Raw genomic sequence first — 443041 nt, 5'->3', positions numbered from 1 at the left:
GGCGGTTCGCCCCAGCCCATCGCAAGGCCGCCTGAACGGCCTCGCGCGCCGCCGTCGTCAGGGGGCGATGCCGATCATCACCAAGGGCACGGCCGGGACGCCGCGTCCCTCCCGCATCAGGTTGTGCAGCTCCTTCTCGAAGAAGGATGGGCCTGACGACATCTCGGCCTGCAGGCATTTCATGGGCAGGACCTCCACGCCGACATCGATCGTGCCGGCGACGTAGAAGGCGAGGTGCTTCACAAAGAGGTCGTAGGCGACGAACGAGTATTTGCCGAACTGGACCTCAACGGCGACCCTGTCCTTGACGAAGTCCGTCTGGTTGAAGCTCGCCAGAGGGAGGAATCCACCTTTGAGGATCGCGGCCTTCTGCTCCGGCCGGGGCAGATCGACGATCCGCCGGTTCGTCTCGGCGTCCTCGCACACGAAATAGTTGGTCCGAACCGATTGCCACGGGCGAATCTGCGCGCCGAACCCCTCGCTGATAGCCTTGTTCAGCGCCCTCGGCGAGAAGAGCGTGCGCCCGAGCTTTCGCTTCTCCTTTGACTTTTTGAGGCGGCAGGCCTCCGCGTCGACGTCGCCGATGACGGTCTGAATCTCGGACCAGAGACCGGGCTGTCGGGCCTCAAGGAACTCCAGCCCGTTCAGGTGGGAATAGACTTTCGCGATCCTCATGACGTCTCTGACACCCCGGCTCCCCGCGACTCATGTAGAAGGCGGGAGGCTAGGGGGAATCCGCAAGATGTTCGAGGCGCTGCAAGCCAAGGGGTTCCAGGTCGAGTTCCACTCGCACGCCCGCGCCATCCTCGCCGCGGACTTCCCCGGGGCGGCCGAGGAGCTGGAGCAGGCCCTTCTGGCGGCGACGATCCCGATCGAGGAGATCATCGCGGGCGGCGGCGGTGAGGCCAAGGGCACCCAACGGCTCCGGAACGCCTTGACAGCCCTGGCCTGGCCCAAGACCGAGTTCGTCGTAGAACGGGTCGTGAATGGCGTGCGCCGCGAGAGCCAGTCTCATATCGTCGACCATGTCCGCCAGCTGGAGAGCGGGGAACGGATCGCGCTGGAGATCGAGTGGAACAACAAGGATCCCTTCTTCGACCGTGACCTGGAGAACTTCAAACGGCTCCACGCCGATGGCGCTATCTCGGTTGGGGTCGTGGTCACGCGCGGGCGGAGCCTGCATGAGGGTATGCGCGGCCTGGTCCGCCGCTTCCTGGACGAGAGGCAGGTCGGATCGTTCGAGGACATGGCGCGCTGGGGCTACGAGCCGACGTCGCGTCAAAGGCGCAATGTCACTGAACGGACCGGTCGCGCGCTCAACCCCGTGCCCTTCCGCGAGGCCTTCACGGGTCAGTTCGTCGCCGACAAGTTCGGCGAGGCGACCACCCACTGGCGCAAGCTCGAGGACCGAATCCAGCGCGGCGTCGGCAATCCCTGTCCGATGATCCTGATCGGGCTGCCCGACACGATCGTCACCTTTCACGAGGGGCTGGCCGCCTTGGCCGAGGTTGAGGCGGCGGAGGCGGAGGTCGCGGATGGGGCCGCGGCCGATGTGTGAACGGGCATCCACGGCATGACCGTCGTCTGCACCCAGTGCTTCACCGACAAGGGTCTTCGCCGGCGCATCGCCCAAGAGCGGAAGGGACACGACGTCGGCAACTGCGAGCGGCATCGCCGTTACAAGGGGGTGCCGGTCGAGGTCGTGGCTGGCATTGTGGACCCCGTCTTCCGGCACGGCTTCGGCATCTCCGACGGGAGCTGGCACAGCCCGTCGGGCGACAGCCTCGAGACCCTGCTCTACGAACTGACCGGGGTTGAGGAGGAGGCCGTGATGGCCGCCCTCATCGCCGCCCTCATGGAGGCCGACGACTACTGGCCCGCGGACGGCGGGGAGCCCTTCTACGACGAGACCTTCGCGTACGTCCGCAGCGAACAGGCCCTGTGGACGCACAGCGCGCTGTGGGAACGCACGCGCTTACGTCTCCTCCATGGCCAGAGGTTCTTCAACCGGCGGGTCTTGGCAGGGTTGGAGGAGGTCTTCGAGGGGATTCACCTCCAACGTGGCGCCGACAAGCGCGCCGCGGTCCATCGATTGGCGCCGGGTGATCGCAACTCCGCGTTCCATCGGGCCCGGATCGCCGAGACCGACGCCCTCCGGTCCGAAATCCGCGCCGACCCCGTCCGGAAGCTGGGCCCCCCGCCCGAACGGCTCCGCAGACCTGGACGCCTGAACGCCTCGGGCATCTCGGCCTTCTACGGATCCTTCGACATGGCCACCTGCGTGGCCGAGCTCCGGCCGCGGGTGGGGGCCTTCCTCGTCGGAGCCCGTTTCGAGCTGACGCGGCCGATCGTCGTGCTCGACATGACCATCTTCGAATCGCCCCCGAAAGCGACTAATCGCTTCGCCAATGATCACATCGTCAGACTGGCCCAGTACAATTTCCTGCAGGCCTTCACGCGGGAGATCGCCCAGGCCGTGTCGCCTGATGATGAGCATCTGGACTACGTGCCCACCCAGGCGGTCGCCGAGTACCTGACCCATCACCACGAGTTCAACCTGGATGGCCGTCGGACCCGGATCGAGGCCATCATCTACCGATCGGCCCAGTATCCTAAAGGCCTGAACATCGCCATCCTCGGCGAGGCGGCGCGGGTCGGGCTCTCAGAGGCGGACAGGAAGGCGGCCTCGAAGCCGGAACCGTTGTCCCCCTTCGAGGATGACTGGGAAGCGGAGCCTGGCGAGGCCGCGCCCATCATCGTGCGGCCTTCGACCTTCGAGGTGCGTCGCGTCGAGAGCGCCAGCTTCTCCAGCCCGGTGATCGAGGACCTGGGCTCAACGGATTGGGACGACGCCTGATGTCCTGGACTGCGACGCGCGCGCCTGGCTGCTCGTCAACGCTTTGGTCTGAACGTGAAGACATAGGTGGCGGCCACCTCCTTATCCCAGGTCCCGAGATCCCCAAGCCAGACCGGGCCGTCGCAATCGAAAGCCATGCCACGCTCTCTTGCCCGTTCCGCGAGTGCGTGCCGCCGTACCCTGGCCTTCTTGAGGACATTTTCGCGGCCCTTGCCCTCGGGGCCGCTGACCACCGTCGCGACGAGCCCATATCTGACAGAGCCCTTGTAGGTCTTTCCCGCGCACCGGATGAAATCGATGACCCGATCAGCGTCGGCCAGCAGACCCTGGCGGCCCGCGCTGCGTTTCACCTCGATCATCGCTCTGGGTGTGGAATGGGCGTTCCAAAGGACGATATCGATCCGCCCCTTCGTCTTGGAGGCGAGGCGTCGCTCGGCTTCCGTCGGTCGACCGCGCGGGGTCTGGCGGCCGCTATACTCGATCAGGCCGGAGAAGGTCTGTTCGAGGGTCAGGGCGCTCTTCGAGCCGATGGCCGTAGTCGCCGCCGAGAGCCGGCGCGCACAGCCCGCCGTCAGTATGCTCTCAACCCCCCAAGCCCCGAGGTATTCGCCCTTCGTCCAGGCCGTGAAATCATGGACCGCCTCGGCCATGCCCTCGTGGAGGGCCTTGACGACGTCTGACCGCTTCAGGCGGGGGGCATTGGGGGCCATCCTGATCCTTGTCTGGGCGCGCCTGTGCGATCGGACCAGAGCGTTCGACGTGAGGCAGCGCTTGCATCAGGCGATCCCCACTAGCGCGACTTGGCCGGGCGGTCCACAACCTGCGGTCGGAGGGGAATCCGGGGGAGGACATCATGCAGTTCCATGACCGGCGATCAGCGCCGCGACCGGCCTGGTTCCAGAGCAGTCTGGCCGTCGGCCTGCGTGTGGAGGTGATGGAGCTCCTGTCCGCGACCGACGAACGCCAATCGCAGACAGGCGTCCGGCGTGAGGGGTCCGAGCTCAGGCACTCCAGCATCCTGGACGGGCTCGCCCACCTCTTCCGGGGACGCTGCGCCTTCTGCGAGGCGGCCACCCAGACCCGGCCCTACCGCTTCCGCCCAGCATCGGAGGCCCGTCCGCCCGCGCCCGGTGGCAGGAGCCATCTCTATTACGTCTGGTTGGCTGAGGACTGGGACAACATCTACGCCATCTGCGACCTCTGCGATCCCGAACAGCCCGACCTCTTCGCGGTCACCGGGCCCCGGATGCCGATCCCGTCCCCGGAGGCGCTCAGGGGCTATGTCGATGACGGAGCCTGGCCTCAGGATCTGACGCTTGACCGCCCGGTCCTGCTGGACCCATGCCGCGATCGGAACTTCACCACCCATCTGGAGGTGCGCGGCGACGGCGCGATCCTGGGACTGAGCACAAGGGGTCGTCCGACGGTGGGGTTCTTCAACCTCAACCACCCGCGGAGGGTCGCCGAGCGGCGGGACGCATTCAACAGCCGCCTTGTAGACCTCCGGCACATCGCGACGAGGCCGTTCGACGAGACCGGGCGCGACCGGTTGCGGGAGCTGCTGGCCTTCCAAGAGCTGCCCTTCGGCGGAGCCTGGCGTCTCTACCTGCGCCGTCTGGTCATCGAACTGAGGCGGCGCATGGGCGAGCCGGCCGCCGCGGCGCAGTCGGGCATGGAGCGGTTCCTGATCGGCTTCGTTCAGCGACGCGACGCGGTGGCTGCACTTGATGATGCAGTGGCGACTGTCGAGGAGTTCGACGCCGCCGTCGACGCCCCGGCAAGCGCCATCCGCCGGTCCGCGCACAATAAGGCCCGACTGGCCAGGGTCGAGGTCTCGAACTTCAAGGGCGTCGAGGACCTCTCGTTTGAGGTCGGCGACGTCCGATCTCGCATAGGCGGCGGTGACGCGCCGTCCCTGATCATCCTGGGGGAGAACGCCGCCGGCAAGAGCACAATCCTCGAGGCGATCGCCATGGCCATGAGCGACCGAAAGGCCCTTGACCAGCTCAAGATCGATCCCGTGGATTACCGGCTCGATCCGACCATGATGGGCGGCAAGGGGCGTCCGCGCACCCACAGCGGAGTGAAGCTCAGGTTCGATGACGGAGAGGACCGTCTCATGCGGATCAGCGCCCGTGGGCTCTCGGCCGAGGGGCGCTCGGATTTACCGCCGGTCTTCGCCTATGGCGCTTTCCGGCAGTATGTGGATCGCACGCGCCGCTATTCGGCCGCCCGCTCGGTGATGAGCCTGTTCAAGACCGACGCCCTCCTCTCCAAGCCGGAGCGGTGGCTCATGTCCCTGGACGAGGAGCGGTTCGATGCCGTTGTGAGGACGCTCCGCCCGATCCTCTCAATCAGCCAAGACTTCGATGTCGTTCGACGTGATCCGGTCCAGGATCGTTGCATGGTGGTCTTCCAGACGCCGTCCCGAGCCGGACTGGTGGAGACCCTCACGCCGCTCACCCAGGTCTCCTCCGGCTTCCGGTCCGTCCTGGCGATGATGTGCGACCTGCTGGAGGGCATGATGCACCACAAGGTCAATCCGGGGTTCACCGGCTTCTCGACCGCTCGCGGCGTGCTCCTGATCGATGAGATCGAAGCCCATCTGCATCCGCGATGGAAGATGCAGATCATGCGCGGCCTGCGGACGGCACTGCCCCAAATGACGATCATCGCGACGACGCACGATCCCCTATGCCTGCGGGGGATGGACGACGGGGAGGTCATGGTGCTCCACCGCGTCGCGGGAGCGGAGACGACGGACACCGATCTGCCGGTCTTCGTCGAACGGCTGACGGAACTCCCAGGGGTCAGCCGGCTCACCGTTCAGCAGCTCCTGACCTCTGACTTCTTCAGTCTGTTCTCGACGGACTCGCCAGAGGCCGAGACGGATTTGGCGCGGATCGCCGATCTTCTGGCCGCCCAAGCTGCGGGCCGCGTGTTGAGCGACCGCGACCTGGACGTGCTGCGCGCCTTTGAACGGGATGTGGCCTCGGCCCTCCCTGTGGGGTCGAGCCAGGTGCATCGTCTCGTCCAGTCCGCGGTGGCGGAGTACCTCGCCGCCAAGCGGGATGCATCGGACGCCCGGCTCCGTCGGCTGCGACACGAGACGCGACAGGCGATCGTCGACGCCCTGGAGAGGGTCTGATGCGCAAGGCGCCGCGAGGCGACAAGGCCCCGCCCGCCGCGCTCGCAAAGCCCGTCAAGGGCCGGACCGAGCTCGAGCACGCACAAGCCCACTACGCCGATCCGTACGATCCGAAGACCGGGTCCTACGGATTCAAGGTCTACAAGGCGGCCGAGGTGAAGGAGCGGCTCGACGAGCTGTTCTTCGGGAAATGCGCTTACTGCGAGACCTTCTACGCCTCCAGCGCGCCCGTGGACATCGAGCACTACAGACCCAAGGGCGCCGTCGAGGGCGAGCCCGACCATCGGGGCTACTGGTGGCTGGCGATGGCTTGGGAGAACCTCCTGCCGAGCTGCATCGACTGCAATCGCCGGCGCAAGCAGCCCACGCCAAAGCCGGGCGCCAATCTGGCCGCCTTGGATCAGACGGCCAGGTTCAGTGCGTCACGGATCGTCCTGACGGGCAAGAAGGACCTGTTCCCCTTGGCCCCGATGGGTGTTCGGGCGACCGGGGACACCGCCAACCTGGATGCGGAGCAGGCATTGCTGCTGAATCCCTGCGAGGATGATCCGGCGGATCACCTCGTCCACCATGTCGAGCGGGCGCCGCTGGTCGGTCTCGTGCTCCCCAAGGGCCCAAGCGCGGGCGTCCTGCCAGCAGCGGCCGCCGCGCTGGCAGAGGTTGCCGACGCCGCAGCCCAGCTCGGCCTCTCGGTCCGCGGAGCCGTGTCCATCCAGGTCTATGGATTGAACCGCTTGGGCCTCGTGCAGGATCGGACCCGAGTGCTCCGGCGGCTCGAATTCCTCGAGGTCCTGATCATCGAGTTGTCGAGCATAATCGAGTCACTCGAGGACAAGACCGATCCGGATGTCATCGAGGCCGTCAGGAAGCTGGAGAGCTTGAAGCAGCAGACCCTCGCTGAGATGAACGCCATGGCGGACGTCCGATCCCCTTATTCATCGATGGCGGCGGCCTGGATCGAGGCCTTCACAGTCCGGCTGCTGGCGTGATGCCGTTTCGCACAAGCCTTCGGCACGTGGGGGCTTGCCGCAACGCCCGATTGTGGCAACGTCCCCTGGGAACGCCGGGGAGGCGGGAAGGGGAATCATGACGGTCACACCGGCGGCCACGCGCGTGGAGCGCCTTCGTCAGCTTCGGGAGGCGGGCGAGGTCATAGGGAGCGAGAAGCTCTTTTACAAAGGGGAGCCCCAGCGGTTCAACGTCTACCGGATCGACCTCGATCTGCTGGTGTACAACCGGCACAATGGCCGCATCGAGAGTGAGATGCTTACCTGGCAGTTCGACCACGACGTGGACGAGCACGCCTACGATGAGGTGATCCACAAGCGCATCGCGGACTACCTCTGGAACACCAACGAGGAGCGCAACCGGCACACCCTCAAGGACCTGAAGGAGAAGCAGCAGCAACGCCCCGGGATCGTCAGCCTGGACGGGGTGATCATCGACGGCAACCGCCGCGCGATGCTGCTGAACCGGATCGTCCCGAGGCGCCACTTCGAGGCGGTGATCCTGCCGGACGCCTACTACGACGACGAACGGGAGATCGTCCGGCTCGAGACCCAGTACCAGATCGGGGAGGACTCCAAGCTCGACTACGGTCCGCTTGAGAAGTACCTGAAGGTCAAGCGGCTCGTGCGGCAGCTCGACTATCCGACGAGCGAGGTCGCCGACATGATGGCGACGACCAAGGGAGAGGTCGAGAAATGGCTCTCCATCATGGACCTGATGGACGACTACCTCGAGCACATCGGCTGCGCCGGCCTTTACACGATGCTGAAGGAGCCTAGCGGAGCGACCAAGGAGGGGATGTTCGTGGACCTCCACCTCGACATGAAGCGCTTGGACAAGGGCACGGCGTCGGTCCCGTGGCCGACGAGCACGATCGACGAGATCGACCTGAGGACGATCCAGTTCGACTACATCCGCTTCGGATCCGGACTGCTGGATGCCGGGAAGGACTATCGGCGCATCTCCCACGACGGACGGGGCGAGCGGACCTTCTTCGCCAAGGAGGACATCTGGCGCAAGTTCCGTGACGGGCACCGCGGCACGGTCGACGTGATCACCAACGAGGTTGGCGAGTTGGCCGCCTTCGTCGCGGCGAATCCGCACTTCCCCTCCATGTCCGACGCCGCAATGGCGCGCGAGAGCGAGTGGAAGGCCAAGGCCGGTGGGCCGCTGCAGGGGAATTTCAACAAGGCGGACCTCGATCTGCAGTTGGAGCTCAACGCCAACGAACCGCGCAAGCTGTTGGAGCGGGCCTTCGCCGCCTTGGACAAGATCGACTATACCAGCGAGGGTTTCGTGACTGACACGGCCAACGGCCCCCTGGTCAAGGAGATCAACACCCTCGTCTACGAGATGAAGAAGCGTCTCGAGCGCGCTGAGCGCAAGGCGTGACCGACGCGGCGACCTTGGAGTTCGAGGAGGCGGACGGCGTCGCTGTCCTCAGGCTCGACACGGCCAGGCCGTCGCGTGATCCCGTCATGAAGGCCTACCTGAGGGGGGCCGGTGGTCGGGTTGTCGATGAACGGTCCATATCGATCCCGACCGCCGCTAACGGCCTGCACAGCCGCTATCAGGAGCTGACCGCGATCCTCGCCCGCCTCGGCATACGGCTCGAGGCCTCAGGCGCTGAGGACGACGCCGTCACCCGGGTGCAGGGGAATGAAGCGGCGTTCAGCGCCTTCTCCAGCCTGGCGGCCTCGATCTGGAACGGCGAGGTCGATACCGCGGCCTTCCGGGCCTTCGCCGACGTGGTCGCCGAGCGCCTGCCGGCGAGACGCCTCTACCCTCGTCAGTTGCTCGCCGCCTTCCACCTGGCCTTCGCCCAGAACGCGGCGAACTTCTCCGTCCCAGGCGCGGGCAAGACCGCGATCGTGCTGGCGGCCTACGCCTATCTCAACGCCCTCCCGCCGGAGGACCCCAAACACGTCGATCACCTCCTGGTGGTCGGCCCGCTCTCCGCGTTCAAGGCCTGGGAGGACGAGTTCGAGGCTGTGTTCGGACGTCGGGCGATCGCGAAGCGGATCGCCGGCTTCACCCCGCAGAGCGACCGGGAGGTCTACCTGCGGGGCATCTCCTACGCCGAGCGCGAGGTCGAGATGACCCTGACGACCTATGCGACCCTCGCCTCGACCGCGACGGACTTCCAGCGATTCCTCGGCCTGCCCGGCCGGCGGGCCATGGTCGTCCTGGACGAGGCGCACAACATCAAGCGGAACGACGGAGTCTGGGCCAACGCCGCGCTGGAGCTGGCGCCGCACGCCGGGGCGCGGGTTGTGCTGACCGGCACGCCAGCGCCGAACGGCTACGAGGACCTGCTCAACCTGTTCCGCTTCATCTATCCGCATCGGGACGTCGTCGGCTTCTCGGCGTCCGCGCTTCGGGCGATGACGGACGGCGCCATGGCGTCGGCCATCCCAAGGTTGAAGCAGCAGTTGCGCCCCTTCTTCACCCGCATCCGCAAGAAGGACCTCGGGCTGTCGCCGGCGCATGAGACCCGAGAGCCGGTCGGGCTCTCGCCGCTACACGAGGCGATCTACACCGGGGTCGAGCGCGCGATCATGCCGCAGATCCGATCCGGCTCGGGGGCGAGTTCCTCTCTGGTCCGGGCGCGGCTCATGCGCCTGCGCCAGGCGGCCGTGAACCCGTCCCTCCTGCTTCGTCCGCTCGAGGAGGAGGGGCTCTTCGACGTCGAGGGGGGCGACTTCTCCCTAGGGGAGATGGAAGTCGCCGACATGGTTGCGCGTTTCGATGCGGAGCGGGACCTGGTCCGCCTGGAGATGCTCGCCGCGCTGGCCCGGCGCGTCGTGGCGGAGCAGGGCAAGCTCCTGATCTGGTCCTATTTCCTCGGCAACCTGACCCTCCTGAAACGAATCCTGTCCGACAGCGCAGCCTATGTCGAGATCGTGACGGGGGCCACACCGGTCCTCACCGCATGGGACGATTTCGAGGACGGCGAGGCGACGACCCGCGAGGGCATCATCGATCGCTTCCACCGACCCGGCGAGAGCGCGATCCTGATCGCCAACCCGCAGGCGGTCGGGGAATCCATCTCCCTGCACAAGGCCGCCCGGACCGCGATCTACTTCGACCGCGACTTCAACGCTGGGCGGTTCATCCAATCCAAGGACCGCATCCACCGCTACAGCCCGGTGCCGCTCGGTGACGTCCAATACCATTTCATGATCGGGGAAGGGACGATCGACGAGACGATCGACCGACGGCTGATCCAGAAGGAGGAGCGGCTGGCCGACCTCGTCGACACCGACGACATCCCGCTCTTCGGCCTTGTCGAGGACGGCGCCGACGCCGACCTCCGTGCGGTCCTGCTCGACTATGAACGCCGCAAGACGCGCTGACGGGGCGCTGGGCCCCCCGCAGCTCGCCGCCCTCCTGGAGGCGGCCCACCCGGTCGCGCTCCCCCCCGAGCGCCTGGTCCGGATCGGTCGCGCCCAACGTCTTGGCAACCTCTCACGGGTGGTGAACTCGGTGAGCCTCCTCGTGGAGCTGGGCGTTTTGGTGGAGATCGGCGAGGAGGTCGCGGCCGCCCCGCCCCCGAAGGGCGGGGCGGACTGGGAGGGGATGATCCGTCGCGCCGTCCTTGAGCGGTTCTGCTGGATGCTCGAGGAGGCGGGTTTCGTCTCAGCGATCCAGCCGGGTGACCACCCGGCCGGGCTGCGCTTGGACGCCTTGCAGCTTCCCGGTCGCGACCTTGGCTATCCGCCCCTCCTGCTTCAGCTTGGCATCGCCTCGCGTGCGGACATGTTCGACCGGAGCTGGGTCGTCGCCGAGGACTGCGTGCCGCGCTTCCTCGCCCTCATCATGGGATTGAACCAGGCGGACGGCCACAAGCGTCTGACGCTCGACGAGTTCCTGGCGCTCCAGTCGAACCAAGCGGACGCCGGACGCCGGGCCGAGGCCTTCGCGCTGGCCCACGAACTGCGTCGGTTGGCGGGGCACCGCTTCCTGAACCAGGTGCGGCTGATCTCCGACGACAATGTGGGGGCGGGCTTCGACCTCCTGTCCTTCGACAAGCTCGGGAGCTTGCGCCATGATCGGATTATCGAGGTGAAGGGGTACGGCTCAACAAAGGCCTTCCACTGGTCGGAGGGCGAACTCGCCAAGGCGAGGGAACTCCGTGATCTCTACTGGCTGTACCTGGTCGACCTCAGTCTGCTGCAGGTCGAAGGCTACGAGCCGGAGATGATCCAGGACCCTTGGGCCTATTTCATCGAGCAGAATCCCGAAGGGTGGTCGTCGGAACCCCAATCCTACAAGTTCACCGCCCCGGAAGGGGGAGAGCCCGGGGCACGAGGAGCCACCGCCCCGCGCGCGGGTGGCTAGGATGGCATGTCACGACGTCCATTGCCCGCTGGGTGCCTGAGGTCGAGTGGACTTTCCGGGCCGGTGGGATGCCGACTGATGGAGAGGGATGTGATCAGAGCGGTAGTGCCGCCGTCGCGGCTGTGTAGCACTGAGGTAGAGGCCATCGTCTCTCTGGGACGCGCCAGCCGGCGCGGCCTATCGAGGGGCGGATTTGACCGAAGCCCGGTCTTCTGGGAGGTGCTCGAGAGGAACTGAATGACAGCTTCCCGACCCCGATTCAATGTCCGTTTCTGGCGCTTTAGAGCCGTGAGTCACGACTTTTCCGCTCGTGTCTGGTAGTCTCTATCGGGTGCTGGAAATCGCTGCGGTTTCCGTCGCTGTGGTGGCCATATGGTGACCATCGACATCGGCCGGGTCGACGGATGTCGTTTTTTATCAATGCCCTCAGGAGCTTATCCGAGCGTACAAGGCGGAACCTGCTTCCTCTACTGGGACATCGAGCTGGAGCCTTGAGGCTTCGCACCACCACCCGCCGGCGACCAAGGTCGAGCCGAAAGAGGCTCCTGCAACTCACCGCATGATCTTGCGGAACCTACCGACCGGATCGGTTTGGGGTCACGAGGCGTATCCGTAGACGGGTGCGCGATTATCGACTTAGCTAGGCGCGGGTTACAGGGAGGCTTGGATGTCCTGGTTGGGCTTTTGGCTGTTGGCGGTCGCTTGGGGCTCGACGGGGCAGACGGCCGAGGCGCCGCTCTCGACTTCTCAGGAACCGACCGAGGTGGATGAGGTCGTCGTCTATGGTCGGGCGTTGGAGGATGCGGCCCGAGCCTTCGTTGACGCTGCAGGCGACAGGCCGCCGCGCGGTACGCTCCCCGGGCGATGGACCAAATCGCTTTGTGTCCGGGTAGCCGGCTTGCGGCCGCCTCACGGGCAGCAGATGGTGGACGGGATCTCGCGCCGCGCCGCCGAGGTGGGGCTTGGGATAGGTGAGCCTGGCTGTGCGGCCAACGTGCTGGTCGTCGGCACTGATGACGGGAAGCGGACGGCAAAGGAACTGGTCAGGGCCGATCGCCGGCGCTTCCGTTATCCCGTCGATCATTCCAGCCAAGACCTCAGAGCGATGGGGCGGTTCATGTCGTCGGATGCCCCGGTGCGTTGGTGGCATTTGACCTTGCCGCGCAGTGTCGATGATGGCGTGGTCGCTGGACGCAGCAGCGCAGCGGCGGCCGGAGCAACAATGCAGGGCTTCGGCACGGGCATAGCGGGATCGACGGTGCCGTTCACGCGAGTGAGCCGCCCAAGCCTCATCAGATCGCCGCTGCGCTATGATCTTGAGACGGTGACAGTCGTGATCGACTTCTCCAAAACTGAGCGGGCGGCGATGTCGGCGCTCACCGACTATGTCGCCATGGTCGTGCTGACCCAGGTCGATCCGGATGCGGCGTTCGGCCCCGACACCGTTCTCAGCCTGTTTGACGACCCAGCCTCGTTCGACGCCATGACGGAGTGGGACGAGGACTACCTCAAGGCGGCCTATGAGGTGGGGTATGATCGCTTGACCGTCGCAGCGCATGAAGGGTCCATCGCCAGGCGTCTTGCGGCTCGCCGTCATCGATCCTTGGGCGAAGATCAGACGCGGTGATGATGGTGGCGTGAGCCGAGCGTCCGTCGCATCGTCTCAGACGTGGGGCGACGCTAGTTGATCTTGCCCTCCGGCCGCGCGCCGGTGATCGGCGCCTCGGCGCGGCGGGTGCGGCGACGGTCCAGCGCGGCGATCTCGGCGAAGGACAGGTCGGGGTGGCGGCGGGCCAGGCGGCGCAGCTGTTCGACAAAGCCCGGCGCGGCCGCCGCCGCCAGGCCCAGGGCGTCGGCGCCCAGATCGCTCAGCGACATCGACCGGCCGGTGAAGCCCTGCAACACCTCGATCAGCACGCCTGCGCCCAGAAGGGCCAGCATCAGGTCCGTGCGTCGCCATTTCGGCGCGATGGCGAGGGTGGCGACACCCAGCAGGTAAAAGGCGATCACATGGGCGGACTTGTCGGTCAGGCCGATCCGTTCCTCGAGACCCTGGAACGGGCCAAGCACCAGAACGGCCAGGACGGCGACGCCGATCAGAAAGATCAGCCGGGCGATGTGAACGAGGCGGCGCGGGGTCAGCATGGGCTCACCATGCCGCCCACAGTTCAAGACGAGGTGTGCGGTCGTGCTGAACGCCCGCTTAAGACAACGCCGTCAGGTCAGCGCGTCGATGCGGGCCCGCAGCACCGCCTCCAGCCCGGGCGAGCGGTCGTAGTAGTCCAGCGTCCCGCCGAGTTGGCCGACGAGGCTTTGTATCATCATGGAGCCGAAGCCGGCGCCCGATTGATGCCCGCCTCTGCCCCTGTCCTGAACCGAAAGGCGCAGCACCCCGGCCTCGGGTTCTGACAACTGGATGCAGACCGAGCCCACGGCACCGTCATATGCATACTTTTGCGAATTGATGATCAGCTCGGTCAGGATCAGGCCGATCGTGACCGAACGGCCGGATTCAACGCTGATCGGCGCCAGCTGGGTTTCGATGGCGTCACGCCACTCGGGCCCGGTGGATGCGCCGAGGTCTTCGATCAGATCATCGACGTAGCGGGCCAGATCGACCGAGACGGACTGGGTGTCCTGATAGAGACGGGTATGAACGGCCGACACCGCGCGTACGCGCTGGCGCGCCTCCTGCAGGGCGGCGGCGGCGACCCGGTCGGTCTGTTCACGCGCCTGCAATCCCAGGAAGCTGGAGACCAGCGTCAGGCTGTTCTGAACCCGGTGGTTGACCTCGCGGATCAGGTATTGCTGCTGCTCGAGCCGGAGGTCGCGCTCGGTCAGGCTGGCCTGCAGCGACTGGTTCATGCGGCGCAACTGGCTGACCGCGCTGAAATCCAGCAGGGCGTCGCGTAGCCGAGCCGCCGATTCCACCGCCGCCGCGTCCCACCGCCGGGCGCGGCCCCGCACGGTCTCCGTATAGTCTTCGAACGAGGCGCGGGGCGTCAGGACGCCGCGCGTGTTCGACTTGACCGCCGTCGACGGATCGCCCGCCCAGCGGATGGTCTCGGGGATCTCGGAACGGAACCACAGGAGCGACAGCGGCCGCTCGCTGCTGACCCGAACCGCCAGCAGGCCGCTGGCGTGCGCGGTCCAGGCCGCGGCCTGGGGCAGGACGGCGGACAGGCTGTTGCTGGCGACCGGACGCAGGCCGGGCTGTTGAGAGACCCAGCCGTCCAGATAGTCGATCGCGTCAGTTGGCGGGCAGCGGCCAAAGGTCTGGGTGCGGCCGTCCTGGACAATGGCCACGCCATCGGCGGCGACCAGGTTCAGCAGCGCCTGCGAGCGTTGGCCCAGCCCGTCGACCAGCGGCCGTTCGGCGGGCAGGGCGGCCAGCAGTTCGTCCTCCAGCCGGCGCAGGCGCACCCGCTCTCGGTACAGTTCGGCTTCGGCGCGGGCCTTGATCTGGCGCGCGAGATTGCGGGCCAGGGTGGTGGAGGCGACGCGCAGTTCGTAGGGCAGCAGCTTGGGTCGCTCGTTGTGGCAGGCGATCAGCCCCCACAGGGCGTCATCGACGACGATGGACACCGAAGCCGAAGCGCGCACGCCCATGTTCTTCAGATACTGCAGATGGATGGGCGAGACGCTGCGCAGGCCGCAGTCGCTCATGTCCAATGGCGGTCGGCCTTCGCCGCCGCGCAGCGGCTGCGGCGCATAGGCGGCGTCGGGAATGACCCGCACCGGATTGCGCACATAAAGCGCGCGGGCCTGGCGCGGGATGTCGGTCGCCGGGAAGTGGTGGTTCAGGAACGACGACGAGGTCTCCTCGCGCGCCTCGGCCACCACATGGCCGGCGTCATCGTCGAGGAAGCGGTAGATCATGATCCGGTCGAAGCCGGTCAACTTGCGGAACGCCTCGGCGGCGACCTCGCACACCGCCTGGACCGAGGCCGCGCGTTCCAGCGCCGCGCCGGCCGTGTCGAGGCGTCCGACCAGTTCGATGCCCAGCCGCGCGGCCTGGGAGGACTGCTCCACCTCGACCACGGTGCGGTCGCCGACGTGGTGCATGATCACGTCGTAATCGATCCGGTTGACCCCGCGCCAGCGGTCCACGAAGCCCGTCTCGCCGCCCCGGATCATCTCGCGCAGCTTGCGCCCCAGGCCGTCGCCCAGCACCAGATCGACGGGCTGGTCCTGCCAGGCCCGGACGCCCGTCAGGCCTTCGATGTCGCCGGCGCCCTCGACCGCCAACAGGGATCCGCGTTCCAGCGCCAGCAGGAAGCCGTGCGGCTGGATGGCCTGCGGGATGTGGATCGGCTCCCGATCGCAATCGTTTAGAAGGGGCTCGAGCTGCACTGCGGCGTCAGTCAACCGGCGTCTCCGTTCCACATCGATCGGCGAGGGCGCGCTCGGCGAAGGCAAACCCGTGTAGCCCTCCACGCACCACCGCGTCCATATCGGCGGCGCCCGTGGCGCAGGCGCGCTCCATGGCGGCGATGAAGCCGCGCCAGCGCGCGCCCGTGTCGTCGCCCCAGGGATCGAGAAACGCCAGGCCGGTCAGATCGATCCCCTGCGCGGCCAGCCGGCGGCGGATGATGCGGCCGCCCAGCATCGAGCCCTCCGCCACATAGACCCGGCCCAGCGCCTCGCCGACCGAGGCTGGCGGCGTCATCGGCCGCATGGGCGGTGTGAGAACGCCCAGGTCACGCAGGTCGTGCGCAATCCCTTCCGCACGCGAGCGGACCCGGAAACCCTCGTCCAGGTCTGCGATCAGTGGATGGGCCGCAGCCTCGAGCCCCGCATGGAACCGGTGAAAGTCGGCCACCAGCGCCCCGCGCGTGCGGCGGTCCGCCAAGCGAGGCTCGATCCGGGCCTGGGTTTCCAGCGCGTCGTGAGCCGGGCCCGTCGCGGCGCGAAGGGCGTGCAGGACCGGGGAGGCGATCATCCCCTCACCTTAGCAGATTGATTTCGCCTGTCACAGGATGCGACAGCGCGGCGACAGGGGCGCCTAGTCGCCGGTCCTCGCGGCCGCGCGCCTCCGGCGCTCGGCCTCGCGCCAGGCCTGGTAGTCGTCGACGAAGTCGAGCTGGCGCAGCACCTTGTTCTGCGGGTCGATCAGCACGTGCGCGCCCGCCGGAACGGTCACCGAGCCCCGCCCGCCCGTCATGGCCAGCGTCTGCACGCGCCCGTCGATCTCGACCTCCACCGGCATCGGGAAGGGAGCGCCGTCGCCGCTGGTCCACGACAGGCTCAGCCGGTCGCCCTCGCGCGTCTGGTTCAGCACCGGCAAGGCCGCCTGGTACAGGTAGCCCCGGAAGAACCAGCCGTAATCCTTGCCCGTCACCTCGTTGACGATGCGCAGGAAGTCGGGCGTCGAGCGGTACAGCGGCTCAAAAGCGCCCGGACGCGGATCGGGACGACCATAGACCAGCCGCGTCACCGCCTCCTTGAACGCCGCGTCGCCGATCAGCATCCGCAGCGAGTGCGCGATCAGCGATCCCTTGGAATAGATGTCGTTGCCCGGGCCCGTTCCGCCGAAATAGACTTCGTCCTCGGTCTTGGGCGCGCCGGACACCACGGGGAATTTGTTGATCAGGCCTTCGCGCTGATTGGCGAGTTCGCGCTGCATGTAGCGTTCGCCGTTCAGCCATCGGGCGTAGAGCGGCTGCATGTAGCTGCCCAATCCCTCGTGCAGCCACATGTCGTCGGCGTTCTCATTGGTCAGCTGGTTGCCGAACCACTCGTGGGCGAACTCGTGCTGCATCAGCCAGTCGTAGCCGCGCCCGTCCAGCTTGTAGCCATTGCCATAGGCGTTGATCGTCTGGTGTTCCATGCCCAGGTGCGGCGTCTCGACCACGCCGACCTTTTCGTCGCCGAAGGGATAGGGCCCGACAGTCGATTCAAAGAAGTCCAGCATCAGCGGCAGTTCGGCGAACAGGGCCTGGACCTGCGTGGGATCGTCGCTCTTCAGGTGCCAGTACTGCAGCGGCAGGGTGTTGCCGAACCGGCTCCGGTACTCGCTGGCCACCCGCTCGTAGGGGCCGATGTTCAGGGCCACCGCATAGGTGTTCGGCCGCTTGGCCGACCAGTTCCAGGTCGACCAGCCGTCGCCGTGATCCACCTTGCCCAGGAAGCGGCCGTTGGATGGCGCGGCCAGGTTCGACGGCACGGTGATGTGCAGGTCGACGCGCGCGGGCTCGCCGTGCGGATGGTCGATGCAGGGCCAGAACAGGTCGCAGCCCTCGCCCTGAACGGCGGTCGCGATCCAGGGCTCGCCCGACGGCGCGGTCGACCAGACAAAGCCGCCGTCCCACGGCGCACGAGGCGCGACGCGCGGCTTGCCGGCGTAGGCGATGCGAAGGGCTGCGGATCGTCCGGAGGGCAGGGTCTGCGGCAAGTCCACCGTCAGCCGCCCCTCCGGGTTCGACCAGCGGTCGGGCGGGACCTCCTGTCCGTCCACCTGCACCGAGGAGATGGTCAACAGCGTGTCCAGCTCGACGACCAGCCGGTCGAGCGGCGCGGTGGCGGTGAAGTCCAGCACGGCCACGGCGTCGATGGCCTGGTCCTGCGGGATCACGCGGATCGCCAAGTCCGCCTTGTCGAACCGCATGGCCAGCTGCTCGGCCGGCCGCGGCTGGTCGGTGGCGAGGGTGAAGGGCGTCGATTCGCGCGGCGCGGGCGGAACCGGAGTGGGCGGCGGCGGGGTGGCGCAGGCGGCGAGCGCCAGCACCGAGGCGGCCAGCGTCAATGTGCGCACAGCGGATACGGTCATCTTGCAGCCCCCGGATGAAAACAGCCGGGACGAACGGTTAGGCCAAGCTTGGACCCCGCGCAAAGAAAAAGGCCGGCGTCTCCGCCGGCCTTTTCCCAGATCGTATTGGCCTCGCCGATCAGGCGGCGGCTTGTTCCGACAGCTTGGCGCGGACCTGGCGCTTGATGCGCTGGGCGGCGATCGACAGCTGCTCGTCGCGAGCCTTGACGATGAATGCGTCCAGGCCGCCCTTGAAGTCCAGGGTGCGCAGCGCGGCGTTCGAGATACGCAGCGAGAAGGTCTGGCCCAGGGCGTCCGAGGTGACCTTGACCGTCTTCAGCGACGGCAGGAAGCGGCGCTTGGTCTTGATGTTCGAGTGGCTCACGCTGTGGCCGACCATGGGGCCGATGCCGGTGAGTTCGCAACGACGGGACATCGTCAGGATCCTTAAGGTGCGGCGATCGGCGGTGAACGGCGAACGCATGAAACAAGGACGCGCGGGAGGACGTCCCGCGCGAGAGAGGGGGCGTATAGAGGAAGGGGGGCTTGCGCGTCAAGCCGAAGTCGGGGAACCGGCTTGTTCAGCCTCCATTCAAAGGATGCCCTATATCAGACCCGTCATGACTGCTTCCTTGAACACCAAGCCCGCCCGTCGCCTGCCGCGCCTCCTGGCCATCGCCGCCCCGCTGATGGCCGGCGGCGTCATGCTGGCCGCGCCGGCCGCCGCCCCCATTGCCCAGACCACCGCCCAGACCACCACCCAGACCGCTGCTCAAAGCGAAGTGCTGCCGGGCTATTGGGAATACACCTTCAGCGCGCTGGGGCAGGGCGACAGCGAGCGGAAATGCGTGCGCCCCAGCGAGATCAACCGCTTCTTCAACGGCCTGTCGACGCGCCGCTGGCGCTGCACCTATCCGACGCGCGTGGTCGGCGACGGCTCGGCCCGCTTCGAGGGCTCCTGCACCGATCCCAAGGGCCGGCACGTCAATGTGCGCCTGAACGGAACCTATGAGCAGACCAGCTTCCGCTTTCGCGGCGGCGCCCAGCTGCTGCGCGGCACCCCCTACATCCCCGCCACTATCACCGCGCGCCGCATCAGCGCCCAGTGCCCGGCGAACGCAGAGTATTTCTGAGCCGTCGCCGATGCGTCCGGTCGTCCGCCCCTAGTGGGCGGCGCCGGGCTTCAGCCGCATTGCCTGATGCAGCACAAGGGCGATCAGGCCGCCGACGACCACGCCGATAACGCCGGAGATCACCGCCGTGGTCAGCCAACCGGCGACGGCTCCGACCGGGCCTAGAGCTGAGGCGATCGCATGGGCCAGGTGTTCGACCGGCTCGGCCGGCCACGCCAAGCCCAGGGTTTGCGAGCCGTGCAGCAGGATGCCGCCCCCGACCCACAGCATGGCCACGGTGCCGATCGTCGACAGGGCGCTCATGACCACCGGCATGGCCTTGACCAGGCCGCGTCCTAAAGCTCGCGCGGCGTGGGAGGGGCGTTCGGCCAGATGCAGGCCGATGTCGTCCATCTTCACGATCAGGCCGACCACGCCGTAGACGGCCACGGTCATGGCCAGGCCCACCACGATCAGCACGCCCGCCTGCATCAGCAGCGGCGCGTCGGAAACGTCGGCCAGGGCGATCGTCATGATCTCGGCCGACAGGATCAGGTCGGTGCGCACCGCACCCGACACGGTGGCGGCCTCCAGAGCGGCGGCGTCGCCGGCGACGGGAGCCGCCTTTTCGTGCCCGCCTGCGCCGAACATCTCCATCAGCTTTTCGGCGCCCTCGAAACAGAGATAGGCGCCGCCCAACATCAGGATCGGCGTGATGGCCCACGGTGCGAAACTGGTCAGCAGCAAGGCGACGGGCAGGATCAGCAGCAGCTTGTTGCGGACCGAGCCCACTGCGATCTTGCCGATGATCGGAAGCTCACGGCTGGGCGACAGGCCGGTGACATAGCGCGGCGTCACCGCCGCATCGTCGATCACCACCCCGGCCGCCTTGGTCGACGCCTTGCCGGCCGCCGCGCCCACATCGTCGATCGACGCCGCCGCCAGCTTGGCGATCCCCGCCACGTCGTCGAGCAGGGCGATGAGGCCGGAAGGCATGGGCGGATCTTGGGGCTGAGAAGGAGAGGCGTTCAGGCGTAGATCAGCGCCTCGGCCTTGTCGATCATCCAAGGCAAAAGGCCCGGGATCGCTCCCGGGCCTTTGTCATCTTCGGCGGTGAGGCCCGATCAGGCCGCTTCGGCGGTCGGGATCGGCTTCTTGGCGCTCAGCGACTTGGACAGCAGTTCGACCGCGGCGTCCTTGTCGATCTTGTTGGCGGCGGCCACTTCACGGGCCATCCGGTCCAGCGCCGATTCGTAAAGCTGGCGTTCGGAGTAGGACTGCTCGGGCTGGGTGTCGGCGCGGTACAGGTCGCGGACCACTTCGGCGATGGAGATCAGGTCGCCCGAGTTGATCTTGGCTTCGTATTCCTGGGCGCGGCGCGACCACATGGTGCGCTTGATGCGGGCGCGGCCCTTCAGCGTCGTCAGGGCCTTGGTCACCACGTCGTCGCCGGCCAGCGAGCGCAGGCCCGCCGTCTTGGCCTTCTTGGTCGGCACGCGCAGGGTCATCTTTTCGTGGTCGAACGTCACGACATAGACTTCCAGCGACATGCCGGCGACTTCCTGGGTCTCGATCGCATGGACCTTGCCGACGCCATGCGCCGGATAGACGACCGCGTCGCCAACCTTGAACTCCAGACCAGTCTTGCTCGTCATATTCGTCCTTTCCCGGTCAGGGCCGGGCGAAGCGAAGGCGCGTCGGGCGCACGCATGATTTCGGCCGGCGACTGGGGGAAGTCGTCGGCTGATCGAAGATGCGGACGTCAAAAGCGGAAACGGATCACCAAACCTCTGGCCGATCCCGTCTTCATAGGGCGGGATTCTGTCGCAAACGCGGGCGTCGCGGCAAAAGGCCGAACGTCCGCTCCAATGAAACAGAACCTACCACAAAATGAAGGATTTTCAAAACGTCCACAGACAAAGCTGACGCGCGCGGCGACGCGTGACCTCGGAACGCGCCGGAATCAGGAACCCTTGCCGGGCTTGGGGCTGAAGTATTTCTCGAACTTGCCGGTTTCGCGCTCGTACTGCTCGCGGTCGGCGGGGGGCGTGCCCTTGACGGTGATGTTCGGCCAGACCTTTGCGTATTCGGCGTTGACCTGCAGCCACTTGCCGTCCGGCTCGTCCTCGGTGTCGGGGACAATGGCGTCGATCGGGCATTCCGGCTCGCACACGCCGCAGTCGATGCATTCGTCCGGCGCGATGACCAGGAAGTTCTCGCCCTCGTAGAAGCAGTCCACCGGACACACCTCGACACAGTCCATGAACTTACATTTCACGCAGGCGTCGGTGACGATGTAGGTCATGGTGCGGGCAGGCGGACTTCTGAGTGGGTGAGGGGAAGGCCTGCGACATGGAGCCCTCGCAACCCCGTGTCAACCGGAGCACTATCGCAGCCAAGCGCCGCCTTGACGGTCGCGTCGGTCATTCGTAACTAAGCGTATTGCAGATCGGCCGCGATGGGCGGCCCTATCCTCGGAAGGACGCCTCATGACCTCTCCCCTGCTCCGCCGCGCCGCCGCAAGCGCGCTCGCGCTCAGCCTGATCGCCGGCGGCGCCGTCGTGGCGCAAGGCCAGCTGACCCAGGTTCCGGCCGAGGTCCGCGCCGGGACCTACGAACTGGAATCCAGCCACGGCAAGATCACCTGGTCGGTGAAGCACCTGGGCTTCTCCACCTATGTCGGCCAGTTCGTGAACGTGAAGGCCGAGCTGGTGCTGGATCCGGCCAACCCCTCGGCCTCGCGCCTGACCGCGACGGTTCCGCTGACCGACGTCGCCCCCAATGACGACCAGCTGAAGGCCCACTTGCAGACGCCGGACTTCTTCGACACCGCCAACCATCCGACCGCGACCTTTGTTTCGCGTTTGATCACCATCGACAACGACGATCCGACCGAAGCCACGGTGGTCGGCGACCTGACCCTGCGCGGCGTCACCAGGCCGGTGACCATGGAGGTCGAGTTCCATCAGGCCGGCCCGGCCATGGGCGGCGCCTACAAGGCCGGCTTCGACGGCGAAGCCACCATCAAGCGCTCCGAGTTCGGCATCAACTACGCCCTGCCGGCCGTCTCCGACGAGGTCGAACTGCACCTCGAGGGCGAGTTCGTCCTCAAGTCTTGATGATTGGGGCTACCGCGCGTCGCGCTGCTTGAGCCCATGATGCCTGGGGCTACCGCGCGTCCCGCGGCTTGAGCCCCTGATGCCTGGGCTACCGCGCGTCCCGCGGCTTGAGCCCCTGATGCCTGGGCTACCGCGCGTCCCGCTGCTTGAGCCCCTGATGCCTGGGGCTACCGCGCGTCGCGCTGCTTGAGCCCCTATCCAAGCAGGGAATAGAGCGCGCGGGCCTCTTCGGCGGGTCCGCGCCGTTCGCCCAGGGCCTCGACCTGGAGCGAGGTGACGCGGCCGTTCTGCACGAAGGTCAGGGCGTCGCCGGGATGGACGCAGCGGCTGGGCTTGTCCAGGCGCACCTCGCGGCCGTGGTGGGTCAGGCGCACCGCGCCGCGCTCGACCAGGCCGGCGGCGATTCCGCGCGTCTTGCAGAACCGTGCGCGCCACAGCCAGACGTCGATCCGGCAGGCGTCCTCGCGGTCGGCCAGGCGGCCGGGTTCGTGGCTCAGGCTCATGTTCCTCCGGAGGCCGAGGTTGGGACGGGCGCAGCTTTGCGTCTCGGGCGACGTCGCTTGGGTCTTGCGGGGGCGCCGGGCGGGGGCGCGTTCAGGATCGCCAGCGCCGCGAAGGGCGAATCCTTGACCGGGCGCGGCGCCTGTCCCGGCTTGTCCGGCATGCGGGCGCGCTCGGTCTTCAGCGCGGCGATGACGACCTTGGCCTGGTCGCCGGTCCAGCCGAGTTCGGCCAGCGCCTCGTCGGACAGGCGGCCCTTGCCAGCGGTGCGCAGCTCGGCCATCCGCTCCAAGGCTTCCACCGGCGCGAGCCAGCGCCCGGCGAGCCGCAGGCCATGCGCCGACAGGGCGCGCGGCGAGGGCGCTTCCGGCGGAGCCGACAGGAGGCCAGGCGTCGCCGCGATCAGAGGCGCGCCGATAAAGGCCTGGGCGAAATGCCGCGCGCGGGGCTTCATCAGACCCGGCAGCCAGACGGAATGGACGCCGACGCGAATGGCGAAGGCCTTCAGCGTGCGCCGCTTGACCTGGCTCAGCGCCGCCAGATCGCGCTCGACCTCGCGCCGGTCGATCAGGCCGCCGGCCTCGATCAGGCGAAAGGCGATGCCTCGCGGCAGGCCCCTCAGCGTTCCGGTCTCCACCGCCTGACGCAGACGACGCAGGTCACGGAGCGCCCGCCCGGCCTCGGCCGCCAGCCAGGCCTCGATGCGGCGCTTCGCCCGCTCGCGCGCCGGCGCGGGCCCAAGCTCGCCCAGCAGCCGCACCTGGGGCGAAAAGGGGTCGGCGCCGTCCGGCGCCGCCAGCACCTTGGCTGTCAGCACGCCGCGCCACAGGACGTCGCCGTCCGGCGCGACCGAAAAGGCCTCGTCCGGCTCGCTGGCCAGCCGGCCCAGCCGGCGCGCGACCTCGGGGCCGACCGCGCGGATCGCGGCTTGGCGCAGGGCGCGATCCTCCAGCGCCGAGGCGCCCTTCTCGGCCGAGAAGCGCACGCCCTGAAGCTGGCCCACCACCTGACCCTCGACCGTGACCTCGCCGTCCTCGGCCACGCCCGCCAGCGTATCCTCGCGCACGTTCAGCGCCCGCATCAGGGCTGTGGTGCGCCGATCGACGAAGCGTGCGGTCAGCCGCTCGTGCAGCACGTCGGACAGTCGGTCCTCCAGCGCGCGGGTCCGCTCGCGCCAGTGCGCGGCGTCGTGCAGCCAGTCGGGCCGGTTGGCGATGTAGGACAGGGTGCGCACGCCCGACAGCCGCGCCGACAGCTGGTCGATCTGACCATCGTCGCGATCGACGTCGGCGAAGCGGGGTGCGATCCAGTCCTCGGTCAGCCGTCCGCGCTTGCCGGTCAGGGCCTGAAACACGTCCTTGGCCAGGCGCGCATGCTCGTCCAGCGTGGTCTTCTGGAAGTCGGGCAGCTGGCACGCCTCCCACAGCCGCATGATGGCGCCGCGCGAGCGGCCGACGCGCGCCACCGCCTCGTCCTTGATCAGGCGGCGCAGCAAGGTCTCGTCCAGCGCCTCCGCCGTCAGCTGAAGACCCGAACGCTGCGGCGTCACCACCAGCGAGCGCAGGAGGTCGGGCAGGGTGTCGAAGTCCAGCCGGGCGTTCCTCCACTCCGCGGCCTCGACGGCATCGAAGCGATGCTCGACCACCTGTTCGACCAGGTCGTCGTCCAGCTCTTCGGCTTCCGCCGTGACCCCGAAGGTGCCGTTGCGCAGGTGCCGGCCGGCGCGGCCGGCGATCTGGCCGATTTCATGGGCGTGCAGCCAGCGCGTCCGCCGTCCATCGAACTTGCGAAGACCCGCGAACGCCACATGGTCCACGTCCATGTTCAGGCCCATGCCGATGGCGTCCGTCGCCACCAGGAAGTCGACCTCGCCCGACTGATACAGCGCTACCTGGGCGTTGCGCGTGCGCGGAGACAGGCTGCCCATGACCACCGCCGCGCCGCCCCTCTGACGGCGGATCAGTTCCGCGATGGCGTAGACCCGGTCGGTCGAGAAGGCGACGATGGCCGAGCGCGGCGGCAGGCGCGTCAGCTTCTTGGATCCCGCATAGGACAGGGTCGACAGCCGATCCCGCGTGACGATCTCCACCTCTGGGATCAGGCGGCGGATCAGCGGCTCGGTGGTTCCCGCACCCAGGAACATGGTCTCCATCCGCCCGCGCGCATGCAGAAGCCGCTGGGTGAAGACGTGGCCGCGCTCCGGGTCGGCGACCAGCTGGATTTCGTCGACGGCCAGGAACTCGACCGAGCGTTCCATCGGCATGGCCTCGACCGTGCAGACGAAATAGTGCGGGCGCGCCGGGACGATCTTCTCTTCGCCGGTGACCAGGGCGACGGCGCCCGCGCCCCTCTGCTTGACGATCCGCTCGTAGATTTCGCGGGCCAGCAGGCGCAGCGGCAGGCCGATCATGCCGGAGGCGTGACCCAGCATCCGCTCGACCGCCAGGTGGGTCTTGCCGGTATTGGTGGGCCCCAGGACCGCGGTGACGCGGGACGGGGCCAGGCCTGTCGAGCGATCGCTCATGATGCTGGCAAGGTGGCGATGGCGGCCGGGTTCCTCAAGTGTCTTTGTCGCCGTCCGATCCGGGCAGGCCCAGCAGCACGGCGGTCCGCACCAGGCTGGGCAGGTGCGGGGCCTGCATCTTCTCCATCACGCGCGCGCGAAACACCTCCACCGTCCGTGGACTGATGTCGAGGCGTAGGGCGATCTCCTTGCTGGAACGGCCGTCGATCAGACCGTCGAACACCTGACGCTCGCGCGGGGTCAGCGCGGCCAGGCGCTGCTCGGCCATGCGCCTGCGGTTCCGCCCGGCGTCGCGGGCCGCCAGCGAACCGAGGCAGTCGGCCACCGCCCGAAGTATGCGTTCGGGCGTGAACGGACGCTCGATCACATCCACCGCGCCCGCCTTGATCAGGGCGACGGCGTCGCCGACCGTCGCCCGTCCGGTCACGATGATCACAGGCCAGGCATGGTCGTGCCGGTCGATCACCCGCTGGATCAACTCGGCGCCCCCGAGATCGGGCAGGATCGCCTCCGTCAGCACACAGGCCGCCGCGTCGTCGGGCGTGTTGTGCAGGAAGTCTCCGGCCGTGGCGAACCCTCGCGCCCGCACGCCACGGGCTCGCAACAGCCCGACCAGTTCCAGTCGCGCCGCCGTGTCGCCATCGACGATGAAGACCGAATGTGAGGGCGGGCGCCCCTCCGCATCGGCCGGGACGATGGGGCGTCGATCGCTCGAGGGATCCGCCGGCAGGGACACGTGCGCGTTCTTTCCACCGAACAATGTCGGCTGAACCACTCTGTTCCCGATCCAGGGGGACCGCAAGAGGGGGCCGCGCGACGCGATCCGCCGGTGGAAACCCTTCGCTAGGTATTTCTACGTATCAGCGTCTTCATGAAGAATATGAAGGCTTAACGGCATCTGGATCGGGAGCTTCAGAGGTGGGGATGGGGACCCTGCCGGAGCGTCGCCGGCTCGATGCGCCCGCGCGATGTCCGACAGATCGCCAGCCGCTGAAGCCAGCGTCAACATGTAGCGCCTGCAGAAGGCAGCGTAAGGGGAAGCTTGCACGTGAATATCTTGGCCAACCTGCCCGTGGGGCGGAAGTTGTTTGTCGCCTTTGCGGTGGTGCTGAGCGCCATCGCCGTGATGGGCGCGTCGGTCGCCTTCAACCTGCTGTCGCTGAACAAGGCCGGGGAGGAGCGGGTCGCCGAGCACGCGATCAATCGATCAACCGCCGTTGCGGAGTTCCGGCTGGCCAAACAGGAGAACGCGCTGAGGGGCTTCCTGTTGTCCAACAATCCCTATTATCTGCAGCGGCTCGACGGTCATCGCGCTGAGTTCAAGAAGGCGCTCGAGGAGGTTCGCGCGGGCGCACGCGACGGCCGCGTCGCGGATGTCGACGCCGCCGAGAAGGCCGCGGACGAATGGTATGAGAACGTCCGCACGGTCGCGGTGAACCTGTCCCGCGATCCGGCCCGCCGACCGGAGGCGCAGGGCATGGTGGCTCCCGACGGGGTCGCTGATCAGTATATCACGCCTGTCGAGGAGGCGGTCGACGCCATCAAGAGCAAGACCGAGACCGAACTGGCCAACGTCCGCAAGGCCCAGGACGATGCAACCCATTCCGCCCTTCTGGGCTTGGCCGTCGGCCTTGGCATCGCCTGCCTGATCGCGCTGCTGGCCGGCTTGGCTCTGACCCGCGCCATCGTGCGTCCGGTGCTCGGCATGATCGGCCACATGCGCAAGCTGATGAGCGGCGACACCGCCATCGAAGTGCCCTGCGCCCTGCGCAAGGACGAGTTCGGCCTGATGGGACAGGCCGTGCTGGCCTTCCGCGACGCCGCCATCGAAAAGAAGCGCGTCGAGGCCGAGGCTCTGTCGCAGCGTTCGCTGTCCGAGCAGGAGCGGGCCGCCAACGAGGCCGAAAAGGCCCGGATCGCCGAGGAGGACCGCGTCGCCCTGGGCGCCCTGGCCTCCGGCCTGTCGGCCATGGCCGAGGGCGACCTGACGCACCGCATGACGGTGGAGGTCGCGCCCCGCGCCGAACAGCTGAAGGCCGACTTCAACTCGGCCATCGCCCAGCTGCAGCAGGCGGTCGCCGTGGTGGTGCAGAACGTGGCGGGCATCCGCTCGGGCGCCGGCGAGATCAGCCAGGCCTCCGACGACCTGTCGCGCCGCACCGAGCAGCAGGCCGCCAGCCTCGAGGAAACCGCCGCCGCCCTGGACCAGATCACCGCCACGGTGAACAAGACGGCCTCGGGCGCCAAGCAGGCCTCCAACGTCGTCCAGGCCGCACGCGGCGACGCGGAGACCAGCGGCAATGTGGTGCGCGACGCCGTCGCCGCCATGACCGCGATCGAGAGCTCCTCGGCCCAGATCAGCCAGATCATCGGCGTGATCGACGAGATCGCCTTCCAGACCAACCTGCTGGCGTTGAACGCCGGGGTGGAGGCCGCTCGGGCCGGCGACGCCGGGCGCGGCTTTGCGGTCGTCGCCTCCGAGGTTCGGGCCCTGGCCCAGCGTTCGGCGGAAGCGGCCAAGGAGATCAAGACCCTGATCTCGGCCTCGACTGGCCAGGTCGACCAGGGCGTCAAGCTGGTCGGTCAGACCGGTCAGTCGCTGCAGCGCATCGTGGATCGCGTGGCCGAGATCGACAGCCTGGTGTCCGAGATCGCCGCCTCGGCCAGCGAGCAGGCGACGGGCCTCCAGCAGGTCAACACCGCCGTCAACCAGATGGACCAGGTGACCCAGCAGAACGCCGCCATGGTCGAACAGTCCACCGCCGCCAGCCACTCGCTCGCCCAGGAAGCCGACGCGCTGCAGGCCTCGGTCGCCCGCTTCCGCATCGGCCAGACCCATGCTGCGGCCGCACCAATGCGCGCCTCGGCCGCCCCGGTTCGTCCGGCCGCGTCCAGGCCTGAAGGCCACATGGCGCGGGCGATGAAGACCATCAACCGCGGCGTCACCGCCCTGAAGCCGCAATCCCAGATCGCGTCCCAGGCGGTCGAGGACGGGTGGGAGGAGTTCTGATGACGGCGGTCCTGACCCTCGGTCCCGTGCTGGACCTGCGTGCGGCCGAACCGCTCAAGGCGGAGCTTCTGAGCCGTCGCGGCAAGGCTGTGGCGCTGGACGCCTCCGGCGTCGATCGCCTCGGCGGCCTGAGCCTTCAGGTGTTGTTGTCGGCGCGCAAGACCTGGGCGGCGGACGGACAGCCGTTCACCGTTCAGGCCGCCTCCGACGCCTTCGCGACCCAGTGGGAGGCGTTCGGCGCCTCCCCCCTTTCACCGACCGGGGGAGCCCTCGCGTGACCAAGACCGTTTTGACCATCGACGATTCCCGCACCATGCGCGACATGCTGCTGATGGCGCTTGAAGGGGCTGGCTACACCGTGATCCAGGCCGTTGACGGCGTGGACGGGCTGGAGACGTTGGCGGCCAAGGGCGCCGACGTCGTCATCACCGACATCAACATGCCCCGCATGGACGGCTTCGGCTTCATCGAGGGCATGCGCGCCAACCCGGACCACCGGACCACACCCGTGCTGGTGCTGACCACCGAAAGCGACGCCGAGAAGAAGCAGCGCGCTCGCGCCGCCGGGGCCACCGGCTGGATCGTCAAGCCCTTTGATCCCGTCAAGCTGGTGGACGCCGTCCGCCGCGTGGCCGCCTAAACACCCGAACAGGAAGGCCGGACCCTCCCGCCATGGACGCATTCGAAGCCATCAAGGCGACCTTCTTCCAGGAATGCGACGAACTGCTCGCGGACCTGGAAAGCAAGCTGCTGGTGCTTGAGTCTGGTCAGACCGACAGCGAGACGATCAACGCCGTCTTTCGCGCCGTCCACTCGGTCAAGGGCGGGGCGGGGGCGTTCGGGCTGGAGGACCTGGTCCGTTTCGCCCATGTCTTCGAGACGCTGCTGGACGAGCTGCGGGCGGGCCGCAAGCCTTGCGACGCGGTGACGGTGAAGACCCTGCTGCGCGCCTCCGACGTGCTGGCCGACCATGTGCAGGCTGCACAGGGCCTGAAGCCGCCGGTCGATCCCGCGCGTTCGGCCGCCCTGGTCGTCGAGCTGGAAACCCTGACCCACGGCGGCGCGGCGCCCGTCGTGGTGGAAGAGGAAGAGGACGACTTCGGCTTCACGCCGATGGCGTTCGATCTCGGCGCCTTTGATCCCGCTCCGACCGGCGATCTGCCGTCGCTGGACCTGCCGCCGCTGGATCTGCCTTCGATCGACGAACCGGAGGCCGCCGGCTGGCGCATCGTCTTCAAGCCGCATGGCCGAATGTACGGCAGCGCCAATGAAACGGCGATCCTGCTGCGTGAGCTCGGCCGGCTGGGTCCGGTCGTCGTGTCGCTGGACGAGTCCGATCTGCCGGCCCTGGACGTGCTGGCGCCCGAAGAGGGCTATCTGACCTGGACCATCGAGCTTGGCGCGGCTGTGGACGAGGCCGATGTGCGCGAAGTGTTCGACTTCGTGGAGGCCGACTGCGACCTCAGCATCGTTCCGCTCGGCGGCGGAGCCGAAGCCGGAGCTTCGCCGGCGCTGGACGACAGCAGCAGCGACGCCGCCGTCCTCGCCCAGGCCTCCGCGCCCGACCTCGACATCGCCGCTCTGCTGGCCAGGGTGCAGACGCAGGCCGAACCGGTCCCGCCCATCGCTCCCACGCCCATCACGCCGACGCCGATCGCCCCCATGGCCCCCATGACCCCTGTTGCGCCAGTCGCGCCGGTGGCTCCGGTGCAGGTCGTTCCGCCGACCGCGCCCGCGCCCCAGCCCGCAGCGCCGACCGCGCCCGCGCCCGTCACGATCCGCGTTGACCTGGACCGGGTGGACCGATTGATCAACGTGGTCGGCGAACTGGTCATCCAGCAGGCCATGCTGGCCCAGCGCGTGGCCGAAAGCGGGCTTGCCCGCTCGTCCAACATCGCGCTCGGCATGGAGGATCTCGAGCTCCTGACGCGCGAGATCCAGGACAGCGTCATGGCCATCCGCGCCCAGCCGGTGAAGTCGGTGTTCCAGCGCATGCCGCGCCTGGTCCGCGAAGTCGCCGACATGACGGGCAAGCAGGTGCGTCTGGTCACCGCCGGCGAGGACACCGAGGTCGACAAGACCGTGGTCGAGCGCCTGGCCGAGCCCATCACCCACATGCTGCGCAACGCCATCGACCACGGGCTGGAAAGCCCGGAAGAGCGCGTCGCCGCCGGCAAGCCGGCCGAGGGGACGGTGCGTCTGGCGGCCCTCCACCGCTCGGGGCGGATCGTCATCGAGATCGCCGACGACGGCAAGGGCATCAACCGCGAGCGCGTGCGCAAGATCGCCGTAGACAAGGGCCTGATCCCCGAAGACGCCCAGCTGTCGGACGAAGAGGTCGACAACCTGATCTTCCTGCCCGGCTTCTCGACGGCGGCGGTGGTGTCGGACATCTCGGGTCGCGGCGTCGGCATGGACGTGGTCAAGCGTTCGATCCAGGCGCTGGGCGGGCGCATCTCCATCGCCTCGATCCCCGGCAAGGGCTCGACCTTCACCCTCAGCCTTCCGCTGACGCTGGCGGTGCTGGACGGCATGGTGCTGGGCGCCGCCGAACAGACGCTGATCGCGCCGCTGTCGGCCATTGTCGAAAGCCTGACGCCGCGAGAGCAGGACATCCACTACGTCGGCGGCGTCGATCCGGTGATCCGTTTCCGCGAGCGTTTCGTGCCGCTGGTGGACGTGGCCATGGCCATGGGATTCCGCGACCAGCCGATGGTCCCCTCCGAAGGGATCGCCATGATCGTGGAGACTGAATCCGGCCAGCCCGCCGCGCTGCTGGTCGACGCCATCCAGGGCCAGCGCCAGGTGGTCATCAAGAGCCTGGAAACCAACTACCAGCCGGTGGACGGCGTCGCCGCCGCCACCATCCTGGGCGACGGCCGCGTCGCCCTGATCCTCGACATCGACGCCCTGGTGGCCGCCAAGCGCCGCAAGGGCTCGACCCGCCAAGACCTTAAGCTCGCGAGCTGATCCCATGACCGAAACCGCCGCTTCACAACGCGAACTGATCGCCTTCCGCATCGGCCGCCAGGAGTTCTGCGTCGACATCATGTCGGTTCGCGAAATCCGGGGCTGGACGCCTGCGACGCCGCTGCCCCGCTCGCCCGGCTATATGAAGGGCGTGATCAACCTGCGCGGCACCGTGCTGCCGATCATCGACCTGGGCGCCCGCTTCGGCCTGGAGACGTCCGAGCCGACCGCCCGCCACGTCATCATGGTCGCCCACATCGGCGGGCGCACCGTGGGCCTTCTGGTGGATGCCGTGTCCGACATCATCCAGATGACCGAAGGCGACGTGCAGGCGACGCCGGATGTCGCGTCCGATCAGGTCAAGACCTTCGTCAAGGGCATCTTCGCCCTCGATGGCCGCATGATCAGCCTGATCGAGCTGGACCGCATCCTGCCCGAGCGCGAGGCCGAAGCCGCATGACCACGGCCGCCGGGCGCGCGCCTCTGGTCGAAGGCGAGTTCGTCTTCACCGCCGAGGACTTCCGCCATATCGCCTCCATGCTGCACGCCCACTCCGGCATCGCGCTGAGCGAGGGTAAGGCGGCGCTGGTCTATTCGCGCCTGGCCAAGCGGCTGCGCGTGCTGGGTCTGCGCAGCTTCCGCGAATACTGCGCCCTGGTGGAAGGTGCGGACGGCGTGGACGAGCGCCAGGCGATGACGGCGGCCCTGACCACCAACGTCACCCGCTTCTATCGCGAGCCGCACCATTTCGACGATCTGCGCGACCGGGTCATGCCGGCGCTGGCCGCGCGCGCCAGGGCCGGCGGGAGGGTGCGCCTGTGGTCGGCCGCCTGCTCCAACGGGCAGGAACCCTATTCGATGGCGCTGACCATGCTGTCGGTCCTGCCGGAAGCGGCGGACCTGGACGTGCGCATCCTGGCCACCGACATCGACCCCAACATGGTCGCCCAGGGCCACGCCGGCGTCTATTCCGAAGACCTGCTGGAGCCGGCGCCCGCCACCCTGTGGCGCAAATATTTCGACCGGGCCGACGAACGCGGCGCCTGGAGCGCGGGCGATCAGCTTCGACGCCTGGTGTCGTTCCGCGAGCTGAACCTCATCGGCGACTGGCCGATGCGCGGCAAGTTCGACGTGATCTTCTGCCGCAACGTCGTGATCTATTTCGACGACGCCACGCAGGAGCGGGTGTGGAGCCGTTTCACGCCGCTGATGACGCCGGGCGCCACCCTCTACATCGGCCATTCCGAGCGCGTATCGGGACCAGCCTCGACGCAGCTGCAGACCTGCGGCCTGACCGCCTACAAGACGGCGGGGTCGCTGTGAGCGCGCCGGTTCGCGTCGTCGTCGTCGACGACAGCCTGACCATGCGCGGCCTGATCTCGGCCGCCCTGAAGCGCGATCCCGAGATCGAGGTGGTCGGCACGGCCGCCGATCCGATCGAGGCGCGCGCCGCGATCAAGGCGCTGAACCCCGACGTCATCACCCTGGATGTCGAGATGCCCAACATGAACGGGCTGGAGTTCCTGGAAAAGATCATGCGCCTGCGGCCGATGCCGGTGGTGATGGTCTCGACCCTGACGGCGGCCGGCACGGACGTGACGCTGGCTGCGCTGGAGATCGGAGCGGTGGATGCGGTGGCCAAACCCGCCTCGGCCACGTCCGAGGCGTTCGGCGAACTGGCGGCCAAGGTGAAGGCGGCGGCGCGCTCGCGCGTGCGGCCGCGCGGCGAGCACGCAACCGCCGCTGCGCCTTCCAACTACCAGCCCGATCCGCGCGGCGTCCTGGCCATCGGCGCCTCGACCGGCGGCGTGGAGGCCCTGCTGACGGTGCTGAGCGGCTTTCCCGCCAACTGCCCGGCGACGGTGGTGACGCAGCACATGCCGGCGACCTTCACCAAGAGCTTCGCCGCGCGTCTGGACAAGGCCTGCGCCCCGACCGTGACCGAGGCCGAGGACGGCGCGCCCGTGATGCCCGGCCACATCTACATCGCCCCGGGCGGCGAGGCGCACCTGGAGGTCTCGCCCGGTTCCCAGCCGCGCTGCCGCCTGTCGCGCACTGAAGCGGTCAACGGCCATCGCCCGTCCGTCGACGTCCTGTTTCGCTCCGTCGCCGCCCTGAAGCGGCCGATGACGGGCGTGATCCTGACCGGCATGGGCAAGGACGGCGCGCAAGGGCTGCTGGCGATGCGCCAGGCCGGCGCCCGCACCCTGGGCCAGGACGAGCACACCTCGGTTGTCTACGGCATGCCGCGCGCGGCGCACGAGATCGGCGCCGTCGAGCGCCAACTTCCGCTGCACCGCCTGACCTCCGCCATTCTCGACGCCTGCGCCGCCGCCGCGCAGAGCCCCGTCTCAAGGACCGCGTAGATGCCCGTCGCCTCCGCCATCAGCGTTTTGGTCGTCGACGACCAGCTGACCATGCGCTCGCTGGTCCGCACCAGCCTGCAGCAGATCGGCATGCGCGACATCCGCGAAGCCGCCGACGGCGAGCTGGCGCTGCGCGAGATCATCACCAAGCCCGCGCACCTGGTGATCTCCGACTTCAACATGCCGAACCTGGACGGCCTGGGCCTGTTGCGCGCCATTCGCGCCCATCCGCCGACGTCCAAGACGGCCTTCATCATGCTGACCGGCCGCGCTGATCGCGAGCTGGTGCAGCGCGCGGTGCAGTTCGGCGTCAACAACTACCTGGTCAAGCCGTTCACCGTGCAGCAGCTGAAGGACAAGCTGGAAGCCGTCTTCGGACCCCTGACATGATCGCCGTCGCCGACCCGCTGGAGCGCCGCGTCCACGTCGGCCAGGGCGAGCACTACGTCACCGACGACCCGCATGTGATGCTCAGCACCATTCTCGGCTCATGCGTGGCCATGTGCCTGCGCGATCCGGCTGCGGGGATCGGCGGCATGAACCACTTCCTGCTGCCGGAAGGAGAGGGGGCGGGCACCGACGCCGGGCGCCGATACGGAGCCTACGCCATGGAGCTGTTGATTAACGACGTATTGAAGCGCGGCGGCCGGCGCGATCGGCTGGAGGCCAAGCTGTTCGGCGGCGGCCGCATGTTCGATTCCCTGCGCGATGTCGGACGCGCCAACGCTGATTTCGCCGAGCGTTTCCTGCGCGACGAGGGCATCCCCGTGGTCGGCGGCAGCCTGCGCGGCGAGGGCGGACGGCGCCTGCACTATTGGCCCGTCTCGGGGCGGGCCCTGCAGCGCACGGTGTCCGACGCCGCCGCCCCGCGCTCCGCTCCCCCGCCGCCGCCGGTCGACGCCGGCGCGCTGGAGCTGTTCTGATGCCCGCCGCCGATCCCGCCCTGCTGTGTGCCGTTGCCGACGAGCTTGAGGATCTGCGCGCCGGCGTGGACGCCATTTCCCATCTGCTCAGCGACCTGGTGCGCCGCGTCCCGCCGGCCGAGCGCCTCGAGGTCATGTCGGACGCCCAGCGCCTGGACGAGATCACCCAGCGTCTTCAGGCCCTGTCCGGACTTGCTCGCGCGGTCGCGGCCGGCGAGGCGCCTGAGGCGGCGGTCGCAGCCATCCCGCTGGCCGACATGGCCCAGCGCCTGCGCCCGGCCCTGAGCCGCCAAGCTGATCAAGGCGCCGCAGCCGGCGACCTGCAGCTGTTCGACTGAGACCGGCCATGTCCCGGCCCGCGTCTTCCGACCGCATCAATCTCAGCCACTCCAGCGTCCTGCTGATCGACGACAATCAGCAGGCGCTGGACATGCTCAGCTCGATCTTCCACGGCTTCGGCGTCAAGGAGCAGATCAAGTGCGGCTCGGCTTCCGAGGGCGCGCAGATCCTGCGCCGCCGGCCCGTCGATCTGATCCTGGTCGATTGCGTCATGCCGGACATGGACGGCTATGACTTCATCACCTGGCTGCGGCGCGAGACGCCAGAGCCGATGCGCTATACGCCGGTCATCATGCTGACGGGCCACGCCGCCCAGTCGCGCGTGCACAAGAGCCGCGACTGCGGCGCCAGCTTCGTGGTCGCCAAGCCCCTGACGCCCGCCGTGCTGCTTCAGCGCATCCTGTGGCTGGGGCGTGACGAGCGCGAATTCGTGGATTGCGACACCTACTGCGGCCCCGATCGCCGGGTCCGCAACGCCGGCCCCCCCGCCGGCATGGACGGCCGCCGCGCCGGGGATCTGAGCGGCGAATTGGGCGAGGCGGTGGAGGCCAACATGGATCAGTCGGACATCGACATGCTGATGAAGCCCACGCGGGTGGCCCTGTGAGCCTGTCCCGCCCGCCCAAGATGGTGCGCGTGCGCTCCAGCCTGTCGCGTCAGATGGCCTCCGCCGAGGGCGGCCGCACGGTGGGCGAGGCCGAGCGCATGGCCAACACGGCCCTGTCCGCCCAGCGCGACCAGGCGCTGCGCACCCTGTCCGCCACCGTGCAGCGGCTGGACGCCCTGTGCGCGGCGGGCGCACCGGGGACGGAGCCGCAGGTCTACGCCCTGGGCACCGCGCTTCTGGACATCGCCGGCTTTATCGACACCGGCCCGTTCTATGAGGCCGCCTACAGCCTGTGCGACATCGCCGACCGCATGAGCGAGCGCGGCGCCTGGTCCTGGCCGGCCGTCGGCGTTCACGCCCGCGCCCTGACCCTGATCCTGGCCGAGGGCTGCCGCGTCAGCGAAGCCAGCGCCCAGCTGCTCGCGGGCCTGCACGCCGTCTCCGCCCACATCGCCGAAAGTTAACGCGACGGCCGCCAAGGCGGAACGACAGGGAAACGAATCGGGACCGAATCGGCCACACAGCCCCGTTCCGCCCCTGTTCACCGCCACATGTCGTAGGTTAACTCCGCTGAACCACAAGACGACCGCGCCGACGGCTTTTCCCCCGCCGCCTCTTTCCCGAACGCCCCCGACCCGCTACTCCGTCGCCGCGTGGCCCCGTAGCTCAGCTGCATAGAGCAAGGCTTTCCTAAAGCCGAGGTCGGAGGTTGGAGTCCTCCCGGGGTCGCCACTCGGCTCGTCGCCGCGACGCAGGCCGGTTCTTCCGAGGGTTCAGGCGCTCTGGCGCAGCGGCTCGGCCCACAGGTGGGCGCGGTAGGCTTCGAAACAGCGCGCGCCGGCCATCAGCCGCATCACCGCGCCTTCGGCCAGGCTGGGGATGCATTCGGGACGGTCGGCCGCCAGCGGACGCAGCACCTCCTCGTTCCAGGTGCGCGAATGTTCGACATCCAGCGTGGCGTGCAGGGCGAAATATTTCCGCTCGGCCCCGACGCCGACGCGCTTCAGGCCGCGCGCCACATGATCCGCCCGCCACGGGGCCGTCAGCTCGACCGCGCCCAGCGCGCCCAGAGCGTGATAGGCGTAGCGGCGCGTGGTCGAGAAGGCGACCAGGGTGTTGCCCAGCGCCAGCGACGGCCAAACCGTGCCCTCGATGATCGGATGCAGGTCCAGCTTGTCGGCCAGCTTCTGCAGCATCGGGCCGTGCATGCCGCCCTCGTTGCCGCGCCCCATCTCGTCCCAGTAGTTGCGCGCGAGTTCGAGCTTGGGCCGGGTCGGCATCTTGACCTGGGCATAGGCCACCAGATCCTCGAACCCGGCCTCGCCCGCCACTTCCTGCAGCAGGAACCAGCGCATCTCCTCGTAGCTGGCCTCCTCGGCCAGCCAGGGGAACAGCGGGTCGCTCTCGCCGGGACCCTTGCCCAGCAGGTTCTCGAACCAGGCGACAAAGCCGTCGACGTCGGTGGGCAGGTCCTTCAGCCAAGGTTGCGCGTCCTGGCGCATCCGCTCGACGAAGGCGCCTTCCAGAAGGATCATCTCGGCGTCCTCGCGCGCGGCGTCCTGCCAGCCGGCATGCGGCGTCGCGGGCGCCAGGCGACGGTTGTTCCAGCGCGACATGCGCCGGTGAAAGGCCTCTGGATCGCTCACGGAGTCCGTGGCGGGGGCAGCGGTCAGAGTCTGGGGGATCATCGCGCGGATATTCTCTTCAGATGGGCCCCTGATACGCGCATCTCGTCGCCCGGTTCCGAGCCAGGGTCGATCATCACGCAGCCGACGGCTTCGATGCACGCCAAAGGGCGCGGCCCTTTCGAGCCGCGCCCCTGTTTCAACAGGTGAAAGGGATCAGCCGCGACGATTGTCGCCGTCTCGGCGCTCGCTGCGGACCTGGGCGGCGAGACGGTCGAAGCGACGGTTCAGGTCGTCACGCTCCCAGCGGCTCAGGCCGCCACGGCGATAGTTGGCCTCCAGCCTCACCAGCGAGCCGAACTCGCCGCGCAGCCGGGTGGCCTCGCGCCGGCTCAGCGCGCCGTTGCGCACGCCCTGGTCGATGCGCCGGTCCAGATTCGCCTGGCGAGCGTTGATGCTGTTCCAGCCGCCGGCGTCGGCATAGACAGGCGGGCGGCCGTGACCCTGCTGGGGCTGAGCGGCGGCGGCGGGCAGCGCCACGGAGGCGGCGACAAGAGCCAGGACGGGGGCCAGGGCGGGGATGAGCGTCTTCTTGATCATCAGATCGTTCCTTTGCGATGCGACGCAGTCGGAAGCGGCTGCGATGGCTGTGAACCTGACGCATGTCGGCTGAGCCGCATCTGAACGGTCCGCGTCATCCGGCGTTCATCGTAGCCGCCAGGCGCCGGGGCCGATCATCTCAACCTAAGCGTTTGAATTCTGCCGGTCTCGTTCAGCGGCTGTTCAGAGGGGCTCCGCTATTTCCACGGCCATGTTCCGATTTGTTGTTCCCCTTGTTCTCGCCGCCTCCATGTCGACCGCCGTGGCGGCCTCGCCCGTGGACGATCAGTCGCGGCGACCCCGCGACGACGACCGCCGCGAACGTCAGACCGAGGCGTCGCCCCAGCGCGTCGATCTGGGGGATGTGGTGCGCCGCGTGGCCTTGGGCCGCCAGGGCCGCATGCTGGGCGTGAGCCCGCGCGGCGACGTGGTCGTGGTGCGATGGGAATATCCGGGCGGCCGCGTGGCCGACATCACCGTGGACGGCCGCAGCGGCCGCATCCTTGGAGAACGCTAAGCTATGCGCATCCTGCTCGTAGAAGACGACGCCGACCTGTCGCGCCAGTTGAAGACCGCGCTGACGGACGCAGGCTATGCCGTTGATCACGCCCCGGACGGCGAGGAGGCCTGGTTCCTGGGCGACACCGAGCCCTATGACGTGGTGGTGCTCGACCTCGGCCTGCCCAAGATCGACGGCGTCTCGGTGCTGGAGCGGTGGCGGCGCGAGGGCAAGACCACGCCCGTGCTGATCCTGACCGCCCGCGCGGCCTGGTCGGACAAGGTGTCGGGCTTCGACGCCGGAGCCGACGATTACCTGACCAAGCCTTTCCACACCGAAGAGTTGCTGGCGAGGCTGCGCGCCCTGCTGCGCCGCTCTGCGGGTCATGCGGCGGCGACGCTGTCGTGCGGGGGCTTGCGTCTCGATCCCCGCGCGGCGCGCGCCAGCGTCAACGGCGAGCCGCTGCGCCTGACGTCGCTGGAATACCGGCTGCTGCACTACATGATGATGCATCAGGGACGGGTCATCAGCCGCACCGAGCTGGTGGAGCACCTGTATGATCAGGACTTCGACCGCGACTCGAACACCATCGAGGTGTTCGTCGGCCGGCTGCGCAAGAAGATCGGCTCGGACCGCATCGAGACGGTGCGCGGCCTGGGCTATCGCCTGACGCCGCTGGCGGGCGAGGCCGAGGCGGCGTAAAGGGCGGACATGGCGGGGGCGAACGGCTGGAGCCGATGGATTGGGCGGCCGGGCCGGTCGCTGACGCGGCGCCTGATCTGGCTGGCTTCCGGCTGGATCGTGCTGGCCCTGATCATCACCGGTCTGGTGCTGACCAACCAGTTTCAGGAATCCGCCCTGCGCCGGCTGGGCAATGTGCTCAGCGCCTCCATCGACGAACTGGTGGTGCGCTCGGCCGTGACGCCGCAGGACACGGTGGTCACGCCCCAGATCCTGGATGCGCGAACGCTGCGCGTCTTCTCCGGCAAATACTGGGTGGTGGCCGAGCCGACGGGCGAGAACGGGCTTCGCACCCTGACACGATCGCAGTCGCTGTACGACGCCGACCTGGTGGTGCCGCGCGACCTGCCGCGCCGGCTGGAGGAGGCGTTCGGCCAGACCATCAGCTACAACGCCTTTGGTCCCGCCGACGAGCCGCTGCGCGTCGCCGCCAGCATGAAGCGCCTGCCGGGACGCGAGCAGCCGGTGGTCTTTCTGGCCGCCATCGATCGCTCAAACATCGACGCGGATACGCGCCAGTTCGCCACCATCACCTGGATATCGCTGCTGCTGCTGGGCTTTGGCCTGGTGACGGCGGTCTTTATCCAGGTTCAGGTGGGTCTGCGCCCGCTCTATGAACTCAGGAACGAGATCGCCGCCGTTCGCAAGGGCAAGGCCGCGCGGATCGAGCGCGACTATCCTGTCGAGATCCAGCCGCTGGCCGAACAGGTCAACCGGCTGCTGGACCACAACCAGGAAGTGGTGGAGCGCCAGCGCACTCACGTCGGCAACCTGGCGCATGCGCTGAAGACGCCCCTGTCGGTCATGCTGGCGGAGGCCGGAACGCAGGACGGCGCCCTGCCCGAGATCGTGCGGCGCCAGACCCAGGTGATGCAGGGCCAGGTCGATCACCATCTTCGCCGCGCCCGTGCCGCCGCCCGCGCCGCCCACGGTCTGGGCGAGAGCACGCCGGTGGGCGAAGTGGTCGACGAGTTGGCCGTGATGCTGGAGCGGGTGTTTGCCGACAAGGGTGTGGAGATCGACTGGCGCGCGCCTGACGACCTGGCGTTCCTGGGCGAGCGCCAGGACCTTCAGGAAATCCTCGGCAACCTGATCGAGAACGCCGCCAAATGGTCCCGGCGGCGCGTGCGCGTCTCGGCCGGGCCCAATGGCCTGGGCCAGATGATCGCCGTGATCGAGGACGATGGCCCGGGCCTGCCCGCCGACCGCCGCGACGAGGTGATGAAGCGCGGCGCCCGGCTGGACGAGGACGCGCCGGGATCGGGCCTTGGCCTGTCGATTGTGGATGACCTGACCCGCGCCTACGGCGGCCGACTGACGCTCGCCGACAGCGACCTCGGCGGGCTGAAGACGGTGCTCGAACTGCCCGCGGCTGAGGTCTGATCGGCATCAGTCGCATCGTTCTCCCCCCCCAACGGGGAGGGTGGTCGCGCCAGCGACCGGGTGGGGGCGGCCCGGCAGAATCGCTAGGTCTGAGGCCGAAGAGATTGTCTAAGGGCGCCTAGCCGCCCCCACCCGGCCTCGCCCCTTCGTGGCTCAGCCACCCTCCCCGAACGGGGAGGGAAAGGCGGGAGGCGGTTGTTAACCGCTGTGGTCGCAAGCTCGGCTCCCCTGATTGAAGGAGGGTCTTGTTGCCCGCCCTTTCTCCCGCTCGCCGTTCCGCGCTTCTTTGCGTGGTCGAAGCCTGCCCCGACGCGGTTCTGGGCGGCCTGACGATGGCGGTCGGCGCCCTGCCGGGCGAGGGCGCGGTCGAGCTGGCGGCCATGCTGGACGAGGAAGGCGTGAGCCGGCGTCGCCGCGCCGTCGCCTTTGCGCCGCTGCTGCCGATGTTCAGGCCCCGCGCCGACGAAACGCCGAGCCTCAGTTTTCCACCCTCCGTCCTGACGACCTTGTGGCGGCGGGTGGAGCGCGAGGCGCCCGATCTCGCCGCCTTTCTCGACACGGGCGATGCGGACGCGGCGGCAGCGGCGGATCGATTGTGCGCCCGCGCGGCCGGGATGCTGCGCGACGACCCAGGCGCCGTATGGCCGGACGGCGGCGGCTCCAACCGCGATCCGCGGGTCGCGGAACTGGCCGGCTGCCTCGACCTGGCGCACCTGGCCCGAGCCGGCGTCTCCGCCCTGCCGGCGTGGCTGGACCGGCCGGACCCCGAGCAACTGGCGAGCCTTCGCCTGCTGATCCGCGACGCCGAGGCTGTCGCGGACGCGGGCGGACGGCGCATGGTGGACATCCTGTTCGCCCACGCGCCCGAGGCCGGACGCATGCTGCGCGTCGTGACCCGCACGTCCAAGCTTGCCGACCATCAGGGCGTGCTCAGCCAGTCCGACATGGGCGTGTTCGTCGAGCGGCTGCTGCAGGCCGTCCAGGCGCGGGTCGAGCGGATCGGCGAGGCGAGCCGCCGCCTCGGCCCCGACAACGCCGCGCGCGTCACCGCCGACATCCTGTGGTGCGCCGATGTGCTGGCCGAACTGGACCTGGCGCTGCAACTGAAACCTGACACCGCCTGGGGCCAGTCGGCGCGGCTTGCGCGGGTGGGCGTCTCCGGTGCGGCGTCCGGCCTGCTGCAGTCGGCGGCCTCGGCCGTTCACGCCGCCTTGCCTCAGCACAAGCGCACCATTGTTGGCCGCATGAAGCGCCTGGCCCCCTGGCTGGACGCGCCGCCGGACGGCGAGGCGATGGCGCTGGCCGCCGACCTGCTGCCCTGCATCGAAGCCCTGCGCCCCGCCGCCGGCGTCCTGGGCTATGAGGCCGAGCGCGCGCGGGTCGGTCACGACCTGGCCGACTATCTGTCGACATGGGCCAACGAGGCGCTGGACGAGATCAACGACGGCGAGGCGGCCAATGCGGATGCGGCGCTGCGTCTGGTCGGATGCGCGGCGCGTTTCCTGACCGAGCTGAAGGCGCTGGACGCCGCCCGCGCCGTGCGCCGTCGCGCCGCCGCCGCCGAAGCGGCCCTGGCCATCGGCGACCTCTCGCCAGGCGTCTCGCTCCCGGCCGGCTGATGCTTTAAGCCTGCCGGCATGATCGTCTTCTGGAGCCTCGCCGCGCTTGCCTCGGCCCTGGCCGCCTGGCTGGTGCTGGGCGCCGCGCGCGCGCACATCGCCGTCGCCGGCGACGACGTGGCTGAGGGCCAGCGCGAACTGGACGAACTGGACCGGCTGAAGGCGCGCGGCCTGCTGGCGCCGGACGCCCACGCCGCCGCGCGCGCCGAGGCGGGGCGTCGGCTGCTAGCGGAGGCTGGATCCGGTGCGGCGACGCCCGTCGTGGGGCGTCGCGACCGGCCCGTCGTTCTGGGCGCGGTGCTGGCCTGCGTCGCCGCCACGTTGGCGCTGTATCTGGCCACCGGCTCGCCCGGCCTGCCGGACCATGGTTTCGAACGCCGCGTCGACGAATGGGCGACCCGGCCCGAGACGCTGGAGCCGGCGCAGCTGGCGGCCGTCGCTGCGCGCGTGGCCGACAGTCGCCCGAACGATCCCCAAGCTCTGGCCATGCTGGGCGTCGCGCGGTTCGAGGCCGGCGATCCGCTGGGCGCCGCCTCGGCCTTTCGCCGCCTGCTGGCGATCCGGCCGGACGACGCCTCGACCTGGGCGCGGCTGGGCGAAAGCCTGGTGCGCGCCAATGACAACGCCATCGGCGCGGATGCCGAGGCCGCCTTCGTCGAGGCCCTGAAGCGCGACGGCGACCAGCTGGGCGCCCGGTTCTTCCTGGGCGAGGCCGCGCTGCGCCGCGGCGACGCAGCCCGCGCGCGCCAGATGTGGACGCCGCTTATCGCCGCGCTGGATCCCGCCGATCCGCGTCGCCAGGACCTGGAACGTCGTCTGCCGGCCGATGGATCGTGACGCATTGGTCCCGCGCCCGCGTCCCGCTATACGACCTCGGTTTCCCCGATCCGCAGTTCGAGCATCGCCTGACGTGAGCTGGCTTCCGAAATCGCCAAAGGCGCGCCGCAGGCTGTGGGTCGTGGCCGCCGCCGCGCCCATCCTGGCGCTGGCGGTCGGCCTGTCGCTATGGGCCATGCAGGACAGCGTGACCTTTTTCTTCTCGCCGTCCGAAGTGACCGAGGCCAAGGCGCCCGCCGGCCGCAACATTCGTCTGGGGGGCCTGGTCGAGGCCGGCAGCGTCCATCACGCGAACGACGGCTCTGTCGCCTTCGTGGTCACCGACAATGCGGCGACGACCCGCGTCGTCTTCCACGGCGACCTGCCCGACCTGTTCCGAGAAGGGCAGGGGATCGTGGCGCAAGGCGCCTTCTCGCCCGACCGCACCTTTCACGCCGACCAGGTGCTGGCCAAGCACGACGAGACCTATATGCCGCGCGAGGTGGCCGACCGCCTGAAAGCCACCGGCGAGTGGCGCCCGGAAGCCGGATCGCCTCCGACGCCCGGAGCGTCCATACTGTGATCGTCGAACTCGGGGCCTTCGCCCTGGCGCTGTCGCTGATGCTGTCGGTGTTGCAGGCGGGGCTGGCGGCGGCCGGACGCGCGCGCCGCAGCCCGGTGCTGTCCGGGGCGGGCGAGGGGGCGTCGCTGGCGGCCTTTCTCGCGGTCGCCGTCGCCTTCGCGGCCCTGATCTACGCCTTCGCCGTTTCCGACTTCTCGGTGTCCAATGTCGCGGCCAACAGCCACACCGACAAGCCGATGCTGTACAAGGTCGCCGCGGCCTGGGGCAGCCACGAGGGCTCGCTGCTGCTGTGGTGCCTGGTGCTGACGGGCTTTGGCGCGGTGCTGGCGCGGGGGCGCGGACTGCCGTTCGGACTGAAAGCGTCCGCCGTCGCGGTGCAGGGCGGTCTGGGCGCGCTGTTTCTGGCCTTCGCCGTCTTCACCTCGACCCCCTTCGAGCGGCTGAACCCCGCGCCGGTTCAGGGCGCGTCGCTGAACCCGCTGCTGCAGGACCCGGCGCTCGCCTTCCACCCGCCGCTGCTCTACGCCGGCTACGTCGGGTTCTCCGTCTGCTTCTCGCTGGCGGTCGCGGCCCTGATCGAGGGGCGCGCCCAGACGCCGTTCTGGCCCGCCTGGGGGCGCTGGGTCCGGCCATGGGCGCTGGCCAGCTGGGCGTTCCTGACCGTAGGCATCACGCTGGGCGCCTTCTGGGCGTACTATGAGCTGGGCTGGGGCGGCTGGTGGTTCTGGGACCCGGTGGAGAACGCCTCCTTCATGCCGTGGCTGGCGGGCGCGGCCCTGCTGCACAGCGCGGTGGTGACCGAGCGTCGCGGAGCCTTGGCCGGCTGGACGGTGTTTCTGGCGCTGCTGGCCTTCACCTTCTCAATGCTGGGCGCGTTTCTGGTGCGCTCGGGTGTCCTGACCAGCGTCCACGCCTTCGCCGTCGATCCGCAAAGGGGGCTGATGCTGCTGGGCATCCTGGGTCTCACGGCCGGCGCGGCTTTCGCCCTGTTCGCCTGGCGCGCGCCCCGGCTGAAGGGCGGCGGCCTGTTCGCGCCGATCAGCCGCGAAGGCGGGCTGGTGCTGAACAATCTGCTGCTCACCACCGCCGCAGCGACGGTGCTCTTGGGCACGCTCTATCCGCTGATCCTGGAGGCGGCCTCCGGCGCGACCATCTCGGTCGGACCGCCCTATTTCAACGCCACCTTCACGCCGCTGATGGCCCTGGCCTTTCTGATCCTGCCGTTCGGGCCGCTGCTGGCGTGGAAGCGCGGCGATCTGCGCGGCGCCGCGCAGCGACTGTGGGTCGCGGCCGGCCTGTCGCTGCTGCTGGGGCTGGCGGGTTGGGCGGTGTTCGAGCCTCGCAAGGCGCTGGCCGGCGCCGGGATCGCGCTGGGCGCCTGGCTGATCCTGGGCGCCCTGGCCGAAGTCGCCGAGCGCATCCGCCTGTTCCGCGCGCCCATGTCCGAGACCCTGCGCCGGTCGCGCGGGCTTCCGCTCGGCGCCTGGGGCATGACCCTGGCGCACGCGGGGCTCGGCGTCTTTGTGCTGGGCGCCGTGGTCGAGACCGGCTTCAAGGCCGAGGCGGCCCGGCCGTTGCCGCTGGGTGAAGCCGTCGTCGCCGGCCGCTGGCTGGCCAGCCTCGACGAGGTGCGGGTGATCGAAGGTCCCAACTACCTGGCCGAACAGGGTCGTTTCACCATCCGTCCGTCCTACGACGATGGACGCGCGCGCGCCGTCACCGCCGAGCGCCGCTTCTTTCCCGCCGGCGGCCAGACCACCACCGAGGTGGGCCTCGACTTCCGAGGGCTCAGCGACGTCTATGTGGTGCTGGGCGAGCGCACCGAGGCGAATGGCCGCCCCGCCTGGAACGTGCGCCTGTACTGGAACCCGTGGGCGCGGCTGATCTTCCTGGGGCCCGCGATCATGGCGCTGGGCGGGGTGTTGTCGCTGCTGGACCGCCGCCTGAGGGTCGCGACGCCCGCTCGTCGCAGGCGATCCGCATGAAGCGTCGCATCCTGCTGGCGCCGCTGCTTGCGATCGGCCTGATGGCGGCGGAGCCGGCGTCGGCGCCTGACCGGCCCTTGCCCGACGCCGCTCAGGAACAGCGCGCCCGCGCCCTGTTCACCGAGATCCGCTGCGTCGTCTGCCAGCACGAGGCCATCGCCGACAGCCCTGCCGGCGTCGCCGCCGACATGCGCCGGCTGGTGCGCGACGAGATCGCCGCCGGGGCCAGCGACGAACAGGTGCGGCAGGGCCTGGTGCGCCGCTTCGGCGACTATGTGCTGTTCCGGCCCCCGTTGCGGATCGGCACGCTGCTGCTGTGGTTCGGCCCCTTCCTCTTGGCGGCGGGCGCGGCCCTGGCGCTGGTGCGGCGCGGTCGTCGCAAGAGGGCCGATCCCTTGCCGCTGTCACCTGAGGAAGAGCGCCGCCTGCACGATCTTTTCCTTCAGGAAAGCGTCCGCCGCGATCCGGACGCAACCTCGCCTCACGACGGGCGCTAGAACGGATCAACCATCCGCTCGGGCCGCTTGGCGAACGCCGTCATCGCCCTATATCTAAACGCGAAACCGGCGCCGGAGCGGCGTCGGATACAAGGATCGCAAGGACGACGATGCTGAAGCGCAAGGAGTTCATTCTGGGGGCCGCCGCCGGCCTGACCATCGCCGCGGGCGCGACCGCCGGCGGGGTTATCACCTGGCCGGGCGCGCACGCCGAGCCGCAGGCGGTGAACCGCATCACCCCGAACCCGGGCGCCGCCGGCGCCTTTTCCCCGCCGCCGGGCGCGCCCAACAGCTTCGCCAACATCTTCGACCAGGTCGCCCCGGCCGTGGTGCAGATCGACGTGACCACCCGCGTCGAGCGCCCGCGCGCCCTGACCATCCCCGGCCTGCCGTTCCAGTTCGTGCCCCCGCAGGGCCAAGGCGGCGACGAAGAGCCCCAGACGGCCCAGGGCACGGGCTCCGGCTTCTTCATCAGCCAGGACGGCTTTATCGTCACCAACAACCACGTCGTCGCCGACGCCACCGAGATCAAGGTCAAGCTGTCGGACGGCCGCGAACTGCCGGCCCGCCTGGTCGGCCGCGACGAAGGCACCGACCTGGCCGTGCTCAAGGTCGAAGGCAATGACTTCAAATATGTGTCGTTCGAGGAAACGGCCGAGCCGCGCGTCGGCGACTGGGTCATCGCCGTCGGCAACCCGTTCGGCCTCGGCGGCACGGCGACCGCCGGCATCGTCTCGGCCAAGGCCCGCGACATCGATCCCAGCGGCTACAATGACTACATCCAGATCGACGCCGCGATCAACCGGGGCAACTCGGGCGGCCCGACCTTTGACATCTACGGCCGCGTGATCGGCGTCAACTCGGCGATCTATTCGCCCACCGGCGGCTCGGTCGGCATCGGCTTCGCCATTCCAGCGGAGACGGCCAAGAGCATCACGGCTCAGCTGATGCGTGGCGAGACCATCCAGCGCGGCTATGTCGGACTGACGCTGCAGACGTTCAGCGCGGAAGAGTGGGAAGCCTACGGCCAGCCCGCAGACTTCGATGGGGCCTATGTCGCGGATGTGACGCCGGACGGCCCGGCGGCGCGTGCGGGCGCACAGATCGGCGACATTCTGGTCTCTGTGAATGGCCAGGCCGTGGCCAACAGTTCAGAGGCGACTCGCCGCGTGGGTTCAGCTCGTCCCGGCGACAACATCCGCTTGGAAGTCATCCGGGACGGCCGGCGTCAGGCTCTGAACGTGCGCTCGGGCACTCGCCCGCCTCAATCTGAACTGAACGCGTCGCTGGAAGGCGGCGAAGGAACGCCGGGTGTGCAGGCTCCAGGCGGCGGAGAGGTCGTCGAGGGCCTGTCGGTCACCCCGCTGAGCGCCTCGAACCGCCAGCGCTTCAACGTGCCGGAGTCGGTCAATGGCCTGCTGGTGACCAATGTCGCCGACACCGCCCGGTTCGCCAACGTGCGGCTTCAGCCTGGCATGGTGATCACGCGCGCCAATGATCGCACCGTTGCGACGGCGGCTGATCTGCGCGCCGTCATCGACGGGGCGCGCCGTTCGGGCCGTGAAAGCGTGCTGCTGTTCGTTCGCGCGGGTCAGACCCCTGGCACGGTGGTGCTGCGCCTGGGCGGGACCGACTGATCCGGAAGCTGAACAAGCCTTAACTCACAGGATCGCCGCCGATGCGCTACCATCGGCGGCGGTTTTGATTCCGGGGAGGGGCGTCTATGCGGATTCTGGTGGTCGAGGACGACGCCGAGGCGGCGACGGCCATGGTGCGCGGCCTGTCCGAGGCCGGACACGACGTCACCCATGCGGTGGACGGCGCATTCGGCCTGCTTGAGGCGCAAAAGGGCGGCTACGACGTCTATGTGGTCGACCGGATGATGCCGCGCCTGGACGGGGTCGGCATGGTAGAGATGGTGCGAAAGGGCGGCGACCAGACGCCCGTCCTGTTCCTGTCGGCGCTGGGCGAGGTCGAGGACCGGGTCACGGGCCTGAAGGCCGGCGCCGACGACTATCTGGTCAAGCCCTACGCCTTCGCCGAACTGATCGCCCGGGTCGAGGCGCTGGCCCGCCGGCGTGAAACGGGCGGCGTGCAGACGGTGCTCAAGGTCGGGGACCTGGAGATGAACCTGATCGGCCGCACGGTGCACCGGGGCGCCACCGAGATCGACCTTCAGCCGCGCGAGTTCCAGCTGCTGGAGTTCCTGATGCGCCACGCGGGCCAGTCGGTCACGCGCACCATGCTGCTGGAAAAGGTGTGGGAATACCACTTCGACCCCCAGACCAACGTCATCGACGTCCACATCAGCCGCCTGCGCTCCAAGATCGACAAGGGCTTTGCGAAAGCCATGCTGCAAACCGTGCGCGGCGCGGGATACAGGCTGGAGGCGTGAAGTCAGAGGCGAGTGGCGGGTGGCGAGTAACGAGACGGTGAAATTTAGAGGCGAGCGTGTGGTGAGCAGGAGCCTGTGCTGCGGCGCGCGTCTGCTTGCTCGTCACTCGCCACCTGCCACTCGCCACTAGCGACCATGCGCCTGCCTTCGCTCCTTCGCCGCACCCCCTTCCGGCTGACGCTGCTGTTCCTGGCCCTGTTCGTGGCGGCGGCCAGCGCCATCCTGGCCTATGTCTATTTCGCCTCGGCGTCGCAGGCCCAGGCGAGGGCGACGGCGGACGTCGAGAACGAACTGGGCGTGCTGACCGCCATTCACCGCACGCGCGGGCTGGATGCGCTGAACGGCGCGCTGGTGGAGCGCACCGTGCGGGGGGGCTCCTACCTTTATCTGCTGACCGATCCGGCGGGAAAGACGGTCACCGGCAATGTCTCGACCCTGCCGTTCGAGGCGGGCGAGAACCTGACGCCTGGCCTCGGCCAGTGGGACACCTTCCGCATCACCGACACCGACCCCGAAGGCCGGGTCCAGCGACGCCAGGCCATCGGCGTGATCATGCCGCTGGCCGGCGGCAGCCACCTGTTCGTCGGCGAGGACATCGGCGACATCGAGGACTATCTGTCCCGCCTGACCCAGGCGTTGTGGGCGGCCATGGCCATGGTGATCCTGCTGGGGCTGGGCGGCGGCATTTTCATCAGCCGCCGGGTCGAGGCGGCCATGGCCGGGCTGAACCGCGTGGTTTCGGCGGTGCAGGAGGGCGACCTCAAGGCGCGCGTCGCCACCCGCCATTCCAGCGACGAGCTGGACGAGCTGGCGCAGGGACTGAACGGCATGCTGGACCGGCTGGAGGCGTCCATGGCCTCGATCCGCCACGCCGGCGACGCCATCGCCCACGACCTGCGCTCGCCGTTGACCCGCATGCGGGCCAAGCTGGAGGTCGCCCTGATCGACGCCGAGGCCGGCAAGATCGACGGCGTCGATGCGCTGACCATCGCGCTGGACGAGGCGGACCAGCTGCTGAAAACCTTCAACACCGTCTTGGCCATCGCGCGGCTCCAGGCCGGCGGCGCGCCCGATCCTCGCGTTTTCGACGCCGCCGACCTCGCCGCCGACATGGCCGAACTCTACGAACCGGCGGCCGAGGACAAGTCGCTGGACTTCGCCTCCGAAATCGAGCGCGGCCTGCTGGTCGAGGGCAACCAGCCGTTCCTGGCCCAGGCCTTGGCCAACCTGATCGACAACGCCATCAAATACACGCCGGCCGGCGGCGCGGTGAAGCTGAGGGCGCGCCGGCGCTCCTCGGGCGAGGTCGAATACTCCGTCACCGACACCGGCCCCGGCGTGCCGGACGCCGACCGCGAGCGGGTGGTGCAGCGTTTCGTCCGCCTGGACAACAGTCGCACCGAGCCGGGCTCGGGTCTGGGCCTGTCGCTGGTCACGGCGGTGGCCGAGGCGCACGGCGGCCGGGTGCAACTGGACGAGGGGCCCGGCGTCTTCGAAGGCTACGGACCGGGCCTTCGGGTCGCCCTGGTGCTGCCGGCGGCGGCGGGGCAGGGCTAAACCCCTCCGTCACGAGGCTTCGCCTCGCGCCACCTCCCCATCGCGGATGGGGAGGAGGGCAGCGGCCTCTCCTCCTTGCCGCGCTAGCGGCGGGGAGGTGGATCGACGGCGAAGCCGGCGAGACGGAGGGGGGTCTTCGACAAGGCGTCGCAGACCTGATCTACAACCCACCCATGACGCCATCCGACCCGACCCCTCTGGCCCACCGCCTGCGTCCCGCCGGTCCCGTCGTGGATGCGAACGCGGCCGAGCGGCTTTACGAGACCCTGCGAAGGGCGGCCCAGGCGGACGGCTGGACCGACCGGCTCGAGGCCGCGTGGCCATCTCTCGCGCCCACCGCCGGCGCCTCGCCCTATCTGTCCGGCCTGATGCGGCGTCGGCCCGCGCACCTCCGCCGCCTGCTGGAGGCCGATCCTCAGACCGAACTCGACCGGCTGCTTGCGCAGACCGACGCGCTGGACGGCGATCCGGACGCGGTGCGCCAGCCGCTGCGCATCCTCAAGGCCGACATCCATCTGCTGACCGCCCTGTGCGACCTGGGCGGCGTCTGGGATCTGGATCAGGTCACCCTGGCCCTGTCGCGGTTCGCCGACACGGCCGTGCGCGCCGCCCTTCGCGCGGTCGGAGTCGAGCAGCGGGCCCGGGGCAAGCTCCTGTCGCCGCCGGACGACCCCCGCGGCCCCATCCCCGGCCTGTTCGGGATCGCCATGGGCAAGCACGGCGCCGATGAGCTGAACTACTCCTCCGACATCGACATCTCGCTCTTCTACGAACCGCGCCTGCTGGGCGTCGCATTGAAGGAGGGCGAGGAGCCGCAGACCTTTGTTGACCGCGCGGCCAAGGCGCTGTCCGGCCTGTTGATGGAGCGAAACGCCGACGGCTATGTGTTTCGTGTCGACCTGCGCCTGCGCCCCGATCCCTCCTCGACCCCGCCGGTCGTGGCCGTGCCCATGGCCTTGGCCTACTATGAAAGCGTCGGCCAGAACTGGGAGAGGGCCGCCTTCATCAAGGCGCGCGCAGTGTGCGGCGACCTGCGCTCTGCGCGACGGTTCCTGAAGGCGCTTCAGCCCTTTGTCTGGCGCCGCAGCCTGGACTACGCCGCCGTGCTCGACATCCAGTCGATCAAGCGCCAGATCCACGTGCACAAGACCGGCGAAGGGCTGGAGGCGGCCGGCGCGAACCTGAAGCTGGGTCGCGGCGGCATCCGCGAGATCGAGTTCTACGCCCAGACCCAGCAGCTGATCCTGGGCGGGCGCGATCCCGCCCTGCGCTCCAGCCGCACGGTCGAAGCCTTGCATGCGCTGGCCAGGGCCGGCCACATCTCGGCGGAGGTGGCCGAGGAGCTCGCCTCGGCCTATGCCGAGCTCCGCGCGCTGGAGCATCGCGTCCAGATGCTGGACGACGAGCAGACCCACATCCTGCCGGCCGACCCCGAGCGCCGTCGCGCCGTCGCCGCCCTGTCCGGCGAGGGGGACCTCGGCCTGTTCGACGCGGCGGTCGAGGGCCTGCTGTTCGGCGTCAACTATCGCTACGGCGAACTGTTCGAGGGCGAGGAGACGCTGTCTTCGTCATACGGCAGCCTGGTCTTCACCGGCGTGGAGAACGATCCGGAGACCCTGAACACCCTGCGCCGCATGGGCTTTTCCGAGCCCGTTTCGGTCGGGAACGCCATTCGCAGCTGGCATCACGGCCGCATTCCCGCGACCCGGACCGCACGGGGACGAGAGCTGTTCACGCGCCTGGCCCCGCGCCTCTTGGAAGCCTTGGCGCAGACCGGGTCGCCGGATGCGGCGTTCGCCCGTTTCGCCGGCTTCTTTTCGGGCCTGTCGCACGGGGTGCAGGTGCAGGCCCTGTTCCTGAACCAGCCGCGCCTGTTCGCCATGGTCGTGGGGGTTATGGCCTTTGCGCCGCGCCTCGCCCGCACCCTGGCGCGCCAGCCGGCGGCGCTGGACGGCGTGCTGGACGCCCGCTTCCTGTCCGACCTGGCCGAACAGGACGGCCTCGCCGATCAGATGATGCGAGAAGCGGAAGAGGCCGGCGACTTCGAGGGGCGCATGAACGCCGTGCGCCGCCTGCACCGCGAACAGGCCTTTCGCATCGGCATGCACGCCCTGACCGGTCGGGCGGGACCGGAGGCCGCCGGTCGCGCCTATGCGGCTCTGGCGGATGCGGCCATGCGCACCCTGGCGCCCGCCGCGTGGGGGGAGACCGAGCGGCTGGGCGGCGCGCTTCCGGGGGGGCGGATCGCGGTGGTCGCCTTGGGAAAGGCGGGCTCGCGCGAGATGACGGCGGGATCCGACCTCGACCTGATGACCCTCTACGCCGCGCCGCCGGACGCGGCGTCCGAGACCAAGGGCTGGCCGGCCGAGGTCTTCTTCGCCCGCTTCACCCAGCGGCTGATCTCGGCCCTGTCGGCGCACACGGCCGAGGGCGGCCTTTATGAGGTGGACATGCGCCTGCGCCCGACCGGGTCCAAGGGGCCGGTCGCCGTGCGGCTGTCGGCGTTCGAGGACTATTACCGGCGCGAGGCGGACACCTGGGAGTTCATGGTCCTGACCCGCGCGCGCGTGGTCTGGGCCAGCGACCCCGCCTTCGCCGACGAGGTCGAGCAGGTCGTGGAGCGGGTGCTGCGCCAACCTCGCCCGGGCGTGGACGTGGCCGGCGACGTCGCTCGAATGCGCGCCCTGATGGACCGAGAACGCCGGCCGCAGGGTTTCTGGGACCTGAAGCTGTCGCCGGGCGGCCAGGTGGACGCCGAGTTCGTCGCCCAGTATCGCCAGCTCGTCGCCGCCGGCGAAGGCCGACCGCTGACCCACTCGACGCTCGACGCCCTGACCGATGATCCCCTCCTGGCCGACGCCTGGCGCACCCAGCAGCGGCTCAGCCAGATTCTGGCCGCCGCCTTCGACGGGCGGGTCGATCCGGACGGCGAGCCCGAGCCCTTTCACGCCCGCCTGGCCACAGCGGTTGGCGCCGAAGACTACCTGGCGCTGAAGGCCGATCTCCAGGCGCTCCGGACCCGTGCGCGCGCCGCCTTCGAGGCCGTGCTGGAATCCCGCGACGGAAGCTGAAGCCCCCGACGTTCAATCTTCGACTGGGGTGCAGGTGCTGACCACTCATCGGAGACGAACGCCTATGCAGATCAAGCTCATCATAGCCGGCCTGGCGCTTGCGGGCGCCGCGGCCGGAACGACAGCGATGGCGGCCCAGAACGCCGTCGGCACCGGCCCACAGGCGCAGCGTGTCGCCCGCGCCGACGCCGACCGCGACGGTCGGATCAGCCGGACCGAGTTCGTGGACGCCCGCGTCAGCCGTCTCGGCGCCCTGGACGCCAACCGGGACGGCTCGGTCGCCGTCGAGGAACGCCGCGCCGGTCGGCAGGCCCAGCGCGCGGAACGCGCTTCCAACCGCTTCGCCAAGCTCGATGCGAACAGTGACGGCATGCTCAGCCGCGCCGAGTTCGAGGCGCGCCCGGCCGCGGGTCGTCGCGCCCATGCCGCGCGTCCCGCGCGCGCCGGCCATGCCGCTCGCGGTCCGGTCGCCGTCTCTGAGGCCCGCACGCGGCTTGAACAGCGGTTCGACCGGCTGGATGCGAATGGCGACGGGTATCTGACGTCCGAGGAACGCCGCGCCGGCAAGGCTCATCGTCGGATGGCGCGTCCGGCGGTCTCGCCTCCCGCTCCGGCTTCGGAGTAAGAACCGTGTCGGGGTCGGCCGCATCGGGCGACGCGGGCCCTTTCGTCAGCAGCGAAAGAGGCGTGATTGGCCGCAAGCGCCGACCCCGACGAGGATCTGGTTCGCCGTGTGGGTCGAGGCGACCCGGCGGCGATCCAGGCCATGGTGTCGCGCAAGCTGCCGCGCGTGCTGAACCTGGCCAACCGGATGCTGGGCGACGCGGCCGAGGCCGAGGACGTGGCTCAGGACGCCATGCTGCGCGCCTGGAAACAGGCGCCGCGCTGGAGCTTCGGCCAGGCCAAGTTCGACACCTGGCTGCATCGGGTGGCGCTGAACCTCTGCTACGACCGGCTGCGGCGCAGGCGCGAGATCGCGACGGAGACGCCGCCCGATCGGCCGGACGAGGGGCCCGCGCCGGATCGCGGCCTGCTGGCGGCCGAGACGGGCGTGCGGGTCGATGCGGCCTTGCGGCGGCTGCCGGATCGTCAACGCGAAGCGGTGGTGCTGTGCCACTATCAGGAAATGACCAACATCGACGCCGCCGCGGCCATGGAAATCAGCGTCGAGGCGCTGGAAAGCCTCCTGTCACGCGGCCGACGCGCGCTGCGCCAGGCGTTGGCCGATCTGGCGCCGGGGGCTAGGAACGGAGAATGGGGATGAACGACCGCGATCTGGACCGAATGCTGGGCGCCTCGCCGCGCCTGATCCCTTCGGCCGCCCTGCGCGACCGGGTGCTGGCTTCGGCGCTGGAGGCCGGGCTGACCCCGCGCGCGGAGAGCTGGCTTGCCCGCTGGCATGTCGGGCTGCGGCTGACGCTGGGCGCCGGCTGGGCCGCGGCGGCCTGCGCCGGCGTGGTGGCGGGGCTGGGCGTCACCACCCAGGCCACTCAGGCGGCGCGCGCGGACGCGGTGCTGTCCCAGGCTGCCTGGACCAGCGTGGATGACGCCGAAGTTCTGGACGAGGCGCCCGAGTGAACGCGCGCACGCTGAAGATCGCCCTGGCCGCGTCGGTTGCCCTCAATCTGTTCGCCGTGGCCGGCGGCGTCACCGCCTGGATCGCCCAGGACCGTGCGGTGAAACACGCGGAGGCGCAAGGCAGGCCCGGCCGCGAGGATCGCCTCGGAACCCTGCTGCAGCCGCTGCCGCAGCCGGCGCGCGAGCGTATACGCACCGAACTGCGCGCCTCGGCCCTGACCGCGCGGCCCGATTTCGATGCGGCGCGCGCGGCCCGTCGTCAGGCGATCGAGCGGGCCTCGGCCGAGCCGTTCAACCCGGCCGAGGTTCAGGCGCTGATGGAACAGGCGCGTTTGGCCGAGATGCGCGGGCGTGCGCGGCTGGAAAGCGGCGCGGTGACGATCATGACCGGCCTGTCGCCCGCCGAGCGCCGGGCGCTGGCGCCGATCCTGGCCCGCCGCAGCGACGCCAAGAAGCCGGAGACGCCGCCTCCGGCTCCGCCGCAGCCTTGAGGCTCAGCCCTTATTGAAGGCGCGGAAGGCGGCGATGGCGTCCACCGTCTTTCTGACCTGCGCCTCGATGCCGGCCCAGTCGCCGTCGCGGACGGCCTGATCGGTCACCAGCTTGGACCCCATGCCGGCCGCCACGATGCCCGCTCCGAACCATTTGGCGATGGAGGCCTCGTCCGGATCGACGCCGCCGGTCGGCATGATCTTGACCCAGGGCAGGGGGCCGCGCACCGCCTTGACGAAGTCCGGCCCGCCGACCGACGCGCCGGGAAACAGCTTCACGATCTCGCAGCCCAGCTCGTGCGCATTGCTGATGTCGGTCACGCTGCCGCAGCCGGGGAAGTAGGCGACCATGCGGCGGTTGCACGCCTTGGCCACATCCGGAACCAGGCAGGGGCTGACCACGAAACGCGCGCCCCGGTTGATGTAGAGGGCGGCGGTTCCGCTATCCACCACCGAGCCGATGCCCAGGATGATGTCCGGGTCGGTGCGCGACAGCTCGCGGTTGATCTCGCCGAACAGATCGCAGGCGAAGTCGCCGCGATTGGTGAACTCCACCACCTTGGCCCCCCCGCGCGCCGAGGCGCGGATGACGTTCAGGCACACCTCCGGATCGGGGTGGTAGAAGACCGGCGCGACGCCTTGGCTTTCCAGCGCGTTCAGGACGCTGAGACGGTCGTGGAGCATGGACGGTTTCCTCTGCGAAAGCTTCGCGCCCGACCTCCGATGTCGCGGACGCAAGGTCAAGTGAAACCGCGTCAGCGGCGGACCTGTTGACGTTTGTGCGGGAACGAGAGAGCGTCGTTCGACAGTCATTGGAGGGGCGGATATGTTCGCAGCGCTTGGTCTTGTCGCCCTTGCCGGCTTGCAGGAGCCGCCGCCTGTCCAAAGCATCGATGGCGCATGGTCGGTCGATCTGGCGACCGATCCCGCTCAACCTTATCGCCAGCCCATGAATCTCACGCTTCTTCCGGATGGGGTGGTCACGGGCGACTTCTACAACAGTCAGATCCAAGCGGGACGGTGGAAGCGTCAGCACGGCCGGCTGTGCGTGTCGTTCCGCACCAGCGACGGCGTCGGGCCTTACCATACAGCAGCCTGCTTGGCGGGCGACCATGTGGAGGGTCAGACGTGGGCCGAGCATCGCAACTTCGTCTTTATCTGGCGGGCTGACCGACCCGCCTAAGACGGCGTGTCTTGCGCTAGACTTGCCCAAAATCCGCGCGGGCCAGCTCCGCGATCCGCTTCACCAGCGCGCTGTCGGTGTCGAACAGCGGGTTCAGTACGGTGAAGTGGTTCAGGCCGGGCAGGGGATCAAACCGCGTCTGCACGCCATCCACCCTCCAGCGTTCGGCCATGTCCCGGCTCTGACGTACGAACTCGGCGCTTTCGTCCGCGCCCACGACGCAGTCCAGCACGGCCCCCGAAGGCGCCGGCCACGCGGCGGGCGACAGCCGGCGCGCTTCAAAGGCGTCGAGCCTCAGCGCCGCGTTGAGGGAGGTCGAGATCAGCGGCGCCAGCTCGAACACGCCCGAGATGGCCACGGCCGCCCGCGCCCGGCTTTCGGACAGCAGGCAGGCCGACAGGTGCCCGCCGGCCGAATGACCGGTGACGACCGGTCTTGCGCCCGTTCGCGCCGCCACATTTTCAACCGCCATCCGCATCTGCTCGACGATGCGATCCAGGCTGACATGCGGGGCCAGGTCATAGGTCGGGACCACCACGCTGACGCCGTGCGCCAGCAGCGGCGGGGCGACGAAGCTGAACCAACTCTCGTCCAGCGCCTGCCAGTAGCCGCCGTGGATGAAGACGGCGACCGGCGCGCCCGCGCCTGCGTCGAACCAATCCATCAGCTCGCGCTCGCCGGTCCCGTACTTCAGCCGCTCGGGCGGATGGGCGACCCGAGCCGCCTCCGATCCCGCCTTCCAGCGCGCCATCACGGACGGATGATCCGGGACCAGGGCGCGGTTGTTGTACTGCCGTTCGAGTTCGTCGGCGCTCAGTTCAGGCTCGCCCGTCATCTCGCCGTCCGCTAACACACGGCTCCGACCCGGATGCAGGAGCCGCCGCCATGATGACCGCCATCTTCGTCTTCATCAAATGCGAGCTCGGCTACGCCAACGATGTGGCCGCCGACATCGTCGACAATGTCGAGAACGTGTCGGAAGTCTATTCCACCTCGGGCCAGCACGACCTTCTGGCCAAGTTCAACCTGCCGCGCGACGCCGACATCGGCACCTTTGTCACCAAGCAGGTGCAGACGCGACCGCACGTTCGCGACACCTTCACCGTCATCACCTTTTCGCCCTTCCTGCCGACGCGGGTCTAGTCGGCGGCGCGGCGGGCGTCTTCCTTGGCCTCTTCGGCCTTGTCGGTGTGGCCGACCTTTTCCTCGACGGTCGCCGAGAACCGCTGATAGGCGCCCAGCCCCACCAGCACCAGGGTGGAGGCGACCACCAAGGCGGTGGGATAGATCAACTGCGTCACGTCCTCGCGCGCGGTCTTGAACACGGCCACCAGCCCTTCCAGGAACAGGGCGATGACGATGGTGGACAGGAATTTGGTCAGGCTGCGTCGCGCTTCGGCCGCGCTGCGCTTTTCGTTGCCGCGCCGCACCTCGTCCTCGAACAGGTATTTGGCCACGTCGAACACGGCGATGGCGACGATGATGTAGCCCAAGAGATCCAGGATCGCCTCGGCGCCCGAGGCGTCCGGCGCCCGCATCTGCCCCCAGGCGTCCTCCACGCCGAAGCCGACCAGCGCCATCGCCGACAGCAGCAGCAACAGGCTGGCCGCGCCGAACACGCCACGCGTCAAATAGGTCATGTCCGGAAATCCTCTTTGAAGATGAACGCACGCCGCAGCTTGACCGTTGCCTCAGCTCCGCCGCTTTGGTTGCGATAGTCGCCTGCGGCAAACCGCCCGCCCCAAGGAGCCTCCATGATCCGCCAGACCCTGTTCGCCTCGGCCGCCCTGCTGCTGGCCAACTGCGCCCCTCAAGCGGCCGCGCCCGTCACGGACGGCCCGGTGCGCAGCGCCGACGCCTCGGCCTGCGCCCAGCGCGGCGGGACCCTGAAGCAGGTCGGACGGCTGCAAAGCTGGCAGTGCGTGGTGAACTACGCCGATGCCGGAAAACGCTGCACCGACGGCGATCAGTGCCAGGGTGACTGCCGTCTGCCCGACGGCGCGCCCACGCCCGCGCCCAACGCCTCCGTCGCCGGCGTCTGCCAGGCGAACAGCGACAACTTCGGCTGTCACACCTCGGTCGAGGACGGCAAGGTCGGCGTCGGCATCTGCATCGATTGACGGCCGTCGCTCTCTTTTCTCCTCCCCATCTTGATGGGGAGGTGGCGCGAGGCGAAGCCTCGTGACGGAGGGGTGGGTTCCGCCGTCCAGAACCCCTCCGTCTCGCCGGCTGACCGCCGTCGATCCACCTCTCCATCGCTTTCGCGACAGGGAGGAGAAGGCGCGAAAAAGCCCCCGCCGCGGCGCGACGGGGGCTTCTTGTATTTCTGACCGGGCTTAGTGCGCGGTCGGAGTGTTGCCGGTGGTCATGCCGCCGTCGGCGTTGCCGCCGTGCTGCTCGATCTGGTCGGCGCGACGGTCGGCCTGCTCTTCGACGCGGTCGGCCTGCTGGTTCAGAGCCGTTTCCTGCTGCTCGTTCGGAGTGGCCGCCGCTTGGGCTTCCAGCTGGTCGGCCTGCGCTTCGCCCTGGGCCTCGACGGCGTCGGCCTGTTGCTCGGCGGCCTGATCGGTCGCGCTTTCACCGCAGGCGGCGACGCCGGCAAGAACGAACAGCGAGGCGGCGGCGATGGCGATCTTCTTCATGGGATGCTTCCTTCCATTGTGGAGCTTGAAGAACGCCACAGCGCCGCTTCGGTTCACGCGCCCGTGACTATATGGCTCAGCCCGCCTCTGCGAACGCCACGCGCGCCGAGCCCAGCAGGGCCGCGTGCTTGTGCATGATCACCTTGGTCGGGATGGCGGCCATGTAGTCGCTGAACCGGCCCTTGCGCTCGAACCGCTCGCGGAACGGGCTGGCCTTGATAAAGGGCAGGATGCGAGGAACGATGCCGCCGGCGATATAGACGCCGCCGCGTGCGCCGGTGGTCAGAGCGATGTCGCCGGCCACCGCCCCCAGGATGGCGCAGAACCGCGCCAGCGTGTGTCCGCAGGGGCTGTTGGCCTCTTCCAGCGCCTCGCGCGTGATCTCGGCCGGATCGTCGATGTGGGTTTCGCGCCCTTCGATCTCGGCCAGCGCCCGATGCATGTTCAACAGGCCCGGCCCGCAGATCAGCCGCTCGATCGACACCCGGTCATAGCGGCGGCGCAGGATGCGCAGGATCTCGTCCTCGACGGCGTCACCGGGCGCGAAACAGGCGTGGCCGCCTTCGGACGGCATGGCCATCTGCTGGCCATGGGCGTCGCGGACCAAGGCCGAGACGCCAAAGCCGGTGCCGGGGCCAAGCACCGCAATGGCGGCGTCCTCATCGCCTTGCGCGGGTCCGCCCAGGCTTTCCAGCTGGTCCTCAGGGACCACGGGCGCGCCCCAGGCCAGGGCCTCGAAATCGTTGATCAGCTTGACGGGCTGGAGCCCCAGCGTGCCGAGTTCGGCCTCCGACACCCGCCAGGGCGAGTTGGTCAGGTCGATGGCGCCGTCCGTGACCGGACCGGCCACCGCGATCACGCCGCCGGTGGGCTTGACCTCGCAGCCGTCGATAAAGGCGCGGACCCCTTCCAGAAAGGTCGGGTGGCGCTCGGCCGGAAAGCTTTCGTGGTGCTCGAGCACGGGGCGGCCGTCGACCATGCGGGCGACGGCGAAACGGGCGTTGGTGCCGCCGACGTCGCCGACGAGAAGGGTCTTATCGTTCATCTGGTCGTTTCCTGCGGTCGGTTCGGCGGATCAGGCGTCCACCGTCCGGTCGACGAAGTTGGGGTCGGCGGGCGCATCCGTAGGCGAGGGCTCGCCGGGAGGAAAGGCGAAGCAGACGGTGGCTCCCTGTTCGGCGGTGGTCACCACATGGCGGAAGGCGCCGAACAGCTCTCGCCCATAGCCCCAGGCCGAGGCGTCGGCGTGCCCCTGCGACCGCTGCGCGGCAGGGCGGGCCGACAGGTCGCCGACGCCCACGGTGGTCAGCACGCCGCTTTCGGCGTCCAGGCGGATGATGTCGCCGTCCTGGACGTGGGCCAGCGGACCGCCGGCCAGCGCCTCGGGCGACACGTTGATGGCGGCCGGCGTCTTGCCGCTGGCGCCCGACATGCGGCCGTCGGTGACAAAGGCCACCTTGAAACCCTTGTCCTGAAGCACGCTGAGCGCCGGCGACAGGCTGTGCAGTTCGGGCATGCCGTTGGCCTTGGGGCCCTGGAAACGCAGCACCACCACCACGTCGCGGTTCAGCTTGCCGTCGCGGAACGCCTGCAGGGCGTCTTCCTGCGTCTCGAACACGGCGGCGGGCGCCTCGACGACCCGGTTCTCGGGCTTGACGGCCGAGACCTTGATGACCGCGCGGCCCAGGTCGCCCTTGACCAGCCGCAGGCCGCCATCCTTCTGGAACGGGTTGGAGACCGGGCGCACGATGTCCGGGTCCAGGCTCTCGGCCACGCCGTCGCGCCAGACCAGCTGGCCATCCACCATCGACGGCTCCTGGTAGTAGGGCTCAAGCCCCCTGCCCATGATGGTGGTGACGTCGGTATGCAGATGGCCGTTCTGCGCCAGTTCGCGCACCACAAAGGCCACGCCGCCCGCCGCCTGGAAGGCGTTCACATCGGCCGAGCCGTTGGGATAGACGCGCGCGAGCAGCGGCGTCGCCGACGACAGCTCGTCCATGTCGGTCCAGTCAATGATGATGCCCGCCGCCCTCGCCATCGCCACCAGGTGGATGGCGTGGTTGGTCGAGCCGCCGGTGGCCAGAAGGGCGATGATCGCGTTGACGATCCCCTTTTCGTCCACGACGTCGGCCATGCGGCTTTCGCCCGTCCGCGCCAGCTCGACAGCCCGCTTGCCCGCCGCCGCCGTCAGGGCGTCGCGCAGGCCGGTCTCCGGATGGACGAAGGCGGTGGACGGCATGTGCAGGCCGATCACCTCCATCATCATCTGGTTGGAGTTGGCGGTGCCGTAGAAGGTGCAGGTGCCGGGTGAATGGTAAGAGCCGACCTCGCTTTGCAGCAGCGTCGCCCGGTCTACCTGGTTCTGGGCGTACAGCGCGCGGATGCGGGCCTTTTCATTGTTCGGAATGCCCGACGGCATCGGGCCGGCCGGCGCGAACACCACCGGCAGGTGCCCGAACGCCAGCGCGCCCATGAACAGGCCGGGCACGATCTTGTCGCACACGCCCAGCATAATGGCGGAATCAAACGCGTCGTGGGTCAGGGCGACGCCCGTGGACATGGCGATCACGTCGCGGCTGAACAGCGACAGCTCCATGCCGGGGCGGCCTTGGGTCACGCCGTCGCACATGGCGGGCGTGCCGCCGGCGACCTGGGCGGTGGCGCCGACTTCGCGCGCGGCCTCGCGGATGATGTGCGGAAAACGCTCGAACGGCTGATGCGCCGACAACATGTCGTTGTAGGCGGTGACGATGCCGACGTTGGGCTGAGAGCCCGTCATGGCCGTCAGCTTGTCCGCCACCGTCTGGCCGGCGAAGGCGTGGGCCCAGTTGGCGCAGGACAGCTTGGCGCGCGCCACGCCGTTGTCGCGGGCGGCGTCCATGCGGCGCAGATAGTCCGCGCGGGTTCCGCGGCTGCGCTCGAGGATGCGCCGGGTGACGGCGTCGAGAGTGGGGTGCAGGGCCATTCAGGCGGCCTCCGTCCAGAGAACTTCAAGCTCGGCGCCCGACTGCAGCAGCGCCGCGATCGGCGTGTCGGTCGGATCGCCCGCCGCCTTTTCCTCGAACACCCGACGCTTGGCCTCGCCGGTGATGGCCAGGATGTTGCGCCGGGCGCCCCTCAGCCACGGGATGTTCAGGCTCAGGCGGTCCTGCGGCGGGGCCGAGGTCGAGCGGCTCTTGCCGACCGCCAGCACGCGCGGCGGATTATCGGGGGCGAGCAGCTGCTTCAGCGCGGGATTTTCGGGGAACATGGAGCAGATATGGCCATCCTCGCCCATGCCCAAAAGCACCGCGTCCAGAGGCCGCCCGACTGCGTCCAGCGCGCGAGAGGCGATCAGCGCCGCCCGGTCCACCGTCACCTGTGGGCTGAATAGCGGGATGAACGCGGCCCGAGCCGCTTCGCCCGTTGACAGCGTCTCCTTCAGCAGACGCGCATTCGAATCCGGCGAGGTCTCGGGCACATAACGCTCGTCGATCAGGGTCGTGGTGATGCGGCTCCAGTCCACGTCGCCGACCTCGGCCATGCGGCGATAGACGGGGGCGGGGGTCGATCCGCCCGACCCGGCGAAAAAGGCCGCGCCGTCCGCCTCCACGGCCTGGACCAGGGTTTCCATGATTCGCGCCGCGCAGGCTGCGGCCCAGGCGTCGCGGTCGGCGAAGGTCTCGATCACGGGCATGTCACGCATCGGTGGTGTTCCAGCGGCGGCCTGTGCGCGCCAGCAGCATTTCGGCTTCGTCCGGGCCCCAGGTCCCGGGCTGGTAGTCGTGCGGCTTGAAGGCCGCGTCCTCCCAGGCCTCGGACACTTCATCGACCCACTTCCAGGCCTGCTCGGCCTCGTCGCGGCGCACGAACAGGGTGTTGTCGCCGTTCATTGCGTCCAGCAGCAGCCGCTCATAGGCGATGCGCCGGCGCGGCGGGCGCGCGTCCTTGTCGTCGACGCCCCAGGACAGCGACATCTTGATCGGCTGCAACTGCATGCTGCGCTCCAGACCCGGGCGCTTGTTCATGACCGACAGCGAGATGTCTTCCTCGGGCTGCAGCTCAATCACCAGGCGGTTGTCGCAGACCTCGCCCCGATCACCGCTGGCGAAGATCGAATGCGGCACCGACTTGAACTGGATCACGATCTCGGTGCGCTTCTCGGGCATGCGCTTGCCGGTACGCATGTAGAAGGGCACGCCTGCCCAGCGCCAGTTGTCGATGTCGGCGCGCACGGCGACAAAGGTCTCGGTGTCCGACGGCTCCCCACGCTCGTCGTCATACCCCTTGACCGGCTTGCCCTCCAGTTCCCCCGCCACATACTGGCCGCGCACGGTGACGCGCTCGGCCTCCTCATGTGTGATGGGACGCAAGGACCGAAGAACCTTGACCTTCTCGTTGCGCACCGAGTCCGGGTCGAGGTCGCTGGGCGGCTCCATCGCCACCAGGCACAGCAGTTGCAGCAGGTGGTTCTGCAGCATGTCGCGCAGCGCGCCGTACTCGTCATAATAGGGCCAGCGATCGCCGACCCCGACCGTCTCGCCCACCGTGATCTGGACGTGATCGACGGTCAGGTTGTTCCACAGCGGCTCGAAGATGGTGTTGCCGAACCGCAGGGCGATGAGGTTCTGCACCGTCTCCTTGCCCAGATAGTGGTCGATGCGGAACACCTGCTCCTCGCGGAAGGCGGAGGCCACCGCGTCGTCGATTTCGCGGAACGACTTGAGGTCGCGGCCGACCGGCTTTTCGACCACCAGCCGGCTGTTGCGCTCGGCCAGGCCCGCCACCTTCATCGCCGTGACGATGCGGCCGTACAGGGACGGCGACACCGCCAGGAACGAGGTGACCTCGTCGTCGCCGACCTTGGCCTTCAGGGGTTTGAGGCTCTCGGCGTCGGTCGCGTCCACCGCCAGATAGTCGAGCCGCGTCTCCATCCGCCGCCAGACGTCTTCGTCCCAGGCGTTGTCGCTCTCGGCCCGGGGCTGAACCGCGTCGCGCACCTTGGCGACGTACTCATCGCGGCCTTCGTCCGAGCGCGCCGCGCCGATGATCTTCAGCTCGTCGGCCAGCAAACCGTCCCGCTCGAGGAAATACAGCGACGGCAGCAGCATCCGCATCGCCAGGTCGCCGCCGCCGCCGAACAGGATAATAGCCGCCATGTCGTCTCCCGGATGGGTCCCAGATCGCGGGACGAACGGCCGTGCTTGGCCTATCCCGCGCCTTTGCCCGCTTCGGCCCGTTGGGCCAACACGTCCAGCACGTCCTGAAACACCATGTGACGCGCATGGAGAAGGACAAGCAGGTGGAAGATCAAATCCGCCGCCTCGCTCGCGAGTTCCGCGTCCGGTCCCGCGACGCCGGCCAGCGCCGTTTCCACGCCCTCTTCGCCGACCTTTTGCGCGATGCGCTTGGTGCCCTGCCGGATCAGCTTCGCCGTCCAGCTTTCGCTTGGATCGGCCGAGGCGCGTTGGGCGATCGTCTTCTCCAGCCGCGCGATGCGGCCCAGCCCCGGGGCGTCCGCTTCGCCAAAGCAGCTGATGCGGTTCAGGTGGCAGGCGTTCCCGACCGGCCGCACGCTCAGCACCACGGCGTCGCCGTCGCAGTCGGGCGTGATCGCGACCACATGCAGCCGGTCGCCCGACGTCTCGCCCTTGCGCCAACGCCCGCCGCGCGAGCGCGAAAAGAACGTCGCCTCGCCGCTTGTGATCGTCTCGTCCAGCGCCGCCCGATCCACATAGGCCAGCGTCAGCACCTGCAGGGTGTCGGCGTCCTGCACGATCGCGGGGATCAGGCCGCCGCCCTTGTCGAAGTCGAGGGTCGAGGGGTCGATCATCACGAAAGGCTCTCCGGCGCCGGTCCTGCATCAGCCCCCCTCCACCGCTTCGCGGTCCCCCTCCCCCAAGGGGGGAGGATCGTCTTGACCGCATCATTCCTCCCCCCTTGGGGGAGGGGGACCACGCGCAGCGTGGTGGAGGGGGCGGACGCCGCGTCGATCATACCCGCATCTCCAATCCCTGATCCGCCAGGTAGTGCTTCAACGCAGGGATGCCGATCGCGCCCGTGTGGAATACGCTGGCCGCCAGGGCGCCCGACACGTCCGCCTGTTCGAAAACGTCCCTGAAGTGCTCGGGCGTTCCCGCTCCGCCGGACGCGATCAACGGAATGGTCAGCCGTCCACGCGCCGCCGCGAGCTGTGCCACGTCATAGCCGCGCCGCACCCCGTCCTGGTCGATGCAGTTCAAGACGATCTCGCCCGCGCCCAGACCTTGCGCCTCGTCCAGCCAGTCCAGCGTGCGCTTGCCGGCCCTGCGGCGCGCATCCGGGTCGCCGGTGTATTTGTGGACCACCCAATCGCCGTCCTCCAGGCGGCTGTCGACGCCCACCACCACGCACTGCGATCCCAGCCGCTCGGCCATTTCGGCGATCAGTTCGGGCCGCTCGAGCGCCGGGGAGTTGATCGACACCTTGTCCGCGCCATGATCCAGGCACCGCGCCGCCTGCTCGACGCTGCGGATGCCGCCCGCCACGCAGAAGGGAATGTCCAGCAGCCGGGCGATGTCGCGGATCCAGCCGTAGTCCAGCGTCCGCCCCTCCGGGCTCGCGGTGATGTCATAAAACACCAACTCGTCGGCCCCTTCGTCGCGGTATCGTGCGGCCAGATCGCTCGCGTCGCCCATGTCGGTGTGGCCTATGAAGCGTACGCCCTTCACCACCCGGCCGTCCTTGACGTCCAGGCAGGGGATGATCCGCCTCGCCGTCACGCCGCAGCCTTGATGGCGTCCGGCAGGGTGAAGCGGCCCTCATACAGCGCGCGTCCAACGATGGCGCCGTTGCAGCCCAGCGACTTGATCGCGGCGATATCGTCCAGCGAGGCCACCCCGCCCGAGGCCTGAAGCACCATGTCGGGCCGGCGCAGGCGGATCTCGGACAGCAGCTGCAGGTTCGGCCCCGTCAGGGCGCCGTCGCGGCTCACGTCCGTCACCAGCAGGTGCTTGGCGACCCCACGAGGATAGCGGTCAAGCGCCGTCCACAGGTCCACGCCCGACGATTCGGTCCAGCCCTTCAGCGCCGGAACGGGCACGTCGTTCTCGATCTTGACGTCCAGCGCCAGGGTGATGCGGTCCGCTCCGAACCGATCCAGCCAGCTCAGCACCGAATCCGGCTGCGTAACCGCCAGCGAGCCGATCACGACCCGGTGCACGCCAGCGTCCAGCAGGCGCTCCACGTCGTCGGCGCTGCGGACCCCGCCGCCGGACTGGACGCAAACGTCGATGGCGCTGACCAGTTCGCCGATCAGGCCGTGCTGGGTGGCGCGCCCGGCCTCTGCGCCGTCCAGATCGACGATGTGGATCCACTCGGCTCCTTCGGCCACAAAGGTCGCGAGCCGCATGGCCGGCTGTTCGTCATAGCGCGTCACCGCATCGAACCGGCCATGCATCAACCGCACGCAGACGCCGTCCTTCAGGTCGATGGCGGGATAGATCAGCATGCAGGGGTCTCGGGCAGTTCGATGAAGTTGTTGAGGATTCGAGCGCCCGCCTTGGCTGAACGCTCCGGATGGAATTGGCAACCCCAACGGTTCTCTTTACGCACGACGGCCGGCACCGTTCCTCCGTAATCGGCGCGCGCCAACGTCGCAGGGCCGTCCGGACAGACGTAGCCATGCACGAAATAGGCGTAGTCGTCGGCGCCGATCCCCTCCAGCAGCGGATCGTCACGCACCCGCTCCAGCCGGCTCCAGCCCATGTGCGGAACGGGCAGGGCGGAGCCCGGCTCCAGCCGCGTCACCGCCCCCGGGATAAAGCCCAGCAGGTCGCCGCCCGCGCCTTCCTCGCTACGCTCGAACAGCAGCTGCTGCCCAAGGCAGACGCCGAGCAGCGGCCGCTCGAATGCCCGGACCGCCTCCACCAGGCCCAGCTCCCGCAGACGCGTCATGGCGTAGGCGGCCGCGCCCACGCCCGGCAGGATCAGCCGCTCGGCTTCCGCCACGGCCGCCGCCTCGTCCGTCAGCCGCACCCGCGCGCCCAGCCGCTCCAGCGCGAACTGCACCGAGGCGACGTTGCCAGCGCCGTAGGCGATCACCGTGACCTCCTTCACAGCACCCCCTTTGTGGACGGCACCGCATCGCCCTCCACCCGGATCGCCTGACGCAGCGCGCGGCCGAAGCCCTTGTAGCAGGCCTCCGTCTTGTGGTGGTCGTCCTGGCCCGTGACCGAGATGTGCACCGCCGCGCCCATGGCCTCGGCCAGCGAACGGAACACATGCGCCGTCAGGTCGGTGCGATAGTCGCCGATGTAGGGCGTTTCGAACGCGCCCTCGAACACCGGATAGGGCCGTCCCGACAGGTCGATCGAAACCTTCGCCTCCGCCTCGTCCATCGGCAGGACAAAGCCGTAGCGCGCGATGCCCTTGCGCTCGCCCAGCGCCTGCTTCAGCGCCTGGCCGAGTGCGATGGCGCTGTCCTCGATCGTGTGGTGCGGGTCGGTGTGCAGATCGCCTTCGCACGACAGCCGTAGCGAGAATCCGCCGTGCGCCGCGATCTGCTCCAGCATGTGGTCGTAGAAGCCGACACCGGTGTGGATCGCCACCGGCCCCGCGGCGTCCAGATCGACGGCGCAGACGATGCGCGTCTCCTTGGTGTCGCGCACGGCCTGTCCGGTGCGGGCGGTGCGCCGATTCGAGCCCGCCAGTCCCAGCGCCGCAAGCAGCCGGTCGTTGGCGTCCGTCTTCAGCGACACCGGCAGCCGCAGCCGGTCGCCGGTCAGATCGGCCTCGACGCCATAGGCCTTGAGGTCGGCCAGCACGGCCGCTGCATCCTCAGGACGCGCCACCAGGATGGGACCGACGCCCGGCTCCACCGGCATGATCCGGCCGATCTCGCGCGACAGCCGCTCGCGCTCGGCGCGCACGGCCCCGATCCGCGCTTGCGTCTCCAGCATCCGCGACGGATCCAGCGCCTGCATCGCCAGTCGCACGAGCGGCTCGGGCAGGGCGTAGGGCTCGAGCACGCCGGCCAGCCGCGCCAGGGTCTCCGGCTGGGCGACCGCCGCCCCGACGCGCGCCCCGCCAGGCCATAGGCCAGCGACAGACTGCGCAGCACCACCAGGTTCGGCTGCTCGGCGATCAGGGCGACGGCCGAACCCGCGTCCGAAAACTCGATCAGACCTTCGTCCACGACCAGCAGGGCGGGCGCGACCCGCTGCGCCATTTCCGTCACCGCCTCCAGCGAGCCCAAGGCGCGGATCACGGTGGCGATGGTGTCGCCGCGCGCCGGATAGACGGTCGACAGCCAGCCGAACGGCTCGCCCGCGGGCGCCTGCACCGATCCGCCGTCCCGCGCCGCCAGACGCCAGACGAGCTCCAGCCCATGCGTCAGACCGCGCACCAGCAGCACCTGCCCGGGCGCCACGCGATAGATTTCGGCCATGCGCGCGCGCAGAGCGGATGCCTCGTCCGGGTATTTTTCCAGGCCGTCGCCGCCGGACACCAACGGCGCAAAGGGTGCGGGCAGGGTCATCGAGCGCGCTCCCCCTCCACCATGCTTCGCATGGTCCCCCTCCCCCAGGGGGGAGGATTTTGGGCCTGCATTCCTCCCCCCTTGGGGGAGGGGGACCGCCGCAGGCGGTGGAGGGGGCCGGTCCCTGCATGCTGCTCAAGACCATCATCCTGCCGCCCTCAGATCCGCCGCCCGGGCGTGGGCCTCCAGCCCCTCCAGCCGCGCGAGGCGCGCCGCGATCGGGGCCAGCGCCCGCGCGCCCTCGTCGGTCACCATCTGCACCGACATAGACGTCATGAAGCTGGCGGTCGTGACCCCGCCCAGCGTTCGCGCGCCGCCGTCGGTCGGCAGGACGTGGCTGGGGCCGGCGGCGTAGTCGCCCAGCGTTTCCGCCGCGTGCCGCCCCACGAACACGGCGCCGGCCGCCCGGATCGACGGGATCAGCGCCTCCGGATCATCGACCTGAAGCGCCAGGTGTTCGGGGCCGTACAGGTTGGCGATTTCGCAGGCGGCGTCCAGGTCGCGGACAAGCACCGCCCGCGCCTCTTCCAGTGACGCCCGCGCGATGGCCTCGCGCGGCAGGGTCGAGACCTGCGCCTCCACCTCCGTCAGGATATAGTCGATGGTCGCGCGGCTGGTGGAGACCAGGATCACCTGGGCGTCCGCGTCGTGCTCGGCCTGGCTCAGCAGGTCGGCGGCGGCGATTTCGGGCGCGGCGTCGCGATCGACGATGACCATCAGCTCCGACGGTCCCGCCGGCATGTCCACGGCCGGTCCGCCCGGCAGCGCCGTCGCCTGCTTCTTGGCCTCGGCCACATAGGCGTTGCCGGGGCCGAACAGCTTGTCGCAAGGCTCGATGACGCCGTCGTCCAGCTCGCAGCCGAAGGTCAGCGCCGCGATGGCTTGGGCCCCGCCCAGTAGCCACAGGGCGTCCAGCCCGCTTTCGGCCGCCGCCAGGATCATGGCCGGGTGAACGCCGCAATCCTTGGACGGCGGGGTCACCGCCACTCGCTCGGTCACGCCGGCCGCCTGGGCCGGGATCGCCAGCATCAGCAGCGACGAGAACAGGGGGGCCGAGCCGCCGGGAACGTAAAGGCCAGCCCGCTCGATCGGCCGCCACGCCAGCCGGGACCGCACGCCGGGCGTCGTCTCCACGAACGGCGTGTCCTCCGGCTTGGTCGCCTGGTGGAACAGGCGCACGTTCTCGGCCGCCATGCGGATGGCGCGGGTGTCGGCAGGCGGTAGGGCGTTGCGCGCCTCGGCCACCGCTTGCGGCGTGATGGCGATGCGCCGCGGCGCGTGGCCGTCCAGCTTCACCGCCCATTCCATCACCGCCGCGCCGCCGCGCGCCTGCACGTCGTCCATGATGCGGCGCACGGCGTCGGTCACATCGCCGGCCGTGCGCCGCGCGGGGCGGGCAAGGGCCTCGCGGCGTCCGGCCGCGTCCAGGCTGGTCCAGTCGATGCGCTTCATCACATCATCTTCTCGATGGGCAGGACCAGGATGGCCGAGGCGCCGGCGGCCTTCAGCTTCTCCAGCGTTTCCCAGAACACCGCCTCCTGACAGACGGCGTGGACGGCGACCGCATCCTGGCGCCCGGACAGCTGCATCACCGTGGGCGATCCGGCGCCCGGCAACAGCGCGGTGATCTGGTCCAGCGCCGCCACCGGCGCGTTCAGCATCACATATTTGGCGCCTTGCGAGGACACCACACCGCTCATCCGCTCGATCACGCTGTCCAGCAGTTCGGTCAGCTCGGGCTCGGGCGCGACAGGCGAGCGGATCAGCACCGCCTGGCTTTCCAGCACCGTGTCCTTGGCCTGGAGGCCATTGGCCTCCAGCGTCGCGCCGGTCGAAACCAGGTCGCAGATGGCCGCCGCCAGCTTCAGCCGAGGCGCCACCTCCACCGCACCGCGCATGGTGACGATGTCGGCCCCCACCCCGTTGTCTTCCAGGAACCGGCGCAGGATGGCGGGATAGGAGGTGGCGATCCGCAGGCCTTCCAACGATCCCGGACCCTCGTACGCCAAGCTCGGCGGCGTCGCGATCTTCAGCGTGCAGCGCCCGAAGCCCAGCGGCATGACGATCTCCGCGTCGCGTCCGCCGTTGCGCCCTTCCTCCAGCACGTTCTCGCCGACGATGCCCAGGTCGCAGACGCCGTCGGCGACAAAGGTCGGTATGTCGTCGTCGCGCACGCGCAGCAGGTCGATGGGATAGTTCTCCACCCGGTACAGCAGGTCGTTGTGCCCCTTGACCCACTTCAGGCCCGCGTCGCGGATCAGGTCGAGGCTGCGGTCGGCCAGACGGCCGGATTTCTGGACGGCGATGCGAAGCCGTCCCTGAACAGTGCTCATTTCACGAAACTCTCAGGCTTTCAGCCGGTCCAGCGCCAGGCGATAGCCCTGATGCGGCATGTCTTTCAGGTAACGCGCGACGCGCACCACGGTTGTCGGGCTGGCGTGCGCCTCGGCGGCGATCTCGCGATAGGACTTGCCGCCGTCATCCAGCAGCCGCGCCACCTGCCACCGCTCGCCAAAGGCGCGCAGCTCGGCCGGCGTGCACAGGTCAGCCATGAACGCCTCCACCTCCTGACGCGTCTTCAGCGACAGGATGGCGTCGTACAGGGCTGCGCGGGCGGGGGAGGACGGCATAGCGTGTTCCATTATGCTGTAACAATGGAACGGTCAAGGGCGAGTTGCGGGACAACTCTCCTCCCCACCGGCGATGGGGAGGTGGCGTGAGGCGAAGCCTCATGACGGAGGGGTTGCGTCCGACACAAAGAACCCCTCCGTCTCGCCGGCTGCGCCGTCGATCCACCTCCCCATTCGCTACGTGAACAGGGAGGAGAAGGCGCTCGCCACCCGCCACCCGCCGCTCTATCTACCGCTCATGACCAAGGTTGTGATCATCGGCGCGGGCCATGCGGGCGGATCGGCCGCCGCCTTTCTCAGGCAGTATGGCTTGGAAGGCGACATCGTGCTGGCCGGCGAAGAGGCCGCGCCTCCGTACCAGCGCCCGCCCCTGTCGAAGGCCTGGCTAAAGGGCGAAGCGGACCTCGACGCCCTGCTGCTGCGCCCGGAGAGCTTCTACGCCGAGCATCGCATCGACTTCCGCCGGTCGGTCACCGCCGTGTCTATCGACGCCGAGGCCAAGTCCGTGGCCTTCGCCGACGGCGCGCGTGAGGCCTACGACATCCTGATCCTGGCGACAGGTTCCACCGCGCGAAAGCTGCCTGTGCCGGGCGGCGACCATCCCGAGCTTCTGGAACTGCGCACGCTGCGGGACGCCGAGCGGCTGAAGGCCGTGCTGGGGCCCGGCAAGCGGCTGGCCGTGGTCGGGGGCGGCTATGTGGGGCTGGAGGCGGCGGCCTCGGCGCGTGCGTTGGGCGCGCAGGCCGTGGTGATCGAGCGCGAGCCGCGCGTGCTGGCACGCGTCGCGTCGCAGACCCTGTCGGATTTCTTCACCGCCCGTCACCGCGCCGAGGGCGTCGACATCCGGACGGGGGTCGAGGTGACGGCGGTCGCGTCACACGGGGTCACGCTGGCGGACGGATCGGAGATCGCGGCCGATGCGGTGCTGATCGGGATCGGCGCCGTCGCCTGCGATGCGCTGGCGATCTCGGCGGGGCTCGCCTGCGATAACGGCGTGGTGGTGGACGAACAGGCGAGGACGACCGATCCGGCCATCTTCGCCATCGGCGACATGACGAGGCGGCCGATCCCGGCGCTGGGCGGCGTGTCCTGGCGGCTGGAAAGCGTGCCCAACGCCCTGGAGCAGGCCAAACAGGCCGCCGCCGCCATCGTCGGGCGGCCTGCACCGGCGCCGGAGGCGCCCTGGTTCTGGTCGGACCAGTATGATCTCAAGCTGCAGATCGCCGGCCTGCCCCTGAACGCCGATCGGCAGATCGTGCGCGGCGATCCGGGCACATCCACCTTCGCCGTCTTCCACCTGTCGGGCGCGCGCATCGTCTGCGTCGAGGCCGTCAACGCCCCGCCGGAATTCATGGCGGGCAAGCAGTTGATCGGAAAGCACGCGGCCGTCGATCCTGCACGTCTCGCCGACCCCAGCGTCTCGATGAAGTCCGTCGCCGCCTAAGCTGCAAGCGTGACCATTCAGCATCGCAACTGAGATTTATTCGCAGAAGCTATTGCGTCGATAGGGGGTGGTGATATTGCGACCGCATCGCAATCTCGCAGCCAAGGTCCTGCCGCAATGTCCGATTCCCGCGCCGCCTCCCTTCGCGCGCTTCTGTTCGCCTCCAGCGCCGCCGGCATGCTGTGCGCCGCCCCCGCGATGGCGGAGGAACCGGAGGTCGTCGTCACGGCAGACGTGGTCCAGCAGTCGACCAACCTCGGCACCATCGACGTGACGGGCCAGGTGCGCCGGCCCGCGCCGCAGTCGCCGGAGTACGTTGCGCCGCTGGTCGACACGCCGCGCTCCATCACGGTGATTCCGCAGGCGATCATCGAACAGACCGCCGCCACCTCGCTGCAGGACCTGCTGCGCACCTCGCCGGGCATCACCTTCGGCGCGGGCGAGGGCGGTCAGCCGCTGGCGGACCGGCCGTTCATCCGGGGTCAGTCCTCGGGCAACAACATCTTCGTGGACGGCGTGCGCGACACCGGCGGCCAGCAACGCGAGGTCTTCAATCTCGAACAGGTCGAGGTCATCAGAGGCCCGGACTCGGTCTATTCGGGCCGCGGCTCCGGCGGCGGCAGCATCAACCTGTCGTCAAAGTCGCCCAAGCTGAACGCCTTCACCAATGTCTCGGCGGGCGTCGGCACGGACGACTATCTGCGCGGCACGGTCGATCACAACATGCCGCTGGGCGAGACGGCCGCCCTGCGTCTCAACCTGATGGGCGCCTCGGGCGACGTGGCGGGCCGGAACGCCGTGGACTACGACAAGTGGGGCGCGGCCCTGTCGTTCGCGGCGGGTCTGGGGACCAACAGCACGGTGGTCGCCAGCTACTATCACCTCGACAGCAACCAGATGCCCGACTACGGCATCCCGCTCTACACCAAGCGCGGCGGCGCCACAGCCGATCGTCCCGATCCGTCAGGCGTGCTGGATGTCGATTACAGCGCCTTTTATGGCCTGAAGGCGCGCGACTTCCTGAACAACAGGGTGGACAGCTTCACCTTTGACTGGACCCACCGGTTCAGCGACGCGGTGACCATCCGCAACGTCAGCCGCCTGTCCAACACCCTGAACGACTATGTGGTCACCAATCCCGGCGACGGCGGGAACGCCGTGCTGGTCGGCGACACCTGGTGGATGAAGCGCGGGCTGAAGAACCGCTGGAACCCGGCGCGCACCCTGGCCAACGTCACCGACGTGTTCGGCAAGGTCTCCACCGGCGGGATCGAACACAGCTACGATGTCGGCCTCGAGCTGACGCGCGAGACGAACCGCAACGCCGGCTATACGGTCACGACCACCGGCGGCACGGCGTGTCCCGCGCCGCTGACCGGCTTTGACTGCACGCCGCTGTATGCGCCAAACCCCGACGATCCCTGGACCGGAACCATCGTCCGCGGACCGACCAGCCGCGCGGTGACCCAGACCGTGGGCGCCTACGCCTTCGACAGCATTTCGCTGACCGACCGCATCCTGCTGAACCTCGGCGTGCGCTGGGATAGCTACCAGACCGAGGGGACCAACCTGGCCCAGGCGGCCGGGACCGGCGTGATCACCGGCACGCCGGTTCCCAAGCGCAAGTGGGATTTCGTCAACTACCAGGCCGGCCTGGTGTTCAAGCCCACCGAGGCCTCCAGCCTTTATGTCTCCTACGCGACCTCCTCGACGCCGCCGACGGTCTCGACCGGCGACCAGAACACGGCGACGAACGGGCAGGGCGCGGGCAACCTCGCCAACACCATTCTTGATCCGGAAGAGAGCGAAAGTTTCGAGATCGGCGCCAAGGCCAACGTCTTCGGCGACCGCCTGGCGCTGTCCGCCGCCGCTTTCCACCTGACCCGCAAGAACGCCGCCATCCTGGTCGACGTCGGCGTGTTCGAACAGGCGGGCGAGGTCGAGGTGCAGGGGATCGAGCTGGGCGTTTCCGGCAACATCACCCCGCTGTGGCAGGTGTTCGGCGGCTACACCTGGCAGGACTCCGAGCTGGTGCGGGGCGCGGTGACCACCGCGGGCACGCCGCCGGTGGTCGTCCCCAACGCCTTTGAGGGCCTGCCGCTGGCCAATACGCCCGAACATTCGGCCAGCCTGTTCACCACCTATCGTCTGCTGCCCAAGCTGACGCTCGGCGGCGGCGTCTACTATGTGTCCGACAGCTTTGGCGGCAACCAGGGCGGGGCGGGCGGCGGCGCCAACCGTATCTATGCGCCCGAATACACCCGCGTGGACGCTTTCGCGTCTTACGACGTGACGGACCGGGCGTCGCTTCAGCTGAACGTGCAGAACGTGGGCGACGAGCGCTACATCCTGCGCACCAACGGCATCCACCACGCCGACCCGGCGCCCGGTCGCTCGGCCAGCCTGACGCTGAACCTGCGCTTCTAACAGGCGCAGCCGGAGCCTAAGCTGCCCAGACGGCCCTGTCCCATCCGGGCGGGGCCGTTCGCCTGAGACGGAGCGCCGCCATGTTGCTGCACATCCCCGAAGTGTTCACCAAGGCCGAAGTCGGTGCGTTGCGCGAACGGCTCGACGCCGGTCCATGGGCCGACGGCAACATGACCTCGGGCCACCAGTCCGCCACCGCCAAGCGCAACCGGCAACTGCCCGAGGACAGCGCCGAGGCGCAGGAAGTGTCCGCCCTCGTCGTCCAGGCGCTCCACGCCAATCCGATGTTCGTGGCGGCGGCCCTGCCGCACACGATCTTTCCCCCGCTGTTCAACCGCTACGAGGGCGGAGGCGAGTTCGGCCTGCACGTCGACAACGCCATCCGCCAACGCGGTCGCGACGGCCTGCGCATTCGCAGCGACCTGTCCGCCACCCTGTTCCTGTCCGAGCCCGAAGACTACGACGGCGGCGAGCTGATCATCGAGGAAATGTACGGCCAGCAGTCGATCAAGCTGCCCGCCGGAGACCTGGTGCTCTACCCCTCCAAGAGCCTGCACCGCGTCACCCCCGTCACGCGCGGCGCCCGCGTCTCCTCCTTCATGTGGCTGCAAAGCCTGGTGCGCGACGACGCCGACCGCGAGACGCTGTTCCGCCTGGACGTGGCCACCCAGCGCGTCGCGGCCGACAAGGGCCCCAAGAACCAGGCCGTGATCGAACTGACCGGCGTCTATCACAACCTCCTGCGCCGCTGGTCGGAGGTATAGCTCTCCTCCCTGCCGCTTCAGCGGCGGGGAGGTGGATCGGCGGCGATGGTCGGCGAGACGGAGGGGTTTCTTCATGTCCGAAACAACCCTCCGTCAGAAGGCTCGCAAATTGGCGAACGGCGCCCCACCTTCACCGCTCAGCTTGTAGCGGGAGAGCGCCATGGCCGAGGCGACGGCGGGACTGGATCTGGGCGCGGCGGCGGCGCTGCTGGCGGCCGGCGTGATCGCCGTGCCGATCTTTCGCAAGATCGGCCTGGGTTCAGTGCTGGGCTATCTGGCGGCGGGGCTGGCCATCGGCCCCTTTGGCCTGGGCCTGTTCCGCGAGCCCGAGACCATTCTGCACGTCGCCGAGTTCGGCGTGGTCATATTCCTGTTCATCATCGGCCTGGAGATGCGGCCCCGGCGTCTGTGGAGCCTGCGTCATGACATCTTCGGGCTTGGCGCCGCTCAGGTGCTGGTTTGCGGAGGTCTGCTGACCCTGACCGCCATGGCCGTGGGCGTGGCGGCGCCCGTCGCCTTTGTCGCCGCCATGGGCTTCGTTTTGTCCTCCACAGCCGTGATCATGCAGATGCTGGAGGAGCGGGGCGAGCTCGCCGGCGGGCCGGGTCAGCGCGCGGTGTCCATCCTGCTGCTCGAAGACCTGGCCATCGTGCCGCTGCTGGCCATCGTCGCGGTGCTGGCCAGCGTGACGGGCGTGTCGCACGAGGCCGCGCCGCCCTTGTGGCGCACGGTCGGCTTTGCGCTCGCGGCGGTGGCCGGGGTGCTGGCGGCGGGACGCTGGCTGGTCAATCCGCTGTTCCGCCTCCTGGCGAAATACGGCGGGCGCGAGGTGATGACGGCCGCCGCCCTGCTGGTCGTCGTGGGCGCGGCCTGGGCCATGAGCCTGGGCGGCCTGTCCATGGCCATGGGCGCCTTTCTGGCCGGGGTGCTGCTGTCGGAATCGTCGTTCCGGCATCAGCTGGAGGCCGACGTCGAGCCGTTCCGCGCCATTCTGCTGGGCCTGTTCTTCCTCAGCGTCGGCATGTCCCTGGACCTCGCGGTGGTGGTCGCCGATTGGCGGATCGTGCTGGGCGGCCTTCTTGCCTTCATGGTGGTCAAGGCCGCCGGCATCTATGGGGTGGCGCGGCTGTTCAAGGCGACGCACCGCGAGGCGGTCGATCGCTCGGCCCTGTTCGCGCAAGGCGGCGAGTTCGCCTTCGTGCTGTATGGCGCGGCGCTGGCCGCCGGCCTGTTCGATGCACGCGTCGCGGCCATGATGTCGGCCATCGTGATCCTGTCGATGGCGCTGACGCCGCTGACCACCCTGCTGCTCAGGCGGTTCACGCCCGAGCGCCCGCTGACGGCTGATGACGCCGACGATGTGGACGCCGCCGACGGCCTGCGCGGCCAGGTGCTGATCATCGGCTTTGGCCGCTTCGCTCAGGTCGTGGCCCAGCCGCTGCTGGCGCGCGACGTGGACGTCTCCATCATCGAAAACGACGTGGAGATGATCCAGGCCGCCGCGACCTTCGGCTTCAAGGTCTATTATGGCGACGGATCGCGGCTGGACACCTTGCGCGCCTCGGGCGCCGAGCAGGCCGAGGCCGTGCTGGTCTGCGTCGACAAGCCCGAAGTCGCCGATCACATCGTGGAGCTGGTGAAGTCGGAGTTCCCGCTGACCAAGGTGCTGGTGCGCGCCTATGATCGGGGGCATTCGATCCGCCTGATCCAGGCGGGGGTCGACTATCAGGTGCGCGAGACGTTCGAGTCGGCGCTGAAGTTCGGCGAGCGCGCCCTGATGGAACTGGGGCTGGACGAACGCGAGGCGGCCCTGACCATCGGCGACGTGCGTCGCCGCGACGAGGCGCGGCTGGACCTGCAGCTGACCGGGGGCTTGAAGGCGGGAGCCCAGCTGACGCGCGGCAACATGCCGACGCCGAAGCCGGCGCCCTATATCACGCCTCGCCGCGAGGGCCGGGTCCTGAACGAGGACGAGGCGGGTCCGCCCGCGCCGGTGGTCGCCGACGCGGACGAACTCACGTCCTGACGTCCTACTGAGCCGGGGCTGGGGCGGGCGCCGGCGCCGCGCCTTGCGAACGGGCTTGGGCCAGGGCGATGCGGGCGCGCAGGCCCTCGTCCTGCGAAACCGCCTGGCCGATGGCGTTGAAGCGTTCGACCTCCAAGCCGGAGGCGGCCACGATGCCCTGCATTTCCGTGGCCTGCTCCGGCGACGGCTGGGCGCCGTTCAGCGACTGGGCAATAGCGCCGAGGCGCTGGTTGGCGGCGGCGAACTTGCTCAGTTCATCCTCCGTCACGCTGGCGCCGACCGAACCGGCCGCCGAGGCGGGCGCCGCGGCCACCGCGATGCGCGCCTGCAGCACGGGGTCGTTGGCCGCCGCTTGGGCGATGGCGTTGAAGCGTTCGGTGGCCAGGCCGGTCGCGGCGACGGCGGCCTGCAACTCGGCGGTCTGCTCGGGCGTCGGCTGGCCGCCGTTCAAGGCCTGCGACACCGCGCGCACGCGGGGCAGGGCGGCGCCATAGGACTTCAGCTCCGCGTCGGTGAACTCGCCGGTCGCGGCTTGGGCCGGTGCGGCGGCGGCGGCGGGCGTGGCCTCCTGGGCCGGAGCGGGAGCGGCGGCGTCCTGAGCGAACGTGGCGCCGGCCACGGAGGCGGTCAGGGCGGTGAGAGAGAGAACGGCGGCGATACGTTGTGCGCGCATGGCGTATCCTTCTGGTCAGGTCTCCACGGGCGCCGCAGGGGCGACCAAGACGACGCCGGATGGGTCGCCGCTCCCTGCCGGTGTGGAGCCTTGGATCGGGGGACAAGGGCAAGGAGTCCAACCAACTTAAGCACTTCCGCCCGCTGCGCAAACCGTCAGGGCGCCGCGGGCTGGAGGCGGGCGCTGTGATCCGCTAAGGCGGTCGCCTGTTCTTGCGCATCGGATCACCCCATGAAACGCATCGTCGCCGCGGCGGTCGCCGCCGTCGTCCTGGCCCTTCCGGCCGCCCAGGTGGAGGCCTGGGGATCGAGCGGACACCGGCTGATCGGGGTCGCGGCCATGCGCGCGCTGCCCGCCGACCTGCCGGCCTTTCTGCGCAGTCCGGGCGCCATCGCCGACGTGGGCGAGCTGGCGCGCGAGCCGGATCGCTGGAAGGGCGCAGGGCAGCCGCATGACCGCGAGCGCGACACCGCCCACTTCATCGACCTAGACGACAACGGCTTCGCCCTGACCGCACAGGGTCCCGGCATCGACGCCTTGCCGCGCCTGAAATCGGAATACGACGCCGCCCTGACGAAGGCCGGGCTCGACGTCGACGACGCCGGCTACCTGCCCTATGCGATGATGGACGGCTGGCAGCAGCTGGTGCGCGACTTCGCCTATTGGCGCGTGCTGAGCGCGCAGGAGGCGCGCGAAACCAACATGGAACGCCGGGCCTGGTACCGCGTCGACCGCGAGCGGCGCGAGGCGCTGATCCTGCGCGACCTCGGCGTGCTGGCGCACTATGTCGGCGACGGCTCGCAGCCGCACCACACCTCGATCCACTACAACGGCTGGGGCGACTATCCGAACCCGGAAGGCTTCACCAACTCGCGCCAGACCCACGGCGTGTTCGAAGGCGCCTTCACCGCCCGCATCGCGCGCCTGGACGCGGTCGAGGCCGCGATGCCCGCGTCACAAGGCGGCGCCTTTGACGTCAAGGCGCGCACGGTCGGCTACTTGAAGACCACCCTCGGCATGGTGATCCCCTTCTATCGGCTGGAGAAGCAGGGCGGATTCAACGAGACTGACCCGCGCGGCGCCGCCTTCGTGACCGAGCGTCTCGCCGCCGGGGCCGCCGAGCTGCGCGACTGGACGGTCGCCGCCTGGACCGAGAGCGCGACGGCCTCGGTCGGCTGGCCCGCGGTCAAGGTCGCCGAGGTCGAGGCCGGCGCCGCCGATCCCTGGATCGCCATGGTGGGCGAGGACTGACGTCCGGGGCTGGCCCCCTCCACCATGCTCCGCATGGTCCCCCTCCCCCAGAGGGGGAGGAATGACCGCTTCTAACTCCTCCCCCTCTGGGGGAGGGGGACCGCGCCCAGCGGGCGTGGTGGAGGGGGAACCTACCCCCGATACCCCGCCCACAGCCCCTTGGACGCGCCGAAATATTGCACCGGCAGGTCCTCGTCGCTGTGCAGCGCCGCCGCCGCATGGTGCGGCCAGTGCGGGTCGTCCAGCGCCGCGCGCGCGATCGCCACGATGTCCGCCGATCCGCTCGCCACGATCTCTTCGGCCTGTTGCGGGTCGAAGATCATGCCGACGGCCATCACCAGGGCCTCTGGAACCGCCTGCTTCACGGCTTCGGCGAAGCGCAGCTGATAGCCGGGCTCGCGACCGGGGATGCTGGCCTTGGCCGCGTTGCCGCCCGACGTCAGGTGAAGATAGTCGTAGCCCATCTCGTGCAGCGCCCGGCCAAAGGCGGTGACCTCTTCCAGCGCGATCCCGCCGTCGACCCAGTCCGAGCCGTTGAAGCGCACGCCCAGCGCCTTGGTTCGCGGCCAGGCGTCACGCAACGCCTGCGCCACACGCATCGGAAAGCGCATCCGGTTTTCGGGCGAGCCGCCGTATTCGTCCGTCCGCTGGTTCGACAGCGGCGACAGGAACTCGCTGAGCAGATAGCCGTGCGCGGCATGCAGTTCGACCACGTCGAAGCCCGCGCGGTCCGCCCGCTGGGCCGCCTGCACAAAGGCGTCCGTCACCCGCTGCATGTCGGCCTCGTCCATGGCCTTGGGGGTGTGCCAGCCGTCCTTGAACGCGATGGCCGATGGCGCCAGCGTCTCCCAGGCGCCTTCGTCCGGCCCCAGCGCCTCGCCGCCCTTGGCCGGAGCGTGGGTCGAGGCCTTTCGGCCGGCATGGGCCAGCTGCACGCCGATCGGCTGGTCGGAATAGGTGCGGATGTCGGCCAGGATACGCGCAAAGGCCGCCTCCTGTTCGTCGTTCCACAGGCCGGTGTCGTCCGGCGTGATGCGGCCCTCCGGCTCGACGCCCGTCGCCTCGATGATCGTCAGGCCGGCGCCCGAAATCGCCAGCCGGCCGATATGCTGGACGTGCCAAGGCTGGGGCAGGCCGTCCACCGCCGAATATTGGCACATGGGCGCGATCGCCACGCGGTTCTTCAGCTGAAGCGGACCCATGGCGACGGGCGAGAAGAGCTGGCTCATGACTGCGTATCCGGGAGGAGAGGAGGGTTGTGCACCTATGCCGGTTGCGGTTCGGATCAAGCCCCGCCTTTCCGATTATTCACGTGTTTTCCGAAATCGCCCGCGTCACAAGACGGCAACGCTTCAACCACGGGGAACACCAATGCTGCGTCTCGTCATCGCTCTCGCCGTTTCCGCGCCGCTGCTGGGCGGCTGCATCGTCATCTCGACGGAAAAGCCCACCACGCGCGTCGTCACCGCCCCTGCCGCCCAATGATCGCGCGCGTGCTGAAAGGTCTGGCGGCCGTGGCGGTCGCCGCGCCGATGCTGGCCGCCTGCGTCGTCTATGACAGCAGCGGCGGCGAGAACGTCACGGTGCACGTGGCCGACACCCTGCCTCGTCCCGCCGAGGCGATCCGCACCGCTCGCATCGAGGGCGACGCCCTTGTGGTGCGCGTCGATTCCAACGGCTGCACCAGCGCGGCCGATTTCGAACTTGGGGTCACCGATGGCGATCCGGCCGAGGTCACGCTGAAGCGCACCAAGCCCGACAATTGCCGCGCCCTACTGGCCGAAGGCGTCGAACTGCGCTGGACCTTCGCGGACCTGGGGCTCGATGCGGGCGCACAGGTTCGGGTGCTGAATCCGCTGAAGTAGGGGGACTTTCCCCCTCCACCCCGCCCTCCGGGCGCGGTCCCCCTCCCCCTCCAGGGGGAGGGGGCGTCTAGGCGCTTGCCGCCACCGTGTCGAACACCGCCAGCATGAACGGCGGGATACGCTGCGGCCTCAGCGTCTGCGCATCGACCAGGCACCATTCCGATACGCCCTGGGCGCAGACCCGGCCCTGGGCGTCCTCGATCCGCACATAGCGGCTGAAGCGCGGCCCTTGCGGCGCGCCGACCCAGGTGCGGGCGACCACGCCCTGCGCGCCCGGCTCTATGCCGCGCAGATAGTCGATCTCATGCCTCAGCGCGACCCAGGACCAGCGGTTGCGGTCTTCCTCGGAAAAGCGCGCGTTCCAGTGCGCCGTGCCGGCATCCTGCAGCCAGCCGACATAAACGACGTTGTTGACGTGGCCGTTGGCGTCGATGTGCTCAGGCAGAACCTCGAGCGGCACGACGAAGACCTCGCGGTCCTCGCGCGGCTGAAGCACGCTCCGCGCCATGGGTCAGGCCTCGCCGAGCGCCACGCCTTTTTCGGTCATCAGCGCCTGAAGCTCGCCCGCCTGGAACATCTCGCGCACGATGTCCGAGCCGCCGACGAACTCGCCCTTGACGTAGAGCTGCGGAATGGTCGGCCAGTCGGTGAAGCTCTTGATGCCCTCGCGCAGGGTCTCGTCCTGCAGCACGTCCACGCCCACGAACGGCGCGCCGACATGATCCAGGATCTGCACGGCCAGCGACGAGAAGCCGCAGCGCGGCTGGTCCGGCGTGCCCTTCATGAACAGCACCACGTCGTGCTCGGCGAGCGTGGAGGCGATAAAGGCGTGGACGGGGTCGGTAGTCGGGCTGGTCGACTGGAGGGTGGCGTCGGTCATGGGTGACCCTTTCGTTTGCGCGTCAGCTAGGCGCCGGCCGAGGTCCGGTCAAGGGCGCGCGGCGTCACGCCGCCGCGTCGACCCGCGCCATCTCCATCTGTGCAGCCAGGCCCGGCGGCAGGTCGCGCTCGGGCGTTTCAGACAGAGCCTCAAGGTGGGCGGTGTCCTGAGCCCGCACGATCACGCTGGTCAGGGCCGGATCGGTCAGGGCGTGCGCCAGGCAGATCGTCTCGGGCGTCCAGCGGGCGGTGCGGCGCAAGAAGGCGTAAGGGTCCGGCCCCACGGGCGAAGGCGCTGCGGCCTTCGCGCCCAGGCCGAACAGGCCGCGTCGCACCGGCGAGATATCGCCCTCCGGCTCGCGCAGCAGCGCCTGCGGAAAATAGTCCGTGGCGAACACCATCATGTCCTGCTCGCGCGCGGCGCGGATGCGGGCCCGCACCTTCCAGTCCGAGCGTACGTTGCATGGCGTCACCAGCACGTCGAAGGCGCCGGTCGAGACAAAGGCGTCCATGGCCTCGCCGTCGCCGGCGACGCCCGCCAGCCGCAGCCGCTCGGTCCGCTTCATGGTCTTCAGCGCGTTCAGCCCGGCATAGCGCAACTCATGCTCGCCCGGCGCGTCCAGCACCGCCACGTCGATCCAGCCCAGCCCGGAATAATGCAGCACCCGGTCCACGGCGGCCGTGATGCCTTCGGAGGTGAAATCGCGCACCTGCCGGCGGGGATCGACCTCGCCCAGCGTCAGCGACACCAAGGCCAGCTTGCGGTCCAGGTGCGACAGGGCCTCGCCCAGCACCTCGGCCACCACCGGATCGGCGGTCTCCAGACGATAGCTGTTGATGCCTTGCTCCAGCGCGGCGAACAGCAGCGACATCGCCGCCTCGCGCCCGCGCGCCAGCATGTCGGCGCCGACGCTCAGGGTGATGGCGGAAACGGCCGCGCCCGACGGCCCGAACGGACGATAGCGCATCGGGATCAGCCCTCCTTGCCGGACGGCGCCGAGGTCTCAAGCGCCAGGGCGTGCAGCTCCCCGCCCATCTTGCCCTTCAGCGCGCCATAGACCAGCTGGTGCTGACGCACGCGCGACAGGCCGGCGAAGGCCGCCGAGACGATGCGCGCGCGATAGTGGTCGCCGTCCCCGGCCAGATCGTCGATGACGATCTCGGCGTCGGGAAAGGCCTCGGCCAGATCGGCGTGCAGGGCTTCGGCGGACATGGGCATGGCTAAACTCGGCTCGTTCGCCGCTCAGCATGGCTGCAAAAGCTTAATGCCCGGCTACATCAGCCCCAGCTGCTTGAAGCTGGCGACGCCGTGGCGGCCTACGACCAGGTGGTCGTGGACCTCGACGTTCAGGTGCAGGCCGGCCTGGACCACCTGGCGGGTCATCTCGATGTCGGCGCGGCTGGGTGTCGGGTCGCCGGACGGGTGGTTGTGCACCAGGATGATGGCGCTGGAAGACAGCTCCAGCGCGCGCCGCACCACCTCGCGCGGATAGACGGGCGCATGATCAACCGTGCCCCGGTTCTGCACCTCGTCCAGGATCAGCTGGTTCTTCTTGTCCAGATACAGCACCCTGAACTGCTCGCGCGGCTCGTGCTGCAGCGCCACGCGCACATAGGCCAAGAGCGCCGACCAGGACGAGATCACCGTGCGCTTCTGCGTCGGCTCCCTGGCGATCCGGCGAGTGACGTCAAAGATCAGCTGCAGGTCCAGCGCGACCGCCCGCGTGGCCTTGCCGGGCTGATAGCCCAGCGAGCGGGCGACCACGTCCTCCACCGCCTCGTGGCTGGCCGCGCCGATCCCCTCCAGCCCGCCAAAGCGCGCCAACAGGTCCTTGGCCAGCGGCTTGGTGTCCTTGTAGGGCACGCTGCGGAACAGCAGCAGCTCCAGCAGCTCATAGTCGGGCAGGGCGCCCAGGCCCCCTTTGGCCGCGCGCTCCCGCAGGCGGTCGCGGTGCCCGCCGTGACGCGGCGCCCCTTTCGCCTTTTCCTTCGCCGGCGGCGTCGCATCGTCCAGCATCCGATCCTCCCGCCAGCCCTTGACGGGCCTCAGGATCGACCGATTGCCCGCGCCGACGCAAGAGGCCGGCGCGATCAGCCGCGATAGCTGGCGATGTAGTCGGCGCGGCTGCCGGTCTCGCGCGCCTGGCACAGGGCGAAATCGACCGGAGCGATGGTGCCTTCGCCCTGGCGGCAGCCGGTGCCGCGACGCAGCCATTCCCGCTGTTCATTGCGCAGAACAGTGAACTGGGCGCCCGTCAGACGGTCCTGGGCGGCGCGGTATTCGGCGTTCAGGCGGTTGTCCTGGCGCTTGAACTCGGCGCCGGCGCATTCACGCATCTGGATGGTGGTGTTCGCGCCCTCCATGCACGCGTCCAGCGAGGCGCTGGTTTGCGGCGCGGGCGCTGCGGGACGAGCCGGCCGAGGGGGCGCCACGGCCGCAGGCGAGGGAGCAGCGGCGACCGGCGCAGGCGCTGCGGCGGCGGCGGGCTCGGCCGAGGCGGCGGGCAGGGCGGCCTGTTCAGTCATCGGCGCGGGCGGCGGCGGCGCGGGCGCGGGCTCAGGCTCCTGTCGGCCGCAGGCGGCCAAGGTCAGCGCGGAGAGGGCGGTTGCGAACAGGACGGCCTTGGTCATTCCGGGGCTCCGTGACGATGGGTCTCACCGTCCTAAGCGCCTGAACAACGGCTCCGGTTCACCGATCAGTTCGGACGGAACAGCCCGGCGGGAGACAGGGTGAAGATTTCCACGCCGTCCTCGGTCACGCCCACCGAATGCTCGCACTGGGCCGACAAGGACTTGTCGCGGGTCACGGCGGTCCAGCCGTCGGACAGCACCTTCACCTGCGGCTTGCCCAGGTTCACCATAGGTTCGACGGTGAAGATCATGCCGGGCTTCAGCACCGCGCCCTCGCCCCGGCGGCCATAGTGCAGGACGTTGGGGCTGTCGTGGAACACCCGGCCGATGCCGTGGCCGCAGAAGTCGCGCACCACGCTCATGCGCTGGGCCTCGACGTACTTCTGGATGGCGAAGCCGATGTCGCCAAAGGTGTTGCCGGGCTTCACCTGCTCCAGGCCCAGGCGCAGCGATTCATAGGTGACGTCGACCAGCTTCTTCGCGCGCGGATTGACGGCGCCCACCGAATACATGCGGCTCGAGTCGCCGAACCAGCCATCCAGCAGCACGGTGTGGTCGATGTTGACGATGTCGCCTTGCTTCAGCACCCGGTCGCCGGGGATGCCATGGCAGACCACATGGTTGATGGAGATGCAGGTGGTCTTCTCATAACCCTTGTAGCCCAGGCAGGCGGGCTTGGCGCCCTGCGCCAGGGTCCATTCGCGGATCAGGTCGTCCAGTTCGCCGGTGGTGACGCCGGGCTTCACATGCTCGGCGATCATGTCCAGCGCCTCGGCCACCATGCGGCCCGCCCGGCGCATGCCGTCGAACTCGTCCAGGCCGTAGATGCGGATCTCGCTGGAGCGGACGGGATGGTCGGTTTCGAGGTCGGGAACTTCGTACATGGAGGCTCGGATGCGGACTTGGTGCGGCCGTGAGATGGAGAGCCTAGCACGAAAGCTCAAGTCCGTCGCCCCGGCCGGCGGCGACCACCCTGCTGTGCAAACATCAGCCTCTCAAACGAAGTTCCAAGCAGCAAACATGCCGCTGCGTAAGCTCTCGCAGCCGTGATCCGCTGCGGCGCGGGCGACACAGTTTCGCCAGAAACCGGTCCGAGACGAGCCGCGCAGGCAACGCTTCATCGCCATGAACGCTGTGCGTGCGCTCCCCGACAGCCCGGGTCCGCAAGGCCGGGCGCGCTTCATCTTAGGTGTAAAGAGAAACATGATCCCCAGGATTCTCGGTCGCGTCAGCGCCGCCGCCCTGCTCGCCGCCTCGGCCGCCGCCGTCGCCGCCCCCGCCTCGGCTGGCTCCTTCTATCTGCAGGAACAGTCGGTGCGCGGCATCGGCCGCGCCAACTCGGGCGAAGGCGCCGACATGGGCGCGTCCTCCCTGTGGTGGAACGCCGCCTCGATCGCCCGCAGCGGCCGCGAAGTCTACCTCGGCGCCCACGGCCTGATCGTCGACTCCGACGTCGACAATCGGGGATCGACCCTGACCTACGCGCTGCCCGCGCCGACGCCCCCGTTCCCGGCGGGCTCGGTCTTCCGCGGCAGCGCCCCGGTCGGCGGAGACCAGCACGTGCATGAAGTGGTGCAGAGCGGCGTTGTACCGAACTTCGCCGTGGCCCTGCCGGTCGGCGACCGCTTCGCCATCGGCCTGGCGGCTCAGGCGCCTTACAACTTCACCACCGAATATGACGCCGACGACTTCGCCCGCTATGACGCGATCAAGTCCGAACTGCTGACGGTGAACCTGTCGGCCGTGGTCGCCATGCAGGTCACCGACTGGCTCGACATCGGCGCAGGCTTCGACGCCCAGTACGCCGACGCGGAGCTGACCTCGGCCCTGCCGAACCTGCCGACCGTGGTGCCGACCGGCGGTCTGACCGCCCGCTTCATCCCCTCGACGACAGACGGCTTCAACAGCCTGAAGGGCGATGGCTGGAACTATGGCTGGAACGCGGGCGCGCAGATGCATTTCGGCGCGCTGGATCTCGGCGTCTCCTACCGCTCCAAGATCGAACATGAGCTGGACGGCGACGTCTCCGTTTCGGGCCTGGCGGGCGCCCTGGCCGCCGCCAACTTCAGCGCCGGCGGCACCGCCAGCTTCAACACGCCGTGGTTCGCCACCCTGTCGGCGCGCTACCATGTCAACGATCGCCTGACGCTGAACGCCCAGGTCAACCAGATCGGCTGGAGCGAGTTCGACGCCATTCGCGTGGACTCGACCCGCGACAGCGTGATCGAGCAGAACTACGACGACGTCACCACCGGCGCGATCGGCTTCGACTACAAGATCGACCCAACCCTGACCGTGCGCGGCGGCGTCGGCTTCGATCCGACCCCGACGCCGGACGGCCAGCGCACCGCCCGTATCCCGGACGGCGATCGCTTCCTGGTCTCGGGCGGCCTGACCAAGGAAGTCCGCCCCGGCATGATGCTGGACGGCGCGGTGACCTACATCGGCATCGACGACACGGAAATCTCGGACGACCGCGACGTCTACGGCAACGGCCTGATCACCTCCAACCTGCGCGGCGAGGCGACCGGCTACGGCGTCGGCTTCTCCGCCGGCCTGCGCTGGGCGTTCTAAGACTTAACGCCAAGGTGACGATGGAAACGGCGGCTCCTCCCGGAGCTGCCGTTTTCTCTTTCAGGGGTCGTTGTTGGCGCGGCCCCGGGCGGCCAGCCGCATGCGAGGCCGCCCTGGTCCGTGAAGACGGATCGCCGCCTTGCCTCGCACCCGCTTTTCCGTCATAAGCCGCCGCTTCCGGCGCAAGTGAACCTCGCGTCTCCACCATCACGACAGCTTTTCTGTTGTGCTGCCGCGCCCAGCGCTGCTTGAGCACAGCCCACTCCGGGCTCAAGCAGGCCGATAGGCCGATAGCCCTAAAGGAAAGAACGAGGATGGCGAGAACCCCCTGCCGACGTGATCGTCCACAGGGGCCGTTGTCGTATGGAGCCGTTCTCACCCGCCAAACGAGGTAGTGAATGTTCGAGGCTCTGAACGAGCGGCTGACAGGCGTCTTCGACCGGATCACCGGGCGCGGCGCCTTGTCCGAAAAGGACGTGGCCGAGGCGATGCGCGAGGTGCGCACAGCCCTGCTCGAGGCCGACGTCGCCCTGCCGGTCGTCAAGGAATTCATCGCCTTCGCCACCGAACGCGCCACCGGCGAAGACGTCATCCGCTCGGTCAAGCCGGCCGACCAGGTGGTCAAGATCGTCTATGACGGCCTGATCGAGATGCTGGGCGGCGAAGAGCCGGTTCCGCTGAACACCAACGCCAATCCGCCGGCCGTGGTGCTGATGGCCGGCCTGCAGGGCTCGGGCAAGACCACGACCTCGGCCAAGCTGGCGCGGCGCCTGAGCCAGTTCGACCGCAAGAAGGTCATGATGGCCTCGCTGGACACCCGTCGCCCCGCGGCGATGGAGCAGCTGGCGACCCTGGGCAAGCAGATCGAGGTCGCGACCCTGCCGATCGTGCAGGGCGAGAGCGCGGTGCAGATCACCCGCCGGGCGCTGCAGTCGGCCAGGCTGCAGGGCTTCGACGTCCTGATCCTGGACACCGCCGGCCGCATCACGCTCGACGAAGGGCTGATGAACGAGGTGGCCGAGGTCGCCGAGATCGCCAAGCCTGTCGAGACCCTGCTGGTCGCGGACAGCCTGACCGGCCAGGACGCGGTGCGCACCGCCAAGGCCTTCCACGAGCGGCTGCCGCTGACGGGCCTGGTGCTGACGCGCGCCGACGGCGATGGGCGCGGCGGGGCCATGCTGTCGATGCGGGCGGTCACGGGCCTGCCGATCAAATACCTCGGCGCCGGCGAAAAGGTCGATGCGCTGGACGTGTTCGACGCCCGCCGCGTCGCCGGCCGCATCCTGGGTCAGGGCGACATCGTGGCCCTGGTCGAAAAGGCCGCGCAGGACCTGGACCAGGCCAAGGCCGAGAAGATGGCCAGGAAGCTGGCCAAGGGCCAGTTCGACCTGGACGACCTGGCCGGCCAGCTGCAGCAGATGAAGCGGATGGGCGGGCTACAGGGCATCATGGGCATGCTGCCGGGCGTGGCCAAGATGAAGGGCCAGATGGCCGAGAGCGGCATCGACGACCGCATGATCCTGCGCCAGGAAGCCATCATCTCCTCGATGACCAAGGCCGAGCGCAAGAAGCCGGACCTGTTGAATGCGTCACGCAAGAAGCGCATCGCCGCAGGCGCGGGCGTGGACGTGCAGGACGTCAATCGCGTGCTGAAGCAGCACCGCCAGATGGCCGACATGGTCAAGTCGATGGCGCGCGGCGGGCCCAAGAAGATGCAGCAGATGGCCGCCATGCTGGGCGGGCTTGGCGGCGGCGGGATGGGCGGACCCGACCTGAACCGCCTCAAGGCCATGGGCGGCGGCAAGATGGCCGAGCCCTCGGCCGACGAACTGAAAGCCATCCAGGACCGGTTCGCCGGTCTTGGCGGCGGACAACTTCCGGGAGGCCTTCCGGGCCTGCCGGGCTTCCCGAAAAAGAACTGACCTTCGTTTAGAAAGAGACTGAAATGCTGAAGATCCGTCTGGCCCGCGGCGGCGCCAAGAAGCGCCCCTACTACCACATCGTCGTCGCCGACTCGCACTCGCCGCGCGACGGCAAGTTCATCGAGAAGGTCGGCGCCTACAACCCGATGCTGCCTAAGGACGGCGCCCAGCCGCGCGTCACCCTGAAGTCGGAGCGCATCGCCGAATGGCTCGGCAAGGGCGCCCAGCCGACCGACCGCGTCGCGCGCTTCCTGTCGCAAGACGAGACCCTGTCGGCCAAGGTGACCTGGACCCAGGGCAACAACCCGAACCGCGCGCAACCGGGCAAGAAGGCCCAGGAACGCGCCGCCGAGCGCGCCCAGCGCGAAGCCGACCGCGCCGAAGCCGAAGCCGCCGCCAAGGCTGAAGCCGCCGCCGCCGCCGAAGCCGCCAAGGCCGAAGCCGCCGCTGCCGCCGCCGCGCCCGCGCCGGCCGCCGAAGAAGCGCCTGCTGAAGAAGCTCCCGCCGCCGAGGCGACCGAAGAACAGGCGTAAGCCTGAACGAATGATCCCTCTCCCGTTCGCGGGAGAGGGAGGGGCCCGTCGCGAAAGCGGCGGGAAGGTGAGGGCATCGGTTGCGTCCCTGTTGGGGCCGGGCCCCTCACCCCAACCCCTCTCCCGACGGGAGAGGGGTTTTTTTATGCCGGAAGACAGCAGACTGATCCTGGTCGGGCAGGTGGCCGGGGGGTTCGGGGTCAAGGGGGAGGTGCGGGTGACCGCGTTCACCGCCGATCCGTTGGCGCTGACGGACTATGGGCCGCTGTTGCGGGCGGACGGGTCGGTGGGGCTGACGCTGACGCAGGCGCGGCCGGACAAGAACGGCATTGTCGGACGCGCCAGGGAAATCACGACCAAGGAAGAGGCCGACGCCCTGCGCGGCTTGAAGCTGCACGTGCCCCGCGACCGCTTTCCCGAGCCGGAGGAAGACGAGTTCTATCTGGCGGATTTGCTGGGGATCGAGGCGCGCGATGCGGCGGGCCAGGCCGTGGGCACAGTCAAGTCGGTGCAGAACTTCGGCGCCGACGACATGCTGGAAATCGCGCCCGCCGAGGGCGGCCCGACCTGGTACCTGCCTTTCACCAAGGCGGCGACGCCGGAGCTGCACCTGGTCGACGGCTGGATACTGATCGTGCGGCCGACCGAGGTCGGCGAGCGCGAGCCGGACTGAAGGTCAGGCCAGGACGTAGCTGGCCAGCACCTTTTGCACGTCGCCGATGTCCACGCCGCGCCCAAAGGTGCGGTTAAAGATCGCGCCGCCCGACAGCGCCACCTTCAGTTCGGAGTCCATGTCGAGCGTGCCGGCGGTCTCGACGCTGAAGTGGCTGATCTTGGCGTAGGGGACCGAATGATATTCGGTCTTCTTGGCGGTCACCCCCTGCTTGTCGACGAGCAGCAGGCGCTTGTCGGTGAAGACGATCAGGTCACGCACCAGCTTGTAGGCGTGCTCCACCCGTTCGCCGGGGATCAGGATGTGACCGAGTTCAGCCGTCGCCGAGGCGGCGTCGAGGGTGTTGGCGTTGCCCATGAGGGCGTTCAGCAGGCTCATCAACGATCTCCCTGGTTTCGATCACCGTACCGCTTGAGAGGCGTTCCCGTCACGCCTATCTTGATCGACGGCGGGTCATGCTGCGGTGTTCGAGGAAGACGACATATCCTCGCGGCCTTAATTCACTCGAAGGGAGCTGTCCCTGTCCGGGCTCGAGGGCCTGGGTATATGGCGCCCACCTGGTTATCCAGGCTCGAGAGGATTTAAACTGTTCTTTACGGCTCTCGCGGCGCCGCCACCCTTCTTTTTCTAAGACGCGAGGAACCGCTGCACGGCGGCGAGGAAGCGTTGCGGCTGGTCGCTCATGACCTGGTGCTCGGCGCCTTCGATGGGCTCGAACCGGGCGGGCGTGCGCAGATTGTCGAAGCCGGAGCGGAACAAGGCCTCCAGCTTGCTGCGGGGATTGTTCTCGTCGCGGCTCCAGCCGTAGGCCACGGTCACCGGCGCGGTGATCTCGCGCAGGCGAAGGCGCAGGTCGACGGTCATCACCTCGTAGAGCCCCTGGGCCAGGATGCGGCGATCGCCGCCCTGAAGCCCCAGGCTGCCGAACACCATGTCGCCCGCCGCGCCCAGATCACCGCCGAAGCCGCCGATCTGGCTGGTCAGGGCGGAATCGCCGAACAGCATCAGCGCCTGATAGATGACCTGGGCGATCGGCTCGATCTGGGCCGAGGTCGCGCGCGCATCGACCAGGGCGGGAAAGAAGGGGGCGGAATCGACCACCATCACCCGGCTGACGCCTTCGCGGGCGTCGGCGGCGACGCGCAGCGCGATCTGTCCGCCCATGGAGTGGCCGATCAGGGCCGGGCGGTTCAGCCGCTGTTCGGCCATGTAGCGGCGGATCTCGTTGGCGACCGGCCCCTCAATCCCGCCCTCGGCGTTGCCGGCGATGGCGGTCTCGCCGAAGCCGCGCACGGTGACCAGGTGCAGTCGATAGTTGTCGTCCAGTCGGTTCACCGCCGGTCCCCAGGCCGTGGCCGTCGAGCCCAGGCCGGGGATCAGGATCACGTCGGGGCCGCGCCCGCGCGTCTCCACGATGATCCGGTCAGAGCGAAACGCCCCTTGCGCAAGCGCGGGCGAAGCCATGGCCATAAGGGCCAGGATAAGAAGCAGGATGCGACGCATGATCCGGCTCTAACGACGGATCGCGGCCTTTGGTTGTCGCATGCGCGGCCGAGCGAGGAACGATCCGGCCCACCGGCGATTGGTTTTCCGATCCTTCTGGAGAAACCGATGTCCGTTCAGCCGCCCGAGAGCCTGCGCCTGTCGCGTCGCACCCTGTTCGTCGCCGGATCGGTTGGCATGGGCGCGATGATCGCCCGTCCCGTCCTGGCGCAAAGCGCGGGCGCTGAACGACCGCCCGAGATCGACATCGGACGGGTGGAGAACGGCAAGGTGACCTTTCCGGAATGGAAGGGGCCGAACGACGCGCCGTCCAGCCCGCCGCCCGCGCCGCAGCCGGACGAGCAGCGGGTCGGCTTTGCGATCGTGGGGCTGGGCCGGCTGTCGCTGGAGCAACTATTGCCGGCGTTCGGCGAGACCATGCGGGCCAAGGTCGTGGCGCTGGTGTCCGGGACGCCGGAGAAGGCGCAGGCCGTGGCCCGGCAGTACGGTGTGTCGGCCGATGCGATCTACGGCTACGACGACTGAGACCGCATCCGGCAGGATAGCCGCATCCAGGCCGTCTATGTCGTCACGCCCAACGGCCTGCACCGGCGCGACGTGCTGGCTGCCGCCGGGGCCGGCAAGCACGTGTTGTGCGAAAAGCCGATGGCCAACACCTCCAGAGAGGCGCGCGACATGATCGCGGCCTGCGAGCGGGCGGGCGTCAAGCTGATGATCGCCTATCGTTGCCAGTACGAACCCTACAACCGCCGGGCGCGCGAGCTGTATCGCTCGGGCGAACATGGGGCGGGTCGATTGATCGAGGCGTCCAACAGCCAGGACCACGGCGATCCCGCCCAGTGGCGCAGCGACAAGGCGCTGGCGGGCGGCGGCTCGCTGCCCGACATCGGTCTGTATTGCCTGAACACCATCCGCGCCCTGACCGGGGAGGAGCCGGTGGAGGTGTTCGCCCGCATCGTCACCGACACCTCGGACCCGCGCTTCCGCGAGGTCGAGGATAATGTGTCCTGGACCATGCGCTTCCCGTCGGGCGTCATGGCCAACTGCTCATCCAGCTATTCGGCGCACAACTACAAGACCCTGCGCTACCAGAGCCAGAAGGCGTGGAACCGGGTCGACGACGCCTTCGCCTACACCGGGCAGTCGATGACCATTTCGATGCGCGAGGGCGATCAGGCGGCCGAGACGTCACCCAACATCCCGCACAAGAACCAGTTCGCGCTGGAGATCGACCACTTCGCCCAGTGCATCCAGGAGAACCTGCAGCCCCATACGCCGGGCGAGGAGGGCCTGCAGGACCACCGCATCATGGAGGCCATCTACCGCTCGGCCGAGACGGGGCGCCCGGTGACGTTGGATCGGGTCGAGGGTCTGGACGTGTTCCGGGGACCGGAGCCGAAGGAGGGCTAACGCTTCTGGCAGGACGGGCAGAAAAAGGTGGAGCGGCCGCCCTGGACGATGCGGGCGACGCGGCCTGAACAATCGTCGCCCCGGCAGGGCTCGCCCTCGCGCCCGTAGACGTCGAAGCGATGCTGGAAATAGCCCTGGCCGCCCTCGGCGTTGGCGAAGTCGCGCAAGGTGGAGCCGCCGGCCTCGATGGCGTCGTTCAGGACGTTGCGCACCTCGACCGCGAGCCGTTCCAGGCGCGGGCGCGAGACCTTGCCGCCGGCGACGGTGGGCGAAATGCGGGCGCGATAAAGGGCCTCGCAGACATAGATGTTGCCCAGCCCCGCCACGATCCGCTGGTCCAGCAGCGAGACCTTGATCGACTGTTTGCGGCCGGCGAAGGCGGCGTGCAGATGCGCGGCGGAAAAGCCGTTGCCGAGCGGCTCGGGGCCCAAGGCCGCGAACCAGGGATGCGTCTCGACTTCGCTGCTCGGGACCAGGCCCATGAAGCCGAAGCGGCGAGCGTCGGCGAAGCCGATGCGGGTCACGGCGTCGTCGCGGATCGCGCAGGCGCTGAAGTGTTCGTGCTTGCCGGCGATGGGCGCGGCCTCCTCGAACTCCCCAAGCTGCATCCCGTCCAGGGTGAAGCGGCCGGTCATCCCGAGGTGCGCGATCCAGGTCTCGCCCGTGGACAGCGGCAGGAGCAGGTATTTGGCGCGACGCTCGATGCGCTGCACCACCGCCCCCTCCAGCCGCTCGACGAAGCGGTCGGGGAAGGGGAAGCGCAGGTCGGGACGGTTGATGCGGACGCGACACAGCCGCGCGCCCGCAAGCACCGGCTCAAGCCCCCGCCGGACCGTCTCGACCTCGGGAAGTTCGGGCATGCTGGGCCTTAAGGCCGCCCGACCAGCTGATCGACCGAGCCGGTGGTGACCGGGTGATACAGGGGCCGCGCCTGCGCATAGATGCGGCGGGCCAACGTCCGGCCCCAGTCGCCCTCGCCCCACAGGGTGGTGAACAGCGGCAGGACGAACTTGCGACGGCCCTGTTCAGTCAGGAAGCGTTCGGCGGTCGGCACGGCGGGCTGGTAGCGGTGCGCCATGGCGATCTGCAGCCAGGCGAAGGTCAGCTCGCTGTTGCCTTCGTTGGTCAGGTTCAGCGTGGACTGGAGGTCCGCCAGTTGCGCGGCCGTCAGCCAATCGGCGGTGGCGCGCAAGCCCTCCGGACGCCAGCCGAGGAAACGCTGGCGCTGCTGGGTGTTCCAGCCGCTCCACGGGATGGCCGAGGCCGGACCCTTGTCGCGGAAGAAGGCGACGGCCGCCGCATCCACCGGCGCAAAGGCCGGCGAGGTCGGCGCGACCGCGTTCGACGGCAGGCCCGGCTGATAGATCCAGGCGTCCATCTGCAGCTGTTGCTCCAGCACCGGATCATTATGGGTCAGGTGCTCGCGGACGTCGGCGAGGAACTGCTCGGTGGTCATCGGCCGGAAGGCGTTGCGGTCGAAATAGCCGGTCAGCCAGGCGTCGAACCGCTCACGACCCACGACCCGCTCGATGGTGCGCAGGAACAGGGCGCCCTTTTCATAGGCGATGTCGGTCAGGCCGTCGTCGGGATCGCGGCCGTCCAGCTCGATCTTCAGGCGGGTGTCGGCGGCGGGCAGGCTGGCCAGCGTCTCCTGCAGGCTGTCGTAGCCCAGCACCTGCTCCTGCATCGCGCGGTCGCGGCCATAGACCGCCTCCATGATGCGGTTCTCGAAATAGACGGTGAAGCCCTCGTTCAGCCAGAAGTCCGACCAGGTCGCATTGGTCACCAGGTTGCCGGACCAGCTGTGCGCCAGCTCGTGCGCCACCAGAGACACCAGCGAGCGGTCGCCGGCGATGATCGTCGGGGTGGCAAAGGTCAGGCGCGGATTCTCCATCCCGCCGAACGGGAAGGACGGCGGCAGGACCAGCAGGTCGTAGCGGCCCCAGCGATAGGGGCCGTAGAGTTTCTCGGCCGCGTCCACCATGGCGGCGGTGGGCTCAAGCTCATGCGCGCTGGCGGCCAGGCGGCTGGGCTCGGTCCAGACGCCGGTGCGCTCGTCCAGCGGCGCAAAGGTCAGGTCGCCGATCCCCAGCGCGATCAGATAGGGCGGGATCGGGTTGGTCATGCGGAAGCGCCAAGCCTTTTGGCCGTTCGCCGCCGCCTCGCCGCCCTCCGTCAGCATCTCGGCGCTCATCACCGCCGTGAGGTCGGCAGGCGCGGTGATGCGGGCGTCATAGGTCTGGCGAATGCCGGGGCTGTCCTGGGTCGGAACCCAGGTGCGGGTGAGGATCGCCTGGCCCTGGCTGAACAGATAAGGCTTCTGGCCTCCTGCCGTCTGCTGCGGGCTGAGCCACTGAAGGGCGGCGGCGTTCGGGCGCGTCGAATAGTCGATGACGATGCGCCGCGTCTCGCCCGCCGACAGGGCGGGAAAGCGGATCGTCAGCGGCTGGCCCAGCACCGGATCGTTCGCGCCTGCCTCGAACTGCAAAGGCTGGCCCGACGCGTCGGACACCGAGCGGATGTCCATGTCGCGGATGTCGAGAATGATCTCGTTGGCGCCCGCCACGCCCTGGATGTCCAGCGCCGCCTTGCCGGACAGGGTCTTGGCCGCGAAGTCGGCGGACAGGTCCAGCGCCACGTGGCGCACGCGCGCAATCTCGGGCCGGGCGTAGGAGTGGACGTCGCGCGCATAGTCGACCGGCGCGTTGGCCGATGCGGGAAGGGGCGGCATGTCTGAGCCTCCGGTGGTGGAGCAGGCCGAGACGCCGAGCGCGGCGGCGAGAGCGAGGGCCGAGACCAGGCCGGCGCGAGTGCGGATCATCGTGGACGTCATCCTGCTGTTTTCGAGCACGGACAACGCCCCGGATGACGGCAAAGATCAAGCCTTGGCGGGCGCCGCCGCATGGTGGGCGCGGAACAGCTTGCCGCGCTCGGCGAACAGCACGAATGCCAGCGCCATCAGGCCAAAGCCGGTAAAGCCCAGCGTCATCGGGGCGACGGTGCCGTTGAACTGCTGGCCGATGGCGAAGCCCAGCAACGAGCCGCCGATGGTGGAGATGAAGCCCTGGACCGACGAGGCCGTGCCGGCGATCTTGCCCATCGTCTCCATGGCCATTGAGCCGAAGTTGCCGGCGATCAGGCCAAAGCAGAACATGGTCAGGGTCTGCAGCACCGCAAAGGTCCAGATGGATTCATGGCCGCTCAGCGCCACCGCCGCATGAACGGCGGCCACGAAGGTGAAGCCGATCAGGGCCGTGTGCGAGATGCGACGCGAGCCGAGCTTCACCACCCACCGCGCATTCACCAGTGACGCGACCGCGATGCCGCCGGCGATCAGGGCGAAGATGGCGGGAAATTGCGCCTCGGCCTCGAACACGTCGGCGAAGATCTGCTGAGACGAATTGATGAAGCCGAACAGGGCGCCGGTGATGGCGGTCATGGCCAGGGTGTAGCCGACGGCCGTGCGGTCGGTCAGGGCGACGCGGTAGGCCGACATGAGCCGGCGCGCCTGGATCGGCAGGCGATCCTCGGGCTTCAGCGTCTCGGGCAGGCGCAGCGCGGCCCAGACGATCAGGCAGACGCCGACCAGGCCAAGCCCTGCGAAAATCCAGCGCCAGGGGCCGACCAGCATGATCAGCTGACCGATCGACGGCGCCAGGATCGGCACGCCCAGGAACACCAGGAAGCTGAACGACATGACGCGCGCCATGGTGCGGCCCTCGTAGCGGTCGCGCACGATGGAGACGGCCAGCACGCGGGTGCAGGCGCTGCCCAGGCCCTGGCCGACGCGGGCGGCGATCAGGGTTTCGAAGCTGGGCGCTAGCGTCGCCAAAAGGCTGAACAGCACATAGATGCCCACCCCCGTCAGCAGCACGCGCTTTCGCCCGAACCGGTCGGCCAGCGGGCCGTAGATCAGCTGCGCCCCGCCGAAGCCGAGAAGATAGGCGGTCACGACCCACTGCCGGGTGTTCTCGTTGGCGACGCCCAGATCCTCTCCGATGTGCGGCAGGGCCGGCAGCATGGAGTCGATGGCGAGCGCGTTCAGCGCCATCATCAGGGCGATCAGACAAACGAACTCGACGAAGCCGGGCTCGCGCCGGGCGGGGAGGGCGGCGGAAGCGGTCATGGGCGCCAGATGCGCCATGCGGCGGATGATCGCAACCGGCGCGGTGTCGATAAGCCCCAAGCCTGGGCGCGTCCGCTCGCCGCCGTCTCGCCAAAGTCACGATCCTTCGTTAAAGGAGGCCATGACAGACACCAATACACAGCCGATGACGGCTGAGGCGGCGCTGGACCGCCTCGAAACCCTCTACAATCAATCCGTGGGCAATCTGCGAGGCGCCGTGCGCGCCTTCGTGGAGACCGGCGCTCGCCCCGATGCGGCCGAGCGCGCCGACGGCCTGTTCGCCTATCCCGAGCTGCGAGTGCTGTGGGACGGCGACCGCACCCAGGCCCTGGAGCCTCGCGCCTACGCCCGGCTGGCGCATCGCGGAACCTACAGCACCACCATCACGCGGCCGGAACTGTTCCGCGCCTATCTGACCGAGCAACTGAGCCTGCTGGAGCGGGAGTATGGCGCGACCTTCGACGTCGGGCTGTCCCGCCAGGAAATTCCCTTCCCCTATGTGACCGACGGACTCGACGTGGCGCTGGACCGGTCGATGACGGCGGGGCTGGCGCGCTGGTTCCCGACCACGGACCTGGCGCACATTGGCGACGAGATCGCCGACGGCCTGTTTGACCCGTCCGGCGACTTTCCGCTGTCGCACTTCGACGGCCTGCGGACGGACTTCTCGCTGGCGCGGCTGCGGCACTACACCGGCACGCCGGTCGAGGACATGCAGTCCTATGTGCTGTTCACCAACTACAATCGCTACATCGACGAGTTCGTGCGCTGGGCCTGCGAGCAGCTGAAGGCGCCGAACAGCCCCTACGACAAGCTGTCGTGTGCGGGCGGCGTGGTGGTGACGCGCGACACCGCCGATCCGGATGCGGCGCTCAGCGAGAACGCCTGGAAGAAGCACCAGATGCCCGCCTATCACCTGACCGCGCCGGGCGGGAAGGGGATCACCGTGGTCAACATCGGCGTGGGCCCGTCCAACGCCAAGACCATCACCGACCACCTCGCGGTGATCCGGCCGCACGTGTGGCTTATGATCGGTCACTGCGGGGGCCTGCGCGCCAGCCAGTCGATCGGCGACTATGTGCTGGCCCACGCCTATCTGCGCGACGACCATGTGCTGGACGCGGTGCTGCCGCCGGACATTCCGATCCCCTCGATCGCCGAGGTGCAGCGCGCCCTCTATGACGCCACCAAGTCGGTCAGCGGCATGCCGGGCGAAGAGGTCAAGCGCCGCCTGCGCACCGGCACGGTGGTGACCACCGACGATCGGAACTGGGAGCTGCGCTATTCCAAGTCGGCGCTGCGGTTCAACCAGAGCCGGGCCGTCGCCATCGACATGGAGTCCGCCACCATCGCCGCCCAGGGCTATCGTTTCCGTGTGCCCTACGGGACCCTGCTGTGCGTGTCGGACAAGCCGCTGCATGGCGAGATCAAGCTGCCGGGTCAGGCGAACCGGTTCTACGAGGGCTCGATCTCCGAACACCTGCAGATCGGCATCCAGGCCATCGACCTGATGCGCGCGGAGGGGCAACGCCTGCATTCCCGCAAGCTGCGCGCCTTCGACGAGCCGCCGTTCCGCTGACACAAAAAAGTACTTTACGTCGTAAAGTGACTGGCTCATCCTGAGATCATCGGATTTCAGGAGGAGGGCGCCATGACGCGCGACGCACAGATTATTCAGGACGACATCGCCTATATGCGGGCCCTGGCCCACGAGGGGCGGCATGCGCCTCTACTGGCCGGACCCTTCCTCGTCACCGCCGCCATCGTCTTTGGCGTGGCGAACCTGGGCCAGTGGGCGCTGCTCAGCGGGACGATCGACGCCAGCCCGTGGGCGCCGGTCTGGCTGTGGATCGGGGCTGGTCTCGTCTTCGGCGCGGCGCTGTCGGTGCTGATCGGAAGAATGAAGGGCAAGCCTGGCTTCAACTCGTCGGGCAACCGGGCGGTCGGCGCAGCCTGGTCCGCGGTCGGTTACGGCATCTTCGTCACCTGGCTGGGCCTGATGGCCATGGGTCTGAGCTCTGGCGACTGGTCGGTGATGATGACCATGCCGACGATCGTCTTCGTGGCCTATGGCTCGGCCTGGATGATCGCCGGCGCCATGACGCGGGTGCGCTGGATGACGGTGACCGGGCTGCTGTCCTACTTCGGCGCGATCGCGGTGGGCTGGTTCGCCGGCGATACGGCCATGTATCTGGTGTTCACGGTGGTCATCTTCGCCGTCGCCTTGGTTCCCGGCCTGATCCTGATGCGGCAGGAACCGTCGGAGATCGTCTGATGGCGGACGACTTCGACATCAATCGAATAGACGAGGTCATCCACGGCCGGATTCGCCTGGGGATCATGGCCTACTTGGCGGGAGCGGAGCGGGCGGATTTCAACACCCTGAAGGCCCGGCTCGAGACCACCGACGGCAATCTTTCGGTCCATCTGCGCAAGCTGGAGGACGCCGGCTTCGTCGAAACCACCAAGAGCTTTCGGGGGCGAAAGCCCCTGACAGAGGCGGCCATGACTGAGGCGGGGCGCACGGCCTTTGTCGCCTACCTGGACGCCATGGCGGGGCTGGCGCCGCCTCGCTAAGACGGGAGCGATGAGCCCGCCCGACCGCCCGATCGCCCTGTCCGTTTGTCGGTCAAGACCAGCCTCCTGGGTCGAGCCGGGGCGGGTGGCGACCGGCCTGAGAGATGCGGTCGGTCTGGCGGCTCTGGTCTCGAACGGCGAGGGCGCGGGCGGGCGGTGGTCCCACGTCGCGGCCGAACCGGACGAAGTCCTGGTTGTGGATCGAAGCCAGGGGGGGCTGTTCGACGCCCTGCGCGATCCCGCCTGGAGCGCCGGCGTGATCGGCCTGGCGGCCTATGACGCCGGCGCGCGGGCGGCGACAGGAGGGCGTGGCGGGGTGTGGCCGGACCTGATGCTGGCGCGCTATCCGGCCATGCTGCGCTTCGATCATCGGTTGCGAACGGTCGAGGCGATCGGGCGGGGCGCGGACGCAGAGGCTGCCGACCGCGCTCTGGATCGGGCGATGGCTTGGCTGGATGGCGCAGTCGATGCAGAGGCGCCGCCGCCCCCGGCCGAGACGATGGCGGAGGAGGGGTCCGGCGCGGACTACGAGGCCGCCGTGGCCGATGTGGTCAGCCGCATCGGCGCGGGCGAACTGTTCCAGGCCAACATCGCGCGGGCTTGGGGCGGACGACTGTATGACGGCGCGCAGCCGTTCGACGTGTTTCTGCGGCTGCAGGCGAAGCGCGCCTCGGCCTATGGCGCGCTCTGGCGGCTGGGGGAGTGGGCGCTGGTGTCGAACTCGCCGGAGCTGTTCCTGTCGCTGGAGGGCGGGCGGCTGGAGGCGCGGCCGATCAAGGGGACGCGACCGCGCGGAAGGGACGCGGAGCAAGATGCGGCGCTCGCGGCCGAGCTGTCCGGCAGCGCCAAGGATCGCGCCGAAAATCTGATGATCGTCGATCTGATGCGCAACGACCTGGCGCGGGCGGCCGAGCCCGGATCGGTGCGGGTCGAGGCGCTGTGCGAGGTCGAAAGCCACCCCACCGTGCATCACCTGGTCTCGACCGTGAGCGCGCGGCTGAGGACCGGGCTCCATGCCGCCGATGCGCTGGAGGCGACCTTTCCGCCGGGATCGATCACCGGCGCGCCCAAGCACCAGGCGATGAAGGTGATCGCCGCGCACGAGCCGCCGCGCGGTCCGTGGTGTGGGTCGCTGTTCCTGCTGGGGGAGGGGCGGATGACGGCGTCGGTGCTGATCCGTACGGCGGCGTTCGAGCGATCAGGGCGACGCTGGCGCTTTCGCACCCTGGCCGGCGCCGGGATCACCGCCGACAGCGATCCCCAAGAGGAGCGGCTGGAAACCGAGGCCAAGATCCGCGCGCTGGCCGAGGCGCTGATCGGCGATCAGGGTGTAAGCGTGACCGGAGCGGTGTCTCGCGGCAGATTGTAGGCCGTGTGAGACAGGTTCACGCCGTCCGAAAAGTTCACGGCAGAGACATAGGTGTATTTGATTTCGGAAACGATCACAGTCTGGCCGTTGCTGATCAGGCCGTCGGGCACAATCGGGGCGTCGGCGCCAGACCAGTTCGAGCCTCGGCTCCACTGCACGGTGTAGACGTCGTTCTGCCGGATGACGCTGCTGACCCGCAGCTTCAGCGTATCTACGGGGTAGGGCGCCATCACCAGGTCGCCGACATCCAGGATGCCGTCGAGATCGGAGGTGGTCAGCGTATTCACCTGCCCCACGAGATCGCCGACCACTGCGGCGACATGGTTCATGCGCTTCTGCGCCATGAAACCCTGACTGAATTCGGTCATGGCGAAATACAGCCCGATCATTACCGGGGCGATCAGGGCGAACTCGACGGCGGACACGCCGCGCCGATCCCGCATCAGCCGCTGAAGGGCGCGGCGGCTCATGCGACGCACGTCGTCACCGGCGCGACGCCCGACGGGTTCCAGGGCTCGTTGCGGAAGGCGGTGGAGGCTTTCAGCATCACGCTTGTCGCTCCCAGCCTCAGCACGCCCTGATTGAGAAAGGGCGCGAGCATCGGCTGTCTGTACCAGATCCGGACCAGCACGAGATCGCCCGGAACGCCGCCGTTGTAGCAGTTCTGCGCCTGCAACTCACCATCCACGACGGCGGGTTCGGCGGGAAGGGCGTCAAAGCGCGTGATGGTCTGAACGTCAATGGTGGCGCGCCCGTCACAGTCGGACGAGAAGATGTTCATTCGCCCGCAGACGTCCTGCTTGAACCGGGCCGCGTCGAAGCTCTGCGCCTCGGCCCGGCCGGTTCGGATCAGGCGGCCGCTGTCGCTGATCGCCGTCTCGAGCGTGCTGTTGATCAGAAAGGCCAGCCCAATCTCCAGCACCATGAAAAGCAACGCGAAGAACGGCATGCTGACCAGGGCGAACTCCACCGCGGCCGAACCCTTGCGGTCACGCGCCAGTCGTCCGGCGAGGCGGAAGGACTGAAGACGACGAGGGTGGAGACGAATCGGCATGGCGATCAGGGCGCGGGGCTCGCTTGGGCGCCCGATCCATTGGCCTGGCTGCGGATGCTGGGCGCGCACGTCTGCCCGCACGCCATTTCGGTGGCCTGCCCGCCGCGCCAGACGCGAACCGCCCCGGTGGAGCCGGCGGTCACCGCGATCTCGCCCTGGAACAGGGTGCGGCCGATGGCGTCCACCGCCACCACCTCGGTCACGCCATAGCCCTTGCCGATGACGAACAGGGTGTTGGCGTCCACCACCGTTACATCCGCGATCTGGGGATTGCCGACCACGACCGAACTGGCGGCGCCGTTCAGCTGCACCCGCTGGGTGCGGTCGATCTCGACCGTCAGATTGCGCGACTGGGCCGAGGCGGAGGAGGCGAGGGTCGCGGCGGCGAGGGCCAGGCCGGCGACGGCGTAGGAACGGCGGAGCATGGCGGCTTTCTCGATGAGCGCGAGCGCCTCCGGACATGCATGAGGCGACGCGCGAAAGGTGCGCCTGAAATCTCAAGAAAGTCTGAAGCGCGCGGCTGCGGCGGTATGAAGAAAAATGTCGGTAAATCAGCGGGTAACCACGTCCGACGACCTGGCCTTAACCTCGGCCTGCGATTGTCACCCTGCGTTTTGGGGGTCAAGCGGGCCACCGGCTCCCCCCGCCAGTCGCTCGCTAAACCATAGTCTAGAAGGACATGCACATGACCAAGTTCGTTTCGCGTTTCGTCAAGGACGAGTCCGGCGCCACCGCCATCGAATACGGCCTCATCGCCGCCCTGATCGCCGTGGGCATCATCGCCGCCGTGGGCGGTATCGGCACCAAGCTGAAGGCGTCGTTCGAGAAGGTCGAAACCGAACTGCCGACTTCTTAAGCCATAGTCGAGCAGCCCTAATGACTGCGGAGGGGCCGGAGCGGAAACGCTCCGGCTCTTTCTGTTTGGGTGAAGGCAACGCGGACTTAACGGCTCACGAGGCAGGATCGCATCATGGACACCCTGACCCTTCTGCTGCTCGGCGTGCTGCCGGCCCTGGCCATTGTCGCCGGCCTGCACGACCTGCTGACGATGAAAATTCCGAACTGGATCTCTGGCCTGCTGATCGTGGCCTTTTTTCCCGTCGCCCTTCTTGTGGGTCTGGACCTGCCCACCGTCGCCGCCCATGTCGGCGTCGGTCTGTTGGCCCTGTTCATCGGCGCGGGCATGTTCGCGCTGAACTGGATCGGGGGCGGGGACGCCAAGCTGATCGCCGCCTCCTGCCTGTGGCTGGGCGTTACCGGATCGGGCGTGTTCCTGCTGCAGACCGGTGTCTGCGGCGGCGCCTTCTGTCTGTTCCTGCTGACGGCGCGCAAGCATCTGGCGCCGTTGGTGGTGGGCGGGCCGGACTGGGTCACCCACCTGATGCAACCCAAGGGCGACATCCCCTATGGGGTCGCCATCGCCGCCGGCGCCCTCCTGGCCTTCCCGGCCAGCGACATGGTGGCGCGCTTCTCGGCCGGGTTGTGATCGCCAAACAGCGTTTAGGGCGGCGTTAACCCGCCCCCTCCATGATCGTTAACGACAGGGCACCCGGGAACCGCTTCTCGCATCCCGCGCCCGACCGGAGACCATCTGGATGAAGCCTGCCCGCATCGCCGTCATCTGCGTCGCCGCCGTGTCCGCCATCGGGCTGGCGCTGGTGGTGCGCGCCATGGGATCGTCGTCGAACGAGCCGGCCTCGCCGGCCGCCGCCGCCCCGGTCGAGCAGCGCGCCATGACCCGCATCCTGGTCGCCGCCAAGGACATCCAGCCGGGCAAGCGCCTGACCGACGCCGACATGGCGTGGAAGGACTGGCCCGCCGACGAAATCGACCCGTCCTTCATCGTCGACGCCTCCGCCCCCGCCGTCCCCAAGGACGCCACGCCTGAAAAGAAGGTGGAAGGCGCAGTGGAAACCGTCGCGCGCGTCGCCAACGAGGCGGCCGGAAAGGGCCTGAAGTCCGACTACCTCGGCTCGGTGGTCCGCGAAACCATTCTGGCGGGGGAGCCCATCGTCGGCCGCAAGATCGTGCGGGCCGGCGACAGCGGCTACCTGGCCGCCTACCTCGAGCCCGGCATGCGCGCCATGGCCATCGGCGTGACGGTGGAGACGGCCGCCGGCGGCTTTATCCTGCCGGGCGACCGGGTGGACGTGGTGCTGTCGCGCGAGAACGAAACCGGCGGCGACAATGCGCCGGGACCAAAGTTCACCGCCACCACCGTGATGCGCAACCTCAAGGTCCTGGCCATCGACCAGCAGACCCGCGCCGGCGACGACGCCCAGGCGGTGGTCGGCGCGACCGCCACGCTGGAGGTCGGCCCGCAGGACGCCGAGACCCTGGCGCTTGCCAAGGCGGAAGGCGACCTGTCGCTGGTGCTGCGCTCCTATGCCGACAACGCCGGTCCGTCGGGCCGGACAGGGCGGATCACCGCGCCGGTCGCGGCGGCCCCACGCGCGGTCAAGGTTTATCGCGGCGGCGAGCCGCAAGTGGTGACGGTGCAATGAGCCTTCGCATGATCCGATCCGCGGCGGTGTGCGTGCTGGCGCTGCTGTCGGCCGCATCGCCGTCGATGACGCTGGCGCAGACGCGGGCGGCCGTGGCCATGGGCGCGTCGGCCCCCCAGATGATCAACCTGCCGCGCGGCACCTCGTTCGCGGTGGACCTGCCGGCGGATGCGCGCGACGTGATCGTGTCCAACCCGCAGGTGGCCGAAGCGATGCTGCACTCGGCGCGCCGCATCACCGTGATCGGCCTGCAGCCCGGCGAGACGGACGCCGTCTTCCTGGACGCCGCCGGCCGCACCATCCTGACGCTGCGTGTAAGGGTCGATGCGGGCACCAGCGCCCTGCAGGACACCCTGGCGCGCGTCCTGCCCGGCGCGATGGTGCGCGCAGAGGCGGTGAATGACAGCATCATCCTGACGGGCTCGGTGCTCAGCCCCGCTCAATCGACGCAGGCGCAGACCATCGCGCGGGCCTTTGTGTCGGCCCCTGAGAAGGTGCTGAACATGCTGAACGTCGCCGGCTCCGACCAGGTGATGGTCAAGGCGCGGGTGGTCGAGGTGCAACGCTCGGCCGTGAAGCAACTGGGCCTGGACGTCAGCGCCGTGCTGAACACCGTGGGCGATGGCCTCAGTTTCGCGCAGAACGCCACCTTCGGCGTCAACGGCGGCCTCGTGGGCGGGGGCGCCCTGGGCTATGTAAACGCGGGCGCAGACGGCTCGCTGAGCAGCCGGTTGCAGGCCTTCGAGCGCACGGGGCTGTTGCGCACCCTGGCCGAACCCAACCTCACCTCCGTCAACGGCGAGAGCGCCGAGTTCCTGGCCGGCGGCGAATTCCCGATCCCCGTCGGCGCCTCGGACGACGACGGCCGAACCAACATTTCCGTGGAGTTCAAGCCGTTCGGCGTGCGGCTCGCCTTCCGCCCGATCGTGCTGTCGGAAGGCCGGATATCGCTGCAACTGTCGACCGAAGTGTCGGAGCTGACCACGGAAGGCGCCTTCACGCTACGGCCGTCGGCGGACTCGGCCCTGGTGATCCCCGCCCTGAACGTGCGTCGCGCCTCATCGACGGTGGAGCTGCCCTCAGGCGGATCGCTGATGATCGCCGGCCTTTTGCGCGACGAGATGCGCCAGAACATAGACAAGCTGCCGGGCGCCGGCGACCTGCCGGTGCTGGGCGCCCTGTTCCGCTCGCGCGACTACACCTCGGGCCAGACGGAACTGGTCATCATCGTCGAGGCCTACATCGTCTCGCCGACCGCGCCCGGCCGGTTGCAAACTCCGGCGGATGGGCTGCGGATCGCCAACGACGCCCAAACCCTGCTGTTCGGCCAGTTGAACCAGCAATACGGCAGCCCGCCGCCCGCCCCCGACCCGGCCGCCGGCTGGCAGGGGCCGGTGGGCTATGTGATCGAATGAGGCGCGCCATGATGCACCGACCGAACCGCACCCGAACCGCGGGAGGCGTGTCGCTTGTTGGAGCCGCCGTCCTGCTGGCCGGTTGCGCAACCCCGGCAAGCGACCCCGGCCATGGCCGTCCTCTGACGCCGACGTCGCGCTATGTTCTGCAGGTTGAACCGGGCGTGGACCGGATCGCCCTGGCGGTGCGCCCCGACGGCGTGTCGCACAATCAGCACGCCGCCCTGATCGACCTGACGCAGCGCTTCGCCGCCAGCGGCGCGCCGGCGGTCGTCGTTGAGGCGCCGGGCGGCGACGATCCGGCCACGGCCGCCTTTGTCTGGGCCGCGCGGGACGCGGTGGCGGCGCTGGGAGTGCCGGCGGACCGCATCGTGGTGTCCGCCTATGCGGCGCCCGATCCCCGAGCCCCGGTTCTGGTCGGGTTTGAAATCCTGCGCGCGCATGTGCCGAACTGCGCCGGGCGCGCGGGCGATCTGGCGCACAACCCCAGCAATGAGCCGGACATCGGCTTTGGCTGCGCCGTCACGGCCAACATGGCGGCTCAGATCGCCGATCCGCGCGATATCGTAGCGCCCCGCGACATGGCGCCCCTGGACGCCTCACGCCGCGCCACGGTGATGGACGCCTACCGACAGGGGGAGGTCACGTCCGCCGCGCAGGAGCCGCTGGTTGAAGGTCGCATCTCCGAGGCGGTGGAATAGGTCATGAGCACGATCAACGCCGCGCAGGGCTACGACTTCGACGAGGAGTTCGAGCTGGAGTTTGCGGGATCGCCCGCCGCGCCCGGAACTCAGCCGATGCAGCCGGTTCAGGCCATGCAACCCGTAGCGCCGGTCGAGCCGGTGCTGCTGGCCGGGGACATCAATCCGCGCGAGCCGCTGCCGCTGCCGCTGACAGCCACCGCTCCGTCGGCCGCGAGCTTCAATCCCGTCGGCGACCTGCTGGCGGGCGCGCAATCGGCGTTGGCTCCAGCGATCGGCGAGGTGTCGGTGCCGCGCATCGCCATTCACGTCTTCGCTGAGCGCCAGGACACGCTGGCGGCCGCCGAGCGGGCCGGCCAGGATCGGCGCCTGTCGCGCGCGACCACCCAGATCCGGGTGGGCGGCGCACCCGCTGCGGTGGAAGCTTATCAGCACGAGCCGACCCCGCCGCTGATCATCGTCGAATGCCTTCAGGACCCGCAGACCCTGCTGTGGCAGGTGGATCAGCTGGCGAACGTCTGCGACGCGGGCACCAAGGTCATCGTGATCGGCCCGACCAACGACATCCTGTTGTTCCGCGAGCTGATGCGGCGCGGCGTCAGCGAGTATCTTGTCTCGCCGGTCCAGCCGCTGCAACTGATCGGCGCCATCGGCGGCCTGTTCAACGACCCGGCCCAGCCGTTCGTCGGCCGCACCGTGGCCTTTGTCGGCGCACGCGGCGGGGCGGGGGCCAGCGCGGTGGCGCACAACACCGCCTATGCGATCTCTGAACGGATCGGCGCCAACACCGTCATCGTCGATTACGACCTGCCGTTCGGCACCGCGGGGCTGGACTTCAACCAGGACCCGCTGAACGGCGTAGCCGATGCGCTCGGCCAGCCCGACCGTCTGGATGCGACGTTGCTGGACCGGATGATGGTGCGCTGCACCGACAAGCTGAGCCTGTTCGCCGCCCCCGCGACCCTGGACGCCGACTGGGACATTTCGCCCGACGCTTTCGAAGAGGTGACCACCCGCATCCGCTCCACCGCGCCGTTCGTGGTGCTGGACCTGCCGCACCTGTGGTCCGGCTGGATGCGCCGTACGCTGATCTCGGCGGACGAGGTGGTGGTGGTGGCGACGCCCGATCTGGCGTCCCTGCGCAACGCCAAGAACATGATCGACCTGATCAAGTCGAGCCGCCCGAACGACGCCCCGCCGCGCCTGGTGCTGAACCAGGTGGGCGTGCCCGGCCGGCCGGAAATCCCCGCCAAGGACTTCGGCGCGGCGCTGGGCGTTCTGCCCAGCCTGGTGATCCCGTTTGACGCCAAGACGTTTGGGGCCGCGGCCAACAACGGCCAGATGATCCTGGACGCGGGCGCCAAGACCAAGTCGGCCGAGGCGTTCCAGACGCTGGCGCAGATCGTCTCCCGGCGCGAGCTGCCGGTCGCAACCAAGGGCAAGCCGAACAAGGCCGCCGCCGCCCTGCCCGCGCCCGGCAAGGCGTCAACCCAGGGGTCCGACAAGGCGTCCAAGTCGCTGTTCGCCAGCCTGTTCAAGAAGCGCTGATAGGTGTTCGGCAAGCGCACAGGTCAGGCCGGCGACACGATCGCGCCCCTGCGTCCGTCGCCGGCGGCAGCGCCGGCGGGCGCCGAGGTGATGGCGCTGGCGCCCGCCCCGGCGGGCTTCGCCTCGCCGCCCCCTCCGACGCAGGGCTTCGCACCCGCCGAGGCCGCGCCGGCCGCAGCCGGGCGGGTGACGGACCGTCTGGACGCCCTGGCGTCCCGGCCCAAGCCCACGCCGGAAGCCGCCCCGCGCGCCGCCTCCGCCGGACCCAAGCCCACAAAGGGCCTGGACCAGCTGAAGAAGGCCCAGGCCGTCGCCGAGATCGTCCGCGAGCAGTCGGACTATTATCACGCCACGAAGACGACGATCTTCAACGCGCTGATGAACACCATCGATCTGGGGCAGCTGGCGCAGCTGGACCAGAAGGCGGCGTCGGAGGAGATCCGCGACATCGTCGCCGAGCTGGTGGCGATCAAGAACGTCTCCATGTCGGTGGCCGAGCAGGAGAACCTGGTCCAGGACATCGTCAACGACGTGCTGGGCTATGGACCGCTGGAGCCGCTGCTGGCGCGCGACGACATCGCCGACATCATGGTCAACGGCGCGGGCCGGGTGTTCATCGAAGTGGGCGGCAAGGTCCAGCTGACCAACGTCCGCTTCCGCGACAACGGCCAGTTGATGAACATCTGCCAGCGGATCGTGTCGCAGGTCGGCCGCCGCGTCGATGAAAGCAGCCCGATCTGCGACGCCCGTCTGCCGGACGGATCGCGCGTCAACGTGATCGCGCCGCCGCTGGCGATCGACGGCCCGACGCTGACGATCCGGAAGTTCAAGAAAGACAAGCTGACGATGAAGAACCTGGTGGAGTACGCCTCCATCAGTCCCGAGGGCGCGCGCGTCCTGGGCGTCATTGGCGCGTCGCGATGCAATCTGGTGATCTCGGGCGGCACGGGCTCGGGCAAGACCACGCTCTTGAACACCCTGACCGCATTCATCGACCCGACCGAGCGGGTGATCACCTGCGAGGACGCGGCCGAACTGCAGCTGCAGCAGCCGCACGTGGTGCGCCTGGAAACCCGTCCGCCCAACCTGGAAGGCCAGGGCATGATCACCATGCGCGACCTGGTCAAGAACTGCCTGCGGATGCGGCCTGAGCGGATCATCGTCGGCGAAGTCCGCGGACCCGAAGCCTTTGACCTGCTGCAGGCGATGAACACGGGCCACGACGGCTCCATGGGCACGCTGCACGCCAACTCGCCGCGCGAGGCCATCAGCCGGATGGAATCGATGATCACCATGGGCGGCTACGGCCTGCCGTCCAAGACCATCCGCGAAATGATCGTTGGCTCGGTCGATGTGATCGTCCAAGCCGCGCGCCTGCGGGACGGCTCGCGCCGCATCACCCACATCACCGAGGTGGTGGGGCTGGAAGGCGACGTGATCGTGACCCAGGACCTGTTCGTCTACGAGATCACCGGCGAGGACGAGAACGGCCGCGTGCTGGGCCGGCACCGCTCGACCGGCATCGCGCGTCCGCGCTTCTGGGATCGCGCGCGCTACTACGGCCTGGAGCGCGAGCTGGCCGATGCGCTGGACGCGGCGGAGTAAGGGCCCATGCTTCCCATTCTCGCGGCGATCCTGGCCTTTGTGACCATCGGCAGCCTGGGCTGGGCGCTGGTGGGCGGCGATGATTCCAGCACCAAGGCGGTCAAGCGCGCTGAAAGCTTCGGCGGCGGAAAGGCCAAGGAGGCGGCCGCGCGCAAGGCGGCGCTCGCCAATACGCCCGAGGCGCGGCGCAAGCAGATCATCGATCAGCTGCAGGACGCCGAGCGCCGTCAGCGCAAGGCGCGCATGACCATGGACGCCCGGCTGAAGCACGCTGGCCTGTCGATGAAGCCGAAGACCTTCTATCTTATCAGCGGCGCTATCGGGCTGGTCGTGGCCCTGTTGGTGATGCTGGTCGGCGTGAACCTGTTCGTGGCGATGGGCGTCGGTCTGATCTTTGGTCTGGGCCTGCCGCGCTGGATCCTGGGCTTCATCGCCAAGGGGCGGATGAAGAAGTTCTCGCTGGAGTTCCCCAACGCCGTGGACGTGATCGTGCGCGGCATTCGCTCGGGCCTGCCGGTGCATGAATGCTTCAAGATCATCGCGCGCGAAAGCCCCGCGCCTCTCGGACCCGAGTTCCAGAAGTTGGTGGAGGGCCTGGCTGTCGGGCTGACGCTGGAGCAGACGCTGGAGCGGATGTCCGAGCGCATGCCCTCGCCGGAGCTGCGCTTCTTCACCATCGTGATCGCCATTCAGCAAAAGACCGGGGGCAACCTGGCCGAGGCGCTGCACAACCTGTCCACCGTGCTGCGCGCGCGCCGGATGATGGGCGAAAAGATCAAGGCCATGTCGTCCGAGGCGCTGGCGTCCGCCGGTATCATCGGCTCGCTGCCGCCGGTGGTGGTGGTGCTCGTGACCCTGACGACGCCGGCCTACATGATGCTGATGTTCACCGACATGCGTGGGCAGTTCATGCTGATCGCGGCCGTGACCTGGATGGCCATGGGCGTTTTCACCATGAAGAAGATGATCTCGTTCAAGTTCTGATGGGAGCCGGAGCATGAACGACATCATTCAGACCATCACCAATCCGCAGACCCTGCTCAGCATCGTCGTGGGCGTCCTGGTGTTCTTCACCCTGCTGACCCTGCTGGGTTCGATGACCGGCGGCGCCGACCTGGACAAGCGGATGAAGGCGGTGTCCGAGCGGCGCGACGAGCTGAAGCGGCGCTCGCGCGCGGCGGTCGGTTCAGGGCAGAGCGCCCTGCGCCAGACCGACGAGGGCTTCAAGAAGCGGGTCGTCGACCGGCTGAATCTCTCGCGCCTGCTGGAAGACCCCAAGGTCGCCGAGAAGATGATGCAGGCAGGCCTGCGCGGTCCCCGCCCGCTGACGGCCTTCTACTTCTTTCGCTTCGCCTCGCCCTTCGTGTTCCTGGCTGTTGCGGCGCTGTACCTGTTCGTGATCAACGACTTCGGCCAACCGGTGATGTCGCGGCTGACGGGAGTGATGGCGGCGGCGGTGGCGGGCTTCTATGCGCCCAACATCTATCTTTCCAACCGCATCGCCAAGCGGAAGACCTCGATCATGCAGGCCTTCCCCGATGCGCTGGATCTGATGCTGATCTGCGTCGAGGCCGGCATGTCGATCGAGGCGGCGATCCAGAAGGTCAGCCAGGAGATCGGCGGCTCTTCCATCGATCTGGCCGAGGAACTGTCGCTGCTGGCGGCCGAGCTCAGCTATCTGCCGGATCGGCGCGTCGCCTACGAGAACCTGGGCAAGCGCACCAACCATCCGGGGGTCAAGTCGGTGGCCACCGCCATGACCCAGGCCGAAAGCTACGGCACGCCGCTGGGTTCGGCGCTGCGGGTGATGGCCAAGGAGAACCGCGAGCTGCGTCTGTCGGCGGCCGAGAAAAAGGCCGCAGCCCTGCCGGCCAAGCTGACGGTGCCGATGATCATCTTCTTCCTGCCGGTGCTGTTCGTGGTCATCCTGGGGCCCGCCATCATCAACATCCAGGACACCTTCGCCAAGTGACGCCAGGGGCGGGCGCCGAGTGACGCGAACGGCGGATCGCGCCATGCTGGCGGCATGGATGCGTCGCCGACACTGAACCGCTGCCCCTGGTGCGGGACCACGGACCCGCTGTACCTCGCCTACCACGACGAGGAGTGGGGCGTGCCGGAGCGGGATGCGCGCGCCCTGTGGGAGAAGCTGGTGCTCGACGGCTTCCAGGCAGGACTGGCCTGGATCACCATCCTGCGAAAGCGTGAGGGCCTGCGCGCGGCGTTTGATGATTTCGATCCTGAAGTTGTCGCCGGATATACCGAGGCGGAGGTGGACCGCCTCCTGACCGACTCACGCGTGATCCGCTCGCGCGCCAAGATCGAGGCGGCGATCGGCGGGGCCCGCATCTGGTTGGCGATGCGCGACGAGGGCGAGGACTTCTCCGACTGGCTGTGGTCGTTCGTGGACGGGCGGCCGATCCAGACGATCCACGCCGACTACCGCGCCATGCCGACGCAGACGCCGCAGTCGGTCGCCCTGTCCAAGGCGCTGAAGGGCAGGGGGTTCAAGTTCTGCGGCCCGGTGATCACCTACGCCTTCATGCAGGCGGTCGGCATGGTCAACGATCATGAGACCAGCTGCTTTCGTCACGAGCCGGTTCGTGCGATGGGCGACGCCTGATGGCGGCTCGAAAAGACAAACCGACGCCCGCGCGGCCCTTGCCGACGCTGACGCTGGAGACCCTGGCGGCCAAGGCCGTGGGCGGTCCGGTGTGCGGGGTGGACGAGGCGGGGCGCGGACCCTGGGCGGGACCGGTGTCGGCGGCGGCGGTGATCCTGAACCCCGACGATCTGCCGGACGGCGTCGACGACTCCAAGGCGCTGACGGCGGCTCGGCGCGAGACGCTGGAGATCGAGATCAAGGCGCGCGCCCTGGCCTGGGGCGTCGGTTTCGCCTCGGTGGAGGAGATCGCCGAGCTCAACATCCTGCAGGCCACGGGCCTGGCCATGTGCCGGGCCATCGAGGCGATGAGCATCCAGCCGGTGGCGGCGCTGGTGGACGGCAACTACCGCTTCAAGCTGCCCTGCGACGTGCGCACGGTGGTGGGCGGGGACGGGCTCAGCCTGTCGATCGCGGCGGCGTCCATCCTGGCCAAGACGGCGCGGGACCGGCTGATGATCGAGCTGGATGGGGTCTATCCCGGCTACGGCTTCGCCAGCCACAAAGGCTACAACGCGCCGGTGCATCAGGCGGCGCTAAAGGCGATGGGGCCGTGTCCGGCGCACCGAAGAAGCTGGTCGCCGATCCGGGCCTTGCTGGAAGAGGCCTGAACCGAACGGCTCAGATGTGCATGAAGCCGCCGAGGAGCGCGCCCATCAGCGCCGCGATGGCCGCCCCGCCCATCATCAGCATCCAGCGCGGCGTGGGCGGCAGCTGGGGCTCGACATCGATCTCCTCCACCATCACCGGCTCGGCCTCGACGCGGCGACCGAAGTTGGCGGCCGTGTGGGTGAAGACGCCGCGATCCTGAAACGACGGCGGGATCGAGCGAGGAATCTCGGTTGCGCGCGGGGCCCAGGACCGCTCTTCGACCGCGGCATAGGCCTCGTGCCCGCGGGCCACATCCATCCGCTTCAGACGGAGGTCTTCCGTGTGGGAAGAAAGATCGGGGCGTGCGACGGGCGGTTGCATACCATTGCTAACGAGGCCGATGGCGGACGGTTCCCGGTCCCGCTTCTTAAGAAAAATCAACGAATCAGGCGGCGATGGACAACTTCACCGCGCGCTGCGTGACGACGAACAGATGTTCGACATTGTTCAGCCTTCCGACCGCCCCGACCTTCTCGCCCTGCCGATTGTGGATGCCGATGCGGGCGCCGACGTAGCGCGGTCTGGGGATCTCCACCACCTGAACATGGCCGCGTTCGGACAGCATGGAGACCAGGTCGTCGCGGCTCAGATACCCCTCGTCGTTGAACGAAACGATGAGGTTGGGCGCGCGTAGCCGCTCGATCACCGAACGCAGCGCCGGACCGATGCCGGGACGGCTGTTGAAGGCGCTCTTGCGGGTGCGCACATCCACGCGCTTGTTGGCGACGCCGTAGGTCTCGGGACGGTCCCACAGCACCAGGCTTTCCCAGACGTGGTAGTTGGCCAGATAGGAATGCTGGTTGTAGGGCGGGTCGAGGTAGACGAGATCCGCCTCGATCTCGGCGGCGATCTCCAAAGCGTCGGCCTGCGTCGCCCGGCAGGGGGCGCCGACCGAGGGCAAAAGTTCCGGCAGGCGCAGTTCCAGCGGCTTCAGCGCGCGGGGCGCCCACCGCTTCATATAGGCCATCTGCAGGCCGGCGGTGGAATCGACCCGGTCGGCGGCTTCCATCAGGCTGACCAGGGCGATGGCCCTTAGCTCCGGCTCCAGATCCAGCGCCTCGATGCGTTCCCGCACGGCGTCGATGCGGGCGCCGTTGTCCGGATGAAAGAAGCGCGCCTCCTCGCAAAAGGTGCGGGTGAACCAGCCGGGCGCGGGGGGAACAGCGCGCAGCTCGTGCAGCAGCCGCGCCGCCGATTCGATCCATCGCTCGCGGTCGGCCTGGACATAGACAGTGGCCAGAGCGTGGGCATAGGCGTTGTGGTCGTTGGACCAGACGGAGAAGCCCTGCCGCTTCAGCGCATGCCCCACGCGCGCCGTGCCCGAGAACAGGTCGCCGATCTGGCCGCCGTCAGGCAGCACGGCGCGCACGGCGGCAGTCAGGGGCGTCAGCAGCGCCCGTTTGGAGCCGATGTATTTGATCATGCCCGGCCCCGCGTCACCGCCTCAGCATAGGACGGACGGGGCCCCTTGCACGAGGGGGCGCGTCAGCGGCGCGGCTTCTTGGCTTTCGGTTGCGGCGCATGGGCCAGGCGCAGCAGGTTGGCGGCGCCCGGCGCGCCGAAGGGCGTGCCCGCCAGGATCAGGATGCGCTGACCCGGTTGGGCCAGGCCGAACTTCACCGCGCTGTTCACCGCATCGTCGGTTACGGCTTCGAGCGAGTCCGGCTGCTCGCCCAGGCGGGGCTCCAGGCCCCAGACCAGGGCCAGGCGGCGGGCGGTGTTCGGATTGGGGGTCAGCACCAGGATGGGCTTCAGGGGGCGTTCGCGCGACATCCGCCGGGCCGTGCCGCCCAGGGTGGTGAAGGCGACCACGCAGGCGGTGGACGGCGCATCCGTCGCCTTTCGCGCCGCGCCGACCAGGGCGTCCACGTCCTCGTCGATGCCGAGGTGCTCGGACGCCATCAGGGTGGGCCACAGCGGATCCTTTTCCACCCGCTGCATGATGCGATCCATGATGCCGACCGCTTCCAGCGGATAGTCGCCGGACGCGGTCTCGGCCGACAGCATCAGGGCGTCGGCGCCCTCATAGACGGCGTTGGCGACGTCGGTAGCCTCGGCGCGGGTGGGGGCGGGGGCGCTGGTCATGGATTCCAGCATCTGCGTCGCCACGATCACCGGCACGCCGCGATTGCGGGCGGCGCGCACGATCAGCTTCTGCGCGACCGGCACCTCCTCGGGGTCCATCTCGACGCCCAGGTCGCCGCGCGCGACCATGACGCCGTCGCAATAGTCGAGGATGGCCTCGAGGTCGGTCAGCGCGGCGGGCTTTTCGATCTTGGCCAGGCACGCGGCCTGACCCTTCACCAGCTGCTTCAGCTCGGCCATGTCTTCCGGCTTCTGCACGAACGACAGGGCGACCCAGTCGACGCCCAGCCGCAGGGCAAAGGCCAGGTCCTCGCGGTCCTTGGGCGTCAGGGCCGAGACGGGGATCACCGCGTCCGGCACCGCCACGCCCTTGCGGTCGCTGAGCTTTGTGCCGCTTTCGACCGTGACGTCGGCCCATTCGTCGCTGCGCTCGCCCACGCGCAGACGCACGCGGCCGTCATCCAGCAGCAGCAGCATGCCGGGGCGCAGGGCCTTGAAGATTTCCGGGTGCGGCATCTGCACCCGCGTCTCGTCGCCCGGCGTGGGATCCAGGTCGAAGCGCATGGTGTGGCCCGGCTTGACCGCGATCTCGACATTGGCGAACCGCCCGAGACGCAGCTTTGGCCCCTGCAGGTCCGCCAGCACGCCCAGCGGGCGCTGCAAGGCCATTTCGGCGCCGCGCACGGCCTTCAGCGCCGCGGCGTGATCGTCGTGCGAGCCGTGGCTGAAGTTCAGGCGGAACACGTCCACGCCGGCCTGGGCCAGGGCCTTGACCGTGCCGGGGGCGCGGCTGGCGGGCCCCAGGGTGGCGACGATGCGTGCGCGGCGGGCTCTGTTCATGGCGTATCCTCGATCCTGACGCCCGCTTCCCCAAGCGTTCGGCGTTCAGGCTTGGCGCCTTCTGCCAACGAAACTTCCGCGAGGTAAGTCCGCGCGGCGCCTCGGAAACAACAGTTTACGGCGCGGGCGTCGCGCATGGCGCCGTTCCGAAGCCGCCCAGGTCGATGCAGCGGCCCTCGAGCTGAGGCGTCTGGACGCCCATGACGTGAGCAAGCGTCGGGGCGATGTCGATGGTGCGGATCGGCAGGAAGCGCTCCTGTCCGGCCGCGCCCGGCCACCAGAACAGGATCGGCACGCGACGATCATAGTCCCAGGGCGTGCCGTGCCCGGCGATGGTCCCGCCGACCCGACCGCCGGCGACGGCGTTCGGCGCCCAGGCGAAGGCGATGTCCGGCGAACGGTCCGCGACCGTGGACAGGCGCATGCGCTCGCGCAGCGTCAGCATCTCGGGGTTCAGGGTCGAGGCGGGCAGGGGCTCGGCCAGCAGCCGCTCGCGCGTTTCGGCAAAGGCCAAGTCCGGGGTCCGGCGCAACAGCTCCACGGCCGCCTCGGCCACCTGGGTGCGCAGCGGCTCGGGGAGGGCGCGATGCTCGGCGTCCGCGACCAGCAGGCCGCTGCCGCCGGACTGCAGGGGATCGGCGGACAGGTCGAAACGCTGGCGCAGCTGGGCGTTGACGCCGCGCAGGCCTTCGGGATCGACCCGGTGCGCCTGCGGATAGCCGCGCGCGGCCAGCCGCTCCACGAAGTCGGAGCCGCCATGGTCGGCGGTCAGCACGACCAGGGCGCCGCCGGGCACGTCCGACAGCCTGGTCAGGAAGGCGCCCAGGGCGGCGTCGAGGCGATGCATCTGCTCGCACATCTCCGGGCCTTGCGTGCCGTAGCCGTGGCCGATGCGGTCGGTGGCTGACAGGCTGACGCCCAGCATGTCGGTGACGCCGCGCCGGCCCAGCGCCTGCGTCTCCAGAAGATGCTCGGCCGCCTCCAGCGTCATCTCGTCCAGCTGCGGCGAGCTGTCGAGGGCGTAGTTGGCGGGCGGCACGGTCGAGTGGAAGGCGGCGTCGCGGATCGTCCAGTCGCCTTCCAGCGCGCGGCAGTCCTCGAAGGCGTAGGTCCAGGCCGGCGGCTGGGCCTTCAGCGTTTCGATCAGGCGGGCGTTGAAGGCGGCGACGGGCGCGAGGCGCGCCTCGGCCGTCTGACCCGGCTCGACATAGGTGGTCAGGCCGAAGCCTTCGGTGAACCAGTAGGCGCCGTCGCCCTTGTGGCCGTTCAGGTTGATGGCGCCCCGGTCCTTGCCCGACACGGCGAAGACGCGGCTCTGGGGGCTTTGGTCCTTGAGCCAGTCGGCCAGGGTCGTGACCTCCAGCTGATCGGGGCCGACCGGGCCGTTGTCGGTGTTTCGCCCATGCGCCAGCGTGTTCCGGGGCGCGGCCAGGCAGTAGACCTCCTGGCCGGTTCTTGCATCGACCCAGTCGTTGGCCGGAATGCCCGTGGTCGCCGGATGCATGCCGCTGAGCACCGTGGAGTGACCGGGGCAGGTCTCGGTCACGCCGTGCGTCTGGAAGCCGTTGGCGTGGACCAGACCCTGGTCGGCCAGGGTCTTCAGCCCGCCGGTGAAGCGGCTGCGATACTGGTTGAACAGGTTGGCGCTGAACTGGTCCACCACGATGGTGACGATCAGCTTGGGCGCAGCGGGCGCGGGCTGTGCGGTCTGGGCCAGGGCCGGCAGGGGCGTGGCGAGAAGCGAGAGGCTGAGCGCAAGGGCGCGGCGCGACGGGAACATGGGCGAACAATCCTGACTGTCGGCGCCGTCTAGGCGAGGGATGTCTCATCCGCGTGACGGGCCGATCGCGGCTTGGCGCCCTCGCGCGGCGGAGACAAGGCGGGACGGCCGTGATTATGGTGGCGGCATGGATATTGATGCTGTGCTGAACGCCGAGGGAGCGAGCGCGACCGATGTGCTGGCGCGCGCGCGACGCGTGGTGATCAAGGTCGGCTCGGCGCTGCTGATCGACGGCGGCGGGCCTGCGCGGGGCTGGCTGGACGGACTGGCGTCGGACATCGCGCATCTGAGAGATGAAGGGCGCGAGGTGATCGTGGTCTCCTCCGGCTCCATTGCGCTGGGGCGGGCGCGGCTGCCGGGCGGCGGGTCGATGCGGCTGGCCGACAAGCAGGCGGCGGCTTCGGTCGGCCAGTCGCTGCTGATGCAGGCCTGGCAGGCCGCGCTGGAGCCGCACGGGCTGGTGGTCGGGCAGATCCTGCTGACCCGCGACGACACCGAACGCAGGCGGCGCTGGCTGAACGGGCGGGCGACGCTGGAGGCGCTGCTGAGCCACGGGGTCTTGCCGGTGGTCAACGAGAACGACACGGTGGCCACCGAGGAAATCCGCTATGGCGACAACGACCGGCTGGCGGCGCGCACGGCGCAGCTGGCGCGGGCAGACCTGTTGGTGCTGCTGTCCGACGTCGACGGCCTATACACCGCCGATCCCCGCCGCGATCGCGGGGCGCGCCATCTGGCAGTGGTGGAGGCGCTGACGCCCGAGATCATGGCTATGGGGGCAGGTCCGAACGCGGCGACGGGCGTGGGGACCGGCGGCATGGCGACCAAGCTTCAGGCCGCCGCCATCGCGAGGGCCGCCGGCTGCGCCACGGTGATCGCTTCGGGGGAAGCGTTGTCGCCGCTGAAGGCGTTGCGGGAGGGCGCGCTGGCGACCCTGATAACGGCGCCGGACACGCCGATGGCCGCCTACAAGGCCTGGATCGCCGGCAGCGTGCAGCCGGCGGGCGAGCTGACGCTCGACAAGGGCGCCGTGCAGGCGCTGAGGGCCGGGCGCAGCCTGTTGCCGGCCGGGGTGACGATGGTGGCGGGCGCTTTCGACAAGGGCGACAGCGTGCGGCTGCTGGATCCGGCGGGGGCGCGTGTCGGCGTGGGTCTGGCGGCCTATTCGGCGCGCGAGGCCGGCCTGATCGTGGGGCGGCGCAGCGAAGAGGTCGAGGCCCTGCTCGGCTATCCGGGACCCGCCGCCCTGATCCACCGCGACGACCTGGTGCTGGAGGCGGGATGAAAGATCGGATGCTGGTCATGGGCCGCCAGGCGCGAGAGGCGGCGGACGGCCTTCGCTCAGCCCCGGCCGAGGCGCGGACGCGGGCGCTGAACGCCTTGTCGCGTCGGATCGGGCAGGCCGAGAACCGCATTCTGCAGGCCAACGCCCTCGACGTGACGGCGGCGCGGGACGCGGGCATGAGCGAGGCCCTGATCGACCGGCTCGCGCTGACGCCTGCACGCGTTCAAGGCATGGCCCATGCCGTCGAGCAGATCGCGGATCAGCCTGACCCGCTGGGCGCCGAGATGGCGCGCTGGACGCCGGCCAACGGGCTCGACATCGCGCGGGTCAGGACGCCCATCGGCGTGCTGGGCGTGATCTATGAAAGCCGGCCCAACGTCACGGCCGACGCGGCGGCGCTGTGCATCCGCTCGGGCAACGCCGCGATCCTGCGCTGCGGCTCGGACTGCTTGCAGTCGTCGCTGGCGATCGCCGCAGTGGTTGGAGAGGCGCTGGAGGAGGCGGGCTTGCCGCGCGCGGCGGTGCAGCTGGTCGAGACCGCCGACCGCGAGGCGGTGGGGCTGATGCTGACGGGGCTGGACGGCGCCATCGACCTGCTGATCCCGCGCGGCGGCAAGAGCCTGGTCCAGCGGGTGCAGGACGAGGCGCGGGTCGCGGTGCTGGGGCACCTGGAGGGTCTGTGCCACACCTACCTGCATGCGGCGGCGGACGTGGAGGTCGCGCGGGCCGTGGTGCTGAACGCCAAGATGCGGCGCGTGTCGGTGTGCGGCGCGACCGAGACGCTGCTGGTGGATCGCGCGGGCGCCGAGCGACTGCTGCCGCCGGTCGCCGCCGACCTGATGGCGGCCGGATGCGAGCTGCGCGGGGACGAGGAGGCGCGGGCGCTGGTGGCCGGCATGGCTCCGGCGACGCTAGGCGACTGGACGACCGAATATCTGGCGCCGATCCTGGCCGTGCGGATCCTCGACGACCTCGACGCCGCCTGCGCGCATATCCGCGCCTATGGCTCGGGGCATACGGAGGCGATCGTCACGACCGACGCCGAGGCCGCCGAGCGCTTCGCGGTCCGCGTCGACAGCGCCATTGTCATGATCAACGCCTCGACCCAGTTCGCCGATGGGGGCGAGTTCGGCTTCGGCGGCGAGATCGGCATCTCCACCGCCCGGCTGCATGCGCGCGGCCCGGTGGGGGCCGAGCAGCTGACGACCTACAAATATGTGGTGCGCGGGACGGGCCAGACGCGACCCTAGAGCGCCTCGAGCCGCTCCCGCACCGCGCGGGCGAAGCCTGCGCCGCCCTGGGGGTCGTGGCCGAGATAGAAGTCGGGCTCGATCAGCTCGGCCTCCATCAGACGCCAGCGGCCGTCGCCATCGGGCACGGTGTCGATGCGCGCGTAGAGCAGGGGTTCCTCGATGGCGGCCAGCACCTGTTCGGCCAGAGCCAGTGCGCCCCCGGGCGGCGCGATCGGCGTGTAGATGCCGTTGAACTGGACCTGGATGCGGAAGTCGCCGGCGGCCGGACGCTTGTTCACCGCGTGGCTGAAGCGACCGCCGAAGAACAGCATGGAGGTCTCGCCCTCGGTTTGGATGGTCGGCAGGAAGGGCTGGATCATCACCGATCCGGGCGGCGGATCGGCCGGCGTGTCGCCCCGCGCGATCTTCAGCGTGCGCCAGGCGCCGCCGGACACCGTCGGCTTGACGATCAGGGTCTCGGCGCCGGTCTGCTCGAAGGCGTCGTCGAGGTCGGAGGGCGTCACGTCCGTGCGCCACAGCGTCGGCGGGATGGCCACGTCGCGTTCCGTCAGCCGGCCCAGATAGGTCTTGTCCGAGTTCCAGCGCAGCACCGACGCCGGATTGGCCAAGGGCGCCCCCGCCCGTTCCCAGGCGGCGCAGCCCTGCAGCCAGCGGGCGTGATCGCGGTGATAGCCCCAGGACACCACCGGCAGCACCAGCGGGTAGTCGAGCAGGGCGGACGCATCCTCGACATGCTCGGTCCAGGGCGTCGGGACGGCCGTCACACCCTCTCTTGCGAGCGCCTGAGACAGCCGTTCCAGCACCGATGGCCACTGGCCGGCGTAGGAGGGATCGGTCGGGTCGGGGGTGAAGACGGCGATCTCGGTCATGAACAGCTCCTGCGGCGGCGAGGTCGTTTTGCATAAGGCGACGGGCTGGCCGTCTAGGCCCTAGACTCACAACCACAAAGAGGTGATGGCGGCGAGAGCGACTGCGGCGGCGTAGGTGCACGCCAGTTTGTCGTATCGGGTAGCGACGCGTCGAAAGTCCTTGATGCGGCAGAAGGCGCGTTCGACGCGGTTTCGGCGCTTACCGGTTTGCGGGCCGAAGGCGGGGAGGTTCTTGCGACAAGGGCTGTTTGGGATGACGCGGCGGGTTCCCCGATCCAACAGCAGGCGTCGCAAATGCATAATTATAGCGTCTTCCGCTGATCAGCACATGGACTATGCCCGAGATCACCCGCCGATCAGCCACCCGTGGCGCGCCGCGCGGCATGTTCGGCGGCAACGGCCGAAGCCGCTCGAACTGCACATTCGTCAGCCAGAACTCCGAAGCCATGTCCGTCCTCCTGTTTCCACGGAAGAGAGCCACAATCCGCGATCGCCGGGAGTCCTGTTTATGGGGCCTTCCCTAGGCGAAGACCCAGACGGAGGACCGCTTGATCTCCTGGTCCTCCAGCTCGCGCGTGGTGGGCACCCGGTATTCCGCCAGGAAGTCGAGGCCCGAGCGAGGGAAGTAGGTGCGGCCCGGATCGCCGATCAGCACCCGCGTTCCCCGCGCCCGCGCGCGCGCCAGCCACGCCAGCACCGCCTCGGTCATCGGCTTCTCGTAGCAGATGTCGCCGGCGCAGATGACATCGACCTGCGGCGGTTCGGCGTCCAGCAGGTTGCGGTCGGTGAAGTCGAGGCGGACGTCGTTGGCCGAGGCGTTGGCCTGCACCGCCGCCTCGCAGAAGGGATCGATGTCCGCGCACAGCACCGAAGCCGCGCCGGCCTTCATGGCGGCTATGCCGACCAGCCCCGATCCGGCCGCGAAGTCCAGCACCCGTTTGCCCGCGACTTCCCGTGGATGGTCCAGCAGATAGCGCGCCAGCGCCTGGCCGCCCGCCCAGGCGAAGGCCCAGAACGGCGGCGCCACGCCCATCTCGCCCAGTTCCTCCTCCGTCAGCCGCCAGATCGGCGTGACCTCATCCGCCAGCCACAGGGAAATTTCCGGCGCATGCGGCACGGGCTGAAGCCGCGTGTTGGCCGTGATGAAGGCGGCGGGATCGGTGATGGCCATGCCTGAACGCCTGCGCCCGAAGCCGCGCGCGATCAAGCGCAACTCCGTGTCGGGTTGTCCTGACGAAAAGTCAGGTTGACATGACATTTCCCTGGTGTAAGGTCAGCCTTACATCAGGGGAGGCCAGATCATGTTGAACCAAGCAAGAGACAATACGCAGGCCGCCAAGCGATACGCCGGGCGCACCCTTGCCTTCATGGGCGTTTACGTCGCCATCAACGTCGCTGCAATCATCGGCCTGTTTGACGGCCGCGCTGGTTGGACGGCGTGGCTGCTGGCGGTCGCGGTGGCCCTGCCCGTCCTTGGGCAGATCTGGGCGACGCTGGCCTATCTGAACGAGGCCGACGAGTTCGTGCGGGCGGTGATGACCAAGACCTTTGTCGCCGCGACCGGCGTCGCCTTCGCCGTGTTCTGCGTCTGGGGCTTCGCGGAAAGCTATGCGGACGCGCCGCACGCGCCGGGGTGGCTGATCTATCCGCTGTTCTGGGCCGCGTTCGGCGTCATTTCGCCCTTTGTGCGGACCAGCCGATGAAGAACCGGCTGAAACTGCTGCGCGTCGAGCGCGGCTGGACGCAGGAACAGCTGGGCCAGCAGCTCGGCGTCTCGCGACAGGCCGTGAATGCGCTGGAGACGGAGAAGCACGACCCGTCGCTGGACCTCGCCTACCGGATCGCCGCGATCTTCGAGCGGCCGATCGAAGACATCTTCGAGAATCCGCACGCCCGCTGAGGCGATCGATACACCCACTCACAAAGGAAGAAGACCGTGTTCCACGCAACCCTCAAGGGGGCGTGCGCGCCCCGTCGCGCCCGCTTGATGCTGATGGCCGGCGCCCTGTTCGCCATCCTGTCGGCGCTCGATCCGCGCCGGGCGCACGCCCAGGCCGCCCCGTCCGCCGCCGCCCAGTCCGCCGCCGCCCAGTCGGCCTTCGCCTCGGATCGACTGTCGATCGAGGTGGTGGGTCAGGGGCCTGACGTGATCCTGATCCCAGGTCTGGTCTCCTCGCGCGAGGTGTGGCGCGAGACGGCGGACCGGCTGAAGGCGACGCACCGGGTGCACCTGGTGCAGCTGGCCGGCTTCGCAGGCGAACCTTGGACGCATGGCGACGGCGCCTTTGTCGAGCCGGCGGTCGAGGAGCTGGCCCGCTACATCCGCGAGACCGGACTGCAGCGCCCGGCGGTGATCGGCCACTCGATGGGCGCGCTGAGCGGCCTGATGCTGGCGCAGCGGCATCCGGCGCTGGTCGGCCGGCTGCTGTCGGTGGACTCGCTTCCCTTCTACAGCGCCCTGTTCGGTCCCACGGCGACGCCGGAGAGCGCCAGGCCCTTCGCCGAGCAGGCGATGGCCGGCATCCTGTCGGCGGATGACGCAACGCTGCGGGCGCAACAGACCGCCTCCGCCGCCGGGCTGTCCAAGACGCCCGGGATGCAGGCGCAGATGGTGGGCTGGTCGATGGCGTCGGATCGTCACGCCTTCGCCGCCGCCCTGCGTGACGTGATGACCACGGACGCCCGTCCGGGTCTCGCCGCCATGACCACGCCGGTGACGGCCCTCTATGCCGCAGACGCCAAGGGCGGCGCGCCGGCTGCCATGGCGGATGCGCTATGGACGCGGGAATACGCCGCCCTGCCGAACGCGCGCCTGGTTCGCGTTGACGGCAGCCGCCACTTCATCATGGCCGATCAGCCGGAACGCTTCACGGAGCTGGTGGACGCCTTTCTGGCCGACTGAGCCGATCAGGCGGCGAGGTCGGCCAGGACGCCCTCGATAAAGGCCGCGTCGTGCGGCGCGTCGCCGGCCGGATAGATCAGGCGGTCGTCCTTCCAGTGGCGGATCTCGTCGTCCTTGACCCGCTTGGCGACCGATGCGGCGGCGCGACCAAAGGCGAAGGCCGTCGCCTTGGGGCCCGAGGCGATGGCCTCCACGCCCGCCTCGTGCGCCAGGGCGTTCAGGCGGGCGTTGGCGATCAGGGCGGCGGCCCGTTCGGGCAGGGGGCCGAAGCGATCCTCCAGCTCGTCCCCGAAGGCTTCGATGTCCGCCGTGCTCGAGAGCCGCGCCAGGCGCGCATACAGGTTGATGCGGGTGGTGGCGTCGGGAATGTAGGTGTCGGGCAGGGCGGCCGTGGCGTCGCCGGAATAGATCGCCTCGCCCAGGTTCAGCGGTCGTTCGCCCCGCGCGGTGCGCAGCGCCCCTTCCAGCACGCGCTGATAAAGGCTGGCGCCGATCATCCGCATGTGGCCGGCCTGCTCGTCGCCGACCAGATCGCCGCCGCCGCGCAGATCCAGATCGCGCGCGCTGATGGCGAAGCCGGAGCCCAGCCGGTCCAGCGCCTCCAGCGTTGACAGCCGGGCGCGCGTCGCTTCGGGCAGCTCCTCGTCCTCGGCGTGCAGCAGATAGGCGAAGCCCTGACGACGGCCTCGCCCGACCCGCCCGCGCAGCTGGTGCAGCTGGGCTAGGCCGAACCGATCCGGGCGCCAGATGATCATGGTGTTGGCGCGCGGCACGTCCAGGCCGCTTTCGATGATGTTTGTGGCCAAAAGCACGTCGCCCTCGCCGTCGGCGAAGCCGACCATGACCGCATCCGTCTCCTCGGCCGACAGCTTGCCGTGGGCGATGCGGACGCTGAGTTCGGAGGCGATCTCCGACAGGCGTGTCTGCATGGGCTCCAGATCCTCGATGCGAGGCACGACCACGAAGCTCTGGCCGCCGCGCGCCTTTTCCCGCAGCAGGGCGGTGCGGACCGACGCCGCATCGAAGGGCGTCAGAAAGGTGCGGATCGGGCGACGGCGCGCCGGCGGGCTGGCGATCACGCTGACATCCTGGATGCCGACCAAGGCGCCTTGCAGCGTGCGCGGAATGGGCGTGGCGGTCAGCGACAGCAGGTGCGGCGCCTTGGCCCGCAGCTTGTCCTTCATGGCCGCGCCGAACCGCTGCTCCTCGTCGATGATGACCAGACCCGGCGTCGCCAGCGTCACGTCGTCGGCGCCGAGCGCGTGGGTGCCGATCGCGACCGTGATCTCGCCGGACGCCAATCCCGCCTTCACGGACTTGGCTTCCTTGCCGTCGACCAGGCGCGACAGCTGGGCCACCGCGATGTCCGTGCCGGCGAAACGGCGCTGGAAGGTCTCGAAGTGTTGGCGCGCCAGCACGGTGGTGGGGGCGGAAACGATCACCTGCTTGCCGGCCAGCGCCGCGGCGGCGGTCGCCCTCAGCGCCACCTCGGTCTTGCCGAAACCCACGTCGCCGCAGACCAGCCGGTTCATCGGCCGGCCGGAGGCGAGGTCGTCCAGCACCGCCTCGATGGCCGCGGCCTGATCGACGGATTCTGGATAGGGGAAGCCGGCGGCGAAGCGGGCCAGCGCCGGCTTCGGCGGCTTGATCGGCTCGGCCGTGGCTTCGTCTCGCGCCTTGGCCATCTCGACCAGCTGCCTGGCGGTCGCATCTATGTCGGCGCTGAGCTGCGCCCGCCGCTTCTGCCAGGCGTCGGTGTTCAGCCGATCCAGCGTTACCGCCGAGGGTTCCGAACCATAGCGCCAGATGCGGCCGAACTCCTCGACCGGCGCCAGCACCGTCGCGCCGCCGTGATACTCGAGACGCAGCACGTCGCGTTCGTCGTCGCCGACCGCGATCCGCTCCAGCGCCTGAAGGATGCCGACGCCGTGATCCTCGTGGATCACCACATCGCCGGCCCGCAGCTCGGGCTCGCCCAAGAGCTCGGCCGTGCCGGAGGCGGGTCGCGCGACGCGGCCGCCGACCGCGTCGGTCGGCGTGATCACGGTGACGGCCAGTTCCGCATCGTCGAAGCCGGCGTCGAGGTCCAGCGGCAAGGCGACAAACGCCCCGGCCGAGGCCGCCAGCAGTTCGCTCCATCCGTCGGCCAGCTCCGGCGCGTCCGCCTTGGCGCGCTTCAGCAGGCGCGTCAGCATTCGCTGCTCGTGGGGCAGGCCGGCCAGAACCACCCGTCGCCCGGCGTTGCGGCGCTCCTGAACAAAGGCGGCCAGCGCCTTGCCGGGCGACCGCTCGACCGCGAAGGCCGGATTGCGCGACAGCCCGTCGAGGTCCAGCCGCTGACCCTTGGCGAGCGCAGCCAGCGTCTCTTCCAGCGACAGGTAAAGCTGCTCGGGCGCCAGGGGGCGCGCGTCCTCGTCGCGGAAGGCGAGGCGGGTCTGGTGCGCCTCGGCCGTCTGCTCGGCGAAGCGGCGGCAACGGTCCTCCACCTCGTCCTCGGTCAGGATGCAGGCGCCCGGCAAGAGGTCGAACAGACTGCCGAGGCCGCCGTCGTAGCGCTCGGCCATGCGGTGCTCTTCGCCGGCGACACGCACATCGTCCGGCCCGATCAGCAGTTCGGACGCCGGCGTCAGGCACAGGCGCTCGACGTCATCCTCGGTGCGTTGCGTCACCGGATCATAGCGGCGGATGTCCGAGACCCTGCCGCCTTCGTCGATGGAAATCCGGACCGGGGCGGCAGCCGAGGGCGGATAGACGTCCACCACCTCGCCCAGGATCGCGATCTCGCCAGGTTCGTCGATGCGGTCGTCCTGCACATAGCCCGTGCGGTGGGCGAAGGCGGACAGGGCCTCGCGATCCAGAGGCGCTCCCGCTTCGATCTCGAACTGCTCCGCCAGGACCTCACGCGGCGGGATGCGCTGCATCAGGGCGTCGGGCGAGGACACCAGGACAACCGATCCGGGAGCCTCTCGCGCCAGCTGTTCAAACACCGCCATGCGCCGGCCCATGCTTTCGCGCGACGGAGAGGCGCGGTCGTAGGGCAGGCAGTCCCACGGCGGCAGGATCAGCGTGCGAAGCGGCCGGTCGCCGGCGAAGGCGGCCAGGGCGCGGCCGATCTCGTCGACCCGCCGCTCGCTGGTGGTGACCAGAACCGTCAGCGGCGTGTCCGGGTCCAGCGCTCGCAGCAGCCGCGCCGCCACCGCCGCCGCGCCCGGCCGTCTGGGCGCCCGTTCCGGCTCGTCGACTTGCGGCTGCGGCCCGTCGGTCAGGGGCGCTTCGCCGGTCAGGGCGGGGGCGTGCGGGTCTCGCTTGTGTTCGGCCACTGGGGTCTCGCTTCAGGATGCGGTCATCAACGGCGAGCGGAGCCAAGACGCTCCATCGCATGACCGCGAAATCTGGCGACGAGGACAGGCGGGAGCGATCAGCCCGAGGGGATCAGCGCCTTGATGCGGCTGGCCAGGGCTTCCATGGCGAAAGGCTTGGTCATCACGTGCATGCCGGGATCGAGGTGGCCATTGCCGACGACCGCGTTCTCGGCGTAGCCGGTGATGAACAGCACCTCCAGGTCCGGACGGACCAGACGCGCGGCGTCGGCCATCTGTCGCCCGTTCATGCCGCCGGGCAGTCCGACATCGGTGACCAGAAGGTCGATGCGGGCGTCCGACTGCAGGATCTTCAGGCCCGCCGCCCCGTCCGCCGCCTCCAGCGCCGCATAGCCGAGCTCCTCCAGCACCTCGAGCACCAGCATGCGCACGGTCGGTTCGTCGTCGACGATCAGCACCGTCTCGCCCGCCTTGGCCCGTTCGGCGCCCGCGAGATCGGGTTCCGGCTCGGCCATCTCCGCCGGGCCGAGGTGGCGCGGCAGGTAGATGCAAACCATCGACCCATCGCCTTCCTCGGAATAGATCCGCACCTGACCGCCGGACTGGCGCGCGAAGCCGTAGATCATCGACAGGCCCAGCCCGGTGCCGACGCCGATCGGCTTGGTGGTGAAGAAGGGGTCGAAGGCCTTGGCGATCACATCGGCGCTCATGCCGGTTCCGGTGTCGCTGACGCAGACGGAGATGTACTGGCCGGGCTCCATGTCGCGCTGTTCGGCCCCGCGCGAGTCCAGCCAGCGATTGCCGGTCTCGATGGTCAGCCGCCCGCCTTCCGGCATGGCGTCCCGTGCGTTGATGCACAGGTTGAGAAGGGCGTTCTCCAGCTGGTTGGGATCGACCAGCGTGGTCCACAGGCCGCCGGCGGCGACCACCTCGACCGTCACCTGCGGCCCCACCGTGCGGCGGATCAGCTCTTCCAGGCCGCCGATCAGGCGGTTGGCGTCCGTGGGGCGGGGGTCCAGCGTCTGGCGACGCGAAAAGGCCAGGAGCCGGTGCGTCAGCGCCGCGGCCCGTCGCGCCGCGCCCTGGGCGGCGGTGGTGTAGCGTTCGATCTCGTTGAAGCGGCCTTGGGCGATACGGTTGCCCATGATCTCGAGGCTGCCGGTGATACCGGTCAGCAGATTGTTGAAGTCGTGGGCGATGCCGCCCGTCAGCTGGCCGACCGCCTCCATCTTCTGGCTCTGGCGCAGGGCCTCTTCGGCGGCCATCAGCTCGCGCGTGCGCGTGGCGACCTGTTCCTCGAGCGTCTCGTTGAGCTGCTCCAGTTCCGCGCCCTGTCGCAGCCGATCGTCGATGTCGGTGCTGGCCCCGATCCAGCGCGTGATCACGCCGTCCGCATCGCGGATCGGTTCGGCCCGGACCAGGAACCAGCGCCACGCGCCGTCGTGGCGGCGGATGCGGAACTCGACCTCATAGATGGTCCCGGTCTCGAGCGAGGCGCTCCACGCCGCCGAGGCGCGGGGGAGGTCGTCGGGATGAACGATCGACGTCCAGCCGCTTGCCCCCTCCAGGTCGTCCTCCGTCAAGCCGGTGTAGGCGTGAAGAGCTGCATTGAACCAATCCAGGTAGCCGTCGGCCCGGCTTGCCCAGATGTGGTTGGGCACCGCATGGGCGAAGGCCCGGAACTGGGCTTCGCTGGCGCGCAGCGCCTGCTCGGAGCGCGCCCGTTCGGAGGCGCCGCGCACCCGCTCGGCCACCTCTCGCATCAGCATCAGGTCGCTGTCCGGCCAAGGGCGGGGCGTGGCGTTGTTGGCGAAGAACAGGGCCACGAACCGGCCTTGTTCGACGAGAGGCATGTTGATGAAGGATTCGGCGCTGATGGCGCTCAGCTGACGGGCGGCGCCTTGCGTGCGGGGGTCCTCCGCCGCGTCGGCGATGGCCACGGTGATCCCGGCCTTGAGATCGTCGATGTAGGAGCCGTAGTCGCGGAAGTTCAGCACGCCGGCGATGGACCGCACGCCCGGCGCGTTCCAATCGCGCTCGATGGTGATGGTCTCCGCCACCCGGTCGATGACGCCATAGCCCACACGGCTGACGCCCAGCGCCTTGCCCAGAACCTCGGACGCCGCATGGGCGATCTCTGCCGGATCCGTCAGGTCGCGCAAGGCGTCGTTGAGCGCCAGCAGCGTCGCCTGGCGCGCCTCGGTGCGTCGCCTTGCGGTGATGTCGTTGAACAGGATGGCGACGCGGTTCTGCTCCGGATCGCCGATACGAAAAGCCTGAACGTCGTACCAGCAGCCGAACTGGGCCGCGGGCTGCTCGAAACGCACCTTGTCGCCGCTCTTGGCCACTCCGCCGTAGAGGTCGAACCAGTGCTGCTCCAGTCCCGGGGCGATCGCCGACACCCATTTTCCGGTCGAGCCGTGCAGGCCGGTCATCCGCTCATAGGCGGCGTTGCCTTCCACGATCATGTAGTCGACGGGCCGATCGGCCTCGTCGAACTTCATCTGGATGATGCAGAAGCCGATGTCGGTGGTGTTCAGCAAGGCGCTGTAGCGCGTCTCGCTCTCACGCAGCGCGGCCGCGGCCGACGTACGCTCGGTGACGTCGGCGCCCTCCACGAAGATGCCGGTGATCACGCCATTGGCGTCCCGGATCGGCTGATAGACGAAATCCAGATAGCGCTCGTGGACCGGACCGCCAGGGGACGGCTGCACGTCGAACTTGAGGCCGTCCGCGACAAACGGTTCGCCGGTCGCGAAGGCCCGATCGAGAAGCTCTATGAACCCTTGGGACACGGCTTCAGGCAGCGCCTCGGCAACGGTCCGTCCGACCACATCGCGATGACCGATCAGTTGCACATAGCCGGGATTGACCCGCTCGAACCGGTGCTCGGGCCCGCGCAGCAGCGCCATGAAGGTCGGCGCCTGGGCGAACATCTGGGCCAGCTGTTCGCGCTCGTCGCGCAACGCTTGCTCACTCATGATCCGATTGGTGACGTCTCGCGCCACGCCCACGAAGCGCGTCGGGCGGCCGTCGGCGTCCAGTTCAAGCTCGCCCTTGCGCGCGATCCAGCGCAGGGCGCCGTCGTCGGCTCGCCGAATGCGGTACTCGACATCGAGCAGGGCCTCGCCGGTGCGCCGGCTCAGGGCGTTGGAAACAAGTTCGACGTCGTCGGAGATGACCAGGCGCTCAAAGGCCTCCGCCGGCGCCTGCGACGCCTCCGGCATGCCGTAGAGGCGACAGAACTCGGGCGTCGTATGGATGACGTTGTCCGCCGCCGAAACCCAGAACAGGCCGACGCCCCCGGCTTCCTGGGCGCGCCGCAGCCGCTCTTCGGCTTCCTTCAGGGCCTCTCCGGCCTCGTGTTCCGATGTTCGATCCCGAACAACCTTGACGAAACCCAGGTGGACGCCATCCGCTCCGAACAGCGGCGTCATCTCGCCGGAGGCCCAGAAGCGCGCGCCGTCCTTGCGGATGTGCCATCGCTCGTCGTTGGCGCGGCCATCGCTGAGGCACAGCCGCATCTCTTCGCCGGGACGGTCGATCGCCAGATCCTCGGGCGTGAAGATCAGGCCGACCGGCTGACCTGTCGCCTCCTCGGCCGTCCAGCCGAAGACGGCGGTTGCGCCAGGATTCCACTCGCGGATGGCGCCATCGCGATCCATGCCGATGATCGCAAAGCCCAGCACGCTGTCCAGGATCGCCTCCCGGCGATCGGCTGTCGCATGGGCGGAGGTCGCCCGAGGGGCGAGCGAGTCCGTAGGGTCGTCGATCATGAGGTCTCGAAGCGGCCTTGGCCCGTTACGGTTCCAGCGCGCGTGGCGATACCTGGGGCGCGCCTTTCCCTAGCATCCGCCGGCGACTTGTCGACCGGGATGTTCAGGCCGCGCGGGCCTGAAGCGGCGGCTGGTTCTGCGTCGATTTGTCATCCGGCCGGCGAACGGGCAACTCGAAGCTGACGGTTGCGCCGGCGCCCAGTTCGCTTTCGATGGTCAGGGCGCCGCCGTGCAGTTCGACCAGCGCCTTGGTCAGCGACAGCCCCAGTCCCGTGCCCTGCGTCGTCTTCGAATGCTGGCCCTCGACCTGCTCGAACGGCTGCGCCAGCCGCTCGATATCCTCTGCGGCGATGCCGATGCCGGTGTCGGCGCATGAGACCCGCACGCGCTCCTCGCCATCGTCCGAGATGATCTGACGCACGCTGAGGGTGATGGCGCCGCCTTCCGGCGTGAACTTCACCGCGTTCGACAGGAGGTTCAGCAGCACCTGCTTGACGCCGCGATAGTCGGCCTCGATCTCGGGCGTCGGATCGGCGTGCAGCGAAAAGCGCAGGCGCGCATCCTCAATCTTGCCGCGCATCAGCCGCACCGCGTCCTCGCACGCCTCGGCCACCGACACCGGCTCGTAGTGCAGCGTCATCTTGCCGGCCTCGATCTTGGCCATGTCGAGGATGTCGTTGATCAGGCTGAGCAGATGCTGGCCCGAGCGGTGGATGTCGCCGGCGTAGCCCTTGTATTTCGGATGGCCCAGCGGCCCGAACATCTCGCCCGCCATGATCTCGGAAAAGCCGTTGATGGCGTTCAGCGGCGTGCGCAACTCATGGCTCATGTTGGCCAGGAACTCGGACTTGGCCTGGTTGGCCGCCTCGGCGCGGGTCTTGGCGACCTCGTATTTGCGCGCCAGCAGGCTGAGCTTCTCCTGGCTGGATTCCAGCTCCCGAACCGTCAGGCGCAGCACGTCCACCGCGCGCTGACGCTCGGCCTCCTTCAGCTTGATGGCGGTGATGTCGGCGGCGGTGATCACCGAGCCGCCATCTGAGGTGAACCGCTCGTTCAGCTGCAGCCAGCGGCCGTCGTGCAACTCCACCTCGCGGGCGCCGACCCGACCGTCGGTCGCGCTGTGGTCGGACTTGATGGCCAGGGCGGCGATGCGGTTCAGCTCGTCCTTCAGGGCGCCCCGCCGCACGATGTCGGGTCCCAGGGCGAAGGCGTCGCGGAAGGCGTCGTTCCACAGGATCAGCCGGTCCTGTCGGTCGAACAGCACGAATGCGTCGGAGATGCTCTCCACACCGTCGCGCAGACGGCTTTCGGCGGCCTGGGCCTGGGCCTTCGAGCGGCGCGCCTCGGTGATGTCCAGCGCGACGCCCAAAATGGATGAGAAGCCTTCCTCGCCGCGCGCCCCGCGCGCCTGGCCGCGCGCATCGATCCAGCGCGCCTTGCCGGCTGCGTCGGCGACAGGAAAGGTGACCTCGAAGGCGCCGTAAGCCGCCGCCTGGCGCAGGGCGTGCTTGACCTCTTCCACATAGCGGGGATGGACGCGCGCCAGCACGCTCGCGGCGCTGGCGACGCCGCCCGCGTCGAAGCCCAGCATCTCAGCCATGAAGTCGGACAGCGTGACCTCCTCGCCCTGGAGGTCCCATTCCCAGACGCCGCAGCGCGCGGCCTCGACCGCGACCCGGAAGCGGCGCTCGGACGCGGCCCAGGCGCGGCTTTCCTGCGCACGGCGAAAGTGCTGGACTGTCATCAGGATCAGCACGCCCAGTCCAAGCAGGAGCGGCGTGACCAGCAGCCACAGGTCGTCGACTATTCCGTCTCCGCCGGGCGAAGGCCGGGTGGCGACGGCGAACAGCCCGCGCGCGCCGACGGGAACGCTGGCCGCCAGCGTCGGCTCGCCCCTGATCTCGAGCGGCGCCGCTTGTCCATCGGCGGGTGGAGCCGCTGCGCCCAGAGCCTCCGCCAGCGCCTGTCCGTCCTCGCCGATCCGGGTGGAGGCGACGATGCGGCCTTCGCCGTCGACCAGCCGCAACTCGGCGCCGACCGGCGCACCGGCGGGGCGGGGCAGGGCTTGAGCCACGCGGTCCGCCGGGGCGTCGCTCTGCAGCAGCAGGGCGCGGGTCTCCGCCGCCAGCAGCCGGGCGTCCTGAGCCACCGCGAGTTCCTGATAGGCCTGTATGTCGCGCGCGGGTCGCGTCGCCTGCCGCGACGTCAGCATCACATAGGCGGTGATCGCCAGCGCCAACGCCAGCACGGCCACGCGCAGCCAGGCCGGAGAGCCCGGCGCCTGGTCAGAGGCCCGCCGCCCCTGGCTTGTTACGCGGCGCTCCATGCCCCGCAAGGCGATCTCCGGACCAAATCAGTGATGCGGGGAATCTAGGCTGTATCGGCGATTCCTGTCGAGGGTTCGTTAACCAAATCGCGTCAGGCGGCGCGCGCCTCGGTCGGGCCCTCGACGGATGCAGGCGTTTCCAGCACGCTGGTGACCGGTTTCAGCGCGGCTTGGGCGTCCCGCGCCAGGGTCAGCACGGCCGGCGGCGCATCGTCCGGCGTTTCGGACACCAGATCGATCAGCGATCGCACCACCTGCATCAGGGCGGGCGCGGCGGCGATGAGCCGAGCCTGCGCCTCGATCTTGGCCGGATCGCGGTCGTATTCGGCGCCTGGGACGCGCCATCCGCCCCAGTCGGCCGTATCGGTCACCACCACCGGATAGGTGCCCGGATAGGGGTGGTGAACGCAGTCCTCCGGCGTCTGCCACTTGTTGCGCGCACGCAGCAGCCGCCAGCTTCCGAGATCGGTCGAGGCGGGGTCTTCGCTGGGCAGGAACAGCTCGGAGGCCGCGAAGTCGCGACCCAGACCCACATCATAGGTCACCCGAACAGGCTCATCGAAACCCTTGGCCCAGACGGGCTGAACCTGTTCGATCTGGGCCCAGGCGCCGACGCATTCGACCCAGACCTTTTGCCCCTTCTGGAACTGCGCGCGCGCCATCGACGTCTCCACCGTGATGGCCGAGACTTAGGCCTTCACGCCTTAGCGGCCGGTGTGCCGATGTGGTTAAGCCGGGCGGATCAACCGCGCGAGATGTCTTCCAGCGCCTCGCCGGCGTACTTTTCCTTCACCCGCGTGGACAGGTCGCCCAGCGAGACAACGCCGACCAGCCGACCATGCTTGTCGATTACGGGGGCGCGGCGCACCTGGCGCTCAGCCATCAGGTCAAGCCCGACCTTGAGGTCGTCATCGTCCCTCAGCGTCCAGGCCTCGCGGCTGATGAACTCCATTATGGAGGAGCCGGGCCCCGCGCCCCGCGCCACCGCCCGCACGGTGATGTCTCGATCGGTCAGGGTTCCGATCAGCTGGTCGCCGTCGGCCACGGGCACGAAGCCGAAGTCGCCTTCGGCCATCCATTGCGAAACGTCCTGCAGGGTGTCGCCGGGGCGGGCGATGCGGACGTCACGGCTCATCACGTCGCGGATTCTCATTGGGCTTTCTCCTGACCGGTCTGGCCAAGGAACAGCCGCGCGGAAGGCTGGTTCCGGCGCACCTCAGGAACACCCCGGCCAAGCTGAGCGTTTCCATGCACAATCAAGCAGAAAGCCCTCTTCATGGACTCATCATCGCCGCAGGCCGCGCCCGAGCCGCGCAAGGGCATGCCGTCGCCACGGCTCAACCGCGAGGATTTCGAGGCCCGCTATCGCAGCCGTTTTCACGATCCGGCATTCGACGGGCTGAAGGCCGAGGTCGATCGCATCGTGGCGGTGGCCTGGGACGCCTACGAGAACCAGCGCAAGTCGCCGGTGACGCGCAAGGCGGGCGACGGATTCGCCGATCCCGACTACGACCTCGCTGTCGACTGGATCGCCGCCAACGACATGATCCAGGCGGCCAAGGCCCGCCACGCCGATCCCGAGGGGCCGATGCGCATCCTGTTGGTCAACGGCTCGTCGCGCTCGGAGCACAGCTGCCCGGGCGAAATGTCCAAGAGCTGGCGACTGACACAGATCGCGCAAGAGGTGTTCGACGGCCAGAACGGCTTTGAAACCACGGTGCTGGACCTGTCGCGCCTGACCAGCGAGTTCGGGCGTGAAATCCATCCGTGCAAGGCCTGCTTCTCGACGGCGGCGGCGCTGTGTCACTTCCCGTGCAGCTGCTATCCCAACTACTCGCTGGGCCAGGTCCACGACTGGATGAACGACATCTATCCGATGTGGGTCGAGGCGCACGGGATCTTCCTGGTCACGCCGGTCAACTGGTACCAGGTGTCCAGCCCGATGAAGCTGATGATGGACCGGATGGTGTGCTGCGACGGCGGCAATCCCGATCCGTCCTCGACCCACGGCAAGGACGCCAGGGAGGCCAAGCAGATCGAGCTGGACGGGTGGGACTATCCCCGCCACCTGGAGGGACGGCAGTTCTCCGTCGTGGTGCACGGCGACGTCGAGGGGGCCGAGAACGTGCGGCGTTCGTTGTCGGACTGGCTGCGGTTCATGAAGCTGCAGCCCGCAGGGCCGGACGCCGAACTCGACCGCTACATCGGTTACTGGGAGCCCTACGCCACCAGCCACGAGGCGCTGGACAAAGACACCGACATTCAGGCCGAGGTGCGGATCGCCGCCGAGCAGCTGGCGCGGGCGGTGCGGGCGCGCCGAGACGGCAAGCTGGTCACCACCTATGAGGGCCTGGAAAGTCCACGCCAGAAGTGACCGGCTTCAGTAGACGTCGCGCCGGTAGCGGCCGTCCTCGATCAGCTGGATGACGGCCTCTTCGCCAAGCATGGTCTCGAGCGCGGCGTGTACGCCGCGCGACATGCCCTCCAGGCTGCCGCAGACATAGACGGCCGCGCCGCGCGCGATCCAGACGCGCATCTCGTCGGCGTTGGCGGCGATCAGGTCCTGGACGTAGCGCCCGTCACCTTCGTCACGCGAGAAGCAGCGATCCAGCCGCGTGAGGAAGCCCGTCGCCAGACAGCCTCGAAGCTCGTCCTCAAAAAAGGCGTCGTGCGCCCGCGTGCGTTCTCCGAACAGCAGCCAGGTCTCGCAACCCGTCGGCCGTTCCTTGATGTGGGCGCGCAGGCCCGCAAGGCCGGTGCCATTTCCGATCAGGATCATCGGCGTCTTACGCGCCGGTCCGTGGAAGCCGCTGTTGGCGCGCAGCCGCATGGCCACCTCGCCGCCGAGCGGGCAGTCCTGCGTCAGCCAGCCGGACGCCAGCCCGGGCGTTCCGTCTGCATGGCGAGCCAGCCGGATCACGAACTCGACGCCGCCGTCGGCGGGCAAGGAGGCGACGGAATATTCGCGGGCGCCCGGCGCCGGATGCGCGTCTGACGCCGGCACGCCCACCTCGGCGATGTCGCCCGCACGCCATTCCGGCGCATGGTCGATTGGTTCCAGCCGCAGGTGATAGGCTTCGCCCCCCGGACTGCCAGGGTTCAGCAGCATGCGATGTGTCAGCCGCCAGGGCAGATAGGCCGGCGGGGTCCAGTCGGGCTCGTCGACGGCGCCGGTCAGGGCGTTCAGCTGATGCTGCCAATGGCGGATCGCGCCAGCGTCACCGTTGTCCACCTCGACCAGGTCGTACAGCGGTTCGGCGCCCGCTCGACGCAGCCAGCCATCGACCGCATGGCCGAAGCCGCAGAACTGGTCATAGTCGCGGTCACCCAGCGCCAGCAGGCCGTAGCGGACGCCCGAAAGGTCCGCCTCATCCGTCATCACCCGCCGCACGAAGCGCGCGGCGTTGTCCGGCGGGTCGCCCTCGCCGGTGGTGGAGACGATCAGCAGCGCGCGGCCGCAGGTCCTGAGCGTCTCGGTATCGACCTGGTCCAGCGGCGTCATGCGAACCGCGCTGCCGCCCCGCCTCAGCGTCTCCGCCGTCATCACGGCCAGTTCCTCGCCAAAGCCGGTTTGGCTGGCGAAGGCCACGAGTACCGTCTCGCCCTCGGCTCGCGGCGAGGCCCGCGGCGCGGAGCGGCGTCGGGCGCGCGCCTCGCGCCAGGCCACGGCCGCGACCAGCGCCAGCCACAGCAGCAAGGCGACAAGCGTCCACAGCAGACGAACGGGATCGCCCGTCACGCGCCCTCGTCCATCATCGCCTGATAGGCCGGGGTCATGCGCTCGATCAGGCCGCGGGGCGTGCGCTCGACGAAGTGCGCCGCCAGGCCCAGGTCGCGGGCGAACTCGGGCCCCTCGAACGGCCCCATCACGATCAGGGCGGTGGCGTAGGCGTCCGCCTTCATCGCCTCGGGGTGAAACACCGTGACCGAGGCCAGGCCGTTGTCCACCGGCCGGCCGGTGGAGCCGTCGATGGTGTGCGGATAACGCCGCCCGCCGTGCTCGAACGCCCGGCGGTAGTCGCCCGAGGTCGCCACCGCCAGATCGAGCAGGGCGCAGACGGTGCGGGGCGCGGGCGAGCCCTCCGGCTGCTCGATCTCGACCCACCAGGGCTGGCCGTCCGGCTTGACGCCTCGCGCCTTCAGCTCGCCGCCGATCTCGACGAGGTGCGAGGTGGCGCCCATGGCGTGGAGGCGGTTGGACACACGATCCACCGCATGGCCCTTGGCGATGCCCGAAACGTCCAGCCGCATGCCGCCCAGCTGCATCATGCCGCGCGCCTCGCGGTTCAGACGCAGGCGTCCCCAACCCGAGACCTTCAGCGCGGCCTCGATCTCATCGTCAGCGGGCGTGGGCAGCAGCGGCGAGCGCGGACCCGGCGGGCCGAACCCCCACAGGTCGACCAGGGCGCCCAGCGTGGGATCGACCGCCCCGTTTGTTTCGTCGCCCAGGTCCATGGCGGCATCCACCAGGTCCCAGAACCCTTGCGACACCGCCCACATGCCGGCCGGGGCCGTGTTGAACCGGCTGATCTCGCTGGACGGCTCCCAGGGACTGAACAGGGCGACCACCTCGGTCAGTTCGGCCTCGATGGCCGCCTGGACCCCGGCCTTGTCGGCGCCCGCGGGCGCGATGACCCGCGCGTTCCAGGTCGTGCCCATGCTGGCGCCCGACAGGCTCCAGACGATGTCGCTGGGCGGCCGCTCGGGCAGGCCGACGCCCACCGGGATCAGGACGCGATTGCCCTCGCTGTCGGGCGCCACGTCGCCGCCGATGCTGACGATCGGCGGCGCGGCTTTCGATTCTCGGGTCAGGGCAGGACCTCGACCACGCCGACGTAGGAGGTGTTGGAGGCCAGGGTCTGCCCTTGAGCCTCGGTGCGCACTGCCGCGTTCATCCAGTACATGCCGGGTTCCGGCCAGGTGACGGTGAAGGCGCCGTCCGCGCCAGTCTTGACCGTCATTTCCTCCGGCGCGTTGCGATAGCGCAGGCCGCCGCGCGCCACCGTGACGTCGAGGTCCGCCGCCGGCTGGCCGTCGCGCAGGAACTTGAACGTCGCCGCCTCGCCGGCCGCGAGGTCGTTCGGATGGGTGACCGGAACCAGCTCCAGCCCTTCGCCCGTGGTCTGGAAGACCGTCTCGTTCGGCGCGTTCAGGGTGACGAAGGTCTCCACCCGGCTGTTGTTGCGGCTCGCCTGAACCTCCGTCGCGCCCGCCGGCAAGGCGGACGGATAATCGCTGGCCGGACCGCGCCAACGCTTGCGCTCGCCGTTCAGCATATAGCTGGCCATCAGGCCCGAGCCGACGTTGGCGATCTTGTAGGTGCCGTTCTGCGTCAGGTGCACGTCAAACGTCGAGCGGTACTGACCCTGCATCATGTGCTCGGGCTGGATTTTTGAGCCGTCGGGTCCGGTGACCACCAGATTGTCCAGCCGCATCGCGGCGTGATCCGGGATGAAGACGCCGTTGGACATGCCGGCGTCAAAGCCGACCCAGGCGTCGGTCCCCGACAGGCTGGTGGAGGTGGGGGCCAGCCACGCGCGGTGCGCCTGGGCGCTGAGCGGGGCGGCGAGGGCGGCGGCGAGCGACAGGAGGGCGAGGGTCTTCTTCATGACTGCGGGTCCTTAGCGGGAGACGGTGACGCGCACGGCGCCGAGTTCGGAAGAGCCGGAAGCGTTGGCTGTGTTGGCGGCGCCCCAGCGGAACGGCACGCGCACCACTTCTCGGCCGCCCAGTTCGCGGGCCGCCTCGACCACCATGGTGTACTGGCCGGGCTGAAGGCCCCGCAGGCGGGCGGCGGGCACGGTGATCGACTGGCGGCCGGCCGCGCGGGTAGCGCCGGAGATCCCGTCGGCCGGCATGGTCATGGCGCGCCCACCCTTGCGCCACCAGGTGCGCAGGTCCTTGAGCCAGTCCTTGCCGTCGCCCTCGTTGTTGCGGGTCTGCTGATACCAGACAGCCAACGTCTGGACCGCCGTCTGGTCCGGCTTTTCGATCCAGATGGCGACATAGGGCCGGTGGTAGGAAGCGGTGGCGATGCGCGGCAGCTCCACCGCCACCGAGACGTCGGCGGCGAAGGCGGGTGCGGCGGCGGCGAGCCCTGCGGTGGATATGACGATGGGAAGCAGGCGCATGGGCGAACTCGTCAGTGGATGAACAGAAGGGCGATAACGACGGGGGTCAGGAGGCCGAGGCCCACGATCGGCCAGGTCGATGGTCGGCCGCGTGCGTGCAGCCACAACAGCGCCAATCCCGTGACCGCGAAAATTACGCAGGCCACCGCAAAGACGTCGATGAACCAGAACCACACGGCGCCGGCGTTGCGGCCCTTGTGCAGGTCATTGAGGTAGGCGACCCAGCCGCGCGTGGTCTTTTCCCGCAACGCATCGCCGGTTTCCCGATCGATGGTGACCCAGCCGTCGCCGCCCGGCATGGCCAGGGCGACGTAGATTTCCTCGGGCGTGGTCTCGCTGGCGCGCCCGGCGATCTCGGCGTCCAGGGCGTCGGAGGCCCAGCGCGCCACGGCGTCCGGCACGGGGTCGGTGGTCTCGGCCGGGAAGCCCTCCAGCCGCTGCAACAGCGGCGCGGGCAGGACGGCGGTCTGCTCGCTGACGACCGGCTCGGCCGGGATCGACGCCGCGTGGTTCAGGGTGATGCCGGTGACGGCGAACAGGATCATGCCCACCAGGCTGACGGCCGCCGAAATCCAGTGCCACTGGTGCAGCTGCTTCAGCCAGAACGACCGGCGCGCGTTCACGGCCGCCCTGGGCTTGGCGGTCCGTTCGGCTGGACGAGGAGCTGCGAGATCGGTCACGCCAACGGCTGTGCCATTGTTGCGAACGGTTTTCAATAGCGACGATAGCGCCGCTCGGTCGCAGCCTCTCAGTAGGTCAGGCGCAGCCCCGCGCTGAGGGTGCGAGGCGGACCATAGCCGGCGATGCCCAGGCCGGTTTCGGCGACCTCGACGTCCTCGTCCGTGACGTTGTCGAGCGCCACATAGACCATGGCGCGGTCATTCACGGCCCATTCCGCCCGCGCGTCCAGCGTGACGGCGGCTTCCAGCACCCGGCTGTTCAGATCGTCGTCAAACCGGTCGGACTCATAGCGGGCGGCCGCGATCAGGGTCAGCCGGTCGGTCGCGCGCCAGTCGAGACCGGCCGTCGCGCTCCATTCCGGGGCCTGGGCGGGGCGCAGACCGGTCAACTGCGGCGCGGCCGATCCCCCATCGACCTCTGCGTCGGTCCAGGCGACCGCGCCGGTCAGGGACAGCCGCTCCGAGACCGAGGCGGAGCCGTTCAGCTCGACGCCCCAGGCCTCGATCGTTCCGGCGTTCTGGCGCTGGCGCAGCACCCCGCCGGCCGGGATGAAGCCGGCGCGCGGGAAGGTCGCCGGGCCCTGACCCACGGTCACATTGACGATGGCGTCCTCGATCTCGTTCCAGAACAGGGTCGCGCCCCAGGCGATCCCCGCACGGTTGTCAAAGGCCAGACCCGCCTCGATGCCGCGCAGCGATTCCGGCTCCAGTCCGGCGTTCGCTTCCGTGACATCGTCGCCGACGCGGAACGGCCGGTGCAGCTCGTTCAGCGTGGCGGGGCGAAAGCCGGAATAGGCCGCCAGCCGCGCCGCATAGCCATTCCCCAGATCGCGACGCGCGGCCAGACGCGCGCTGACCACCTCGCCAGAGCGCGCCTCTTCGGCCTCGTCCAGCGTCACGGCGCCGGTGGCGAGGGTGTATTCCTCGCGGAACCCGCCCTGGTTCTCCCAGCGGTCCAGCCGCAGTCCGCCCGCGACCAGCCAGTCGCCGCCGGTCCACGATCCATCGACATAGCCGCCGACCACCGAGGTCTCGCCGCCCGCCCGCCGGTTGCGCGGAGTAAACGCCAGGCCGAACCGCTCGTTGGTCTCGCCCTCGTTGAAGCGGCCGTCGGCGCCGACCTCCCACTGCAGGCTCCCGCCGCCGAAATCCTGCGCGCCGCGTCGCACGGCGGCGTTCAGGCCCCAGCCGGTCGCGGGTGTGCGATATTGATCGTTGACCAGCGTCGTGGTCGATCGGTCGGTCGAGGCCGTGGCGGTGGTGTTGGAGAAGTCGCTCTCACGCCGCCACGCCTGAAGCCGCCAGCCATAGCCGCCATCCGTCGGCGCCTGGGCGGCGGTGGCGCTCAGCACATGGCCCTCGGCGGTGGAGCGGCCGTCGCCGAGCCCCGAGCCGCGTTCCTCGTCATAGGCTGCGGCGCGCAGGGACAGGTTGGCTGTTCCCACCGGCATGTCGGCGCGGACCGAGGCGCTGCGGGTGCGAAGGTCCAGCGGCGTGTCCGCCGCGCCCGCCGCAGGACCGCGCACGGGCACATAGCCGTCGCTGGTCTCGTACAGCGCCGAGCCCGTCAGGTTCACCGCGCCCACTTGCCGCGAGCCCGATCCCGCAAGCCGCGCGCCGCCGCGCTCCAGCACCGAGGCGTCCAGCACCGCGCCCCGTTCACGCTCGCGCAGCAGGATGGTTCCGGTCAGGGCGCCCGCGCCATAGGGGCCGGAGCCCGCGCCGCGCACGATGTCCAGGCTCTCCAGCGACTCGGTCGGGACCTGCGACCAGATCACCCAGCCGCCGAACGGATCATTGACCGGCACGCCGTCCAGCGTGACCAGGGTGCGCCCGGCGCCCGATGGCGCAATGGCGCGCAGCGAAATGCCCTGGGTGGTCGGATTGGCCGACAGGCTGGTGGTGCGCCGGAACAGGGACACCGCCGGCACGCTGCGCAGCGCCTCGTCCAGGCGGCTGGAGCGTCCAAGCAACTGCTCGTCCAGGCGGATGACCGAGAACGCCGCATCGGCGGCGGCCGGCGGCAGGCGAGCGGCGGTGACCACCACCTCCTCGATCTGGACGGGCGGGGCGGGGGGAGGAGGAAGCTGCAACATCGGCCGCTACAATACCATTCGCGCCGGACGGTTCGCCCTCTCAGCCGAGTTTTTCGGACAGTTGCTCCAGAAGCGCACCGGCGAAGGTCGACAGGGTGTCGTCGCGCGCGCCCATGACCACGATCCGGTCGCCGGCCCGGGCCAGCTCCAGCAGCCGCGCGCCGCAGGCTGCGCGGTCGGGCAGGGCCTCCGCTTGACGTCCAGCGGCGCGCACGCCCGAGACGATGTCCTCCGACGACACGCCGCGGTCGGTGGTTCCGCCGAAATAGACCGGCTCCGGCATCAGCAGGACGTCGTCGGGACGCAGCAGGCCGGCGAAGCCGTCGATGAACTCATCCTTCATCAGCTTCAGAGGGCCGAAGCCATGCGGCTGGAACAGGATCAGCAGCCGGCCGTCGAACGCGTGCAGCGTCTTCAGCGTGGCGGCGATCTTGTCCGGGTTGTGGGCGAAGTCGTCGATGACGGTGACGCCGCCTGCCGTCCCCACCACCTCCATGCGGCGGCGGATGCCGGCGAAGGTCTTGAGGGCTCCAATCGCCTCGGCCGTCGAGACGCCCAGAGCGCGCACCGCGCCGATGGCGGCGAGGGCATTGGCGACATTGTGGGCGCCCGGCGTCGCCAGTTCCACGTCGTGCTCGCCCCAGCCCTCGATCAGGCGAAACCGAATTCCATGCGGCAGCGGCTGCAGGTCGTGCGCCGACAGCGTCGCCTCTTCGCCCAGAGAGAAGGTGATCACCTGGTCCGGCGGCAGCATCTGCGCCAGCGCCTGCGTTTCCGGGTTGTCGCGGTTCAGCACGGCGGTGTTCGCCCGTCCCGCAAAGCCGCCGAACAGATCGCGCAACTCCTCCATCGACTTGTGGTCGAGCGATATGTTGGAGACCACCGCCACCGTCGGATCGTAGCGCGCGATGGAGCCGTCGCTCTCGTCCACCTCGGACACGAACAGGGTCGGATCGCCGATCAGGGCGCTGGCGAACGGGTGGTCGGCGTCAGCGAAGTTCTTCATCACCGCGCCATTCATCACCGTGGGGCGACGGCCGGCCCTGTCCAGGATCCAGGCGATCATGCCGGTGATGGTCGATTTTCCGCTGGTGCCCGCGACGCCGATCGAGGTCTCGGCGGCGTTGAACAGGCGGCTCAGCAGCTCCGGCCGGGTCAGGATCGAAGCGCCCGCCCGCCTGGCCGCGCCGATGTCGGGCACGGTGGCCTCCACCGCCCCGGTCGCCACCACGATCTGGTCCGGCGAGGTGACGCCCGAGCCGTCCTGCGGGTGCAGGACGACGCCGTGCCCGCGCAGCCAGTCGAACTTCTCGGGTGTGCGGCCCTGGTCCAGCGCGCGGTCGGAGCCCTCGATGCGAGCGCCTGACGCCTGCACGATCATCGCCAGCGGCAGCATGCCGGAGCCGCCGATGCCGCAGAAGAAATAGGAGGCGTCTTGATTCATGGGGCGGAAACCGGAAAGGCAGGGCGCTCAGGGCGGCTGACTAGCACGCGAACGGCGGGGAACCATCCATGAAGAGCGGCGCCTTCAAGATCGGCGTGGTCTGCGCAAGCTCCCGCTTCAGCCCTGAACGCATGCAGGCGATCGAGGAGTGGATGGAGCAGGCCGTGCCGGACCGCTCGATCTCGCTGGTGTTCCATCCCGCCTGCCTCTTGAAGCACGGTCATTTCGCCGGTGACGACCGCACCCGCGCCGAGGCGTTCGTGGAGTTCGCCAACGATCCGCGCATCGACGCCGTCTGGTTCGCGCGCGGCGGCTATGGCTCCTGCCGCATCGCCGAGGCCGTGCTGCCTCGGCTGAACCATGTGGCCCGGAGCAAGCGGTTCCTCGGCTATTCCGACGCCGGCAGTCTTCTGGCCGGCATGTACAAGGCCGGGTTCCCGCATCTGGCGCATGGGCCGATGGCGTCCGACGCCCTGCGCCAGGACGACACCGGCAGGCGCGCGCTGGACTGGCTGACGACCGGCGACGCGAGGGGCTGGGAGCCGTCGCTGCAGGCCGATCCGCGTCCGGCCGCCGCCTTCAACCTGACCATACTCGATCAGTTGGTCGGCACCGCGCTGGAACCGGACCTGTCCGGTCATGTGCTGATGCTGGAAGAGGTGTCGGAGGCGTTGTACCGCGTTGATCGGATGATGTTTCATCTGACTGGCCAGGTCTCGATCCGACGCGTGGCGGGCATCCGCCTCGGGCGGGTGTCGGACATCACGCCCAACGATCCCGACTTCGGCCAGACGCCGGAAGAGATCGTGCGCTACTGGTGCCTGCGTTCTGGCGTCGCCTATCTCGGCTCAGCCGACATCGGGCACGACGCCGACAACAAGGTCGTCCCGTTCGGCGAACGGTAGCCGAAAAGACACAGTCTCGCCACGATCCCGCAGCTTTGCCGCAACCTCTACTCGACAACCGGCGCAACCTTGCGCCAGATGGGGGTCCGCGAGGCGTTAGGAACTCGTTAGTCCAGGTGTCGGGGGACACCCGGGCGACCGACGCCCGATCCGCGATGCGGCGGCCTGTTCAGACTTCGGGGGAGGTTCGGACAGGCCGCCTGATCCCGCCGCCCCATCGACGCCGCCGCAGCAGGGGACTAGAGGATCGGCGTGCGCTTCGACGAACGCTTCATCGATGAACTGAAGGCGCGCCTTCGCCCGTCCGACGTGATCGGACGTACGGTGAAGCTCAAGCGGCAGGGGCGCGAGTTCGTCGGCCTGTCGCCCTTCTCCAAGGAAAAGTCGCCGTCGTTCTTCGTCAACGACGACAAGGGCTTCTTTCACGACTTCTCGTCCGGCAAGCACGGCGACATCATCTCCTTTCTGCAGGAGACCGAACGCCTTTCCTTTGTCGAGGCGGTGCAGCGGCTGGCGGGCGAGGCGGGCCTGGCCCTGCCGGCCGAGGACCCGCAGGCGGCTGAGCGCGAGGCTAAGAAGCAGGGCCTGTCCGACTGGATGGACCTGGCCCAGAAGTGGTTCGCGGCCAATCTGCGCCGCTCCACCGGCAAGGCGGCGCGCGACTACCTGGAAAAGCGCGGCCTGCCCGAGGACCAGTGGGAGCGGTTCGGCCTTGGGTATGCGCCCAACGACCGCGAGGGTCTGAAACAGGCCTTGGTCCAGCGCGGCGCGCGCCCGGCGGAACTGGTCGAGGCCGGCCTGCTGATCTCTCCCGAAGGCGGTGGCAAGCCGTACGACCGCTTCCGCGACCGGCTGATGTTTCCGATCCTGGACACGCGCGGGCGGATCGTCTCGTTCGGCGGCCGGGCGATGAACCCGGACGACCGCGCCAAATATCTGAACGGCCCGGAAAGCCCGCTCTTCCACAAGGGCGCGACGCTCTACGGCCTGCCCGAGGCTCGCCGCATCCTGGGCGCCGAATCTAAGAACGATCAGTCGATCATCGTGGTCGAAGGCTACATGGACGTGATCGCCTGCCAGCGTGCGGGATTGCCGGCCGTGGCGCCCATGGGCACGGCGCTGACGGAAGAGCAGATGGAGCGGCTGTGGCGCGTGTCGCACGAGCCGGTGCTGTGCTTCGACGGAGATGCGGCGGGCCTTCGCGCCGCCTATCGCGCGATCGAGCGGGGACTGCCGCTGCTGAAATCCGGCCGCTCCTTCCGCTTCGCCCTGCTCGAAGGCGGCCAGGACCCCGACGACATCCTGCGCGACAAGGGCGCGCCGGCGCTGCGTCAGGCGCTGGCCGACACCCGCGCCTTCGCCGAGGTGCTGTTCCGCCGTGAAGTCGAAGTCGAACCGCTCGACACGCCCGAGCGCAAGGCCGGCCTGAAAGGCCGCCTGCGCCAGGCCGCCGGCGCCGTCCAGGACAAGGACCTGGCCGAGCAATACCGCCGCGACCTGTTTGATCGCTTCGACGCCCTGTTTCCCAGGAACCAGCCGCGCGCCGTTGAACGGCCGTGGACGCCGGGGTCGGGCCGGGGTCGCTTCGGTCCACCCCCAATGCAGGGCCAGACCGCCGAAGGCGCCGCCGCCATGCAGTCGCTCAGCCGGTCGATCGAACCGGTGCCGGCCGCTCTCGCGCATGGCGCGATCGACGATCCGGAGCGATTGGACGATCATCTGGAGGCTGTCGCCGCCCACGGCTTCGGCGATCCGGCTCTGGACGGACTGGCGCAAGAGTTAGTGCGCTTACGGTTGTCGGGGCTTCCGCTTGACTCTGCGGCCATGCGTCGCCATCTGGCGCAATCGGGTCACGATGCCTTAGTGCGCGAGGTCGAGAAGGCGGCGGCAAAGTCCGGCGCGCCATTCCTGGCTTCCGACAAGCCCCTCGCCGAGGCGCGGATCCGGTGGTCGCAGGCGCTTGACGCCTCAACCCGCGTGGCGGCGTTGGAGCAGGCGCTGGCGTCAGCGAAGTCGGAGGCCCATCTGGTCTTCGACGCCTCTGCCTTCGCACGGGTGAAGGCGGAGCGTGACGCCTTGCGCCGGGCCATCAAGACCGGAACGATTTGGGATAACAGTTCGGCCTCGTAACCTACGAAGTCGGCGAGCGTTGTATTTTTGCCATGGGGCCTGATCACCCCCGCTGGCTGGAGAGACACTGAATGAGCACTCAGACCGAGACGCAGGACACCGAGGTTTCGACCGACGGGCCCCTGCTCGATCTGACGGACGCCGGCGTCAAGAAGTTCATCAAGCAGGCCAAGGCGCGCGGCTATGTCACGATGGAGGAGCTGAACAAGGTCCTCCCCAGCGAAGAGGTGACCCCCGACGCGATCGAGGACACCCTGGCCATGCTGTCCGAAATGGGCGTCAACGTCGTCGAAGCCGAGGAAGACGCGCAGGAGGCGCAGTCCACCGAGGTCGCCGCCGCCGCAGGAACCGCCGTGGCCGAAACGCCGGCCAAGGCCGCCTACGACCGCACCGACGATCCGGTGCGGATGTATCTGCGCGAGATGGGTTCGGTCGAACTGCTCAGCCGCGAGGGCGAGATCGCCATCGCCAAGCGGATCGAGGCCGGCCGCGACGCGATGATCTCGGGGCTTTGCGAAAGCGCCCTGACGTTCGAGGCCATCATGGTGTGGCGCGACGAACTGGAGAACAACCGCATCCTGCTGCGCGAGGTCATCGACCTCGACGCCACCTATGGCGTGCTGAACCCGTCGTCCCTGCCGGGTGCGGCCCAGCCCGAGGCCGAAGAGGCCGAGGACGCGCCGCCGGCCGAGCCCAAGCCCGAGGGCGACGACGAGGACGACGACGACTTCGACGACGGCGGCGGCATGTCGATCTCGGCGCTGGAGGCCGAGCTGCGCGACGGCGTCATGGAAGTGCTGAACGCCATCGCCTCCGACTTCGAAGGCTTCCGCAAGCTGCAGGACAAGCTCGTCGAAAGCCGGCTGAAGGGCGAACAGCTCTCGGCCAAGGACCAGAAGGCCTATGAGACGCTGACCACGGCGATCTCGGATCGCCTGAAGACGATGAAGCTGAACAACAACCGCATCGAGGCGCTGGTTGAGCAGCTTTACGCCATCAACAAGCGGCTGATCGGTCTCGAAGGCCGCTTGCTGCGTCTCGCCGACAGCTACGGCATCTCGCGGCCCGAGTTCCTGAAGGCCTATTTCGGCGCCGAACTCGACCCGACCTGGAGCGAGCGCGTCAAGGACATGGGCGTGCGCTGGACCAAGTTCAGCGAGAACGAGTCCGGCCAGATCGCCCTGATCCGCTCGGACATCGCCGCCGTCGCCACCGAAGCGGGCCTGCCGATCGACGACTATCGCCGCATCGTCCAGACGGTTCAGAAGGGCGAGCGCGAGGCCCGTCAGGCCAAGAAGGAGATGGTCGAGGCCAACCTGCGCCTGGTGATCTCGATCGCCAAGAAATATACCAACCGCGGCCTTCAGTTCCTGGACCTGATCCAGGAGGGCAACATCGGCCTGATGAAGGCGGTCGATAAGTTCGAGTATCGCCGCGGCTACAAGTTCTCGACCTATGCGACCTGGTGGATCCGTCAGGCGATCACCCGCTCGATCGCCGATCAGGCGCGCACCATCCGCATCCCGGTGCACATGATCGAGACGATCAACAAGATCGTGAGGACATCACGCCAGATGCTGCACGAGATCGGCCGTGAGCCGACCCCGGAAGAGCTGGCAGAAAAGCTGGCCATGCCTCTGGAGAAGGTGCGCAAGGTCCTGAAGATCGCCAAGGAGCCGATTTCGCTCGAAACCCCCATCGGGGACGAGGAAGACAGCCACCTGGGCGACTTCATCGAGGACAAGAACGCCGTCCTGCCGATCGACGCCGCCATCCAGTCGAACCTGCGCGAGACCACGACCCGCGTGTTGGCGTCGCTGACGCCGCGCGAGGAGCGGGTGCTGCGCATGCGCTTCGGCATTGGCATGAATACGGACCACACCTTGGAGGAGGTCGGCCAGCAGTTCTCGGTGACCCGCGAACGCATCCGCCAGATCGAGGCCAAGGCGCTGAGGAAGCTCAAGCACCCCAGCCGCAGCCGCAAGCTGCGGTCGTTCCTGGACAGCTGATGGAAAGGCCGGCGCAAGCCGGCCTTTTTCGTTCCGGGCAGGGATCGTCGGCGCCGGTTCAGGAACCCGCCCGGCCGCTCACGTATTGTTACATACAGCATGGCCAAGCTGTCGCGTGCGCGCTAGTCATGCCGCATCCCGAGCGGGGCCAACCCCGCCGATCAGAACACGGCTCAGGGGCTTACCGATCATGACTCAGTGGGTGTACGGCTTCGGCGGAGGCTCCGCCGACGGCGATGCGTCGATGAAGAACCTTCTCGGCGGCAAGGGCGCGAACCTGGCCGAGATGTCGTCGCTGGGCCTGCCGGTGCCGCCCGGCTTCACCGTCACCACCGAAGTCTGCACCTGGTACTACGCCAACGGCGAAACCTATCCAGCCGACCTGGAGGCGCAGGTCACGGCGGCTTTGGCCAAGGTCGAGAGCGTGGTCGGCAAGACGTTCGGCGACGTCGACAATCCGCTGCTGGTCTCGGTCCGGTCGGGCGCGCGCGCGTCGATGCCGGGCATGATGGACACCGTGCTGAACCTCGGCCTCAACGACGAGACGGTGGAGGGGTTGGCGCGCCTGTCGGGCGACCGCCGCTTCGCCTTCGACAGCTATCGCCGCTTCATCACCATGTATTCCAATGTCGTGCTGGGCCTCAGCCATGACGACTTCGAGGAGGTGTTGGACCAGCACAAGGACCGGCTGGGCGTCACCGTCGATACCGACCTGTCCGCCGCGGACTGGGAGCGGGTGGTCGAGGACTACAAGCAGGTGGTGGAGCGCGAGCTGGGCCACGCCTTCCCCCAGGATCCGCAAGACCAGCTGTGGGGCGCCGTCGGCGCCGTGTTCGAAAGCTGGATGAACGACCGGGCGAAATTCTATCGCCGCATGCACGACATCCCTGAAAGCTGGGGCACGGCGGTCAACGTCCAGTCGATGGTGTTCGGCAACATGGGCGAGACCTCGGCCACCGGCGTCGCCTTCACCCGCAATCCCTCGACCGGCGAGGCGCGGCTGTATGGCGAGTTCCTGATCAACGCCCAGGGTGAGGACGTGGTGGCCGGCATCCGCACGCCCCAGTCGCTGACCAGGATCGGCCGCGAGGAGATGGGCGAGACCGCACCCTCGATGGAAGAGGCCATGCCGGAGGTGTTCGGCCAGTTCGTCGACGCAGTCGGCAAGCTGGAGAGCCACTACCGCGACATGCAGGACATCGAGTTCACGGTCGAACAGGGCCGGCTGTGGATGCTGCAGACCCGCAACGGCAAGCGCACGGCCAAGTCGGCGCTGAAGGTCGCCGTGGACCTGGCCGCCGAGGGCGTGATCTCGCAGGAAGAGGCGATCAGTCGCGTCGAACCCTCCGCGCTCGACCAGCTGCTGCACCCGACGCTGGACCCCAACGCGACCCGCAACGTCGTGGCCGCCGGCCTGCCGGCCAGCCCCGGCGCCGCGACCGGCAAGATCTGTTTCGACGCCGATGAGGCCGAGCGGCTGAACCAGCTGGGCGACGCCGTCATTCTGGTCCGCGAGGAAACCAGCCCCGAAGACATCCACGGCATGCACGCGGCGCGCGGCATCGTCACGGCGCGCGGCGGCATGACCAGCCACGCGGCGGTGGTGGCGCGCGGCATGGGGCGTCCCTGCGTTTCCGGCGCCGGCGAGATCCACATCGATGAACGGGCCCAGACGTTCACCGCGCGCGGCCGCACCTTCAAGGCCGGCGAGGTCATCACCATCGACGGCTCCAAGGGCGAAGTCCTCGACGGCGCCGTGGCCATGATCGAGCCGGAGCTGACCGGCGACTTCCAGACCCTGATGGCCTGGGCCGACGGCGTGCGCCGCCTGAAGGTCCGCGCCAACGCCGAGACCCCGCTGGACGCCCGCACCGCGCGCGGCTTCGGCGCCGAGGGCATCGGCCTGTGCCGCACCGAGCACATGTTCTTTGACGACACCCGCATCGCCGCCGTCCGCGAGATGATACTGGCGGATGACGAGGCGGGCCGCCGCACGGCCCTGGCCAAGATCGCGCCGTTCCAGAAGGGGGACTTCGTCGAGCTGTTCACCATCATGGCGGGGCTGCCGGTGACCGTGCGCCTGCTGGATCCGCCATTGCACGAGTTCATCCCGCACACGGACGAGGACATCGATGCGCTGGCCGCCTCTTCCGGGATCGACGCCGACAAGCTGAAGCGGCGGGCGAGGGAGCTGCACGAGACCAACCCCATGCTGGGCCATCGCGGCTGCCGCCTGGGCGTCGCCTATCCCGAAATCTACGAGATGCAGGTGCGCGCCATCCTGGAGGCGGCGCTGGAGGTGAAGAAGACCTCCGGCGAAGCGCCGGTGCCCGAGATCATGCACCCGCTGGTCGCGCTGGGCCTGGAGATGAAGTTCCTGCGTGAACTGACCGACCGCACCGCCAAGGCGGTGTTCGAAGAGGCCGGCGACAGCGTCGACTATCTGGTCGGGACGATGATCGAGCTGCCGCGTGCGGCCTTGCGCGCCGGCGATCTGGCCCAGCACGCGCAGTTCTTCTCGTTCGGCACCAACGACCTGACGCAAACGACCTTCGGCATCTCGCGCGACGACTCCGGGCGGTTCCTGCAGGCCTATATGGACAAGGGCATCTTCGAGACCGATCCCTTCGTCCGCCTGGATCAGGAGGGTGTGGGCGACCTGATCCGCATCGCCGCCGAGCGGGGGCGCGCCGAGCGGGCGGACGTCAAGCTGGGCATCTGCGGCGAGCACGGCGGCGATCCTTCGTCCATCGCCTTCTGCGAAGAGGCAGGGCTGGATTACGTCAGCTGCTCGCCGTATCGCGTGCCGATCGCCCGGCTCGCCGCCGCCCAGGCCGCGCTGTCGGGAGAGCGCGAAAAGGACCGCTAGGCGTCTGCCTGATCCACGGTCGGATAAGGGGCGGCTCCGCGCGGGCCGCCCTTTGTCGTTGGGGCGAGGCGTTCCAATGTCACAACAACGTCACAGTTGAAGGAACGCTGTATGTGTCCTGACGTGCACAGCTCAGCGCAAGTGGTCGCGGCATCTGGAACGGCATAGTCCGTCCCCCATTTATGCACTCGCTGGATGGGGTTGGCGATCAACACAGATCGCCGCATCTAGGAGTGAATAGAAACAATGCGTAACATCATTCTCGCCGCTGTCGCCATTTCTGCAATCGCTGCGCCTGCACTAGCGCAATCGGCGTCCGAGCCGCGCGGATACGGCAACCTCGGCTACACTCATCTTGACGACACCAGCACGGGCGCCGTGACCGGCCGCCTGGGCGTGAACCTGAACCGCTTCATCGCGGTGGAGACCGAGGCCTCCGTGGGCGTCAAGGATCACGACATCAACGTGGCCGGCGTGGACGGCAAGATCGAGCACGAGTGGGACGCCGCCGGCTATGTCGTCGGCAAGTACCCGGTGTCCAACAACCTCGAAGTGTTCGTGCGCACCGGCTATGGCCACACCGAACTGAAGCGCGAACTGGCCGGCGGCTCTTCGGACATCGGCGAGGACAGCTGGAACTACGGCGCGGGCGCGACCTATCTGGTTGACGGCCTGAACGGCGTGCGCGCCGACTGGACCCGCCGCGACTTCAACGGCTCGGACGGCGAAAACGACAGCTACGCGCTGAGCTTCGTGCGCAAGTTCTGATCGTCTTCGATCCGACATGACGAAAGGGCGCGCCTCCCGCGAGGCGCGCCCTTTTCACGTCAGCGATGTCTCAGGCGAAGTCGCCGGCCAGCGCCCAGCGATTCGAGCCTTCCCCGAACGGGCGGAAGAAGAGATCGCGATAATGTTCGAAGACCTCGATGATGCGGGTCTTCAGATCCGGCGTCACCTGTTCGCCGCGCTGGCGCTTCAAGGCGGCGACGCAGTCGATGACCACTGTCTGGTGCGCCGATCCGCCCATGCGCTCCAGCACCAGGGCGATGTCGCGCGCCAGGCTGTCCAAGCCGTTCCGCGGTGTTTTCGTCTGAGCCATCCAGGAACTCCCTGTTCTCGACCCGCAAGGCCTCGCAAATCTTCGCGGCGGATTCAAGCGTAGCCACAGAGATGTGAATGGAACCAAATCGATTTTGGTGAATTGCGGCGGTCATTTGGCGAAATCGGCAACTGGATCGCCCCGGACGCATTACCGCAGAGCTTCTAGGAGGATACAGGAATGGTCGAGCTCTATCGGGGCATTGCGCTGGGTTGGCCCGGCCTTGTGGACACCGCGCCGTTCGTGGCGCGCATCGTGGTGGGCGGGATGTTCTTCCTGTCGGGGTTCTACAAGCTGTTCTCGGCCCAAAGCGCCGAGAAGATGCAAAAGACCATGGTTGAGGCGGGAATCGCCGCGCCACGCAAGACGGCCCGCTTCGTCTCGGTGTGCGAGTTCGCGGGCGGCGCCCTGCTGATCCTCGGTCTGCTGACCACCCTGTCCGCCGCCCTGCTCTTCATCATCAGCCTGGTCGCCCTGCTGACGGTGACGCGCAAGTCCGTGGAGGGAACCAGCCTGGGCTACCGGTTGTCGTCCTATCTCGACCTGCCCGAGACCCTGCTGATGACCATCCTGTTCTGGCTGATGGTGCAGGGGCCCGGCCTGTGGAGCCTCGACTGGGCCCTGCTGACGCCGCGCTTCTAGGCGCGCTTCCTGACAAACACCGTGCCGGCGGAATAGCCGGCGCCGAACGAGCAGATCAGCCCCGTATCTCCGGGCTCGAAGCCATCGTGGTGCAGGTGAAAGGCGATGATCGAGCCGGCCGAGGAGGTGTTGGCGTATTCGTCCAGGATGATGACGTTCTCATCAACCGTCGGCTCGCGACCCAGCACCTTCTTGCCGATCAGCTGGTTCATGTTGATGTTGGCCTGGTGCAGCCACAGGCGCTTCAATCCGTGGGGGTCGAGGCCCAGCTCGCCGGCGTGATCGACGATCATGTCGGACACCATCGGCACCACGTCCTTGAACACTTTTCGTCCTTGCTGGACGAAAAGTTTGTCTGAGGGGCCTATCGCTTCGCTGCTTGAGGCCGCCGCGCCCGCGTCTTGGTTGCTGCGTTCGGTTCGGTTCAGGAAGCCGAAATTGTTGCGGATGTTGTTGGAGAACACCGTCTTCAGCCGCGTGCCCAACACGTCCCAGCCGCCGGGACCAGCGGTGTCGGACGACTCGACGATCACGGCGGTGGCCACGTCGCCGAAGATGAAGTGGCTGTCGCGGTCGGTGAAGTTCAGGTGGGCCGAGCAGATCTCGGGGTTGACCATCAGCACGGCCTTGACCGAGCCGCCGCCAATAAAATCGGCCGCCGTCTTGATCCCGAATGTGGCCGAAGAGCAGGCCACGTTCATGTCGAAGGCGAAGCCCTCGATCCCCAGCGCCTGTTGCACCTCGACCGCCAGGGCGGGGTAGGGGCGCGGCATGTTGGAGGCGGCGCACAGCACCGCGCCGATCTCGCTGACCGGCTTGCCCCAGGCCTCGATCGCCTGACGGGCGGCGGCGACGGCCATTTCGGCCATGACCGACAGTTCGTCGTTGCCGCGTTCGGCGATGCGGGGCGCCATCCGCTCCGGGTCGATCACGCCGGCCTTGTCCATGACGAAGCGGCTCTTGATGCCGGACGCCTTTTCGATGAACTCGGCCGAGGAGGGCGTCTTCGCCTCCAGCTCGCCCGCCGCGATGCCGTCCGAATGGGCGACGTTCCAGCGTTCGGCCCAGGCGTTGTAGCTTTCGACCAGTTCGGCGTTCGACACCGACTGTTCGGGAGTGAAGAGGCCGGTCGCGGCGATGACGGCGTGGGGCACTTTGTGGTTTTCCTATCGCTCGACCCGCGCGGTCTCGCTGCTTGAGGAAGTAGGTTGCTGTCGCTCGGCTCGCGGAGCCTCGCTGCTTGAGGAAGGTTTGTTTCGTCTTCGATCGCGTCAATAGGACGGCGGAGGGCGCCGGTCGAGGCTGGCCAGCATGCCGGTCGCCCAGCGACGCACCTGTCCGCGCGGTGGGGGCGGGGCGGGGCGGTCCCGGGCGGCGATCAGCGCCTCGACCAGGTCTTCCGCCTCGCAGGGCCAGCCGTCCGGCGTGATGTAGAGCGGATAGCGGATCAGGGCCGCCAGGACGAGGTGATCCACCGTGGCGCGGCGGCTGCGGCGATCGAACGCCAGCCGGTCGTCGGTCAGGCCCCAGCCTGCGTAGAAGGGCCGCCCATAGATGGACACGGCCTTGCCGCGCATCAGGGCCTCGAACCCGGTCAGCGACGTCAGGGTGGCGACGCGGCTGCAGGCATGGAGGCAGTCGATGATGTCCAGCCCGTCGCCGGACGCGTCCACCGCCTCCAGCGCCGCAGGATCCAGCCGCCCCGGCCGGTTGCCCGCCAGGACGTCCGGGTGGTTGCGATAGACCAGAAAGGCGTCCGGATGGTCGCGCTGCGCCGTCTCGACCAGGGCCGAGTTGGTGCGCAGATCCGGCTCGCAGCCCAGCAGGATCGACTTGTCGTTCTCGACCTGCCCCACCACCAGCAGCACCGGCCGGTCCGCGGGCCAGTCGGCGGGCGCATGTCCCTTGATGTTGTATTTGGACAGGCCGGCATCGACGACGCGGGCGCGCAGGGCGGCGGCGCGGGCGAGGTCGGCGGCGCTTGGCTCGGTCGTCTCGATCAGGGTCTCGAGGCGTGAGGGGCGGCGGGGATCGTAGTAGACGCCCTGGTCGTCCAGGGCGACGGACAGGGCGCCCACGAAATCCGAACCGAGGCCGCGCGAGCGAATGAAGCCGTCCTCCATCCTCACCGTCGGGCCGTCGAAGCCTTCGGCCGCCGCGCGCGTGGCCGCGCTCTCCTTCCCGGCCCACCAGATCAGCCGGCCGTCCGTCTCGTTCGCGTGCCGGGCCGCCCGCTGTGGCGACATGAAGTAGCGCAGGCGGGTCTTGGGGCCGTTCAGCAGGCGGCGCACCTGGGGTCGCTTGGCGGGGGCGAAGCCGACGGCGGACCACGACCCCGCGAGACGCTCGGCCCGGTCGCGAAAAGCGATCAGCCGGTCCAGCGCCTGCTCGGCCTCGCAGCGTCGGCCCGTGACCGGATCGACATAGCGGGTATAGGCGATCAGCGCCGCCGCCGCGACCTGCTCGATCGAGCGCGAGACGCCGCGCCGCCCCGTGTCCACCGCATCGACGGTCAGGCCCCAGCCGGAATAGAAGGGGGCGCCGAAACAACGGACGGGCAGGCCGCGCAGCAGCGCCTCGAACCCCAAGGCCGAGGTGACGCACCACACCGCATCGACGGCGGCGAGCAGCTCGGACGGGCGCACGTCGGCGTCGATCAGGGTGACGCCGTGCAGATCGGCGTCGGCGATGCAGCCCTGCTTGCGTCCGGCGGCGACGGCCGGATGACGCTTGACGATCAGCTGGGCGTCCGGTTCGTCCCGGCGGGCGGCGGCGATCATGTCGGCGAAGCTCTGCGTCGAGGCCAGGCCGCAGGCGATGGAGGCGTCGCCGAGCGTCTGGTCCACGATCAGGATGCGACGACGCGGCTGGAGCACCGAGGCGTCCAGCGGTCCGCCCATGTTGGTCTTGGACAGGCCGGAGGCGACGATACGATCGATCAGGGCGCGCGCGCGCTGTTCGGTCGCCGCATCGCACCGGTCGGACGCTTCGGCGATCAGCCGCTCCAGACGGCTGGGCCGGGTGGCGTCGTAATAGACGCCCAGGTCGTCGACGATCAGGCTGACGCTGGCTGCGCCCGCCTCGCCCAGTCCGATCGAGCGCAGGAAGCCGTCTTCGAGCGCGACATAGGGGCGGTTGTTCCTTGCCGCCCAACGGCGACCGGCGGCGGCGGACGGCTTCATGCCCCAGCCGAGAACAGCCTGAACATCCGCGCCCGGCATGCGGCGCAGCTCATACTCGGGCAAAAAGGCGTCGAGAAACGGGACCTTCAGCACTCCGGGCGCGCAGACCCAGGCGGGCTTCGGAACAGGTGAGGCGGCGGGCGAGGTCACGCCGAAGCTTTAGCGGCAGAGCCGGCGAGTTTGCACGCGGAAAACACGCACGCCCGCCGGCGGGACGCCTCTCCTTCCACCTGCGCCGGGGAAGGAGAGGGCGTGCGTCAACCCTGTTGGGCGTAGCCCTTGCCGCCGTTCGACGGGCGGCGACGGGGACGGCGCTTCATCTGGCCCTCAGCGCGCGGTTCGGCCGAAGCGGCCGGAGCCGAGGCTGAGGCCGTCTGGCGCGGACGCTCGCCGCTCATCGGATTGTATTCCCGCACCGGGGCTGTGCGTTCGGCGCCCGCGCGGCCGCCCTTGCGCTGGCGATGCGGCTGGCCGCCGCCTTCCGGGCGCACGCCGTCGCGGTGCGGGTTGCGACGGCCGCGGCCGCCCCGACCGTCGCCACGCTCGCCGCCTTCTCGCTCCGGCAGGGTCGCCTTCTTGCCGACGCCCGAAGCCATGATGGAGGCGTCCAGCGCCGCCAGCGCCTTGTCGTTGCGGCGGTCGATGGCCGGGATCTTCTGGCGCGTGACCTTTTCGATGTCCTTCAGCAGCTTCATCTCGTCGCCGGCGACGAAGCTGATGGCCGTGCCGTCGGCGCCCGCCCGCGCGGTGCGGCCGATGCGGTGGACATAGGCTTCCGGCACGAAGGGCAGTTCGAAGTTCACCACGTGGGTGACCTTGTCCACGTCGATGCCGCGGGCGGCGATGTCGGTGGCGACCAGCACGCGCAGCTTGCCGTTCTTGAACGCCTCAAGCGCACGCTCGCGCTGCGGCTGGCTCTTGTTGCCGTGGATGGCGCCGGCCTCGACGCCGCCGGCCTCCAGATAGGCCGCGACCTTGTCGGCGCCGTGCTTGGTCTTGGTGAACACCAGGCAGCGGGTGAAGCCCGGGTCGCTGAACAGTTCGGTCAGCAGGGCGCGCTTTCTGCCCTGTTCGACATGGACGACCGACTGGCTGATGCGCTGGACGGTGGTGGCCTGGGGCGTCACCTGGACCTTGACCGGGTCCTTCAGCAGTTCGCCCGCCAGCTTGCCGATCTCGGTCGGCATGGTGGCCGAGAAGAACAGGTTCTGGCGGCGCGCCGGCATGCGCGACACGATCTGGCGGATCGGCTTGATGAAGCCGAGGTCCAGCATCTGGTCGGCCTCGTCCAGCACGAAGATCTCGGTGGAGGCGAGGTCCAGCGTCTTCTGCTGGATGTGATCCAGCAGGCGGCCGGGCGCGGCCACCAGGATGTCCAGGCCCTGTTGCAGCGCGCGCTCCTGGCCGCCGTACTTCACGCCGCCGAAGATCACGGCGACCCGGAAGCCCAGGTGCTTGCCATAGGCCTTGAAGCTTTCGCCGATCTGGGTGGCCAGTTCGCGCGTCGGGCTCAGGATCAGGGCGCGCGTGGTGCGCGGCACGGGCGGGGTGCGGTTCTCGGCCAGTCGGTGCAGGATCGGCAGGGCGAAGGCCGCCGTCTTGCCGGTGCCCGTCTGGGCGATGCCCAACAGGTCCTTGCCCAGCATGACGTCGGGGATGGCCTTTTCCTGGATCGGAGTCGGCTTTTCATAGCCCTCGGCGGCGAGGGCGGTCAGCAGGGCCTTGTTCAGGCCCATGGATTCGAAGGTAGTGCTCAAGTGCGTTGTCTTTCGCATGCGCGACGCAGCCGGCTGATGAGCCGAAAATAAGCAGCGCCGCCAGTCCGGCCGGGGGGGGCCGAAGATGGATCGGGCGCCGCCCCGCGTGTCCGGACAGCGAATGAAACAGCTATGGGCCGGCGTCTTCTACAGACAGGTCCTCAAAGAAGAGAACCCACACGCGCTGGAGGCGCCGGACGTCGCGAAGGTGCGACAGCGCGGCAGATGGGCGCTCAGGCCTAAAAAGTCAAGGTAGAGGCTCTCCTCCCCGTTCGCGTAGCGAATGGGGAGGTGGATCGACGGCGAGAGCCGGCGAGACGGAGGGGGGTCTTTGTGTCGGCCGCAACCCCTCCGTCACGAGGCTTCGCCTCGCGCCACCTCCCCATCCCCGATGGGGAGGAGAGGAGACGCCAGACGCCTTCAGCCGCCGGAAGGCAGTTGATAGGGATTGTTCACCACCACCGGCGAGCCGGCGGGCAGGCCCAGTTCGTCGAACGACCATTTCAGCTCGACACCCTCGTCCTGCGGCTTGCGGCAGGTGTCTTCGTCGATGCGGCGCAGGGTGATCACCGCCTTGCCGCCCTGCAGGCTGACGATCGGCAGCAGGTCTTCCTTTTCGGTGCAGCCGTTGGAGGTGACCCAGAACACGGCCTGATCCTGGGTGAAGGCGGCAGCGCGCACGGGCTCCAGTTCGCCCGGCATGCCCGCGGTGGACGCGGTCGGCGTCTCTTCCGGCGTCGCGACGCAGGCGCTCAGTAACCCCGCCGCCCCCACGGCCGCCAGTCCGCCCCTGGTCAAAGTCGTCAGCCGTTCCACCGAACGCCCTCCCGATCTCGCCTCCACCATGGAGGATGCGCCTGTTCGTCTCCGAAGAACAGGGCCTGAAAGACAAAGGGCCCCGGACGCATCCGGGGCCCTGAACTCGTCTCCACCAGGCGGCTCAAGCCGGTCAAAGACCGATAGCCGCCAAGGAAGATCTTCGTGAGCGCAGCTTACGAAGAATAGTATTCGACGACCAGGTTCGGCTCCATCTTCACCGGATACGGCACGTCGGCCAGTTCCGGGGCGCGCACGAAGCGCACCGAGAAGCTGCGGTCCGACAGTTCCAGGTAATCCGGCACGTCGCGCTCGCCGGACTGCTGGGCTTCCAGCACCAGGGCCATGTTGCGCGACTTTTCCTTGACCGAGATCACATCGTCGGCCTTCACGCGGTAGGAGGCGATGTCCACCTTCTTGCCGTTGACCAGGATGTGGCCGTGGCTGACGAACTGGCGCGCGGCCCAGACGGTCGGCACGAACTTGGCGCGATAGACGACGGCGTCCAGACGGGCTTCCAGCAGGCCGATCAGGATTTCCGAGGTGTTGCCCTTGCGGCGCGCGGCCTCGGCGTAGGTCCTGGAGAACTGCTTTTCGGTGATGTTGCCGTAATAGCCCTTCAGCTTCTGCTTGGCTTTCAGCTGCAGGCCGAAGTCGGAAACCTTGGACTTGCGGCGCTGGCCGTGCTGACCGGGGCCGTACGAACGCTTGTTGACCGGCGACTTGGCGCGGCCCCACAGGCTTTCGCCCATGGCGCGGTCGATCTTGTACTTGGCGCTGTGGCGCTTGGACATTCTGTTCTCTTCTCAGTGATGCGGCCCGGTCTCTTCCCGAATGAAGAGACAATCTCAACGGCGGTCCACGCATCGTCCGTAGTGGCTTCGCGCCTCCGCCTGGGGCAGGTGCGGGAAGGGCGCGCTTATCCTCTCCAGGCCTCTTGGAGTCAAGCCGGAGGGGGCGTTAAGCATCATTTGGCGGAACGACGTGCGGTTTCCGCTCATTTCCTCGACGTAGCCGGCGATCGCCGGCTGTCCGCCAAGGAGGTTTCATGGTGCGCGCCACGTCCAATCCATCCGCCGGCGTCACCGAACGAGCCTTTGATGCGCTGCGCCGCGAACTGGTGGATCTGGTCGAGCCGCTGACCGATGAGCAACTGCTGGACCTGGCGGACGGGATTCATGAGATGCTGCGCCAGCGGCGCGTGGTCCGCAACCATCACCGCCAGCGCATGTGCGACCGAACCGGCGGCCGCTTCGACCTGTCGGTCTGACGTCGCGGGCGGCGTCCCGGTCATGCTGTTTGGCCCGCCTTTCTCCGTCATCCTAGGCCTTGTGCCTAGGATCCAGACTCCCGGCGCCAAACGTGTGGCGACCCCGTCCCGCCCTTGTGTCGTCCCACTGCGAACAGGCCAGACCTGAGTCTCTGGATCCTAGGCGCAAGGCCTAGGATGACGAGGGTAAAGAGGCGCGTTCGCCGCCGGCTCACCCGCCCTGGGGCGCGCCGCCGATGCTGCGGGTGGGCGTGGCCATGCCGTTTCCGCCCTGGGGAACCGCCTGCGCTTCCGGCACGAAGATCGCCCGACCGCCGCGCTTCTGCAGACGCCCGACCCCCGGGAACGGGAAATGATAGGCGTAGATATGGGCGCCCGACGCCAAGAGGGCCGACACTTCCTGTTCGCGCCGCTCGCGCCCGGCGTTCTGGTCGTCGTCGTAGCCATTGTTCCATTCCGGATGTTCGACCGACACCAGGAAGTGGTGCATCAGATCGCCGGTGTAGAGCAGTTGGTTCGGCCCCGAGGTGATCAGATACGCCGTGTGGCCAGGCGTGTGGCCCGCCGTGTCCTGCGCCTCGACGAACGGCAGGATTTCCTCGTCCGGCCGGAAGGTCTGCACCTTGGGCGTGATCACGCGCACCAGGTCCGCCATCTCCGGATTGGCGCGAACGGCCGCCCATTCCGCTTCCGACATGCGCACGGCCGCATTGGGAAAGGCCAGGGCGTTGTTCAGCACCAGCCCGCCCGTGTGATCTCCATGACCGTGCGAGATCAGCACGTCGGTGACGCTGGCGGGATCGACGTTGGCCGCCTGCAGCGACTGCATCAGCGTGCCGCCCTGCGCCTGGCCCAGGCCAGCGTCTAACAGCACCGTGCGTCCGTCGGCGCGCACCAGCAGCGGATGCACCTCCAGCCGCAGGGTGTCGCCCGGCTCGCCGTTGGCGGTCAGGACATTGGACACGGCGTCGGGCGTCTGGCCCACGCCGAAGATCTTGTTGTCGTTCGGAACCGGGTTCTCGCCGTCCGCCAGGGCGATGGCGTCGATGCCGCCGATCTTGAACCAATAGGCGGGCTTCTGCGCGGGCTTGGCCTGGCTGGCGCTGGCCTGGCCGTCGTCGGCCATGTTGCCGCCCTGGTTGGTTTCGCGCTGCTCGGAGGGCGAGCAGGCGCCGAGCGCCAGAAAGGCGGCGGCCGCCACGCTGGTGGTCAGGATCGATAATGCGCGCACGGCCGCCTCCGGTGAAACAAAGAAAAACGCCCGCCGAAGGCTCCGGCGGGCGTCGGGTCGAGGGCTTAACGCCTGGCGGCGGCGAACAGTTCGTTGGCCTTGTTCCAGTTCACCACCGACCAGAAGGCCTTCAGATAGTCGGCGCGGCGGTTCTGGTACTTCAGATAGTAGGCGTGCTCCCACACGTCGGCGCCCAGGACCACGTCGCCCTTCTGCTCGGCCACGTCCATCAGGGGATTGTCCTGGTTCGGCGTGGAGGTGATCTTCAGCTTGCCGTCCTGGACGATCAGCCAGGCCCAGCCCGAGCCGAACTGGCCGGCGCCGGCGGCGTTGAAGTCTTCCTTGAACTTGTCCATGCCGCCCAGATCGCTATCGATGGCGGCGGCCAGCTCGGCCGACGGCTCGCCGGTCTGACCTTCGGGGGCCAGCAGTTCCCAGAACAGGCTGTGGTTCCAGTGACCGCCGCCGTTGTTGCGAACGGCCTTGGGCGCGGAGGACAGATTGGCCAGCAGGTCCTCGATCGACTTGCCCTGCAGGCTGGAGTCCGCCTCCACCGCCTTGTTCAGGTTGTCGACATAGGTCTGGTGGTGCTTGTCGTGGTGGAAGGTCATCGTCTCCTTGTCGATGGCCGGTTCCAGCGCGTCATAGGCGTAGGGCAGGGGCGGCAGGGAAAAGGCCATGGGAGATGCTCCTTCAGGTCAAAGCTTTGCAGGTCCGCCTCATCTAGGAGACCCCATCGCCGAACCCAAGCCGGGGCCCGCGATTTCGTTCCCTCAGGGCCGAACGTGCGCCTTGATGCAGTCGCGCACGGCCCGCTTCAGGTCGCCCGGCGCGTTCGGCTCGTCCACGCCCTCGGCCTTGAACACGGCGCGCACCGCCGCGTCGAGCCCGTTCGGCAGGGCCTCGATCACCCGCTGCCGCCCCTTCTCATGCAGGCAGAAGCCCACCTCGGTGCACAGGGCGGCGAACAGGGCTTCATAGTCAGGCGTGGTGGTGGTCATGGCGTCGGCCTTGAGTGGGTCAATCATGGTGTGTAGAAGTGTGTTCGTGAACAGCCGAGACATCATCAGGGCGCTCGAAGCGGACGGGTGGTTCGAGGTGGCTCACAAGGGTTCGCACAAGCAGTTCAAACATCCGACCAGGCCGGGCCGCGTCACCCTGGTGCATCCAAGGCGCGATCTTCCGATCGGCACGCTGCGTTCCATAGAGCAGCAGTCGGGCCTGAAGCTGAGGTAAGTCGTTGGCGCATTATATCGCCCTGATCCACAAAGACGAGAGCAGCGACTACGGCGTCTCCTTTCCGGACCTGCCGGGACTGGCGACGGCCGGCGCTTCTCTGGACGAAGCGCGGGCCTTCGCCGAGGAAGCCCTTGCGCTGCATCTGGAAGGGCTGGCCGAAGACGGAGAACCGATCCCGGAGCCCTCCAGCCTGGACGCCCTGATGAACGAGGCCGAGAACCGCCGCGCCGTCGCCATCATGGTGCGTGCCGAGACGCAGGCCCGCACCGTTCGGGTCAACATCACCGTCCCGGAGGACACCTTGCGAGAAATCGACCGCTATGCCGAGGCCCACGGCTTCACGCGGTCCGGCTTCCTGGCTCAGGCGGCCAAAAAAGCGATGGCCGCCTAGCCTCCTACGCTCAGCCGCACGCCGCCGTGACTCACCGTTTCAGCCGCCCGGCGTGAAAGGCGATGTGGTCGGCGATGAAGCTGGCCATGAAGAAGTAGGAGTGGTCGTAGCCCGGTTGTATCCGCAGGGTGATCGTTTGGCCTGCTGCGTCGGCGGCGGCCTGCAGCAGCTCCGGCTTCAGCTGTTCGTGCAGAAAGGGGTCGGCGTCGCCCTGGTCGATCAGAATGTCGTCAAACACGCCGCGCGCCGCGCCGCTCTCGATCAGCAGGGCCGCATCGTGCGCCGCCCACGCCGCACGGTCCTCGCCCAGATAAGCCGAAAACGCCTTTTCGCCCCACGGGCATCGCGTGGGCGAGCTGATCGGCGCAAAGGCCGACACGCTGCGGAACAGCTCCGGACGGCGCAGCGCCAGCGTCAGCGCGCCATGCCCGCCCATCGAATGACCAAGGATCGAACGGGCCCCGGTGGTCGGAAACTCGGCGTCGATCAGCGGGATCAATTCGTCGGTGACATAGCTCTCCATGCGGAAATGCTCGGCCCACGGCGCCTGCGTCGCATCGAGATAGAAGCCCGCGCCCTGACCCAGGTCATAGGCCGCATCGTCCGCGACACCTTCCCCGCGCGGCGAGGTGTCGGGCGCGACCACGATCACCCCATGCTCCGCCGCCGCCTGGTACGCCCCCGCCTTGGTGGTGAAGTTGTCCTCGGTGCACGTCAGCCCCGACAGCCAGATCATCACCGGGAACGGCCCCTCGCCGGGCGGCGTCCACACCGACAGCGTCATGGGGGTGCCGGTCACGGCGCTGTCGTGCTTCAGGTAGCGCAGGGTTCCGCCATGAACGACGTGGGTCTTGGTGGTCTGCATGGTCATTCCGGTGCGATCAGCGTGGTGGACACGCCCAAGTGAATGGCCCGTTCAGCAAGACGGCGGTCCGCGGTGACCAGCGGACAGGACAACCTTTGAGCGAGCGCCAAGTACAGGCAATCGTACACAGAATGCGTCAGCCTGGCGGCCAACCGCTGGGCTGGCGCGAGTATATCATCGTCGGGATAGAGAACCATGATCTTGGCGAGAACAGCCACGCCTTCTATGGCGTCGTCCAGATCCGCCCGCCCCGCCCGAACATATTTCCACAGAGCGTTTGCGACCTCGATCTGGATGAAGCTCGGAGCGGCGGGCTCGAACCCGACGCGCGCCGCCAAGGCGGGCGCCGCCAGGAGATCGTCCGCAACGAGCCACTTGAGAACGACGCTGGCGTCGAAAACGGCGACGCTCAACGATCGCGGTCTTCGCGGATCAGGGCCGTGCTGTCGAGCTGTGACCCTCGGGTCTGTTCACGGATACGGGCCGCGACACGTTCGAAGCGATCCTCGACCTCCTGCACCTCTCGCGCGGCCATATCCCTGAACTTCTGTTCAAGAGAGATGTTCTGCGCCTTCGCCAGCACTTTCAGGCGAGAGACGATCCGATCGTCGAGATCGCGGACTAGAACCTGGGCCATGATGTTATGCTAGCATGCTGCTATCAATCACGCCAGCAGCCGCCTCAGAACACCACCACCGAGCGTATGCTCTCGCCCGCGTGCATCAGGTCGAAGGCCTCATTGATGCGTTCCAGCGGCAGGGTGTGGGTGATCATGGGGTCGATCTCGATCTTGCCGTCCATGTACCAATCGACGATGCGCGGCGTGTCGGTGCGGCCGCGCGCGCCGCCAAAGGCCGAGCCGCGCCACACCCGGCCGGTGACCAGCTGGAAGGGGCGGGTGGCGATCTCCTTGCCGGCCTCGGCCACGCCGATGACGATGCTTTCGCCCCAGCCGCGATGACACGCTTCCAGCGCCTGGCGCATCACGGTGGTGTTGCCGGTGCAGTCAAAGGTGTAGTCCGCGCCCCCTCCGGTCAGCTCGACCAGATGGGCCACGATGTCGCCGCCGATGCTCTTGGGATTGACGAAGTGGGTCATGCCGAAGCGGCGGCCCCATTCTTCCTTGGAGTCGTTGATGTCCACGCCCACGATCATGTCGGCGCCGACCATCTTCAGCCCTTGGATCACGTTCAGGCCGATGCCGCCCAGGCCGAACACGACGCAGTTCGATCCCGGCTCGACCTTGGCGGTGTTGACCACCGCGCCCACGCCCGTGGTCACGCCGCAGCCGACGTAGCAGGCCTTGTCGAACGGCGCGTCCTTGCGGATTTTCGCCACCGCGATCTCGGGCAGCACCGTGTAGTTCGAAAAGGTCGAGCAGCCCATGTAGTGGGCGATCGCCTGGCCCTTGTAGCTGAAGCGGCTGGTTCCGTCCGGCATCAGCCCCTTGCCCTGCGTGCCCCGAATGGCGGTGCAGAGGTTGGTCTTGCGGCTGAGGCACGACTTACATTGGCGGCATTCGGGGGTGTAGAGCGGGATCACATGGTCGCCGACCTCGACGCTGGTCACGCCCGGCCCCACCTCGACCACCACGCCCGCGCCCTCGTGCCCCAAGATCGAGGGGAAGATGCCCTCGGAGTCCAGCCCATCCAGCGTATAGGCGTCGGTGTGGCAGATCCCCGTCGCCTTGATCTCGATCAGCACCTCGCCCGCGCGCGGACCTTCCAGGTCCACCTCCACGATCTCCAGCGGCTTCCTGGCTTCAAACGCGACGGCGGCGCGGGTCTTCATGGCGGGGCTCCTTGGGCGTTCAGCGAGGGGCGAAAAGGATGACCCCGGCTCCGACGAGGCATAGCGCCGCGCCGCCCATGTCCCAAGCGTCGGGCCGAACCTTTTCCACCACCGCCATCCAGATCAGGGATGCGCAAATGTAGACACCGCCGTAGGCGGCGAAGGCGCGGCCGGCTGCGTCGCTGGGGGTGAGCGTCAGGAGCCAGGCGAAGGCGATGAGGCTGAGGACGCCGGGCGCGATCCACAGGGGCGAGCGGTCGAGTCTCAGCCAGGCCCAGAAGGCGAAGCAGCCGGCGATCTCGGCTAGCGCCGCCAGCGGGTAGATCAGGGCGGTCTTCACCTTTCCTCGGCCCCGCGCTCGGCCTCCTTCTGGGCAGCCAGCTTTGCGAGCACGCGGCCGCGGCCCTTGGACAGGGCGTGGATCACGCCGCGAAAGGTCGCTGCCTCCTGCTCGGTGAAGGCGGCGCGGCCCAGCATGACCCGCAGGTTCTGGCTCATCGACCGCTTCTTCTCGGGCGGGTGAAAGAAGCCGCCGGCCTCCAGCTCGGTTTCGAGGTGCTCGTACATGCCCAGCAGCAGGTCGTTGGAGGCGGGCGGCTCGCCTTCGCGGAAGCGCGGCGGCGGGGCGTCCAGCACCAGGGTGCGCCATTCATAGGCGTTGATCGCCACCGCCTGCGCCAGGTTCAGCGAATGGTGGCGCGGATCGATGGGGATGGTGGTGATGCCGGCGCAGAGCGCGATGTCGCTCGTCTCCAGCCCCGCCCGCTCGCCGCCGAACAGCACGCCGGTCTTCAGGCCCGAGGCCGTGTCGTCATACAGGATGCGCGCGCTCTCGCGCGGGGTGCGCACGGGCTGGCGCGTCTCGCGCGGGCGGGCCGTGGTGGCGAAGACGGTGTGCAGGTCGGCGATGGCCTCGGCCACGCTGGGAAAGACGGTGACGCCGTCCAGCACCCAGTCGGCGCCCGATGCCGTGGCCCAGGCTCGGTCCTGGGGCCAGCCGTCGCGCGGGCTGACCAGCCGCAGGTCGGACAGGCCGAAGTTCGCCATCACCCGCGCCACCGCCCCGATGTTGTCGGCCAGCTGCGGCTTGTCGAGGATGACGGCGGGGGCGGGGAGGTCGGTCATGGGCGGGTGTTTAGAGCAGGAGCGGGCGGGAGGGGACCCCTCCGTCTCGCCGGCTCACGCCGTCGATCAACCTCCCCATCAGAGATGGGGAGGAGAGATGTCCGCCTTCTCCTCCCTGTCGCGCAGCGATGGGGAGGTGGCGCGGAGGCGAAGCCTCGTGACGGAGGGGTTTTGGCTCTAGAATGACAAACGCCCGCCGGACGAATCCAGCGGGCGTTTCGTAGTCTCAGCGATGAAGCCGCTCAGGCGGCGACGCTTTGGGTGCCTTCCGACGGGTCGCGCAGCACATAGCCGCGGCCCCAGACGGTTTCGATGTAGTGCTTGCCGCCGGCGGCCGTGGCCAGCTTCTTGCGCAGCTTGCAGATGAAGACGTCGATGATCTTCAGCTCGGGCTCGTCCATGCCGCCGTACAGGTGGTTCAGGAACATTTCCTTGGTCAGGGTCGTGCCCTTGCGGAGCGAAAGCAGCTCCAGCATCTGATATTCCTTGCCGGTCAGGTGCACGCGGTGGCCGTCCACCTCCACCGTCTTGGCGTCCAGGTTCACCGCGATCTCGCCGGTGGTGATGATCGCCTGCGAATGGCCCTTGGAGCGACGGACCACGGCGTGGGTGCGCGCGATCAGCTCGTCCTTGTGGAAGGGCTTGGTCATGTAGTCGTCGGCGCCGCCGCCAAAGGTCTTGACCTTGGTCTCGATCTCGTGGCTGCCCGACAGGATCATCACCGGGGTGTTGACCTTGCCGACACGAAGCTGGCGCAGAACCTCGAGCCCGCTCATGTCCGGCAGGTTCAGGTCCAGAAGAATGAGGTCATAGTCATAGATCTTGCCCAGATCGATGCCTTCCTCGCCCAGGTCGGTCGTATAGACATTGAAGCCTTCCGACTTGAGCATCAGTTCGATGCTCTGGGCAGTCGCGTGATCGTCTTCAATCAACAGGACGCGCATTCATGCCCCTCCAGGCAAAGCTTGACGGTAACCACCCGCGCCCACGGCCGGGTAACCTTGTTCGTAAGTTAAGGGCGGAAAACCTTAAGAAGGGTTAACGCCATCCGATTGAGGCGAATCGTAGGCTGATTTGCGAATCGGCGTCGAGGGGCGGGCGAGTCGCGCGTTAACTTTTTCCGCTGGGCCGGCCGGCATCCGCCCCTCAACTGTCGAGACGGCCGACGTGCAACCCCGGCGCGGCCTTGGCGAGTCGACCGCTTCTGACGCGCGATAGGACAACATTCCTATCCATGCCTCGCCGTCGGGCTAGGATGGTTGCGTCGAACACACGCGCAGGGAGTTGAAGGGGTGATCGAAGAGTATCGAGTTCCGGTGTCGGACGCCGACCGCACCATGGCGGGGCTGGCGCTGCATATGGTAGGCGCGCGCACGGGCGCCGCGCCGGGGCGAATGGAGGGCCGAAGCCGGCTGGATCCGCGCAGCTGCCGGGCCCGCTGGTTGGCCATGTATCTGACGCATGTGTCGTTCGGCTGGAGCCTGGAGCATGTCGGCCACGCCTTTGGCCTGAACCGCGCCACGGCGGGCACGGCCTGCCGCTGGGCCGAGGACGAACGGGATCGTCCGGCCATGGACGCCCTGCTGACCGAGCTGGAGGCCTGCATCCAGGCGGTGGTGACCGGCGCGCGGGTGGAGATCGCGGCGTGAGCGCGGGCGAGGGCGATGCGGATCACCGCCTGGCGCGGCTGCGCGGTCTGATCGTGCGGCCCGGCGCCTGGCTGGACGCCGCCGACGGCCGCTATCGGCTGCGGGTCGGGCGCGACCGGCGGACGCGGATCACCACCACCCTGGACGAGGCCGAGTTCAGGGCGCTGGCGGTCGATTCAGGCCTGAAGGCCCGCGACGGCGGCGGTTGGGTCGCGCGGCGGATCGGAGACGTCGGCGCGCCGTCCTCGCCGCCGCCCGGCCGTCCGGGCATGATCGAGGGCGAACGGCTGGTGATGGAGGCGGACGGGCGGCTAATCCCGCGCCGCGCCAATCTGGGCGAGTCGCCGATCCTGTGGCTGGCGCGCCGCAAGGACGCCTCGGGTCGACCCTGGCTAACGCCGGTGGAGGTCGCGGCGGGCGAGCGCCTGCGCCGCGACGGCGAACTGGCCGCCGCCGGACCGTCGCTGACCATGCGATGGGACGCGCTGCCGCGTTCCGGCGGCGGATCGGGCGTGCGGGTCGAGCCAGGCGACCTGGCGCTCAGCGCCAGCCGCAGGGTGGAGGCCGCGCTCGACGCCTGCGGGCCGCGCCTGCGTCCCATCGTGGGACGAATCTGCATCGTGGGCGACAGCCTGCAACTGGCCGAGACCGGCCTCGGCCTGCGCCGCCGCCAGGGCAAGACCCTGCTGAAGCAGGGCCTGCAGGCGCTGGCGGAGCATTACGGATTCACAGAAGGGCAACCATCTCAGCTGAAGAGGATTTAACTTGCCATGATCTATCACCATGATAGGTGTCGCGCCCGGAGGGGCGATAAATGGGGCCAGGCTTATGGTCGACCGGTGAGGCGACAAGGCGCATCAATGCCTGTGCGCTAAGCGATGATCTGACGCTGAGTTGGACGGCACATGCTAAGTCGCAGATGGTCGTCCGCGACCTTCTGATGTCCGATGTTCTCCACGTTATCAAGCGTGGTTTTGTCTTGGACCCACCTCGACCCTCCAGCCGTGACGGTCTCTACAAGTATCTGATCGAAGCGACAACGCCCAATAGCGAAGGTCGTAAGGTCGGTGTCGTCGTGATCCCGGACGGTGGGTGTGAAATGAAGTTGATTACAGTTATGTGGAGAGATGAGCTATGACGAGGCTGGATTACCGCTACGACGAATGCGGCCTCGACAATGTCATTCTGGTGGGCCTGGAAGCTTGCCAAGATGATGACGGGCACGACATCATCACTATCCGCCACATCAATGTCCTGCATCGCGCAATTGTGGAAGCTATAGGCGCTAAGCCGTCGGCACTGACTGGACGTGAACTCAGGTTCCTCCGAACTGAACTCGGACTCACTCAGGCCGAACTGGCGTTGAGTATCAACAAGGATGCGCAAACCGTTGCTCGTTGGGAGAAGGGGAAAGGCCCAATCGATCCAACCGCGGACACGGTGATCCGCATATTGGCGCTGCAGCACTCCGCTGAGGAGATACCGCCCATCCACGAACTGGCGCGCTGGGCGGTAGCATCCTCGGCGGAGGCTCCTATCCGGATCGATGCTCGCGATCAGGACAACTGGCAACCGCTGGCGGCATGACCTTCTAAAGGCCCGCATCGCCCTTCAGCGCGTCGATGCGCTTGGAGGCTTCGGCCTTGGACAGGTCGGCTGAGAACATGTCGGGCTGGCCCGCCTCTTCGGACAGGGTCTTCAGATAGGATGCCTGTGCGCCGGTCATCGGGTCGTCGCCGGACACCCAGTCCGCCGGATCCTTGACGGTGTTGGAGCCCGGATCGTCCTGCAGCTTGGGGTTCTCGTTGGCGTCGGTCATTGGGGAATCTCCTGTGCGGGTTCCCTTAATGTTCCGCCGCTGGAAAGGTTCAGGCGGCGGCGCCCTCCGCCTCCATCGCCGCCTCGCGGATGCGGCCCACCATGCTGTTCAGCCCGTTGGCCCGCTGGCGCGTCAGGGCCGAGGGCAGGCCCAGCCGGTCCAGCGCCGCGCGCGCGTCGAAATCCAGGATCTCCCGCGGCGTGCGTCCCGAGAACAGCCGCAGCAGCAGGGCGATGTTGCCCTTGGACAGGGCGCTGTCGGAATCGGCGGCAAACAGCAGGCGCTCGCCCGCGCGGCGGGGAACCAGCCACACCTGGGCGGCGCATCCGGGCACCTTGTACGCCTCGGTGCGTTCGGCGTCGGGCAGCGGCGCCAGACCCTTGCCCAGGTCGATCACGTATTCGATCCGCCCCTCCCAGTCTTCCAGCAGGTCGAAGTCTTCGGCGAGGGATTCAAGCGCCTGTTCAGGCGTGTCTTCGGGGATCTGGACCAGGGTCGTCATGGCCGCGAGATAGGATCGAGCGGGCCGGTCGGCAAACGCGTTCATGATGAACGGCCGGATCGTCCCCAGAAAATGCGTGGCGCAGGGCTTGCAGGACTCTCCTGCGGGGTGTGCGCCCTCGCACCGACTCAAACCGGTCCGTAAGCTTGGACCGAACACTTTCAACAGCTTGGACGCCCTTGTCGCCTTTCGCCGCCCCTTCAGAACGAGACATGCCGCGATCGCCGATGCGCGCGGCGTGGCATCTCGGCTGGGCGGCGGCCGTGGCTTTGGCGGCGGCCGGGCAGGGGGCGGGGGACGGCAAGGCCGCCGCCGCGGTCATGGCCGGGGCGGCGATGGCGGCGCCGGGTCTGCTGGGCGCGGCCTTTGTCTGGCGCGACGGTCCGGTGCTGCGGGGTTGGCTGATGGCGCTGTGGGCGCTGGCCTCGATCGCCGCCGCGACGGTCCTGGCCCAGACCGGCGAGACCGCCTCGCCCTTTCTGTTCATGCCGGTGGTCGCGGGGCTGCTGCTGGATCGCGGCTCGGGCCGGACGATCCTGGCGGGCGCGGTGGGTTCCGGCATGGCGGTGGTGGGCGCCCAGGCCGCCTCGCCGTTGCCGTCTGCGACTTCGGCCCTGACGGCGGTGCTGGTGGTGGCCGCGGCGGCCGGCGCCATGCTCCTGGTCCGACGCGAACAGGCCGGCGCGACCGAACGCGCGCAGGAGGCGGCGACGCGGGCGCAAGGCTTGCTGGCGGCCCAGCCCGGTCTCGCCCTGATCCTGACGCCGGATGGCCGGCTGCTGGACGCGCACGGCACGCCTCCGGCCGCGCTATCGCTCGAGGCGCTGTTCGATATTGGTCTGATCGCGGCGGTGAATGCGCCCGACCGGCCGGCGCTCTTGGCCGCCCTCGCGCGTGCGGCGTCGGGAGGGGAGGCGGAGGCGCTGTTCACGCCGCGCCTGGCTCTGGACCGACGCGTGGTGGTGATCCTGCGTCGGCTGACGGACGGCGACCCGCCGCGCCTGATCGCCCAGGTGTTCGACGGCACGGTGCAGTTCGCGCGAGAGTTGGGGCTGGACGCCGCCCGCGCGGAGGCGCAGGCGCAGAACCTCGGCAAGTCGCGTTTCCTGGCCACCATGAGCCACGAGCTGCGCACGCCGTTGAACGCCGTGATCGGCTTTTCCGACATCATGCGCCAGCGCCTGTTCGGCCCCTTGCCCGACCGCTACGGCGAATACGCCGACAGCATTCACCAGGCCGGCGGGCACCTGTTGGACCTGATCAACGACGTGCTGGACCTGTCCAAGATCGAGGCCGAACGCTACCAGCTGGCGATCGAGAGCTTCGATGCGCGCGAGCCGGTGTCGGCCGCCGTCGCCCTGGTCCGCCCCCAGGCCGAGGACAAGGGCGTTCACCTGTCCGCTGTCCTGCCGACCGACGTCCTGACCGCTGCGGCCGACCGCCGGGCGCTGAAGCAGATGACGCTGAACCTCCTGTCCAATGCGGTGAAGTTCACGCCCGCCGGAGGGTCCGTCACCGTCTCGCTCGGCCGCGTGGACGACGATCTTGAGCTGATCGTGTCCGACACCGGCGTCGGCATCGCGCCCGAGGACCTCGCCCGTCTGGGCCGGCCGTTCGAACAGGCGGGCGCCGCCGACCAGCGCGCACAGGGCACGGGCCTGGGCCTGTCGCTGGTCCGCTCGCTGGCCGAGCTCCACGGCGGCCGCCTGACGCTGGACAGCACCCTGGGCGAAGGCGCGGCCGCCACCGTGCGCCTGCCGCTGGGGCAGTGACGCGCCTCTCCCTCCCCGTTTGGGGAGGGTGGTCGCGTCAGCGACCGGGTGGGTGCGGCCCGGCAGGGTCGCGCCTGCTGAAGCGAAACAGATCGTAGATGACGGCGCACGGCCGCCCCACCCGGCTTCGCCCCTTGGGGGGCTCAGCCACCCTCCCCGGACGGGGAGGGAGAATGTCTAGACCGCGCCCATTGCCAGGAAGGCCTGCCCGGCGGCGAAGTCGCCGGCTTCGAAGCGGGCGCGGGCGACCGAGCCGTCGCGGAAGACGAACTCCAGGGCGAAGGGTTCGCGTGGGTCCAGACCAGCCAGCGCCTCTGCGGCTTCAGCGGGAAAGCGCCAGGCCTGGCCCGCCTTCTGCTCGCGCGGCAGCAGCGTCGTCGAGGCGTCTTCGGCGCCCGAGGACCAGATCGTGCGGGCCTGGGCGGACGGCGGCAGGTCGCCGGTCAGCCACGGCTGGGGCGCGACGGCGGCGTCTCTCAGCACCAGGCGCGCGCCGACCGGGCGCGGCTGGCCGAACCAGGACACCACCGCCACCGGCGCATCGGCCACATCCATCGTCCCGGCCAGGCCGAAGCGCACGGGCGAGGCGCCGGTGACCGAATCCTGCACCAGCCGATAGGTCGGGCTCTTGTAGGCGAAGCGGTCGGCGCTCCAGTCCCGACGGGCGCCCGGCAGGGTCAGGCGCGCCAGCCGCTTCCAGCCGGAGAAGGCGTTTTCGGCCCGCCCCGCCACGGTCTTCAGGTCGGCGGCGTCGCAGGGCGTGCGGGCGGCCAGCGCGCGTGCGCGGCCGGCGCTTTCCGCCAGTTGAGGCGCGTCGACGCCCGCCCGGAGCGCGGCGCCGCGCGCCTGCCAGGTCGCGGCCTCCAGCGCCTTGGTCAGCCGGGGCTCGAACAGGCGGCACCGGCCGTCGGCGGCCAGGACGAAGCTGCGCTCGTAGAACCGCTCGGCCGCCCCGTTCGGCGACGCGCCCGCCGGCGGGGCGGCGAGCGCCAGCGCCAGGGCGGTGGCTGCGGCTGCGGCTTTGGCGTTGATGACGAAGAGGCGCGGTCCCATAAGCCTCCTTATGCCGCAGGCCGCCTTCGGTCCGGTTTCCGAGCAGGGTTACTGATTTGCTGCTGTCCACCGACATCTGGGTCTCGGCCCTGATCCGCCGGGCCGAGATCGAGGGCGCCTACGCCACGGTCGTTCGGCGCGGCGATCCGCGCGGCGGGGCGGTGATCGTCAAGGCGTTCGACACCTCGACCCGCCGGGCGCGGCTGTTCACCGAAGCCTTCGGCATGGACGGCGAGCGCCAGTGGATCCAGCCGGTCTCAAGCGAAATGGAGGGCGAACTGGACGCCTATGTGTCACGCCAGGTCGGCTATGATCCCGACCTGTGGGTGGTCGAGATCGAGGATCGGCAGGGCCGGCATTTCATCGACGGCAAGGTCGTGGATCAGGCCTGAAATCCGGACGCGATCGCCGCCGCCATCGGATTGGCCGCGCCTGATGCGGTAAAGGGCAGGGGGCTGTCCTTGCCGTCGTCCTTGTCGCCCTGACGCAGCCAGCTGTCGGTGTCGCGCAGGCCCCAGATGCTGAAGGCGAACCGCTGCCTCTCCGGCAGGTCGGCGAAGGCGACCGCCAGTTCGCGCACCCGCCCCGTCTGCTGGGCCAGCCGCTCGCGGTCCGAGCGCAGGTCGATGCGGCCTTCGCTACGCAACGACGCGTCCAGCTCCGACACATGGATCGGCAGGCCGAAACGGGCGGCCTCGCGGATGAAGCTGGTGATCTGTCCGGGCGGGATCTCGATGTCGAGGTGCGCCTGGGTGCCGATGCCTTCCAGCGGACAACCGGCCTTCAGCAACCGTTCGACCAGCCGCAGGAACTCTGCGCCCTTCCTGGGCGTGTTCTCCAGGTTGTAGTCGTTCAGGAACAGCACGGCCTCGGGATCGGCCGCCTTGGCCTTTTCAAAGGCGCGCAGGACGTAGCCGTCCGCGCCGTATTCGCGGCTCCAGTGACAGTCGCGCATGCCCTCGCCGTCGTCGGTGATCGGCTCGTTGACGACGTCCCAGGATCGGACCTTGCCGCGATAATGGCCGGCGACCGTGGCGACATAGTCGTCGAAGACACGGTCGAACTCGGCCCCCGACAGGCCCGCGACCAGATCGCCGCCTTGCGAATACCAGATCAGGGTGTGGCCGTGGACCGCCATGCCGTTGGCCTGGGCGAAGTCGACGATGCGGTCCGTGCGGTCGAAACGGTAGGGCGCATTCAGTCCGTCTGCGGCGATGTACTCCATCTTCATCTCCCACTCCGGCGTCAGCTGGGAGACGTTGGCGCGGGCGAGAGCGACCCAGGCGGGATCGTCGATGTGCCCGGCCTGGATGCAGGTCCCGAACGGGGCCGGGGAAACGGACTTCAGCGGCGGGGCACTGATCGGCGCGTCCTGCGCCGAGGCGAACCGGTCGCATGCGGCCAGCGCCGGCACGGCGGCGAGGAGGGCGCGGCGATCGATCATCTACCTTCTCCCGCTTGCGGGAGAAGTGGCCCGTCGATCGCGCAGCGATCCAGGGTCGATGAGGGGGGTTTTATTGAAGGGGAAACTTCCCCCATCGTCAGCCGTGTCGCTTCGCGCCACGAGCTGACACTTCCCCCTGAGGGGGAAGATATGTCGCCGCTACACCGCACGCCGGCGCAGGGCTTGTTCGTCAAAGGCGGCGGTTTCGCGCTTGGCGAGCGCCACCAGTCGGTCCAGCCGGGTGGTCTCGGCGACGTGCTCGAACTTCTTCAGCTCCTCGAACGCGCCGGTCAGGGCCTCGCGGGCGCCTTCCTCTTCGGCGGCCAGGGTGGTCAGGGCGCCCTCGGCCACGGCCTTGCGGTTCTTCCAGCCGTTCAGATAGGCGGTCAGCATCAGGCCGGCGTCGGCGTCGATGCGGGCGCGCTCGCGCTCGCCCTCGGCCTCGGCGTCCAGCACGGCCAGCTTCATCTCGGCGGCGGCGCGGCGCTCGTTGATGTCGGCCAGGCGCTTTTGCAGCGTCTCGACCTCATAGTTGGAGATGCGGATCAGGGATTGGGCCCAAGCGGTCATTTCGTCATCACTCCCTGATCATGCCTTGGTTCAGGATTGCCTCCAGCCGGGTAAAGGAATCGGAAAGACGTGTGGCGTCGTCCTTGTCCTGTCCCAGGAAACCTTCCAGAGCAGGGTTTAGAGCGATGGCGCGATCGACGATCGGGTCGGCGCCCTGGCGATAGGCGCCGATCTTGATCAGCTCTTCCATGTTGGCGTAGGCGCTGAGGCACTGGCGGGCGCGCTTGTTCAGCTCGCGCTCGGGCGGGGTCTGGCAGCCGGGCAGGGTGCGGCTGACCGACTTCAGGACGTCGATGGCCGGGAAGCGCCCGCGCTCGGCGATCTTGCGGTCCATGACGATGTGGCCGTCCAGGATGCCTCGCACCGCGTCGGCGATGGGCTCGTCATGGTCGCCGCCGTCCACCAGCACGGTGAACAGGGCGGTGATCGGCCCCGCCGTCGTGCCGTCCGGCCGCATCGGGCCCGGCCCGGCCCGCTCCAGCAGCTTGGGCAATTCGGTGAAGACGGTGGGGGTGTAGCCCTTGGTGGTCGGCGGCTCGCCCGCCGCCAGGCCGATCTCGCGCTGGGCCATGGCGAAGCGGGTCACACTGTCCATCAGGCAGAGGACCTCGAGGTCCTGGTCGCGCAGGAACTCGGCCAGCGCCAGGGTCATGTAGGCCGACTGGCGTCGCTTCAGCGCCGGCTCGTCGGAGGTGGCGACGACCACGATGGCGCGCTTCAGCCCCTCTTCGCCCAGGGTCTCCTCGATGAATTCGCGCACCTCGCGACCCCGTTCGCCGATCAGGCCGACGACCACGGCGTCGCAGGTGGCCTGCCGCGCCAGCATGGACAGCAGGACCGACTTGCCGACGCCCGAGCCCGCGAAGATGCCCAGCCGCTGGCCCCGGCAGGTGGTGGTGAAGACGTCCATGGCCCGCACGCCGAGGTCCAGCCGCTCGCCTACGCGGCCGCGCGAATGGGCGGCGGGCGGCGCGGCGCGCAGCGGATAGGGCGCCGGACCCTGCGGCAGCGGTCCCTTGCCGTCGATGGGATTGCCGAAGGCGTCGATGATCCGGCCCAGCCAGGCGGTGGTCGGCCGCACCGCCGCCGCCGCGTCGATGATGCGGATGTCGGCGCCCGGCGCCACGCCCTCGACCGGCCCGAACGGCATCAACAGGGCCTTGGCGTCGCGAAAGCCCACCACCTCGGCGGGCAGGGGCTCGGCCCCGCGCCGGCCGATCTCGGCCCGCGCGCCGACGGCCAGGCGGGAAAGGCCTCCGCGCGACTCGATCAACAGCCCGTTCACGCCGGCAACCTTGCCGGTCACCACCAGCGGATCGATCGCTTCAACGGCGGAGATCAGGTTGCGCACAGGAACAAAGGTCTCCGGCCGACGGGGCCGTTAACCTTTTGCGTCGACGTGGTTAACGCGGGGTGAAATCTTCGCCGGCCGCTTCGCCCTTGTCGCTGAGGCGGCCCTCGATCACGCGAAGCACCGACAGGGTTGTTCTTAGATCCTCGGCCGGAACGCCATCCAGAAGGCTGTCGCGCAACTCGCCCGCGGCCTTGTCCAGGTCTTCCAGATCGGCGCGCCCCTTGTCCTCGATGAACACCAGCTTGGCGCGCCTGTCGCCGATCAGCGCGCGCCGGCTGATCATGCCCCGCCCCTCCATGCCATCAAGCATGCGCGTCAGGGTGGCGGGGCTGATGCTGAGAAGCTCGGACAACTCGGCCTGGGTCAGGCCCTTCGGAGCGTCCGCCAGGAAATACAGTACTGCCGCGCGCGAGTTGGTGTTGCCGGACGGCTTCACCAAAGCCGCAAATCGCGCCTTCCAGCGGCGCCCCACCAAAGCAATCGAAAAGGCGACCGCGAGTTTCAACTGCTCGTCATCCATTCCGTGGATGTCGCGTTTGGTGAATGGCCGATTAGGCACGTTGGGACTTCTTCGTTGTGGAACCGGCCCGCCAGCGTTGCCGTTAGCGGACCCTCGAACCCTAGCTACGTAACCTTTGCGGTTTCAGATGCAGTTCATAGGGCGCTAACCATCCCTTACGGCGGCGGAAGGCGTTCAGAGAATAGGGTTCTCCAAACAGGTGAATCGGGACCCCCGCCCATGCTCATGTCCAAACGCCGCAAGGCCGAACACGCCGCTCAGATCGCAGAGCTGCGAAGCGTGCTGGACGCCGTCCACCGCTCTCAGGCGGTGATCGAGTTCGACCTGGACGGCACGATCCGCACGGCGAACGACAACTTCCTGTCGACGGTGGGCTATCGTCTGGAGGACATCCAGGGTCGCCACCACCGCATGTTCATGGACCCGGCCGAGGCCGCGGGCCCGGCCTATGCCGACTTCTGGCGCAGGCTGAACGCGGGCGAGTTCTTTGCCGACACCTTTACCCGTTATGGCCAGGGCGGGCGCAGGGTGGTGATCGAGGCGTCCTACAATCCGATCCTGAATGCGGACGGAAAACCCTACAAGGTGATCAAGTTCGCCACCGACGTAACCGCCGCCACCATCGAGCGCGAGCGTCGGGCCGAGGCCGACCAGGCCGCCGCCGAGCTTCAGACGCTGGTGGTGGCCGAGACCGGTCGGGGCCTCAGCGCCCTGGCGGGCGGCGACCTGTCGCACCGCATCACCGTCGATCTACCGGGCCAGTACGCCCAGCTGCGGGCTGACTTCAACGCGGCCATGGGCCAGCTGGAAGGGGATATCGGCGTGATCAACACCAAGGCGGGCGCGATCCGCGCCGGCGCCGGCGAGATCAGCCACGCCTCCGACGACCTGTCGCGCCGCACCGAGCGCCAGGCCGCCACGCTGGAGGAAACCGCCGCCGCGCTGGACGAGGTCACCGCGACCGTCAAGCTGATGGCCGACAACGCCAAGCGCGCCTATGGCGTGGTCGGTCAGGCGCGCCAGGACGCCGAAGCCTCTGGCGAGGTCGTGGGCCGCACCGTCGCCGCCATGACCGCGATCGAGCAGTCGTCCACCCAGATCAACCAGATCATCGGCGTGATCGACGAAATCGCCTTTCAGACCAATCTGCTGGCGCTGAACGCGGGCGTCGAGGCGGCGCGGGCGGGCGAGGCGGGCCGCGGCTTCGCGGTGGTCGCGTCAGAGGTGCGGGCCCTGGCCCAGCGTTCGGCCGAGGCGGCCAAGGAGATCAAGGCCCTGATCTCCGAAAGCGCCAATCAGGTCCGCTCCGGCGTGTCGCTGGTGGGCGAAACGGGCCAGGCGCTGACCGCCATCGTCAGCCGCATCTCCGAGATCAGCGGCCTGATGACCGAGATCAACGCCTCCACCCAGGAACAGGCGACGGCCCTCGCCGAGGTCAACACCGCCGTCAACCAGATGGACCAGGTGACCCAGCAGAACGCCGCCATGGTCGAGGAAGCGACGGCCGCGAGCCACTCCTTGACCCAGGAAGCGCAGGGCCTGGCGCAGCTGGTCGGCCGGTTCCAGCTGTCCGGCGGCGCCGCCGCGGACATGTCGCCCGTGCATCAGGCCCAGGCGCGCGTTCTGGCCTTCGCCCGGGGCTGACGCGGAAATCTGAACGGCGGCGGTAGAAATCATCGACGCCCGGCCCTTGCGCCCGGCGTCGAGGCCTTATCTGTTGGCGATAAGAACGCCTGCGGAGACCCACGCCATGACCGACGCCGCCGCCAACAAGGATTTGGCCCAGCCTGGGGCCGAATACGACGCCTCGCGCCACCGCAAGTCGGGGCGCGGCAAGGTGTATGACTCCATCATCGACACCATCGGCGACACGCCACTGGTGAAGCTGCCGCGCCTGTCGGCGGAGTACGGCGCCAAGGCGACGGTGCTGGCCAAGCTGGAGTTCTTCAACCCGGTGGCCTCGGTCAAAGACCGCATCGGCGTGGCCATGGTCGAGGCGTTGGAAGCGCAGGGGCGGATCAACGCCGACACGGTGCTGATCGAGCCGACCAGCGGCAACACCGGCATCGCCCTGGCCTTTGTCGCCGCCGCCAAGGGGCTGAAACTGATCCTGTGCATGCCCGAAAGCATGTCCATCGAGCGGCGCAAGATGCTGGCGCTGCTGGGCGCCCGGCTGGAGCTGACGCCGGCCGAGAAGGGCATGAAGGGCGCCATCGCCCGCGCGCAGGAGCTGCTGGCCTCGACCCCGAACGCCGTCAGCCCGTCGCAGTTCGACAATCAGGCCAATCCCGCGATCCACAAGGTCACCACCGCCGAGGAGATCTGGAACGACACCGACGGCGCCGTGGACATCGTCGTCTCGGGCGTCGGCACAGGCGGCACCATCACCGGCGTCGGCCAGGCGCTGAAGGCGAAAAAGGCCTCGATCCGCATGATCGCGGTGGAGCCCACGGCCTCGCCCGTGCTTTCCGGCGGGGAGCCGGGGCCGCACAAGATCCAGGGCATCGGCGCGGGCTTTGTCCCCTCCATCGTCGATCGCGCGGTCATCGACGGGGTGGAGCAGGTCTCCAACGAGGACAGCTTCGACATGGCGCGCAAGGTCGCCCGCGCCGAGGGCGTGCCGGTCGGCATCTCGTCGGGCGCCGCGCTCGTCGCCGCCTACCGCCTGGCGGCGCTGGACGAGAATGCGGGCAAGACGATCGTGGTGATCATCCCCAGCTTCGCCGAACGCTACCTGTCCACGGCGCTGTTCGAGGGGTTGTAGGAATTCCCTCTCCCTCCCCGAACGGGGAGGGAGAGGGAATCCAGCCGCATACCCGGGGTTAACCGACGCTGCTTAACCTCCGCAGCCATGAACGATGCTGTGGCGGCGATGGGGGAGGAGGGCGGTGCGGCGGCGCCGCTGAAGGCGCGTCACGCCCTGCTGAAGCGCCTGGCCGACGTCGTGTCCCTGCCGGCCAGCCGCATCAACGCCTTTGAGCGATCGGTCACCGGCGACCTGCTGGTCGAGATGCTGCGGCTGGCGGCGCCGGAGGAGCGTCGGCGCGTCGCCGCGCGCCTGGCGCCCCTGGCCGAGCTGCCCAACAGCGTGGCGCGCATGCTGCTGCGCGACGAACCCGAGATCGCCGGCCTGCTGATCGAACAGTGCGCCTCCCTGACCGACGCGGACCTGGTGTCCTGCGCCCGCGACGCGGGACCGGACCACCGCTTCATGATGGCCGGGCGGCGCGGCCTGTCGGAGGTGGTGACCGAGACCCTGTTCTCGTTCGGCGAGACGGCGGTGATCGAATGCGTGCTGCGCAACACGACCGCCCGCCTGTCGCAGGTCGGGCTGGAAGGGGTGGTGGGCGTCAGCCGCCAGACGCCGTCCTTGTGCACGCCCTTGCTGAAGCGGCCGGAACTGCGCCCGTCCGGCGCCTATGTCATGTTCTGGTGGTGCGGACCCGAGGATCGGCGCACCATCCTGCAGCGGTTCGCCGTCTCGCGCGAGGTGATGCAGGAGGTGTCGGAGGACGTCTTCGCCATGGCCGCGCGCGAGGGCTGGTCCGATCCGGTGTCGCGCAAGGCGTTGCAGTTCATCGAGCGCCGCCAGAGAAACCGCGCCGCCATCGCCAAGAGCCCGTTCGACGACCTGGAGGGCGCCGTCGCCCACGCCGCCCAGAACGGTCTGACGCGCGAAACCGCTTCGGAGATCGCGTATCTGGCGGGGGTCAAGCCCCTGACCGGGGCCAAGATTCTGGGCGATCCCGGCGGAGAGCCGCTAGCCATTCTGTGCAAGGCGACGGGCCTGTCGCGGGCCGATCTGCTGAACCTGTGGCGGTCGATGCGGCGGCCCGAAGCAACGGCGGACGGCGCAGTGCACCCCGACTGGGAGCGGGTGCAGGTTACCTATGAGATGCTGGCGGTGGATCGCGCCCAGACCGTTTTGCGATACTGGAACTGGTCGCTGTCTTCGGCGCTGACGCCCACGCTTCTTCGCGCGATACGCCAGGGCGAGGACGAGGCCGTGGACGAATATTCCGCGCCCCAGCGGGCGGCGATGATGGCGCTGGCGCAAGACTTCGGGCGCTGAGCAGTCTCTAACTCAGATAGGCGCGGGCTCAACGCAGGCGCGAAAGAAAACTGAGAAGTGCGGGTCGCGTTGCTTTCGACCGCAAACATCCCTACAGGCTGTGAATATTGGCGGCTGATCTTCACCAGTCGCACCTTGCAACCTAACAGATGAGACGATCCGGATGGACGAAAAGCCCGAACTGCTCGAAATGACCGCCGACATCGTCTCGGCCTACGTCGGCAACAATACGGTATCGGCAGAGACGCTGCCGTCGCTGATCGCCAACATCCACGCCGCCCTGTCGCAGGTCACCACCGGCCCTGTAGAGCCGGAGCCCGAGCCCAAGGAACCGGCCGTGCCGATCCGCAAGTCGATCGCGCCCGATTACCTGATCTGCCTGGAAGACGGCCGCAAGTTCAAGTCGTTGAAGCGCCACCTGCGCACCAAATACGACATGAGCCCCGAGGAATACCGGACCAAGTGGGGCCTGGCCAAGGATTACCCCATGGTCGCCCCGAACTACGCCAAGGCCCGCTCGGACCTGGCCAAGCAGATGGGCCTGGGCCAAGGCGGCCGCAAACCCGCCCGCGCCGCGGCCGGCGCCGGTCGCGCGAAGAAGTAAGAAGCGGCAATCTAAACTCCTCCCCCATTGGGGGAGGGGGACCGCGCCCGGAGGGCGTGGTGGAGGGGGAATAGGCGCACTTGCCTGATCCGCAGGCTTACTTCATCTAACCTGATGGAAGCGCCCGCCCGCACAATCGCCCGCGCCAAGGACCTGCGCCGCGCGCTGACGCTGCCTGAAGTTCTCCTTTGGCAAGCGATCCGAGGCCGCCGCTTGGATGGCGTTCGATTCCGACGACAACATCCGTTCGGCCCTTTCATCGTGGACTTCTACTGTTCGGACGCTCGACTGGTGCTCGAGATCGACGGCTCGTCCCACGAGAACCCGAACCAAGCGCGGCATGATCTGAGAAGAGATGCCTGGCTGGCGGCGCAGGGTATCTCCGTGGTGCGCATCCCGGCGCGGGAGGTGTTGTCGGACCTGCCTGGGGTGCTGGATTTTATCCGGTTGCGTGCGGCGGGACCCCCTCCACCACGCTGACGCGCGGTCCCCCTCCCCCTGTGGGGGAGGAATGTTGGGGCAAGAGGCCTAAGCGGCCCCGGCGCCCCGCCGCAGCTTCCAGAAGCGCAGGGTGCGCAGTGCGGCTTCGCGGGTCAGGTCGCCGTACATGGAGGCGTAGCCGCGGGCGCGGGTCATGGCGTCGCGTTCGGTGTTCAGCAGCACAACCGCGTAGGTCAGGAACAGGGCGCGGTCGAGATCGGCGGCGCGGCAGACCACGGCCAGGGCGTCCAGCTCGCGACGCTCGATGATCTGGGCGGCGGTGTGGAAGTCCACGTCGGCCAGCTGAGCCAAGGCGATCACGAATGCGGTGCGGCCGTTGGAGCGCAGAAAGCGGGCCAGGGTCGGCGGCGTCAGCTGGCCGGCGGCCTTCAGCTCTTCCACATAGGCCAGGCTCTCGGCGTAGTCGGCGGGCAGGGCGCCGTCCTCGGCGGCGACGCGGACGCGGCCGGCGGTCAGGGCGCTTTCCAGCAGGGTCGGGTCCAGGCGGGCGTTCTGCTCCAGGATCTGCTGGCGCAGCCGGGCCTCGACCACGAAATACATCTCGTTCAACAGGTCGGCGGGCAGTCCGCGTCGCTCAACCGTCGAGGCGTGCAGCGCGGGATTGGCCTTGGCGCGCTCGACCGCCGTCTCGCTGGCGGCGCGCGACAGCTGGGCGCCGTCGTTGCGCAGCAGGGTTCCCAGCGTCTCGTCGTCGCCGTTCTCGACAATGGCGTCGGACACGGCCTCGGACACATGGGCGCGGCTGGACACCTCGCGCAGGTGGCCTTGTCCCTGGGACTGGACGACGTCGATCAGGTCCTGGTCTGTCAATACCGGCGAGGCGCGCAGCACCGGGCCTGCGACCTCCAGCTCGTCGCGGGCCAGGCGGCGGATCAGGCCGCGCGGGGCCTGGGAGGTCTCGGAGAAACGCTGCGCCAGCTCGGCGCGGACGGCCGTCTCCATCTCGGCGGCGAGGTCGGAGAGGATGGTGTCGTACAGCGCCGTCTCGGCGGCCGACCGGCTGGGCGCGCCAAAGAAGTGGTCGGTCAGTTCGCGCAGCAGCAGCCGGCGCTTGTCGCTGGAGGCCTCGCCGGCCAGGGCGATCAGGTCTGGCAGGCGCGAGCCGTCGACAACCGGTGCGATCAGGGTCTCGCTCATGAAGGATCGCCGCTCACGAGAGGCGCGGCCGGTTGCAGCTTGCCGGAGGCGTCGCGGCGCAGGGCAGGGGCCGGAGGCGCGGCGAGGTCGGTCGCAGAGTCTGACGGCGCGGTGGCCAGCTGGACCGGCATCGTATCCAGCCAGGCCGGCTCGGGCGCGGCGATGGCGTCGGGCCGCTGGCCGTGCTGGCGATGAACCGAATAGTAGCGCGCACCGGACGCCGAAGGATCGGCGGGGACCGGCGCCGTCCCGGACGCGACCGCGCCGGCCGGCGTCGGCCCAGGCGCGGCCTGGCGTTGCAGGCGGAAGATGGGCGCATCGCGGCGCGGGGCCATGGGATCGGCGGCGGCGGGCGCGGCGTCGACCGGCTGCGGCGTCGGTTCGGGGGGCGGACCGCTGGGGCCGGAGGGTTCCGCGACGGCCGCGGAGGCGACGACGCGGGGCGAGGCCGCCACGCGGCGCATGCGGGGCTGGGGCGCGGGGGGAACCTCGACCTCGGGCTCGACCTCAGGCTCTGGCGTGGGTTGTGGCGCAGGCGCGGGCGGCGGCGCAGGCGTAGGCTCAGGGGCGAAACGGCCGGTGATCGAGGCGCCCGGCGTGTAAAAGGCGCTGGCGGGCGTCAGGCCCTGGCGGGGCGACGCCTCCGCGCGCCTCATGGGCTGATCGAGGATCGGCGACGGGGCGGGCGGTACGAACGCGGCTGCGGGCGGGGACGAGGCCGCGACGCGCGCCGGCGCGGGCCGCAGCGCCTTTCCGGGCCAGGAGAGGTAGCGAAGTCCGGTCGCCTCGCCCGATGCGGGCGCGGTCTGGGCCGAGGCGGGCGCGGCGATCAGGGCGCTTGCAAGCACGCCGGCGACCGCAAGGGCCGAGGGTCGGGACGGGGCGTGGCGCACGACGGTTCTCTCTCCGCGCAGACGGGTCGAGACGCCGAACTAAACCGTCGCGCTTAATCCTGCGCTAACGGAGGAAAATTCAGCCGCGGCCGGGCAGATAGTTGTCGGTAAAGGCGTCGCGCCAGTCGAGGCCGGACGGCGCAAGGCCCGCCTGCGAGACCAGGTCAAAGAACGCCTGCCACCGCTCGGCCGTCATGGCGCCCAGGCCGTAAAGGGCGGCGTCGCCGCCGTCGACCAGGCCGTTGTCGCGCAGGGCCTCGCGCGCGGCCGTCAGGGCGGGCTCCGTCAGGTCCGGATTTCCGCGCCGGATCAGGGCGTCGGCGCTGGATGCGTCCCCGCGCATGTAGTCGCGCCAGCCCTCGGCCGTGGCGGCGATAAAGGAGCGGAGGGCTTCGGCGTTGTCCCGCGCGAAGGCGTTGGGCGCCAGCACCAGGCCGCCGTAGGCCGGATAGCCCTCCTCGGCCAGCAGAAGGGTGCGCGGCTCGAAGCCGCCGAGGCGCTGGATGCGATACGGATCGCTGGTGACCCGGCCGCCCAGAACTGCGTCGGGATCGTCCAGGAACGGCTGCAGATCGCCGGCGAACGGCTGAAGCGCTGTGTCGGCAAAGCCCGCGTTGGCCTTGAGCCAGGCCCAGGCGGGCGAAGTCGCGGCCTCGGCCAGCAGCACCGGCCGGTCGTCGAGATCGGACAGGCCGTCGAGGCCGGCCGTGTCGCGCACCATCAGGGCGGCCGGATCGCGCTGGAAAAAGGCGGCCACGGCGCGGACCGGCGCGCCCTCGGCCGCCAGCGCAAAGGCGGAGGCGCCGTCGGACGCCAGGCCCAGCTCGGCCGTGCCCCGCGCCAGCCGCTGGGCCACGTCGCCGGCGGACTCGCCCGCCACGATCTGGACGTTCAGGCCGCGCCGCTCGTAGGCGCCCGAGGCAAGCGCCGCATAGACGCCGCCGTGCCGCGCCTCGGCCGGGCCGTCGCTCGCCACGCGCAGGCGCACGCGCCCCTGTTCGTCCACCGGCGCCTCGACCCGCCGGCACCCGATCAGGCCGGCGGCGCCCAGCGCCAGGGCCGCGCCGCCGAGCAGGGCCTGCCGGCGATCCGCGAGGCGACGATTCCCGAAATGGCTCATGCCGCTGGTGTAGGCGGCGGGGGCGGCGGTGGAAAGGCGGTCAGCGTTCCGGGGTCTCGTCGAACGGGTCCTCGCTGAGGTCGGCGCCCATGCGGTAGTGCACCGGCTGGACGCAGCGAATGGCGGCTTCAAAGCCCGGCGTGGCGCGTCGCTGGCTGACAAGGCTCTGCGCCTCGCCAAAGGCGGCCGCCGGCTGGGCCTCCAGCACCGCCACATTGCCGATCTGGCCCCAGGAGGCGATGTCGAAACGCACCAGCGCCCAGCCTTCGATCCCGCGCGCGCGGAAGGCTGGCGGATAGGGCAGGTCGCGCACCGGAGACAGCCGGGCGGTGATCGCCTCGGGGCACTGCTGCAGCGGATCCTCCCGTTCCTCTTCCGGCGGGATGGGCGGCGCCGAGAGGTTCGGGCCGGTGCGGTAGAAGTTGTAGACGCAGCCGTTGGCCGGCTGACCCGGATGCAGGCGGCTGTCGCCCATGGCGCGACGGGCCTCCGTGTCGAACACCGCGTCGCCCGACGAGCCCAGCGTCTCCACATCGGTGTATCGGCCGGCGGCGTCGACGTTCCAGCGCACCACGGTCCAGGCGTAGCCGCCGGGCGGCGGGCGCTGGCCGAGCTCGAAGTCGGGATGGCTGGTGGTTTGCGGGCGCCGGCGGGGCCGATCCGGGACCATGCAGTTGGCGCCGGGTCCGGCCAGGCGACGCGCCACAGCGTCGCGCAAGGGGCCGCGGTCGCGAGTGACCGCATAGTAGCGCATCAGCAGCGACGGCGAAGCCTCCTCGATCCGTGTGGGACGATAGGTGATGGTCAGGCGGCAGTCGCTTCGCGCCCCGCCGTCGAAGCGCCAGGCGGCGAGATTGGCCTGGACCGTCACGCCGCGCGTAGCGGTTGCATAGTTGTAGGACGAACCGGCCATCCCATCCGGGCGGATGTCACGCGTGCGGCCGTCCGCGGCCACCGCGAACCGAAAGACGCTCGTCTGAGGCCCTTCCAGTGTTTCCGAAGCGGACGCGGGCGGCAGGTCCTCGCGATAGGCGGGCTGAACGGGCGTGTCGCCGCAGGTGGTCTCGGCGACCGGGTCCAGCAGAATCGAGGCGGGCGACGATGGCGCTGGCCCATGCGTCAACACAAGCGGTGGCGGCAAGACCTGTGCAAGGCTCGGGGACGCCGCCCCCGTGATCGCCGTGATGATCGCGATGGTCCGCACCCGCCGCTCCCGTCTCCAGTGCTGAAACCGCAGCTTGGAGCGAAGCCGGCGGACTTGTCCACCACGGTTGCGCGACGGTCAGACGGACAGGGCGGCCTTTTTCTCTTCCAGTTCCAGCCACTCCATCTCGGCGGCGTCGAGGTCGGCGCGGGCCTTGGCGGCGGCGGTCATGGCGCGGTCAAAGGCCTTGGGATCGCGGCTGTAGAGGTCGGGGTCCGCCAGGGTCGCGTCGTGGCGGGCGATGTCGGCGGGGAGGGTCTCGATCAGGCGTTCGAGCTCTTCGAGACGGCGGGCGTCCTTGTAGGTGAGCTTCTTCGGAGCGGTCGGCGGGGGCGCGCTGACGGACGGTGCGGCGGGTTTCCTGTCGCCACTCGTCACCCGCCCCTCGCCACTCAGGAAGCCGGGATTCTGGCGCACGAACTCGGTCCAGCCGCCGGGGGTCTCGACGATGTCGCCGCGGCCGTTGAGGGCGAGGGTGGAGGTGGCCAGACGGTCGATGAAGTCGCGATCGTGCGACACCAGGATCAGGGTGCCGTCGTAGCTCTCCAGCAGCTCCTCCAGCTTGTCCAGCGTGTCCATGTCCAGGTCATTGGTGGGTTCGTCGAGGACCAGCAGGTTGGCGGGCTTGGCCAGGGCGCGGGCCAGCAAGAGGCGGTTGCGCTCTCCGCCCGACAGGGTCGAGATCGGCTGGCGCAGCTGGGCCTCGGAGAACAGGAAGTCCTTGGCGTAAGCGGCGACGTGCATCGAGCGGCCGCGCACCAGGATGCTGTCGCCGCCGCCGGGCGTCAGCGCGTCCCACAGGGTCATGTCCGACTTCAGCCCCTCGCGCGACTGGTCGAGATAGACGGGCTCGAGGTTGGCGCCCATGCGGACGGAGCCCTCGTCGGGGGCGAGTTCGCCCAGCAGCACGCGCACCAGGGTGGTCTTGCCCGCGCCGTTGGGGCCGACGATGCCCAGCCGGTCGCCGCGGATGATGCGGGTGGTGAGGTTCTTGAAGAGGGTGCGATGCGAAGCGAGTGGCGAGTGGCGAGTAGCGAGTGGCGAGGTTGACACGTCCTGATCGTCGGCTTGGGTCTGCGCGGCGGTTTCACTCGCCACTCGCCACTCGCCACCCGCCACTGTCCCGAACCCCTTCGACACCCCCTTGATGTCGGCGACCAGCTTGCCGGAGAGGGCGCCGGAATCGACGCCCAGGTTCAGCTCGCGCGGCAGGTCCTTGACCCGCTCGGCGCGGTCGGCGCGCATGGCCATGAGGGCGCGGGCGCGGCCCTCGTTGCGGGTGCGCTGGGCGGTGATGGAGCGGTAAAAGGTGTAGGTCTCGGCCTCGATCTTCTTGGTGAGGCGGCGCAGGGACTCGGCCTCTTCCTCCATGACCTTGGCGGACCAGTCGTCGAACTCGATGAAGCCCTTGTTCAGGGTGCGGACACGGCGGCCCTCCAGCCAGTGAACGGTGTCGGTGACGCGGTTCAAGAAGGCGCGGTCGTGGCTGACCACCAGCACGGCGAAGCGGGCCTGGATCAGCTCGTTTTCCAGCAGCTCGATGGCCAGGATGTCGAGGTGGTTGGTGGGTTCGTCCAGCAGAAGCAGGTCGGGCTCTTCGGCAAAGGCCTTGGCGAGCGCGGCGCGGCGGGTCTCGCCGCCGGACAGGCCTTGGGTGGACTTGGCCGGGTCGAGGCCGAAGGTGGTCAGCCAGGCCTCGGCGGTCCAGGATTCGGCCTCGCCCGAGGCGGCGTAGTCCAGCAGGGTCCACTCTTTTGTCGCCCTATCGCTGGCGCTACTTGAGGGCGGGCTGAGATCCGGCTCCTGCGGCACATAGGCGAAGCGGACGGCGGACTGGACCGAGCGATCGCCGCTGTCCGGCTCGATCAGGCCCATGACCACCTTCATCAGGGTGGACTTGCCGGCGCCGTTGCGGCCGACCAGGGCGGCGCGACTGCGCGGCTCGATCGCCAGGTCGACGCCGTCGAACAGCGGGCGGGGCCCGTCCTGGAGACGGACGTCCTTGAGGGCGACGAGGGGAGGTCTGGACGAGGTCTTGGCTGCCATGCGGGGCGGCATATAGACCGCCGCCCCGCATGACGCCATGGCGCAAGCCTGTAGGGCGGGCGCCTACTGCAGGCCGAGGTCGGCGCGCGACAGGTCCAGATCGGCGGCGGGGACCACCACCAGGTCGGGATGCCGGGCGCGCAGGGCGTCGATGAAGACCTTGGAGTCGCCGGCCACCACCACATAGGCGCGGTCGGACGAGACATACTGGCGGGCCGCGGCCTGCAGCGTCTCGGGCGTCACGGCCGCGATCTTCTGCGGATAGGTGGCGACGTCGTCGACCGGCAGGCCGTATTCGACCGCGTCCGACAGGAAGCCGCCCAGGCCCGCCGTGGTCTCGATCTGGCGGGCGAAACCGCCGTTCAGATAGGTCGAGCGGCGGGTCGCAGCGTCCGTCGCCACGGCCTCCGAGCCCAGGCGGTCGAACTCGGCCAGGATCAGGTCCACGACCTCGGCGGCGCTTTCGTTCTTGGTCTGGGTGGAGGCGGTGACGAGGTCGGCCGAGGCGCCCGAACCGAGGCTGGAATAGGCGCCGTAGGACAGGCCGCGCTTGGCCCGCACCTCCTGGAACAGGCGACCGTTGGAGCCGCCGCCCATGACCGCGTTGGCGACGGCCAGGCGATACCAGTCGTCGCTGGTGCGCAGCGGCGCAGGCACGGCGGCGGCCACGGCGGCCTGGCCCGAGCCGGGCAGATCGACCACCACCACGCGCGGGGTCGGCAGGGCTGCGGGCGCCGCCGCCTGAGCGTTCGCGGGCAAGGGCGTCGAGGGCTTGGCCCAGCCGCCCAGCAGGCGCTCGGCGTAGGCGAAGCCTTCCTCAGGGCTCATGCCGCCGGTGATGATCAGGGCGGCGTTGTCCGGACGCCAGCGCGCCTGGTGCAGGGCGGCGATCTCTTCGCGGGTGACGGCGTTCAAGGAGGCGGGGGTGCCGCGCGCGGGCGCGCCATAGCCGCCCTCGCCAAAGGCCGTGCGGCGCAGGGCCGCGGCGGCGAGGGGGCCGGGCTGGCGCAACTCGACCCGCAGGCCGTCGATGGACTGTTTGCGCAGGCGCTCGAGCTCTTCGGGGGCGAAGGTCGGGGCGGTGACGATGTCGCGGAACACCGCGCCCGCGGCGTCGGCCGAAGCGACGGGGGCGGATAGCACCAGCGAGGTGCTGTCGCGGCCGGCGCCCGAGCCGGTGCTGGCGCCCAGCGCCTCCAGCGTGCGGGCGATCTCGGTCGAGGAACGGCCGCCGGCGCCCTGACCGGCCAGGGCCACGGTCATGGCCGACAGGCCCGAGCGGTCGGCCGGGTCGGCGGCCGAGCCGCCGCGCGTCACCAGTTGGGCGTTCATGATCGGCAGGTCGGTGGACTTGGCGACCACCACACGCAGGCCGTTGGGCAGGGTGCGCTCTGCGATTACGGGCGGACGAGCCTGGACCGGGGCGGACGGCGCGGGCGCGGCCTGGCGCTGCCCTTCCGGCGCCAGTTCGTTGGGAGCGTTCAGCGCGGGCGGCACGGAGATGAACTCGGGCAGCGGTGCGGGATTGGCCCAGGCGTCGGCCTGACCCGCCGGGCGCTGGCTCTCGTCCAGATAGCGGATGGAGACGCGGCCCTGGTCGCCCAGGTACTGTCGGGCGACGCGCTGGACATCGGCTGTGGTGACGGCGCGGACGGCGGCGAGGTCGGTGTCCGCCGCACGGGGGTCGTTCTGGCCGACCAAGGCCTGGCCGAGCAGAAAGGCGCGTCCCGAGGCGGTTTCGCGGCTGCGCAGGGCGGAGGCGAGGATTTCGGTCTTGACCTCGGCCAGTTCGGCCTCGGTCACGGGCGTGTCGCGGATGCGGGCCAGTTCGGCGTTCAGCGCGGCCTCGGCCTGGTCAGGGGTCTTGCCGTCGGCGACGATGACCTGGGCGACGATCGAGCCGCCCTCTTCCTGGGCGCCGCTGTAGAGGCCGGCGCTGGCGGCGACCTGCTGCTGATAGACCAGCGACTGGTAGAGGCGCGAGGATTCGCCGCTGGACAGGACGCCGGCCAGAACCTCGATCGCCGCGGCGTCGGGACTGTTGGCGGGCACGCCCTGCCAGACGGCGGCGACGGCCGGCAGCGGCACGTTGGGCGCATAGGCGACGATGGAACGCGGCTCGGTACGACGCACCTCGGGCGGGCGCGTCATCTGCGGCACGGGCCGGTCGGTCGGGGCGGTGATGGGCGCGAAATACTGATCCACCCAGCGATCCAGCTGGGCCGGATCGAAGTTTCCGGACACGATCAGGGTCGCGGTGGAGGGACGATAGTAGGCTTCGTGGAAGGCGCGGGCGTCCTCGATCGTGGCGCTGTCCAGGTCCTCGATCGAGCCGATGGTCGGGCGGCGATAGATGTGGGCGTCGTAAGAGTTGTCGCCGATCACGAAACGCTGGAGCCGGCCGTAGGGAGGGGCCAGCACGCGCTGGCGCAGCTCTTCCTTGACGATGTCGCGCTCGGCCTTGAACACGGCCTCGTCCACCACCGGGCGGGCCATGCGCTCGGCGTGGGTCCAGAGCATGGTCTCGAGGTACTGGGGCGGGACGGTCTCATAGTAGTTGGTGAAGTCGGCGCCGGTGGAGGCGTTGCGGGTCCCGCCGACGTCCTCGGTCAGGGCGTTCATGGTGCCCAGCGGCATGTTGATCGTCTTGCGCGACAGGATGTGCTCGAACAGGTGCGCAAAGCCCGAGCGGCCGGCCGGGTCGTTCTTTGCGCCCACGTCGTACCAGACCTGGACCGTCACCGTGCCGGCGGCCGGATCGGGCATGGCGTAGACGTTCAGCCCGTTGGACAGGGTGCGGTGGGTGAACTGGAGCGGCGCCGGCGTCAGGGCGTCCAGCGACGGCGGCGCAGGGGTCTGAGACGCGACCTGGGCCAGCGTCGGGCTGGCGAGGGTCAGTGACAGGACGGAGGCGGACAGCAGGGCGAGGCGCTTCATGGATCGGGCTTCCGGCGGCGGGTTGAGCTGAGAGTGACCGTAGCAGGCGGACCGCGCGTGTGAAGATTACGATGCGGTAATGCGCCAAACGCCGCGACTTCGCCGGGATCGGACGCTAAGGGACGGAACATGCAGCCCTTCTGGCGAACCAAGACCCTGGACGAGATGTCGCCCGCCGAGTGGGAGAGCCTGTGCGACGGGTGCGGCCTGTGCTGCGTGATCCGGTTCGAGGACGAGGACACCGGCGAGGTGATCCCGACGCGGGTGCACTGCAAGCTGTTCGACCCCACCGTCTGCGCCTGCTCGGACTATGCGAACCGCAAGGCGCATGTGCCGGACTGCATCAAGCTGACGCCCGGCAACATCGAGGCGCTGGAGTGGATGCCGAAGTCCTGCGGCTATCGCCGTATCCACGAGGGGCGGGATCTGGCGTCGTGGCATCCTCTGGTCTCGGGCGACCCGAACACGGTGCATACGGCCGGCGTGTCGGTGAAGGACCAGACGATCTCGGAACTGGCGCTGGCAGAGCCCGAGGACGCGCTGGATTTCGAGGCGCCGGAGTGGGCGGTCGAGCGCGGCTGCTGACCATCCCGCGCCCGCCAGCGCAATGACGCTGGTGGAAGCTGAATATCGTCAAGGGGTTGAGCTTTTCTCGCGGCGATCTGCGCGCCTGGGGACGCTGGTCCGGTATGTTCTGGGCATGGCGGGAAAAGGGGACAGGGCGGGGGCGGCGGACGACGGCGCCGGGTGGCTGGGCGAGCTGTTCGGCCTGCTGAAGGCGGTGGTGGACGAGGGCGTCGAGGTGCTGGTCGCCGAAGACAAACCCGCCAACACGGCCGAGGTCGAAAAACGGATGCGGACCGTGGGCGTGATCGCGCGCACGGCCAAGTTCGTCGATGACCTGCGCCGCCGCGCCTGCGCCGCCTCTCCACGCGAAGACGAGGACGAGATGAACGGTGGACACGACGACCCCGAGCGAGACGAGCGGCTGCGGGCCGAGCTCGTCAAGCGATATGATCAGCTCGAAGGGATACTTGAACAGAAGCGAGCCGCAGCAGCTGAGCGGGCCGCGGCTCGAGCTCGCCTTGAGGAGAGCGGGTCTGCTGAACCATCAGGTAGCGCCGCAAGGTGACGATTGGCGGACCTGGCTGCTGCTCGGCGGGCGAGGGTCGGGCAAGACCTTTGCGGGATCGTGGTGGATCGACCATCTGGCGCGAAAGACGCCGAGGACCTTTGCCCTGGTAGGGCCGGCGCTGCACGACGTGCGCGAGGTTATGGTGGAGGGGGCCTCCGGGCTGAAGAGCTTTGGCGTGGCGGGCGATCGGCCTCGGTGGGAGGCGGGTCGCCGCAGGCTGGTGTGGAAGAACGGCTCGGCAGCCTACGCCTTTTCGGCAGAAGACCCGGACAGCCTGAGAGGGCCGCAGTTCCATGCGGCCTGGGCCGACGAGTTCTGCGCCTGGCGCCAGCCGGAGCTGGTGCTGTCGAACCTGCGGTTCGGGCTGCGGCTGGGGACCGAGCCCCGGCTGGCGGTGACGACGACGCCTCGTCCCACGGCGGCCTTGCGGCGGCTGATGGCCGAGGCGGGGCTGGTGCTGGATCGCGGAGCGACGGGGCTGAACGCGAAGAACCTGGCGCCCGGGTTCCTGGAGCATCTGAAGACGCTGTACGGCGGCACGCGGCTGGAGGCGCAGGAGATGGAGGGGGTGCTGGTCGAAAGCGACGGCGCCCTGTTCAGGATCGAGGACTTGAAGCGGGCGCGGGGCGCGCGGCCGGCGGAACTGGAGCGGACGGTGGTGGCGGTCGATCCGCCGGCCACGGCGGGCGGCGACGCCTGCGGCATCGTGGTGGCGGGGCGCAGGGACGAGCGGGTCTTTGTGCTGGCCGACCGGACGGCGAGGGGGCTGAGCCCGCTGGGCTGGGCGCGGGAGGTCGTGCGGGCGGTTCGAGAGTTCGAGGCCGATGCGGTGATCGCCGAGGGCAACCAGGGCGGGGACATGGTGCGCAACGTGCTGGTCCAGGCGGGCTGTCTGGTCGAGGTGAAGATGGTGCACGCCAGCCGGTCCAAGTCGGCGCGGGCCGAGCCGGTGGCGGCGCTGTATGAACAGGGTCGGGTGGTGCACTGCGGGGCGTTTCCACAGCTGGAGGAAGAGCTGATGGCGCTGGGGGCGGCAGACAACGGGGCGAGCCCGGACCGGGCGGATGCGCTGGTCTGGGCGGTAACGGCGCTGATGCTGAATGGGCGTAGGCCCGGGCCGAGGATACGGGTGCTGTGACGGATTGTCCTCCCTGTCGCGCAGCGATGGGGAGGTGGATCGTCGGCGTGAGCCGGCGAGACGGAGGGGCTCTGAGCGGCGGAGGAGAACCCCTCCGTCACGGCGCTCCGCGCCGCGCCACCTCCCCATGGAATGGGGAGGAGAGATTGTAAAAAAAGGAGACAAAACGATGCCGGCGATCGCGGATCGAGACGGGCTGCTGAATCATGGGCGGAGCGCGGGCGGGCCGGCGCGGAGGGCGCGGGCGGTGACGCCGGACGATGGGGCGGATCTGCCTGTGTATGCAAAGGCGCTGTACCTGGGCGTCGCGGGATCGGTGCGGGTGCTGACGGTGGATGCGGCGGACGGGGAGGCGGTGGTCTTCGCCAATCATCCGGCGGGGTATCTGCCGGTGCAGGTGCGTCGGGTGCTGGCGACGGGGACGAGCGCCGGGCAGATCGTGGCGCTGTTCGACTGATGATCGAGCTGGATGCGATGGGCGCGGCGCCAGGCGGGGTGCTGGCCGCGAGCGGCGTAGTCGAGGCGCCGGAGGGCTTCGCGGTGGTGACCCACGACGGGCGGATCGTGACCGATGATCAAGGGCGCATGGTGGTGACGGAGGCGCGGGCATGAGCGGGTTCGTGACGTTGAGGGACGCGGGCGCGGCCTTTCGCGACGAGGTGGAGGCGAGGCGGCGGCGGCTGGTGGCGGGGCGCGGCGTGCTGTTGAGGAACGGCCTGTCGGACGGAGCAGCGACCCAGGCGACCTATCGTCAGCGGATCACCGTGGGCGCCGAGGACGCGCTGGACGTGGGGCTGGTTTACGCCAACTGGCGCATGCCCAACGGGGCGAACGAGGCGGCGGGGCCGAACGCGATCACAATCCGGGCGGCGATCGAACATCCGGCCGGGACGATGACGCCGGTCTTCTTTGGCGGGCGGCGCGAGGTCGTGCTGGAGCCGGGGGCGCAGGCGGCGAGCGATGCGGGCGCGGGCGTCTCGATCCCGGCGGGAGCGCAGGCCTGGGTGCGGACCCATGTGTCGGCGGCGAGCGGCGGCCGGTGGCCGCTGGGCGTGACCACGGTCCCGGGCGACGGCGAGGGCAGCAACCTGTCGGGCGGCGGGGCGGACCTGACCACCAGCGGGACGGTGCCGACCGCGTTCGCCTATGGCTACGGGCCGCTGGCGATCACCGGACTGACGGCCACGGCGCAGAGGGCGATCGTCGTGCTGGGCGACAGCATCGCCTCGGGCCAGGCGGACAATCCGGCCAACGACTTGGGCTTTGTGGTGCGGGCGGTGGGCGGCCGGTATGGCTGGTCGAGCCTGGCCATGCCGGCCGAGCAGGCGGGGCAGATCGTGAGCGGCGGCGGACGGCGCATGGCGCTGGCCGCACAGCATGCGACGACGGCGGTGTGCAATCACGGGATCAACGACCTGGTGATCGGCCGCACGGCGGCGCAGGTGCAGGCGAGTCTGCTGGCCCTGTGGAAGGGGCTGGCCGGACGGGGGCTGGAGGTGTTCCACACCACGCTGACGCCGCGCACGACGTCGAGCGATGGCTGGGCGACGCTGGGCGGGCAGACGCCTTACGCCAACGAGGCCGAGCGGCAGGCGATCAACAGCTGGCTGAGATCGGCGCCGTCGCCGCATCTGACGGGCGTGTTCGACGTGGCGGCGGTGCTGGAAGACGGCGTCAGCGGGCGCTGGAAGGCGCCGGCGGAAGGGGCGCTGACCGGCGACGGGCTGCATCCGAGGCCCGCCGGCTATGCGCTGATGGCGGCGGCGGTCTCGCTTTAACAAACCAGGGAGGTGGGGATGAAGGGGATCCGCTGGCCGTTCGGTCAGGCGGCGCAGGCGTCTGCGCCCGAAAGCAAGGCAAGCGCCGCCGGGCCGCTGATCGCCTTTTCGCACGTGGGGCGGGCGCGGTGGACGCCGCGCGACTATCGCTCGCTGGCGACGGAGGGGTTCGCCCGGAACGCCGTGGCCTATCGTTGCGTGCGGATGATCGCGGAGGCGGCGGCCTCGGCGCCGTTCCAGGTGTTCGTGGACGGGGCGCGGGACAATGCGCATCCGCTGGCGCGGCTGCTGGCCAAGCCCAATCCCGAACAGTCGGGTGCGGAGCTGATGGAGGCGCTGTACGGCGCCCTGCAGGTGGCGGGGAACGCCTATCTGGAGGCGACCGGGGGCGACGACGGCCCGCCGGAGGAGCTGTGGAGCCTCCGGCCCGATCGGATGACGGTGGTTCCGGGACCGCAGGGCTGGCCCCAGGCGTGGGAGTATGCGGTGGACGGGCGCAAGGTCAGGATCGCGCGCCGCGCCGACGGCTGGGCGCCGGTCATGCAGCTGAAGCTGTTTCACCCGACGGACGACTGGTACGGCTTCTCGCCGCTGGAGGCGGCGGCCTTCGCCATCGACGTGCACAATGCGTCGGGCGCCTGGAACAAGGCGCTGCTCGACAATGCGGCGAGGCCCAGCGGGGCGCTGGTCTATGGCGCGCGCGACGGAGAGCGGCTGACGGCCGAGCAGTTCGAGGCGCTGAAGGCGCAGCTGGCGGACGGTCACACGGGGGCGGCCAACGCGGGACGGCCGCTGCTGCTGGAAGGCGGCATGGACTGGAAGGCGATGAGCCTGAGCCCGTCCGAGATGGACTTCATCGCCGGCAAGCATGCGGCGGCGCGGGAGATCGCCCTGGCGTTCGGGGTTCCGCCGCAGCTGCTGGGCATCCCGGGGGACGCGACCTACGCCAACTATCGCGAGGCCAATGCGGCCTTCTGGCGGGGGACGGTGATCCCGCTGGTTCGCAAGGCGGCGGGCGCGCTGTCCGGATGGCTGGGGCAGCGGTTCCCCGGATGCGTGGTCGAGCCGGACCTGGAGGCGGTTCCGGCGCTGCAGCCCGAGCGAGACGCGCTGTGGGCGCGGCTGAACGCGGCGACCTTTCTGACCGAGGAGGAGCGCCGGCGGATGGCGGGGGTGGGGACGTGATGGATGAGTGGAAACGGGTTCCGCCGGCGGTGGTGGCGGCCCTGATCGTGCAGACGGCGGCGGGCCTGATCTGGGCCGGCGGGGCGGCGGCGCGGATCGGGGCGCTGGAGGCGCGCATGGGCGAGCAGCGGCTGGTGGCCGAACGTCTGGTGCGGCTGGAGGAGCAGGGCGTCGCCACCCGCGCGGCCGTGGAGCGGATCGAACAGCGGCTGGAGCGGCGATGAGTGGGCCGCTGGTGATCGAGGGCTATGCATCGTTGTGGGGCGTGGCCGATTTGAACGGCGACGTGGTGCAGCGGGACGCCTTTCGCGACAGCCTGACGAGGAGCGGCGCGGGCGGCGTGCGGATGCTGCACGGTCATGACGGGGCGGCGGTGGTCGGCGTCTGGGACGAGGTGGAGGAGGACGAGCGGGGCCTGCGCGTGCGCGGCCGCATCGAGCCCTGGTCCGCCGCAGCCCGGATGGCGGCGGCGCTGGCGAGAGCGGGCGCGCTGGACGGGCTGTCGATCGGATACCGCACCGCAAGGGCGCGGCGGGACGGACGGCTGCGGGTGCTGAGCGGGGTCGAGCTGTGGGAGGTGTCGCTGGTGACCTTCCCCATGCTGCCGGGGGCGCGGTTCCGCCTCGCCTGACAAAGGTCATGCGCCGTTTGGGCGCGGACGAAGTTTTCTAAACCGGAGACATCATGAAAGAGACCAAACAGGCCCCGGCGGGTTCGCCGGAGGCGCGCCTTGTGGTGGGCGAGATGCTGGCGGCGTTTGAGGCGTTCAAGGACGCCAACGACCAGAGGCTGGCGGCCATCGAACGGAAGGCGGCGGACGGGCTGCTGGAGGAAAAGGTCGCTCGCATCGACCAGGCGGTGAGCCAGGCGCAGGCGCGGCTGGAGCGGATCGGGGCGGAGGCGCGACGGCCGATGCTGGGCGGCGTTGGTGATGGGTCTGGCAACCCCTCCACCGCTTCGCGGTCCCCCTCCCCATTCCATGGGGAGGAGAAGTCCGCGTGGGACGGCTATCTGAAGACGGGAACGGCGCCGCAGGTGCTGGAGGTCAAGGCGGGGCTGTCGGGCGGCGCGTCGTCCGGCGGCTATGTGGTTCCGCCCGAGACCGAGCGGGCAATCGAGCGCAGGCTGATGGCGGCCAGTCCGATGCGCGAGATCGCGACGGTGCGGACCGTGGCGTCCGGCCTGTTCCGCAAGCCGGTGTCGACGGCGGGCGTGGCGTCGGGCTGGGTGGCCGAGACGGCGGCGCGGCCGGAGACGGACCCGGCGACGCTGGCGCTGCTCGAGTTCCCGGCGGCGGACCTTTACGCCAATCCGGCGGCGACGCAGGCGTTGCTGGACGACGCCATGCTGGACCTGGACGAATGGCTGGCGGCCGAGGTGGAGGACGCCTTCGCCGCGCAGGAGACGCAGGCCTTCGTGGGCGGCGACGGCGTGAACAAGCCTCGCGGGTTCCTGAGCTATTCGACCGTGGCGGACGCGACGGCGGGCTGGGGCCAGATCGGCTATGTGGCGTCGGGGGCAGCGGGGGGATTCTCGTCCGGGAGCCCGGCGGACCGGCTGATCGACCTGGTCTATGCGCCAAAGGCCCAGTACCGGCCGAACGGCCGGTTCGTGATGAACCGCCGGACGGTGTCGGCCATCCGCAAGTTCAAGGACGCGGACGGCGCCTATATCTGGCAGCCGGCGGCGCGGCTGGGGGAGACGGCGTCCTTGCTGGGCTATCCGGTGACGGAGATCGAGACGGTGCCGGACGTGGCGGCGAACAGCCTGTCCATCGCCTTCGGCGATTTCCAGCGCGGCTATCTGATCGTCGACCGGGCCGGGGTGCGGGTGCTGAGGGACCCATATTCAGCCAAGCCCTATGTGCTGTTCTACACCACCAAGCGGGTCGGCGGCGGGGTGCAGAACTTTGACGCCATCAAGGTGATGAAGTTCGCCGCCTCGTAGAGGCGGGTGACAGGCGACCATCTCTCCTCCCCATCGGAGATGGGGAGGTGGATCGGCGGCGGAGCCGTCGAGACGGAGGGGTTCCGGGTGGCGGACAGAACCCCTCCACCACTTCGTGGTCCTCCTCCCCATCGCAAAGCGATGGGGAGGAGAAGGCCGTGTTTCTTCCTGACAACTGGAGGCGTTCAATGACCGCACCCGTCGCCCTGATGGAGGCGAAGCTGTTTCTGCGCGTGGAGCACACGGCGGAGGACGGGCTGATCGCCACCCTGATCGAGGCCGCGCGGGCGAGGGTGGAGGGGGATGTGGGGCTGAGCCTGACGTCCACCTCGCCCGCGCCGCTGAGGCTGGCGATCCTGATGCTGGCCTTACGGGCCTACGAGCGCGGCGAGAGCGACATGCCGATCGGGCCGGTGGAGGCCTGGGTCGCGCCCTATCGCGTGGTGCGGCTGTGAGCGCGGGGATGCGGGTGCTGGCGGGGCTGCTCGAGGCGGTGGAGGCGGAGACGCCCTATGGCGGGCGCAGCGTGACGTTCGAGGCCCTGGGCTCGGCTTGGCTGAAATGCGGGGCGCGCAGGCGGCGCGAGCGGGCGGACGGCGATGCGGGACCACGCGGGGTGGAGACGCTGAGCGCGGAGACGCGGGCCGATCCCCGTTTGATCGAAGCACGGGTGCTGCGGTTAGGCGGCGCGGACTGGCGAATCGTCGGGGTGGACGGCGAGCGGCGGCCGGGGCGCGTGACGCTGGATCTGGAGCGGATGCGATGAGCGACCATGAAGGCGCGCTGCAGCGGGCGCTGATCGAGCGGCTGCGGAGCGACACGGGGATCAGGGCGGTGCTGGGAGATCCGGCAAGGGTCTGGGACCAGCCGCCCGGCGCCAACCTCGATCATGGGGGCTTTCCGAGGCTGCTGGTGGGAAGGGGCGAGAGCCGCCCGGTGGCGGCGGACGGGTGCGGCATCGAGCATCGGCTGACGCTGACGGCGGTGTCGCGGTTTCCCGGATTGGAAGAGGCGAGACGGATCGCGGGGGCGGTGCGGGCGGCGCTGGAGGATGCGGTGCTGGAGGCGGACGGGGTGCGGACCGTCAGCGTGGCCGTGGTGTTCAGCGACGTGTTCCGGACCGGCGACTGGAGGCGGACGCAGGCGGTGCTGCGGGTGCGGGCGGTGACCGAAGATATCAGGGAGAACGAGTAGATGGCGGCGCAACGCGGCAAGGACATTCTGTTGAAGATCGAGGGCGCCGGCGGCGCTTTCACCACGGTGGCGGGGCTGAGAGCGCGGACGATCTCGCTGAACGCGCGCACGGTGGATGCGACGGACGGGGACAGCGCCGGGCGCTGGCGCGAGCTGCTGGCGGGCGCGGGGGTCAAGTCGGCGGCGGTGTCGGGGCAGGGCATATTCCGCGACGCGGCGTCGGATGCGCTGATCCGCGAAGCCTTCTTCGAACAGGCGGCCAGAATCTGGCGGCTGATCGTGCCGGACTTCGGGGTGCTGGAGGGACCGTTCCTGGTCTCGGCGCTGGAATATGCGGGCGAGCACGAGGGGGAGGCGACGTTCGCCATCAGCCTGGCCAGCGCGGGCGCGATCGGGTTCTCAAGCCTGTGAGCGGCGGCGTGAACGGGGCGCGTGGGGAGGTGCGGGTCATGCTGGCGGGGCACGAGCGGCGATTGTGCCTGACACTGGGTGCGCTGGCCGAGATCGAGACGGCGCTGGGCGTGGACGGGTTGGAGGCCGTGGCCGAGCGGATGCGGCGGTTGTCGGCGCGAGACCTGCTGGCGGTGCTGGAGGCCTTGCTGCGCGGCGGGGGCGAGGATGAGGCGGCGGTGGGCCTGAGCCGGGCCGAGGTCGATCCGCGCGAGGCGGCGCACGGGGTGGCGCGCGCGTTCGCGGCCTGCGCCGGATGAAGACCCCATGGGCTGGGATGATGCGGGCGGCGGCGATGATGGGGGTGGGGCCGGACGCCTTTTGGCGGCTGTCGCTGAAGGAATGGCGGATGCTGACGGCGCGGGCGGAGGCGGGCGCGCCGTTGGGACGTGGCGAGATGAGCCTGATGATGGAGCGGTGGCCGGATGAGTGATGCGTGGAAGCCCGACGGGCTGGAGGTCCTGCCGCTGCAGGCGGCGGAAGCGGCGGCGGCGCTGGAGGCGCTGAAAGGACCGGCGCAGGAGGCGGCGGACGCCATCGACCAGGCGTTCGGTCGCGCGGGCGAGAGCCTGGTCCGATCGCTGAGCCGGGCGGCGGCGGACGGGGAGGTGACGCTGGCGGAGCTGGCGCGCGCGGTGCTGGGCGCGGTGAACATGGCGGGGGGGTCGGGACGCGGCGGGCTGGGCGATGCGATCGCGCAGGCCGTTGGCGGCATGTTTGGCGGCGCGCGGGCGGACGGCGGGCCGGTGCTGGCGGGCGGCGCCTATCTGGTCGGCGAGCGCGGGCCGGAGGTGTTCCGGCCGGCGCAGGGCGGAATGGTGGAGCCGTCCGGCGGGGGGGCGTGACCGTCAATGTGCGGGTGGACGGCGGCGCCCCGGCCCTGCTGAGGTCCGAGGCGCAGATCGCGCAGATGCTGGCGCGCGCGGTGAGCGTGGGCGCGCGGCGGGCATTCTAAGGCGCTATCGCCTTGCGCACGGCGCTAGGCTGCTTGAGCGTTTCAGAGCGCCTTGGGGTTCGGGCCGAAGCGGTTCTCGCCGGGCTGGCTGTCCGTCAGGCCGATCCACAGCAGGAAGGCGAAGCCGATAAGGGCGGCGACGGCGAAGGCGCCCAGCGCAGGGCCGAACATGGCGAAGGCCGCGACGGGGTTCTCGAAATCGCCGTCCGAGCCGCCGCCCATCATTGCGCCCAGGCCGAAGAAGATGATGCCGACGATGAACATGGCCACGGCCACGACGAAGGGAACCAGCGCCAGCCAGCCGGTGCGGCCCATGTCGTGCAGGCGCTTCACCGTGATGGCCACGTTCGGCCAGATCAGCGCCAGGCTGATCAGGACGCCGATCAGCGGCAGCCAGCCGGCGACCACGTTGGCGCCCAGCAGGATCAGCCAGGCCATCCAGAAGTGCGAGCGGCGAATGCGGCCTTCGAAGGACAGCATCAGGGTCTTCCAGTCAACGGCGGACACGTCGGGCAGGCCGGCCGAGCCTGCGGTCGCATAGGCCGGCTGGGCGGATGCGGTCTGCGCGCTGGCCAGGATGACGATGTCGCGGGCGTCGGCGCCGTCGGCGACGAAGTCGACGCGGACGCCAGGGGCGGGCACGGCGGGCGTCTGGAGCGCGGACGAGGTGAAGCCGTAGCGCTGGCCGTCGTCGCCGCTGATCAGACCGCCGCCCGCGGCCGCGTCATAGCTGAGAATCTCGCCGCGCATGTCGTGTTCGCCCCTCGTGGAAGCTTGAGCATGGCGGAACGGCGCAACGCGAACAAGTGAAACTGAAGACAGGAAGCACCATGAGCTTTCACGAGGTGCGCCTGCCGGCGCGGCTAGCGTTCGGATCGAGCGGCGGGATCGAGCGGCGGACGGAGGTGGTGACGCTGGCGTCCGGGTACGAGCGCCGATCGAGCCCGTGGGCGCAGGGGCGCAGACGCTATCTGATCGGGGCCAACCTGCGCACGCTGGACGACATGGCGGCGCTGACGGCGTTCTTCGAGGCGCGGCGCGGGCGGCTGTATGGATTCCGGTTCCGCGACTTCGCCGACTTCAAGTCCTGTGCGCCGAGCGGAACGCCAGCGGCGACGGACCAGCGGATCGGCACCGGCGACGGCGTCCGGCGGACATGGGAGCTGACCAAGGCCTATGGCGAGGTGCGCCGGCCGATCCGCAAACCCGTCGAGGGTTCGGCGACGGTGGCGGTGAATGGAGCCGTGGTGGAGGCGGCGTTCGATGCGATCACCGGCGTGGTGACACTGGCCGAGCCGGCGGCGGGCGGTGCGGCCGTGACGGCGGGATTCCTGTTCGACACGCCGGTCCGGTTCGATGCCGATCGGATCGAGGCGTCGCTGGAAAGCTTCGACGCCGGGCGAATGGCGGCCGTGCCGCTGATCGAAGTGCGGGTCTGAACCATGCGGAACGTGCCGGACGAAATGGCCGCCCGCATGGCGAGCGGGGCGGCGACGCTGTGTCATGTCTGGCTGCTGAGACGGCGGGACGGCGTACGGCTTGGGTTCACCGATCATGATTGCGATCTGACGGTGGACGGCGTGCGCTGTCGGGCGGAGAGCGGCTGGACGGCGGGGGCGGCGGAAAGCGCCGTCGGCCTGGCGGCGGGCGCGGCCTCGGCTGCGGGCGCGCTGGACGACGCGGCGATCACGGAAGAGGCGATTGCGGCCGGCGCCTTTGACGAGGCGGCGGTCGAGTTGTGGCGCGTGGACTGGGAGCGGCCTGACCTGCGGGTGCGGCTGTGGACGGCGAGCCTGACCCGCATCCGACGCGAGGGCGAGCGGTTCACGGCGGACCTGGAAGGGCCGCTGGGCATGCTGGAGCGGGTGGTCGGGCGGACCTATGGCCGGATGTGCGATGCGCGGCTGGGAGATGGGCGGTGCGGAATCGCGGCGGAGGCGGGCGCAACCTGCGACGGGCGCTGGGCGACCTGCGTCGGCGTGTTCGGCAATGGAGTGAACTTTCGCGGATTCCCGGATGTGCCGGGCGACGACTTCCTGGTGGCGCATGCGGCGACGAGCGGGCGGCGGGACGGGGGGAGCCGGCGATGAGAGGCGTGGTCTTGCCCCCTCCTCCGCGCGATGCGCGGTCCCCCTCCCCCAAGGGGGGAGGAATGCAGGTGGTGGAGGCGGCGCGAGGATGGCTGGGCACGCCCTATCGACATGGCGCCAGCGTGAAGGGCGCAGGCGCGGATTGCCTGGGGCTGGTGCGCGGGGTGTGGCGCGAGGTGGTGGGGGAGGAGCCTGAAGCCCTGCCGCCGTACCGCGCCGATTGGGCCGAGGTCGGGTGCGAAGAGACGCTGCTGGAGGCGGCGCGGCGGTGGCTGGTCGAGGTTCCGGTCGAGGCGATGCGGCCCGGCGATGTGCTGCTGTTCCGCATGAGCCCGGAGGCGATGGTCAAGCACTGCGCGATCCTGAGCGACGCGGCGGGGCCGGAGCCTCGGATCATCCACGCCTACTGGGGGCGGGCGGTGGTGGAGAGCTGGATGGGCGTCTGGTGGCGCAGGCGGCTGGCGGCGGTGTTTCGCTGGCCTGGATGGGAGGGCTGACAAGACATGGCGCAGGTGGTGCTGGGCGGGATCGGCGGGGCGGTTGGGGGCGGGATCGGCCGGGTCCTGGGGGCGACGCTTGGTCGGATGGCGGACGGGGCGCTGCTGGGCGCCTTGTCGCCGGCGCGGCAGGTGGGGCCTCGGCTGGACGGGCTGAAGATCCAGGGCGCGGCGGAGGGCGCGCCGATACCCTGCGTGTTCGGACGGGCGCGGGTCGCGGGGCAGGTGATCTGGGCCGCGCGGTTCCAGGAACGCCGCACCGAGCAGCGTGGCGGCAAGGGCGGGCCGAAGACGGTCGACTACGACTATTCGCTGAGCTTTGCGGTGGCGCTGGGCGAGGGGCCGATCGACGGGATCGGGCGCATCTGGGCGGACGGCCAGCCGATGGAGACGGCGGGGATCGCCATGCGTCTGCATCGCGGAACGGAGGACCAGCAGCCGGACCCGCTGATCGAGGCGGTGGAAGGCGGGGCGCCGGCGTATCGAGGCACGGCCTATGTGGTGTTCGAGGACCTGCCGCTGACAGCCTATGGCGACCGGCCGCCGCAGCTGAGTTTCGAGGTGTTCCGTCGGCCGGTAGGGAGCGGGGCGAGGCTGGAGGATCGGCTGGAGGGCGTGTGCCTGATCCCCGGCGCGGGCGAGTTCGCGCTGGCGACAGACGTCGTGCTGCGGCGCGAGGGGCTGACGCGGACCAAGCCGGAGAATGTGCACGCGGGCGAGGGACGGGCGGACCTGTTGGTGTCCCTGGATCAGTTGCAGGCGCAGGCTCCGAACCTGAAGCGGGTCAGCCTGGTGGTCGGCTGGTTCGGCGACGATCTGCGGGCCGGCCACTGCCGAGTGCGGCCGGGGGTGGAGCGCCGGGACAAGCCGACGGAGCCGCTGAGGTGGTCGGTCGCGGGGCTGGAACGGGGCGACGCCTATCTAATCTCGGAGGTGGACGGCCGGCCGGCCTATGGCGGGACGCCATCAGACGACAGCGTGCGGCAGGCGATCCGCGAGCTCAAGGCGCGGGGGCTGGAGGTGACGCTGTATCCGTTCGTCTTCATGGACGTGCCGGGGGATAATGCGCTGCCCGATCCGTATGGCGGCGCACGGCAGGCGCCGCACCCCTGGCGCGGGCGGGTGCGAGGCGAGGACGGGCCGCAGGCGACGGCGCAGGTGGCGGCCCTGTTCGGCGACGAGGACGGCTGGGGCTTGCGCTGGATGGCGCTGCACTACGCGCGGATCGCACGGGAGGAAGGCGCGGACGGGCTGCTGATCGGCTCGGAGATGCGCGGGCTGACGTGGACGCGGGATCAGGCGGGCGGCTATCCGGCGGTGGCGCAATACCGCACCCTGGCGGCCGAGTGCCGGGCCGTGGTCGGGCCGGATGTGAAGCTGTCCTATGCGGCGGATTGGTCCGAGTATTTCGGGCATCAGCCGGGGACGGGGGACGTGATCTTTCACCTCGATCCGCTGTGGGCGAATCCGAACATCGATCATGTATCGATCGACTGGTATCCGCCGCTGAGCGACTGGCGCGAGGGCGACGGCGGGGTGGACGGGGCGCTGTACGGCGGCGCAAGCGATCAGGCCTATCTGGCGGCGAACGTGGCGGGCGGCGAGAATTTCGACTGGTTCTACGGCGGGGAGGCCGAGCGTGCGGCTCAGATCCGGACGCCGATCCGCGACACGGCGCACGGCGAGGACTGGCTGTTCCGGCCCAAGGACCTGAAGGGCTGGTGGTCGAATGCGCACCATGATCGGCCGGGCGGCGCGCGAAAGGCGACGCCGACCGCCTGGATCCCGGGCATGAAGCCGGTGCGGCTGTCGGAGTTCGGCTGCGCGGCGGTGGACAGGGGCGGCAATGCGCCCAACCTGTTTCAGGACCCCAAGAGTTCGGAAGGCCGGCTTCCGCCGCACTCGAGCGGCGCGAGAGACGACGCGGTGCAGCGGGCGGCGCTGGAGGCGGTGCTGGCGCACTATGCGGCGCTCGAGAACAATCCGGTTTCTTCGGTCTATGGCGGCCGGATGCTGGAGGGGGCGAACGCCTGGTGCTGGGATGCGCGACCCTATCCGGCCTTTCCGGCGAGGGCGGATGTCTGGGCGGACGCGGGCGCCTGGCGCAGCGGGCACTGGTTGAACGGACGGCTGACGGGCGACGCGCGGGACCTGATCGCGGCGGTGCTGAGGCGCGGGGGCGTGGGCGAGGACGGCTTTGTCGTGGAGGGCGTGGAGGGTGCGGCGGCGGGCTATGTGATCGACCGGCCGATGCGGACCCGAGACGCTCTGGGACCGCTGCTGACTGCCTTCGATGCCGTGGCGGCGGAGAGGGGCGGCAGAATCGCCGTGATCGGACGGTCGGGCGAGGTTCTGGACGTGGCTCGCGACGACCTGGCGCTGGAGGAAGAGGGCGCGCCGGATGTGGCGGAGCGGTCGCTGGAACGGCGGCCCGGCACGGCGCGGGTGCGGTTCATCGACGAGACGGCGGACTATCAGACAGGCGCGGTGACGGTGCGCTCGGACGAGGTGGAGGACGACGGCGGGCTGGATGTGGATCTGCCGGTGGCCTGCGGCAGCGGACTGGCGACACGGGCGGCGAGGCGACTGTTGGAGGGAGAAGGCGAGGAGGCGCTGACGCTGGCGGCCGGGCCGGAGTTGGCCTTGCGGGTCGAGCCCGGTGATGCGGTGAGGGTGGAAGGACGCGGCGGCCTGTGGCGGGTCGAGCAGGCGGCGATGGACGAGACGCCGCGGTTGCGCCTGCGACCGCTGCGGGAGGCGCTGGTGCTGGACCCGGAAGAGGATTGGCGGAGCGGGGGCGAGGCGGAGGCGCCCGGCGCGCCTTTGTTGCGGCTGCTGGATCTGCCGCCGCTGTCGGGGGCGGAAGATGACGACCGGCCGCTGGTGGCGCTGGCGGCCGAGCCGTGGCGGCCGATGAGCCTGCATATGGGGGCGACGCCCGACAGCCTGACGGTGCGCGCGGCGGTGGAGACGCCCGCGACCGTGGGGGTGTTGCTCGCGCCGTTGGAGCCCGGTCTCACCGACGGCTGGGACGAGGTCAATGCGCTGGAGATGAAGCTCGAAGGCCAGGCGCCGTCGAGCGCGTCCGAGGCGGCGGTGCTGGGCGGAGCCAACGTCATCGCAGTGGAATGTGCGGGCGGAGGCTGGGAGTTGCTGCAGTTCCGCCAAGCCGAGATGACCGGCGCCGACAACTGGCGGCTGAGCGGCCTGCGTCGCGCGCAGCAGGGGACGGATGTGGACATGGCGACGGGTGCGACTGAAGGGGCGCTGGCGGTGTTCATGGGCGCAGGGTTGCCTCGGGTGGACATCGGACGGAGCGAACGGGGGCTGCCGCTGCTCTGCCGAGCCGGACCGCGGGGTGCGCCGCCGGGCGGCGACCGGTTTGCGCAGACCATCTTTACGCCGCAGGGCGTCTACTATCGGCCGTGGTCGCCGATGGGATTGGCGGCGGAGAAGAGCGAGAGCGGCGCCCTGGCGTTGCGATGGACGCCGCGTGCGCGGCTGCCCGGCGCCGGATGGAACGCCGAGGGCGAGCTTGACGCAAGACGCTATCGCATCCGCGTGCTGGATGGGGAACGCGTCTTGCGGGCAGCCGAGGTCGAGGTGGAGGCTTTCGCCTATGCGGTCGAGGCCATCGCGGAAGACTTTCCCGGCGGGATCGGCGCCAGCGCCCTGATGGCTGTGGCGCAGTGGGGCGAAGGCTATGGATGGGGCGCGGAGGCGCGCATCTTTATCGGCGGATAGGCGGCGCGGGTCTTTCGGGCGCGGCGGGCATGGCTTAACTGACGGCTTGGCTTTCCTATCTTTGCGGAGCGACAGACGGCGTGGCGAGCGATCCCTACAAGGAATTGGGCGTGTCCCGAACCGCCTCTCCCGAGGAGATCAAGAAGGCGTTCAGGAAGCTGGCCAAGGAGCTGCATCCCGACCGCAACCCGGGCGACAAGCCGGCCGAAGACCGGTTCAAGCGCATTACCGCCGCCTTCGACATCCTGGGCGACGAGGACAAGAAGGCCAAATACGACCAGGGCGCCATCGATGCGGACGGCAACGAGCAGTTCCGCGGCTTTGGCGGCGGGCGGGCCAGCGGCAGTCCGTTCGGACAGGGCGGATCGAGCGGGTTCGGCTTCGGCCGCGAAGGCGGGCCGGGCGGTCGCGCCAACTTCGAAGGCGTCGATCTGGACGAAATCTTCGGCATGTTCGGAGGCGGCGGACGCCGACCAGCCGGGCCGCAGCGTGGTCAGGACGTGCGGGCGACGCTGGAGATCAGCCTGGAAGACGCCATCGCCGGCGCCACGCGGCGCATCCAGTTCTCGGACGGGCGCACGCTGGACGTGACCATCCCGAAAGGCGCGACCGACGGCCAGACCATCCGCCTAAAAGGTCAGGGCGGGCCGGGGCGCGGCGGCGAGGCCGGCGACGCCCTGATCGAACTGAGGCTGGCGCCGCATCCGCTGTTCCGGCGCGAAGGCGCCGATCTGGTGATGGACCTGCCGGTATCGGTCCCCGATGCGGTGCTGGGCGGCAAGGTGCGCGTGCCGACGCCAGAGGGCGCGGTGTCGATGACCATTCCCAAGGGCTCGAACTCGGGCCGGGTGCTGAGGCTGAAAGGGCGCGGGGCTCACGAGGGCGGACGACGCGGCGACCTCTTGGCGCGGCTGATGGTGACGCTGCCAGACGCGCCGGACGAGACGCTGGTGCGCTTTGCCGAGGATTGGCGTGACAAGCGGCCGTACCAGCCGGGGCAATGAGGGTGATCGACAAGCCCCAGACCAAGCCCGAACGACCGTGGTTTTCGGCCGGGCCGACGGCCAAGCGGCCGGACTATGCGCTCGAGGGCCTGCCGACGAAGTTGATGGGCCGCGGCATTCGGGCGCCGGAGGTGGTGGAGCGGTTCGCGCACGGCCTGAGGCTGACGCGCGAGGTGCTGGAGGTGCCGGACGATTACGTCATGCTCTATACGCCCGGGTCTGACACCGGAGCGGTGGAGGCGGCTCTGTGGGGCATGCTGGGCGCGCGCGGCGTGCAGGTGATCGCCTATGAGAACTTCGGCCTGACGTGGGCGGCGGATGTGCGCGATCACCTGAAGCTGGAGCCGGAGGTGCTGGAGGCGCCTTGGGGCGAGCTGCCCGACCTGTCGCGCGTGGACTGGTCGAAAGACGTGGTGTTCCCGTGGAACGGCACCACGTCGGGCGTGCGGGTGCCGGATGCGGACTGGATCGATGCGGACCGACAGGGGCTGGCGGTCTGCGACGCAACCTCGGCCGCCTTCGCCATGCCGTTGCCGTGGGACAAGCTGGATGTGGTGACGTTCAGCTTCCAGAAGGCGCTGGGCGGCGAGGCGGGCATCGGGGTCATGGCGCTGTCGCGGCGGGCGGTGGAGCGGCTGGACGTTTATCGTCCCGATCGGGCGATTCCTAAGGTGCTGCGGATCGCCGACAAGAACGGTTTTGATCGTTCGCTGGCCGACGGCGTGGCGATCAACACCTTCTCGATCCTGACCATCGAAGACTGGATCGACGCGCTGGATTGGGCGAAGTCGGTCGGCGGCCTGTCCGAGCTGATCCGGCGCACAAACGCCAACTACGCCGCGCTGGCCGAGTGGGTGGAGCGGACGGACTGGATCGACTTCCTGCCGGAGCGGCCGGAAATCCGATCCACGACTTCGGTCTGCCTGAAGTTCACGGATGCGCGCGTGGAAAGCCTGGACGCCAAGGCGCAGAAGGCGTTCGTGACGCGGTTCAAGGCGCTGCTGGAAGGCGAGGGCGCCGTGTTCGACATGGAGCCGCACAGGAACGCGCCGCCGGGCCTGCGCCTTTGGTGCGGTTGCACGGTCGAGACGGCCGACGTACGCGCCGCCACCCCCTGGCTGGAGTGGTCGTTCCAGACTGCGGTGTCAGAGGTCGGATAAATCCGACCGCTTGGGAGGACACCGCCCGATTCCCCGGTTATAGGCTGCGCCCGCATCAAGTGCGGAGAGAACGGTCTTGGCGAACGTGGCGGTGGTCGGCGCTCAGTGGGGCGACGAGGGCAAGGGCAAGATCGTGGACTGGCTGTCCAACCGCGCCGACTGGGTCGTGCGGTTCCAGGGCGGGCACAATGCGGGCCACACGCTGGTCGTCGGCGACGTCACCTACAAGCTGAGCCTGCTGCCAAGCGGCGTGGTCCAAGGCAAGCCGTCGGTGATCGGCAACGGGGTCGTGGTCGATCCCTGGGCGCTGATCGACGAAATCGGACGGATCGAGGCGCAAGGGGTGAAGATCACGCCCGAACTGCTGACGCTCGCGGACAACGCCTGCCTGATCCTGCCGCTGCACCGCGACCTGGATCAGGCGCGCGAGGCCCAGGCCGGTCAGACCAAGATCGGCACCACCGGACGGGGCATCGGCCCGGCCTATGAGGACAAGGCCGGGCGGCGCGCGATTCGTGTCGGCGACCTGTCGGACCCGGAAGCGCTGGACGCCAAGATCGAACGACTGCTGGCGCACCACAATGCGCTGCGGCGCGGGCTGGACCTGGCGGAAGTGGATGTCGCCAGCCTGAAGGCCGAGCTGCTGGCCATCGCGCCCAAGGTGCTGCCGTTCGCCAGCCAGCCGGTGTGGCGCATGCTGGATCAGGCGTACCGCGACGGCAAACGCATCCTGTTCGAAGGCGCGCAGGGCACGCTGCTGGACGTCGATCACGGCACCTATCCCTATGTCACCTCGTCCAATACGGTGGCGGGGCAGGCGGCGGCGGGATCGGGCCTGGGGCCGCGTTCGGTCGGCTATGTGCTTGGCATCGTCAAGGCCTACACCACGCGGGTGGGCGAAGGGCCGTTCCCCACCGAGCTGTTCGACGAGGCCGGCAAGCGCATCGCCGAGCGCGGGCGCGAGTTCGGCACGGTCACGGGTCGGGCGCGTCGCTGCGGCTGGTTCGACGCGGTGCTGGCGCGACAGTCGATCGCCATCAACGGCATCCACGGCATCGCCCTGACCAAGCTCGATGTGCTGGACGGGTTCGAGGAACTGAAAATCTGCGTCGGCTATCGCATCGGCGGGCGCGAGTTCGACTATCTGCCGGCCGGCATGAAGGACCAGGCCGCAGCCGAGCCGATCTATGAGACGATCGAAGGCTGGTCCGAAAGCACCCAAGGTGCGCGGTCCTGGAAGGACCTTCCGGCCAATGCGATCAAATATGTCCGCCGGATCGAGGAACTGATCGCCGCGCCGGTTGCGCTGCTGTCGACCAGCCCTGAGCGGGACGACACCATCCTGATGCACGACCCCTTCCAGGGGTGAGACGAGCGGCGGCGCTCAAGGCCATCTTAACCCTGGCGGGACTAGCGTGAGCGATCTGTCGCCACGGAGTCCCGCTTGTTCGCCGCCGATCCCAAGACGCTGAACCGGATCGCTCCGTCCATCCGGCGGATCGTGATCGCCGACCCGAATCCGGCGTCGGCGCGGCTGCTGATGGACATCATGAAGGTGATCGGTTCGCGCGAGGTCTTCATCGAGAGCGATGAGGAACGGGCGCTGGAACTGCTGCGCGACGTCGAGCCGGGGATGGTGTTCACCGAACGGCGGGGCGAGACGCTGAACGGCGAGACGCTGACGCGGCGACTGCGGCGCTCGTCCATGATCTGCCGGACGGCCCCGGTGATCATGGTGACGAGCGATGCGACCGCCAGCTCGATCAAGGGCGCGCGAGACGCCGGGGTGCATGAGTTTCTGCGCAAGCCGTTCACCGCCGGCGACCTGTTCAAGCGCATCGAGAACGTCGCACTGAAGGCTCGGCCGTGGATCGAGGCCGTCGGCTATGTCGGACCCGACCGGCGCCGCTTCAATTCGGGGGAATACGCCGGCGCGCGCAAGCGCAAGGCCGATGCGGCGTCGAATGAAACGACCATCGACCCAAAAACCCAGGCGTTGCGCATCCTCGCGGCCGCACTCGCCCAGTTCAATCAAGACCCGATGCAGGCGGCCCGTGCGGTCAAGCAGCAGGTCGATACGCTGAAGGCGCTGGCGGCCAGCACCGGCGACATCAATCTGGCGATCGCGGCGAACGGACTGGACGCCTATCTCAGCGGGGGCGGCGTGACCAAGGATGGTCTGGCCCAGCCGATCGGGGCGATCCTGGCGCTAAGCGCGCCGGTGCCGCAGACGCGCGCGGGCTGATCCCGCGCGCTTCTACACTCAGGCGTCGACCAGATTGCGCTCTTCTGCAGCGGCGCGCATGGCCTTTTGCAGCTTCTCGAACGCCCGGACCTCGATCTGGCGCACGCGTTCGCGAGAGACGCCGTACTGGCTGGCCAGTTCCTCCAGCGTCACCGGATCGTCCTTGAGGCGACGCTCGGTCAGGATGTGCTTTTCGCGGTCGGTCAGCTCTTCCATCGCTTCCTGAAGCAGGCCCATGCGCAGACCGCGCTCTTCGTCCTCGGCTAGCTTGGTCTCCTGCGAGACGGCGGTGTCGTCGGCCAACCAGTCCTGCCATTCGCTTTCACCGTCGGCGCGCAAGGGCGCGTTCAGCGAAGCGTCGCCGCCGAGCCGGCGGTTCATGTTGGTGACCTCTTCCTCCGACACGCCCAGCTTGGTGGCGATGGCCGAGAGGTGTTCGGGATGCAGGTCGCCTTCCTCGAAGGCCGAGATCTGGCTCTTGGCCTTGCGCAGGTTGAAGAACAGCTTCTTCTGGGCGGCGGTGGTGCCCATCTTCACCAGCGACCAGGAGCGCAGGATGTATTCCTGGATCGAGGCGCGGATCCACCACATGGCGTAGGTGGCCAGGCGGAAGCCCTTGTCCGGATCGAACTTCTTGACCGCCTGCATCAGGCCGACGTTGCCTTCGGAGATGACTTCGCCGATCGGCAGACCATAGCCGCGATAGCCCATGGCGATCTTGGCCACGAGGCGCAGGTGGGAGGTGACGAGACGGTGCGCGGCCTCAGGGTCCTGGTGCTCGGACCAACGCTTGGCCAGCATGAACTCCTCGTCCTTGGTCAGCATCGGAAACTTGCGGATTTCCGTGAGATAGCGCGACAGGCCCTGTTCGGGCGACATGATGGTGAGCGAGCTGTTGGCGGCCATTACGGTCCCTCCGACCAAGATAGTGCGAGCGGGCGCTTCGACCCCGGCCACCGATTGTGCGCCGACGCCTCTCCCCTCAACCGGACAAGTAGCGATGGGTTGCCGACCTTTTTAGGGACGGATGGTCACACGAAAGCGTGACTGTATCCCCGGCGCCACTCGCCTTGGATGAGCCGTGCTTCTAGCACAGTCTCTGTTGCCGTTCAAGACCGAGTGGAGAGGTCAGGTATTAGAGCGCCGTCAGCAGGTGCTCGAGGCGCTGCATGTCCGCAGGCGGATCGGTCTCGAAGCGCAAGGCCTCACCCGTCACCGGATGACTGAAGCCCAGCACGGCGGCATGGAGAGCCTGGCGGGCAAGGCCGGCCTGGGTGATAGCGGCGCGAACGGGCGCGGCGGGGCTGCCGGAGCCATAGACGGGGTCGCCCAGCAGCGGCGCGCCTCTGGAGGCCAGGTGCACGCGAATCTGATGGGTGCGGCCGGTCTGGAGCGTGCAGGCCACGCGGGCGGCGAGCGGCGCGCCCGATGCCTTGGCGGGCTGACCAAAGGTGCGCTGGACGACATAGTCGGTGATCGCCTCTCGCCCGCCGACGCGCAGTACGGCCATCTTCTTGCGATCGCCGCTGGAGCGGCCGATGCGGGTCAGGATGCGGTCCCGCGGAGGCGATGGGGCGCCGCGGGTCAGGGCGATGTAGGTGCGCTCAATGTCGTGGGCGGCGAACAGGGCGGAGAGGCCGGCGTGCGCGCGGTCCGATTTGGCGGCGACCATGACGCCTGAGGTGTCCTTGTCCAACCGGTGGACGATGCCGGGGCGCGCCACGCCGCCAATGCCCGACAGGGACGCGCCGCAGTGGTGCAGCAGGGCGTTGACCAGGGTGCCCGTCTCGCAACCGGGCGCCGGGTGGGCGGCCATCCCGGCGGGTTTGTCGACCACGATCAGGTCGGCGTCCTCGAACAGCACGACCAGCGGAATGGCCTCGGGCTGGGGATCGGCCGGCGCGATGGGCGGAAGGGCGACGGCGTAGAGGCCGGGCAAGGCCTTGGCCGAGCCGGTGCTGACGGGCAGCCCGTCGCGGGTCACGGCGCCTTCCGCCAGCAGGGCCTGGAGGCGGGCTCTGGAGAGGCTGGGAAAGGCGTCCGACAAGGCCTTGTCGAGGCGGACGCCGGGAGCGTCGATCCTCGCGTCCAGCCGCTCTCGGGCAAGATCATCGTCGTCGAAAAAGGCGTTGGTCACGCCGGCGCGCTTAGCACGCGCGGACGCCCGAACGAAGACGGGCGACCCGAAGGCCGTCCGTGAAGCTTAGGCGGCCTGTGACGCCGCCGTGCGGAAGTGCGGGTTGAGTTCGCCCGAGGCGTAGCGTTTGGCCATCTGGGCGGTGGACAAGGGCTTGATCTTGTCGGCCATGCCCTCGCAGCCGAACTGCTGATAGCGTTCGATGCAGAGCTTGCGCATCGCTTCCTTGGCCGGCTTCAGATAGGCGCGGGGGTCGAACTCGCCCGGCTTTTCCATCAGCACCTTCCGGATCGCGCCGGTGATGGCCATGCGGTTGTCGGTGTCGATGTTGATCTTGCGCACGCCGTGCTTGATGCCGCGCTGGATCTCCTCGACCGGCACGCCCCAGGTCTGGGGCATCTGGCCGCCGTACTGGTTGATGATGTCCTGCAGGTCCTGCGGCACGGAAGAACTGCCGTGCATCACCAGGTGGGTGTCGGGCAGGCGGCGGTGGATTTCCTCGATCACATGCATGGCCAAGATGTCGCCATCCGGCTTCTTGGTGAACTTGTAGGCGCCGTGGCTGGTGCCCATGGCGATGGCGAGCGCATCGACCTTGGTGGCGGCGACGAATTCGACCGCCTGATCCGGGTCGGTCAGCAGTTCGGAGTGATCCAGCTTGCCCTCGAAGCCGTGGCCGTCTTCGGCCTCGCCCATGCCGGTCTCGAGCGAACCCAGCACGCCCAGCTCGCCCTCGACCGATACGCCGCAGCTATGCGCCATCTCGGTGACGCGACGGGTGACGTCGAGGTTGTATTCGTAGGAGGCTGGGGTCTTGGCGTCCTCCATCAGCGAGCCGTCCATCATCACCGAGGTGAAGCCGTACTGGATGGCGGTGGCGCAGGTGGCCGGGCCGTTGCCGTGGTCCTGGTGCATGCAGACCGGGATGTTCGGATAGAGCTCCGCCAGCGCGTCGATCAGCTTGGCCAGCACGATGTCGTTGGCGTAGGAGCGCGCGCCGCGAGAGGCCTGGATGATGACAGGGGCGTTGACCGCCTCGGCCGCCTCCATGATCGCCAGGCCCTGTTCCATGTTGTTGATGTTGTAGGCCGGCAGGCCGTAGTCGTTCTCGGCCGCGTGGTCGAGCAGCTGTCGCAGCGTGATGCGCGCCATGATCGGGGTCTCCTGAGCAGGTCTTTTTATTGGCCGATGTTCTAGACCCGCCGAGCTTCCAAGTCACGCCATGTTACAGCCGGAGCTCAGGCGCGCAGGGCCTCGACGCCGGGCAGGGGCTTGCCTTCCATCCACTCCAGGAAGGCGCCTCCGGCGGTGGAGACAAAGGTCATGTCGTTGGCCACGCCCGCGTGGTTCAGCGCCGCCACCGTGTCGCCGCCGCCAGCAACCGCGGTCAGCTTGCCGGCCTTGGCCAGTTCCGCCGCATGCTTGGCGGCCGCGACGGTCGCGGCGTCGAAGGGCGGAACCTCGAACACGCCGAGGGGGCCGTTCCAGATCAGAGTCCGGGCGGCGTCCATGGCGGCGGTCAAGCGCGCGACGGTTTCGGGGCCCGCGTCCAGGATCTTGTCGTCAGCCGACAGAGCGTCGCCAACCTTGACCGCGCGGGCGTCGACACCGGGCCTGACCTCTGTTGCGACCACCACATCGACGGGCAACAGCAGTTCGCAGCCCTTGGCCTCGGCTTCGGCCATGATCTCGCGCGCGGTGTCGGCCATGTCCTTTTCGGCGAGCGAGCCGCCGATATCCACGCCCTGGGCGTAGAGAAAGGTGTTGGCCATGCCGCCGCCGATGGCCAGCTGATCGAGCTTGCCCACCAGGTTCTTCAGGAGGTCCAGCTTGGTCGAGACCTTGGAGCCGCCGACGATGCCCAGCACCGGCTTGATCGGGCTGCCCAGCGCCTTGTCCAGCGCCTCAAGTTCGCGCCTCATCGACTCGCCGGCATAGGCGGGCAGCAGGCGCGCCAGGCCTTCCGTCGAGGCGTGCGCCCGGTGGGCGGCCGAAAAGGCGTCGTTGACATAGAGGTCGCCGAGAGCCGCCAACTGTTGCGCGAACGCGGGATCGTTCTTCTCCTCGCCCTTGTGGAAGCGGACGTTTTCCAAGAGCGCCACGCCGCCCGCGTCGAGATCGGCGATCACAGCCCTGGCCTCGTCACCCACGCAGTCTTCGGCGAAGCGAACCGGGGCGCCCAGCAGTCGCTCCAGATCATCGACCACCGGCTTCAGGCTCATCGACGGCACGCGATCGCCCTTGGGACGGTCGAAGTGAGCCAGCAGGGCGACCTTGGCGCCCGCGTTCCGCAGGCGCTCGATCGTCGGCAGGGCGACGCGAAGGCGGGTGTCATCGGTGACCTTGCCGCCCTCCATCGGCACGTTGAAGTCCACGCGGACCAGGGCGGTCTTGCCGGCGAGGTCCGTGGCGTCGTCGAGAGTGCGGAAGGTCATGGTGCTTTCCTTCTCCTCCCTGTCGCGCAGCGATGGGGAGGTGGCGCGGCGCCGTCAGGCGGCCAGACGGAGGGGCTTGCGTGCGGAACGAACCCCTCCACCACATCGTGGTCCCCCTCCCCATCTGCATGGGGAGGAGAGGCGGGTCAGATCAGCTTGGCCATCGCCAGGGCGGTGTCGCTCATCCGCGTCGCGAAACCCCATTCGTTGTCGTACCAGCTCAGCACGCGCGCCAGCTTGCCATCGACGACCTGGGTCTGGGGCAGGGCGGCGGTGGAGGAGGCGGCGATGTGGTTCAGGTCGCTGGACACCAGCGGATCGGTGGTGGTGGCCAGAACGCCCTTCATCGGACCGTCTGCGGCCGCCTGAAGCGCCGCGTTGATCTCGTCCACCGAGGTTTCTCGGCCCGCGACGACCTTCAAGTCGATGACGGAGACGTTCGGGGTCGGCACGCGGATCGACGATCCGTCGAGCTTGCCCTTCAGCTCCGGCAGCACCAGGCCCAACGCCTTGGCGGCGCCGGTGGAGGTCGGGATCATCGACAGGGCGGCGGCGCGGGCGCGGTAGAGGTCCTTGTGCATCGTATCCAGCGTCGGCTGGTCGCCGGTGTAGCTGTGCACCGTGGTCATGTAGCCGCGCTCGATGCCGAACAGGTCGTGCAGGACCTTGGCCACCGGCGCCAGCGCATTGGTGGTGCACGAGCCGTTGGAGACGATGATGTCGTCGGCGGTCAGCGTCTCATGGTTGACCTTGTAGACGATGGTCTTGTCGGCGCCGTCGGCGGGGGCGGAGACCAGCACGCGCTTGGCGCCGGCGGTCAGGTGCGCGCTGGCCTTCTCCTTGGAGGTGAAGATGCCGGTGCATTCGAAGGCGATGTCGACGCTCAGGTCCTTGTGCGGCAGGTTGGCCGGATCGCGCTCGGCCGTGACCCTGATCTTGCCCAGGCCCACGTCGATCCAGTCGTCGCCGCTCTCGACAGTGCCGGGAAAGCGGCCGTGCACGGAGTCGTAGCGCAGCAGGTGAGCGTTGGTCGCCACCGGCCCCAGGTCGTTGATCGACACCACCTCGATGTCGCGGCGGCCGTGCTCGGCGATGGAGCGAAGAACAAGGCGGCCGATGCGGCCGAAGCCGTTGATGGCGACGCGAACGGTCATGGGTTTCTCCTGAAGCCGAGCTTGATGTCGAGGCTTCAATGGAACGCACTGGAGCGCGTTTCAAGTGCGTGGCTGTAACGAGGCGTGATCGCTGGAGCGCCGTGATCGTCATGGCTCATGAGACTGCGTGGTCGAGCTTGCGGTGAGAAGATGCTGGCGAAGAGCGGCTATTCGGGCAGAAGAGAAAAACTATTGCGCGGCGCGCTTGTGCGCTGTCTGTCGGTGTGGTTACCTTCCGGAAGAACAGGAGCCCGCCGTGGCCATTCGCGCGACCGCATCAATGAACCGCCAGACCGCAATAGCGGTTCGCGCCGTTCGTGCATTTGCGCCTGCAGAAGGCCTGTCTGCGGTCATTTCGCTCGTACTTCTTGGCCTGCTTACGCAAGCGGCGTGGATGCACGTGACCTGAACCCACTCAACAGGATCGCCCCGCACCCACCCCGCTCCCGAAAGGAAGCGGGGTTTTTCGTGCTTGGCGGTTCGACAACGAACCAGACCGATGACGCAATATTCTACCTCTCAGCAGAAGGCGCCCAACGCGCGCAGCGCGGCGGTGACGCAAGGCCCGAACCGGGCGGCGGCCCGCTCCTATCTGCGCGCGGCGGGCATGCAGGACGCCGACTTCGACAAGCCCATGATCGGCATCGTCAACACCTGGTCGACGGTAACGCCCTGCAACATGCACCTGGATCGTCTGGCGAAGGATGTGCGCGCCGGGGTCACAGCGGCCGGCGGCTACCCGGTCGACTTCAACACGGTCGTCGTGACCGACGGCATCTCCATGGGCACGGCGGGGATGAAGGCCTCGCTGATCTCTCGCGAGGTCGTGGCCGACTCCATCGAACTGGCGATCGAGGGGCACCAACTGGACGGGGTGGTCTGCATCGTCGGCTGCGACAAGACCATCCCGGCGGCGGCCATGGCCCTGGCGCGAATGGATATCCCAGGTCTGGTCTACTACGGCGGCACCATCATGCCGGGCGTCATCGGGACGCGCGAGGTCTCGGTGCAGGAGGTGTTCGAAGCCATCGGCGCCCATTCGGCCGGGACGCTGGACGATGAGGGCCTGAAGGCGATCGAGAGCGCCGTCTGCCCCGGCGCCGGCGCCTGCGGGGGGCAGTTCACCGCCAACACCATGGCCATGGCTCTGTCCGTCATGGGCATCAGCCCCATGGGCGCCAACGACGTGCCCGCCGTCGATCCGGCCAAGGCGGCCGAGGGCGAACGCTGCGGACGGCTGATTGTCGAGCGCGTCTTCGCCGGCGACACCGCGCGCAAATACATCACTCGGGCCAGCCTGAAGAACGCCGCCGTCGCGGTGTCGGCCTCCGGCGGATCAACCAATGCGGTGATGCACCTGACGGCCATCGCTGCGGAGGCTGGGATCGACTTCGGCATCGAGGATTGCCACCAGTCCTGCGTCGAGGCGCCGGTGATCTGCGATCTGAAGCCTGGCGGGCGCTTCCTGGCTTCGCACCTGTTCGCGGCCGGCGGGACGCGTCTGGTGACCCAGCGCATGGCCTCGGCCGGCAAGATCGTGAACACCCCCACCGTCAGCGGCCGCAGCCTGTTCGTCGAAGCCTCCGAAGCGGAGGAAACACCGGGGCAAGAAGTCGTCGCGAGCTTTGACGCGCCGGTGATGGCGAGGGGCTCCTACGCCGTCATCCACGGGGATGTCGCGCCCGACGGCGCGGTGATCAAGCTGACCGGGCACAAGGTCGATCGGTTCGAAGGACCGGCCTGCGTCTTCGACTGCGAAGAGGACGCCTTTCACGCGGTGCAGGACGGCTCGGTCGGTGAGGGCGACGTGATCGTCATCCGTTACGAGGGGCCGAAAGGCGGCCCCGGCATGCGCGAGATGCTGCAGGTTACGGCGGCCCTGAAGGGGAGGGGCGTCGAGAATGTCGCGCTGATCACTGACGGACGTTTCTCGGGCGCCTCCTACGGCTTTGTCGCCGGCCATGTGTCGCCGGAGGCGGCCGTCGGCGGTCCTATCGCCCTGATCCGCGACGGCGACCGCATCACCATCGACGTCACCAATCGCCGCATCGATGTCGGCGCCGACCTGAAGGCGCGCCGCGCCGCCCATGTCGCGCCGCCACTGAAAGAAGCGCGCGGCGTCTTCGCCAAATACCGCGCCAGCGTGGCCTCGGCTGCCCAGGGCGCCGTCACCATCCCCAACCCGCCGCCGGCGCAAGTTCCGGCTCCTATCCAGACCCATGAGGAAGCCTGAGCCATGGCCATCACCATCTACACCAACGACGACATTCGACCGGGCGCCATCGCCGGCCAGCGCATCGCCATCATCGGCTACGGCTCGCAAGGGCGGGCCCATGCGCGCAACCTGCAGGACAGCGGCCACGACGTGATCGCGGGCGTTCGCCATGGCGGCAAGGGCTGGCGTCACGCGAACGAGGACGGCGTGCCGACCGCCGAGCCTGCGGACGCCGTCCGCGGCGCCGACGTCATCGCCATCCTGACGCCGGACATGGTGCAGGCGGAGATATACAGGACGATCGTCGAACCGAACGCCAAAACGGGCGCGGCCATCCTGTTCGCCCACGGCTTCTCGATTCACTACCGCCGAATCGCGCCGCGTGAGGACATGGACGTGATCCTGGTCGCGCCCAAGGGGCCGGGCGATCTGGTGCGACGCGAGTTCGCGCGCGGCCGCGGCGTGCCGGCCCTGTTCGCCATTCAGCACGACGCCACCGGCAAGGCGCGGGATCGGGCGATGGGCTATGCGCGCGGCATCGGTGGCGCGACCGGCGGCCTGATCGAGACCAGCTTCAGGGAAGAGACGGAAACCGACCTGTTCGGAGAGCAGGCCGTGCTGTGCGGCGGGGCCAAGGAGCTGGTGATGAGCGGCTTCAACACCCTGATTGAGGCCGGCTATCAGCCGGAGATCGCCTACTTCGAGTGCATGCACGAGCTGAAGCTGATCGTGGACCTGTTCTACGAAGGCGGAATCACCAAGATGAACGCGTTCATCTCGGAAACCGCCAAGTGGGGCTCGGTCTCATCGGGTCCGCGCGTGATCAACGCTGACACCCGCGAGCGGATGAAGGCGGTGCTGGCCGACATCCAGAGCGGCAAGTTCGCCGAGGACTGGATCGCCGAAAACGAGACGGGCAAGCCGGCCTATGACGCCCTGGTCAAGGCCGACAGCGAACAGCCCATCGAGATTGTCGGACAGGCGCTGCGCCAGCGCATGGCTTGGCTGAACGCGCCGCAGGCGGGCGCCCATCCGGCCCAGGCCGCCTGATCCGCCATGATCGCCTCCGCCGCCCCGAAGCCCGCGCCCGCCGTCGCGCAAAGCGGCGCCCGCCTGCTGATCTCCACGCTGGAGCGGCTGGGGGTGGGGGTGGTGTTCGGCTATCCGGGCGGGGCGATCATGCCGGTCTATGACGCCCTGGCCGGGTCGAAGCTGAAGCACATCCTGGTCCGTCACGAGCAGGGCGCGGCCTTCGCCGCCGACGCCTATGCGCGGGCCAGCGGCCGGGTCGGGGTGTGCATAGCGACGTCGGGGCCCGGCGCGACCAATCTGGTGACCGGCATCGCCAACGCCATGATGGATTCGGTGCCGATGGTCTGCATCACCGGCAATGTCGCGCAGGGCGTGATGGGGACGGACGCCTTTCAGGAGATCGACATCCTGGGCGTCACCCTGCCGATCGTGAAGCATTCCATCCTGGTGCGCGATCCGGCGGACGTGCCGGCGGCGGTGGAGGAGGCATTCCATATCGCGGCCGCCGGTCGGCCTGGGCCGGTGCTGATCGATATGCCCAAGGACGTGCAGGTCGGGACAACCACGGCTCCGCGCGGCTTCTCAGTTCCCAACATATCTGCGGGCGTCGACGACGATGCGGTGGCGGCGGCCGAGGCGGCGATCCGCGCGGCCAGGCGGCCGCTGATTTATGTCGGTGGCGGAGTGAAGATCGCCCGTGCGGCCGAGTTGCTTCGCGCCTTCGTGCGGGCGACGGGCATTCCTCAGGTCGCGACGCTGAACGCCTTGGGAACGATCCCAACGGGCGCGCCCGGCATGCTGGGCATGCTGGGCATGCATGGAGGACGGGCGGCTAATGATGCGGTTCAGGCGTGCGACCTGCTGATCGTCATCGGCGCGCGTTTTGACGATCGCGCGACCGGTAAGCTGGCTGAGTTCGCGCCCGGAGCCCGCGTGGTCCACTTCGACGCCGATGCGTCCGAGGTCGGCAAGATGCGGACGGCCGATGTGGCAGCGGTCGGCGATCTGAAGGCGGCGCTGGCGGCCCTGACCTTGCGGATGCGCGGCGGGCCGTCTCTCGACATCCAGCCATGGGTGGTGGACTGCGCCCGCGCCGCTGAAGCGCATGCGCCGCGCTATGACGCGCCGGGCGAGCGGATCTATGCGCCCGACCTGCTGAAACGACTGTCCGAGGCGGCCGGGGACGACTTCGTCGCGGCCTGCGACGTCGGCCAGCACCAGATGTGGGCGGCGCAGCATTGCCGCTTCTCTCGATCGGAGTCGCACATCAGCTCGGGCGGCCTGGGCGCCATGGGCTTCGGCCTGCCGGCCGGCGTCGGGGCCAAGCTGGCGAGGCCGCAAGACACGGTGGTCACGATCGCCGGCGACGGGGGCTTCATGATGAACATCCAGGAGCTGGCGACGCTGCGGCGCTACGCCATTCCGCTGAAAATCTGCCTGATCGACAACAGTTCGCTTGGCCTGGTGCGCCAGTGGCAGGAGCTGTTCTTCGCCGGGAACTATTCCGAGATCGACCTGTCCGACAATCCGGACTTCGTGGCGGTCGCCGAAGCCTTCGGCATTGAGGCCTTCCGCATCGAACGGCGCGACCAGGTGGATGGCGGGATCGCCCGCCTGCTGGCTGCCGAGGGCCCGTGCCTGATGCACGTGATCATCGATCCCAGAGACAACGTCTGGCCGCTGGTGCCGCCGGGCAAGTGCAACGCCGACATGATGGAGGGCTCCTGAGATGAGCAACACGATCCACATCCAGATCGACCGCGCCGACGGCTCGCTTCAGCGTCTCATCGGCTTGGTGGAGCGGCGGGGCTTCCACATCGACGGCATCAGCATGGCCGATGCGGGCGCAACTCGCGCCGTGGCCCTGACGGTGCGAGGCCGCGACGACCAACGCTGCACCGACGCCCTGGAACGCCAGGTCGACCGCCTGTTCGGCGTTCGCCGCGTCTCGCCCGACGCCTTCAGCATGCAGGCCGCAGGATGACCGATCGAGTAGCCGTAACCCGAACCGAACAGATCGCCGCGTCCGATCCGAACCGCGTGATCGTCTTCGACACCACCCTGCGCGACGGCGAGCAGGCGCCGGGCTTTTCCATGTCGGCCGAGGCCAAGGTCAGGGTGGCCGGCGTGCTGCGCGACCTGGGTGTGGACGTGATCGAGGCGGGCTTCGCCGCCGCCTCGCCGGGAGACGAGGACTGCATCCGCCGCGTGGCCGCCGAAGTGGAAGGGCCGGTGTTCTGTTCCCTGTCGCGCGCCAGCGAAGGAGACATCGACGCCGCCTGTCGCGCCCTGGCGCCCACGCCGCGCTCCCACCGGCGGGTACATGTGTTTCTGGGGACCAGCCCGATTCACCGCTCGGCCAAGCTCAAGATGAGCACCAACGCCGTGCTGGCGACGGCGGTGCGGGCTGTGGAATACGCCCGGAGCCTGTTCGACGACGTGGAGTTCTCGGCCGAGGACGCCTTTCGCACCGAGCCCGAGTTCCTGGCCGACGTGCTGGAGGCCGCCGCTGACGCCGGCGCCCGCACCCTGAATGCGCCGGATACCGTGGGCTACGCCACCCCGGACGAGGTCAAGACGCGCTTTCGCGAGCTGTCGGCGCGAATCCACGCGCGGCATCCGCACGCCATCCTGTCGGCGCACAATCACGACGACCTGGGCCTGGCGGTCGCCAACTCTCTGGCGGCGGTAGAGGGCGGTGCGCGGCAGATCGAAGTCACCGTCAACGGCATCGGCGAACGCGCCGGCAACGCCTCTCTGGAGGAAGTGGTCATGGCCCTGAAGGTGCGCAGCGATCGGTTCGGCGTCTCCACAGGCATGGAGACCAGGCACATGGTGCGGGCCTCGCGCACCCTGTGCGATGTCACCGAGACGACGGTGGCGCGCAACAAGGCGGTGGTGGGCATCAACGCCTTTGCCCACGAAGCCGGCATCCACCAGCACGGCATGCTGGCCGACAGCCGCACCTACGAGATCATGCGGCCGCAGGACGTGGGCTTCGACGGCAGCTGGTTCGTGCTGGGCAAGCATTCGGGCCGCCACGCCATCGCCAGGCGCGCAGAGATCATCGGCCGCCCTATCGACGGCGAACGGCTCGCCGCCGTGGCCGCGGCCTTCAAGCAGCGCGCCGATCAGATCGGGGAGATCGACGACGCGGAACTGATCGCCATCATCGACCAGGCGGACCAGGCCTCGAACGAGAGGATGCTGCGCTATGCATGAGTCTCCGCGCACCCTGTTCGACAAGGTCTGGGACGCCCACCTGGTGCGCCCCGAGACGCCGGACACGCCCGGCGTCCTCTATGTCGACCTGCATCTTGTTCACGAGGTCACCAGTCCCCAGGCCTTTGCCGAGATCGAGAGCCGGGGCCTCACGGTGCGGCGGCCGGATCGCACCTTTGCGACGCTGGACCACTCCACGCCCACCCTGCCGTCGGATCAGGATGGACGCCGCCCATATGTGACGCAGGAGGCCGAGGCGCAGGTCCATGCGCTGGAGCGGAACTGCGCCACGCACGGCGTGCCTCTGGCGGGTTGGGACTCCGAGGATCGCGGGGTGGTCCATGTCATGGGACCGGAACTGGGCCTGACCCAGCCGGGCATGACGGTGGTCTGCGGCGACAGCCACACGGCGACGCATGGAGCCTTTGGGGCTCTGGCTTTCGGCATCGGCACATCGGAGGTGGGCCATGTGCTGGCGACGCAGTGCCTTCTCCAACGCAAGGCGCGCACCATGCGCGTGACGGTGAATGGTCGGCTTCAATCAGGCGTGTCGGGCAAGGACCTCGCGCTAGCCGTGATCGCCGCCATCGGCTTTGGCGGCGGCACCGGCCATGTCATCGAATATGCAGGAGAAGCAGTGCGGTCCCTGGACATGGAAGGGCGCATGACCCTGTGCAACATGTCTATCGAGGCGGGCGCCCGCGCCGGCATGATCGCGCCGGACGACACCACCTTCGCCTGGCTGAAGGGCCGCCGACATGCGCCGCAAGGGCCGGCGTGGAGCAAGGCCGTGGCGCGTTGGCGCACGCTAAAGAGCGACCCGGGCGCGGTGTTCGACAAGGAGGTGGTGCTGGACGGCGCCGCCATACGGCCCATGGCCACCTGGGGCACGACGCCGGACGCGGGCGCTCCAATCGGCGCGCCGGTCCCGCAGCCCCGTTCGGACGCCGATCTGAAGGCGCAGGGCTATATGGGCTTTGAGGCAGGGCAGCCGACCACGTCACAGGCCGTGGACGTTGTGTTCATCGGCTCCTGCACCAACGGGCGCCTGCCGGACCTGCGCGCGGCAGCCGAGGTGCTGCGTGGCCGCAAGGTCGACCCGCGTGTCCGCATGCTGGTGGTGCCGGGCTCCGAAGCCGTGCGTCGCGACGCCGAGGCCGAAGGGCTGCATCAGGTGTTTCTCGCCGCCGGCGCCGAGTGGCGTATCCCGGGCTGCTCGATGTGCATTGCCATGAACGGTGACTTCGTCGCGCCCGGCCAGTTGGCGGTGTCCACCTCGAACCGCAACTTCGAGGGGCGACAGGGAAAGGGCGCGCGCACCATCCTGGCCAGCCCGGCAACCGCCGCCGCCAGCGCCGTCGCCGGCGTCCTGACCGATCCGCGCGCCTACCTGGAGGTTACGGAGCATGCCTGAACCGTTTCGAACACTGACGTCGCGGACGGTGACGCTGAGCCAGGCGAACATCGACACCGATCAGATCATTCCCGCGCGGTTTCTGACCACCACGACGCGCATGGGGCTGGGCAGGGCGGCCTTCTATGACTGGCGCTACGAGGCCGACGGCTCGGAGAAGCCGGAAGCGGTGCTGAACCGCATCGATCCCACCGAGCACCGCATCCTGCTGGTCGGGCGCAACTTCGCCTGCGGGTCGTCGCGCGAGCATGCACCCTGGGCGCTGCTGGACTATGGCTTCCGGGCGGTGATCGCGACGGAAATCGCTGACATATTTACATCAAACGCCTTGAAAAACGGCCTGCTGCCGATCGTGGTGGAGCAGTCCGTTTGGGATGATCTGGCATCGCATCCTCAGCAGCCGGTGACGATCGACCTTCAGGCGGGCGAGATCCGGCGCGGCAATGCGCCCCCCGTACCGTTCGGGATCGAATCCTTCGCGCGACAGTGCCTGCTGGACGGGGTGGACACCCTGGGCTGGCTGCAATCCAACATGCCCGAGATCGAAGCCTTTGAGCGTTCGAAAGAGACTGTCTGATGCTGAACACCGCTCCCAAGACCTTCAACATCGTGCTGCTGCCCGGAGACGGCGTCGGGTCGGAGGTGACGCGCGCCGCACGTGACGTGCTGTCGGTCATCGGCGACTTCTACGGCCATCATTTCGACTTCACCGAGCACCTGATCGGCGGCGCGGCGATCGATGCGACGGGCGAGGCCTTGCCGCCGGAGACGCGCGACGCCTGTCTGCAGGCCGACGCCGTTTTGCTGGGCGCGGTCGGCGGACCCAAGTGGGATGGCGGCAAGGTGCGGCCCGAACAGGGGCTGCTGGCCATCCGCAAGGCCATGGGCCTGTTCGCCAATCTACGCCCACTGCAGGTCTCGCCGGTGCTGGCCCACCGTTCGCCGCTGAAGAAGGAGATCGTCGAGGGCGTTGATCTGATCGTCTTTCGCGAGCTGACCGGGGGCGTCTACTTCGGCGAGAAGACCCGCACCGCCGATCGCGCCAGCGACCTGTGCGAATACACCGTTCCCGAGATCGAGCGGGTGACCCGCGCCGCCTTCCACACCGCGCGCCAGCGTCGCGGCAAGGTGACCTCGGTCGACAAGGCCAATGTCATGGAGACCAGCCGCCTGTGGCGGGAGGTCGTGACCCGCATCGGCGCCGAAGAGTTCCCGGACATCGAGCTGGAACATGCCCTGGTGGACTCCATGGCCATGCACCTGATCCGCAGGCCGCGCGACTACGACGTCATCCTGACCGAGAACATGTTCGGCGACATCCTGTCGGACGAGATTTCCGTTCTGGGCGGCTCCATCGGCCTGTTGCCCTCGGCGTCATTGGGAACGCAAGGGCCTGGCCTGTTCGAGCCGATCCACGGATCGGCGCCCGACATCGCCGGGCAGGACCTGGCCAATCCGGTCGGCGCGATCCTGTCGGCGGCTCTGTTGCTGCGTCACAGCCTGAGGCTGGAAGACGAGGCCGACTCGATCGAAGCGGCGGTCGCGGCCGTGCTGGCGGCAGGCGCGGTCACCGCCGATCTGGGCGGCGAGCTGGGCACGCGCGGAGCGACGGAAGCGGTGATCGACGCAATCAGGGCGATCCACTGGGCGGCGGCGCACCGCGTGCAGATGCACTGGGCCTGATCGACGGATCGTCGATAATGCGCATGGATCGTGCAGAAGATGAGGTTTGTTGCGCTGCTGTTGCACGAATGTTGCGGTTCTGACGTGTCAGGCGCTTGCGAACCGTTGATATGCGGTAAACAGTTCCTCCTGCGAGACTGCAGAAGGGGATACACGCATGATGTCGCAGATCAGAAAACGATGGGCGGGAGCGACAGCTTCGCTCTTACTAGCGGGCGGGCTTCTAGGAGGAGGCGCGGCCTTCGCTGCGGCTCCGATCGAGCCCGCCCCTGTTGTCGCCTCATCCGGATCGGGCGCGGCGGCCACCACCACAGCGGCGGCGGAAGCCGCTCCGCCGCCGCCCGCCTTGCTTGGCCATCAGGCCGCGCTTGAACTCGACGCCGCCGGCACGTCCTGGCTCGGCGTATCCACCGCCCTGGTGCTGCTGATGACCCTCCCCGGTCTGGCGCTGTTCTATGGCGGCATGGTGCGGCGCAAGAACGTCATCGCCACCATCACCCAGTCCGTCGGCGTCTTCGCCGTGGTGTCGCTGGTGTGGTTCATCGCCGGCTACAGCATCGCCTTCGGGGCCAACGGCGTGGAGGCGCTGCAGCCCTATGTCGGCAACCTGGACATGCTGTTCCTCAACGGCGTCAGCCTGCAGACCGCCAACAGCCTGCTGCCGGGCATTCCGGAGTTCCTGTTCATCTCGTTCCAGATGACCTTCGCCATCATCACCCCGGCGTTGGTCACCGGCGCCTTTGCCGAGCGGATGAAGTATTCGGGGCTGCTGCTGTTCACCGGCCTGTGGTCGCTCTTCATCTACGCCCCCATCTGCCACTGGGTCTGGGGCGGGGGCTTTCTCGGCGGCGCGGGCGTGCTGGACTTCGCCGGCGGTGCGGTGGTGCACGTCAACTCCGGCGTGGCGGGTCTGGTCTGCGCCCTGTTTCTGGGGCGGCGTCGCGGTTACGGGATCGATCCGATCAATCCGCACAATCCGGTTCTGACCATGATCGGCGCCTCCTTGCTTCTGGTCGGCTGGATCGGCTTCAACGCGGGCTCGGCCGGCGCCGCCAACGAACTGATGGGCGTGGCGTTGCTGAACACGGTGCTCGCCGCCGCCGCCGGCGCCCTGACTTGGAAGCTGGTCGAGGTTATCGAGAAGAAGAAGGTGTCGCTGATCGGCATGCTGTCGGGCGTGGTCGCGGGTCTGGTCGCCATTACGCCGGCCGCGGGCTTCGTCGATCCCAAGGGGGCGGTGATCATCGGCCTGATCGCCGGGCCGGTCTGCTACGCGGCTTCGGTGTGGATCAAGAAGCTGCTGCGTTACGACGACAGCCTGGACGCGTTCGGCATTCACGGCGCGGGCGGCCTGGTCGGCGCGCTCCTGACCGGAGTGTTCGCCACCACCGCGATCAACAGCCTGTCGGAAGGCGCCAACATCGGCGCCCAGGCGCTGGGTCTGGCCTGGACCATCGCCTATTCGGCGCTCGGCACCCTGGTCATCCTGGTGATCTGCAAGTTCACCACCGGCTTGCGCGTCAGCGAGGAGGAGGAGGCCGCCGGCCTCGACACCTCGCTGCACGGAGAGGCGCTCGAAGCGATCTGAAGGCGCAGGCCTGATCGAGACATATCACCGGCCGGTCCATGCGGATCGGCCGGAACGGGCGCGGCTGCGCGCCGCCGCCCCCAAGCTCCACACAAGGAAATGAACCATGAGCATTCAGTGCGTTCGTGCGTGCCTCGCTGCCCTTGCCTCCACCGCAGCGCTCGCCTCCGCCTCCGCCGCTTCCGCCCAGTCGTCGGATGTGGATGTGGCCTTCAACATCGGCGTGGTCAGCGACTACGTCTTCCGCGGCTTCAGCCAGACCGATCAGGACCCGGCGCTTCAGGGCGGTATCGACGCCACCTTCGGCGACAGCGGCTTCTACGCCGGCGCATGGGCCTCCAGCGTCGACTTCGGCGACGAGACGGATGCGGAAGTCGACATCTACGGCGGCTGGCGCACCGAGGCGTCCGGCTACGCCCTCGATTTCGGCGTCATCGGCTATGTCTATGTCGATGAGCCGGACGGCGCCGACTACAACCTGATCGAGCTCAAGGCCGCGGCGTCCCGCGCCATTGGTCCGGCCACGATCGGAGCGGCGGTTTACTACTCGCCGGACTTCTTCGGCGTGGACGAGCAGGCGACCTATGGCGAGGTCAGCGCCGCCTTCACCCCGGCCGAGAAGTGGACGGTGTCCGGCGCGGTCGGCCATCAGTGGCTGGACGTCAACGACGACTACACGACCTGGAACGCCGGCGTGTCCTACGCCCTGACCGAGAACCTGCTGGTGGACGGACGCTACTTCGATACCGATGTGGACGGGCCGCTCAGCGACGATCGGTTCGTCGGCACGATCAAGGTGCTGTTCTGACAAGAAGGGCCCGGCGAGCGATCGCCGGGCCCTTTTGCGTCCTCAGCGGGCGTAGCGCCGCTCGACCGGCTCGTAGCGGTCCCACACCTTGCCGTCGGCCAGCGACCGCAAGAGCTTCAGATACTCTGCGTGGGTCCAGGCCAGGGGCGTGGCCGAGTCATTGTTCTGGCCAAGGACGTAGTTGTTCTCGGTCGGGTCGCCCACGCCGTCCCACACCTGTTCGGACAGCATCAGCCCGTCGTTTGCGAACCGCTCCATCCCGCGCACATAGGTCTGGCGGATGGCGGCGATGTCGGCCGGCGAGGGCGTTCCGTTCACGCTGGCGCGCGCCAGCTCGTAGTGGCCGCGTTCTCCGGTGAAGAAGGGCCACACCCGACCGCGCTGGCCCGGGCTCATCTGGCCGCCGACGCCGTAGTTGGCGCCCGTGACCGCGTCCTCGCCGTAGCCGTCCACGCCATAACGGCGCCAACCCGGCGTCTTGTCGCCCTCTGGTCCGAAGTCGTAGCGGACACGGTACAGGTGCTCCAGCGACTGGTCGTCGTACTCGGGCAGGGTGGCGACGATGTAGGGATCGTCGGCCTTGCGTACCCCGTAGCGGACCAGTTCCAGGAAGCCGCCGTCCACGACCCGATCCTCGGCCGGCGCGATCTGGCCGTTCGAGGCGCCGATCGGGGCCTTGTCGTTCGGGTCCTGGTTCTGGGTGATGCGGACATAGTAGCGGCCGTCGCCGAAGTCGCCGCGCGTAGTGAACATCGTGCCCTCCACGCCCTTGGCGTAGGCGTCGGCGGTCTCGCGATAACGCGCGGCGCCCGACCGGTCGCCCGCTTCGCGCGCCATCTCGGCCGCGCTGGTCAGGCCGGCGATGACCGCGGCGGTGGTAGACGGCGAGTAGCCCTGCTGCTCTTCCCAACGCTCCTGCTGGGTAAAGGGCGGGCGGATCGCGGCATCGTTCCACAACAGGCCGATCTTGCCGCCGTCAACCAGGAAATCGGCGGCCGGCTTGATCATGCGGCGGTACATGTCGGCCATGTCGGCGTCCGACATCCAGCCCATGTTCCACAGACGATAGCCCAGCATGATGGGCATGGCGGTCTGGTCCAGCTGAACCGCGGCCCACTCCAGCGTGCCGTCCACCTCGGTCTTCTGCAGGAACCAGCCGGTCGCGCCCGTGTTGCCGGGCGTGGAGGCGCTGACCTGCACCTGCGGCAGATAGTGGAAGGCGGCCAGCGGCGTCTCGCGGTCGCCCAGCGCCGCCATCGCCATCGCCACCTGATAGAAGTCGCGCGGCCACACGGCCTTGTAGCCGGTCGAGGGCTTGGACGCGTCCACCGTGTCGCCCCACGGGTTGGACAGGGATGCGATCAGGGCGCCTGCGTGGGTGCGGTCTTCCTGCACCTTCAGCATCAGCGCCGAGGCGTAGGCCAGCTTGCCGCCGTCGGTCGCCTGCTCCGCGATGCGCGGCAGCTCGGTCAGGGAGGCGACATAGTCCTCCCAGCCCACACGCTCGCCTTCGCCGTTGTAGCGGGCCAGCACCTCGTCCAGACCGGTCGAGAGGGCGCCGTCGGCCGCGCTTTCCGCCGCCTGGCGGCTGTCGCCAAAGCCGATCACGAAGTCGCGGCTCAGGCTCTGCCCGGGGCGAATGCGGGGCAGGGCGCCCGTCAGCATGATGTTGCCGGCGGTGTCGCCGGTGGAGGCGTAGGCCCGGTCAAGACGCCCGTCCTTCAGGTCCGTCAGTCCGTCCGAGACGCCGACAAAGCCCACGCTGGCGCGAGCAAAGGCTTCGCTGGGGCGCAGGATCAGGTGGGCGCCGCCCTCATGCGCATAGAGGGCAGTGTTCGCCGCCTCGCCCCGATCGTCGATCCCGGTGTTGGCGACGTGCGGCTCCAGCAGCAGATAGGGCGTCACGTCGCCTTTCAGCGCCTTGACGGTGACGCGCAGCACCAGCGCATTGCGATCCGGATCGGTGAAGATGCGCTTTTCGATCTCGAATCGGCCGGCCTTGTCGGTCGTGGTCACCTTGTAGGCGGGCGACAGCGGGCGTCCTTGCGCATCCACGTGCAGATATTCGGTGCGATGAGAGGTGTCGGTTCCTTCGACCGCGACGCCCGTCGGGGTGGCGACGGCGAAGCGCAGCGCCTTGATCTGGGCCTCGTGGATCAGGCCGTACATGGTCTCGGTCAGCATGCCGTCGGCGACCGAGAACCACACCTTGGAGACAGCACCGGTGCGGCCGCCGTCGTGGTACTGGCCATCGACATAGGCTTCGTAGGATGCGCCCGCCCCAGTCTTGGCGGCGGTGGACCAGGTGGGGGCGGCGCCAGGGGCGCCCGGCGCGATGTTTTGCGCCGAAGCGGTCGAGGCGAGGGCCAGGCCGGCGGCGCCGGCGAGGCAAAGGGTCTTCAGGTCACGCACGCGGCGCCTCCTCGGAATGGTTGAGCGAAAGCAGAAAGGGCAGGGGCACGTCGAGGCGGCTGTTCCACGACGCCTCGTTGTGCTGGGCGCCCGGGAACACCAGGCTGCGGAAGTCGTCGGGCCCATAGCCGCAGTCGCGGAACACCCCGTCGATGCGCGTCTGGAACTCCGCATAAAACTGGTCCAGCGTCTCGTCGCCCCGGTCGAAGTAGAAGCGATGCGCGCCCGGCGTCGGCAGACCCGTCGCGATGACGCCGCTCCAGGCGGCGACCAGCCGTTCGCGCCAGGCGTCCAGCCGCGGACCGGCTTCCAGGCCCTCGACCTTCAGCGGCCAGTGGGTGGACAGGCCGGCGGCGGCCGAGAACACGTCCGGCCGCTTCATCACGGCGTACATGGAGATCAGCCCGCCCATGCTGGAGCCGGCGATGCTGGTGTCGCGACCCCCGGGCAGGGTGCGATAGGTCCGGTCGATGAAGGGCTTCAGCTCATCGGTCAGGAAGCGGATGTAGCCGTCCGACAGCGGCTCGCCGCCATATACCGCCTGCACGTCGGCGCGCATGTCGTCCGGCAAGGCCTTGATCAGATCGGCCGGCACATACTCCCGCAGGCGCAGGTCGGTGTTCCAGACGCCGACCACGATCGGCGCGCGCACCTGGCCGGTCGCGACCAGCCGCTCCAGATGCTCGTCCACGCCCCATTCGCCGAACGGCGCGGTTGAGGCGTCAAACAGGTTCTGGCCATCGTGCATGTAGAGCACCGGATAACGCGCATCCGACGCCTCGTAGCCGGGCGGCAGCCAGACCGAGACGTTGCGCGCCTGCACATGGGCCGAGCCGAACGCTTCGTGCAGCACCAGCCGGCCGGCCGACGGGACCTGCGCGCGCACGGAGCCCGCGAACGGCAAGGTCGCCGCCGCCGCCAGCAGGGCGCGCCGGTTCACGCCCGGTGCTCCTTGACCAGCAGGGCGCTGATCGCCGCCAGCACAAAGGAGGCTGCGCCCAGCAAGAGGGCGTAAATCGCCTGGCCGTCGAACACGGTGCGCAGGATCAGGCCCAGCACCGTCGCGGCAAGCAACTGTGGCACCACGATGAAGATGTTGAACACCCCCATGTAGACGCCCATCTTTCGGTCCGGCACCGCGCCCGACAGGATGGCGTAGGGCATGGACACGATGGAGGCCCAGGCGAAACCGACGCCGACCATGGGCAGCCACAGCAGGCTGGGCTCGCGGATCAGAAACACGCCCGCCAGGCCCGCCGCGCCGAACAGCAGCATGACGGCGTGGGTGGCCTTGCGCCCGATCCGTCTGGCGAGCACCGGCAGGGCGAAGGCCGCCAGCGCCGCGACGCCATTGTAGACACCCATCAGGACGCCCACCCAGTCGGCTCCGGCGTTGTAGGCGGCCGATGTCGTGTCGGTCGCACCATAGTGGACGCTGGTCACCGCCGCCGTGGTGTATATCCACATGGCGAACAGGGCGAACCAGCTGAAGAACTGGACCACGGCGAGGCCTCGCATGGTCGCGGGCATGCGAAACACGTCGTTGACGATCTCGGTAGCCGCATTGGTGATGCGGCGGCGCTGCATCATGCCGACCGCAACCAGCAGCAGGCCAAAGCCGAGCGCGAAGCCGGCCAGGATCAGCAGCTCCTTTTCCAGGTCCATCAGGCCAATCAGCAGGAAGGCTAGGCCCCCCAGCACGGCGCAGATCAGGCCGATCGTCAGCCAGCTTTGCACCGAACGGGCCGGCGGCTCTTCGCCCGGCGCGACCGGCTCGACGCCGCGCGCCTGTTCAAAGGCGGCGATCTGTTCGGGCGAGTATTCCTTTGTGCTCAGCACCGTCCACAGCACGGCAGCGAAGAGACCGGCTGCGCCGACGTAGAAGGCGATCCTGACCGACAGCGGCACCGCCCCCTCCGGCGCGGTCGAAGCCACATCAAAGACGTTGGACAGCAGCCACGGCAGAACCGATGCGAACACCGCGCCCGCGCCGATGAAGAAGCTCTGCATCGCATAGCCCGCAGTGCGCTGCTCCTCGGGCAGGTTGTCGCCGACAAAGGCCCGGAACGGCTCCATGGTGATGTTGATGGAGGCGTCCATGATCCACAGCATGGCTGCGGCGAACCACAGGCTGGGGCTGTTCGGCATGGCGATCAGCGCCAGCGTCGTCAGGATGGCGCCCACCAGGAAGTAGGGTCGCCTGCGCCCGAAACGCGTCCACGTCCGGTCGCTGAAGTGGCCGATGATCGGCTGGACCAGCAGGCCCGTCAGCGGCGCGGCGATCCACAGGATGGCCAGGCTGTCGACCTCGGCCCCCAGCGTTTGGAAGATCCGGCTGGTGTTGGCGTTCTGCAGGCCAAAGCCGATCTGGATGCCGAAAAAGCCGACGCACATGTTCCAGATCGCCAGTCTGGACAGGCGCGGGCGGTGGGCATGGATGAGTTCGGGCGTGGCGCTGCTCATGAAATTCCCCTCAGACTTCCCCAGCCGTCATCCCGGGCGCAAAGCCCAGGATGACGGAGCAAGGATCGTGATCAACGACGACGGCTGCGGCCCAGCGGCACGAACCGGATCGCCTGACCGCCGCCGGGCGCCAGCGCCAGCGTCAGGGTGTCGGCCGAGGTGACCTCGCGCTGTTCGATGACGATGCTTTCGCGGCGATCGGTGTAGTTGGCGTCGGGCCCGTCGCGGTAGATCTCGGCCCGGTAACGACGGCCGGCGTCCAGGAAGCCCAGCGGCGCCGACAGAACGCGCGGATGCTCGTCGGTGATCGCGCCCAGCGCCCAGATGTCCGAGTTCCGCTCCTTGCGTGCGACAACGACATAGTCGCCGAGAGCCGCGTCCAGGGTCCGGCTGTCCGACCAGTCCACCGGCACGTCCTTGATGAACTGGAACGGCTCCGGATTGGCCTCGTAATTGTCGAGCAGATCCGCCGCCATCTGGATCGGGCTGTAGATCACCACATAAAGCGCCAGCTGCTTGGCCCAGGTGGTGGCCACGCCCTCGGCGCTGCGGGTCTTCATGCCGAAGATGCCAGGCGTGAAGTCCATGGGCCCGGCCAGCAGGCGGGTGAACGCGAGGTTCGCCTCGTGCTCGGGCGGGTTCGAGGGGTTGCCCCAGGCGTTGTATTCCATGCCGCGCTGACCCTCGCGGCTGATGATGTTCGGATAGGTGCGTCGCAGGCCCGTGTCCTTGAACGGCTCGTGGGCGTTGATCGCGACCTTGTGGCGGGCGCCGACCTCGGCCACCCGCAGGTGGTGCTGGGCCATCGGCTGGCTCTCGTGCCAGGCCATGACCACCCGGCCGTCTGGTCCCGCGACGCGCGCCCCGCCGGCGTCGGCGACATAGCCGGTCTTCACCGAATGGACGCCCAGCCGCTCGTACAGCGCCATGGCCGGCTCGAGCTGCTGGTCATAGTGGAAGGCGTTGCCGCCGGTTTCGTGGTGGCCGATCAGTTGCACGCCCTTGGACCGGGCATGGCTGGTGACCCGCTCGATGTCGAAGTCGGGATAGGCCTCGGTGAAGGAGAAGTCCGAGCCGTTGCCGAACCACTGGCCGTCCCAGCCCTTGTTCCAGCCCTCCACCAGCACGCCGCCAAAGCCGTGCTCGGCCGCGAAGTCGATGTGGCGGATGGTGTTCTCGGTGGTGGCTCCGTGCTTGGCGCCGGCCCCCCAGCTCTTCAGCTCCAGGTGCATTTCCCACCACACGCCGACGTACTTCATAGGCTTGAACCAGGACACGTCGCCCAGCTTGTTGGGCTCGTTGAGGTTCAGGATCAGGCTGGAGTCGAGCAGGCCGGCGGCGGTGTCGCTGATCTGCAGGGTGCGCCAGGGGGTGTTGAAGGGCGCGGTGCGCTCCACCGCCGCATTGGTCAGGCCGGGCGTCAGGGCGCAGCGGAAATCCGTGCCGCCCTCGCGACGCAGGTTCATGCCGGCGTAATCGATCAGCGCCGCCTCATGGATCGAGACGTGCAGGCCGCTGTCGCCCCTGACCGTCATCGGCGTCTGCGCCGAGCCGACGCCATCGATGGGGGTGCGGCGATAGAGGTGCTCCTCGCGGTTCCACTCCCACGCCGGACACCACAGGGCCTCCCCATTTTCGGCGAGGTTGAACTGCGTCAATTCCGAGCCGATGCGGACGGTGGTCAGCGCGGCCTGTTCAGGGAATTCGTAGCGGAAGCCGAGCCCGTCGTCATACAGGCGGAAGACCACGTCCACACGGCGACCCAGGCCGCCCGTTTCGGTAAAGGTGGTGCGCCACTCGTTGTAGTGGTTGCGGATGCGCTGGCGCTCGCCCCAGGGCTGCTCCCATGTGTCGTCGACCATCATCGGCTGGCCTGCGGTCATGCGCAGACCTCGTTCCAGCGGCGCCTGATCGGTCAGCAGGAAGCCCATGCGGGAAGGGCGCACGACCGGCTGGCCCAGGCGGCTGACCGAATACATCGGCCGTCCGTCGTTGTCGGTTCCGACCTCGACCGTCAGCATGCCGCCGGGCGACGAGGCGCGCGCCGTGGCGGGCGCGGTCTGCGCCATGGCTGGCGCTCCGAACGCCAGCATGGATACGCCCGAAAGCGCCAGAAACGATCGGCGTTGCATCATGTGAGGCTTCCTTCCTTGACCCACTTGCCAGACGCCGTTCTTTCGGCGAATGGAAGAGAAAGATTTGCAGAAAAGTTTTCAACGTGAGCCGCAAGACCACGCGACTTGAGGATTTGGCCCGGCTCGCGGGCGTGTCCATCGCCACCGCCTCGCGGGCGCTGAACGACAGCCCGGCGGTCAACGACCGCACCAAGCAGTTGATCTGGAAGCTGGCCAAGGAACATGACTACCCCTTCCGCCGCTACATGCCCGCCGGTCCGATCGGGGCGCAAGGCACCATCGCCCTGGTGACGCCGCGCCCGCAGGGGCGGGAAGGGCGTCTCAGCGACCCCTTCTTTCTGGAACTGCTGGCGGGGGTTGGCGAAGCGGCGCGCGAGCGTGGCTGCGACCTGCTGATGAGCCACATTTCGCCCGCGACCTACGACGATCTGGCGGGTGCGCTGAACACCAGCCGGGCGGACGGGGTGATCTTTCTGGGGCAGAGCACGCTGCACGGGGCCCTTAACCGACTGGCGGCGGGCGATCATCGCTTCGTGGTCTGGGGCGCCGAACTGCCGGATCAGAACTACTGCTCGATCGGATCGGACAACATCCACGGCGGCCGGCGCGCGACCTCGCACCTGGCGCGTCTGGGCCGGAAGCGCATCGTCTTCCTGGGCGACCTGGAGCCGCCCGAGTCGATGCAGCGGCACCGTGGCTACCTGGATGCGCTGGCCGGCGCCGGCCTGCCGGTCGAGCCCGACCTGATCGTGCCCGCCCACTTCGAGGTCGAATCGGCCGAGGCCGCCGTGGACGCCCTGATCCGCCGGGGCGTCGCCTTCGACGGCGTGGTGGCGGCCTCCGACCAGATCGCCCTGGGCGCCGTGCGCGCCCTGTTGCACGCCGAGGTGGATGTCCCCGGCCAGGTCTCGGTGATCGGCTTCGATAATGTGCCCTTCAGCCGCTACAGCCGCCCGGCGCTCAGCACCATCGCCCAGGACACGGTCAAGGCCGGCCGCCTTATGGTGTCGAAGCTGCTGGACCACGGGGGCGCGTCCGCCGGCCGGTCCGAGCGCGTGCCCACCGACCTGATCGTGCGCGAGACCTGTGGCGGCTGAACCGGTCATTCGGCTTCGAACAGCAGTCCGGCCAGCGGCGGCAGACGGCCGGCGTCGCTCCGCGTCCAGTTGACCGCCTCGACCAGGCGCCAGCCGGGCGGCGGGCTCCAGTCGATGACGTCGTGGCCCAGGTTGAAGACGCAGAGCAGGCGCTCGGCCTCCTCGTAGCGTTCCAGGCGCTTGAAGATCAGCAGATCGCCGCCGGTCTCCACCGGCTCCATGGCGCCGATCCGCAGCGCGGGATGCGCCTTGCGCAACGCGATCAGCCGCCGCGCGACGTGCAGCACCGAACCCGCATCCGCTTCCTGCGCATCCACCGCCTTGGCGACATGGCGCGGATCGACCGGCAGCCACGGCTCGACGCTGGAGAAGCCGGCGTTCGGTCGGCCGGCCGTCCACGGCATCGGCGTGCGCGCGCCGTCGCGCCCCAGAGTTTCGGGCCAGTTGGCGATGGCTTCGGGATCGACCAGCCGTTCGAACGGCACATGGGCCTGGGGCAGACCCAGTTCCTCGCCCTGATAGACGAAGACGTTGCCGCGCAGCGTCATCAGCAGCAGCATCGCCATGCGCGAGAAGGCGTCCTCGTCCCGCCCTTGCGCCCAGCGCGACACCGCGCGCGGCGCGTCATGGTTGGAAAAGGTCCAGGAGGGCCAGCCCTCGCCCTGGTCGCCCGGCCACATCGCCGGACCCTTCACCACCAGCTCGGACGACAGGTGGTCGGCGTAGAGGTAGAGAAAACCATAGGCGCTGTGCAGGCGATCGCCGCCGGCGGTGAACTCGCGCATCTCGCGGTCGGCATAGTCGCCGCCGACCTCGGCCACGGTGAAGCGGCCCTCATAGCTGTCGGTCAGCGCCCGCACCCGGTTCAGGAAGCCGATGATCTCGGGCTGGCTCTGGTTGTGGATCTTGTCCTGGAAATCGAACGGGCGCGTGCGCTTCTTGCCGTCGTCGATCGGCGGATTGTCGGTCAGCGCCGGGTTGTGGATGGCGAAGTTGATCGCATCCAGCCGGAAGCCGTCCACCCCGCGATCCAGCCAGAAGCGCGCGGCGGCGAGCAGGGCGTCCTGCACCTCCGGGTTCCTGACGTTCAGCTGCGGCTGCGAGGCCAGGAAGTTGTGCATGTAGTACTGGCCGCGCCGCGCGTCCCAGGTCCAGGCCGGACCGCCGAACACCGACTGCCAGTTCGATGGCGGCGAGCCGTCGGGCTTGGCGTCCGCCCAGACATACCAGTCCGCGTGCTTGCCCCGGCGGCTGGCGCGGCTGTCGATGAACCACGGATGCTCGTCCGAGGTGTGGCTGAACACCTGGTCGATCACGACCTTGAGGCCCAGCGCGCGAGCCCGTGCGATCAGGGCGTCGAAGTCGGACAGCGAGCCGAAGATCGGATCGACATCGCAATAGTCCGAGACGTCGTAGCCGAAGTCCTTCATCGGCGACTTGAAGAAGGGCGACAGCCAGATGCCATCGACGCCCAGCGACGCCACATGGTCCAGGTGCGCGGTGATGCCGGCCAGATCGCCCACGCCATCGTTGTTGGAGTCCGCGAAGCTGCGCGGATAGATCTGGTACAGCACCGCGCCGCGCCACCACTCCTGATGGGCGGCGGCGCTCACGGCCGGAGCCTCGGCGATGGACAGGTCGAGGATAGGGGCGTTCACGAGGCGCTCTTGCAGATCACATAATCGAGGGGAGGGATGGCGACGGCGTAGCTGGCGGGCGCCGACGCCTGGGCGGCGCAGTCGCCGCGAACAGACTGCCAGCGTTGCGATGCGGTCTCCACCTCGACCTGGCCGCTGACAGCGGCTGTCGAGCTGTTGAACAGCACCAGCACCTCTGCACCGTCATCGCCCATGCGCGACCAGGCCAGGAGCCCCGGCTTGTCGCCCGAGGCGCGCATCACCTGGCGGCCGCGACGCAGGGCCGGCTCGGTCTGGCGGATGCGGCCCATCTCGGCGATGGCGCGATAAAGCGGCGCCTCGGTGGAATAGGGCGCGTGCCGGCCGCCGATCGGCGTCTCTTCGCGGAAGGCCGGGACCTGGCTTTCCCACATGTCCTGACGCGAGGCGCCATAGCCGCCGGGGCCGGCGAAGCCCTGCTCGTCGCCATAGTAGAGGGTCGGCACGCCGCGTCCGAAGAACATCAGGGCATGCGCCAGCTTCACGCGGGCGAGTTGCTCGGCGTCCGAGCTCTCGGGCGCGGCCTTTTTGACGAAGTAGCCGACGCGGCCCATGTCGTGGTTGCCGAGAAAGGTCGGCAGGATCGCCGCGGTGTCCGCGCCATCCTTGTAGATCGGATCGGCGTCGAAGATCCTCGCCAGGGCGTCAGTGCCGACCGCGCCTGACGCAACGTCGGTGGCCGCCTTCTGGAACGGGAAGTCCAGTACGGCAGGGTAGCCGTCCACCTTTGTGAAGCGCGCCGTCACCGCCGGGTCGTGATCGTAGACCTCGCCGAAGATGTGGAAGTTCGGGATGCCCTTGGCGCGCGCGCGTTCCAGCATGGCGGGCACAAAGGCCTGCCAGAACTCTGGGTTCACGTGGCGTGCGGTGTCGATGCGGAAGCCGTCGATCCCGTATTTGTCGATCCAGCCGCCGAAGATGTCGATCATGCCCTGCACCACCACAGGGTCCTCGGTCAGCAGGTCGTCCAGCCCGGCGAAGTCGCCATCCAGCGAGCTTTCACCGGAAAAGGTGCTCTCGCCGCGATTGTGGTAGCGGATCGGATCGTTCAGCCACGCCGGGACCTTGGCGTTCTCCTCACCGGCGGGGATGTAGGGAGTGTAGGCCCAGTCCGGCCGGCTGAGCCTGGAGAAGTCCTCGCCGTCGAAGCCTTCGTTGATCGGCTGACCCTCGACGCCGCCCTGGCGCGTGTAGGGATGGTCGGCCCGATTGCGATAGACGCAGCGGTTCTGCGGGCATTCACGGTACTTGATCACATCGGCGGTGTGGTTCGCCACGATGTCGAGATAGACCTTCATGCCGCGCGCATGGGCGGCCTCGACCATGGCGCGCATCGACGCCTCGTCGCCGAAATGCGGATCGACCGAGGTGAAGTCGGTGATCCAGTAACCGTGGCTGGCCGCGCCGGTGTAGCGCTCGCCGACCTGCACCGGCTTGTTCTTGAAGATCGGCGCCACCCACACGGCGGTCGCGCCCAGGCCCTGAATGTAGTCGAGCTTCTGCGTCAGGCCGGCCAGGTCGCCGCCGTGATAGAACTCGGGATCGGCCGGATCGAAGCCGCTGACCAGCTTTTCGGGCGCATAGCCGCCGTGATCGTTCGACGGATCGCCGTTGGCGAAGCGGTCGGGCAGGGCGAAATAGATCACCTCGTCCTGCGGCGGGCGCTGACGCAGCGCCGCGATCGCGTCGGCCGGCGCCTGGGCTGCGGCGGTTGAGGCGGCGGCCGCCATGACGACGGCGATGGCCGTGGCCGCCCGCTTGGATGCGGTAAGCATGTCAGTCTCCATCCCTTGCCGCCCGCTTGTTATGTTTGCGGGTCTGTTTGCAAGATTTTGCAGCCACTCGGACCGGTGTCAATGGCGACATGATCTCGCAGTTTGAAGCGGGGCCGTCGAGACCGAACGCCTGCTAACCGTCTGCGCAGTGTGGCTCGGGCGCCCGCCATCAGGCGTCTGTTGAAGGCCGCATCCATTACAGACTTGCAACAGCCTTGGGAGTTTGCATACTTTTGCGACCGGCCAATCGCAGCGTCAGAAACGCGGACGGCCTCAGGGAGGATTGAATGTCTCAACGCTTCGCCGGGCGTGCGCGCCTGCTGTCGTCCACCGCTGCCGCACTGGCGCTGATGGGCGGCGTCGCCCATGCCCAGGCGACCGCCCCCGGTGTTTCACCGAACCAGACCGTACCGTCGCAGGTCGAGGAAGAGGGCGAGGCCACCGAGGTCGACGAGATCGTCGTCACCGGCATTCGCGCCGCCGTCGAGGCCTCGATCTCGGCCAAGGCCAACAACACCTCCATCGTCGAGGTCGTCTCGGCCGAAGACATCGGCAAGCTGCCGGACGTGTCCATCGCCGAATCGCTGGCCCGCCTGCCCGGCGTGACCTCGCAGCGCCTGGATGGTCGCTCCCAGGCCATCTCCATCCGCGGCCTCGGCCCCGACTTCACCACCGCCCTTCTGAACGGCCGCGAGCTGGTCACCACCGGCGACAATCGCGGCGTCGAGTTCGACCAGTTCCCGTCGGAGCTGCTGTCGAGCGTGGTGGTCTACAAGACCCCGGACGCGGCCCTGATCGGCCAGGGCCTGGGCGGCACCGTCGACCTGCGCACCATTCGCCCGCTGGCCTATGGCCGTCAGGCGATCGCGCTGAACTATCGCTATGAGTGGAACGACATCGGCGCCCTGAACTCGGGCACCACCGACAACGGCGAACGCTACAGCATCTCCTACATCGACCAGTTCGCCGACGACACCATCGGCGTCGCGCTGGGCTACGCCCACATGTCGTCGCCCTACCAGTCCGAGCGATTCAACGCCTGGGGCTATCCGACCATCGACATCGGCGACGACCGCTATGGCCAGGCACTGGTCCCCGGCGGTCCGCGCACCGTGCGTCCTGGCTACGCCGAGGAGATCGGCCAGCTGGTGATCGGGGGCGTCAAGCCCTATGTCATGTCCAGCGAGCTGAAGCGCGACGGCTACATGGGCGTTCTGGAATGGCGGCCGAACGACCGCTTCCGGACCGTGGTGGACGCCTTCTATTCCGAGTTCGAGAACACTCAGGTCCTGCGTGGCATCGAGTTCCCGCTGCAGTGGGGGGACTTGGGACGCGATGCGTCGGGAGCGCCGATCTTGAACGCCGCCGGCACGCCGGTGCGTCCGGCGCCGACGCTGCAGCCCAACACAACGATCGAAGACGGCCTGATCGTCGCCGGCACCTTCAACAATGTGAAGGGCGTGGTCCGCAACGACATCAACACGCGCGACAGCAACGTCCTGGCGCTGGGCTGGAACACCGAGTTCGTCGCCAACGAGGACTGGACCCTCGGCCTGGACGTCAACTACTCCAAGGTCGAGCGCAACGATGTGGTGCTTGAGACCCTCGCGGGCACCGGCCGCAATACCGTTGGGGCCACCGACACACTGGATTTCCGCATCAACGAAGATGGCGTCGTCCAGTTCACCAGCCGCCTGAACTACGCCGATCCGAACGCCATCTTCCTGACCAGCTCGCAAGGCTGGGGCCAGGACGTCATTCCAGGCGGCCAGGACGGTTACATGAACACGCCCTCCATCGAGGACGAGATCAAGGCCGTCCGCCTGACCGCTCGTCGGGAGCTGCATCAGAGCCCGTTCAGCTCGATCGACTTCGGCGTGAACTATTCCGAACGCGAAAAGTCGTTCGTCAACGACCAGTTCTATCTTCGCATTCCGAGCAGAGGCTCCTTGCCTGTTCCGGCGGAGTTTCTTCTGGAGCCCACCGATCTCGGTTATCTCGGCATCTCGCAGGTGCTGAGCTACGACGCTCTCGGCCTGGTCAACAGCGGCTTCTACGACCTGCTCCGCAACCCCAACGCCGATGTGCTGTCGGGCAATTGGAACGTGGTGGAGAAGGTGTCCACCGCCTACATCAAGGCCAACATCAACCACGACCTGGCGGGCATGCCGCTGACCGGCAACGTCGGCATGCAGTTCGTCTACACCGACCAGTCGTCGGACGGCTTCTCGGCTCGCCAGGTTTCGCAGGGCGTTTCGGAAAGCATCGCGGTTTCGGGCGGCGCCGAATATCTTGAGATCCTGCCCAGCGCCAACTTCATCCTGGAGGTGGGCGAGGATCTGTTCGCCCGCCTGGCGGTGTCTCGCACCTTGGCGCGTCCCCGCATGGACGACATGCGCGCCTCGCGGAACTACAATTTCTTCGCCGGCAACAACAACGCCCAGGCCCGTCCGGACCTGAACTCTCCGTGGAGCGGCGGCGGGGGCAATCCGGAGCTGAAGCCTTACATCGCCGACGTGGCCGACATCTCGATCGAGAAGTACTTCGCCAACCGTCGCGGTTACGTCTCCCTTGCGGGCTTCTACAAGCATCTGGAAAGCTACGTCTTCAACCGCAACCAGATCTTCGACTTCACCGGCTATCCGACGGGCGGTGTCGTGCCGGTCATCAACCAGGGCATTGTCGGCGCGCCCGATAACGGCAACGGCGGCTACATCCAGGGCGCCGAGTTCTCGCTGTCCGTGCCGCTGGAGATCGTGACGCCGGCGCTGGAAGGCTTTGGCTTCTTCGTCAGCGCCTCCTACACCGACAGCGAGGTCCAGCCGGACGAGACCCAGGCCCCAACCACCCTGCCGGGCCTGTCAGAGACCGTCGCCAACGCCACCGCCTATTATGAACGCTACGGCTTCCAGGCCCGGGTCTCGGCCCGCTATCGTTCGGACTTCCTGGGTGAGGTCGCCGGCTTCGGCAACGGCCGCACCCTGCGCTCGGTCGGCGAAGAGACGGTCGTGGACGCCCAGATCGGCTACGAGTTCCAGTCCGGTCCGGCCGAAGGCCTGTCGATCCTGGCCCAGGTCAACAACCTGACCGACGAGCCCTTCTACACCTTCGAGAACGGCGATGAGCGCCGGATCATCGACCACCAAAGCTATGGCCGGACCTTCCTGGTCGGCCTGAACTATCGCTTCTGATCTCCTTCTGAGCAGCGTGCCTCCCTTGTAAGGCGCGCCACCTCTCGGGCCGCTTCGGGAAACCGGAGCGGCCTTCTTTCTGGAACAAACGGCCACGTTTGGTTACCGGGTCGCATTTCGGTCTGGACGCCTCGCCGATCTTGTCCCACCCAATGAGAACCTGAGCCGCGACACAGCCGGCCGCCGGAGGAAAACCGCCGATGAGTCTTGATTCAACGCCAGCCGCGCCGCGCAAGGGCGCAGGCTTGGCCTTTGCCTATGTCACCAGCCTGTTCTTCGCCTGGGGCTTCGCCACCTCGCTGATCGATCCCCTGATCGCGGCGGTCCGGCGGGTGTTCGATCTCAGCTTCACCGAGGCCTTTCTGACCACCTTCGCCTGGTTCATCGCCTATGGCGTGGCCTCGTTGCCGGCGGCGGCGGTGCTGTCCAAGTTGGGCTACAGCCGCGCCATCATCGCGGCGCTGGCCACCATGGTGGCGGGCTGCCTGATCGTGCCGGTGGCGACCACGGTGGACTGGTATCCGGGCGTGCTGCTGGCGCTGTTCGTGATCGCCTCGGGCGTGACCCTGCTTCAGGTCGCGGCCAACCCGCTGGTGGCCGAGCTGGGCTCCAAGAAGAGCTCGCACTTCCGCCTGGTGTTCTCGCAGGCTTTCAACTCGCTGGGCGCCACGGTCGGTCCGTGGCTGGGCGCACACGTTCTGCTGACCGGCGGCGTGTTCGCGGCAGGCGCGGTGGTGACGGCCGCCACGCGCGGGGAATCGCTGCGCAGCATCGACATCGCCTTCCTCGGCATGGGCGCCTTCTTTGCCGTGATCGCGGTGTTCATCTTCTCGGCCCGCAAGTCGATCAATGCGGCGGCGCCGGCGCGCGACGCCGCCTCGGGGCAGAGCGGCTCGATCTTCTCGGCGCTGAAGTCGCGCTGGGCGGTGTTCGGCGCCCTGGCCATCTTCGTCTACGTCGGATCGGAAGTGGCCATCGGCAACATGCTGACCAACTTCCTGGCCAGCCCCGGCGTGCTGGGGCTTGAGCTCGAGGCCGCCGGCAAGATGGTGCCCTTCTACTGGGGCGGCGCCATGATCGGCCGTTTCGTCGGCTCGGCCCTGCTGACGCGGGTGCGGGCGCCGATCCTTCTGGCGATCTGCACCGCCGTCGCCGTCATCCTCTGCATGGTGGTGACGCAGACGGACGGGGTCACCGCAGCCTATGCGGCCCTGGCCGTCGGCTTCTTCAACTCCATCATGTTCCCGACCATCTTCACCCTGACGCTGGAGCGTTCGACCGCCTCGGCTTCGGCGACCTCGGGCCTGCTGGTGTTCGGCATCATCGGCGGGGCAATCCTGCCGCTGATCGCGGGGCAGGTGGCGGACCGGTCCGGCGACCTGCACCTGGCCTTCTTCGTGCCGCTGGTGGGCTATCTGCTGCTGACGGCGTTCGCGCTGATCTGTTCGCGCTGGAAAGGCGCGGAGGGGCAGGCGGGCTCGGTCGCGTCGCCGCACTGACGGCCGGCACCGGTTTGGTTTGGAAAGGCGCGGGCTCCGGCTCGCGCCTTTCTGGTTTGGGGATCAGGCGTCGATGACGCTCTGAAGGATCACGGCCAGGCGATCGCGCAGCGTCTCGCATCCTTCCGGCGTAAGACCATAGCCGCCGGTGATGTCGCGGCTGACCGCCATGCCCATGATCATGCCGGAGGCGAGCCGCGCCTTGACCGCCGCGTCGGGCCCGCCGATCCATTCGCTGAACGGCCCATAGAAGCGCGTGCTGGAACTGCGCCGCACCACTTCGGACGCCTTGGCCGAGCCGACCGAGCGCAACATGATCGACAGCGCCTGCATCTTTTCCGCGCGCTTGGGCTCGAAGACGATGTGCTGGGCCACGCGACGGCCGAACTCGGACCGTTCGCCCTGCATCAACTCGCCGCCGTCCGGGCAGTTGTCCAGCACGGTCGAGAACAGCTCTTCCTTTGAGCCGAAGTAGCGGCTGATCAGGGCTGCATCGACGCCTACGTCGCGTGCGATGTCGCGCATGCCGACATCGTCATAGCTCTCAGCCGCGAACCGCGCGCGGGCGGCGTCCAGAATGGCGACACGGGTGGCGGCCGCATTCCTCGGGCGAGGCGAAGGACAAAGCAAGGCTGGCGGCCTCCTTTAGAAAACCTGACTATTCCTAGGGTTGAATAACCCCTTCGCGCTATATGGCTTTGTCATCGCGTGTTGACAAGCGGCGATGGCTTCACCATTAAGTCACCGGACGTTGACTCGGGCGCTCCCCACGCATCGAGTGCATACTCTTACCCACGACCCCCCGACAGGGAGAGCGCAGATGCGCACGCTTAAGACCGCGGCCGTGTCCGTCATGATGACGGCCGCGCTTTATGGCTGTTCCAAGGGCGAGCCTGCGCCCGCAGCGGGCGCACCGCCCGTGACGGTGGCGCAGCCGCTGGCGCAGCGCGTCACAGACTGGGACGAGTTCACCGGCCGCTTTGAAGCCGTGGAGACGGTCGATGTCCGCGCCCGCGCCGGCGGCTTCATCCAGGGCGTTCACTTCCGCGATGGCGAGATGGTGCGCCAGGGCCAGTTGCTGTTCACGCTGGATTCCGCCCCAGCGCAGGCCCAGCTGTCGTCGGCCCAGGCCCAGGTCGCACAGGCCCAGTCGCAGGTGACGCTGGCCCGCGCCAATCTGACCCGCAGCGAAAGCCTGCTTTCGGCGCAGGCCGTGTCGCAGGCGGAGGTCGAAACCAACCGCTCGCAGCTGCAGGTGGCCCAGGCCAATCTCGCGGCCGCCAACGCCGCCGTCCGCACGGCGCGCCAGAACCTCAGCTACACCCGCGTCACCGCGCCGATCTCGGGCCGGGCGTCGGATCGTCGCGTGGACCGCGGCAACGTCATCGCCGGCGGCACCTCGGCCGGCGACATCCTGACCACCATCGTCTCGGGCGGCGCGATGCACTTCGTGTTCGACGGGTCGGAGGCGGTCGCTCTGAAGTACATGCGTGAGGGCGGCGTCGGACGGGATGCGCCGGTCCAGATCCGGCTTCAGGACGAGTCCGACTTTAGCCGCACGGGCCGCTTGGACTTCTCCGACAACGCCATCGACACCGCATCCGGCGTGATCCGCCTGAGGGCGATCGTGCCCAACGCCGACGGCTTCCTGCGTCCGGGCATGTTCGGTCGCGCCCAGGTGGCCGGCGGCGGCGCCTATGACGCCTTGCTGGTGCCGGACTCGGCCATCAACACCGATCAGGCGCGCCGTACCGTCTACGTGGTCGGCGCCGACGGCGCGGTGACCTCAAAGGCCGTGACGCTCGGGCCAGTGGTCCAGGGCCTTCGGGTCGTTCGCTCGGGCCTGGCGCCGACCGACCGCGTGATCATCGCGGGCCTGCAGCGCGCGGCGCAACCGGGCGCCAAGGTCACGCCCAAGGCGGGACGCATCCAGCCGGTTGCTCAGAACGCCTCTGGCGCGCCCGTGACCCAGTCCGCGCCTGCATCCAGCGCCTCTTTCGCCAACAGCGTGTCGGCCGGCGAGTAAGCCATGAACATCTCCCGCTTTTTTATCGACCGTCCGATCTTCGCGGCGGTGATCGCCGTGCTGATCACCATCGTCGGGCTCGCGGCCTATCCGTTGCTGCCGCTGTCGCAGTATCCGGAGATCGCGCCGCCGACGATCACCATCAACGCCGCCTATCCGGGCGCCTCGGCCGAGACCCTGGCCGAGACCGTCGCCGCACCGATCGAGCAGGAGGTGAACGGCGTCGAAAACATGCTCTACATCACCTCCTCGTCCACGTCGGACGGCGCGGTGGCGATCACGGTCACCTTCCAGCCCGGCACCAACCTGGATGACGCACAGGTGCTGGTGCAGAACCGGGTGGCGTTGGCCGAGCCGCGATTGCCGGACGCCGTTCGTCAGACCGGCATCGTGGTGAACAAGGCCGAGAGCGGATTCTTGATGATCCTTGGGCTGACCTCGCCCGACGGATCGCTAGGCAACGATTATGTCGGCAACTACGCCAACTCGACCCTGCGCGATCGCCTGCTTCGCATCGAAGGCGTGGGCACGGTGCAGGTCTTCGGCGGCGGCAACTATTCCATGCGGGTGTGGATCGACCCGGCCAAGGCGGCCGAGCGCGATCTGACAGGACCCGACATCGTCGCGGCGTTGCGCGCCCAGAACGTCCAGGCCGCGGCCGGCTCCATCGGTCAGCCGCCTTTTCCAGGAAACGCCTCGGCCTTTCAGCTGCCCGTCCAGGTGCAGGGACGCCTGACGGATCCGAACGAGTTCGGCAACGTCGTGCTGAAGACCGACGCGCAAGGGCGAAACACCTATCTGCGCGACGTGGCCCGGATCGAGCTGGGCGCGCAGGACTACGGCATCCGCGGCTTCTTTGACGGCCAGCGGGGCGTCGGTGTCGCCATCGTGCAGCAGCCCGGCGCCAATGCGCTCGGCACCGCCGAAGGCGTGCTGAACGAGGTGGAGGCGATGAAGGCCGACCTGCCGGAAGGCATGGAAATCTCCATCCCCTATAACCCGACCGAGTTCGTCGCCGCCTCGGTGGAGTCGGTGCAGCACACCCTGGTCGAGGCTATCATCCTGGTGGTCTTGGTGGTCCTGGTCTTCCTGCAGACCTGGCGCGCCGCCATCATCCCGATCGTGGCCATCCCCGTGTCTCTGGTCGCGACCTTCGCCGTGCAACTCGCGCTCGGCTATTCGATCAACTCGCTGTCGTTGTTTGCCCTTGTTCTGGCGATCGGCATCGTTGTCGACGACGCCATTGTGGTGGTGGAGAACGTCGAGCGTGGGCTGCGTGAAGGCTTGTCCCCCAAGGAGGCGGCTTACCGCTCCATGGAGGAGGTGACCGGCGCCCTGATCGCCATCGGCTTGGTGCTGATCTCGGTGTTCATTCCCACCATGCTGGTGCCGGGCATCCCGGGCATCTTCTATCGACAGTTCGCCGTGGTCATCGCCGCCGCCTCGGTCACCTCGCTGATCGTGTCCCTGACGCTGTCGCCGGCCATGGCCGCCCTGCTGCTGAAGCCGCACAAGGCGCACGACGAGCATGCCCGCAGGCCGGGCGTGTGGGGGTCGATCGTCTATTACGTCGGCTGGGGCGGACGGAAGTTCAACGAAGGCTTTGACTGGCTGGCCGACCGCTACGGTCGTCTGACGGCGCGCCTTGTGCGGACCGTCGCCCTGGTGCTGGTCGTCTATGGCGTGCTTTTGGGCGTCACCGCCTGGCGCCTGGTGGACACGCCGTCCGGCTTTATCCCGGAGCAGGATCAGGGCTTCCTGATCGGCGTCGTTCAACTGCCGGCCGGCGCCTCTCTTGATCGCACCGAAGCGGTGATGAAGCGGGCCAGCGACATCATCCGCCAGACCGAGGGCGTGGACGGCGCGATTGCCTTCGCCGGCCTCGACGGGGCGAGCTTCAGCTTCGGCTCCAACTCGGCGACCATCTTCGCGCGGTTGAAGCCGCACGACGAGCGCAGCCGAGAGGAAGCGGCTGCGGCCCTTGCCGGCGCGATCACCCAGGCGACGGGCTCGATCGAGGACGCCAACATCTTTGTCATCGCGCCGCCGGCGGTCCAGGGCCTGGGCAACGGCAACGGCTTCAAGATGATGATCCAGGATACCGAGGGCGCCGGCTATGGCGCGCTGGAAGGCGCCACCTTCGCCATGATGGGCGCGGCGGCTCAGGCGCCCACCGACGTCAGTCAGGTCTTCTCGACCTACAACACCGGCTCGCCTCGCATTCAGGCCGACGTCGATCGTGACAAGGCGTTGATGATGGGCGTCCAGCCCAGCGCGGTGTTCGACACTCTGGGCGTCTACCTGGGCTCGTCCTACGTCAACGACTTCAACTTCCTGGGCCGCACCTTCCGGGTGACGGCGCAGGCGGAACCGCAGTACCGCGACGACATCGCCGACATCGCCAACCTTCAGACCCGCTCTTCCACAGGCGCCATGGTGCCGATCGGCTCGGTGGCCAACCTGAGGAACGACTCCGGGCCATCGCGGATCGTTCGCTACAACCTGTTCCCGGCCGCCGAACTTCAGGGACAGCCGGCGGCGGGCGTGTCGTCGGGCGAAGCCTTGGACATCATGGAGACCATGGCCCAGCAGACGCTGCCTGACGGCTTCTCCTACGAGTGGACCGAGCTGGCGCTGCAACAGGAACAGGCCGGGTCGGGCGCGGCGATCATCTTTGTGATGTCGGTGGTGTTCGTCTTCCTTGTGCTGGCCGCACAGTATGAGGCGTTCACCCTGCCGATGGCGGTGATCCTGATCGTGCCGATGTGCATCCTGGCGGCGCTGATCGGCGTCAACATCCGGGGCCTGGACAACAACATCCTGGTTCAGATCGGTCTGGTGGTGCTGATCGCGCTGGCGGCCAAGAACGCCATCCTGATCGTGGAGTTCGCCAAACAGGCGGAGGAAGACGGCATGAACCGCTTCGACGCGGCCGTGTCGGCGGCGCAGACCCGTCTGCGTCCGATCCTGATGACGTCGTTCGCCTTCATCCTGGGCGTCGTGCCGCTGATGCTAGCGAGCGGACCGGGGGCCGAGATGCGCCAGTCGCTGGGCACCGCCGTGTTCTCGGGCATGCTGGGCGTGACCTTCTTTGGTCTGATCTTCACGCCGGTGTTCTACGTCATCATGCGGTGGCTGTCGGGCAAGCTGCCCAAGGCGCCCGGCAAGGATCGCACCTTGCCGACCACCTACGGCGTCCCTCCACACGACCCTTATGACCCTGATGCGCCCGCGCCCGCTCACGGCCGGGGAGGGGACCTCTGATGCCTCGCTTCAAGCTTTCGACCTTGCTGGCGGCTGCGTCCGCCAGCGCCCTTCTCGCCGCCTGCGCGGTGGGGCCTGACGCGCCCGTTCCCACTCTCCCCCTCCAGGGAACGGGCGCGTTCGTCGGCTCGGGCTCTCCGGCTGTGACCGCCGCCTCGCCGGCGCGTGACGACTGGTGGAGGCTGTACGCCGATCCGACGCTGGACGGCCTGGTTGCCCAGGCCTTTGCCGAGAACAACCAGCTGGAATCCGCCGCCGCCAACCTGCGCGCCGTGCGGGCCAGCCTGTCCGAGGCGCGTTCGGCCCGGCTGCCGTCCACCACGATCAGCGCGGCCGTGCAACGCGGCCGATCATCCGCCGCCACGGCCTTGGGTCTCCCGGCCGGCGAGGATGCGCCCGAGATCACCACCTATGACGTGGGCCTCGACGCTTCCTACGAGATCGATCTGTTTGGTCGCGTTGGCGCCGCCATCCGTGCGGCCAACGCCGATGCGGATGCGGCGGCCGAGGCGCTGGCCGGACTTCAGGTCACCGTCGCGGCGGAAACGGCGCGCGCCTATGCCGACGCCTGTTCGGCAAACGCCCAGATCGCCGTGGCCGAGCGTTCGCTGGAAATCCAGAACCAGACGCTTAGCCTGACCGAGACGCTGCTGAACGCCGGGGCCGGCACCGGCCTGGACGTCGCCAGCGCCCGCGCTGCAGTGGCCCAGACCGCCTCGACCTTGCCGACCCTGCGGGCCAGCCGCTCCGAGGCGCTGTTCCGCCTGTCGACCCTGACCGGGACCACGCCCGCGGAGGCCAGCCAGGCCGCCGCCGCCTGCGTGCGCGCGCCGCAGCTGACGCAGCCGATCCCGATCGGCGACGGCGCGGCTCTGCTGGCGCGCCGTCCAGACGTGCGCCAGGCCGAACGCAACGTAGCTGCGGCTGCGGCGCGGGTGAACGTGGCCACTGCCTCGCTCTATCCGACCATCAGCCTGGGCGGCTCGATCGGCTCGACGGCGCTGGACGCCGGTGATCTGGGCGAGGACCAGAACTTCCGCTTCGGCTTCGGTCCGTTGATCAGCTGGAGCTTCCCCAACATCGTCGCCGCGCGTGCGCGGATCGAGGCGGCGGACGCCCGCACGCAGGGCGCGCTGGCCGACTTCGACCAGACCGTGCTGGAGGCGCTGCAGGAGACGGAGACGGCGCTGTCGAACTACGCCAACGAGCTGGATCGCCGCACGGCCCTGACTGAGGCGCGGGATCAGGCGAATCGGGCGCTGGAGCTGTCGCGCCTGCGCTTTACGGCGGGCGCCGAGAGCTTCCTGACCGTGTTGGACGCCCAGCGCACCCTGGTGCAGTCCGAGGCGCAGCTGGCCCAGTCCGACGCCCTGGTGACCACCTATCAGGTGGCGCTGTTCAAGGCGCTGGCGGGCGGCTGGACCGCGCCGCAGGCCTGATCCTCTATCAACCGCCGCTTCTGGCCAGTTCGTCAGCCAGGGTGGCGGTCAGATAGCCGTCTGCGATGCGTCCGTTGGCGAGCTGCCAACGGCGCAGGGCCGCGCGGGTGTTGGCCCCGATCACGCCGTCCACGCCTTGGGTGTCATAGCCCAGTTGCGTCAACGCGCGCTGCGCGCCGATGCGCTGGTCGCGCGAGATCGGCGGATCGTTCGGCCAGCTGGCGACCAGCCCCGGCTTGCCCGACACGCCGTCGGCCGTGAGCCCGATCGCCAGGGCGTAGGACACCGAGTTGTTGTAGCGGCGGATCACATAATGGTTCGGCAGGGCCAGGATCGCGGGCCCGTTCGCGCCTTGCGGCAACAGGATCGCGGCCTCTTCAAGCGCCTCGGCGTCGGTGGGCGCGCCGCCTGCGGCCAGGGTCACGCCGTGCGCCGCCCAGACGCTCCAGGGATGGCGCGGCCCTTCCGCTTCGGCATAGTCGAAGCCTTGGGGCAGGACGACCTCGTATCCCCAGCCCTGTCCGCGCTTCCAGCCGGCCTGGGCCAGCAGGTTGGCGGCCGAGGCCAGCGCGTCCGCGTCCGAGCCCCAGATGTCCACCTTGCCGTCGCCGTTCTGATCGATACCCAGGCGCAGGTAGTTGTCGGGCATGAACTGGGTCTGACCCATGGCGCCGGCCCAGCTGCCTTTCAGGCCCGAGCGTGCGCGCTTGCCGTCGACCACGATGTCCAGGGCGTTCTTCAGCTGACCTTCGGCCCATTCGCGCCTGCGACCCTCATAGGCGAGCGTGGCCAGCGAGCGGATCACGTCGTTGTCGCCCTGAACCTGGCCGAAGCTGGATTCCTGCGCCCAGATGGATACCAGGATCTCGGCCGGCACGCCGAATCGCTGCGTCGTCTCCCACGGCACGCGGTCCACGCGCTGACGGGCCTGGGCGATGCGGGAGGCGGACACCGCATTGGCGACATAGGCGCCTGCCGGCTTGGAGAACTCGGGCTGGTTGCGGTCCAGCCGGATCACTGTTGCGTCAGGTGTCAGGCCAGCCAGTTCGCGCTCATAGGCCGCGCGCTTCGATCCGCCATGCCGCGCCAGGAAGCCCTGCTTCCAGCCCTCGAAGCCGCTCTGGTCGTACGATTGATCCGGCGGCGCCTGAGGCGTCGGAGCGGGCGCGGGCGCCTGGCCTGTCGGCGCGGGCTGTTGAGGGATCTGCGGCAGAGGCGGCTCGGGCAGCATGGGCGCGCACGCCGCGACCGTGCCGACAAGCAGAAGACGAAGGGATGAACGCATGGGGGGCAAGATACAGTCCGTGCTCGGCTACGGGGATCACAACCCCGCGAATGAAGCGTGCCAAGGGCCGAACCGTTGCCGTTCCAGTCGGATCAACCGGACGCATTAACCCTCTTGCCGCCTTGCTTCCTTAACGCCCTGCGACGTATGACCGCACTCGCTTCTGACACGGCCTGGTGGCGGAGTGGCGACGCGGCGGGCGTGCAACCCCGCAAACCCTCCGTTCGACTCGGAGGCCAGGCCTCCAGAACACAGCGGCTCTTCGGCGGCGCGGCGGGCGGACAAAAAGCCTTGCCGCGGTTGACGGATCGGGCGGCTGTCTCTATACGCACCGCCTCCGCCGCGGTCCTGCCGGACCTGCGGCTTTTCTATTGGTTTCGCTTCAGGACACACCGACCATGAAGGTCCGCAGCTCGCTCAAGTCTCTGAAGACCCGTCACCGCGACTGCAAGGTCGTGCGCCGCAAGGGCCGGGTCTATGTCATCAACAAGACCGACCCGCGCTTCAAGGCCAAGCAGGGCTGAGGTCGCGCTGAAGCAGCGCGCCGCCGAGCGGCGTGCGCTAGCGCAAGGATGATGACGATCCACAGGTCGCGGATTCTGTCCGCGGCCTTTTTCGTGTTCGCAGGTTGAGGGACGCCCGCCGGCATGGTTAGCGTCCGCCCCTGACTTTCCGAGAGTGTTGCCATGGCCGACGACGCCGCCTTTGACGCCAATCCCGACGTCCTGACCGCCACGGCGCAGGGCCGCCTGCGCACCATCATCGAGCGGCTTGAGCGGCTCGAAGAGGACAAGCAGGCCGTCATGACCGACATGAAGGAGGTCTTCGCCGAGGCCAAGGGCGAAGGCTACGACGTCAAGGTCCTGCGCAAGGTCATTCGCATCCGCAAGCAGGACAAGGCCAAGCGCCAGGAGGAAGAGGCGATCCTCGACCTCTATCTGTCGGCCCTCGGCGAGGTCTGAGGCGATCGGGCTTGAAGCGCACTCCCATCGGTTCCTCGAAGAGTGGGCTTTCGCGCTCAAGCAGCCCGAAGGGCGATAGCGCCCTAGAGAAGAAGCTGCTGAGCCCCTGGGATCAGCAGCGCAAGGCCGCTCAGCGGTCCGCGCTCAACGCCCTGAAACGCGCCCGCCGCTCGGCCGAGAAGGCGGGCGTTTCCTTGTCCGAATGGGAAGGTGAGTTCCTGGGCTCGGTCGAGGAGCGGCTGAAGACCTACGGCCGCGCATTCGGCGACCCGGAAAAGGGCGCGCCCGGCCAGGCGCTGTCGGCCATGCAGGGCCGCAAGCTGAAGGAGATCACCGCCAAGGCCAACGGCGAGGAGCCCAGGCCGAGATGGGGCCGCAAGAGGCGAGAGGATCAGGACTAACGCCTGACTTCCGTCATCCTCGGGCTTGACCCGAGGATCGGACGGTCCGCAACCTCGGCTTTATGAGCGAGCGTCGGCCCTTTATCGCGACTTACATCCAAGCCAGCCGTCCGCTCGGCGTGCTCTACATCGGCATGACGTCGAACCTGTATGAGCGCGGTCGCCAGCACAGGGAGGGCGTGGTCGACGGCTTCACCCGCAAGTATGGGTGCGGCCTGCTGGTCTGGTACGAGCAACATGAGCTCGTGACCGAGGCTATCCGGCGCGAGAAGGCGCTGAAGCGTTGGAACCGCGTGTGGAAGCTCGAGATGATCGAACGCAGCAATCCGGGATGGGTAGACCTGTTCCCTAATCTGTGCGGCTGGGCGCCTGATCCTCGGGTCAAGCCCGAGGATGACGGAAGGGGAAGCGTGGAGGAGTTCTTGAAGAGGCTCGAGGCCTAATCACCCCGCCTCCTTCAACTGTCCCTCCAGGCCCTGCTCGCGGACCTTGCGGTAGAGGGTGGAGCGGCCGATGCCGAGGCGGCGGGCGATTTCGCTCATGTGGCCAGCGTAGACGGCGATGGCGTGCTGGATCAGGTCGTGCTCGATGTCCTCCAGCGTGCGCAGATGGCCGCGCTCGTCGAGGATGCGGATCGGCTGCTCGGGCAGCGGCGGCAATTCCACGAGCGAGGCGACCCGGGGCGCCGCCTCGCCGCCGCCGATGGGCGCCGCGACACCGGAAATGGCCGGAAAGTCGTGCGGCTGCAGGAAGGGCGCATCGGCCAGCACGATGGCGCGAAACACCGCATTTTCGAGCTGGCGCACATTGCCCGGCCATTCGAACGCCTGAAGCATGGCCAGGGTCTCGGGCGCGCATCCGGCGATGCGCTTGCCCTCCTCGGCGTTGAAGCGGGCGATGAAGTGGTCGATCAGGGCGGGAATGTCCTCGCGTCGTTGGCGCAGCGACGGCGCCTCGATCGGAAAGACGTTCAGGCGATAGAACAGGTCCTCGCGGAAGGCGCCGTCCCGCACCTGTTGCTCGGGATCGCGGTTGGTGGCCGAGACGATGCGGACATCGATCTTGACCGGCCGCTTGCCGCCGACGGGATCGATCTCGCCTTCCTGAAGCGCGCGCAGCAGCTTGACCTGGAGATCGAGCGGCAGCTCGCCGATTTCGTCCAGGAACAGGGCGCCGCCGTCCGCCTCGCGGAACTTGCCCAGCGTCTTCTCGACCGCGCCGGTGAAGGCCCCCTTTTCGTGCCCGAACAGGATGGATTCCGCGAGGTTGGCGGGCAGGGCGCCGCAGTTCACCGCCACGAACGGTTTGCCCGCCCGGTCGGAGGCGCCGTGCAGGGCGCGAGCGATGACCTCCTTGCCGACGCCGCTTTCGCCGGTGATCATCACGGGGATGGAGGACTTGGCGGCGCGGGCGCCCAGCGCCTTAACCATCCGCATGGGGGCGCTGTCGCCCACGATGTCGTCGAAGCTGGCGCGGCCCTGCGCGCGCTTGGTCAGGCGTCCGACCTCGGCCGAAAGCTGCGTCAGCTGGAGCGCGTTGCTGACCCCGATCAGCAGGCGTTCGGGGCTGACAGGCTTGACGAAGAAGTCTTGGGCGCCGGCCTGCATGGCCTTGACCACCGCATCGACGCCGCCGTTGGCGGTCAGCACGATCACGGGCGTCGTGACGCCTGCGGCGCGCAGTTCGGCCAGGCACTCCATGCCCGACATCTCGGGCATGACCATGTCGAGCAGGACGACGTCCGCGCCGCCGCCGCGCGTCATGCGATCGACCGCCTCGCCGCCGCCGGTCGCGTGGACGACGGCGTAGCCTTCGCGGTCCAGCACGGCCTGGATCAGGCGGCGCTGGGTCGGATCGTCGTCGACCACCAGGACGGTCTTGGCCATGTAAAGGGCGCCTCGTTGGCGGGCCAAGCCTTTGACCCGTTTCGGGACGGTTCTAGGCGGAACGGCGTGAAGATCGCGTTGTGCGGTTGGGTGAGCGGAGGGTTAACGCGGTTGCGGGACGACCGGTCGGCCCCCACAACAGAGGCATGAATGCGCCCTTCAAAGCCCCGACCGCCGATGCCCCGCTGTGGGACCTTTCCGATCTCTACGTCTCGCGCGAGGATGCGGGCCTGGCCGCCGACCTGGCGCAGGCAAAGGCGGTGGTGGACGATCTGAACGCCCTGCAAGGGCGGCTGAAGGCCGCACGCGCGGACGCGACGCTGCTGGGAGAGCGGCTGGACCGGGCGATCACCCTGTACGAACAGGCGTCGGAGCATCTGGGCGCCATCGGCGCCTACGCCTTTCTGTCGGCCTCGACCCAGCGCGACGATGCGGCGGCGCAAGGGTTCGAGGCGGACCTGCGCGAGAAGATCACCGCGATCGCTACACCTACCGTGTGGCTGACCCTGGAGATCAACGCGTTGGAGGAGGCCGAGATCGAGGCGGCGTTGGCTGCGCGTCCGGCTGCGGCGCGCTGGCGGCCCTGGCTGCGGCGCGTGCGCGCGACCAAGCCGCACGAGCTGTCGGCCGAACTCGAGACCTTCATCGCCGAGCGCGGGCCGATCACCGCACAATGGCCGCGCCTGTTCGATGAACAGATGGCGGCGCTGCGCGCCGAGGCCGGCGACGAGACGCTGACCTTGGCCGAGGCGCTGAACCGGCTGTCGGATCCAGCCCCTGAGCGGCGGCGCCAGGCTGCGGAGGGGCTGTCGGAGGCGTTTGCGGAGCGCGCCTCGACAATGTCGCTGGTGCTGAACACCATCGCCGCCGACAAGGCGATGGAGGATCGCTGGCGCGGCTTCAAACGCCCGGCCGACAGCCGTCACCTGGCCAATGAGGTCGACGGCGAGGCGGTGGATGCGATGGCCGAGGCCGTGGCCGCCGCCTATCCGCGTCTGTCGCACCGCTATTACGCGCTGAAGGCCAAGGCGATGGGCAAGACGGCGCTGGACCACTGGGACCGCAATGCGCCCATCGAGATGACGCCGCCGCGCGCCTATGACTGGCGGCAGGGGCGTGAGGTGGTGCTGGACAGTTTCGGCGCCCTGGGCGGCGACTTCGCAGAGCGGGCGGGCCGCTTCTTCGACCAGCCATGGATCGACGCCCAGGCGCGGCCGGGCAAGCAGTCGGGCGCCTACTGCCACCCGGTGACCGCCAGCCGGCACCCTTATGTCTTCATGAACTGGATGGGCGAGCGCAGGGACGTGCTGACGCTGGCGCACGAACTGGGCCATGCGGTGCACAACACCCTGGCTGCGGGGCAGGGGACGCTGTTGGCCGACACGCCGCTGACGCTGGCGGAGACCGCCTCCATCTTCGCCGAGGGGCTGACTTTCGACCGGCTGCTGGCCGAGGCGCCGGAGGCCGAGCAGCGGGGCCTGCTGGCCGGACGAATCGAGGACGGGCTGAACACGGTGGTGCGCCAGATCGCCTTTCACCGGTTCGAGACCCGCTTCCACGACGAGCGGCTGACCGGCGAGGTTTCACCGGATCGCATCAACGCCATCTGGCTTGAGGAGATGGGCGCCTCGCTGGGGCCCGCGGTGACGCTGAACCCCGGCTACGAGACCTGGTGGAGCTATGTCAGCCACTTCTTCCACTCGCCCTTCTATGTCTACGCCTATGCGTTCGGGGACCTGTTGGTGGCGGCGCTGATGGAGGCGCGCAGGAACGATCCGGCGGGATTCACGCCGCTGTATCGCGAACTGCTGGCTGGCGGCGGGACCCGGACCTATGTGGATGCGCTGAAGCCCTTAGGCCTGAATCCGCGCGATCCGGCCTTCTGGAGCGTGGGCTGCAACCGGCTGGAACGGCTGATCGATCAGTTCGAGGCTCTGTCTTGAGCCCCGGCCAAGGCTCGCTATAGTCGCGGCCACGATCCCTCAACGGAACCGCGACATGGCCGACCCGCACCACCCCGTCGTCACCGATGGCGAAGCGAATTTCGTGGAGAACGCGACCGTTCACGCCGACGCCGATGCGCAGGCCTATGTGCACGGCTCCATGCCGCTGAACGAACAGCACGCCACCTATGGCCTGTTCATGAACCTGACCAAGTGGGGCTCGCTGGGCGTGGCCGCGCTGGTGCTGTTCCTGACGCTGTGGTTCCACCCGGGCGGCAATCTGATCGCCGCCGTGATCTGCGCCGCCGTGCTGATCGTGGCCGGGATCATCGCTCTGAAGACCAAGCCGGAGCACGCGCTCTGACGGCCGAGACGCTCGCCGATCCGGTCCGGCTGGCGGTTCTCGCCTCTTGGATCGCGACGGGGTTGGGGTTCGGACTGTGGCTGTGTAGCTGGTTCATGGGGCGCACGCCGCTGCGCCAGATGCGCCTGCGCGACTGCGGCGTGGTGATGGTGTTTTCCGGCATTCTGGTTCGAGTGATTACCCAGGACCGCGCGCTTGGCGTGTTCGACTGGGTGATGCTGCTGCTCGGCCCGCTGTTCATCGCCGCCGCCCTGTGGCGGCTCGCCCGCACGGGCGCCTGATCCGGAGTTGCTTATGAAGTCGCTGTTCCTTGTCGCCGCCGTGGCGTCCGTCGTCGCCCCCGCCGCCATGGCGCAGGGCCTGCGTGGGGTCGATCCACAAGGCGGCCTGCACTGGAGCGTCGCCGCGCCGCAGGGCGCCAGCTGGTCTCTGGACTGCCGTTTCCGCCCGGTGACGGTGCAGGGCGCCCTGACCAATCAGATCACCCACACCGGTTCGGGCCCCATGCGCGGCCGCCTGCCCACCGACAACGGCCGCTGCACCCTGAAGAAGACCGGGGGACAAGGGCCGATCGGCATCGCCGTGGTCAAGAACGGCCAGGCCACCGCCGACGGCACAAACGACGCCGCCAAGGCGGCGTTCGTCGATGTGTTCTGACGCGCAGACCGGCCTGCGCTAGGCGACGGCGCCGCTTGGCGCTATTCCGTCGCGATGATTTCCAAGACGACCCGGTTTGAGGTGCTGGACAGCCTGAGGGGGGTGTGCGCCCTGCTGGTGGTGCTGTTTCACCTGCCGGTGTCGAGCCATCTGCATGGGCTGGCGCTGACGCGGCACGGCTATCTGTTTGTGGACTTCTTCTTTGTGCTGTCGGGCTTCGTCATCGCCCATGCCTATGGCGCGCGGCTGAGCAGTGGACGGGACGTCCGGCGGTTCCTGATCCGGCGAGTGGGCCGCGTGTGGCCGCTGCACGTGGCGGTGCTGGGCGCCTTCGTGGTGCTGGAGTTCTGTCGGTTGTGGTTCCACTTCGACGACATCACGCCGTTCGCGCGCGACCGGGCGCCGGAGTATCTGCTGACCAACCTCCTGCTGGTCCAGGCCTATGGCATCCATCCCTACCTCACCTGGAACGGACCGGCCTGGAGCATCAGCGTGGAGATGGGCTGCTATGCCGTTTTCGCCGCCTTGCTGCTGTGGATGCCCCGGCGCTTCAACATATGGGCGGTGTTGATCGCGGTGGCGGGCGCGCTGGTGGTGCTGAACTTCGCGCCACGCTTCATGAACACCACCTACAGCTTTGGTTTTCCTCGCGCCGCCTACGGCTTCTTCCTGGGGTGCCTGACGCACCGGCTTTGGAGCGCGGGGCCGGACCTGTCGCCGCGCCTGACGGGCTGGATGGAGCCTCTCTGCCTGGTCGCGGTGGTCGTGTTCGTGTCCACCCTGCGCGGCCCGTGGGAGGTGCTGGCCCCGCTGTTGTTCGCCGTCGCCATCTGGGTGTTCGCCAGCGAGGGCGGCCGCGTGTCGCGGTGGTTGGCGACCCGGCCGATGATCCGGCTCGGCCACTGGTCCTACTCGATCTATATGGTCCATATGCTGGTGATCACGATCGGCCTGATCGCGGCGCGCAATCTCCAGCTGATGCCGAACGGGCGGCGGGTGGACCTGGGCTCGGTTTGGCTGAACGATCTGCTGTCGCTCGCCGTGATCGCGGCCATCGTCGGCCTGTCGGCCCTGACCTACCGCTGGATCGAGACGCCGGGTCGCGACTGGATCAACGGTCGCCTGAACCGCAAGCCGGACGCGGTCGCCGGACCCAAGCTCGCGGTCTGATCACGCCGCCATGCGCCATTCACTGGCGTGAGCCGGTGCGATCGCCTCGTCCCACAGGGCGTCCTCCTCGGAGTAGCGGGCGCTGGCGGCGGCGGAGATGACGTCCACCACCTGTTCCTCCAGCCGATCCCAGATCACCGCCAGGTCCGCGGCGCCGTCCGCCTCGCACGGCACGATGATGTAGCGGCTGGCGTTTACGGCGGCTGCGGGGTGGAAGGCCTGTCCCATGGACGTCTCTCCTTGAAGCGATTGCCTCTTGCTGATGTTGAGACAATGCAGCAGCATTGCGCCAGAAACGGACGTATGAAGATGGAGGCGGCGTGAGGCACGACAAGGCGGCCATGGTGATCGAACTGGCGCGGCGCATGGCGGCCAGCGCCGAGGGCCTGACGCTGGACGAGATGGCGGCCGAGATGCGCGTAGGCCGCCGCACCGCCGAACGGATGCGCGACGCCGTCTTGATGCTGTTTCCAACGGTTGAGGAGGTGTCCGATCCGCCGACCAAGCGCTGGCGCATCCGCGGCGGGCTGTCGGCGTTCGAGCAGGCGCCGACCGCGACCGAGATGCTGGAACTGAGCAAGGCGGCGCAAGGGCTGCGTGCGGCGGGCGAGGGCGCGCGGGCGCAGGCGCTGGAGGGGCTGGAGCGCAAGCTGAAAGCGGCGATGCGCTCGACCACCCTGAACCGAATGGCGCCCGATCTGGAGGCCCTGGTGCGGGCCGAGACCATCGCGGTGCAGGCGGGGCCGCGCCCCTCGGCGGACGAGGGCCTGCTGACCGCGATCCGGGGGGCGGTCCTGGCGCAGCAGCCGCTGGGCTTCACCTATGCCCGGCCGGGCGCCGAGCCGAGGCGGCGCTCGGTCGCCCCCTGCGGCGTGATGTTCGGCCGGGCCAACTATCTGGTGGCGGCGGATCGCGAGAGCGGGCGCATCCAGACCTTTCGCCTGGACCGGATGAGCCATGTGGCGGCGCAGGAGGGGGTGGCGATCCCGCCCGCAGACTTCGACCTGGGCGCCTTCGCCAGCCAGTCGTTCGGCATCTATCAGGACGAGATCGAGGACGTGGCGATCCGCATCGCGCCGGGCGGGGCGGACGAGGCCAGGGGTTGGCGCTGGCACCCGACCCAGAGCTTCGAGGATCAGCCGGACGGCGGCGTGATCGTGCGCTTCCGGGCCTCGGGCATGCGCGAACTGGCCTGGCACCTGTTCACCTGGGGCGAACAGGCCGTCATCCTGCAGCCGCAAAGGTTGAAGACCGTGATGGCCGACGAGCTGGCCGCAGCCCGCCGCGCGCTGGATGCGGCGGTCTAGCTCCCAGCCCTATGATGAAGACGAGAAGAACCGGGAACCCCATGAAGCTTCGTGACGCCGTCCGCGCGCTGATCGCCGGTGCAAGCCTCATGGCGAGCGCAGGCGTCGTGGGTTGCGCCTCGGCGCCGGTCAGGGACAGCGCGAGCCGACACGTCGCGCAGGGGCGTACGACGGTGGAGGTCACTCGGGATGGCGATCGCTGGACGGCGGACTACCGCTTCGGCCGGGAGGCTCCGATCTGGGCCTTTTCCCGTTCGGAGCTGATTGCGGAGGTGCGTCTTCCCTGGCGGCTGAAGCAATGGACGGTCGAGACGCCGGGCGTGGTGCTGGAGCGGCGCGGCGCCTTTGACGTCCTGCGCGCGACAGGAGGCGGGTCCGTGCCGAGAGAGGTTCGGATCGCCTTTACGCCGGCTCACGCTCAGATCGAGGCCGGCTACGAGACGCTGGCGTTCACGACCGGCGCCGTCGCGCTGCCGACGCGCCAGTTCGACATCTTTCCCGTTGATTCGGAGGCGGCGCTGGCCGCGATGCCGGAGGATCTGAACGGCGTGCAGGTGGGGCCGACGCCTGTCGTGACGTGGCGAGACGCCGCTGGTCCCGTGCTGCTGGGCGGCGAACGGCTGGACCGCGCCGTTACCGACGACGGCAACAGCTATGTTCTGTTCGGACAGGTCGAGCAGGTCGACGGCGAGCGGCTGACCACCATAATGGACCCGGCGCTGCCCGCCTGGATCGGCGAACAGGTCGGCGGCTTCGCCCCGCGGGTTGGCGACTGGTACACGCGGCGGCTGGGGCGCGGGCAGACCGACCGGCCCACGGTGATGATCAGTTGGAATGGGCCGACCGAGCGGATAACGAGCATGGGCGGCAGCGTCATGCCGGGCCTGATCACCATGAGCTTCGAAGGCGCTGGAGTTCTGAATCCGACGGCGGAGATGCTGACGGTGTCGCGCTGGTTCATCGGCCACGAGAGCGCGCATTTCTGGCTCGGACAGACGGTGCGCTATGAATATGCCCGCGACGCCTGGATCACCGAAGGCGGGGCCGACCTGATGGCGGTGAGGGCGCTAAAGGCGCTGAATCCGACCTATGACGACGTGGCCGCCTTGCAGACGGAGGTCGACGACTGCACCGATCTTTCGCGCGATCGCTCGGTCGTCACGGCGAACCAGCGAGGCGAGCAGCGCGCCTTTTATGCCTGCGGCGCCGTCTTCGCCCTCGCTGCCGAGGGGGCGCAAGCCCGGGCGACCGGAGGCGACTGGCTCGACTTCCTGAAGCCCCTGATCGACGAAAACCGGCGTGACGGCGTGCTGAGCCGCGAGGAGTGGCTGGACGCCCTGACAGAGGTGTCCCGCGACCCGTCGCTGCGCCTCGACATCGAAAGACTGCTGGACGAAGGCGCGCCTGATCCGGCGGCGGTGATCGCCCGGCTGTTCCAGCGAACGGGGGTGGCGTTCCGGATGGAGGCGGGAAGGGTGGTGCTGGTCTGACTTGAAGTGGACCATCGTCTGGACCATTCTTCGCGCATGCAGATATCGGTTACAGATGCGAAGAGGACGCTGACGAACCTGGTTCGGCGCGCCGAGCGCGGCGAGGAGATCGTCCTGACCCGGCACGGACGAGCGGCCGTGCGGCTGGCGCCTGCCGAAGACCGGCAGCACCGGGATCGCCGAGGTGAGTTGCTGCAGGCCGTTCGCCAGTCCGCCCGTACCAAGACGACCTGCGGGCCGGAGGCAGCGCGCAGCCAAGATTTCCTGTACGACGATGACGGCCTGCCTCGGTGATCGCGGTCGACACCTCGGCTTTAATGGCGATCCTGCTTGAAGAACCTCAGGCGGACGCCTGCGCCTCGGCGCTTGAGACCGATGACGCCCTGGTCATCTCCACCGCGACAATGGCGGAGGCGCTGATCGTCGCCGAGCGTCGCGGCCTGGGCGCCGAAATGGAGAGGCTAATCGACGGGTTGGGATTTGAGCAGGCAGCTGTGACAGCTGACGTCGCTCGCCGAATCGCCGGAATCTACGGGCGCTGGGGCAAGGGCGTGCATGCGGCCGCCCTGAATTTCGGCGATTGCTTCGCTTACGAAGTCGCTGATAGGCGATCTGTTCCGCTGCTGTTCGTGGGCGAGGATTTCGCACGCACGCCCTTAACCAGCGCCCTCGCTGCCTAGCGTGCTTCGCGCATGTGGAAGATGCGGGCGACGATGACGGCCTCAGCGTCGATCCGGTACTGGACGACGTAGCCGCTGTCGCCGAAGCGGATGTAGAGCTCGCGAAGGCCGCCGATCTGCATGCCCATCAGAGGCGTGAGGGCGAGTTGGGCGATGCCGGTCGTGATGGCGTCCACGGCGCGCAAGGCGGCGCCTTGATCATGTTCGGCGAGGAAGGCGGCCAGTCGGTGGCGATCCGCCGTTGCCTGAATGGAAAGGCGAACCCTCACGCGCGACGTGCGAGGCGCGCTTCCACATCGGCCTTGAACGCTGCGGACCACTCCTCCAGCGTCACATACTCGCCGGTGCGATCGTATTCGGCCAGCCGCGCGTTGGCCTCGGTCCAGTCGTGAGCGAGACTGGGTGAAAGGGTCTCGGCCAGGCGATCGGCCGCGTAGGCCTCGGGCGTCTGGCCGACCAGGGCAGCCGCCTCGGCGAGGCGGGCCACGGTGGCGTCATCCAGGGTCAATGTCAGGGCGCCGTCGGCCATGACCTTACCCTAGCACAGGATCACGAGCGGGCGAATCGATAGGGCGGATCGCCCTGGCCGCGAAGCAAGAAAGCACGCCCGCCGGAGCATCCGGCGGGCTTTCTGTATTCACGGTTCAGTTCGAAGCGGCGGGGGTCTGGACTGGGGTTTGGACGGGCGTCTGGACCGGCACAGCGTTGGCGACGGTGCTGGTGGTCACCGGCTCGCCCACGCTGATGATCGGCGGCGGACGCAGCGCCTGGGTGGTGCAACTGGCCAGGTCGCGGGTGATGTGGCGGCCCAGGCAGAACATGTCTTCATAGCTGGGGCGCGAAGCGGCCAGGCACTGATAGAGCATCAGCTTGGACATGTTCAGGCAGAACTCGTTGTTCGATTCCACCGTCAGCGCCTCGGTGTTGGCGCGCGCCTCGTCGCCTGCGGCGCCGAGAGCCGCCAGGGCGGCGATGGCCAGCGAGCGGACCACGGCGGGCGTGTAGGGCGGGCCGCTGCGCCCGGCCTCTACGGCCAGGCCGGTTCCGGCGTTGGCCGCCGTGAACAGGCGGGCGGACTCGTCGGCCGACGGCAGCATCTGGGCGATGGAGGCGGACTTGGCGGCCTCCAGGCGCACTTCGCGTTCCGTCAGGTGGGTCGTGGCCCAGCGGCGGCGCGGGTCATTGCGTTCCTGGATCGTATAGGCGTCGTTCTCGATGCCGTCGGCGATCGCGACCATGGCGGTGGCGTCGCGGCCTACGGTGGCCGCGATCAGGCCGGCGGCGGCGTCGGCGCCCGGCAGGGTCGCGGCGTAGGCGGGATCGGCCACGATCTGGGCGACGACCTGCTGGCGCTGCGTCGGATCAACGGCGAACTGGCGCACGCCGGCCACGAACTCGGGCGACTGCAGGGCGATGATCGAGCCATAGGCGATCAGCCCGCGCGACAGCTGGGCCGGTTCATAGGCCGCGCCCTTGCGGATGGCGGCCTGAATCGACTCGGCGTCGGTGAAGCCGCCCGGCTGAATGGTCTGGGCGTCGCGCAGGAAGGCGACATAGATTGAGGCGGCCTGGGCCACGCCCTCGTTCAGGGTCACGGGCGGCGGGGGCGGCGGCGCGACGGGCGGCGGCGGGGCGTCAGCCTCCGGCTTGGCGCAGTTGGCCAGGAAGACGGCGGCGGCGATAGCGGCAAGTGACAGGCCGCGGCTGGGGGAAGCCTTGGTCATGAACGCATGATCCCGGAAGAACGCGAGACGACCAGGGGGTGTGGTCGCCGGAACTGGAGGGCTTATAACGCGGCGTAAATGGTTTTTCGAAGGTTAATCGAACAGCTTCGAGACCGATTCCTCGTTTGCGATCCGGCGGATAGCTTCACCGATAAGAGGAGCGACTGAAACCGTTCGGATTTTCCCGCAGGTCAAGACTTCGTGGGGCTGTTCGATGGAGTCGGTGATGACCAGCTCCTTCAACGGGCCGTCCGCGACGCGCTGGACCGCCGGGCCGGACAGCACGCCGTGGCTGATGTAGGCCGAGACCTCGGTCGCGCCGTCGTCGATCAGGGCCTTGGCGGCGTTGACCAGCGTGCCGCCGGAATCGACGATGTCGTCGAACAGGATGCAGCGACGGCCCGACACGTCGCCGATGATGTTCATGACCTCGCTCTCGCCCGCCTTGGGACGGCGCTTGTCGACAATGGCAAGGTCGGCGTCGAGGCGGCTGGCCAGGGCGCGGGCGCGCACCACGCCGCCCACGTCCGGCGACACGATCATCAGGTCGTCGCCGCGCGGATAGTGTTCCTTGATGTCCTGGGCGAGGACGGGAATGGCGACCAGATTGTCGGTCGGGATGTCGAAGAAGCCCTGAATCTGGCCCGCGTGCAGGTCCATGGTCAGCACCCGGTCGGCGCCGGCCCGGGTGATCAGATTGGCCACCAGCTTGGCGGAGATCGGCGTGCGGCCGCCGGTCTTCCGGTCCTGCCGCGCATAACCGAAGTAGGGCATCACCGCTGTGATCCGGCGGGCCGAGGCGCGCACCAGGGCGTCGGTGATGATCAGCATCTCCATCAGGTTGTCGTTGGCCGGATAGGAGGTCGACTGGATCACGAAAACGTCCTCGCCCCGGACGTTTTCCTCGATGACGGCGAAGACCTCGTTGTCGGCGAACCGCTTGACCTGGGTGCGCGTGAGCGGGGCGTCGAGGTGGTCGGCGATCGCCTGGGAAAGGGGCCTGTTCGAGTTGCCGGAAAGCAGCTTCATGGCCGGTCATCCTTTCGCCGTCATCGCCACGCCATTGACGGCGTCGGTCGGCGGCTCTTTAGCAGCGGCGCGGCGGGGAACAAGCCATACGCCCAAGTTTCCGGCGCATGGCGCGTTTCGGCCACGGGTGCTAGGGATCGCCGCAATCGCTTGCCGGGCGCCGTCGGGGACGGCGCTCCGTTCGTCATGAGGTCTGTCCTTGTCCGCTTCCTTTTCGCTTCCGGGCGTTCGCCGTTCTCGCTCGGGCTTGGTGGTCATGGCGGCTGTGATCGCCGCCCTGTCGGTCTCGGCCTGCGCCGGGAACCGGAACCGCCCGCGCCTGGCCTATGAGGAGCGCCCGGTCGAGCTGCTGTACAACACCGGCTACGACCGGCTGCAGAGCCGACGCTGGTCGGACGCGGTGGACTATTTCCAGGAAGTCGAGCGCCAGCACCCGTATTCGGACTGGGCCCGCCGCGCGATCCTGATGCAGATCTACGCCTACTATCAGAACGGCAACTACGCCGAGGCGACGGCGGCGGCGGATCGGTTCATCCAGCTGTTTCCTGGCAATCCGTCGGCGGCCTACGCCTTCTACATGCGCGCCATCTGCAACTTCGAGCAGATCGTCGATGTGGGCCGCGACCAGGCCTATGCCGAGGCGGCTCTGACCGGTTTGCGCGACGTGCAGCGCCGCTATCCGGGCACAGCCTACGCTACCGACGCCTCGGTCAAGATCGACATGGTCAACGACCAGTTGGCCGGCAAGGAAATGAACATCGGCCGCTACTACCAGCGCGCCAATCAGCCGCTGGCGGCCATCAACCGCTACAAGGCCGTGATCGCGAACTCCGACTTCCAGCGCACCTCGCACTCGCCCGAGGCGCTGTATCGCCTGGTGGAGGTCAATCTGATGCTGGGCCTAAAGGACGAGGCGGTGCGCAACGGCTCGGTGCTCGGCTACAACTATCCAGGCAGCCCCTGGTACGCAGAGGCCTACGCCCTGCTGACTGACGAGGGCGCACGGCCGGACGTGGCGCCGGAAGGACGGCGCGAAAGCTGGCTGGAGCGCATCATCCCCGGCTGATCCGATCCTTGACGCCGGCGTTTATGTAGCTACATAAATGGTGCTGTTCGATCCGGCCAAGGATGCGATCAACACCGCCAAGCATGGCGTGTCTCTGGCTCGGGCGTCGGAGATGAACCTGGAGAGTGCAACGGTGATCGAGGATGATCGCCAAGACTATGGTGAGCGGCGCTACCGGGCTTTCGGCCGGATCGATGACCTGGCCTACTGCTTTGTATTCACGATCCGCGAGGGCGCCATACGTGCAATCAGCCTGCGCCGCGCTCATCAAAAGGAGATACGACGTCATGCCTCATGAGGTTGATCTTACCGACCCAGACAATCCCGAGTGGACGGAGGCTGATTTCGCCCGCGCGCGCCCCGCGCGGGAGGTGCTGCCCGAATCCGTGCTGAACCAGTTTCGTCGCTCGCCCGGCCGCCCGAAGGCGGAAACGCCGAAGAAGCAGGTGACACTGCGGCTGGACGCCGATCTGCTGGAGCACTGGCGTGCGCAGGGCGCGGGGTGGCAGTCGGGGATCAATGCGGCGCTGCGTCGAGCGTCGGGTCTCTGATATCCAAAGCCGACGACGCACTGTAAACGCCAACCATGCCTCATCGCGTGCGCCCATGCTGACCGCGCTGTCCATCCGCGACATCGTGCTGGTTGATGTGCTGGACCTCGAGGTCGAGGGCGGGCTGACCGTGCTGACGGGCGAAACGGGCGCGGGCAAGTCGATCATCCTGGACGCCCTGGGCCTGGCTCTGGGCGCGCGGGGCGATGCGGGACTGGTGCGCGCCGGCGCCAAACAGGGCTCGGCCACCGCCGTCTTTTCCGCGCCGGATGACGAGGCGCTGCTGCAGTCGCTGGCGGACAAGGGCATTGAGGTCGCCGCCGGCGAGGACCTGATCCTGCGCCGCGTGGTCTCCGCCGACGGCCGCAGCCGCGCCTTTGTCAACGACCAGCCGGCGGGGGTGACCGCCCTGCGCGAGATCGGCGCGAGCCTGGTGGAGGTGCATGGGCAGCACGAGACGGTGGGTCTGCTGGACTGGCGCACGCACCGGGGCCTGCTCGATGCCTACGGCGGGCTGTCGCCGCAGCTTCAGGCTGTGGCCAAGGCGTCGTCGACGCTGAAGGCGGCCGAGGCGCGTCTGGCCGAGTTGAAGGCGCAGGCCGCGGACGCGGCGTCCCGCTCCGAGGAGATCGCGCTGAACCTCGCCGAGCTGGATGCGCTCGATCCCCGCGAGGACGAGGAAACCGAACTGGCCGGCGAGCGCGCCATCCTGGGGGCGGCGGAAAAGGCGCTCTCGGACCTGGCCGACGCGCGCACCCAGCTGGGTGGCGACAAACTGAGCCAGAAGCTGGGCGCGGCCCTGCGCGCGGTCGAGCACGCGCGTCAGAGGGCCGGGCAGGCGGGCGCCGAGGGCGACCATCCGGTGATCGTGAGCCTGGGCGCGGCGGTCGAGGCGATCGACCGGACCATGGTGGAGGCGGCCGAAGCCATCGCCGCCGTGGACGCCGCCGCCGACGCCTTCGACTTCGAGCCCGGTCGGCTGGACAAGGCCGAAGAGCGGCTGTTCGCGCTAAGAGCCGCCGCGCGCAAATTGCACACGACGGTGGACGGTCTGCCCAGGCTCCGCATTCGCCTGCGCGAACAGCTGCGCCTCATCGAGGACGGAGCGGAGGCGCTGTCCGCCGCCGGGCGGGAAGCGGCGGCCGCTGTCGAAGCCTATGATCTGGCCGCGACCTTTCTGACCTCGGCGCGAGAGGCGGCGGCCGAGCGGCTGACGGCGGCCGTCATGGGCGAGCTGGGACCGCTGAAGCTGGAGCGGGCGCGCTTTCGCGTGGCGCTGGAGCCGATCGACGGACGGCGCGGGCCGGAGGGCGTCGAGACGGTGCGGTTCCAGATCGCCACCAACGCGGGTCGCGACTTCGGGCCGCTGGACGCAGTGGCGTCGGGCGGCGAGCTGGCGCGCTTTGCCCTGGCGATGAAGGCGGCCTTGGCCAGCCGAGAGGACACGCGCCAGCCGGTGATGATCTTTGACGAGGTGGACCAAGGCGTGGGCGGCGCCGTAGCCGAGGCCGTGGGCAGCCGTCTGCAGCGGCTGTCGTCCGGCGCCCAGGTGCTGGTCGTCACCCACAGTCCGCAGGTGGCGGCGCGCGGTCACGCCCACTGGAAGGTGATGAAGTCCGACAAGGCGGGCCTGACCACGACCACGGTGGTCGCGCTGGACGAGGCCCGCCGCCGCGAGGAGATCGCCCGCATGCTGTCGGGAGCCGAGATCACCGACGAGGCGCGAGCGGCGGCAGCGCGTCTGATCGGCTAGTCCAGCCTGACCTGGTTTCAGGTATTCGACTCGGGCCGCTACAGGTTCGACCGCGCCTTGGTGAGTTCAAGCATCGCCTGTGCGGCGCCCATCTCAGGCACGATCTCGTTGGTTCGATCCGAAATCGCATCGAAGCGGGCGCCGATCTCGTCGGCGGCGTCCGGTCCGACGATGTGGACGCCCTGGGTCAGGGTGACATAGGCGCGCTCGAACCCGCCCGCGCCGGCGGCCAGGATGCAGCGGCTGGGCGCGTCGTCGCCAACAAGATGCAGCAGGCCGGGGGTGACCAGGGCGGGGTCCAGCGCCTCCAGCGGAAGGCCCGCGCCGAGGTCCTCGGTCATGCGGGTATGGGCGGTGGGCGCAAGGCAGTTGACCCGGATGTCGTTCTTGGCCCCTTCGATCGCCAGCGTCTGCATCAGGCCGACCAGAGCCATCTTCGCCGCGCCGTAGTTGGACTGGCCGAAGTTGCCGTACAGGCCGGAAGAGGAGGTCGTCATGACGATGCGGCCGTAGTTCCGCTCTCGCATCGTGTCCCACACCGCCTTGGTGCAGTTGACCGCGCCCATCAGGTGAACATCGACCACGAAGCGGAAGTCCTCCAGCGTCATCTTGGCGAAGCTCTTGTCACGCAGCACGCCCGCGTTGTTCACCAGAATGTCTATGCGGCCCCAGCGAGCCAGGGCCTGATCGACCATGGCCTGCACCGCGTCGGCGTCGGTGACGGAGGCGCCGCTGGCCAGCGCCTCACCGCCCGCCGCCTCGATCTCGGCGACCACGGCCTCGGCTGCGCTGGCGGATCCGCCCGATCCGTCGCGGGCGCCGCCCAGATCGTTGACCACGACCCGGGCTCCACGCGCCGCCAGCGCCAACGCATGCTCCCGGCCCAGGCCGCCGCCCGCGCCGGTCACGATGGCCACGCGGTTGTCGAAGCGTAGGGTCATGAGGATGTCCTTTGCGGGTGGCGGTGCTGTTCCATGATCCTGTCTTCAGACAGGCGCATCAAGCCTTGTGGTCGAGGATCGGCGCATGAACGGCAGGTGATCATGGCCGTTCAGACGCGCCTCAGCGGGCCGGGCGCAAGGTGATCTCAAGGTCGGGCTGGTCCGACATTGGAGATACGCCATGAAGAAGATTCTCACCGCCACCGTCGCCGCCGTCATCGCCACCAGCACGGTCGGTCTGAGTTCCGCCGCAGAGGCGCAGTCGCGCCACGGCTACAGCCAGCAGCACCGCCAGAACGAGCGCGCCGAACGGCGCCAGGAGCGTCGCGAGGATCGGGCCGACGCGCGCGCCTACGCCCGGTATCAGCGCGCCGAGCGCCGCTACAACGCCGGCCGCTATGTCGCCCCGCGCGGCTATCAGGTTCGCCAGTGGAGCTATGGTCAGCGCCTGCCGGCGGCCTACGCCAGCCGCGGCTATGTGGTGAACGACTATGGCCGCTATGGCCTGCGCGCCCCGCCGCGTGGCTATCAGTACGTCCGTAGCGGAAACGACGTGGTGCTTGCCGCGGTCGCCGGCGGGCTGATCACCGCAGTCATCGCGGGGCTGTTCAACTAAAGCCCTGGAGGATCAGGGCCCTTGCAACGACGAAGCGCCCCGGAGTCGTCTCCGGGGCGCTTCTTTGCGTCAGGCGCTTGGCTGATGAAACTCAGCCGGTGCGGGCGGCGATGGAGCGGATGGTCTCGGCCTTGACCGGAAGGTCGCTGGCGATGCGCGATGCGACCTCGCGCACGCCCACCGGATAGGCGTCCCCGCCGTCGGCGATCGCCTTGGCCATTTCCGCGGCCTTCAGCAGCGCCTTTTCCAGCTCCACCACCTCTTCCAGCGCCAGAGCGTGCGCCTCCAGCTGCAGGCGCTTCACGCGCTCGGCGTTGCTCTCGGGCTTGCGCATGAGGTTGTAGATTTCAGCCTCGGCGGCGACGAGACGCAGGTCGGGGCGGGGCTCGTTATCGGAGTTGGGCTTGGACATGTGGGTGTTCCCTCGGCGCGTCCACAATGTCCCTTTTGAGGCTCTCGATCCAGCGGAGAGCCTCAACCGGAACGGTTGCCGAACGAGTGTGGCGCAACCGCCTCAGTTCGATCCGGTGCGCGCCAGGGCCGGAGACGAAACGCCGCCCGACACGGCCCGCAGCGGCGAGCGCACGGTCCGCAGCACGGCCGGGCTGACCGACACGCCGTCCTGAACCGGCGTGACCAGGAACCCCTTGGCCGCCAGGGCGTCGCCCGAGCGCACGCGGGAGGTCCAGACAGCGACGGCCGGCGCCAGCAGAAGCGGCAGCACGATGGGCGCGAACCAGGTGGCCAGATCGGGGCGGACGCACAGAGCGGCCGAGAACAGCACGCCCGCGATCATCTGCCAGCGCATGGCGCGGAAGGCGTCGGACCAGCACAGGCCGTCGCAATCGCGCTGCTGGGTCGTCCAGCCGGCGTCGTGGCCCGAGACGATCTGGATAAAGGCCTTGGTGTTGGCGACCATCAGGATGGGGGCGAGGATGGCCGACAGGGCGATCTCGGCGGCCATGCCCTTGGCGATGGCGCGCTTGCCGCCAAAGGCGCGCAGCTCGGCCGGCCGGCTGATGACCAGGGCCGCGCCCATGAATTTCGGCCCGATCAGCAGCACGCCCGACAGAAAGGACGCCAGCATGAAGGGGGTGAACTGCGGGTTCAGGATGTAGAAGAAGCTGGTCCAGTCCACCGGATAGAACATCTGGATGAACAGGCCGACCATCAGCGAGGCGAGCCACAGGGGCGAAGACAGATAGGCCATGCAGCCCATGGCCAGCTGCAGCCGGCTCATCGGCGACAGGCCCTTGGCGGCGATCAGGCCGAGGTGCTGCAGGTTGCCCTGGAACCAGCGGTGGTCGCGGCGGATGAAGTCGGTGATCGACGGCGGCGTTTCTTCCCACGAGCCGTCCAGCGAGGCGGTGACGTGAACGGCCCAGCCGGCGCGGCGCATCAGGGCGGCCTCGACCACGTCGTGGCTCAGCACATGGCCGCCGAACGGCTTCTTGCCCGGCAGCACCGGCAGGCCGCAGCAGGCGGCGAAGGCACGCGTGCGGATAATGGCGTTGTGGCCCCAGTAGCTCGACTCCGAGCCGGTCCAGTAGGCCAGACCGGCGGCGGCGACGCGGCCGTACAGGCGCACGCTGTACTGCGACACGCGGGCGAAGATCGTGCGGGCCTTGATGATGGTCGGGGCGGTCTGGATCAGGCCGACGCCCGGGTTGCGCTCCATCGCATCGACCATGCGCAACAGGGTCTCGCCGGCCATGGTGCTGTCGGCGTCCAGAACGATCATGTTCTCATAGGCGGCGCCGAAGCGACGGACCCACTCGGCCAGATTGCCGGCCTTGCGCTCGACGTTGTCGAGACGGCGGCGATAGTAGACGCGGCTGTTGGCGGACAGGCGAAAGCCCATGCAGGCCGACAGTTCGGCGGCGGCGGCCTCTTCCTTGGTCGAATCGCTCAGGACGAAGATGTCGAAGGCGGACGAGGCACCCAGGCGCGCCAGCGAGGCGTCGATCGCGGCCAGGCGTCCGAAGGAGGCGCGGGCGTCCTCGTTGTACAGCGGCATCAGCAGGGCCGTGCGCGTGCGCGGCGTCGCCGGATTGGGGGCAAAGGCCAGATCGGCCTGGTCGCGGCCGCGCATCAGCACCCACAGACCCATCAGGCCGCTGGTGAACCAGCAGGCGATGGCGGTGATCAGGACCATGAAGATGCCGAACGCCAGCATCTCCATCGAATCCCAGCCCTTGCGGGCATAGAGGTAGAAGGGGGCGATGGCGCTGAGGCCCGTCAGGACCACGGTGCCGGCCAGCAGCATCAGGCGGCGCGCGCCGACGTTGATCGGAGAGGTGGCGGGAACGGCCTCGGCGACGTCTTCGGGCGCGCTCAGCGACTGGCGCGGCATGGCCAGCGGCGCCTCTTCAGGCAGCCAGGCCCAACGACCGAAGTCGGTGTTCTCGATTTCAACCTGCGTGGCAGGCCGGCTCGCCAGCTTGTTCATGCCGCTCAAGATCTCCCGGTGACCGACGGGGTCCAGGGGAGGCGGACCGGCGCGGCGTGCTGCATCACAGCACCTCGCATCATCGATCACATTCGCGCGATTTTCAATCACGCGATGTTGATGGGAACCAAAAAAGTGGGGGATCGCTAGGGCGCGCCGTCGATGAGGCCGAGCGCCGAGGCGCCGAGCGGCGGCTCTGGACGCAGCTTGCGCTCCAGCGCCCAGGCCGCCACGCCGACCCATCCGACCAGCACAATGGCGTAGGCGCGCTCCCACCAGCCGACATTGGCGTCGTTGACGAGGCCGGCGAAGACCAGGTGCTTGGTCAGGACCGTCAGCGCCAGCATCGCAAGGAAGATCAGCAGAAGAAACAGCTTCAGCCGGGGCAGGTCGCGCCGCGAAGACAGGCCCCAGAGCAGCAGAAGCGGCGCCAGCTGGATCCCGAGGCCCAGGTTGATCACCATGTGCCGCGGATCGGGCCAGGGATAGAGCGTCGACATCGAAAGGCCGGCGCCGGCGATCACGAAGACGACCGCCACCACCACTCCGGCGATGCGCGCGCCGCTGAGCGCATGCACGGCCAGGCCAAAGCCGATGCCGGCGATCCCGGCCATCACACCGGCCAGAAAGACCCCGGCGTTGAAGATGATCGGCGCCTGCGCCGTCTCTCCGCCCAGTTCGCTCAGGTACTGGGTGGCGTTGTCGAAGTCGGGATAGGCGAGGGCGGCCATGCCGACAATGACCATGGCGGCGATCGGCGCAGCGGTCCCGACCCACAGCAGGCGCCGGCGGCGGCCATAGGGCGGCAGGGTCGAGGGGCGGCTCAGCGCCTCCAGATCGAGCGGCCATGGCCGGCCATCCCGCGGCTTAAGCCCCCACCAGGGACGCGCCCAGCCGACGCGCTTGACCGCCTCATAGACGATCAGACTGCCGACAAAGGTGCTCAGCGCCAGCAGCAGCGCCTCCAGCCCTGCCGGCAGGTCGGCGGGGCGCAGGATCCAGACGGCGGCGACCAGTACGGTCTGGTGCGCCAGATAGAGCGGAAAGGTCGCCTCGGTCAGATAGGTCAACACGGGGCTGCGACGGTTCCGCAGATGACGGCTGCCAAAGCCCAGGACGGCGGTGATCACCGCCCACTGATCGATGCCATAGACCACAGCGCGCGGCACGCCCCAGAAGGCGCCGCCGCCGGGATGGGCCACCTGCGCCATCATGATCGGCAGGGCGACGACGGCCAGCCCCAGGCTGATCCAGCGGAACCGCTCCATCTCGCGCCAGATCGGCTCGCGCGTCACGCTGGCGAAGCCGAACACGAAGGCCGCCAGCGACAGGGCGTGATTGTACCAGTCCAGGTGCAGGATGTTGGTCAGGCCGAAGAAGGGAAACAGCAGCACCCGAATGGAGATCAGGTAGAGGATCGGCAGGATCAGCAGGCGCGGCCCCGAAAGATGGCGCTCCAGCCATTCCTCCAGCCGCGGCAGCACGCCCGGCCGCCGCCACAGCGTTACCGTCACCAGGCTGTAGACCGCGATATAGACGACGAACCACAGGTGGTTGACCGGGATGCCGTCGGCCAGGCCTGTCCACGAGAACTCGTGCGTCCACCATTGGCCGAAACCCGAGACGCCGCCGGGCCAGCCCGCCTTGTCCATCGCCTCGATCCACGACTGAATGGGCACCAGCAACAGGGCCCCGAACACCAGCGGCGGCGCCAGCCGCTCGAACCGGGCGCGCGCCACCTGGCGCGGCGTGCGGCGGGCCGTCATGAAGCGCAGGGCCGCGCCCGACACCAGAAACAGCAGCGTCAGCCGCCAGGGATTGGTGATCAGAACCGCCTCGCGCATCCACTCAAAGGTGTGGGCGCTGTGCACGTGCCAGTCGTAGGGCGCATAGACCAGGCCCACGTGATAGAGGATCAGCAGGCCGAACGCGCCCACCCGGATCCAGTCCAGGTCATAGCGGCGAGCCGAGGGCGAGGCGGGCGGTGTCACGCGCGGTCTATGATATCGGCGATGCGGCGACGCAAGGCGTCCGATCGTCGCCTGCGGGTATGTCGGGGATCAGACGATCACGGCCGCCGGCGCCTGGTCGCCGAGCGTCTTCAGCGCAGTGGCCAGAGAGGCGTCCTGCTCGGCCTGGTACAGCGCCATCTCGTCCAGCACCGGGCGACCCAGCGCCTGTTCGAACTCGGCCTTGGCCGGATCGGCGGCATAGCCGCTGTCGCGCGCCTCTGACCCCAGGTTGGACTGGAAGATGCCGGCCGCACTGACGGGCAGGAAATCCTCGTAGGTGATCGGCTCGAACGTGACCGCCCCTGCGGCGATCAGGCTCTCCAGGTCTCCGCCGTCCGCCAGAGCGGCCGTCGCGACGGCGCTGTAGCGGAACCAGGCCAGACCCTGGCGGCGCAGGGAGTCCCACTCGTCAGGCAAGGTCGAGAAGTCCTTTGACGCCAGCGCCGCGTCATACAGCGCCCGGCCCGCCGGCGTCAGCGCCGCGCCCCGCTGCTCGATCTCCCCAAAGCGTGCGGTATGGACCCCGGCCGTCGAACCCTCGTCGGAGGGAAACGCGATGGCCTCATCCAGCGCCTTGAAGCTTGTCTGGCGCAGCAGGATCGGACAGGCGCGCGCCGGCGGACCCTCGATGGTCTCCTTGGGCGCGATGCCGCGCGCGGGCATGGCCGATTGCGCCGCGTCGATGTCCAGGGTGCGCGGCGTCAGGTGGTTGATGTGCGGCCCCTTGAAGCTGACCACGTCGGCGATCAGCCGGTGCGCACCGACCAACCGTGCATAGGTCTGGGCGTCCACCGTCGCCTCGGCGTGCCAGCGAAACGTCTCCAGCAGCTCGCTGACAAAGCGGTCGGCCTGCGCCTCGTCGAGACCACCGTCGCGCTCGGCCGTCTCGATCAGTTCGCATGCGCCCGGCGTGAAGATGTCACGGCCAGCCAGCGTTCGCGCCGCTTCGCCGCGCAGAGCCTCGTCCTCGATCAGCTCCAGCCGCAGCAGCGAACAGAACACGCGGAACGGGTTGCGACGCAGCGCCTCCGGCTCGACCGGGCGAAACGCCGTCGAATGCACGGGCACCCCCGCGGGCGCGAGATTGTAGTAGCTGACCGGCTGCATCCCCATCACGGCGAAGGCGCGCGCGATGGTGGCCAGCTCCTCGGCCGTGCCGACGCGGATGGCGCCGTGACGTTCTTCCGACAGGCGGGCCAGATCGCCGGATGCGGCCTGCCGCCGGCCGGCCCCGTCGTCGCGCCGCAGCACATCGGCGTTGATGTCGGCGACCAGGCTCAGCAGTTCGCCGTACTGCGGCACCTCCGCCCGGTACATGGCCGACAGCGCCGCCGAGAAGCGGCTGCGAATTTTATCGGGATGGACAAGGGCGTCACGGGCGGCGGGCATGGTGCGGATCACTCAAGGCGGGGGTCGCGCCGATGATTAGGCCGGGCGGCGACGCGTGAAAACCCCGCCGCCCGGCTGTGTCGTCAGGCCTCCACGCCCACGCCGATCGGGCAGGTCACGCCCGTGCCGCCGATGCCGCAATAGCCGTTCGGGTTCTTGGCGAGGTAGCCCTGGTGGTAATCCTCGGCGAAGTAGTACGGGCCGGCCGGTTCGATCTCGGTGGTGATCCGCCCGCGCCCCGCCGCCGTCAGCGCCTGCTGATAGGTGTCGCGCGACGCTTCGGCCTCGCGCTGCTGCTCGTCGTTCAGCGTGTAGATGGCCGAGCGATAGGTGGTGCCGATGTCATTGCCCTGGCGCATGCCCTGGGTCGGATCGTGGTTCTCCCAGAACGCCTTCAGCAGTTCGCCGTAGGAAATCTCGTCCGGATTGAAGACCACCTGCACCACCTCGGTGTGGCCCGTGCGGCCGGTGCAGGTTTCCCCATAGGTGGGGTTCGGCGTGATCCCGCCCGCATAGCCGGCCGAGGTCACCCACACGCCCGGCAGGTTCCAGAAGATCCGCTCCACACCCCAGAAGCAGCCCATGCCGAAGATCGCCGTCTGAAAGCCCTCCGGATGCGGTCCCTTCAGCGGGCGTCCGTTGACGTAATGGACCTCGTCGGTGCGCAGCGGTTCGGACCGGCCGGGCAGGGCGGTCTCTTGCGTCGGCATCTCGAGGCTCTTCTTGAACAGCATGGGGGCTTCTCACGAAAATAATGACTTCGGCTCCTATATGGGTATGTCTCAGGCGCTTGCCGAGGGGGCCGTCGTGTTCTATCAGGCCCGCCTCCCGCCGGATCGACCTTCGGCGGCGCGCACGGCGTGGCGTGGAACGGACAGGTGGCGGAGTGGTCGATCGCGCACGCTTGGAAAGCGTGTGTACGTGAAAGCGTACCGAGGGTTCGAATCCCTCTCTGTCCGCCACTCGATCCTCCGCGAAACCGCATTGCAGGTGAAACGCAAACAGCCGCACCGGCTTGGCGCAGGCGAACTTTTCCGGGTGGCGGTCGTTGTGAGTGAAACAACGATCAGCTGTTGCTGCGGCGAGCGCGGGCGGCTGGGAGAGCGCCATGCCGATCACGGTCAACGGCCGAGCCGTTTCCCCTCCCGCCGACGCCAGGGTGTCGTTGCTTGATTTTCTGCGCGAGGACCTTGGTCAGAGCGGAGCCAAGAAAGGCTGCAACCAGGGCGCCTGCGGCGCCTGCACGGTGTTGTTGGATGGTGAACGCATCCTTGCCTGTCTGACGCTCGCCGTGCAATGCGAGGGACGGCACGTGACCACGATCGAGGGCATCGGGCAGCCGGGCGCGCTTCATCCGCTTCAACAAGCCTTTGTCGATCATGACGGTTTTCAGTGCGGCTATTGCACGCCGGGTCAGATTTGCTCGGCTATCGGAATGGCGGCTGAACTTCGCCGGGGGGTTCCAAGCCACGTCACCGGCGACCTTGTCACGGATGTGATCGCGCTGTCAGACGACGAGTTGCGCGAAAGGATGAGCGGCAATCTCTGCCGCTGTGGGGCCTACAACGGCATGGTCGCCGCGATCGAGGAAATTTTCGGCGAGGCGAAGGCATGACGCCGTTTCAGTTCCATCGCGCAGGCGACGCCGAGGAGGCGGTGCGCCTCGGCGCGACGTCAGCCAGCAAATATCTCGGCGGCGGCACGAATCTCGTGGATCTGATGCGCGAGACGATCGAGCGTCCGGAGAGGGTGATCGATGTCACCGGCCTCTCCGGCGAGATAGCGATGAACGACGCGGCCGAGCTGATCATCGGGGCGGCGGCCCGAAACACGGCGGTGGCTGAGAACCGCCTCGTGCGGGAACGCTACCCGCTTCTGGCTCGCGCCATTCTCGCCGGGGCCAGCGGCCAGATCCGCAACATGGCCACCGTGGGCGGCAACATCCTGCAACGCACCCGCTGCACCTATTTCTACGATGACGATGGCAGCCGCTGCAACAAACGCCAGCTCGGCCAAGGCTGCGACGCCATCGACGGGTTCAATCGCATCCACGCCATCCTCGGCGCCTCTTCGCTGTGTGTCGCCACACACCCGTCCGACATGTGCGTGGCGCTGGTTGCGCTGGACGCCGTTGTTCATCTGCGAGGCGTCCGCGGACAGCGCGTCGTTCCTCTTGCGGAGCTGCACCGCTTGCCCGGAGACCGTCCCGATGTGGAGACCGTTCTTGAGCCGGACGAGCTGATCACGCATATCACTCTACCGCCTCAGCCCCCAGGCCGATCAACCTATCGCAAGGTCCGCGACCGTTCGAGCTACGCCTTCGCGCTGGTCTCCGTCGCCGCATCGCTGGCCGTCGATGAAGGCCGGGTCGCCGACGTCCGCCTGGCTTTCGGCGGGGTCGCGCACAAGCCCTGGCGCGCCCGCAAGGCCGAGGCTGTTCTGCTCGGGCAATCGGCGAACGAAGAGGCGTTCGCCGCCGCGATCGATGCGGAGCTCACCGACGCCCGTCCGCTGAAGGACAACGCCTTCAAGATCGATCTGGCGAGGCGCGCCACGGTCGCCGTGCTTGCCGACCTGACAGGACAACAGGCATGAAAATCGTCGATGAAGCCAAGGAGATGGCCCAGGGTCTGATGCAGGCGGCCATGGGCAAGGCCGTGGCGATGGCCCCGGACAGCTGGATGCCAGGCGGTCGTCCCGACCCTCTGATCCGACACCAGCATGGCTATATCGGCAAGCCGGTTTCGCGCATCGACGGACCTCTCAAGGTCTCAGGCGCCGCGCCTTTCGCGTCCGAATTTCCGATGGAGCGGATGCTCTACGCCGCCGTGGCCTACAGCACGATCGCCAAGGGCCGGATCTCGTCCCTGGATGTCGAGGAGGCGGAAGCCGCGCCGGGCGTCGTCCTCGTCATGACCTTCAGGAACGCGCCCCGGATGAAGGAGCCGCCGATCTTCCTGTCGGGCCCGAAAGCCGCCGGCGGCGACGGCCTGCCCGTGATGCAGGACGACCGCATTCACTGGAACGGCCAGCCGATCGCGGTGGTCCTGGCCGAAAGCCAGGAACAGGCTGATCACGCCAAGTCTCTGGTGCGGGCGACATATGAAGCGCAGGACGCCCTGACCTCCTTCGCAAAGGCGCAGGACCAGGGCGCCGCCCAGGCGCAGTTCATGGGCCAGCCGCTGCACGATGCGAAAGGCGAGGCGGAGGAAGTCTTCGACGCCTCGCCGTTCAAGGTGGACGCGACCTATGTCACCCCTCGCCACAACCACAATCCGATCGAACTGCATGCGGTGACCCTGGCCTGGGAAGGCGATCGCCTGCGCGTTCACGACGCCCAGCAGGTGGTGGTCCACGCCGCCTGGACCCTGTCGCAAGTCTTCGGGCTTAAGGAAGAGCAGGTCGTCGTCACTTCGCCGTTCGTCGGCGGTGGTTTCGGCAGCAAGACGCTGTGGCAACACCAAATCCTGGCGGCGGCGGCGGCCAAGCTCGCCGACCGCCCGGTGCGCCTCGTGCTGTCTCGTGAAGGCGTCTACCGTAGCGTGGGAGGCCGCTCCCAGACCGAACAGCGGGTCGCCCTTGGCGCGGATGCGGACGGCAGGCTGAAGGCGCTGATCCACACCGGCGTCACGGCCAAGACGCCGAGCAACATCATGCCCGAGCCCTTCATCCTGCCGACCCGAAGCGCCTATGCGTCGGACACCCTGCTGCTGGATGTCCGCCAGGTCGAACTCGACATGCTTGGAAACACCTTCATGCGGGCTCCCGGCGAAGCTGTCGGCACCTTTGCGCTTGAATGCGCGATGGACGAACTGGCTGAAACGCTGGGCATGGACCCGATCGAGCTCCGGCTTCGCAACGAACCGAAAGAAGATCCGGTCTCCGGTCTTCCCTTCTCCGCCCGCCACATCGACGAGGCCTGGCGCATGGGGGCCGAGCGGTTCGGCTGGAATACGCGGAATCCAAAACCCCGATCGCGTCGTGAAGGCGAATGGCTGATCGGCATGGGGTGCGCCACAGGGACCTATCCCTATTATCGCATGCCCGGCGGCGCGGCCCGGCTGACCTTGACGCGTGACGCCCACGCGACCGTCGATATCGCCGTTCACGAGATGGGCATGGGCACCTCCACGGTCCAGACCCAGGTGATCGCCGAGCGGCTGGGTCTGCCCATGGAGAACGTCACCTTCAACTACGGCGACTCGACTCTTCCGGGCGTGATCATGGCGGGAGGATCGCAACAGACGGCGGCGATCGGAGCCTCGGTAATCGCCGCTCACCGCAAGCTGGTCGGCGAGCTTCTGAAGCTTGCGGGCAACGACTCGCCGCTGGCGGGCCTCAAGGCCGAGGAGGTCGCCTGCCGGGACGACGGGCTGTGCGCCGTCGATGAGCCGGATCGGTTCGAATCCTATGCCTCGATCCTGGATCGCTCCGGGCGTGCGGATGTGTGCGTGGAGGCCGAGCCGCCCCAGCCTCTGGAGATGATGCACTGGTCGATGCACAGTCATGCGGCGATGTTCTGCGAGGCGCGGGTCAACATCGTGACGGGCGAACCGCGCGTGACCCGCTTCCTGGGCGCCTTCGACTGCGGCCGCATCCTCAATGCGAAGACGGCGGCCAGCCAGTTCCGGGGAGGCATCATCATGGGGCTGGGCATGGCCCTAATGGAAGAAACCCAGTTCGACGAACGCAACGGCCGCATCATGAACCCCAGCCTGGCCGAATATCACGTGCCCGTGCACATGGATGTGCCGCAGATCGACGTGATTTGGACGGACATTCCGGATCCGCACACCCCGATGGGCGCGCGCGGCGTCGGAGAGATCGGCATCACGGGAACGGGCGCCGCCGTCGCCAACGCCCTCTACAACGCCACCGGCAAGCGCGTCCGCGATCTGCCCATCACGCTGGACAAGCTTCTGTAGCCGTTCGGGAGGGAGAGCCCGCCCGCGTAACCCTGTACATCACCAAACGGCCTGTTCAGGTCAGTCGCCGCATTGGGCTTGCGCTGAGAAGCGTCAATAATCCGAAGTCGGCATGTTTGTCGTGATAGTGGCTCAAGGACGTCGCCGACACGGCGCAAATCCGTCGCTTTCTGGATAGGTCGCCAAGCTAAGCCGCCCTGGCACGGAGGCTTGGGGGACGGCTATGGCGATTCTGGATCGAAAGACGCGGTTGCTGGCCGCCGCGGCGATGGCGACCGTCTGGGCGGGGGGGCATCCTGCCGCCCAGGCTCAAGAGGCTGACGCGGTCGGCACGGTCGAGGACATCGTCGTCACCGCCCAGTTGCGCGAGCAGGACCCGATCGAGGTGCCGTTCGCCCTGACTGCCTATTCCGGCGAGTTCCTGGATCGTCTGGGTATCCAGGAGTTCGACCAGCTGTCGGCCTTTACACCGGGCTTCCTGGTGCAGAACCAGTCGCCGAACAATCCGGGGTTCGTGATGCGCGGCATCACCTCCGACTCAGGCGCCGCCACCTCCGAGCCGCGCGTGTCGGTGTTCCAGGACGGGGTGTCGATCTCCAAGTCGCGCGGTTCCTATGTCGAGCTGTTCGACCTCGAGCGGATCGAGGTGGCCAAGGGGCCGCAGTCGACCCTCTATGGACGCGGCGCGCTGATCGGTGCGGTGAACATCGTCCAGAACCGCGCGCGGCCCGGCGAGACCGGCGCCTATGCCGAGCTGGAAGCGGGCGACGAAGGCTATGTGTCGGTGGAAGGCGCCCTGAACGCGCCGGTGGGGGACAACGCCGCCATCCGCCTGGCCACGCGCATGAAGACGCGCGACGGCTATGTTGAAAACCTGCTGGGCGGCGAGGACTTCAACTCCATCGACACCAAGGCCTTCCGTCTGTCCGGCGCCTGGGCGCCCACGGATGCGGTGCGGGTGGACGTCATCGGCAACTATCAGGCCGACCAGGCGTCCGGCACCTCGTTCAAGTCGATCGCCTATGCTCCCGCCGATCCGAATACCGGCGTTGTCCTTGGCGATCGCGCGCCCTGGGAAGGGGCTGCCCTGACGCGGGGCGCGGCCTTTGATGGGGGCAAGAGCCTGGGCCTGGATCGCGAGGTCTGGGGCGTGACGGCCCTCAGCCGCATCGACCTGTCGCCGGAGTGGACGCTGAATGCGACCACCGCCTATCGCGAGTTCGACTCCTACGAGACCTTCGACGCCGACGGCGTGTCGCTGCCGATCCTGACGGCGGCCGAGGACGCGCACGGCACACAGTGGAGCCAGGACCTGCGCCTCGGCTTCGATGGCGGCGGTCGCCTGACCGGCTTTGTTGGAGCCGGATGGTTCCAGGAGGAAGGCTACCAGCGCGCGCCGACCCAGTTCGACGAGCGCGTGGCGTTGGCGCAGCTGTCGGGCCTGCTGGACGGCTCGCCGACGGCCGTCGGGTTCAACACCCTTCCGCTCGCGGCCTATCCGACGGTGGCGCGCGGCGCTCTGGCGGCGCTGCTGACGCCGCTGGGCGCGGGGGCGCTCGCAGGCCCGATCGCGGCCAATCTGAAGCCGGCGCACATCGAGACGACCACCAACAGTTCGGAACTGACGTCCTACGACGTCTTCGCCGATGCGACCTACGCCTTCACCGACCGGTTCGAGATGTCGGCGGGCCTTCGCTACACCCGCGACGACAAGACCACCGGCTTCGCCAGTTCGGTGCAGAGCCGCTCGGTGCTGGGCGGTCTGCTTGCCGTGCAGCAGGGCGGAATCCCGGCGGCGCAGATACCGGCGGTGCTCGCGGCCTTGGCCAACCCCGGCGTGCTGTCGCTTCCCGCCGCCGCCTTTCCGCTGTTCGGGCTGACGGCTCAGCCGACGCCTAACAACGGCGACTTCGTCTACGCCGACTCCGAGGACGACGGCCTGACCTGGAGGGTGACGGCGCGCTACGCCTTGTCGGATGATGCGAACCTGTACGCCAACTACGCGCGCGGTCGTCGTCCCGAGGTGATCAGCGCGGGAGCACCATCCGCTCCGCTGGGGCAGGCCCGGTTCACGCCCGTCGCCGCCGAAACGGTGGACAGCTTCGAGGTCGGCGCCAAGGCGGCGCTGATGGATCGGCGGCTGCGGCTCGACGGCGCGATCTACCGCTACGACTATCAGAACTTCCAGACGACCATCCAGGACGGCACGACGTTCATCACGACCAACGCCGGCGAGGCGCTGTCCTACGGCTTCGAAGGGCAGGCGACGCTTCAGCTCACCGACACGTTCGAACTGTTCGGGACCTATGGCTACAACCACTCGCGGTTCGAGGCGGGCATCTACGACGGCAACCGCTTCCGCCTGTCGCCGGACCATCGCGCCTCGCTGGGCGCCCTGTGGCGCACGCCGGTGCGGGGCGGCGCGATCGAGGTGCTGCCGACCTACACCTGGCAGTCGGAGATGTTCTTCGACGACGACAACGACCGGCCCGAGCTGCAAGGCGACAACTTCGTGCCTGACCTGATCCAGGACGAGCGTCAGGACAGCTTCGGCCTGCTGAACCTGCGGGTCCGCTATGAGGCCGACGGCGGCGCCTGGGGGGTCGAGGCCTTCGGCGAAAACATCCTGGACGAAGAGTACATCAAGGATGCGGGCAACACCGGCGACGGCCTGGGCCTGCCCACGTTCATCGCCGGGCGACCTGCGTCCTACGGTCTCGCCCTGAAGCTGCGCTACTAGGAGCCGATCCGATGAAGCTTGATCGCCGCAGCCTTCTCGGCCTCCTTGGAGCGGGCGCCGCCACAGGCGCCTGCGCCACCGCTCCCGGCTCGACCCAAGGCAAGCCCGCCTTTCTTCACGGCGTCGCCAGCGGCGATCCGGACCAGCGATCGGCGGTGTTCTGGACGCGCGTGACTCCGGCCGACCCATCGTCCGGAGACATCGCCGTGGCGCTCGAGGTCGCGCGTGACGCCGAGTTCCGCGACGTGGTCCGCCAATCCTCGGGCCTGCGCGCGCGTGCGGAGCGGGACTTTACCGTCAAGCATGATCTGGACGGACAAGGGTTGGAGCCGGGTCAGGAATACTTCTACCGCTTCACGGCCGAAGGCGTCGTGTCGCCGGTCGGCCGGGTGCGCACCTTGCCCGAAGGCGCGGCGCCGCAGGTCGCCTTGGCCGTGGTCTCGTGCCAGCTGTATCCCGGCGGCCTGTTCAACGCCTATGACGCCATCGCCAAGCTGGAACAGCTGGACGCGGTGGTTCACCTTGGCGACTACATCTACGAATACGGCGCCGAGCCGGATGACTATGGCATGGCGACCGGCGCGAGCCTGAACCGCACGCCGCAGCCGCCGCATGAGATCGTGACGCTGGCCGACTACCGGATGCGCCACGCCCAGTACAAGTCGGACGTCGATCTTCAGGCCGCCCACGCGCGTGCAGCCTTTATCTGCGTGTGGGACGATCACGAGGTCACCAACGACGCCTGGGCCAGCGGCGCCGAGAACCACCAACCGGCGACCGAAGGCGACTTCGCCGCCCGCAAGGCCGCCGCGCTGCGCGCCTACTACGAATGGATGCCGATCCGCGAGCCCAAGGCCGGGGGTCTGAAAGAGGCGATCAACCGCAGCTTCCACTTCGGCGATCTCGCCAGCCTGATCATGGTCGAGACGCGTCTGCTGGCGCGCAACGAGCAGCTGGACTTCGCCGCCATGCCGCGCACGACGGCAGGCGCGCCGGACGTCGCCGCATTCGAGGCTCTGCGCAACGCCTCGGAGCGCGACCTGCTGGGCGACGAGCAGCGCCGCTGGATCGGTGGCGAGCTGGCCGCCTCCAAGGCGGCTGGGCGGCCGTGGCAGGTCCTGGGCAACCAGGTGGTGATGGCGCGGGTCAAGGGGCCCGACATCGAGCGCATGGTGCCCGCCGCCCAGATCGCCCAGCTGATGGCGAGCCTGCCTGAGGACGTTCGCCCTCGCATCCAGGGCGCGCTGCAGCTGTTCAAGCTGGGTCTGCCGTTCAACCTGGACAGCTGGGACGGCTATCCAGCCGGCCGCGAGCGTCTGTACCAGACCTTCAAGTCCGCAGGCGTGGAGCCCATCGTCCTGGCCGGCGACAGCCATGCCTTCTGGGTCAACGAGCTGAAGGACGCGGGCGGCGAACGGCGCGCGGTCGAGTTCGGAACCTCCGCAATCTCAAGTCCGTCACCGGGCGACGCCGTCGGCGGGCTGCCGCTGGGGCAGGCGTTGGCGGCGGTCAACGACGAGGTCGTCTTCTGCGACCAGGCGTCCAAGGGCTTTGTGCTGCTGACGCTTATGCCCGACCGCGCTACGGCCGAGCTGTGGGCCGTGTCGACCATCACCGCCAAGCCCTACACCGCCTCGGTTGTGAAGCGGTTCGACGTTGCGCGCTCGGGGGAACGGCGTCTGACCGAGCTCTGATCCCTCTGTTGCGGCTCGGAGATCACCGACGCCAGCCGAGCCGGAGCGTGCGCGACCGCCGAGGCCGCACCTTTCCGCCTGCGCCTACAGCGTGCGGACCTCGAAGGTGATCAGGTCCTGGTAGCGGCCCGCTGGTCCGGGGGGCACGTCCTGCAATTGCAGGATCATCTCCATTGAACGACCCCGATAGGTCCTTGGCGGATCGACATCGACATCCGCCGGCGCCGACAGATCGACCGGCTGGGCGTCCAGCGTCAGGGTGTAGGCGATATGGGGTCTGGTTTCGGGCGCAGGAGCCTCGTCGGCCTCCGTTTGCAGAAGCAGTCTGCCCCGGTTCTCCGAAGTCACCGTCACGCGGGAGGCGGCGTTGGCGCGCACCTGCAGATAGAGGCGTCGGCTGGCGCTGGATTCAGCCAGGCCGAAGTCGATCCGTCCCACATTGTCGGCCCCGAAATCGCCCGCCGCGCCCGCGAGGTTGAGCTGGGCGCGAGGCGCGGCTGCCACCGTGACGCGGATCGGGCTGCTGAGAGCGGAAGACGGGGCGTCGACCCACGCCGCCAGCAAGGCGTCCACGTCATGGACGCCCGCCTGGACCATGACGTCCTCGACCACGGACAGGGCCAGCTCAAGCTCAAGGCTCTGGTTTTCCGCCAGTTGAACGGCGAACACGCCGGGCTCCACGGTCGGCGAAAGCTGGCGCGACGTCGGGCGGACGGCGAGACTCAGCGCGGGCTCGCCCACCAGAAGAACCGGCTGGGGCTGATCGAACAGGTCGCGCAGCGCCACGCGCGCCTGGCAATCCTGTCCGCTGCGGTTGGTCAGGGTGAAGCGGATCACGCCCGGCGGCGTCGCCGCGGCGAAGGGATCATAGTCCAGGCGAATGGCCGCCGACGTGTCACGCAGGGCCAGGTCGCAGGCGAGCGCCTGGCCTGGCCAGGCCAGCATCAGGCCGAACAAGGCCTGCAACAGTCTCCAGGGCGGCCTAGCGCAGTTGGATCGTGCCGACATTGACGACTCCCTGACTCTCCCGGGGAATGACGAACTCGGCGGCCACCTCGTCTCCGATCAGGATCTCGTAGCGGTCGGGAGCCAGGCCGTCGGCGACGAAACGTCCGCCGCGGTTGGTGAAAAAGGGACGCTCGGCCGACGCGCCGGCGCCGGTGGGGCGGATTCGTCCCGCGCCCAGAACCAGAGGCCCGCTCGGACCCATCAGGACCCCGAGCGCGATCCGCGAGGCGTCGCTGCCGATCATCATCCTGTAGCCGGAGCCGAAGCCGGGAAAGGTCTCGAGAACGCCCGATCCGAGGTCGTAGCCCCGGGGCAGGGGATTGACGACGATGCCGAAGCGATTGACGCCATAGGCGCGCTGCAGCGGCACCAGTGCGGGCCCCAGCGCCCCCGCGCGCGCAACCACGTTGTCGCCGGACACGATGTCCACCCGGCTCTGCCGCAACGACGAATGGACCGGCGAGATGATAAAGGCGTCGTTCGTCGGCCGGCCCAGCGCGAAGGCGCCGTCCGCATAGCCCAGGAAGCTGCCGATGCGGACATCCGATCGGGCCAGGCTACGCCGGCCGTCCAGCGCATCGAAGCGCTGGTTGTGATTGGCCTGCGCCTCGAACCGGTTGTTGATGTAAAGGGCGCGTCCGGACACGTTGCGGTCGCGGCGATCGTTCAGTAGTCGCACCTCGCCGCTGATGTCGCCCAGCGTGCCTCGAGAGTACCGCTCGATCACCGCCTCCGATCGACGATCCTCACTGTCGTATCGCACGGCTCCGCTCCAGCGTTCGCCCAAGGGCATGCGCAAGCCGATCAAGAAGCGCGCTTCGTCCCGAAACCCCTCCACCTTGGTCCAGGCCAGGTTGGCGACGACCGAGACGCGGCCGAACGCGCGACTCAGGCCCAAGTCGATGCTGTGCTCGTCAGGCGCGTCGCGGCCCTTGATGAAGGCCAGTCCAAGGCCGGCCCCGATCTCGCGTGGAAGAGTCCACTGACCCAGCACGCTGGCGCGCCACGCCTGCGGATTTTTCTGCGCCGGGCTGAAGACGTCGTTGAACCAGGTGCTGAGATACTGGAGCGCGCTGGTGATACGGACATCGTCCCGTTGCCGAACGCTGAAGGTCTGGCGGTGATTGGCCGAAAAGGCAGAGCCGAATCGGCCTCCGTCATCGCGGCTCGCCGCCGCCTCGACCAGCAGGAGGCCGTAGGGCGAGCCCCAGGTCGAATTGGCCCCGCCCATGAGCCGGGAGGCGGAGGACTGCATGTCCCCGCCCACGGTCAGCGCGTCCGTCAATCCGCGCCGATAGTATCCGGTCAGAGTCCAGTCGCCGTCGAATTTGAGATTGTCCTCGCCTTCTCGACGGCCGGCGCCGAACCCGAACTCCGTGATGTCTCGCCCCAGCAGGTCGCCACCGCTGAAGGCGTCGAAGACGGCGACCTCGCGCCGGCCGGCGATGTCGTCCAGGACCAGCCGAACCTCGTTCGAACCGGTCGTGAAGGGGAAGTCGCTCAGCGAATAGCGCCCCGCCTCGAGCTGCAGCGTATCCACCCGGATGCCGTTGACGATCACATCGACCGTCGCCTCGCGGTCCAGGGTGAACTCTTCGCGCCCGGCGGGTCTAACGTTCTGAAACGGTCGCACCGTGGCGTAGGCCCGCTCGACGCCGATCCCCAGCATCCGCCCGGATCCCTGGAAGCTGCTGGCGCCGGGCGTGAATTCGCCGGCGGTGGCGCGAACGGCCGAATCGTAGAAATCCTTGATCAGGCGGAACTCGCGTCGCCGCCAGCGGCCGTCGTCCTGTCCCCCGTCGAAATCCCATCCACCGACGGCGGTGACCCCGCGGAACCCGCCAAAGTTCACGATGCCGTCGAAAGCCGCCCAGGGCGGACTGGCCTGATCCTCATCGTGATCGTAGCTGGCCAGCAGATTGACGCCCAGGCCCGCGCTGAACCGCGCCGGCTGGATGTAGGCCGTCGGATCGGGCGCGACCTGCTCTCCGGACAGGGCCAGGCTGGTGGCGTTGAGGCCGGCGCCGCCTACCGTCGCCCGCATCTCCAGACTGGCGCTGTCGAACGCCAGCGCGAAACCGGCGACGCCGAGCTCGTCGAAAGGCGCTCTTCGTCGGCCCTGGGCGGCCGTGTCGATGGCCTGGAGCACCGAGGGCGCGACCCGCGCCTCCAGCAGTTCGCGAAGGCGGATCGTGTCGATCTGGCCCTGACCCGCCAGATTCACTTCTATGTTGATCGTGCCCAGAAAGCGCCCGTTCAGGGTCAATGGCACGCTCAGGGGCGTCAACACGGACTGGGCGCGCGCGTCGCTTTGCTCCGGTGCATTGTCTGGCGGAGCCGAGGCGTCGATGACCAAAGGCTGAGAGGATGTCGAGGATATAGGGCCGACCGAGGCCGCGGCGGGAAGACCTGAAGACGCCGCAGCGGTCGCGCCTCCCGCCTCGATCGCATGGGCGTATCGGTTGGTTCTAATCGGCCCTTCGAGATCGGGGGGCGCGGCGAAAGACGTTCGGGCGACAACAGAGATGCAGATGGCTCCGGCGCCGAACGCCTTCAGGCCGCGGCGCCGGCGACGGCGTCGCGACGCACACGGGGCGGGCATGGCGGATCACGGCTTCACGGCCGCGACGGTCGCGGCGCCCTGCAGGCCCGCGAGGGCGCCGGCAGGAGCCTTGATGATCCGCGATGCGCCAGGGAGCAGGGCGGCGAAGCCGCCGTAGTCCAGAGTGTCGATGTCGAGTTCCACCTTGGCGCCCGCGGTGTCGGTTGCGACCCACTGGCTGTCCTTCAGCAGGGCGACGCCCTTGCCGGCGTTGGTCGCCACAAAGGACAGCCCGCCCTCGGGCGCCCGAGCAGACTCGGACACCGTCACCTCGGCTTTGGCCCCCGGCGGGGATACGATCATGTGGCTGATGAAGTTGAAGGCCACCTTGACTTCGGTGGTCGCGCCGCCGGCGTTGCTTGTCTGGCTAAGGTTGATCGGCAGCTGCCGGACCTCGATCGCGTAGATGCGCGCCGTGTCGATGTCGGGATCGCCGACGTATTGCACCTGAACCGCCTGCTCCGCGCCCGGCGCGACGATGATCTGGGGCGGGAACAGGATGATGTCGTCATTCTCGGGCGTCCGCACGGCCGCGCCTTCCGCGCTGACCGTCACCCGCATGGGCTCCAACTCCAGAGTGATCGGCATAGTCTCTGTGTTCTTGACCATCAGCCGGAACGCCGCGGCCTCGCCCACGGGGCCGACCGTTACTATCATCGGCTGAACCTCGTGCGCCTGTGCGGCGGCGCCGGTCAGCGCCCCCGCCAAAGCCAGCGCCAGCAGAAGCTTTCTCACGAACCATCCTCCCCATGGACAGAAAAGGGCTGAGCCGGCGATAACCGACCCAGCCCAAACATCGGTCAGATGGCCGACATGGTGAATTCGAAGACTTCAGTATAGGTGCCCGACGGAGCCGCATTGGCCGGGTACAGCCGAGAGCTCGCCGGCAGGCCGGTGGTGTCCTGGTTGTTCACATTGGCGTTCAGCCAAAGCTTCGCGTTCGATCCTGAGGCGAGCGGCTGCGAATAGGCGGCCAAATCCCGCGTGAACAGGCCTTGGCCTTCAGCGTCGCCCGGGAAGGTGTCGGAGTTGGCGATGTCGAAGTTGTTGATGTCCGCATCCAGCCGCATCGAATAGTTGATGCGGTGCTCGAACACGCCGTCCGTGTGCACGAAGTCGCCGCTGCGAGGATTGACCACGAGGCGAGCGCCGTCGTTGTTGCAGGCCAGCTGCAGGTTCGCCACTTCAACCTCTCCGGTGTTGGCGACCGAGGTCGCGCCGCTGGAGACGTTGGCGAGCCGAACACTGCAATAGGGAGCGATGGACGTCTGGACGTTCAGCGTCTCCGCCGAAGCGGGCGCGGCCGCCAAGCCCGCCACGGCCGCCGCTAACACGGCGGATGAGATAATAACTTTACGCATAATACTTCCTCCAATATGTTTTGAAAACGGTCAGTCGCTGTGCTGCGTCTTGCAAAGATGTCAAATGATGTCTTTTATGTGCCCAACGTCAGCATTAGGGTCGTTAGTGACTGTTGGTGATCCAACAAACCACGGAGGATTTCCTAATATGGACTGTTAACCGGTTCCTCCCCAAGGTCGGGTATGCAGCTTCCGGTTTTATTGGGTAGGTTGCTCCGGAGGGCGCTGCATGGCGACGTCTTCAGGCATGCCTCGCGGGAGGTCAGGGCCTGCGGCGCAGGGTAGGCGAGGAGGGCCGCGTGAGGGACGGCATCATCGAGGGCGCGACGCGCGAACCGTTCATCAGGGCGTTGGGCGGTCGAGACACGGAGACGGACGCGCGTCTCGGGGCGCTGTTCATGCACGTGCGGGCCATGGCGGCTTGGCTGGACGCCGATCCGAGGGGCCGAGTGCTGGTTTCCCGTTCGGGGCGCATCGCCTGGGCCAATGAAGCGGCGCGCCGGATGCTGGAGGACGGCGAGCACTTCTGCGAGTCCAACAACCTGCTGATCTGCCTCAGCGAGGACGGGTCGGCGCTTCTTCACCGGATGCTGAGAACCGCGCGAGAGGAGGCCAAGGTCGCCGCCATCGTGTCGCAAACCGGCAGACACTGGTTGTTGCGGGTTCAGCTTCTGGCGCCGGAAGACGACGCCAGCATCGGGGTGACGTTCTGCCCCATGGAGGCGTCCATCAGCTATGACGTCATGCTTCAGGCGCACCATCTGACGCCATGTGAGGCGCGCATCGTGACAATGATGCTGGCGGGGCTGGAGACCGGGCGCATCGCGCAGCGGCAGGACATCTCCATGGAAACTCTGCGCACCCACATCAAGCACGCCTACAGAAAGCTCGACGTGACCAGTCGCGACGAACTCTACGCGATGGCCTCGGCGTTCGCGGGCATCTGAGGCGGCATGCTCCAGGAACGCTCGGGCCGACTGGGCCTCTGACGCCAAGCCGTCATGGAGCTGGGCTAACACCGCTGTCATGCAGCAATGGAGACTTGCATGACGCTTATCTCGACGGCGGCGCTCGTCATTGGCCTCGCCGGGGGGGCGGATGTCACGGGCCAGGCGGAGTGGCTGGCGGGCGACCACCACGTTCACAGCCGGTTCAGCGCCACCTACAAGCCGGACCCCGCCGATCCCGACGCGCCGCCGGTTCCGACGCTGGGTGGCGATGGGCCGCACACCATCATCCAGAACGGCGAGGCGGCCGGGCGCTACGGCCTGGCCTGGATGGTGTCGACCGATCACGGCGGACCGCGCCACTCCGTCATGAACTATGAGCTGGCCTATCCGGAACTTCTGGAGTCGCGCCGCACGACCCCGGGCGTGATCCAGTTCTACGGCATGGAGTTCGACACGCCGGGCAGCGAACACTCCAGTTTGATCATCCCCATGCATGACGGCGAGCGCGAGATGCTGCGCCGCATCGAGGCGTCCTACGGCACGCGCGAGCCCTGGCCGGCGAACCCCGCCCGCGACACCCGCGCGGTGATGCTGGAGGCGTTGCGCGAGATGGACGGCATGTCGCCCCGACCGGTCGTGATCGCCAATCACCCGTCGCGCTCGGCGACCGGCGTCGGCGTCTGGGGCGAGCATGATGCGGGATCTCTGCGCGACTGGCATGACGCGGCGCCGCGCGTGATCATCGGCATGGAAGGCGCGCCGGGGCACCAGGCGACGAGCCTGAAACCGGACGGCGAACGCGGCATCTATCGTCGCTCCCCGACCATGGGCGGTTTCGACCAGATGACGGCGACGGTCGGCGGCGTCTGGGACGCTCTGCTTGGCGAAGGCCGGCGGTGGTGGATCACGGCCACGTCCGATTCCCACCGCCACTGGAGCGAGGGCGGCGACGACTTCTGGCCTGGGGAATATTCCAAGACCTATGTAAAGGCGACGCGCGACCCGGACGCCATCCTGGAGGGCTTAAGGGCCGGGCGTGTGTTCGTCGTCACCGGGGACCTCATCTCCGAACTGGACGTGACGGCCTCGAGCGGCGGGCGGACGGTCGCATCGGGCGAGACCCTGGTGGGGTCGGGCGAGCCGGTGAACGTCACCATCCGCCTTCGCGATCCGGCTGGGGCCAATGCCGGAGGCCGTACGCCCGAGGTCAAGCGCATCGACCTGATCGTCGGGGAGGTGACCGGGCCGGCCAAGGACCGCACCGCAGACGGCAATCCAACCGCGCGTGTCGCCCAGCGTTTCACCCCCTCGGACTGGTCGCGGGAGGGCGAAGTGTTGACCGTGCGCTGGCAAATGCCCGCACCGCTTGGGCCTGTTTACCTGCGGGTGCGCGGCACCAGCGGGGATGAACTGGAGCCTGCGGCCGATCCGGCGGGCGAGGACCCGTGGTCGGATCTGTGGTTCTACAGCAATCCGCTGTTCGTGGAGCCGCGCTGACGCGGCCTCGCTGCAAGCAACGGGTAAGAAGAAGGCCCCCTTCCGCCATCGGAAGGGGGCCTTTGTCGTTCTGGCGTCGCCCGTCCTAGAAGGTCGCGCGCAGGCCCAGGTTGAAGCTGCGGCCGTATTCCTGGACCTGGAAGGGACGGATTTCGCTGCCCTGGTACACTGCCTGGCGCTCATCGGTGATGTTGGTGCCTTCCGCGAAGATCTGGAAGGTGTCGTTGACCTGCCACGAGGCGCCGAAGTCGAGCGTGCCGAAGCCGTCGGCGACGATCGCCGAGTTCTCGTCGATCACGGCGTTGGAGCCCGGCGTGATGTTGCCGTTGGCGGTGAAGTCGGAGCGATAGGTGTAGCTGAAGTGCACCTCGAACGGTCCATGCTCGAAGAAGGGGCTGAACGAGAAGCTGGTGTCCGACACCCCTTGCAGACCGGCGTTGATGAGGTTGCCCGGTGTGGCTTCAACCTCGGCTTCGGAGTCCGTGAAGGTGGCGCTGGCGGCGATGCCGAGGCCCCAGTCCACCTTGTAGGATCCGCCGAACTCGATGCCTTCGACCGACGCGTCGCCGATGTTCTGCGGACGGGTGATCAGCAGGTCCGCGGTCAGGGTCTGGCCGGCCTGGGTGGCGAACAAGATCTGTTCGCTGCGGGCGACGCCGCCGATGAAGTTGGAGATGTCCTTCTTGAACACCGCGCCGTACAGGGCGCCGAAGTCGTCGAAATACCACTCCAGCGAGGCGTCGTAGTTGACCGAGGTGTAGGGGCTCAGTTCCGGATTGCCGCCGACGCCGACCTTGACGCTGGGGGCCGCGGCGTCCAGCGCCGTCTGGCCGTTCAGGAACACCTGGGTGATCAGCGAGCTGTTCGGCACCACGGCGGTGCGCAGGTCGGCCAGAGACGGACGGGTCAGGGTGCGCGACGCGCCGACCCGCAGCAGCAGGCTGTCGCGCAGTTCCAGGTTCAGGTTCAGGCTGGGCAGGAACTCCTCGTAGGAGCCTTCAAAGGTCTGGGGATTGACCACGGTGGTCACCGCGCCGGCGGCGTTGCGGCCGGCGGTCAGCAGCGTGCCCCTGACCAAAGTCTCGGTGGAGACCCAGCGCAGGCCGAGGTTGGCGTCCAGCGGCATCGATCCGAGATCGGCCGAGAAGTCGGCGCGGCCGTACAGGGCGGTGATCTCTTCGTCGACGCCGTAGGACTGCTGCAGGTCGGCGCCGGTCGCGACCAGGTCTTCCGACTGCGCATTGGTGTCGTCGGACTCGTTCGGAATGATGTAGGAGCGGCCGAACAGGTCGCGATTATAGGTCAGCCCCATATTGTAGAGGTTGCGGATCGACTGGTCGAAGGCGTTCGTGGGCAGCTGTTCGTTGAGGAACTCCGGCGTGTTGACGTTCAGTCCCGGACGCAGCGTCAGGACGCGGTCGCGGCGCTGATAGTCGCGCGAACGGTCGGTGTACTGGCCGCCGAACTGAACCGAGGCGAAGCTCAGGCCGCCGAAGTCCATGTCCAGGTCGCGACCGATGTTCAGCAGGGCCGTGGTGTCGTCGTCTTCCGAGTTGATCGGACGCGTCCGGTAGGCGCTGACGGTGGTCGAGGCCGGGTTGCCGAAGTCCAGGTTGGTCAGGACGGAGGTGTACCGACGGTTGCCGACGGGGTCGGCGCCGAAGTCGTAGCTGTAGGTCAGGCCGGCCGGGTTCTCGGCCGTTCCGCCCGAGATGCGCTGCAGCGGCACCGGCAGTTCGGAGATGGCTTCCGAGTAGCTGAGCGACGGCGTGATGGTCCAGCCGGCGACATCCCAGTCGACCTGGGCCTGGATCGACAGGTTCTCGTGTTGTTGTTCCGAATATTCGGCGTTGCGGTCGATGCGGCCGCCGTTGATCTGGCCAGCGTAGAGGACGCCGTCCACCACGCGGGCGCTGCCGGGCGCCAGCCGGGCCGCGAAATCCGATCGGCCGCCGAGCCCGAAGCTGATCCGGTCCTCGTCGATGATGTTGTTGAAGCGCGAATAGAGCACGTCCACACGCGCGGCCAGGGCGTCGGTCGGCTTCCACGACAGCCCGGCCATGGCGCTGACGCGCTCGCGCTCTTCGCGCTCGAGGGTCAGCTGGATTTCGTTCGGCACGGCGACGGTGGCGCCGGCGATGACGCGGTTGGTGTAGCCCGTGGTCTGCACGCGATCGAACTGCACGTCGCGCGTGGCCAGCGACAGGCCGGCGATGACGCCCAAGGTCCGGTCGGCGTTGCGCCAGCCGCCGGAGATCGAGCCGTTCGGCGTGTGCTCCTCGGTGCGGTTCTCATAGTGGGTGTAGAGGCGGGCGGTCAGGAACGGCTCGGTTTCCAGCGCGTCGGCGGTGCGGATGTCGATGTTGGAGCCGATGCCGCCGTCGATCAGATCGGCGGTGGGCGCCTTGGTGACCACGATGGCCGAGATCAGGTCGGCCGGGATGACGCGGAACTGGAACTGACGGCCGCTCTGGTCCGAGTTGCGGACGTTCTCATTGTAGGCGATCGGCGCGCCGTTCAGCGTCACCGACTGGAAGTTTGGACCCAGGCCACGGACCGAGACGAACTGGCCTTCGCCCGCCTCGCGAGAGATGGACACGCCCGGCACCCGCTGCAGAGCTTCGGCCACATTGACGGCGGGAAAGTTGCCGATGTCGGAGGCCGACACCGCGTCCGAGATCGAGGCGGCGCGACGCTTGATGTTCAGCGCATCTTCCAGGCTCTGGGCGAAAGAGCCGGTGACGACGATCTCGTCCAGTTCGGTGGTCGGCGCCTCCTGGGCCAGGACGCAGGCGGGCGCGGCCAAGATGGCGGCTGCGGCGGCGGTGGACATCAGGCGCGCCGAACGAAGACGGCGAGACGGGCGGGTGACGACGGCAGGATCGGACATGTTGGCTCTCCGCTTGGATCAATGAACAGCGGCGCATGAATCATCGTGCGATCAGCCCGCCCCCGGGGCGGAGCCAAGACCACGCCAGCGTGACGCGACCACAACGGCAAAGTTGAGCTTCTGCGAATGTCGCTGGACAGCTTTGCGACAGGAGCGGGCGGTCGGGGCCGCGAGCGGAGGCGAATGGGCCTTAGGCGCCGCTGCCCGCGTCGATGCGCCGGCGCGAGGACACGGACACCGTCACCTGCTCCGGAGTGATGGTTCGCGCCAGGCGGCTTTGCACCCGCTGCTCCACGTCGCCGACCCGCACGTCGGTGACGACGGCGAAATGGCTGGAGGTCAGCCCGCCGACATTCTGCAGCCCCAGCGTCGCCAGGTCGGCCTCGGCAAGGGCGCCCTTGCTGTTGCGCAGATCGACCAGGCGGCGAACCGCATCGGCGTCTTCCAGGAGCAGGCGCAGCAGTTCAGGGGAGGCGGTGTTCAGGTTGAGGCCGGCGTCTTCAGGCAGAAAGGCCACGAACGGGCGCAGGCGCTCCAGATCGGCGGGATCGACACCGGCCGTGCGCAGCAGGCTTTCGTCTTGCAGGGGACCGACGGCCGCGATCACGCCGGCGATGGCGACGACGCCCGGCTGGGACACGCCCAGCTCGCGGGCGATGCGGGCGAAACGCGAGGCTTCGATGGCGTCGCCCGACTTCAGGCTGTTCAGGTTGAAGCGCGCCTGCTCGTCGACCACGGCGAGGGCGAAACGGCCGTTCGGGATGGCGATCGGTCGCTGCGCGATCGCGGCCCAGGGCTCGCTGTAGGCGTCCAGCGTCGGCGCGGAGACGCCGTCGCGACGCAGGGCCACCACGGCCGACAGTTCGCCCGCCCGGCTGTAGGCCTGGGCCTGCGACGCATCGCGCAGGCGGATGGTGCGTTGCACCTCGATGTCCTGCGCCGCGATCATCACCGCGACCGCCGCCGCCGCGATGGCCACGATGACCAGGACGTTCAGCAGGATCATGCCCTCGCGGGCTTGCGACAGCGGCCGCCTCACGGCGCCAGCTCCGGCGTGCGGATCACCCGCCTCAGCGTCGCCTCGCGCCCATCGACGCCCAGCAGCCGCAGGTCCATGGCCACCGCCTGAATCGGCGGCGGAGGCGGGGGCGGGACGAAGCCCGGCAGCGCCAGGGGATCGACCGGGGCCGGCGGCGGCGGGGGGCTGGGCGACCATCCCAAGCCGCGCTGGTGGTAGGTCCAGCTCAGCGACTGCACGCCGCTCAGAATGGTCTGGTCCCGCTCGCCCAGAGGACCCGAGACGGTGCGAAACAGCTCCGGCCCGCGCAGGGCGTAACGGACCACGACCGGTCGACCGGACAGATCTGTCTTCTGGAAGGTCAGGCTCGATCCGTCGCCGTCGATGCGGCCGCTGACCTGATCCAGATCGGCCGAGATCACGAACACCGCACGCTGGATGTCGGACAGCCGGCGCAAACGTCCGTCCGTCCGCTCCTGCGTCTGCAGCACGCCCGACAGCATGCTGAAGCCCGCCACCCCGATCAGGGCGAACAGGGACAGCGCGATGATCACCTCGATCAGGGTGAAGCCGTTGCGCCCGCGCGCGATCCGGCCTTTAGTCCCCGCCTCGATCGCGGGCGAAGAGGCAGGGCATGTTCCGGGTTTGGCGTCCTCGTGACGGCGATGGGCGGCGCGGCGACGGCGCATTTCAGTTCGAGCGCCTGTACGTCAAGGTCACGCCCTGGCGACTGGTGCTGCTGGCCTCCGGCGTCGGCGCGTATCTGGCGGGTCTGCTGCTCTTTTTGCCCGCCGAGGCCGCGCTGGGCGACGAGCGTGATGTGGTCGGCACGGTGTGGAAGGGCGAGGCGGCGCTTGAGCCCGGCTTTGCCGCCGGGTGGAGCACGCGGCCGTTGTCCTCGCTTGTGTCGTTGTCGGGCGTGGCCGATGTCGGCGTGCGCGGACCGGACACGGATATCGCCGGCGACGTCTCCGTCCGCCCGAGCGGGGCGGTGATCCGCCGCATTGAGGGCGCGGGCTCGATGCGGCTGCTCAATGCGCTTGCGCCGCAATTGCCGTTCGTCTGCGATGGCGATCTGCGGGTGTCGGCGACGAACCTCGCCCTGCGCGGAGGGACGAGCGGCGAGGGGCGGCTGCAAAGCGGCGCCGGAACGTGCGCCCCGAAGGCCGGCGGCCCCGCCCAGCCCGCGCCGCCGCTGTCGGCGAGCCTGTCCTCCGGCGCCGACGGCTCCGCGATCACCGCGACGGGGCCCGACGGAGCGACGATCGCCTCGGCCCGCGCGACCCGCGACGGCGCGGTGACCGTGTCGGTCCAGCCGGGCGCGGCCGGCCTGCTGCCGGGCGTCACGCCGGTGACGCTGGAGACCCGGCTGTAGGCGGCTCGGGTCACAGACCGGCCAGGTTGTTCAGGTTGACGATGGGCAGCAGGATCGCCAGCACCATCAGCAGCACCAGTCCGCCCATGACCAGCAGGACCATCGGCTCGACCAGGGCGACGATGGCGGCGACGAGACCTTCCAGCTCCTGCTCCAGGTCGGCGGCGGCGCGCTCGAGCCCCGGACCCAGCCGGCCGCTCTGCTCGCCGCTGGCGACGACGGCCAGCAGCAGGCGCGGAAATACGTCGGCCTCGGTCATGGCGCGGCGCAGGGAGGCCCCCTCGCGCACGCGCTGCGCCACATGCAGGGCGCGTTCCCGGACATAGAGGTTGGGGGTCACCGCGGCCGAGGCCTTCAGCGCCTCCACCAGCGGCACGTCGCTGCGCACCAGGGTGGCCAGGCTGCCGGCGAAGCGGCCGGCGTTCAGCTGACGCACGAACCCGGCCAGCGGCGGCGTGGTCAGCCGCAGCCGTGCGAACCTCAGCGCCACATGCGGCACGGCCAGCCAGCGGTTCAGCGCCAGACCGGCCACGGCCGCCACGATCAGGACCGCGATGCCATAGGTCTGGATGCCGCCGGACACCACGATCAGCGCGCGCGTCAGCAGAGGCAGCTCGGCGCCGCGATTGACGAACACCTTCACGATGTCCGGCACGACGTAGATCATCAGCAGGGTGATCATCAGGCCCGACACCACCGCCAGCAGGGCGGGATAGAGCAGCGCTAGCTGGATCTTGCGGGCGGTCTTCTCCCGGTTGGCGACGAACTCGGTCAGGTGGGCCAGGACCTCGGCCAGACGGCCCGACTGTTCTCCGGCCGCGACCGAGGCGCGATAGAACTCCGGAAAAGTGCGCGGATGCCGCTCCAGCGCCGCCGTCAGGCTGTGGCCCTCGACGATGGCGGCGGCGACGTCCATCAGAACGGGCCCGACGGCCTGGGTCGCGTGCTCCTGACCGACGACGCGAATGGCTTCTTCGATGCGGATGTCGCTGCTGATCATGGTCGACAGCTGGCGGGTCGCGGCGGCCAGGCTCTTGGCCGAGACGCGCCGGCGGAACAGGCCGATGGAGGCTCGGCCGCCCGTCCGTTCGCCGGCGCGCGCCTGGGCCGTCACCTTGGTCGGCAGCAGGCCGAGGTCCCGCACCATGCCGCGCGCGGCGACGTCGCTGCCGGCCTCCACCGTGCCGCTCAGGGCGCGACCCGAGGCGTCCACGGCCTGATAGGCGTAGAGCGCCATCTCAGCCGTCCTCGTGGATCACGCGGGCCAGCTCCTCGACCGAGGTCAGGCCCTGTGTGACCTTGGCCACGCCGTCGTCGAGGATGGAGGGACCCAGCGTGCGGGCGTGTCGGGTAAGATCGGCCTCGGACAGGCCGTCGTGGACCATGGCCTGCATGCGGGCGTCCGCCTCGACCACCTCGTACAGCGCCGCGCGCCCCTTGTAGCCGTCGTGGCGGCAGACCGGGCAGCCGACCGGACGAAAGACGCGGGCGCCAACGGGCACCGCATCGTTGGTCAGCTTGGCGTCAGCCGCCGTGGCCACGTCCTCGCGGCGGCATTCGGGGCACAGGCGACGCACCAGCCGCTGGGCGATCAGGCCGGTGAGCATCGGCGCCAGCAGATAACGCTCCACCCCCATGTCGATCAGGCGCGTCACGCTGCCCACCGCGCTGTTGGTGTGCAGGGTGGACAGCACCAGGTGGCCGGTCATGGACGATCGCACCGCGACCTCGGCCGTCTCATGGTCGCGGATCTCGCCCACCATGATGACGTCCGGGTCCTGACGCAGGATGGCGCGCAAGCCCCGAGCGAAGGTCAGGTCGATGCGGCTGTTGACCTGCATCTGGCCGACGCCGTCCAGCGCGTACTCGACAGGGTCCTCGACAGTCATGATGTTGCGCTTGCGGTCGTTCAGCCGCGTCAGGGCCGCATACAGCGTCGTGGTCTTGCCCGAGCCGGTCGGACCGGTGACCAGGATAATGCCGTGCGGGCGGCGGATCATCCGCTCGAACACCTCCAGGTCGCGCCCCGACATGCCCAGGTGCGTGAGGTCCAGGCCGGTGGTCCCCCGATCCAGCAGACGCAGCACCACCCGTTCGCCATGCTGGGTCGGCAGGGTCGAGACGCGCACGTCCACATCCAGCCCGCCGATGCGCAGGGTGACGCGCCCATCGTGGGGCACGCGCTTCTCGGCGATGTCGAGCCGGGCCATGACCTTGATGCGGCTGACCAGCAGCGGCGCCAGCGCACGCGGCGGCGACAGCACCTCGCGCAGAACCCCGTCCATGCGGAAGCGCACGACCAGACGCCGCTCCTCCGCCTCGATGTGGATGTCGGACACGCCCTCGCGAATGGCCTCCAGCAGGATGGCGTTGATCAGGCGCACGACCGGCGCGTCGTCGCGGCTGTCCAGCAGGTCGTCGACGGCGGCGGCGTCCTCGGCCAGGGCCGCCAGGTCTTCCTCGCTCGCGGCGATGTCGGCGGCCGATCCGGCGGCGACGCCGGTCTGTTCCCGCAGCAGGGCGTCGAACCGTTCGTCGTCCACCGCCTCGTAGCGGACCGCCGAGCCGCGCAGGCGCCGCACCTCCAGCAGCACCGACAGCGGGGCCGAGCGGCGATGAAGGCAGACGGCGCCGTCCGGACCCTCCTCGATCATCACGCCGTTGCGACGCGCGAAGCCATAGGGCAGGGCGGCGGCGATCGGCTCGGCGGAGGTTTCCAACAGTTCGGCGCTCATGGTCGGCTCACCTGCATCCGCACGCGCACCAGGCCCGGCTGGCCGGCCGCCTCGATGCGCAGGCTCTGGATCACGGCGCCGTCGATGCCCTCCAGCGCGGCGACAAAGGGGATGACGGCGTCGTAGCGGGCGTTGTCGATCGAGAAGGCCAAGGCGTCGCCGCTGTCTTCAACGGCGCTCGCGGCCAGGCCGGCCGCCGCAGCGCGCTGCGTCACCACCTCGGCGAGGCCGCCCTCGATCGCGGCGGGAACGGCGGCGCCCGGGCTCGCTCCGGCGGGTGCGGTCAGAAGACGGCTCTGCAACCGGGCGGCGGTTTCTATCCGCGCCGTGGCGGCTTCTCGCGCACGCATCAGCGGCAGGGCGACCCCGTACCAGGCCACCGCCAGAACAAGCAGGGCCGCCATGACCTGAAGCAGCCGCTGCTCGCGCCGGGAGCGGCCTTCTATCCAGGCCAGCGCCGCGCGGTGAACCGGCGGAACGGCGATCAGGGTGGCGCGGGTCATGGCTGACCTCCCCGCTGAGCCACAGACACGGCCGCGTTCAGCCCCGCGCCCGCGCCGCCCGTGACCGCATCAATCCGTGGTGTGGCCTGCAGGCCCGTCTGGTTCAACGCCCTGACGGCGGCGTCGAGGGCGGCGGCGTCCGGCGCGGACACCGCGAGCTTCAGCGGCTGGGCCGGCGCATAGGTGATGGCGCGAAAGCTCGTGCGCGTGCCGGGCAGGGCGCCCGACACCCGGCTCAGCGTCGAGATGAAGGGGCCGCCGGTGGCGGCGGACACCTCCGGTGCGACGCGGTCCACCGCCGCCGCCAGATCGGGCTCGCTTTCGGCGCCCGGCGCGCGGGCGGCGAGCAGCCGACGCGTTTCGGCCTCCTCGCGGTCCGCCGAACGATCCAGCGCCACGGTGTCCGCGACAAGGATCGCCAGGTGCGCCGCAACGGCCGCCGCCGCGATCAAGCTGAGGGTGCGCGCCAGCGACGCCGGGCGGGCGCGCCTGCCTGTAAAGGCGCCTTGGCGCAGGTCGAGCGGCGGCGTGACCAGCAGGGGCTTGCCGCTGGTGCTCAGTTCAAAGGTGCTGTCGTCCACGCCCTCGCGCATGAGCTCGGGCAGGGGGTCGCCGGCGGGAAGCAGGCGCGGACGCCCGGCGATCTGCCAGGCGGCGGAGAGACCTTGCAGGTCGATGGCGAAGCCCGCGCCGTCGTCGGTGCGCACCAGGGCGCGGCCGTCATCGATCACCAGCCGCCAGGCGCCCGTCGGCGGCGTCGCCAGCATCAGGGCGTCGGGCGTCAGCACGACCTGATCCAGGTCAGCTTGGTCCAGCAGCGCCGTCCAGCGCGCCATCACATCCAGCCGCACGACCCCGCAAAGGTGCCTCGACGGCGCGATCTCCATGCCCAGGGCGACATGCACCTGATCCAGCGGCTGGGCGATCAGGCCTTCGACTGCAAAGGGAGCGGCGGCCTCTCGCTGGCGGCGCGAGGCGAAGGGCAGATCCACGGCCAAGACAAGAACGTCCTCGGACGGAACCAGAACTGTCACCGGTCCGTCATAGATCGGATCGACCTCGTCGATGCGATCATCGACGATGCGACACAGACCGGTCACATGACGCCGCGCCTTGCCCAAGTCGTGCGCATGCGAAGCACTCTGCATTTGGCTTTGTTCCCAAGCTCGACGACGCTATAGCAGCCTCACGCGAGAGATCGCTACTGCAACGGGGCGTGTTGAAGTGCCGAAACGATTCAGGTGTCGCCTCGCGCGGCGCGAGGGCTTGACGCTGGTCGAGATGATCGTCGTTCTGGCGATCATCGCGCTGGTCGCCGTGCTGATCGTGCCCAACGTCATCGGCCGTCCCGACGAGGCGCGCGTCACGGTGGCCAAGACCGATCTGAAGACGATCTCGGCGGCCCTGCGCATGTACCGGCTCGACAACGGCGACTATCCGACGACGCAGCAGGGCCTGCGCGCCCTGGTGGAACGTCCCACCCAGCCGCCTGCGCCGGCGAACTGGAGCAGCGAAGGCTATCTGCCCGAGGCGCCGACTGACCCCTGGGGCCGCCCCTATGTTTATCGCAGCCCCGGTCAGAACGGGCGCTACGACCTGCTGTCCTACGGCAAGGACGGCGAAGCCGGCGGCGAGGGCCTGGACGCCGATCTGACCGAACGGACGCGTTGATCGCCCGATGACGTGCGCGGGGCGCAAAGGTCCTAGACGGCGCGAGGGGATGACCCTGGTCGAGATGCTGGTGGTGCTCGCCATCGTCGGCGTGTCGGCAGGCGTCGTGGTGCTGGGTCTCGGCTCGCTGCGGCGCGGCGATGGGGCGCAGACGGAGGCTAACCGGCTGGCCGACCGGCTGAAGCTCGCCGCCGACGAGGTGCTGGTCAGCGGCCGGCCCATGGCCATTGCCTGGACCCCCGGCGCCTATCGCTTCGAAGGCGCGGGGACGCCGTCGGCCGCGCTGGCCGAACCCCATCGGCTTTCTGACGGCGTGCGCCTGGCCGGCCCGGATGGCGCGGCCTCGGCCTTGATCGATCCCGACAGCGCAGCACCCCCCGTGACCTTTGTGCTGCGTCAGGAGGACGGCGGCTGGAGCGTGCGGTTCGACGGCCTGAACGCCGTCGCGGCGCCGCTGGCCGCGCAGGGGCTCGCCGGATGAGGCGCGAAAGAACGCAGCGCCAGGGCTATTCGCTGATGGAGGCGATGGTGGCCCTGTTCGTGCTGGCGGTCGCCTCGACCGGCCTGCTGCTGGCCACGCGCGCCCATATCGACAGTGTCGGCGGGCTGGAGGATCGCGTCACGGCGCAGTGGATTGCCGAGAACCGCCTGGCCGAGCTGAACCTCGGGGATCCGGCCGCCGCTCAGGCGCAGGTCGAGATGCTGGGCCGGCGCTGGCGCATCGATGTGGCGCGCCGGGCGACCGACGATCCGGACCTGATCGCCGTCGAGATCGCGGTGTCGCGCGAAGGCGGCGGCGCCTCGCTGGCGCGCCTCAGCGGCTTTATCGATGCGGAGGCGTCGGCATGATCCGTGGTCCGCTGACCGCACGTTTCTGGATACGCCTGAGCACCCTCGTTGCGGTCACTTCGGTAGGCTTGGCCCTGGCGCACCTGACGTGGCGCCTCACCGGCTGGGACGATGGCCGCAGCACGATCGAGACGCCGGATCGGCTGCCGCCGGTGGGCGGCGGTGACGGCGGGCTCGCAGCCATCCTGGCGCTGGCGCCCTTCGGCGGCGGGGCCGGCGTCGGCGCATCCGGCCTGCCGCCCACCAGCCTGGGGCTGGTGCTCAAGGGCGTGATCCTGGCGGCGACGCCTGAAGCGTCCACCGCCCTGATCGCGGTGGGCGAAGCGGCGCCCCGCAACTTCTCGATCGGGGAGGCGCCGATCGGCTCGGCGGTGATCGAGGGCATCGAGCTTGATGTCGTCGTCCTGAACGTCGGCGGTCGCCGCGAGGCCCTGACCTTTCCGCGTCTCGCGGGCGCTTCAGCGGCGGCGGCGCCCGCCACGTCAACGGCGCCCGCGCCCACACAGGCGCCGCCAAGCCCCGAGGCTGCGGCGGCCCTGGCGGCGGCCTCTCCGATCGCCACGGCGCTGGCGGCCTCTGGCGGAGGCGGCTCCTCCGGCCCAGCGAGCCGGGCGCCTGCGACCGCAGCGCCTGCGAATCCGGCGGCGGCGCTGCAGTCCGCCGGCGTCAGCGCGACTTCGGACGGCTATCGCCTCGGCCCCGACGCGCCGGCGCAGCTGCTGCGCGCAGGTTTGCGGCCCGGCGATCTGATCCGTTCGCTGAACGGCCGTCCCGTGGGCGATCTCGCCTCCGACCAGCAGTTGTTCGAACGCGCGGCCGCCGCCGGCAGCGCGCGGGTCGAGATCGTGCGCGACGGCCGAACCCTCACGCTCACCTTTCCGCTAAGATAGGCGCACATCGTGAAACGCACCCTCCGCCTCTGCACGGTCAGCCTGTTGGCCCTGACGCTCGCGGCGCCGCCCTCGGTCGGCGTCACCCAGGTCGCGGCGCCAGCCGGCGGAGAGGTCGTGGTCAACATGCGCGGCGTCGACATCCGCGAGGTGGCCGAACAGATCTCGCGCCTGACCGGACGCACCCTGGTGCTGGATCCTAATGTCAGCGGCGTGGTGACCGTGGTCTCGGCCGAGCCGCTGTCGTCCGCCGGCGTGTGGGAGCTGTTCCTGTCGGTGCTGCGGACCTATGGCTTTGCGGCGGTGCGCAGCGGCGCGGTATGGCGCATCGTGCCGCAGGCGACCGTGGTGCAGAACGGCGCCTCCGCCGGAGGGGCGGCGGGATCGAGCCAGCAGGTGGTCACGCGCCTGATCCGCCTGCGCAACCTGCCGGGCGACCAGGCGGTGAGGGCCTTGCGGCCCTTGATCAACTCGTTCGGCACTATCGAGTCGGTGACCAATCCCAACGCCGTGGTGGTCACCGACTATGCCGACAACGTTCGGCGGGTGGAGGCGATCGCGCGGTCGCTGGACACGGGCGGCGGCGAATCCTTCGCCACCCTGCCGCTCGAGCACGCCTCGGCCGAGGACGTGGCGGCGGCGCTGGGGACGCTGCTCGGCGAAGAAGGCGGCGGCGCGCGGGTCGCCGCCGACGCACGCAGCAACACCCTGCTGGTGCGCGGGGACTCCTCCGACATCGCCCAGGTCCGCAGTCTCGTGGCGGCGCTGGATCGGCCGGGCGGCGCGACGCCCGTCACCCGCGTGGTGCGCCTGCGCAACGCCGACGCCGAGAGCGTGGTCGAGATCGTGCGCGGTCTGATGGGCGCCGAGCCGACGGCGACCAATCCGGTCAGCCGCAGCCTGCGCCGGACCGGCCTGGCCAGCCTCAGCGCCGCGAGCCGCTCAGAAAGCGCCCTGTCCGCATCCAGCGAGACCGCGCCGGCCCAGAGCACGGCCGCTTCGGGCCAGCCGGCCAGCACCCCGCAGGGGTTCGCCCTCAACGACGTCACCGTGCAATCGGCCGGGGAGCTGAACGCCATTGTCATGCGCGGCGCGCCCGCGACCGTGCAGATGCTGGAAGACCTCGTCGTCGAGCTGGACGTGCGTCGGCCGCAGGTCACCATCGAGGCGGCGATCGTCGAGGTGACCGGCGAACTGGGCGAGCGGCTGGGCGTGCAACTCGCCGTCGGGGGCGCCGTGCCTGAAAGCGGCGTGATCGGCGGCACCTCCTTCACCACCGTGGGCGCGTCGCTGGGGCAGATACTTTCGGTCCTGGGCGTGCCGGGCGGCGGGGCGGTGTCGGAGGGCGCCAACCTGGCGGCGGGTAGCCGGGGCGACTTCGGCCTGCTGCTCCAGGCCCTGTCCCAGACCTCCAGCGCCAACCTGCTGTCGACGCCCAGCGTCACGGTGCTGGACAACAATCCGGCCGAGATCGTGGTCGGCCAGAACGTGCCGTTCCGCACCGGCGCCTTTGCGACGGAAGGCAACACCACCAATCCCTTCACCACCATCACGCGCGAGGACGTGGGCGTGACCCTGCGCGTCGTGCCGCGCGTTCATGACGGCGACGTGGTGCGGCTGGAGGTCAGCCAGGAGGTGTCGTCGCTGGTCAACGCGACGGTCGCCGGCGCCGCCGACCTGATCACCAATCGCCGCAGCATCCAGACCACCGTGCTGGCGGACGATGGCGAGACCATCACCCTGGGCGGCCTGATCACCGACGACGCCCAGAGCGCCGACAGCAAGGTGCCGGTGCTGGGCGATCTGCCAGGGGTCGGCGGCTTGTTCCGCGCGCGTCGCAATACCCAAACGCGCCGCACTCTCTTTATCTTCCTGAGGCCGACCATCCTGCGCGACGCCGAGGATGTGCGGGCAGGCGCGCGCCAGCGCTACGACCGCCTGCGTACGTCGCAAGGCGTGGTCACCGGCGCGCCCGTGCATCCGGACGCCCTGGAGCCGCCGGCCAGCGAATAGGCTAGGCGGCGCGGTCGGGGATGCTGAAGGCGTCCGCCTTGATCTCGACCGTTTCGAAGTGCGGGGCGGGCAGCAGGGCGGCGGGCGCCGTCGCTCGCTGCGGCTGACGGCGGCGCCGGACGGCGATAAGCGCGCCGAGGCTCGCCGCGCCGCCCAGCCAGCCCAGCGCCAGCAGGGCCAGGTCGCGGGTCCCGAAGCGATCCTGGCCGTAGACGATCGGCGTGCGGGCGGCAGGCTCAGCTGTCGGAGCCGGCGGCGTGATGGCCAGCGGCGCGACGACCTGCGCTCCGCCGGCCACGGCGCCGGCCAGCGCGGCGGCGGGGATCAGCTTCAAGTCGCCGCCCGCCTGTTCGATCAAGGCCACGTCCACGTTCCAGAGCCGATAGCCGAGTTCGCGCGCCAGCTGCTTGGGCGTGTACTGACCGTCGATGCGGAAGGGCATGGCGACGTCGATCGCCTCGTCGGTCGTGACAGGCAGGCCCAGCGTCTCGCCCAGCACCTCCTCGGCGATCTCCGACACAGGCGTTTCCGGCAGCATCATCAGATAGCGTCGGGGCGTGTCGTCCACCGGCGCGTCCGACAGCGGCTCCGCATGGCCCAGAGCGGGTACGGAAAGCGCCAGCAGAGCGGCCGCCAACAGTGCTCGGGCCTTGTTTGTCATGTTTCGCCTCGATCGCTTCCGACCCACACTAGCTTGCCTCGACGAGAGTTTCATGTCGGGCGGCTCATTCGCCTTCCTGTTTGTTGAAAGCGTGCATCGAAGACGCGGCGGCGTTATTTTGTCGGCCTCCCGCATCATTCGTCGCGGGCGGCGAGTTGAGGCTCGGCGCGTCTTGCGCCTCTTAGTGGAGGGACAATCATGAGAGCAACTCTGGCGGCGGGAGCCGCGCTGGCGTCCATGGTGATCGGCGGATCACCGGCGATGGCGCAGACAGACCGGGACTGGACGGGACTTTCAGTCGGCATTCTGGGCGGCGGGCTGCAAACCAAGGATCGCAGCGGCGAACGCCTGGTGTTCGATCGCGATTTCGACGGGCAGTTCGACGACGCGGTGGTGACGGTTCCCGGCGCGGACGCCTTCTCGCCCGGCTTCTGCGGCGGATCGGCCAATGGCGCCCAGGCGGCGCAAGGATGCGACGACGACAAGGAGGGCGTCGAGGCCGCTCTGCGCGTGGGCTATGATCAGCAGTTCGGCAGCTTCGTCGTCGGCGCCCTGGCCGAGGTCAGCACCTCGACGGCCGAAGACAGCGTGACCGGCTTCAGCACCACGCCCGCCTATTACACTTTCAAGCGGAACCTGCAGGGAATGGTCGCGGCGCGCCTGCGGGCGGGCTATGCGATCGGACCGGCGCTGCTTTACGGCACGGGCGGCTACGCCATGGGCCGGATCGACAATCGATTCACGACCTCAAACACGGTCAACGCCTTCTCCACCACCAACGACGACGAGACCGACGCCGACGGCTGGCAGGCGGGCGGCGGCGTGGAATGGCGTCTGGCGCCGAGGCTCAGCGCCACCGCTGAATATCTTTACACCTCGCTGGACGTCGATGATCCGTTCGTGGTGCGCGTCAGCCGTGGCGGGGCGCCGGCAACCAATCCCTTCATCCTGCCCCTGAACACGGCCGGCACCGACATCGCCCGCACCGCCGAGGAGTTTCGAGTCCACGCCGTACGCATCGGCATGGCCTATCGCTTCTGAGCGAAACTCGGGCTTGAACAACAAAACGGCCGCCGGTTTCCCGGCGGCCGTTTCCGTTTCTCAAAGGTGAGACGATCAGGCGCCGGAGCGGTTGATCGTGCCGTTCACGCCCGACGGGAAGAAGCCGCCGCCGGTGGCGACCGCCGCCGTCAGATAGACGATGTTCAGCACCTGGCCGGTCGTGCGGCTGAAGGCGATGGCGTTGGCGTCGCCCGGGAAGATGTTCGACGCGGCGGTGTCGGCGGGCAGACCGCGGTCGCCGGTGATGCCCTGATCCAGGCGCGACGATCCGTCCAGCGAATCGCGCGCGTCCGAGATGGCGTTGGCGCCCGTGCGAAGCGACGGCGTGGCCAGACCCTTGGAATACAGCACCGTACGCACCAGGCCGGCGTGATAGGCTTCGGCGGCCAGGATCCCCGCAGCGGCCTCCAGATAGGTTTTGCTGTTGATCAGCGGCGAGGCGCCCTTGTAGGCGGTCACGCCCACGTCCTCGAAGATATAGGCCGCCAGCAGGAAGTTCTCATCGTTGGCGTAGGGATCGAACGTCTGGCCTGCGGAGATCAGGCCTGCGGCGCGCGCCGCTTGCGAAAAGGCGCTGTTCGGACCCACGCCCACGTCGATGGCCGGCTGCGCAACGGCCGAGGTACCCAGAGCCGAACGAAGGAAGCGAACGTGCGCGATCTCGTCATTGGCGATTTCACGAGCGTAGGCGCGCACCACCGGATCGGTGAAGTTAACGGCGCGACCGCCGGTCACGGCGCCGCGCGTGCCCTGTCCACCCAGATCGGCGTCGGCCAGGCCCGTGCCGAAAGCCGCGAAGGAGTAGAACTGGGCCTCGAGATATTCGAGGTTCAGCGCGAAGTTCAGGACGGCCGGATCGTTGTCGGTCGCCGGCGGGTTCTGAGCCACCGCGTCACCCGCCGAGCTTCCGCAGGCGCTGAGCACCGCGCCGGCGGCCGCGCCCACGGCGAAGCCTCCGCCCAGGCGGAACAGCCGGCGGCGTTCCTCTTGTTTCTCACTGCGGCGTTCAAGCGTTTCCAGAAGGTCGAGTTTGGACATGGTGCTTCTCTCCTAAGATTATGGCCCGTAGTTGAAAGTGGCGAGCCGCGGTGAATGATCCGCCGAGCAAGAAATATCTTGGCGCGACGCCATGGGGTGGTCCCCAAAGCCAGTCGGCGCCCCAACTCGAACCGGCGCAGTCACGCGTCCTCCAGGTCTTCGGCCTGCAATTGGCCGGCCAGACGCGCCCTGGCTCGCCGGACCCGGCTCTGCAGTGTGCGAAGCGCGCAGTCGCAGGCCATCGCCGCCTCCTCATAGGTGAGGCCTGCGGTGATCAGCAGAAGCGCGTGCCGCGACTCGGGATCGAGGCGGTTTATGGCCGCCAGCGCCTCGGCGTATTCCGTGCGCCAGACCTGGACGGCTTCAACCGACAACCGGGCGGCGTTTGCGCCATCGATGTCCGCCACCATGCGGCGGGAGCGGCGCCAGTCGCTGGAGTGGGTGTTGCGCAGGATCGTCAGAAGCCAGGCGCGCATGTTGCTGCCGGCGGCGAACTGATCTCGCGCCCGCAGCGCCTTTTCCAACGTGTCCTGGACCAGGTCGTCCGCCTCGGCCCGTCCGCCGCTGAGCATCAGCGCATAGGCGCGAACGGCGCAGGTCTGCTCAAGAAGAAGCTTCTCGAAGGACGACAAGGGCGACTCCATTTCGCGTGCGCCTGACCAGCTACGGGGGTTTTGTCGATCTGGCTTCAAACAAATGCGCTTGAGGCGCCTCAAGCGAACGCCCGCAAAGCTTGACGCGAAATCCTTCCGCAAGCCTTCACAAAAGCTGCGCCATAACTTCAAGAAATCTCGTTGCAACTGTCACGCTAGATCAGCGTCGCCGTCACATCGTCGCTCTAGGCAGGGCACGGGCAGGAGGGGCGCCACGGCTTCGTGGTTCGGAGCATGGGTTCCGGCCGTCACCTGTCGATGAAATCTGACCAGACACGGTGGGACCGATGATGATCGACCTTCGACTGAAAACTCTCCTCGCGGTCGCCGCCAGCGCGCTCGCGCTCAGCGCCTGCGGCTCTTCGGAAGTGGCCTCGCCGGGCGAAGGCGACTTCGGCAACCAGCCGACCACGCCGACGAACCCGACCAACCCGAACCCCGGAACGGGTCAAGCCGCGGCTGACTGCCCCACGGGCCTGGCCAACGTCGGCACCGTGGCCAACGGCACGCTGCGTAACTGCCAGCTGCCGCAGCAGGTCACCGGCAACCTGACCCTGTCGGTGCGCGCCGGCACCATCTACTCGATCTCGGGCGCCGTGAACGTCGGCGTCGATCGCGGCATCGATCCCGCCTCGACCACGGGCTCTCAGGGCATCCTGACGATCGATCCGGGCGTGCGCGTGTTCGCCTCCAGCGGCGGCGACGCCCTGATCATCAACCGCGGCTCGCAGATCTACGCCGAAGGCACCGCGACAAACCCGATCATCTTCACCAGCCGCCAGAACGTCGAAGGCCAGACCACCGAGAGCTCGCAGGGCCAGTGGGGCGGCATCATCATGGCGGGCCGCGCGCCCCAGGCGAACTGCCAGCTGACGGCTCCCGTGACCTGCACCGGCACGGTTGAAGGCGGCCAGGCCGTGTTCTACGGCGGCGCCACGGCGACCGACAACTCGGGCCGCTTCCGCTACGTCCAGATCAAGTACTCCGGCTTCGAAGTCTCGGTCGGCAACGAGCTGCAGGGCCTGACGCTGGCCGGCGTCGGCTCGGGCACCACCATCGATCACGTCCAGGTCTACAACAGCTCGGATGACGGCATCGAGATTTTCGGCGGCAACGCCAACCTGAAGTACATCGTCATAAACGGCGCGGACGACGACGGCCTGGACACCGACACCGGCTGGCGCGGCGGCGCCCAGTTCGGCATCGTCACCCAGCGCGCGCCGAACTCGACCAGCCGTTCGGCGGGCTTCGAGTTCTCGGCCGCCCCGACGACCACGGCCTATGCGTCGCGCTACCTGGCCCAGCCCAAGATCGCGAACTGGACCCTCGTGGGCCGCAGCTCGCCGATCGATGCGCACACCGTGATGCACTTCGACACGGGCACGCAGCCGACGCTGCTGAACATCGTCTCGACCAGCGTCGCGGGTTCGACCGCCGGCTGCTTCGACATCGCCGATGTCGACACCCAGACCAGCTTCGATGGCAACGCCCAGCCTTCGCTGCGCTCGATCTACATGTCCTGCAGCATCGCCTACCGTCCGGCCAACGCCGCTCGCTCGACCGCGGTGTTCACCAACGCCCGCAACACCAATGTGACGGCGAACGGAACATCGACCCTGACCGCGCCCTCGGGCACGAGCATCACCAACCAGAACCTCGCCTTCATCAACGGCGCCAACGAAACGGCGGTCACGGCGATCGATCCGAAGCCGATCTACAGCTTCTTCGACAGCGTGACCTACATCGGCGCGGTCCGGAACTCGGCCGACACCTGGTGGCAGGGCTGGACCTGCGGTCTGACCGCCGGCGCCACCTGCTGATCCGCTGAAGCGTGAAAGCCGGCGGCGTGGCAGTCACGCCGCCGGTCTTTGCCGCCCCTGTTCGATACCGACCGACCCCTTCAAGGCGCAGATCATGAAGACGCTATCTCTGACCCTGAGCGGGGTCCTTTTGGCCACCAGCGCGATGATCGCGCCAGGCCTTGTCCTGGCCCAGAGCCAGGACGCGCCAACGAACCAGACCCCCGCCGCCCAGGCGGAGCCGCAGGTGGATAGCCAGGAGCCGGCCTCTGTGGACGAGATCGTCGTCCTGGGTCGCTATATCCCCGAGCCGAACCGGGAAAGCGCCGAAGTGGCGTCGTTCCTCACCGCCGAAGACCTTCAGCGCACCGGCGACAGCGATGCGGCCGCCGCTCTGACCCGCGTCACGGGTCTGTCGATCGTCGAAGGTCGCTTCATCTATGTGCGTGGCCTGGGCGAACGCTATTCATCGGCCCTGCTGAACGGCTCGCCGCTGCCCAGCCCCGAGCCGCTGCAGCGTGTGGTGCCTCTGGACCTGTTTCCGTCCAGCATCCTGGACGGCGTCACCGTTCAGAAGAGCTACTCCGCCAACTTCCCCGGCGAGTTCGGCGGCGGCGTGATCGACCTGCATACGATCGACGCGCCGCGCGATCCGTTCTTCACCCTGCAGACGTCGCTGGGCGTGAACTCCGAAACGACCGGTCAGAACGGGCTGACCTACTACGGCTCGCGCACCGACTTCACCACCTTCGACGACGGCACGCGCGACGTGCCGGCGGAGATCCAGGCGGCCTTCCGCAGCGGTCGTCAGATCAACGCCACGAATTTCAGCCCCGAGCAGTTGCAGACGATGGGCCGGTCGCTGGTGAATGCGCCGTTGCGCCTGCTGCAGCGGGACAACACTCCGGTGAACTTCGGCGTCGAGCTGACGGGCGGCCTGTCCTCCGACACCGGCATGGGGACGCTCGGCCTGATCGGCGTGGCCGGCTACGACAACAACTGGAGCCTGCGCGAGGGCGTGCAGGAAGAGGGCCAGTTCCAGGGCGACGAGCTCGTGCCCGTCACCACCTATGACGTCGAATCCAACCAGAACGACGTGCAGCTGAACTTCCTCGGCGGCCTGTCTCTGACCAACGGCGATCACGAGGTGAAGTGGACCAATCTGTACGTCCGCAACACCACCAAGGAGGCGCGCAGCGCCAGTGGCCCCAACTTCGACGCCGGCGGCTCGGTCATCCGCACCGACTACACCGAATGGTTCGAGCGCCAGCTGTTCAGCAGCCAGTTGGCCGGCGAGCACTTCTTCATGGACGGCGCGCTTGAGCTCGACTGGCGCGCGGCCTACGCCAAGACCGAACGCGACGCCCCTTATGAAACGCGCTTTCAGTACGGCGTGAACGCGGCCGGCGACTTCATTCACAACATCCAGGGCAACCTGATCTCCTTCTCCGAGCTGAACGACGACGTCGTTTCGGGCGGCGCGGACCTCAGCTACACCCTGCCTCTGTCGGATGCGCGGGAAGCGAAGTTCAGCATCGGCGTGGCGTCGATGGAGAACAATCGCGACGCGGTTCGCCGCGACCTTCAGTTCGCGGCCGTCAACGCCCTGACCGAGGATCAGCGGGAATCGCGCATCGATTTCCTGACGTCGGACTTCAACATCAACCCCACGACCTTGCAGCTGCGGGAAATCCCGGGCGTGTCGGGGGCGAACGCCTATGACGGCAGCCTGACCGTCAACGCCGCTTATGTGCTGGTGGACGCGGAGATCATTCCGTTGGTCCGCACCGCGATCGGCGTGCGGTTCGAGGATGGGGAGCAGGAGCTCGTGTCACGCGACCTGTTCGGCGGCTCTTCGCCCTTTCCGGCAACGCGGATCGAGGAGCAGTATTGGCTGCCGTCCTTCACCACGACCTGGAACTTCGCCGAGAACCAGCAGGTTCGCGTCGGCGCGTCCAAGACGATTGGACGGCCCCAGTTCCGCGAACTGGCGCCCCAGACCTACACCGATCCTGAAAGCGACCGAACCTTTATCGGCAACCCGTTCCTGGTCGATACCGAACTGCTGAACCTCGACGCCCGATACGAGTGGTTCTTCGCGCGCCAGCAGTATGTGACCGTCGGCGCCTTCTACAAGAACCTGGACAAGCCGGTGGAGTCGGTGATCATCGCCGCCTCGACCGGCGACCGCCAACAGTCGTACGTCAACGCGCCCGAGGCCGACATCTACGGCGTCGAGTTCGAGGTGAAGAAGTACTGGGAGTTCCCGACCGCCAGCATGCCGTTCATCTCGAACAAGCGTTGGCTGGTGCAGGGCAACTACACCTACTCCGACTCCGAGGTGAAGGTGGAGGAAGGCGACACCGTGCTCGACCTGTCGGGCGGCGGCGCGCCGTCTCCGGCGGACTTCTTCATCGAGGACGGCAGCCGTCTGCAGGGCCAATCCGAGCACGTGGCGAACCTTCAACTGGGCTGGGAAGACGACACGGCCCGCAGCCAGGCGACCTTCATCGTCAACTACGTCAGCGAGCGGATCACCACTCGCGGCGCTGGACAGGCCGGGTCGCGCGAGCCCGACTACATCCAGGAGCCCGGCGTGTTCCTGGACTTCGTCTACCGCAAGGACTTCACGGCGGCGGGCCAGGACCTCGGCTTCGCGCTGGAGCTGCGCAACCTGCTGGAGACGGACTTCGACGAGTATCAGGAGCTCGGCAACAAGATCCGGATCAACAACTACGACCTGGGCGCCAGCGCCTCGGTCAGCCTGACCGCACGGTTCTGATCTGATCTGAAAAGAACGCGCCTGCCGTCGGATTCACCGGCGGCAGGCGTTTTCATGCCTGGGATGCTCGCGGATCAGGCGCCTGCCGCCGCCAGCGTGTTGCGCCGCCCTATCCAGCGGGTGATCGCCGGGCGGACCAGAAGCGCCATGATGTCTATCACCGCATGGATCAGCATCACGCGCAACAGCGAGCCGTGCGACAGGTATATGAGCGTCAAACCGCCGCCCACCAGCATCGTCCCCAGCACGCCCTTCCATCCCTGATAGGCGTGAGCCAGCCCGAAACAGACGCCGGCGACGCCAAAGGCGATCCACAGCGAGCCGGTCAGGTGGAACAGGAACAGCGGCAGCGCCAGGCGGAAGAACAGTTCTTCCGAGAAGCCCGCGTTGAGGCTCAGCACCGTCACGATCATCGCTTCACGCCGATTGCGCGGCAGCAGCGCGTCCGCCGGACCGGCGACGGGCTTCAGCATCTTTCGGATCCGGCGCCATTGCACGAACAGCAGCACGGCCAAGCCGATGGCGAAGCCAATCGCCATGCCCGCCATGGACTCGGCCGATCCGTCGTGCTGCGGGCTGCGCAGGGCCTGATGCGCCTGTTCGAACGCGCTCGGAAAGGTGTTGAAAGGCGACAGTCCATCGACGAGCCACAGGCTGATCAGGCTGGCGCCCACCAGGATGGCGAAGCTCTGCGCGATCCAGCGCCAGTACACCCGCTGGCGATCCCCGCTGCAGGTCAGCGCCTGAAAGCGGCGATACGCCTCGGCGTCGCGCCGCACCCACCACGCCATTCCGGCCAACATGCCGAGCAACCAAAGCCCCTGGATCATCATGTCTCCCTCCCTGGCGACTTGCCGATGTGGAAAATGAATGTCGCTTTCCATCCCGTCAAGTCGAAAGTTGCTGATGTGGAAAGTGATGGTCGGGGAAGCCAATCGGTCCGGCTCTGACCGGCTTGGAACGACGATGAAGCAGGCGGCGGGTCGCGTCCGCATCTGCGTCGCCGCACCTTTGCAGTTGCGCAGGCGGCAGAAGTCCCATGAAGTGCCTCATCTGATTCCAAGAGGTCACCCATGCTGCGTCTGCTTGCCTCCGCGTCCGTCGCCGCTGTTCTTCTGAGCACGCCCGCCATCGCCCAATCGGTGGACCGCGCCGCGATCAACGGCATCATCGACCAGGGGCTGAACCACAGCGAGGTGATGGAGACGGCCGCGCATCTGACCGACCGGATCGGCGGGCGCATGACCAACTCGCCGCAGATGCGCGAAGCGGAACAGTGGACGCAGAAGCGTTTCCGCGACTGGGGCCTCAGCGACGTCCGCGCCGAGGGCTTCGAGTTCGGCCGGGGCTGGTCCATCGTTCGTTCGAGCGCGCGCATGACCAGTCCGCGCCCGATCGACCTGCGCGCCATTCCGGTCGCGTGGACCCCGTCCACCAACGGCGTGATCAGCGGCGGCGTGGTGGTGGCGCCCATCACCGAGGTCGAGGACTTCGCCGAGTGGCAGGGCAAGCTGGCCGGCAAGATCGTCATGCTGTCGCGGCCCGGTACGGGATCGGAGCCCACCGAGCCGGCCTTCCGCCGCTGGACCAGCGCCGAGCTGGCCGAGCGCAACACCTATGTTCAACCGCAGTTTTCGCCGACCGCCATCGAGCGCCAGCTGAAGACGGTGAACTTCGCCGCCGAGCTGGACGCCTTTCTGACGCAGGAAGGCGCGCTGGCCTGGGTGCGCATCTCGCAACGCGATGGCGGCCTGCTGCACGGCACCGGCTACACCTATCAGGTCGGCGCCACGCCCAAGTTGCCCGGCATGGAGCTGGCGGCCGAGGACTACCGCCGCCTGGCGCGTCTGGCCTTGACCGACACGCCGCCGACGCTGGAGCTGAACAGCGAGGTCCAGTTCCACGACGAGGACGTGAACGCCTACAACATTCTGGCCGACATCCCGGGCACAGCGCGCGGGACCGAATACGTCATGGCCGGCGCTCACCTGGACAGCTGGGTCGCCTCGGACGGCGCCGTGGACAATGCGGCCGGAAGCGCCGTGGTCATGGAGGCCGCGCGCATTCTGAAGACGCTTGGCGTGCGGCCCAAGCGCACCATCCGCTTCGCTTTATGGAACGGCGAGGAGCAGGGGATCCTTGGCTCCCTGGCCTATGTGGACCGGCACCTGGCGACACGCGCGCCGTCGAACGACCCGGCGATGGCGAGCCTGCCCAACAACCGCACCTGGCGCAGCCGCTGGCCCATCGAGCCACGCGCCGGCTACGGCGACCTTGTCGCCTACTTCAACCTGGACAACGGCTCGGGCAAAATTCGCGGCATCAACGCCGAGGGCAATGTGGCCGCCGCGCCGATCTTCCAGGAGTGGCTGGCGCCCTTCGCCAGCATGGGGGCGACCACCGTGTCGCTGCGCCCCTCCGGCGGCACCGACCACGTCTATATGCAGACGGTCGGCGTGCCGGGGTACCAGTTCATTCAGGACCCGCTCGATTATTCTAGCCGCCTGCACCACACCAGCATCGACAGCTACGACCACCTGAAGCCCGAGGACCTGCGTCAGGCGGCGATCATTCTCGCCAGCTTCCTGCTGAACGCCGCCAACCGCGACGAGCCCCTGCCGCGCATGCCGCTGCCGACGCAACCCTCGCCGAGCGATCCGTTCGAGTATCCGTCCGAGGACTGAGCGGCCGCCTCAGCCGAGCCTTGCGCCGCACGCATTCCCCGCGCTTTACCGGGGCATGGCCAAGCGACCCTCGACGGCAAGAAAGACGGTATCGGCGGAGAACCTGGCGGGGCTGGGCGCCGAAAGGCTCGCAGCCCTGCTGCTTGAGGCGGCCTCGGCCGACGCCAACCTCAAGCGGCGGATGCGGATGGAGCTGGCGGCCGAAGTCGGCCCCGCCGACCTGGCGCTCGAGATCGACAAGCGGCTGAATGCGCTGGCGACCAGCAAGACGCGGGTGTCGTGGCGCAAAAGGCCGGCGCTGCTGTCGGACCTGAAGGCGCTGCGTCGGATCATTGTCGAGCGGCTCGCCGGGCTGGATGCCAGGCTCGGACTGGATCGGCTGGTCGCCTGGTTCGACCTGTATCCCCGTCTCAGCGCGCGGCTCAGCGACGCCAAGGGCGAACTGCCGCTGCTGTTCGAGGCCGCCACGGCCGACCTGGTTTCGGTAGCCAATGCCGCTGGCGTGGATGTCGCAGCGCCGGTCTTCGTCGAGGCGCTGTCGATGCGGCTGACATCGTGGGCGTCCTGGATCGGCCAAGCGGCGCAAGACCTTGAGCCTGAACTGGCGAGGCGGTTGATCGTCGAGCTCATGGAAAATCGGCCGCCGCCCACGGGCCGTCTGGCGCTGGTGCTGCGCAGGCTGGCGAACCGCATCGGCGATCTTGACGCCTGGATTCAGACTTATTCGCCCGAGGATCTGCACAAGCCGGAGGTCACGACGGAGATGGCTCGCCGGCTGGGCCTGGCCGGTCGTGCGGAGGAGGGGCGGGCGGCGCTGGAGGCGAGCCGGATCGCCGGAATGCAGTCGCCTCTGCGTCAAGGTCGCGCGTCCTCCGCGCCGGCCGTGGAAACCTGGCTGGCGGCGGAGATCGCGGTGCTCGAAGCCGAAAACCGCCAGGAAGAGGCGCGGGAGGCGAGATGGCGGCTATTCGAACGCACCCTGTCTGCGGACACGCTGCGCGCCCTGCTCGCCGGCCTGCCGGACTTCGATGACGTGGTCGCCCTTGACCGCGCTTTCGAGGCGGCGGCCGCGCATTCGGACGCGATGAAGGCGCTGGCGTTCCTGATGAACTGGCCCGCGCTGCGAGAGGCGGGCGCCTTGATCGTTGCGCGCGCTGACGAGCTTCGCGGGGCGCACGAGAATGTGCCGCTTTGGGCCTCGCGGCTGGCGGCGCGACAGCCGCAGGCGGCGCTGTTGCTTCTGCGCGCCCGCGCCCGAGCGTTGGTGAACCTGGGCGTCGGTCTTGCGGAGGAGGAGGTCGCCGGTCTGATCGCCGAGGCGGAAGCCCTGGCGTCAGGTCTCGATAGCGAAGCGACGGATCACCAGAGCTTTCTGGGCGAGCTTCGCGGCCTCGCCGCTGCGGGCGGCCGCCGGATCAGGCGCTGATCCGGCTCCATGGCCCGGTGATCGCGTATGTCACGCCCGGGTTCTGGATGTTGACGAACAGGGTGCGGCCGTCCGGCGAGAAGACCGCCCCACAGAACTCGCTGTTCCCTTCCATGACGTTGCGGGCGATGGTGTAGAGGCGGCCCTGCGCGTCGACGCCCTTCACGTGGTTGCGGATGGTCGGCGAATAGTTGTCCTCGCAGACCACCAGGTGACCCCAAGGCGCGACCGTCAGGTTGTCGCCCATGTTCAGCGCCTTTTCGTCGGTGCTTTCCACGAACAGCTGGACGCGGCCGCTGTCGGCGCCGGAGGGCTGATAGCGCAGGATCTGGCCGCGCTCGATCGGGCCGCCCGATGTGGCGGTCAGGTACAGTTCGCCGTCGCCCCAGAAGACGCCTTCGCCGCGCGCGACCAGGGCCGCGCCGGCCGCATGGCCGCGCATCCGCAGGTCGTCGTTGGGGCTGTGGACGTCGTCCATGTCGATCCATTCGACCTCGCGCCAGTCGCCGACCGACCACAGCCGCTGCGTCTTGTTGGAGGTGTCGGCCGACGGCGCGTCCTTCAGCGCCATGGCCTGCAGCCGCCCGCCCTCGACCAGCTTGTCGGGCGTGTTCGGGATAAAGCGATAGAACAGCCCGTCGCCCCGGTCCTCGGTGAGATAAACGACGCCCGTCCCCGGATCGACGCAGACCGCTTCGTGGTCGAAGCGGCCCATGGCCGTCAGCGGCACGGGCTGGACCAGGCCGGTCTCGCGCGCCGGCACCTCGAACACCCAGCCGTGCGCCTGAGACACCTCGGCTGTCTCCGGCCGATCCTCGGTCTCTTCGCAGCTCAGCCAAGAGCCCCAGGGCGTATGGCCGCCGCAGCAGTTGGTGCTGGTGCCGATCAGGCTGAGGTGCTGGCGCTCCACCAGGCCGGTCTCGGTGTCATAGATGACCGTGGTCGTGCCGCCCGGGACGATGCGCCCGTCCTTGGTCGTGCCATAGGCCCGTGCGGGATCGATCCGCTCCAGCCGGGTCGCGTCGTCCGCCCAGGCCGTGCGCGTCCAGTGCGACGCCGACGACGGCTTCAGTTCGTGGTTGCGAACCAAGGCGACTTTTGAGCCGTCCAGCGGAAAGCAGCCCATGCCGTCGAACTGCCCCGGAACCAGCAGGCCGTCGTCCATCACCTCGCCCGCGCGCGACAGCACGCGGTAGGAGAAGCCCTCGGGCAGATCGAGCATGCCCGCCGGATCGGCCTTCAGCGGCCCATAGCCGGCGACCTCGTTGACATAGGTCTCCTGCGCCGCCGCCATGGCATGTCGCCCAAGACCCGAAAAGGCCAGCGCCGCCGCGCCGCTCGCCATCAGGCTTCGTCTGTTCAGGGACATGAGACAACTCCGACCGAAACTCGCCGCCCTTGTTCCGGCCGTTCATGACGCCTGTGTGAGGGTTTCGCGAAGCTTCCCGCCACGGCGGCGAGGCGTCAGGGGGCGCAGCGTTGATTGCCGTGAAACCAATCGCGTCGCGGCGGATTGGGTCGAGAACCAAAGCTCAGCATTTCAGAAGGGACGACGGCATGACCGCAGCAGTGAACAGGGGGCGACCTCTGCATCCGCTACACGCCATTCTCCTGGCCTTCCTGGTTTCGCTGTTCACCTGCGCACTGATCTCCGACATCGCCTATCTGCGCTCGGCCGAGATCCAGTGGTCCAACTTTTCGGCCTGGCTGATCACCGGCGGGCTGGTCTTTGGCGGCTTCTTCGGCCTGTGGGCGATCATCGATCTGGCGTTGTCCTTCCGCCACGGCCGTCCGACCCGCAAGCTGACCTATGTGATCCTTCTGGCCGTGGCCTGGTTCCTGGGCCTGGCCAACGCCTTCCACCACAGCCGTGACGCCTGGAGTTCGGTGGGAACCGGCGGGCTGCTGCTGTCGATCCTCTCGACGGTCCTCGCGCTGGCCGGCGCCTGGATCGCCTTTTCCAGTTCCAAGGTGCGGGAGATCGCCTGATGATCAAGTCCCTTCTCGGTGCGACCGCGATCCTGCTGGCTCTGTCCGCCTGCGGCCGGCCCAGCGATCCCAACCTGAACCAGACCGGCCCAGGTCCAGATCTGCCGGGGCAGAACGAGACGCTGGTGCCGCCGATGAAGATCGCGACGCCTGCCGGCTGGGACGGTCAGGCGCCGACGGCGCCCGCCGGCTTCACCGTCACGGCCATGGCCACGGACCTCGCCATTCCACGCCAGATGCTGGTGCTGCCGAACGGCGACATCCTGGTCGCGGAAGGCATGGGCGGCCACGCCCCCAAGCTTCGGCCCAAGGACTTCATCGCCGGCGTCATCAAGGCCAGGGGCAAGAGCAGCGTGAAGCCGGGCAACCGCATTACCCTGCTGCGCGATGCGAACAATGACGGCAGGCCCGAGGTCCGCACCACCTTTATCGGCGATCTGGACGCGCCCTACGGCCTCGCCTTTGTGGATGGAGCGGTCTACGTCGCTGAACAGGGCGCCCTGTTGCGCTTCCCCTACCAGGAAGGTCAGACGCAGATCACCACGCCGGGGCAGGAGGTCACCAAGCTCCCGTCCGAGATCAACCACCACTGGACCAAGTCGCTGACCGCCAGCGCGGACGGCAGCCGCCTCTATGTCGGCATCGGCTCCAACAGCAATGTCGGCGAGCGCGGCATGGCGGTGGAGCAGGATCGCGCCGTGATCTGGGAAATCGACCGCCAGACCGGGGCGCACCGCACCCTGGTGACCGGCATCCGCAATCCCACCGCCCTGGCGATAGAGCCGACCACCAGCACGCTGTGGGCCGTGGTCAACGAGCGTGACGAACTGGGTCCGCAACTGGTGCCCGACTATCTGACGGCGGTCCGGCCCGGCGCCTTCTACGGCTGGCCCTACAGCTACTACGGCCAGAACGTCGATCCGCGCGCCCGTCCTCAGAACCCCGACATGGTGGCTCGCGCCGTCGCGCCGGACTATGCGTTGGGATCGCACGTCGCCGCGTTGGGCCTCAGCTTCGCACGCGAGGGCGGTTTCGGCGGCCGCTTTGCCGAAGGCGCCTTCATCGGCGAGCACGGCAGTTGGAACCGGCAGGACCTGTCCGGCTACAAGGTCACCTGGGTGCCCTTCACCAACGGCCGCCCATCAGGCGAGCCGGTCGATTTCCTGACCGGCTTCATCCAGGGCGACCAGACGAGGGGCCGCCCTGTCGGCGTGGCGTTCGACCCCCGCACTCGCGTGCTTCTGGTCGCCGACGATGTATCCAACACCATCTGGCGCGTGGCGCCGACCCGATAAAGTCATATAATATCTTCTCCGAGTGCGCGTGACCGCCTATAGCGGTCGGGCGACCTTTTGGCTGGCTTTACCGCCATCTGGACAGGTCGTCCCTTTCGCGTCGGGAGCGTTCTTCATGATCTTGGTCGGCAACCTGCTCGTGGGCGGCTCGGACGTGCGAGGCTCGAACGGCGAGATCAGGGCTGTCGACCCCTCCACAGGCGAGACGCTGGAGCCCGTCTTCGGCGGTGCGTCGTTGGCGGATCTGGACAGGGCCTGCGACTCGGCCGACTCGGCGTTCGACGCCTACCGGCTGGCGCCGCTGGAGACCCGCGCACGCTTTCTGGAGCGAATCGCCGACAACATCATGGGCCTGGGCGACGCCCTGATCGCGCGCGCCATGCGGGAAAGCGGTCTGCCGCGCGCGCGTCTAGAAGGAGAGCGCGGGCGGACCTGCGGACAACTGCGCCTGTTCGCGTCGGTTGTGCGTGACGGCGCCTTCCTCGGCGCGCGCATCGATCCGGCCATGCCGGACCGCCAGCCCCTGCCGCGCGTCGATCTGCGGCTCCAGCATGTGCCGCTGGGTCCGGTTGCGGTTTTCGGCGCCTCGAACTTCCCCTTGGCCTTCTCGGTCGCGGGCGGCGATGCCGCCTCGGCCCTGGCGGCCGGCTGTCCGGTGATCGCCAAGGCGCATTCGGCCCATCCGGGCGTGTCCGAGATGGTCGGTCGCGCGGTGCAGGAGGCCGTGACCGAGTGCGGCCTGCCCGAAGGCGTCTTCTCCATGCTGTTCGACGCCGGCCTGGACATCGGCCAGGGGCTGGTGGCCGATCGCCGCATCAAGGCGGTGGGCTTCACCGGATCCCGCGCCGGCGGCACGGCCCTGATGCGGATCGCCCATGCGCGCGCCGAGCCGATCCCGGTCTATGCGGAAATGAGCTCAATCAACCCGGTGATCCTGTTCCCGCACGCCCTGGCCGCCAGGCCGGAGGCGACGGCCCAGGCCTTTGTCGCCTCCTTGTCGCTCGGTGCTGGACAGTTCTGCACCAATCCTGGCCTCGTGCTCGCGGTCGATGGTCCCGAGCTGGACGCGTTTGTCGAGGCGGCGGCATCCGCGCTGTCGGCCATGCCGGCCGCGGTGATGCTGACGCCCGGCATCCACAAGGCCTATCAGGCCGGCGTCGCCGCCATCGCCTCGCACGAGGCGGTGCGTACCGTCGCGCGCGGCGGCGAACCTGATGGACCCGGGGCGCGAGGTCAGGCGGCGCTGTTCGAGACCTCTGGCGACGCCTTTATCGACAATCCGGAGTTGCAGGATGAAATCTTCGGCGCGGCCTCGCTCGTGGTCCGCTGTCGCGATTTCCACCAGGTGCGCGCCATCCTGGAGGCGATGGAGGGCCAGCTTACCGCCGCCATCCACATTGTCGAGGCTGATCACGCCGAAGCGCGCGCCGTTCTGCCGGTGCTGGAGCGCAAGGTCGGCCGCATCCTCGTCAACGGCTTTGGCACAGGGGTCGAGGTCGCCCACGCCATGGTCCACGGAGGCCCTTATCCGTCCACCTCGGATGGTCGATCGACGTCGGTCGGCAGCCTGGCGATCACGCGCTTCCTGCGTCCGGTAAGCTATCAGGACCTGCCGCAGGAGCTGCTGCCCGAGGTGCTGCGGGACGCCAATCCGCTGCAGGTTCCCCGTTTGATCGACGGCGCCCCCGCTTCAAGCGTTGATCGTGCGGGCCAGGAGCAGCGTGCGTGACGTCGCTTGCCGACCTGCTGCCCGCGGACTGGCGGCGTGCGCGCCTGCTGGGCCGCATCCTAACCGACGAGGGCCCATCGCCCGTGCTGGTGAAAGACGGGCGGCTGATCGACATTTCCCGCCGCGCCTGCACGACATCGCAGGCGCTCGATCTTTCCAGTCCGGCCGACACGGACGGCTCGGATTTGGGCGCCGTGGAGACCATCTCGGCGGCTTCGGCGTGGGACGGGGGCGGACTGAAGCTGCTCTCGCCGCTGGACCTGCAATGCATCAAGGCGTCGGGCGTCACCTTCGCCGTCTCGGCGTTGGAACGCGTCATCGAGGAACGCGCTCGGGGTGACGCCGGTGTCGCCAACACCATTCGCCAAGGCTTGAAGCACCGGATCGGCGGCGAACTGGCCACGCTGGTCCCGGGCTCCGAAGCCGCAGAGCGGGTCAAGGCCGCCCTGATCGCCGACGGGCTGTGGTCGCAGTATCTCGAGGTCGCCATCGGCCCCTATGCGGAGATCTTCACAAAGGCGCCGGTGCTGGCCTCGGTCGGCTGGGGCGCCATGGTGGGCGTCCGCGCGGACTCGGCCTGGAACAATCCAGAGCCGGAAGTGGTGGTGATCTGCGACGGCGCCGGACGCCCGGTCGGCGCGACGCTCGGCAACGACGTCAATCTGCGCGATATCGAGGGGCGTTCGGCGCTTCTGCTCGGCAAGGCCAAGGACAACACGGCCTCGGCCGCCGTGGGCCCGTTCATCCGCCTGTTCGATGACGACTTCGGCATGGACGATGTGCGTCGTGCCACGGTGCGCCTGGACGTTGAGGGCCAGGACGGCTTCGTCCTCCACGGCGAAAGCTCCATGACGCTGATCAGCCGCGATCCCGAGGATCTGGTCGCCCAGACGCTGAGCGCGCACCAGTATCCGGACGGCTTTGCACTTTATCTCGGCACCATGTTCGCGCCGATCGAGGATCGCGACGCGCCGGGCAAGGGGTTCACCCACAAGATCGGCGACCGGGTGCGGGTGTCGACCGCGCGGCTGGGCGTTCTGGAGAATGTGGTCGGGACCTGCGACCAGGCGCCGCCGTGGACGATGGGCGTGGGCGAACTGATGCGCAATCTCGCCGCGCGCGGACTGCTGGAAGCGACACAATGACCACCGCCATCTATCCGTCGCTGAGGGATCGCCTGGTGATCGTCACCGGCGGCGGCTCCGGCATCGGCGCCGGCCTCGTGGAGGGCTTCGCACGACAGGGCGCGCGCGTCGTCTTTCTTGATGTGGCGGAGACGGACGCCCGGGCCTTGGAAGCGTCGCTGTCGGAGCTTTCGCCGTCGCCCGAGTTCCTGCGCTGCGACCTGACGCGGCTGGATGAGTTGCAGGCCGTCTTGCACGATATCGTGGCCCGGCACGGCGCGGTGGACGTTCTGATCAACAACGCCGCCAATGACGACCGGCACACGATGACGGAGATCACCCCCGCCTATTGGGACGACCGCGTGGCGGTGAACCTGCGCCATCTTTACTTCGCCACTCAAGCAGTCGCACCCGGCATGCGCGAGCGGGGCCGGGGGGTGGTGCTGAACCTCGGCTCGATCTCCTGGCATCTGGGACTGCCCGACCTGTCGCTTTACGAGACGGCCAAGGCCGGCATCGAGGGCATGACGCGGGCCCTGGCGCGCGAGCTGGGCGGCGACGGCGTGCGCGTCTGCTGCATCGTGCCCGGCAATGTCCAGACCCCGCGTCAGATGAAGTGGTACACGCCCGAAGGCGAGGCCGAGATCGTCGCGGCGCAATGCCTGAAGGGCCGTCTGCAGCCCGGCGACGTCGCCGCCCTGGCTCTGTTCCTGGCGTCGGACGACGCCCGCCTGATCACCGGGCATGAGTATTTCGTGGACGCCGGCTGGCGCTGAGGCCAAGCTTCAACAGGGTCCGCGATCAACGATGGACCGATCGGGAGAGGACAACATCCATGGCAGGACCGACGGGGGGCTCCGGCCCCGACATCGCGGGCGGGGACCGCGTCAACATGGCCTTTATCGCCCTGATCGTGGCCGTGGCCACCATCGGCGGCTTCATGTTCGGCTACGACTCCGGCGTCATCAACGGGACGCAGGACGGGATCGAGGCGGCCTTCAACCTCGAGGCGCTAGGCGTCGGCTTCAACGTTGGCGCGATCCTGCTGGGCTGCGCGGCGGGCGCCTTTATCGCCGGGCGGCTTGCGGATGCAATCGGCCGCAAGACGGTGATGCTGATCGCCGCCGTCCTGTTTATCCTCAGCGCGCTGGGCGCCGGCCTCGCCGACACCTCGGCCCATTTCATCATCGCCCGCTTCATCGGTGGTCTGGGCGTGGGCGCGGCCTCGGTGCTGGCGCCGGCCTATATCTCGGAGGTGACGCCCGCCTCGATCCGCGGCCGCTTGTCCAGCGTCCAGCAGATCATGATCATCACCGGCCTGACCGGGGCGTTCGTCGCCAACTATGCGCTGGCGGCCACCGCCGGCGGCTCGACGGCGGACTTTTGGATGGGCTTTCCCGCCTGGCGCTGGATGTTCTGGCTTCAGGTGATCCCGGCCGCCATCTATCTGCTGGCGCTGCTGCTGATCCCGGAGAGCCCGCGCTTTCTGGTGGTGAAGCGCCGCGAGGCCGAAGCGCAGGCGGTGCTGACCAAGCTGTTCGGCCCCGAAGCCGGCGCGCGCAAGGTCGCCGAAATCCGCGCCTCCCTCGCCGCTGACCACAAACCCAAATTCTCTGACCTGCTGGATCCGGCCACCCGCAAGGTGCGCCCCATCGTCTGGGCCGGCCTGATCCTGGCGGTGTTCCAGCAGCTGGTGGGCATCAACATCGTCTTCTACTACGGCGCGGTGCTGTGGCAGTCGGTCGGCTTTTCCGAGAACGATGCGCTGCAGATCAACATCCTGTCGGGCGTGCTGTCGATCGCCGCCTGCCTGGCCGCCATCGCCGTGATCGACAAGATCGGCCGAAAGCCGCTGCTGCTGATCGGTTCGGCCGGCATGTTCGTCACGCTCGGGATCGTCGCCTGGTGCTTTTCCAAGGCCGCGCTGGTGGATGGCTCGCTGCAGCTGGACGATCAGACGGGCCTCACCGCCCTGATCGCGGCCAACGCCTATGTGGTCTTCTTCAACTTCAGCTGGGGGCCGGTGATGTGGGTCATGCTGGGCGAGATGTTCCCCAACCAGATGCGCGGCTCGGCCCTGGCGGTGGCGGGCCTGGCGCAGTGGCTGGCCAACTTCGCCATCTCGGTCAGCTTTCCCTGGACGGCGGCGACGCTGGGCCTGGTCGTGACCTATGGCTTCTACGCCGTCAGCGCCCTGATCTCGTTCTTCCTGGTCCAGGCCTGGGTCAGGGAAACGCGCGGCCGCGAACTGGAAGACATGACGGGCTGAGACCATGACAGACGAGCCGGAACTGGTCTGGGACCTGCGGGCGGAACTGGGGGAGGGGCCGGTCTGGGACGAGGCGCGCCGCTGCATCTGGTTCGTCGACATCAAGGGGCGCCGGCTGCATCGCTATGGCCATGATGACGGCGCGACCGCCTCCTGGGACGCGCCCGACCAGATCGGCTTCGCTCTGCCGGCCGAGGATGGCTCGCTGATCTGCGGGGTTCGCGGCGGCCTGCACCGGTTTGATCCGGATGCGGGTGTCTTCACCCTGATCCAGCGGGTCGAGGCGGACCGGCCACAGAACCGGCTGAACGACGGGTTCGTCTCGCCCGACGGCGCGCTGTGGTTCGGGTCCATGGACGACTCGGAAGAGCAGCAGACCGGCGCCCTCTATCGGTGGTTCCGGGGCGGGCTGGAGCGTAAGGACGACGGCTATGGCGTCACCAACGGGCCGGCGCTCAGCCCCGACGGGCGCACGCTCTATCACCACGATACGCTTCAGCGCACGGTCCTCGCTTTCCACCATGACAACGGCCAACTGTCGAACCGTCGGGTGTTCGCGCGCACCGAGGACGGCTTCGCCGACGGTCCCTGCGTCGATGCGGACGGCGTGCTGCACGTCGGGCTGTTCAACGGCTGGGGCGTCGCGCGGTTTTCGCCTCAAGGCGAGAGGATCGGCACGATCCGCCTGCCGGTCCAGACGGTGACCAAGGCGGCCTTCGCCGGCGACGATCTGCGCGATCTCTATTGCACCACCGCCTGGCTGGGGAACGCCGACAAGCGGGAGGCGCAGCCTGCGCTGGGAGGCCTGTTCCGCCTTCGCGCCGATACGCCCGGTCTTCGGCCCACGCGGGTAAAGCTCTAGGCCACAGGCGGCATACGCGCCTGCATCTCGAACGACTTTGATGCGGCGCTGGCCGCCAAGCTCCGGTATAGCGGACGCCCGATCGAAGCCCGCCGAGAGGAGACACTGTTGCGTTCCATGCTGCTATCGGCCGTGGCGCTGTTGCTCGCGGTCGGCGGGGGATCGGCCTTCGCTCAGGATATGGCTCCAACAGCCGTTCAGGCTCAGGCCGCCGCAATCTCGCCGATGCTTCTGGACCCGGTCTTTGGCGACCATGCGGTGCTGCAGCGGGGGCGTCCGATCCCCGTGTGGGGCCGCGCGGTTCCCGGCTCGCGCGTGGCGGTGTCGCTGGCCGCGAGCAGCGTGACGACCACCGCCGATGCGACGGGGCGTTGGCGGGCCGACCTGCCGGCCCAGAAGGCGGGCGGTCCCCATGCGCTGACCGTCAGCGCGGGCGACGTGACCCAGCGCCTGGGCGACGTAATTGTGGGCGACGTGTGGCTGTGTTCGGGCCAGTCGAACATGGAGTTGTCGCTGCGTCAGGCGGCGAATGCGGACGCAGAGATCGCCGCCGCCGACGACGCCGCCTTGCGCCTGTTCAACATCCCGCGCCGCAGCCTGCCTCAAACGGCCGCCGAGCCTCAGGCCCTTGCGGCATGGACCCCGACGACGCCCGAGACCGCGCGTGACTTCTCCGCCGCCTGCTACTTCATGGCGCGTGATCTGCGTCGCGCCGACCCCAGCGTCGCGATCGGCCTGATCGCGGCATCCTGGGGCGGTTCGATCATCGAGGACTGGCTGAGCCGGGACGCCCTGGCGGCGATGGAGCCCTATCAGCCGTCGCTGCAGGCGCTGGACGCCTACGTCCGCTCGCCGCAGGAAGGCGAGGCGCTGTGGCAGCGCATCTCCATGGCCTGGTGGCGCAGTCACGATCCCGGACTTCAGGGTGGCTGGTACCGCGAGCGGCTGGACGAGACCGACTGGCGTCGGATTCCGGCCGAGGGCGCGTGGGAGACGACGCAGGAGGACCTGGCGACCTTTGACGGGGTGATCTGGCTCAGGACCAAGGTGGAGTTGACGCGGGCGCAGGCGCGTCAGGCCGCAACGCTGGACATCGGACCGATCGACGATGCGGACAGCACCTGGATCAACGGCCGCTACCTGGGCGGCATGCAGGGCTGGGACACGCCGCGCCGCTATCGGATTCGCGCGGGCTCGCTGAAGGCAGGCCGCAACGTCATCGCCGTCGGCGTGCTCGACAGCGGGGGCGGCGGCGGCGCCTGGGGGCCCGCGGCCGACAAGAGGCTGGTGTTCGACGACGGCTCGTCCGTGCCGCTGAACCAGCCGTGGCTGCGCCGCGTGGCGGCCCCCTTGGCCGGCCTGCCGCCGCCGCCGCGCACGCCGTGGGTCGGCGGGTCGGGCGTCAGCACCCTGTACAACGGCATGATCGCGCCGGTCGCGCCGTACGGGCTCAAGGGTGTCGCCTGGTATCAGGGCGAGTCCAACGCCGGCGACGCAGCCGGATACGCCGTGCTGCTGCCCGCCTTGTTCGCGGACTGGCGGCGCGCCTTCGACAATCCGGACCTGTCGATGCTGGTGGTGCAGTTGGCCAACTTCGGCCCCGCCTCCGATCGACCGCAGGCCTCGGGCTGGGCCGCCTTGCGCGAGGTGCAGCGACGCACGGTCAACGCCGACGCCAGGGCGGGCCTCGCCGTTTCCATCGACGTGGGCGACCGCTACGACCTTCATCCGACCAACAAGCAGGAAATCGGCCGGCGCCTGGCGCTGGAAGCGAGGCGGCTGGACGGCCAGACGGTTGCGCGTTCCGTCCAGCCCGAGGGCGTCCGTCGCGCCGACGGCGAAATCCGCATCCGCTATCCGGAGAAGGCCATCCTGACCGTTGTCGGAGCCAGCCGGCCGGTCGGCTTCGAACTGTGCGGGGCTGGAAACGACTGCCGCTTCGTCGACGCGATGCTGGAGGGCGCGGAAGTGATCCTGGGCGACGCCCGCCCCACCGACGCCAAGGTGCGGTTCTGCTGGGCCGACAGTCCTCTGTGCAACCTCTACGGGCCTGAAGGCCTGCTGGCGGTTCCGTTCGAGCTGGAGACGCCGCCTTCGGCTTCAGTCGCTTCAACAGTGGAGTGATCAGCCTTCCATGCGGCTACATCCACAAGGTGTGCAATACTAGGGGGCGGTCGCGGCCGGTCGCCGAGGGCGCCGGCCGCTAAAGGCAAGGTGAAGCGTTAGGCGACGGTCGCCTTGACGATCTTGCCGGGGTTGCGCGGCGGCTCGCCCTTGGGCAGGGCGTCGATGTGTTCCATGCCCGAGGTGACCTGACCCCAGACCGTGTACTGGCGGTCTAGGAAGGTGGCGTCATCGAAGCAGATAAAGAACTGCGAGTTGGCGCTGTTCGGGTCGGAGGTGCGGGCCATGGAGCAGACGCCGCGCACGTGCGGCTCGGACGAGAACTCCTGCTTCAGGTTCGGCTTGTTCGAACCCGAGGTGCCGGTGCCCGTCGGGTCGCCGCCCTGGGCCATGAAGCCCGGGATCACGCGGTGAAAGACCACGCCGTCGTAGAAGCCTTCCGAGGCCAGTTCGCTGATGCGGGCGACGTGGTTCGGCGCCAGGTCGGAACGCAGGGTGATGACCACGTCGCGGGCTTCGCCATCGCCGGTGTCCAGGGTGAAAGTCAGGGTTTCGGCCATCGGGCGCTCTCCTCGTTGTGGCAGATGTGTGCGGGGGACATAGCCCGCAACGCACGTCGGGGCTATGTGGTGCTGATGAGCGAAGAGGAAAAGCCCGAGGGCGCGCCAGAGCGTCGCCGCATGGTCCGGCTGCCCAGCGGTGGAACGGCCGCCGGCCGAGGCATGGGCCAGAAGATGAAAACGGCCGACACCAAGTCGATGTCGAGCCAGCAATGGATCAAGCGGCAGCTTTCCGACAAATGGTCGGAAAAGGCGCGCGCCGAGGGCTGGCGGAGCCGCGCGGCCTTTAAGCTGATCGAGATCGACGACAAGCACCGGCTGATCCGGCGCGGCTCGCGCGTCATCGACCTGGGCGCGGCGCCGGGCGGCTGGGTGCAGGTGGCGCTGGACCGGGGCGCGGCGGCCGTGGCGGGCGTGGACCTCCTGCCGATCGAGCCGATCCCGGGCGCGACGCTGATTCAGGCCGACTTCACCCACCCCGGAGTGGATAAGCAGCTGATCGACGCCATCGGCGGCCCGCCGGACCTGGTGCTGTCGGACATGGCGCACAACACCATCGGCCACCGCCAGACCGATCACCTAAAGATCATCGCCCTGATCGAGATCGCCGCCGACTTCGCCATCCGCACGCTGAGACCAGGCGGGGCCTTCGTGTCCAAGAACTTCCAGGGCGGCGACGCGGGCGGCGTCCTGGCGCGCCTGCGCGAGGAGTTCGAGACCGTGAAATACGTCAAGCCGGCCTCCAGCCGGAAGGACTCGGCCGAGGTCTTCCTGGTGGCGCTGAACAGACGCTAGGCGGCGACGGCCTGGCGACGGGCGGCGCGGCGGGCCTCGATGCGGCTCCAGATACGGTCGTGCAGGGTAAAGAACACCGTCTGCACCAGCGGCTCGACAATGCCGATTGCCAGGGCCGTGCGGATGTCGCCGGTCAGCGCATAGGCGACGGTCACAGCCACGGCGAAGTGCATCAGGCCATAGGTGACGGTCTTCAGCGCCACCTGCTTGAGCGACCGGGGCAGGGCGTGACTGTGGCCGTGGTGACCGCCGTGCGCGCGCTGCTGCTCTTCGGGCGACATGACCTCGAGCCGGGCGGTGAAGGCCTCGGCCGCCTCTTCGATGCTTGATGCGCGCCGCCGCCGCTCGATCCGGTGCCAGACACGGTCGTGAATCGAATAGGCGATGGTCTGAAAGAAGGGCTCGACCATGCCGACCGCCAGGGCCAGTCGCCAGTCTCGTGTCAAAGCAAAGGCCACCAGGATCGCGACCACGAGGTGCATGACCCCGTAGGAGGCGATTTTCAACGCAAGCTTGCGCGCGGTGCTGAGCAGGACGCCGACCATGACAGCAGAATGGTCTTTGGCTTCCACGGTTGCAAACCAATAAATTGTATCAGTCCCATAAACGCCGGCCTTGCCGCCGCGCCGCTTCGCCCGCTATACGCGGCCCGCAAAACGGAGACTCCTCATGGAGATACGCGAAGGCCTCACCTTCGACGATGTTTTGCTGGAACCCGGCCCGTCCGAGTTCATGCCGGCCGAGGTCGATGTGTCGACCCAGCTGACGCGCGACATCCGCCTGAACATCCCGCTGCTGTCCTCGGCCATGGACACGGTGACCGAAAGCCGGCTGGCCATCGCCATGGCGCAATCGGGCGGCCTGGGCGTGCTGCATCGCAACATGACCATCGAGGAGCAGGCCGAGCAGGTCCGCGCGGTCAAACGCTACGAAAGCGGCATGGTGGTCAATCCGGTGACGGTGACGCCAGACACCACGCTGGGCGAGGTGCGCGAGATCGTCGCGCGCAAGAAGATCACCGGCTTTCCGGTGGTCGATCCGGCGTCCGGAAAGCTGGTCGGCATGCTGACCCACCGGGACATGCGCTTCGAAGCCGACGCCAACGTCACGGCGGCTTCGCTGATGACCACCGGCGACCTGATCACCGTGCGCGAAGGCGCCGGCCGCGAGGAGGCGCGCGAACTGCTGCGCACCCGCAAGATCGAGCGTGTCATCGTCGTCGACGACGACTATCGGGCCGTCGGCCTGATCACCATGAAGGATATCGAGAAGGCTCAGGCCTTTCCTCACGCCGCCAAGGACGACCAGGGCCGCCTGCTGGTCGGCGCCGCATCGACCGTGGGCGACGCAGGCTATGAACGCGCCATGGCTCTGGCCGAGGCGGGCGTAGATGTCGTCGTGATCGACACCGCCCACGGCCACTCCGCCTCGGTCGCCCAGGTGGTGGAGCGGATCAAGCGCGAGTCGAACCGCATCCAGATCGTCGCCGGCAATGTCGCCACCTATGATGCGACCCGCGCCCTGATCGACGCGGGGGCCGACGCGGTCAAGGTCGGCATCGGGCCGGGCTCCATCTGCACCACGCGCATCGTCGCCGGCGTCGGCGTGCCGCAGCTGACGGCGGTGATGGACGCAGCCCGCGCCGCCCGCGATTCAGGCGCGCCGGTCATCGCCGACGGCGGCATCAAATACTCCGGCGACCTGGCCAAGGCGATCGCGGCGGGCGCCAGCGTCGCCATGATGGGCTCCATGTTCGCCGGCACCGACGAGAGCCCCGGCGAGGTCTTCCTTTACCAGGGCCGGTCCTACAAGTCGTATCGCGGCATGGGCTCGGTCGGCGCAATGGCCAGGGGATCGGCCGACCGCTACTTCCAGAAGGAAGTGTCGTCCGAGAAGCTGGTCCCGGAAGGCATCGAGGGTCAGACGCCCTACAAGGGGCCGATCAGTCCGGTGCTGCACCAGCTCGTCGGCGGTCTTCGCGCCTCGATGGGCTATGTCGGGGCCGGCACGGTGCGAGACTTCCAGGCCCGCGCCCGCTTTGTCCGCATCACCGGCGCGGGCCTGCGCGAAAGCCATGTCCACGACGTGATGATCACGCGCGAGGCGCCGAACTACAGGCAGGGCTGACGGCCATGACGACCGAACTGTTCTATCTCGCCCTGACGCTGATCCTGGCGCTGATCCAGATCTTTCTCCCGGCGGCGGGGCGGGTGGCGCGGTTCGGCCTGGCCTGGAACGCGGGCGCGCGCGACGAACCCAAGGGGTCGGCGGGACCCGTTACCGGACGACTCGAGCGGGCGCAGGCCAACCTGTTCGAGACTCTCCCCCTGTTCATTGGTGCGGTGCTGATTGCGCACGTTGCGGATGCGAACAGCGCCTGGACGGTCTGGGGCGCCGGCCTCTACTTCTGGGCGCGCGTGGCCTATGTGCCGCTGTATGCGCTGGGCGTGCCCTATGTCCGGTCGCTGGCGTGGCTGGTTTCGCTGATCGGGCTCGTCCTGATCCTCGCCGCCCTGTTTATTTGAGGATGCCGCCCCAGTGACTCCCGCCGCCCGACTGGCCGCCGCCGGCGCCGTGATCGACTCCATCACCCAAAGCCGCCAGCCGGCCGAAGCCGTGCTGAAAGCCTGGGGTGCAGCGAACCGCTATGCGGGCTCCAAGGACCGGCGGGCCATCGCCGACCGGGTCTACAAGGTGCTGCGCGCACGCGGCCGCCTGTCGTGGATCATGGGCGGGCGCGAAGACGGCCGGGCGCTGGTGATCGGTTCGCTGTCCGCCATCGACGGTCTGTCGCTGGAGGAGATCGAGGCGCTGCACTCCGGTGAAGGCTACGGCCCGCGCCCGCTGTCCAAGCAGGAGCGCAATCGCCTGACCGCCCAGCCCGGCGACCTGCCCGGCTGGATCGCCGCGGGCCTGCCCGAGTTTGTGGTCGAGGATTTCAAGAAGACCTTCGGCGATCGCTGGACGGAGGAGGCGCAGGCCCTGATGGTCCCGCGCGCGCCGATCGACCTGCGGGTCAATGTCGTCCGCGCCAGCCTGGAGGCCGTCGAGGCCGAACTGCGCGAAGCCGGGCTCGAGCCCGCGCGTACGCCGCTGTCGCCTGTCGGCCTGCGTTTAGCCGCCGAGCCGCCGCCGAACGTCCAGGCGCTGGACGCCTTTCAGGCTGGCCGTATAGAGATCCAGGATGAGGGCAGCCAGGTCGTCTGCGCCCTCGCTGAAGCGAAGCCCGGCATGACGGTGGTCGACTATTGCGCCGGCGGCGGCGGCAAGACCCTGGGCCTGGCGGCGGCCATGGGTCTGTCCGACGGCGGGGAGGGCCGGCTGGTCGCCTCCGACGTGGTGCAGAAGCGGCTCAACAACATCCGTCCCCGGCTCGAGCGCGCGGGCGTGGAGGCTGAACTGGTCCTGATCGGCCAGAACGGCGGCGGGCTGGAGGCGCTGAACGATCAGGCCGACCTGGTGTTCGTTGACGCGCCGTGCTCGGGCAGCGGCACCTGGCGACGCCGGCCGGAAGACGCCTGGCGATTGACGACGGAAGAGGTCGAGCGCCTGCACGCGCTGCAGGTCCGCATCCTGGGACAGGCCGCGCGGCTGGTGAGGCCGGGCGGACGGCTGGTCTATGTCACCTGCTCGATGCTGAGCGCCGAGAACGAGGCCAGCATCGCCGCCTTCGAGGCGGCGCACGCAGACTTCCGACCCACCGCGCGTTCCGAGTTGGCGACGCAGAGCGAGGCGGCGGCGGAGATGCTGATGAACCGCGCTGAAGGTCACGCCCTGCGCCTCTCGCCGGCGTCCACCGGCACCGACGGCTTCTTCTTCGCCGCCTACACTCGCCTCTACCTGACGGAACCGACCGCATGATCCCCGCTTCGACCACGCCCGGCGACCACCAGAAGGTCCTGATCGTCGACTTCGGCAGCCAGGTGACCCAGCTGATCGCGCGCCGTCTGCGCGAGGCCAATGTCTATTGCGAGATCCACCCGTTCGACAAAGCGGGCGCCGCGCTGACGGCCATGTTGCCGCGGGCCATCATCCTGTCGGGCGGTCCCAGCTCGACCACCGAAGCGGATAGTCCGCGCGTCGAACACGCCGTGTTCGAAGCCGGTCTGCCGATCCTGGGCGTCTGCTACGGCGAGCAGCTGATCTGCGCGGAAATGGGCGGCAAGGTCGAGAGCGGCCATCATCGCGAGTTCGGTCGCGCCGAGATCGTCATCACCAAGGAAAGCCCGCTGTTCGCCGGCATCGGCGCCGTCGATCACCGCGAGCCCGTTTGGATGAGCCACGGTGACCGCGTCACCGCCATTCCCAACGGCTTCGAGGTCATCGCCACCTCGGAAGGCGCGCCCTTCGCCGCCATCGCCGACGAGACCCGCAAGATCTATGGCGTGCAGTTCCACCCCGAGGTGATGCACACCCCGCGCGGCGCCGCGATCCTGAAGAACTTTACCCACGCGATCGCCGGGCTGGACGGCGACTGGACCATGGCCGCCTATCGCGACGAGCAGATCGCGAAGATCAGGGAACAGGTCGGCGACGCCAAGGTCATCTGCGGCCTGTCCGGAGGCGTGGACTCCTCCGTCGCCGCCGTTCTGATCCACGAAGCCATCGGCGATCAGCTGACCTGCGTCTTCGTGGACACCGGCCTGTTGCGCAAGGACGAGGCGGTTCAGGTCACGACCCTGTTCAGAGAACACTACAACATCCCGCTGGTGCACGTTGATGCGTCGAAGGAATTCCTCGGTCAGCTTGCCGGCGTCTCCGACCCCGAAACCAAGCGCAAGACCATCGGCCGTGTCTTCATCGAAGTGTTCGACCGCGAGGCCGCCAGGATCGAGGGCGCGCAGTTCCTGGCCCAGGGCACCCTCTATCCGGACGTGATCGAAAGCGTTTCCGCCTCCGGCGGGCCCAGTGCCGTGATCAAGAGCCACCACAATGTCGGCGGCCTGCCGGACTTCATGCAGCTGAAGCTGGTCGAGCCGTTGCGCGAGCTGTTCAAGGACGAGGTGAGGGCGCTGGGGCGCGAACTGGGCCTGACGGACGCCTTTGTCGGCCGCCACCCATTCCCCGGACCGGGCCTGGCCATCCGTATTCCCGGCGAGATCACGCCGGACGCCGTCGCAACGCTTCAGGACGCGGACGCCATCTATCTGGAGGAGATCCGCAAGGCGGGCCTCTATGACGATATCTGGCAGGCCTTCGCCGTGCTGCTGCCGGTCAAGACGGTCGGCGTCATGGGCGACGCCCGCACCTACGAAAAGGTCCTGGCCCTGCGCGCCGTCACCTCGACCGACGGCATGACCGCCGATTTCTACCAATTTCCCTGGGACGTCCTCGCCCGCACCGCTACCCGCATCATCAACGAGGTTCGCGGCGTCAACCGAGTCGTCTACGACGTGACCTCCAAACCGCCCGGCACCATAGAGTGGGAATAATTCGGGCCTTTCGGGAGCTTTCGAGAACGCTTCCGAAATGGGCTGTAAGTTGCTGACGCGAAAGTGAATTCTGTCGAGACCCTTCGGAGCCTTTCGGAGGGTCTTTTTTTCGTGATGCCGACCTGTCTGACGGTATCGCGCTCCGTTGCTCCCATGGATTCCGGCTCATACCGTCTGGGCCACGGCGAGCCGTTGACGGTATTCTTTTCAAGCAAGACGCTGAAAAGGCGAGAAAATATCGACCTCGAACCGCCGATTTCCGGGCCTGTCCGGTGCGAGGAGGTTTTACCGTGCTTACCGATGCCGCTCTGAAGAATTTGAAGCCTAAATCAAAGCCTTACAAGAGTACCGACAGGGACGGCTTGTACGCCTACATCTCGCCCGGGGGAGCGATCTCGTTCCGCTACGACTATCGCTTCAACGGTCGGCGAGAGACGCTCACCCTGGGGCGCTACGGACGGGGCGGTCTGAGCCTCTCGCAGGCGCGGGAACGTCTGTTCGAGATCAAGCGGACCATCGCGGACGGCGTGTCGCCCGCCCTGGAGAAGCAGCGCGCCAAGCGTCGTCTGAAAGAGGCGCGCAGCTTCGAGCATGTCGCCCAGCGTTGGATGGACACCGCACCGATGGCGGACAGCACACGGAACATGCGCCGGTCGATCTTCAATCGCGAGGTGCTGCCGCAGTGGCGAAACCGCCTGCTTAGCGAGATCACTCCCGACGACATCCGGGCGCACTGCAAGACCATCGTGGACCGCGGCGCGCCGGCGACGGCGATCCATGTGCGCGACATCGTCAAACAGATCTACGCCTGGGCGATTCTGCACGGCGAGAAGATCGACAATCCGGCCGACGGCGTCGGGCCGGCGTCGATCGCGACCTTCCGGCCGCGAGACCGCAGCCTGTCGCCGAGCGAGATCCGCATCATGCTGGGGCTTCTCGGAGAGGTGGCGACCCTGCCGACCATCCGGCTCGGGCTGAAGTTCATCCTGCTCAGCATGGTGCGAAAGAGCGAACTGCAGGATGGCGTCTGGCCAGAAGTGGATTTCGAGAACGCCGTCTGGTCGATCCCGGCGGCGCGGATGAAGCGCTCCCGGCCCCACAACGTCTATCTGTCGACCCAGATGCTCGACATCCTGATCGCCCTGAAGACCTGCGCGGGGAACTCCAAATACATCCTGCCGTCGCGCTACGACGCGGACGCGCCGATGTCGCGGGCGACCTTCAATCGCGTGACCTCCGCCATCGCCGCGCTGGCGAAGAAGCGGGGACTGCCTTTGGAGCCGTTCACCGTGCACGACCTGCGACGGACGGCTTCGACCCTGTTGCACGAGATGGGGTTCAACTCGGACTGGATCGAAAAGGGCTTGGCTCACGAGGAGCGGTCGTCGCGCGGGGTCTACAACAAGGCGGAGTTCGAGATGCAGCGACGGCATATGGCGCAGCAGTGGTCGGACGCGGTCGAGGCCTGGGAGGCCGGGCGGACGTTCACGCCGGTGCTCAGTGTGCCGGAGGGAGAGGGACCTCGCTTCGATCCAAAGTTCTGACGGGTCGGCTGACGCGTCGGCGGACATCGGGCGGCGGGGCGCGGCGGATCGGCTGGTTGCGGCGCCGCTCGAGCCACGCCTCGACCTCGGCCAGGTCCCAGACCACGCAGCGGGGCGTCAGAAGGAACCGCTTCGGAAACTCGCCCCGGCGCTCCATCTCCCAGATGGTGCTGTCGGCGAGCGGCACCATCTGGTGCAGTTCAGGTTTCTTGATCGTGCGGCGTAGGGGTGGGCTGGCCTGGGCCATCGAAATCTCCGCTTTGCTGGGAGAATCGAACCCGAAAGATTGCGACAGGCCTAGCCGTATCCTCTCCACCGTAGGCTTGCGCATCCCCTGGCGTCAGCGGCTTGAATACTTCCATATTTCGACTAATGCGGAACTATGGAAGCCGAAGCCTCGATTCTCGCTCTCGCTGCCCTGGCGCAGTCGACCCGGTTGGAGGCGTTTCGTCTCCTGGTCCGTCACGAACCGGAGGGCCTGCCGGCCGGTGACATCTCCAATCACCTCGCCATCCCGGCCAACACGCTTTCGTCCCATCTGGCCGTCCTAAGCCGGGCGGGGCTGATCCAGTCGGAACGTCGCAGCCGGTCGATCATCTATCGGGCCGACCTGGACCGGCTTCGCGACCTGGTCCTGTTCCTGCTCAAGGACTGCTGTGGGGGCAGGGCGGACCTGTGCGAGCCGCTGTTGGCAGACCTCGCGCCCTGTTGCTCGTGAGGACGCCATGGACATCGTAATCTATCACAACCCCGCGTGCGGGACGTCTCGCAACGCCTTGGAGCTGATCCGGCACGTCGGGATCGAGCCTCACGTAATCGAGTATCTGAAGACGCCGCCGTCGCGCGCCATGGTCGCTTGGCTGGCCGGGCGGACCGGCGCGCCGCTGCGTGACCTGCTGCGGGAGAAGGGCACGCCCTTCGCCGAGCTGGGTCTCGAGAACCCCGACCGGACGGATGAGCAACTGCTCGATGCGATCGAGGCCCATCCGATCCTGCTCAACCGTCCGATCGTCGTCGGTCCCCTGGGGGTTCGTCTCTGCCGCCCGTCGGAGGCCGTGCTGGACCTGCTGCCGGTCGAGAACCTGAAGCCCTTCACCAAGGAAGACGGAGAGGTCGTCATCGACGCCGACGGCCGGCGGGTGGGACGATGACCGAAGCGCCCGCCAGGTCGCCACGCCGCCTGTCGTTCCTTGATCGCTGGCTGACGGTGTGGATTTTCGCCGCCATGGCCGTCGGCGTTCTGCTCGGAACCATGGTGCCGGGCCTGCCCGCCTGGGTCGACAGCCTCTCGGTCGGTACCACCAACATCCCGATCGCCATCGGCCTGATCCTGATGATGTACCCGCCGCTGGCCAAGGTCCGCTATGAGGCCTTGCCGCGCGTGTTCGCCGACAAGCGGGTCCTCGCGCTGTCGCTGGTCCAGAACTGGATTCTGGGTCCGGTGCTGATGTTCGCTCTAGCGGCGATCTTCCTGCGCGATCAGCCGGAATATATGACCGGCGTGATCCTGATCGGCTTGGCGCGCTGTATCGCCATGGTGCTGGTCTGGAACCAGTTGGCCCGAGGCGACAACCAGTATGTGGCCGGTCTCGTGGCCTTCAACTCGATCTTCCAGATCCTGTTCTTCAGCCTCTATGCTTGGCTCTTCCTCACCGTTCTGCCGCCGCTGTTCGGCCTGCGGGGCAGTGTGGTGGACGTCAGCGTCTGGACCATCGCCGGAGCCGTGCTCGTCTATCTCGGCGTTCCGTTCGTGGCGGGCTTTTTGACGCGCCGCTGCCTGATCGCCCGCAAGGGCGCCGGTTGGTACGAGCGTCGTTTCCTGCCGCGCATCGGACCGATTACGTTGATCGCGCTGCTCTTCACCATCGTGGCCATGTTCAGCCTGAAGGGTGGAGAGGTCGTGGCCCTGCCGCTGGATGCCCTGCGCATCGCCATTCCGCTGACGATCTACTTCCTCGTCATGTTCGTCGTCAGCTTCCTGATGGGCAAGCTGATCGAGGCCGACTACCCGCGCACCACGGCGCTGGCCTTCACGGCGGCCTCCAACAATTTCGAGCTGGCCATCGCGGTCGCCATCGCGGCGTTCGGCCTGGCCTCGCCGGTCGCCTTCGCCGCTGTCATCGGCCCGCTGGTGGAGGTGCCGGTGCTGATCCTGCTGGTGTCGGTCGCCCTCTGGATGGGCCGGCGGTGGTTCCCGGAAACGGTCCCGCCGGCGGACGCCGGGTGATGGTGGTCCTCTATCTGATCGAACCGACCGACGCCGGCCTGATCGCCGCGCTGCGGGCCGAAGGCCTGCCCGCGCCCGACGCCGGCCGCTACTTCAGCGCCGATCACCACGGCGCCGTCGTCGGCTATGTCGGACTGGAAGGGGAGGGGCGCGACCTGCTGGTCCGCTCGCTGGTCGTCCTCGCCGACCGGAAAGCGCGGGGCCTGGGAGCCCGGGTGCTGGCCGCCGCCGAGATCATCGCCGGCGACATGGGCGGCGCACGCCTGCATCTGCTCACCACGGCGGCCGAGCCCTTCTTCGCCCGACACGGCTACCGGGCGGCGAACCGCCAGACGGCGCCGGAGGCGATCCGACGGACCCGCGAGTTCGCTGGACTCTGCCCGGCGTCGGCAGCCTATCTGACCAAGGACCTCTGATGGCCTTCGCCCGCCTGCGCCCGCTTCCCGATCCGGATCACCTGCCGGCCTTGGACAAGGCCTATCTCTCGGCCGATCCGGCCCGCGGTCTGGGGCCGCACGACCAACCACCCCGGATCCTGCTCCTCTACGGATCGCTGCGCGAACGGTCCTACTCGAGGTTCTGCGTCGAGGAGGCGGCTCGCCTGCTGCAATGGATGGGATGCGAGACCCGCATCTTCGACCCGTCGGACCTGCCTCTTCCGGGGGCGCCGGGCGACGATGACCACCCGGCGGTGCGCGAACTGCGCGACCATGCCCTGTGGTCCGAAGGCATGGTCTGGTGCAGCCCGGAGCGGCACGGTCAGGTCTCGGGCCTGATGAAGCTGCAGATCGATCATCTGCCCCTGAGCATGGGCGGCGTGCGCCCGACCCAAGGGCGGACCCTGGCCGTCATGCAGGTCTCCGGCGGGTCGCAGAGCTTCAACGCCGTCAACACCCTGCGGCTGCTCGGCCGCTGGATGCGGATGATCACCATTCCCAACCAGTCGAGCGTGGCCAAGGCCTTCCAGGAATTCGACGACGCCGGGCGAATGAAGCCGTCCGCCTACTATGAGCGCATCGTCGATGTGATGGAGGAGCTGGTCCGTTTCACCATCCTGTCCCGGCCTCACGCCGCGCAGCTGGTCGATCGCTATTCCGAGCGCAAGGCGGTCGGAATTCCGATCGACGCAGCGACCGATCTCTCGTCGATAGCGGTTGCGCCCCAATCCCGACCAAACGCCTGAATGTCGGTCTGCTTAATGTCGGCAGTCTCGGTCCTGAAGGACTTCGATGACCTTGCAGGCTGAAACCCGGCCGCCGGCGCAGTCGGCCGTCATCCGTGAAAGTTCAGTCTGGAGCGCCTGTAACTGCCGAATCTTCTCCGTGACATCGGCCAGATGCCGTTCCGCGATGGCGTTCGCGTCACTGCAGGGGCGGTCGGGGTGATCGGCAAGGTCGAGGAGCGAGCGGATAGCGTCGAGGTCGAAGCCCAACTGGCGGGCGTGCCGGATAAAGCCGAGCCGGCGTAGTGCGGGTTCGTCGTAGAGCCGACGGTCGCTGGCGGTGCGCGGCGGCTCGGGCAGGAGCCCGGCCTGCTCATAGAAGCGGATGGTCGGCACCTTCACGCCGGTCGCGGCGGAGAGCTTGCCGATGGTCAGATGCGGAGCGGGAGTGAGCGTCATCGGCTGAAAATAGGCGCTTGATCCTCTAGTGACTAGAGGATGTAGACCAGTCTTCATGGACACGAGCGAGACCGCCTGCCGCCCGGCCGCCGGCTGCTGCGGACACGATGTGAAGTTTGACGGCTCCACGCCGGCCTATCGCCGCGTGCTGGTGGCCGTGATCGTCATCAACCTCGTCGGCTTCGTCGCGGTCTTGGCCGGCAGTCTCGCACAGGGGTCGGCCGCGCTCGCCGCCAACGCCCTCGACTTCCTCGCCGACAGCGTGACCTACGCCGTGAGCCTTTGGGTTATCGGCCGCTCGGTGCGCCTCCGCGCCGGCGCAGCCCTCGCCAAGAGCGCCAGCCTGGTCGTGCTGGGGCTGTCGGTCCTCGGCTTCGCGGTCTGGCGGGCCATGACCGGGGCCGCGCCGGAGGGCTTCGTGATCACGGGCCTGGGTCTGTTCGGCTTCGCCGCAAACCTGGTCGCCGCCACCCTGCTGCTGCGCTTCAGGGACGGAGACGCCAATGTTCGATCGGTCTGGCTCTGTACGCGCAACGACCTGGCCCACAACCTCGGCGTCGCCGCGGCGGGCGGTCTGGTCTGGCTGACGGGATCGCGCTGGCCGGATCTCGCCGCCGGCGCCCTGCTGGCCTTCATCTTCCTTCAATCCGCATGGTCGATCACCCGTCAGGCGCTCGTCGAGACCCGCGTGAACGCTCGCTCGTCCGCCGCCCTGCCTGGAGCGGGCGCTTGATCCGCCGGGCCCGATCCGGCGTGACCGGTCGTCGCAGCAGGGCGGGCCGGAGCGCGTTCCCGTCGCGCAAGGCCGGGGCGGCCGGAGCAGCGTATTTTGTAACAGATTGCCGATACGGGCGAACGAAAGTATGCAGCCGCCGATGACCTGGTCGATGGTGACATGGGCGAAGTTGATTCTGGCGGTGACCTTCGTCGCCGCCGCCTTCTTCGTCGCGCCCATCGCTGACGCAGCGACCTGCCAGCCCGAACCGCCCGCCGCCCACGCCCTGGTTGATCACGATCCGGCCGAAGGCGACCACACCGGCGGCAAGGACCACGGCATCTGCTCGCACGGCCATTGCCATCACACCGCCGCCGCTCGCACGGCGGTCGGCGAAGACCTGCCTCTGCAGGCCTTCGACCGGCCGCTCCACGCCTTGCCCCTGAGCGATCTCTTCGGCTCCATCGCGCCAGACGGACTGAAACGCCCTCCCAGAGCCTGACACGACGACCGCGCTTCCGCGCGGGCTCTCTCGTGTCACTCCCTCTGGAAGATGAATCATGCCTGCCTCATATCGCCGGCCGCCGCGTTTCGCGGTCGGCTGCGCGCTCGCCGCTATCGCGGCTGTGCTGGCCAGCCCCGCGTGGGCTGACCCTGCGCCTTCGTTCGCCGAGCTCCTCGCCCGGCTGGACCAGACCCCGGCCACCACGGAAGCCGGCGCGCTTCTGGACGCCGCCGAAGCCCGGGCGCGCCAGGCGCGTGTCCGCCCCAACCCGACCCTCGCGCTCGATGCCGAGAACGCGTTCGGGAGCGGGCCCTTCTCTGGCTACGGCAATGCCGAGACCACGCTCTCGATCACTCAGGATCTTGAGCTCTGGGGTCGACGCACGGCTCGCATCAACGCGGCCCGCGCCGATGCCGGGACCGCCTCGCTCCGACGAGATCTGGCCGTGGTCGACGCCGCCGGACGGTTGGCGCTGGTCTACGCCGACGCCGAGGCGGCCGAGCGGCGCGCGACCTTGGCCGAGGAGAACCTGAGCCTCACCCTCGCCGACGCCCGCGCGGCCTTGGTGCTGGTGGAGGAGGGGCGCGAGCCGCTTCTGCGCGGCATCCAGGGCGAGAGCGAAGCCGCCGCCGCGCGCGCCGGTCTCGACGAAGCCATCGCCGAACGGGACGCGGCCTTCGCCCGGCTCACGGCGGTGGCCATGCTCGCCGAGCCGGTGACGACCATCGACGTCAGCTTGCTGGACCTCGCGCCGGCGACCGCCCTTTCGCCGACGGACCAGACGCCGACCGTGCGCGTGGCCGAGGCTGAGCGCTCGGCCGCAGAAAGCCGCATCGCGGTCGAACGCACGCGGTCGCGACCGGACGTCAGCGCCAGCGTCGGACTTCGCCGCTACGAGGCGGAAGACGCGACGGCGCTGACCTTCGGCCTCAGCCTGCCCCTGCCGCTGTTCGATCGGAACCGCGGCAACATCGAAGCCGCCCAGGCGGACTTCAGGGCGGCCGACGCCCGGCTGATGACCGCCCGTCAGGAAGCCCAGGCGGACCGGGCCGCAGCACAGGCGCGCCTCCGCGCCTCGGTGAGCCGCGTCAACGCCGCCGACGCCGGGGTGACCTCCGCCGAAGAAGCCTACCGCCTCTCGCGGATCGGCTTCGAGGCGGGCCGGATCTCGCAGCTCGAGCTTCGCGCGACCCGTACCGCCCTGGTCAACGCCAGAACCGCCGCCGTGGACGCCCGCCTCGCCCGGGTCCGCGCGGAAATCGATCTCGCGCGCCAGGACGGCCGCGCCCCCTTCCAAGGAGCCCAATGATGCGCAAGCGCACTTCCAACAAGACCTTGCTGATCGGCGGGGTCGCCGCCCTCGTCATCCTCGGGGCCGGGGGTCTTTACCTCGCCATGGGACGGTCGGATCCGCCCGCCGCCGAAGGCGCGGCGGCTGAAGGCGAAGCCAGTCACGCCGAAGAGGAGGGCGGTCACGCCGAAGGCGAGGCCGAAGCGCCCGAGGGCTTCGTCGCTCTCAGCGCCGCCCAGGCCCAAGCCGCCAATCTGGTCGTCGTCGGCGTCGGTCGGGGCGGGGGCGCCGAGACCCGGCTCTCCGGTCGCGTCGAACCCATGATCGACGCCCGCGCCGCCGTCGCCGCGTCTGTCGGCGGACGGGTGGAACGGGTGCTGGTGGCGCCCGGCCAGTCCGTTCGGATCGGCCAGCCCCTGGCCAGCCTCGTGAGCGGCGACGCGGCCACCTTCCGCGCCGACGCGGACGCGGCCGCGGCCCAGTCCGAAGTCGCGCGCCAGGCCTATCAGCGCAACAGCAACCTCGCCGACCAGGGCGTCGTCGCCCGGCAAGAGGTCGAGGCGTCCCGGGCGCAGCTGCTCAGCGCCGAGGCGGCGGCCCGAGCGGCCCGCGCGCGGTCGAGCGCGGCCGGATCGCCCAACGCCGCCGGACGGCTGAGCGTGAACAGCCCGATCGCCGGCGTGGTCACCAGCGTTCAGGTCGGCCCGGGCGGCTTCGTCCCGCAGGGCGGCGTGATCGCCGAGGTGACCAACCCCGCCCGCGTCGAACTCGTGTTCAATGCGCCGCCGCACCTTGCGGCGCTCGTCCGCGCGGGATCGACCTTGCGGGTCTCCAGCCCCGCGGGCGATTTCGACGCCGTCGTCACCGGCGTCGCCGCCGGGGCGGGCGCGGAAAGCGGCGCCACCGTGATCCGGGCGCGCCCGACGGGAGCGACCCTGCCGCCGGCCGGCTCCGCCGTCACCGGCGCGATCGTAACGGGTGAAGCCGCCGGCGGCCTGACCGTGCCGACGGAAGCCATCCAGACCGTCGACGGCGCCAGCGTCGTTTTCATCCAGGTCCCGAACGGCTTCCAGCTCCGTCCCGTGCTCGTCGGTCGCCAGGCCGGGGGACGCACGGAGATCCTGCGCGGCCTCGACGGGTCCGAGCGGGTCGCCGGAACCAACGCCTTCCTCCTCAAAGCCGAACTCGCCAAGGGCGAGGCCGAGCACGGCCACTAAGGGGGCGCGCGAATGTTCAAATTCATCATCGAGCTGTCGGTCAAATTCCGATGGTTCATCGTCCTGGCCACGGCGCTCGTCGCGGCCTACGGCCTCCTCGAACTGACACGGTTGCCGATCGACGCCGTGCCGGACATCACCAACCGTCAGGTGCAGGTGACCACCGTCGCCCCGGCCCTGGCCCCCGAACAGATCGAACGTCAGGTCACCTATCCGATCGAGACCGCCATGGCCGGCATCCCCGGTCTGACCTCGACCCGGTCGCTGAGCCGCAACGGCTTCAGCCAGGTGACCGTCATCTTCACCGACCAGACGGACATCTATTTCGCCCGTCAGCAGGTCGCCGAACGACTGGCGCAGGCGCGCGAGACGATGCCCGAAGGCGTCGAACCGGCGCTGGCGCCCATCACCACCGGCCTGGGCGAGGTGCTGATGTGGACGGTGGACTACAAGCCGTTCAACAGCGCCAACCTGGCCAGGCCGGGCCAGACCGGCTGGCAGGCCGGCGGCGCCTATCTGACGCCTGAAGGCGATCTCCTCACCACCCCGCAACAGCGCGCCACCTATCTGCGCACCGTGCAGGACTGGATCATCGCTCCGCAGATGCGGACGGCGCCCGGCCTGGCCGGCGTGGATACGGTCGGCGGTTATGTGAAGGAATACGCGGTTCGTCCGGATACGGCGCGTCTGTCGGCCTACGGGCTCGGCATGGGCGACCTCATCCAGGCGCTCGACCGGGCCAACACCCAGGCCGGGGCCGGCTATGTGCAGCGTGCGGGCGAGGCCCTGACCGTTCGCACGGACGCGCTGGCCTCGACCGTCGAGGACCTCGCCCAGGCGCCTGTCGTCAATCGAAGCGGCCTTGTGGTCCGCGTCGCCGACGTCGCCACCGTCGAGGTCGGCCAGGCCCCGCGTCTGGGCGGCGCCAGCCGCGACGGACACGAAGCGGTCCTCGGCACCGCCCTGATGATCGCGGGCGGCAACAGCCGCACCGTGGCCCATGCCGCCGGCGATCGGCTCGAGGAGGTGCAGAAGACCCTGCCGCCCGGCATCGAGGCCGTGACGGTGCTGGACCGAAGCGCCCTGGTGAACTCGACCATCGCCACGGTGGCGCGCAATCTGACCGAAGGCGCGCTCCTGGTCATCGTCGTGCTCTTCCTGCTGCTCGGCAACATCCGGGCGGCGAGCATCACGGCGTTGATGATCCCGATCAGCTTCCTGTTCGCCGTCATCGGCATGAACCGGTTCGGCATCAGCGGCAATCTGATGAGCCTCGGCGCGCTGGACTTCGGCCTGCTTGTCGACGGCGCCGTGGTCGTTGTCGAGAACACCCTGCTGATGCTCAGTCAGAAGCGCGCGGAGGCCGGGCGCATGCTGACGCGGCGCGAGCGTCTCGGCGTCGCCGCCGCGGCGGCGCGCCAGATGGTCAAGCCGGCCGCCTTCGGTCAGCTGATCATCCTGCTCGTCTTCACCCCCCTGCTGATGCTGGAAGGGGTCGAAGGCAAGACCTTCATCCCGATGGGCGCGACGGTTATGCTGGCCTTGGTCGGCGCCTTCATCTTCTCCTTCACCTTCGTGCCGGCGATGACGGCGCTCTTGGTGCGGGATCCCAAGAAGGTCGAGGTCGACGAACACGGCCATGCCCACGAGCACGAGACCTTCCTGCTGCGCCACGCGCGCCGCTGGATCGCTCCGGCCATTCGCACGGCCGTCGATCGTCCGAAGATCGTCCTGCTCTCCGCGCTCGGCGCCCTGGTCATCGGCGGCATCACCTTCACCACCCTCGGCCGGGAGTTCATCCCGACCCTGGACGAAGGCGACATCGCCATGCAGGCGCTGCGGGTTCCGTCAGCCTCGCTCGAGCAGTCGCTCGCCATGCAGATGGCGATCGAGCGGGCGATCAAGGCCCAGCCGGAAGTGGAGACCATGTTCTCGCGGACCGGCACCGCCGAAGCGGCTGTGGACCCCATGCCGCCCAACATCTCCGACAGCGTCATCGTTCTGAAGGACCGCAAGGACTGGCCCAACCCGGGTCTGGAGAAGGAGGAGCTGATCGCCCGCTTCGAGGAAGTCGCGTCGCGGCAGATCGGCAACAACTTCGAATTCAGCCAGCCGATCGAGCTCCGCTTCAACGAGCTGATCTCGGGGGTGCGGACCGATCTGGCGGTCATGGTCTATGGCGACGACTTCGCCACCATGCAGCGGGTCGCCGACCAGGTGGCCAACGCCCTGCGCCAGACGAACGGGGCGGCCGACGTGAGGGTGGAGCAGGCGTCCGGCCTGCCGACCCTGACGATCAGCGTGGACCGGTTCGCCGCGGCCAACTACGGCCTGTCGGCGGCCGACGTCTCCGAAGCGGTTTCGGCCGCGATCGGCGGCGCCGAGGCCGGCCGCATCTTCGAGGGCGACCGGCGTTTCGACGTCGTGGTCCGTCTCCCTGACGACGCGCGCAACGATCCGGCGGCGCTGGCGGCCTTGCCGATCGTTTCATCGACCGGCGTGACCGTGCCCCTGTCCTCGGTCGCGCGCATCCAGAGCGCCGAGGGACCGAACCAGATCAGCCGCAACGACGGCAGCCGCCGCATGGTCGTCCAGGCCAATGTGCGCGGTCGCGATCTGGGCGGCTTCGTCACCGACGCCCAGAAGTCGGTGGATCAGGTTCAGCTCCCCCCGGGCGTTCGCCTGGACTGGGGCGGCCAGTTCGAGAACCTCAAGCGCGCCGAGCAGCGGCTGGGCCTGGTCATTCCGATCGTCTTCGTCCTGATCGGCGTATTGCTGTTCATGGCGCTGGGCTCCTTCGCCGAGGCGGGTCTGGTGTTCGCCTGCGTGCCGCTCGCCCTGGTGGGCGGGGCGCTGGCGCTGCTCCTGCGCGGCATGCCGTTCTCCGTCTCGGCGGCTGTCGGTTTCATCGCCGTCTCCGGCGTGGCGACGCTCAACGGCCTGGTGCTCATGCAGGCGATCCGCGAGCGGCTTCAGGCGGGATTGCCGCCCCGTGACGCGGCCATCGAGGGTGCGTCCAGCCGCCTGCGGGCGGTGCTCACTACCGCCATGGTGGCGATCGTCGGCTTCATTCCGATGGCCATCGCTCACGGCGCGGGGGCCGAGGTTCAGAAGCCGCTGGCGACCGTCGTCATCGGCGGCCTGATCACCGCCACCGCCCTGACCCTGCTGGTCCTCCCGACCTTCGCGGCCAAGGCGGTGCGTCATCGCAAGGACGAGGGGATCGAAGACTGATGGCCCGGCCCCAGGATGACCGTCAGCAGCGCCGGACGCTGCTGACGGTTCTCGGCCTCAACGCCGGCCTGGCGGCGGCGCTCGGGATCGGCGGCGTGTCCGCCGATTCCAGCGCCTTGCTGGCCAATGCGCTGGATAACGCCTCGGACGCGGCGGTCTATCTGATCAGCTTTTTGGCCATCGGTCGGGCAGGGACCTGGAAACGGGGCGCCGCAAGGGCGTCGGGGATCATGTTGCTGGTCTTCGCCGTCGGCGTCCTCGTCGACGCCGTGCGCCGGGTGATCACCGGAACCGAGCCGATCGGTCCGACCATGATGGCGCTCGCCCTGGTCGCCGCCGTCGTCAACCTGATCTGCCTGCAGCTCATCCGCCGCCAGCACAGCGGCGACGTCAACATGAAGGCGGCCGAGACCTTCAGCTTCAACGACTTCGCGTCCAACGGCGGCATCCTCGTCGCCGGCGGTCTGGTCCTCTGGCTCGACCAGGCCTGGCCCGACCTCGTCGTCGGCGTTCTCGTCGCGGCGATCGCGATCAAGGGCGGCGTCGAGATTCTCCGCGACGCCAACGCCGCCTCCGACCACCCACAGGAACGCGCTTCATGACCATCCACGACCATTCCAACGGGCACGCTCACGACCACACCGCCGGGGCCAACGCCCGGCAGCTCACCATCGCCCTGGCGCTGACCGGGACCTTCCTGATCGTTGAGGTCATCGGCGGCCTGGTGTTCAACAGCCTCGCCCTGCTGTCGGACGCCGCGCATATGTTCACCGACGCGGCGGCCCTCGCCATCGCGCTGTTGGCGATCAAGATCGGCCAGCGGCCGGCGGATGAGAAACGCACCTTCGGCTACAGGCGGTTCGAGATCCTGGCGGCGGCGTTCAACGCCGTGCTGCTCTTCGTCGTCGCCGGTTACGTCCTCTACGAGGGGATCAAGCGCATTCTGGATCCCGAGCCCGTCGGCTCGATCGGCATGCTGATCGTCGCCGCCGCCGGCCTGGTGATCAATCTGATCTCCATGCGCATCCTGTCGAGCGGCAAGAATCGCAGCCTCAACGTCAAGGGCGCCTATCTCGAGGTCTGGGCGGACATGCTCGGCTCGCTCGGCGTCCTCGTCGCCGCCGTCGTCATCACCGTGACGGACTGGCGCTGGGTCGATCCGATCGTCGCGATCGCCATCGGCCTGTGGGTCCTGCCCCGCACCTGGATCCTGCTGCGCGACACCACCCACATTCTGCTGGAGGGCGCCCCGCGCGGCGTGGCCCTGTCGGACGTGCGGGTCGCCATCCTCGCCACCCCCGGGGTCGCCAGCCTTCACGACCTCCACGTCTGGGTTTCGGGCGCGGATCAGGCGAGCTGCACGGTTCACGTCGTGCTGTCGGAGGGCGCCGACGCCGATGCTGTCCGACAGGCCGTCGGCGACATGCTCGAAGAGCGCTTCGACCTGCATCACACGACCGTCCAGACCGAGCTCGAGCCCTGCGGTGACGCCGGAGGTCTGCACGTATGACCCGAAGCGACGACCCAGCCCGGTCCGCCGCCATGAGGGGCGACGAGATCCAAACCCTTTTTCAAACTCAAAGGAAAACGCCATGAAGCGCACCGGTTGGATCTCGGTGATCGCGGTCTTCCTCGCCGTCGCCGCCTTCGCCTTCGGCATTCTGTCCCGTCGAGGCGCCCCCGACGCCTCCGCCCCGCCGCCGGTCGAGGCGCGAGCGATTGATGGGCACGCCGGCCACGAGGGCGCGCCCTCGGATACGCCGTCGACCCGCGCCTATCGGGAGGCCGCCGACCGCATGCACCAGGCAATGAACATCGACTACTCCGGCGACGCCGACATCGACTTCCTGCGCGGCATGATCGCCCACCACGAAGGCGCGATCGCCATGGCCAGGATCGCCGTGGAGGAGGGCGAGGCGGATGACGTGCGCGGCCTGGCGCAGGAGATCATCCGCGCCCAGGAAGCCGAAATTTTGCGGATGCGGATCATGCTGGCGCGGCACGAGGACGCGCCGGCAGTCTCAGAACGGCCCTGACCCCATGGCCGGCAAGCGCTTCACGGTCCGCAGCCGCAGCATCCGCTGGCGCCAAGGGCGCTACAAGGGCCGCCGCGGCTCGAGCCCGCGCCGGCCGCCGAAGCCCCGGCCAGTACTTGATGTCGTAATCGCCGTCGGCGCCAGCCTGATCGCGGCCTTCGTCGTCCTGTGCATGGCCTTCTCCCTGCTCGGCGCCTACGGAACGCCGCTCTACATCGGCTACGGCGTGATGATGAGCCTGGTGACGGGCGGCTGTCTGGTGTTCGGTCCCCGCGACCGGGCCGGATTGATGATCGCCGGCGGGCTCGGCGTGCTTTGCGTCGCCGGAACGCTCATCCTGTACGGGGTGCGGGCGGACGTGCACTACCATCCTCACGCCAACGAACGCCCCGCCGCCACAGGGAAGCGCGAATGACGAGAAGCTCCGACGGGGAAGGTCAGGCCCGCCGCCCCGCGCGCATCGCCCGCGGAGGGTGGCTGGACGTGCTGCGGTTCGCCGCGGGATCGCTGATCATCCTCTACCACTTCCGGGAAGCGGCCCCGCTGCCGCTCGGACAGATCCATCCGGTGTTCGACCGGGGGTTCCTGCTGACCAATTTCTTCATCATCGACTCCGGCTATGTGCTGGCCCGGATCTACGGCGAGCGCCTGGCCTCGGGCGGGATCGACGTCGGGGCCTACGCGCGCCAGCGGCTGCTGCGCGTGTTCCCGGCCCATCTGGCCGTGATCGCCGGTCTCGCGGCCTTGGTCGCGGCCGCCGCTCTGGCCGGGGTCCGACCGAGCAATCCCCAATGGTTCGACTGGAGCCAGCTGCCCGCCCAGGTCTTGCTCGTGCAGGCCTATGGCGTGCCGGGCGGCGTCGGCTGGAACGCGCCGACCTGGACGCTGTCGGCTCTGATCGGCTGCTATCTGCTCCTGCCCTGGATCTGCCGGGCGCTCTGGAGCCGACCCCGGGCCACGGCCGCGATCGCGATCACCCTGCTTCTCGCCGCCGACGTCGCCAGCCGCGTCTGGCTGGGCGATCCGGTCTATCGCCTCCCCCTGCGGTTCGGATTCCTCCGCGCCCTTCCGCTCTTCCTGCTGGGCGTGGCCGCCGCCGTGGTCGGTGCGCGCGTCTACGTGCGTCCGTCCGTGGCGGGCGCCTTGGGACTCGGCGCTTTCGGTGCGCTCGCGCTCGGTCAGGCCGTTGGCCCCTTCGGCCTGGCCTCCCTGCTGCTGATGACGATCATCATCTGGGCGGCTGGAGCCTTGCCCGTGGTGCGCTCGTCGCGCCTGATCGAACACCTCGGCTTGATGTCGTTCGCGATGTTTCTCACCAATGAAGTCGCCCGCATCGTCTGGTTCGGCGTCTTCGACGCCGTCGGACAGTCGGACTGGTCCATCGGGATGCGCTGGGGCGTCTGGGCCGCCGGTCTGGCGGCGGCGTTCATGGGGGCGGCGGCGTTCCGGTATGGGTTCGACCGGCCGGTTCAGGCCTGGTTGAACCCGCCGAGGCCTGCGACGCCTGCGCCGGGGGTCAGCGCGGATCGGCCGGTGGCCTAGGGTCAGGGTCCCGCGCTCGCCAAGGCGTCCAGATAGCCGTCGCAGCCGGTGAAATAGCCGTCTACGCCCTCGATGACATCGGCAAGGACGGAGAGGTCCATATAGCCGTGGGCCAGCTCGATCGGCCGCCCCTGGGTGTCGACCGGATATCGGAACGAGAAAGAGCCGGGATCGACGGTCGCGAACTCCGCGACGAGCCTGCCGACCGCAGCGGTCGCGCCGTCCTCGTCGTCGCTCCCGAACGCCTGGAGCACCGCCTCGAACTGCGTCCACAGTTTGGTGAGGTCGTGAGACTTCCAGATGGGATCAACTCCGACGGTCCGGCCGTAGGTCGAGATCAGATACTTCAGGGAGAGTTCGAGGAATTGGCGGTAGTTGAAGATGATCGGGAAGACGAGGGTGTCACGATCGGCCGTATCCTCGACGGCCTGCTTGACCAGACTGTCCGCCGCCCGCTTGTAGCCGGTCAGCATCAGCACCATTCGGCTATGCGGATGCTCAGCCAACACGGCGTTCCCGTCCCACCGGGCCGAGACCTGAAAAAGTCTGTCGTCCGCCTTCGGCCATCGGAAGGGGCGTTGCATCAGGTCATCAAAGCTCATGGGTTCGCTCTCCGGATCACCGCGTCCATATAGGGTCATGAAGTTGATCCCACAGACGATGTTCGACGTCTTCGCGCTCGCCCTGCCGCGGGGCCACGGTTTTGGCGACCGCCCGCCCATTGGCGCGTGGGGCGACGCAGCGGGGATGGTGTGCGGCATCGTCACCCAGAAGACGGAGGACGGTTCGCTCGGGATCATCGCCATGCGACGCCGCGTCGATCACGTCTGGACGGTGACCGGGGAGGAGATCGGCTTTGCAAGCCTTGAGGACGCCAAGGCCCGCCTCGAGCTCCTTTTGCGCATCGGCGCGCCCCCAGAGCCTCTCCCGCCCAACACCGCGCCACGGCCTCCGCTACACGATCTCAAGGGTCGGACGCCCGGCGATCAGTTCTCGGTTCTCCTGCGACCCACGCACCATCTCGCCGCATGGGTCCTGAACCAGCTCTATCTCGCCTTGCCCAATCCGGACCGGAACTGGGCGGGCGACTGCCAGACCCGGAACTTCCACACGCGGATGTGGGAGGCTCAGCTGCTCGCAGCCTTCCGCGAGCAGGGGCTTCTCGTCAGTCAGCCTGTGGACTCCCCGGACTTCCATATCCAGAACCCATTGGGCGGAGAGGCCTGGGTCGAAGCGGTGACCGCCAACCCCGAGGTGCCGTTCGAGCACGTCAACGCGCCGAGAAGCGCGCCGCCAACTGAGCGAGACGCGCTGTTCTTCGGACCGGCGGCTGTTCGGTTCGCCAAGACCCTCGGCAGCAAGCTGCAGCGCGGCTACGATCGGATGCCGCACGTCACCGGCAAGCCGTTCATGCTGGCGGTCGCGGACTTCCATGCGCCCGCGTCGATGCTCTGGAGCCGCGAAGGCCTGATCGGCTACCTCTACGGCGAAGGGGCGGAGGTTGCCGACGACGGCGGGCGCAAGGTGGCGCGGACCACCAGGGCGGCGCACCTGCAGGGGCCGTCGGCCTTTCCCGCCGGACTGTTCGCCAACGCCGACCACGCCGAGCTGTCCGCCGTCATCTTCTCCAACGCCTGCGCCATCTCGAAGCTCAACCGGGTGATGGTGTCCGCTGGAGCCGAGGCCAAGGGGCTGCGTTACAGCCGCATCGGGCGCTTCTTCGATCGGCGGCCGGGGGCTCTGGAGGGCGAGCCCTTCTGTCTTGACGTCGCGAGTCCGGAGTACCGCGGGCTCTGGCCCCAGGGCTATGAACCTTGGTCGGCGGAGATGGAGGTGTTCCACAATCCCTACGCCCGACACCCAGTCCCGCACGCCCTTCTGCCCGAAGCGACCCACTGGTTCGAACAGGACGGCGAGCGGGTGTGCACGTCCTTCTACGAGACCTCCATCCTCTGGTCGGAGACCCATATCACGGACCTGGACCAGCCTGCCCCGCGCCTTGAGGACTTCCTTCGCCCGGCCGCCCCGTAGCGCAAGAGCGCGGTTGGCGCCGCCGCGCGCGCCGGAACCGGTCGTCAGGCCGCCGAGCGCATGAGAATATCAGGGAACAGTGCGTGGACGATGCGGCCCTCCACGGAGCCTTGGGTGATCTGGGGAGAGGTGAGGGAGGCCCGGAGCTTGCGCGCGACGCTCGGCTTCTGCAGAGCCGCCAACTGATCGGTCGCTCCGGCCACACGCCGGATCAGCCCCGCGAACTTGTGGCGCTCCTCGCTGTTGCTGAAGAAGGTGTTGAGCATCTCGACCAGGTTGCTCTGCTTGGTCGCCACAGGCTGCCGCAGCTCCAGCGACAGGATCAGGCTGACGAGCACCGGGATCTGCAGGGTGTCGAGGTCGCGGGGCTCCACCCCCGTGAGGGCGACGCGTTCCACCAGCTCCTGCAGCAGGTCCTGCCGGGCCTGCCACGGAAGGTGCCCTTCCACGACGGCCTCTCGCCATCGACGCAGATAGTCGACGTTCCAGGGCGCGACGGCGTAGGGCAAGCCTGAGGCGGGCCATTGCAGATCAGACAGGGCGAAGATCGCGGACCGCCAGTCGCGCCCGTCCTCCCAATGGCAGCGCACGAGGAAGCGGCCTTCCTCGCGCGATTGGGCCAGGACCTGTTCATCGAGTGAGAACAGGTTCTTGTTGTGCGAATAGAAAATGTCGAGGAACGCCGTCAAAAGCAGCCGGCGAGGAACGGGCTGGAACTTCCACGTCAGCCAGACCAAGTGGTAACCCTCTCGCCCGTAGAAATGCTCTCGACTGTCGATGATCGGCAGTTGCGTGCTTGAGAGCTGGATCTCCAGCGCCAGGCTTCGGCCGTTGTTGATCGCCCGTACGTCGGGCCGTCGGTGGCCGGTCTCGCCTCTCAGATACTCGTCGATATGGATTGAGCCGGCCTCCGTCGCCGGATCGATGGCGAGAATCTCCCCGACCTGATGTTTGAGCCAGCTGTGGAGAGGGCTCTCCTGCGCGCCCTGAAACTGCGCGGCGCTGCGCTGATCGACCGTGGCGGGGTCCCCTGTCCACCAGGGGCAGGTCGTCGGCGCACCCTTGTGGTGACGCCAGTAGGGCAGGCGGGTGCGCGCTTCCTTTGGCGCATAGACGCCGTGGCCGCATTGCTCGCAGACATAGGCGGCCGCCCCTTCGCGGCGGGCGGCCGCAGCGTTGCGGCGGATCTTCTGGTAGCGGTCGGGATCAATGGCGAGAAGCTGGTCGCTGGTGATGGTCGCGCCGGTCGACAGGTCGGTGACCCGTTCCAACGTCCTTTGCGGCTTCCTGACCGTTGCGACCATGTCCTCTCCGTGTTCCCAGTATGTTCACTGCGTGATTCCGCGCAAGGGCGATCGGATCGTCATCGGTCGGAAGCGCTAGGGGCTCCGCCCCCGCGCGGGCCAGGGTGAAGCGGCTACGCCGCCGGACCGGCCGGTCTCCCCGACCTTCCGCGCCGGCGAAGGCGCGATCCTCGGAATAACGGGCAGGCTTGTGCAGGTCGGGCGATCCCCCTCCGGCCGGTCCGCCCTGGCCCTTGCTACCCCGGTCTCGCCGACGGGCAGGGTTTCAGGCGCGCAGTTCGCGTGCCTGCAACCCTTGCCCAAGGAGGCAGACATGACTGCTCAATCCATCGAAACCGCCGCGACCGAAGCGACCGCGCCGCAGCACGGCTCGGAGATCACCGTGCCGCTCAACCGGCTCAAGGCCTCGCCGAAGAATGCGAGGAAGACCCCGCACAGCCCGGCGACCATCGAGGCCTTCGCGGCCTCCATCAAGGCCAAGGGGGTGTTGCAGCCGCCCGTGGTCGAGATCGAGCGGGACGGGGAGGGCGCGCCCACCGGAAACTACCTCGTCACCATCGGCGAAGGGCGCCGTCAGGGGCTGCGGCTGCTGGCCAAGCGCAAGGCCATCAAGCGGACCCATCCGGTGCGGGTCATCGTGGACGCCGAGAACGACGCCCACGAGATCAGCCTCGACGAAAACATGACCCGTGAGGCCATGCACCCCGCCGACCAGTTCGAGGCCTTCCAGCGGCTCGCCGCCGAGAAGGGCTACGGACCCGAAGAGATCGGCGCCCGGTTCGGAGTGTCGGCCCATGTGGTGCGCCAGCGGCTGCGGCTCGGGTCGGCGGCGCCGGAGTTGATGACGGCCTATCGGGAGGGGACGCTGGCGCTCGACCAACTGACCGCCTTCTGCGTCAGCGAGGACCGCGAGCGGCAACGGCAGGTGCTGGAGCAGATCGGGCCGCACACCCCGGCCTACGCCATCCGCCGCGCCATGACCGAGGCCAAGGTCCGCGTCGATGACCGGCGCGTCCGCTTCGTCGGCGTGGAGGCCTACGAGGCCGAGGGGGGCGGGGTGCTGCGCGACCTGTTCACCGAGGACGGCGGCGGCTGGCTGGAGGATGTGGTCCTGCTGGACCGGCTGGTCGGCGACAAGCTGACCGGACTGGCCGACGAGGCCCGCGAGCGCGAGGGCTGGAAATGGGCCGAGGCCTGTCTGGACTACCCCGACGTTTCGGCGTTCGGGCGGGTCTATCCGGTGGCGGTCGAACGGTCGGACGCGGACGTCGCCGAAATCGCGGCCCTGTCCGAGGAATACGACCGCCTCGTCTCTGAAACCGACGCGGCGGAAATGTTCCCCCCCGAGGTGGACGCCCGGCTGGAGGAGATCGACAAGGCCTTGCAGGCCTTCGGCCCGGACTTCGCCTATGCCGACGAGGCCAGGGCGCGGGCCGGGGTCGTGGTGACGCTGGGTCACGACGGCCTCGCCCGCTTCGAGCGCGGACTGGTCCGCGCCGAGGACGTGCCCGCCGATCCGCCGTCGCCGTGGCAGGAGGAAGAGGCGGCGGACGAGAGTGCGGACAATTCGCCGGGCTCGGAGGCGGAGGCCGCCGAGGACGAGGCGCCCTCGGCCTTGTCGGATCGTCTGCTGATCGACCTGACCGCCCACAAGACCATGGGTCTGCGCGACGCGGTGCAGGCCGATGTGAATGCGGCGCTGGCGACGGTGGTTCACGCGTTCGCCCTGCAGGTCTTCTATCCGGGCTACGGCGTCTGGACGCCGTTGCAGCTTCGGTTGACGACGACCGGGCTGGAGCGGCTGGCGCCGGGGGTGGAGGACGGCCCCGCCGGACGCCGGGTCAGCGACCGGTGCGAGGCGTGGGGCGCGCGCCTGCCCGAGCGCCCGGAAGACCTCTGGGGCGTGGTGGCCGCGCTGCCGCCTTCGGAGCAGTTGGACCTGATGGCCTGCTGCGCCGGGGTCGGTCTCTACGCGGTGCGCGATCCGCACGACCGGCGGCCCGGCGCCTTGGCGCAGGCCGAGACGCTGGCGACGGCTGTAGGGCTCGACATGGCCGGGACGTGGACGGCGACGGCGGCCAGTTACTTCTCGCGGGTGGCCAAGGCGCGGGTGCTGGAGGCGGTGACCGAGGCCGTCAATCCGGAGGAAGCGGGCCGGATCGCCGGGTTCAGAAAGGGCGACATGGCCGAGGCGGCGGAACGGCTAGTGGAGGGTCGGGGCTGGCTGCCGTCGGTGTTGCGGACGCAGGCTGGTGTGCCTGCGGAGGCGCAGGAGGCAGGCGAGGGTGCTGACGACGAAACCCGCACCGCGCCGAACGACGACGCCTATGCGTTCGCGGCCGAATAGCCGCAGCGCACAGATCGAGCGAAAACTCGCCGCGCGCCCTTTGGGGGCGCGCGGCTTTTTCATGGCTTGATGGCGGCTCGTGACTCTGAGCCGTCGTCGATCTGGTCTGCTTTGCGGGAGCGGGTAGCTAAGCAAATCGAGTATCGAGATCTTGGGGTGCGGACTCTGTTAATTTTGACCGCTGACGCAGGTCAGTCTGATCCTTCACCCTCCGTGAGGGCTGCCTCAGCGACCCGGTTCCAGAAGGTGCAAACCGCATCGTTGTATCGGTTCATGTCAGCCTCGCTGACGATGAACTGAGACAAGGGCTCTTTCGCGGGCATGTACCAAGGGCGCAGTCGGATGATCTCGCTATCGGGTGCCCACAGTTCCGGATGGGCTTCCCAAAGTTCGGTCAGGGAACGTCCCGGACCGTGCCTCACCGCATTAGCGACGAGGTGCAGTTCCCGGAGCGTGGCGTATTCCGGGAATGTCGAGAGGCCGCATCCCCGTAGGCGGCGGACGTGCTTGTTGACCGCTTCCGGCGACGCGCTTTTCCTGAATTTGGAGAAGTCCGTGGCACCTGATGATCCGAAGGCCTGGGTTTCGCACAACCATTCCACCACGTCGTTCTGCCACTGGCCGTTCAACGTCAGGGCGATGGCCTTGAGCAGATTGTTGCTGAGGGTGGGGATCCACCACTGACCTTCGCCACCGAGGTCCTCGTAAGCGTGACGGACCGCCTCGTGGTGACCCTTCATGCTGAAATAGAATAGTTCACCCGTCCGGTTCGCATAGCGCTGGACCGCGTGATCCAGCGTCCGGGAAATCCAGTCTTCGGGAACATCGAGACGTGCCTTCGTCATTAGCTTACGGTCACAGGTCGCGATGGATCGCTCAGGGGATGCCCAAACAGAACGCCCATTTCGTCTTGGTCGATGGGGACAAGCGCCCGGATCGTTCCGAGCTCCGCGTCGGCGCAGACGCAGACATCGGCGGTCCCGACAATGAGGAAGGCGAGCGGGCGTCGCTGCTCACGTCGCGACTTGAGCCAGGACGCCCGGTCGATCACCGAGGGGGTCGGGCGGAGTTCCGGGTGGGAATGCCATTCGCCAATATGGGTTACCAGACCGCCAGACCGTCTCCATGCTGCATCCGCAAAGGCCTGGTGACCGGCTGGAGATCGCCAGAACCGTGTCGGGGACCAACGGTCGCTGTTCTGAGGAGCGGAAGCGTCGATGACATGAAGATCGCGGCCACGATAGCTCCCCAACAGAATCCCACCGACCTCGTGTCGAAAGGCTGCGGCTTCTGCGATGGCCTTGATGCGGCTCAACACCATGTGTTCGACAAGGACGTTGCGGGGGCCGAAACTCAAGTCACCGGGCCTTGGCAGGCCGGACAAAGCGGCTCGATGGGCCAGTTTCGGTCCTTCGGAGGAGCCGTATGCTCGAGATCCAGCACCCGAGTGCGGACGCGAGGACCTGGCATGTCGGGTGCCGCCGCCCATTCAAGGGCGGCTTGAACGACAAGGGTGGCAGCGAGCATCGGCGCCGGGGCTGCATAGTTGATATGAGCGCCATCGCCGCAGGTGCCGCTCTCGACCGCCGTGGTCACGCCGGGTTTGAGGGGATTGGCTTTGAGTTCGCCGTGGTTAGGCCGCAAGCACTTTAGACAGGCATGGGCTGAGCGGGTGACCAGCACGGTCTGGGCCGCCAGACCATTGCCGTGGATGGCGGCGTGGATCACCGGGGGGAAGGGCTTGCCTAGGCGGCGGGTCGTTACGGCCAAATCGTTGAGACGAAGGCCCACAGGTGTTGAGCCAGTCGCGTCGATGACGAGGTCGTAGTCTTGGAGTCGGGCTGTGACCCCGAACACGTCGGTGGCCACGCCCTCCACCGTCAGGTCGGGATGGAGCCGTCGAACTTCGGCGGCGAGAGCGCCGGCCTTGGCGAGGCGAACCGCGGAAACCGGCAGGACATGGCGGCCAAAATTGGCGGTCGAGAACTGATCGCCGTCGATGATCAACATGGGGCGCTGAGATTGACCGGCGCCGGACCTCGCCAGCTCTAGGCAGACTCGGGAACCAATTGCGCCCGCGCCCACGACTGCGACGGCCTTTCCGATAAGGGGAGAAGGCGCGCTGAGCCGGCCGTTGACCAAGTCCGGGAGAGCGACGCTGTCGGCAAGGCCACGATCGAGGGTCATCTCGTTCTCTCCGTGAGATATGGATCGGGCGCGACGATTCTGGGGCGCTTTCGCATAGGCGATCCTGGCGAACTCGGGCCATTTGAATGACGCGGCGACGACCCCGTTCTCGGCCGCAAGGATGATGTGCCCCTTGTCCACCAAGGCAGGCGCAAATGCGTGGGCGATGGCGTCCGGCTCATCGACGAAATGCGCGATCCAAGTCTTTAGCGTGGCGAGGGTTTTGCCCGGCCCTCCGCCTCGCCGAATGTCGAAAGGGCGGTTGCCGCGCAGCACATATGCCTGCCGTACATCGTCAGGCTTGTCCCGGCTCCATCGGCTAACCCGTTCTGGTGTCGTGATCACCAAACTGTCTCGCCCGCCGACCCTGTTCCAGGTGCAGCAGCGCGCGCGACCGGAGAACCCTGCGGGGAGGTCCGTATAGAGATAGGTGTCAGGGTTCCAGTAGGAGACGAACTCCCTTTGGCGGTCGGCGAGCGTGGAAGCGTGGAGCACTTGGTCGAGCGTCTCTTTGGCGGACTCGAGCACCCTAAGGATGGCCCCTCCGGCATTGTAGGGATCATATTCCTCGACCTCTTTCTCGGCGAAGCAGAGGCTGTCATCGGCGTTCAGGTGGGCCAAAAGGCGCCTGCGGATCGCGAGGTCTTCGACATAGATCTTCGGTGGCGTCGTCATCACCGGATCAGTCACGCAGACCGCGACCGCGATGGTGGTCCTCCCCGACCGGAGGTCGCCGCGATAGCGGGTGATCCCGCGTCGGCTTTGCACATAGGCGAACCCTCGCGCCTTGAGGGCGGCGTCGAGGGCCGCCCAAGCGCGGGTCTCCAGAGGCGTCACCCGGAGGTCTGGGACCCCACCCGGGGCGATGGGCTTTGCGCTGCAACGGTGGAGCGCACCTGGCTTGCGGATGCGATGGGCGACACAAGAGCGGCGTTGTCCGGCACCCGATGACCGAAGAGCCTGCGGAAGCGCTCGACGACATTGAAGATGCTGGTCTCGTTGTTGAGAGCACCGTCCAATTCACTGGCGAGGGCGCGCGCTTTGAGTTCGAACTGGTTCTGCTCGGTTGTGGTCCAGTTGTCGTTCAGGGCCTTGTCGTCAACCACCGGGTTCCACACCACGCCCGCGATCTTGGCGGACAGGGCGCGGGCCACCACCAGCAGCCCGTCGTCGTCCCGCCCAGGCTGGGGCGGGGTATTGGCTTCGTCCAAGGCTTCAACAGCGCAGACCATCAGGACCAGAGAGCTCAAACGACAGCTGTCCCAGTGGTAGTCCCGCCACGCCTTGAGATAGCGAGTAAGCCGCTTTAGGTCGGTCCAGCTGGCATGACGCGCCGCCGCATTGACGAACCAGTCCTCGAGTTCCAGCGGGTCCGACTGCTCCCAGCCTGTAGTCCGGTGGGCGACATAGATCTCGCTCGGATCGAGCCGGATTTCGGGCGGCGGGGACGAGAACGCGGAGCCGTCCATTGCGCGATTGGCCGCCGCATGAAAGGCTTTTTCAAGTAGGGCCATCTTCACGTCAGGGATGGCGTAGATGTTGAGGTCGAGGTGCGCTTCCGCATCAATCACGACCCGGACGCAGATGCTTTTGCTTGTGTCGAGGGTCCAGCCTTGGGCGTCGCAGAGGGCGCCCAGGATGCGTTCGACGATCGCGAACAGCGTGTTCGAGGCCACGGCCGGGTTGAGCCCGACGATCGACATGGGGACATACATGCCGTCATCGAGGTCGAGTTGCTGACAGGCCTTCGCGGGCTGATTCAGCGTGCCGTACGCCCAAGATCCTTGGGTGCGGAACTTCGGGGTAAAGGACAGGGCGGCGGGGTCCGGAACCCCGTGCGCCTTGACCAGAGGGACCTCGTCCTGGGTCAGATAGGCACCGGCCACCCGCAGCCCTGCACGAAGCGCGTTGCGGACCAGCTTCTGTGCGGTCTGGAGTTTGTGCTTCTGCGCGTCGGTGATAACCAGTTCGCATCTCAGGCACGGTTGATTCGCCGCCTGATGAAGAAGCCGATGTGCATTATACCGCATGTTGTTGTCCTGAGCGCGCCCGAACCCTACATCTAGGGTTAAAGATTGTGACCGCAAGGGGGCGAAATGCATTCCGTTCTGGGTTGGAAGGCTTGGCTCACGGCAGCTTTGGCGATCTGCGTCGCGATCATTGGCGCGCGCTTGTTGGTCGGAAGCGAAATCCTCCCGTCATTGCAAAGCGGTATGAGCCTGACCTCGCTTTTAGTGACGGTTTTCGTCGCGACGCCGATCTGGCGGCTGCTGTGGCTTGTCCCCTATTTTCAACGCAAGGCTCCGCAGCTTGACGGGGAGTGGTCGGGCGTGGTCGCCTCGAATTGGTCCGTCGTCGAGCGGCTTAAGGAGGCGGCCAAACAGGCTGGCGCACCCGCTCTCGACGTGGATGACTTGGCTAGGCCCTTGCCGGACTTGGTCGAGGTTCCCGTGTCGGTGAAAATCCGGACCACCTTCGCCCGGATTTATCTCGAACTCGAAAGTGCCGACGATCGCTATCAGATATCAACCCTGAAGGCCGTTGAACTAAGGCCGGCGAACGAAGCCGGGGACGCCGTCCTCAGCTATGTCTTCGAGGGGCGGGTGTTGAACCCCAAGGCCGGCGATGTCGGCTGTTTCGACGGAGCCGCAACCCTGTCCTTGCGCTCACAGGCAAGTGGAGGTCTGGCTATGGCCGGGCCGACTTGGACTAACCGGGCTTGGAGTCGGGGCCTGAATACCGCAGGTGTCCTGCGTCTCACTCGGATCCGCGCCGACTTTTGGACGCCTCTGACATTCGGCTTGATAAAGCGCTAGCAGGTCGCCATCGCGGGGTCGGGCCGTCACCAGAACGGGCCTTTCGGCCCAGCAGAAGCGGCTTTCTGAATATCAAGCCCGGTATGGGAGCGAGGAGCGCCAGATTTCGAGCCCGTGAGACTGGAAGAAGTCGCTGGCCTCAGGGGCGGCGTCCGCAGACATGGTCGGGCCCATGCCGACGCTGACTATCGCCGACGAACCATCCTGGCGGGCGAGGGGCACATCCACATATCGCGTCGGCCCGAAACGGCCGGCGCGAAGACCCACTGGAAGCGCAGGTGTCTTTTCTCCGCCCGTCCGATTTCCACCAACGTCCTCGAGTGCGCCGTCGCCATTGCGAACTAGCATCCGCGATATCCGCACTTCGCGCTCGTCCGCGAAGCCAGGGTGTTTCATCGAAAAGAGGTCGACGCACAGGCGCCGCGCATAGTCCGAAAGCGTCGGGTGATCGTCAGGATCATCCTCTAGCTGTTGCTGGACGACGCCCAAGCCGAGACAGAGCATTCGGTCGACCAAGGCTTCGTCGTAAACCACGGTCCGGATCGCGACGCCGGCGTCGTGTTCGAGATGCCGTGCGTCCAAGCCCAGAACGCACCCGCCACCATCGCCCGCGTAGCTTCGCCACTGCCCCAGATCGTCGCGCCGAGGAGTCAATGACCCGATCATGAGGCCGGTGTTTGCGGTCAGCCCCTCAAGCTCCGACACGACGAAAATGCGGGTCGTGAGGTCCGTGTAGACCTGTCGATCCCGCATAAGGCCGATCAGTCGATCACGAGCATACGAAAACTCCGAAGCGTCGTTCAGCGCGGTATACTCGGAGAGCCGAAAGGTCCGGTTTTCAACGATCGCCCGCGCCGCCTCGATCGAGGTGTAGTGGTATACGACCGGACAGTGGTCCGAGCTGAAGTCCCAAGGCAAGGCCATGCGGAAGTTATGACCTGCCGTTGCTAAAGAGAATATGGCTGGAAGGGATTGGAAGTGTCGCTCACGCAGATCCGGATTTGACATCCGCTATAGAGCCGTCGCTCTTGGTTCGCTTGTGGCGCTCTCCGCAGTACCCAGCGCAATGAAGGCCGCTGCATTGTCGGCCTCCCGGCGGCAGGTCCTTCAAAAACAAGATCGCGCTTCGGGGAGCAGGGCGTCAAACCGCTTCGAGTTGCTGAACCCCGGACTTCCGATGCCTACTCAATCTCCAATTGGACACGGGCGGGTCTACGCTTCAGCTTGACCGTATGTATCTAACTGAAGCTCAAGCCCGCGCTCGCGCTGGCGTAGCAGAGGACGAGCCCGCTCATGTGCTGGCGTTCGCGCTCGCTCTCGACTCCGCGCTGAGCGCCCTGACAGATCGCTTCGACATTTTCCTCTCCCATTCCGTTCGGGACGCTAGTCTCGTCATGGGGGTGAAGCGGATCCTGGAGGAGGCCGGAAAGACCGTCTACGTGGACTGGATCAGCGATCCGAACCTTGACCGAAACGCAGTCACCGGCGCTACGGCAGAGAGGTTGCGGCATCGTATGAGGAAGTGCGACGCCTGCTTCTATCTCTTTTCCCGACATTCGAGGCGGTCGAGGTGGATGCCGTGGGAGCTCGGTTTTTTCGACGGCCATAACGGCAACGTCGCGATCCTTCCGCTGATCCCTCCAACGGGCGAACTCGACTTCACAGGCGAAGAGTATCTAGAGATTTATCCCAAGATAGACTTCGCAAACCTAAGCGGCAGCCCCAGCATATTCGTGAACCAAGTACGACGCACGGAGATGGGGTCGTACAAGTCCTATGATGAATGGCGGCGTGGCGCTGATAAGCTTAGACCCACGACCTAGCTACCCACCCGTCAGCCATTTCCGGAGAGGCGTTGCGGTGTTCGCTTTGTGATTTAGTACCATCCAGATGTCTTGGTCGCTGCCCTTCATCTGGCCCCAAACGATCCGGCGATAGAGGCCCAGATATTCCCATGAGGCCCAGGTCGAGTCGTGCAGATCGTCCGAGGACGGAAACAGAGCGATTTGTCCGAGGCCCTTGTAGCCGTCAGCCACTCCCAGCTCCCAAGGCACCCAGCGCGACTCCTTACTGTTCTTGCTCGTCAGAAGAACGAACCTGCTGCTCTGCTTGATGCGAGACTTCAGCAAATTGGCGGTTTCGTCCGTGGTGTAGGGAGGCATCTCCGGGTCGATTTCATCGATGTAGACCACGGCGCCGTGGTTCTGCAGGACGATCGTGGCACCCACGACAAGATCCTGGTCCTTGCTGGAGTGGGACAGGAAAGTTGAGCCGGCAGGGCTTCGCGCCGAAGCCGTGCGAAGCACGGAGGCCTGTTCGGTCAAAGTGATGTTCGCGGCGAAACCCCGAAGTTCCGCCCTTGTTACGAACCGGGTCACCTCAGTTGTCGTCCTGTGGCTTCGCCAGCCGTTGGAGTATCTCTCGAACGAGCTTCAGGAGCTTGTCGGGTGTTGTGGCCTGGTTTGACAGGACGGCTAGCTCTTCGTCGGTTGGCCTGGCCGCGCTTGCGCCCTGCGATGGGATAGCGGACCCAGTCAGATCTTGCGCGATTTGCTCGGCCGCGCCTCCGGTCGCACCGATGGGCAGTATGAAGGCCCCGGCCTCGCGCGCGACCTCGAACTCCTTCAACACGCCGTCCGCAACGATCTGAGAGCCGCCCTCGAGCTTTGCGCCGCCTAGGAAAATCACAATCCCGGCCTGTCGCGCCATCTCGGCGCGAAGCGCGGTCCATCGTTTCTGGTCCGGCTCCCTATCCGTCAGCGGTTGAGGGAAGGGTCGGACGATCAGCCGGCGGTCCAGATCCCACCCGCCGTCCTGACGGAGACGGTCGATAAAGCCCCCAATCACAGCTGGGCCGACCAGTAAGCCCGATCCGCTCACCAGATCCCGCCCGGTGTCCGCGATCAACCCGCCGACCGCCTCGGAAAGGCGATACAGATCGCCGGCGCGACCGTCGTCGCCGTCGAGCGGCCAGCTTCCACTGACCCATACCCGCATCGCGGCGACGCGGCGCTCTACCTGGCGCATCAGTTCGGGAATTTCGTCGTAATGCTCTACCTCGATTGTCCTCAGTCCGTAGCGGCGAAGGTCCTTGGCCCAGTGCTTATGCTGCGCCGTGCGGGCCCTGAACTCGTCCTCGGAAGAACAGTCCGCCAGGCTGGGCGGCTTCACGATTGCGAAGTGCTCCGGCGGCGCTTCAGTGAAGCTCTCACGAATGAGGGATAGCACGTGCCGGACATTGGGATCGGTCAGGCTGAGCCCGATGAAAAGAACGGACATGCTGCTGAGATGCGCCTGCAGCAGGGGGAGGAAGGCCCCACGCTTGGACCGATAGAGTTCGTAGTCGTCGGTCGAGATGACGATGTCGTCCATTCGGTCGACGGACCCATGCATCTTGTAGAGCCGTGCCGCGCCGGGCCGGGCGCGGAGCGAAAGGTCGGCCGCCCCGGAGACAACATCGACAGGCCGATTGATCACGGCGAAGGCGCGCTCGACCAGACGGTCGTAGTTCGTCGTCCAGATCTGCCGAACGGGGAGGCGCGCCAGCACCTCCAAGGTCGGCGGAACCGGTCGATCTTTGCCGATCTCTTGCCGGATCACGTTGCGGACGCCGGTCGCGGCACCGCTCTCGCTGATGTGCCACTGGGCCAGTGCGGCGAGGTCCTGGATGTCGCTGGAGCGGACACCGAGTTCCTCGCCGATGTCCTTAAGAAGCTCCGCCCAAGTCGGATATCCCGCGGCCTTCGAAACACCGGCGCCGACGAACACTGCGCCAACGCCTTCGTGGAGGGCAGCTGGAAAATCCTTGAGAAAGCGATTTCGGCTTGACGTAGGCATCCTACCGTCCGGCCCGCTTGGCCGCCTCTTCAATCCGAGCCGCCAACCGGGCGTGATCGGCATACTTGTAGACGGGCACCCCGGCCCTCGTAAGAAGAGCCGGGGTAGCGCCGGCAAGATCCGTATTTCCGAGCCTATCCTTGAGCTCGTGAATCTGGATGCCCACTATCCCGTTGCCCCGCGCGATCGATTGGCTGATTTCGTAGTCGATGTACTTGCGGCCCGCTGAGGCCGCGCCGATGCAAACAACCGTAACCGACGTGTTGAGCAGCGCGTCGTCGATCATCTTCTTGATCGCCGTATCGCCCTTCTTTTTGGCTTCTTCCCAGAGCGAGGCGTCATGGAACCCGACCGCCGCGGTGCCCACGATCTCGCCGATGTTGCGAATCTGATTCACACGCCAGATGTCGCGTTGATAGTGAAAACTGAAGAACACCCGACGTGCCATGTTTCCCTCCACGGGTCTGAATCGCCCCTTGCTAACGCTTGGGTTGCGCTCGGCGGTCCTCCGAGTCAACGGCTACGGTTGTCGGATATTCCCGCCACTACGGGTTCGCGATCGGACAGCCAGCCATACGATGTATGTTGGTCCGCCGCCGCGTGCGGACAACTTCGATTTTGTCGAAACATCTAGTTCTCGGCGGCGGACTGATGTCCGCTCTTTGGCGCTTCACCGCAGTCTTATCTGTCCGTAGCCCCAGGGAGGAGGCGATGGTCATCCGCGGGATATCCGGAGGCGTCGCCATTCGGAACCCCGTCGCGGCGCTTGGGTTGGACTCCGATCAACCAAGGAGCCCTCCGATGCAAATCCAACCAATGATCAGCACCCATCCCGACGTGCGCGGAAGCGTCAACGACAGTCTCGTTCGCGCGATCGAAGCGGCTTACGGCTGCGCCGCGGTGTGCCACATCTGCGCCGATGCCTGCCTGGCCGAGGATATGGTGAAGGATCTCACCCAGTGCATCCGCCTCAATCTTGATTGCGCCGACGTCTGCCTGGCCACGGCCGGCCTCGCCGCGCGTCGCGCCGGCAGCCACGAGACACTGATCCAGCGCATGCTCGAGACTTGCGCCGAGGCCTGCGCGGATTGCGCTGTCGAATGTGAGAAACACGCCGAGATGCACGAGCATTGCCGCATCTGCGCCGAGGAATGCCGCCGCTGCGAAAACGCTTGCCGCGAGGCTGCCTCCTCGATCACACCGTCACGCCATTGAGGCCGATCGCCGTCAACGGCACTCGACCGTCAGATGCCCGAGCTCGTGGACCGGCCTCAGCCGGTCGCGAACGGTCGCGACATCCACAGCCCCGGTCACGCTGACGATAGCCGAGTGCGCGTCCGGCCCGATGCGCCAGACGTGCAGATCGGTGATCCGGGCGTCGCCCGGCCCCTCGACGAATTCGCGGACCTCGGCCTCGATGGCGGTGTCCGTTGTGTCGAGCAGCACCGCGGCGGTGTCGCGCATCAGGGACCACGACCACCGGGCGATGACGATCGCGCCGACGATGCCCATCAGCGGGTCTAGCCAGACCCATCCCATATAGCGGCCCGCAAGCAGGGCGATGATCGCCAGCACCGAGGTCAGGGCGTCGGCCAGCACATGGATGTAGGCGGCGCGCAGGTTGTTGTCGCGATGGCCGCCATGACCGTGCTGGTGATCATGGTCGTCGTGATGATCGTGGTCGTGGTGATGGCCATGCCCGTGGCCATGACGACCGTGGTGGTGCCCCCCGCCGGACAGAAGGACGGCGCTGACCAGATTGACCACGAGACCCAGGATGGCGACCAGCGTCGCCTGGCCGAAGGCGACCGAGCGCGGATCGATCAGGCGGCCGATGGACTCTCCCGCGATCCCGAGCGCCACGATGCCCAGAACCAGCGCCGAGGCGAACCCCGCCAGGTCCCCGACCTTGCCGGTCCCGAAGCTGAAGCGCCGGTTGGCGGCATGCCGCTTGGCGTAGGCGTAGGCGCCGGCCGCAACGGCCAGGGCGCCGGCGTGGGTCGCCATGTGAAAGCCGTCGGCCAGCAGGGCCATCGAGCCGTAGACCAGGCCGGCGATGATCTCCCCGACCATCATGACGGCCGTCAGGCCGACCACCCACAGCGTTCGCCGTGCGCTGTCGTCGTGCGAACGGCTGAGGAAATAGTGGTCGTGGGTCAGATAGTCGGTCTCGGACGCGGACATGGCGCGGGCCTTACTTTGAATAGCGGCGAATGATGGCGATCAACTCGTCGGCGCCGCCCTGCCGGGCGTCCTCGCTCAGATCGGGATGAGCGACGTGGTGGCGCAGATGGTCTTCAATCAACTCTTCCAGAAGCCCGCCCATGGCGCCCCGCGCGGCCGCGACCTGCTGCAGGATTTGCGAACACCCGGCTTCAGACTCGATGGCGCGCTCTATTGCGCTGAGCTGACCCGAGATCCTCCGGACCCGCGCGACGAGCTTCTTCTTGTTCGTGGAGGTATGCGCCATGGATACTCCCCTATAGTATCTTGCACCGGCGCGCGACACCTCCTATGAGGCCGCTTCCTGTTGGGGAGTAGCTTCCGGCGTCTGATCGCCGGGGTCGGATCAACACACTCGCGTTTCGGCGCGCGGTCCGACCAGCGGAACCGCCGCCTAGCGAGACCAGCGCGTCCCACCGCCGCACCGGCCGGGGAGGGAAGCGCTGTTCGTTGCCGGGTGGATGCTCGTCATGACTCCTGTCGCCATCGCCGTTCTGTCTCTCAGCATGTCTACCGACGCCTTCGCCGCCGCCGTTGGGCGTGGTGCTTTGCATCGACCGAACCTGGCCGGCGCCGTGAAGGCAGGCCTGGTATTCGGGTGTATCGAGGCCATCACCCCGGTGATTGGCTGGGGGCTCGGCATGGTCGCTGCAGGCCTCGTCGAACGCGTGGATCATTGGATCGCCTTCGGCCTCCTCGCCGCTGTTGGCGGCAAGATGATCTGGGAAGCGACCCGTCCCCTGGCTGAGGATGCCCCACGCCGGTCCGGACCTTGGGCGCTGATCGCCATGGCGGTCGGGACCAGCATCGACGCGGCGGCTGTTGGCGTCGGCCTGGCCTTCATCGGAGCCAATATCTGGGTTATCGCGGCCTCAATCGGCGTCACGACCTTCCTGCTGACCACGATCGGCATGCTGATTGGCCGGGCCGTCGGCCAGCGTTTTGGCAAGATCGCCGAGCTTCTGGGAGGGCTCGCGCTTGTCGCGCTCGGTCTGATGATCCTGCTTGAGCACCTCGGCGTCATCGGCGCGTGATTGCCAGGACCCTACCGGCTCGACAGGGTGCGCAGGTCATCACCTATGCGATCGATCCGAGTTCTGCGATCACCGGACACCGAACCCGCCCGCCTTCGCTGCAGTCCGCGACGGCCTGCTTAAGCACCGTCCGGAGCCGCTCCAGATCCGCGATTTTGGCGTCCACGCTGGCGATGTGGTCCTGGGCCATGTCGCGGACTTCGCAGCAGGCCTGGACGCCCGGCTCACTCAACGCGATCAGCCGCCGAATGGCGTCGATGCCGAATCCCAGTTCGCGGGACCGGCGGATGAAGCGCAGGCGTTGGGCGTGTTCCGGCTCATAGCTCCTGTGTCCGCCCTCGGTGCGGGCCGGGGCGGGCATCAGGCCGATCCGCTCGTAGTAGCGCACCGTTTCCAAGTTCACCCCGGCGCTCTCTGCGAGGCGCCCGATCGTCAAACTTCGTGCGGACATGGCTCTTGATCCCGTAGCGGCTACGGGTTGTAGCCTGTAGCAGAAATCGAACGGGAGGCCCCATGGCCATCGATCAAGACCGGCCCAACATTCCTGAGGTCGCCGTCAGCGCCTCGGCCGCCATCGGCGGTGTGGCCTCGGTGTTCGCCTGGGCCGCGTGCTGTGTACTGCCTCTGGCTCTCTCGGTGGCGGGCGTGTCCTTCGCCGGCGCCGCGGTCATCGCGGGCGCGCGAACCTGGCTGACGCTTCTGGCTGCCGTCATCTTGGCCGCCGGCTGGCTGCTGCATTGGCGTCGCCTGCGGATGTGTCGGAAGGACGCATCCTGCCGCCGGCCCTCGCGTCTGGCGTTCTGGCTGCTGGTGATCGCCAGCCTGCTGATCGTCCTGTCCCTGGCCTGGCAGCCCTACATCGAACCATGGGCCATGCCGCGACTGGCGGCCATGCGATGAGCCCCGCCATCGTTCTGGAATCGACGCTGACCTGCCCGCACTGCGGTCACGTCGCGACCGAGACCATGCCCACCGACGCCTGCATCTGGTTTTACGATTGCCTCGGTTGCGGCGTGAAGCTGAAGCCTCAACCCGGCGATTGCTGCGTGTTCTGCTCCTATGCCGACGTGCCGTGTCCGCCGATCCAGGTGGATGGAAAGGGCTGTTGCGGCTAGGCTTAGGCGGCACTGCTGCATTCCGGAGTTCGCCGTGACCGATCACGCCACGCCCAACCTGCCGTCGCGGGATTTCGAAGCTACGTCCCAGTTCTACACTCGACTGGGCTTCCAGCAGGGCTGGCGCGACGAAGGGTGGATGATCCTGAAACGGGGCGGGCTGACGCTTGAGTTCTTCCCGCACCCGGAACTTGATCCGCTGACCAGCAACCTCAGCTGTTGCCTGCGGCTTGACGATCTCGACGCGTTCTACGCCGTGTGCCTTGGCACCGGACTGCCGGAGACGTGCTGGGGCCAACCCCGATTGCACGCGCCCAAGATCGAGGAGTCGGGCATGCGGATCGGCGCGCTCATCGACCCGGACGGAACCCTGATCCGCCTGATCCAGAACTGAGGCTTCGCGCCTTGCCCCGATGCACGCGTTGCGCGAGACTCGCGTCATGAAGACTTCGATCGATCATCTGCCGCCGCGCAAGCAGGTGGAACTGCGCCGGGTGGTCGAGGTGATCCGCGAGTCGTTCGCCGAAACCGTCTCGACCCGTCGGGCCGAGCGGCTGAAGAACGGCAAGATCCTCAAGATCATCCTCTACGGATCGTATGCGCGCGGCGATTGGGTCCATGATCCGGTCGGACGCTACTTCTCGGATTTCGATCTGTTGATCGTTGTCGATCATGAGGATCTGACCGACGGCGAGTTCTGGCATGACGCCGAGAACAAGCTGATGCCGGGCGAGACCCTGATCCGCACGCCGGTGAGCCTTATCGTGCACAGTCTGGAAGACGTGAACGAGCAGTTGGACCGCGGGCGATACTTCTGGGCCGACATCGTGCGTGAGGGCATCGTTCTCTTCGACACGCCCGGCGCCAAGCTGCGCAAGCCGGCTGACCTGAAAGCTCAGGTTGCCCTTAAGGAAGCGGAGGAGTTCTTCGGAGATTGGACGCAGAGTTCGGCCAGCTTTGCTCGTGGCGCGAAATTCTATATGGGCGAGGGCGCTGATCCTAAGCTCGCCGCGTTCAACCTTCATCAATCGGCTGAACACCTCTACCACTGCGTTTTGCTGGTTGTGACGCTCTACAGCGGCAAGGCGCACAACCTCGCCTTCCTGCGCAAGAAGTGCGAGGCGATCGACGCCCGCCTGGCCGAGGCCTGGCCGCGCGAGACCAAGTTCGAGCGCCGCTGCTTCGAGCTGCTGCGCGAGGCCTATGTGAAGGCTCGTTACTCCAAGCACTACAAGATCAGCGTCGAGGAACTGACCTGGTTGACCCAGCGGGTTGAGGTGCTGCGCGCGCTGGCGACGACTGTGTGCGAGGAACGGCTGGCCCATCTGCGCGAAGCGGCGAGCGATGACCCTTCCGCGTGATTTGATCCCGCCCAGCATGCGCGCGACGCTGGACGCCGCAAGACGGATGGCCGATCCCTTTGAGGACGTCCGCCGACAGCACGATATGCTGCGGGCCAGCGGCGTGCTCGGCATCGCCGAGCGCATGAAGCTGGAGACCCCGCTGGCCTTGGCCGCGATGGGTCGTAACCCGTTCATGGACCGGATGCAGGGCGTCGGCGCCCTGATGAGGGCTCAGACCGACGCGGACCGCGTCTATCGCGCCGCGTTTCCGAATGGCCTGATCGAGCAGGCCGAGCGGATCGCGCAACTGTCCGCCGGCTTCGCCTTGCCGGATGGTCTCGAGCGCTTCAGGACGCCGACGGACAGTTTCGTCGATCGCATCCTCCGACTGTCGGACAGTGGTCTTGGCGCGAGCGCCCTGGCGATCGGGCGACCCGCCCAGATCGAGGCCTTCGCGCGGGCCTCGGCGATGGCCGACATGTTCGCCGAGAGCGACCGGCTGACGCGGGGAGTGCGAGAGGCGGTCGGCGCCTTCTCCATCACGGAGATGCCGCAGTTCGCCAATCTGGCCGGTTATCGCAGTTTCCTAGACGCGGCGGGACTGCGGCTTGCGCACTGGCCGAGACGGCGTCTCCTGACGATGGCGGAGAAGCGCCGTCGCCTGAAGGCCCGCCTTCAGGCCAACTCGGCCCCGCCGCATGTGAAGCGCGCCAAGACTCTGGTTCACCGCTACGAACTGACCTTGAGGGAAATTCTAGATGCCGTGATGGCCGAGACCTACGGTGAGGACTGGGCGGACGAGCGCCTGCCGCTGTGCGACTGCAAGGATTTGCTGGGGAAGTGGAAGAAGCGGGGAGGCGAGGTTTTCGACCATGCCGACTACACCCACTACGCGCGGATCATGAGCCATCCGGAGCATTTCCAGGCGATCTTCGAGGCTGGTTTCGACGACCCAGAGGCGGTGTTCGATCTTCTGAAGCAGGCCGGGAAGCTGCGCGCGGCGTCGCACCATGCGCACCTGTTCACGCCCGAAGATCTGAAGGCGCTCCGCCTGACCTGGAACCAGATCGAAACAGGCTTGATCGCGCTCACTCCGGATTTCGCACTCGAGTGGACGGGTTAAAAGGCGACGAGGTCGGAATCGCCGTCCTCTTAGTGGAGCACTTCCCCGCCGACCGGATCGACCTGACGCAACTGGCCGGCCGCGTCCTGGACAAAGACTTCCACTTGCTCGCCCTTGTCGATCAGCGTCGTCGCCTTCACGAGCGCGGACTCTATGGCGTCGACGCTGAAGTCGAAATGCCCTGAGGGTCGGCCATCGCGAAGCACCCGCCAGTCGCCGTCGCCCCGGATCACCGTGAACTGGATGGTGTCGGACTGCCTCTCCAAGGGATCCCTCCTTCGCTCCAATCCGCGATGCGGATGGCGCCATGAACCTACCGCGACACCGCTTGAGCGTCATAGCATGTAGCCCACATCCGATGCGCCCGTCGGATAGGCGAACATCGTGGTCTTGAGGTCATCCGCAGTCAGTCCATGGCGGATCGCCAAAGCGAAAATATTGATGACCTCGTCCACGTTCGGGCCCACGAGGTGGGCGCCCAACACCCGTTCCGTCCCTTCCTCGACCAAGACCTTGAAGCCGAAGGTGGGTTCGGCCGCTGCGCGTGCTGTGAACCAGTCGGAGGCCTTCTGATTTTTGACTCGGTAGAGCAGACCCTGATCCTTAGCCTCCCTCTCCGTCAGCCCGACCGCCGCGATAGGCGGGATTGTGAAGGCCACGCTCGGGACGCCGCGATAGTTCGGCCTTTCGGAGTTACCGTTCAAAATGTTGGCCGCCACGACCTTGGCGTCGTGGCTGGACACGGGGGTCAGCGGCGGACCGACCTGGGCTGCGTCGCCCGCGGCATAGACGGCTGGATTGGAAACGCTCTGCAGAAATTCGTTGAGCTTCAGGCGGCCTCCTTCATGCTCGACCCCGGCGGCGTCAAGGCCGAGATCGTCGATCGCAGGTCCTCGTCCGGCGGCGTGAATGACCAGATCAGCATGGACATCGACGGCTTTCCCCTTCGTCTGGGCGTGAACCCGAAAGCCTGCGCGCGTCTGCTCGACCGCCTGGACTGTCGTTTCGAGGCGCACGTCAACGCCGAGTTGGCGAAAGCTTTCCATGAGCCAACCGACCACGTCCGGGTCGAACTGGGGAAGCAATCGCTCGCCACGCTGGAGGATTACGACTTCGGCGCCAGCCCGCGCGGCGATGTGGGAGAACTCGGCCGCGATATAGCCTCCGCCGACCAGCACAATGCGCTTTGGCATGTCACCCAGCTCGAGGAAGCCCTCGTTGGTGACCAGATGCTCTTCCCCCGGGATGCCGAGTTTCCTGGGTTCGGCTCCGGCGGCGATGAGCAGGTTCGAAAACTCCAGCGTTTCCTCGCCCACCTCAAGGCTGTTGCGGCCGGTGAGGCGCGCCCGTCCATGAAAAGTGTCGATGCCTCTTTCAGAGTACCGCTCTTGGTGCTTTTGGGGAACGGGATCGGTGAAACCCCGCTTGAAGGCCATGAGGTCGGCCCAAGCAATTCGGGCGTCGCCGGCGACACCCCTGCCTCGCATCCGCCATGTATGATCGACGGCGTTGGCCCCGCTGATCAGCATTTTTTTTGGATCGCAGCCCCGGAGCGCGCACGTGCCTCCAAAGGGACGAAAATCGACAACCGCGACGCTGCGACCAGCAGCGCGAACCCGCATGGCTCCGACCATGGCGGCGGTCCCGGTCCCGATCACCACAAGATCATAATGTTTGGTCATCGATGTATGCTCCGCGCTCGCTCTGTAGCGGCTACCTTGGGACGGACGAGGCGGTACAGTGCCTCGGTCACCACCGCGTTGACGGCGCCAAAGAGAAGGTGCCCGGCGACCCCTCTAGCCTGGGTGAGCAGGGGGTTGTCTCGATTGGGAGCACTGTAGCCGAACACAGGCGTCAGACCTTCGTCGATCATCAAGAGCATGGTCGCTCCAGCACTTCCTCTTCCCGTACTTTCGGCGGCTTGATCTGGTAGAGCGCCGTCTGCGCCCTCTCGGTTACCCTCGTGGCCACGAGACCGGCGATGACGCCGAGGGCTGTCTCCGCAGCCAGCGATTTTGATGGAGTTGCGCATTGTTCTGACTCCCGATGAGCACGCTCCGGCCGCCTCATCCGGCTGGCTTACGACACCGCGACTGTCCCTCGAACGGAACGCTCGGAAGGGGAACGAAGCTGGAGTTGCTTCAGGTTCCCTTCATAGCAGGAGACACCTCAGATTCATGCCAGGCGTGGCCGCGCCCGTCGCCATGCCGCGCGTCAGCTGCGACGACGCGGAAGCGGTGAATCCTGGGCACGTCTTTGGTGGCGGAGCGGATGCACCGGCATTGGCGGCACGATCCCTACGAGCGCCGCGATTGGCCGCATGGTTTAAGCGGCGGTGACCAGCCGTCTCTCCTGCGACGCGCCAAGCCTTGCGCGGCCTCTCAATGGCCTGATCTGACCGAAGCCCGTCCGGCTTCCGCAACCGTTCGCGCGACTTTCTTCCCCGGCCGGACGGCCTTCCTCGCGAGGCAAGAAAGTCGCGCTCCCGGTCCTCCGCTGCGCTGCGGGGCTCCCTGTGCTCGCCTGCGGGCCGCCCGGCCTCCGGTCCGCCGATCGCCATCGAGGCCGCGGCAGGCGTGGCCCGAGATCAGCAAGGAGAGACTTCCATGGCCACCATCGGTTCCTTCACCCAGCAAGCGGACGGCAGCTACAGCGGTTCGATCAAGACCCTGACCCTCAACGTCAAGGCGGCCCAACTCCGGGCCAATGACAAGACCGACGACAAGGCTCCTGATTTCCGCATCTTCTCCGGCCAGACCGAGTTCGGCGCGGCCTGGAAGAAAACGAGCCAGCAGAACCGCGACTACCTGTCGGTCAAGCTCGACGATCCCAGCTTCCCGGCCCCGATCTACGCCTCGCTGGTCGAGATCGATGGCGGACACAGCCTGATCTGGTCCCGCTGAGCGAGCCGCGGCGGCGCTGACGACAGCGCCGCCGCCCCTTCTTCAAATCCCGTCTTGAGGAGGCCGCCATGTCGCGCCCCAACGAACCCTCACGTCCCGACCTCTACACCCGCATCACCCACCAGATCGTCGCCCAGCTCGAAGCCGGCGTCCGGCCCTGGAGCCAGCCCTGGGCCGCATCCGAAAGCGTCAGCCGACCCCTCCGGCACGACGGCACGCCTTACCGCGGCGTCAACGTCGTCCTGCTGTGGGGCGAGGCCGCCGCCCGAGGCTTTCAGTCCTCCACCTGGATGACCTTCCGGCAGGCGCTGGCCCTGGGCGCTCATGTCCGCAAGGGCGAAAAGGGTTCCACCGTCGTCTACGCCGACCAGCTGGTCCGCATCGACGATGACGACGCCGGGGAGGAGACGACCCGACGCATTCCGTTCCTGAAGGCCTACACGGTCTTCAACGTCGAACAGATCGAGGGTCTCCCGGCCTCGTCCGCCCCGGCGCCCGCGCCGGTCCTGAACCTCGGTCAACGGATCGCCCGGGCCGAGACGTTCTTCGCCGCGACGGGCGCCGACGTCCGTCATGGCGGCGGCTGCGCCTTCTATGCGCCGGGACCGGACTTCGTGCAGATGCCGGTGTTCGAAAGCTTCCGCGATCCGGAAGCCTACTACGCGACGCTGGGCCACGAGCTGACGCACTGGACCAGGCACCCCGCTCGGCTCGACCGCGACTTCGGACGCCGCCGGCATGGAGACGCCGGCTACGCCCGGGAAGAACTGGTGGCCGAAATCGGCGCCGCCTTCCTCTGCGCCGACCTGGGGCTGGCTCTCGAGCCGCGCGAGGATCACGCCGCCTATGTCGCCTCATGGCTCGAGGTGCTGCGCGACGACAAGCGATTCATCTTCTCAGCCGCCGCCCACGCCCAGCGCGCCGTGGACTTTCTTCATGCGGCCGGCGAGGGCGGCTGACGCCGGGGACGTAAAAGATGCAGGGGCGCGCGCCGGTCATGGCTGGCGCGCGCGTCACCTGCGCTGTAACCTTGGGGTCTTGCTGGACGTATTGAGCTTGATGATCGGACGTCGAACAACTGCGGCCTGGGCGCCGGCCATTCTGGCCGTGTTCGCCCTGCTGTTCGCGTCGAGCCCGGTCACGGCCTGGGAGACTCCGGCCGCGGCCATGTCGATGCCGATGGCGCCCGCCGACGGCTCCAGTCCGGATGCCCCCTGCGATCCCGTGAAGATGAGCTGCGCTCGGCTGTGCGCCGTGCTCTGCCATGGCCTGGTTCCGACGCCCGCCGCGGCCGTCCCGGTAGCGGCCTCCGCCGATGTGCACGATCGTTTACCGGCCGACGCCCTCGCGGGGGTGGAGCCGGAAGCGGAGGACCCGCCCCCTCGAACCTGATCTCCACCGACGATCCTTTTCTCAGAAAACCGATCCATGGAGATCAACAATGAAACGTGCTTTTTCGCTCGCGGCCCTCGTGCTGCTGACCTCGGCCTCGGCTGCCTTCGCGGCCGCGCCCGACTCGGTGGTCAAGGCCGCCGCCTCCTGCTGCGAGCTTCTCGCGGCCTGCTGTAACGGCGGACCCTGCTGCTGATCCGCTGACGGAGGACGCCCGCGCGAAAGCGCGGGCGTCTGCCTCCGAGGCCGCTTCCCTCCTCATGATCCGTCCGGCTGGGGCGTCCGACAGGACGGCGGGCGAGCGGCCGTGCAGCGGTCGCCGAGGGGAGGACGTGCAGCACCGGAGGCCTACGGGGCGAGGGGGGTGACGGTCAAGGGCAGGATAGGCTTTGCGCCGGCAACGTCTGACAGACCCACCTCCCGATGGACCGCCTCACCCTTCGCGTCTCGCCCGATCTGATCCGCCGGTTCGACGCCGCGGCGGCGGGGCAGGGCGGGCGCTCGCGCTTGCTTCGCCGGCTCATGGAGGGGGCTGCGCAGGCGTCCTTTCCGGCGCCGCCGGAGGCGGTCAGCGCGCCCAGGTCGGGCAAGCTGACCCTGCGCCTCGGCGAGACCGACCTGCGTCTCCTGGAGGCCGAGGCCGCCGCCGTCGGGCTGTCGCGAACCCAATGGAGTGTCGCGCTCATCCGGCGGCGGTTGCGGGATCGTCCGCAGTTCAGCCGTCCCGAGGCCTTGGCGCTGATCGAGGTGCGGCGCGAGCTGCGGCGCATCGGCGTGAACATCAACCAGATCGCCCGCGCCCTGAACACGGCGGTGATGGAGGGGCAGGTGCTCGATCTGGAGATGGCCCAGCTCGGCGCCTTTCAGGCTGAGATCGCGGCCTGGGTGGAAGCGCTCGGCGAGGCCTTTGACGGCAACCTGTCCTATTGGGCCGGGCGGCCGTGAGCGACTTCCGCTCGCCGCGCGGGTTCGAGGAAGCCTTGCGGCCGCCGGTCGATCCGCGCCGCGCGCGGATCACGCCGGCGGTGCTTCAGTCGCCTCGGAACAGGGATCAGGATCCAGCCGCGCGTTTCGTCCGCGTCGCGCGCCGGGCGCCGGAGGTGATGGTCAAGGTGACGGGCCGAACCCGGGACGGCGGCCATCTGAAAGCGCATCTCGACTACATCAGCCGCAACGGCGCCCTGGCTCTGGACGGGCCGGACGGGGAGCGGCTGGACGGGCGCGCCGAGGTGCATGCGCTCGCCCGCGCCTGGGCCGAGGAATTCGCGATGGAGCCGGGACGCAGGCGCGACGCCTCGATCTCCCTGTCGATCGTGCTCAGCATGCCGGCCGGCACCGACGCGGCGCGTCTGCATGACGCCGCCCGGGCGTTCGCGGCCGAGACCTTCGGCGAGCGCTTCCCCTATGTCTTCGCCCTGCACGACGAGGGACGGCACCCGCACGTGCATCTGACGGTGCGCCGGCTGGGACGCGAGGGCGAGCGGCTGAATCCGCGCAAGGCCGACCTGCAGATCTGGCGCGAGGGCTTCGCCCGGGCGCTGCGCGACCGGTCCATCGAGGCGGAGGCCACCCCGCGGCGGACGCGCGGCGTGACCCGAAAGGCGGAGCGGACGCCGATCCGCAAGATGCGGGAGCGGTTCGTGGCGGGGAAGGGCGATCTGCCCGAGACGCTCGCCGCCGCCTACCGCGACGCGCTCCGGGGCGACGGCGGGGAGGGACCGTGGCTGGAGGCAATTCAGGCGCGTGAACTGGCGATGCGGCGCGCTCTGGTCGCGGAAGCGGTTCGACTGGGTCGGTCCGATCGGCTGGCGGATCGCACCCTGGCCCTGGTGGTGGAGCGGTTCGTGCGGGACCGGCCCGGGCCGAAGACGCGCGACCAGGCCTTGAGGGACGCAGGCGTCGATCGCTCGACCGGGCGAGAGCGAAGCCGATGAAGCGGCGCGACTCCACGGGCCCGGTTGCGGAGTGTCAGAAACAGAACTATATTTCTGACACGGAGACGATCATGCAAGTCCTTGCTGAACAGATCATGGAGCGCGTCCGGGCCCTGCCGGAGGGCGCGCCGGTCGCCGCCAAGGGGCTGCTCCATCTGGGCAGCCGCGCGGCGGTGGATCAGGCCCTGTCGCGCCTCGTGCGACGGGGGCGGCTCGTGCGCGCCGGGCGCGGCGTCTACATGCGTCCGCTGGAAAGCCGCTTCGGATCGCGGACGCCTTCGGTGGAAACGGTCGTGCGCGCGGTGAGCGAGCAGCGCGGCGAGGTCGTCGCCTCCAACGGGGCGGCGGCGGCCAACGCCCTGGGCCTGACCACCCAGGTGCCGATCCGCATGGTCTATCTGACCAACGGCAAGAGCCGGCTCCTCAACGTTGGCAAGCAGACGGTGGAGTTCAAACATGCGCCGGCATGGCAGCTGCTCCTGGCTGATCGTCCGGCCGGCGAAGCGGTTCGCGCCCTGGCCTGGCTGGGGCCGGAGAAGGCCCCGACGGCGCTGGAGACCCTGAAGCGAAAGCTGGGACCCGCCGCCTTCGGCGAACTGGTGTCCGTCGGACCGCGTCTGCCCACCTGGCTGGCGCGGTCGGTCAGCCAGGCGGCGCATGTCTGAGACCTTCCTGCAGCTTTCGGCCGAGGACCGGGCCGAAGCCCTCGCGGCGGCGGCGTCGGCGTCCGGCCGGCCCTCCCATCTGCTCGAGAAGGATGTCTGGGTCGTCTGGGCCCTGAGCGCGCTGTTCGAGGCGCCCTTGGGCGAGGGGCTGGTCTTCAAGGGCGGGACGTCCCTGTCCAAGGCCTACGATGTCATCCAGCGGTTCTCGGAAGACATCGATCTGACCTGGGACATCCGTCGCCTGCTTCCCGATCTGGCCAATGCGCCCGAAGACCCGGTGCCGCGGACTCGCGCTGAGGAGCGGCGCTGGTCCCGGGACGTTCAGCGGCTGTTGCCGCTCTGGGTCGAGGGCGAGGTGCGGCCGCTTCTGGAGGCCCGGATCGCCGCAGACGGCGTCGGCGCCACGGTGCGGATCGAGGGCGCCAAGGCCTTCGTCGACTATGCGCCGACCAGCACCGGCACCGGCTATGTCTCGCCCAGCGTGATGCTCGAGTTCGGCGCGCGGGCGACCGGCGAGCCGAGCGCGCCGCGACCCGTGGTCTGCGATGCGGCGGCCCATCTGCAAGGCGTCGTCTTCCCGACCGCCACGCCGCGGGTGATGGCGGCCGAGCGGACCTTCTGGGAGAAGGCCACCGCCGCCCACGTCTATTGCGCGCAGGGACGACTGCGGGGCGATCGCTTCTCCCGGCATTGGCATGATCTGTCCCGACTGGACGCGGCCGGCTTCGCCGAGACCGCGATCGCGGATCGGGCGGTCGCCGAGGCGGTCGCGCGCCACAAGGCGATGTTCTTCCGCGAGACCGCCGACGGCGCGGAGATCGACTATGGACAGGCGGTCACGGGCGGCCTGCGTCTGAAGCCTGAAGGCGCCTCGCTGGAGGCCCTCGGGGACGACTACCGCCGGATGGTCGAGGACGGCCTGCTGGAGGCGGACGCCGAGCCCTTCGAGGCGCTGATGGAGACCTGCGCGGGGCTCGCGGACCGCGCCAACGCCGCGGCGGCCCGTTGACCCTGCGCTACGCGCCGATCGAGCAGGAAGCGATCCTGCTCAAGGCGGTCTGGGACATGATCGACGACATGGTCAATCTGGAGATCTTCGACTATCCGATGACCTCCCGTCCGACCAATCTGGTGTTCAAGTCGGGAACCCACAAACGGGTCTTCGCCATCCTGCTGGCGATTTCCTGGCCCAGCCCCGGCCATCCGCGCTGCCCTTCGCCTTCGCGCCTTCGACGGCAGGCGCGCGCGAGACCGATCGAACCTATCTGTTCTATCTGGACGGCATCGGCCGTCAGCCGACCCTGGGCGCCGACGCCTCCGGTCTGGCGGCTTCCGCCTCGGCCTTCGCGGACTGGCTGAACGCGGAGTGCGTCTGTCCCAAGGTCTGGCTTCCCGAACTCGACCTGTCGGTGGACCTGCGCGTCTCCCGCATCTGGCTGCTCAAGGTCGTCGGCGACGCCAACAAGCACAACTTCTCCCGGCTCGATGCCCGGGTGAAGCAGATCAGGGCGATGCTCGCGCGGCACGGCCATGAGGTCGATGAGGGGATGGTCTATCGGTCGGTGCCGGACTTCCAGCAGTGGTTCTACACCGACGTCTTCTCCTATCACGCCAGCACCATCGGCGAGTTCCTGGACCAGATCCGCCGGGCCCTGTTCGCCTACCTCTCGCCGGAGTTCGCCCGGGCCTGGCGACGTGGCGACCGGTTCGAGGGCGATTACAGCTTCGATATTCCGGCGGACATCCGCGATCCGCTGGCGCTGGGCATGTATTGGGACCTGATGAACCGGATGAGGGACGGCGTCGGATTCCCGGCCTTCACCGTGTCGCCGTATCTGAAGAACACTTTCTAGGCGCGACCGCTAGCGCCGCCGCTCGCGGTCGCGCATCGTGTCCCGTTCCGTCGGACGCGCGCGGCCGGCGCGCGCCCAGGCGGCCTCCAGCAGCTTGGCTTGGATGGCGGGATCGGGGATGAGACGGGCCACCACCACGGCCGCGCGGGCGAGCCGCTCGGCGAGCGGATCCTGGAGGGGCTTCTGGGAGGAAGCCCGGTCGATTCCGGCCGCCTGGCGATCGCGGTCCCTGGGCCGATGGCCGTGGACCTCCAGACCCAGGCTCTGGGCCTGTATCCAGACCTCGCGCCGGAAGGCTGGGTCGCCAGAGACCTGTATCCGCTCCCAGCCGCGGTGCCGCGCGATCTTGAGCATGTCGATGACGGCGTCGGGATAGGCCTGGGTCGAGGTGAGCGATCCACCCCGGTCGCGGAACATCGGCGCGGGCGCACGATGATCCCGGAAGAACCGCTCCGCCCGGCCCCTGAGATCGCGCTCGACCAGATAGCGGTCGAGCACCGCGTCCGGAACGTCGCCCTTGGCGGTGGAGCGGCCGGGTGCGCCGGGCGCGGGCCGCAGGCGGTTGACCGCCGGAGCGGGCTCTGACGGGGTCATGGCTCGCGCTCCGGCGGGGTGGCGTCGACGACGCGGTCGAGCCAGGCCGCCACATCGGTTTCATCCGCGTCGGGCGGGGGCGGAGGAAGGCCTTCGGCGGCGAAGGCGCGGGCGATGACGTCGAAATCCATGGGATCCTCCTCGAGAGCGGGCGGGACGACCGGCGCTTCGACCGTCGGCGCGGGCGTGGGAGCGGGACGCAGACGGCGCTGGAAAATCCGGTCGCGCCAGTAGGCGATCTTGCGGCCGCGAACAGGCGGAAGACCGGCCTTCAGGACGATCAGGGCGGTCTGCGGAAGCTGCATGAGCTCCTGGGGCAGCATCAGCGCCCGGCGCTGGTCGGACACGGTCGTACTGCGTCGGCCGCGCGCGAGGCCGGCCGGCCGGCTGCGGCTTCGCCCGTCCGTCGTATAATAGCCCAGCCGTTCGCTGAGCTCCCGGGCGATCCTCAGTTCCTTGGGCGCGAAGACGATCTCGATGCCGCAATTGGTCATCACGTCCTCTGCCAGATCGGGTCCGTAGAGCGCCCGGAGCTGGGAGGGACTCTGAAGCACGGCCAGCAGACGCAGTCCGTAGCCCGCCACCCAGGCGAAGGCGTGGGCCAGCACCGGCGCCGGGCCGAGGCGAGCGAATTCGTCGAGCAGGACGAGGGTCGGACGGTCGGCGGGGGCGGGAAGGCTGCGGCTGTTGAGATCGACCAGCTGCTGAAAAAGCAGCGCATAGAGCGGCTGGATCCTCAGCATGTTGTCCGGCGTGGCGCCCAGATAGAGGGAGAGATCGCCGCGGCGCAGGTCGCGCAGGTCGAAATCCGAGACCGAGGTGGCGGCGTCGATCCGGGGGTTGAGCCACAGCCCCATGCGAGTGGTGATCGACTGACGCACGGAGGCGAAGGTGTTCTCGCTGGAGCTGGTGAAGTCCGTCAGGGCGGCGACGACGGGCCCCGGAAGAGGGCGTCCCTCCCGCGCGCGCGCCGCGACGATGCGGGGCAGCCGAGCACGGGCGTCGCCCGCGGTGAGCTGGCGGAAGATCTCGCCGAGGGTGAAGGGGCGATCGGGCGTGGCGGCGACATAGCCGCCCACGCCGATGAAGCCAGTGCGCGACGCCTCGGCCCAGAAGGGATCGGCCCTGTCATGGACTGGAAACAGCATCGCCGCCATGCGCTGAAGCTCGTCCAGCACCTGGATCGGATCGGCGCGGTCGATGTGGGCCAGGGGGTTGAACCGCGCGGTTCGGCCGTCCGACGCCAGGGGATCGAACAGATGGACCGTCTGGCCGGCCTCGGCGCGGTAGCCGGCGGTGGCGACATAGTTCTCGCGCTTGATGTCCAGCACCACGACCGAGTCCGGCCAAGCAAGCAGGTTCGGGATGACCACGCCGACGCCCTTGCCGGTGCGCGTCGGGGCGTAGAGCATCACATGCTCGGGGCCGTCGGCGATCAGGAAGGCGCCGTCGGCCCGCCCCAGGACCACGCCGCGGCGCGAGCTCAGACCGGCGTGGCGCTGTTCGGCCGCCGACGCCCATCGGGCGGCGCCGTGCAGCGGGCGTCTCTGGTGGAGCAGCACGGCGACGATCAGGATCCCGCCGACCAGACCCGCGCATGACAGGCCCACGGCCAGCCAGCGCCGCAACTCGGGATCGTGACGGTAGTACCAGAGCCAGCCGGGGACGCGCGTCGGGTCGATATCGCCGGAGAACCGACCCAGGCCGATGAGGGCGATGGTCACGGTGAGAACGCCCAGGACTGCGGCGGCGGCGAGGCCCGCGGTGGCGATCAGCGCCCCCCTAGTCGCCGGGCTGGCGCTTGCGAAGCGGGTCATGCCAGATCTCCGTCACACGGAACCGGCCGTCGACCTTCTTCATCTGGACGACGACATCGACGAGCAGGTGCAACAGGGCGCGGATGTCCTCGCGCGGCAGATCGCGCCCGCCTTCGGATTCCCGCACCAGCAAGGTCAGTTGCTCGAAGGCGAGGGCGGCCGAATCCGCGTGCACGGTGGTGATCGAACCGGGATGCCCCGAGTTGACGTTGCGCAGGTAGAAGAAGGCCGTGCCGTCGCGAAGCTCCTGCAGCAGGATGCGGTCCGGCCGCATGCGCAGGGCGCTTTCCAGAAGCTGTTTGGGGCCGATCCGGGCCAGACCTTGGCCGTCCTTGGAATAGACCAGATGGACGACGTTGCGGTGGGGCGTCACGAACTCGCGGGTGTCCTCGATCGTCAGCAGACGCTCGTGATCGGGGATGAGGGCGATCAGACCCTTGGCCAAGGTGGTCTTGCCCGAGCCGGTGGCGCCCGAGATGAGGATGTTGCGGCGAGCGGTGACGGCCAGGGTGAGGAAGCCCGGCCAGTCGCCGATCTGGCGCAGGCGCGTCAGCTCGGCGTCGACGGGATCGGCGGTCTCGGCACGGGCGTCGGCGACCTGGTCGAACAGGCCGGCCGCCGCGAACTCTACCAGGCCGAGGCGTCGCCGCGACGGCTTTCTCAGGGTCAAGGACAGGCCGCCGTCGGCGACCGCCGGCGGCAGCACGATCTGGCAACGGATGTCGCCGGGCAGGGTGGTCGAGCAGATCGGCTGTTCGGGGCTGACGTCCTGTCGGGTGTAGGCGGCGGCCGCGACCGCGAGGGTGCGCAGCCAGGCCTCGGTCAAGTCCGGCGCCTCGGCCCAGCGCCAGACGCCGTCGGCCTCGACCCCGACCTCGCCGGGGCGGTTGACGACGACCTCCGTCACCGTCTCCGGTTCCAGAAAGGGGCGCAGCGGCGCGAGGTAGTGATCGAGGACGGAGGTGTCGTCCATCACCGCGACCGCAGCTGATAGACGCCGGAGAAATCCAGATCCTGGGCGACGAAGATCGATACCTCCGCGCCCTGGCCCTTGCGCAGCGTCGGCGGGATGTCGACCGAGCCCTGGAGGGCGACCCCGGCCGCGTCGGACGGGAGGCGGGCGGTCGCGCCGCCGTCCTCGCGGCCCACGGCGGCGTAGACGCCGTGATCGACGATCGACAGCAGAAGGGCACCCCCGAACCGATCCCAGAAGCGGGTGTCGACCACCCCGTCGAAGCCGGATCGGCCGAGCGCGTCGGCGGCCGGCGAGGCGAGGGCGACGGCGACGCCCGTGGGCGTCACCGCCCGGGTCCAGAGGACGAACAGCCGGCGCCGGCCTTGCTGGAGGCCGCCGCGATACTCGCCGAGAACCCGGGTGCCGCGCTCCATCAACACCACGGCGCCGTTGTCGGACCAGGCGTCGCGGGACAGGACGCAGGTCACATAGCCCGGCGTGGTGCTGTCCATGGCCGTCTGCAGCACGCAGGGGACGCTGGTCCCGGCCGTGATCAGCAGGTTGCGGTCGGTAAGGCGGCCCGCGCGGGCCTGACCGACCGGGGTGACCTGACGGAGCTGGTCCAGGGCGGTTTGCGGTCCCGCGGGCGCGCCGGGCGCCGGAGCTGGCGGAGGAACCGCGGCCCCGCCGGCCCGGCTGTAGACCAGCACCGGAGCCCGCCGCGCGCTTTCGGCCAAGGCGCGCCGTTCCTCCGCAGGCGACGGACCGGAACGGGGCGCGCCTTCAGGTCCGGCCTCGATCGGCGGAATGGAAGGCCCGTCGTCGAGCCCGGGGGCCTCCGGATCGACGACCGGATCGCTGAGCAGCGGCGGCGGAGCCCGTCGCGCGGGCTCGAACGGCGCGGTCTGCCGCGGCGGCTCATCGCGTGTCGTCGGACGATCGGCGTCGCGGTCGCCCCGATCCCAGCTCGCGATCAGGAAGACGCCGCACCCGGCGGCGAGCGCGGCGAGGGTGATCATCTTGCCGCGCGGCCCGCCGAACCGTCCGGCGATCGGCGAGACGCCGCGGTCCGCCGCCGTCGAGGCCGGGGACGGACTCTCGTCCGGAGGCGTCGGCGCGGCCCCGGTCATGACGGATCTCCGACGGGCGCCCGATCGACGACAGGCGAGGCCGTGCCCGTGCCCAGCCCCCTGCCGCGAGGATCGAAGGCGTCGTTGAACAGGCAGAGGACGGATGACCCGCGCCTCAGCCGCAGGCCCCGCGCGACCCCGTGGACGACCACGAACTCGCCGCGCACGTCATAGGGGATGAGCCGCTCCGAGCCGTCCTCGGCGACCTCGAACAGGGCCGGCAAGGCCTGCACGCCTGGAAAGCGTAGAACGGTGACGCGGCCGTTGTCGCTGACCTCGCTCGGCTGCAGGGCCGCATCGCCCTGGGCGGACCAGGCCAGATTGCGCGGCCCTTCGAGAACGCCGCGGTCCAGCTCCAGGCCGATCAGGCGCTGTTCGACCGCCGCGGCCTGAACGGCCAGGGCGCGGGCGGCCTGGGCCTGATCGTCGGCCGGATAGCGGAAGCGCACCTGATAGGCGAGGGCGGCGCGGTCGCCAGGGTCGCGCGCGACCAGTTCGAAGGCGTAGTGGCGGATGACGCCGGCCCGCTCGGTGACCACCAGCAGATTGGTCGCCTGATGGCGTTCGCGCGGCTTCAGGAACAGAACCGAGCCTTCTGCCGCCACCTCCCAGGCGACGCTGTCGCCGATCGCGGCGTGGCGGATGGTCTCCTCGGGGGAGAAGACGATCTGGGTCGCCGTCCGGAAGGCGCCGGCGATCCGGTAGACCGCCGCCGGGTCGTAGACGACCTCGCGGATCCGGGGATCGGGGGGTGTTTGCGCCATCGCCGGGGCGGCGAGGACGACCAGGCCGGCGATCAGCGCCAGGGCGGACAGGGGACGTGTCATCGGATGACCTCCGGATCGGCGCGGTAGGAGGTCACCTGGAAGCCGAGAGGGTTCCTCAGCCGGTCCGGCTCCGACATCGGCGCGCGCGTGTAGGTGAAGGCGATGGTGGCGATCCAGTCGCTCTCGACGGTCTGTTGGGCCTGGCGGACCGTGCGTCGGAAGCGGACATTGGCGACGCCGGCGTTGATGAAGCCGATGGCGCGGATCGCCACGATGGCCTCGCCGTCCGGACCGTAGAGATTCTGCGGGCTGGCCGGGTTGGAGCCCCGGAACAGATCGGCCCAGCGGCGTTGCTCGCCGGGCGCGGACAGGATGGACACCAGCCGGAAGGCGTCCTCCGCCGCCGGGTCGAGATACCCCTCCCGCTGGCGGACGTATTGTCCGAGGAAGTATTTGCTGACCGCTTCCTCGTAGCGGACGGGCCCGCCCTCGGCGGAGAGGCCGCGCATGACGTCGACCGCGCCGGTGGCCTGGTCGACCCGGATCACGAAGGGCTCGGTCGACTTGAGCGGCGTCAGCAGGGCGACGGCCCCGGTCGAGACCACGGCCAGACCCGTGGCGAGCGCCGCGGCGGACCAGGCCAGGCGGCGCGATCGGAGCGCCGAGGCCAGGCGGTCCTGGTCCCAGCGGCGCGCCTCGACGAAATAGCGCTTCAGCTCGGAGGAGGGGACGCCGCTCATGCGCAACCTCCCGTGTCCGGTGAGGCGACGGGTTTGGCGGGACGCTCGGCCGCGGGCGTCAGCACCGATCCGTGGGGGTTGGCCGGTCGCCGGGCGGAGCCGTCGCAGGTCGGCAGCGCGGGATCGCCGCGGTGGGCGCAGGCTCCCAGCAGCAACAGGCTAGCGAGCAGAAGTGAGCGGTAGGTCATGTCAGGCGCCTCTCGGTCGGATGGAGCCGCCGCTCCTCGGGGGTTGGCGGCTGGATTCCTGCGGACCCTGGGCGCGGCCCGAGCCGCTTCCGCCCAGGGCGGCGGCGTTGGCGAAGTCGGCCAGGCCGGCGCTAGCGCCGCCGGCGATCCCGGCGGCGATGGCGGGGGTCTGCAGGAAGAAGATCGCGCCCAGCAGGCACAGGGCGATGAAGATCAGGCCGCCAATCATCGGATCGGCGCCCTGGATCGCGCCCCATTGATCGCGCACCAGCGACAGCACGAGCTGGAAGATGACGATGATCAGGGCGAACAGGACGAGATAGTTCACCGCCTGGCTGAGCCAGCCGAAGAAGAAGCGCCGGGTCGCGTCGAAGAGGGCGCAGGCGATGAAGATCGGGCCGAGGGTGACGAGCAGGGCGAGGGCCAACTTGGCCACCAGCACAACGCCGAAGCCGAGGGCCGCGGCCAAGGCGCCGACTAGGAAGACCGCCGCCGACACCACATAAGGGCCGGGGTTGAAGGCCGACGCGTCGCGCGAGATGTCCTCGCCCAACCAGGCGGCATAGGCGAAGAACTGGTCGAAGGCCGCGCCGACGCTGGGCGTATCCGCTCCGCTGACCGCGCGGGTCAGGGCGTTGGGCAGTCCGGTGAACAACGGCTCGGTGACGAAGGTGGAATAGGCCGCCGTCGTCGCCAGCAGATAGAGGAAGGCCAGCTTCAGCGAGCGGACCGCGAAGTCCATCACCGGTTCGCTGATCGCGCCGCGCAGGATGGCGACGCCGTAGAGCACGACATAGAGGACCAAGGCGATCCGCAGCGGACCTTCGACCTCGGCGATGACCGAGGACAGGCGGTCGCCGAGAAAGACGTTCAACCGCTCGTCGATGAAGTCGTAGCTGGGCTCGAAGACGCGGAAGCTCATGGCCGGTCCTCAGAACGCCTGCTCATAGGCGCGCATCCGGGCGTCACGCCGGGCCTCGGCCAGGCCGCGGCGCGCCGCCTCGCACTCCGTTTGCGTCCGGCCGGCGTCGCAGGCGGCCACGATCCGGGCCGCCGCGTCAGGGTCGGCCGCGAATTCCCCGGCCGTTCGGTCCGGCGCGCCGCAGCCGGCGAGCGCGAAGGCGGCGAGGAGGGCGATCCGCGTCACTGGAAGGCCCTCTCGTAGACGCTCATGCGCGCCGTGCGGGCGGCTTCGGCCCGTTCCCGGGCGCGTTGCTCCTCCAGCCGGGCCTCGGCCGCCTGGGTCAGGGCCAGACCTTGCAGCCGCACCTGTTCGTTCTGGATCAGAGCCTGTTCCGCCGCGAGCCGCGCCTCCAGATCCATCACCGCCCGGGCGTTGAGCGCGGTGTCGAGGGCCGAGCGCAGCGTCTCCAGACCCTCAAGCCGCCGGTCGGCGGCTCCGGCCACCGCCTCGCCCACGGCGAGATCGCGCGCCGTGCGGGCGCCCGCGCGTTCGAGACTGTCCCGGTAATAGGCGTCGGCCGGGCTCAGATCGCCCGTCGGCGGCGTGTACAGCCGGGTGTCGCGACGGATGGCGTTGGCGCGGTCAGCCAGGTCGCCGAGCGCGCCGAGGTCGCCGTTCGCCGCCGCCCGCATCGACCGCATATCGGGCAGGGGATTGCGCACGGTCGGCAGGCCGAGCTCGCCGGCCAGGGCGTTGACATCGGACAGGTTGTTGAGACTGTCGAACAGCCGCTGGCCCTGTTCGACCTGGGTCTGCAGCGCTTTCAACTGATCCAGGGTGGTGCGTGCCTCCTCGATCATCTGGGCGAGGGCCCTCGGGTCGTGGACGATCTGCTGGGCCCGGGCGGCCGGAGCGCCGGCGACAACGAGGGCGGCGACGGCCGCGGCGGACAGGATTCGGGCTCTCACAGGAACCTCCTCTGGTCATGGAAGGGGGCGCGCCATTGCGCGTAGTCGTCGCCCGCCTCGGCGCGCAGACGGTCGAGCAGGGCGACGGTCTCGGTCCGGCCGGACAGGATGGCCAGGGCGTCGTCCATGCCGCGCAGGTCGAGCTCGACCACGACGCTGTCGTGACCCTGTTTGACCAGGAAGCGGTGCGACTCCGGGGTCAGCACCTCGCGGACGAGCCGGAACTCCTCCCGGGTCAGGCCGAAACCGTCGATGTAGTCCCGGGCCTGGCCGTGGGCGTTGGGCAGGAAGATCTTAGTCGCGCACTGCTCGAGGATGGCGTGGGCGATGGGCGAGCGCAGCGCGTCGGCCGGCGACTGGGTGCCGAACACCATCAGGGCGTTCTGCTTGCGCCAGGTCTTGAGACCGTCCCGGGCGAGCTCGGTGAAGGCCGGATCGTCCAGCACCTTCCAGAACTCGTCGATGTCGAGCACGAGGCGTCGGCCATCGACACGCTCGGCGATGCGATGAAACAGATACAACATCGCGGGCGTGCGAACCTCGTCGTGGTCCAGCATCTGGGTGATGTCGAAGCCGGCGAACCGCGCCTCCAGGCTCAGGGCGTCCGCCTCATTGTCGAGCACCCAGCCCAGCGGACCGCCGCGCTGCCAGCGCTCCAGGCGCGCGCCCACGCCCCCGGCGTCGCCCTGGCCGAGCAGGCTGCGCAGGGCGGCGATGGAGCGTCGCTCGCGGGGCAGGGCCTCCAGCGCCGCGACGCCCTGATCGATGGCGCGCGCCTCCGGAACCGTGAGGGGGTCGTGGGGGCGATCGACCAGCGCGCGGACGAGACGAACCAGGAAGGCGCGGTTCGCCGGCGTCGGGTCGAGCGCCTTGAATGGGGCGAAGCCCGTCGGCTCGCCGTTGCGCAGGGCGAGATAGGTCCCGCCGCAGGCGCGCACGAAGATCTCGGCCCCCCGGTCCTTGTCGATGAACAGCTGCTGGGCGCCGAAGCGTTCGAGCTGGGCCAGCATGAAGTTCTGGACGACCGTCTTGCCCGATCCGGACGGCCCGCAGATGAAGGTGTGGCCCAGATCGCCGACGTGGAAGTTGAACCAGAACGGCGAGCCGGCCGTGGTGCGCAGCACCGCGACCGCCTCGCCCCAGTGGGCGCCGCGCGCCTTGCCGACCGGATGGGCGTGGAACGGCGCCAGGGCCGCGAAATTGCGCGAGGTGATGGCGGCCGGCCGGGTGCGGCGGGCGAAGGCGCCGGGGAACTGGGACCAGAAGGCCGCCTCCAGTCCGAGATCCTCCCGGGCCACGACCAGACCGGAATCGGCGAGAATGGCGCGCGCCTTGGATAAATGGTCCGCCAGCGCCCCCGGCGTATCGCCGTGCACGAGGATCGAAGCCTGGTGCTCGCCCATCACGAAGCGGTTGCTGACCAGGTCGTCGAGCGCGTCCGACAGGCCGGTGATCTGAGAGGCCGCGCGGTCGCGCGCGGAGACCATCTGGTTCTGCTTGCGCTCCATCACCGTCCGCGCGGCGGCCTTGGACAGGAACGCGAAGGACTGGCTCGCCACGAAGCCGAAGCGGACGCTCAGCAGATCGTCCCACAGCCCCGGCCGGGTCGTCGCCGGATATTCCTTCACCGCCAGGACGCCGGCGTAGCGAGCGTCGGCGACGTCCCGCAGCTCCAGGGTCTCGCGACCGAAGATGACACGCACCGTATGAACGGCCGCGCCGAGGTGGCCGAAGACGATCGGAACCGCCGAGCGCCGACCTGTCAGAACCAGTCGCATCACCTCCATCGGCTCGGAGAACCAGAGACCGTCACGTTCATACAGGCCGAGCCGGCGCGGCGCGTAGCGGTCGAGATACTGGATCAGGTCCCGGCCCGCTTCCTCGATCCGCTGGAGGTGGGCGGTCTCGACCTCGGCGTCCGCCCGCCGCGCCGCCTTCAGGCGACGCGCCAGGGCCGCGGCGCGATCGCCCGCCTCGCGGCCGGGGTGGAGGACGAGGGTGACGAAGAGCTCATTGATCCAGAGCCGACGCTCCGCGACCCGATCGTCGTAGAGCGCGCCCAGTTCGCCGGCGAAGTCCGAGCGGAAGCCGGCGGACCGCTCGAGTTCGGCCGGGCGGCGCACCACATGGTGCCAGATCGCCAGGCGATCGTCGGCCAGATTGCGCCAGGCCTGGTTCAGCTTGATATGCCAGTCGTTCAGATCGCGCGCATCCGCGGTCTCGAAACTGGCCCCGTCGATCTGGAAAACCATCATCAGGGCGCCGTTGTCGAGCGCCACCACGGCGTCGGAGACGTGGCGCGCGTAGGGCAGATGAGGCCGGGCGTCGGCCTCGCGCCGCAGGCGCATCGCGCTGACGCCGCCCTCAGCCACGGGCCAGCTCCGTCGGACGGTAGCGCCGGATGAGAGGCAACGGTGTCGCCGAACTGCCGCCCCAGAGGGCGGCGTTGCGCGACCGGCCCTTGGTGTCGACATAGACGAACAGCAGCCGGAAGGCGTTGTGATCCGCCCGACAGATCGCCCGGAACACCAGGTGCAGGGCCGGCGCGACGAGGAGATAGAGCAGGCTGCCGCCGACCAGGAAGACGACGCCCGAAAGGATGACATTCACGCCCATGGCCTCCATGGGGACGCCCAGGATCATGGCCGGTCGGGTGCAGGCCAGGAACAAGGGGTCTTCGGTCAGGCGCTCTTCAGCCATGCGGGCCTCCGGCGGACAGGCGCGACAGGGCCAGGCCGATGGCGACGCCGGAGGCGAGGCCGGCGAAGATCTGGGCGAAGCGCTTGGGCGAGATCAGCTTCAGGCCGAGCATCAGGACCAGCGCCAGGAGCACCGAGGCCGATCCGATCACGACCCAGGAGAGGGCGTCGTCCATCAGGCGCCGCCCGTGATCAGATTGACGATCTCGGCCGCGCCGAAGACGACCACGATGCCGAGCACCACGATCGCCGCGCGCCGCAGGTCGAACAGGCCGAACATCCAGAGAATGCCGACGACCACGACCGCCAGGACGGCGAGCAGCCGCGCGGTGTTGCCGGTCAGCATGTCGACGACGTTCTGAAGCAGGCCTTCGACGTTGGCGGAGGCGAAGGCCGGCTGGACCAGAATCAGGCTGGTCGCCAGGGCGATGGCGCCGACGGCGCCGAACCGGCGAGAGGAGATGGAGGCGGTCATTCAGAACTCCCGGTCTGGGTGGCGGTGAAGGTCAGGACCAGGCTGGTCCGGGCGCGCGCGAAGACGTCCCAGTCCGCCGCTGGCGCGGTCTGGACCGGGTCGGGCAGCGGCGCGGTCGCAAGGGGCTGGACGGGGCGCAAGGCCTGAACGCCGAGGCGGACGGCGGCCGCCTCGACCCGGGCGACATAGCCGTTGCGGAAGCCGCGCTCGGGATGACCGGTGTTGTAGCGGGAGAGGGCGATCCTCAACGTCGTCTGCGGATCGACGCCCTCGGCCGGCCGATAGCCCGCGCGAAGCACCTGACCGGCGGCGGCGAGGTTTCGGCAGGGATCGAAGGCCGCCTCGACCGACAGGCCGAGCCAGTCGAGGTTGTCGCTGTTGATCTGGGCGACGCCGAGATCGAGGTTCGCGCCTCGGGCCAGAAGGTCGCGCGCCACGCGCGCCGCCTCGGCGGCGTCGCGTGGCGTCCGCGCCGGCCGGGGGCCGCGGTTGACCCCGATGGCGTTCGGATTGAAGCGGCTTTCCGCATAGGCGACGGCCGCCAGGGTTTCGGGGGCCACATGCGGGGCGCAGGCTTGGGACAGGCTGAGGATGAGGGCGAGGTCCAGCAAGGGAGGCTCCATCGTGAGCCCCGAGCAAAGCCGATGAGTCCCGGCCGCCGCGACCCGCGACCCTCCCGCCGGGCGTTTACGGTAGGAAGGTCCGGGGTTCAGGCGGCCGCTGGGCGGCCGCGAGCCGCGCCACGGCCTGGACGCGCGTCCGCACCCCGAGCGCACGGCAAGCGCCCATCAGATGTTCATCGACCGTGCGGGCGGACAGGCCGACCCTTTCGCCGATCGCCGCCGATGTCAGACCCTCGGCGGCCAGGGCAAGGCACTGCTTCTGCCGATCGGAAAGCCGGTCGAGCGTGGAGGAATCTGAAAGCGGGTCGGCGGGTAGCGGGCGCATCCGGTCATGAGGCGCCGAATGGAACCCTTGGACCAGTCCGTAAGCCCGCCACCCGGGATCTACGGTGCGCCCTTGTCCGAGCCGCCGTCGTCTCCGGTGGGGGAAACGAGCCGATGTCGCCGTTCCTCAAGCCAGGCGTCCGCCGCGCTCTCCCGGCGGACGGACTGCGCGGCCAGCTCGCGCAGGGCCTTGGTGAAGGTGTTGATGATGGTCAGGGACTCCAGCTCCGCGATCGCGTCGCCCGCCTCCTCGTCGAACTCCTGCAGCACGACCGCGAGAATGGTGGCGAGCTTATTGTCGGCGCACCGCAAGGCGAAGGCGGGCGACCCGAGCGCCAGCGCCGCGAGGATCGCGTGGGGATCGCTGTCCGTGACCTCGGCGAAACGATGGACGCGCTCGATGTTGATGCGTCCACCGCCGGACTCGAAATGCTCGTAGGAGCGCAGCGCCATGTTCATGGACTTGGCGACATCCGCCGCCCGCAGCCGACGATGGGTGCGGATCAGCCGAAGGGCGGTGGACAGGGTCTCGCTCTGGGACTGACGGTCGGCGCTCTCCATGACGTCGCTCTAACTCCGTTTCCGAGCACCGCGACTCGCGCGCACCGCACCCCTACTGGTTGAAAAATGAAGCAACCGTGCATCAAATGAAAGGTGGGAAACAAACGGGTTTATAAACCTTGTGTATTTGCGCAAAATATCTGCGGGTCGCACGCGAAATCTTTGCGGAAGTCGCCGATTACATGGTCGCATTCTCATCGCAACCCGAACTCGGCGTGGGTCGCGGCTTGAGCGCCCTCGCTGGGGGTTGGTCGTGATGCGATCGCGAGACCCCTATAACGACGCCCTGACCGCCTTGGCGGCGTTCGCCGGATCAGGCCGCTTCGGCTGGGGAGAGCCGTTGGTCGCCACCGCCTTGGCCGCCGAACTGGAACTGTCCCAGACGCCCGTGCGCGAGGCCCTGGCCCGGCTCGCCGGCGAAGGTCTGATCGAACATCGCCCCGGGCGTGGCTACTACGCCCCCAGTCCCAGCGCCGACGACATCGTTGATCTCTACGAAATCCACCGGCGGCTGGTGCATTTGGCGATCGACCTTCTTGACGCCGCCGGAACGACTGTGGCGCTCCAGAGCGTCGGCGAGAGGAGCGAGGAGCGCTTCTACGCCGCCTTCGTCCGGTCGCCGGGGCGGGCGGTCTTGGCGCAAACCCATTGGCGCCTGACGCTGCGGCTTCGACCCATTCGGATCGTCTCGGCCGAATTGGCGCCGCCGGACCTGGCCTGGATCGTCGGTGTCGAACGCCACGTCGCGGACGGCGCGCTCGTCGCGTTGCGGCGCGAGGTCGATCTGCATCATCGAGAGAGATCGGCGCTCGCCACCGCCGTCGTGGCAGTCATGCGACAATCTGTCGAAAGTATAGGACAGATATAGTTTGAATATAGAGCCTCGCGGGCGCTGGCTTAGGGTGCGGGGCGTTTGGCCCCGTTCAAGGAGGCTACGACATGAAGACCAATCCCCTTCCGGGCCTGATCGGGCTCGGCTGCGCCAGCGCACTGACCCGCGCCGGCGGCGGCGTCGAAAAGATGGAGCTGATCCCGCTCTATTTCTACGACGACGCGTCCACGACCCAGATCGTCGGGCTCGGTTCCGCGATGGAGCAGACCCGCGCCGACGGCCCGGGGCACAATCGGGAACTCAACCCGATCTACACCTACGTCGATCCCTCGGTCGCCCGCATCGGCGGGGCCGCGGAGCAGACGCGGGCGGACCAGCCCAGCGGCAATCGCGAGCTGATCCCGGTCGAGCGTTGGACCGCCTGAGCGCGACGGCTCCGACGGGGGGCGACGGCGGCGACGCCGCCGCCCCTGCCGTGCGCCTGTATTTCGCGCCGGACGTTCACCACGCCTGCGTCGGTGGTGACGCCGTCCTGCTCGACGTGCGCGGCGACGGTTATCATTGCCTGCCGGACGGCGCCGCCCTGTGCCGGCGGCTCGCGGGAGGCGGTCTCGTCCGGATGAACGGCCCCGTCTCGGCCCTGATCGCGGCGGGGTTGATCGGAGCGGAGCCTTCGCCGAAGCCCCGGGTTCCGCCGGCTCGCCCGGTGCGTTCCGTGATCCACGCCGGAGGGCGTCTGGACCTGATGCGGGACCTGATCCCGGGGCTCTGCGCGATGCACGAGGTGCGGGCCGCCCGGCGCGGGGCCGGCCTGTCGCCTTATGTCAGTCTGGGCGGCGCCGAGCCTCGTGACGACCCTATGGCCGCGATCGAGGCCGGTCGGCGGTTCTGGACCCTGATGGCCTATTTGCCGATCGAGGGGGAATGCCTCGTCCGGTCGGCGCTGCTGGTCCGTTTTCTCCGGCGTCAGGGGCTTCGGGCCGACTGGGTGTTCGGCGTGCGCCTGTGTCCGTTCACCGCCCATTGCTGGGTGCAGGTCGGCGAGGTCTGTCTCAACGATGATGTGGAGCGGCTCGTGGCCTACACGCCGATCATGGTGCGATGAGCGGCGACGCCGGCTATCTCCTCGTCGCCGACGCCGCGGACGCCCGCGATCCCGCCGTCGAGGCGGCCCTGGCGGCGCTACTGCGGAGCGGCTGGACCCTGCGGCTCGACGGCTTCGGTCTGAGGATTCTGACCGGACCGCGTTTCCCATGGCCCGTCGCGCAGGTTCATCGCGCCCATGCCCTGATCGGGGAATGGCGCGGGGAGGGCGCGCATCCTTCCGCGATCGCAGGCCGCTTCCCCGAAGGACGCCCGCTCGGCGCGGGCCTCATGAGCGAAGGCTGGGGCGCCTATCTGATGGTCTGGCGAGATCGCGACGGCCACCTGAACCTGGTGCGGGATCCGACCGGAGCGGTGGATGTGGTGTGGTGGCGGCGAGGTCCCGTCACCTTGGTGACCGACTGTCCTCCGCCGGCGCTCGACGCCGTCTTGCCGGACACGCTCGCGATCGACTGGCCACAACTGGGCGCCCTTCTGGCGACGCCTTCGCTTCTGACCGACGGATTGCCCCTCCAAGGTTTGACGCCGGTCGGCGCCGGTTGCTGGAGCCGGCCGGACCAAGACCTTCCCGACGAACCCCTGTGGCGGCCGGCCGACTTCGTCCGTCGGGGCGCCGACGACGCCCCGGACGCTCTCGTGCGGGTCGTCGATCGCACCATCGACCGCACCATGCGCTCGCGTCGCCGGGTGGTCTCCGAACTCTCCGGGGGACTGGACTCGGCCATCGTGGCGGGAAGCCTGAGGGCGACGGGGCACGCCGAGCGCGCGGTCTTCATCAACTACTATGGCGACGACGCCGAAGGCGACGAGCGTCGTTACGCGGAGGCGGCCGCGGCGCTGAGCGGCGTTCCGCTCGAGACCGTTCGCAAGCCGGTCGAGGCGATCTCCGACGCGGACTTCACCACTCTGGCCTCCGGACTCCGTCCCGCCCTCCAAGGGGTGGACCCGGCCTATGATCGGCACGCCGCGGGCCGACTGGCGGCGCTGGGCGCCGACGGCCTGTTGACGGGACAGGGCGGCGACAGCGTCTTCTTCCAGGCCCCGGATCCCCTCGTCGCCGCCGACCGGTTCCGCCGCCAGGGCTTGCGCGCCCTCAATCCGGCCTATCTGGCGGCGGTGGGCCGCTGGACCCGCCACTCCGCCTGGACCGTCGGCCGACTGGCGGTGCGCGGCCGGACGCAGACCGGATCGGGGCCGCGTCACCGGTGGCTCGACGACGCGGCCGAGCTTGCGCCCGCCAAGCGGGGGCAGCTGGAGCGGTTCGTGAACTGTCAGCTGTTCTGGACGGACTGTCTGAGGGCGCGCCAGGCCCCGCTGCTCAATCCCTTCCTCAGTCAGCCGGTCGTCGAACACTGCCTCGGCGTGCCGTCCGACCGGCTGACCCTGGGCGAACGGGACCGGGGCCTGGCCCGCCTGGCCTTCTCGGAGCGCCTGCCGCCCTTGATCGCCGAACGGCGGGACAAGGGCGATCTGAGCCACTTCTACGGCCAGGTCGTACGGGACAGCGCGCCGGCGCTCGCCGCCTTCCTCCTGGAGGGACGACTAGCGGCCCAGGGCGTCCTCGACCGGGCGACGCTCGAGGTTGATCTCGACCCGGCCCGCCTGCTCTGGCGCGAGGGCGCCAACGCCCCGTTGCTGGCCGCCGTCCTGGAGGCCTGGGCGCGCCACTGGGAGGGTCGGATCGCGCGTCGCCGGACCGAGGTAGCGCGCCAGCCAGTCGAGGATGTGGGCGTGTAGGTCGCGCAGGTTGCCGGGGCTGGCGAGCACATGGCCCTCGCCATAGTAGGTCAGCAGAGCCGCGTCCCGGTTTAGTCGGTAGAGGACGCCGAACAACTTGCCCATGCGCGGCCGCTCCAGATCGCTTTCGATCAGCAGGGCCGGCGCCCGCAGGTCCGCCGCCGAGAACAGCGGGCTCATCTCGACATAGCGGGCGGCGTCCGCCGGGAAGGCGCCGATCGCCGCCTGGCCTGTCTCCGCCCAGCCGGACAGCTGGCCGATGGGCACGCCCTCGTCGGGTGCGGAGCGGAAGAAGGGCGGCAGTTCGAAGGCGCTGATCAGGTCGGCGTAGCCGTTGGAGGCGATCAACGCCGCGACCCGGTCGCTGTGGGGCGCCGCGTTGAGCACATTGAAGGCCCCGTAGCTGTGACCGAGCAGGGCGTAGCGGTCGGCCCGGACCCGGCCAGTGGCGCCGGCCGCATCGGCGATGGCGTCGATCTGCGCGGCAAGGGCCGCGCCGGACCAGCGCCCATCCGGCGGGTTCGGCAGGCTGACATAGAGAACCGCATAGCCGCCCCCGGCGATGACCGCCGGATTGTTCTGGAGCATGGCGGAGCGGCGCGTGAGCGGTGACGGCGGACGCGACGAGACGCGGCCGGGGTAGACCTCGACGACCAGCGGCGCCTTGACCCCTTCCGCCAATCCCGGCGGCAGGAGCAGCCAGCTCTTCAGCGCCTGGCCGGCAGGACCGGTGTGCGCAACTTCGATGATTTCGCCCCAGTCGAAGGTCGCGCGATCGAGGTTGATCTCCGCCAGGGTCAGGCCGGCGTCGGCGCGATGGAGCCGGAAACGGGCGGATCCGTCGGCGGAGTCCTGACGGGCGACGACGAAGGCGCCGTCAGGGCTGGAGGCGACGCGGGTTTCATCCGGTTCCAGCGGCGAGACGCAGACCGGCGCCGCGTCGATCGCGGCCTTGGCGCAGCCGTCGCTGATCAGGGTGCGGCCGGGGGTCGCCTCGCGCACATAGGCGGCGCGGAAGCCGGCGTCGCGAGCCTCGCCGAGGTCGCTGATCCGGCCGGCGACGTCCGGGCCTCCGTTCAGGGACAGAAGCCGGTCGCCGCGCTCGATACGGGTCTCGCCGTTCCAGTCGACGAGCCGATCGCCCGTCTGGGCCGGGATCGGCGCGAGACCGCCCGGCACGCGCCATTGGGCGACGCCGGCGTCATCCAGGACCCGGAGCACGGGCGTGTCGCCGAGCCAGCCGCCCAGCGCCACCGGTTCGTCCCACGGGCTTCGCTCCGTCGCCGGCTTGTCCGCGAACCTGGAGACCAAGCCGTCCAGCCCGATCGCGACATAGGCGCCGGACCGCTCGAAGCCGGCTTGGCCCACGTGGCGCGCGAAGGCGAGAAGCCGACGGCTGTCGGGGCTCCACGCCATCAGATAGGGGCCGTAATCGAGAGCGGGGTCGATCCGGGTTTCGGCGCCGGTGTCGATGTCGATCAGGCGCAGGGCGCGTCGGCGGATCGGGTCGCCGACCAGGACCGGGCGATCGGGATCGGGCTGCAGATCCTCGCGGTCCTCCAGCACGGCGATACGGGCGCCGTCCGGCGACAGGGCGAGATCGAAGATCGCACCCGCGGCGAGCGGCGTCTGCGCGCCGCTACGCACATCCAGGCGGAGGAGCGACAACGGTGGGCGATGTTCGCGGGTGTCGCGGGCCGAGCCGCTCGGAATGAAGGTGCCGCCGACGGATCGGCCGGACGCTGTCGCCGCCCAGAGCGCCGCGATACGGTCCTGGGCCTGGAAGCCGGTGCGGGCGATCTCGGGCAGCTGTCCGCCCGGCTGCACGACGACGAGCAGTTCGTCGACGGTTCGCCAGAGCGCCGTCAGCCCGAGCCGCGGGTCTTCCGGCGCGAGCGCGGTCCAACGGACCGCGCCGGTCTCGAGCGACAGGACGCCCAGCCGCCAGCTGTCCGGCGTCAGCTCGTAGACGATCAGCCGGCGACCGTCGGGCGAGAACCGTCCAGCCGTATAGCCGGCGGAATGGTCCGGGGTCTCCAGGGTGCGGACGACCTCGCCAGAGCGCGCGTCCACGATCTGGACGGCGCTGAGGAGGCGGTCGGTGTCCCTGGACAGCTTGTAGGAGGGCGCGCGGTCGTAGCGCGCCCGGCGTTCCAGCGCGATCCAGCGGCCGTCCGGACTGACGCGCGCATCGCCGAGACTCTCCTGACGCAGCAGGGCGTCGATGGTGAAAGGGCCGGAGGACTGGGCGAGCGCGGGACAAGCGAAGGCGAGCCCGGCCGCAAGGCCGAGCATCAGAACTGTGCGGTGCATCACCAGCTCCGGGTCAGCTGGAGCGAGACGTAGCGGCCGATGACGTCCGAGTTCGCCGCGTCATAGGCCACGCCTTCGGGCGCGTCGTAGAAGGGCGGATCACGGTCAAAGAGGTTCTGGATCGTCAGGGCGACGGCCGTCCCGGCGATCGGACCCGTCTCCGGCGCATAGCGCACCTGAAGATCGGCCGTGGTCCAGGAGCCGATGCGACGCCCGGAGGTGTCGGCGTAGTCGGAGACATGATCCACCGCTCCGCCGAGGGTGAGCGGGCCCCTCGTCCAGCTGAGATGGGTGCGACCCCGCAGGCCCACGGGATAGTTCGGTCGATCCAGCTGGGAGACCACGGGGGAGGTGGGCGTGGCCCGGGCGTCGAAGCGCTCCAGCCAGGTCAGGCTGCTGGTCAGATCGAAGGCGTCAGGGCCGACCGCGAAGGCGTAGGCGACCGTGAGGTCGGCGCCCTGGACCTGGACGCTGGCGGTGTTGACGTAGCGGGCGTCGACGATGGCGCCGTAATCGGTGGCCGGGAACAGGTCACGCAGGTTGGTGGTCGGCAAATCGAGGATCGCCTGCATGTCGGCGCGATCCTGGGCGTTGGTGGCCGGATCGATGATCCGAACGAACGGGCTCAGGGTGGTGTCGCTCAGCGCGGTGAGGATGTTCTCCAGAGCCGGTTGGCCGATCCGGTTCTCGAAATCCGTGCGGAAGGCGTTGACGCTGATCCGGAGACCCTGAACCGAGGCGGGCTCGAAATCGCCCCCAACCGTCCAGGTGTCGGCGGTTTCGGGCTCCAGATCCGGATTGCCGCCATACAGGATCATGGTCAGGATCTGGTTGGGTCCGCGGGGCAGGATCGAGGGACTGGCCGTCGCCGCGTCATTCACCTCGCGCAGGGCCGGCGCCCGGAAGGACCGGCCGTAGTTGGCCCGCAGGCGCGCGCCCGCCATGGGTTCCCAGACCAGACCGACCTTGGGGCTCGTCGTCTGACCGACATCGCCATAGTCCTCGAACCGGGCCGCCAGCGACAGTTCGAGCCGTTCCAGTCCCGGACGGCTGTTGCCGGCCCCGAACAGGGGAATCCGCGCCTCCGCATAGACCGCCGCCACGTCGCGCTCGCTGGCGTTCAGCGCGCCCAGGACGGGCGCGATGCCGGAGGTGAAACTGTCCACCTTGCGGTCGAAATTCTCGCGCCGGAGCGCCGCCCCGACCGCGAGTTTCAACGGGCCGCCGGGCAGCTCCAACAGGTCGCCGTCCAGCATCACGTTCGCCGTGGTGATGCGGCTCTCGCTCCACAGATGGGTCCAGCCGCCCGTGATGAAGTCCAGCGCGGCCTGCGGATTGACGTTCCCCGCCCCGAACGGATTGAGAAAGCCGTCCCTGGCGGCGCTGTAGCCCGTGGCCGGATTGTCCGCCAAGGCGCCCAGCGCCTCGCGCAGATAGGTCGATTGCAGCGTGCCCGACGACCCGAAGCCGGCTTCTTCCGCGCCGTAGGCGAGATAGCTCGACAACCGCCACGAGCCGCCCAGGTCGAGATCGGCGCCGATCGTCGCGGACAGGGTCTCGACCTCCCCGGATTGCACCGGGTTGGGCGTCTGACCGGCGAAGGAATAGGCGATCAGGTGCGAATTCGCGCCCGTCGGGGATTCGAAGAAGGGGTTATTGCGGTTGACGGTCAGCAGCGTGGCGATCGGCGACGATCGGGTCTCATAGTCGCGCCGGGCCCAGCGCGCGTCGCCGGACAGGGTCAGCCGGCCGCCGAGATCCTGCCGTCCCGCCAGATAGGCGATATGGCGGGTCTGCCGCGGAAAGACGTTCATGCCGAACCGCTGATTGGTGCGGTTCTCCTGCCCCGGCAGGAAATCGCCCGGAGCCAGGTTGGTCCCGTCCTGACCGCCCGGGATGGCGAAGGCGGAGACATAGGCGCCCGACGCCGGGTCGATCACCATGATGTTGCCGGGGTTGCTGTAGTTCAGTCGGCGATCCGATCCGCCGAAGCGGCGCAGATCGGCGTCACCCGCGCGATCGCGTTCGGCCGCGGGCAGGGCTTCGCGGTCCTGGTATTCGTAGACGCCCATAAGACTGCCGCTGCCCCATCGCCGCCCGATCGTCTGGGCGAACAGGACATCGGAGAAGGCGCCGTCGGCGGCCGTGCCGTAGCGCGCTCTGGTCTCGGCGCCGTCGTAGTCGTCACGCAGGACCACATTGATGACCCCGCCCACGGCGTCGGCGCCGTAGAGAGCCGAGGCTCCGTCGAGCAGGACGTCGATCCGCTCAACGGCGGCCGTCGGAATCGACGAGACGTCGGCGAAATCGCCCTTGGAGCCGGTCCCGGCGATCCGCCGGCCGTTGACCAACACCAGGGTCGCGTCGCTGCCGAGGCCGCGCAGGTTCACCCCATTGGAGTAGTTGGCGTTGGTGCCGCTGCGGTCGCCGCCGTTGCTGAGGGTGGCGTCATTGGCGGTGCCTGCGAAATTCTGCGGCAGCGCCGCCAGGGCTTGAGCGACGGTCGCGTGGCCGTCGCGATCAATCTGGTCGCGGCTGACGACCACCACCGGCGAGGGGCCGTCGAGCACCCCGCGCAGCAGGCTGCCCGTGACGACGACCTCGTCCAGCTGGACGGCTTCCAGCTGTTCGGCCTCGGCGCGTTGCGACGGGTCGATGAGGACGAACACATTGGGCCGGCTCCGTCGATAGGTCAGGCCGGTGTCGCGCAGGAGCAGCGCCAGCGCCGTCTCGACGGAATAGTCGCCCGAAAGTGACGCCGAGGCCCGGTCCGCCACCAGGGCGCTCGGATAGAGGATCTGCTGACCGCTCTGGCGAGCGAAGGCGGGGAGGGTGCGCGCCAGCGGCCCTGCCGGGATGTCGAAGCGACGCGCGGACTCGGCCTGCTGGGCGCAGACCGGCGTCGCCGACGCCATCAGAAGCGCCGCGAGCGCCGTTGAAGTGAAGCCCTGTCTCATGTGTCTCCCCCGGTTTCTTATCCGCATTGATGCGGGACCGGGAGGAGACGACCGGTCGCGGGCCTTACCCTAAGTCCGGGGTCAGATTATTTTTCGATGCGCCCGAAAGCACCACATGACCGTCCTCGGCCCGTTCGGCGGTGAGCGGATAGAGGTCGCGCAGCGCCGCCACGAAACCCTCGACGTCGCCGGCGTCGAACACCCCGCTCACCCGGATGGAGGAAATGTCCCCGGCGCGCAGTTCGATCGGATGACGGGTGTAGCGGTTGACCTCAGCCACGGCGACGCCGATCGGCGTTTCGTGGAAGGTCAGTCGGCCCGCCGCCCAGCTGGTCGCCGCGGGTAGATCGGTCGTGACCACCCGGGGTCGGGGGACGGACGTCACCAGCTGCTGTCCCGGCTGCATCGACCAGCGCCGGTCCGCCTGTTCGCCCTCGCGCACATCGACCCGGCCCTCGACAAGCACCACGCGTGCGCCCGTCCCGAAGCGCCGGACGTCGAAGCTCGTGCCCAAGGCCGTAACCTCGGTGTCGCCGGCCTTGACGACGAACGGCCGGTCCGGGTCGCCCTCAACGTCGAACCGGGCCTGGCCCGTGACGAGGGTGACCAGCCGGCGGCCCCCGGTCAGGCGAACGTCGATCCTGGAGTCCGTGTCGAGCGTGATCGTCGAGCCGTCGGCCAGTTGAACGACGCGGCGTTCGCCGACCTGGGTGAGATAGGGGGTCGGCTGCTGCGCTGACCACAACCACCAGCCCACGGACAGGGCCGCGATCGCGGCGCCGACGGCGCCGACGGGGGCGAGAACACCGAGCAGGCGGGGGCGGGCCCTGCGGCGGGAGGCGGCGCGGGTCCGGGCGTCCGCCGAAAGCGCGGCCATCTCGGGTTGGTCGGCCAGGGTGCGACTCGCGTCCCACATCGCCTGCATGCGGTCGAAACTCTCGGCGTTCCTGGAGTCCCGTCGCCAGGCGCTGAACGCCTTCACGTCCGCCGTGGTGACCTTGCGCTGGTTGAGCCGCGCGAACCAGTCGGCGGTCTCCTTGCGTCTGATGTCGGCGTCAGCCTCGGTCGTCATCAGTCTTCGCCTAAAGGTCCAGCCGCAGCGCGCAGTAGTCGAGCGCCTTGGACATCCGCCACTCCACCGTCTTGACGCTGATCTCGAGCTCCTTGGCGATCTCGGGATACGTCATACCGTCAAAGCGGCTCAAGACGAAGACGTCGCGGTAGAGTTGCGGCATGGATCGTATGATCTGGGCGAGCAGAACCTGATCGAACTGGGGCGCGCCTTCGGATTCGGGGGATTGGAGGTCGGCGTCGCTTGGCCGACGGCGCCTATGTTTGGCGTCATCGCGCACCAGATTGAGGGCGACCCGGAGCAGGAAGGCGCGGGGATGGGCGATCCCGCCGTCGGCGAAGGGCGCGATGCGGATATAGGTTTCCTGCACGACGTCGGCCGCATCGTCCGGACCGATCCGAGCCCGGAGGCGACGGTTCAACCACGCAGCGTAGCGGCGGTACAGGCCGTCCAGGCCGCCGCCGACCTCCGCTTGCAATGGCTTCGCTTCGCTCACCCTGCCTCTCCGACCGCAATTCAGACGGCTGGAATCCGGGGCGCGAACGGACAGCCGGGCGCAGGCGCTCACACGCCTGACACGGTGATCCGGTCAGCGACAGCCACGCCGCGCGTGGGTCGTCGAAGAAGATATCGCACAGGGGATTCCAAGCCCCTGCCGACGCGTAGGTCGGCCTGGCGAGCATGAATCAAACGGAATCCCGACGCAAGCGGGAGGGGTCGGGCGTTGGAATCCTCTGCGAACGAGGCCCGTTACTTCAGCGCGCAGCGCCGCCTCCGTCAGCGACGAACCCCGGCTCCGGCTGTGCGCCTATCTCGCGGCGCCCGACGGCCCCGCTGTAGTCGCGACCTGTCTGCGGTTCAACCGGCGGGGAGGCTTCCGTCCCGCAAGAAACCTGCGGGCGACCCGCAATTCATCGACGTTGCCCGGGCGCGAACCCGCCGTGTACGGAGGGAGTCGGACAACCGGTGGTGTAATATGGAAGCTGTATCCGAAGATCCGGGCCGTGGATCGCACGCGGTCACCCTGAGCCCGCGCGAACAGGAATGTCTGCAATGGGTCTGTCGCGGGAAAAGCTCTTCCGACATCGGAATCATTCTGTCGCTGTCGCCCCGCACCGTGGACAGCTATCTTGAGAAGGCCTGCTCCAAACTCCGGGTCCGGACCCGGATCGAAGCGGTCGCCTCGGCGGTCCGGCAAGGTCTGATCGACCCGGGATGAGGGGAGGGGGCGGGCCAGGAACTTCTGTGATGAAGCCCGGCGTTTCGCCGCCGATCGCCGCCGACGTTTGCACGTCCCCTGGCTCTTGATCGGCGCCTATCGTTCCCGGAACCCGCCGCCGGCGAGTCTAGATCGGCCAGCCCAAGCGCGCCAGCCGGGCTTGACCCCCGGCAGCAGTGGAGCAAGACACCCAGATGGCTAAATACGCGCCGCTCGCAGCCTTTCTCCGACGTCAGAAGAGCGCCGAGGTGGACCTGTCCTTTCGGGACATCGAGCGGATCGCCGGGGGCATTTTGCCCAAGGCGGCGTCGCTGGAGGTTTGGTGGCGCGTGGATACGGCGAGGGCGCCGATGCCCCAGCATCTCGCCTTCGCCGAGGCGGGTTTCGTCGCTGAACCGCGGACGCGGGCCGAGACCGTCCGTTTCATCCGGATTGCGGCAGGCGGCGCCCCAGGGAGCGAGGCGCGGCTCAGCGCGGCGAAGACCGAGAGTTGACGCCTGTCCGCTCCGGGCAGACCTCCGATCAGTCGGAGCGCCTGCCGGAGCGGTTCAGATCGGCCGGTCAGTTATGGTCGGCGTGACCTTGGGGAGCCGGAGCATCCGAGGGCGCCGGCGCGGGCGGCGCGGGTTCGGCGGGCGGCGAAGCGTCAGACTTCATCTTGTCGCAGCAGCTCATGGCGGCGTCAGCGGCCATGTCCTCGCAACAGTCGCAGCCTTCGGCGGCCAGGGCCGCTCCAGCGCTCAGGGCCAGGATCGCGCCGGCGGCGGCCAGCAGGTTGGAAACTCGCATCGTCGTTCTCCTAGTGAACCATGAAGCTGACAGAGCCGGACATCTTGTGGCCGTCCGGACCTTCAGCGGTCCAGGCGGCCGTGTAGGTTCCCGCGGCGAGCCGGGGAAGAGCCACGCTGACGGTCGCGGCGGCCGGCGCGGCGGGGGCGTTCACGACCACCGGGGCCTGTCCCTCGGCGGTCAGGGTCACTGTCTTCAGGACCATCGCGTGCGGGAAGGTGACGCTGAAGCGTTCGGGCGACCCATGGGTCATCGCCCCGTTCGCCGGAACCGTGGTGACGCCCGATTGCGGCGCAGCGGCCTGCGCCGGCATCGTGTGCCCGGCGTGAGGATCCTGAGCGGCGGCGGCGCCGGCGAAGGCCAGGGCGGCCGTGAGGACGAGAGTGCGGATCATGGGGGGTCTCCTTCGGTCAGAACCAGGCCTTGAGGCCGACGACGAGACGGGTGTCGTCAGCCTCGCCGCCTCGGGCTTCGATGTAGTCGGCGGTGTCGCCGAGCGCTCGGCTCCACTCAACGCCGACATAGGGGGCGAACTCCTTGCGGAACTCGTAGCGCAGACGCAGGCCCGCCTCGATCGACGACAAGCCGGAGCCGATCTCCAGCTCCGGAATGTCGCTCGCCGAAGCGTCGATTTCGAGGCGCGGCTGGAGGATCAGGCGCTGGGTGATGCGCTGGTCGTATTCGGCCTCGACGCGGGCGGTCAGGTCGCCTTCGGTGGAGAGGAAGGCGGCCGCGTCGATCTCCCACCAGTAGGGCGCGAGGCCCTGCAGGCCGAGAACAAGGTGCGTCGTATCCTCGCCGTCGGGCCGGAAATCCTGGCGCACGCCGGCCTGCATATCCCAGAACGGCGAGATCGCGCGGCTGTACAGCGCCTGGACCTCGGCCTGCCCCAGCTCGCCGCCAAAGTCGCCTTCGCCTTCGGACTTCCACCAGAAGCGATTGATGTCTCCGCCGCTCCAGCCCTGGACGTCCCAGAGATACGACTCGCCGTCATCGCCGAAGCCGGCTTCCAGACGGTCGATGATGACGGCCGTGGTGCGGACGTCCCCGTTTTCGCGAACCAAGGTCTCACGGGCGGCGGCCATCGCCTCGGCGCCGAAAACCAGATCGGCGGCGTGCGCGGGACCGCTGAGGGCGGCGGCGGGGAGCGGATCCTCCGGAGGCCGGCCGGGATTGTCGGCGCTGGTCGGCACGTCCGGCGGCCCCTTGCTCATGGTCGACATGTCGTGACCGGCATGGGGATCGGCTTGAGCGGAGGGCATGGCGGACATGTCGTGGCCCGCGTGCGGATCGGGCTGCGTCGTTGGCGCCATGGTCGACATGTCGTGACCCGCGTGCGGATCGACGCTCTGGGGATCAGCCGGCATCGGATGACCGGCATGAGGGTCCGGCGCCGGCGGCGTTGGCGCGGGCTGCATGACATGACCGGCATGCGGGTCCTGAGCGGGCGAGGGAGGGGGCGTCTGAGGCCGGACGACCGGTTCAGGCGCGGGTCGCGGCGCCGGGGTCGCCGGCATGACATGGCCCGCGTGTGGGTCCTGCGCCTGGGCGCTAAAGGCGCTGGCGGCGAGGATCAGCGGCGCGAGGGCGACGGCGAAACGGTTCATGACGCGACTCCGTCCAGGGGGCGGACCGTGACGACGTTGAACATGCCCGCGTGCATGTGCATCAGCATATGGCAGTGGAAGGCCCAGTCGCCGGGCGCGTCGGCGGTCAGGTCGAACGTCACCTTGCCGCCGGGCGCGACGTTCACCGTGTGCTTCAGGGGTTGATGTCCGGCGGGGCCACCGGTGACCAGCTCGAAGAAGTGGCCGTGCAGGTGAATGGGGTGGGCCATCATGGTGTCGTTGACCAAGGTCACGCGCACCCGCTCGTCGCGCTCGAAGCGGATCGGCTCGACCAGCTCGCTGAACTTGCGACCGTCGAAGCCCCACATGAACCGCTCCATATTGCCGGTCAGGTGTATTTCCATTGTCCGCGACGGCGGGCGCTGGTCCTTGTTCGGCTGCAGCGACACCAGGTCGGTGTAGACTAGAACGCGGTGGTCGACGTTGTTGAGACCGATCGGCCGCTCGCCCAGGCGATTGGCCGGATCCATGGCGATCGCATCGACGCCGACGCCGACCGCCATGTCCGGAGGCGCGTTCTCGGGATCGCGCATGTTCATGCCCGACATGGACATTTCGCCCATGTCATGCGCCGGTGTCGCGCCTTGCGCCGGGGCGCCATGGTCCATGCCTGCCATCGCACCATGATCCATCCCGGCCATGCTACCGTGGTCCATGCCGCCCATGGCGCCATGGTCCATTCCGCCCATGCCCATGTCGCGCATGGTAAGGTTCGGCACCTCCCGCAGCGGCGGGACTTCGGCCGTCATTCCAAGGCGCGGGGCCAGGGTCGCCCGGCCCATGCCTGACCGGTCGATCGCTTCGGACACGATGGTGTAGGCCCGGTCTTCGGTCGGCCGGACGATAACGTCGTAGGTTTCGGCGACCGAAATCTGGAACTCGTCGGTCTCGACCGGGCGGACGTTCTCGCCGTCGGCCTGCACCACGGTCATCGGCAAGCCAGGGATGCGGACGTTGAAGATCGACATGGCGGAGGCGTTGATGATGCGCAGCCGCACCCGCTCGCCGGGTCGGAACAGGCCGGTCCAATTCTCCTGCGGGCCGTGGCCGTTGATCAGATAGGTGTAGGTCGAGCCGTTGACGTCCAGGATGTCGCGCGGGTCCATCCGCATCTCACCCCACATGCGCCGCTCTTCCAGGCTCATGCGGTCGCTGCCGTCCATGAGGCCGGCCAGGGTGGTGCGCTGCTGGTTGAAATAGCCGGGGCTCTTCTTCAGCTTCTCCAGGATCTCGTGCGGGTGCATGAAGCTCCAGTCCGACAGGACCAGCACATGCTCGCGGTCGTAGCCGACCGGATCGGCGCCCGCCGGATCGATGACGATCGGACCGTAGTGGCCCATCGCCTCCTGGAGATTGGAGTGGCTGTGGTACCAGAAGGTGCCTGACTGCTTGATCGGGAACTCATAGACGAAGGTTTCCCGCGGCTTGATGCCCGGGAAGCTGATGCCCGGGACGCCGTCCATCTGGAATGGCAGCAACAGGCCGTGCCAGTGGATCGAGGTGTCCTCATCCAGGCCGTTGGTCACGGACAGTCGCACGTTCTGTCCCTCGCGCAGGCGCAGCAAGGGCGCCGGAAGCACCCCGTTGATCGTCACGGCATGGCCGGTCCGGCCTCCGACCGTGAAAGGCGAGTGGCCGACCATCAGGTCGATGTTGGGCCCGCTCAGCGTCGGCAGGTCCGCTCTCAGCCCCGCCGATCCGGTCTGCGCCCAGGCCGGCAGAAGGCCCTGCAGGCCAAGCAGCCCGCCGCTTACGGCGGCGCCCCTGAGAAGCATTCGGCGATCGAGACTTGGCATGGGCATAGGCGGGGGGTTCCTCGGACGCGTGTCGGCTTCTGGTAGACATACGCACGTCGGCGACAACGCCCTTGCGGCAGGTCGCCACACCTCGAAATAAACCGCCCTTCGCCGTCCGGCGACACGATGAGGTCAAGCGCCCCCGGGAACGGCCATGTCCTCGGCAAGCCGCTTGCGGGCGCGGGCGATCCGCGTCTCAACGGCCTTGGTCGTGACGCCCATGATCGCCGCGATCTCGCCGTGCGAGCGACCTTCGAGCGTGGCCAGCAGAAGAGGGGCCTTGAGGCCGTCAGGCAGGCGGGTCAGTGCGCGATGAAGCGCCTCGGCCCGGCGGCGATCGTCCAGTTGGGTTTCTGGAGACGGCGTCTCGATCCGAACCGCCGACGCTTCAGGGGCGTCGAGGCCCATCACGCCGCGCACTACCCGACGCACCGCACGCCGACGGCTCCAGTCCCGGCATTTGTTGAGGGCGATCGACCGGAGCCAGACATCGAAGGGCCGCGCCGCATCATACCGCCGCAGCGCGAGCCACGCGGCCGTGTAGGTTTCCTGGAGCAGGTCGTGCGCTTCCGCCTCATCGCCGACATAGCGCCGAACGAACCTGTAGAGATCGCCCTTGGTCGCCGCCATCAAGGCGCTGAAGGCGCCCCTGTCCCCGCCAGCTGCACGCGCTTCAATGCTGTCGCCCTCCACGCGCCGCGCCTAGCCGGCGTCGGCACGCAGGGCGTCCACCACCGCGGCGTCGAAGACCTCAGCCTGCGCCGGGGTGAGCACCGACCGCATCTCGAAGACGTGTGCGATGGTCGCTTTCTGCAGATCGCCCATGGCCGCGTGGAAGTGATCCACCGCCGCCTGCACCTGGGGCGTGTTTCCATCGCTCGCGGCGATGGCGGCGGCGAGCTCGCGGTTGGCGGTCCGCACCTCTGCTTCCAGCGCGGGGCGACGCGCGGCGAAGCGCGCTTCGATCGCGTCCAGACGACGATCCTGTTCGGCGCTCAGGTCCAACTGCTCGTGAACGACGCTATGCAGACTCGGTGGCTGACGCTCTCGCATGACCAAGGTCGCGCTCGCCCAGGTCGCCGCACCGCTGGCGAGCGCCGCCAGCACGGCTGTCAGGGTGACGGATTTCCAGCGCGCTCTCATCCCCGGACATCCAGGGGATCGAGAGGCGACAGGCCCGCGGAGACTGTAAAGATGCGCAACTCAGAGGGCTCTGGCCTGGGCGACGCCAGGAGCAGCAATCCACCGTTGGCCACGCCGAGCACGAGGGCGAGCCCTACGGCGGCGACCCGAACCTGGCCCATCGACGCCGAATCCCTGCGCACGGCGATCCGTGCCCAGACAGCCTCTTCCAGACCCTCCAACCGCCCCGTATCGCCAGGCGCCGCAGCCCCGATCAGTCGCTCGATCTCTTCAGTCATTACGCACCTGCGTCACGCCCCCTTTGCCATACGCGCCGAACCGCCCAGCCCCTCACGAGGGGGAGAGCGGCCCGCCGCGTAGATACCAGAGAACGACCGGGAGGACCCGCTCGTGTCGGGGGAGGCGATGTGAGCGAGAGGTCAGATCCGGCCGCGGGTCCGTTCCCGGACCGGCTCGATCCGCTGACGGGGGTGCGGTTCTTCCTCGCGCTCGGCGTGGTCCTGTTTCACTACCAGTTGCAATGGACGCTGCCCGAGGGCGCGGCCGGACTGTTGAACCGGGCTCGTCTCGCGGTCGACATCTTCTTCATCCTGTCGGGCTTCATCCTCACCCATGTTTACCTGCAGGGTGATCGGCCGGTGAACTACAGGCGGTTCCTCGCGGCGCGGTTCGCCCGCATCTACCCGGCGCACCTGTTCATTCTGGTGGCGATGCTGGCGCTCGTGCTCGTCGCGCCGCTTCTGGACGTCGGCCTGGAGCCCGGGCGGTTCAACGCTGCGGATTTCCTGACCACCTTCTTTCTGATTCAGGCGTGGTTCCCGCGAGACGGGATGGTTCTGTGGAACGGTCCCGCCTGGTCGCTGTCGGCCGAGTGGGCCGTCTATCTCGCCTTTCCGGCCTACGCTGCGGTCGCCCTGCGATTTCGACACAGGCCATGGATGCTCGTGGCGGCGGCGACTGGCCTGTTCATCCTGCTGGACGCGATCTACCGGCAGTGGTTCGGCTCGGTACTGCCCCGCGCGGAAGACAATATGGGCGTCTTGCGCATTGTTCCGGAGTTCCTGCTCGGGATTGGCCTCTACTATCTCGGAGCGCGCTGGGCGCCGTCCCCGCGGACAGCCATCGCGGGCGCCGTCGGAGCCACCGTGGCGCTCTTGCTCGCCATGCAGATCGGCGCCGACGATCGCCTTATCGTCGCTGCGGCGGGACCCTTCGTTCTCGCCCTGGCGCTGCTCGCCAAGGCAGGTGTCAGGACCTTCCTGTCGCACCCGATCACAATCTTCGCCGGTGAGGCCTCGTTCGCCCTCTACCTCGTCCATATTCCGATCCTGATGGTGTGGCGCAATGCCGCCCAGACTCTCGGGGGCTGGCCGGGCGACTATCGGATGGGTCTTCTTGAACTGGCGGCCATGCTGGCGGTCACCCTCGCCGCGGCGGCCGCCATCTATGGTCTGGTCGAGCGACCGAGCCGGAGTTGGCTGAGACGGCGGACCGTCGGCCGGACGCCGGATGCCGAAGCCAGACGCACCATTCACAGCGATCAAGGAGAGCCCTTTTGACCACCTCCCAGCTCCACCGAAGGCTTTTTCTCGGCGCCGCCGTCAGCGTCGCCCTGACCGGAACGGCCTGCGCCCAGAGCCGGTCGACGAGAAACCTCACGGTCTTCAAGACGCCGACCTGTGCGTGCTGCGACGCCTGGATCACGCACATGCGGCAGGCCGGCTTCACCACCACCATCACCGTTCTGCCGAGCCTGCAGTCCGTCCGCAGCAGTCGGGGACTTCCGGACAACCTGGGCTCCTGCCACACCGGATTGATCGATGGCTATTTCGTAGAGGGCCATGTCCCGGCGGGGGACTTGATAAGGCTGCTTGCCGAGCGGCCGACGGCGCTCGGCCTCGCGGTGCCGGCCATGCCTCTCGGTTCGCCCGGCATGGACACACCGCAGGGAGACAAGGATCCCTACGACACGCTGCTGGTGCTTCGCTCCGGCGCGACCCGGGTGTTCGCCCGTCACAATCCGCCGACCTGACCTGACCCTGTCTCACCTGATTTATAAACCGGAGCCCATCATGTCCCCCAAACCTCTCGTTCTCGCCCTCTCTCTCGCCGTCTCGACGGTGACGCCAGCCGTCGCGCAGGACCATTCCCACGGCCACGCCCAGACCGCCGGGTCGATCAGCGCGGAAGCGACGGACGCGGCCGCGACCGTCGATGCCTTCCATGCCGCGCTCAAGGCCGGCGACACCTCTGCCGCCCTGTCGCTTCTGGCCCCCGACGTCATGATCTTTGAAGAGGGCGGAGCGGAGCGCTCGCGCGAGGAATACGCCTCCCACCATCTTGCGTCGGACGCCGCCTTCGCGGCCGCCTCGGACGCTACCGTGAGCCGCAGATCGGGCTGGGCGGACGGTGATGTGGCGTGGATCACCAGCGAAGGCCGCACCACCGGTCAGTTTAACGGGCGCGCCGTGGACCGTCTGACAACGGAAACCATGGTGCTGAAGCGCCATGCCGACGGCTGGCGCATCCATCACATTCACTGGTCGTCGCGCGCTCCGCGGTAGTTCGCGTCTCGGGTCTGAACGGCTCCGTGCGCAAGCGCGTGGCGTTCAGACCGTATTTGTCCGCTTGCCGGGAATCCCGGACGCCCCGAGGGACGGACGTGACAACCTTCCGGCCTCGAAGAACGGAGCCGCGACCGCAGCGGCGCTCGGCTCCGCGGGCCATTTGCTCGCCCGGATCACGTCGCGACCGGCGGGGGGAGGGTGCCCATAAGCGCAACGACGGCAAGGACGACGAGCCCGAGGGTCGTCTCCGTGACGATGCTGCGCCGCAGCCGTCGAACCGCCGAGATCGACTGTCCCGTGTGCTCCAGCTCCCGGCGCAGGGAGGGTGTGAGGCGGAAACGGTTGTCCGCCGCCAGACTCAGCATCAGCACGAAGAGCGCCAGCTTGGCGATCAGCAGCTGTCCGTAAAGGCTGTCGCCAAGGTTCACGAAACGCTCCGGTCCGACGAGGAACCAGCTGTTCGCAAGACCGGTGGCCACGAGCAGGGCTACGGCGAGAGTGCCAAGGCCCGAGAACCCATGCAAGGCGCGGTGGAGGACCCCATCGTCGACCCCGGCGCGGCGTCGCAGCAGGATCGTCAGCGCCACCAGCGCGCCAAGCCAGAGGGCTGCCCCGACGGAATGGACGATGTCAGAGGCGAGGTGGACCAGGCCCCCGGAGCCTTCTGTCGCCGCGCCGTGTCCTGTCCAGGCGAAGCTCGCGACCACGAAGAGCCCAAGGCCTAGCGAGACGCTCCAAGCCGTCTTGCCCGGCTTTATGGCGAGGACCGCGACGACGGCTGCGAGGGCGAGGGCGGCCCGGGCGACCATGGCCTTACCCAAGGCCGTGCCGGTGATCATGAAGGACAGAGACGCAGGCTTGATGGCTTCCGCCAGCGAGCCGGCCATGACCGCCGTCTGGGCGAGGAGAGCCAGGAGCGCGCTGGCGAAGACCACCAAACCTGACCCTATCAGGATCGCGCGCGACCAGGTGAGATCCACGCCATCGCCGCGCCTGAAGGTGTACAGCAGGAATAGCGGCGTCCCGAGAAGGACGACGGCCCCGGCGTACTGGAGCCACCGTAGCGCGACGACCGCGAGCTCGAGCACGGCGTCAGCGCACGGTGAAGGTGTACGAGCCTGTCATGCGGTGACCGTCGCTCGAGGCGATGCGCCAGTCGATGCGATAGGCGCCAGCAGTCAGCGGTCGCGCCAGTGTCCCCGTGAGGGTCTTGCCGTCTTCAGCGATCGAGGTGCGTACCGCGAGCTTTTCGCCGGCCGAGTTGACGACGTCGAAACCAGAGAACGCCGGCACAGACCGCTCGCTGAAGGTCAAAGTCAACGTGCGGGTCGCACCCACCGTGGCGTTCGGCGCGGGCGTGGCGCTCACGAGACGGGCGTGAGCCGCAGCTGGTCCAGCGGCGAGGACGACCGCAGCCGCCAAGGCGACATAGGGAACGGGGTTGAATGCACGCATACTGTGTCTCCTGACGATTTGGCCGGTCCGGCCTTCGACTAGTCTACGCGTCGCGTCGACATTCCCCTCGCCAACGGCGACCGACGCTGGACGGCCTAATTCCGTGGAGCCGTCGACAAACCTCGCGGGGGCGGGCCAATCCGCCTGACGTCGCCTCGAAGAGCAATAGCCGCTCGGCGACCTGCGGAAAGTCTCGTCTGAACGCGGTCAGAGCCGCTCCTGAATGGCCTGCATCTGGCGGATTTCACGCTTCTGAGCCTCGACGATCTCTCCGCAAAGCGCGACCAATTCCGGGTCGCTCAACTTGGCCTTGCCGCACATCAGGATCGCGCCGGAGTGATGGGGGATCATTCCGCGAATGAGTTCCTTGTCGCCGATCGCCGCCTGGGTGCGCATGGCGTAGAAGCTGCCCGCGAAGATGATCATCGCGGTCAGCCCGATGGCGAGGTTGAGACGATTGTTCGGATACATCTCGCGCATCAGAACCAGCATAAGGACGGCCATTGGTGCGACCATCATCAGCGTCATGTAGACGTTGTTGAGATTGAAGTCGAAGTGATCGAGCGTCGCGATCATCGTAAACATCACCAAATACATGATGATGAAGTGGACGATGAGTTCAATCGCCAGGTTGCGATAGCTCTTGTCGTGCATGAGGGACCTCCCGCCGGCGAACCGACGCCGACGATCGACGCCGTCCAAAAGCACATACGCGCGGGCAGACCATTTCCCGCGCGTAATCGTCCCGCATCAGGCTCCGGGCTGCACCGAACCCGCAGCGGGGGCTGTTGCGCTGGATCGATGTTGCGCGACCCACTGCTCCAGCTCCGTGATCTCCTGGCGCTGCATGGTAATCGTCTTTTCGGCCATCTGGCGGAGCGCGGCATCGGGGTTTTCCCGCATCAGGACCTCCGACATAGCGATGGCGCCCCGGTGGTGCTCGATCATCTTCAGGGCATAGGTCTCCTGCGGGTCTGCGCCGTGCGCCTGCATCATGGCCTGATGCATCTGCTGTTCGGACGCGGAATAGGGCGTCTCAGGCCCCGCCATCGGCTGGGCCGCCGGAGCGCTTTGTTCAGTCGCCGAGCCCGCATCGGCCGTCTCGGTTCTATCGGCCTGACCCGCAGGACTGCACGCGGTCAGGAGCACGGACAGGGCGGCGGTCGCCAGACCGGCGTTCAGCTTGATCGACATCTTCGTTCTCCGAAAGTGATGATCAACGAACAGTTCTGGCTATGGGACGTTCCGGTCCTCACGCTTGCGCGGCTACGCAGTCGGATTGCGTTTTTCCAGGCGGGACGGATGCCGGCCATCCCACCCGTTCGCCAAGACAGGGCACGATTTCAAACCTTTTCACCCTGAAAGGCTGAAATGATCGGACACGGTCCGCTGTCGTTCGCCGCGCAGGCGCTCGCCAGTCGGCGCAACGCCGCTCTCGCCGTCTCAAGATCGGAGATGGTTCGATCGAGCGCTTCCAGCCTCTCCGCCGCCAGCACACGGGCGCGCGTGCGGTCTTCGCCAGCGTCGAGCGACAACAGCTCTTTGATCTGCTCCAGGGTAAAGCCCGCCGTCTGTGCGGAGCGGATGAACCTCAGCCGGCGCACGTCCTCCTCGCCATAACGTCGAACCCCCGCGCCGGCGCCATCGCGAGACCACCTATCGGGCGTCGGAAGCAATCCGCGACGCTGATAAAAGCGAACAGTCTCCACCCCGACGCCGCCGTCTCTCGCCAACCCTGCGATAGTCCGAACGTTCATGCTTGACTCCGTATCACGGTACGGAACTTAAGACCTGCAGCTCAGATTTGAAGATCAAGGAGCCTGCAATGACCAAGACCGCTGTCATCTATCGGATGGTGATGCCCGACCACACCTGTCCGTGGGGGCTCAAGGCCCGGCATCTTCTCAAGAGCCGGGGCTACAAGGTCGAGGACCACTGGCTCACGACCCGCGAGCAGACCGACGCCTTCAAGGCCGAGCACGGCGTCAAGACGACGCCTCAGGTCTTCATCGACGGCCAGCGCGTCGGCGGCCACGACGATCTGCGCCGCTATCTCGGTCTCAAGGTCCGCGATCCCAAGGCGACCACCTACACGCCGGTCCTCGTCGTCTTCCTGACCACCGCCGTGATGGCGACGATGCTCAGCCTGACGATTTTTGGCACGCCGTTCACCGTGCGGGCAGGGGAGTGGTTTATCGCCCTGTCTATGATGGCCCTCGCCATGCTGAAGCTCCAGAACATCGAGAGCTTCTCATCCATGTTCCTGAACTACGACCTGCTGGCCAAGCGGTGGGTGCCATACGGCAAGGTCTATCCGTTCGCCGAGTTCGGGGCAGGCGCGTTGATGGTCGCGGGCGTCCTGACCTGGTTGTCGGTCCCGGTGGCCCTGTTCATCGGCGGCATTGGCGCGGCCTCGGTCTTCAAGGCTGTCTACATCGACAAGCGCGAACTGAAATGCGCCTGCGTCGGTGGAGACAGCAATGTGCCGCTTGGCTTCCTATCCCTGACCGAGAACCTGATGATGATCGCCATGGCGATCTGGATGCTGGTTATGCACTACGCTCTGCCGGCGTCAGCGATGGCGATGTAGGTTCTGTTCATGCTAGTCTAGCGGAGGCAAGTGAACGCGCAAGAATCGATTGTTAATTCGAGTTTGAGATTGTCAATACGTCTCGAAAGATTGCGCGATCACGCGGTTTTTACATCGGTCTATTTATCTAATGTTTTCAGAACCAAGCCGAACGGTCGGGCGGCGAGCCGGTGTTAAAGTAGGTGGGCCGCGAAAAAACCAACTGATTCATGATTTTACCCAGCTTAGAGCAATCGAGTGGGAGTGAGGGGCGGCGGGCATGCGGGTGCGGCCTCTGGCGATTTGGTTGACGCTAGGGCGACATTAGCGGTCGGGTTGGGATAGCGCGAACCCGTAGATCTACGGTGGTGAAGGGTGCCGGAGATGCTCGATCTCTCGTGGGTATTTGGGGTCCGCTTCTGACTCATTGCTGACCTTCCGAAGGTCCGCTTCCGGCGGAATGGAAGTTTGTGTCTAGTGGGACCACACTTTTCGTGTCCCGACCAACACTGAGAAAGAGGGGGATGGGCGGGACGTGGCGATGGCCTTCGCCTCGCAGCTAGATGGTCGCCTTGCACCAGATCGTTTCGATCGAAACTGTACCTACGAGCATCCGATGAATTGGGCACTTGTCGGCGATCTCCAGCAACCGGATCCTCTGTTCCTCCGGTAGCCCAGTCGGCAGAGTGATTGTTCGGGTGAACTGATCCGACGGTGTCGCCCCCAAGTCCCGGGTCAACAAGACCTCGACGGACATGGCGCCCAAGGTCCAGCCTTTCCGGTTGGCGTACAGGCGCAGGGTCTGGGCCGTACAGGAGGCGAGCGCCGCCTGCACCAGCTCGTGAGGGGTCGGACCGAGATCCAGCCCGCCCAGGGCGACGGGTTCGTCGACCACGAAGCGGGCGGGGCCCGCGGTGATCGTCAGTTGTAGGCCGCCGAGACCGGCGTCGGTCGCGATCGAGGGCCGGGAAGCTGCGTCGGTCATGGGAATCCTTCGGCGAAGTTTGGAAAACAGGGACGCCGTCGCCTGCCTTGGCGACGGCGACTACATGAGCATGTTCGACGGCGTCGGATGATCAGGCGTCCGCCAGGACCGCGAGCGCGGCGTCGCGCTCCTCGATCAACTCCTGCACCGAAGCGGCCAGACCGGCGCGCGTGAAGGCGTCGAGCTCCAGACCCGTGACGGGCGCATAGACGCCGTCGCGGCAGGTCGTCGGCACACCGCAGACCAGCCCTTCGGGAATGTCGTACTGGCCGATCGAGGCGACGCCCATCGAAACCCAACGGCCGTTCGAGCCCTGCACCCAGTCGCGCATATGGTTGATGGCGGCGTTGGCGGCCGAGGCCGCCGAGGAGGCGCCGCGGGCTTCCAGCACGGCCGTGCCGCGACGGGCCACCTCAGGGATGAGGGTGTCGCGATACCAGGTCTCGTCGTTGATGAGCCCGGCCAGAGACTGGCCCTCCACGGTCGCATGGCTCCAGTCGGCGAACATGGTCGGGGAGTGATTGCCCCAGACCGCGAGCTTCTCCACGGCATCGACGGGGACGCCCGCGCGGCGCGCGAACTGGGCGGCGGCGCGGTTGTGGTCGAGGCGGATCATCGAGGTGATGGCGCCGGGCGGCAGATCCGGCGCGGACTGGATCGCCACCCAGGCATTGGTGTTCGCCGGATTGCCAACCACCAGAACCTTGACGGAGCGTTTGGCGACCGCGTTCAGGGCCGCGCCCTGGGTCTTGAAGATGGCGGCGTTGGCCGCCAGCAGGTCGCGGCGCTCCATGCCCTTGGCGCGGGGGCGCGACCCGACCAGAAAGGCGGCGTCGATGTCGTCGAAGGCGATAATGGGGTCGTCGGTGGTCTGGATGGAGGTTAGTAGCGGAAAGGCGCAATCGTCCAGCTCCATGACCACGCCCTGGAGCGCCGCCTGAGCCTGAGGCAGGTCGAGGAGGCGAAGATCGATCGGGGTGTCGGGCCCGAACACATCGCCCTGGGCCAGGCGGAACAGCAGGGCGTAGGCGATCTGGCCGGCGGCGCCGGAGACGGCGACCTTGACGGGGGCGTTGGGCATCGGAACCTCAGGATTGCGGGGTTTGAGAAAGGGCTTGGTCGATCGAGGCGGAGACGGCTTCGAGGGTCAGGGCGGTGTCCAGACGTCGGTGCTGGACGAAGAGCGTCGGCGTTCCATTCACCCCGGCGTCGCGGGCACGGGCGACACGGCGCTCCAGGGCCGCGATGGCCTCGGGATCGGTGATGCAGGATTGAAGCCGCGCCTCGCTGATGCCGAACCGCGCCGCGATCCTCAGGAGGGCGTCGCGCGGGCCGCCGCCGTTCGCCCATTCGGACTGGCCGTGCATCAGGGCGTCGATGACCTCGAAATAGCGATCTTCGCCTGCGCACCGCGCCAGCAGAACGCCGGCGGCGGAGAGGTTGGCGGGGCCGGTGATGAATTCGCGATAGATCAGCCGGACCCGCCCGGCGTCGATGTAGCGCCGCCGGAGTTCGGGCAGCACCTCGATGGCGAAGCGGGCGCAGGGGCCGCAGGTGGTCGAGGCGTATTCGATCAGGGTCACGGGCGCGTCAGCCTGGCCCAGCACCATGTCGTCGGCTTCGGCCGCGCGCGGCGCACAGGCGGTGATCAAGGCGCCGACGCCGCCCGCCATGAGGACGCGGCGTGACGGCGTGAAAAGGTCATGAGGCATTGGTGATTCCAGAAAGGACGGAGTGGAGGCGGATCAGCGTGCGCAAGGGATGTCGCGCTTGGCCGCCTCGGCGAGGCAGGGGGCGACGAACAGGTCTCCGCGCCAGGCGCCGCGCACCGTACGGGCGCCGACGATCAGCCACAGCACCAGCAGTGCGGCGACCAGGGCCATGCCGAACAGGTTGAAGGCCGGGATGGGGAGCAGGGTTCCCAGCTTCAGCGTCGCGACAGAGAAGACGCCGAGTGGGAAGGTGTAGCCCCACCAGCCCAGATTGAACGGCAGGCCCTGACGCAAGTAGCGCAGGGTGATCAGCACGGCCATCGCGGCCCACCACAGGCCGTAGGCCCACAGCAGCAGGCCGCCGATCAGGCCGATCCCGCGCGCGGCGTCGCCGTACTGGCCCAGACCGGCGGCGGTGAAGATGGCGGGCGCGGCCTGGCCGAGCACCAGCATGCCGAGCGCGCCCGTGCCGATCGGGCCCAGCGACAGCCAGCTGGAGGCCGCCATACCGGCGTGCGGCAGTTTGTGGATCGCCATGCGGAGCACGAGGATGACCAGGATGCTCATCGCCAGCGGCACGGACAGGGCCCACAGGCCATAGCTGACTACCAGCACCGACAGGGCGGCGTTCGGGTCCGCGAGGTGCGGCGCGATCAGGCCGCCGGTGACGGCCGCGACCTCGGCCGCCACGACCGGCAGCAGCCAGACGGCCGTCATCTGGTCGATGGCGTGCTCCTGGCGGGTGAACATCATGAAGGGGATGCCGATGCCGCAGGCGACGGCAAGGGCCACGTCGATCCACCACAGGGCTTCGGCGACCGGCACGACGCCTTCGCCCCAGCGCGCCAGGCCGAAGGCCATCAGGCCGTTGATGATGGTCGCCAGCCCCATCGGGATGCAGCCGAAGAACATCGACACGACCGAATGGCCGAAGATTCGTCGCGCGCCGTCGAAGAAGAAGATCCAGCGCGCCGCGTAGAGAACGGTGAACAGGGCGAACAGGCCGATGTTGAAAACCCACAGGGCTTCGGCGACGATTTTTACGCCGGGTATGGGGACCGGAAGCTGGTTCAGCGCCAGGGCGAGGATGCCGGTTCCCATGGTGGCGGCGAACCAGTTCGGCGTGAACTGCCGCACGATCTCCCTGGGCGATTGCAGACTCGCCAACGGGCGAAGGCCGAAGGCGACGTCGCGAACGTGAATGTCATGAGCCATGAGAGGTTATCCAGACGAGCGGTCAGCCCGCGGTGAAGCGATAGACGGCGCCGAGCACGACGGCGGTGACCAGAAGGCAGGCGGGCAGGGTCAGCATCTGCAACGCGGCTTCGCGGCCGCTGATCCAGCCCGTGTCGATGATCACGCGACCGGCGAGGCAATCGTTCAAGGAGCGGATGCGCTCGCCCGGCGCAGGCGTATCGGCCAGCAGGCTCATCCCGGTGAGAAGGCCGAAGAACATCAGGCCGAGAACGGTGATGAAGCCCAGGGCGAGCATCGCCTCGCCGTGACCGAACACCAGCCAGAACACGGCCACCATGGCGGCGTAGAGACCCGCGACCGCCTTGACCATTGCGGGGTGAACGCCGGTAAGGCCGACGCCAGGCTGGACCCGGTGCAAGGTCTCGCCGGATTGGGTCGCGGCGATGGGAGAAGGCGGAATGAAAGGCGTCTGCGGTTTTACATTCTCAGGACCGATGGCCTGGCGCCTGGCGACGGACCTGCGGCCTTGGCGCATGGCCGGAGCGGCGAGAAGGGTGGTCATGGCGGCTCTCCTTTCGGAGTGGAGGCCAGTCTTCGGCGCGCTCCTCGACATCCGGGATGCGCCTCTTGGATCATCAGCTCCAACGGATGTTTTAGATAGGTTTGTTCGCTTTGATCGAATGAACGCCCTAGGGGGTGATCAGCGCGGCTGCCCACGCAAAGGCGGCCTGCAGGCCAAGACGATGCTCGGGGGCGGTGTTGATGAACGTCGGGCTCGGGTGTGGCGCGAGACACAGCTCCACTTCAGGCCGCAGGCGGGTCAGCGTCGGAGCCGCCATCGCGGCGACGCGGCCGCACAATACCGCGGCCCTGAGGCGATGAAGCGGGGTGACCAGTCCCTCTAGCGTGGCCAGGCCGGAGGCGATCTCCTGTCTTGTCAGCGGTCGCGCGGACCCCGAGCGAAGCCAGGGGACCGTGTTCCAAAGGACGATGCGGCGGCGGTCGAGCCCCGCTGCTTCCATCGCGCGCTTCAGGTTGCGCGCGGTGCCCGTGGGATTGTCGATGGAGACGAGGCGATCCGCTTGCGGTCCCGGGGCCGGTGTCTCCAGAAGCACAAGGATTTCCGCCTCGTCTCCACCGTCGAGGGGGTCGAACTTCGGCGTACCTTGTTGAGCGCCCACGCCCCTATCCAGAGCTCTCAGGAATCCGTTCAGTCCCTCGAGATGCGTGTGAGGCGGCGCGCGGTCATTCACCAGTGAAGGCCAGACACCGCCTTGACGAGCCGACGCGCTCAATGGCGTGACGCCGTCAGGGACGCCAGGAACACCTCGCCCGCCTTTGAGCGATAGCGCTGCTTGTGCCGCAGGAGCCAGAACGGGCGGTCGGGCAAGGTCAGGGGCAGGGCGGCGAGGATGCCGGCGCGCAGGCGCGCGGCGACGACATTGCGCGACACGACCGTCGCTCCCGCACCGGCCTCGACGGCGGCGGCGACCGCCTCATTCCCGGGCAAGGTCATGGCCACGTCCAGAGCGTCGATGGCCAGCCCGCGCTGATTGAGGGCCGTCTCAAAAGCCGACCGGGTGCCGGAGCCGGGCTCGCGCAACACCCAGGTCATTTGCTTCAGGTCCGGCGGCCCGGCGCCGTCCTGGGCGGCGGGGTGGTCGGCCGCCACGACCAGCACCAGTTCGTCGTGATCCAGAACCGAACGGCTCAACGCCGGCTCGTTCAGTTCGCCCTCGACCAGACCCAGTTCAGCGCAGCCCTCCAGGACAGCGTCGGCCACCTCGCGCGTATTGCCGATCGAGACCTCGATGCGGATGCCGGGATGAGCCTGATGAAACCGGGTCAGTCGGGCGGGAAGCCACCAGCCGGCGATGGTCTGGCTGGCGTGGATCGACAGTCGTCCGCGTTTCAGGCCGCCCAGGTCGTCGAGCGCGTCCTGCGCCGCCTCGACACGGGCGAGGATCGCCTTGGCCTCGACGAGGAAGGTTGCGCCCGCCTCGTTCAGGACGATGTTGCGGCCAACGCGGTCGAACAGGGCGACGCCGTGGCGGCCCTCCAGCGTCGTCACCGCCGAGCTGACCGCCGACTGGGTCAGGTTCAGGGCCTCGGCGGCGCGGGTTACGTGCTGGCGCTCGGCGACGGCGACGAAGATGCGGAGCTGGTCCAGGGTCATGGGACAATCCTAACCCACGAAGCGGCGACTTCGACAGGGAACGTTCGGCGACGGCGAACGTTCCGAGCGGAACATCGCGTTGGTCGTCCGGGACGATCGCCTGCAGGATCGGATCATGACCCACGCCCCACCCTCCCGATGGATCAGAACCGGCGTCCTGGCGCTTGGCTCGGCGACTGCCGGTGCCGCAGTTATGGCCTTCGCACAGATGCCCGGCTCGGACTTCGATGCGGCGATGGCCGAGGCGATGGAGCGGATGCACCGCGACATGGCGGTAGAATCCACCGGCGACCCAGACGTGGACTTCGCCGCCATGATGATCCCGCATCATCAGGGCGCCATCGACATGGCGCGCGTCGAGCTTCTGTACGGGCAGGACGAGACCATGAAGCGTCTGGCCCAGGGGATCATCATTGAACAGACCCAGGAAATCGCCCTGATGCGCGACTACCTGACCCGCCATTCTGATGCGCCGACGCCGACCGGCGGCGCGACCTCGACCCATCACGGACACGGATCATGACCCTGACAGCCCGCGCCATCGCCGCCCTTGTTCTCAGCCTGTCCGCCGGACACGCCTTGGCCGATCAGGTTCCGGGCGCGGCGGCGGCGCCCGCCATCCCGATCAGCAGCCAGGATCGGTTCTATTCGGCCGACCAGTTCTCCAACACCGTCTCGGTGGTCGATCCCTCGACCAACGGCCTGCTGGGGGTGATTTCCCTCGGCGAACCGACTCCGGCCAACCTCAGCCCGCTCTACAAGGGCCAGTTGCTGGTCCACGGCATCGGCGCGGCGCCGGACGGCAAGACGATCGCCGTGGTCTCGATCGGGTCCAACTCGGTCAGCTTCATCGACACGGCCAGCAACACCGTCAAACATACCACCTATGTCGGGCGCTCTCCGCACGAGGCCTTCTTCACGCCGGACGGCCGCGAGGTCTGGGTCACGGTGCGGGGCGAGGCCTATGTTTCGGTGCTGGACGCCGCGACCTATCAGGAGACCGCCCGGGTCGAGACGCCCAACGGGCCGGGCATGACCATCTTCTCGCCGGACGGCCGCTACGCCTACATCTGCTCCAGCTTCAGTCCCGAGACGGTGGTAGTCGAGACCGCGACCCGTCAGATCGTCGGTCGGGTGGCCCAGGCCAGTCCGTTCTGCCCCGACATCGCCGCCACGCCCGATGGAAGCCAGGTCTGGATGACGCTGAAGGACGTGGGCAAGACCATGGTTTTCAACGCCCGTCCGCCGTTCGCTGTCCTACAGACGCTCGACACCGGCCCCTTGACCAACCACGTCAACATCGTGCGCAACGCGGCGGGCCAGTTCGCCTATGTGACCGTCGGGACCGAGAACCGGGTCAAGGTCTATCGCACCGACACCTTCACGCTCGTGACGGAGATCGAGGTGGGGTCGCTGCCGCACGGTCTGTGGCCCTCCGGCGACGGCTCGCGGATTTACGTCGGGCTGGAGAATGGCGACGGCGTGGCGGTCATCGACACCCTGGCCAACCGCGTGATCGCCACCGTGCCGATCGGTCAGGGACCGCAAGGGGTCACCTATGTGCCGCGTGCGGTCACTCAGGGTGACGGCAGGGCCAACCTCACGCCCCTGGGCGCAGCTCGCGCCTCGCATCAACTCGTTCTGACGGGCGAGGGCGACACCCGGTCCCAGGCGACCTTGTTCGAGCAGGGGCAGGTCCAGATGCTGCAGATCGCCGCCGCAGGCCTCCAACCCGGCAAGCCCTATGTCCTCGCCTTCGCCAATGCGGCGGACGGATCGGGGACGCTCGAGCCTCTGACGAAGTTCATGACCAATCCGGCTGGGTCTGCGGTCGTCAACGCCGTGGGCCCGATCCGTCAGGTGGTCGCCGCCGACGCCGGCGCACCCCGCCGTTGGCTGGTCATCGCCTCGGGCACGCCCGAGGCGATCGGCGCGGTCGTCCAGAGACAGTCGGAATAGGACCGGCCGCCATGCGGATCGACAAGTTCGTCCATAGCTGCCTGCGCCTGACGATCGGTGCAGATCGACTGCTCTTCGATCCGGGCAAGTTTTCGTTCGTCGACGGACGGGTCGATCCTGCTGTCTTTTCGGATGTCTCGACGATCGTCCTGACGCACGGCCATCCCGACCACATCGACCCTGACGCTCTGGCCAGGATCGTGCAGGCGAGTGGCGCGACACTCGTCGGCAACGGCGAGGTCGCCGACAAGCTCGGCGAGAAGGGGCTGTCGGTCACGGTGTTCGAGGAGGGCGAACGGACCTTCGGCGCGTTCCGGCTGCAGGCTCAGCCGGTCGCGCATGAGCCCATCCTGTCGGACGAGAGCCCGCAACTGACAGCCTTCCTCGTCAACGACGTTTTCCTCAACCCGGGCGACAGTTTCGACAGCCGTCTGGATCGGTTCGCGGGCGTGGAGGTGCTGGCCCTTCCGGTGATGGCGCCTTACCTGACCGAGCTCACTGTCCATGCGTTCGCCAAACGGATGAAGCCAAAATCGGTCGTCCCGGTCCATGACGGCTACGCTCGCGACTATTTCCTCAGGCAGCGTTACGACGTCTACGAGCCCTATCTGGACAAGGCCGGGATCAAACTGCACCGGCCGATGGCGCCCGGAGACGGGTTCGACGTCTCTGACCATGACTGACGCAGTCTGCACCTCCACCGGTTTCGCGCGATTGCGATCGCGATAAAATGGCGGCGGCTCGGCGTGGTAACTCAGGTGAATGTCGCCTTTGCGCGGTGACTGTCATGTCCGCTCATGGCGCGAAGCTGGCTTTGCGCTTCGCTGTGGTGGCAGGAGTGGTCACCGAGGCCCCGACGTGCCACTCGTCCCGGTGGGAAGGCAGGCGGCCATGGGGATCGCAACTTTGGGAGCGGACGGCAGCATCGATGTTCTCGAAGCCAGCACGCCGGAGAAGCGGAGCGCGCCGGGGAATAGTTGTTCAACGCCGACCGAGCGCTCACGCGCTCGGTCGGCGTGCGGCGGCGCGCGACTTTGAAGCCAGGCGGAATGAAAGGGCAGGAGATCTGCCGATAGATGACGATGAGCTCCAGGCCTCGCCTGTTCTTCAAAACGTCAGGCTATGGTATCCGCCTATGCCTAGGTATACCGGTACGATTCCCTCGCGCACCACGCCTGCGGCATTGTCAATACACCCCGAAAGATCTCGTGATCACGCGCTTTTTACATCCGATTATTTCTTCATTGTTTTCAACAGTCCACGATCTATTCGGACTACGATACGGCGCTTTAGGTGACCTCTGGTGCAAAGTCCTTGCCGATCAACGCGCTACCGGCCTTCGTGTAATCGAGTGGGAATGAATTTTGTCCTTCTGGCCGTCTTCCGCCTCTGACCGTTAGGTCGATCAGCGGGGCCGCTTTCCCGCTTAACGATCCTAATCGGGAAAGTCAGATTGTCGGAAAGCGCCATGTAACGAGATTTCGGAAGTGACCACCTCGTCGCGGATCACAAGGCGCTAACCTGCCGCTGCTCACCTCACCAAGGCACCTCGTTCCGCTCGAAGTAGAAGCGGCCGGTCATATCCCGAGTGGTTTGGGTCGCCAGCCAGACGATGCCCGCCGCAGCCTGCTCCACCGTGCGGTACCCGGTTTGGCCGTTGAAGTCGGTCGCGGTGTAGCCGGGGTCCGCCGCGTTCACCGCAATCCCCCAGGCGATCAGCTCTTTCGCAAACGCGACCGTTACGGCGTTCAGCGCGGTTTTCGAGCTGTTGTATCCGAGGATGTTGACTCCGTGGAACGCGTTGCTCGGGTCCGACAGCCAGCTTAGCGAGCCAAGCCCACTGCTGACCATGACAACACTGGCATCGCTCGTCGCCTTCAGAAGTGGAAGAAACGCCTGAGTCACTCGGATCGGGGCAAAGACGTTCGTCTCGTAGATCGCCTTGATGTCGTCGAGCGGCTGCTCGCTCGGGACGATTGGCTGACGCCCGGATATACCGGCATTGTTGATCAGAATGTCGAGCTTGCCGTCGTCACCTTCGACGCGCTCAACTGCGGATCGGACGCTGTCGTCACTGGTCACGTCGAGCGTGAGTGCCCGGACAACAATCCCCTCGGCGGCAAGGGTCTCAGCAGCCGCCTCGCCGCGATCCGCGTCGCGGCTGCCGAGCCAGATCCGAAAGCCCTGCCGGCCCAACTGTCTCGCAGTTTCGTAGCCAATGCTCTTGTTGGCGCCCGTGATGAGGACTGTCCTGTCGGTCATGCTATGCTCCTGCGCAGCGGTCGGCGACGTTGAGCTACCTGCGCTCTACGTCTTGAGGGGATATATCGGCTGTTCGGGCGGCTTTGATAATCCGCACAGGGTCGGATACGCTGATCGGCATGGCGAACAATGCAGAGGTGACGAGTTTCGACAACGTGAGAGTGTTCCTCTCCGTCGTGGAGGCGCGCGGCTTCAGGGCAGCGTCAAAGCGACTGGGCATCTCCCCCTCGACCGTTAGCGAGAAGATCGCCGAGATCGAAGGGCAGCTAGGTGTTCCCCTTCTCACTCGGACGACGCGCAGCGTCATGCCCACCGAGGCCGGAAGCGCGTTGGCCGCGCGGCTCGCGCCTCTTCTCGCCGAGGCTCGGGCAGCGCTTCAGGACGCCGCCAACTCGCAAGCCGAGGTGCGCGGTCTCCTCAAACTAAATGTCACCGGCGCGGTCATGGTGGACATCCTCCCGCCGCTGATCGACCGCTTCCTAACACTGCACCCGCACGTCCGGGTCGAGATCGTGGTGGAAGATCGGCTCGTGGACATCGTAGCGGCCGGCTGCGACGCGGGGATTCGGTATGGAGAGCATCTCGCCAAAGACATGATCGCGGTGCCGATCGGGCCACCCGTTCAGGGCCTGGCCTATGCTGGCTCTCCCTCCTATCTCGCACGAAACGCAGCGCCTCTCAGCCCGCGCGACCTGCTGCTCCACGACGCAATCCGGCTCCGCTTTTCGACCGGCGCGCTGGTCGCTTGGGACTTTGAGCGTGGACCTGAGTCGATGACGATTGATCCACCAGGCCGGCTGATCATTGGCGTTGATGCCGCACCTGCCGCGATCGCCGCTGCGTGTGCTGGTCACGGCGTTATCGGATCCTTCAAGAACTGGCTTGATCCGCACATTCAGAATGGGTCGCTTCGACCCGTTCTGCCCGAATGGTGGCCTTCGTTTGAAGGTCCCAGGCTCTATTTTCCCCGGCGATTCGTGCCCGCGCCACTGCGCGCGCTGACCGATCTCATTGCAGTGGAACGCAAGTCGCCGGCAGGAGGATAAGGACAAAAGAGTGCCCATGTGCCCGAAGCCGGCTTTCTGTAGCTCACCGCCAAGCCGTGGTTCGGCTCCCGCACCAATCGACACGGTGGTGCGCGCCGTGAGCGAACAGCGCGGCGAGGTCGAGCACGGCGATGAACTGCTCGCGCACTTCGGACGCCACCTTCTCGTCGCTCAGACGCCCCCCCGGAGATCGCGCTCGTATCCTCGACGCTCTGAAAACCCTCACTCGCACGCCCAGCAGGTTACCGTCCTGGTCACGGCGCCCCTACGGTATAGGCCTACATTAAGCCCGGATGCCGACCGAACTTGACGTTCAATGAGCCGTCCATCGCCGCCTCTGAGCGCCATTGCTGATTACTCAGGCGCAGCCTGACCACCGAGCCTGCGTCTCCAGCGAGCGCGTTCGGCAAAGACGCGGGTGACCTCCGCCATGTTCTCCGTGCCCCATGTGCAGAGCGGCACGAGGGCCTGTGCAAGGCTGTGGCCGAGCGGGGTCAGGCTGTAGTCCACCCGAGGCGGAATTTCCTTGTAGTCGGTCCGTTTCACCAGACCATCGGCCTCCAGCTCTTTCAGCTGCTGGATCAGCATCTTGTCGCTGACGTCCCGGATGGCTCGCCTCAGCGCGCCGTACCGCGTTGGCCCGTCCTGGGCCAGGAAGTAGAGGATCAAGGGCTTCCACTTGCCGGAAATAACCCGCAGCGTCGCATCAAGGCCGCAGGTGAAGCCGGGCAGGGTGGGCGAGCAAGACCCCGTCTGCGACGGAGTGGCGTTCAGAGCGTCTGACATTTTCGGGCTCTTACCAAATGGTGCATACTTGTCCGCAAGTGGGTGGTTCATCAGCTGAGTGCAACTCATCGAGAGGAGCACATCATGAGCAGACTGCAAGGCAAGACGGCCGTCATCACCGGCGGGGGAACGGGTATCGGTCTGGGCGCCGCCAGACGGTTCATCGAGGAGGGCGCCTTTGTCTACCTCTTCGGGCGCCGCCAGGCGCAACTCGACGCGGCCGTGGCTGAACTCGGCGCCAACGCGCGGGCGGTGACCGGATCGATCACAGAGCCGGCCGATCTGGATCGGCTCTACGAGACAGTGAAAGCGGAGCGCGGCGGGCTCGACATCCTGTTCGCCAATGCAGGAACCGGCGACTTCGCCAGGCTCGGCGAGATCACCTCTGAACATTACGATCAGATTTTCGACGTCAATGTGAAAGGCACCGTCTTTTCGGTGCAGAAGGCGCTGCCGCTAATGGCTGGCGGCGGGTCAATCATCCTGACCGGTTCCAGCACCGGCGTCATGGGCACTCCGGCCTTCAGCATCTACAGCGCGACCAAGGCCGCGGTCCGCAATCTGGCGCGCAGTTGGGCTCTCGACCTCAGGGGCACGGGCATCCGCGTCAATGTCCTGTCCCCCGGGCCGACCACGACGGAGCTGGCGCAGCAGGTACTGGGCGATGAAGGCCTCGCGGCCATGGGCGCCTCCACGGTGCTGGGCCGCATGGGCGATCCGTCGGAGACCGGCGCCGTCGCTGCTTTTCTGGCGTCAGCAGACTCCAGCTTCATGACCGGCGGTGAAGTGTTCGTCGATGGCGGTCTGGCGCAGGTCTGAGAGACGGGCGGGAGCTTCGACGGTGCGTCGAAGCTCCCGTGCAAAACGCCTTGGCGCCAATGGCATGACCTCGAAAGCCGCCGGCGCCCGACGTCTTCTTGCCCCCTCAGGCCGGCTTCACCGTCACCGTCTGGCGCACCATCTCGCAGCGTTCCTGCGTGGTCAGGAATGCGATGTCGGCGGCGTCGCGGCCGCAGGCGATGCGCACCAGCCCTTCGACGGGCGCCAGCCGCGTGGGATCCACCAGCCACCAGCCGCTGTCCAGCCAGACCTCGAAGATGGCGTGGAAATCCGGCGGCTCCAGCTGATGGGCGTAGGCGCTGACCGCGCGCGCCGGAATGCCGGACGCCCGGCACAGGGTGATGCCCAGGTGAGTGAAGTCGCGGCACACCCCCGCCCGGTCGATAAAGGTTCGCGCCGCCGTGGTCTCGGTGTCGGAAACCCCGTGCTCGTAGTCGATGTTGGCGCCGATCCAGTCCAGGATCGCCAGTACGCGCGCCCCGCCGGACGTGTCGCCGAACTGGCGCGTCACGAACCGGCCGAACTGGTCGGACGGGCAGTAGCGGCTGGGCGACAGATAGGGCAGCACCTCGGCCGGCAGTTCGCCCCAGTCGTGCTGCGAGACGCCGAGCGGAAGGGCTTTCAGCCGGCCGTTCTCGACCACCGCCTCATAGGTCAGCGTCACCTCGCCCTTGACGTGACAGCGCAGAGTCCGCGCTCCGAACTCGATGTCTTCGTCCTCCTGGAACGTGACGGGCGGATCAAAGACCAGCGTCTCCTCGACGATGTGCTGGCCCGGCCAGTGCGCTGCCTGGATCTTGTAGATGGCGTCGGTCGGCGGATCGAAGCGATAGACCAGCTGGGCGCGCGCGCGCAGTTTCATGGGAGGTCCTGGCGAAAGAGGCAGGCCGTTCTACGCCATGCGGCCACGGCTGTCCCGTCGTCGGCGCAGTGGAGCACAAGCGGCGCATCACTGAAGTCCCGAGCCGGTCGCCGACAGTCTTCCTGAAGGCGGACGGCAGACTGGAGAGCCGGTCAGCCGAATGGGGCGTTCACCTGTAAGGACGCCGCATCGTTCAGCCAGGTCGGGTTGGGCATGGCGCGATGGGCTGTGGCCATGGCTTCCGACCAGCGGCGACCCAGGTCGCGGAAGTAGGCGTCCTCCGAGTCTATCCGCCGCTCCATGCCGACCAGCTTGCCGCGGGGCATGATGATGAGATCCAAGGGCGGCCCGACGGCAATATTGGAGCGAATGGTCGAGTCAAAGGAGATCAGCCCGAGCTTTACCGCCTCGGACAGGGGCGTGCCGGCGCGCAGCGCCCGATCCAGGATCGGCTTGCCGTACTTCAACTCACCAATCTGCAGGTAGGGCGTATCAGACCCGCACTCGATGAAGTTGCCCTGTCCATAGATGAGGTACAGCCCCATCTTGCCGCCCCCGATCTGGCCGCCCAGCAGCATGGAAGCGTTGACGTTCAGGCCGTCGGCGGTGGGTGTCGGCGGCGTGTTGAGGGTCGCGCGCACGGTCGCCAGGGCGTGGCCGAGGATCTGCGCTGCGCGAAAAAGGGTCGGCGCGGTCTCCAGGGTTTCAGCCCCGTCGGAGTCGGGCAGCTTCACCCCTTCGGCCACCATCGCCAGGGCCGTCTGGGTCGCCGACAGGTTTCCGGCGGTGCAGACCGCCAGAACTCGCTCGCCCGGCGTCTTGCAAATGTGCAGCTTGCGATAGGAGGAGACGTTGTCCACGCCCGCATTGGTGCGGGTGTCGGCGATCATCGCCAATCCCTCGTCCACCAGCATGCCAACGCAATAGGTCATGACTGCTCTTCGCTCCCCGCGATGAGGATCGCCTGACGCTATCAGATTCGCGCGGCATGACGATCACGACCAGCCCTTGGCCTGATGTTGTTGCTGCTTCTGTTGCACGGGCCGCACATGCAGGGCGACGGACAGGCGCTCAGCGCCCCCGCCGTAGCTCGTGCCTCGGATCGGCGCGGCGCCCAGGGCGTCCAGTCCGATCGCGACGCGGACATAGTGGTCGGTGGGGCAGACCCCGTTGGCGGGATCAAAGCCGATCCAGCCCAGGTCCTCGACATAGGCCTCCGCCCAGGCGTGCGCCGCCTCCTGCTGGTGCTGGCCGTCCGAACGGCACAGGTGACCGGACACGTAGCGGGCGGGCACGCCCAGGCGCCGGGCGCAGGCAATGAAGATCTGGGCGTGATCCTGACAGACGCCGCGTCTCAGGCCAAAAGCCTCGGCGGCCGAATTGGCGGCGGAGGTGGCGCCCACCTCAAACGCAACGTCCCGATGAATGGCCGCCATCAGGCCATGCAGTCGCTCCAGCGTTCGACCGCCGCCCGTTGCGCGCGCATAGTCGATCAGCGCCGCATCTGGTCGCGTCAGCGGCGTCTCGCGCAGGAAGACGGGCGCGGGCAGCTTCTCGAACTGCCCGCGCAGAACGCCGCCGGTGTCGATGGTGGACACCTCGCCTGTGACACGCAGGGTCAGCGAGTCTGTCGGGCGCTCGGTATAAAGGTTGTGGACGATGTTGCCGAAGGCGTCCTCGGTCCGGCGCAGACGCGCATCGACGTCGGTCTCGATGCGCCATTCCCTGACCTGCTGCCCGTCACAGGAGCGCGGCGTCAGCCGCAGCACCTGCACGATGAAGCGCGCCGCGCGGGCATAGCCGTATCGTGTCGTGTGATCGATCCGTATCCGCATGGGTCAGACCAGATATTGCTCGTGGATCGCCGCGCCCAGCGCGTTGTTCTCGTTCAGAAAGGCCTGGATGTACTCGTGCAGGCCCGATTGGAAGATGTCCTCGATGCGCGCCTCGTTGAACCGCGCGAGGCGGGCCGAAGCGAGACGCTGGGCCGGGCCACGCCGACCATAGTCCGCCGCCAGCCGCTCCAGATAGCTGACGATCATGCCCTGGCAACTGGCCAGAGAGCGCGGCATCTGCCGGTTCAGCAGCAGCAGGTCGGCCACCAGCCAGGGACGCACGGACTCACGATAGACCCAGCGGTAGGCGGTCAGGGCGGAAACCTCCCGAAGCAGGGTCTCCCACTGGAAATAGTCCAACTGCCCCCCGATCCGCTCGCCCGGCGGCAGCAGCAGATGATATTTGACGTCCAGCAGACGGGCGGTGTTGTCGGCCCGCTCGATCGCCATGCCCAGGCGGAGGAACCAGTAGGCGTCGTTGCGCAGCATGGTCCGCGACGTAGCGCCCTCGACCGCCAGGGCGGTCGACTTCACGAAATCGAGGAAGTTGACGAAATCATCGCGGCGGCTGGGTTCGCCGATCTCGTTCAGGCCGTTCCAGGCGCCGTTGATCGCCTCCCAGAGTTCAACCGTCAGGGCTGTGCGGACCGAGCGGGCGTTGGTGCGGGCGCGGGTGATGCAGGCCTTGATAGAGGTGGGGTTATCGCCGCCGAAGGCCAGGAACTCGCGCACCGACGTCTCCGACGGCGTACGGCCTGCGGCGTCAAAGGCGCCCTTCACGCCCGAGGACGCAATCGCGCTCGCCCAGGCGGTCACGGCGGCCTCGTCTCTCGCCGGCAGGGCGGCCAGCCGAATGGCCGCCTCGAGGATACGCGCGAGGAAATCGGCCCGCTCCATGTAGCGGCCAGCCCAGTAGAGATTGTCGGCGGTCCGGGATAGCATCAGTCGTTCAGCACCCAGGTATCCTTGGTCCCGCCGCCCTGGCTGGAGTTCACCACCAGCGAGCCCGGCTTCAGCGCCACACGCGTCAGGCCGCCCGGCGTCACCCGGGTCCCGGCGGGACTGGTCAGCACAAAGGGGCGAAGATCGACGTGACGCGCGGCCAGCCCGCCACCGTCAAGAGTGGGCGCGGTCGAGAGGCTCAGAGTCGGTTGGGCGATGAAGTCGTCCGGATCGGCGATCAGTCTGGCGCGGAAGTCCTCGATCTCGCTCTTTGTCGCCGCCGGGCCGACCAGCATGCCGTAGCCGCCTGAGCCGCCGACCTCCTTGACCACCAGCTGGTCCAGCTGGCCCAGCACCGCCTTCAACGCCTCGGGCTCGCGACACCGCCAGGTCGGAACGTTCTTCAGCAGAGCCTCCTCGCCTGTGAAGAAGCGGATGATCTCCGGCATGTAGGTGTAGACCGCCTTGTCGTCGGCCACGCCCGTTCCGACGGCGTTGGCCAGGGTGACGCGTCCCGCATGATAGGCGGCCATGAGCCCAGGCACGCCCACTGTCGAGTCCGGCCTGAAGGTCAGGGGATCCAGGAAGTCGTCGTCGATGCGGCGATAGATGACATCGACACGCTTGGGGCCTTCGGTCGTCCGCATGAAGACGGTGTCGTCATTGACGAACAGGTCGCCGCCTTGGATCAGCTCCACGCCCAGCTTGTCGGCGAGAAAGCTGTGCTCATAGTAGGCCGAGTTGAAGGGACCCGGCGTCAGCACGACGATGGTGGGGTCCGCCCCGGCCGTCGCCGGAGCCGAGGCCTGCAGTGATCGCAGCAGGCTGTCGGTATATGCGTCTACCGGTCGGACCCGATATTCCGCGAACAGGTCGGGGAACAGCCGCATCATCATTTCGCGGTTCTCCAGCATGTAGGAGACGCCGCTGGGCGTGCGGACATTGTCCTCCAGCACGTAGAAGCCGTCCTCGCCCGTGCGGACAAGATCAATCCCGGCGATGTGACACCATACGTCGCCGGGTGGTCGACGCCCCTGGATCTCAGGCCGGTATTGCGGATTGGTCAGGATGAGATCGGTCGGGACGACGCCGGCCCTGAGGCATTCCTGAGGTCCATAGATGTCGCGCAGGAAGGCGTTGAGCGCGGTCACGCGCTGCTTCAGTCCTTTCTCAAGCAGCGCCCATTCCGCCGCATCGATAATGCGGGGCACGACGTCGAACGGGATCAGGCGTTCATTGGACTCGGCGTCCCCGTGCACGGCGAAGGTTACGCCCATGCGGCGGAAGAACAGCTCCGCCTGGCGCGAACGCGCCCGAAGAAGGTCCGGCGGCGCCTGTTCCAGCCAGGCCCCAAGGGCTCGGTAGCTGTCGCGGACCTCTTGAGATCCGCCGCCGGTCATTTCGTCAAACGCCTTCGTCATCCGCCCCCGCTGCGATCAACCTTTGCAGACTGAACGCAGCCAAAGCGCCTTCGCAACACATTTGTTGCAGCGAGGGGAAGATGGTCGGATCAACCCTGGCGTTGGCGCGGCTGGGAAAATGCCCGGGTGTCGGATCGGCCGCCGCTCTCACGATCGTCGACGTCGAGCCGACATTGGAGAAGAAGCGCCTCCGCCCGCGGCCAGATCCGTTGCGCGAGGCCGACCATGGGGCCGCTGATCTTTCCCTCGAGCCAGGCGTCCATGAGGGCGCGGACATAGCCCATGCACGTCGCGGCCGCCACGCGGGCGGCGAGGGTGGGGACGGGCAGGGGGTTGGCCAGGACGCGATGCCCATCAAGCGCGAGCGCGATCAGGTCGTCGATGCGGCTGGTCCGCTGGCGGGCAAAGGCCTGGAGCAGTTCCGATTGCAGAATGACTTCATGATTGGCGCGGAAAAGATCGGCATTCCGGTCATAGCTCGCCGCCGTGTCCATGAAGGCGCGGCGTAGCGCCTCGATCGGCGGATTGTCCGGAAGATGCCGGCCCAGTGTTTCGGCGTAGTACTCGACGATGGTGTCGCCGTCGAACAGGATGGCGTCCTTGGTCTTGAAATGGCGGAACAGGGTGCGCTGGGTGACGCCCACGCGAGCGGCGATCTGTTCGGTGGTGACGCTGTTGAAGCCCTGCTCGCGAAACAGTTCCACGGCGGCGGATCGAATCTCGAAGCGCGTCCGCATCTTGGCGTCGGCGCGTGATCCCGGCGTCGGGGCGCCGGCCCTCGTCGGCGCTAGAGTGTCGCTCATCGGATCATCAGATATCAACAGGCGCCGGCCGGCACGCGCATCCGGCTAGGGTATGGACACGGCGATGGAGCCATTTCGATCAGTTCTCGCCGGGCGCGGTCTATGCCCCAGATGCGGCCCTGGGCCTCGTCCCATGCGATCGCCTGTCCGGGCGCGGCCGCGGGCATGGTCGCGACATGGCGCAAAACGCCGCCCGCCTCGGGCAGGGCCAGGACGTAGATCTCCCGAGCGTCGTGGCCGGTCACATAAAGACGGCCGTCGGGACCCCAGACGCCGCCCGAACTGCTTTTCGGCGCGAAGCGGGCCAGCACCGTCTCAGGAAACAGCCAGGCGGATGTTCGCCGCCATTCGTCGTCGAAGCGGACCAGGACCGTGCTCTTGTGGTCGCGGCCGGCATCGCCGCCCCGATCGTCATAGTTGGCGAAGGTCGCCCACCAGAAGCCGTCCTTCCGAGTCACCCAGGTCAGCGAACCGGTTCCTGGACCCAGCGAGACCGTGCCGACATGCGTCAGGGAGGCGGGGTCGAAGACCTCGACCGAACTGGTCATGGGGGTGGCCGGATAGTTGGATGAGGCGCACACCAACCGGGTTTCGATAACGGCGCAGCTGTTCAGGTGGGGAAACAGCGCTGGGTCCCCGGTCCATTCCGCGACCTTGCGGCCCGTGCGCTTGTCGTACTTGCCGATGCGCGTGTTATCGATCGCATACAGGTGATCCGCATCGACCGCGACGCCCTGGCGCGCTTCGTCGGCGGGAATCCGCCTGACCTTTTCGGCGGGCGCAAGCGTGGGCGGCGGTGCGGCAGGTTCAGACATCAGGGCGAGAGCCCAAACGGCGGAAATGAGCATGGCGGACCTCAGGCCGCGACCGCGCCGGGGCGGCCGTTCTCGATGACAAAGGCGTTCAGCGTCGACAATCCGGATTCGGCGTCACGTGCATCGTCCAGGGCGCGGAAGGCGATCTCGGCCCGGCCGGGCGTCAAGTCCAGGCGACCGTAGCCCCGCCGACCTGTCTCATAGACCTCCAGGCGTGGGTTCAAGGCCTGCACCCGCCGGGCAAGGGCCGCATCCATGCCGAGCGACGTCATCGAGCCCCCCACGAACTCGCTGGCCACCACCGGACCGTCGCCGTTCCGGCGCACCGAGCCTGAGGCGAAGGCGTGAATGTCGCCGCCCAGCACCAGGGGGTTTTGCGTTCCGGCGTCGATCCAGCGCGCGATGATCCGTTCGCGCGTGGCGGGATAGCCGTCCCACCCATCGTTCGAGAACCGCACTTCGCTCAGATTTGCGGGATCGCGCAGTTCCAAGGGGCCGAACAGGGTCTGCTG

Annotated in this window: 439 protein-coding genes, 3 tRNA genes, 1 other RNA gene and 5 pseudogenes (2 of these 448 only partly in view); 240 read left to right on the top strand and 208 right to left on the bottom strand. The window is 68.4% G+C overall.

The window, feature by feature from the left end; translation table 11 throughout:
- Positions 1-35, top strand: partial view of a DNA cytosine methyltransferase gene (locus tag KY493_RS10205; protein WP_219896241.1) — the 3' end only. Its footprint begins 1621 nt before the window's first position; the window shows 35 of its 1656 coding nt (coding positions 1622-1656); the start codon falls outside the window, past its left edge; the stop codon is at positions 33-35.
- A gap of 22 nt (positions 36-57) precedes the next feature.
- Here KY493_RS10205 and KY493_RS10200 read toward each other — a convergent pair whose 3' ends face one another.
- Positions 58-675, bottom strand: a complete 618-nt coding sequence (locus tag KY493_RS10200; RefSeq protein WP_219896240.1) for a BglII/BstYI family type II restriction endonuclease — start codon at positions 673-675, stop codon at positions 58-60.
- Between the two features lie 67 nt (positions 676-742).
- On the opposite strand from KY493_RS10200, the gene KY493_RS10195 reads away from it, so the two are divergent.
- Positions 743-1558, top strand: coding sequence for a BglII/BstYI family type II restriction endonuclease (locus tag KY493_RS10195; RefSeq protein WP_219896239.1), 816 nt, complete (start codon positions 743-745; stop codon positions 1556-1558).
- A 15-nt stretch (positions 1559-1573) separates the two neighbouring features.
- On the top strand, positions 1574-2857 hold the full coding sequence (locus KY493_RS10190) for an RES family NAD+ phosphorylase (RefSeq protein ID WP_219896238.1): 1284 nt from the start codon (positions 1574-1576) through the stop codon (positions 2855-2857).
- A gap of 35 nt (positions 2858-2892) precedes the next feature.
- Here KY493_RS10190 and KY493_RS10185 read toward each other — a convergent pair whose 3' ends face one another.
- On the bottom strand, positions 2893-3567 hold the full coding sequence (locus tag KY493_RS10185) for a hypothetical protein (protein WP_219896237.1): 675 nt from the start codon (positions 3565-3567) through the stop codon (positions 2893-2895).
- 224 nt (positions 3568-3791) lie between these two features.
- On the opposite strand from KY493_RS10185, the gene KY493_RS10180 reads away from it, so the two are divergent.
- The 6 genes from KY493_RS10180 (at position 3792) to KY493_RS10155 (ending at position 12981) form a co-directional block, all read left to right on the top strand.
- Positions 3792-6005 (top strand): AAA family ATPase, encoded by a 2214-nt coding sequence (locus tag KY493_RS10180; protein WP_219896236.1) that lies wholly within the window; start codon positions 3792-3794, stop codon positions 6003-6005.
- The gene (locus KY493_RS10175) at positions 6005-6994 is read left to right on the top strand and encodes an HNH endonuclease (protein ID WP_219896235.1); all 990 of its coding nucleotides are present in this window, start codon (positions 6005-6007) and stop codon (positions 6992-6994) included. The genes KY493_RS10180 and KY493_RS10175 overlap by 1 nt, the downstream gene beginning before the upstream one ends.
- A gap of 34 nt (positions 6995-7028) precedes the next feature.
- The gene (locus KY493_RS10170; RefSeq protein ID WP_219896234.1) at positions 7029-8405 is read left to right on the top strand and encodes a hypothetical protein; all 1377 of its coding nucleotides are present in this window, start codon (positions 7029-7031) and stop codon (positions 8403-8405) included.
- Positions 8402-10369 (top strand): DEAD/DEAH box helicase, encoded by a 1968-nt coding sequence (locus tag KY493_RS10165; RefSeq protein WP_219896233.1) that lies wholly within the window; start codon positions 8402-8404, stop codon positions 10367-10369. The genes KY493_RS10170 and KY493_RS10165 overlap by 4 nt, the downstream gene beginning before the upstream one ends.
- Complete coding sequence (locus KY493_RS10160; RefSeq protein WP_219896232.1) at positions 10347-11354, top strand: DUF3883 domain-containing protein; 1008 nt, start codon at positions 10347-10349, stop codon at positions 11352-11354. The genes KY493_RS10165 and KY493_RS10160 overlap by 23 nt, the downstream gene beginning before the upstream one ends.
- Before the next feature lie 667 nt (positions 11355-12021).
- Positions 12022-12981 carry a hypothetical protein gene (locus KY493_RS10155; protein WP_219896231.1) on the top strand — a complete coding sequence of 320 codons (960 nt, stop codon included), beginning with the start codon at positions 12022-12024 and terminating at the stop codon, positions 12979-12981.
- A gap of 53 nt (positions 12982-13034) precedes the next feature.
- Here KY493_RS10155 and KY493_RS10150 read toward each other — a convergent pair whose 3' ends face one another.
- From KY493_RS10150 to rpmB, 5 genes are all read right to left on the bottom strand, one after another.
- On the bottom strand, positions 13035-13499 hold the full coding sequence (locus tag KY493_RS10150; RefSeq protein WP_219896230.1) for a VanZ family protein: 465 nt from the start codon (positions 13497-13499) through the stop codon (positions 13035-13037).
- Between the two features lie 72 nt (positions 13500-13571).
- Positions 13572-15722 carry a histidine kinase dimerization/phosphoacceptor domain -containing protein gene (locus KY493_RS10145; protein WP_219896229.1) on the bottom strand — a complete coding sequence of 717 codons (2151 nt, stop codon included), beginning with the start codon at positions 15720-15722 and terminating at the stop codon, positions 13572-13574.
- Positions 15715-16296 carry a biliverdin-producing heme oxygenase gene (locus tag KY493_RS10140; RefSeq protein ID WP_219896228.1) on the bottom strand — a complete coding sequence of 194 codons (582 nt, stop codon included), beginning with the start codon at positions 16294-16296 and terminating at the stop codon, positions 15715-15717. Before KY493_RS10140 ends, KY493_RS10145 begins: the two co-directional genes overlap by 8 nt.
- Before the next feature lie 63 nt (positions 16297-16359).
- Positions 16360-18123 carry a M1 family metallopeptidase gene (locus KY493_RS10135; protein WP_219896227.1) on the bottom strand — a complete coding sequence of 588 codons (1764 nt, stop codon included), beginning with the start codon at positions 18121-18123 and terminating at the stop codon, positions 16360-16362.
- Positions 18124-18241: 118 nt separating this feature from the next.
- On the bottom strand, positions 18242-18538 hold the full coding sequence (gene rpmB / locus KY493_RS10130) for a 50S ribosomal protein L28 (protein ID WP_219896226.1): 297 nt from the start codon (positions 18536-18538) through the stop codon (positions 18242-18244).
- 184 nt (positions 18539-18722) lie between these two features.
- On the opposite strand from rpmB, the gene KY493_RS10125 reads away from it, so the two are divergent.
- Positions 18723-19235, top strand: a complete 513-nt coding sequence (locus KY493_RS10125; RefSeq protein WP_219896225.1) for a DUF3617 family protein — start codon at positions 18723-18725, stop codon at positions 19233-19235.
- A gap of 30 nt (positions 19236-19265) precedes the next feature.
- On the opposite strand, the gene KY493_RS10120 is transcribed toward KY493_RS10125, so the two are convergent.
- The 3 genes from KY493_RS10120 to fdxA form a co-directional block, all read right to left on the bottom strand.
- Positions 19266-20210 carry a DUF808 domain-containing protein gene (locus KY493_RS10120; protein WP_219896224.1) on the bottom strand — a complete coding sequence of 315 codons (945 nt, stop codon included), beginning with the start codon at positions 20208-20210 and terminating at the stop codon, positions 19266-19268.
- A 128-nt stretch (positions 20211-20338) separates the two neighbouring features.
- On the bottom strand, positions 20339-20869 hold the full coding sequence (locus KY493_RS10115) for a CarD family transcriptional regulator (protein ID WP_219896223.1): 531 nt from the start codon (positions 20867-20869) through the stop codon (positions 20339-20341).
- A gap of 308 nt (positions 20870-21177) precedes the next feature.
- The gene (gene fdxA / locus KY493_RS10110) at positions 21178-21519 is read right to left on the bottom strand and encodes a ferredoxin FdxA (RefSeq protein WP_219896222.1); all 342 of its coding nucleotides are present in this window, start codon (positions 21517-21519) and stop codon (positions 21178-21180) included.
- A gap of 184 nt (positions 21520-21703) precedes the next feature.
- On the opposite strand from fdxA, the gene KY493_RS10105 reads away from it, so the two are divergent.
- On the top strand, positions 21704-22333 hold the full coding sequence (locus KY493_RS10105) for a YceI family protein (protein WP_219896221.1): 630 nt from the start codon (positions 21704-21706) through the stop codon (positions 22331-22333).
- A 194-nt stretch (positions 22334-22527) separates the two neighbouring features.
- Here KY493_RS10105 and KY493_RS10100 read toward each other — a convergent pair whose 3' ends face one another.
- From KY493_RS10100 to KY493_RS10090, 3 genes are read right to left on the bottom strand one after another with little or no spacing between them, the layout of a single operon-like run.
- Positions 22528-22836, bottom strand: a complete 309-nt coding sequence (locus tag KY493_RS10100; RefSeq protein ID WP_219896220.1) for an RNA-binding S4 domain-containing protein — start codon at positions 22834-22836, stop codon at positions 22528-22530.
- Positions 22833-25358, bottom strand: coding sequence for a helicase-related protein (locus tag KY493_RS10095; RefSeq protein ID WP_219896219.1), 2526 nt, complete (start codon positions 25356-25358; stop codon positions 22833-22835). Before KY493_RS10095 ends, KY493_RS10100 begins: the two co-directional genes overlap by 4 nt.
- A gap of 34 nt (positions 25359-25392) precedes the next feature.
- Positions 25393-26094 (bottom strand): response regulator transcription factor, encoded by a 702-nt coding sequence (locus tag KY493_RS10090; protein ID WP_255567860.1) that lies wholly within the window; start codon positions 26092-26094, stop codon positions 25393-25395.
- 390 nt (positions 26095-26484) lie between these two features.
- On the opposite strand from KY493_RS10090, the gene KY493_RS10085 reads away from it, so the two are divergent.
- From KY493_RS10085 to KY493_RS10025, 13 genes are all read left to right on the top strand, one after another.
- A complete protein-coding gene (locus KY493_RS10085) occupies positions 26485-28368 on the top strand; it encodes a methyl-accepting chemotaxis protein (protein ID WP_219898491.1) in 1884 nt (627 codons plus the stop codon).
- Entirely contained in the window at positions 28368-28646 is a 279-nt protein-coding gene (locus KY493_RS10080; RefSeq protein ID WP_219896218.1) for an STAS domain-containing protein, read from the top strand. Before KY493_RS10085 ends, KY493_RS10080 begins: the two co-directional genes overlap by 1 nt.
- Positions 28643-29008 carry a response regulator gene (locus tag KY493_RS10075; RefSeq protein WP_219896217.1) on the top strand — a complete coding sequence of 122 codons (366 nt, stop codon included), beginning with the start codon at positions 28643-28645 and terminating at the stop codon, positions 29006-29008. The genes KY493_RS10080 and KY493_RS10075 overlap by 4 nt, the downstream gene beginning before the upstream one ends.
- Before the next feature lie 32 nt (positions 29009-29040).
- Complete coding sequence (locus KY493_RS10070) at positions 29041-31338, top strand: chemotaxis protein CheA (RefSeq protein WP_219896216.1); 2298 nt, start codon at positions 29041-29043, stop codon at positions 31336-31338.
- 4 nt (positions 31339-31342) lie between these two features.
- A complete protein-coding gene (locus KY493_RS10065) occupies positions 31343-31798 on the top strand; it encodes a chemotaxis protein CheW (protein WP_219896215.1) in 456 nt (151 codons plus the stop codon).
- The gene (locus KY493_RS10060) at positions 31795-32661 is read left to right on the top strand and encodes a protein-glutamate O-methyltransferase CheR (protein ID WP_219896214.1); all 867 of its coding nucleotides are present in this window, start codon (positions 31795-31797) and stop codon (positions 32659-32661) included. Before KY493_RS10065 ends, KY493_RS10060 begins: the two co-directional genes overlap by 4 nt.
- Positions 32658-33704 (top strand): chemotaxis response regulator protein-glutamate methylesterase, encoded by a 1047-nt coding sequence (locus tag KY493_RS10055; RefSeq protein ID WP_219896213.1) that lies wholly within the window; start codon positions 32658-32660, stop codon positions 33702-33704. The genes KY493_RS10060 and KY493_RS10055 overlap by 4 nt, the downstream gene beginning before the upstream one ends.
- Positions 33705-34094: a response regulator gene (locus tag KY493_RS10050; RefSeq protein WP_219896212.1), complete on the top strand. Its 390-nt coding sequence runs from the start codon at positions 33705-33707 to the stop codon at positions 34092-34094.
- Entirely contained in the window at positions 34091-34627 is a 537-nt protein-coding gene (locus KY493_RS10045; RefSeq protein ID WP_219896211.1) for a chemotaxis protein CheD, read from the top strand. The genes KY493_RS10050 and KY493_RS10045 overlap by 4 nt, the downstream gene beginning before the upstream one ends.
- Entirely contained in the window at positions 34627-34965 is a 339-nt protein-coding gene (locus KY493_RS10040; RefSeq protein WP_219896210.1) for a hypothetical protein, read from the top strand. The genes KY493_RS10045 and KY493_RS10040 overlap by 1 nt, the downstream gene beginning before the upstream one ends.
- 8 nt (positions 34966-34973) lie before the next feature.
- Entirely contained in the window at positions 34974-35573 is a 600-nt protein-coding gene (locus tag KY493_RS10035) for a response regulator (RefSeq protein WP_219896209.1), read from the top strand.
- Positions 35570-36037, top strand: coding sequence for a hypothetical protein (locus tag KY493_RS10030; protein WP_219896208.1), 468 nt, complete (start codon positions 35570-35572; stop codon positions 36035-36037). Before KY493_RS10035 ends, KY493_RS10030 begins: the two co-directional genes overlap by 4 nt.
- Before the next feature lie 191 nt (positions 36038-36228).
- A tRNA-Arg gene (locus tag KY493_RS10025) sits at positions 36229-36305 on the top strand.
- A 41-nt stretch (positions 36306-36346) separates the two neighbouring features.
- On the opposite strand, the gene KY493_RS10020 is transcribed toward KY493_RS10025, so the two are convergent.
- Together KY493_RS10020 and KY493_RS10015 are read right to left on the bottom strand one after the other, a co-directional pair.
- Positions 36347-37219 (bottom strand): iron-containing redox enzyme family protein, encoded by an 873-nt coding sequence (locus KY493_RS10020; RefSeq protein ID WP_255567859.1) that lies wholly within the window; start codon positions 37217-37219, stop codon positions 36347-36349.
- Positions 37220-37414: 195 nt separating this feature from the next.
- A complete protein-coding gene (locus KY493_RS10015; RefSeq protein ID WP_219898489.1) occupies positions 37415-37795 on the bottom strand; it encodes a hypothetical protein in 381 nt (126 codons plus the stop codon).
- A gap of 253 nt (positions 37796-38048) precedes the next feature.
- Here KY493_RS10015 and KY493_RS10010 point away from each other — a divergent pair, with 253 nt between their 5' ends.
- From KY493_RS10010 to KY493_RS09935, 16 genes are all read left to right on the top strand, one after another.
- A complete protein-coding gene (locus KY493_RS10010; RefSeq protein ID WP_219896206.1) occupies positions 38049-38315 on the top strand; it encodes a hypothetical protein in 267 nt (88 codons plus the stop codon).
- Positions 38316-38318: 3 nt separating this feature from the next.
- Positions 38319-38999 carry a response regulator transcription factor gene (locus KY493_RS10005; RefSeq protein WP_219896205.1) on the top strand — a complete coding sequence of 227 codons (681 nt, stop codon included), beginning with the start codon at positions 38319-38321 and terminating at the stop codon, positions 38997-38999.
- Positions 39000-39008: 9 nt separating this feature from the next.
- Entirely contained in the window at positions 39009-40421 is a 1413-nt protein-coding gene (locus KY493_RS10000; RefSeq protein ID WP_219896204.1) for a sensor histidine kinase, read from the top strand.
- Positions 40422-40669: 248 nt separating this feature from the next.
- The gene (locus KY493_RS09995; RefSeq protein ID WP_219896203.1) at positions 40670-42040 is read left to right on the top strand and encodes a hypothetical protein; all 1371 of its coding nucleotides are present in this window, start codon (positions 40670-40672) and stop codon (positions 42038-42040) included.
- A gap of 18 nt (positions 42041-42058) precedes the next feature.
- The gene (ccmI, locus tag KY493_RS09990) at positions 42059-42877 is read left to right on the top strand and encodes a c-type cytochrome biogenesis protein CcmI (RefSeq protein WP_219896202.1); all 819 of its coding nucleotides are present in this window, start codon (positions 42059-42061) and stop codon (positions 42875-42877) included.
- A gap of 73 nt (positions 42878-42950) precedes the next feature.
- Complete coding sequence (gene ccmE, locus KY493_RS09985; protein ID WP_219896201.1) at positions 42951-43439, top strand: cytochrome c maturation protein CcmE; 489 nt, start codon at positions 42951-42953, stop codon at positions 43437-43439.
- Positions 43436-45424 (top strand): heme lyase CcmF/NrfE family subunit, encoded by a 1989-nt coding sequence (locus KY493_RS09980; RefSeq protein WP_219896200.1) that lies wholly within the window; start codon positions 43436-43438, stop codon positions 45422-45424. Before ccmE ends, KY493_RS09980 begins: the two co-directional genes overlap by 4 nt.
- Positions 45421-45921: a cytochrome c-type biogenesis protein gene (locus tag KY493_RS09975; protein ID WP_219896199.1), complete on the top strand. Its 501-nt coding sequence runs from the start codon at positions 45421-45423 to the stop codon at positions 45919-45921. The genes KY493_RS09980 and KY493_RS09975 overlap by 4 nt, the downstream gene beginning before the upstream one ends.
- Before the next feature lie 110 nt (positions 45922-46031).
- On the top strand, positions 46032-47558 hold the full coding sequence (locus KY493_RS09970; RefSeq protein ID WP_219896198.1) for a Do family serine endopeptidase: 1527 nt from the start codon (positions 46032-46034) through the stop codon (positions 47556-47558).
- 86 nt (positions 47559-47644) lie between these two features.
- Positions 47645-48316 carry a response regulator transcription factor gene (locus KY493_RS09965; protein WP_219896197.1) on the top strand — a complete coding sequence of 224 codons (672 nt, stop codon included), beginning with the start codon at positions 47645-47647 and terminating at the stop codon, positions 48314-48316.
- 135 nt (positions 48317-48451) lie between these two features.
- Positions 48452-49873 carry an ATP-binding protein gene (locus KY493_RS09960; protein WP_219896196.1) on the top strand — a complete coding sequence of 474 codons (1422 nt, stop codon included), beginning with the start codon at positions 48452-48454 and terminating at the stop codon, positions 49871-49873.
- A 173-nt stretch (positions 49874-50046) separates the two neighbouring features.
- Positions 50047-52944, top strand: coding sequence for a bifunctional [glutamine synthetase] adenylyltransferase/[glutamine synthetase]-adenylyl-L-tyrosine phosphorylase (locus tag KY493_RS09955; protein WP_219896195.1), 2898 nt, complete (start codon positions 50047-50049; stop codon positions 52942-52944).
- A 64-nt stretch (positions 52945-53008) separates the two neighbouring features.
- Positions 53009-53569, top strand: coding sequence for an EF-hand domain-containing protein (locus KY493_RS09950; RefSeq protein ID WP_219896194.1), 561 nt, complete (start codon positions 53009-53011; stop codon positions 53567-53569).
- A gap of 66 nt (positions 53570-53635) precedes the next feature.
- A complete protein-coding gene (locus KY493_RS09945) occupies positions 53636-54208 on the top strand; it encodes an RNA polymerase sigma factor (protein WP_219896193.1) in 573 nt (190 codons plus the stop codon).
- Entirely contained in the window at positions 54205-54522 is a 318-nt protein-coding gene (locus KY493_RS09940) for a hypothetical protein (protein ID WP_219896192.1), read from the top strand. The genes KY493_RS09945 and KY493_RS09940 overlap by 4 nt, the downstream gene beginning before the upstream one ends.
- The gene (locus KY493_RS09935) at positions 54519-55013 is read left to right on the top strand and encodes a periplasmic heavy metal sensor (protein WP_219896191.1); all 495 of its coding nucleotides are present in this window, start codon (positions 54519-54521) and stop codon (positions 55011-55013) included. The genes KY493_RS09940 and KY493_RS09935 overlap by 4 nt, the downstream gene beginning before the upstream one ends.
- A 3-nt stretch (positions 55014-55016) precedes the next feature.
- On the opposite strand, the gene KY493_RS09930 is transcribed toward KY493_RS09935, so the two are convergent.
- Positions 55017-55697: a bifunctional 4-hydroxy-2-oxoglutarate aldolase/2-dehydro-3-deoxy-phosphogluconate aldolase gene (locus tag KY493_RS09930; protein WP_219896190.1), complete on the bottom strand. Its 681-nt coding sequence runs from the start codon at positions 55695-55697 to the stop codon at positions 55017-55019.
- A gap of 142 nt (positions 55698-55839) precedes the next feature.
- On the opposite strand from KY493_RS09930, the gene KY493_RS09925 reads away from it, so the two are divergent.
- Complete coding sequence (locus KY493_RS09925) at positions 55840-56196, top strand: hypothetical protein (RefSeq protein WP_219896189.1); 357 nt, start codon at positions 55840-55842, stop codon at positions 56194-56196.
- A gap of 16 nt (positions 56197-56212) precedes the next feature.
- Here the strand turns inward: KY493_RS09925 and KY493_RS09920 are convergent, their stop codons facing one another.
- Positions 56213-57031 carry an alpha/beta hydrolase gene (locus tag KY493_RS09920; RefSeq protein ID WP_219896188.1) on the bottom strand — a complete coding sequence of 273 codons (819 nt, stop codon included), beginning with the start codon at positions 57029-57031 and terminating at the stop codon, positions 56213-56215.
- A 50-nt stretch (positions 57032-57081) separates the two neighbouring features.
- Here KY493_RS09920 and KY493_RS09915 point away from each other — a divergent pair, with 50 nt between their 5' ends.
- Positions 57082-57339 (top strand): Lrp/AsnC ligand binding domain-containing protein, encoded by a 258-nt coding sequence (locus tag KY493_RS09915; protein ID WP_219896187.1) that lies wholly within the window; start codon positions 57082-57084, stop codon positions 57337-57339.
- Here the strand turns inward: KY493_RS09915 and KY493_RS09910 are convergent.
- Entirely contained in the window at positions 57336-57836 is a 501-nt protein-coding gene (locus tag KY493_RS09910) for a GNAT family acetyltransferase (RefSeq protein WP_219896186.1), read from the bottom strand. The genes KY493_RS09915 and KY493_RS09910 overlap by 4 nt on opposite strands.
- Positions 57837-57950: 114 nt before the next feature.
- Between KY493_RS09910 and KY493_RS09905 the strand changes: the two genes are divergently transcribed.
- Positions 57951-58316 carry a hypothetical protein gene (locus KY493_RS09905; protein WP_219896185.1) on the top strand — a complete coding sequence of 122 codons (366 nt, stop codon included), beginning with the start codon at positions 57951-57953 and terminating at the stop codon, positions 58314-58316.
- A 216-nt stretch (positions 58317-58532) separates the two neighbouring features.
- Here KY493_RS09905 and KY493_RS09900 read toward each other — a convergent pair whose 3' ends face one another.
- The 14 genes and pseudogenes from KY493_RS09900 to KY493_RS09840 all read right to left on the bottom strand — a co-directional run bounded on the left by KY493_RS09900 (position 58533) and on the right by KY493_RS09840 (position 70964).
- The gene (locus KY493_RS09900) at positions 58533-58838 is read right to left on the bottom strand and encodes a hypothetical protein (protein WP_219896184.1); all 306 of its coding nucleotides are present in this window, start codon (positions 58836-58838) and stop codon (positions 58533-58535) included.
- 76 nt (positions 58839-58914) lie between these two features.
- A pseudogene (glk, locus tag KY493_RS09895) lies at positions 58915-59892 on the bottom strand (glucokinase); the annotation flags it as partial.
- A 21-nt stretch (positions 59893-59913) separates the two neighbouring features.
- A complete protein-coding gene (gene edd, locus KY493_RS09890; RefSeq protein WP_219896182.1) occupies positions 59914-61803 on the bottom strand; it encodes a phosphogluconate dehydratase in 1890 nt (629 codons plus the stop codon).
- Positions 61804-62523, bottom strand: a complete 720-nt coding sequence (gene pgl / locus KY493_RS09885; RefSeq protein ID WP_255567858.1) for a 6-phosphogluconolactonase — start codon at positions 62521-62523, stop codon at positions 61804-61806.
- Positions 62516-63976, bottom strand: a complete 1461-nt coding sequence (gene zwf, locus KY493_RS09880) for a glucose-6-phosphate dehydrogenase (protein ID WP_219896181.1) — start codon at positions 63974-63976, stop codon at positions 62516-62518. Before zwf ends, pgl begins: the two co-directional genes overlap by 8 nt.
- A 50-nt stretch (positions 63977-64026) precedes the next feature.
- Entirely contained in the window at positions 64027-64650 is a 624-nt protein-coding gene (gene hisIE / locus KY493_RS09875; protein ID WP_219898483.1) for a bifunctional phosphoribosyl-AMP cyclohydrolase/phosphoribosyl-ATP diphosphatase HisIE, read from the bottom strand.
- 160 nt (positions 64651-64810) lie between these two features.
- Positions 64811-65578, bottom strand: a complete 768-nt coding sequence (gene hisF / locus KY493_RS09870) for an imidazole glycerol phosphate synthase subunit HisF (protein WP_219896180.1) — start codon at positions 65576-65578, stop codon at positions 64811-64813.
- A complete protein-coding gene (gene hisA / locus KY493_RS09865; protein ID WP_219896179.1) occupies positions 65575-66306 on the bottom strand; it encodes a 1-(5-phosphoribosyl)-5-[(5-phosphoribosylamino)methylideneamino]imidazole-4-carboxamide isomerase in 732 nt (243 codons plus the stop codon). Before hisA ends, hisF begins: the two co-directional genes overlap by 4 nt.
- Entirely contained in the window at positions 66300-66899 is a 600-nt protein-coding gene (gene hisH / locus KY493_RS09860; RefSeq protein ID WP_255567857.1) for an imidazole glycerol phosphate synthase subunit HisH, read from the bottom strand. Before hisH ends, hisA begins: the two co-directional genes overlap by 7 nt.
- Positions 66900-66910: 11 nt before the next feature.
- Positions 66911-67681, bottom strand: a complete 771-nt coding sequence (gene hisB / locus KY493_RS14515) for an imidazoleglycerol-phosphate dehydratase HisB (RefSeq protein WP_255568131.1) — start codon at positions 67679-67681, stop codon at positions 66911-66913.
- On the bottom strand, positions 67579-68334 hold the full coding sequence (locus tag KY493_RS14510; protein WP_255567856.1) for a hypothetical protein: 756 nt from the start codon (positions 68332-68334) through the stop codon (positions 67579-67581). Before KY493_RS14510 ends, hisB begins: the two co-directional genes overlap by 103 nt.
- 144 nt (positions 68335-68478) lie before the next feature.
- Positions 68479-69786: a histidinol dehydrogenase gene (hisD, locus tag KY493_RS09850; RefSeq protein ID WP_219896177.1), complete on the bottom strand. Its 1308-nt coding sequence runs from the start codon at positions 69784-69786 to the stop codon at positions 68479-68481.
- Positions 69786-70667, bottom strand: coding sequence for an ATP phosphoribosyltransferase (gene hisG / locus KY493_RS09845; RefSeq protein WP_219896176.1), 882 nt, complete (start codon positions 70665-70667; stop codon positions 69786-69788). Before hisG ends, hisD begins: the two co-directional genes overlap by 1 nt.
- A gap of 12 nt (positions 70668-70679) precedes the next feature.
- Positions 70680-70964, bottom strand: a complete 285-nt coding sequence (locus tag KY493_RS09840) for a YerC/YecD family TrpR-related protein (protein WP_219896175.1) — start codon at positions 70962-70964, stop codon at positions 70680-70682.
- Between the two features lie 238 nt (positions 70965-71202).
- On the opposite strand from KY493_RS09840, the gene KY493_RS09835 reads away from it, so the two are divergent.
- The 4 genes from KY493_RS09835 to KY493_RS09820 all read left to right on the top strand — a co-directional run bounded on the left by KY493_RS09835 (position 71203) and on the right by KY493_RS09820 (position 77625).
- The gene (locus KY493_RS09835) at positions 71203-72408 is read left to right on the top strand and encodes an NAD(P)/FAD-dependent oxidoreductase (RefSeq protein ID WP_219896174.1); all 1206 of its coding nucleotides are present in this window, start codon (positions 71203-71205) and stop codon (positions 72406-72408) included.
- Between the two features lie 117 nt (positions 72409-72525).
- Positions 72526-74835 carry a TonB-dependent siderophore receptor gene (locus KY493_RS09830; protein ID WP_219896173.1) on the top strand — a complete coding sequence of 770 codons (2310 nt, stop codon included), beginning with the start codon at positions 72526-72528 and terminating at the stop codon, positions 74833-74835.
- An 80-nt stretch (positions 74836-74915) separates the two neighbouring features.
- A complete protein-coding gene (locus tag KY493_RS09825) occupies positions 74916-75599 on the top strand; it encodes a Fe2+-dependent dioxygenase (RefSeq protein WP_219896172.1) in 684 nt (227 codons plus the stop codon).
- A 160-nt stretch (positions 75600-75759) separates the two neighbouring features.
- Positions 75760-77625, top strand: a complete 1866-nt coding sequence (locus KY493_RS09820; RefSeq protein ID WP_219896171.1) for a monovalent cation:proton antiporter-2 (CPA2) family protein — start codon at positions 75760-75762, stop codon at positions 77623-77625.
- A gap of 4 nt (positions 77626-77629) precedes the next feature.
- On the opposite strand, the gene KY493_RS09815 is transcribed toward KY493_RS09820, so the two are convergent.
- Positions 77630-78298 (bottom strand): DUF4168 domain-containing protein, encoded by a 669-nt coding sequence (locus KY493_RS09815; RefSeq protein WP_219896170.1) that lies wholly within the window; start codon positions 78296-78298, stop codon positions 77630-77632.
- Positions 78299-78529: 231 nt separating this feature from the next.
- Between KY493_RS09815 and KY493_RS09810 the strand changes: the two genes are divergently transcribed.
- Positions 78530-79549, top strand: coding sequence for a S1/P1 Nuclease (locus tag KY493_RS09810; RefSeq protein ID WP_219896169.1), 1020 nt, complete (start codon positions 78530-78532; stop codon positions 79547-79549).
- 131 nt (positions 79550-79680) lie between these two features.
- Here KY493_RS09810 and KY493_RS09805 read toward each other — a convergent pair whose 3' ends face one another.
- Entirely contained in the window at positions 79681-80778 is a 1098-nt protein-coding gene (locus tag KY493_RS09805; protein WP_219896168.1) for an NADH:flavin oxidoreductase/NADH oxidase, read from the bottom strand.
- Between the two features lie 264 nt (positions 80779-81042).
- Between KY493_RS09805 and KY493_RS09800 the strand changes: the two genes are divergently transcribed.
- A complete protein-coding gene (locus KY493_RS09800; RefSeq protein ID WP_255567855.1) occupies positions 81043-81414 on the top strand; it encodes a hypothetical protein in 372 nt (123 codons plus the stop codon).
- Between the two features lie 67 nt (positions 81415-81481).
- Here KY493_RS09800 and KY493_RS09795 read toward each other — a convergent pair whose 3' ends face one another.
- The 7 genes from KY493_RS09795 to map form a co-directional block, all read right to left on the bottom strand.
- Entirely contained in the window at positions 81482-81922 is a 441-nt protein-coding gene (locus KY493_RS09795; RefSeq protein WP_219896166.1) for a thioesterase family protein, read from the bottom strand.
- A 3-nt stretch (positions 81923-81925) separates the two neighbouring features.
- On the bottom strand, positions 81926-82294 hold the full coding sequence (grxD, locus tag KY493_RS09790) for a Grx4 family monothiol glutaredoxin (RefSeq protein WP_219896165.1): 369 nt from the start codon (positions 82292-82294) through the stop codon (positions 81926-81928).
- A 64-nt stretch (positions 82295-82358) separates the two neighbouring features.
- Entirely contained in the window at positions 82359-83261 is a 903-nt protein-coding gene (locus KY493_RS09785) for an oxidoreductase (protein WP_219896164.1), read from the bottom strand.
- 5 nt (positions 83262-83266) lie between these two features.
- Positions 83267-83512: a BolA/IbaG family iron-sulfur metabolism protein gene (locus KY493_RS09780; protein ID WP_219896163.1), complete on the bottom strand. Its 246-nt coding sequence runs from the start codon at positions 83510-83512 to the stop codon at positions 83267-83269.
- Between the two features lie 54 nt (positions 83513-83566).
- A complete protein-coding gene (gene radC / locus KY493_RS09775; RefSeq protein ID WP_219896162.1) occupies positions 83567-84310 on the bottom strand; it encodes a DNA repair protein RadC in 744 nt (247 codons plus the stop codon).
- 74 nt (positions 84311-84384) lie between these two features.
- A complete protein-coding gene (locus KY493_RS09770; RefSeq protein ID WP_219896161.1) occupies positions 84385-84924 on the bottom strand; it encodes a lysozyme inhibitor LprI family protein in 540 nt (179 codons plus the stop codon).
- A 65-nt stretch (positions 84925-84989) separates the two neighbouring features.
- A complete protein-coding gene (gene map / locus KY493_RS09765; protein ID WP_219896160.1) occupies positions 84990-85808 on the bottom strand; it encodes a type I methionyl aminopeptidase in 819 nt (272 codons plus the stop codon).
- A 319-nt stretch (positions 85809-86127) separates the two neighbouring features.
- Here map and KY493_RS09760 point away from each other — a divergent pair, with 319 nt between their 5' ends.
- The 4 genes from KY493_RS09760 to rimM all read left to right on the top strand — a co-directional run bounded on the left by KY493_RS09760 (position 86128) and on the right by rimM (position 90626).
- Positions 86128-87498, top strand: a complete 1371-nt coding sequence (locus KY493_RS09760; protein ID WP_219896159.1) for an OmpP1/FadL family transporter — start codon at positions 86128-86130, stop codon at positions 87496-87498.
- 398 nt (positions 87499-87896) lie between these two features.
- Positions 87897-89420 (top strand): signal recognition particle protein, encoded by a 1524-nt coding sequence (ffh, locus tag KY493_RS09755; RefSeq protein ID WP_219896158.1) that lies wholly within the window; start codon positions 87897-87899, stop codon positions 89418-89420.
- 23 nt (positions 89421-89443) lie between these two features.
- Entirely contained in the window at positions 89444-89953 is a 510-nt protein-coding gene (gene rpsP, locus KY493_RS09750) for a 30S ribosomal protein S16 (protein WP_219896157.1), read from the top strand.
- A 145-nt stretch (positions 89954-90098) separates the two neighbouring features.
- On the top strand, positions 90099-90626 hold the full coding sequence (rimM, locus tag KY493_RS09745) for a ribosome maturation factor RimM (protein ID WP_219896156.1): 528 nt from the start codon (positions 90099-90101) through the stop codon (positions 90624-90626).
- A 3-nt stretch (positions 90627-90629) separates the two neighbouring features.
- On the opposite strand, the gene KY493_RS09740 is transcribed toward rimM, so the two are convergent.
- Complete coding sequence (locus KY493_RS09740; protein WP_219896155.1) at positions 90630-91004, bottom strand: PH domain-containing protein; 375 nt, start codon at positions 91002-91004, stop codon at positions 90630-90632.
- 74 nt (positions 91005-91078) lie between these two features.
- Here KY493_RS09740 and ssrS point away from each other — a divergent pair.
- Positions 91079-91241, top strand: a non-coding RNA gene (gene ssrS, locus KY493_RS09735) — 6S RNA.
- A 12-nt stretch (positions 91242-91253) separates the two neighbouring features.
- Here ssrS and KY493_RS09730 read toward each other — a convergent pair.
- Entirely contained in the window at positions 91254-92129 is an 876-nt protein-coding gene (locus KY493_RS09730; RefSeq protein WP_219896154.1) for an alpha/beta fold hydrolase, read from the bottom strand.
- A 108-nt stretch (positions 92130-92237) separates the two neighbouring features.
- Here KY493_RS09730 and KY493_RS09725 point away from each other — a divergent pair, with 108 nt between their 5' ends.
- Both KY493_RS09725 and KY493_RS09720 read left to right on the top strand, forming a co-directional pair.
- Positions 92238-92654 (top strand): Gfo/Idh/MocA family oxidoreductase, encoded by a 417-nt coding sequence (locus tag KY493_RS09725; RefSeq protein WP_219896153.1) that lies wholly within the window; start codon positions 92238-92240, stop codon positions 92652-92654.
- A gap of 6 nt (positions 92655-92660) precedes the next feature.
- Positions 92661-93539, top strand: a complete 879-nt coding sequence (locus KY493_RS09720) for a Gfo/Idh/MocA family protein (protein ID WP_370627376.1) — start codon at positions 92661-92663, stop codon at positions 93537-93539.
- Here the strand turns inward: KY493_RS09720 and mutM are convergent.
- Genes mutM through KY493_RS09705 form a run of 3 tightly spaced genes read right to left on the bottom strand, consistent with a single transcriptional unit; the run spans position 93536 to position 97665 of the window.
- Positions 93536-94399, bottom strand: a complete 864-nt coding sequence (mutM, locus tag KY493_RS09715; RefSeq protein ID WP_219896151.1) for a bifunctional DNA-formamidopyrimidine glycosylase/DNA-(apurinic or apyrimidinic site) lyase — start codon at positions 94397-94399, stop codon at positions 93536-93538. The genes KY493_RS09720 and mutM overlap by 4 nt on opposite strands.
- Positions 94400-94407: 8 nt before the next feature.
- A complete protein-coding gene (locus KY493_RS09710) occupies positions 94408-96360 on the bottom strand; it encodes a M1 family metallopeptidase (RefSeq protein ID WP_219896150.1) in 1953 nt (650 codons plus the stop codon).
- A 57-nt stretch (positions 96361-96417) separates the two neighbouring features.
- Entirely contained in the window at positions 96418-97665 is a 1248-nt protein-coding gene (locus tag KY493_RS09705; RefSeq protein ID WP_219896149.1) for a multidrug effflux MFS transporter, read from the bottom strand.
- 121 nt (positions 97666-97786) lie between these two features.
- On the opposite strand from KY493_RS09705, the gene KY493_RS09700 reads away from it, so the two are divergent.
- The 4 genes from KY493_RS09700 (at position 97787) to KY493_RS09685 (ending at position 101611) form a co-directional block, all read left to right on the top strand.
- Positions 97787-99244 (top strand): AMP nucleosidase, encoded by a 1458-nt coding sequence (locus KY493_RS09700; protein WP_219896148.1) that lies wholly within the window; start codon positions 97787-97789, stop codon positions 99242-99244.
- Between the two features lie 72 nt (positions 99245-99316).
- Entirely contained in the window at positions 99317-99940 is a 624-nt protein-coding gene (locus KY493_RS09695) for a hypothetical protein (RefSeq protein WP_219896147.1), read from the top strand.
- Positions 99940-100242, top strand: a complete 303-nt coding sequence (locus tag KY493_RS09690) for a transcriptional regulator (RefSeq protein WP_219896146.1) — start codon at positions 99940-99942, stop codon at positions 100240-100242. Before KY493_RS09695 ends, KY493_RS09690 begins: the two co-directional genes overlap by 1 nt.
- A 10-nt stretch (positions 100243-100252) precedes the next feature.
- Positions 100253-101611, top strand: a complete 1359-nt coding sequence (locus tag KY493_RS09685; RefSeq protein WP_219896145.1) for an anthranilate synthase component I family protein — start codon at positions 100253-100255, stop codon at positions 101609-101611.
- Here the strand turns inward: KY493_RS09685 and KY493_RS09680 are convergent.
- The 3 genes from KY493_RS09680 to KY493_RS09670 all read right to left on the bottom strand — a co-directional run bounded on the left by KY493_RS09680 (position 101566) and on the right by KY493_RS09670 (position 103090).
- Positions 101566-102081, bottom strand: coding sequence for a TadE/TadG family type IV pilus assembly protein (locus tag KY493_RS09680; protein WP_219896144.1), 516 nt, complete (start codon positions 102079-102081; stop codon positions 101566-101568). The genes KY493_RS09685 and KY493_RS09680 overlap by 46 nt on opposite strands.
- Positions 102078-102581, bottom strand: coding sequence for a TadE/TadG family type IV pilus assembly protein (locus KY493_RS09675; protein WP_219896143.1), 504 nt, complete (start codon positions 102579-102581; stop codon positions 102078-102080). The genes KY493_RS09680 and KY493_RS09675 overlap by 4 nt, the downstream gene beginning before the upstream one ends.
- An 89-nt stretch (positions 102582-102670) precedes the next feature.
- Positions 102671-103090 (bottom strand): pilus assembly protein N-terminal domain-containing protein, encoded by a 420-nt coding sequence (locus KY493_RS09670; RefSeq protein WP_219896142.1) that lies wholly within the window; start codon positions 103088-103090, stop codon positions 102671-102673.
- Positions 103091-103350: 260 nt separating this feature from the next.
- On the opposite strand from KY493_RS09670, the gene KY493_RS09665 reads away from it, so the two are divergent.
- The 11 genes from KY493_RS09665 to KY493_RS09615 all read left to right on the top strand — a co-directional run bounded on the left by KY493_RS09665 (position 103351) and on the right by KY493_RS09615 (position 113711).
- Complete coding sequence (locus tag KY493_RS09665) at positions 103351-103521, top strand: Flp family type IVb pilin (protein WP_219896141.1); 171 nt, start codon at positions 103351-103353, stop codon at positions 103519-103521.
- Between the two features lie 114 nt (positions 103522-103635).
- A complete protein-coding gene (locus KY493_RS09660) occupies positions 103636-104151 on the top strand; it encodes a prepilin peptidase (RefSeq protein ID WP_219896140.1) in 516 nt (171 codons plus the stop codon).
- Positions 104152-104260: 109 nt separating this feature from the next.
- Positions 104261-105169 carry a Flp pilus assembly protein CpaB gene (cpaB, locus tag KY493_RS09655; RefSeq protein WP_219896139.1) on the top strand — a complete coding sequence of 303 codons (909 nt, stop codon included), beginning with the start codon at positions 104261-104263 and terminating at the stop codon, positions 105167-105169.
- An 8-nt stretch (positions 105170-105177) separates the two neighbouring features.
- Positions 105178-106584 (top strand): type II and III secretion system protein family protein, encoded by a 1407-nt coding sequence (locus KY493_RS09650; protein WP_255567854.1) that lies wholly within the window; start codon positions 105178-105180, stop codon positions 106582-106584.
- A gap of 8 nt (positions 106585-106592) precedes the next feature.
- Positions 106593-107285, top strand: coding sequence for a CpaD family pilus assembly protein (locus KY493_RS09645; protein WP_255567853.1), 693 nt, complete (start codon positions 106593-106595; stop codon positions 107283-107285).
- Positions 107286-107288: 3 nt separating this feature from the next.
- Positions 107289-108833: a cellulose synthase operon protein YhjQ/BcsQ gene (locus KY493_RS09640; RefSeq protein WP_219896137.1), complete on the top strand. Its 1545-nt coding sequence runs from the start codon at positions 107289-107291 to the stop codon at positions 108831-108833.
- 3 nt (positions 108834-108836) lie between these two features.
- Positions 108837-110438 (top strand): CpaF family protein, encoded by a 1602-nt coding sequence (locus tag KY493_RS09635; RefSeq protein WP_219896136.1) that lies wholly within the window; start codon positions 108837-108839, stop codon positions 110436-110438.
- A 6-nt stretch (positions 110439-110444) separates the two neighbouring features.
- Positions 110445-111422 (top strand): type II secretion system F family protein, encoded by a 978-nt coding sequence (locus KY493_RS09630; RefSeq protein ID WP_219896135.1) that lies wholly within the window; start codon positions 110445-110447, stop codon positions 111420-111422.
- Between the two features lie 13 nt (positions 111423-111435).
- Entirely contained in the window at positions 111436-112410 is a 975-nt protein-coding gene (locus tag KY493_RS09625) for a type II secretion system F family protein (protein ID WP_219896134.1), read from the top strand.
- Positions 112411-112464: 54 nt separating this feature from the next.
- A complete protein-coding gene (locus tag KY493_RS09620) occupies positions 112465-113061 on the top strand; it encodes a DNA-3-methyladenine glycosylase I (protein WP_219896133.1) in 597 nt (198 codons plus the stop codon).
- Positions 113061-113711: a ribonuclease HII gene (locus KY493_RS09615; RefSeq protein WP_219896132.1), complete on the top strand. Its 651-nt coding sequence runs from the start codon at positions 113061-113063 to the stop codon at positions 113709-113711. Before KY493_RS09620 ends, KY493_RS09615 begins: the two co-directional genes overlap by 1 nt.
- 10 nt (positions 113712-113721) lie before the next feature.
- Here the strand turns inward: KY493_RS09615 and KY493_RS09610 are convergent, their stop codons facing one another.
- The 4 genes from KY493_RS09610 to KY493_RS09595 form a co-directional block, all read right to left on the bottom strand.
- The gene (locus KY493_RS09610) at positions 113722-114003 is read right to left on the bottom strand and encodes a hypothetical protein (RefSeq protein WP_219896131.1); all 282 of its coding nucleotides are present in this window, start codon (positions 114001-114003) and stop codon (positions 113722-113724) included.
- 133 nt (positions 114004-114136) lie between these two features.
- Entirely contained in the window at positions 114137-115174 is a 1038-nt protein-coding gene (locus KY493_RS09605; protein WP_219896130.1) for a DNA adenine methylase, read from the bottom strand.
- 62 nt (positions 115175-115236) lie between these two features.
- Complete coding sequence (gene pyk / locus KY493_RS09600) at positions 115237-116676, bottom strand: pyruvate kinase (protein ID WP_219896129.1); 1440 nt, start codon at positions 116674-116676, stop codon at positions 115237-115239.
- A gap of 115 nt (positions 116677-116791) precedes the next feature.
- Positions 116792-118456 (bottom strand): alkaline phosphatase family protein, encoded by a 1665-nt coding sequence (locus tag KY493_RS09595; protein ID WP_219896128.1) that lies wholly within the window; start codon positions 118454-118456, stop codon positions 116792-116794.
- Positions 118457-118583: 127 nt separating this feature from the next.
- Here KY493_RS09595 and proB point away from each other — a divergent pair, with 127 nt between their 5' ends.
- A complete protein-coding gene (proB, locus tag KY493_RS09590; protein WP_219896127.1) occupies positions 118584-119741 on the top strand; it encodes a glutamate 5-kinase in 1158 nt (385 codons plus the stop codon).
- Complete coding sequence (locus KY493_RS09585; RefSeq protein ID WP_219896126.1) at positions 119738-120991, top strand: glutamate-5-semialdehyde dehydrogenase; 1254 nt, start codon at positions 119738-119740, stop codon at positions 120989-120991. Before proB ends, KY493_RS09585 begins: the two co-directional genes overlap by 4 nt.
- Here the strand turns inward: KY493_RS09585 and KY493_RS09580 are convergent.
- From KY493_RS09580 to KY493_RS09570, 4 genes and pseudogenes are all read right to left on the bottom strand, one after another.
- Positions 120988-121863 (bottom strand): RimK family alpha-L-glutamate ligase, encoded by an 876-nt coding sequence (locus KY493_RS09580; protein WP_219896125.1) that lies wholly within the window; start codon positions 121861-121863, stop codon positions 120988-120990. The two genes, KY493_RS09585 and KY493_RS09580, sit on opposite strands and share 4 nt — an antisense overlap.
- A gap of 66 nt (positions 121864-121929) precedes the next feature.
- Positions 121930-122058: pseudogene (locus KY493_RS14505) on the bottom strand (transposase); the annotation flags it as partial.
- 79 nt (positions 122059-122137) lie between these two features.
- Positions 122138-122311 (bottom strand): annotated as a pseudogene (locus KY493_RS14645) (IS5/IS1182 family transposase); the annotation flags it as partial.
- Between the two features lie 72 nt (positions 122312-122383).
- A complete protein-coding gene (locus tag KY493_RS09570; protein ID WP_219896124.1) occupies positions 122384-123034 on the bottom strand; it encodes a methyltransferase in 651 nt (216 codons plus the stop codon).
- 130 nt (positions 123035-123164) lie between these two features.
- Between KY493_RS09570 and KY493_RS09565 the strand changes: the two genes are divergently transcribed.
- The 3 genes from KY493_RS09565 to KY493_RS09555 are packed head-to-tail and all read left to right on the top strand — an operon-like array spanning position 123165 to position 124765.
- Positions 123165-123566 (top strand): hypothetical protein, encoded by a 402-nt coding sequence (locus tag KY493_RS09565; protein WP_219896123.1) that lies wholly within the window; start codon positions 123165-123167, stop codon positions 123564-123566.
- Positions 123563-123763 carry a helix-turn-helix transcriptional regulator gene (locus tag KY493_RS09560; RefSeq protein WP_219896122.1) on the top strand — a complete coding sequence of 67 codons (201 nt, stop codon included), beginning with the start codon at positions 123563-123565 and terminating at the stop codon, positions 123761-123763. The genes KY493_RS09565 and KY493_RS09560 overlap by 4 nt, the downstream gene beginning before the upstream one ends.
- Before the next feature lie 36 nt (positions 123764-123799).
- Entirely contained in the window at positions 123800-124765 is a 966-nt protein-coding gene (locus tag KY493_RS09555; RefSeq protein WP_255567852.1) for an alpha/beta fold hydrolase, read from the top strand.
- A 5-nt stretch (positions 124766-124770) separates the two neighbouring features.
- On the opposite strand, the gene KY493_RS09550 is transcribed toward KY493_RS09555, so the two are convergent.
- The 5 genes from KY493_RS09550 to KY493_RS09530 form a co-directional block, all read right to left on the bottom strand.
- Positions 124771-128085 carry a TRCF domain-containing protein gene (locus KY493_RS09550; protein ID WP_219896121.1) on the bottom strand — a complete coding sequence of 1105 codons (3315 nt, stop codon included), beginning with the start codon at positions 128083-128085 and terminating at the stop codon, positions 124771-124773.
- Between the two features lie 98 nt (positions 128086-128183).
- Positions 128184-131861 carry a PAS domain S-box protein gene (locus tag KY493_RS14640; RefSeq protein ID WP_219896120.1) on the bottom strand — a complete coding sequence of 1226 codons (3678 nt, stop codon included), beginning with the start codon at positions 131859-131861 and terminating at the stop codon, positions 128184-128186.
- A 103-nt stretch (positions 131862-131964) separates the two neighbouring features.
- Positions 131965-134187 carry an ATP-binding protein gene (locus KY493_RS09540; RefSeq protein ID WP_219898478.1) on the bottom strand — a complete coding sequence of 741 codons (2223 nt, stop codon included), beginning with the start codon at positions 134185-134187 and terminating at the stop codon, positions 131965-131967.
- Positions 134188-134279: 92 nt separating this feature from the next.
- Positions 134280-134849, bottom strand: coding sequence for a hypothetical protein (locus KY493_RS09535; protein WP_219896119.1), 570 nt, complete (start codon positions 134847-134849; stop codon positions 134280-134282).
- Between the two features lie 80 nt (positions 134850-134929).
- Positions 134930-135340: a CBS domain-containing protein gene (locus tag KY493_RS09530; RefSeq protein WP_219896118.1), complete on the bottom strand. Its 411-nt coding sequence runs from the start codon at positions 135338-135340 to the stop codon at positions 134930-134932.
- A 123-nt stretch (positions 135341-135463) separates the two neighbouring features.
- On the opposite strand from KY493_RS09530, the gene KY493_RS09525 reads away from it, so the two are divergent.
- Positions 135464-136561, top strand: coding sequence for a flavodoxin family protein (locus KY493_RS09525; RefSeq protein WP_255567851.1), 1098 nt, complete (start codon positions 135464-135466; stop codon positions 136559-136561).
- Between the two features lie 6 nt (positions 136562-136567).
- On the opposite strand, the gene KY493_RS09520 is transcribed toward KY493_RS09525, so the two are convergent.
- The 7 genes from KY493_RS09520 to murC all read right to left on the bottom strand — a co-directional run bounded on the left by KY493_RS09520 (position 136568) and on the right by murC (position 144538).
- Entirely contained in the window at positions 136568-137926 is a 1359-nt protein-coding gene (locus tag KY493_RS09520; RefSeq protein ID WP_219896117.1) for a sulfite reductase subunit alpha, read from the bottom strand.
- Positions 137923-138948 carry an FAD:protein FMN transferase gene (locus KY493_RS09515; protein ID WP_255567850.1) on the bottom strand — a complete coding sequence of 342 codons (1026 nt, stop codon included), beginning with the start codon at positions 138946-138948 and terminating at the stop codon, positions 137923-137925. The genes KY493_RS09520 and KY493_RS09515 overlap by 4 nt, the downstream gene beginning before the upstream one ends.
- 47 nt (positions 138949-138995) lie before the next feature.
- Entirely contained in the window at positions 138996-139796 is an 801-nt protein-coding gene (locus KY493_RS09510) for a DUF4198 domain-containing protein (protein ID WP_219896116.1), read from the bottom strand.
- A 12-nt stretch (positions 139797-139808) separates the two neighbouring features.
- Positions 139809-140318, bottom strand: coding sequence for a DUF2271 domain-containing protein (locus KY493_RS09505; RefSeq protein ID WP_219896115.1), 510 nt, complete (start codon positions 140316-140318; stop codon positions 139809-139811).
- Between the two features lie 11 nt (positions 140319-140329).
- Entirely contained in the window at positions 140330-140998 is a 669-nt protein-coding gene (locus KY493_RS09500) for a PepSY-associated TM helix domain-containing protein (protein WP_219896114.1), read from the bottom strand.
- A gap of 68 nt (positions 140999-141066) precedes the next feature.
- Positions 141067-143094: a TonB-dependent receptor gene (locus tag KY493_RS09495; RefSeq protein ID WP_219896113.1), complete on the bottom strand. Its 2028-nt coding sequence runs from the start codon at positions 143092-143094 to the stop codon at positions 141067-141069.
- 40 nt (positions 143095-143134) lie between these two features.
- A complete protein-coding gene (gene murC, locus KY493_RS09490; protein WP_219896112.1) occupies positions 143135-144538 on the bottom strand; it encodes a UDP-N-acetylmuramate--L-alanine ligase in 1404 nt (467 codons plus the stop codon).
- A gap of 68 nt (positions 144539-144606) precedes the next feature.
- Between murC and KY493_RS09485 the strand changes: the two genes are divergently transcribed.
- The 5 genes from KY493_RS09485 (at position 144607) to KY493_RS09465 (ending at position 153219) form a co-directional block, all read left to right on the top strand.
- Entirely contained in the window at positions 144607-145443 is an 837-nt protein-coding gene (locus KY493_RS09485) for an LD-carboxypeptidase (protein ID WP_219896111.1), read from the top strand.
- Positions 145444-145695: 252 nt separating this feature from the next.
- A complete protein-coding gene (gene dnaG / locus KY493_RS09480) occupies positions 145696-147573 on the top strand; it encodes a DNA primase (RefSeq protein ID WP_219896110.1) in 1878 nt (625 codons plus the stop codon).
- Between the two features lie 71 nt (positions 147574-147644).
- Positions 147645-149582: an RNA polymerase sigma factor RpoD gene (gene rpoD / locus KY493_RS09475; protein ID WP_219896109.1), complete on the top strand. Its 1938-nt coding sequence runs from the start codon at positions 147645-147647 to the stop codon at positions 149580-149582.
- Positions 149583-149772: 190 nt separating this feature from the next.
- On the top strand, positions 149773-152451 hold the full coding sequence (ppdK, locus tag KY493_RS09470; RefSeq protein WP_219896108.1) for a pyruvate, phosphate dikinase: 2679 nt from the start codon (positions 149773-149775) through the stop codon (positions 152449-152451).
- A 246-nt stretch (positions 152452-152697) separates the two neighbouring features.
- On the top strand, positions 152698-153219 hold the full coding sequence (locus KY493_RS09465; protein WP_219896107.1) for a porin family protein: 522 nt from the start codon (positions 152698-152700) through the stop codon (positions 153217-153219).
- 70 nt (positions 153220-153289) lie between these two features.
- On the opposite strand, the gene KY493_RS09460 is transcribed toward KY493_RS09465, so the two are convergent.
- On the bottom strand, positions 153290-153550 hold the full coding sequence (locus KY493_RS09460; RefSeq protein ID WP_219896106.1) for a hypothetical protein: 261 nt from the start codon (positions 153548-153550) through the stop codon (positions 153290-153292).
- Positions 153551-153730: 180 nt separating this feature from the next.
- Between KY493_RS09460 and KY493_RS09455 the strand changes: the two genes are divergently transcribed.
- The gene (locus KY493_RS09455; protein ID WP_219896105.1) at positions 153731-154192 is read left to right on the top strand and encodes a DoxX family membrane protein; all 462 of its coding nucleotides are present in this window, start codon (positions 153731-153733) and stop codon (positions 154190-154192) included.
- Here KY493_RS09455 and KY493_RS09450 read toward each other — a convergent pair.
- The 5 genes from KY493_RS09450 to rpsD form a co-directional block, all read right to left on the bottom strand.
- On the bottom strand, positions 154189-155346 hold the full coding sequence (locus tag KY493_RS09450; protein ID WP_219896104.1) for a beta-ketoacyl-ACP synthase III: 1158 nt from the start codon (positions 155344-155346) through the stop codon (positions 154189-154191). The genes KY493_RS09455 and KY493_RS09450 overlap by 4 nt on opposite strands.
- Before the next feature lie 117 nt (positions 155347-155463).
- The gene (locus tag KY493_RS09445) at positions 155464-157524 is read right to left on the bottom strand and encodes a capsular polysaccharide biosynthesis protein (protein WP_255567849.1); all 2061 of its coding nucleotides are present in this window, start codon (positions 157522-157524) and stop codon (positions 155464-155466) included.
- A 107-nt stretch (positions 157525-157631) separates the two neighbouring features.
- On the bottom strand, positions 157632-159110 hold the full coding sequence (locus KY493_RS09440) for a DEAD/DEAH box helicase (RefSeq protein ID WP_219898470.1): 1479 nt from the start codon (positions 159108-159110) through the stop codon (positions 157632-157634).
- A 441-nt stretch (positions 159111-159551) separates the two neighbouring features.
- Positions 159552-159947, bottom strand: a complete 396-nt coding sequence (locus tag KY493_RS09435) for a hypothetical protein (protein ID WP_219896103.1) — start codon at positions 159945-159947, stop codon at positions 159552-159554.
- Between the two features lie 176 nt (positions 159948-160123).
- Entirely contained in the window at positions 160124-160741 is a 618-nt protein-coding gene (gene rpsD / locus KY493_RS09430; RefSeq protein WP_219896102.1) for a 30S ribosomal protein S4, read from the bottom strand.
- A 254-nt stretch (positions 160742-160995) separates the two neighbouring features.
- Between rpsD and KY493_RS09425 the strand changes: the two genes are divergently transcribed.
- Positions 160996-161217, top strand: coding sequence for a hypothetical protein (locus KY493_RS09425; RefSeq protein WP_219896101.1), 222 nt, complete (start codon positions 160996-160998; stop codon positions 161215-161217).
- A 211-nt stretch (positions 161218-161428) separates the two neighbouring features.
- Here KY493_RS09425 and KY493_RS09420 read toward each other — a convergent pair whose 3' ends face one another.
- The 3 genes from KY493_RS09420 to KY493_RS09410 all read right to left on the bottom strand — a co-directional run bounded on the left by KY493_RS09420 (position 161429) and on the right by KY493_RS09410 (position 163449).
- Positions 161429-162448, bottom strand: coding sequence for an MBL fold metallo-hydrolase (locus KY493_RS09420; protein WP_255567848.1), 1020 nt, complete (start codon positions 162446-162448; stop codon positions 161429-161431).
- 65 nt (positions 162449-162513) lie between these two features.
- Positions 162514-163128, bottom strand: coding sequence for a superoxide dismutase (locus tag KY493_RS09415; RefSeq protein ID WP_219896100.1), 615 nt, complete (start codon positions 163126-163128; stop codon positions 162514-162516).
- A 93-nt stretch (positions 163129-163221) separates the two neighbouring features.
- Positions 163222-163449, bottom strand: a complete 228-nt coding sequence (locus KY493_RS09410) for a hypothetical protein (RefSeq protein ID WP_219896099.1) — start codon at positions 163447-163449, stop codon at positions 163222-163224.
- 46 nt (positions 163450-163495) lie between these two features.
- Between KY493_RS09410 and KY493_RS09405 the strand changes: the two genes are divergently transcribed.
- Together KY493_RS09405 and KY493_RS09400 are read left to right on the top strand one after the other, a co-directional pair.
- The gene (locus KY493_RS09405) at positions 163496-163684 is read left to right on the top strand and encodes a type II toxin-antitoxin system HicA family toxin (protein ID WP_219896098.1); all 189 of its coding nucleotides are present in this window, start codon (positions 163496-163498) and stop codon (positions 163682-163684) included.
- Positions 163685-163688: 4 nt separating this feature from the next.
- The gene (locus tag KY493_RS09400; RefSeq protein ID WP_219896097.1) at positions 163689-164078 is read left to right on the top strand and encodes a type II toxin-antitoxin system HicB family antitoxin; all 390 of its coding nucleotides are present in this window, start codon (positions 163689-163691) and stop codon (positions 164076-164078) included.
- 31 nt (positions 164079-164109) lie between these two features.
- On the opposite strand, the gene fghA is transcribed toward KY493_RS09400, so the two are convergent.
- From fghA to ctrA, 7 genes are all read right to left on the bottom strand, one after another.
- The gene (fghA, locus tag KY493_RS09395; RefSeq protein WP_219896096.1) at positions 164110-164943 is read right to left on the bottom strand and encodes an S-formylglutathione hydrolase; all 834 of its coding nucleotides are present in this window, start codon (positions 164941-164943) and stop codon (positions 164110-164112) included.
- Positions 164944-164945: 2 nt separating this feature from the next.
- Positions 164946-165356: a type II toxin-antitoxin system VapC family toxin gene (locus KY493_RS09390; protein ID WP_219896095.1), complete on the bottom strand. Its 411-nt coding sequence runs from the start codon at positions 165354-165356 to the stop codon at positions 164946-164948.
- Positions 165353-165580: a hypothetical protein gene (locus KY493_RS09385; protein WP_219896094.1), complete on the bottom strand. Its 228-nt coding sequence runs from the start codon at positions 165578-165580 to the stop codon at positions 165353-165355. Before KY493_RS09385 ends, KY493_RS09390 begins: the two co-directional genes overlap by 4 nt.
- Positions 165581-165624: 44 nt before the next feature.
- Positions 165625-166734, bottom strand: coding sequence for an S-(hydroxymethyl)glutathione dehydrogenase/class III alcohol dehydrogenase (locus tag KY493_RS09380; protein ID WP_219896093.1), 1110 nt, complete (start codon positions 166732-166734; stop codon positions 165625-165627).
- Positions 166735-166753: 19 nt separating this feature from the next.
- Positions 166754-167074 (bottom strand): YnfA family protein, encoded by a 321-nt coding sequence (locus KY493_RS09375; RefSeq protein ID WP_219896092.1) that lies wholly within the window; start codon positions 167072-167074, stop codon positions 166754-166756.
- Positions 167071-167859 (bottom strand): RNA methyltransferase, encoded by a 789-nt coding sequence (locus tag KY493_RS09370; RefSeq protein WP_219896091.1) that lies wholly within the window; start codon positions 167857-167859, stop codon positions 167071-167073. The genes KY493_RS09375 and KY493_RS09370 overlap by 4 nt, the downstream gene beginning before the upstream one ends.
- 242 nt (positions 167860-168101) lie before the next feature.
- On the bottom strand, positions 168102-168803 hold the full coding sequence (ctrA, locus tag KY493_RS09365; RefSeq protein ID WP_219896090.1) for a response regulator transcription factor CtrA: 702 nt from the start codon (positions 168801-168803) through the stop codon (positions 168102-168104).
- A 348-nt stretch (positions 168804-169151) separates the two neighbouring features.
- Here ctrA and KY493_RS09360 point away from each other — a divergent pair, with 348 nt between their 5' ends.
- Genes KY493_RS09360 through KY493_RS09345 form a run of 4 tightly spaced genes read left to right on the top strand, consistent with a single transcriptional unit; the run spans position 169152 to position 171095 of the window.
- Positions 169152-169508, top strand: a complete 357-nt coding sequence (locus KY493_RS09360) for a chromosomal replication initiator DnaA (RefSeq protein WP_255567847.1) — start codon at positions 169152-169154, stop codon at positions 169506-169508.
- Positions 169505-170272, top strand: coding sequence for a DUF6456 domain-containing protein (locus tag KY493_RS09355; protein ID WP_219896089.1), 768 nt, complete (start codon positions 169505-169507; stop codon positions 170270-170272). The genes KY493_RS09360 and KY493_RS09355 overlap by 4 nt, the downstream gene beginning before the upstream one ends.
- A gap of 50 nt (positions 170273-170322) precedes the next feature.
- Positions 170323-170646: a DUF4258 domain-containing protein gene (locus KY493_RS14635; RefSeq protein ID WP_370627319.1), complete on the top strand. Its 324-nt coding sequence runs from the start codon at positions 170323-170325 to the stop codon at positions 170644-170646.
- Complete coding sequence (locus KY493_RS09345) at positions 170643-171095, top strand: helix-turn-helix domain-containing protein (protein WP_219896087.1); 453 nt, start codon at positions 170643-170645, stop codon at positions 171093-171095. Before KY493_RS14635 ends, KY493_RS09345 begins: the two co-directional genes overlap by 4 nt.
- A 4-nt stretch (positions 171096-171099) precedes the next feature.
- Here the strand turns inward: KY493_RS09345 and KY493_RS09340 are convergent, their stop codons facing one another.
- Both KY493_RS09340 and KY493_RS09335 read right to left on the bottom strand, forming a co-directional pair.
- Complete coding sequence (locus KY493_RS09340) at positions 171100-171327, bottom strand: DUF3072 domain-containing protein (RefSeq protein WP_219896086.1); 228 nt, start codon at positions 171325-171327, stop codon at positions 171100-171102.
- Positions 171328-171376: 49 nt separating this feature from the next.
- A complete protein-coding gene (locus KY493_RS09335; RefSeq protein WP_219898462.1) occupies positions 171377-171829 on the bottom strand; it encodes a SufE family protein in 453 nt (150 codons plus the stop codon).
- A gap of 212 nt (positions 171830-172041) precedes the next feature.
- Between KY493_RS09335 and KY493_RS09330 the strand changes: the two genes are divergently transcribed.
- On the top strand, positions 172042-173601 hold the full coding sequence (locus KY493_RS09330) for a HAMP domain-containing sensor histidine kinase (RefSeq protein ID WP_304502410.1): 1560 nt from the start codon (positions 172042-172044) through the stop codon (positions 173599-173601).
- Positions 173602-173778: 177 nt separating this feature from the next.
- On the opposite strand, the gene KY493_RS09325 is transcribed toward KY493_RS09330, so the two are convergent.
- Positions 173779-174654 carry a hypothetical protein gene (locus KY493_RS09325; RefSeq protein WP_219896085.1) on the bottom strand — a complete coding sequence of 292 codons (876 nt, stop codon included), beginning with the start codon at positions 174652-174654 and terminating at the stop codon, positions 173779-173781.
- Positions 174655-174710: 56 nt separating this feature from the next.
- On the opposite strand from KY493_RS09325, the gene KY493_RS09320 reads away from it, so the two are divergent.
- On the top strand, positions 174711-175046 hold the full coding sequence (locus tag KY493_RS09320; protein ID WP_219896084.1) for a DUF1491 family protein: 336 nt from the start codon (positions 174711-174713) through the stop codon (positions 175044-175046).
- Here the strand turns inward: KY493_RS09320 and KY493_RS09315 are convergent.
- From KY493_RS09315 to KY493_RS09300, 4 genes are all read right to left on the bottom strand, one after another.
- Positions 175037-176098 (bottom strand): endo-1,4-beta-xylanase, encoded by a 1062-nt coding sequence (locus KY493_RS09315; RefSeq protein ID WP_219896083.1) that lies wholly within the window; start codon positions 176096-176098, stop codon positions 175037-175039. The genes KY493_RS09320 and KY493_RS09315 overlap by 10 nt on opposite strands.
- 159 nt (positions 176099-176257) lie before the next feature.
- On the bottom strand, positions 176258-176668 hold the full coding sequence (locus KY493_RS09310) for a flagellar FliJ family protein (RefSeq protein WP_219896082.1): 411 nt from the start codon (positions 176666-176668) through the stop codon (positions 176258-176260).
- 7 nt (positions 176669-176675) lie between these two features.
- The gene (fliI, locus tag KY493_RS09305; RefSeq protein ID WP_219896081.1) at positions 176676-178019 is read right to left on the bottom strand and encodes a flagellar protein export ATPase FliI; all 1344 of its coding nucleotides are present in this window, start codon (positions 178017-178019) and stop codon (positions 176676-176678) included.
- 52 nt (positions 178020-178071) lie between these two features.
- The gene (locus KY493_RS09300; RefSeq protein ID WP_219896080.1) at positions 178072-178527 is read right to left on the bottom strand and encodes a MarR family winged helix-turn-helix transcriptional regulator; all 456 of its coding nucleotides are present in this window, start codon (positions 178525-178527) and stop codon (positions 178072-178074) included.
- A gap of 234 nt (positions 178528-178761) precedes the next feature.
- Between KY493_RS09300 and KY493_RS09295 the strand changes: the two genes are divergently transcribed.
- The 5 genes from KY493_RS09295 (at position 178762) to KY493_RS09275 (ending at position 183698) form a co-directional block, all read left to right on the top strand.
- Positions 178762-180186 (top strand): methyl-accepting chemotaxis protein, encoded by a 1425-nt coding sequence (locus KY493_RS09295; RefSeq protein WP_219896079.1) that lies wholly within the window; start codon positions 178762-178764, stop codon positions 180184-180186.
- Between the two features lie 106 nt (positions 180187-180292).
- On the top strand, positions 180293-181306 hold the full coding sequence (cysK, locus tag KY493_RS09290; protein ID WP_219896078.1) for a cysteine synthase A: 1014 nt from the start codon (positions 180293-180295) through the stop codon (positions 181304-181306).
- 87 nt (positions 181307-181393) lie between these two features.
- Positions 181394-182614, top strand: a complete 1221-nt coding sequence (locus KY493_RS09285) for a DUF2336 domain-containing protein (protein ID WP_219896077.1) — start codon at positions 181394-181396, stop codon at positions 182612-182614.
- 163 nt (positions 182615-182777) lie between these two features.
- The gene (locus KY493_RS09280) at positions 182778-183218 is read left to right on the top strand and encodes a MucR family transcriptional regulator (protein ID WP_219896076.1); all 441 of its coding nucleotides are present in this window, start codon (positions 182778-182780) and stop codon (positions 183216-183218) included.
- A gap of 114 nt (positions 183219-183332) precedes the next feature.
- Positions 183333-183698, top strand: a complete 366-nt coding sequence (locus tag KY493_RS09275; RefSeq protein ID WP_219896075.1) for an endonuclease domain-containing protein — start codon at positions 183333-183335, stop codon at positions 183696-183698.
- A gap of 48 nt (positions 183699-183746) precedes the next feature.
- Here the strand turns inward: KY493_RS09275 and KY493_RS09270 are convergent, their stop codons facing one another.
- From KY493_RS09270 to KY493_RS09245, 6 genes are all read right to left on the bottom strand, one after another.
- Complete coding sequence (locus tag KY493_RS09270; RefSeq protein ID WP_219896074.1) at positions 183747-184856, bottom strand: DUF2336 domain-containing protein; 1110 nt, start codon at positions 184854-184856, stop codon at positions 183747-183749.
- Positions 184853-185749, bottom strand: a complete 897-nt coding sequence (locus tag KY493_RS09265; RefSeq protein ID WP_219896073.1) for a hypothetical protein — start codon at positions 185747-185749, stop codon at positions 184853-184855. The genes KY493_RS09270 and KY493_RS09265 overlap by 4 nt, the downstream gene beginning before the upstream one ends.
- 79 nt (positions 185750-185828) lie before the next feature.
- Positions 185829-186869, bottom strand: coding sequence for an ABC transporter substrate-binding protein (locus KY493_RS09260; RefSeq protein ID WP_219896072.1), 1041 nt, complete (start codon positions 186867-186869; stop codon positions 185829-185831).
- A gap of 40 nt (positions 186870-186909) precedes the next feature.
- Positions 186910-188073: an energy transducer TonB gene (locus tag KY493_RS09255; protein ID WP_219896071.1), complete on the bottom strand. Its 1164-nt coding sequence runs from the start codon at positions 188071-188073 to the stop codon at positions 186910-186912.
- 78 nt (positions 188074-188151) lie between these two features.
- The gene (locus KY493_RS09250; RefSeq protein WP_255567846.1) at positions 188152-190158 is read right to left on the bottom strand and encodes an ABC-F family ATP-binding cassette domain-containing protein; all 2007 of its coding nucleotides are present in this window, start codon (positions 190156-190158) and stop codon (positions 188152-188154) included.
- A 24-nt stretch (positions 190159-190182) separates the two neighbouring features.
- Positions 190183-193056, bottom strand: coding sequence for a pitrilysin family protein (locus tag KY493_RS09245; RefSeq protein WP_219896070.1), 2874 nt, complete (start codon positions 193054-193056; stop codon positions 190183-190185).
- A gap of 129 nt (positions 193057-193185) precedes the next feature.
- On the opposite strand from KY493_RS09245, the gene KY493_RS09240 reads away from it, so the two are divergent.
- From KY493_RS09240 to KY493_RS09160, 17 genes and pseudogenes are all read left to right on the top strand, one after another.
- Positions 193186-193641 (top strand): YcgN family cysteine cluster protein, encoded by a 456-nt coding sequence (locus KY493_RS09240; RefSeq protein ID WP_219896069.1) that lies wholly within the window; start codon positions 193186-193188, stop codon positions 193639-193641.
- Positions 193642-193756: 115 nt separating this feature from the next.
- Complete coding sequence (locus KY493_RS09235) at positions 193757-194188, top strand: hypothetical protein (RefSeq protein ID WP_219896068.1); 432 nt, start codon at positions 193757-193759, stop codon at positions 194186-194188.
- A complete protein-coding gene (locus KY493_RS09230; RefSeq protein ID WP_255567845.1) occupies positions 194142-195329 on the top strand; it encodes a DNA-packaging protein in 1188 nt (395 codons plus the stop codon). The genes KY493_RS09235 and KY493_RS09230 overlap by 47 nt, the downstream gene beginning before the upstream one ends.
- 169 nt (positions 195330-195498) lie before the next feature.
- Positions 195499-195786, top strand: a complete 288-nt coding sequence (locus tag KY493_RS09225) for a hypothetical protein (protein ID WP_219896066.1) — start codon at positions 195499-195501, stop codon at positions 195784-195786.
- Entirely contained in the window at positions 195786-195941 is a 156-nt protein-coding gene (locus KY493_RS09220; RefSeq protein WP_219896065.1) for a hypothetical protein, read from the top strand. Before KY493_RS09225 ends, KY493_RS09220 begins: the two co-directional genes overlap by 1 nt.
- Positions 195938-197107, top strand: coding sequence for a GDSL-type esterase/lipase family protein (locus tag KY493_RS09215; RefSeq protein ID WP_219896064.1), 1170 nt, complete (start codon positions 195938-195940; stop codon positions 197105-197107). The genes KY493_RS09220 and KY493_RS09215 overlap by 4 nt, the downstream gene beginning before the upstream one ends.
- An 18-nt stretch (positions 197108-197125) precedes the next feature.
- Complete coding sequence (locus KY493_RS09210; protein WP_219896063.1) at positions 197126-198292, top strand: phage portal protein; 1167 nt, start codon at positions 197126-197128, stop codon at positions 198290-198292.
- Positions 198292-198516 carry a hypothetical protein gene (locus KY493_RS09205; protein WP_219896062.1) on the top strand — a complete coding sequence of 75 codons (225 nt, stop codon included), beginning with the start codon at positions 198292-198294 and terminating at the stop codon, positions 198514-198516. Before KY493_RS09210 ends, KY493_RS09205 begins: the two co-directional genes overlap by 1 nt.
- The gene (locus KY493_RS09200) at positions 198513-198923 is read left to right on the top strand and encodes an HK97 family phage prohead protease (protein ID WP_219896061.1); all 411 of its coding nucleotides are present in this window, start codon (positions 198513-198515) and stop codon (positions 198921-198923) included. The genes KY493_RS09205 and KY493_RS09200 overlap by 4 nt, the downstream gene beginning before the upstream one ends.
- A gap of 53 nt (positions 198924-198976) precedes the next feature.
- Positions 198977-200239 carry a phage major capsid protein gene (locus KY493_RS09195; RefSeq protein WP_219896060.1) on the top strand — a complete coding sequence of 421 codons (1263 nt, stop codon included), beginning with the start codon at positions 198977-198979 and terminating at the stop codon, positions 200237-200239.
- 188 nt (positions 200240-200427) lie between these two features.
- Positions 200428-200694, top strand: a complete 267-nt coding sequence (locus KY493_RS09190) for a head-tail connector protein (protein ID WP_219896059.1) — start codon at positions 200428-200430, stop codon at positions 200692-200694.
- On the top strand, positions 200691-201005 hold the full coding sequence (locus KY493_RS09185; protein ID WP_255567844.1) for a phage head-tail adapter protein: 315 nt from the start codon (positions 200691-200693) through the stop codon (positions 201003-201005). Before KY493_RS09190 ends, KY493_RS09185 begins: the two co-directional genes overlap by 4 nt.
- Positions 201002-201433, top strand: coding sequence for a DUF3168 domain-containing protein (locus KY493_RS09180; RefSeq protein ID WP_219896058.1), 432 nt, complete (start codon positions 201002-201004; stop codon positions 201431-201433). The genes KY493_RS09185 and KY493_RS09180 overlap by 4 nt, the downstream gene beginning before the upstream one ends.
- Complete coding sequence (locus KY493_RS09175; protein ID WP_219896057.1) at positions 201434-201844, top strand: phage major tail protein, TP901-1 family; 411 nt, start codon at positions 201434-201436, stop codon at positions 201842-201844.
- A gap of 8 nt (positions 201845-201852) precedes the next feature.
- The gene (locus KY493_RS09170; protein WP_255567843.1) at positions 201853-202143 is read left to right on the top strand and encodes a GTA-gp10 family protein; all 291 of its coding nucleotides are present in this window, start codon (positions 201853-201855) and stop codon (positions 202141-202143) included.
- A complete protein-coding gene (locus KY493_RS09165) occupies positions 202140-202316 on the top strand; it encodes a phage tail assembly chaperone (protein WP_255567842.1) in 177 nt (58 codons plus the stop codon). Before KY493_RS09170 ends, KY493_RS09165 begins: the two co-directional genes overlap by 4 nt.
- A pseudogene (locus KY493_RS09160) lies at positions 202309-202838 on the top strand (phage tail tape measure protein). The gene KY493_RS09165 and the pseudogene KY493_RS09160 overlap by 8 nt, the downstream one beginning before the upstream one ends.
- A 42-nt stretch (positions 202839-202880) precedes the next feature.
- Here the strand turns inward: KY493_RS09160 and KY493_RS09155 are convergent.
- A complete protein-coding gene (locus KY493_RS09155; protein WP_219896056.1) occupies positions 202881-203588 on the bottom strand; it encodes a DUF805 domain-containing protein in 708 nt (235 codons plus the stop codon).
- 80 nt (positions 203589-203668) lie between these two features.
- Here KY493_RS09155 and KY493_RS09150 point away from each other — a divergent pair, with 80 nt between their 5' ends.
- The 8 genes from KY493_RS09150 (at position 203669) to KY493_RS09115 (ending at position 213578) form a co-directional block, all read left to right on the top strand.
- Positions 203669-204277: a DUF2460 domain-containing protein gene (locus tag KY493_RS09150; RefSeq protein WP_219896055.1), complete on the top strand. Its 609-nt coding sequence runs from the start codon at positions 203669-203671 to the stop codon at positions 204275-204277.
- A 3-nt stretch (positions 204278-204280) separates the two neighbouring features.
- The gene (locus KY493_RS09145; protein ID WP_219896054.1) at positions 204281-204928 is read left to right on the top strand and encodes a DUF2163 domain-containing protein; all 648 of its coding nucleotides are present in this window, start codon (positions 204281-204283) and stop codon (positions 204926-204928) included.
- Positions 204929-204990: 62 nt separating this feature from the next.
- The gene (locus KY493_RS09140) at positions 204991-205425 is read left to right on the top strand and encodes an NlpC/P60 family protein (protein WP_219896053.1); all 435 of its coding nucleotides are present in this window, start codon (positions 204991-204993) and stop codon (positions 205423-205425) included.
- A 6-nt stretch (positions 205426-205431) separates the two neighbouring features.
- Positions 205432-209169: a glycoside hydrolase/phage tail family protein gene (locus tag KY493_RS09135; RefSeq protein WP_219896052.1), complete on the top strand. Its 3738-nt coding sequence runs from the start codon at positions 205432-205434 to the stop codon at positions 209167-209169.
- 80 nt (positions 209170-209249) lie between these two features.
- Entirely contained in the window at positions 209250-210173 is a 924-nt protein-coding gene (locus KY493_RS09130) for a DnaJ C-terminal domain-containing protein (protein WP_219896051.1), read from the top strand.
- Positions 210170-211333: a phosphoserine transaminase gene (locus KY493_RS09125; RefSeq protein WP_219896050.1), complete on the top strand. Its 1164-nt coding sequence runs from the start codon at positions 210170-210172 to the stop codon at positions 211331-211333. Before KY493_RS09130 ends, KY493_RS09125 begins: the two co-directional genes overlap by 4 nt.
- 76 nt (positions 211334-211409) lie before the next feature.
- Positions 211410-212702, top strand: coding sequence for an adenylosuccinate synthase (locus KY493_RS09120; protein ID WP_219896049.1), 1293 nt, complete (start codon positions 211410-211412; stop codon positions 212700-212702).
- 75 nt (positions 212703-212777) lie between these two features.
- Positions 212778-213578, top strand: a complete 801-nt coding sequence (locus KY493_RS09115; RefSeq protein WP_219896048.1) for a two-component system response regulator — start codon at positions 212778-212780, stop codon at positions 213576-213578.
- Between the two features lie 18 nt (positions 213579-213596).
- Here the strand turns inward: KY493_RS09115 and rpoH are convergent, their stop codons facing one another.
- The 5 genes from rpoH to gap form a co-directional block, all read right to left on the bottom strand.
- Complete coding sequence (gene rpoH / locus KY493_RS09110) at positions 213597-214484, bottom strand: RNA polymerase sigma factor RpoH (RefSeq protein ID WP_219896047.1); 888 nt, start codon at positions 214482-214484, stop codon at positions 213597-213599.
- A gap of 229 nt (positions 214485-214713) precedes the next feature.
- Positions 214714-215715, bottom strand: a complete 1002-nt coding sequence (locus KY493_RS09105; RefSeq protein WP_219896046.1) for an RluA family pseudouridine synthase — start codon at positions 215713-215715, stop codon at positions 214714-214716.
- Between the two features lie 66 nt (positions 215716-215781).
- Positions 215782-216867: a class II fructose-bisphosphate aldolase gene (gene fba / locus KY493_RS09100; protein WP_219896045.1), complete on the bottom strand. Its 1086-nt coding sequence runs from the start codon at positions 216865-216867 to the stop codon at positions 215782-215784.
- An 86-nt stretch (positions 216868-216953) separates the two neighbouring features.
- Positions 216954-218150 carry a phosphoglycerate kinase gene (gene pgk / locus KY493_RS09095; RefSeq protein WP_219896044.1) on the bottom strand — a complete coding sequence of 399 codons (1197 nt, stop codon included), beginning with the start codon at positions 218148-218150 and terminating at the stop codon, positions 216954-216956.
- Between the two features lie 146 nt (positions 218151-218296).
- Entirely contained in the window at positions 218297-219304 is a 1008-nt protein-coding gene (gene gap / locus KY493_RS09090; RefSeq protein WP_219896043.1) for a type I glyceraldehyde-3-phosphate dehydrogenase, read from the bottom strand.
- A gap of 499 nt (positions 219305-219803) precedes the next feature.
- On the opposite strand from gap, the gene KY493_RS09085 reads away from it, so the two are divergent.
- From KY493_RS09085 to KY493_RS09040, 10 genes are all read left to right on the top strand, one after another.
- The gene (locus KY493_RS09085; protein ID WP_219896042.1) at positions 219804-221537 is read left to right on the top strand and encodes a dihydroxy-acid dehydratase; all 1734 of its coding nucleotides are present in this window, start codon (positions 219804-219806) and stop codon (positions 221535-221537) included.
- A 3-nt stretch (positions 221538-221540) separates the two neighbouring features.
- A complete protein-coding gene (gene ilvC, locus KY493_RS09080) occupies positions 221541-222569 on the top strand; it encodes a ketol-acid reductoisomerase (protein WP_219896041.1) in 1029 nt (342 codons plus the stop codon).
- A gap of 6 nt (positions 222570-222575) precedes the next feature.
- Entirely contained in the window at positions 222576-224279 is a 1704-nt protein-coding gene (gene ilvG, locus KY493_RS09075) for an acetolactate synthase 2 catalytic subunit (protein WP_219896040.1), read from the top strand.
- Position 224280: 1 nt separating this feature from the next.
- Entirely contained in the window at positions 224281-224535 is a 255-nt protein-coding gene (locus tag KY493_RS09070) for an ACT domain-containing protein (RefSeq protein ID WP_219896039.1), read from the top strand.
- Positions 224532-225773, top strand: coding sequence for a 2-isopropylmalate synthase (locus KY493_RS09065; protein ID WP_219896038.1), 1242 nt, complete (start codon positions 224532-224534; stop codon positions 225771-225773). The genes KY493_RS09070 and KY493_RS09065 overlap by 4 nt, the downstream gene beginning before the upstream one ends.
- Entirely contained in the window at positions 225766-227187 is a 1422-nt protein-coding gene (leuC, locus tag KY493_RS09060; protein WP_219896037.1) for a 3-isopropylmalate dehydratase large subunit, read from the top strand. Before KY493_RS09065 ends, leuC begins: the two co-directional genes overlap by 8 nt.
- Positions 227180-227764, top strand: a complete 585-nt coding sequence (gene leuD, locus KY493_RS09055) for a 3-isopropylmalate dehydratase small subunit (protein WP_219896036.1) — start codon at positions 227180-227182, stop codon at positions 227762-227764. Before leuC ends, leuD begins: the two co-directional genes overlap by 8 nt.
- Positions 227764-228870, top strand: coding sequence for a 3-isopropylmalate dehydrogenase (gene leuB, locus KY493_RS09050; protein WP_219896035.1), 1107 nt, complete (start codon positions 227764-227766; stop codon positions 228868-228870). Before leuD ends, leuB begins: the two co-directional genes overlap by 1 nt.
- Before the next feature lie 160 nt (positions 228871-229030).
- Positions 229031-230458, top strand: coding sequence for an ammonium transporter (locus KY493_RS09045; RefSeq protein ID WP_219898452.1), 1428 nt, complete (start codon positions 229031-229033; stop codon positions 230456-230458).
- A 106-nt stretch (positions 230459-230564) separates the two neighbouring features.
- Positions 230565-231266 carry a TorF family putative porin gene (locus KY493_RS09040; RefSeq protein WP_219896034.1) on the top strand — a complete coding sequence of 234 codons (702 nt, stop codon included), beginning with the start codon at positions 230565-230567 and terminating at the stop codon, positions 231264-231266.
- A gap of 42 nt (positions 231267-231308) precedes the next feature.
- On the opposite strand, the gene KY493_RS09035 is transcribed toward KY493_RS09040, so the two are convergent.
- From KY493_RS09035 to KY493_RS09020, 4 genes are all read right to left on the bottom strand, one after another.
- Positions 231309-233678, bottom strand: a complete 2370-nt coding sequence (locus KY493_RS09035) for a glucan 1,4-alpha-glucosidase (RefSeq protein WP_219896033.1) — start codon at positions 233676-233678, stop codon at positions 231309-231311.
- On the bottom strand, positions 233671-234618 hold the full coding sequence (locus KY493_RS09030; protein ID WP_219896032.1) for an alpha/beta hydrolase: 948 nt from the start codon (positions 234616-234618) through the stop codon (positions 233671-233673). The genes KY493_RS09035 and KY493_RS09030 overlap by 8 nt, the downstream gene beginning before the upstream one ends.
- The gene (locus tag KY493_RS09025) at positions 234615-236141 is read right to left on the bottom strand and encodes an MFS transporter (RefSeq protein WP_255567841.1); all 1527 of its coding nucleotides are present in this window, start codon (positions 236139-236141) and stop codon (positions 234615-234617) included. Before KY493_RS09025 ends, KY493_RS09030 begins: the two co-directional genes overlap by 4 nt.
- A gap of 71 nt (positions 236142-236212) precedes the next feature.
- On the bottom strand, positions 236213-238276 hold the full coding sequence (locus tag KY493_RS09020) for a glycoside hydrolase family 97 protein (protein WP_219896031.1): 2064 nt from the start codon (positions 238274-238276) through the stop codon (positions 236213-236215).
- Between the two features lie 62 nt (positions 238277-238338).
- On the opposite strand from KY493_RS09020, the gene KY493_RS09015 reads away from it, so the two are divergent.
- Positions 238339-239373 (top strand): LacI family DNA-binding transcriptional regulator, encoded by a 1035-nt coding sequence (locus KY493_RS09015; protein WP_255568128.1) that lies wholly within the window; start codon positions 238339-238341, stop codon positions 239371-239373.
- Between the two features lie 5 nt (positions 239374-239378).
- Here KY493_RS09015 and KY493_RS09010 read toward each other — a convergent pair whose 3' ends face one another.
- On the bottom strand, positions 239379-240986 hold the full coding sequence (locus KY493_RS09010; RefSeq protein ID WP_255568127.1) for an alpha-amylase family glycosyl hydrolase: 1608 nt from the start codon (positions 240984-240986) through the stop codon (positions 239379-239381).
- A gap of 41 nt (positions 240987-241027) precedes the next feature.
- Positions 241028-242824, bottom strand: a complete 1797-nt coding sequence (locus KY493_RS09005; protein ID WP_219896028.1) for an alpha-amylase family glycosyl hydrolase — start codon at positions 242822-242824, stop codon at positions 241028-241030.
- Between the two features lie 287 nt (positions 242825-243111).
- Between KY493_RS09005 and KY493_RS09000 the strand changes: the two genes are divergently transcribed.
- Together KY493_RS09000 and KY493_RS08995 are read left to right on the top strand one after the other, a co-directional pair.
- Positions 243112-246015 carry a TonB-dependent receptor gene (locus tag KY493_RS09000; protein WP_219896027.1) on the top strand — a complete coding sequence of 968 codons (2904 nt, stop codon included), beginning with the start codon at positions 243112-243114 and terminating at the stop codon, positions 246013-246015.
- 200 nt (positions 246016-246215) lie between these two features.
- Entirely contained in the window at positions 246216-247514 is a 1299-nt protein-coding gene (locus KY493_RS08995; RefSeq protein ID WP_219896026.1) for a sugar MFS transporter, read from the top strand.
- A 63-nt stretch (positions 247515-247577) separates the two neighbouring features.
- Here KY493_RS08995 and KY493_RS08990 read toward each other — a convergent pair whose 3' ends face one another.
- On the bottom strand, positions 247578-248144 hold the full coding sequence (locus KY493_RS08990; protein ID WP_219896025.1) for a TetR/AcrR family transcriptional regulator: 567 nt from the start codon (positions 248142-248144) through the stop codon (positions 247578-247580).
- A gap of 190 nt (positions 248145-248334) precedes the next feature.
- Between KY493_RS08990 and KY493_RS08985 the strand changes: the two genes are divergently transcribed.
- From KY493_RS08985 to KY493_RS08975, 3 genes are read left to right on the top strand one after another with little or no spacing between them, the layout of a single operon-like run.
- On the top strand, positions 248335-249540 hold the full coding sequence (locus tag KY493_RS08985; RefSeq protein ID WP_219896024.1) for an efflux RND transporter periplasmic adaptor subunit: 1206 nt from the start codon (positions 248335-248337) through the stop codon (positions 249538-249540).
- 3 nt (positions 249541-249543) lie between these two features.
- On the top strand, positions 249544-252804 hold the full coding sequence (locus KY493_RS08980; protein WP_219896023.1) for an efflux RND transporter permease subunit: 3261 nt from the start codon (positions 249544-249546) through the stop codon (positions 252802-252804).
- Entirely contained in the window at positions 252804-254243 is a 1440-nt protein-coding gene (locus KY493_RS08975; RefSeq protein WP_219896022.1) for an efflux transporter outer membrane subunit, read from the top strand. Before KY493_RS08980 ends, KY493_RS08975 begins: the two co-directional genes overlap by 1 nt.
- 7 nt (positions 254244-254250) lie before the next feature.
- On the opposite strand, the gene KY493_RS08970 is transcribed toward KY493_RS08975, so the two are convergent.
- Entirely contained in the window at positions 254251-255528 is a 1278-nt protein-coding gene (locus tag KY493_RS08970; protein WP_219896021.1) for a lytic murein transglycosylase, read from the bottom strand.
- Positions 255529-255698: 170 nt separating this feature from the next.
- Here KY493_RS08970 and KY493_RS08965 point away from each other — a divergent pair.
- From KY493_RS08965 to KY493_RS08945, 5 genes are all read left to right on the top strand, one after another.
- A tRNA-Ala gene (locus KY493_RS08965) sits at positions 255699-255775 on the top strand.
- Positions 255776-255926: 151 nt separating this feature from the next.
- Positions 255927-256052 (top strand): type B 50S ribosomal protein L36, encoded by a 126-nt coding sequence (gene ykgO / locus KY493_RS08960; RefSeq protein ID WP_031448545.1) that lies wholly within the window; start codon positions 255927-255929, stop codon positions 256050-256052.
- Positions 256053-256214: 162 nt separating this feature from the next.
- Complete coding sequence (locus KY493_RS08955) at positions 256215-256490, top strand: DUF2312 domain-containing protein (protein ID WP_219896020.1); 276 nt, start codon at positions 256215-256217, stop codon at positions 256488-256490.
- Between the two features lie 95 nt (positions 256491-256585).
- The gene (locus KY493_RS08950) at positions 256586-256891 is read left to right on the top strand and encodes a hypothetical protein (protein WP_219898449.1); all 306 of its coding nucleotides are present in this window, start codon (positions 256586-256588) and stop codon (positions 256889-256891) included.
- Positions 256892-256953: 62 nt separating this feature from the next.
- A complete protein-coding gene (locus KY493_RS08945; RefSeq protein ID WP_219896019.1) occupies positions 256954-257334 on the top strand; it encodes a GIY-YIG nuclease family protein in 381 nt (126 codons plus the stop codon).
- Here KY493_RS08945 and KY493_RS08940 read toward each other — a convergent pair whose 3' ends face one another.
- A complete protein-coding gene (locus tag KY493_RS08940; protein ID WP_219896018.1) occupies positions 257335-258777 on the bottom strand; it encodes a sigma-54 dependent transcriptional regulator in 1443 nt (480 codons plus the stop codon). It lies immediately after the preceding gene.
- Between the two features lie 146 nt (positions 258778-258923).
- Between KY493_RS08940 and KY493_RS08935 the strand changes: the two genes are divergently transcribed.
- From KY493_RS08935 to KY493_RS08915, 5 genes are all read left to right on the top strand, one after another.
- Positions 258924-260720 (top strand): M3 family oligoendopeptidase, encoded by a 1797-nt coding sequence (locus KY493_RS08935; protein ID WP_219896017.1) that lies wholly within the window; start codon positions 258924-258926, stop codon positions 260718-260720.
- 55 nt (positions 260721-260775) lie between these two features.
- Positions 260776-261084, top strand: a complete 309-nt coding sequence (locus KY493_RS08930) for an aa3-type cytochrome c oxidase subunit IV (protein WP_255567840.1) — start codon at positions 260776-260778, stop codon at positions 261082-261084.
- A gap of 95 nt (positions 261085-261179) precedes the next feature.
- Positions 261180-261365 (top strand): hypothetical protein, encoded by a 186-nt coding sequence (locus tag KY493_RS08925; RefSeq protein WP_255567839.1) that lies wholly within the window; start codon positions 261180-261182, stop codon positions 261363-261365.
- 13 nt (positions 261366-261378) lie between these two features.
- Positions 261379-261741 carry a hypothetical protein gene (locus tag KY493_RS08920; protein WP_219896016.1) on the top strand — a complete coding sequence of 121 codons (363 nt, stop codon included), beginning with the start codon at positions 261379-261381 and terminating at the stop codon, positions 261739-261741.
- 54 nt (positions 261742-261795) lie between these two features.
- Complete coding sequence (locus KY493_RS08915; RefSeq protein ID WP_219896015.1) at positions 261796-262911, top strand: acyltransferase; 1116 nt, start codon at positions 261796-261798, stop codon at positions 262909-262911.
- Here the strand turns inward: KY493_RS08915 and KY493_RS08910 are convergent, their stop codons facing one another.
- Positions 262912-263139 carry a hypothetical protein gene (locus KY493_RS08910; RefSeq protein WP_219896014.1) on the bottom strand — a complete coding sequence of 76 codons (228 nt, stop codon included), beginning with the start codon at positions 263137-263139 and terminating at the stop codon, positions 262912-262914.
- A gap of 92 nt (positions 263140-263231) precedes the next feature.
- On the opposite strand from KY493_RS08910, the gene KY493_RS08905 reads away from it, so the two are divergent.
- The 4 genes from KY493_RS08905 to KY493_RS08890 are packed head-to-tail and all read left to right on the top strand — an operon-like array spanning position 263232 to position 266388.
- The gene (locus KY493_RS08905; protein ID WP_255567838.1) at positions 263232-264218 is read left to right on the top strand and encodes a YafY family protein; all 987 of its coding nucleotides are present in this window, start codon (positions 263232-263234) and stop codon (positions 264216-264218) included.
- Positions 264219-264259: 41 nt separating this feature from the next.
- A complete protein-coding gene (locus tag KY493_RS08900) occupies positions 264260-265708 on the top strand; it encodes a hypothetical protein (protein WP_219896013.1) in 1449 nt (482 codons plus the stop codon).
- A gap of 6 nt (positions 265709-265714) precedes the next feature.
- The gene (locus KY493_RS08895) at positions 265715-266002 is read left to right on the top strand and encodes a type II toxin-antitoxin system Phd/YefM family antitoxin (RefSeq protein ID WP_255567837.1); all 288 of its coding nucleotides are present in this window, start codon (positions 265715-265717) and stop codon (positions 266000-266002) included.
- Positions 265999-266388: a type II toxin-antitoxin system VapC family toxin gene (locus tag KY493_RS08890; RefSeq protein WP_219896012.1), complete on the top strand. Its 390-nt coding sequence runs from the start codon at positions 265999-266001 to the stop codon at positions 266386-266388. The genes KY493_RS08895 and KY493_RS08890 overlap by 4 nt, the downstream gene beginning before the upstream one ends.
- Here KY493_RS08890 and KY493_RS08885 read toward each other — a convergent pair.
- The 4 genes from KY493_RS08885 to KY493_RS08870 form a co-directional block, all read right to left on the bottom strand.
- The gene (locus tag KY493_RS08885) at positions 266385-266657 is read right to left on the bottom strand and encodes a type II toxin-antitoxin system RelE/ParE family toxin (RefSeq protein WP_219896011.1); all 273 of its coding nucleotides are present in this window, start codon (positions 266655-266657) and stop codon (positions 266385-266387) included. The two genes, KY493_RS08890 and KY493_RS08885, sit on opposite strands and share 4 nt — an antisense overlap.
- Positions 266654-266917 carry a hypothetical protein gene (locus KY493_RS08880; RefSeq protein WP_219896010.1) on the bottom strand — a complete coding sequence of 88 codons (264 nt, stop codon included), beginning with the start codon at positions 266915-266917 and terminating at the stop codon, positions 266654-266656. The genes KY493_RS08885 and KY493_RS08880 overlap by 4 nt, the downstream gene beginning before the upstream one ends.
- A gap of 115 nt (positions 266918-267032) precedes the next feature.
- On the bottom strand, positions 267033-268112 hold the full coding sequence (locus KY493_RS08875; protein WP_219896009.1) for a hypothetical protein: 1080 nt from the start codon (positions 268110-268112) through the stop codon (positions 267033-267035).
- 93 nt (positions 268113-268205) lie between these two features.
- Complete coding sequence (locus KY493_RS08870; RefSeq protein WP_219896008.1) at positions 268206-269141, bottom strand: ribose-phosphate pyrophosphokinase; 936 nt, start codon at positions 269139-269141, stop codon at positions 268206-268208.
- A gap of 256 nt (positions 269142-269397) precedes the next feature.
- On the opposite strand from KY493_RS08870, the gene KY493_RS08865 reads away from it, so the two are divergent.
- From KY493_RS08865 to recN, 4 genes are read left to right on the top strand one after another with little or no spacing between them, the layout of a single operon-like run.
- On the top strand, positions 269398-270207 hold the full coding sequence (locus KY493_RS08865) for an outer membrane protein assembly factor BamD (RefSeq protein WP_219896007.1): 810 nt from the start codon (positions 269398-269400) through the stop codon (positions 270205-270207).
- Positions 270208-270244: 37 nt separating this feature from the next.
- Positions 270245-270505, top strand: coding sequence for a BrnT family toxin (locus KY493_RS08860; RefSeq protein ID WP_219896006.1), 261 nt, complete (start codon positions 270245-270247; stop codon positions 270503-270505).
- Positions 270495-270758 carry a BrnA antitoxin family protein gene (locus KY493_RS08855; protein WP_219896005.1) on the top strand — a complete coding sequence of 88 codons (264 nt, stop codon included), beginning with the start codon at positions 270495-270497 and terminating at the stop codon, positions 270756-270758. The genes KY493_RS08860 and KY493_RS08855 overlap by 11 nt, the downstream gene beginning before the upstream one ends.
- Before the next feature lie 55 nt (positions 270759-270813).
- Complete coding sequence (gene recN / locus KY493_RS08850; RefSeq protein WP_219896004.1) at positions 270814-272511, top strand: DNA repair protein RecN; 1698 nt, start codon at positions 270814-270816, stop codon at positions 272509-272511.
- 38 nt (positions 272512-272549) lie between these two features.
- On the opposite strand, the gene KY493_RS08845 is transcribed toward recN, so the two are convergent.
- Positions 272550-273452, bottom strand: coding sequence for an SDR family NAD(P)-dependent oxidoreductase (locus KY493_RS08845; protein WP_219896003.1), 903 nt, complete (start codon positions 273450-273452; stop codon positions 272550-272552).
- Positions 273453-273633: 181 nt separating this feature from the next.
- Between KY493_RS08845 and KY493_RS08840 the strand changes: the two genes are divergently transcribed.
- Positions 273634-274068: an RcnB family protein gene (locus KY493_RS08840; RefSeq protein ID WP_219896002.1), complete on the top strand. Its 435-nt coding sequence runs from the start codon at positions 273634-273636 to the stop codon at positions 274066-274068.
- A gap of 91 nt (positions 274069-274159) precedes the next feature.
- Here the strand turns inward: KY493_RS08840 and KY493_RS08835 are convergent, their stop codons facing one another.
- The 5 genes from KY493_RS08835 to msrA all read right to left on the bottom strand — a co-directional run bounded on the left by KY493_RS08835 (position 274160) and on the right by msrA (position 280652).
- Positions 274160-274480, bottom strand: a complete 321-nt coding sequence (locus KY493_RS08835; RefSeq protein WP_219896001.1) for a hypothetical protein — start codon at positions 274478-274480, stop codon at positions 274160-274162.
- 102 nt (positions 274481-274582) lie between these two features.
- Complete coding sequence (gene mdoH, locus KY493_RS08830; RefSeq protein WP_219896000.1) at positions 274583-276517, bottom strand: glucans biosynthesis glucosyltransferase MdoH; 1935 nt, start codon at positions 276515-276517, stop codon at positions 274583-274585.
- Between the two features lie 146 nt (positions 276518-276663).
- The gene (locus KY493_RS08825; protein ID WP_219895999.1) at positions 276664-278508 is read right to left on the bottom strand and encodes an acyltransferase family protein; all 1845 of its coding nucleotides are present in this window, start codon (positions 278506-278508) and stop codon (positions 276664-276666) included.
- A 69-nt stretch (positions 278509-278577) separates the two neighbouring features.
- A complete protein-coding gene (locus KY493_RS08820; protein ID WP_219895998.1) occupies positions 278578-279918 on the bottom strand; it encodes a VOC family protein in 1341 nt (446 codons plus the stop codon).
- An 83-nt stretch (positions 279919-280001) separates the two neighbouring features.
- Positions 280002-280652, bottom strand: a complete 651-nt coding sequence (gene msrA / locus KY493_RS08815; protein WP_219895997.1) for a peptide-methionine (S)-S-oxide reductase MsrA — start codon at positions 280650-280652, stop codon at positions 280002-280004.
- A gap of 138 nt (positions 280653-280790) precedes the next feature.
- Here msrA and KY493_RS08810 point away from each other — a divergent pair.
- The 6 genes from KY493_RS08810 (at position 280791) to KY493_RS08785 (ending at position 289277) form a co-directional block, all read left to right on the top strand.
- Positions 280791-280880, top strand: a tRNA-Ser gene (locus KY493_RS08810).
- Between the two features lie 146 nt (positions 280881-281026).
- A complete protein-coding gene (locus KY493_RS08805; protein ID WP_219895996.1) occupies positions 281027-281533 on the top strand; it encodes a 2Fe-2S iron-sulfur cluster-binding protein in 507 nt (168 codons plus the stop codon).
- Positions 281530-282513, top strand: a complete 984-nt coding sequence (locus tag KY493_RS08800) for a xanthine dehydrogenase family protein subunit M (RefSeq protein WP_219895995.1) — start codon at positions 281530-281532, stop codon at positions 282511-282513. The genes KY493_RS08805 and KY493_RS08800 overlap by 4 nt, the downstream gene beginning before the upstream one ends.
- Positions 282510-284843 carry a xanthine dehydrogenase family protein molybdopterin-binding subunit gene (locus KY493_RS08795; RefSeq protein ID WP_219895994.1) on the top strand — a complete coding sequence of 778 codons (2334 nt, stop codon included), beginning with the start codon at positions 282510-282512 and terminating at the stop codon, positions 284841-284843. Before KY493_RS08800 ends, KY493_RS08795 begins: the two co-directional genes overlap by 4 nt.
- A 223-nt stretch (positions 284844-285066) precedes the next feature.
- Positions 285067-287583, top strand: coding sequence for a TonB-dependent receptor (locus KY493_RS08790; RefSeq protein WP_219895993.1), 2517 nt, complete (start codon positions 285067-285069; stop codon positions 287581-287583).
- 11 nt (positions 287584-287594) lie between these two features.
- Entirely contained in the window at positions 287595-289277 is a 1683-nt protein-coding gene (locus KY493_RS08785; RefSeq protein ID WP_219895992.1) for an alkaline phosphatase, read from the top strand.
- Between the two features lie 84 nt (positions 289278-289361).
- Here the strand turns inward: KY493_RS08785 and KY493_RS08780 are convergent, their stop codons facing one another.
- The 4 genes from KY493_RS08780 to KY493_RS08765 all read right to left on the bottom strand — a co-directional run bounded on the left by KY493_RS08780 (position 289362) and on the right by KY493_RS08765 (position 294248).
- Complete coding sequence (locus KY493_RS08780; RefSeq protein WP_219895991.1) at positions 289362-290285, bottom strand: hypothetical protein; 924 nt, start codon at positions 290283-290285, stop codon at positions 289362-289364.
- On the bottom strand, positions 290260-292575 hold the full coding sequence (locus KY493_RS08775; RefSeq protein WP_219895990.1) for a hypothetical protein: 2316 nt from the start codon (positions 292573-292575) through the stop codon (positions 290260-290262). The genes KY493_RS08780 and KY493_RS08775 overlap by 26 nt, the downstream gene beginning before the upstream one ends.
- A gap of 318 nt (positions 292576-292893) precedes the next feature.
- Positions 292894-293622, bottom strand: coding sequence for a hypothetical protein (locus tag KY493_RS08770; protein WP_219895989.1), 729 nt, complete (start codon positions 293620-293622; stop codon positions 292894-292896).
- Positions 293623-293687: 65 nt separating this feature from the next.
- Positions 293688-294248 (bottom strand): hypothetical protein, encoded by a 561-nt coding sequence (locus tag KY493_RS08765; RefSeq protein WP_219895988.1) that lies wholly within the window; start codon positions 294246-294248, stop codon positions 293688-293690.
- A gap of 299 nt (positions 294249-294547) precedes the next feature.
- Between KY493_RS08765 and KY493_RS08760 the strand changes: the two genes are divergently transcribed.
- Both KY493_RS08760 and KY493_RS08755 read left to right on the top strand, forming a co-directional pair.
- Entirely contained in the window at positions 294548-295195 is a 648-nt protein-coding gene (locus KY493_RS08760; RefSeq protein WP_219895987.1) for a helix-turn-helix transcriptional regulator, read from the top strand.
- Positions 295196-295294: 99 nt separating this feature from the next.
- Positions 295295-296695, top strand: coding sequence for a phosphoesterase (locus KY493_RS08755; protein WP_219895986.1), 1401 nt, complete (start codon positions 295295-295297; stop codon positions 296693-296695).
- 85 nt (positions 296696-296780) lie between these two features.
- On the opposite strand, the gene KY493_RS08750 is transcribed toward KY493_RS08755, so the two are convergent.
- The 3 genes from KY493_RS08750 to KY493_RS08740 form a co-directional block, all read right to left on the bottom strand.
- Positions 296781-299585 (bottom strand): TonB-dependent receptor, encoded by a 2805-nt coding sequence (locus tag KY493_RS08750; RefSeq protein WP_255567836.1) that lies wholly within the window; start codon positions 299583-299585, stop codon positions 296781-296783.
- A 190-nt stretch (positions 299586-299775) separates the two neighbouring features.
- Positions 299776-300624 carry a general secretion pathway protein GspK gene (locus tag KY493_RS08745; protein WP_219895985.1) on the bottom strand — a complete coding sequence of 283 codons (849 nt, stop codon included), beginning with the start codon at positions 300622-300624 and terminating at the stop codon, positions 299776-299778.
- Positions 300621-301292, bottom strand: coding sequence for a type II secretion system protein J (locus KY493_RS08740; protein ID WP_370627304.1), 672 nt, complete (start codon positions 301290-301292; stop codon positions 300621-300623). The genes KY493_RS08745 and KY493_RS08740 overlap by 4 nt, the downstream gene beginning before the upstream one ends.
- On the opposite strand from KY493_RS08740, the gene KY493_RS08735 reads away from it, so the two are divergent.
- Positions 301238-301978, top strand: a complete 741-nt coding sequence (locus KY493_RS08735; protein WP_219895983.1) for a hypothetical protein — start codon at positions 301238-301240, stop codon at positions 301976-301978. The genes KY493_RS08740 and KY493_RS08735 overlap by 55 nt on opposite strands.
- 10 nt (positions 301979-301988) lie before the next feature.
- Here KY493_RS08735 and KY493_RS08730 read toward each other — a convergent pair whose 3' ends face one another.
- From KY493_RS08730 to gspL, 4 genes are read right to left on the bottom strand one after another with little or no spacing between them, the layout of a single operon-like run.
- The gene (locus tag KY493_RS08730; RefSeq protein WP_219895982.1) at positions 301989-303215 is read right to left on the bottom strand and encodes a type II secretion system F family protein; all 1227 of its coding nucleotides are present in this window, start codon (positions 303213-303215) and stop codon (positions 301989-301991) included.
- A gap of 1 nt (position 303216) precedes the next feature.
- Positions 303217-304713, bottom strand: a complete 1497-nt coding sequence (gene gspE, locus KY493_RS08725) for a type II secretion system ATPase GspE (protein WP_219895981.1) — start codon at positions 304711-304713, stop codon at positions 303217-303219.
- On the bottom strand, positions 304710-305216 hold the full coding sequence (gspM, locus tag KY493_RS08720; RefSeq protein WP_219895980.1) for a type II secretion system protein GspM: 507 nt from the start codon (positions 305214-305216) through the stop codon (positions 304710-304712). The genes gspE and gspM overlap by 4 nt, the downstream gene beginning before the upstream one ends.
- The gene (gene gspL, locus KY493_RS08715) at positions 305213-306364 is read right to left on the bottom strand and encodes a type II secretion system protein GspL (protein WP_219895979.1); all 1152 of its coding nucleotides are present in this window, start codon (positions 306362-306364) and stop codon (positions 305213-305215) included. Before gspL ends, gspM begins: the two co-directional genes overlap by 4 nt.
- Positions 306365-306440: 76 nt before the next feature.
- On the opposite strand from gspL, the gene gspG reads away from it, so the two are divergent.
- From gspG to gspD, 5 genes are read left to right on the top strand one after another with little or no spacing between them, the layout of a single operon-like run.
- Entirely contained in the window at positions 306441-306887 is a 447-nt protein-coding gene (gene gspG, locus KY493_RS08710) for a type II secretion system major pseudopilin GspG (protein ID WP_370627303.1), read from the top strand.
- Between the two features lie 7 nt (positions 306888-306894).
- Positions 306895-307368, top strand: a complete 474-nt coding sequence (locus KY493_RS08705) for a GspH/FimT family pseudopilin (RefSeq protein WP_370627301.1) — start codon at positions 306895-306897, stop codon at positions 307366-307368.
- Positions 307365-307736: a type II secretion system minor pseudopilin GspI gene (gene gspI / locus KY493_RS08700; protein ID WP_219895977.1), complete on the top strand. Its 372-nt coding sequence runs from the start codon at positions 307365-307367 to the stop codon at positions 307734-307736. The genes KY493_RS08705 and gspI overlap by 4 nt, the downstream gene beginning before the upstream one ends.
- A complete protein-coding gene (locus KY493_RS08695) occupies positions 307733-308626 on the top strand; it encodes a type II secretion system protein N (RefSeq protein ID WP_219895976.1) in 894 nt (297 codons plus the stop codon). Before gspI ends, KY493_RS08695 begins: the two co-directional genes overlap by 4 nt.
- A gap of 9 nt (positions 308627-308635) precedes the next feature.
- Complete coding sequence (gene gspD, locus KY493_RS08690) at positions 308636-310639, top strand: type II secretion system secretin GspD (RefSeq protein ID WP_219895975.1); 2004 nt, start codon at positions 308636-308638, stop codon at positions 310637-310639.
- 1 nt (position 310640) lies between these two features.
- Here the strand turns inward: gspD and KY493_RS08685 are convergent, their stop codons facing one another.
- Entirely contained in the window at positions 310641-311300 is a 660-nt protein-coding gene (locus KY493_RS08685; protein WP_219895974.1) for a hypothetical protein, read from the bottom strand.
- Between the two features lie 198 nt (positions 311301-311498).
- On the opposite strand from KY493_RS08685, the gene KY493_RS08680 reads away from it, so the two are divergent.
- Positions 311499-312341: an outer membrane protein gene (locus KY493_RS08680; RefSeq protein ID WP_219895973.1), complete on the top strand. Its 843-nt coding sequence runs from the start codon at positions 311499-311501 to the stop codon at positions 312339-312341.
- 75 nt (positions 312342-312416) lie between these two features.
- Here the strand turns inward: KY493_RS08680 and KY493_RS08675 are convergent, their stop codons facing one another.
- Positions 312417-313400, bottom strand: a complete 984-nt coding sequence (locus KY493_RS08675) for a ferritin-like domain-containing protein (RefSeq protein ID WP_219895972.1) — start codon at positions 313398-313400, stop codon at positions 312417-312419.
- A 140-nt stretch (positions 313401-313540) separates the two neighbouring features.
- Positions 313541-314032: a sigma-70 family RNA polymerase sigma factor gene (locus tag KY493_RS08670; protein ID WP_255567835.1), complete on the bottom strand. Its 492-nt coding sequence runs from the start codon at positions 314030-314032 to the stop codon at positions 313541-313543.
- A gap of 308 nt (positions 314033-314340) precedes the next feature.
- On the opposite strand from KY493_RS08670, the gene KY493_RS08665 reads away from it, so the two are divergent.
- Together KY493_RS08665 and KY493_RS08660 are read left to right on the top strand one after the other, a co-directional pair.
- Complete coding sequence (locus tag KY493_RS08665; protein WP_255567834.1) at positions 314341-315873, top strand: hypothetical protein; 1533 nt, start codon at positions 314341-314343, stop codon at positions 315871-315873.
- A 94-nt stretch (positions 315874-315967) separates the two neighbouring features.
- Positions 315968-318634: a TonB-dependent receptor domain-containing protein gene (locus KY493_RS08660; protein WP_219895970.1), complete on the top strand. Its 2667-nt coding sequence runs from the start codon at positions 315968-315970 to the stop codon at positions 318632-318634.
- A gap of 74 nt (positions 318635-318708) precedes the next feature.
- Here KY493_RS08660 and KY493_RS08655 read toward each other — a convergent pair whose 3' ends face one another.
- Positions 318709-319467, bottom strand: a complete 759-nt coding sequence (locus KY493_RS08655; RefSeq protein ID WP_219895969.1) for a CPBP family intramembrane glutamic endopeptidase — start codon at positions 319465-319467, stop codon at positions 318709-318711.
- A 240-nt stretch (positions 319468-319707) separates the two neighbouring features.
- Between KY493_RS08655 and KY493_RS08650 the strand changes: the two genes are divergently transcribed.
- The gene (locus KY493_RS08650; protein WP_219895968.1) at positions 319708-321318 is read left to right on the top strand and encodes a M20/M25/M40 family metallo-hydrolase; all 1611 of its coding nucleotides are present in this window, start codon (positions 319708-319710) and stop codon (positions 321316-321318) included.
- A gap of 55 nt (positions 321319-321373) precedes the next feature.
- Positions 321374-322744, top strand: a complete 1371-nt coding sequence (locus KY493_RS08645) for a DUF6880 family protein (protein WP_219895967.1) — start codon at positions 321374-321376, stop codon at positions 322742-322744.
- Here the strand turns inward: KY493_RS08645 and KY493_RS08640 are convergent.
- On the bottom strand, positions 322734-324113 hold the full coding sequence (locus tag KY493_RS08640; protein ID WP_219895966.1) for an alkaline phosphatase PhoX: 1380 nt from the start codon (positions 324111-324113) through the stop codon (positions 322734-322736). The genes KY493_RS08645 and KY493_RS08640 overlap by 11 nt on opposite strands.
- 188 nt (positions 324114-324301) lie before the next feature.
- On the opposite strand from KY493_RS08640, the gene KY493_RS08635 reads away from it, so the two are divergent.
- The 8 genes from KY493_RS08635 to KY493_RS08600 all read left to right on the top strand — a co-directional run bounded on the left by KY493_RS08635 (position 324302) and on the right by KY493_RS08600 (position 334136).
- Positions 324302-324733, top strand: coding sequence for a DUF2231 domain-containing protein (locus tag KY493_RS08635; RefSeq protein ID WP_219895965.1), 432 nt, complete (start codon positions 324302-324304; stop codon positions 324731-324733).
- Positions 324733-326028: a sorbosone dehydrogenase family protein gene (locus KY493_RS08630; RefSeq protein WP_219895964.1), complete on the top strand. Its 1296-nt coding sequence runs from the start codon at positions 324733-324735 to the stop codon at positions 326026-326028. The genes KY493_RS08635 and KY493_RS08630 overlap by 1 nt, the downstream gene beginning before the upstream one ends.
- Before the next feature lie 115 nt (positions 326029-326143).
- Positions 326144-327757, top strand: a complete 1614-nt coding sequence (locus KY493_RS08625) for an aldehyde dehydrogenase (NADP(+)) (RefSeq protein WP_219895963.1) — start codon at positions 326144-326146, stop codon at positions 327755-327757.
- Positions 327754-328902: a fumarylacetoacetate hydrolase family protein gene (locus KY493_RS08620; protein ID WP_219895962.1), complete on the top strand. Its 1149-nt coding sequence runs from the start codon at positions 327754-327756 to the stop codon at positions 328900-328902. Before KY493_RS08625 ends, KY493_RS08620 begins: the two co-directional genes overlap by 4 nt.
- Positions 328899-329657, top strand: a complete 759-nt coding sequence (locus tag KY493_RS08615) for an SDR family NAD(P)-dependent oxidoreductase (protein WP_219895961.1) — start codon at positions 328899-328901, stop codon at positions 329655-329657. The genes KY493_RS08620 and KY493_RS08615 overlap by 4 nt, the downstream gene beginning before the upstream one ends.
- Positions 329658-329716: 59 nt before the next feature.
- Positions 329717-331150, top strand: coding sequence for a sugar porter family MFS transporter (locus tag KY493_RS08610; RefSeq protein WP_219895960.1), 1434 nt, complete (start codon positions 329717-329719; stop codon positions 331148-331150).
- Between the two features lie 4 nt (positions 331151-331154).
- A complete protein-coding gene (locus KY493_RS08605; RefSeq protein WP_219895959.1) occupies positions 331155-332012 on the top strand; it encodes an SMP-30/gluconolactonase/LRE family protein in 858 nt (285 codons plus the stop codon).
- Between the two features lie 117 nt (positions 332013-332129).
- Positions 332130-334136 (top strand): sialate O-acetylesterase, encoded by a 2007-nt coding sequence (locus KY493_RS08600; protein WP_255568126.1) that lies wholly within the window; start codon positions 332130-332132, stop codon positions 334134-334136.
- Between the two features lie 98 nt (positions 334137-334234).
- On the opposite strand, the gene KY493_RS08595 is transcribed toward KY493_RS08600, so the two are convergent.
- On the bottom strand, positions 334235-334696 hold the full coding sequence (locus KY493_RS08595) for a peptidylprolyl isomerase (protein WP_219895958.1): 462 nt from the start codon (positions 334694-334696) through the stop codon (positions 334235-334237).
- A 75-nt stretch (positions 334697-334771) separates the two neighbouring features.
- Here KY493_RS08595 and KY493_RS08590 point away from each other — a divergent pair, with 75 nt between their 5' ends.
- Positions 334772-335491, top strand: coding sequence for an RlmE family RNA methyltransferase (locus KY493_RS08590; RefSeq protein ID WP_219895957.1), 720 nt, complete (start codon positions 334772-334774; stop codon positions 335489-335491).
- Here KY493_RS08590 and KY493_RS08585 read toward each other — a convergent pair.
- Entirely contained in the window at positions 335488-336036 is a 549-nt protein-coding gene (locus KY493_RS08585) for a DUF2061 domain-containing protein (RefSeq protein ID WP_219895956.1), read from the bottom strand. The genes KY493_RS08590 and KY493_RS08585 overlap by 4 nt on opposite strands.
- A 124-nt stretch (positions 336037-336160) precedes the next feature.
- Here KY493_RS08585 and guaB point away from each other — a divergent pair, with 124 nt between their 5' ends.
- From guaB to KY493_RS08560, 5 genes are all read left to right on the top strand, one after another.
- Entirely contained in the window at positions 336161-337618 is a 1458-nt protein-coding gene (gene guaB, locus KY493_RS08580; protein WP_219895955.1) for an IMP dehydrogenase, read from the top strand.
- A gap of 5 nt (positions 337619-337623) precedes the next feature.
- Positions 337624-338016, top strand: a complete 393-nt coding sequence (locus tag KY493_RS08575; protein ID WP_219895954.1) for an MAPEG family protein — start codon at positions 337624-337626, stop codon at positions 338014-338016.
- A gap of 13 nt (positions 338017-338029) precedes the next feature.
- Entirely contained in the window at positions 338030-339352 is a 1323-nt protein-coding gene (locus tag KY493_RS08570; protein ID WP_219895953.1) for an RsmB/NOP family class I SAM-dependent RNA methyltransferase, read from the top strand.
- Positions 339349-340923, top strand: coding sequence for a glutamine-hydrolyzing GMP synthase (guaA, locus tag KY493_RS08565; RefSeq protein ID WP_219895952.1), 1575 nt, complete (start codon positions 339349-339351; stop codon positions 340921-340923). The genes KY493_RS08570 and guaA overlap by 4 nt, the downstream gene beginning before the upstream one ends.
- A 290-nt stretch (positions 340924-341213) precedes the next feature.
- The gene (locus KY493_RS08560) at positions 341214-342467 is read left to right on the top strand and encodes an integrase arm-type DNA-binding domain-containing protein (RefSeq protein ID WP_055808164.1); all 1254 of its coding nucleotides are present in this window, start codon (positions 341214-341216) and stop codon (positions 342465-342467) included.
- Here KY493_RS08560 and KY493_RS08555 read toward each other — a convergent pair.
- Complete coding sequence (locus KY493_RS08555) at positions 342421-342714, bottom strand: AlpA family transcriptional regulator (RefSeq protein WP_081600486.1); 294 nt, start codon at positions 342712-342714, stop codon at positions 342421-342423. The genes KY493_RS08560 and KY493_RS08555 overlap by 47 nt on opposite strands.
- Before the next feature lie 135 nt (positions 342715-342849).
- On the opposite strand from KY493_RS08555, the gene KY493_RS08550 reads away from it, so the two are divergent.
- From KY493_RS08550 to arsH, 5 genes are read left to right on the top strand one after another with little or no spacing between them, the layout of a single operon-like run.
- A complete protein-coding gene (locus KY493_RS08550; RefSeq protein ID WP_017505590.1) occupies positions 342850-343185 on the top strand; it encodes a helix-turn-helix transcriptional regulator in 336 nt (111 codons plus the stop codon).
- A gap of 7 nt (positions 343186-343192) precedes the next feature.
- Positions 343193-343618: an arsenate reductase (glutaredoxin) gene (gene arsC / locus KY493_RS08545; RefSeq protein WP_017505589.1), complete on the top strand. Its 426-nt coding sequence runs from the start codon at positions 343193-343195 to the stop codon at positions 343616-343618.
- Positions 343615-344694, top strand: a complete 1080-nt coding sequence (gene arsB / locus KY493_RS08540; RefSeq protein ID WP_055808168.1) for an ACR3 family arsenite efflux transporter — start codon at positions 343615-343617, stop codon at positions 344692-344694. Before arsC ends, arsB begins: the two co-directional genes overlap by 4 nt.
- The gene (locus KY493_RS08535; RefSeq protein ID WP_219895951.1) at positions 344694-345110 is read left to right on the top strand and encodes a GNAT family N-acetyltransferase; all 417 of its coding nucleotides are present in this window, start codon (positions 344694-344696) and stop codon (positions 345108-345110) included. The genes arsB and KY493_RS08535 overlap by 1 nt, the downstream gene beginning before the upstream one ends.
- On the top strand, positions 345110-345877 hold the full coding sequence (gene arsH, locus KY493_RS08530; protein WP_055808170.1) for an arsenical resistance protein ArsH: 768 nt from the start codon (positions 345110-345112) through the stop codon (positions 345875-345877). Before KY493_RS08535 ends, arsH begins: the two co-directional genes overlap by 1 nt.
- Positions 345878-345889: 12 nt before the next feature.
- Here arsH and KY493_RS08525 read toward each other — a convergent pair whose 3' ends face one another.
- Positions 345890-346315, bottom strand: a complete 426-nt coding sequence (locus tag KY493_RS08525; RefSeq protein ID WP_219895950.1) for a helix-turn-helix domain-containing protein — start codon at positions 346313-346315, stop codon at positions 345890-345892.
- Between the two features lie 55 nt (positions 346316-346370).
- On the opposite strand from KY493_RS08525, the gene KY493_RS08520 reads away from it, so the two are divergent.
- The 10 genes from KY493_RS08520 (at position 346371) to KY493_RS08475 (ending at position 356855) form a co-directional block, all read left to right on the top strand.
- Positions 346371-347048: a cation transporter gene (locus KY493_RS08520; protein ID WP_219895949.1), complete on the top strand. Its 678-nt coding sequence runs from the start codon at positions 346371-346373 to the stop codon at positions 347046-347048.
- A 142-nt stretch (positions 347049-347190) separates the two neighbouring features.
- Positions 347191-347532, top strand: a complete 342-nt coding sequence (locus KY493_RS08515; RefSeq protein ID WP_026108495.1) for a hypothetical protein — start codon at positions 347191-347193, stop codon at positions 347530-347532.
- 124 nt (positions 347533-347656) lie between these two features.
- Entirely contained in the window at positions 347657-348844 is a 1188-nt protein-coding gene (locus KY493_RS08510; protein ID WP_255567833.1) for a TolC family protein, read from the top strand.
- Positions 348844-350043: an efflux RND transporter periplasmic adaptor subunit gene (locus KY493_RS08505; protein WP_017505582.1), complete on the top strand. Its 1200-nt coding sequence runs from the start codon at positions 348844-348846 to the stop codon at positions 350041-350043. Before KY493_RS08510 ends, KY493_RS08505 begins: the two co-directional genes overlap by 1 nt.
- 12 nt (positions 350044-350055) lie before the next feature.
- The gene (locus KY493_RS08500) at positions 350056-353277 is read left to right on the top strand and encodes an efflux RND transporter permease subunit (protein WP_219895947.1); all 3222 of its coding nucleotides are present in this window, start codon (positions 350056-350058) and stop codon (positions 353275-353277) included.
- On the top strand, positions 353277-353879 hold the full coding sequence (locus tag KY493_RS08495; protein WP_017505580.1) for a cation transporter: 603 nt from the start codon (positions 353277-353279) through the stop codon (positions 353877-353879). Before KY493_RS08500 ends, KY493_RS08495 begins: the two co-directional genes overlap by 1 nt.
- Complete coding sequence (locus tag KY493_RS08490) at positions 353876-354787, top strand: cation diffusion facilitator family transporter (RefSeq protein WP_219895946.1); 912 nt, start codon at positions 353876-353878, stop codon at positions 354785-354787. Before KY493_RS08495 ends, KY493_RS08490 begins: the two co-directional genes overlap by 4 nt.
- 82 nt (positions 354788-354869) lie before the next feature.
- Positions 354870-355313, top strand: coding sequence for a DUF305 domain-containing protein (locus KY493_RS08485; RefSeq protein WP_219895945.1), 444 nt, complete (start codon positions 354870-354872; stop codon positions 355311-355313).
- Positions 355314-355317: 4 nt separating this feature from the next.
- The gene (locus tag KY493_RS08480; protein ID WP_219895944.1) at positions 355318-355728 is read left to right on the top strand and encodes a hypothetical protein; all 411 of its coding nucleotides are present in this window, start codon (positions 355318-355320) and stop codon (positions 355726-355728) included.
- Complete coding sequence (locus KY493_RS08475) at positions 355725-356855, top strand: acyltransferase (RefSeq protein WP_219895943.1); 1131 nt, start codon at positions 355725-355727, stop codon at positions 356853-356855. Before KY493_RS08480 ends, KY493_RS08475 begins: the two co-directional genes overlap by 4 nt.
- 2 nt (positions 356856-356857) lie before the next feature.
- Here the strand turns inward: KY493_RS08475 and KY493_RS08470 are convergent, their stop codons facing one another.
- Positions 356858-357457 (bottom strand): hypothetical protein, encoded by a 600-nt coding sequence (locus KY493_RS08470; protein ID WP_219895942.1) that lies wholly within the window; start codon positions 357455-357457, stop codon positions 356858-356860.
- Between the two features lie 37 nt (positions 357458-357494).
- Between KY493_RS08470 and KY493_RS08465 the strand changes: the two genes are divergently transcribed.
- Complete coding sequence (locus KY493_RS08465; RefSeq protein WP_255567832.1) at positions 357495-358886, top strand: hypothetical protein; 1392 nt, start codon at positions 357495-357497, stop codon at positions 358884-358886.
- A 44-nt stretch (positions 358887-358930) separates the two neighbouring features.
- On the opposite strand, the gene KY493_RS08460 is transcribed toward KY493_RS08465, so the two are convergent.
- Positions 358931-360190, bottom strand: coding sequence for a DUF6035 family protein (locus tag KY493_RS08460; protein ID WP_219895941.1), 1260 nt, complete (start codon positions 360188-360190; stop codon positions 358931-358933).
- A gap of 313 nt (positions 360191-360503) precedes the next feature.
- Here KY493_RS08460 and KY493_RS08455 point away from each other — a divergent pair, with 313 nt between their 5' ends.
- Entirely contained in the window at positions 360504-362537 is a 2034-nt protein-coding gene (locus KY493_RS08455; protein WP_219895940.1) for a ParB/RepB/Spo0J family partition protein, read from the top strand.
- Positions 362538-362728: 191 nt separating this feature from the next.
- Here the strand turns inward: KY493_RS08455 and KY493_RS08450 are convergent, their stop codons facing one another.
- The 4 genes from KY493_RS08450 to KY493_RS08435 are packed head-to-tail and all read right to left on the bottom strand — an operon-like array spanning position 362729 to position 366754.
- On the bottom strand, positions 362729-363382 hold the full coding sequence (locus KY493_RS08450) for a hypothetical protein (RefSeq protein ID WP_219895939.1): 654 nt from the start codon (positions 363380-363382) through the stop codon (positions 362729-362731).
- Complete coding sequence (locus KY493_RS14630; protein WP_081602746.1) at positions 363382-363858, bottom strand: Mov34/MPN/PAD-1 family protein; 477 nt, start codon at positions 363856-363858, stop codon at positions 363382-363384. Before KY493_RS14630 ends, KY493_RS08450 begins: the two co-directional genes overlap by 1 nt.
- A gap of 32 nt (positions 363859-363890) precedes the next feature.
- Positions 363891-365561, bottom strand: coding sequence for a ThiF family adenylyltransferase (locus tag KY493_RS08440; RefSeq protein ID WP_003169300.1), 1671 nt, complete (start codon positions 365559-365561; stop codon positions 363891-363893).
- Positions 365558-366754 (bottom strand): cyclic GMP-AMP synthase DncV-like nucleotidyltransferase, encoded by a 1197-nt coding sequence (locus KY493_RS08435; RefSeq protein ID WP_112862343.1) that lies wholly within the window; start codon positions 366752-366754, stop codon positions 365558-365560. Before KY493_RS08435 ends, KY493_RS08440 begins: the two co-directional genes overlap by 4 nt.
- 66 nt (positions 366755-366820) lie before the next feature.
- Here KY493_RS08435 and KY493_RS08430 point away from each other — a divergent pair, with 66 nt between their 5' ends.
- The gene (locus KY493_RS08430) at positions 366821-367540 is read left to right on the top strand and encodes a hypothetical protein (protein WP_054765677.1); all 720 of its coding nucleotides are present in this window, start codon (positions 366821-366823) and stop codon (positions 367538-367540) included.
- Positions 367541-367612: 72 nt separating this feature from the next.
- Here the strand turns inward: KY493_RS08430 and KY493_RS08425 are convergent, their stop codons facing one another.
- Positions 367613-368464 carry a DUF2971 domain-containing protein gene (locus KY493_RS08425; RefSeq protein WP_054765678.1) on the bottom strand — a complete coding sequence of 284 codons (852 nt, stop codon included), beginning with the start codon at positions 368462-368464 and terminating at the stop codon, positions 367613-367615.
- Between the two features lie 371 nt (positions 368465-368835).
- Between KY493_RS08425 and KY493_RS08420 the strand changes: the two genes are divergently transcribed.
- Positions 368836-369363 carry a toll/interleukin-1 receptor domain-containing protein gene (locus tag KY493_RS08420; RefSeq protein ID WP_054765679.1) on the top strand — a complete coding sequence of 176 codons (528 nt, stop codon included), beginning with the start codon at positions 368836-368838 and terminating at the stop codon, positions 369361-369363.
- Here KY493_RS08420 and KY493_RS08415 read toward each other — a convergent pair whose 3' ends face one another.
- The 3 genes from KY493_RS08415 to KY493_RS08405 all read right to left on the bottom strand — a co-directional run bounded on the left by KY493_RS08415 (position 369364) and on the right by KY493_RS08405 (position 371825).
- The gene (locus tag KY493_RS08415; RefSeq protein WP_197273301.1) at positions 369364-369864 is read right to left on the bottom strand and encodes a toll/interleukin-1 receptor domain-containing protein; all 501 of its coding nucleotides are present in this window, start codon (positions 369862-369864) and stop codon (positions 369364-369366) included. It abuts the gene before it with no gap.
- Positions 369865-369919: 55 nt separating this feature from the next.
- Positions 369920-371308 (bottom strand): SIR2 family protein, encoded by a 1389-nt coding sequence (locus KY493_RS08410; protein WP_224761456.1) that lies wholly within the window; start codon positions 371306-371308, stop codon positions 369920-369922.
- A gap of 70 nt (positions 371309-371378) precedes the next feature.
- Positions 371379-371825, bottom strand: a complete 447-nt coding sequence (locus KY493_RS08405) for a TIR domain-containing protein (protein ID WP_219895937.1) — start codon at positions 371823-371825, stop codon at positions 371379-371381.
- A 353-nt stretch (positions 371826-372178) separates the two neighbouring features.
- Between KY493_RS08405 and KY493_RS08400 the strand changes: the two genes are divergently transcribed.
- On the top strand, positions 372179-372592 hold the full coding sequence (locus tag KY493_RS08400) for a four-helix bundle copper-binding protein (protein ID WP_054765683.1): 414 nt from the start codon (positions 372179-372181) through the stop codon (positions 372590-372592).
- Between the two features lie 12 nt (positions 372593-372604).
- Here KY493_RS08400 and dmeF read toward each other — a convergent pair whose 3' ends face one another.
- Both dmeF and KY493_RS08390 read right to left on the bottom strand, forming a co-directional pair.
- The gene (gene dmeF / locus KY493_RS08395; RefSeq protein WP_054765684.1) at positions 372605-373561 is read right to left on the bottom strand and encodes a CDF family Co(II)/Ni(II) efflux transporter DmeF; all 957 of its coding nucleotides are present in this window, start codon (positions 373559-373561) and stop codon (positions 372605-372607) included.
- A gap of 10 nt (positions 373562-373571) precedes the next feature.
- Entirely contained in the window at positions 373572-373847 is a 276-nt protein-coding gene (locus KY493_RS08390) for a metal/formaldehyde-sensitive transcriptional repressor (protein ID WP_054765685.1), read from the bottom strand.
- Between the two features lie 223 nt (positions 373848-374070).
- Here KY493_RS08390 and KY493_RS08385 point away from each other — a divergent pair, with 223 nt between their 5' ends.
- Entirely contained in the window at positions 374071-374634 is a 564-nt protein-coding gene (locus tag KY493_RS08385) for a manganese efflux pump MntP family protein (RefSeq protein ID WP_054766931.1), read from the top strand.
- A gap of 43 nt (positions 374635-374677) precedes the next feature.
- Here the strand turns inward: KY493_RS08385 and KY493_RS08380 are convergent, their stop codons facing one another.
- On the bottom strand, positions 374678-375085 hold the full coding sequence (locus KY493_RS08380; protein ID WP_054765686.1) for a helix-turn-helix domain-containing protein: 408 nt from the start codon (positions 375083-375085) through the stop codon (positions 374678-374680).
- A gap of 62 nt (positions 375086-375147) precedes the next feature.
- Here KY493_RS08380 and KY493_RS08375 point away from each other — a divergent pair, with 62 nt between their 5' ends.
- Genes KY493_RS08375 through KY493_RS08355 form a run of 5 tightly spaced genes read left to right on the top strand, consistent with a single transcriptional unit; the run spans position 375148 to position 378215 of the window.
- Positions 375148-375534, top strand: a complete 387-nt coding sequence (locus KY493_RS08375; protein WP_066624881.1) for an MFS transporter permease — start codon at positions 375148-375150, stop codon at positions 375532-375534.
- Entirely contained in the window at positions 375531-375749 is a 219-nt protein-coding gene (locus KY493_RS08370) for a GDCCVxC domain-containing (seleno)protein (protein ID WP_054765688.1), read from the top strand. The genes KY493_RS08375 and KY493_RS08370 overlap by 4 nt, the downstream gene beginning before the upstream one ends.
- Before the next feature lie 34 nt (positions 375750-375783).
- Complete coding sequence (locus tag KY493_RS08365; protein ID WP_219895936.1) at positions 375784-376143, top strand: bleomycin resistance protein; 360 nt, start codon at positions 375784-375786, stop codon at positions 376141-376143.
- Between the two features lie 46 nt (positions 376144-376189).
- Complete coding sequence (locus KY493_RS08360) at positions 376190-377110, top strand: HEPN domain-containing protein (protein ID WP_066625035.1); 921 nt, start codon at positions 376190-376192, stop codon at positions 377108-377110.
- Positions 377094-378215 carry a hypothetical protein gene (locus KY493_RS08355; RefSeq protein WP_219895935.1) on the top strand — a complete coding sequence of 374 codons (1122 nt, stop codon included), beginning with the start codon at positions 377094-377096 and terminating at the stop codon, positions 378213-378215. Before KY493_RS08360 ends, KY493_RS08355 begins: the two co-directional genes overlap by 17 nt.
- 29 nt (positions 378216-378244) lie before the next feature.
- Here the strand turns inward: KY493_RS08355 and KY493_RS08350 are convergent, their stop codons facing one another.
- Both KY493_RS08350 and KY493_RS08345 read right to left on the bottom strand, forming a co-directional pair.
- Positions 378245-378481, bottom strand: a complete 237-nt coding sequence (locus tag KY493_RS08350; protein WP_054765692.1) for a DUF2188 domain-containing protein — start codon at positions 378479-378481, stop codon at positions 378245-378247.
- Between the two features lie 69 nt (positions 378482-378550).
- Positions 378551-379897: an NAD(P)/FAD-dependent oxidoreductase gene (locus tag KY493_RS08345; protein ID WP_184272810.1), complete on the bottom strand. Its 1347-nt coding sequence runs from the start codon at positions 379895-379897 to the stop codon at positions 378551-378553.
- Positions 379898-380821: 924 nt separating this feature from the next.
- Here KY493_RS08345 and KY493_RS08340 point away from each other — a divergent pair.
- The 9 genes from KY493_RS08340 (at position 380822) to KY493_RS08300 (ending at position 386962) form a co-directional block, all read left to right on the top strand.
- Complete coding sequence (locus KY493_RS08340) at positions 380822-381118, top strand: DUF736 domain-containing protein (RefSeq protein ID WP_054765695.1); 297 nt, start codon at positions 380822-380824, stop codon at positions 381116-381118.
- A 68-nt stretch (positions 381119-381186) separates the two neighbouring features.
- Positions 381187-382077 (top strand): ArdC family protein, encoded by an 891-nt coding sequence (locus tag KY493_RS08335; RefSeq protein WP_066624883.1) that lies wholly within the window; start codon positions 381187-381189, stop codon positions 382075-382077.
- Between the two features lie 100 nt (positions 382078-382177).
- The gene (locus tag KY493_RS08330; RefSeq protein WP_219895934.1) at positions 382178-382510 is read left to right on the top strand and encodes a hypothetical protein; all 333 of its coding nucleotides are present in this window, start codon (positions 382178-382180) and stop codon (positions 382508-382510) included.
- Positions 382511-382933: 423 nt separating this feature from the next.
- Positions 382934-383455 carry a MobC family plasmid mobilization relaxosome protein gene (locus KY493_RS08325; RefSeq protein WP_055808206.1) on the top strand — a complete coding sequence of 174 codons (522 nt, stop codon included), beginning with the start codon at positions 382934-382936 and terminating at the stop codon, positions 383453-383455.
- A complete protein-coding gene (locus tag KY493_RS08320; protein WP_219895933.1) occupies positions 383452-384444 on the top strand; it encodes a hypothetical protein in 993 nt (330 codons plus the stop codon). The genes KY493_RS08325 and KY493_RS08320 overlap by 4 nt, the downstream gene beginning before the upstream one ends.
- A 71-nt stretch (positions 384445-384515) precedes the next feature.
- Positions 384516-385109: a DUF6088 family protein gene (locus KY493_RS08315; RefSeq protein ID WP_055808472.1), complete on the top strand. Its 594-nt coding sequence runs from the start codon at positions 384516-384518 to the stop codon at positions 385107-385109.
- A complete protein-coding gene (locus tag KY493_RS08310) occupies positions 385102-386118 on the top strand; it encodes a nucleotidyl transferase AbiEii/AbiGii toxin family protein (protein ID WP_219895932.1) in 1017 nt (338 codons plus the stop codon). The genes KY493_RS08315 and KY493_RS08310 overlap by 8 nt, the downstream gene beginning before the upstream one ends.
- The gene (locus KY493_RS08305) at positions 386115-386468 is read left to right on the top strand and encodes a hypothetical protein (RefSeq protein WP_055808210.1); all 354 of its coding nucleotides are present in this window, start codon (positions 386115-386117) and stop codon (positions 386466-386468) included. Before KY493_RS08310 ends, KY493_RS08305 begins: the two co-directional genes overlap by 4 nt.
- 50 nt (positions 386469-386518) lie before the next feature.
- The gene (locus KY493_RS08300) at positions 386519-386962 is read left to right on the top strand and encodes a hypothetical protein (protein ID WP_055808212.1); all 444 of its coding nucleotides are present in this window, start codon (positions 386519-386521) and stop codon (positions 386960-386962) included.
- A 9-nt stretch (positions 386963-386971) separates the two neighbouring features.
- Here KY493_RS08300 and KY493_RS08295 read toward each other — a convergent pair whose 3' ends face one another.
- The 16 genes from KY493_RS08295 to KY493_RS08220 all read right to left on the bottom strand — a co-directional run bounded on the left by KY493_RS08295 (position 386972) and on the right by KY493_RS08220 (position 399707).
- A complete protein-coding gene (locus KY493_RS08295; RefSeq protein WP_055808214.1) occupies positions 386972-387556 on the bottom strand; it encodes an LPD7 domain-containing protein in 585 nt (194 codons plus the stop codon).
- On the bottom strand, positions 387553-389373 hold the full coding sequence (locus tag KY493_RS08290) for a type IV secretory system conjugative DNA transfer family protein (protein ID WP_055808216.1): 1821 nt from the start codon (positions 389371-389373) through the stop codon (positions 387553-387555). The genes KY493_RS08295 and KY493_RS08290 overlap by 4 nt, the downstream gene beginning before the upstream one ends.
- Entirely contained in the window at positions 389339-390346 is a 1008-nt protein-coding gene (virB11, locus tag KY493_RS08285; RefSeq protein WP_055808219.1) for a P-type DNA transfer ATPase VirB11, read from the bottom strand. Before virB11 ends, KY493_RS08290 begins: the two co-directional genes overlap by 35 nt.
- Positions 390346-391458 carry a type IV secretion system protein VirB10 gene (virB10, locus tag KY493_RS08280; RefSeq protein ID WP_219895931.1) on the bottom strand — a complete coding sequence of 371 codons (1113 nt, stop codon included), beginning with the start codon at positions 391456-391458 and terminating at the stop codon, positions 390346-390348. Before virB10 ends, virB11 begins: the two co-directional genes overlap by 1 nt.
- The gene (locus KY493_RS08275; RefSeq protein ID WP_055808221.1) at positions 391455-392285 is read right to left on the bottom strand and encodes a TrbG/VirB9 family P-type conjugative transfer protein; all 831 of its coding nucleotides are present in this window, start codon (positions 392283-392285) and stop codon (positions 391455-391457) included. The genes virB10 and KY493_RS08275 overlap by 4 nt, the downstream gene beginning before the upstream one ends.
- The gene (locus tag KY493_RS08270) at positions 392282-392965 is read right to left on the bottom strand and encodes a virB8 family protein (protein WP_219895930.1); all 684 of its coding nucleotides are present in this window, start codon (positions 392963-392965) and stop codon (positions 392282-392284) included. Before KY493_RS08270 ends, KY493_RS08275 begins: the two co-directional genes overlap by 4 nt.
- Positions 392966-393154: 189 nt before the next feature.
- Positions 393155-394075 (bottom strand): type IV secretion system protein, encoded by a 921-nt coding sequence (locus tag KY493_RS08265; protein ID WP_054765304.1) that lies wholly within the window; start codon positions 394073-394075, stop codon positions 393155-393157.
- A gap of 9 nt (positions 394076-394084) precedes the next feature.
- Entirely contained in the window at positions 394085-394300 is a 216-nt protein-coding gene (locus tag KY493_RS08260) for an EexN family lipoprotein (protein WP_055808225.1), read from the bottom strand.
- Entirely contained in the window at positions 394297-395025 is a 729-nt protein-coding gene (locus KY493_RS08255; protein ID WP_082503524.1) for a type IV secretion system protein, read from the bottom strand. Before KY493_RS08255 ends, KY493_RS08260 begins: the two co-directional genes overlap by 4 nt.
- Complete coding sequence (locus KY493_RS08250; protein WP_235559302.1) at positions 395022-397397, bottom strand: VirB4 family type IV secretion/conjugal transfer ATPase; 2376 nt, start codon at positions 397395-397397, stop codon at positions 395022-395024. The genes KY493_RS08255 and KY493_RS08250 overlap by 4 nt, the downstream gene beginning before the upstream one ends.
- The gene (locus KY493_RS08245) at positions 397390-397725 is read right to left on the bottom strand and encodes a type IV secretion system protein VirB3 (RefSeq protein WP_055808227.1); all 336 of its coding nucleotides are present in this window, start codon (positions 397723-397725) and stop codon (positions 397390-397392) included. The genes KY493_RS08250 and KY493_RS08245 overlap by 8 nt, the downstream gene beginning before the upstream one ends.
- Entirely contained in the window at positions 397718-397900 is a 183-nt protein-coding gene (locus KY493_RS08240; RefSeq protein ID WP_055808230.1) for a hypothetical protein, read from the bottom strand. The genes KY493_RS08245 and KY493_RS08240 overlap by 8 nt, the downstream gene beginning before the upstream one ends.
- Positions 397900-398199: a TrbC/VirB2 family protein gene (locus KY493_RS08235; RefSeq protein ID WP_055808232.1), complete on the bottom strand. Its 300-nt coding sequence runs from the start codon at positions 398197-398199 to the stop codon at positions 397900-397902. The genes KY493_RS08240 and KY493_RS08235 overlap by 1 nt, the downstream gene beginning before the upstream one ends.
- The gene (locus KY493_RS08230) at positions 398196-398810 is read right to left on the bottom strand and encodes a lytic transglycosylase domain-containing protein (RefSeq protein WP_055808481.1); all 615 of its coding nucleotides are present in this window, start codon (positions 398808-398810) and stop codon (positions 398196-398198) included. Before KY493_RS08230 ends, KY493_RS08235 begins: the two co-directional genes overlap by 4 nt.
- A 76-nt stretch (positions 398811-398886) precedes the next feature.
- Entirely contained in the window at positions 398887-399147 is a 261-nt protein-coding gene (locus KY493_RS08225; RefSeq protein ID WP_055808235.1) for a helix-turn-helix transcriptional regulator, read from the bottom strand.
- A gap of 59 nt (positions 399148-399206) precedes the next feature.
- Positions 399207-399707 (bottom strand): helix-turn-helix transcriptional regulator, encoded by a 501-nt coding sequence (locus KY493_RS08220; RefSeq protein ID WP_201462405.1) that lies wholly within the window; start codon positions 399705-399707, stop codon positions 399207-399209.
- A 256-nt stretch (positions 399708-399963) separates the two neighbouring features.
- Here KY493_RS08220 and KY493_RS08215 point away from each other — a divergent pair, with 256 nt between their 5' ends.
- The 4 genes and pseudogenes from KY493_RS08215 to KY493_RS14625 all read left to right on the top strand — a co-directional run.
- Entirely contained in the window at positions 399964-400575 is a 612-nt protein-coding gene (locus KY493_RS08215) for a GntR family transcriptional regulator (protein WP_255567831.1), read from the top strand.
- Positions 400576-400646: 71 nt separating this feature from the next.
- The gene (locus KY493_RS08210; RefSeq protein WP_055808240.1) at positions 400647-400964 is read left to right on the top strand and encodes a hypothetical protein; all 318 of its coding nucleotides are present in this window, start codon (positions 400647-400649) and stop codon (positions 400962-400964) included.
- Positions 400952-401644, top strand: a complete 693-nt coding sequence (locus tag KY493_RS08205) for a lasso peptide biosynthesis B2 protein (RefSeq protein ID WP_055808242.1) — start codon at positions 400952-400954, stop codon at positions 401642-401644. Before KY493_RS08210 ends, KY493_RS08205 begins: the two co-directional genes overlap by 13 nt.
- Positions 401641-403185, top strand: a pseudogene (locus KY493_RS14625) (asparagine synthase-related protein); the annotation flags it as partial. The gene KY493_RS08205 and the pseudogene KY493_RS14625, both read left to right, overlap by 4 nt.
- Here the strand turns inward: KY493_RS14625 and KY493_RS08200 are convergent.
- From KY493_RS08200 to KY493_RS08185, 4 genes are all read right to left on the bottom strand, one after another.
- A complete protein-coding gene (locus tag KY493_RS08200) occupies positions 403186-405693 on the bottom strand; it encodes a prolyl oligopeptidase family serine peptidase (protein WP_082503527.1) in 2508 nt (835 codons plus the stop codon).
- Positions 405693-408650 carry a TonB-dependent receptor gene (locus KY493_RS08195; RefSeq protein ID WP_055808247.1) on the bottom strand — a complete coding sequence of 986 codons (2958 nt, stop codon included), beginning with the start codon at positions 408648-408650 and terminating at the stop codon, positions 405693-405695. The genes KY493_RS08200 and KY493_RS08195 overlap by 1 nt, the downstream gene beginning before the upstream one ends.
- Positions 408651-408714: 64 nt before the next feature.
- A complete protein-coding gene (locus KY493_RS08190; protein WP_055808249.1) occupies positions 408715-409722 on the bottom strand; it encodes a FecR domain-containing protein in 1008 nt (335 codons plus the stop codon).
- 10 nt (positions 409723-409732) lie between these two features.
- Positions 409733-410218: an RNA polymerase sigma factor gene (locus KY493_RS08185; protein ID WP_055808252.1), complete on the bottom strand. Its 486-nt coding sequence runs from the start codon at positions 410216-410218 to the stop codon at positions 409733-409735.
- Positions 410219-410698: 480 nt separating this feature from the next.
- Between KY493_RS08185 and KY493_RS08180 the strand changes: the two genes are divergently transcribed.
- Positions 410699-410941, top strand: a complete 243-nt coding sequence (locus KY493_RS08180) for a response regulator transcription factor (RefSeq protein WP_082503529.1) — start codon at positions 410699-410701, stop codon at positions 410939-410941.
- A 194-nt stretch (positions 410942-411135) separates the two neighbouring features.
- Positions 411136-411435 (top strand): hypothetical protein, encoded by a 300-nt coding sequence (locus tag KY493_RS08175; protein ID WP_055808488.1) that lies wholly within the window; start codon positions 411136-411138, stop codon positions 411433-411435.
- 67 nt (positions 411436-411502) lie between these two features.
- Here the strand turns inward: KY493_RS08175 and KY493_RS08170 are convergent, their stop codons facing one another.
- The 7 genes from KY493_RS08170 to KY493_RS08140 all read right to left on the bottom strand — a co-directional run bounded on the left by KY493_RS08170 (position 411503) and on the right by KY493_RS08140 (position 416575).
- Positions 411503-411730 (bottom strand): hypothetical protein, encoded by a 228-nt coding sequence (locus KY493_RS08170; protein ID WP_055808254.1) that lies wholly within the window; start codon positions 411728-411730, stop codon positions 411503-411505.
- Between the two features lie 10 nt (positions 411731-411740).
- Complete coding sequence (locus KY493_RS08165) at positions 411741-412124, bottom strand: copper resistance CopC family protein (protein WP_055808256.1); 384 nt, start codon at positions 412122-412124, stop codon at positions 411741-411743.
- Between the two features lie 16 nt (positions 412125-412140).
- Positions 412141-413337 (bottom strand): copper resistance protein B, encoded by a 1197-nt coding sequence (locus KY493_RS08160; protein ID WP_055808258.1) that lies wholly within the window; start codon positions 413335-413337, stop codon positions 412141-412143.
- On the bottom strand, positions 413334-415160 hold the full coding sequence (locus KY493_RS08155) for a copper resistance system multicopper oxidase (protein WP_055808261.1): 1827 nt from the start codon (positions 415158-415160) through the stop codon (positions 413334-413336). The genes KY493_RS08160 and KY493_RS08155 overlap by 4 nt, the downstream gene beginning before the upstream one ends.
- Positions 415161-415286: 126 nt before the next feature.
- Positions 415287-415847, bottom strand: a complete 561-nt coding sequence (locus KY493_RS08150) for an RNA polymerase sigma factor (protein WP_055808263.1) — start codon at positions 415845-415847, stop codon at positions 415287-415289.
- Positions 415848-415856: 9 nt separating this feature from the next.
- Positions 415857-416297 carry a Spy/CpxP family protein refolding chaperone gene (locus KY493_RS08145; RefSeq protein ID WP_055808265.1) on the bottom strand — a complete coding sequence of 147 codons (441 nt, stop codon included), beginning with the start codon at positions 416295-416297 and terminating at the stop codon, positions 415857-415859.
- Positions 416294-416575, bottom strand: a complete 282-nt coding sequence (locus tag KY493_RS08140; RefSeq protein WP_055808267.1) for a hypothetical protein — start codon at positions 416573-416575, stop codon at positions 416294-416296. Before KY493_RS08140 ends, KY493_RS08145 begins: the two co-directional genes overlap by 4 nt.
- A gap of 129 nt (positions 416576-416704) precedes the next feature.
- Between KY493_RS08140 and KY493_RS08135 the strand changes: the two genes are divergently transcribed.
- Genes KY493_RS08135 through KY493_RS08125 form a run of 3 tightly spaced genes read left to right on the top strand, consistent with a single transcriptional unit; the run spans position 416705 to position 418861 of the window.
- Positions 416705-417856 carry an acyltransferase gene (locus tag KY493_RS08135; protein ID WP_200932939.1) on the top strand — a complete coding sequence of 384 codons (1152 nt, stop codon included), beginning with the start codon at positions 416705-416707 and terminating at the stop codon, positions 417854-417856.
- Complete coding sequence (locus tag KY493_RS08130; RefSeq protein WP_055808271.1) at positions 417853-418329, top strand: DUF411 domain-containing protein; 477 nt, start codon at positions 417853-417855, stop codon at positions 418327-418329. The genes KY493_RS08135 and KY493_RS08130 overlap by 4 nt, the downstream gene beginning before the upstream one ends.
- Before the next feature lie 40 nt (positions 418330-418369).
- The gene (locus KY493_RS08125) at positions 418370-418861 is read left to right on the top strand and encodes a nuclear transport factor 2 family protein (RefSeq protein ID WP_055808273.1); all 492 of its coding nucleotides are present in this window, start codon (positions 418370-418372) and stop codon (positions 418859-418861) included.
- 176 nt (positions 418862-419037) lie between these two features.
- Here KY493_RS08125 and copD read toward each other — a convergent pair whose 3' ends face one another.
- From copD to KY493_RS08100, 5 genes are all read right to left on the bottom strand, one after another.
- On the bottom strand, positions 419038-419952 hold the full coding sequence (gene copD, locus KY493_RS08120; RefSeq protein ID WP_055808274.1) for a copper homeostasis membrane protein CopD: 915 nt from the start codon (positions 419950-419952) through the stop codon (positions 419038-419040).
- A gap of 4 nt (positions 419953-419956) precedes the next feature.
- Positions 419957-420319, bottom strand: coding sequence for a copper homeostasis periplasmic binding protein CopC (copC, locus tag KY493_RS08115; protein ID WP_219895927.1), 363 nt, complete (start codon positions 420317-420319; stop codon positions 419957-419959).
- Positions 420320-420526: 207 nt separating this feature from the next.
- Entirely contained in the window at positions 420527-420973 is a 447-nt protein-coding gene (locus KY493_RS08110) for a DUF305 domain-containing protein (RefSeq protein WP_055808279.1), read from the bottom strand.
- 96 nt (positions 420974-421069) lie between these two features.
- A complete protein-coding gene (locus tag KY493_RS08105) occupies positions 421070-421513 on the bottom strand; it encodes a DUF305 domain-containing protein (protein WP_082503530.1) in 444 nt (147 codons plus the stop codon).
- A 149-nt stretch (positions 421514-421662) separates the two neighbouring features.
- Entirely contained in the window at positions 421663-422076 is a 414-nt protein-coding gene (locus KY493_RS08100) for a MerR family transcriptional regulator (RefSeq protein ID WP_055808281.1), read from the bottom strand.
- 68 nt (positions 422077-422144) lie between these two features.
- Here KY493_RS08100 and KY493_RS08095 point away from each other — a divergent pair, with 68 nt between their 5' ends.
- Positions 422145-422909 carry a glutaredoxin family protein gene (locus tag KY493_RS08095; RefSeq protein WP_055808283.1) on the top strand — a complete coding sequence of 255 codons (765 nt, stop codon included), beginning with the start codon at positions 422145-422147 and terminating at the stop codon, positions 422907-422909.
- Between the two features lie 538 nt (positions 422910-423447).
- Here the strand turns inward: KY493_RS08095 and KY493_RS08090 are convergent.
- The 7 genes from KY493_RS08090 to KY493_RS08060 form a co-directional block, all read right to left on the bottom strand.
- Entirely contained in the window at positions 423448-423873 is a 426-nt protein-coding gene (locus KY493_RS08090; protein ID WP_055808285.1) for an OsmC family protein, read from the bottom strand.
- 91 nt (positions 423874-423964) lie between these two features.
- Positions 423965-424954 carry a malate dehydrogenase gene (locus KY493_RS08085; RefSeq protein WP_066550122.1) on the bottom strand — a complete coding sequence of 330 codons (990 nt, stop codon included), beginning with the start codon at positions 424952-424954 and terminating at the stop codon, positions 423965-423967.
- A gap of 7 nt (positions 424955-424961) precedes the next feature.
- On the bottom strand, positions 424962-425585 hold the full coding sequence (locus KY493_RS08080; protein WP_082503531.1) for a DsbA family protein: 624 nt from the start codon (positions 425583-425585) through the stop codon (positions 424962-424964).
- Positions 425586-425618: 33 nt separating this feature from the next.
- The gene (locus KY493_RS08075; RefSeq protein WP_055808292.1) at positions 425619-426800 is read right to left on the bottom strand and encodes a TDT family transporter; all 1182 of its coding nucleotides are present in this window, start codon (positions 426798-426800) and stop codon (positions 425619-425621) included.
- A gap of 22 nt (positions 426801-426822) precedes the next feature.
- The gene (locus tag KY493_RS08070) at positions 426823-427344 is read right to left on the bottom strand and encodes a hypothetical protein (RefSeq protein WP_156363211.1); all 522 of its coding nucleotides are present in this window, start codon (positions 427342-427344) and stop codon (positions 426823-426825) included.
- 127 nt (positions 427345-427471) lie between these two features.
- Entirely contained in the window at positions 427472-427963 is a 492-nt protein-coding gene (locus tag KY493_RS08065) for a uracil-DNA glycosylase (protein ID WP_162237593.1), read from the bottom strand.
- A 110-nt stretch (positions 427964-428073) separates the two neighbouring features.
- On the bottom strand, positions 428074-428958 hold the full coding sequence (locus KY493_RS08060; RefSeq protein ID WP_055808299.1) for a LysR substrate-binding domain-containing protein: 885 nt from the start codon (positions 428956-428958) through the stop codon (positions 428074-428076).
- 115 nt (positions 428959-429073) lie between these two features.
- On the opposite strand from KY493_RS08060, the gene KY493_RS08055 reads away from it, so the two are divergent.
- From KY493_RS08055 to KY493_RS08045, 3 genes are read left to right on the top strand one after another with little or no spacing between them, the layout of a single operon-like run.
- Positions 429074-429481 (top strand): DUF305 domain-containing protein, encoded by a 408-nt coding sequence (locus KY493_RS08055; RefSeq protein ID WP_055808492.1) that lies wholly within the window; start codon positions 429074-429076, stop codon positions 429479-429481.
- Positions 429478-430917 carry a YncE family protein gene (locus KY493_RS08050; protein ID WP_055808301.1) on the top strand — a complete coding sequence of 480 codons (1440 nt, stop codon included), beginning with the start codon at positions 429478-429480 and terminating at the stop codon, positions 430915-430917. The genes KY493_RS08055 and KY493_RS08050 overlap by 4 nt, the downstream gene beginning before the upstream one ends.
- Positions 430918-430928: 11 nt before the next feature.
- The gene (locus KY493_RS08045) at positions 430929-431600 is read left to right on the top strand and encodes an MBL fold metallo-hydrolase (protein WP_055808303.1); all 672 of its coding nucleotides are present in this window, start codon (positions 430929-430931) and stop codon (positions 431598-431600) included.
- Between the two features lie 853 nt (positions 431601-432453).
- Here KY493_RS08045 and KY493_RS08040 read toward each other — a convergent pair.
- Positions 432454-433179, bottom strand: coding sequence for an SDR family NAD(P)-dependent oxidoreductase (locus tag KY493_RS08040; protein ID WP_219895925.1), 726 nt, complete (start codon positions 433177-433179; stop codon positions 432454-432456).
- Between the two features lie 119 nt (positions 433180-433298).
- Here KY493_RS08040 and KY493_RS08035 point away from each other — a divergent pair, with 119 nt between their 5' ends.
- Positions 433299-434225 (top strand): LysR family transcriptional regulator, encoded by a 927-nt coding sequence (locus KY493_RS08035; protein WP_219895923.1) that lies wholly within the window; start codon positions 433299-433301, stop codon positions 434223-434225.
- Positions 434226-434579: 354 nt separating this feature from the next.
- Here the strand turns inward: KY493_RS08035 and KY493_RS08030 are convergent, their stop codons facing one another.
- The gene (locus KY493_RS08030; RefSeq protein WP_219895921.1) at positions 434580-435011 is read right to left on the bottom strand and encodes a helix-turn-helix domain-containing protein; all 432 of its coding nucleotides are present in this window, start codon (positions 435009-435011) and stop codon (positions 434580-434582) included.
- Between the two features lie 84 nt (positions 435012-435095).
- Between KY493_RS08030 and KY493_RS08025 the strand changes: the two genes are divergently transcribed.
- Positions 435096-435830: an SDR family NAD(P)-dependent oxidoreductase gene (locus KY493_RS08025; protein WP_219895919.1), complete on the top strand. Its 735-nt coding sequence runs from the start codon at positions 435096-435098 to the stop codon at positions 435828-435830.
- A 106-nt stretch (positions 435831-435936) separates the two neighbouring features.
- On the opposite strand, the gene KY493_RS08020 is transcribed toward KY493_RS08025, so the two are convergent.
- From KY493_RS08020 to KY493_RS07985, 8 genes are all read right to left on the bottom strand, one after another.
- Positions 435937-436713, bottom strand: coding sequence for a transglutaminase family protein (locus KY493_RS08020; RefSeq protein WP_219895917.1), 777 nt, complete (start codon positions 436711-436713; stop codon positions 435937-435939).
- 152 nt (positions 436714-436865) lie between these two features.
- On the bottom strand, positions 436866-437645 hold the full coding sequence (locus KY493_RS08015) for a peptidase (protein ID WP_219895915.1): 780 nt from the start codon (positions 437643-437645) through the stop codon (positions 436866-436868).
- A 63-nt stretch (positions 437646-437708) separates the two neighbouring features.
- The gene (locus KY493_RS08010) at positions 437709-438548 is read right to left on the bottom strand and encodes a transglutaminase family protein (RefSeq protein ID WP_219895913.1); all 840 of its coding nucleotides are present in this window, start codon (positions 438546-438548) and stop codon (positions 437709-437711) included.
- Between the two features lie 3 nt (positions 438549-438551).
- Positions 438552-439490, bottom strand: a complete 939-nt coding sequence (locus KY493_RS08005) for an alpha-E domain-containing protein (RefSeq protein ID WP_219895911.1) — start codon at positions 439488-439490, stop codon at positions 438552-438554.
- The gene (locus KY493_RS08000) at positions 439490-440911 is read right to left on the bottom strand and encodes a circularly permuted type 2 ATP-grasp protein (protein WP_219895909.1); all 1422 of its coding nucleotides are present in this window, start codon (positions 440909-440911) and stop codon (positions 439490-439492) included. Before KY493_RS08000 ends, KY493_RS08005 begins: the two co-directional genes overlap by 1 nt.
- Positions 440912-441000: 89 nt before the next feature.
- The gene (locus KY493_RS07995) at positions 441001-441714 is read right to left on the bottom strand and encodes a TetR/AcrR family transcriptional regulator (RefSeq protein WP_219895907.1); all 714 of its coding nucleotides are present in this window, start codon (positions 441712-441714) and stop codon (positions 441001-441003) included.
- Between the two features lie 14 nt (positions 441715-441728).
- On the bottom strand, positions 441729-442562 hold the full coding sequence (locus tag KY493_RS07990; protein WP_219895905.1) for a hypothetical protein: 834 nt from the start codon (positions 442560-442562) through the stop codon (positions 441729-441731).
- Positions 442563-442570: 8 nt separating this feature from the next.
- Positions 442571-443041 carry the 3' end of an alkaline phosphatase gene (locus KY493_RS07985; RefSeq protein ID WP_219895904.1) on the bottom strand. It continues 1089 nt past the right edge of the window, so 471 of the gene's 1560 nt are visible here — the last part of the coding sequence; its start codon lies beyond the right edge, outside the window; its stop codon occupies positions 442571-442573.

The organism is Brevundimonas sp. PAMC22021, from assembly GCF_019443405.1.
Taxonomy (GTDB): Bacteria; Pseudomonadota; Alphaproteobacteria; order Caulobacterales; family Caulobacteraceae; genus Brevundimonas.
Note: the sequence above shows the minus strand (reverse complement) of the source record. Positions and strands in the feature narration are given on the sequence as shown.

What these genes read in the sequence shown, in the direction of transcription:
- KY493_RS09695 (WP_219896147.1), top strand. Translation starts at nt 99,317, where the DNA reads ATGACGCGCGACGCACAGATTATTCAGGACGACATCGCCTATATGCGG.
- KY493_RS08765 (WP_219895988.1), bottom strand. Translation starts at nt 294,248, where the DNA reads ATGCGTAAAGTTATTATCTCATCCGCCGTGTTAGCGGCGGCCGTGGCG.
- KY493_RS08610 (WP_219895960.1), top strand. Translation starts at nt 329,717, where the DNA reads ATGGCAGGACCGACGGGGGGCTCCGGCCCCGACATCGCGGGCGGGGAC.
- KY493_RS09670 (WP_219896142.1), bottom strand. Translation starts at nt 103,090, where the DNA reads ATGCTCCGCCGTTCCTACGCCGTCGCCGGCCTGGCCCTCGCCGCCGCG.
- KY493_RS09640 (WP_219896137.1), top strand. Translation starts at nt 107,289, where the DNA reads ATGAGCACGATCAACGCCGCGCAGGGCTACGACTTCGACGAGGAGTTC.
- KY493_RS08645 (WP_219895967.1), top strand. Translation starts at nt 321,374, where the DNA reads ATGGCCAAGCGACCCTCGACGGCAAGAAAGACGGTATCGGCGGAGAAC.
- KY493_RS08275 (WP_055808221.1), bottom strand. Translation starts at nt 392,285, where the DNA reads ATGACACGTCCCCTGTCCGCCCTGGCGCTGATCGCCGGCCTGGTCGTC.
- KY493_RS08685 (WP_219895974.1), bottom strand. Translation starts at nt 311,300, where the DNA reads ATGACAAACAAGGCCCGAGCACTGTTGGCGGCCGCTCTGCTGGCGCTT.
- KY493_RS08750 (WP_255567836.1), bottom strand. Translation starts at nt 299,585, where the DNA reads ATGTCCGATCCTGCCGTCGTCACCCGCCCGTCTCGCCGTCTTCGTTCG.
- KY493_RS09275 (WP_219896075.1), top strand. Translation starts at nt 183,333, where the DNA reads ATGGAAGCGCCCGCCCGCACAATCGCCCGCGCCAAGGACCTGCGCCGC.
- KY493_RS09680 (WP_219896144.1), bottom strand. Translation starts at nt 102,081, where the DNA reads ATGAGCCGCCGCGCCCTTCAGCGGCTGATGCGGGATCGGCGCGGCGTG.
- KY493_RS08430 (WP_054765677.1), top strand. Translation starts at nt 366,821, where the DNA reads ATGCATTCCGTTCTGGGTTGGAAGGCTTGGCTCACGGCAGCTTTGGCG.
- KY493_RS09195 (WP_219896060.1), top strand. Translation starts at nt 198,977, where the DNA reads ATGAAAGAGACCAAACAGGCCCCGGCGGGTTCGCCGGAGGCGCGCCTT.
- KY493_RS08380 (WP_054765686.1), bottom strand. Translation starts at nt 375,085, where the DNA reads ATGTCCGCACGAAGTTTGACGATCGGGCGCCTCGCAGAGAGCGCCGGG.
- KY493_RS09615 (WP_219896132.1), top strand. Translation starts at nt 113,061, where the DNA reads ATGGCGGCTCGAAAAGACAAACCGACGCCCGCGCGGCCCTTGCCGACG.
- KY493_RS09830 (WP_219896173.1), top strand. Translation starts at nt 72,526, where the DNA reads ATGTCCGATTCCCGCGCCGCCTCCCTTCGCGCGCTTCTGTTCGCCTCC.
- KY493_RS10100 (WP_219896220.1), bottom strand. Translation starts at nt 22,836, where the DNA reads ATGAGCCTGAGCCACGAACCCGGCCGCCTGGCCGACCGCGAGGACGCC.
- rpoH (WP_219896047.1), bottom strand. Translation starts at nt 214,484, where the DNA reads ATGGCCGCCAACAGCTCGCTCACCATCATGTCGCCCGAACAGGGCCTG.
- KY493_RS09540 (WP_219898478.1), bottom strand. Translation starts at nt 134,187, where the DNA reads ATGGAGCGCCGCGTAACAAGCCAGGGGCGGCGGGCCTCTGACCAGGCG.
- KY493_RS08030 (WP_219895921.1), bottom strand. Translation starts at nt 435,011, where the DNA reads ATGTCAGACGCTCTGAACGCCACTCCGTCGCAGACGGGGTCTTGCTCG.
- KY493_RS10040 (WP_219896210.1), top strand. Translation starts at nt 34,627, where the DNA reads ATGCCCGCCGCCGATCCCGCCCTGCTGTGTGCCGTTGCCGACGAGCTT.
- KY493_RS09175 (WP_219896057.1), top strand. Translation starts at nt 201,434, where the DNA reads ATGGCGGCGCAACGCGGCAAGGACATTCTGTTGAAGATCGAGGGCGCC.
- KY493_RS08315 (WP_055808472.1), top strand. Translation starts at nt 384,516, where the DNA reads ATGCAAGTCCTTGCTGAACAGATCATGGAGCGCGTCCGGGCCCTGCCG.
- KY493_RS10050 (WP_219896212.1), top strand. Translation starts at nt 33,705, where the DNA reads ATGCCCGTCGCCTCCGCCATCAGCGTTTTGGTCGTCGACGACCAGCTG.
- KY493_RS07995 (WP_219895907.1), bottom strand. Translation starts at nt 441,714, where the DNA reads ATGAGCGACACTCTAGCGCCGACGAGGGCCGGCGCCCCGACGCCGGGA.
- cpaB (WP_219896139.1), top strand. Translation starts at nt 104,261, where the DNA reads ATGAAGCCTGCCCGCATCGCCGTCATCTGCGTCGCCGCCGTGTCCGCC.
- KY493_RS08695 (WP_219895976.1), top strand. Translation starts at nt 307,733, where the DNA reads ATGATCCGTGGTCCGCTGACCGCACGTTTCTGGATACGCCTGAGCACC.
- KY493_RS09410 (WP_219896099.1), bottom strand. Translation starts at nt 163,449, where the DNA reads ATGACCACCACCACGCCTGACTATGAAGCCCTGTTCGCCGCCCTGTGC.
- KY493_RS08875 (WP_219896009.1), bottom strand. Translation starts at nt 268,112, where the DNA reads ATGACCAAGGCTTCCCCCAGCCGCGGCCTGTCACTTGCCGCTATCGCC.
- KY493_RS09225 (WP_219896066.1), top strand. Translation starts at nt 195,499, where the DNA reads ATGCCGGCGATCGCGGATCGAGACGGGCTGCTGAATCATGGGCGGAGC.
- KY493_RS08845 (WP_219896003.1), bottom strand. Translation starts at nt 273,452, where the DNA reads ATGACCCTACGCTTCGACAACCGCGTGGCCATCGTGACCGGCGCGGGC.
- KY493_RS08370 (WP_054765688.1), top strand. Translation starts at nt 375,531, where the DNA reads ATGAGCCCCGCCATCGTTCTGGAATCGACGCTGACCTGCCCGCACTGC.
- KY493_RS08680 (WP_219895973.1), top strand. Translation starts at nt 311,499, where the DNA reads ATGAGAGCAACTCTGGCGGCGGGAGCCGCGCTGGCGTCCATGGTGATC.
- KY493_RS09460 (WP_219896106.1), bottom strand. Translation starts at nt 153,550, where the DNA reads ATGGCTCAGACGAAAACACCGCGGAACGGCTTGGACAGCCTGGCGCGC.
- hisG (WP_219896176.1), bottom strand. Translation starts at nt 70,667, where the DNA reads ATGAGCACTGTTCAGGGACGGCTTCGCATCGCCGTCCAGAAATCCGGC.
- KY493_RS08805 (WP_219895996.1), top strand. Translation starts at nt 281,027, where the DNA reads ATGCCGATCACGGTCAACGGCCGAGCCGTTTCCCCTCCCGCCGACGCC.
- KY493_RS09085 (WP_219896042.1), top strand. Translation starts at nt 219,804, where the DNA reads ATGACGCAATATTCTACCTCTCAGCAGAAGGCGCCCAACGCGCGCAGC.
- KY493_RS08080 (WP_082503531.1), bottom strand. Translation starts at nt 425,585, where the DNA reads ATGCCTCATGACCTTTTCACGCCGTCACGCCGCGTCCTCATGGCGGGC.
- KY493_RS08585 (WP_219895956.1), bottom strand. Translation starts at nt 336,036, where the DNA reads ATGGTCGGCGTCCTGCTCAGCACCGCGCGCAAGCTTGCGTTGAAAATC.
- KY493_RS10200 (WP_219896240.1), bottom strand. Translation starts at nt 675, where the DNA reads ATGAGGATCGCGAAAGTCTATTCCCACCTGAACGGGCTGGAGTTCCTT.
- KY493_RS08840 (WP_219896002.1), top strand. Translation starts at nt 273,634, where the DNA reads ATGAAGAAGATTCTCACCGCCACCGTCGCCGCCGTCATCGCCACCAGC.
- KY493_RS08455 (WP_219895940.1), top strand. Translation starts at nt 360,504, where the DNA reads ATGACTGCTCAATCCATCGAAACCGCCGCGACCGAAGCGACCGCGCCG.
- KY493_RS10000 (WP_219896204.1), top strand. Translation starts at nt 39,009, where the DNA reads ATGGCGGGGGCGAACGGCTGGAGCCGATGGATTGGGCGGCCGGGCCGG.
- KY493_RS09770 (WP_219896161.1), bottom strand. Translation starts at nt 84,924, where the DNA reads ATGACCAAGGCCGTCCTGTTCGCAACCGCCCTCTCCGCGCTGACCTTG.
- KY493_RS08630 (WP_219895964.1), top strand. Translation starts at nt 324,733, where the DNA reads ATGATCAAGTCCCTTCTCGGTGCGACCGCGATCCTGCTGGCTCTGTCC.
- KY493_RS09625 (WP_219896134.1), top strand. Translation starts at nt 111,436, where the DNA reads ATGAACGACATCATTCAGACCATCACCAATCCGCAGACCCTGCTCAGC.
- KY493_RS09165 (WP_255567842.1), top strand. Translation starts at nt 202,140, where the DNA reads ATGAAGACCCCATGGGCTGGGATGATGCGGGCGGCGGCGATGATGGGG.
- KY493_RS08035 (WP_219895923.1), top strand. Translation starts at nt 433,299, where the DNA reads ATGGCGAACAATGCAGAGGTGACGAGTTTCGACAACGTGAGAGTGTTC.
- KY493_RS09150 (WP_219896055.1), top strand. Translation starts at nt 203,669, where the DNA reads ATGAGCTTTCACGAGGTGCGCCTGCCGGCGCGGCTAGCGTTCGGATCG.
- KY493_RS08925 (WP_255567839.1), top strand. Translation starts at nt 261,180, where the DNA reads ATGGGGCGCACGCCGCTGCGCCAGATGCGCCTGCGCGACTGCGGCGTG.
- KY493_RS07990 (WP_219895905.1), bottom strand. Translation starts at nt 442,562, where the DNA reads ATGCTCATTTCCGCCGTTTGGGCTCTCGCCCTGATGTCTGAACCTGCC.
- KY493_RS08290 (WP_055808216.1), bottom strand. Translation starts at nt 389,373, where the DNA reads ATGACCCGCTTCGCAAGCGCCAGCCCGGCGACTAGGGGGGCGCTGATC.
- KY493_RS09245 (WP_219896070.1), bottom strand. Translation starts at nt 193,056, where the DNA reads ATGAAGCGCCTCGCCCTGCTGTCCGCCTCCGTCCTGTCACTGACCCTC.
- KY493_RS08025 (WP_219895919.1), top strand. Translation starts at nt 435,096, where the DNA reads ATGAGCAGACTGCAAGGCAAGACGGCCGTCATCACCGGCGGGGGAACG.
- KY493_RS08160 (WP_055808258.1), bottom strand. Translation starts at nt 413,337, where the DNA reads ATGAACCGTTTCGCCGTCGCCCTCGCGCCGCTGATCCTCGCCGCCAGC.
- KY493_RS09840 (WP_219896175.1), bottom strand. Translation starts at nt 70,964, where the DNA reads ATGCCGTCCTCCCCCGCCCGCGCAGCCCTGTACGACGCCATCCTGTCG.
- KY493_RS09145 (WP_219896054.1), top strand. Translation starts at nt 204,281, where the DNA reads ATGCGGAACGTGCCGGACGAAATGGCCGCCCGCATGGCGAGCGGGGCG.
- ctrA (WP_219896090.1), bottom strand. Translation starts at nt 168,803, where the DNA reads ATGCGCGTCCTGTTGATTGAAGACGATCACGCGACTGCCCAGAGCATC.
- KY493_RS09370 (WP_219896091.1), bottom strand. Translation starts at nt 167,859, where the DNA reads ATGACCGACCTCCCCGCCCCCGCCGTCATCCTCGACAAGCCGCAGCTG.
- KY493_RS09660 (WP_219896140.1), top strand. Translation starts at nt 103,636, where the DNA reads ATGGACACCCTGACCCTTCTGCTGCTCGGCGTGCTGCCGGCCCTGGCC.
- KY493_RS08355 (WP_219895935.1), top strand. Translation starts at nt 377,094, where the DNA reads ATGACCCTTCCGCGTGATTTGATCCCGCCCAGCATGCGCGCGACGCTG.
- KY493_RS08020 (WP_219895917.1), bottom strand. Translation starts at nt 436,713, where the DNA reads ATGAAACTGCGCGCGCGCGCCCAGCTGGTCTATCGCTTCGATCCGCCG.
- gspL (WP_219895979.1), bottom strand. Translation starts at nt 306,364, where the DNA reads ATGCAGAGTGCTTCGCATGCGCACGACTTGGGCAAGGCGCGGCGTCAT.
- KY493_RS09510 (WP_219896116.1), bottom strand. Translation starts at nt 139,796, where the DNA reads ATGAAGAAGACCCTCGCCCTCCTGTCGCTCGCCGCCGCCCTCGCCGCC.
- KY493_RS09645 (WP_255567853.1), top strand. Translation starts at nt 106,593, where the DNA reads ATGATGCACCGACCGAACCGCACCCGAACCGCGGGAGGCGTGTCGCTT.
- fghA (WP_219896096.1), bottom strand. Translation starts at nt 164,943, where the DNA reads ATGCAGACCACCAAGACCCACGTCGTTCATGGCGGAACCCTGCGCTAC.
- arsC (WP_017505589.1), top strand. Translation starts at nt 343,193, where the DNA reads ATGGACATCGTAATCTATCACAACCCCGCGTGCGGGACGTCTCGCAAC.
- KY493_RS09335 (WP_219898462.1), bottom strand. Translation starts at nt 171,829, where the DNA reads ATGACGACCCTGGTCCAGATCCCCGAAGACACGCCTGAACAGGCGCTT.
- pgk (WP_219896044.1), bottom strand. Translation starts at nt 218,150, where the DNA reads ATGACCTTCCGCACTCTCGACGACGCCACGGACCTCGCCGGCAAGACC.
- KY493_RS09240 (WP_219896069.1), top strand. Translation starts at nt 193,186, where the DNA reads ATGCAGCCCTTCTGGCGAACCAAGACCCTGGACGAGATGTCGCCCGCC.
- KY493_RS08635 (WP_219895965.1), top strand. Translation starts at nt 324,302, where the DNA reads ATGACCGCAGCAGTGAACAGGGGGCGACCTCTGCATCCGCTACACGCC.
- edd (WP_219896182.1), bottom strand. Translation starts at nt 61,803, where the DNA reads ATGGCCCTGCACCCCACTCTCGACGCCGTCACCCGGCGCATCCTCGAG.
- KY493_RS09975 (WP_219896199.1), top strand. Translation starts at nt 45,421, where the DNA reads ATGAAGCGTCGCATCCTGCTGGCGCCGCTGCTTGCGATCGGCCTGATG.
- KY493_RS08485 (WP_219895945.1), top strand. Translation starts at nt 354,870, where the DNA reads ATGAAGCGCACCGGTTGGATCTCGGTGATCGCGGTCTTCCTCGCCGTC.
- KY493_RS10070 (WP_219896216.1), top strand. Translation starts at nt 29,041, where the DNA reads ATGGACGCATTCGAAGCCATCAAGGCGACCTTCTTCCAGGAATGCGAC.
- KY493_RS09250 (WP_255567846.1), bottom strand. Translation starts at nt 190,158, where the DNA reads ATGGCGTCATGCGGGGCGGCGGTCTATATGCCGCCCCGCATGGCAGCC.
- pgl (WP_255567858.1), bottom strand. Translation starts at nt 62,523, where the DNA reads ATGCGTGACATGCCCGTGATCGAGACCTTCGCCGACCGCGACGCCTGG.
- KY493_RS08495 (WP_017505580.1), top strand. Translation starts at nt 353,277, where the DNA reads ATGGCCCGGCCCCAGGATGACCGTCAGCAGCGCCGGACGCTGCTGACG.
- KY493_RS09125 (WP_219896050.1), top strand. Translation starts at nt 210,170, where the DNA reads ATGAGGGTGATCGACAAGCCCCAGACCAAGCCCGAACGACCGTGGTTT.
- KY493_RS09665 (WP_219896141.1), top strand. Translation starts at nt 103,351, where the DNA reads ATGACCAAGTTCGTTTCGCGTTTCGTCAAGGACGAGTCCGGCGCCACC.
- virB10 (WP_219895931.1), bottom strand. Translation starts at nt 391,458, where the DNA reads ATGACCGGGGCCGCGCCGACGCCTCCGGACGAGAGTCCGTCCCCGGCC.
- KY493_RS09620 (WP_219896133.1), top strand. Translation starts at nt 112,465, where the DNA reads ATGGATGCGTCGCCGACACTGAACCGCTGCCCCTGGTGCGGGACCACG.
- gap (WP_219896043.1), bottom strand. Translation starts at nt 219,304, where the DNA reads ATGACCGTTCGCGTCGCCATCAACGGCTTCGGCCGCATCGGCCGCCTT.
- KY493_RS09330 (WP_304502410.1), top strand. Translation starts at nt 172,042, where the DNA reads ATGCCGCGATCGCCGATGCGCGCGGCGTGGCATCTCGGCTGGGCGGCG.
- recN (WP_219896004.1), top strand. Translation starts at nt 270,814, where the DNA reads ATGCTGACCGCGCTGTCCATCCGCGACATCGTGCTGGTTGATGTGCTG.
- KY493_RS08520 (WP_219895949.1), top strand. Translation starts at nt 346,371, where the DNA reads ATGGACACGAGCGAGACCGCCTGCCGCCCGGCCGCCGGCTGCTGCGGA.
- KY493_RS09630 (WP_219896135.1), top strand. Translation starts at nt 110,445, where the DNA reads ATGCTTCCCATTCTCGCGGCGATCCTGGCCTTTGTGACCATCGGCAGC.
- KY493_RS09595 (WP_219896128.1), bottom strand. Translation starts at nt 118,456, where the DNA reads ATGTTCCCGTCGCGCCGCGCCCTTGCGCTCAGCCTCTCGCTTCTCGCC.
- KY493_RS09650 (WP_255567854.1), top strand. Translation starts at nt 105,178, where the DNA reads ATGATCCGATCCGCGGCGGTGTGCGTGCTGGCGCTGCTGTCGGCCGCA.
- KY493_RS09045 (WP_219898452.1), top strand. Translation starts at nt 229,031, where the DNA reads ATGTCGCAGATCAGAAAACGATGGGCGGGAGCGACAGCTTCGCTCTTA.
- KY493_RS09140 (WP_219896053.1), top strand. Translation starts at nt 204,991, where the DNA reads ATGCAGGTGGTGGAGGCGGCGCGAGGATGGCTGGGCACGCCCTATCGA.
- KY493_RS08490 (WP_219895946.1), top strand. Translation starts at nt 353,876, where the DNA reads ATGACCATCCACGACCATTCCAACGGGCACGCTCACGACCACACCGCC.
- fdxA (WP_219896222.1), bottom strand. Translation starts at nt 21,519, where the DNA reads ATGACCTACATCGTCACCGACGCCTGCGTGAAATGTAAGTTCATGGAC.
- KY493_RS09295 (WP_219896079.1), top strand. Translation starts at nt 178,762, where the DNA reads ATGCTCATGTCCAAACGCCGCAAGGCCGAACACGCCGCTCAGATCGCA.
- KY493_RS08195 (WP_055808247.1), bottom strand. Translation starts at nt 408,650, where the DNA reads ATGAGACAGGGCTTCACTTCAACGGCGCTCGCGGCGCTTCTGATGGCG.
- KY493_RS08450 (WP_219895939.1), bottom strand. Translation starts at nt 363,382, where the DNA reads ATGACGAAGGCACGTCTCGATGTTCCCGAAGACTGGATTTCCCGGACG.
- KY493_RS08060 (WP_055808299.1), bottom strand. Translation starts at nt 428,958, where the DNA reads ATGACCCTGGACCAGCTCCGCATCTTCGTCGCCGTCGCCGAGCGCCAG.
- hisIE (WP_219898483.1), bottom strand. Translation starts at nt 64,650, where the DNA reads ATGATCGACCCCTCGACCCTCGACTTCGACAAGGGCGGCGGCCTGATC.
- KY493_RS09260 (WP_219896072.1), bottom strand. Translation starts at nt 186,869, where the DNA reads ATGAGCCATTTCGGGAATCGTCGCCTCGCGGATCGCCGGCAGGCCCTG.
- cysK (WP_219896078.1), top strand. Translation starts at nt 180,293, where the DNA reads ATGACCGACGCCGCCGCCAACAAGGATTTGGCCCAGCCTGGGGCCGAA.
- murC (WP_219896112.1), bottom strand. Translation starts at nt 144,538, where the DNA reads ATGAATCAAGACGCCTCCTATTTCTTCTGCGGCATCGGCGGCTCCGGC.
- KY493_RS09705 (WP_219896149.1), bottom strand. Translation starts at nt 97,665, where the DNA reads ATGACCGCTTCCGCCGCCCTCCCCGCCCGGCGCGAGCCCGGCTTCGTC.
- KY493_RS09215 (WP_219896064.1), top strand. Translation starts at nt 195,938, where the DNA reads ATGAGCGGGTTCGTGACGTTGAGGGACGCGGGCGCGGCCTTTCGCGAC.
- KY493_RS09485 (WP_219896111.1), top strand. Translation starts at nt 144,607, where the DNA reads ATGAAGAGCGGCGCCTTCAAGATCGGCGTGGTCTGCGCAAGCTCCCGC.
- KY493_RS08235 (WP_055808232.1), bottom strand. Translation starts at nt 398,199, where the DNA reads ATGACCGCCTCCATCTCCTCTCGCCGGTTCGGCGCCGTCGGCGCCATC.
- KY493_RS08855 (WP_219896005.1), top strand. Translation starts at nt 270,495, where the DNA reads ATGCCTCATGAGGTTGATCTTACCGACCCAGACAATCCCGAGTGGACG.
- KY493_RS08525 (WP_219895950.1), bottom strand. Translation starts at nt 346,315, where the DNA reads ATGACGCTCACTCCCGCTCCGCATCTGACCATCGGCAAGCTCTCCGCC.
- KY493_RS10035 (WP_219896209.1), top strand. Translation starts at nt 34,974, where the DNA reads ATGTCCCGGCCCGCGTCTTCCGACCGCATCAATCTCAGCCACTCCAGC.
- KY493_RS14510 (WP_255567856.1), bottom strand. Translation starts at nt 68,334, where the DNA reads ATGACCCTGCCCGCACCCTTTGCGCCGTTGGTGTCCGGCGGCGACGGC.
- KY493_RS08975 (WP_219896022.1), top strand. Translation starts at nt 252,804, where the DNA reads ATGCCTCGCTTCAAGCTTTCGACCTTGCTGGCGGCTGCGTCCGCCAGC.
- KY493_RS08200 (WP_082503527.1), bottom strand. Translation starts at nt 405,693, where the DNA reads ATGCACCGCACAGTTCTGATGCTCGGCCTTGCGGCCGGGCTCGCCTTC.
- KY493_RS10115 (WP_219896223.1), bottom strand. Translation starts at nt 20,869, where the DNA reads ATGACGAGCAAGACTGGTCTGGAGTTCAAGGTTGGCGACGCGGTCGTC.
- KY493_RS09580 (WP_219896125.1), bottom strand. Translation starts at nt 121,863, where the DNA reads ATGACCGAGATCGCCGTCTTCACCCCCGACCCGACCGATCCCTCCTAC.
- KY493_RS10065 (WP_219896215.1), top strand. Translation starts at nt 31,343, where the DNA reads ATGACCGAAACCGCCGCTTCACAACGCGAACTGATCGCCTTCCGCATC.
- KY493_RS09965 (WP_219896197.1), top strand. Translation starts at nt 47,645, where the DNA reads ATGCGGATTCTGGTGGTCGAGGACGACGCCGAGGCGGCGACGGCCATG.
- KY493_RS08595 (WP_219895958.1), bottom strand. Translation starts at nt 334,696, where the DNA reads ATGGCCGAAACCCTGACTTTCACCCTGGACACCGGCGATGGCGAAGCC.
- ffh (WP_219896158.1), top strand. Translation starts at nt 87,897, where the DNA reads ATGTTCGAGGCTCTGAACGAGCGGCTGACAGGCGTCTTCGACCGGATC.
- hisB (WP_255568131.1), bottom strand. Translation starts at nt 67,681, where the DNA reads ATGCCGGTGGAGCCGGGCGTCGGTCCCATCCTGGTGGCGCGTCCTGAG.
- KY493_RS09135 (WP_219896052.1), top strand. Translation starts at nt 205,432, where the DNA reads ATGGCGCAGGTGGTGCTGGGCGGGATCGGCGGGGCGGTTGGGGGCGGG.
- KY493_RS09795 (WP_219896166.1), bottom strand. Translation starts at nt 81,922, where the DNA reads ATGGCGCGGAGCGTGCTTCAGCCGCGCGAGGACCGCGAGGTCTTCGTC.
- KY493_RS08730 (WP_219895982.1), bottom strand. Translation starts at nt 303,215, where the DNA reads ATGGCGCTCTACGCCTATCAGGCCGTGGACGCCTCGGGTCGCGCCCTG.
- KY493_RS10155 (WP_219896231.1), top strand. Translation starts at nt 12,022, where the DNA reads ATGTCCTGGTTGGGCTTTTGGCTGTTGGCGGTCGCTTGGGGCTCGACG.
- KY493_RS08110 (WP_055808279.1), bottom strand. Translation starts at nt 420,973, where the DNA reads ATGCACGACAAGAGCTATCGCAACCTGGCGATTGAACTCATCGTCCAC.
- KY493_RS09155 (WP_219896056.1), bottom strand. Translation starts at nt 203,588, where the DNA reads ATGCGCGGCGAGATTCTCAGCTATGACGCGGCCGCGGGCGGCGGTCTG.
- rimM (WP_219896156.1), top strand. Translation starts at nt 90,099, where the DNA reads ATGCCGGAAGACAGCAGACTGATCCTGGTCGGGCAGGTGGCCGGGGGG.
- KY493_RS08505 (WP_017505582.1), top strand. Translation starts at nt 348,844, where the DNA reads ATGCGCAAGCGCACTTCCAACAAGACCTTGCTGATCGGCGGGGTCGCC.
- proB (WP_219896127.1), top strand. Translation starts at nt 118,584, where the DNA reads ATGGATATTGATGCTGTGCTGAACGCCGAGGGAGCGAGCGCGACCGAT.
- KY493_RS09835 (WP_219896174.1), top strand. Translation starts at nt 71,203, where the DNA reads ATGACCAAGGTTGTGATCATCGGCGCGGGCCATGCGGGCGGATCGGCC.
- KY493_RS09065 (WP_219896038.1), top strand. Translation starts at nt 224,532, where the DNA reads ATGACCGATCGAGTAGCCGTAACCCGAACCGAACAGATCGCCGCGTCC.
- KY493_RS08550 (WP_017505590.1), top strand. Translation starts at nt 342,850, where the DNA reads ATGGAAGCCGAAGCCTCGATTCTCGCTCTCGCTGCCCTGGCGCAGTCG.
- hisA (WP_219896179.1), bottom strand. Translation starts at nt 66,306, where the DNA reads ATGCTGATCTATCCCGCCATCGACCTGAAGGACGGCGTCTGCGTGCGG.
- KY493_RS09200 (WP_219896061.1), top strand. Translation starts at nt 198,513, where the DNA reads ATGAGTGGGCCGCTGGTGATCGAGGGCTATGCATCGTTGTGGGGCGTG.
- KY493_RS08360 (WP_066625035.1), top strand. Translation starts at nt 376,190, where the DNA reads ATGAAGACTTCGATCGATCATCTGCCGCCGCGCAAGCAGGTGGAACTG.
- KY493_RS09525 (WP_255567851.1), top strand. Translation starts at nt 135,464, where the DNA reads ATGGACTCATCATCGCCGCAGGCCGCGCCCGAGCCGCGCAAGGGCATG.
- KY493_RS09025 (WP_255567841.1), bottom strand. Translation starts at nt 236,141, where the DNA reads ATGAGCAGCGCCACGCCCGAACTCATCCATGCCCACCGCCCGCGCCTG.
- KY493_RS09740 (WP_219896155.1), bottom strand. Translation starts at nt 91,004, where the DNA reads ATGAGCCTGCTGAACGCCCTCATGGGCAACGCCAACACCCTCGACGCC.
- KY493_RS09190 (WP_219896059.1), top strand. Translation starts at nt 200,428, where the DNA reads ATGACCGCACCCGTCGCCCTGATGGAGGCGAAGCTGTTTCTGCGCGTG.
- KY493_RS09820 (WP_219896171.1), top strand. Translation starts at nt 75,760, where the DNA reads ATGGCCGAGGCGACGGCGGGACTGGATCTGGGCGCGGCGGCGGCGCTG.
- KY493_RS08780 (WP_219895991.1), bottom strand. Translation starts at nt 290,285, where the DNA reads ATGTCGGCACGATCCAACTGCGCTAGGCCGCCCTGGAGACTGTTGCAG.
- KY493_RS10160 (WP_219896232.1), top strand. Translation starts at nt 10,347, where the DNA reads ATGAACGCCGCAAGACGCGCTGACGGGGCGCTGGGCCCCCCGCAGCTC.
- KY493_RS08330 (WP_219895934.1), top strand. Translation starts at nt 382,178, where the DNA reads ATGATCGGACGTCGAACAACTGCGGCCTGGGCGCCGGCCATTCTGGCC.
- KY493_RS14640 (WP_219896120.1), bottom strand. Translation starts at nt 131,861, where the DNA reads ATGATCGACGACCCTACGGACTCGCTCGCCCCTCGGGCGACCTCCGCC.
- KY493_RS08470 (WP_219895942.1), bottom strand. Translation starts at nt 357,457, where the DNA reads ATGAGCTTTGATGACCTGATGCAACGCCCCTTCCGATGGCCGAAGGCG.
- radC (WP_219896162.1), bottom strand. Translation starts at nt 84,310, where the DNA reads ATGCTGGACGATGCGACGCCGCCGGCGAAGGAAAAGGCGAAAGGGGCG.
- KY493_RS08600 (WP_255568126.1), top strand. Translation starts at nt 332,130, where the DNA reads ATGCTGCTATCGGCCGTGGCGCTGTTGCTCGCGGTCGGCGGGGGATCG.
- KY493_RS08590 (WP_219895957.1), top strand. Translation starts at nt 334,772, where the DNA reads ATGAGCGAAGAGGAAAAGCCCGAGGGCGCGCCAGAGCGTCGCCGCATG.
- KY493_RS08175 (WP_055808488.1), top strand. Translation starts at nt 411,136, where the DNA reads ATGGCTAAATACGCGCCGCTCGCAGCCTTTCTCCGACGTCAGAAGAGC.
- KY493_RS09815 (WP_219896170.1), bottom strand. Translation starts at nt 78,298, where the DNA reads ATGCGCGCACAACGTATCGCCGCCGTTCTCTCTCTCACCGCCCTGACC.
- KY493_RS08345 (WP_184272810.1), bottom strand. Translation starts at nt 379,897, where the DNA reads ATGACCAAACATTATGATCTTGTGGTGATCGGGACCGGGACCGCCGCC.
- KY493_RS09825 (WP_219896172.1), top strand. Translation starts at nt 74,916, where the DNA reads ATGTTGCTGCACATCCCCGAAGTGTTCACCAAGGCCGAAGTCGGTGCG.
- KY493_RS08650 (WP_219895968.1), top strand. Translation starts at nt 319,708, where the DNA reads ATGCTGCGTCTGCTTGCCTCCGCGTCCGTCGCCGCTGTTCTTCTGAGC.
- KY493_RS09805 (WP_219896168.1), bottom strand. Translation starts at nt 80,778, where the DNA reads ATGAGCCAGCTCTTCTCGCCCGTCGCCATGGGTCCGCTTCAGCTGAAG.
- KY493_RS08665 (WP_255567834.1), top strand. Translation starts at nt 314,341, where the DNA reads ATGATGATCGACCTTCGACTGAAAACTCTCCTCGCGGTCGCCGCCAGC.
- KY493_RS14635 (WP_370627319.1), top strand. Translation starts at nt 170,323, where the DNA reads ATGGGGCCAGGCTTATGGTCGACCGGTGAGGCGACAAGGCGCATCAAT.
- KY493_RS08835 (WP_219896001.1), bottom strand. Translation starts at nt 274,480, where the DNA reads ATGTCCAAGCCCAACTCCGATAACGAGCCCCGCCCCGACCTGCGTCTC.
- ccmI (WP_219896202.1), top strand. Translation starts at nt 42,059, where the DNA reads ATGATCGTCTTCTGGAGCCTCGCCGCGCTTGCCTCGGCCCTGGCCGCC.
- leuC (WP_219896037.1), top strand. Translation starts at nt 225,766, where the DNA reads ATGCATGAGTCTCCGCGCACCCTGTTCGACAAGGTCTGGGACGCCCAC.
- KY493_RS09345 (WP_219896087.1), top strand. Translation starts at nt 170,643, where the DNA reads ATGACGAGGCTGGATTACCGCTACGACGAATGCGGCCTCGACAATGTC.
- KY493_RS09810 (WP_219896169.1), top strand. Translation starts at nt 78,530, where the DNA reads ATGAAACGCATCGTCGCCGCGGCGGTCGCCGCCGTCGTCCTGGCCCTT.
- KY493_RS08165 (WP_055808256.1), bottom strand. Translation starts at nt 412,124, where the DNA reads ATGATCCGCACTCTCGTCCTCACGGCCGCCCTGGCCTTCGCCGGCGCC.
- KY493_RS08210 (WP_055808240.1), top strand. Translation starts at nt 400,647, where the DNA reads ATGAAGACCAATCCCCTTCCGGGCCTGATCGGGCTCGGCTGCGCCAGC.
- KY493_RS09950 (WP_219896194.1), top strand. Translation starts at nt 53,009, where the DNA reads ATGCAGATCAAGCTCATCATAGCCGGCCTGGCGCTTGCGGGCGCCGCG.
- KY493_RS08095 (WP_055808283.1), top strand. Translation starts at nt 422,145, where the DNA reads ATGACCAAGACCGCTGTCATCTATCGGATGGTGATGCCCGACCACACC.
- KY493_RS08340 (WP_054765695.1), top strand. Translation starts at nt 380,822, where the DNA reads ATGGCCACCATCGGTTCCTTCACCCAGCAAGCGGACGGCAGCTACAGC.
- KY493_RS10045 (WP_219896211.1), top strand. Translation starts at nt 34,091, where the DNA reads ATGATCGCCGTCGCCGACCCGCTGGAGCGCCGCGTCCACGTCGGCCAG.
- dmeF (WP_054765684.1), bottom strand. Translation starts at nt 373,561, where the DNA reads ATGTCCGCGTCCGAGACCGACTATCTGACCCACGACCACTATTTCCTC.
- KY493_RS08045 (WP_055808303.1), top strand. Translation starts at nt 430,929, where the DNA reads ATGCGGATCGACAAGTTCGTCCATAGCTGCCTGCGCCTGACGATCGGT.
- KY493_RS08625 (WP_219895963.1), top strand. Translation starts at nt 326,144, where the DNA reads ATGATCTTGGTCGGCAACCTGCTCGTGGGCGGCTCGGACGTGCGAGGC.
- KY493_RS09340 (WP_219896086.1), bottom strand. Translation starts at nt 171,327, where the DNA reads ATGACCGACGCCAACGAGAACCCCAAGCTGCAGGACGATCCGGGCTCC.
- KY493_RS09000 (WP_219896027.1), top strand. Translation starts at nt 243,112, where the DNA reads ATGTCTCAACGCTTCGCCGGGCGTGCGCGCCTGCTGTCGTCCACCGCT.
- KY493_RS09690 (WP_219896146.1), top strand. Translation starts at nt 99,940, where the DNA reads ATGGCGGACGACTTCGACATCAATCGAATAGACGAGGTCATCCACGGC.
- KY493_RS09900 (WP_219896184.1), bottom strand. Translation starts at nt 58,838, where the DNA reads ATGAAGAAGATCGCCATCGCCGCCGCCTCGCTGTTCGTTCTTGCCGGC.
- KY493_RS08660 (WP_219895970.1), top strand. Translation starts at nt 315,968, where the DNA reads ATGAAGACGCTATCTCTGACCCTGAGCGGGGTCCTTTTGGCCACCAGC.
- KY493_RS09560 (WP_219896122.1), top strand. Translation starts at nt 123,563, where the DNA reads ATGAAGAACCGGCTGAAACTGCTGCGCGTCGAGCGCGGCTGGACGCAG.
- KY493_RS08740 (WP_370627304.1), bottom strand. Translation starts at nt 301,292, where the DNA reads ATGCGCCGTCGCCGCGCCGCCCATCGCCGTCACGAGGACGCCAAACCC.
- gspI (WP_219895977.1), top strand. Translation starts at nt 307,365, where the DNA reads ATGAGGCGCGAAAGAACGCAGCGCCAGGGCTATTCGCTGATGGAGGCG.
- KY493_RS08555 (WP_081600486.1), bottom strand. Translation starts at nt 342,714, where the DNA reads ATGGCCCAGGCCAGCCCACCCCTACGCCGCACGATCAAGAAACCTGAA.
- KY493_RS08405 (WP_219895937.1), bottom strand. Translation starts at nt 371,825, where the DNA reads ATGGCACGTCGGGTGTTCTTCAGTTTTCACTATCAACGCGACATCTGG.
- KY493_RS08900 (WP_219896013.1), top strand. Translation starts at nt 264,260, where the DNA reads ATGAAGCTTCGTGACGCCGTCCGCGCGCTGATCGCCGGTGCAAGCCTC.
- KY493_RS08985 (WP_219896024.1), top strand. Translation starts at nt 248,335, where the DNA reads ATGCGCACGCTTAAGACCGCGGCCGTGTCCGTCATGATGACGGCCGCG.
- KY493_RS09970 (WP_219896198.1), top strand. Translation starts at nt 46,032, where the DNA reads ATGCTGAAGCGCAAGGAGTTCATTCTGGGGGCCGCCGCCGGCCTGACC.
- KY493_RS09280 (WP_219896076.1), top strand. Translation starts at nt 182,778, where the DNA reads ATGGACGAAAAGCCCGAACTGCTCGAAATGACCGCCGACATCGTCTCG.
- KY493_RS08995 (WP_219896026.1), top strand. Translation starts at nt 246,216, where the DNA reads ATGAGTCTTGATTCAACGCCAGCCGCGCCGCGCAAGGGCGCAGGCTTG.
- fba (WP_219896045.1), bottom strand. Translation starts at nt 216,867, where the DNA reads ATGGCGCGCATCACGCTGCGACAGCTGCTCGACCACGCGGCCGAGAAC.
- KY493_RS09905 (WP_219896185.1), top strand. Translation starts at nt 57,951, where the DNA reads ATGATCCGCCAGACCCTGTTCGCCTCGGCCGCCCTGCTGCTGGCCAAC.
- KY493_RS08325 (WP_055808206.1), top strand. Translation starts at nt 382,934, where the DNA reads ATGGACCGCCTCACCCTTCGCGTCTCGCCCGATCTGATCCGCCGGTTC.
- virB11 (WP_055808219.1), bottom strand. Translation starts at nt 390,346, where the DNA reads ATGGACGACACCTCCGTCCTCGATCACTACCTCGCGCCGCTGCGCCCC.
- grxD (WP_219896165.1), bottom strand. Translation starts at nt 82,294, where the DNA reads ATGACCGACGCCACCCTCCAGTCGACCAGCCCGACTACCGACCCCGTC.
- KY493_RS09495 (WP_219896113.1), bottom strand. Translation starts at nt 143,094, where the DNA reads ATGTTGCAGCTTCCTCCTCCCCCCGCCCCGCCCGTCCAGATCGAGGAG.
- KY493_RS09220 (WP_219896065.1), top strand. Translation starts at nt 195,786, where the DNA reads ATGATCGAGCTGGATGCGATGGGCGCGGCGCCAGGCGGGGTGCTGGCC.
- KY493_RS08615 (WP_219895961.1), top strand. Translation starts at nt 328,899, where the DNA reads ATGACCACCGCCATCTATCCGTCGCTGAGGGATCGCCTGGTGATCGTC.
- KY493_RS08795 (WP_219895994.1), top strand. Translation starts at nt 282,510, where the DNA reads ATGAAAATCGTCGATGAAGCCAAGGAGATGGCCCAGGGTCTGATGCAG.
- map (WP_219896160.1), bottom strand. Translation starts at nt 85,808, where the DNA reads ATGTACGAAGTTCCCGACCTCGAAACCGACCATCCCGTCCGCTCCAGC.
- KY493_RS08955 (WP_219896020.1), top strand. Translation starts at nt 256,215, where the DNA reads ATGGCCGACGACGCCGCCTTTGACGCCAATCCCGACGTCCTGACCGCC.
- KY493_RS08500 (WP_219895947.1), top strand. Translation starts at nt 350,056, where the DNA reads ATGTTCAAATTCATCATCGAGCTGTCGGTCAAATTCCGATGGTTCATC.
- KY493_RS10125 (WP_219896225.1), top strand. Translation starts at nt 18,723, where the DNA reads ATGACTGCTTCCTTGAACACCAAGCCCGCCCGTCGCCTGCCGCGCCTC.
- KY493_RS08930 (WP_255567840.1), top strand. Translation starts at nt 260,776, where the DNA reads ATGGCCGACCCGCACCACCCCGTCGTCACCGATGGCGAAGCGAATTTC.
- KY493_RS09925 (WP_219896189.1), top strand. Translation starts at nt 55,840, where the DNA reads ATGTTCGCAGCGCTTGGTCTTGTCGCCCTTGCCGGCTTGCAGGAGCCG.
- KY493_RS09700 (WP_219896148.1), top strand. Translation starts at nt 97,787, where the DNA reads ATGACAGACACCAATACACAGCCGATGACGGCTGAGGCGGCGCTGGAC.
- KY493_RS09425 (WP_219896101.1), top strand. Translation starts at nt 160,996, where the DNA reads ATGGTGCGCGCCACGTCCAATCCATCCGCCGGCGTCACCGAACGAGCC.
- KY493_RS08050 (WP_055808301.1), top strand. Translation starts at nt 429,478, where the DNA reads ATGACCCTGACAGCCCGCGCCATCGCCGCCCTTGTTCTCAGCCTGTCC.
- KY493_RS09415 (WP_219896100.1), bottom strand. Translation starts at nt 163,128, where the DNA reads ATGGCCTTTTCCCTGCCGCCCCTGCCCTACGCCTATGACGCGCTGGAA.
- KY493_RS08640 (WP_219895966.1), bottom strand. Translation starts at nt 324,113, where the DNA reads ATGTCCCTGAACAGACGAAGCCTGATGGCGAGCGGCGCGGCGGCGCTG.
- KY493_RS08945 (WP_219896019.1), top strand. Translation starts at nt 256,954, where the DNA reads ATGAGCGAGCGTCGGCCCTTTATCGCGACTTACATCCAAGCCAGCCGT.
- KY493_RS08920 (WP_219896016.1), top strand. Translation starts at nt 261,379, where the DNA reads ATGAAGTCGCTGTTCCTTGTCGCCGCCGTGGCGTCCGTCGTCGCCCCC.
- KY493_RS09040 (WP_219896034.1), top strand. Translation starts at nt 230,565, where the DNA reads ATGAGCATTCAGTGCGTTCGTGCGTGCCTCGCTGCCCTTGCCTCCACC.
- KY493_RS08460 (WP_219895941.1), bottom strand. Translation starts at nt 360,190, where the DNA reads ATGGTCGCAACGGTCAGGAAGCCGCAAAGGACGTTGGAACGGGTCACC.
- KY493_RS08425 (WP_054765678.1), bottom strand. Translation starts at nt 368,464, where the DNA reads ATGGCCTTGCCTTGGGACTTCAGCTCGGACCACTGTCCGGTCGTATAC.
- KY493_RS09955 (WP_219896195.1), top strand. Translation starts at nt 50,047, where the DNA reads ATGACGCCATCCGACCCGACCCCTCTGGCCCACCGCCTGCGTCCCGCC.
- copC (WP_219895927.1), bottom strand. Translation starts at nt 420,319, where the DNA reads ATGCGTGCATTCAACCCCGTTCCCTATGTCGCCTTGGCGGCTGCGGTC.
- KY493_RS09270 (WP_219896074.1), bottom strand. Translation starts at nt 184,856, where the DNA reads ATGAGCGAGACCCTGATCGCACCGGTTGTCGACGGCTCGCGCCTGCCA.
- ilvG (WP_219896040.1), top strand. Translation starts at nt 222,576, where the DNA reads ATGATCGCCTCCGCCGCCCCGAAGCCCGCGCCCGCCGTCGCGCAAAGC.
- rpoD (WP_219896109.1), top strand. Translation starts at nt 147,645, where the DNA reads ATGAGCACTCAGACCGAGACGCAGGACACCGAGGTTTCGACCGACGGG.
- KY493_RS08225 (WP_055808235.1), bottom strand. Translation starts at nt 399,147, where the DNA reads ATGCGCCCGCTACCCGCCGACCCGCTTTCAGATTCCTCCACGCTCGAC.
- mdoH (WP_219896000.1), bottom strand. Translation starts at nt 276,517, where the DNA reads ATGAACAAGCTGGCGAGCCGGCCTGCCACGCAGGTTGAAATCGAGAAC.
- msrA (WP_219895997.1), bottom strand. Translation starts at nt 280,652, where the DNA reads ATGCTGTTCAAGAAGAGCCTCGAGATGCCGACGCAAGAGACCGCCCTG.
- KY493_RS10085 (WP_219898491.1), top strand. Translation starts at nt 26,485, where the DNA reads ATGGGCGCGTCGGTCGCCTTCAACCTGCTGTCGCTGAACAAGGCCGGG.
- KY493_RS08735 (WP_219895983.1), top strand. Translation starts at nt 301,238, where the DNA reads ATGTTCCGGGTTTGGCGTCCTCGTGACGGCGATGGGCGGCGCGGCGAC.
- KY493_RS10190 (WP_219896238.1), top strand. Translation starts at nt 1,574, where the DNA reads ATGACCGTCGTCTGCACCCAGTGCTTCACCGACAAGGGTCTTCGCCGG.
- KY493_RS08755 (WP_219895986.1), top strand. Translation starts at nt 295,295, where the DNA reads ATGACGCTTATCTCGACGGCGGCGCTCGTCATTGGCCTCGCCGGGGGG.
- KY493_RS09940 (WP_219896192.1), top strand. Translation starts at nt 54,205, where the DNA reads ATGAACGACCGCGATCTGGACCGAATGCTGGGCGCCTCGCCGCGCCTG.
- KY493_RS09725 (WP_219896153.1), top strand. Translation starts at nt 92,238, where the DNA reads ATGTCCGTTCAGCCGCCCGAGAGCCTGCGCCTGTCGCGTCGCACCCTG.
- KY493_RS09005 (WP_219896028.1), bottom strand. Translation starts at nt 242,824, where the DNA reads ATGCTTACCGCATCCAAGCGGGCGGCCACGGCCATCGCCGTCGTCATG.
- KY493_RS09505 (WP_219896115.1), bottom strand. Translation starts at nt 140,318, where the DNA reads ATGCGCCTGCTTCCCATCGTCATATCCACCGCAGGGCTCGCCGCCGCC.
- ykgO (WP_031448545.1), top strand. Translation starts at nt 255,927, where the DNA reads ATGAAGGTCCGCAGCTCGCTCAAGTCTCTGAAGACCCGTCACCGCGAC.
- KY493_RS08220 (WP_201462405.1), bottom strand. Translation starts at nt 399,707, where the DNA reads ATGGAGAGCGCCGACCGTCAGTCCCAGAGCGAGACCCTGTCCACCGCC.
- KY493_RS08310 (WP_219895932.1), top strand. Translation starts at nt 385,102, where the DNA reads ATGTCTGAGACCTTCCTGCAGCTTTCGGCCGAGGACCGGGCCGAAGCC.
- KY493_RS08295 (WP_055808214.1), bottom strand. Translation starts at nt 387,556, where the DNA reads ATGACCCCGTCAGAGCCCGCTCCGGCGGTCAACCGCCTGCGGCCCGCG.
- KY493_RS09455 (WP_219896105.1), top strand. Translation starts at nt 153,731, where the DNA reads ATGGTCGAGCTCTATCGGGGCATTGCGCTGGGTTGGCCCGGCCTTGTG.
- KY493_RS09210 (WP_219896063.1), top strand. Translation starts at nt 197,126, where the DNA reads ATGAAGGGGATCCGCTGGCCGTTCGGTCAGGCGGCGCAGGCGTCTGCG.
- KY493_RS08870 (WP_219896008.1), bottom strand. Translation starts at nt 269,141, where the DNA reads ATGAAGCTGCTTTCCGGCAACTCGAACAGGCCCCTTTCCCAGGCGATC.
- KY493_RS08910 (WP_219896014.1), bottom strand. Translation starts at nt 263,139, where the DNA reads ATGGGACAGGCCTTCCACCCCGCAGCCGCCGTAAACGCCAGCCGCTAC.
- KY493_RS09605 (WP_219896130.1), bottom strand. Translation starts at nt 115,174, where the DNA reads ATGATCAAATACATCGGCTCCAAACGGGCGCTGCTGACGCCCCTGACT.
- KY493_RS08390 (WP_054765685.1), bottom strand. Translation starts at nt 373,847, where the DNA reads ATGGCGCATACCTCCACGAACAAGAAGAAGCTCGTCGCGCGGGTCCGG.
- KY493_RS14630 (WP_081602746.1), bottom strand. Translation starts at nt 363,858, where the DNA reads ATGGTGTTGAGCCGCATCAAGGCCATCGCAGAAGCCGCAGCCTTTCGA.
- rpmB (WP_219896226.1), bottom strand. Translation starts at nt 18,538, where the DNA reads ATGTCCCGTCGTTGCGAACTCACCGGCATCGGCCCCATGGTCGGCCAC.
- KY493_RS09285 (WP_219896077.1), top strand. Translation starts at nt 181,394, where the DNA reads ATGAACGATGCTGTGGCGGCGATGGGGGAGGAGGGCGGTGCGGCGGCG.
- KY493_RS09325 (WP_219896085.1), bottom strand. Translation starts at nt 174,654, where the DNA reads ATGGGACCGCGCCTCTTCGTCATCAACGCCAAAGCCGCAGCCGCAGCC.
- KY493_RS09785 (WP_219896164.1), bottom strand. Translation starts at nt 83,261, where the DNA reads ATGCGCTATCGTCCGTTCGGGCCGTCGGGCGCGGCCGTTTCCGCCATC.
- guaA (WP_219895952.1), top strand. Translation starts at nt 339,349, where the DNA reads ATGATCCCCGCTTCGACCACGCCCGGCGACCACCAGAAGGTCCTGATC.
- KY493_RS08240 (WP_055808230.1), bottom strand. Translation starts at nt 397,900, where the DNA reads ATGGACGACGCCCTCTCCTGGGTCGTGATCGGATCGGCCTCGGTGCTC.
- KY493_RS09465 (WP_219896107.1), top strand. Translation starts at nt 152,698, where the DNA reads ATGCGTAACATCATTCTCGCCGCTGTCGCCATTTCTGCAATCGCTGCG.
- KY493_RS09760 (WP_219896159.1), top strand. Translation starts at nt 86,128, where the DNA reads ATGATCCCCAGGATTCTCGGTCGCGTCAGCGCCGCCGCCCTGCTCGCC.
- KY493_RS08575 (WP_219895954.1), top strand. Translation starts at nt 337,624, where the DNA reads ATGACGACCGAACTGTTCTATCTCGCCCTGACGCTGATCCTGGCGCTG.
- KY493_RS09780 (WP_219896163.1), bottom strand. Translation starts at nt 83,512, where the DNA reads ATGCCCATGTCCGCCGAAGCCCTGCACGCCGATCTGGCCGAGGCCTTT.
- KY493_RS09710 (WP_219896150.1), bottom strand. Translation starts at nt 96,360, where the DNA reads ATGATCCGCACTCGCGCCGGCCTGGTCTCGGCCCTCGCTCTCGCCGCC.
- arsB (WP_055808168.1), top strand. Translation starts at nt 343,615, where the DNA reads ATGACCGAAGCGCCCGCCAGGTCGCCACGCCGCCTGTCGTTCCTTGAT.
- KY493_RS08000 (WP_219895909.1), bottom strand. Translation starts at nt 440,911, where the DNA reads ATGACGAAGGCGTTTGACGAAATGACCGGCGGCGGATCTCAAGAGGTC.
- KY493_RS09585 (WP_219896126.1), top strand. Translation starts at nt 119,738, where the DNA reads ATGAAAGATCGGATGCTGGTCATGGGCCGCCAGGCGCGAGAGGCGGCG.
- KY493_RS08190 (WP_055808249.1), bottom strand. Translation starts at nt 409,722, where the DNA reads ATGACGACCGAGGCTGACGCCGACATCAGACGCAAGGAGACCGCCGAC.
- KY493_RS09565 (WP_219896123.1), top strand. Translation starts at nt 123,165, where the DNA reads ATGTTGAACCAAGCAAGAGACAATACGCAGGCCGCCAAGCGATACGCC.
- KY493_RS10005 (WP_219896205.1), top strand. Translation starts at nt 38,319, where the DNA reads ATGCGCATCCTGCTCGTAGAAGACGACGCCGACCTGTCGCGCCAGTTG.
- ilvC (WP_219896041.1), top strand. Translation starts at nt 221,541, where the DNA reads ATGGCCATCACCATCTACACCAACGACGACATTCGACCGGGCGCCATC.
- KY493_RS08535 (WP_219895951.1), top strand. Translation starts at nt 344,694, where the DNA reads ATGGTGGTCCTCTATCTGATCGAACCGACCGACGCCGGCCTGATCGCC.
- KY493_RS09440 (WP_219898470.1), bottom strand. Translation starts at nt 159,110, where the DNA reads ATGGGCCTGAACAAGGCCCTGCTGACCGCCCTCGCCGCCGAGGGCTAT.
- KY493_RS09730 (WP_219896154.1), bottom strand. Translation starts at nt 92,129, where the DNA reads ATGCGTCGCATCCTGCTTCTTATCCTGGCCCTTATGGCCATGGCTTCG.
- KY493_RS08180 (WP_082503529.1), top strand. Translation starts at nt 410,699, where the DNA reads ATGGAAGCTGTATCCGAAGATCCGGGCCGTGGATCGCACGCGGTCACC.
- KY493_RS08075 (WP_055808292.1), bottom strand. Translation starts at nt 426,800, where the DNA reads ATGGCTCATGACATTCACGTTCGCGACGTCGCCTTCGGCCTTCGCCCG.
- guaB (WP_219895955.1), top strand. Translation starts at nt 336,161, where the DNA reads ATGGAGATACGCGAAGGCCTCACCTTCGACGATGTTTTGCTGGAACCC.
- KY493_RS09205 (WP_219896062.1), top strand. Translation starts at nt 198,292, where the DNA reads ATGGATGAGTGGAAACGGGTTCCGCCGGCGGTGGTGGCGGCCCTGATC.
- leuB (WP_219896035.1), top strand. Translation starts at nt 227,764, where the DNA reads ATGCTGAACACCGCTCCCAAGACCTTCAACATCGTGCTGCTGCCCGGA.
- KY493_RS08125 (WP_055808273.1), top strand. Translation starts at nt 418,370, where the DNA reads ATGTCCCCCAAACCTCTCGTTCTCGCCCTCTCTCTCGCCGTCTCGACG.
- KY493_RS08820 (WP_219895998.1), bottom strand. Translation starts at nt 279,918, where the DNA reads ATGCCCGCCGCCCGTGACGCCCTTGTCCATCCCGATAAAATTCGCAGC.
- KY493_RS08015 (WP_219895915.1), bottom strand. Translation starts at nt 437,645, where the DNA reads ATGACCTATTGCGTTGGCATGCTGGTGGACGAGGGATTGGCGATGATC.
- KY493_RS08480 (WP_219895944.1), top strand. Translation starts at nt 355,318, where the DNA reads ATGGCCGGCAAGCGCTTCACGGTCCGCAGCCGCAGCATCCGCTGGCGC.
- KY493_RS08400 (WP_054765683.1), top strand. Translation starts at nt 372,179, where the DNA reads ATGCAAATCCAACCAATGATCAGCACCCATCCCGACGTGCGCGGAAGC.
- KY493_RS09915 (WP_219896187.1), top strand. Translation starts at nt 57,082, where the DNA reads ATGATGACCGCCATCTTCGTCTTCATCAAATGCGAGCTCGGCTACGCC.
- KY493_RS09960 (WP_219896196.1), top strand. Translation starts at nt 48,452, where the DNA reads ATGCGCCTGCCTTCGCTCCTTCGCCGCACCCCCTTCCGGCTGACGCTG.
- KY493_RS08055 (WP_055808492.1), top strand. Translation starts at nt 429,074, where the DNA reads ATGACCCACGCCCCACCCTCCCGATGGATCAGAACCGGCGTCCTGGCG.
- gspM (WP_219895980.1), bottom strand. Translation starts at nt 305,216, where the DNA reads ATGACCCGCGCCACCCTGATCGCCGTTCCGCCGGTTCACCGCGCGGCG.
- KY493_RS09570 (WP_219896124.1), bottom strand. Translation starts at nt 123,034, where the DNA reads ATGGCCATCACCGATCCCGCCGCCTTCATCACGGCCAACACGCGGCTT.
- KY493_RS08915 (WP_219896015.1), top strand. Translation starts at nt 261,796, where the DNA reads ATGATTTCCAAGACGACCCGGTTTGAGGTGCTGGACAGCCTGAGGGGG.
- KY493_RS09530 (WP_219896118.1), bottom strand. Translation starts at nt 135,340, where the DNA reads ATGAGAATCCGCGACGTGATGAGCCGTGACGTCCGCATCGCCCGCCCC.
- KY493_RS10180 (WP_219896236.1), top strand. Translation starts at nt 3,792, where the DNA reads ATGGAGCTCCTGTCCGCGACCGACGAACGCCAATCGCAGACAGGCGTC.
- KY493_RS09930 (WP_219896190.1), bottom strand. Translation starts at nt 55,697, where the DNA reads ATGCTCCACGACCGTCTCAGCGTCCTGAACGCGCTGGAAAGCCAAGGC.
- KY493_RS09020 (WP_219896031.1), bottom strand. Translation starts at nt 238,276, where the DNA reads ATGATGCAACGCCGATCGTTTCTGGCGCTTTCGGGCGTATCCATGCTG.
- KY493_RS08005 (WP_219895911.1), bottom strand. Translation starts at nt 439,490, where the DNA reads ATGCTATCCCGGACCGCCGACAATCTCTACTGGGCTGGCCGCTACATG.
- rpsD (WP_219896102.1), bottom strand. Translation starts at nt 160,741, where the DNA reads ATGTCCAAGCGCCACAGCGCCAAGTACAAGATCGACCGCGCCATGGGC.
- leuD (WP_219896036.1), top strand. Translation starts at nt 227,180, where the DNA reads ATGCCTGAACCGTTTCGAACACTGACGTCGCGGACGGTGACGCTGAGC.
- KY493_RS08155 (WP_055808261.1), bottom strand. Translation starts at nt 415,160, where the DNA reads ATGCCCATGCCAAGTCTCGATCGCCGAATGCTTCTCAGGGGCGCCGCC.
- KY493_RS08040 (WP_219895925.1), bottom strand. Translation starts at nt 433,179, where the DNA reads ATGACCGACAGGACAGTCCTCATCACGGGCGCCAACAAGAGCATTGGC.
- rpsP (WP_219896157.1), top strand. Translation starts at nt 89,444, where the DNA reads ATGCTGAAGATCCGTCTGGCCCGCGGCGGCGCCAAGAAGCGCCCCTAC.
- KY493_RS10195 (WP_219896239.1), top strand. Translation starts at nt 743, where the DNA reads ATGTTCGAGGCGCTGCAAGCCAAGGGGTTCCAGGTCGAGTTCCACTCG.
- KY493_RS10120 (WP_219896224.1), bottom strand. Translation starts at nt 20,210, where the DNA reads ATGCCTTCCGGCCTCATCGCCCTGCTCGACGACGTGGCGGGGATCGCC.
- KY493_RS08145 (WP_055808265.1), bottom strand. Translation starts at nt 416,297, where the DNA reads ATGAGAGCGCGCTGGAAATCCGTCACCCTGACAGCCGTGCTGGCGGCG.
- KY493_RS10080 (WP_219896218.1), top strand. Translation starts at nt 28,368, where the DNA reads ATGACGGCGGTCCTGACCCTCGGTCCCGTGCTGGACCTGCGTGCGGCC.
- mutM (WP_219896151.1), bottom strand. Translation starts at nt 94,399, where the DNA reads ATGCCCGAACTTCCCGAGGTCGAGACGGTCCGGCGGGGGCTTGAGCCG.
- KY493_RS08465 (WP_255567832.1), top strand. Translation starts at nt 357,495, where the DNA reads ATGAAGTTGATCCCACAGACGATGTTCGACGTCTTCGCGCTCGCCCTG.
- pyk (WP_219896129.1), bottom strand. Translation starts at nt 116,676, where the DNA reads ATGAACAGAGCCCGCCGCGCACGCATCGTCGCCACCCTGGGGCCCGCC.
- KY493_RS08880 (WP_219896010.1), bottom strand. Translation starts at nt 266,917, where the DNA reads ATGGCCGACGGCGCCCTGACATTGACCCTGGATGACGCCACCGTGGCC.
- KY493_RS10185 (WP_219896237.1), bottom strand. Translation starts at nt 3,567, where the DNA reads ATGGCCCCCAATGCCCCCCGCCTGAAGCGGTCAGACGTCGTCAAGGCC.
- zwf (WP_219896181.1), bottom strand. Translation starts at nt 63,976, where the DNA reads ATGGCGGCTATTATCCTGTTCGGCGGCGGCGGCGACCTGGCGATGCGG.
- KY493_RS08335 (WP_066624883.1), top strand. Translation starts at nt 381,187, where the DNA reads ATGTCGCGCCCCAACGAACCCTCACGTCCCGACCTCTACACCCGCATC.
- KY493_RS09385 (WP_219896094.1), bottom strand. Translation starts at nt 165,580, where the DNA reads ATGGCCCAGGTTCTAGTCCGCGATCTCGACGATCGGATCGTCTCTCGC.
- KY493_RS08935 (WP_219896017.1), top strand. Translation starts at nt 258,924, where the DNA reads ATGAATGCGCCCTTCAAAGCCCCGACCGCCGATGCCCCGCTGTGGGAC.
- KY493_RS08170 (WP_055808254.1), bottom strand. Translation starts at nt 411,730, where the DNA reads ATGCGAGTTTCCAACCTGCTGGCCGCCGCCGGCGCGATCCTGGCCCTG.
- KY493_RS09910 (WP_219896186.1), bottom strand. Translation starts at nt 57,836, where the DNA reads ATGACCTATTTGACGCGTGGCGTGTTCGGCGCGGCCAGCCTGTTGCTG.
- KY493_RS08970 (WP_219896021.1), bottom strand. Translation starts at nt 255,528, where the DNA reads ATGCGTTCATCCCTTCGTCTTCTGCTTGTCGGCACGGTCGCGGCGTGC.
- KY493_RS09315 (WP_219896083.1), bottom strand. Translation starts at nt 176,098, where the DNA reads ATGATCGATCGCCGCGCCCTCCTCGCCGCCGTGCCGGCGCTGGCCGCA.
- KY493_RS08605 (WP_219895959.1), top strand. Translation starts at nt 331,155, where the DNA reads ATGACAGACGAGCCGGAACTGGTCTGGGACCTGCGGGCGGAACTGGGG.
- KY493_RS10060 (WP_219896214.1), top strand. Translation starts at nt 31,795, where the DNA reads ATGACCACGGCCGCCGGGCGCGCGCCTCTGGTCGAAGGCGAGTTCGTC.
- KY493_RS08215 (WP_255567831.1), top strand. Translation starts at nt 399,964, where the DNA reads ATGCGATCGCGAGACCCCTATAACGACGCCCTGACCGCCTTGGCGGCG.
- KY493_RS08010 (WP_219895913.1), bottom strand. Translation starts at nt 438,548, where the DNA reads ATGCGGATACGGATCGATCACACGACACGATACGGCTATGCCCGCGCG.
- KY493_RS08085 (WP_066550122.1), bottom strand. Translation starts at nt 424,954, where the DNA reads ATGCCCAACGCCCCCGTCAAGGTCGCCGTCTCCGGCGCCGCCGGCCAG.
- KY493_RS08270 (WP_219895930.1), bottom strand. Translation starts at nt 392,965, where the DNA reads ATGAGCGGCGTCCCCTCCTCCGAGCTGAAGCGCTATTTCGTCGAGGCG.
- KY493_RS08090 (WP_055808285.1), bottom strand. Translation starts at nt 423,873, where the DNA reads ATGACCGACGCAGCTTCCCGGCCCTCGATCGCGACCGACGCCGGTCTC.
- KY493_RS08435 (WP_112862343.1), bottom strand. Translation starts at nt 366,754, where the DNA reads ATGCGGTATAATGCACATCGGCTTCTTCATCAGGCGGCGAATCAACCG.
- KY493_RS09685 (WP_219896145.1), top strand. Translation starts at nt 100,253, where the DNA reads ATGAGCCCGCCCGACCGCCCGATCGCCCTGTCCGTTTGTCGGTCAAGA.
- KY493_RS09920 (WP_219896188.1), bottom strand. Translation starts at nt 57,031, where the DNA reads ATGACGGGCGAGCCTGAACTGAGCGCCGACGAACTCGAACGGCAGTAC.
- KY493_RS10175 (WP_219896235.1), top strand. Translation starts at nt 6,005, where the DNA reads ATGCGCAAGGCGCCGCGAGGCGACAAGGCCCCGCCCGCCGCGCTCGCA.
- KY493_RS10135 (WP_219896227.1), bottom strand. Translation starts at nt 18,123, where the DNA reads ATGACCGTATCCGCTGTGCGCACATTGACGCTGGCCGCCTCGGTGCTG.
- KY493_RS08140 (WP_055808267.1), bottom strand. Translation starts at nt 416,575, where the DNA reads ATGACTGAAGAGATCGAGCGACTGATCGGGGCTGCGGCGCCTGGCGAT.
- KY493_RS08100 (WP_055808281.1), bottom strand. Translation starts at nt 422,076, where the DNA reads ATGAACGTTCGGACTATCGCAGGGTTGGCGAGAGACGGCGGCGTCGGG.
- KY493_RS08385 (WP_054766931.1), top strand. Translation starts at nt 374,071, where the DNA reads ATGACTCCTGTCGCCATCGCCGTTCTGTCTCTCAGCATGTCTACCGAC.
- KY493_RS10095 (WP_219896219.1), bottom strand. Translation starts at nt 25,358, where the DNA reads ATGAGCGATCGCTCGACAGGCCTGGCCCCGTCCCGCGTCACCGCGGTC.
- KY493_RS08980 (WP_219896023.1), top strand. Translation starts at nt 249,544, where the DNA reads ATGAACATCTCCCGCTTTTTTATCGACCGTCCGATCTTCGCGGCGGTG.
- KY493_RS10105 (WP_219896221.1), top strand. Translation starts at nt 21,704, where the DNA reads ATGACCTCTCCCCTGCTCCGCCGCGCCGCCGCAAGCGCGCTCGCGCTC.
- KY493_RS09380 (WP_219896093.1), bottom strand. Translation starts at nt 166,734, where the DNA reads ATGAAGACCCGCGCCGCCGTCGCGTTTGAAGCCAGGAAGCCGCTGGAG.
- KY493_RS08705 (WP_370627301.1), top strand. Translation starts at nt 306,895, where the DNA reads ATGACGTGCGCGGGGCGCAAAGGTCCTAGACGGCGCGAGGGGATGACC.
- KY493_RS08070 (WP_156363211.1), bottom strand. Translation starts at nt 427,344, where the DNA reads ATGACCACCCTTCTCGCCGCTCCGGCCATGCGCCAAGGCCGCAGGTCC.
- KY493_RS08940 (WP_219896018.1), bottom strand. Translation starts at nt 258,777, where the DNA reads ATGGCCAAGACCGTCCTGGTGGTCGACGACGATCCGACCCAGCGCCGC.
- KY493_RS09310 (WP_219896082.1), bottom strand. Translation starts at nt 176,668, where the DNA reads ATGACCGCTTGGGCCCAATCCCTGATCCGCATCTCCAACTATGAGGTC.
- arsH (WP_055808170.1), top strand. Translation starts at nt 345,110, where the DNA reads ATGGCCTTCGCCCGCCTGCGCCCGCTTCCCGATCCGGATCACCTGCCG.
- KY493_RS08785 (WP_219895992.1), top strand. Translation starts at nt 287,595, where the DNA reads ATGAAGCTTGATCGCCGCAGCCTTCTCGGCCTCCTTGGAGCGGGCGCC.
- KY493_RS09535 (WP_219896119.1), bottom strand. Translation starts at nt 134,849, where the DNA reads ATGGCGCGCGCGCAGTTCCAGAAGGGGCAAAAGGTCTGGGTCGAATGC.
- KY493_RS08265 (WP_054765304.1), bottom strand. Translation starts at nt 394,075, where the DNA reads ATGAGCTTCCGCGTCTTCGAGCCCAGCTACGACTTCATCGACGAGCGG.
- KY493_RS08655 (WP_219895969.1), bottom strand. Translation starts at nt 319,467, where the DNA reads ATGATGATCCAGGGGCTTTGGTTGCTCGGCATGTTGGCCGGAATGGCG.
- KY493_RS09180 (WP_219896058.1), top strand. Translation starts at nt 201,002, where the DNA reads ATGAGCGACCATGAAGGCGCGCTGCAGCGGGCGCTGATCGAGCGGCTG.
- KY493_RS08675 (WP_219895972.1), bottom strand. Translation starts at nt 313,400, where the DNA reads ATGTCCAAACTCGACCTTCTGGAAACGCTTGAACGCCGCAGTGAGAAA.
- KY493_RS08245 (WP_055808227.1), bottom strand. Translation starts at nt 397,725, where the DNA reads ATGGCTGAAGAGCGCCTGACCGAAGACCCCTTGTTCCTGGCCTGCACC.
- KY493_RS08475 (WP_219895943.1), top strand. Translation starts at nt 355,725, where the DNA reads ATGACGAGAAGCTCCGACGGGGAAGGTCAGGCCCGCCGCCCCGCGCGC.
- KY493_RS08865 (WP_219896007.1), top strand. Translation starts at nt 269,398, where the DNA reads ATGGCGGCTGTGATCGCCGCCCTGTCGGTCTCGGCCTGCGCCGGGAAC.
- ppdK (WP_219896108.1), top strand. Translation starts at nt 149,773, where the DNA reads ATGACTCAGTGGGTGTACGGCTTCGGCGGAGGCTCCGCCGACGGCGAT.
- KY493_RS08790 (WP_219895993.1), top strand. Translation starts at nt 285,067, where the DNA reads ATGGCGATTCTGGATCGAAAGACGCGGTTGCTGGCCGCCGCGGCGATG.
- KY493_RS08800 (WP_219895995.1), top strand. Translation starts at nt 281,530, where the DNA reads ATGACGCCGTTTCAGTTCCATCGCGCAGGCGACGCCGAGGAGGCGGTG.
- KY493_RS10140 (WP_219896228.1), bottom strand. Translation starts at nt 16,296, where the DNA reads ATGATCGCCTCCCCGGTCCTGCACGCCCTTCGCGCCGCGACGGGCCCG.
- KY493_RS10150 (WP_219896230.1), bottom strand. Translation starts at nt 13,499, where the DNA reads ATGCTGACCCCGCGCCGCCTCGTTCACATCGCCCGGCTGATCTTTCTG.
- KY493_RS08515 (WP_026108495.1), top strand. Translation starts at nt 347,191, where the DNA reads ATGACCTGGTCGATGGTGACATGGGCGAAGTTGATTCTGGCGGTGACC.
- hisD (WP_219896177.1), bottom strand. Translation starts at nt 69,786, where the DNA reads ATGAAGCGCATCGACTGGACCAGCCTGGACGCGGCCGGACGCCGCGAG.
- KY493_RS10010 (WP_219896206.1), top strand. Translation starts at nt 38,049, where the DNA reads ATGTCGACCGCCGTGGCGGCCTCGCCCGTGGACGATCAGTCGCGGCGA.
- KY493_RS08105 (WP_082503530.1), bottom strand. Translation starts at nt 421,513, where the DNA reads ATGTCGATCAAGCTGAACGCCGGTCTGGCGACCGCCGCCCTGTCCGTG.
- KY493_RS09235 (WP_219896068.1), top strand. Translation starts at nt 193,757, where the DNA reads ATGGCGGGAAAAGGGGACAGGGCGGGGGCGGCGGACGACGGCGCCGGG.
- gspE (WP_219895981.1), bottom strand. Translation starts at nt 304,713, where the DNA reads ATGAGCGCCGAACTGTTGGAAACCTCCGCCGAGCCGATCGCCGCCGCC.
- KY493_RS09070 (WP_219896039.1), top strand. Translation starts at nt 224,281, where the DNA reads ATGAGCAACACGATCCACATCCAGATCGACCGCGCCGACGGCTCGCTT.
- KY493_RS08375 (WP_066624881.1), top strand. Translation starts at nt 375,148, where the DNA reads ATGGCCATCGATCAAGACCGGCCCAACATTCCTGAGGTCGCCGTCAGC.
- KY493_RS08860 (WP_219896006.1), top strand. Translation starts at nt 270,245, where the DNA reads ATGGTGCTGTTCGATCCGGCCAAGGATGCGATCAACACCGCCAAGCAT.